Origin of the sequence: Flavobacterium sp. GCM10022190, assembly GCF_042656445.1 — a bacterium.
Classification (GTDB): domain Bacteria; phylum Bacteroidota; class Bacteroidia; order Flavobacteriales; family Flavobacteriaceae; genus Flavobacterium; species Flavobacterium nitratireducens.
Map to the genome: position 1 here is coordinate 1,115,677 of NZ_JBHSOQ010000001.1, position 461,373 is coordinate 1,577,049.

The window sequence follows — 461,373 nt, forward strand, 5'->3', positions numbered from 1 at the left end:
CATCAGGAGGTACAGCAGCAACAGCTACAGGATTAGCAGCAGGAAGTTATACAGTTACCGTAACCGATGCTAATGGATGTACAGCTACAAAATCATTTACAATTACACAACCAACAGTAATCACCACAACAGGATCACAAACGAATGTATCATGTAATGGAGGATCTAACGGAACTGCTTCAGTAATTGCTTCAGGTGGTGCTGGCGGATATACCTATTCTTGGGCTCCTTCTGGAGGAACAGCTGCCACAGCAACCGGACTTGCTGCAGGGAATTATACCGTAACAATAACAGATGCTAATGCATGTACTGCAACACGCAACTTTACTATTACACAACCAACTGCAATCACCACAACAGGATCACAAACTAATGTATCATGTAATGGAGGATCTAACGGAACTGCTTCAGTAACTGCTTCTGGTGGTGCCGGCGGATACACCTATTCTTGGGCTCCTTCTGGAGGAACAGCTGCTACGGCAACCGGACTAGCTGCAGGGAATTATACCGTAACAATAACTGATGCTAATGCATGTACTGCAACACGCAACTTTACTATTACACAACCAACAGCAATTAATTTCACAACAACAGTCTTGTCTGGTTATGATTACAATACTGGATATAGTCAAACTATAGTAGCTTCAGGAGGAACAGGATCTAAAACGTATGCAGTTACAGCGGGAAGTTTGCCTTCTGGTTTCTCGCTATCAACAGCTGGACAGATAACAGGTACTTCAACTCAAATTGCTGATAGTAATTTTACGGTTACCGCTACTGATGCTAATAATTGTACTACTACCTATGATTATGTACTGAAATTAAATCAAATCCCAATTACCGTAACTGCAACACCTTCTCAAACTAAAATATATGGAGAGAATGATCCTGTTTTAACTTATACAGTATCACCAAGTTTACTTTCTGGAGATTCATTTACAGGATCTTTAACAAGGGTTAGTGGAGAAAATATTGGTAATTATACTATTAATCAAGGTTCGCTTTCAGCTGGATCTAAATATTTAATTACTTATGTTGGTGCTAACTTTACTATTACGGCAAAACCAATTACAGTAACGGCAACTCCTTCACAAACGAAAGTGTATGGTACATCAGATCCTGTTTTCACTTATAGTGTTTCACCAAGTTTAGTTTCAGGTGATTCATTCATGGGAACATTGAGTAGAGTAGCAGGAGAGAACATTGGAGCATACGCGATTAATCAAGGAAGTTTAAGTGCAGGAAATAATTATGATATTACCTATGTTTCTAAAGACTTCAGTATAACCGCTAAACCGATTACGGTAACAGCCGATGTTTCACAAACGAAAGTGTATGGTACATCAGACCCTGTTTTCACTTATAGTGTTTCACCAAGTTTAGTTTCAGGTGATTCATTCATGGGAACATTGAGTAGAGTAGCAGGAGAGAACATTGGAGCATACGCGATTAATCAAGGAAGTTTAAGTGCAGGAAATAATTATGATATTATCTATGTTTCTAAAGACTTCAGTATAACCGCTAAACCGATTACGGTTACAGCCGATGTTTCACAAACGAAAGTGTATGGTACATCAGATCCTGTTTTTGCTTACACCGTTTCTCCAAGTTTAGTAACTGGTGATTCATTTACAGGAACATTGAGTAGAGTAGCAGGAGAGAACATTGGAGCTTACGCAATTAATCAAGGAAGTTTAAGTGCGGGATCTAATTATACGATTACTTATGTTTCTAAAGACTTCAGTATTACCGCTAAACCGATTACAGTAACGGCAAATACTTCACAAACTAAAGTGTATGGTACATCAGACCCTGTTTTCACTTACAGTGTTTCACCAAGCTTAATTTCAGGCGATTCGTTCACAGGAGCTTTGAGTAGAGTAGCAGGGACAAATATTGGAGCTTATGCTATTACACAAGGGACATTAAGTGCCGGTTCTAATTATACGATTACTTATGTTGCTAATAACTTTACGATAACTGCTAAGCCTATTACAGTTACGGCTACCACAGGACAAACCAAAGTGTATGGAACATCAGATCCTGTTTTTGCTTACACCGTTTCTCCAAGTTTAGTAACTGGTGATTCATTCACGGGAGCTTTATCAAGAACAACTGGTGAAAATGCAGGTGTTTATACCATTAACCAAGGGACATTAACGGCAGGGATGAATTATACAATAAGTTATGTTGGAGCTAATTTTACTATTACTAAAGCGAATCAGACGATAACTTGGAGTCAGGATTTAGCATTAGGTTGTGATGGAGTGTCGTCTACGACCTTGACTGCTGTTTCCTCTAGTGGATTACCAGTGAGCTATACTTCTTCTAATACCAATGTAGCAACTGTATTTAATACTATTTTGTCTGCTCATGATTATGGTTTTGCTAGTATTATTGCTTCACAGGCAGGAAATAATAACTATAATCCGGCAACATCTGTAAGTCTAACAGTTGTCAATAGTCAGCCAAATTTGATTAGAAAGCAATTTGATAATATTATTTTCTTTGATAATAGTTCAAGAGAATTTGTAAGTTATACTTGGTATAAAAATGGTGTTTTAGTTCCAGGTGCAACTACACAATATTATAAAGAAGCTGAAGGAGATTTGAACGGCGTTTATTATGCAAAAGCGACCCGAAAAGACGGTATGGTGGTTACTACTTGTTCGTTAACTTTTTCTCCAACGATAGAAGATGAATACATTAAAATTGTTCCTAATCCTGTTAAAGCAGGTTCGACCTATGAACTTGTGACTAACGTTTCAGGGACAAGATTGCAAAATGCACATGTTGAAGTGTTCAGTTTGGGATCTGTCTTGATGCAGGATAAGCATACAAATGAAAATACGGTATCATTAACTGCTCCTATGGTAGAAGGAATGTATATTGTAAGAATGACTTTGTCAAACGGTAAGATTTTTACAAAGGGATTATTAGTTAGAAATTAAATATAATAGAATACAGCATCCTCATTGATCGCAATGAGGATGGGTATTCATATCTTAAAAAAAGAAGTATGAATTTTAATTTTAAAAAAAATGTAGGGCTGTTTGCATTATTACTTTCACAAGGAATAATGGCTCAGGTCTATGTAGGTGTACAGTCAGGAATAGGTAATATTCAAAATGATGTACCAGGTACTTTGCAAGGGAATAGATTAGGAGCAGCAATAAAAGCAGGCTATATTTATTCTTTAACAAATCATATTGGGATTGGTTCAGGAATTGAATTCTCGCAATACCGACAATATGCAAGCTTGAGTAATTCAAAATCAGTATTGAAAAATTATGAAGTAGATGAGTCAACTTCAGCATTTGAATACAATGTAACAACTAAAAATTACAACGAAAAGCAAACACTTCATGCTTTACAAATTCCTTTGTTTTTAGAATACAAAACCAATATAAACAAAGGTATTGATTTTAATTTTAGAGCAGGAGCGAAGTACTTTTTGCCTTTAAAATATAAAATCGAAGCAAGTGCTGCTTCGGTTAAAGGAGCAGGCTATTATCCGGATGTGAACTTATACATTGATGATTTACCTGAATATGGTTTTGGTACTAAGCAAAATTATTCGGCTACGGGAGAATATGATACCAAAGGAATAATTATGAGTATGTTTGAGTTAGGTTTTACCTTTGAAATGGGAGCGAAAAATTCTTTGTATACTGCTATGTTTTTAGAAAACGGTTATGGTTCTATTTTAGATCAGGATACAGACAAATCCTATATTGGATATAATCCAAACTCCATTGATGATAGAACTGCAAACGGATTGTATAGCACTAAAAAGGATGCGAAATTAAAACCAGTAGCATTTGGATTAACTCTAGCATGGGTTTTTAGGTAAAATGCGATTTAATTTTATAGAATAAGGCAGTCTTTCGGGGCTGCCTTTTTTTGTTGATAACTTCCCTTTTCTTTGGTATGAAAAAAAGCTAAATTTGAAATTCATTTTTGCTAAAAGCAAATACTTCATTAACAGCTATGTACTTAATATTCGATACAGAAACCACGGGTTTACCTAAGCGTTGGGACGCACCTATTACTGATACTGCCAACTGGCCGCGTTGTATTCAAATTGCATGGCAACTCCATGATGATATGGGGCAGTTAGTAGAGCATCAGGATTATTTGGTAAAACCAGAAGGTTTTAATATTCCTTATGACGCAGAGCGTATTCACGGTATTTCGACAGAGTTAGCAGAAGCAGAAGGAATCACTTTGGCTGAGGTTTTGGAGAAATTTAATATCGCTTTAAGCAAAGCCAAATTTATTGTGGGGCAAAATCTAGGTTTTGATGTCAATATTATGGGCTGTGAGTTTCACCGTATGGGAGTTGATTCGCCTATGGCTTCGATGCCTATTTTAGATACTTGTACCGAGGTTACGGCTAATTTGTTGAAATTACCTGGCGGTCGTGGAGGTAAATTTAAATTACCAACATTGACCGAGTTACATGAGTATTTATTCAATGTCCCTTTTGCGGAAGCGCATAATGCAACTGCCGATGTTGAGGCAACAACGCGTTGTTTCTTAGAATTAATCAAAAGAGAAGTTTTTACTAAGGAAGAGCTAGATGTTCCGGCTTCGTACTTTAAGGATTTTCAAGCCAAAAATCCGCAGGAAATTCAGCTTATCGGATTAAAACATATTAATCTAAAAGCGGCTTCTGATAAAATTAGAGAGCAGTTAAAAAAATCGGAGGGAGCTGCTCCTCAAACTACGATTTCTGAAGCTGATAGAAAAGATTTTTCGGAGGCAAAATTCGCCCACTTACACAATCATACGCAGTTTTCGGTTTTACAATCTACTATCGGAATTGGACCTTTAGTTGCTGCTACGGCAAAGAATAAATTTCCAGCGGTAGCCATGACTGACACTGGGAATATGATGGGGGCTTTCCATTTTGTGAGTGCCGTGATGAATCACAACAAAGGGGCTTCTGCAAAAAATAAAGCTTTAATAGAAAGTGGTGAAGAACCTACAGAGACTGAAATCAAACCGATAGTAGGTTGTGAGTTTAATATTTGCGAAAATCACAAGGATAAATCCAAGAAAGACAACGGATATCAGGTTGTTTTGATGGCTAAAAATAAAAACGGTTATCACAATTTGGCCAAAATGGCGTCGGTTGCTTATGTGGATGGGTTTTATTATGTGCCTAGAATTGATAGAACTGTTGTTGAAAAATACAAAGAAGATATCATGGTCTTATCTGGGAATTTATACGGAGAGATTCCGAGTAAAATCCTGAATATTGGTGAAAACCAAGCCGAAGAAGCTTTGTTGTGGTGGAAAGCACAATTTGGAGATGATTTTTATCTCGAAATCATGCGCCACAATCAGGAGGATGAAAATAGGGTAAATAAGACCTTAATTGAGTTTTCTAAGAAGCATAATGTGAAGTTAATTGCTACTAATAATACTTATTATTTAAATAAAGAAGATGCCAATGCGCACGATATTTTATTGTGTGTCAAAGATGGAGAAAAACAAGCTACTCCTATTGGGCGTGGACGTGGTTACCGTTACGGTTTGCCTAATCAGGAGTATTATTACAAATCGGATGAGGAGATGAAAAAACTCTTTGCTGATTTGCCTGAAGCGATTATCAACATACAGGAAATCATAGATAAGGTCGAAATTTACTCTTTATATCGTGATGTATTACTCCCTAAATTTGAGATTCCTGACGAATTTAAAGTTCCCGAAGATTTGGAAGACGGAGGGGTTCGTGGCGAAAATGCTTATCTGCGACATTTAACCTATACAGGTGCAGAACGTCGTTACGAAGAAATTACCGATGAAGTACGAGAACGTTTGGATTTTGAGTTAATGACCATTTCCAATTCGGGTTATCCGGGTTACTTTTTGATTGTACAGGATTTCATAGCCGAAGCACGTAAAATGGGAGTTTCGGTAGGGCCTGGTCGTGGATCGGCAGCAGGATCGGCTGTGGCTTATTGTTTGGGAATTACCAATATCGACCCGATTAAGTACGATTTGCTTTTTGAGCGTTTCCTGAATCCTGATCGTGTATCCATGCCCGATATTGATATCGACTTTGATGATGAGGGTCGTGGTCGTGTAATGGATTATGTAATCAATAAATACGGAGCCAATCAGGTGGCACAGATTATTACCTATGGTAAAATGGCGACCAAATCAGCCATTCGTGATACGGCTCGTGTATTGGATTTGCCACTTTTTGAAGCAGATAGAATTGCCAAATTGATTCCAGCAATGATGCCAGGAAAATGGAATTTGGCCCGATTTATTTCTGAAAATGAGGAGGATGTGAAAAAAGCGCTGAAATCTTCTGAAGAATTTGATCGTGTTAAAGAATTAATCGCTATTGCTAATGAAGGTGATTTGGCAGGAGAAACGATTCAGCAGGCTAAAATTCTGGAAGGTTCGATGCGTAATACGGGGATTCACGCCTGCGGGGTAATTATTACTCCCGATGATATTACGAATTTCGTTCCAGTTACTACCGCTAAAGATTCGGATTTATATGTTACTCAGTTTGATAACTCGGTAGCTGAGAGTGCTGGATTATTGAAGATGGACTTTTTGGGTCTGAAGACCCTGACATTGATTAAAGATACTGTGAAATTGGTCAAGTATCGTACGGGAATTGAACTCAATCCAGATAATTTTCCAATTGATGATGCGAAAACTTATGAGTTGTTTCAGCGAGGTGAAACAGTAGGGGTGTTTCAATACGAGTCACCTGGGATGCAAAAATACATGAAGGATTTGAAGCCTACCGTATTTGCCGATTTGATTGCGATGAACGCCTTGTATCGTCCGGGGCCTTTGGAATACATTCCTTCTTTCGTTCGTAGAAAAAACGGGGAAGAAGAAATTACCTATGACTTAGATGCTTGTGAAGAATACCTGTCTGAGACCTATGGAATTACGGTGTATCAAGAGCAGGTAATGCTTTTGTCCCAAAAGTTAGCTGGATTCTCAAAAGGGGATGCCGACGTACTTCGTAAGGCGATGGGTAAGAAGCAAAAGGACGTACTGGATAAGATGAAAGGAAAATTCATCGATCAGGCGGTAGCTAAAGGTCATGATGAAAAGAAACTGGATAAAATTTGGACGGACTGGGAGGCCTTTGCGAGTTATGCCTTCAACAAATCACACTCTACCTGTTATGCCTGGGTAGCTTATCAAACGGCTTATCTGAAAGCACATTATCCTGCTGAATATATGGCGGCGGTACTTTCGAATAACATGAACGATATTAAACAGGTTTCCTTTTTCATGGAAGAATGTAAGCGAATGGGCTTGCAAGTTTTAGGACCTTCTGTGAACGAATCGTATTATAAATTTACCGTAAACGATAATTATGCCGTTCGTTTCGGGATGGGAGCAATCAAAGGAGTTGGTGCTGGAGCCGTAGAAACTATTGTAGAAAATAGAAAAAACGGATTGTATAAATCCATTTTTGATTTGGCGAAACGAATTGATTTGCGTGCCGCTAATAAAAAAGCTTTTGAAAATTTAGCATTGGCAGGTGGATTTGACTGTTTTGCCGATACACACCGAGCACAATATTTCCATGATGATGGTGATGGGATTACTTTTTATGAAAAAGCCATGCGTTATGGTTCTAAATTTCAGGAAAATGAAAACTCTTCGCAAGTAAGTTTGTTTGGCGAAACTTCTGAAGTTCAAATTGCCGAACCTGTAGTTCCGCCTTGTGAAGATTGGAGTACTATGGAAAAATTAGCCAAAGAGAAAGAAGTAGTTGGAATCTATATTTCTGGTCATCCATTGGATGATTTTAGATTTGAAATGAAATATTTCTGTAATGCCAAGTTAAACGCTCTAAAAAACATGGAAGCTTATGTGGGTAAAACTTTGACTCTTGGTGGGATTATTAATAATGTTCAACATAGGGTAGCTAAGAATGGTAAAGGTTGGGCTTCGTTTGCTTTAGAAGGTTATGACGAAAGTTATGAGTTTCGAATTTTTGGAGAAGAATATTTAAAGTTCCGTCATTTCTTCATTCAAAACAATTTTATGTTTATAAAGCTCACTATCAAAGAGGGGTGGATGAATCAGGAAACAGGCAAAAAGGGAGAGCCAAGATTGCAATTTGTAGAGATGAAACAGTTGCAAGATGTCTTAGAATCATTTGCTAAAAAATTAATTGTGCTATTGAATATTAGGGATTTACATCCTGATTTTATTCATAAATTGAGTAATTTGTTTAATATGAATAAAGGGGATAATCAGGTGACTTTTGAAATAATGGAGTTGGAGAAAATTAAAAAATTAATTGAAGTAGCTCCTGTAGTTGACGAAAATGAAGAAGTGATTTTTGATGATGATATCGATGATGCCGAAGCAGCAGATATAACTCAGACTAAAGCAGTTCAAGTAACCGAAGTGGAAGAAGTAAAGGTGGTGACCAAATTAAGTATGGTAAGTAGAAGATTGAAGGTGAAAATTTCGACTGAATTATTACAAGAATTGGAGAAAATGCAAGTAAATTTCAAACTAAACTAAATAAAAAGGAGAAAAAGGGTTCTTAGATTCCTCCTTTTTTCTCCGTATTTATACTGAAAGTTGAGTTTTCTGATAATAATTAACAATATATTAATAGCCAAAACCAATTTAGGAATGATGTTTACTTAATATTTAATTTCTAAATTTGCAATGTGTTTAAGGAATTAAAGACTTTTGATTTATAAATTTTAAATAAAAAAATATGGCATTAGCAATAACAGATGCTACTTTTGAAGAAGTAGTTTTGAAATCAGATAAACCTGTAATGGTAGATTTTTGGGCAGCTTGGTGTGGTCCTTGTAGAATGGTTGGACCAATCATCGACGAATTAAGCAATGAATACGAAGGGAAAGTTGTTGTAGGTAAAGTTGATGTAGATGCAAACCAAGAATTTGCTGCAAAATACGGAGTGAGAAACATCCCAACAGTATTGGTTTTTCATAACGGAGAAGTAGTAGGTAAGCAAGTAGGAGTTGCTCCTAAGCAAACTTACGCGGATAGTTTAGACGCTTTGTTGTAATCGTAAGATTATGATTTATATGAGAAAAAGGTTTGGCGCAAGTCAAGCCTTTTTCTATTTTTAGTCACTAATATGTTGTTAAAATGAGACTCTACCTGTATTTATTTTGTTTTTTGGTTGTGGGTGCTTCAGCACAAAATAGTTCTTTTTCTGATCGATTAGCTCAGGAAGGAATTTCGAAAGAATTGGCCGTTTATAGAAAACAACAGCTTTCGGATGTTAATTATTCCTTGTCTTTTATAATTCCTAGAGCGAAAGCTGAAGCGATAGCTTCAAAATTGCAATTGCGTTTAAAAATTGCCGATTTGTCGAATGCTTTATTTTTGGATTTTAATGAAAAAAAGGAAAATATAAAGTCAGTTCAGATAAATGGAAAAACCATTCCTATAGTTCACGAAAGACAACATCTTATTATAGATAAAAGGTTCTTGAAATTGGGTGTTAATGAAATTAAAGTTGATTTTATTGCTGGTAATTTGTCGTTGAATAGAAATAATGATTATCTGTACACATTGTTAGTTCCAGATCGAGCGAGTACATTGTTTCCTTGTTTTGATCAACCAGATATTAAAGCAGAATATAGCTTGTCTATTACGGCTCCTAATGATTGGGAGGTGCTTACAGCCGCTGCCGTAAAAAAACAAACAAATTCAGCTGACTTTATTACCTACGATTTCAAGACTTCTGATAAAATGAGTACCTATTTGTTCTCATTTGTTGCAGGTAAGTTTAGTAAAGTAAAAAGAAATCCCGGACATTTTGATATGACAATGTTGTATCGTGAAACAGATACAGCAAAGATTAATGAAAGTACTCAGGAAATTTTTGATTTACATGAAAAGTCTTTAGATTTTTTAGAAGAATATACTAAGGTGAAATTCCCTTATCAAAAATTAGATTTTGCCTCTATTCCAGGACATCCTTTTGGAGGAATGGAGCATGTAGGTGCTATTCAGTATAAAGAATCAAGTTTGTTTTTGGATCATAGTGCAACGAGTAGTGACAAGTTAGACAGAGCAAAACTAATAGGACATGAGACTTCTCACATGTGGTTTGGGGATTTGGTTACTATGAAATGGTTTGATGATGTATGGATGAAAGAAGTTTTTGCCAATTTTATGGCTGGGAAAATTATGAACCCTGCTTTTCCAGAAATCAATCACGATTTGCAGTTTTTGTTAACACATTACCCAAGTGCTTATGCTGAAGACCGAACTTTAGGTACGCATCCTATTCGACAGAACTTATTTAATCTTAAAGATGCAGGTTCGCTTTATGGAAATATCATTTACAATAAAGCGCCCATTATGATGCGTCAATTGGAGACCTTAATTGGTGAAGCTGTTTTTCAAAAAGGAGTTCAAAAATATATTCAGAAATATGCAAATGATAACGCCGATTGGAATCAGTTAATTGATATTCTAGATGAGGAAACTCCGATTGATTTAAAGCAATGGAGCAAGGTTTGGGTAAATGAATCGGGTCGGCCTATTATCAGTAGTGCGGTAGAATATGACGTTGATAATCGTATTAAAAAATTTGAAATCAGTCAACAGGCCGAAGACGGTTCGGCTAATTTATGGTCACAAATTTTTCAGATTGGTTTAGTTTATCCTGATGGAATTAAAGTCGTTGATGTGGTTTTGGATAAAAAAACAATTTCTTTAGAGGCTATAAAAGGTTGGGCTAAGCCTGAATTTATTGTCTATAATTATAATGGTTTTGGTTATGGTGTTTTACCAATAGAAGAAGCAGATATTGATAAAATGAATACAATTAAAAATGAAGTTGCTAGAGCATCTAGCTATATCAATCTGTATGAAAATGTGTTGGTAGGTAAAGTACCTGCGGTGAAAGCTATCGATGTTTTATTGAAAGCGATGAAAGAAGAACAAAATGAATTAGTGCTTCAGTTGGCTACTTCGTATGTTCGAAGTATGTATTGGAATTATTTATCAGAAAAGCAACAGCAACTCTATCAAAAGATAATCGAGGATTTTAGTTATGCCTATCTAAAGTTGGATAAATTACCTAATAACAAGAAAAATGTATTTGGTATGTTTACTTCGGTTGCCTATTCTGATGCTGGAAAAGAGCGTTTGTATGCCATTTGGAATAAAACGGATACTTTTGAAGGTCTGAAATTAAATGACGATGACTTTGAAAGAATGGCGATGTTGTTGTCTTTGTATCAGCATCCAAAAGCAGCTGAGGTTTTGGTTAAAACTTTGGAAGAAATCAAAAATCCAGATAAAAAAAGTCGTTTTGAATTTTTGCTTCCCGCTTTGTCTAATGATGTAGCAGTTCGAGATGCATTAGTGCAATCCTTTAAAGAGGAGAAAAACAGAACCCATGGAACATGGGTAATCACCGCTTTGAGTTATATAAATCATCCTTTGCGTCAGGAAAGTGCACAAAAAAACCTTAAATTGTACTTGGAAATGTTGGAAGAGGTTCAGCGAACAGGAGATATCTTCTTTCCAAAAAGTTGGTTAAGTGTTACGATTGGTAATTATACTTCTCCATATGCGTTTCAGGTTATGGAAACTTTCTTAAAAGAAAATCCTAATTTGAATCCAATGTTGAAAAGAAAATTGTTACAAGCAACTGATGCATTGTATCGAGCCCAAAAGATAAAACAATAAAAGAATGAAAATCGAATCTCAAATAGAGAAAATATCGAGCTTCCAACATTTAGAATTGTTGGCTAATCAGGTTGTAGAAGGCTTTATTTCGGGAATGCACAAAAGTCCGTTTCATGGATTTTCGGCTGAGTTTGCCGAACATAAGTTGTATAATTCGGGTGAAAGTACCAAACATATCGATTGGAAACTTTTTGCTAAAACGGATCGATTGTATACCAAACAATTCGAAGAAGAAACTAATTTGCGATGTCATATTATTATTGATAATTCATCATCCATGCATTATCCTAAGTTGAAGGCTAACCAGCATTTTTATGACAATAAAATAGGTTTTTCGGTATTGGCATCTGCGGTTTTGATGAATTTATTAAAGAAACAAAGAGATGCAGTAGGTTTAAGCGTCTTTTCAGATAGCTATGAATATTATGCTCCCGAAAAAGGAAGTGACCGTCATCATCGAATGATTTTGAATACACTTGAAAATCTTTTGAAGGATTCGAAAGAAAGAAAAAATACAGATACGATTACTTATTTGCATCAAATTGCAGAGAAAATGCATCGCCGTTCCATGATTGTTTTGTTTACAGATATGTTTCAAACGGAAGATGAAGATAAATTGTTGAGTGCGTTGCAACATTTAAAACACAATAAGCATAAGGTGGTTTTGTTTCATGTAATTGATAATCAAACCGAATTTAATTTTGATTTTGATAATGCACCTCGAAAATTTATTGATGTGGAAACTGGGGATGAAATTGCTCTTTTTGCCGAAAATGTGAAAGAGGAGTATGAAAAGCAGGTAGCTGAGTATTTTAAAAAACTGGCTTTAAGTTGTGCTCAAAACAAAATCAAGTATGTTCCAGTGAATATAAGAGATGATTTCCAAAAAATAATGCTAACCTATTTGGTTGAAAAGCAAAAGTTTGGGTAGTTGTGCCGAAAAATATTTTATTTTTTAATTAAAAACACTTGCGTAAATAGAAATCTGTTGTATCTTTGCCACCGCAATAAAGCAGAGGTTTGGTAGTTCAGTTGGTTAGAATACATGCCTGTCACGCATGGGGTCGCGGGTTCGAGTCCCGTCCAGACCGCTAATATTGGAAAAGCCTTTCGTAACAGAAAGGCTTTTTTTTCCACTATACGGTATTGAAAGCTAGTTGTGTTGTTTGGGTTAGCCTTAGTTAAGCTAACCTTGGTTTAGTAGTTAGACCAATGAAAAGCTTTTCACTTAATTGTGAATGGCTTTTTTGATTTTAAGGCTAATTTTGATTATCACAATTAGGTAAATAGTTACTTTTCTTTTTTAAAAAATCATTTTTATTAATCTTATTTGCTGTAAATCAGTCTTTTAACTTGTTTTTTTTCATGTCAAACAAGAGTGAATTAAAAAATATTTTTATTTTTTGGAAAAATACTTGCGCATAAAGAAATCTGTTGTATCTTTGCCACCGCAATAAAGCAGAGGTTTGGTAGTTCAGTTGGTTAGAATACATGCCTGTCACGCATGGGGTCGCGGGTTCGAGTCCCGTCCAGACCGCAAAATTTGCAGAAAGCCTTTCTTAACGGAAAGGCTTTTTTTATTGTTAAAACTATGTATTACGTTTAAAAGTCTTGATGTTTACTATAAAGGTTTTATATCAAATGTTGAAGGAAGATTAGAATCCCATTTGTTGGAAAGGATTGAATTTACTTCAAGGGCAAAAGATTGGCAATTGGTTTATGTTAAAGAATATGAAAGTAAGACTTTGGCAATGATCGAATAAAAATGAATTAAGAAACTCAATAGATCTTCTTTCGAAAAATTAATTAGAGGTTAAATATATGCTTGTCATCTCGTCTTTGGTACGAGATGGGTTCGAGTCCTCTCGTTTCAAGAACGAGACAAATTTGTTAAAAGGCTTCAGTAATGAGTCGCTTTTTTTATTGATTTTTTTTCTTTAAAAAAGAGATTCTTTGTATTCCCAAATAATTGAGATGAAAATTCCCAAATATATTATACAAAGCATAAATTGAATGAAGCTGGATACTAAAATCCCAAGTACAGAACCAGTGGCAGCTTTGAATGCTTGTTCTGTGTTTTTAGTGTCAAAAAATAATTCCCCAATTAAGGCTCCTACAAAAGGGCCTATTATAAAACCAAATGGTATTGGAGCCAATAAACCAATTATTAAACCAATATTTGTTCCCCATATTCCAGCTTTACTTCCGCCAAACCGTTGTGTTCCTTTTGCTGGTAATATGTAATTTGCAATAGTAAAAAGAATGACAATAATTAGTGTTACTCCTAAAATTAAATAATTTGTCGGGATGACTGATGTACAATAAAGTAGTGCTATTCCTAGCCAACATAAACTAATTCCGGGCAAAACAGGCAATAAACTACCGAGAATTCCAATAATCATGCAAACAAAAGCAATAATAAGAAGTAAAATATCCATAAATTTATTTTTACTAATTTTGAAAATTAATTTATTAGAAAGTTAGGAAGAATATTTGTTTTCCAAAACATCTCAAAAAAAATAATCGTATTTTTATAAAATATTGGTCAAATTCAAAAACAGAACCTTGAAGCACTATTACTTTTTTCTTGTCTTTATGATTTGTACTTCTTGTCAATATTTCGAGAAGCAAGTGCCGTCTGAGAAAGAATTATTGCAAAAGGAATTAAAAGCAATCAATTGGAAAGAGGTAGATGAATATCCTTCTTTTACTGATTGTGATAAATTGACGGATAAAAAACAACGCCAACAATGTTTTTTTGAATTTCTTAGTCAGTTAATCCAAGAAAAATTAGAAATAGATACGCTTTCTGTGCTATATCCAGAATTAGATACGATTGAGGTGAAAGTAACTGTTTTCCCTGATTCAAGAATGCAGTTTGAACCACATTTTCCTAAAGATTCAGTGGCTTATGATACCATAAAAATTGATAGTATTTTACATGCCCGTTTGGTGAATTTTCCAAAAGTAAATCCAGCACTCAAACAAGGAATTCCTGTAAAAACACAGTTCATTCTTCCAGTAATAATTAAGGTCGAGTAAGGTGCCATTTACTTTTTCACATCCGGCTATTGTACTTCCCTTTCTAAAAAGGAAATATTTTTCGGCTACCGCTCTAGTTGTGGGTACCATGTCTCCCGATTTAGAGTATTTTTTTCGAATGAAAATTCAAAGCGAAATCAGTCATACTTTTTTAGGGATATTTTTAGTTGATCTTCCTTTGGCTTTGATAATTGCATTTTTGTTTCATGGAATTATAAAAAAACCATTAATAGAGAATCTTCCTTTATTTTTTCAAAAAAGACTTGTTGTTTTAAAAAATTTTGATTGGAATTGCTACTTCAAAAATAATCTTCTCATTGTGTTTTTATCTTTTATTTTTGGAACAATGACACATATCTTCTGGGATTCTATGACGCATTGGGATGGTTATATAGTTCAACGAGTTTCTTTTTTTAATATGCAATTTATTGGTTTTCCTATTTATAAAATAGCACAACATTTGAGTTCTGTTGTAGGATTGTTAGTTATTAGTGTCTATTTTTTACGATTAACTGAGGTCAAACTAGATAGGCTTACAATTGATTGTAACTATTGGCTTGCTGTTCTTCTTTTTACAATAGGAATTCTAATAATTCGATTTTTACTTTGGGATGTATCTAATTATAATACGATTGGGAATCTAATTGTGAGTGTCATTTCTTCAGTTGTACTAGCAACTGCATTTGCAGGAATTCTTTTTAGGAACCAAAATAAGATTTAAAATCGTCTTCCTTTCCATTCGTATTTTCCAACTAGAGCGTACAATGCGACAGCAACACTAAAAAAAGGATAAAGTAATGCAGAAGTGACATAAGAAGTTGTTTTGCTTTTTAAAAAAGTATTTGTTTTGTGTATCAATACAAAGTCGATGTTGAGTTTGCATAAAAATACAAAACATAAAATATACGGATTACCAACTCCAAACAATAAACTCCAAACAACAAACAATAAACCTAAGTTTCCTCCAAAAACAATTAATCCTAACATTTTACCAAAAGTACTTTGATAAGAAGTAGTTTTAGAAGCCCAACGGACTCTTTGATAAAAAAGAGATTTCCAGTTATTCAAAGGTTTAGTGCTTACAATGAAATCTTCCGATTTTAAATAATGAACCTTATTAGGGAATTGTTGCATGGCTTTTTGTAATAAAAAAACATCATCGCCACTGGCAATTGTACCATTGCCTTCAAAACCATTTAATGAATGGAATAAGGATTTGGAATAAGCCAGATTCGCTCCGTTACACATAAAACCTTTCCCGATTCCAAAACTTCCAATGGTAGCACCTTGCAAACTAGCTAAGTCTAATTGTTGAAAATGATGTAAAAAAGATTCATTTACTAAATAGTTTACCGCTCCTGCAATCATGGAAACGTCATGGGTCTGAATATAATTGTCTAGGGTCAAAAGCCAATTTTTAGGTATTACACAATCGGCATCAGTGGTAATAACCCAGTCGGTTTTTATCTTTTGTATGGCAGTTGTAATAGCGTCTTTTTTGGGTGAATTGGAAGTTCGAATGTTGTCTATTATTGTTAGTTGGAATTTGGAATTTAAAATTTGGAATTTTTCTGTCGATTCATCATCAACCAATAGTACTTCGAATAAATCGAAAGGATAATTCATCTTTTCCAAACTCTCCAGTAAAACCGGAAGATTTTCGGCTTCGTTTCGGAAAGGAACAATGATTGTAAAGCTGGTTTTCGGTTTTAAATCAATGTGGTTGTTTTTTTTTATTTTGCTAAAACCATAAATCAAAAGCAATATAGCTGCAAAATAAAAGCTTAATATTACAATCAAAAGAATCATTAGGCAATAGTTTTAGTTTTAAAACCCAAAACATAATAACTTCCTATTACTACTGGGATTACCACATTCAAAAACCACATTAGGGTAGAGATAAAAACCACGATCCATTCGTTTACGCCCAAAATTCCAAAGAAATAAATCGCTACACTTCCTTTTACAGCGAAATCCAAAAACTGGAAAGTAGGCAAAGAAGAAGCCAGGAAATAAACGCTCGAAATAGCAGCCATTAATGTTAAATATGGTAAATGAACATCAAAAGCTAAAAATAGAAAATAGTATTGGTGCGAAAAAACAAGATAACGACAAATACCCAATGCGATATTTCGTCGATGAATGCTTTTAGGAATCTCGTTAATTTTATGGATGAGTTTTTCGATAGAATAGCCTTTGATAGCGATTTTTTTTATCGAAAAAAGCAATACAATTATACCGATTAAAATCCCAAAAAGTAGTAAAACCGTTTTTGGAGTGATAATATTGAAAAGCGAATTGAAATATAGTAATCCAAAAAATCCAAAAACAACAGTGAGTACCATTTGGATTCCGTTGCAAATTAGGTTTAGAAAGACTACTTTTTTAGCTTCCGATTTTTTGAAAAATAAGGCTTTGCCTGCGTATTCACCCACGCCGTTTGGAGTAAAAAGTCCCGCAGTTAAAGCGGCTAGTACTTGTTGAGTGGATTCGGATAGCGTGATTTTTCGAATGTGTTGAGCGAGATTTTGCCATTTCAAAATTTCAAAATAACGATTCAAGACACTCAAAGACAAAATAAACACAATACCAGAAACTGATTGGTTTTTGCGAAATAAAACCATGAATTTTTGCCAATCAAGCTGGTCGTTATTCGCTAGTTGGTTGTAAATAAAATAGAATGCGCCAGCAACAATCAAAATTTTGATTAGAAGTACTAGGAATTGCTTAGTTTTGTGAGGTATTGAAATCATTGGTGCAAAGAAACGAAATCTTTGAAGTTTGTACTTTAAACTATAAATAAATCTTTTGGCAAGCGAACGTATCATATTAGGAATTGACCCGGGAACCACCATTATGGGGTTTGGTTTGATTCGTGTTATTAATAAAAAAATGGAGTTCGTTCAGCTTAACGAATTGCAATTGTCTAAATACGACAATCATTATCAGAAACTCAGAATCATATTTGAGCGCACTATCGAGTTAATTGATACGCATTGTCCGGACGAAATTGCCATTGAAGCACCTTTCTTTGGAAAAAATGTACAATCGATGTTAAAATTAGGGCGAGCCCAAGGTGTAGCAATGGCGGCGGGGCTTTCTCGTGGAATTCCTATTACGGAGTACGAGCCTAAGAAAATTAAAATGGCCATTACCGGAAATGGAAATGCCAGTAAAGAACAGGTGGCTAAAATGCTGCAACAACTTTTAGACTTGAAAGAATTGCCTAAAAATCTCGATTCTACCGATGGTTTGGCTGCTGCGGTTTGTCATTTTTTCAATTCCGGAAAAGTGGTGGCGGGTAAAAGTTATTCTGGTTGGGATGCTTTTGTAAAACAAAATGAAGAAAGAATAAAAAAATAGTGTTCAGTGTTCAGTTTTCAGTAATAGTACTGTAAACTGCGACGGGACTGTAAACTAATAAAATGAGCGGCATCTACATTCATATCCCTTTTTGCAAGCAGGCTTGCCATTATTGCGACTTTCATTTTTCGACTTCAATGAAGAAGAAAGACGAAATGGTTTTGGCTTTGGTCAAAGAAATCCAACTTCGAAAGGAAGAGTTCAAAGAAGAGGTAGTTGAAACGATTTATTTTGGAGGAGGAACGCCAAGTAGATTGCTGATTGAAGATATACAATTGCAGATTGCAGCAATTTATGAAAATTATAAAGTAGTTGAAAATCCTGAAATTACTTTAGAAGCTAATCCCGACGATTTATCGGAAGACTATTTGATTAATTTGAAACAAATAGGAATCAATCGACTTTCAATTGGAATTCAGTCTTTTTTTGAAGAGGATTTGCAAATGATGAATCGGGCGCATAATTCGGAAGAAGCAAAGAAATGCCTGGAAACGGCAACAAAATATTTTGATAATATCTCACTGGATTTGATTTATGGTATTCCGGGGATGAGCAATGACAAGTGGAAACAGAATATTGAAACGGCTTTAAGTTTTAATATTCCGCATATTTCCAGTTATGCTTTGACGGTGGAGCCTAAAACCGCTTTGAACAAATTGATTCAAACTGGAAAAATAGCAGAACCTAAAGATGATGTCGCATCGGAACATTTTATGATTTTGGTAGAAACGCTCGAGGCAAATGGTTTTGTGCATTATGAATTGTCGAATTTTGGAAGACCCGACTATTTTTCTAAAAACAATTCGGCCTATTGGTTAGGGAAAAAATACATTGGAATAGGACCTTCGGCTCATAGTTATGACGGAATTTCCAGAAGTTGGAACATTGCTAATAATCTTTTGTATTTAAAATCGATTCAGGAAAATAAATTACCAAACGAAATGGAGATCTTATCGGTTGCCGACCGTTACAATGAGTATATTATGACTGGACTGCGAACGATTTGGGGTGTTTCTTTGGATCGAATTCAGGCGGAATTTGGTCAGAAATATTTGGATTATTTACTGAAACAGGGACAAAAATTCATTGATGACGAATTACTTTTTATAAAAGGTAACATTCTGAAGCCTACTTCTAAAGGAAAGTTTTTAGCGGATGGTATTGCTTCTGATCTTTTTTGGGTAAATTTGGAATAAAAGTTTAACCGCAAAGTTTAATAAGTTTCACGCTAAGTTCTTAAAGCTTTGCGAACTTTGCTTAATCCTTTGCGTTCCTTGCGGTAAAAAAAACTATGATAGCAACAATTAATAATTTCCAAATCGATTTATCAAAACCCATTGATATTTCTATTCCGTTGACTAACACGGATGCGAATCCGATTGCCTGGTATTTGGAGAAGCCTGAAATAAGTCCTGTAGTTTTTGGTGATTGGACAGGAAGTGTGAAAGCGGGTGCTTCGACCAATTTTAATACCATTGTATTCAATCCGCATGCACATGGAACCCATACCGAATGCCTTGGGCATATTACCAAAGATTTTTACAGTATCAATCAGTGTCTGAAGCAGTTTTTCTTTTTGGTTGAATTGATTTCTGTAGAACCTGAAGTGCAAGGAGAAGATTTGGTTATTAACAAAAGCCAACTCGAGGAACTTTTGAAGGAAAAAAATACTGAAGCTTTAATCATTCGTACTTTGCCAAACTTGGAATCTAAAACACATAAAAACTATTCCAATACCAATCCTCCGTACCTATCGGAAGAGGCGGCACAGTTCATTTGCGAAAGCGGAATTAAACACTTATTAATCGATTTGCCAAGTGTAGATAAAGAACATGACGAAGGTAAATTGGTTTCACACAAAGCTTTTTGGAATGTTAAAGATATCAATCAGCTCAATACTGATGCGCGTTTGGATGCGACTATTACGGAAATGATATATGTTCCGGATGCAATAAAAGACGGAAGTTATTTGTTGAATTTGCAAATCGCTTCATTTGAAAATGATGCCAGTCCGAGTAAACCCGTTTTGTACAAAATATGATAACAGTATCAACAGATAAAAGTCAATTGGATATTATTTTTATTCATAATTTCACTAAAGCTATTTATTGGGCAGCACCACGAACTATTGAAGAAGTGCAGACTTGTATTGATAGTTCCTTTTGTTTTGGGATTTACTTAAACGAAAAGCAAATAGGTTTTGCTCGTGTCATAACCGATTATGTGGTGTTTGCTTATTTGATGGATGTTTTTATTGATGAAAACCACCGGGGAAATGGATATTCGTCCATTTTGATTGAGGCAATGATGAAAGAACCTGTACTTAGTAAAGTAAAAATATGGCGATTAGCGACTACCGATGCGCATTTTTTGTATCGTAAATTTGGATTTAATTCGTTGGCTCATCCTGAAAAATTAATGGAAAAAGTTGTATTATGAAATTAGTACTTAAATTTGAAGAATTAGGATTATTGGTTTTAGGGATTTATCTTTTTAATCTTTTGGATTATCAATGGTGGTGGTTTTTAGTTTTGATTTTAACTCCTGATTTTTCAATGATTGGTTATCTTTTTGGAAATAAAACAGGTGCAATTTGTTATAATTTGTACCATCATAAAGCAATTGCAATTTTAATGTATTTAGTTGGAATTTACTTTGGTCAAGAAATATTGCAATTGGCAGGAGTAATTTTATTTTCACATTCCTCATTAGATAGATTGATGGGGTATGGGCTTAAGTACGAAAGTGGATTTAAAGACACCCATTTGGGGAAAATTGGAAAAAACGAATAATGAATTTAGAAGAATTTTACGAATATTGTCTTTCTAAAAAGGGAGTTACGGAGCATTTTCCTTTTGATCAGGATACTTTAGTTTTTAAGGTGGGAGGGAAGATGTTTGCGCTTTCTTCTTTGAAACAATGGGAATTAGGAAAGCCATCTGTTAATTTAAAATGTGAGCCAGAATTGGCTAAAGAATGGCGATTGCAATTTGATGCTATTCAACCCGGTTTTCACATGAATAAAAACCATTGGAATACTGTTGAAATTAATACAGGTCTTTCAGATCATTTTCTAAAAGAAATGATTGATGGTTCCTATGGATTGGTTTTGAATAGATTAACTAAAAAGATGCAGCAAGAACTATTAGGCTAATCTTACTTTTTTTGAACTTTTCTCAAATTAAAAAAACAAAAGTGTATAAAATTTGTTTTTTATAATTTATATTATCATATTTGTCTTGTAAACGTTTACATTTATCAAGTTGTCAAATTTAAAAGCAGTTGCGGAGCATTCAAAGGTGTCTATAGCCACAGTATCTAGGGTTATTAATAATGATCCTAAGGTAAGTAAAGAAACTGTGCTTAAAGTTCAGGCTTCTATTAAAGCATTAGACTATAAACCGAATCGTGTTGCACAAAGATTAAGAAGTTCTAATAGTAAAACAAAATTATTAGGCTTGATTATTCCAGATATTCAAAATCCATTTTTTGTTGACGTGGTAAGAGGTGTAGAAGATTATGCTTATCGAAACAACTTTGCCGTTATGATTGGTAATTTTGGTCAGGATGAGAAAAAAGAAAAATTGTATTTGGATATTTTTCAATCGGAGAACATTGATGGTTTAATTGTTGCTCCTATTCATGGAAAAGATAAGGGAATTGAAAATTTAGTAAAAAACGGAATTCCTGTTGTTTGTATTGATAGAGGTTTGACGGATATTGAAGTTGATATTGTAAAGGTTGATAATGAATTAGGTGCCTTTAATGCGGTTGATCATTTGTTGAGTATTGGACATCGTAGAATTGCATTTATTTCGGGAAATTTTAAAATTCCAACTTATACTGGGCGTTTAGAAGGTTACAAGAAGGCATTGCGTAAATATGGAATTCCATTTGATGAAAAATTGGTTTTTGCAAAAAACGCCGATTATAAGAGTGGATTTGATTTGGCAAATTTAATTTTAGAGTTAGAAGAAAGGCCAACAGCAGTTTTTTCGGGAAATAATCTGTTGACTTTAGGGGCGCTTGAAGCCATTCATGGTAAAAACATTAAAATTCCTGAAGAAATTTCAATTATAGGTTTTGATGATATGCCATGGTCTATCTCTTTAAATCCGCCTTTAACTGCAGTGCGTCAGCCAGGTTTTGATATGGGACGAAAAGCTGCTGAAATGTTATATGAAAGAATTGCTCATCCTAGCAAAAAGAATGAGAGTGTTATTCTTGATACTGAATTAATGATAAGAAAGTCTACTACTCGTTTGGAGTAGTTTTTTTTAGTTAAAAAATGTAAACGTTTACATTTTGATTTGAGTTTGTTTTTTTACTAGAATGTTACTCAATAGAAATAGATGATAAAATAATAGAATGAAAGAAATTGTAATTTTAAATCCTAATCGTGTTGTTTTCGGAGAGGGAAGTATGCAGCGATTTGTGGATGATTTTCTTGAAAAAGGTTTTAAAAGATTGTTCTTGTTGAGCATTGCTGAGCTTAGCACGGCTTTGGTACCTTTTTTAGAGAAATTAAAATCACAAGGGGTTGAAATTGAAGTTGATGAATCGATAGTGGGCGAACCCACTTTTGAGGATTTTAATAAAGTCTTGCTCAAGGCAAAAGCTTTTGAAGCGGATAGTGTTGTGGGTATTGGAGGTGGAAGTGTTTTGGATGTGGCCAAATTAGTGGCAGCTCAGTTAAAAAATTCGCAAACTTTAGATGAAATTAAAGGAATAGGGAATCTTAAAGAAAGACAAATTTATGTGGCTTGTATTCCTACTACTTCTGGAACCGGAAGTGAGGTGTCACCCAATGCTATTTTTGTTAATGAATTTGGAGAGAAAGTAGGGATTATTAGTCCGTATTTAGTGCCTGATGCCGCTTATATTGATCCGGTGCTTACGGTTTCTTTGCCCAAAAGTATTACGGCAGCAACAGGGATTGATGCCTTAACGCATTGTTTAGAAGCTTATACCAATAAATATGCACATCCTTTTGTGGATTTGTACGCTTTAGAAGGGGTGCGATTGATTGCTAAATATTTAAAAAGAGCATGTGATAATGGCGCCGATTTAGAAGCCAGAGCGCATGTAGCTTTAGGAAGTATGTATGGCGGAATGTGCCTTGGGCCTGTAAATACGGCTGCGGTTCATGCTTTATCGTATCCTTTGGGCGTAGAATATCATATTCCGCATGGATTATCAAATGCATTGTTACTACCTTATGTAATGGAATACAATATCGAAGTAGATGCTACAAAATACGAAAGAATTGCAGAGGTCTTGGGTGCCGAGAAAAAAGAAACGGCAAGAGAGACTGCTTTAGAAGGAGTACGAATTATGAAACAGTTAATTGCTGATTGTGGATTGCCAACAACTTTGGGTGAAGCTGGAGTAAAGAAAGAATCTATCGGGCTTTTAGCTGAAGGAGCTATTAAAGTACAACGTTTGTTGAAAAATAATATAAGAGAAATTGCTGTAGAAGATGCAGTTGCCATCTATCAATCGGCTTTTTAGTGAAATAAGATGAAAAATATAAAAAAATATAATGGAGTAGTAGTGCCTATGGTAACGCCATTTCGTGCTGATTTAAGTATTGATTTGGATGCGGTTGCTGTTTTGGTGAATCATTTAATAGATGGAGGTTGTCATCCTTTTGTTTTGGGTACAACTGGCGAATCGAGTTCGATTTCCTTAGAAAGCAAAGTGGTTTTGGTTAAAAAAACAGTAGAAGTAGCCAAAGGTAAAGCGATGATTTATGCTGGAATTTCTGGTAACTGTTTTCAGGAATCCTTAGATCATGCTAAATTATACACGGATTTAGGAGTAGATGTTTTAGTAGCTCATGTGCCTTATTATTATCCATTGAATCAAAATCATATTTTAAATTATTTCCTGCAATTAGCTTCGGCTGTCACATTGCCATTGATTGTTTATAATATGCCAATGACAACCAATATGTCTATTGATTTAGATATTGCTGACGAATTGAGTAAGCACCCCAATATTGTAGGTTATAAAGAATCGGAAAGAGGGGAAGAACGAATGACCAAAGCAATAAGATTATGGAAAGATCGTGAAGATTTCTCTTATTTGCTTGGTTGGGCAGCCAAATCTTTTGAAGGAATGCAATTGGGCGCTGACGGATTGGTGCCAAGTACAGGAAATTTGACACCGGAATTATATAGCACTATTTACAATGCGGTTCTTACCGGTGATAAAGTTTCTGCACAAAAAGCTCAGCAAAAAAGCGATGCAATTTCTAAGATTTATCAGGAAAATCAAGTATTGGTTAATGCCATTCCAATTTTGAAATGTTTATTAGCTAACTATAATCTTTGTTCAAATGAAGTATTGTTGCCAATGATTAAGGTAAGTGAAGCAGATGAGAAAATAGCATTGGAAAAAATAAATAAATACGGAACTAATTTAGAAAGTCTAAACACTTTGCAATAATGGAAAATAGAAAGCCAATTTTAGGAATTACAATGGGTGATCCTGCAAGTATAGGACCTGAAGTAGCTGTAAAATCTTTATTAAATCCTAAAGTATATGAAGTATGCAATCCTATTTTAGTAGGGGAAGCTGATGTTTTTGAACAAGCTATTGGGTTTTGTGGATTGGATTTGAAAGTAAATCGTATTTCAAAAATTGCTGATGCCCAATTTGAAAAAGGCATTATTGATGTTTTTGATTTAAATTATATGAATATCGCCGATTTGAAGATGGGCGAAATTACAGCCGAAGCTGGTGATGTATCTTTTAGAACGGTAGTAAAAAATATCGAATTGGCTTTAGCCGGAGAAATTGACGGAACAGTTACAGGTCCCATCAACAAAGAATCGATTCAAAAAGCAGGTCATGTTTTTGCGGGGCATACCGAAATTTATGCACACTATACCAATACCAAAAAGTACGGAATGTTATTGGTAGAAGAAAACTTAAGAGTAATCCACGTTTCTACTCATGTTTCTTTAAGACAGGCTTGTGATTTGGTAAAAAAGGACCGAATTCTGGATACGATTTCGCTTATCGATGATGCTTGTAAAAAACTGGGTGTTGCTAATCCTAAAATTGGAGTTGCAGGATTAAATCCGCATGCTAGTGACGGAGGTCTTTTTGGTTGGGAAGAAGAACAGGAAATTTTACCCGCAGTGAATGAAGCATTAAAACGAGGTTATAATGTGGAAGGTCCTATTCCTGCCGATACTTTGTTCCCAAAGGCAATTGGTGGTGTTTATGATGGTTGTGTAGCCATGTACCACGATCAGGGGCATATTCCTTTTAAAGCGGTTGGTTTTAATTGGGATGAGTCAAAAGGACAAATGAAGAGTGTAAGAGGAGTAAATATTACATTGGGATTACCTATTATTAGAACTTCTGTAGATCACGGAACGGCTATGGAAATTGCAGGTCGAGGCATTGCCAGTCCAGATGCGATGGTATTAGCCATTGAATATGCAGCTAGATTGCATAAAAATAAACAAGAAAACAAATAGCGATGATTGCGGTTATATCAGATGATTTTACAGGGGCTGCCGAAATAGGCGGAATTGCACTTCGTAACGGATTTAGCGTTACGATAGATACCTCTGTAAATACTGATTACGACTGTGATGTTCTGGTAATCGCAACAAATACAAGGTCTCTGAGCAAAATGGAAGCTCAAAAACAAATTAGAGAAGTAACAGAAGAATTACTTAAATTACATCCCGATTTTATATACAAAAAAACAGATTCATTATTGAGAGGGAAAATTGGAGAGGAGTTGGACGTTCAATTGACTGTTTCGGGAAAGAAAAAGGTGTTATTAGTTCCAGCTAATCCAGCAATGAATCGCACCATTGTGGATGGTATTTACTATATCAACAAGGTTCCTTTAATGGAAACTAATTTTTTTGGTGACGATTTTGATAAGGGAACGACTTCAAATGTTTTGGATATGATTGGAGCCGCTTACCGAGACCAATCGTTCTCTATTTCTTTAGGCCAAAAAATTCCCCAAACAGGTTTTATTATTGGCAATACACCTACAAATGAAGATTTGATGGGTTGGGCCAATATGATAGACGAAAGTATGTTGCCTGCTGGTGGAGCAAGCTTTTTTAATGCTATTTTAAGCAAAATAAAAGCAGATAAGTCGAATGCTTCAAAAGTATTAGAATTTGGTAAAAAAGCGTTGTATATCTGTGGAAGTAATCATTTGCCAAGTAGAGAAATCGTTCGAAAAGTAAAAGAAAGTGACAACGGTGTTTTATATATGCCCAAAGACATTTTTTGTAATGAAAATTATGAAGCGATTATTCAGGAATGGGTAGTGGCTATTATTCTTGCGATTGAAAAAGAAGATAAGGTAATTATTGCTATTGATACATTAGAATGTGATGAAGTTGATAATTTACCATGTTTAATAAAAGACGTTTTTGCAATTGTAGTAAAAAGAGTGCTTGAAAAAGTAAATTTGGATGAATTGCTGATTGAAGGAGGAGCAACAGCATATGCCATTATTGAGCATTTAGAATATAAAAAGTTTTACCCTGAGCAGGAATTAGCCCAAGGTGTAATAAGAATGAAAATTGACCAAGTAAACCAAATGTATTTAACCCTAAAACCAGGAAGTTATCAGTGGACTGAGTCTGTCTGGAAATTTTAATTTTATAAATTATGAATGAATCCTCTTTACATTTTATTGATTATTTTATTATAATTCTTTCTCTAGTTGTTACATTCTTATTTGGTGTCATTTTTTCTAAAAAGCAAACCAGTACCGAACAGTATTTTGCTGCTGGAGGAGATATTCCTGCTTGGGCAATTGGGATGTCCATTTTTGCGACCCTAATTAGTAGTGTTACTTTTTTGGCCTATCCAGGTGAAGGTTATAAATCCAATTGGATTCTTCTTATTCAAGGATTTATGGTTCCAGTGGTGTTGCTTTTTTCTATTCGGTTTATTGTGCCTTTGTATCGCAATGTTATCGGTCTAAGTGCTTATGAATATTTCGAAAAGCGATTTGGATATCTGGCTCGTGTATACGGTTCCTTAGGATTTATTTTTGCTCATTTTTCTAAAATGGGTTCCATATTATTTCTTTTAGCCTTAGCCTTATCTTCTATGACAGGAGTAGATCCATTAGTGATTATTTGGGTCATCGGAATTGCTATTGTTTTTATTACGCTTTTTGGAGGTATGGAGGCTGTAATTTGGTTAGATGTTATTCAGGGTTTTTTATTAATTCTAGGCGGATTATTAGCGATTACAGTCATTATTCTCAAAACGGATGGAGGATTGGGAGCCATTGTTACTTATGCAGTGGATCATGATAAAATTGGTTTCGGACCTTACAATTTTGATTTTGTCAATCTTACTTTTTGGGTTATGATGATTAATGGTATTTTTTATGCCATTCAAAAATATGGTGCTGATCAAACTATTGTACAGCGTTATTTAACGGCTAAAACCGATAAAGATGCCATTAGGGCTTCGATTATGGGGATAGCGATTACAGTGCCAGTATGGGTTGGATTTATGTTTATTGGTACTGCTTTATTTTCATTTTATGCTTTAAATTCTCATTTAACTTTGCCCGAAGGGATTAAGTCCGATGCGGTATTTCCTTATTTTATAACTTCTCAATTGCCGCCTGGATTAATTGGTTTGATTTTGTCAGCATTAATTGCAGCAGCGATTTCTAGTTTAGATGCCGATTTGAATTGTTTAGCCGCTGTAGGGGTTGATGATTATTATAAAAGATTACATCCCAATAGTTCAGGAAAACAACAACTTCGTATGGGGAAAATTTTAGTAGTCGTAGCTGGATTGGCTGCTATTATGGTAGCTACAATTTACGTGTATTCTGGTGAAAATGAAGGTATTTTGTCTACTGTTTTTATGTTGTATGCTATTTTTTCTGGAGGGATTGCAGGGATGCTTTTGTTGGGACTTTTTGTAAATCGGGCTAATAAACAAGGTTTGAATATTGGTATTATTGCTTGTGTACTCTTTACGGCTTATGCATTGTTAACTTCAACATCAACTGGATCTGGTCAAGGCAAGCATTTGATTTTAGATTTAGGAGCTTATAATTTTACGCATCATAAATACATGCTTGGAGTTTACAGTCATTTTGTTTTGTTTTTTGTGGGATGGATAGCTAGTTATTTTTACCCTAAAGTAACTGTTCCTAATAATCTAACATATTATGGTTATTTAGAAAAAAAGAGACAAGGATTAATTTAAAATAGTACTCTACATTATAAAAAAACCTTAGTTGATATTATAGAAGCAAGTAAGGTTTTTTTATTTGATTACAAAATCATTCGTCTACACTTTTTTCCCATTCGTCGACATTAAATCTTGAGCTTAACGAAAAACAAAATGGATTTTAGGATTATTAGAATACTTTAGTGTCAAATTTTAAATCCAACTAAAATGTCTAGATCTCTAAATATTCTTCTTATTGAAGATGACGCCATAGAAGTAATGAAATTCAACAGAGTAGTAAGTACTTTGGAATCGAATCATAAGGTTATAGAAGCAAATAATGGAGAAGTAGCCTTAGAAATATTGAAAGTTAAAGAAGTGATTCCAGATGTAATTATCTTAGATTTGAATATGCCTAAAATAAACGGTATTGAATTTTTACAAATTCTTAAAAATGATAATTACTTAAAATATATTCCAGCAGTTGTTTTAACGACGTCTAATAATCATGCAGATGTACTAGAATGTTACAAAATAGGTATAGCGGGATATGTTTTAAAGCCATTAAGATATGAAGACTATTCCAATAGAATTAAAAGAATGCTAGATTATTGGAGTGTAAATGAATTAATTTCTCAATAATAGAGACAGGCTTATGTATGGTGTAGTTAATAAATCCATCGAAGATTTGGTTGTAGCCAATTTTGGGAAAGATAAGTGGGAATCCATTAAATCACGTAGTGGAGTCGATATTGATTTTTTTATAAGTAGTGAACCTTACGATGATGAAATAACCTTTAAAATCGCTCAAGCGGTTTCCGAAGAAATGCAAATTTCCTTAGAAAATGTCTTAGTGACTTTTGGAGAATGGTGGGTTATCAAAACAACTTCAGAAAAATATCCTGGATTAATGAACTCAGGAGGTGCAAATTTGAAAGAATTTTTAGTAAATTTACCAGTATTCCATAATAGAGTGATGTTAATTTATCCTAAATTGACACCTCCAGAATTCAAAGTAAGCCACATAGAAGAGCGAAGTGTTTGTTTACATTATCATTCTAAGCGTGAAGGTTTGCAAGAATTTGTTAGAGGGCTTATTCAAGGTTTAGGAAAATTATACGGTACTCCAGTCGAAGTTGAATTAATTCAAAGTCGCGATGATGGAAGCTCACACGAAATTTTTAAAATAAGTTGGTAAATTATGAATAAATTAGAATTTAATATAGGAGAATCCAGTTTTAATAAATTGTTTCCTTTTTTTATTCTGATTGATTCCTCTCTGGCCATTCAAGGTATTGGAAAAAGCTTGTCTAAGATTGCCCCTCAAATTCAATTATTAGATTCTTTTGATCGCTTTTTTAAAATCGAAAGACCTTTTTTAGAAACCATAACCTTCAACAGTCTACTTGAAAATCAAAATCAATTAATCATTGTTAAGCTCAAAGATGATGAGATTGTTTTAAGAGGACAATTTGAATTGTTAGATTCATGTTTGCTATTTGTAGGTACTCCTTGGTTTGTATCTATGGAACAAGTTTTAGAGTGCAATCTAACTATGCACGATTTTGCTTTAAACGATCCATTGATAGATTTACTTCATGTTTTGAATAATCAAAAAATTACGACTCAGGAATTGAACGAGTCTTTGATTACTATAAATGAGCAAAAAAATAAGCTTAAAAAAGATAAAGAAGAATTAAATCGGCTTTCGTTGGTTGCCAGTGCCAATGAAAACGGGGTACTTCTCACCAAATCCGATGGTACGATTTTTTGGTGTAATGAATCCTTTTTAGAATTAACGGGATTTTCAGAAGAAGAGATTATTGGTAAAACACCTATAGAGGTAGGCCGCAATCCGTACACCGATAAAGAAACGCTAAAAAAAATGGCGAATCTATTTTTTAATGGTGAAATTTTTGATTTAGAAATAATCCACGGAAAAAAAGACGGTAGCTACTTTTGGACTAAAACAAAAGGGCAGCCTATTTTTAATGATAAAGGAGAGGTAACACAATATTTTGCCATCATAGAAGACATTTCTATCAAGAAAAAGTACGAAGAGAGCTTAGAAAAAGAAAAGGAAAAATACAGCAATATCATTGCTAATATGAATTTAGGCTTGATAGAAGTTGATAAAGAAGAGAATATCATTTTTGCCAATAACAGCTTTGCTCAATTGAGCGGTTATTCCATCGATGAATTAATAGGTAAGCATGCTCCAGATATACTGGTCTTAGATAAAGACAAAGAAAAACTGCGTGAAAAATTAAAAAAGCGAAATAATGGGATTTCGGATTCTTACGAAATAGACATTATCAACAAAAAAGGAGAGAAAAGACATCTTTTAATTAGTGGTGCTCCTAATTATGATATTAATGGTGAGGTGAATGGTTCCATAGGGATTCATCTCGATATTACGGAACAGAAAAAGCAAGAGGAACAACTCTATTTACTTTCGCTAATAGCTGAAAAAAATATTAATTCGGTAATCATTTCCGATAGTGAAGGAAGAATAGAATGGGTAAATAGTAGCTTTACTATAATGACGGGTTATTCTAAACATGAATTGATAGGAAAAAAACCAGGTTCCTTTTTGCAAGGCCCTGATACAAATCCTGATACAATTCAATACTTAAGAAATCAAATTGCAAATGGCTTACCGTTTAACTGCGAAATAGTTAATTATTCAAAATCAGGAAACAAGTATTGGGTAAGCATTCAAGGGCAAGCACTCTACAATAAAAACAATGAAATTGTAAAGTATTTTGCCATTGAAGAAAACATTACCAATAAAAAAATTCTGGAAAGCCAACGGGAACAATTAATGGAAAGTTTAGCCGTTAGCAACAAAGAATTAGAAGACTACGCTCATATTGTTTCTCATGATTTAAAATCACCTTTACGAAGTATTCACTCTTTAGTTTCTTGGATTAAAGAAGACAATGATAAAGAATTTTCACCCCAAACATTGAGTTATTTTTCAATGATAGAAAATAAGGTTGAAAAAATGGATCACTTAATCGAAGGAATATTGACCTATGCTAAAATTGATAAAATAAACCTAACTCAGGAAAAAGTAAATGTCCATGAAATAGTGCAAAACATCATCAATATCATCCATATTCCTAAAAACGCTAAAGTTTTAATTAAGGGGGAATTGCCAGTAGTAAAAGGAGATCGTTTTAGAATGCAACAATTATTTCAAAATTTAATTAGTAACGCACTCAATCATAACGATAAAGAAAATGGTCTAGTTGAAATAGATTGTACTAAAACCGATAAAGAATTTATATTTTCGGTTAAAGATAATGGTCCGGGTATTTCAAAAGAAGATCAAGGTAAAATCTTTAATATTTTCCAATCATTAGCAAATAATGATAAATCAACAGGTTTAGGTTTGTCGATTGTTAAGAAAATTATTGAAAGTTACCGAGGTGAAATATGGGTGGAAAGCGAATTAACAAAGGGAACCACTTTTTTTATAAAATTAAATAGCTAATGGAAATCGTACAAGCATTTATAAATGAAGAGAAACAATGGACTTATCTTCAAGACAAAAAAGAGTTAAATAACCCATTAGTATTACTATTTGGAAATAGATTACTCTTAGAAAATGAATCGATATTGGAGGAAATTCGAAAAGAATTTCCGTACGAACATCTTGTTTTTGGTTCTAGTTCGGGAGAGATTATGGGTAAAAATGTTATCGATAATTCGGTTTCCATCACGGCTATCGAGTTTGCTAACACTACATTTATTGTGCAAACCGAAAATATTTTAGACCATAATAAAAATGCTGACGGACTAGGAGCTGTTTTGTATCAAAAAATGCCAAAAGAAGGTTTGAAACATTTATTTGTGTTATCCGAAGGTAGTTTTGTAAATGGAAGTTCTTTGATCAAAGGTTTAGAAAAAGATATTGAAGGAACAGTATCAATTACGGGCGGAATGTGTGGTGATGATGCCCGATTTGAAAAAACCATCGCCTCATATAAAGAAAATCCTAAAGAGGGCGAAGTAGTCTTAATAGGTTTATATGGACCAACACTCGAAGTGTCTTTTGCTAATTTTGGTGGTTGGATTCCTTTTGGTCCCGAACGCATTATTACAAAATCGGAAGGGAATATTTTATATGAAATAGACGAACAACCAGCTTTGAATTTGTATAAAAATTATTTAGGTGATAAAGCGAATGAATTGCCGCAAGCCTCCTTATTGTATCCATTAAACGTGACTCCTCAAGGAAAGAAAGAACCTGTGGTACGAACCATTTTAGGAATTGATAATGAAACCCAATCCATGGTTCTCGCTGGAGATGTGCCTACTGGTTCTTTTGTTCAATTGATGATGGCCTCAGTTGATGGCATTGCCGATGGAGCACAAAAAGCAGCAGAAATTGCAATGGAGAAAAGAGAAAAAGCGCCACAACTGGCTATTTTAGTGAGTTGTATCGGTAGAAAATTAGTAATGAATCAAAGGGTAGAAGAAGAGATAGAACAAGTGAAAGAAGTTATTGGTAATGATGTCAAGGTAACTGGGTTTTATTCTTATGGAGAAATGGCACCTTTTAACGGAGAAGCTTCCTGTGAACTTCACAATCAAACGATGACATTAACTTTAATAAGCGAATAATGAATTCCCTTTTAAAAAGACAATTAGCAAAGCATTTAAAAAACGGACCAAACGATTTGGACGTTTTATTGAATGCTATTGATGCTTCTTATCAAAATTATGAAACACAAATTGACTTATTACAGCGTGCCATGAAAATAAGTTCGGATGAACTTTTTGCTGCTAATAAAAAATTAAGGGAAGAAGCACAGAGTTTGAAAGAAGTAAATAAAAACTTAGAGGCAATTTTAGATTCGATGAATTTAGCTGCGCTTAAATTTACTGATGAAAAAGATTTTAATCCCATTGAACAATTAAAGAATCAAGCTTTAGAAATAGTAAATATAAATAAGCAAAGAGAAGAGTTGTTGCGAAGTTTAGAACTACAAAATCAAGAGCTTAACGAATATGCTCATGTGGTTTCTCATGACTTGAAAGCACCACTTCGTAATATAGATACTTTAATAAACTGGGTCATCGAAGATAACAAAGAACATATTGACAAAGGAAGCTTGCAATCTTTAAATCAAGTATTGTTTAATGTCGAAAAAATGGATTTGCTTATTAAAGGAATACTCGATTATTCTACAATAGGTAAATTGGAGTCAGAAAACAGGATTATCGATTTTGATTATTTATTGGATGAGGTCAAGCGAATGATTTTTATTCCTAAAAACACTAAGGTCGAAATAGTTACAGATTTGCCCAAAGTTTATGGCAATAGCTCCAGATTTAAACAAGTGTTTCAAAATTTAATTCAAAATGCCATCAATCACAATGATAAAGAAGAAGCTTTAATAGAAATTGGAGCCGTGGAAAGAGACAAAGAATTTGAGTTTTTTGTCAAAGACAATGGGAAAGGAATTGCAAATGCGTACCACAATAAAATTTTTAAAATCTTTACTAAACTAGAAAGTAATTCGTCCTCCTCTGGTATCGGTTTGTCCATCGTAAAAAAGATTATCGATTTTTACAAAGGCAGAATTTGGTTAGAAAGTCAGGAGAATGTAGGGACTACTTTTTATTTTACAATACCAAAGAATAATGGAACAGCCTAATCTAAGTTATATCAATGAATTATCAGGAGATAATATTGATTTCAAAAATAGAATTATTAGCATCTTAAAAAAGGAACTTCCTGAGGAAATCAGTTTGTATAATACCCATAAAAGTCAGTCTAATTTTGCTCAATTGTACCAATCGGTGCACAAATTAAAACATAAAATAACAGTTTTAGGTTTAGAAAAAAGTTACTATCTTGCTGAAAAATACGAATCTAATTTAAAGAATAATTCTATAGAATTACAAGCTGATTTTGAGAATGTTTTAAAGCAAATGCAGGATTATGTAAAGCTACTATAACTTCTAAAGCCTATGAATTGCATTATAATTGACGATGAAGAAATGGCAAGAGCAATTATTGCTCAATTTATTTCACAACATACCGATTTAGTAATTGCTAATGAGTTTTCTAATGCAATAGGCGCTATCAAGTATTTGAATCAAAATGAAATCGATTTGATTTTTCTCGATATTCATATGCCAGATTTTACGGGTTTTGATTTCATACAAACCATCAAAAATCCACCCAAGATTATCTTAGTGACCTCGGATAAGAATTTTGCTATTGAAGCCTTTGAATACGAGTGTATCGTAGATTATCTTGTAAAACCAATTACTCAAGACCGATTTTTAAAAGCAATACAAAAAGCCAATGCTGTAAAATTAGAATCAGCTCCTAAAGAGGTCAAAGAAACTAAAACGAAAGAAGAGGACAACAAGAATGAGTTCTATGTTAATATTGATAGACGCTTAATCAAAATTGAAATTCCTCTGGTTACTATAGTCGAAGCCAAAGGAGATTATATCCACATAAAAACAGAGAACAAGAATTATATTGTACATTCTACCCTAAAGAAAATCGAAGACAAATTACCAACGGATTTGTTTTTAAAAGTACATCGTTCTTTTATTATCAATACCAAGAAAATTATTGACATCGAAGACAATAGCGTTTTGATAGGTAAAGATGTAATTCCAGTTAGTCGCTCTAATAGACCTGAATTGATGAAACGATTAAATCTTTTATAAAATCATTCATCTCTATATTTATACCATTCGTCTACACTTAATTTAAGCTAAACGAAAACAAAAAAATAGCCTGATTTCTCCCACTATTTTTGTTTCATAATAAAAACATATAGTGATGAAAAAGTGCTATTTTTTTGTAGGTGTTGTTTTTGTATTCCTTTTTATCCAAATGGGATATAGTCAAACAACTGCCAATGTTGGGCAAGCTAATGCGGTATGGATTCCATTAATGAAGGGAGATAAGTTTGATCCAAATGATGATCAGCAATCTGTTGCAGATACTGATTTTGTAGGGAACGCAACTTATGCGATGGTTGAAACGCAAAAACAAACCTTGTCTTTCACTGACGGAATAACAGACGATGTGTATTTTTTTAGAGTGCGAATGGGACAAAGTTTTCCTTCTACCTCATTTTATCTAGGCATTGATGTAACTGGGGATCGTATAGCCGACCTTTTTGTTGAAGCCAATAATAAAAGCCAAACACCTTATGTTTCTTTTCATAAAAGAGATTATTCTAAAACAGGACTTACGCCATCGCAAACCGCTTGGTTAAACGGAACTAAAAATAATGAGCTTTTTTTAAGCGGAAGAAATGCACACATCAGTACCTATAGCGCTCAAACAGATATTGATGGAGGAAATAGTGGAGTAGATTTTTGGATTGAATTTGGTTTTACCGAAGAAAGTCTAAAAGCCTATGTTCTTGCTAATTTTGGAGTTCAAATTACAGGAGATTCTGCCATTGCTTTGTATGGTTTTACATCTACAAGTCAAACTTCAAATGGAGATATTGCGGGTGTAAACGATACTGAACCAGGTGTTTTAGATAAAACTTGGGAAGAATTAGGCGTAATCATTAATGGAACTTTAAACAATATTGCTTCTGGGGAAATTTTGACTCCTACAGTAACGGCTCAAACGACTAGCAATACTTCGCCTACTATTACTGGAACTTGGGGAGGATCAATGTTAGGCGACGATTCTTTAATCGTTACTGTAAATGGAATAAGCTATTCTCAGGAAATTTACACGAACAATACCGATTGGAGTTTAACTATTTTATATCCTGAATTAACTCCTGGAACTTATGATGTAACTGCTACAGTAACCAGAAAATCAAACAATGCGACAAAAACAGATACTACTTCTTCAGAATTAACCATCCTATCGGCAGAAACGACTACTACAGTAAGTTCAGGAAATGATGGAGGTTTAGAAAGTAATGGAGATTTAGCTTCCTTAATCGCACAACGAAATTTCAACAGAATTAAAAATAACAATTATGCTAATAAAAAAGCATTGCAAAAAAAATATAGCGCCAAATCATCAACAGCGAAACTAACCAATGCAACAGTCGATTTTTCTTCGTTACTACCATCTTCGGCTTTATTAGGTACAGAAACAGCTTATGTATCAAGTCCAACCGATTTAATAGGTATAACGAATGCGCAACAAGTATACGCAGTAGATTACTATCAAGGTGAAAAACGTGTTGCTGCAGTATTAGCTACTAAAACAGCAACGTCTATTTACGGACATTCAAAAGCTATTTGTGATCGATTGAATGATTCCTCATTAGAAGATATTGTAACAATCAACCTAAATGGCTACGCTGTTATTTTAGTAAAAATCAAGAGAGCCAATGGTTTTGTAGAATATGCTTTGAATTTTTCTATCCAACAATTGGAAACCGAAAACGTATTGCACAGCTATTGGAATATCGATCAATATCCTACAGGTGATTACATTAATTTTCAAGTTTGGGGTGCCTCTACAAGTCAAGTTAGTTTTATTGCTAATGCGATCATCACCAAATTCAAAGCTTTAGGTCCATTATCTAAAAGAGTAGTAGAAAATAGAATTCCTACTGTCTTTGTAAAAAAAGGATATTATAAAAATGGACAATTGCATTTGACAATTATCAACAAAGCCAGAGCGTTTCATTTGGATTTTCAAGGCAATAAAAAAGCAACCGAATTAACCGCTTCAAATTATATAGCGCAAAACATCAGTTTATCGGCAGCTTATGAACAAGAAATTCAATTGGATTTAGGAGGCATCTTTGATATTGGATTTGCAATAAAAGGAGATACCTCTAAACAGTTGGATGCCCTTTATCTAGCCGATGGACCTTGGGGAATAGATTATGTACAAACAGAAACAGCCATTGCTTCTTTTGACATTGAGAAAAAATCCGAAATCAGTATTATCGAAAGTGATTATGCGGTAGAACGAAACGCTAAGGTTTCAGGAAAGGTATTCGGTACCATGAATTTGTTTAGAAATATTTTGCCAGGAGAGTTGGTTTTTGATGCTCAATCGTATGCTGCCTTAGGATTTCAAATCCAAAATTCAGTAAAAGTAGAAGTTATTCTTGTAACCGAGAACACTTCGGATTGGAACAATAGATTGCGTTTTCAGTTGCCTGTAAATAGTGCTAATACATCAGTTGTTATTCCTTTCGGGAAATTCACAAATCCAAAGGGAGAAAGTTATAAAAACGAAAAAATCAAAGGTATTGTGTTTTCAGTACAAGGAGATTACAAAACATTTCAAGATTTTGAAGTAGCGATTTCTCAATTGAGCTTTAAAAAAACAGCCGTATTAGAAATGCCAACCTCTAATCAAATAGTCACCACAAAACTCTACAATTACCCTAATCCTTGTTCGAATGAAACAACTTTAGTACTACCTGAAGCGGTACAAAAAGCAACAGTGGCTATTGTGGATGTATTAGGTAAAACAATTCAAACAGGAACCTATAATAATAATGAAGAAACCAATGAAATCGCCGTAAATCTAGATCGTGTAATCAGTGGAATCTACTTTTTTGTAGTAACTACTGAAGGAAATAAACAATTTAAAACCAAGTTTTTGGTAAAACAATAACCTACTAAAATTCAAGAAATCATGATAGATAATAAAAAAATAGGATTAGTTGCTGGAAAGTTTGATGCTTTAGATTCTAACTCAATTGCTTTTTTAGAAGCAGCAAAAAAACAATGCGATAATTTAATTGTAGCCTTATATGTGCAAGCTGAATTAGAGGATACACCAGAATCGTATTCGCAAAATTTAACAGAACGTTATATTAAACTAAGAAATTTGGACTGTGTTAATTCTGTAATTCCATTTGTAACAGAACAAGGATTACATACCATTTTACAAGATTTAAAAATCAACGTTTATATTGTTCCTAGTGATGATGAATTGAATAGTGATTTCTTAGGAAGAATTTACTGTGAAGAAAATGGAATCGAATTGTACTTTGTAAACAAAGAGCCTTTTTTTTTAGAAGAAGAAGCTAAAGTGCTTTCGCATACTAAACATAAAGTAACACATGTAGTTTTATCAGGTGGAGTGGGAAGTCGTTTGTGGCCTTTGTCTCGAAAAAGTCAACCCAAACAGTATTTAGAATTGTTTGATGGGAAATCACTTTTTGAAATGACTATTGAACGCAACGCACATCTTGTAGATCAAGTTATGGTAGTAGGCAATGTAGATAATTGTCATTTGAGCAAAAGAGTGATGGATAAATTGTCAGGGGCCTATATCAATATTGTAGAATCAACACCAAGAAATACGGCAGCAGCAATAGCTTTTGCGGCTTTTGCATCCCAACCAGATGATATTTTGATTGTAACGCCTTCTGATCATATTATTGAAAACCAAGCAATGTATGATGCTGCCATCCTTGAAGCTATTGAGAAAGCAGCTAATGGTTTTATTACCACTTTTGGTATTGTTCCTACAAAACCTGAAACAGGCTACGGCTATATTGAAAGAAACGATGATCAGGTGATTTCTTTTAGAGAAAAACCGAATCAAGAACTTGCTAAAGAGTTTATCAGTAAAGGAAACTTTTTGTGGAATAGTGGTATGTTTTGTTTTAAAGCAAGTGTGTTATTAAGTGAATTACAAGAATTCGAGCCAGAGGTGTATGCGCAATCTAAAAAAGCTTGGGAGAAAAGTAATAATGGATTATTGGATTTAGAAAGCTCATTAGCAATCCCATCAATAAGCATTGATTATGCTGTAATGGAAAGAAGTAAAAAAATAAAAGTAGTATCATCTGCTTTTGAATGGTCAGATTTGGGTTCTTTTGAATCGATATATGATTACTTAGTAAGCAAAGGACATCCAATAGACAAAGACGGAAATATGGTAATAGGGACAGATATGTTTTCGGCTTTTTTAGGTTTAGAAAACACCATTTTTGTGGCTACTCCTACAGCCTATCTCATTTTACAAAAAGAGCAATCACAAAATGTAAAAAACATATACAATCAATTGGAATTAGCTCATTCTCATTTGTTAAATTGAAAATATAGTCATTTTTTAAAATGGCTAAAAAAACTAATTCAAACCCTAATTAGTTAACAATGTAACCCATTGTTAGGAAGCTGCTCTTGATTGAGCAGCTTTTTTTATGAGGAATAAATTTGAGTTTATCTATAATTTGGGTTGAAAGTATCAAACTCGCTTTTGTAAAAAGGGAAAAAGTTTATGGTTTGAAGGGTATTATTACAAATTAAATAGTGGTTTTTCAAACAGTTTCCAACGGAGTCTTAAACCAACTTCAGTATAGGTAAATCCTCCTACGGATACAGATTTAATATTACTTTTAATACCATATATATTAAATAATAAACGGTCGGAACATTTGTAACCCAGTTTAGCCTGAATTCGATAAGTCCATTGTTTGTCGTTGTTTTCAATAAATTGATAACCCGTTGCAAGATTAGCATTGTAAAACCAAGAGTTGTTTTGGGCTATTTTTTCATCTTTCAGTACTTCTAAAAACAGTTCGACAGCATTAAATTTGCTTGGGCTAAAATAATCCGTAGGAACCTGATTTTTAAAACTAATGTATTGATAGTTCAAACCTCCTTTTAAAACAGGTTTTGATAAAAAGTTATAATAGAGCGAAGTAAATAATAAATTTCGGCTGTTATTGTCGGTTTGACTGGTGTAAAAATATTGGGTAAACCATCCAAAATTAAAATTACTACTTATGTTATAATTCATGTAATAATGATTTGCCGCAATTTCTTTATCAATTAAATCCGAGTTGAAGTTTTGCATTTCTCTTTTATACCCCAGTTCTAAGTCTTGTAACTTCATAGGTTTTATTTTAAAAAAGGCATGAAGTAAACTTTGATTGTATTGATTGTTACTAGCATTGGCAGCAGTAATACCCGCATTAAAAGTAAAATCCATTTTTGGATGGAATTTATAGTTTACTCCGGCTACAAAATCATTGGTTTTAGCACTGGCTTTTGTAATAGTGTTTTCAGTTTCACGGTATTGGTAGCTAGCACTAAAAGCCCATCGGGTGGAAACCGGGAAGAACAGATTTGTCAAAGAGGTTTTGGCTGTGTTTTTTCCATTATCAAATGCATAGGACACTTTTTCTTCGAGAACAGGGCTAAATTCATCTTCTATTTTTTTAAGAAATTTTGTGGCGTCATTTTGATTTTTAAAAATTGTGAGCGTTTTTTTTACAGCATCTACTGCATTAGTGGTTAATCCTGAGGCATAATAAGCATTGGCAATCCCAAGATTTCCATCAAAAGATTGGCTGTCATTGACTAAAATACTTTCGTAAAAACCAATACTTTCCTTAAAATCACTGCGGTATATGGCGAGAGTTGCCGACAGGGCTAAAACCCAATTCTCTGTTTCATATTTAGCATGCAGTCCTTCAATTTTTGTCTCAGCCAGTTTGTATTTTTTATTCCAAATCAAAGCCTGAACATAACGTTCGTGAGTTTGTTTGAGTAAGGTTTCATCGCTTATGCTGGCTACTTTTTCCATTGCAGTTTCGGCGATGGCAAGTGCTTTTTGATCTTTTTCGTCCAAATGTTCAATTAATGCTAAACCATTTAAAGCAATAATAGGGTTTTCTTCAGCAAGTGTTGTATAGGTTTCTTTGCCCTTATCAATATTTTTACTAATTAAAAATAGATTGGCTTTGTTCAATAAGGTTTCTTTGTCCTTAGGGAAATCAACTAAGATTTCGTTGTATAAGTTTTCGGCCTCATCGTATAATTTTTCATTGACTTTTTCATTAGCATAACCTAGTTTAATGTATTTTCTAGAAATTAAGGCGCCCGGATTGGCCGGCGAAAGCACTAAGGCTTTGTTTACATAATCTAAGGCCTCTTTGTATTCCTTCAAATTCGATAAGGTATTAGCATAGCCCAGATGTGCTACAAAATTTGTTGGATTCTTAGTAACAAGGGAATTATAAAAAACCTTAGCTTCCTCATATTTTTTGTTCCAAAGTAAGGCTTCGGCATAATTCAATTCAATTTCTAAATCGCCTGGATATTCGGTTTTCATTTGTGTAAAAAGGTGCAAAGATTCAGCAGCTTGCTGGTTCAAACCAATGGCTCTGGCATAGCACAAACGAGCGGTTTTATTTTGAGGATAATCCTTTAATATCATTTTGAAAAAGAGTTCTGCCTGCGCAAATTCTCCCTTTTCTAGAAAGTTAAATCCTTTATTCATGTCTTGAGCCCTACTCATTACACTGAAGAATAGTAAGGCAATAAGAATGTTATGTTTTGCAAATATCATATTATGGGGCTTCTGGTTTCTACTTAAGCAAGTTAAGGATAAATAATAGAAATTCACCTACAGTAAATTGCCATTCAACGAAAAATTCCACTTAAGGCATAATTACAGAAGATATTTGTATCAATATTAATCATTAATACGCGACACAATGGCAATCGAAATTACTTATAGCGGTGGAGTTTATGAAATTAAAGGACTTTTAAATTCACAAAATAGTGATGCGTTTACAAAGCATTTTGAGGCGGTTATGGAGCACTCTAAAGGAGTTGTAATAACGTTGAACAAACTTTTAGATATTGACAATTATGCGGTAAAAAAAATTAGTGAGCTGTACAAAAAAGCAGTGTTGACCGATGAGTTGTTTTACATCATTGGAAGAGAAAATGCCAAGGTAAGTCAGCAATTTGCTGCTTTGAATTCGGACGAAATTTTACTTTAATTATATAACGGTATCATTATGAAAGCGATAGCCTACAATTTATCAGCCATCCCAAAACGATTAAGTCCAGAACAATTGTTTATGGTAACCATTCTTTTTGTCAATGCTGGAAATTATCTCTACAACTTGTTGTTAGGTAGAATCTTAGGGCCAGAGGCTTTTGCCGATGCCGCTTTGTTGATTACTTTTTTGTTAGTCTTATCTTTTGTAGGGATGACATTTCAAATTGTATCGGCTAAGTATGCTGTTTTATTGGAGGAAAATGCATTACACAATTTCATTCAATTTATCACTAAATATGCAAGTATTTTAGGTGTTGTGATTGGCATTTTAGTGTGTGTTTTTAGTGCGCAATTGCAGGCCTTATTTCATACCGAATCTGCCAGTATGTTTTATGTTTTTGGTGTTGGGATTCCGTTGTATTTTATGATGAGTGTTAATCGTGGTTTGTACCAAGGTCATCATAAATTACAACAATTGGCTACCACTTATCAAACCGAAATGCTTAGTAGATTATTGTTGACTATTGGAGCGGTGGTGCTTTTGCCTTATTTTTCTACTTCACTAGTTGTGGCAGCTGGAATTACATTATCATTTGTTTTTGGATTATTTCCATTTCAAAAACAAATAGGAAAATCAATTAAACCCAGTGTTGCCAAAGCAGCTACAACAATTGATCAAGGAGCAGTGGTTCGTTTTTTTATGCTTACCGCATTTTATGAATTGACTCAAATTATCATCAATAATAGTGATATCATTTTGGTCAAACATTATTTTGATAATGAACAAGCAGGATTGTATGCCTCATTGGCGCTTATTGGTCGTGTAGTTTATTTTGTAGCTTGGATGTTTGTTATGCTTTTATTGCCAAAAGTGATTCAGTTAAAAAAAGAAGGCAAGGAAACGGTACCTGTTTTATTGAAATATGTCGCCTACATTAGTATATTATCGGCGGGGATTGTTCTAGCTAGCTTTTTGTTTCCAGAAATAGTTGTTCAATTGATGTTTGGCGATGCTTATTTGTCTATTGCCCCATTATTGTGGAAGTATGCCTTAGCAACTTCGGTATTTGCAGTTGCTAATATATTTGCGTACTATTTCTTATCCATCAACCAGTATTTTCCTGTTTTGGTTTCGGGTATTTTGGGTTTAACTCAAATCACCTTGATTGTTTTTTTCCATAATTCCTTAACCCAAGTTGTTGAAATGCAAATTATCGCCATGCTTGCTTTGTTGTTTTTTCAATTGGCTTATTTCTTTTACCAAAGTAAAATGAATATTCGCCGACAGTAAATTTCCATTCACCGAAAATTTCCATTCTCCCTATATATTTTAAACACTTTTGTACTGTAATTAATTAAAACCCCAGTTTATCATGAAAGTAGCAATTGTAACATCGTTTCCTCCTAGTAAGATAACATTAAACGAATACGGTTATCATTTAGTTAAAAATTTTGTTCAGAAAAAAGAGGTGTCTGAATTGGTTTTAATTTCAGATGTAACCAAAGAACCAAAACAATTGGATTTTGAAAATAGTCATAAAGTAAATGTTAAAGAGTCTTGGTCTTTTAATAGCTACTTCAATATTTTTAGAATCATAAAAACAGTTATCAAAGAAAAACCAGATGCTGTTCTTTTTAACCTTCAATTTGTAAAATTTGGAGATAAAAAAATCCCAGCCGCTTTAGGTTTATGTATTCCAATGATTTTGAAATTTTTAGGATACAACTCTGTGGTTTTGTTGCATAATATTTTGGAACAAGTAGATTTAGAAAATGCTGGTTTTGCTCAAAACAAATGGATGGCTAAAATCTATAATTTCATAGGAACTAATTTAACAAGATGTATTCTTAAAGCCGATGTTGTAGCGGTAACAATTAGTAAATATGTTGAGGTTTTGCAAAAAAAATACAGTTGCAAAAATGTAAAATTAATTCCGCATGGATCATTTGAAAAACCAGTTACTCCCGTATATGATTTGCCAGAAGGACCTAAAAAAGTAATGGCTTTTGGGAAATTTGGCACCTATAAAAAAGTGGAGATTTTAATTGAAGCTGTAGAACTTATTCGTCAAAAATCGGATATGGAAATAGAAGTTGTAATTGCAGGAACAGATAGTCCAAATACACCTGGTTATTTAGAATCAGTGAAACAAAAATATGCACACGTACCAGGACTTATTTTTACAGGTTATGTTGAGGAAAACCAAGTAGCAACTATTTTCAATGAAAGTGCAGTGGTTGTATTTCCATATACTTCTACAACGGGAAGTTCAGGGGTTTTACACCAAGCCGGAAGTTATGCTAAGGCTGTAGTTATGCCTGATTTAGGAGATTTAAGCTTATTAGTAGAAGAAGAAGGTTACCGTGGTGAATTTTTCAACCCTGAATCGGCTGCATCATTAGCTTCTGCAATTGCCGTTATATTAGAAGATGATAATTACCGTATGGAATTAGCAAAAACCAATTACAAAGCGGCTAGTGCACTTTCTATGGATAAGATTGTAGACATGTATTTGATTAGTTTTGAAGAAGTAATTATCAATAAAATTGAAAAATACTTAGTACGTAATATGTGAGAAAGAAGCTTTTTTAATTCCTCTTTCATTGATAAACCCAAATTTCATTTGTCTTCTTTTTTGCCAAGGCCATTTTCCAGCCACTTGATCCGGCACATGAGGAAAATCATATAAGGTCCACGACATAAATGCAAGTTTGTTCTTTTTGAATAAAGCTTGCATTTTTTTATGGTATTCGGCTTGTTCTTCTTCGTTATAACCTCTAAGATTCCAAATTCCATTATAGGAAGGAACGCCAAATTCTTGAATCAAGATGGGTTTTTTGATTCTTTTTTCTAAGCGAATTGTTTCTTTTTCAAAGTCGGCAATGGCATTGTAAAAATGATAGGAAACAAAATCAACTTTGTCTGCTAGATGTACTGCTTCTTCAGCGTTAGACCAGCCAATGGTAATCAAATGATTGGGGTCATTTTGTCGAATGACTGTTATCATGTGTTCTAACCAGCCTAGTACATTTTCTTTGTTTCTGGCTTTGAAATCCAAGTTGGGTTCGTTTTTAATGTCCCAAGCCAAGATGTTTTTATTGTTTTTAAAAGTCTTTACGATAGTTTCGGCGTGTCGGTGTGTTAAGGTCCAGTTTTCTAAAGAATAATCACTGTAAAAATCAAAAAGGGTAATAATTACATAGAGTTGTTTGCTTTCGGCTAGCGCAATTATTGTTTTTAGTTTTTCTAGCTTTTCCTTGCGAATATCGGCTTTGCCAAAATCATCATATTGAACAAATAGTCGGATAGAATTGAGTTTCGCTTTTTTGATGATCTCAAAATCTCTTGCGATTGTGTCCGTATTAAACAATGAGCCAAAGGTGTCCCAAGCCGAATTTTTAGGATAATAATTGATCCCTTTTATAGTAAAAGGAATGTTGTCTTTTAAAATCGAACGCCCTTGTATTGTAAATACAGCATTAGATTGTTGTGGATTTTTAGGAACTGGTATTTTAGCCATTTTTTGAAAATGTCTAACACGCCAAAAACCATCTTCTAGTAACATCATAACTTTGTAAGTTGCGGTATCTTGAATAGAAGTTACAAGTTTGCCATGTTGATATACTTTTTGAAATTCGACTACATTTTTATCTGTAAATACAACCAGTTGGCCATCGGCACTGTAAAATTCTAATCTGGGATTGTGTTCTAAGCTAGTGCTTTCTATAGTGATACCATTTTTAAGATTGTGGTCAATACTTTTGTATAGATTTTCACGGGTATTTTGCGTATAATAATCTTCAATACCTTGCTTAGAATTGTTTTGTAAGGCTTTGTTTTTGACTAACCAAGAAAATAAATAATCTTTCTCGATTTCTTGAAGTGTGGTAGCTTCCATTTTTCTACCTTCATTGTTCAAATCTTCCCAAACGGTTTTAGGCAAATAGGTGTTGATGGTTTCTTTTTCTAAATGCAGCATCGAAGTTCTATCTGCACCCGTGTTTAAAAAACGAAGAGTTTTATTGATACCCAATAACACTAACACATTTATTAGAATAAACGACAGGATTAGACCTATGCGATACATATTTCGATTATTTACTAGTGTCATATACTTTGGTTTTGATTTTTTGAGTAATTCCTAGTGCAGTAATTTCAAAGTGATAGTTGTTTTCTTTGTAAAAGTCCCTCGGTAATTTAAAAGTTGCCATTCCTCTTGAACTAAATTCTGTTAGGGTTTCCACCCATTGGTTGTTGTGGAAAATCCTTAAACTTACTTTTATACCGTCGGGAACTAATTGTCCCATAAAGCTAGTTAAAGGACCTACAATAATTTTTCGATTATGGTTTGAAAAGGCATAACGGAAAGATTCTAAAATGGGTTTGTAAGTCACCGCTATGGTGTTGCTTTTTGCAATTCCCGTTACATAGCCCTTAATAGTGTATGTGTCTGGATGATCTGGATGTAGGATTTGCCCTGAAGCAATGCCGTTTATAGTAGTTCCTACTGTTTTAAGAAACGCTTGCTTTTTAGTTAGGATGTTAAATACTACTGTAGTGCCATCGCTTACGATATTGCCGTAGGCATCTCTGATAACAGAAGTGCTAATGGTGCTAATTTGGTTTCCGTCGGCAAAGTCGTGATTTCGGGTATATTGAATAGTGAAGTCAGTCGCGATATTTGGATACACTTCGGTTTCAATTTCCTTAGTGGTTGTTTTATCGCAAGAAGACGAGGCTATGAGTTGACCTGATTTTCGGTTGGAATAAATGTTTTTCCAGACGATAAAATCTTTTGTTTTTAAATTTTCGGAACGAATATCAGATAAAAACTGGTCAAATACGGTTACTGTAGTGCCTTCTGTTTTAGGATTATCATAAGAGTCGGTAGGAACCATTACCATCATAGTAAAATCAGTGCCGCCAGCTAAAATACTTCTCGGACCCAAGTAATTTTCGATTAGTGTTTTAGTTTGGTTGTTTGGAATGATTTCAATTTTTCCATGGCTTGGAGTGGCATTCGGATGAATGAAAAACCAAGAAATAACGCCTGTTTTTTGGGTGTATATTTTAGGGATATCAAATTTGATTTTGCCGTTTGTCATTTGGCCTTCCACAATAGTTTTACCATAAGAATGAATGATGAAAAGTTGTGCTTTTTCGTCGGTAGTAGTATTGGATGAAAAGCGCAACTGAATTGGTTTTCCAGCAACATATTGGGTGTTTTTGTTCTCTAAATGCCAAAGGCTTTTTTTAGTATTCGATTTTTGAATACCAAAAGCGAGTAAGGCCAATACACTTATTCCAATTGCTATGTAAAACCGTTTTCTCATGGTCTTGGATTACCAATATAATTGTTGATTTCTATTTTGATGTAGCTAAAACCTTTTCCTTTTACAGCCTGTAATTGTTCGGAATGTTGATTTATATTTCGATTAGGAACCACTGTTTTTGCAATTTCAGCATTGGAAATTCCATTGACAAAACAGTTTTCTAGGCTGGATTGAATAGGTTTTATTTTTTCCAAATTTAAAAAAGCATAATCAAAATATTGTTTGCGTTGTACACGTACACCTTCGCGAACAAAAAAGTGATCTACATAAAGGAGTTTCTTATTGGCATCATAATAGGAAACTAAGAGTTCGGGTATGGTGACTTCTTGCGTTCCAAAATTGAATAAGGTACCCGTGATTTTCTGGTCGCTAATACTCAAGTCTGATAAGGCTACCTGAGTATATAAATCGGTTATGGCTACATTTCCAGCACATTGAATATTAAAACTAGCAGGCGTTCCTTTTAAATCTAAAGGAGTGTACTCATTAGGGTTAAAAGTGGTTGGTTTCATTGTGTCTTTTTTCAGCCAGGCAATATCTTCAAAATTAACCCTAAAGCTTGTGATTTCCTTAGGCATTAATTTATGTTTTATAACATATTTAGCATTATGAGAAGCTAATTTGCTATAGGTTTTGTCATATAATGAAGCATTTACGACTACATCGGCAGGTACGTTGTCTATATTTTGAATTTCTCCAATAACCACATATTCGTTTTTGTATTGTACTAAACTAGCCGAAAGTATTTCTAATACCGGCTGTTTTAATACATCATCATGATAGGTTTGTTGGGTAGAAATCACCCTTCGGCCTTGTTTGAAAAACTGATTAATACTGTTAATGATAAACTGGTTAGGAGGGATGTCTAAATCTAATTTTCTAGGAATTATATACCATTCCGAACCTATTTTCTCTACCTGATGGTAATAATCTTTATTAATGATTTCCAGTGGTGTTATCCATTTGGTTTTAGCCAGTACGGTAGCTTTAGTAGCACTGGATTTTACTATTTTTATATCAATAGCATCAAGTTTAGCATAGGAATTCAAGATGCCGTCGGCAACAGAAGTTTCAAGCATAAATTGAGCAATAGACAATTTGCTTTTAGGATTAATAAATGAATGTGCTTTTTCGAATTCTTTAAAATCCAGAGCATCATAGTAGGATTTGACTACGTTCTTGGGACTAATTTGTGGAGTTGTATTGAGATAAAATTGATAAATAAAATAACTGATGACAACGATTAAAATTCCTGCCCAAATGTGAAGGATTGTAATAAGGAAGTTAGGAAACTTTTGATAAGGAATCCTAAAAGATAAAAAATCAGGTTTCGGGATGTTTTTTAGTTTTAAACTGCGGTAGAGTAGCATTTGAATGTTTAAAACAAAAGCTACTAAGATGGTAAGTACAGGTATGATTCCCCACATTAATTTTTGAAATGTTGGCACATCTTCGTACGGCAGAATTTTTGAAAGTGGTGGAACGTTTGATTTTTCCCAAACCATAATACCATTTTCTAGTTGCGATAAGCGATGCCAGCCACAGAAGTACAAAATGGGATCGTAAAATTTATCATTAGAAAAAATGTATTTCAAATTGTATTTTTCGGGTACAGTCAAGAATTGTTGTAAGGAACCGATACCTTCTAAACCTCTAAATTTTGAATTTTCGAGTCGTTCTACCGCTCGGGAAGTCAATTCAGGTAATCGTCTTGCCGAGTGGTAATTACCATCTACGGTTAGCCCTTTCGTTTGATAGGAAAGCGTGGCCATTTGGTCACCAAAACCTAAAGGTAAATAACGCCATTGGTCATGTTGGTCTTGGTTTAGGAAATTAACTATGGGTAAGGTATTGATTTTTTGAGGTTGAAAGGGTCTAAAATAACCTAGGGTAATGGTAAAAATAGCCATCAGGATAAAACAACCGGCCAGTAATCCTCCTAAAATTCGATGATAGACCTGTCCAAAACGATCTTGAATTGCGGTTTTTAAATCGCCTTCTACTAAACGATAGCTAAATTCCCCAAACATAGGCAAACTCATAATCGAAGCCCATAAGGTAAAACGGTCTAGGGTTAGGATATTGAAGGCATTGTCACCTAAAATTTTTAATGGTATAGGAGTTGTTCCTCCGGTTCCTAATACAAAAAGTAAACTTAAGGACAAACCAAAAAACAAATACCTTTTGCTGTAATAGCGGTAAAATAAATAAGGAAATAAAAACAACAAAATACCCCAAGGAATCAAAAAGAACATCAATCCTGATGAGGTGACTTCTAGAAAATTATCTCTACTTCCATGAGGGATGGGAACTTGAGTAATTGGATTTTTTTTGGAGTTAATCCAGTAGGGTAAAATACAAAATACAATTAAAAACAAGGATGAACCTCCAAAAACGGCTATTCTTTTTATGAGCTTAAAAAAAGTGCTAATGAACAATTTGAGACGAACTTCTTTAAAACTAGCAACCTGCTCTCTACAACTATCCATTATAGTCATTCCAATTAAAGGAAAGATAAAAAAGACCATTCCAAAAATAGGCGTTACATGATGCGAACAAACCGTTACAGCTAGTAAAGACAGTGAGGTAAAAAGATATTTGTATCTACCTGTTTTAATCCAAAGGTAAATTTCGGGCATGGCATGCATTAAAATAGATACCCCAACAATACTGGGTAACTGCCCAAAAATGTGTAAAGTTTCTACAAAAGAGGATGAAAAAACAGCCACAAGCGCAGTATAACCCGCTACTTTCCTATTGGCAGTTATTAGCAAAGCAAAACGATAGGTTCCCGTGATGAATAAAATGACCGCAATAATGGCCACGGTGAACAAACCAAATTTTAATCCTCCTACTAAGGAAAGCAACCCAATAGCCTGATGTACCAGCGGCGGATAGCCCATAACGGTAAAACCGGTGTACCAACTATAGTTCCAAGGCTCAAACCAACTGTTTGCATAATGGTTGGCAAAAAACAGATGGATCAAGGCATCATAAGTGTTTTCCAGAGTGAAGAAAATAGCACTGGAATGAAATAACACTCCTATGAGTAAAGCAACAATGAGATATTTATTCGTTTTTTCTGACACAGATTACTTTTCGTTTTTCATTATTGTAAATATAGGAAATAAACTATATGCAGTCGAATTTAAAGTATCTTCATTTAAATGCCATTCGACGACACATCTCCTACCATTGGTCTAAAATTCAAAATTTCAGCAAACCTTCGTTATACATTTGTATCAAATAAAGCACATAATCAACCATTTAAAATACAGTGTTATGAAAATTTTAATTATTGACGATCAGGAATTAGTATTACTTTCTTTAGAGAAATGTTTAACAGATTTAGGCTATAATGTTCAAAGTGCTAATAATGTATTTGATGCTATCGCTCAATATGAATCTTTTGTTCCTAATTTAGTTATTGCCGATATTAATATGCCTGTTTTAAACGGCGAAAATCCAAAAGATTTACCATTTACTGTTAACGATACTGCAGCTGGTTTAGAAATTGTAAAATACATTAAGAATGTAAAAAAAGACGATACACCAGTAATGATATTGTCAGGTAATAATGATGAAGAAGTTATTTTAAAAGGTTTCGAATTAGGTGTAGCCGATTATATGAAAAAACCGTTAAGCTTAGGCGAAATTGGAGCCCGCGTAAAACGATTAATCGGAACCACTTCTGAGACACATTTAGACCATAACAAGCGAATGATTCAAAACAATTGTATTGGTGTTGTAATTCCTTGTTACAATGAAGAAGAAAGATTGTTAAGCGAAGAGTTTAAAAAATTTGTAGATTCTAATTTGGGATATCATTTGTGTTTTGTAAACGATGGTAGCAAAGACAATACTTTGAAAGTGTTACAAGAGTTAAGCAAAGGAAACGAACATAGAATAAGTGTTTACAATTGCGAAAAAAACGGAGGTAAAGCCGAAGCTGTGCGTTTAGGAATGTTGCATTTAGCCAAAGACAATCAGTTTAACTACATTGGGTTTTTAGATGCTGATTTATCTACTAATTTTGATGATTTTAATGATTTAGTAAACACGATTTCTAATTCAAAATACAAAATTGTAAGTGGTTCTCGTATCAATAGAATGGGAGCCGATATTGCCAAAGAATCGGCTAGAAAAATCATTAGCCAAGGAATTAATTTTATCATTCGTAAAACTTTGGGAATGGATTTTAAAGACACACAATGTGGGGCTAAAATCATGCACAAAGAAATCGTAGAAAAAACATTCCAAAAGAAATTCTTAACCAAATGGTTGTTTGATGTGGAGATTTTTATGCGAATGAAAAAGATTTATGGCAAAGAAGAAGCAGTTAATTTAATCTGCGAAAAACCATTAAACAGATGGGTACACATGGATGGATCTAAATTGTCATTCAAAGATTCGTTTAAGATTATTGGACAAATAGGGCAAATTGCAGTTCATTATAAATAAAGTTGTTACATTTAGTTAGGAGAAAGGGAGTAGGCCATCACGGAATGCTCTCTTTTTTATTTAGTCCGGATGGCAGACAGTCCTATTAAATTTTATCAAAAAAATAATACATCATTCGGTGGGAGTAAAACAATAAAATACTAATTTAGGTATTACTTTTGATATGAAAATCAAGACGATAATTTAGAAAGTGTCAGTATAAATCCCATTTAGAATGAAAGAACAAATCAAGAAATTTTTAAACGAAGAACAAGATCCTAAGGCGATAGAAAAAATCACTTCAAAATTGAATGATTTATTAATGAAGAACGAAGAGATAGGATACATAGCCGTTCAAAAAAAACCAGCCATTACTGTTTTTCCCGACAGTATTGTATTAACAAATAAACGAATCATTCTTTGCCAGCCAAAAAATCTAGGGCTATCAATGGATTTTATCGATTATACTTGGGACCAAGTCGAAGGAACTTTTGTCAAAGAAAATATTCTGGGTTCCGAGTTTTCTTTTTCTACTAAAACCGAAATGACGGTCTCTATCGATTATATTCCTAAAATTCAGGCACGCAAGATGTTTACCTTTGCCAAAGAACAATTGGATATTTTAAAACAAGGAGCTGTTACAAATCCACCAGCCGTTCCTGAAGCCGCGGTAGAAGAAATTGAAGAAATGGAAACCGAAGAAGTGACTAATTTTGCCGAAATTATTCCTGCTACCGTTCCTGATTTTTCTTTAGAAAAAGAGGAATTTCATAACCCAATTCCGGTGACTAAGGATAACGGATTAGCAGGACTTACACAGGATGAGTTGTTTGAAAAATTACAGAATTACAAGAAATTACTCGATAATGGATTGATTCTTCAAGGAGAATATGATGCCTTTAAGAAAGAAATTTTGAGTTTGATGTAGATAAAAATATTTTTAGTTTATTTAATTTTAAAACCCCAACAAGTTATTCATTTGTTGGGGTTTAGTGTTAAGATAAATGAATAGGGAGAAATTAGAAATAGAATAAATCTAATTGTAATTTCGATTATAAATTAATTGATATTTGGTTTTACCAAGATTAATTGAGTAGCTGTTTCCCCAGTCCAGCTACTGTATTTTTAGTAAGCACCTAAGTAGAAACTACCAGTAGCAGTTTTTAACTGAGCTCCTTTTTTGATTGTTTTTGCCTTTGTGTCTACTATATAAACGTTTCCATCGGCACCAGCCGGAGTTAAAGGAATATATACATTATCGCCAATTACACCAATATTTTGGTATTGACCTAAAGTAGTATTTAAACCAGCATTTGTTTCAATTTCTGTAGCTAATTTTGTAGCTGTTTTATCATTTAAGTTTATTACAGCAATATAACCACCATTAGTTCCTGAAATAGTATAAAGTACTACTGCGATACCATCTTTAACATATTTCCAGGCTCTAATTTGAGCACCTGTTATTCCTAAAGCAGTGTTTAAGTTAAAATGGTAATTTGCATCATAGTCATAGGTGGTTTTACTAATACGTAAGATATCCGCACCGGAAGTAGCAGTTGCCTGGTAAACATGACCATCAGTTCCTACATGTTGTGTCATAGTACGATATCCATGATTGTTTACCTTTGTCAAGGTAGAAGTAAGAACTCTTGGGTTTCTTAAAGAAGGATAATCTACTACCAATGTTTTTGTACCATCAATATTAGCAGCATCACTTGGCCAAGAAGGAATTCCTGAAGTATTTATTGTAGGCGTTACGGCAGGATTATATTTACTTACATTACACCCAATGTAGATTCTGTCTTTAGCAGCGTTCAAAATAGGAACATCTATGCGTCCTACATAATAACCAGCAGCTTTTTCTGCATCGGTGAATGGGAAATTGAATACAGCAGTATTAGCGATAAAGGTGTTGTCTAAATTGATTGTTGCAATTTTAATTTCACTTTCACGCTTTTTGAAAACAAAGTTTGGAGCTGTTCCTTCATATTCTAAATCTAAAGCACTAGCATAAACTCCTACTCCAATTCCTTCTGCAGCTTTTACCCAACGAGGTGATGTACCTAAAATTGTAGCTGTATTAATTTCAGAACCTACTTCTTTGTAGTCTCCTCCACCATTAACCTGGTATTTGTTGAAAACACCACCTTCGGTTCCGGTGTATTGAATGTTATATAAATATTTTCCATCAGCAGATGCTTGTACACGGGCAGTACGTTCTGATTTTAAAGCAAATCCGTTAACATATGATTCACCTTGCATTTTGAATAACTCAACTACATAGTTTGGATCAGCTGCGTTTTCTTCAGAAATGGCATAGGCCCGTGTACCTCCATTACCTGCAGTTCCTCCTTCATCTGGAAATGATCCCGTTAGTGAAATCCAGCGTTTTCCATCATTTCCAGAATTATTGCCTGAATCGTCGTTGTTGTTTTCATCATTACTACAGCTCCCTAATGATAGAGCTGCAATAACAATACTAAATAAAGATATTCTAAATAGATTTTTTTTCATGATATTGATTTATTTGATTATTAAAAATTATTTAAAGTGTAATTCAATTTGAAATAGATGCCCCGACCTGGTTTTTGGATTTGAAAATTATCATAGACTTCGCCATTAAAGGTGTTTTTGATGTCTAAGCTAGCAACTAGTTTTTTTGAAGGAAAACGATAGCTTAGTCCTAAATCCTGAGGGAGTTGTCTGGGAGTTTTTGACCATTCCGCCTGTCCTCTGGCAATATAATATTCGCCTACAAATCCTATGCTGTAATAAGCATTTAGTATAGAACCTTTTTGTAATAGATTTTTAAAACTATATTGGGTATTTAGATTCATCGTAAAGAATGGTTCGTTAGGAACCTGATGCCCATAATAATCATTTGTATCACCGTTACTATCTAATTTGCTTTTATCAAGATTATTGAATTTCGAAAAATTAAAAGATGTATTCAAACGGTTGTTGTATACATAAATTATTTCGGCCTCATAACCTTTCGCCTGTGTTTGGTCAAGATTAACATACTGAGTAACCTGAATATTTGGGTCTTCAGGATTTTCAGCTTCGATTTCTGGTAGTGGTCGCGATACAATTTTGTCGTAGCCATTGCGCCAAAAAGCATTGGCATATAATGAAACTCTATGTTTGCCAAAATCAGATGGTCCCCAGCGGAAACCTAAATTATAGTTAATGTATTTTTCCGGTTTTAAGGCAAGATTGGCTATGATGTTTCGTTCAGGTGCACCAAAAAATTGTTCATCCGAAGGCATAATTGGTGAGTTTTCAGTAGATCCAATTAGGTGTAAATTAGATAGTACGTTATAGGATATTGTGGCTCCATATCCAAAATTTTTATTGATTGAGGCTGTATCTATTTTTAATATTGAATTGACTCCGTTTACAGTTGCAATTTTGTATTCTGTTTGGTCGGTTCGGTTATTGGTGTATTTCGCTAATAAATTAGTGCGTAGTTTTCTGTTGAAAGTTTCCGCCTCATAATTTATAGATATAATATTCTTGGTAATCTTACTAACAGTAGCTAAATCAGTTATAGTATTATTTAATAAGTCTTCATTCTTTCTGTCAGTTACTTCTAGTTTATGATTCAAGGAGACACGGTGACCATTGGTGATCATGTAACCTAAATTAGAACGAACATTTGTGATTTTTCTATCTGTATTGGTAATTTGTTTTTTTCCTTGTTGACCTCCTTGTAGTGTTTTTAGAGGTACAAACCTTTGCTCTGTTGCAATGATTGGTTCACCTGTTTCTTGTCTGTATTTAATATTACCATTTTCGTCTCTTTCGTATATTGGATTTCCGTTTTTGTCATAAAGATCCACATATATAGGGGTTTGTCTAATTTTTCCATCCCAGTTGTAGGCATAGCCTACAGTATCCTGAAGATAGGTGCTGCGGTAGCTTCTTGTGGCATTTGTAGTTAAGGCTAAATTTTTTAACAAGAAATTTTTCTTCGTATAATTTAACATTAACACACTGGCTTTCATTTTACTAAATCGGCCTACATAAGGAGTTGACATTGTTATTCCATGAGGAATATCAGTATAGTTGTTAGAACCATTGTAACCTATAAAAAACTGGTCGGCCCATTTGGTATCGGTAAATCCAACTTCTATACGGCCACCTATATTTTTATAGGTATTGTTGAAACGTTTGGCTCGATAATATTTTGTTATTTCCCCGCCGCTACCTACGTAAGTACTCGATTTTCCCCAAGTCTCATAGCTGTTATCGGTATAAGTGTAAAATCCGGAACCTCTTACAGAAAGCCCTGTTTTATTGTTTCGATAGGTTCCTCCAAGATCTGATTGAAATGTATTGAATGAACCGTAAGAAGTGGCCAGAGTTAAACTATTTTTAGAAACATCTTTTTTCAATACCACATTAATAGCTCCACCTACATAATCCCCTGTTAAGTGAGAAGGCAATACACCCTTGTAAACCTCAATGCGTTCAATCATTGCGGGAGGTATATTGTTTAAATTGAATGACGAACCGTAAGTAGAAGCTTCAATTCCATCAATGAAAATTCCAATAGTGTTTCCAGACATTCCATTTAGGTTGTACTCTACATTAGAACCTATTCCTCCATTTTGCCTCACACGTACTCCTACTGATCGATCTAAAAGTTCATTTGTTGTCAGGTTTCTTAGCGAAGCTTCTTTGGTCTCAATAATAGCTACTGCAAAGCCGGAAGTTTCTGCTTTTTGTTTCTTTGATTTTCCTTTAATGCTTACTGTTTTTAAATCTTCAATCTTCTTTTTTGATTTTTCTTTATTTTCTGCAGGTTGAATCGTAGCGGGGGTGCTTGTTTTTTCGGCTGTTTCATCCTGTTGTGAAAAGGCTGAATGCGCTAGTAAAAGAAACAACAGAGTATAAAGTGGGTGAGGTGACATTTTAAATTTTGTGTTTTTTCTTAGATAATTATTCTTAATTAGATTTATTATAAATAAATTTGTCCGCAAAAATACTATTGGAATACAAGAATAGAATAGGGGAAAACGGATTATTACTTTGTAAAAACGGATTATTATTTTGAAACTAACATCTACCATTTTAGGACAACAACAAGCATTTATTTGTATAGAAACAAATGATTATTATGATGCTAATAGTTCTTCTGTTGAAGAAAAAATCATTGTAAGAAATGGGGAAGATGATGAAATTAGGGTCAATAATCAGCGTGCGGATGGAATTTTAATTTTGGATAGTCAAATGTATTTTACAGATAAGAAGACTATTTTAACTGAGATTTCTGGAGAATCTATATTGATGAATTTTTTTGGTTCTAGTAATTTTGAAACGCATGTTGATCAATTAGAGCGAGATTTTTTTTCTATTGAAAATACACATAATATATTGTATGGTTATAATTTAAAAGTAACTACAAAAGTTCCTGCTCTGGAAGAACTTCATTGTTTAACTATTGTTTTGTCTCCGGAATTTTATTTTAAATTAATCCATGAAGATTGGAGTCTTCATGATACTTTTTCCAAGAATATTGGACAAAAAAGAACAGAATATTTAATGCCTGAATATCTGCCTTTTAATTCAGCAATGCAGTGGGTAATTCACGAAATTAAAAATTGCAAATTTGAAGGTCAGATAAGAAAAATGTATCTGGAAACTAAAATCAAAGAGCTTCTTCTTTTTCAGTTGGATTCCTTATTGCCAAAGTCTACAAAAAGAGAGGGAATCCATGACGAAGAATTGAATAAGCTTTTAAAAGCTAAATTAATATTAGAAGAAAATTTTACTAATGCACCTTCACTTCAGGAGCTTTCCAGATTAATAGCTCTAAATGAGTTTAAATTAAAAAAAGGGTTTAAAGCCTGCTTTAAAACAACGATTAAAAGTTATGTTACCCAACTTAGGATGGAATATGCTAAAATATTATTTAAGAATGAAAATTCTAATGTGGGTGAAATAGCCTATAAATGTGGTTATAAAGATGTGTCGCATTTTTCGGCAACATTTAAATCTTTCTATGGTTTTTCACCGGCGAGTTTCAGGAAAATTAATATAGGTGCTAAAATATATCTTCTAAGTATGGAATTTTTTGAGATGATTTATATTGATATACTTTCTTTAGATTATATTTTAATTTAAAAATATTTTTAGTTTTTAAAAGTGATTTTAGACCAATACGATGTTATTTTTTTGTAAATAAAAGAGGACGACAAACGGTTGATTCGTAACAATAGCTTAATTTTTTGGAAGGTTTTAATTAATAGGTGGCTTATAGTTTTGCATCGTAAAAATTAAAACAACGATGAAAAAAAATTATTTAGTAGTATTCCTTTTCTTAGTAACACTTATGGGTTATGCACAAAGAGGAGTAATTTCAGGGAAAATTTTAGATCAGGCAGATAAATTCCCTTTGCCAGGAGCAATGGTTCAAATTGCAGGAGAAAATAAATATACGATTTCGGATGGTAATGGTAGATATGAATTTTTGAATGTAGAACCGGGTACTTATCAAATAGAAATACGTTATATCGGATACAGTCCATCCACCGACAAAGTAACTGTAGAGGCGAGTAAAAATGCAGTGGTTAATTTTAACCTTAAAACTTCAGGAACAGAATTAAACGAAGTGATTGTTGGTGATGTGCTAAAAGGACAGGCCAAAGCGTTAAATCAACAAAAAAACAACAGAAATATAGGAAATGTTATTTCCGCTGATCAAGTTGGTCGTTTTCCAGATGCAAACATTGGTGATGCGCTAAAAAGAGTACCAGGTATTACCATGCAAAATGACCAAGGAGAAGCTAGAAATATTATCATTAGAGGATTGGCACCTGCTTTGAACTCCGTTACTTTAAACGGTGACCGTATTCCATCGGCTGAGGGAGATAACAGAAACGTTCAAATGGACTTAATTCCATCGGATATGATTTCGTCCATCGAAGTCAATAAAACATTAACTCCTGATATGGATGCTGATGCCATTGGAGGTTCAGTAAATTTGGTTACTAGAGCTACACCTAACAAGGAAAGGATTTCGGCAACACTAGCTGGAGGTTATTTGCCTATACGTGAAAAAGCTTCTTACACAGCAGGTTTGGTATATGGAAATCGTTTTCTAGATAGTAAATTAGGGTTGGTCATAAGTGGTTCTTATAATAACAACGATTACGGTTCTGATAATATTGAAAACGTTTGGTCAAAAGACGAATTTGGAAATACTTTTTTGAGTAAGGCAGAAATCAGACAATATGATGTACAACGTATCCGTCGAAGTGCATCGGTAGCATTTGATTATAAATTCAATGATAATAATACCATTTTTGCCAATGCCATGTACAATTGGAGGGACGATAGAGAAAATCGTTATAGAGTAACTTATGATAATATTGTTCCTACTTATTCAGGAGAAAATATTACAGGTTATTCTGTTAGAGTAAGACGTCAAACTAAAGGAGGTGTAGATAATGATCGTAATAAAAACAGAAGATTAGAAGATCAACGTGTGCAAAATTATGCCTTACGTGGAGAACACTTAATTAATTCAAAATTAGATTTGGATTGGTCTGCCAATTATTCTACTGCCAGAGAGTACCGTCCGGGTGAGCGTTATGTTGAATACCGTCAAAAAGGGGTGGCAGCGACTCAAGATTTGTCGGATGAAAGATTGCCATTAGTTACAACTACTGGGGAAACTTTGGATAAATTAAAATTTGATTCTGTTACCGAAAACACCAATGATACTGACGAAAGCGAATTAGGAGCAAAGGTGAATATTCGTTTTCCATTTTCTATTATTCCTTCTCAAAAAGGGCGTATTAGAACCGGTCTTCGTATGCGATTAAAAGAAAAATCAAGGGATAATAATTTCTTTTCTTATGAGCCAATAAATGACGATATGGCTACATTGTCTTCTGTTCCTACTAAATTTTTTGATGGAAAAGGATATAATCCGGGAAGTAAATATGTAGCAGGAACTTTTGCATCGGCATCCTATTTAGGAGGATTAGATTTACACAATACAACATTGTTTGAAGGGCAAGATGAGCCTTCTGAATATTTGTCGGTAAATTATAATGCAAAAGAGAATATTTTTGCAACTTACATTAGATGGGATCAAGATTTTAATGATAAATTATCGATGATTTTTGGTTTCCGTGCCGAAAATACGCGTATCGATTACACAGGAAATCGTGTATTAGATGAATCCGAATTAGAGACAAAAATCAATACTGAAAATTCATATACGAATGTGATGCCAGGTATTTCATTTAAGTATAATGCAACTGATAATTTGATTTTTAGACTCGCAGCGACTACAGCTCTAGCGCGTCCTAATTATTATGACTTAGCGCCTTATGTGAATAATGTGGCTTCTGACAGAGAAATTTCTGCTGGTAATCCAGACTTGAAAGCAACCTATTCTTATAACTATGATTTGATGGTAGAGAATTATTTCAAATCGGTAGGTTTGATTTCTGGAGGAGCTTTCTATAAAAACTTAAATGATTTTGTTTACAAATACAGCACTAATCAATTTTCGAATGCGGATTTTGCTGCTAATTTTCCAAATCAAAATAACCCAATTCCTGTTGGTGAAGAATGGAAATTCGTTCAATCTAAAAATGGAAAAAATGTAGATGTGTACGGTTTTGAGGTTGCTTTACAGCGAAGATTGGATTTCTTACCCGGTCAGTTCTTAAAAGGTTTTGGAGTGTATTTGAACTATACTTACACGAAATCAAAAGCAAAAGGAATTGCTGACGAAGATGGAAATGAACGTAAAAATGTAACACTTCCAGGAACAGCACCACATATGTTTAATGGGTCGTTATCTTGGGAAAATAAACGTTTCTCAGCTAGAGTTTCTACTAATTATACCGCTGATTATATCGATGTTTTAGGCGCTGATGCTTCAGAAGATAGCTATTATGACAAACAATTTTTTGTAGATGCAAATGCGGCTTTCAAGATTACTAAAAACTTGCGTCTTTTTGCTGAAGCAAATAACATAACGAATCAGCCTTTACGTTATTATCAAGGAGAAAAATCACATACGCAGCAATTAGAATATTACCAAGGGCGTTATAATTTTGGATTGAAGTTTGACTTTTAATCTTAAGCGAAGAATTAAATGTAATAACAGGGCATTTTTGTGTCCTGTTATTCTGTTAGTATAGAAAAAAGAAATATGAAAAATACATTTATCATTGCAGCATCAATTGCAATAGTAACTTTAAATTCCTGTGGAAGTTCTTTAGCGCCTGTTCGCAAAGATGCTATAAAACCAATAACGGTAACTCAAAAAACCGCTCATGATACTGATGATCCCGCTATTTGGATTCATCCAACTGATGCTTCCAAAAGCATTATTATTGGTACCGATAAAGAGACCGATGGCGGATTATATGCCTTTGATTTGCAGGGAAAAATTATCAAAAAATCCATCACTTTACAAAGACCTAACAATGTGGATATTGCTTACGGATTGATGGTTAATGGAAAAAAAATAGACATAGCGGTTACTACCGAAAGAGAAACCAATAGCATTCGTATTTTTCGTTTGCCGGATTTGGAACCAATTGATAATGGCGGAATAGCTGTTTTTGAAGGTGAAGAAATGCGTGGTCCAATGGGAATTGCTTTATACACCCGACCAAGTGACAAAAAGATATTTGCCGTGGTAGGAAGAAAAAACGGTCCTTCAGGAAGCTATTTATGGCAATACGAACTAACCGATGCCGGAAATGGAATTGTTAGCGGGAAAGTAGTGCGCAAATTTGGAGCTTATAGCGGTAAAAAAGAAATAGAAGCCATTGCAGTAGACAATGAACTAGGAACGGTGATTTATTGCGACGAGCAATTCGGAATTAGAAAGTACAAAGCCAATCCGGATGAAAATGATAATACCGAATTGGCTCTTTTTGGTCAAAATGATTTTAAGTCGGATCATGAAGGGATTGCTATTTATAAAACTTCGGCGACTAAAGGATATATTTTAGTTTCGAATCAGCAGGCGAATACCTTTATGGTATATCCAAGAGAAGGAGCTAATGGAAATCCAAATGAATATAAATTGTTAGCCGAAATTCCAACTTCGACCATTGAGTGTGATGGTGCCGATGTAACGAATGTAAATCTTGGCGGTGCCTATCATAACGGACTTTTTGTAGCCATGAGCAATGGTAGAACCTTTCATTACTATAGTTGGGATACTATACAGCAGTTGATTGATGCTGCTAGAAAGTAAATTAGTTTTACAATTAAAACACAAAACCCGAAACTTTCCAGTTATCGGGTTTTGTTTTTATAACGTTTTCTTCTGTTTTTCTAAGAAATTATGGGATTGTAATTCCAGTAGGTTGGTGGCGTTTTTTCGTTGTAAGTCATACAACTGTTTGTCGGTCGCAATGTCTTGATATACTTTGTCGTGCATCTCGGCTGAGGTTTTTAGTAATAAACTGCGTTGGTATTTGTCCTGTTCTAAGGTTGTTTTTAATGCCGTTTCCAAATCTTCTAATTTAAAATCGTATTCGCCTTTAGGAGATAATAATTTGGCAATAATGGGCGAAGTTTCAATAGCCAGAAACAACAACATAATAAACACTGATGGCAACCAAGGCAATTTATTCAGCGCATTGATACGTGCCATTAGACCATCAAAGCCATCAATGATTGGTTGGGTTTCGGTTACTTTTTTGTCTAAATCGGCTTGCAGATTTTTGTTCAATGCTTCTTTTTCGGCAATTTTAACCAGATTGTTTTTTCTAATGGTGTCTAATTCGGCGGAAGCCAAATTATGTTTGGCAATCTTTTCTTTAAAAACAGGACCTTTTCCCAATTTCATCGTGCCTCTAGTACCTTCGGCTTCGGCAATATAAGTTTCATAAAGAGTATTTACTTCTTTTTCTTTATCGGTAATTTCTTTTTTCAAAGCGGTAATTTCAGCCTTGTTTTTATCCAAATCCGATTTAAAATAGGTGGCCACTTCCTTTTTGTTGTTCAAAGCCATGGCATTTTTCTCTTTCAATAAAACGGTATTGATTTCTTTTTCGAAAATTTTAATTTCTAGGGGTTTCGAAATCACAATGGCAATGATAATTGCCAGAACAATTCGGGGAGTTGCTTGTAGAAATTCGCTACTTAAACGATCTCTTTTTCGAATGGTAGAAACAATAAAACGATCCAGATTGAAAATAAGCAAAGACCAAACTATCCCAAAAGCAATAGCAGGATAAATACTGTCGAAAACGGTAAACAGTGCATAAGCACTCGCTAAGAAAGCCATTACTGCAGTAAAGAATACGGTGGCGCCAATGCCTACGTATTTTGTTTTTTCCCCTTCGGAACAACCTTCAAGTAGGTTTTTGTCAGCCCCAGAACAGAGGATAAAAAAGGATTGTAACATGATTGTTTTTAATTAAGTTTTGATTTTAGTTTTTTGTTTGGCGAAATGCACACAAATTTAACGCCAAAAAATGAAACTTAGTGTAAATATCTGATAATGTGTTGTTAAATAAAAAATGCTGTTCAATTAAGAACAGCACTTATCTATTTTTGGTTGGTTTATTTTTAAACTAAAGGGCCTCCAGCAAGGATTTCCTCATTAGCATAAGATTCAAATTTTTGGAAATTAGCTTTGAATTTCTGAGCTAGTTCAACTGCTTTGGTATCATACAAATCTTTGTCTTCCCAAGTGTTTCTAGGATTTAAAATTTCGCTTGGAACATTAGGACAAGATTGTGGTTTTGCAATGCCAAATACTTTGTGGTTTTCATAATCCACATGCTCTAATTCGCCATTTAAGGCCGCTGTAATCATGGCGCGGGTATATTTTAATTTCATGCGATTTCCTATTCCGTAAGGACCTCCTGTCCATCCCGTGTTGATTAGCCAAACTTTAACATTCGCTTCTTTCATTTTTTGGCTTAACATTTCGGCGTATCTGGTTGGGTGAAGTGGCATAAAGGGCGCTCCAAAACAAGCCGAGAAATTAGGCTGCGGTTCCGTAACTCCTGCTTCAGTTCCAGCCACTTTAGCCGTATATCCAGAGATAAAGTGGTAAGCAGCCTGACCTGGTGTTAATTTTGAAATGGGAGGCAAAATCCCAAAAGAATCGGCAGTCAAGAAAAAGATGTTCTTAGGGTTTTTTCCAATAGAACCGGGTTGGATGTTATCGATGTGGTAGATAGGGTAACTCACACGGGTGTTCGGCGTGATTGATATATCGGTATAATCGACTTCCTTAGTTCCTTTTTTGCAAACTATATTTTCTAAAAGCGCTCCTTTTTTAATTGCTCTGAAAATATCCGGTTCGTTTTCTTCGCTTAGGTTTACCACTTTTGCATAGCAACCACCTTCGAAATTAAATACGGTATTTTCGTTAGTCCATCCGTGTTCGTCGTCACCAATTAATTTTCGGTTTGGATCGGCAGAAAGTGTAGTTTTTCCAGTTCCGGATAATCCAAAGAAAATTGCCGTTTCACCATTTTCACCCACATTGGCACTACAGTGCATTGGTAAGGTGTTTTTGAAAACAGGTAAAATGAAATTCAAAGCCGAAAAAATTCCTTTTTTCATCTCTCCTGTATAGCCTGTTCCGCCTATTAATGCTACTTTTTTAGTGAAATTTAGAATAGCAAAATTCCCCTGACGTGTTCCGTCTACGGCTGGATCAGCCATGAAACTAGGTACGCAAACTACCGTCCATTCTGCCACGTAATTCAAAAGTTCTTCTTCGCTTGGTCGTAAAAACATATTGTAGCAAAATAGATTGGCCCAAGCGGTTTCGGTTACAACACGAACATTCATTTTGTAATTAGGGTCAGAACAAACATAAGTGTCTCTTACAAAAACCTCTTTGTCTGTCAAGTAGTCACAAATCTTTGCGTATAATTTGTCAAAGGCTTCAGGAGCAAAAGGAATATTGATATTTCCCCACCATATTTCATTTTCAGTAATGGCATCTTTCACAATAAATCGATCCTGTGGAGAACGCCCAGTGAATTCACCCGTGTTAATGGCGAGTGCTCCCGTTGATGTTTCAATTCCTTGCCCTTTTTCAATAGTTATTTCATGCAATTCATTAGGACTTAGTTGGTAATGAATAGTTGCATTTGTAATTCCAATGTTATCTAACGAAATCGTTTTCGTGAAAAGACTGTTATTGTCCATAAGTTATAAGTTGCCTGTTGTTTTTAGATAGTACAAAGGTAATTATTTAAGCGCTTTAGTGTTGTAAAAACTGTAATTTTATGATTTTTTGTTAAAAAAATCTATAAATAAGACAATCCATGATAAGATTAATAAAAAACCACCTATTGGTGTTACGAATCCTATAATTCTGAAATCAAAGGCGGTAAGCGAATTTGTAGCCAGTAAATAGATAGAACCAGAGAATAAAACAACTCCCAAAAGCACAAGACCGTAGATGTATTTTTTGGATTTTAAAGAGAGGCTACTCATGTTGCCAATCAATAATAAAAATAAGGCATGGTACATTTGGTAACGCACCCCTGTTTCAAAAGTAACTAACTGTTCTGGGGTTAATAAGGCTTTTAAGGCATGAGCACCAAAAGCACCTAAAATTATTGCAATCATTCCTAATAGCGCTGCAGTAGAATATATTTTTTTATCCATTGTGTGAATTTTTTGTTGCTACAAAAGTATTCCAAAACTAACGAACCCAAAAAGTTTTAATGGTTTAGTTTGCCTGCTTTTATGCTAAAGTTTTGTGAATTTTTATTCAAGAAGATTCGATTATTGTTTCGCCGTCCTTAGCTTCCGCAGTCGAGTGTCAAATGTTTGAAGAATGCGTAAAAAGAAAATCTGTTTGACCCCGAATCCTTTCGGGGGAGTTATTTTCTTTTAGCATTCGAAAACTAATTTGACCGACGAGGAAGTAGAGACTTGATTTTTTTGTTTCTTTTTTGATCAAGCAAAAAAGAAAGTAGTATTAATGATAAATAAAGATGTCTTTATAGGTTATTCATATTTGGGTCTACAACTACATTTGCCTATTTTTACAATATAAATTCAAGTTATGAGAGTCGTTTTAATTATTGGTGCAGGAAGATCGGCTTCTTCGTTGATTCAATATCTTTTGGATAAATCGGAAGAAGAACAATTGCAATTGCAAATTGCCGATTTGTCTTTGGAGTTGGCTCAAAAGAAAACCAATAATCATCCTAATGCGACACCACTTTCACTAGATATTCACAATCAAAAACAGAGAGCAGAAGCCATCCAGCATGCCGATATAGTTATTTCGATGTTGCCGGCACATTTGCATATTGAAATTGCCAAAGATTGTGTTCTTTTCAAGAAAAATCTAGTAACCGCCTCGTATGTCAGTGATGCGATGCAGGCGCTTGATACTGAGGTCAAAAAAAACGGACTCATTTTCATGAACGAAATGGGTTTAGATCCCGGAATTGATCACATGAGTGCGATGAAAGTCATTGACGAAATTAGAGAGCAGGGCGGAAAGATGCTTTTGTTTGAATCCTTTTGTGGTGGATTAGTTGCTCCCGAATCCGATACGAACTTGTGGAATTATAAATTTACCTGGGCGCCGAGAAATGTGGTTTTAGCAGGACAAGGTGGCGTGGCCAAATTTATACAGGAAGGAACCTATAAATACATTCCGTATACGAGTTTGTTTCGTCGAACCGAATTTTTGGAAGTAGATGGATACGGTAAATTTGAAGCGTATTCCAACAGAGATTCCTTAAAATACCGAAATATCTACGGTTTAGAAGATATTTTGACGCTGTATCGCGGAACGATTCGAAGAGTAGGCTTTTCCAAGGCTTGGAATATGTTTGTACAACTAGGCATGACGGATGATTCCTATGTCATGGAAGATTCTGAAAACATGAGTTACCGTCAGTTTATGAATTCTTTTTTGCCTTATCACCCAACGGATTCGGTGGAAATAAAAACCCGATTCTTACTCAAAATTGACCAAGACGATATCATGTGGGACAAATTATTGGAGTTGGATTTGTTCAATGATAAAAAGCTTGTAGGACTTAAAAATGCGACTCCTGCTCAGATTTTAGAAAAAATCCTAAATGACAGTTGGACACTACAGCCCGAAGACAAAGATATGATCGTGATGTATCATAAATTTGGTTATGAAATCAATGGCGAAAAAGTACAAAAGGATTCCCAAATGGTTTGCCTAGGTCAAGATCAAACCTATACTGCCATGGCTAAAACCGTTGGTTTACCTGTGGTTATGGCTGCGTTATTGATTTTGAACGGAAAAATAAAAACTACAGGAGTTCAAATTCCTATCCGAAAAGAAGTGTATTTGCCTGTTCTGGCAGCATTAGAAAAATACGGCATTCGCTTTACCGAAAAACCAATGCCGTATTTGGGGTATAATTATTTGAAATAATTAAAGGAAAAAATCAGTTCATTGCTGAAAGGAATTTAAGTTTAGATTGCTATTTATTATTTTAGACTAATGTCAGTTGTAGGTTTTTTTATTTATTTTTGAATTTTTTTTGGGAGATAGGTCTTTTTGCATTTCAGCCATATCTTCCAGAACCATTTTTCGCTGTTTTATGGAATCTTTTTCAGAGATTTTTTGAGGCTTTAGGATTGTTATTTCTATACTTTCATTTTCGTATTTCAAATGTTTGTTTTTTATGTTTTTTTCAAAATATTTTTTGGTGTACAATGAACATTGAAATTTTTGAGGGAATTTTTTGCTTCGAGCATTTTTATGGACATATGAAGATGTGTAGTGTGCAAAGTCAGAATATTTGTAATTGTTGAGCGCAGCATTATTAATATTGGCTCCATCTATCCAAACAGCATAATTACTTTTGTTTTTAAATGATTCAAACATAGAGGGAGGTAGTTTGTTTTGCTTTACTGGATAAGGAATTCCAAGATACCTTCTTTTTTCTCCGATACTCAAATTTTCATATTTTTTATCAAACATGATATTTCGGATGTGGTCTTTTACTATAACTCTTACACCTGCATAATAGAAATCTCTTTTTTTATCTACAACTTCCGTTGATTGTGTTTTTTTTGGGGAAGGAATGTTAGCTTTTTCTTGTGCTATTGTTTCTAAACACAATGAAAAAATAAGGACTATGAATAACGGCATTGAAATTGTTTTTTTTAATATAAGCCTCGTTTTTGGAGTTTCTTTTGTCATCATAATTAATCTTTTTTTGGTTACTGAATAATTCAAATTACTGGCCAAGTAATAGGTTGGATTCGCGTTTGCCTTAGTTAAAAGTAAGTTTTGGTAATACGAAACATTGTTATGCGATTTAACGACTTTCTCGTCTGCAAGGAATTCATGGTTAAGTTGGATTGCTTTTTTGTAGAAAATAAATATGGGATTGAACCAGAAAATTACTTTCAAAATCTCGATAAATAGAATATCTAAAGTGTGTTTTTGATGTACATGAATTAATTCATGGGTGAATAATTCGTCTTCGATTTTTCTATTATAATAATCCGTTTTATTGATAAAAATGTAGTTCAGAAAGGTGTAGGGAAGAGTAATTTCTTTAACTAAAACGAGTTTTGCTTTTTTGTAATCAACGGTTTGATTTTTAATTGTTTTGGCTTTTAGTTTCCAAATGTTTAATACAAATCGAATGAGTAGTGTTAAAGTGATGATTCCATAGATACTCCAACCTGCAATTAGCCAATAATTGGTTGTATCTTCCACTATAGGCGTGTTTAATATTTCTTGTGTAATCGGGGCAATAGTGTAATTACTTTGTTGTTGAGGTATTTCTTTTATTATCTCGATGGTTATAAAAGGAATAACTAATGAAAATAATAAACTAAATAACAAATAAAACCTGTTGAACTGATGCATTTTTTCTTTCTCCAATAACAGATGATAGCTTATTAGGAGGATTACTAAACTTAGGCTGGATTTAATAAGAAAGTCGATCATTTTTTCTTTTTTTGAAGTTCATTGTCAATGATTTTTTTGAGTTCTTCCAGTTCAGTTGCCGAAAGGTTGGTTTCGGTGGTAAAGAAAGAAGCAAATTGTGAAGCCGAATTGTTAAAGAAATTCGATATCAATCCGTTGACATGTTTAGAGAAATAATCGGTTTTTTTAACCAATGGGTAGTATTCTCTTGAGTTGCCATATTCGGTATATGCCACAAACTTTTTATCAATCATCCTTTTTAATAAGGTGGCTACAGTAGTTGTCTTGGGTTTTGGTTCCGGATAGGCTTCAAGTAAGTCTTTCATAAAGGCTTTTTCTAACTTCCAAAGGTATTCCATTAATTGTTCTTCTGCATTTGATAGTGACATGTGTTCTATGTTTTTAGAATTAACTCTACAAATGTAGAGTATAAGTTTTAATTTGCAAGTATTTTTTTAATTATTTTGTTTTAACTACTTGTTTTTTATTGTTTTGGTTGTTTGTGTTAGGGATAGAAGCGGCATCTCCCGGTTTAGAAAAACAAGGCTTTTGCCGTAGTTTTTCAAAGCGGGAATACAGCGATAGCCCGACCTCGTTGCTTGTATAAATGTTCTTTTAAATGACTCACTTTCTGCAACGAGGGAACGCCCCAATAAAAAATCCGTTTACTCTTAAAAAAAGAATAAACGGATTTAGTTTTTTAAACTTAGGGAGTTTTGCGAAGAACTTTGCAGCCTTTGCGGTTAAAATTATTTCGACAACTCCACAAAGTTTTTATAGAACAACGGAATGGTTTCGATTCCTTTTAGGTAATTGAAAATTCCAAAATGTTCGTTAGGAGAATGGATGGCATCGCTGTCTAAGCCAAATCCCATTAAAATGATTTTGCTTTTTAATTCTTTTTCAAAAAGGGCTACGATTGGAATACTTCCTCCGCCTCTTACAGGAACAGCTGGAACCCCAAAAGTTTCGGTGTAAGCCATGTTGGCCGCTTTGTAACCAATGCTGTCAATAGGGGTAACATAACCTTGTCCGCCGTGATGCGGTGTAACTTTGACGGTAACTGCCTTAGGCGCAATAGCTGTGAAGTGTTTGGTGAATAATTCGGTGATTTCTTCCCAGTCTTGGTTAGGAACTAAACGCATCGAAATTTTGGCGTAAGCCTTAGATGGAATTACGGTTTTTGCTCCTTCGCCAGTGTAACCACCCCAAATTCCATTTACATCGAGTGTTGGGCGAATCGAATTGCGTTCGTTAGTAACATAACCAGTTTCTCCGTAAACCTCTTTTAAATCGAGTGCTTTTTTGTATTCTTCTAAGCTAAAAGGAGCTTTGGCCATTTCGGCTCTCTCCTCTGCGGATAATTCTTCTACCTTGTCGTAAAAACCAGGAATAGTAATATGGTTGTTTTCGTCGTGAAGTGAAGCAATCATTTTGCTTAGGATATTGATAGGATTGGCAACTGCTCCACCATACAATCCGGAGTGTAAGTCGCGGTTAGGACCTGTAACTTCTACTTCTACATAGCTCAAACCACGCAAACCAGTTGTGATGGATGGTTGTTGGTTCGAAATCATTCCTGTATCAGAAATTAGGATGACATCGTTTTTAAGTTTTTCTCGGTTGTTTTCTACAAAGCTTTTTAGGTTTACGCTACCTACTTCTTCTTCCCCTTCAATCATAAATTTTACGTTGCAAGGCAAGCAATTGTTGGCAACCATGTATTCTAAGGCTTTTACATGCATGTACATTTGTCCTTTATCATCACAAGCGCCGCGAGCAAAGATAGCGCCCTCGGGGTGAAGTTCGTTTTTTTTGATTACGGGTTCAAATGGGGGAGAAGTCCATAATTCGATTGGATCAGGCGGTTGTACATCGTAATGGCCATAAACTAAGACAGTTGGTAAATTAGGGTCGATAATTTTTTCGCCATAAACAATTGGGTAACCATCTGTTTCGCAAATTTCTACCTTGTCGCAACCTGCCTTTTCAAGGCTTAGTTTTACTGCTTCGGAAGTGTCTATAACGTCTTGATTATAAGCAGAGTCGGCACTCACAGAAGGGATTTTTAATAAATCGATTAGTTCGTTTATAAAACGCTCTTTGTTGTTTTGTATGTAATTCTTTATATTTTCCATTTATGAAACATAAGTTTGAGTGCTTTCAAAAGTACAAAAAACAGAATAATAATTTTTTTAATTTTTTTGCTTTGAATATTGGAAAGTATCCTTATATTTGCACCCACAATCGCGGATATGGCGAAATTGGTAGACGTGCCAGACTTAGGATCTGGTGCCGCAAGGCGTGTAGGTTCGAGTCCTATTATCCGCACAGAAAGCTTCTCAATCGAGAAGCTTTTTTTTATGCCTTATTTTTCTATAATTCTGGTTGTTAAAGTTGTAAGTAGCTTTATTTGAATTCGCTTCAAAGCTGAGTTGGTGTTTTTTTGTGTGTTTTTTTCGTGTTGACACAAATTTCAATCCTTGTTTTTCATGAATTTTCTAATGCGAAAAGCAGATTTTGTCTTTCATGAATTAGTAGTTTTTCATTTTTTTCATTCGTGAAAAGCGTAATTGTCTAAATTTTGGCAGTCGGTTATTGATTTTGGTCCATTCTATTTATTTGTTTTGTATCTAACAGGACGGTGCAGGATAGTTGGTAAACTTTGCTTTGATAATTTTATAAGCTCAATAAATTTTGGAGGCGGTTTAAAAATCATTATATTCATTTCTTTGAAGTAAATGAAAATAGACTTTTAAATTGAAGATTAAATTTTTTGAAGCCAACACATATTTTATTTTACAAGAATTAATCCATGAAAATAAAACTACAATTTATTCCTTTTTTTGCTGGAATTTTGTTTGCCATAGATGCTACTGCGCAATCCAAACAAGTGGATTCGGCATGGCCAGAAACTAAAAATGTAAATAAACCATGGGCACGTTGGTGGTGGATGGGAAATGCGGTTGACAAACCCAATTTAAAATCCAGTTTAATCGATTTTCAAAAAGTAGGAATTGGAGGGGTAGAAATTACACCTATTTATGGAGTAAAAGGAGAGGAGGCTAATTTTATTGATTATTTGTCGCCTAAATACATGGAAATGTTAGACTACACGGTGAAGATAGCCGATAGTTTAGGAATGCAAGTGGATATGGTGTTAGGTACTGGCTGGCCTTATGGAGGTCCGCAGGTTACACTTCCTTATGCGGCAACTAAATTAGTTGTAGAAAAATATGAAGTTAAAAAAGAAGATCTTTTTAATAAAGAATTAAAGCCTAGTTCAGAAAAGGATAAAATCCCGGCACAATTACTAGCGGTTTCTGCTTTTGGTGCTGATGGCTCTTATTTGGATTTGACAAAGCAACTGAATGGAAATTTGTTGCAATGGAAAGCTGCAAATACGGACTATACGCTATATGCAATTTTTGCCGGAAAAACTGGTCAACAAGTAAAGCGTGCTGCTCCTGGTGGAAAAGGTTATACTTTAGATCATTATTCGGAAGAAGCATTGAATGCTTATGTAGTTCCATTTGATAAAGCTTTGGTTGGTTTTGAAGGAAAGTTAAGGGCTATTTTTAATGATAGTTATGAAGTTTATGGTACTGATTTTACACTTCATTTTTTAGAAGAATTTGAAAAACGCCGAGGCTATGATTTAAAAAAATACCTGCCACAATTGTTGAGTAAAGAGGATTCGGAAATAGGCAATAGAATAAAGAGTGATTACCGTGAAACTATTTCGGATTTGCTGTTGTATAAATTTGATTTGCCTTGGACAAAATGGGCCAATACTAAAAATTTTAAAACCAAATTGCAAGCGCATGGTTCGCCCGGAAATTTAATTGATTTGTATGCCTCTGCTGATATACCCGAGTGTGAAACCTTTGGTTCCATGCCGTATGATATTCCCGGTTTTCGCAGGGAAATAGAAGATATTAGGAATGGTGATGCCGACCCAGTGATGCTCAAATTTTCTTCCTCGGCGGCGCATATTGCAGGTAAACCATTGACTTCTTCAGAAACTTTTACTTGGTTGAGAGATCATTTTAAAACGGCACTTTCGCAATGCAAACCTGAAGTGGAAGATTTATTCCTTAACGGAATTAATCATGTTTTTTTGCATGGTTCAACCTATTCGCCTAAAAGAGCAGAGTGGCCTGGATGGAAGTTTTATGCTTCTGTAAATTTCAATGCTAACAATGCGATTTGGGAAGATGCGCCAGGATTGTTTTCGTATATAGCCAATTGTCAATCCTTACTTCAATCAGGGAAATCAGATAATGGAACCTTGCTGTATTACCCCGTGTATGATACTTGGGGGAAAAATTTAGAAGGGAATTTATTTTTTCAATTTAAAATACATTCTTTGGATGAGTGGTTGCATGGAACTCCTTTTTACAAAACGACTGAAAAATTGATGGAGAAAGGTTATGGAGTCGATTTTATTTCGGATAGCTTCATAGCTCAAGCAACTGTAAAAGAGGGAAAGCTGGTTCTTCCCGGTAATAGTTATAAGGCTTTAGTGGTGCCTGATTGCGATAAAATGCCTTTGGCAACTCTAGAAAAATTGATTGCTTTGAAAAAAGCAGGTGCTTCAATTATTTTTGAAGGTTTGCCAAAATCAGTTCCGGGATTGTATGATTATGAAGTTCAAAATGAAAAAATGGCCCAATTAATTGCGTCCAATAAAATGCTTGTAGAACCGGTAACTGATGTGTTTAAAGCGCTTACTGAAGCAAATGAAAAGCCGGAAACATTAGTAGAAACCGGTTTAAAATTCATTAAAAGAGATGTAAATGGAGAAAAAATTTATTATTTGGTAAATCATACTCCTAAAACTATTGATGGCTTTATTCCTTTGGCTGTAGCCAATAAAAAAGTCTTAATATTAGATCCATTAACGCGAAAAGTGGGAAATGCAGAAGTGAAATCAGATGGATTAAGTACGATGGTTAAGATTCGTCTGGAATCTGGAAAATCATTATTTCTACAAACAGAAAATAAACCATCGGCTAAACCATGGAAATATATGGAGCCTAAAACAGTACCTATCGCTTTAAAAGGGCAATGGGATTTAACTTTTGAAAAAGGAGGTCCTGCTTTGCCTGCTCCAGTAAAGCTTGATAAATTAGAATCATGGACAAAATTTAGTCCTGAAGCCGAAGCTTTTTCAGGTACGGCAACTTATACATTACTATTCGATAGGCCAACGGTTTCGGCTAAAATATGGCAATTGAATCTGGGAGATGTTAGAGAAAGTGCTAAAATTTGGTTGAACGGAAAATATATTGGACCAGCATGGTCAGTGCCTTTTTCTATTGAATTAGGAAAGTTAAAAAGAAAACAAAATGAATTAAAAATTCAAGTGACAAATCTTTCCGCAAATCGTGTTCGCGACCTCGAATTAAAAGGCAAAGAATGGAAGATTTTTTATGAGATTAATATGGTGGATAAGGACTATAATAAATTTGATGCTACTAAATGGGCTCCTATGCCTTCAGGATTAAAAGGTCCCGTTTCTATTACTCCATTGGTAGAAAATAAATAATAAAAACCCCTCGATAATGAAAAAAAGGATTTTGTTTTTAAGTTTATGCTTGCTGTTAAGCAGTATAACTTTTGCCCAACAAACATTTGATAGAAAAGAAGTATTGGCTCAAATGGAATTGGCTAATAAATATTTTATGGACAAATGGCCAGACACTGGAAAGACAATTGTAACTAATAAAGAGCGTCCTAGTAATATTTGGACTCGTGGTGTTTATTATGAAGGATTAATGGCTTTACATGAAATTTATCCTAAGCAAGCTTACTATGATTATGCTTATTCATGGGCAGAATTTCATAAATGGGGATTTAGAAATGGAAATGCTAATAGAAATGCGGATGATTATTGTGCTGCACAAACCTATATTGATTTGTATAACATAGAGCCTGAAGCCAAAAAACTAAAAAACACCAGACAATGCATCAATATGCTGTTGAATACCCCGCAACTAAATGACTGGTCTTGGATTGATGCGATTCAAATGGGAATGCCTGTTTTTGCTAAACTGGGTGTTTTAGATAAAGACAATCGTTATTTTGAGAAAATGTATGAAATGTATATGTTTTCTCGTAATAAACACGGAGATAATGGTTTATTTAATCCAAAGGATGGATTATGGTGGCGTGATGCCGATTTTGATCCTCCATACAAAGAACCAAATGGGGAGGATTGTTATTGGAGTCGTGGGAATGGTTGGGTAATAGTCGCTTTGGCAAAAGTGTTAACAATTATTCCGGAAAATGCGCCGCATAGAAATCAGTATGTAAACGATTTAAAAGCGATGGCTAAAGCTTTAGTACCGATTCAAAGACCAGATGGATTCTGGAATGTGAGTTTGCACGATCCGACTAATTTTGGCGGAAAAGAAGCTTCAGGAACAGCCTTATTTGTTTATGGAATATCGTATGGAATCAATAGTGGAATTTTAGATAAGAAAACCTATTTGCCAGTAGTTGAAAAAGCTTGGAAGGCATTAGTAACGGAAAGCTTGCATAAAGATGGTTTTTTAGGTTTCTTACAATCGACGGGGAAAGAACCTAAGGACGGTCAGCCATTAAATTATGATAAAATTCCTGATTTTGAAGACTATGGTTTGGGCTGTTTCTTGTTAGCGGGTTCTGAAATATATAAAATGAAGTGAGTATAGATTATAAGGTTTCTATACGCTCTTTTTCTTTTTGATTGTTTATTTAAAACAAAAGGAAGCATCTAAAAATTAAAACAAACGAATAAATGATTAGAATAAACAAAATATTCTTTTTGGGAATAGTGTTTTTTTGTACCATGGGGACTGAAGTTTTTTCACAAGAAAATCTTCCTTTCACACTATGGGAAACTATACCTGGAGCTAAAACAAATTTAAATTATAAAGAACAACTCCGAACAGATACTCAAGGTATTACCACTGGAGTGGATAAGGTTGTGGTGCCTACTTTGACTCCTTTTTTAGTAAAAAATTCTGCATCTCCTACTCCTGCGGTTATTGTTTGCCCCGGCGGAGGATATTCACATTTGTCTATTGAAAAAGAAGGGATTAAAGTAGCTAAATGGTTAAATTCGATTGGGATTTCAGCATTTGTTTTGAAATACCGTTTGCCATCAGATGAAATCATGTTAGATAAAACAGTTGGCCCTTTGCAAGACGCACAAGAAGCGATACGTAGCTTGCGTAGAAATGCAAATAAATGGAATTTGGATGCTAATAAAATTGGAATCATGGGGTTTTCGGCTGGTGGTCATCTGGCTTCTACAGCCTCTACACATTACATGGATAAGGTGTATGAGAGGAATGATGTTGTTAGTGCTCGTCCTGATTTTTCAATTCTAATTTACCCAGTGATTTCAATGGAAAAAGGAATTACTCACGAAGGGTCAAAAAATAGTCTTTTAGGGAAATCGGCTTCGGAAAAATTGATTGCTAAATATTCGAATGAAAAATCAATTAACGAAAATACCCCTCCTTGTTTTATAGTTCATGCTACTGATGATTATGCTGTTCCTGTCGAGAATAGCATTAATTATTATATGAATTTAAAGAAGAATAAAGTGGCAGCCGAGATGCATTTGTATCAAAACGGAGGGCATGGTTTTGGTTTAGGGAATAAAGGGACTAATACGTATTGGCCAACGGCTTGCGAGAATTGGTTGATTGCCAATAAAATTGTAGCCGAAAAAAAAGTATATCTCTTCTCTTATTTTAAAGGAAATGGAGTAGATGGTTTGCATTTAGCTTACAGTGAAGATGGATACTATTGGCAAGCTTTAAAAAAAGATACTTCCTTTTTAACACCCGAAGTGGGTAAGGATAAACTAATGCGAGATCCTTGTATTATCAAGGGAGGAGATGGTTTGTATCATATGGTTTGGACTGTAAGCTGGACCGATAAAGGGATTGGTTATGCTTCTTCTAAGGATTTGATTCATTGGTCTAAACAGGAATTTTTGCCTGTTATGGAACACGAAAGCAGAACACGAAATACCTGGGCGCCCGAAATTACCTATGACGAGGTGAATAAAGAATACATGATTTATTGGGCAAGTACCATTCCAGGGAAATTTCCGGAAACACAAACAACCGAAGACAGTGGCTACAATCACCGAATTTATTATACAACTACCAAAGATTTTAAAACCTATTCTCCAACTCAGTTGTTATATGATTCAGGTTTTAATGTGATTGATTCTTCTATTTTAAAGAATGACAAAGGTTATGTCATGTTTTTGAAAGATGAAACCAAATTACCTGTCCAAAAGAATCTTAAAGTAGCTTATAGTGATAAATTAACAGGACCTTATTCAAAGGCGTCTGAGCCCATTACTGGAAATTATTGGGCAGAAGGTCCAACAGCTATAAAGATAGACGGCAAGTGGGTGGTGTATTTTGATAAATACCGTGATCATAAGTATGGCGCTTTAAAACAGACAGATAATGGCTGGGAAGAGGTCTCGGACAAGATGGTTTTTCCCTCTGGAATACGTCATGGAAGTGTATTTGAAGTGCCAAAATCGACTCTTTTACAGTTAATGAAGGAATAGATTAGGTACTTCTTAAAATAGAATTTATGATTAACACTTAATAATTTTTATAATTAAATTGGGTGTTTTTTTGTTGTAGTTTTCAATTAAACATAAACTGTTTGGTTTAAGATTGAGACAGTAGTTTTTTGATTAAAATATTGTGATTTAAATTTTAATTGTTCAATTATTTGTTTGATAGGTAATTTTATTTTTTATTTCATATTTTTTAAAATTTTGTTTATTTTTATGATAAGTTGTTAGCAGGAATCAGGAAAGCTATAAGTTAAAATGTTATGGAAAAGGAAAAGTTTTTGACTAAGGTGATGGTGGATGAGGGGATATCATTTTCAATGAGTTTAAGTGAAAACTCAAGGATACCCAAATACAAACAGATTGTCGATTCTATTATTGATAGTATCGCAACAGATAAATTACAAATGGATCAGAAGTTGCCTTCAATAAACATGCTTAGTGAGGAATTTTATCTTTCCAGAGATACGGTAGAGAAGGCCTATAATATTTTAAAGAAACGAAAGATTATTACTCCTATTCGTGGTAAAGGTTATTATGTAACTCGTACAAAATTGATTTCTAAAGTCAATGTGCTTTTTTTAATCAATAAATTGAGTTCCTATAAGATGAGAATTTATAATTCTTTCATTAATACCATCGGAGGAAATTCACAAACAGATTTACATATTTACCACTGTGACCAGACTTTGTTTATTAATCTTATAGATAAATACATAGGAGCTTATGATTACTATGTTATTATGCCACATTTTAAGACAGGTGATTCTACGCATTGTAGTTCGGGAGAGAGTGTAATACAAGCAATAAAAAAGATTCCTAAGGATAAACTAGTGATACTTGATAACAATAAAGGTATTGATGATTCAATTATTGAAGTTTGTCAAGATTATGAGAATGATATTTATGGCGCTCTAAAGCAAGGAATTGAAAAGATATCTAGATACAATAAATTAGTTTTGATTTATCCAGAAAGCTCGGTTTATCCTTATCCAAGACGTATTTTAAATGGTTTCAAACGTTTTTGCTTAGATTCTGGTATGGAATATGAAGTTTTAAGAGAAGTATATGATGATATCGTATTAAAAAAAGGAGATTTATTTATTACGATTGAAGAGTCCGACTTAGTGAGTTTAGTAAAACAAATAAGAGATAAAGATTTTGAATTAGGAAAGGAAATAGGTGTGATATCCTATAATGACACACCCTTGAAAGATTTGTTAGGGATTACAGTTATTTCAACTGATTTTAAAGCAATGGGTGTTACGGCAGCCAATATGATATTAAATAAAGAAACAGGAAAAATCAAGAATCCATTTAATTTCATTGATCGAAATTCGATTTAGTTTTCCAGTGTGCCTAATGGTTAAAACAGATATAACTTGTAAGTCGAAAGATTTACAAGTTTTTTTATTTTTCTTTAGAATAAGAATTATGCTTATACTTTTTTAGGTTGATAGTCAGCTGTTTTCAGTTTTAGAATAAAAAAAATGGAGATCATCATGATCTCCATTTTTAATAAATGGAATGGCTACTAATAACCAGGATTTTGCATTTCTTGTTTTTCAGCTGCTGTTAATGGTCTTCCGTTTTTATAAATTCCATCTAAGAATGTTTGTGGAATTGGTCTCAAAAGGTGGAAGTCTTTAATGTTAGGGGCGGCTTCAGGATTATAAGCTTTTGCTCTTGCAACTAATGTTTTTGTTCTACTTAAATCTTCCCAACGGTGAAATTCACCACATAATTCTCTTGTACGTTCGTTTAATACTAAACAAAGCATACGGTCATAATCGCTTGTGTAACCTAATTTTGTAATTACAGCTTGATCTTCTGCCGGTAAACTGCTAATACTTGAAATAGTCAAACTAGTTGCTGCAGTAGTAGGAGCAATATTATTAGATTCGTAATAAGAGTTTTCAGGCATGAATGAAACTGCTCTGCCTCCTTGAACAGCTGTTGTCCAAGCAGCTGATCCATCTGTATAAAGTTTGCGATCTTCACCTGATTTGTAAGTTGCACGATTTCTCACCGTATTGATATAGCTTAAAGCATCACTGTAGGAACCAGTACCAAGTTTAGCTAAGCGAATTTTGGCTTCTGCTGCTAATAGATAAGTGTCGGCTGAACGAGCTAAAATAATATCTCGACTTCCTTTTGTGGCGTTGAAATCCAATCGAGATCCGTCCATATATTTGCTCAAAGAAGGGAATCTTACATCTTTCATCAATCCGAAGTTGTCTGCTGCATAGGCTACGTATACACTTGGGATTGTTTTGGTTTTTCCAGGATATAGATAATTTACGTTTTTGGTCAACGCAAAGCGTGTGTCTGATGGTGTATTCATTATATACATGATGCCTAAATCACCATTTACATAACCACTTCCTGAAGCAGGCTTATTAACCATGCTTTTTGTTTGGAAACTTTTCCAAAAACGGGAATCATTTACTTTATCAAAAATGTCGTAAGTAAAATAGGTTGGTGCCAGACGGCTAAAGGGTCTTCCTCCAGATGTATTACGTTCCATTTGTGGTAATTGATCGTAAGTAGAAATGAAATATAAATGTTGTTGGTTACCCCCCGTTGTTAATTGATTTGAATTAAAATCGGCTGATAAAATTAATTCTGATAATTTTTCATTAGCTCCGTCAGCGGCTTTAAAATCCCATAAATTAACATAGTTTGGGGCTAATGGATGACGTGTGATTACATCGTCACATAGCGTAACTACCTGTTGCAAATCAGCTAATTTTGTTGATGAATTCCAAGCATCATTGATTTCACTAGCACGTGTTATATAGGCTTTGGCTAAATAATGTGCAGCTGCATCTTTAGTAATTTTGTTGGGTCCTCCTGTATTTCCTAATAGGTTGTAGGCTTGGGTGAAATCAGCAATAATTTGATTCAAGACTTCTTGTGAAGTTGCTCTAGTGTATTCTTGTTCAACAGTTGAACTATTTGGTATTAATTTTAAAGGAACACCGCCATATTGTCTTACTAATTTTAAATAGTTGTAAGCTCTCATGAAGTATCCTTCTCCTAATGCAGTTTTTTTGATTGCATTATTTGTTGATACAATGTTTGTTGCTGATTCAATTATTTGATTTGCATTTCCGATACCAATGTATAAATTATCCCAATTGGTATTAGCGGCTACAGTATTGGAATTTGAAACGGTTACAAAAGAACCAAATCCTGAAGCATATGAATTCCATAACCCATTTGATGGGTCGCCTCCTACGTGAAATTCATCGGTACCTGATTGTGTAGCGGTAAGTGGTACTTCGCGATTCATGTCTAATGCGAATACTTGGTAATAAGTACCAACAGACAAAGCTAGAATACCTTCTTCCGTTTTTAAATATTCTTTGTCATAAGCTGTAGTCAGTTTTTCATCTAGAAAATCTTGATTACATGATGAGCTAAGTCCTAAAGTAGCGACAAGTATTAAGTTGAGATATATTTTTTTATAATTTTTCATAATTTAATTTTTTTAGAATTGAACATTTAGTCCTAAAGTCATTCCTCTGTTTGAAAAAGTAGTTCTAGTGTCAAGATCTACCCATTTCACTTTTGAAAAAATCATTCCCGGATTAGCAGCTTGCATGTAGACTCTTAATTTCGATAACCCAATTTTCTCTACAAAGTCCCTTTCAAAGTTATAACCTAGGGAAATGTTTCTTATTTTTAAGAAAGATCCGTTTTTATAACCGAAAATAGGGTTGTATAAATCTCCTGTACCTGCTGAAAAGAATGGTTTTTGGTATTCAGCATTTGTATTGATATCAGTATAGTAGTCAAGTTTTCTTTGACTAGTTTTTCCGCTAAGATTTTCTCCACCTACATCGTATAAGTAGTCAAATCGACCTATAACAAAAATTGATAATTCAATGTTTTTATAATTGAAGGTGTTTGTCAAACCAGCAATGTATTTTGGCTCAGTACTTCCGATGATAACACGGTCATTATTAGCATCTATTTTGTAATCTCCGTTTTGATCAACCGGTCTCGCATTACCAAATGTGAAAAGTGTAGGGTTGTTAGCAGCAGTATTAAATTTTGCCATCTCAACAGCATCTTCAGGTCGCCAAACTCCATTTGATTCAAAACCGTAAATTACTCCTTGTGGTTGTCCTATGAATCTATTATTGTTGATGTCATCAAATTTTCCATTTTGTAGTTCAACTATTTGACTTTGCTGATATGAAGCACTTAGGTTAGAACTCCATTCAAAATTATTTGTTTTAACGTTGACAGTATTCAAAGTAAGTTCTAAACCTTTAGCTTTTGTTTTACCAACGTTTTCAAGCGTTGTTGAAAAACCTGAGACTGTAGGTATACTTCTTTCTAAAAGTAAATCGTCGGTATTTGATGTATAGTATTCTAAACTTCCTGAAACTCTATTGTTGAATAATCCAAAATCTACACCATAGTTATATTGAGTAGTCTTTTCCCATCCTAGGCCAATATTTCCTAATTTACTATTATAGGTGACTCCTGACGATGTTGAGTATAAAATTTGAGATAAAGGTGGTTGTGTTGCATATGCTGGTACTGCTGCATTACCTGTAACTCCATAACCTGCTCTAAGTTTTAAAGCACTAAGCCATGAGATATTTTGTAAAAATTTTTCTTTGTCAATTCGCCAAGCTAGAGAGGCACTAGGAAAATAGTCGCTTCTGTTTGATTTAGCTAATTGAGAAGCGGCATCATTTCGAATTGAGGCAGTAATTAAGTATTTGTCATCATATCCATAGGTTAGTCTACCCATGTAAGAGTATAATCCCGTTTCAGTAATATTAGAAGAATATCCTGCTAATGTAACATTGGCAGTGGTTAATGCATTCCATTTGTTTTCAGGGTTCTTAATGTTTTGCGCAGACATTTCACTTTCTTCATTGTTGTATTGTGTCTGGCTTTGTAATAATGTAACTCCTATATCGTGTTTACCAAATGTTTTGTTGTATAAAAGTAAATTGTCTAGAGTGTATGATATAGTTTGGTTTTTTGCTAATGAAGCAAAGCTGGTTCCTGAACGTGCTGATGATAATCCATTTAAATATACACCATTTCTATATGTAGTCAAGTCTGGTCCAAAGTTGATACGGTATTTTAAACCGTCTAAAGCTTTTGAGAATCCTCCAAAATCCAATTGCCCATAAATGCTACCAAAAATTCTTAGTGTTAAACGCTGATCTTGTGAATATTTGTATTCTTCGTAAACGTTTCTAATAGTCGAATCTCCTCCAGGATTTTGAATTCTGTTTCCGTTTGCATCAAGAGGTACAGCGTAAGGGAGGTTTTGTCTGGCAGTAATATAAATACCATCTGAACTAGCCACGGCAGATCTTCCTACATTGGATAAACCGTATTCATTTAATCCATAACTAGTGTTAAGGTTAATTCCCATTTGGAACCATTTTGTAGGAGTAATGTCAACGTTAGCAATTCCATTGTAGCGTTTGTAACTTTGTCCTTTTAATGTTCCTGTATTGTCTAAGTATCCAAATGATCCATAGGCTTTCATTGTTTCGGTACCCCCACTAACACTTAAAGTGTGTTGTTGTGTAACACCTGTTTGAGTCACAAATTTTGTCCAATCAGTTGTGCTTACTTTTGATCCGTCCCATACTTCTTTTCCATCTACAATGCTCCATCCTTTTTCGATGTTAGCCCAAGCAGCTGGATCCGCGGTTGCTAGAAATATATCTTTGTCATTGGCAATTGTAGGCTTGTCTCCTGGTTTAAAAGTTCCAGGATTTGAATAATATCTAGCCCAACGTCTTAGTTCGATGTACTCTCCTGCGTTCATTAATGGAGCAAATTCATGAATTTTTTCTGTAATTACAGCTGTATCGTAGTTCAAAGTATATTTTCCGTTTTTTCCTTTTTTAGTTGATACTATGATTACACCATTAGCACCACGAGAACCATAAATCGCAGTTGCAGAGGCGTCTTTTAATACGTCAATCGATTCAATGTCAGTTGGATTGATGAAGTCGATACCTCCTGAATTTAATGGGATACCATCAACTACATATAAAGGCGAGTTGGATGCAGTAATAGAGCGTGAACCACGAATATTAATTCTACCAACAGTACCTGGTCGTTCGTTTGAGCTAATGTCTACCCCCGCAGCTTTTCCTTGCATGGCTTGAACTGCATTTTGAACAGGTCTAGAGGCAATTTCATCGGCACCTACACTCACAATCGATCCGGTAAGGTCTTTTTTCTTTCTCGTTCCATAACCTACCACTACTACTTCTTCTAGTTTTGCGCCTTCTTCTTCGAGTTTAACATTAATGTTTTTTTGGTTTCCAACTTTAATTTCAGAAGTTTTCATTCCAATAAAAGAGAAAACAAGAATATCTTCAGGTTTTGCTTTGATAGAAAATTTTCCATCAAAATCAGTTTGGATTCCTGTTGAGGAATTTTTAATCGATACATTGGCTCCTGGTATCGGTAATCCTGTGTTGTCTTTGATAGTTCCTGTAACTGTATTGGTTTGAGCTAAAGCAGTCATGGAGGTTAACATGATGCTAAAGTAAACCAGATACATGGCTAATGAATTTTTCATACAATAGTTGTTTTTGGTTAATTAATTTTTTGGTTTTTTAAAGTAATTTGTGTGGTTCGCAATTAATAATTATATTTTTTATACTTATCAAAAAAAAAGACTTAATTTATTGCGATATAAAAATATTGTTAACCTTTATTTAACGTATCCTGCTCTTTGAGTTTTTTTACTATTTATTATTAATTTTATTACTTGATAAAAGTGTTTTTTACACTTTTTTTTAATTTACTGATAATGAGTAACTTGTGCTTTTCATGCCTATTTTAAAATTACAACGTACATTTTTAACTAAAAAAAAGTACGAAAAAACTGTTAGGTTTTTTTCAGTAAATTAAGAATGTAATCGATTGTTATAGCTTTGAATCGGTCATTTTTTATAAAATGTCTTTTTTTTACCTGTTTTTGTAGCTTCGAGTTTTGAGTCTTTTATTATTTAGTAAAAATTCAATATTATCATTGTAGCCTAACAGTACAGGATACTTTATCAGTATTAAAATAATAGCTTAGTCCGCTTTTTATTAATAATATATTTCTGTTATGGTTACAAAAAACATAAGGTGGTTAGTTTTTGTTTTAAATTTTTTATTTGTATTGTCAACAAATGCTTCTGTTGTTGATTTAAATAGATATGTTTCAACTAATAATAAAGCAAACTCAAAAAAAATAGAGATTGAAATGTTTTTTTTATTTGGTGCAAAAGCAAATAAAAAAGGAAACGTTCACAGAATAGATAATGCACTAGTTTATGATTTGAATAAGGGATATGGCTTTGACTTTAATACAGAGGCTAATGTAAAGTTGAATTCAGATTCTTTTAGTACCAACGTACCGACCTATTTTTCTGTAAAACTCCCAGAAGGCAATTATAAGGTTTCAATAACCTATGGAAGTACAACTAAAAACACGAATACAACTATAAAAGCCGAATCCAGAAGATTATTTTTGGATCAACAAATACTTAAAAAAGGAGCAATAAAAACTAAGACATTTGTAGTTAATGTAAGAACGCCTAAAATTGATGCTAATTCTAAAATTCAGTTAAAAGATAGAGACATGGATCAGCTAAATTGGGATGATAAACTAAGTTTGGAATTTTTAGGTTCGGTAGAAATTAAAAGTATTAGTATAGTTTCTGTTTCAAATTGTAAAACAGTTTTTTTAGCGGGCGATTCAACAGTAACTGATCAAGATGTAGAACCTTGGGCATCTTGGGGGCAATTCATTACCAATTATTTTAATGAGAATATTGTTGTGGCTAATTATGCTGTTTCAGGGGCATCATTGCGTTCGTTTAAATCTAGTTTACGTTTAAAAAAAGTACTGTCTATTATTAAACCAGGCGATTATTTACTGGTTGAATTCGCTCATAATGATGAAAAAGAAAAAGGAGTAGGAATTGGTCCTTGGGATTCGTACTCAGCTTCTTTAAGAGAATTTGTTCAAGCCGCCAGAGACAAAGGAGCAATTCCTGTTTTGATTACTCCAGTTCAACGTCGTGTTTTTAATGCCGATGGAACTTTAAAACTTACCCACGGTGATTATCCGGATGCCATGCGAAAAGTAGCTCAGGAAATGAATGTGCCGCTAGTTGATTTGACAAAATTAACGACTACTTTGTATGAAAGTTGGGGCGACGAAGCTTCCCGAAAAGCTTTCGTTCAATATCCAGCCAATACTTTTCCGGGACAAAAAGATAAACTAGAAGATAATACACATTTCAATTCTTTTGGAGCCAATGAAATTGCACTTTGTGTGATGAAGGGGCTTCTGGATTTGCAGCATCCTTTAGCTAATTATTTTAGAAAAGAGGTACCTCAATACAAACCGAATCAACCAAATGCTTTCGCAAAATGGACGCTGCCTATGAGTAAGCGTTTTGAAATTGTCAAACCAGACGGAAATTAATTCTATAATCAAATTTTATGTTTTTAAAAAAATCATTACAAGCTGCGTTTTCATTATTTCTACCGTTTTTATGTGTAATAACTGCAAATGCACAACAAACTAAAAAGGTATTCCTTTCTGGAACCGATTTCGAACATCCAGTACAATGGGATTTTATGTGTACTGCTGGAAATAACAGCCAAAAATGGTCTAAAATCAATGTGCCTTCTAACTGGGAATTGCAAGGTTTTGGCGAATATACTTATGGCCGTTGGTACAAAGAATTAAATCAAAAAGAACCAAGTAAAGAAGAAGGTTTCTATAAACATGAATTCCAAATTGCAGCTTCCGATAAAGGCAAAACCATTTACATTGTTTTTGGCGCAGCCATGACAGATACTGAAGTAAAAATCAACGGAAAATCAGCAGGACCAATTCATCAGGGTGGTTTTTATGAGTTTAAATACGATATTTCTGCTTTGCTGAATTATGGTGGAACCAATGTTCTGGAAGCTCATGTGTCGAAACATTCGGCTAATAATTCAGTAAATGCAGCTGAAAGAAAAGCCGATTGGTGGCTTTTTGGAGGAATTTATCGTCCGGTTTGGTTAGAAATCATGGCAAATGAAAATATTGCCCATGTAGCTGTAGATGCTAAAATGGATGGAACGCTAAATGCCAATTTAGAACTTCAAAATATTTCGCAAAAAAGTAGCATTACAGCAACTTTAACTGCGATTGGAAGTACTACCATTTTGGGAAGTTTTTCTTTTGATGTCAATGCAAAAGAAGAACAAAAAGCGATTACTATGCAGTTTCCAAATGTAAAACCTTGGAGTCCAGAGACGCCTAATTTGTATAATTTAAAATTAACATTGAATCAAAATGGTAAAACCATCCATGAAGTAACGGAACGTATCGGATTTAGAACGTTGGAATTCATCAAAAAAGACGGAATCTACGTGAATGGTAAAAAGATTATCATGAAAGGGGTTAACCGTCATGAAATTTGGCCAGAGTCAGGGAGAAGTACCAGCAAGCGTTTGAGTATCATGGATGTCAATTTGTTGAAAGATATGAATATGAATGCCGTGCGCGGTCATTATCCAGCCGATAGTCATTTTTTACAGGTTTGCGATTCATTAGGAATTTTTGTTTTGGATGAATTAGCTGGTTGGCAAAATTCTTATGATACCGAAACGGGGAGTAAATTAGTAAAAGAAATGGTTACTCGTGATGTCAATCATCCTTCTGTGATTATCTGGGATAATGGAAACGAAGGTGGTTGGAATTATAAAGTTGACAGTATTTTTGCCGATTTAGACCCTCAAAAACGTATTGTCATTCATCCTTGGGCTGACTTTAACGGATGGGATGCACATCATTATCCTGCTTTTCAAACCGGAATTCACCGTTTTGTAAATGGTGAAAATGTTTTCTTTCCAACCGAATTTATGCACGCTACTTATGATAACGGTGGAGGAGCAGGATTAGAAGATTTCTGGAATCATTTTAAAGAAAGTCCGTTGTTTGCCGGTGGATTTATCTGGGTTTTTTGTGATGAAGCAGTGAAAAGAGTAGATTGGACTGGAAAAGAACAATTTGATTCGAAAGGTTCTTTGGCAGCCGATGGAATTCTCGGGCCACACCGTGAAAAAGAGGGAAGTTTCTTTGCTATTAAGGAAATTTGGTCACCTATTCAGTTTGCTCCGGTGAGTATTACTTCCAAATTTGATGGTTCTTTTTTCATTACTAACGATTACATTTTTAGTGATTTGAATAGCTGTACCATGGAGTACAAAGTCATTAAAGGCCATAAAGAGGCTTTTTATGGAAATGGAAGCAATATTATTTTAGATCAAGGAAAAATTGCAATTCCTTCTATCGAACCAGGAGCAACTTCTAAAATTAAAATGCCTTTAGCAACTAATTTTTTCGAAGGTGACTGGGTAGAAATTATAGCACGCGACCAACACGGAAGAGAAATTTATACATGGTCATGGACTATCCATAAAGGAGATTATTTTGCTGAGAAATTTTTGTTGAAAAAAGAATCAAAGTCAAAAGTGAGTATCAAAGACGAAGCAGCTTTGGTTTCATTAATCAGTAAAGATGTTCAAGTTTCAATTGACAAAAAAACGGGAAAAATAATTACTGTAAATAATAAGAACGGAATCGTTCCTTTGACTAATGGTCCAACGCCAATTGGTATGAAAGCTGAAGTGAAAAATGTGGAAACTACCATTGAAAATAATACGGCCGTTTGTACCGTAAATTATATTGGTGGAATTAAAAAAATCAAATGGACCTTGACTGCCGATGGACGTTTAAAAATGGAAATGCTAGCGCTAAAAGATGCAGGAGCTAATAATGGTTTTGATGGTGCTTTTTTCCAAGATAAGGTGGATGCTTTTGGGATTACTTTTGATTTTCCTGAAGAAGGAGTAGAAAGTATGAAATGGTTAGGGAAAGGCCCTTATCATGTTTGGAAAAACAGAATCAAAGGAACTACATATGGAATTTGGGATAAAGAATACAACCAAACCATTCCAGGAGAAAGTTTTGAAAATATGGTTTTACCTGAGTTCAAAGGTTATCATGCTAATTTGTATGCGGCATCTTTGAAAGCAAAAGGGAATAATAGTTTCAAAATGTTTGCAGCTTCTGAAAATGTGTTTTTGAGATTGTTTACCCCTGATTTGCCTAAAAATGCGTTTGAAGGAGCTTATCCGCAACCGGCATTTCCAGAAGGGAATATTTCGTTCATGTATGAAATTCCAGCAATGCGTGATTTCAAACCAATTGAGCATCATGGACCACACAGTCAGCCAGCCAGTATTAGAATTAAAAGTGGTGATGACGGTATTCAGATGAATATTTGGTTTGATTTTAGAACTGAAAAATAGTAATTTATTTTGCCACGAATGCACGAATACTATTTTAAATAATAACGGCATATTACACCAATTAATTTCAACTAAGTTGAAATGTGTTTGTGAAAATAGGACACAACGATTGATGAAAATAATTAGTGCATTCGTGGCTAAAGAAAATACAGCCACTAATTCACGAATGATTTTAAAAAAGTATTTCTGGATTACACTAATTAATTTAGACTAGTGTTTGTGGAAATGAAAATATTGAGTTTTAAAAAAAAATAATTAGTGCATTCGTGGCTAAAGAAAAATAATAACAAATAAATAAAAAATGAGAATTACCAAATTAATGCTATTTGCCTTTTTAGCACTTTTTTTAATGCAATTTCAGGCCAATGCACAACAAAAAATAACCGTTTACACGGTAGGAGATTCTACCGTTAAAAATGGTCGTGGAGATGGTTCAGGAGGTCTTTGGGGCTGGGGTGATTATATCGGTCAGTTTTTAGATAGTACTAAAGTTAGAATCGAAAATCATGCATTGGGAGGAACCAGTTCAAGAACCTACCAAAATCTAGGTTTATGGGATGCGGTTTATAAAAAATTAAAAAAAGGAGATTACGTCCTAATCCAATGGGGGCATAATGACGACGGACCTTTGAATGATACTATTAGAGCTCGTGGAACGATTAAAGGTATTTCGAATAAGTCCGAGAAAATAGTAAATATGATGACCAAAAAAGAAGAGGTGGTGCATACTTATGGTTGGTACATTCGTAAAGTAGTGAAAGAAGCTAAAGAAAAAGGAGCAATTCCAGTAGTGATGTCGCCAATTCCAAGAAATACTTGGAAAGACGGAAAGTTGCCAAGAAACAATACGTCTTATGGATTATGGGCGAAACAAATTGCCGACCAAGAAAAGGTTACTTTCATTGATTTGAATGATAGAATGGCTAAGAAATTAGAGCAGTTTGGCGAAGCTAATGTAACAGGAACTTATTTTTATAAAAAAGATCATACCCATCCATCGGCTAAAGGTGCCTTGATGGCAGCCACTTCTATTATTGAAGGTCTAAAGGTTTCAACTAATTCGTTGAAAAATTACATCTTGGAAAATCCGGTAATTAAATTGCCGAGGAAAACGAATCTTTTCCTGATTGGCGATTCTACGATGGCTGAAAATAATAATGAAAATGCGGTGGGTTGGGGTGTAATGGCTCCACGTTATTTTGATACAACCCGAGTGAATATTGTAAACAAAGCCAGAGGCGGAAGAAGCAGTCGTACTTTTGATTTTGAAGGTCTTTGGGAGAAAGCCAAAAAAGAAATTTTACCTGGTGATTTCGTTGTAATTCAGTTTGGACATAACGATGCTGGAAAAATTGATGGAGAGAAATTCAGAGGTTCTATAAACGGAATTGGTGACGAAACGCAGGTCGTAAATCGTGCCGATAGTTTGACCGAAACCGTTCATACCTATGGTTGGTATTTGAAGAAATACATTCGCGAAGCAAGAGAAAAAGGAGCAACTCCTATCGTGATGAGTTTGACACCCAGAAACGAATGGCCAAATGGAAAAGTAGAGCAAAGAAACACGACTTATGTGAAATGGGCTCAAGAAGTTGCCGAAGCTGAAAAAGTTGATTTTATCAATTTGAGTGATAAAGTAGCTCAAAAATACGAAGCTTTAGGTCAGGAAAAAGTAAAAGCATTTTTCCCTAAAGACCATACACATACCGGTAGAGCAGGAGCCAATGCAGTAGCCGAAACCGCTGCAGAACAACTACGAACTTTGAAAAAATTAAAGATTAGTGATTTGGTTTTAAGCAAAAAGGAGATAGAAAATCTGCCTCCGTTGGAATTGAATAAATAAATTTCTATTAGGATAAAAATTGGCACACCGATGAATCGGATTTAAGCAGATTATCACAGATTGAATTTTTTCCTAGAAAAGAAATCCGTTTTTATCAGTTTAATCTGTGTGATCTGTGTGCTAACTTAGCCAACTTACCAACTTTTTTTAAAATATGAGATACCCTTATTCAAAAGGTATCTCATATTTTTTTTGTCCTTTAGGATACACTGCAATCTGGTCGATAATAATACCAGTTTGATTCACTTCAATAGTTATGCTGTGCTTTCCTGTGTTTTCTATTTTTACAGGCAATGTGAAAATAGCTGCATTGCGTAATACATTGGCTTTCCAGTAGGCATCTCTATCATAGCTATTTAATTTGAAAGTTTTGCTGGTATTTGAATCGAATGTAATTGTTGCCTGATGATTGGAATCATTAGCATGTGTTGGAATGAAACGCACTTCCACTTCGTATTCCCCAGTTGTTTCACTGTCAAAAGTATAAGTTACCGAAGGTTTTTCTGCTTCAAAAGAACTTGTTTTTAATGGAAATAATGTGATGGCGGCATTACTGTATCCAAAACCTTCTATCGCTTTCCATTGGTATTTTTTTGCTCCTTGACTTGCAGAGAAATCTTTAGCTTGAATCGCGATTAATTCAGTAGTTGTTGCTTCTTTCTTTTCTTCAATTTTTACTGGATTATCATATTTTATAGCGTCAAAAACAGGTAGTTTTCGAGGAGCCATACTCATCATATTGTTCCATTTACCGTTGCTCATTTTAGTATTGTAAAATTGAGTCAACTCTTCAATGGTATGATAAGCTGCTTCGGATAAATTTTGGAATTTTTCCTTGCTTGAAGCATTGGTACTTTCTAAAGCCAGTTTCCAATACAGGAATTTATGATTCATAGCGGCAGCAGCTTTTACAGGATAGGCAACCAATTGGAACCAGGCATCTTTTCTTTCTTGTGGAATAGAAGTCGATAAATGATTCACTTTTTCTACCAAGGCATCATACATTTGGATTCTTCTTTTGGCTTCTTCTGTAGAAAATTCAGAAGACTTAATAGGAGTAGTGGGTTCCGTTTGACTCCATCCCATATATTCAGGCTTTCTCAACATGGCTAATCGGTAATATTCACTCATGATTTGGCTAACTTCATTAGCAATTTCCGGCTTGAATTCTCTTGCTGCCCAAGCCGTTAAGTGTTGACTGATTTCATTTGGTTTTATCGAATTGATATCCCAGGCTAAATCCATGAAAAATTCCAAATTGTATTCGGTAGGTTTTATATCTCCCACATTGACAATCCACATTTTTCCATCGCCATTTGCGTAAGCTTTAGACATTTCTTCCCAAATTAAACCGGGCTGCATACTGCTTAACCATAGGAAATCATGTGGTCTTCCCCAATAGCTTAAATGGTAATATACACCACCGCCACCAACTCTTTTTTGCTCTTTTTCATTGCTAAAATGCCTAATGTAACCGTAATTATCATCGGTCCACATGAGGGTAACATCCTCTGGAATTTTTAAACCTTTATTGTATTGTTCTAGAACTTCTTTGTACGGAATCAGCACTTGCGGAATTGTTTTCGCCGGTTTTTTGAAGGTTGATGCCAACATTTCTCTTTGTTTGACAATGATTTTCTCCACCATCTCTTTGGCTTCATCGGCATTTTTTGCCCCTTCCATTTGGCTATCATGAACACCACGCATTCCCAAGGAGTAAATGGCTTCGGCTTTGCTGTCCCGCACTTCATTTAGACGCCCCTGCCAGTAGTTGTTGATGTTGGTGCTATTGGTGAAATAATTAAATTCACCCATGGTTTTTTCATTCCATTCATCGACATTGTTGCGCATCATGGGTTCAGCATGAGAAGTTCCTAGCAGAATATTGTATTTCTGGGCCATTTCTTTATTACCTGTGATTTTGAAAAAAGCTTTTGTCGAAGTATGCATGGCCGGCCAGATACAATTGGCTTTCAGGCGAAGTAGCAATTGAAATATTTTTTCGTAGGTTTTAGGGCCAATGTCGCCCGTTTCAGGTTCGAAAGTTTGGGCTGCCCAAGGTTGTAATCCCCAGTCTTCATCATTTAAAAAAATACCACGAAATTGCACCGAAGGACTTTCTGTAATTCCTTCTTTCGGAAGATTCAATACTACTTTTTCTTTTCGAATAGGGTGCACATCGGCCCACCATTTCCAAGGAGAAATTCCTAATCTTTCGGCAGTTTCAAATATTCCATAAACCGTTCCGCGAACATCATTACCTAAAATGAATAAATTGTTTTTTTCTTTAGAAATAGAAAAGCCTTCCCAAGCGCCTTTTATGTTTTTGTTTTGATAAGATTTAAATAAATGATCACTGATTTGACCAATGTAAATGCCGTTTTCAGCATTTGTTTTTTGAGTTGGAATAATTTGTGGTTTTTGTCCTGTGATTTCCTGTATGTCGGTTGCCAATTCATTTACTGCCCATGCAATAAGTGGGTCGGTATTTTGATCGATGTAAATAGTACTTACTTTATTTTTCTCAGCAATTAGAAATTGAGTTTGCTTTTGTTGAGCCCGAAAAATTTGTGTTGTAAAAAGTATTAAAAGTAAAATGCAATATTGAATTTTGCTTGTCATCTGGTGGTTTTTTTATAGCTGTCTAAAATAAGCCAATAAGCTGTAAATAGGAAGCTTTTTCTTGTTTTTTTATTAATTGTAATCGATTACTTAAAACTAGATTTTTTTCTTTATTTTTGAGTTTCAGGCTCCGCTTTGTTTAATGGGGCTGCAATTAATATAGTAAGATGATGAAGTATTTTTTAGTATTTTTTTTATGTGTTTTTTCGAATGTTGGTTTTGCTACAGAATTAAAATCAGATTGGGATAAAAAGATTGTCGTTGCTCAGGATGGAACCGGAGATTTTAAAACTATTCAGGAAGCAATTGATGCGGCTAATACAGATACTGTAAGAGTTTTGATTTTTATAAAGAATGGAATTTACAAAGAGAAAGTGGTGATTCCGTCTTCCAAAAAAGCTTTGCAATTAACAGGAGAAGACAAAGAAAAAACAATAATTACTAATGATGATTATTCAGGTAAACCGAATCCAAATTCCAGCCGTAATTATGGAACTTCGGATTCGTATACACTGTTAGTTCGTGCCGATGATGTTCGAATTGAAAATGTAACCATTGAAAATACTTGGTGCGAGAAAGGCCAAGCTGTTTCTTTACATATCAAAGGAACTCGTTTTACAATTAAAAATGCCCGAATTTTAGGTTGCCAAGATACGCTTTTGACGGATGGAGATTTTACGTATCAATACTATGAAAATTGCTATATCGAGGGCACGACCGATTTTATTTTTGGACCGGCAAGGGCGGTTTTCAAAGATTGTATTATTTATAGTAAAAAAGATTCGTACATCACTGCCGCTTCTACACCCGAGAATCAGGAATTTGGTTATGTATTTTTGAATTGCAAATTAATAGCCGATGCCAATGTGACCAAAGTCTTCCTTGGGCGTCCATGGCGTCCCTTTGCTAAAACGGTATTTATGAATTGTAAATTAGGCAGTCATATCGTTCCAGAGGGATGGGATCCTTGGCCAGATGAGCGTTTTCCGGATAAAACCAAAACCGCTTTTTATGCCGAATACAAAAACAAAGGCAAAGGAGCCAAAACCAATAAAAGAGTGGCCTGGTCACACCAATTAACGAAAGAAGAAGCCGCAAAATATACTTTGCAAAACATTTTTCCAAAAGATGATTTTTGGAAAACGATTCGGTAATTTCTCAGCTCCGCAAAGTCTCTGACTTTGAGGATGTGTTATTCTGTCTGTGACAGACGCAAAAAATATCGGTTGTAAACCGATTAGCACAACCGCAAATTTGTAAACTATGCGGAGCTGTGTGAAAATATATTATTGATTGTTTTAAATAGAATCGTTATTTCTCGCAAATTTCTTTCAGCTTGTTGAGCGCTTTTGGGAAAGTATCGTTCATATAATCTACAAAATCTTCGGAGGTGTCGAGGTCAACTGTAACAGTTGTAATACCATTATTTTCTTCGAAAGTGTAATTCTCAAAACCATTTGCCCATTTGGCTACTTCCTCGCCTTCTGTGATTTCCTCGCCGGCTTTGTAAAGCCCATAATGCTGAATAGAAATAAATTGATTCGGAATGTTCTCTTCAATTCTGGAAACCATACCTCCTTTTTCCCCATTTTCATCCACTCCGATAAATAGGATTTTAGAGCCCTTTTCCCAATTGCCTTCGTATGTTGAGGTAGGGTTAAACATCGCCGTCCAAGCCTCATAGTTTGATTTTTCATTAATGCCCAGCATCATATCATAAACCTGACTTGCGGGAGCTTTAATGCTGATTTTGTATTGTAGTTTTTTCATGGTGATGATTTTTTAAATTGGTCGATTTGATTTTTGAAAGAAAAGAGGTATTTGTTGCAAATGAGCACCAGATTGGGCATTCATTTCCAATGAAAAAATCAGGAACAATAAAAGAAAATGTTTCATTTCAAACAGGTTTAAAAAATGGCTTAACGGCTAGGGCTTGGCGAAGTAGGGGAGTTATGGAACCCTAAACTGTCCGCCCGCACCGAATTTTGTTAAAAGTAATAAATATAATTGAACCGAGAAAACCCCTATTTTGCCAAACCCATGTTATAGGGCGTTTTTATTCTGTCCGAAGTGTAGGGCATTCGTCTAAATTTAAAGTTTGTTTGTTTTTATCGTCACAACCATATTTTAGCATTGCTCTAAGTCTTCCGTTGTCGTCCTTTCCAATACCAATTCTTATTGCAAACCAGCAGTCATTAGATTTGTCCCAATATTCACAACTACCGTAACCGTCACCTGTTTCGCTGTCTTCGTCAACTTCTGACGCTAAAAAAAACATTGAACCTAAAATTGCTTTTCCCGATTTGGTGTCAACAGTTTTATTGTCTTTGTCTATGAGTTTAAATGTGTAAGTCAAATTTGTTAAGTTGTTTCTTGTAACTGTCAGAACATATTTATTAATGTCCTTTGTTGCTTTAAAAGTTGTCTCTTTATTTAAATTGAGGTCTTCAGGAAAATACGTTGTGTCTTTGCCAGTTATAATGTAATTGTCAATGAGTTTTATAGGCTCATTGTAGTCCGCAAGTCCATTTATAAAAGTCTGGTCGTATTGCGATTTGTCTTTGATGTAAATTTCCAAATTAGGTTTGTCAGCCGAAATAGTTTGTAAAGTGTCTACCAAGTTTTGGTCAGTCGCTTTTTCTGTTGTCTTGTTGTTGCAACCATAAAGTCCAAATGCTAATGTCAATATGTAAATTATTTGTTTCATTGTGTCGTCTTTTAAAATGCCCTATAACTCGTATATACTCGCTATAAAATAGCGCATATACACCCCAATTAGGGTAGATTGTCGCTATAAATTTATTTTTGTCATTCGCTAAAGTAAATAAAAAATATTTTCTTACAAAACAAAAAAGCACAGCCTAAGCTGTGCTAAAAAAAAGGGTAGAAGTTTTCTTTTAAGGCACCAATTTAATATTTGGTTTTGGCGCGGTCTTCATGCCTTTTCCCATATAAAAACTAAGGTGAGGCGGCTGGTTGTAGCCTACGTTTTGCCAGGCAATTGCCAGTCGGTACTGAGAGTCGTGCATTAGAGTGTATTGCCTGATGTCTGTTGGAATTGTAGTCGAGTAAATGCGTAATTCGCTGTTATCTTCACTTCTTAAAATCAGTTCCTCACGCCAGTCGCCTAAAATATCGGCTGAAAGGGCAGGTGTGGATTTGGTTCCATTATTAGAACGGGCACCTTCGGCTGTAAAAAGACGGCCTTTTCCGTATTTGTCAATATAATTGGAATTTAGAATTTCTCTTGTTGCATCGCCATCCCAATAAATTAGGAAATTGGCAGCACGAGGCGCATCGCCTATTCTATTCCCTTTGATGTCATACAATCCTCCAGAACCTGACCACCACATTTGCGCACCTACGCGGGTTGAATCAATATTGTCGGCAACACCTCTTCCTACATCTTCATTAGGGGCGGCTGTAAACAATATTTTTCCTGTTGCAGCTGAAAATAGCGCCACTCCAGGACCTTTGGTGCCTTCTTCAATTTCATGAACCCCAAATACTTCCTGACCCAGTATTTCAGGGTCTAAATCGCTTACATGCAACGCATCACCATGACGCAATCCTGTCGTGTACATTCCTTTTCCATCGTCATCTACTACCATAGCACCATAGATAATTTCGTCTTTTCCGTCATTGTCTACATCGGCAACAGATAGTCCGTGGTTGCCCATTCCTGAGTAAGGATTGCTACCGTCTTTAGTATCGAAAATCCAACGTGAAGTTAACTTTTTGTCTTTAAAATCCCAGGCTGCCATTACAATACGACCGTAATAACCACGACACATCACCACACTGGGATGAACGCCATCCAAATAAGCCACACAGGCCGTAAATCGATCGACTCTGTTACCTGTTCTGTCTGTTTTACCATTTCCGCCTTTGCCTCCCCAACCTGCAATATTGCCTCTTTCAGGGATATAAGGAACGGTAGTAACCAAATTTCCTGTTTTGCCATCAAAAACAGATAAGTATTCCGGACCTTGCAAAATCTTACCAAAAGTGGGCGATTTTGGGTTTAAATCACGCCAGTCTTTAGAAGCATCTCCCACCACCTGATTAGCATTGTCGGTAGTTCCATCGGCAGTTTTACAAACGAATTCTGCTATGCCGTCTCCGTCTAAATCATAGACCATAAATTGGGTATAATGAGCGCCTTCGCGAATGTTTTTACCAAGGTTAATTTGCCATAGCAATTTTTCTTCCAAAGTATAAGCTTGAAAAATTGGAGGATCCGTTAATCCGGCAAACGAATTGTCTTTGCCAATTCCCGTCATGTGGACCACGATTTCGTAGCGACCGTCTCCGTCTAAATCTCCCACAGAACAGTCGTTAGCAGAATAACCGGGAACAGCTTTTAGCGGAATGGATAAATAGTTTTTATCAGGGCTGCTGGCGGGAAGTGTAAAACTACCTTTCGCTTCTTTTTCAACTCCATTTAAAACAGTTTTTACAAACCAAGTATTGTCTTCTGCGGGATTGGCTTTGTCGTCAATTAGATTCGTAGCTCCAGTTATGGGTTTAGTGTTGACTTTTACAGCAGCATTTTTTCCGCTTTTTCGATATAAATTAAAAGCCAAATCATCAGCATCGGTTCCTAAAACTCTCCAGTTCACATAAAAATGACCGTTTTCTTTTACTGCAATCAATCCTCTGTCGAGGGATTCCATTTGTCTTTGGCTAAATCCGGCAAGGGATAATTGACAAGCGAGTAAGGCTAAGAAGTATTTTTTCATTATTGGTTTAGGGTTGGTTGAAATTATTAAAAGATTAGTTGTAAATCATTTAGTTAGGACATTGATTCGTTAATAAGGTTTAAAAGAAGTAGTATTTTTATATAATTTCTTTTTTGCTTGATCAAAAAAGAAACAAAAAAATCAAGTCTTCACATCCTCGTCGGTCAAATTTGTTTTCGAATCCTAAAAGAAAAGAACTCCCCCGAAAGGATTCGGGGTCAAACAGCTTTTCTTTTTACGGATTCTTCAAACATTTGACACTCGCCTGCGGATGTTAAGGACATTGACATCCCGTAAATAATCCTAATTTTCGTTTATTAAAACATTTTTTCAAGACCTTCCCATCTTACATTCCATTGTCCATTTTTAGGGAAACCCGGATTGTTTTCGGTAGTGCCGTCCCAACCGGCACACATCATGGCAACAGCAGTTAGGATACCACCATTTCCTGGTAAATAAATTGGTAATCGACCTTCCTGATAATTGTGTCCGTTTACCAAATAGGTATTCGTTTGCACATTCATAAATAGCGCATCAACTGCTTTTTCAGGCATGCCCAATCGAGCGGCTGTCATGGCTGTCATTGGGAAATCCCAACCCCATGTTTCTTTCCACGACCAAGTGTCCCAAATTAAATCGAAAGTATTTCGCATGATTTTTTTGTCCAGCAAAGTAGTTTCCGGTAACATTCCGTAGGTTCCAAAAACCGAAGGATGATCCGTTTTGTATTCCGGATTGGTGTAAGAATCGGTGGCACTCTCTGTCGCCAGATACACATTGTTTTGTACTGGCAATTGCGATAGTTGTAGAATTACATCCTTCCATTTGGCTACTTCGGGTTCGCCTAAACGTTTTTTCCATTCCAAAGCGGTATTTAAAGCCCAATTCCAATAAGCTAATTCATAAGTTGGATTGAATGTTTTTTCGGCAACAAAACGTTCCTGCGCCGGAATGACACCCGGTCCAAGGATGTATCTTTTTTTCTCTTGGTCATAATAAGCAAAAGAAGCCATGAAATCGGCAGTGGCAAAAACACGTTTTTTGTATAAGTCTAAGGTTGCTTTGTCTTTATGGTCGCGGTACATCAACTCGGCATAAGTAATGAAATGTGGCTGTTGCCAAATCAATAATGCACCAATCGATGAGGGTGCTTCGTTACCATCCGGATCGGTCATTTTTTGCCATCTTACCCCATCATAACCTTGTCTTTCGGCTATTTTCTTGGCATTATCATAGACTTTGTTGTACCAAGGCAGACTTTTTTCAAGCAAATTGGCTCTTCCCCAAATCGGAAAATGAACCCCATGCCACCAATGCATTTCCAAGTGTGGTTTACCGTACCAGCTGTTGTATGTCAGTCCGGTTTCCTGAGGAGGTTCGCTTCCGGTGCATTGCAATTTGGTTAAATATTGGGATAAAATAATTCGGCGTTCCAATTCAAATGCTCGTTTGTCTGTACATTGCGAAAAATCTACTGCAGCACCGCTTTTCCAAAATTTTTCCCAGCCCAAAATAGTGCTAGTTTGCACTGCAGGTACATCAGGAATAGTTAAGTTGCTTTTGTAAGCAGGAGCAAATGCGCAACTAAATTCAAAACTGTTGTTTTTAGCGGGAGTCAAAAGAAAATAATGTGCTTCTTTTTGAGCAATCGTCGCATTTCCTTTCCATTTTAGACCGACATTGTAAGTAATCGAATCCATTTTGTGATGGATAATGACTTCGTTTTTTCCATTCTTCGAAAGCGTGCTGGTATAAGCCAAATCAGCTTTCCAAAGATTACCGTTATCGCCCCATTTCATCGTTGGGAAAGGGATTCGCATACGGATTTTGAGATGTCCTTTTTTTATCAAATCAGAAACTACTTTTACACCAATCACATCCTGTTCCTGATGGGAAGCTGTCCAAACTTTTACAGCAGTTCCTTCGAGAGTAAACGAACTTTCGATTTCCCCTGTCCAGACATTTAGTGTTTGTTGGATGTTTTTGATATCCGAAGGTTGTGCCGGTGAGCCATCTTTTTTGAATAATTCAAAACCTAAATTTCCCAGTTGCAAACGGTGTGCATTGGCACGGAAATATTCTACCGCTTTTGCAGCGTGTTCCGGTGTTTTTTGTTGCATCGAATAAGTAACCTTTCTGCCATTCTGTTCAATGTTTCTCAGGCTTTCTTCAAATTGGTAATTTTCGGTATTAGGCACAGCATCCCATCCCCATTCGGATTGGGTTCCCAAAGGAACACCTGCCTGATAATAATCCGGAAATGTTTGTAAACCTGTGGCGTCTACAGTAAAAGCAAATGTTCCGTTTCCAACCGACAAAGAACCTAGGGTGTCGATTTTGGTGATGTTTACATTGTGCCTTGTTACTAAGGCTTTGCGGTCGATTTTATCCTGTGCTTTTGCTGTGGTTAGGAGCAGGCACAAAGAAAGGCTGGTTATTATTTTTCGCATACTTAATTTCTGTTTAAGGTTATACTCATTAGTCCAATAATCACATCATTGGCAATGGCTTTTATTTCGATTTGTTTTAGGTTTTTATTTTTGTCTAAAGGAATATCCAAAATCGTTCCTGCACCGCCTTCAACTCCAAAATCACTAAATCCTTTGATGCCTTTAAAGTCTTTGAAATCTCTGCTAATAGTTCCTGATTTAAGATAGACTCTTGGTGGTTTTGGAGCATTGGTGGTAAAAGCAAAATCATCGGTATAATAGTCCTGTTCGATTGGCCACCAATTTTCAGGGTTTTTTAGTTCCAGTTTTTCGAAGCTTCCATCTGTGTAAGTTACAATTATTTGGCCGTTAATAAATCGGCTTTGCATTGGGTTGGTAGTACCGGCCATCATCAGGTAAGCCTGAGATGCTTTTCCCGAAAGGGGAATAGTTATAGCCTTAGAAAAGTTGTCCCATTGTGATACAAAAGCGATGTTTTTATCGGCAGTGGAAGGCGTGCTAAAAGGTATTCCTTGCGGACTCTTGATTAGATTTTTCGCTCCTGCCCATTTTCTCAATCCGGAGTCGTCAATTTCCGGTTTTATTAGTGGATAACACCAGTTTCCTATTCCTTGTGTTGGGAGTTGAAGACTAGGTGATTGCGCTCTCGGGCTTAGGTATTGGTGTTCAAAAATATTCGTGATTTTATCATTGAAAAACGGATTTAGATTCACGCTTTCCCATTTGGTTTTTGGATTAGCCTGAATGTCCCAATTGTTAAATAAAAGTTGGTTTTTTGTGCCGTCATCAGCAATAATTGAAATCGAATTGGTTCCTGAAACCAGTTGTTCTAAAGGAATTTCGATTTTATTTTGAGTTTCGGTAGCTAAATGAATAGCCTTTTTATTCGCTTCATTATTTACTAAAAAATATCCTTTTATGGCTTGAGAACTATTGTTTTTTAGGTCTAAAAGGAATTTGTTTTCGTTTAAACTATTCGAAAGGATTTCAACTTTTGGCTGAATACTAATATCGATTGCCTGCCACCAAATCATCTCGTTTTGCTTTAGTTTTACGAAGAAACTTTTGTTGCCAAGACCATTTGCAGTTGCATTAATTTGATGTTGGTTTTGCTCGATTTTGCTCAGACAATTTTGACTGTCTTTGATTTCTAAAATGCTTGCTTTTTGTGTTTTTATGCTTATGTTTTCGCCTTCGCAAATGTTTGAATCGTAGCTGATTTTCTCTAATTTTTCTCCACTCCAAATGATTTCAATTTGGTAGGCATCGGCATAAGGAACTTCAATGCTGATTTTTGGGTTGCCGATAGTGGATTCAAGTACTTTCCAACTTACTTCTTTTTCGTTAACGGTTAATTGGCTAATGGATTCATGTGTAGCATTTACCAAGAGTTGCAGCTTCATTTTTGTCGCAAAATGAGGCTTGATTTGGTAACTATCCGTATTGTTTTTTCTTTCAAATGCGAATGCAATATCCGGAACTTCCAATGAGGCCTGATTCCAGGCGATAGGTAATCCGGGTTGAATAGTCAGCGTGTTTTTCAGTGCATCAGGTTGAATGCCGAAAAGTCCTTCTACCAAAGTTCTTCCTGCCATTCCCACCGGGTCGGCAAAATCACGGTATAATTCTCCACGAATGGCATCCTGAAATAGCAACTGCTCGAAACTTCCCGGTGAAGCACCGAGATACATACTTTCGATTAAACCACTTTCCCAAAGCTGATAGGCTTTTTCCGATTGTCCTGCCTGCCAATAGGCGAGGGAAGTGTGCAGAATTTCGGCAAGAGCCACATTGTTGAGCGACCAGTCGTAAGGTTGCCAATTGGTCGTTGAGATGATTTCTAAATTCTTTTTGTCCAAGCCTTCGGCTGCCACCGGAATATGCGGAATTTCAGTGTCAATATAGCGCAATGCTTGATACGCCTGAAACGGATTGGCAACTTCGCTGTCCAAAGCATGGTAAATACTCCAAATAGCAGGAGTGTCATGAGTCAATTGATTGCCCAAAAGGTCTTTGTATTCGGCAAAGGTTCCTTTGTTGTTCAACCATAGTTTTTGCTGAATGGCATTATAAATATGTTGGGCTTCTTTGGCGTAAGCCGAACCATCTTCACCTATGATTTGCGCTAATTCGGCAGCCATTTTATTCGCATAATAATTATAAGCCGACGTATGTGTCACACCACCACCACTATATTGCAAGGCATCACTCGCCCAGATAGCGGCATAGGCGTCGTAGAGTCCATCGCCATCTACATCATAATTTCTTTTTTCCCAGGCCAAATGTCTTTGAATAACCGGCCACATTTTTTTTAGAAAATTAATATCGCCAGTCCATTTGAAATGACGAATCAACTGGTCAATAAAAACCAGATTCATGTCGTAATGGTGCGCTACTTTGTTGTTGTTTGGATTGCGGCTGATGTAACCGCTGGAGAACATCGAAGTACCCATTTTTTCCAATTGGCGGGCATAATTTCGGGTAGTGTCAGGTACAACAGGACCTGATTCCGGTTCGATTACCTGCGAATTTCCATAGCTTTCAAAATGACTTTTGGCTCTGTCATGCCAGCCTAAAGGATCAGCTACATAAGCACCACGCCAGGCATTTAGGTACATTCGCCAGGCTATTGCTCCGTGTAAATAAGCAGGATTTTCCCAGATAGCATCGGCTGCCATAGCCAGTGTACCGCCTAAAGTATTGATATACGGGTCGGGAGTGTTGATTTTAATCCGACTAGCCAATTGTTCCGCTTGATCCAACGCTTTTTGGAATTTTGCAGCTATAGTTTCCTGACTATTATTGTCAATTTTAGTTGCATTTTCAATCAACCAAAAGTCGCCATTTTTCGAAAATTGCTTTAATTGGCCTGTTAGCATAGGTGCTTTATTAGCAGTTGAGGTATAATTTTCTAACGGTGTTTTAAGAAAATGTGCACTCGTTATCAGTACTTTTGAAACGGGAAAAATACCAATTAAATGCTGGTTGTTTTCTGTGTTTTTTTTACTGCTTTCCGAACCATAATCAAGGTTAAAGCTGTTTTTATTAATTTGATATTGGTTGTTAATGCAATATTCCGGTTGTAAATAAAATACCGATTCCGGGTCGCCGCCAATATCTCCGTTTCGGGAAAATTTTTTGCCACTGGCGCCTCCATAAGCCCAGATTAGTGAAAGTTTTTTAGGTATATTTTTGCCTGTAACTTTTACTATAAATCCTTCGGTATCTACCAAAGCAACAATCTGAACGCTCAAAGAAGCATTTTCTAATAAGGCATCTTTGATTTCGTACTCAACCGTTCCGGGAGTGTATTTAGTATTGATTTTATCTGCTTCGGTTATCCATTTGCTTTTGCCATTATTGACAATTCCCAGTTTGAAATTGCCACCCATTCCCGGCATGTAAGTTGCAAATTCAGGTAAATCTCCGGCCTCTACTCTAAAAGCCGTATTGCTTCCGTATAGAGCTCGGTTGAATTTTCGGGTTCCATTTTGTAATACAAAACTCTTTCCTTCAGGTGTATAATGGATTTTACGCTTTATTCCATGCCAAAGTTCTTTTTGCTGCGCAAAAGTGTATTGCATCGAAAACGACAGCAGAAAAAGAAGGATATAAATTTTGGTTTTCACTATAGTTTTGGCTGGTTGTTGATTGGTTTATTTGCTGAAATCTACATTTTTAGAGTTTTCAATTTTTAAGGTCGAATGATCCAAAGCCTGAATACTTACGTCATCCAGATTCCAGTTGCTGCTATAGGAAATACTTCCGGCAGTTTCGGCTGAAATATGTACGTTTTTCAAATTCACATTTTCAACTATCGATTCCTTTAAACCGGCTACCGAGATGGCTTTTTTAGCGCCTTTGATGTCGATGTTGTTTAGATAAATGTTTTTAAAAGTGGGAATTCCACGAGATTCCGGTTCGACTTTAGTCAGCATTTTTTTCCAATGGGGAGGTAGACTTTCTTCGGTATATCCCTCCGGAAGTTTGGAATAGCTGTAGGCTGGATTCCAGTTCATAGAAATACTGATAAAAGTACCTACACTTTCCATTTTGATATTCTCCATATAAACATCTTCAACAGTTCCACCTCGATTGGTTGCCGATTTGATATTCAGTCCATTTTTGGTGCCATAACCCTGAATATTGGAAGCGTAAACATGACGGATACTACCTGAAGTTTCGCTTCCTAAGGTGAATAATCCTGCGCCTTGACGCGCAATACAATTGCGTACCATCACATATTCTGTTGGGCGATTGACTCTCAATCCGTCCCAATCACGACCTGCTTTTAGACAAAAATTATCGTCATTACAATCAATATCACAGTTTTGTACCAGTATCCATCTTGAAGAATCGATATCCACTCCATCGGTACTTGGGCCGTGTCCGCCAATATTGTTTCTGATTTTGATACCATCAACAGTAACGTACTCCGAATACAATACCTGGACTGTCCAAAATCCGGCTCTTTGAATGTTGAGGTCTTTTAGAAATACATTTTTTGAATTGCTTATTAAAATGGTTCTAGGGCGTTTGGCATCATAATCTACAATCCAACGTAAATTTTTAGCCTCGTATTCTTTGCGTAAATTCCAGTAGTAATCCCAGTGTACTTTTCCTTGTCCGTCGATGATTCCTTCTCCATCCAATGTGACGTTTTTTTGGTCCAACACATTGATTAAAGCCGTTGGCCATTTCATTTCGATACCAGCCACTCGGGTGTCAATTTCCGGATAATCGGCTATGTTTTCGCTTCCTAAAAGTATTACTTCTTTTGGGACATTAAAATGGACTCCTTCTTTGATGAATAAAGAAGCTGTTAAATATTTTCCGGGTTTAAAAGTGATAGTTCCGCCACCTTTTTTACTGCATTCATCAATGGCTTTTTGTATGTTTTTTGTAGAAAGTGTTTTACCATCATTCACTGCTCCAAAATCATTTGCATAATAGATTTTAGATTTAAAAGTGTTTTCTTTTGCTCCTACTTTGTTAATCCATTCCGGTTCAAAATTCGTGGAATGGGGTGTTTGTGCCATTTCTTTACAAGAAAAAAAAAGCATTAGAAAACAGCTTAAAATAAAAAAGTTTGGTCGCATTTTGATTGATTTACTATCGAAAATCTTTATTTTATTTCAAATAACTGTCCTGTACTAACCTGTTTTTAAATAGTAATCTTGTTATTATAGAAAATGAGATCGTTTTTGGGAATTTCGTTTTCAATTATTCACCGGCCGAATTTACTTCTTTGGCATCTTTGCTAAATTGATTTTCCAAATCTTGAGTTAATTTTGAAGCAATATTTGGGTGGGTTAGCATTAGGTTTTCCTTCTCTTCAGGATCTTTTTCAATATTAAAAAGTTCAAAAGTAGTTGTGCCATTTTTATGTCTGGTTCTGATTAATTTCCAAGGTTTTTCAATGATGCTTTCCTGTAAATGACCACGAATGTATATCGATTGATTTGGGATGGAATCGTTGTGGATGATAGAATTCCAAACATTTTTTCCTTCAACAGTTTTAGGTATTGATTGTGTGCCAGCCAAAGACAAAATAGTAGGCATGAAATCACTTACTGAAATATAATTGTTGTTTATAGAACGATTGATTTTGTTTTTCCAATACACAAATGCAGGGACTCTGATAGCTCCTTCATAGTTGGTAGTTTTCCAGTCGCGAAGTGGGAAGTTGTTTCCTAAAACATCATTTGCGGCATGCCTTCCTTTGTATTGAATACCTGGGATCCAGTTTTGCATCGCACCATTATCACTCATAAAAAATATGATCGTATTTTTGTCTAAATGGTTTTGTTTTAAGGCTTTTAAAATTTGTCCAATACTATAATCCAAATGCGACATGGCTGCTGCGTAATCTCTTCTGGATTTGTTTGTAATGGTTTTTAAATAGGGTTTTTTCCATTTGTCTTCCTCTTGTAAAGGAAAGTGGGGCACACTATAGCTTAATTGAATATAAAAGTTTTTAGACGGGTCTCTTTTGGTTTTAAGCCAAGTAATGGCTTCGTTTTCAATTAAATCAGTAACATGTCCTTTTTCAGTAATAAATACACCATTTCTGTGCCAACTCGGGTCCCCATTTTTGTATTCGTGACTGTATTGGTCTATTTGGCCATGTAAAAAACCATAGGAATAATCAAATCCATAAGCTTTTGGACCGCTGGTGGGATTAAGGCCTAAATGCCATTTGCCAAATAATGCCGTTTGATAATTTTGTTGATGTAAAGCTTGGGGTAAGGTGGTAACATCTGCCGGAAGGCTAAGATTGCTTTTATCACTTATAGGTGCCACTATTCCCATACGGCTGGAAGGTCTTCCAGTAAAGAAACTAGCTCTGGAAGGTGAACAAGTTGGTGCCGCGTACATACGATTAAGACGGGCTCCATTTTTAGCTAACCAATCTATATTTGGGGTATGTATTTCAGAACCATTGTAACTTACGTCATTCCAACCAGCATCATCAGCTACAATTACGACAAAATTAGGTGTTTTGGGTGGATCAATTTTTTGTTTGATTGATTGCCCAAAACTTAAAAAACCTATTGAAATTGCGGTTATGCAGTTGATAATGCTGTTGTACATGAATGTGGAATTTTTACTTTTTAGATTTTAATTGAACAGAACTGTCGTTTAATTCAAATTCATTGTTTTTAAGCATTAGTATAATTTCGGAACCCGCTAAAAGTACCGGGCCATATCCGTGTGCTGCAAAAGTATTGATTGGTCGATAGTAGTAAAATGCAGGATCAAATCCCATTCCGGTTCCTACGCAGGTGCCTTCTACCTGACCTTTGTCGTTAACTTTTGTGGCAACGGCATTCCAAGCTAGTAAAGCAGCAGGTGCATACGCCGCTTTGTCAATATATCCTCTGTTTATCGCTCTGGCGATTGAATAGGTGTAAATTGCTGTTGCCGAAGTTTCTAAGTACGTATCATTTCGGTCTAATAATTGGTGCCAAAAACCAGTTCCATCCTGATACGAAACTAATCCTTTGATATGTGCTTTTAATTGGTTTAAAACCATGTTGTAACCTGGATGATCTTTAGGTAATGTTTCTAATAATTCCACCATAGTCATCACTGCCCAACCATTAGCACGAGCCCAATGAAATTGAGGATGTTCCTCCATTCCTTGAACCCAGCCATGCATATAAATTCCTTTTTGACTATTGAACATACGCTCCGAAAATTGTTTTACTTGTTTTACAGCGTCATCATAATATTTTACATCGCCCGTTAATTTACCCATTTGAGCCAAAGCAGGAACGCCCATGAACATATCGTCCAGCCATAAGGTGTTTGGCTGAGGTCTGTTTCTTGCTAAAGTTCCATCAGTTAAACGGAATTCTTTATTACTTATATAATCCATAAAACCATCAATTAATGGTCTTAAGTCTGCCTTTAATCCTGCTCTTTGCGCTTTGATCATCGCAGCTGTAATTGCTCCACCATCGTCTAAAGCATGTGGCATCAAAAAACCATGGATTGGAGAAGGGTACTCTTTGTTTTTGTCTAGTTGTTTTTTATAAAAAGGAGCAATATCTGCAATAAGTTTTAATCGTTTATTAGTGTAATCAGCATATTTTTGGTCACCAGTAGCTTCCGTAGCCAATAGCATTCCGGCATAGGTTACTCCCCACTCGTAGCTCGTTAATCTGAAACTTCCGGGTGCGAAAATGCTGTTTTCATTAAGTTCTTTAAGGTTTTTTAACTCCTGTTTCGTCTTGCTGTTTACCATATAAGCAGGGGTCGTTTTTTCTAAAAAATCATAGACTTTGTCTAAAGTTGCTTTGATTTCTTGAGTAGATTTTGCTCCATAAGGAGTAGGATAGTCTGGTTGTAAAAAATGCAGGGGAGTAGTAGCGTCATTTACAGGCTCTTGAGCAAATACACTAAATGGAATCACTAGTAAGCTTGCTGCAATTCCTATTTTTTTTATGGTTTTGAATTTGGTTCTTGAATGGTTCGTTTTCATTTTGGTTTGGTTTTAGTTTTGAATGGTTGTTTAGTTATATTTTACTATTAATTCGGTTTTATTTTACGGCAACATCCCAAACTTTAGAGAATTTAGATTCGCCTTTTGGTCCTCTAATTTTTAAAATTACAACATATTTTCCAGCTTCTTTATAGTGATGAATTGGATTTTGTTCGGTTGAAGTTGTTCCATCACCAAAGTCCCAATTCCAAGAGTTAATTTGGCCTTCAGATTCATCAATAAATGCAATTTCTCTTTGATTCATATTGATGATTTTATGAGACCATTTGGCTTCTAACACTTTTTTGAATTGTGGTTCTAGAGGCATCAATTTGAAGGGTAAGCTATATGATGCGTTGCCATACATAGTGTGTTCTTTTGATAAGTTCCAAAAACCATTGTTTTCTTGTTTGTTTACATCATCATAATCAATGATTGCCCAGCAAAGTCCTATGTTTTTGTTTTCTTCAAGGATTGATTCGATGGCTCTCGAAGGATCGTTTCCTGCATAATCAAAAGGAGTTATCCAGAATTCCAACGTTAATTTTCCAGCTTGTCCGGGTTTGAAATCATGATGGTAGGCAGCATTAGCGTAAGGTAGGTTTTTAATCCAGGGTTGGCTTCCCCAAACCATTGTCCAGTCTTTTTCAACTGCGGGTGTAAAAATATGATAGTTTTGTGCATGTACACCATGATAGGAAAAATAGGCTTCCATGGTATTGGTTAATATTTTGTTAGGATGAAAGCGATCAATGAAAGGTCCTCCTGATTGGTCGGCATCTACAATAAGCTCAAAAGTGTCGTTGTGTAAACCTGAAAGGGAAAAATCCCAATAGTTATCATAAGCTTCGTATAGAAAGTAAAGTCGATTAAGCCCTTTTACCCAGCCTACTTTTATACTTACATCTAAGTTGTTAGGATTAGCTTTGGTGTGTTTACCACTGTCATCCCAAAGTTGGTCCATACCAACAATATAATTTTTTGGGACTAAATCCCAATCTTCTTTGTTTCCGTCTATTGTAGGGATTTTATTGGCAGGGAATTGAAAAATTTGGAAGCTCCTGTTATCTTGAGCTTCAGTAGGAATATAGGTTAAAAATAATATTGAAACGAAGAAGATGTTTTTTATTTTTCGACTTACAAAAATTGTTTTTTTCGCTACTAAATTCTTCATGTTCGAGTAGTTTTTTGAGCTTTTCTTTGAATAGTGTTCTGTCTTTTTTTAGAATTTAATAATTAATTTGAGCGTTTAAAAAGCCCTAACAATAGGTTAGGGCTTCATTAACTAATTTTAAAAACTAACGTGAACAACAATTTAACCTTAGAATCAATATTCTTTTGAATTTACATTCTCTTTCTAAAAATACTGAATACTTTTTTTACACTTCTCAATATTATTAAATAGGATTGTTAATTGAATCCTGTACTGTCCTGTTTTGAAAACAATAGTGTTTTAAAGCGAATCTCGTGTAATTAGTTTTGTAGGGATATAGTATTGTATAGCTTCTTCTTTGGAAACAAATTCAGCGGCCTTCAATCCAAGTTCTTCAAAATTTGTGGTAATTACTGAAATTCCTTTGTAAATAAATTTTTTCATAGGTGTTTCATTATAAGATAAAAAGCCAACATCCTTTCCTGGTTCTAAATTTTTTTCACGGCATTGTTCTAAAAAATTACCTAGGATTCGATCGCTAACACTTATATATGCCATATTTTCTTGGATAATAAATTCTTTAGGATTAGTGATTATTTTATGATTAAAACCAAATTCGGTGCAAAATTTCTTGAAGAAGGTTAATGTTTCCTTTGGGTGGTTTGTGAAAGAAGGGTAGATAAAATGGATTTCCTTGTATTTTTTAAAAAGAGGAATTCCTTCTTTCATAGCCTCGTAGAATGCTTTTCCAAAATCTTGAAAAACATAATTATTTTTAGATTTGGAATGAATGTTCCAATCAATCAGTAATAATTTGTCATTAGAAATTACAGCCAGTGAATTGGGTATTTCTTTATGATCAAAAGTCATAACGACATATTTGAAATATTTTCCAATACTATTGTTAATAATGGTTTTAAAGTTCTCTATGTTGTAATGATGAAACTGTACATCAACAATAATGTTGTCGGCAATATTATTGATGAAAGAATGGTATAGTACTTCTTTGTATGCTTTGAAGGTGTCTAATACTAATAAGACTTTCCGAGTTTCTCCTAAAACGAAATAGCCTTTGTTAGGAACAGAATCGATTAATTTTTGTTCTTTTAAAATAGAGTAGGCTTTAAAAACAGTATCTCTTGAAAGTTGGTATTCTTTACAAATAGTATTTACCGAAGGGAGTTGTTCTCCTTTGGCTAAAATATTTTCAGAAATAGCATTGTTTATTGCGTTGACTAATTGTTGGTATTTTGGTATATCGCTTTCGTGATTGATGTTGAAAGTAAAATTGGTTTCCATTTTTTAAAAACTATTCTGTTCTGGTATGTAAATATAGTTTTTTATTTTAAAAGAGGGTGCGATTGATTATTTTTTATAAAAAAACATCAGCCTCTTTAGTCAAAACAAAAGAGACTGATGTTGAAAGTATATTGTTTCGTTTTAAAGAATTTTATTTAAAAAAATCTTTAAATCAGTGTGTTAAAAACCAATACTGTTTCCGCCATCTACAGCTAAAACAGTACCTGTAACATATTTAGATTCTGCCGTTGCAAAGAAGTAAGCCGCATCTGCAATATCTTCTGGTTCGCCTAAAAATCCCATCGGTGTTCTGCCTAAAACTTTGTTTTTTCTTTCTGGGTCATTGTCTAATGCTTTTGATGACATTTTTGTTTTTATGAAACCTGGAGCGATACAATTGACACGTATTCCAAATTGTGCTAATTCAACAGCCATGGCTCTGGTCATAGCTTCGATAGCTCCTTTACTAGAAGAGTACGCAATTACTTTTGGAATTCCATATTGAGAAGCCATCGAACTGATGTTGATAATACTACCTCCATTGTTGTTTTTCATGTTTTTTACTACTTCTCTACTAATAGCAAATACACTCAAAAGATTAGTATGAATTACAGAAAAGAAATCTTCATCAGTGACATCAGTAAATTCTTTTTTTAAATTGATACCAGCATTGTTTACTAAAATGTCAATAGGAGCTTCTTTGGTAAGATCAGCAATCATAGCAGGAATTCCTGCTAAATTATTTAAATCGAAAATCACAGGAATGGCATTTGGACCAATTTCTTGACAAGCCTCTTCTGTTTTTTCTTTTGTTCTTCCTATGATATATGTTTTAATTCCGTTGTCGCATAATTTTTTTGCAGTTGCAAAACCTAAACCTGAATTTCCTCCAGTAACTATTGCTGTTTTAGTAATCATTATCTACTTGGTTTTTTAAGTTAAAATTCAAAATTAATTATTTTAATATAAATTCTCTATAGAAAGTACATTATTAAGTTAGTTGTATGTTTTAAGTTTTCTTGTAAATGATAAATATGTGTAAAATTAGTATACATATATTTACTTTTGGCTTATTAAGTGTTAATATTACATTATTTACAAAGCTTTATTAATATTTTTTATTTATAAAATATTTGTAAAATGAATGTGATATATATATTTATTCTTCGTTTTTTTTAAAAGATATATAAAAAAACAGGATAGTGCAGGATAGATGTCTTGTGTTGAACAAATAACTTTGAAAAGTTAAATATTGACAAAAAAGAGTTAAAAAAATCACAAATAATTTATTCACCACTTTACACGCTAACCAAATAATGAAGACAAAAATTAACTATTTATTAATTCTACCTCTTTTGGTGTTTTTTACCAGCTGTAGTCGAGACGTATTTGATGAATATTATGGGCGTCCTGATTACTTAGAAGATCCAATTTACCAACAATTGGAAGCCAGAGGTAATTTTAAAAACTTTACTGCTTTAATCGAAAAGGCTGGTTATAAAGATATTTTAAGTAAGTCAGGATATTGGACAGTTTTCGCACCTAATGATGAAGCTTTTACGAAGTATTTTCAAGGAAATTCTATCTCAGATGTAAGTAAGATTGATGAAGCTACTGCTGCTAAAATTGTTAAGTATGCCCTTGTATTTAATGCCTTCCGTACCGACCAGCTTTCTGATTATCAATCAGGTACCGGTTGGGTAATTGATCAAGCTTTTAGAAGAAGAACGGCTTATTACGAGGGATTTAAATATGATGTGGGTTTTGATGGAGTTAGACGTTTAATAGTTGATGTTAATAGAAATGGTGGGCTGTTGAATGCTACTGTGAATGGTGTGTCTGTTATAGACAATAATAACAAGTATATTACTTATTTCGATAAAGAATATTTTGCTGCAAAAAAACTAAACGCTAGTGACTATAATTTTTTCTATCCAAATGCTACTTTTACTGATTTTAATGTATTGGGTGGTTTTATTAAGGAGGCCAATATTATCGCTGAAAATGGCGTGATACAGGAAGTGACTGAAGTTTCTCTTCCTTTAAATAGTATTGATACACATTTAAAATCAGATCCTAATTACAGTATATTCTATGATATTTTACAAAAGAATTTTGTAACATATCCATTTAGCTCTTTAATGACAAATAATTACAGAAATTTTTCAGGAAATTCCGAAGATGTTTTTGTAAAGACTTACAATCCTAATTTAGTTTTTTCGCCTAATAATGAAAATTATCTTAAGGCAGTTGATAATGATGGTCAAAATGATGCCTATACTTTGTTAGCTCCTAATAATGATGCTATGCGAAGTTTTATCAAAGATGTATTAACTAAGCATTTCAAATATGAAGAATTGCCTCAATATGTATTTCAAGATTTAGTAAATGCACACATGGTTGCTGGAGCAGTTTGGCCTTCGTTACAAGGTCAATATCAAAATGGATTAAAAGAAGAATTGCGTTTTGACTTCACTACTGATGTTGCTGATAAAAAAGTATTGAGTAATGGTTTCTTTATTGGTACAAATAAAATACAAAGATCAAATATCTTTTATAGTGTCTATACTTCGGCTTATTTGAACCCAAATTACTCATTAGCGGTAAGGCTATTTAATGATGGGTCTGGTTACAGAGAAATTGTTAGTAATATAGATTCAAAATTTACTTTGTTTTTACCTAGTGATTCAGTTCTTCAATCTTTAGGTTATAGTTACAACTCAATTCAGTTGCGTTGGGAATATTTGTCACCAAACGGAGCCATTTCAGAAATCGGAACCGCTGCTAGAAACAGGTTATTGCGACTTTTTTACAATTGTATTGTTCCAACACCTAACGGAGAATTGGATAATATTGCAACTACTTCAGGGGTTATCCGAACAGGTGATAGCGAACTGTTTGGTGAATATATTCAATGGAATAATAATAAAATATACGCAGCTGGAACAATCGTGGCTGGAAATGCAGTAAATATTTTAGGTTCAGAAAGACAAGAAAATGGAATTGCTTATTTCATAGATAAATTTCCTGAATTTTCAACAGAATTTCAAGGTTTAGCTATAAGTAGGTTGGCCACGCAAAATACACAATATAGTAGTTTTTTTAATTATTTGCGCAATTCCAATATTTATAGAGCATCAGACGGAAAGATCGATGGTACTGATTTGGGAACTAGCTACACATTTATTGTGCCTAATAATGCAGCAATAGCAAAAGCAGTTACTGATGGAGTTTTACCTGCATCACCTACAACTACCATTGCGGGTCAAAGGGATTTAATAGCTGATTTCATTAGATACCATATAATTGTAGGGAGAACAGCTTCAAATGATAATCTAACCAATGGACTTTTTGAAACCTTAAGAAGAGATTCTAAAGGGGAAAAAACCTATGTAAATATTAACAGTGAAGCTAAAAATTTAAAATTCAGTGATAATTCAGGTACTACTGCCAATTTTATACCTGCAAGTAGCAATAATTTAGCTGACCGATCCTTAATTCATTTAGTTGACAACTACCTTAAACTTACGGAATAACATGATACAAAAATTTAATACTATATTTTCAAAAATAACCGTCGTTTTACTATTTCTGTTAGTTAATCCAGTAATTTCACAAACTGTGAAGGGAGAGCTAATTCGTGGTCAAGTTTTCGATTCAAGCGATAATCTTCCAGTTCCAGGGGTTACAGTAGCTGAACAAGATAATGAAAACCGAACTGTTGGGGGTGTAATAACCGATTTAGATGGTGGTTTTGCCATAAAACTTAAAGATGTTAACCACAAATTGGTATTCTCTGCCATTGGTTACAAAACCAAAACGGTTACCATTGGTGCGTCCAAGAACATTAAGGTAACATTGGTATCAACTGTAGAAGAATTAAAAAGTATAGTCATTACAACCAAAAAGTCTACAGATAATGGTTTGATGAGAATAGCTGAAAGAGACCGTACCACCAGTTCCGTTACTATTAATGCCGCTGATTTGGCTCAAACTCAAGCCGCTTCAATTGACGAAGCATTGCAAGGACGTATGCCTGGTGTAGATATTGTTGCATCTAGTGGAGATCCAGGTGCAAGTATGCAGATTCGTATTCGTGGTACTTCTTCTATTTCGGGATCCCAAGACCCTTTGATTGTTGTTGATGGTATGCCTTTTGAAACGCCTGTGCCTTCTGATTTTAATTTCGCTACCGCAGATGATCAAGGGTATGCTGCTTTGTTAAATGTAGCGCCAACCGATATTGAAACGATTACAATTCTTAAGGATGCAGCAGCAACTGCAATTTGGGGTGCAAGAGCCGCTAACGGTGTTTTATTAATTACTACCAAACGTGGATCTGTTTCTGCTCCAAAAATTTCATACACTTTTAGAGGGACTGTATCCAAAGTACCAAAAGCAATACCTATGCTTTCTGGTGATCAATATTCACAATTAATTCCCGAAGCTTTTATGAATCTTCGTGGAGTTCCGCTAAATACCTTAACAGTAAAGGAGTTCCAGTATGATCCACAAGATGTGTATTATTTTAAAAATTATAGTAATAACACAGATTGGTTGGATGCTATCACCCAGACAGGTGTGTCTAATGAGCATAATTTATCTTTACAGGGTGGAGGGCAAAAAGCAAAATATTTTACCTCTGTTGGTCTCTTTGATCAAAAAGGGGTAACAGTAGGAACTGGATTTACAAGGGTTAATGCCCGTTTGAATTTGGATTATGAAGTTTCCGATAGAATTAGTTTCCGTGCAAACTTAGCTTATACTAATTCAAAAACTAACAGAAATTCTGTTAACCCTTTCGGTTCGACAGATATTGATCGTTTGCGTTCAATTGCTTTTAGAAAAATGCCTAATATGAGTATTTATGAATACAACGAGGCAGGAGAGTTAACACCAAATTATTTTTTACCGTTAAATAATGTACAGCGTAGCCTTAATCCTGTTGCTATTGCTAATTTAGCTACTAACGAACAGGTTGAAAATAGAATTGTTCCCCATTTTAATGTTAAGGTTGATTTAGTACCGAAATTGCTTGTGTCGACATTTGATGTTCAATTTGACTTTAGTAACAGAAAGACTAAAGTAATTGAGCCTCAAAGCGCTACTGGTTTGTTGTTTACTTCACCTAATGTAAATTCTACTTCTGAACTTACAGATGATTCAGCTGTTTTAAATACTAAAATAAATCTTCTATTTACTCCTACAATAGGAAAAAACCAAACATTGCAATCTGTTCTTTCCATTCAAACTAATGATAGCCGTGGTGGAAGTGTTTCCTTTCGTAACACTAATACAGCCTCTTCTTTATTTACAGATACATCTATACCTTCAAGAATTACTTCCGTTAGCAGGGGAGAAGGATATGGCGAAGGAAGAAGCGTAGGTGCTGTTTTAAATGCCCAATATGGATTGTTAGACCGTTATATTGTAAATGTAGCCATGCGTGGTGATGGAAATTCAAAACTAACAGGTAAAAATAGATATGGATATTTTCCATCTGTTTCTGCGCGATGGAGGATTTCTGCAGAATCATTTATGCAAAAAGCAACTTTTGTTGATGATTTTAGTATGCGTTTAAGCTATGGTCATGCAGGTAATGCACCAAGAAACGAATATACTTTCTTTAATACCTACAGTGCGTCTACAAATCCATATATTGATTTAAATGGTGTTGTTCCAAACAACATGGAGTTAACTAATTTGCGTTGGGAAACCGTTATTGGAAGAAATTTAGGATTTAACCTTAATATGTTTAATAATCGTGTTATGTTAGATGTTGATGTCTACAGTAATTTGACAAAAGATTTGTTTTTTGCAAATTTACAGATTCCATCCATTTCAGGGTTCAATACTCTTTCAAACCAAAATGTGGGTACCTTACAGAATTCTGGTTGGGAAATAGGATTGATATCTACCCCATATAAATCAGGTAAATGGAAAGTTGATTTTAATTTTAATATTTCTAGTAATCAGAATGTTATCAAGGAAATTTCTGAATTTGTACCTACTGAAAGTGGTTCGTCAATTGTGAATGGTTCTTTTAAGCGTTTTGTACAAGTTGATAATCCTTTTGGTTCTTTTTACGGTTACCGATTTAAGGGAGTGTATAAAGATTTAGACGCTACTTTGGCTCGTGATGCAGGTGGAAATATAATTACTGGACCTAATGGTGAAACGGTATTTATGCGTTTTAACTATCCAGCTTCATCTTATGTTTTCCAGCCAGGTGATGCTATTTATGAGGATATTAACAAAGATGGTAATATCGATTCTCGAGACGTAGTGTATTTAGGAAATAGTAACCCTAAGTTTTCTGGAGGTTTTGGTACGAATGTTTCTTGGAAAGATCAATTTAAATTATCGCTTTTCTTTTCTTACCGTTTAGGAGTTGATGTTGTTAATGGTACTGATATGACCACTACAAATATGTTTAATTACGATAACCAAAGTACCGCTGTTTTATCCAGATGGCGTAATCCTGGAGATGTAACCAATATGCCAAGAGCTCTTTTAGGAGGTGGTTTTAACTGGTTGGGTTCAGACCGTTATGTAGAAGATGCTTCCTTTGTTCGTTTGCGATCTGTAACATTCAATTACATTTTCAAAAAAGAATTTATCAAGAAATTGAGGCTAGAGGCTCTTAATTTTTATGTTACTGCTGACAATTTGTTTACAATCACTAAATACCGCGGACAAGATCCCGAAGTTTCAAGAGAAAGAGGGATTTTCGGTATCGCTATAGACAATGCCTCTACACCACCAACTAGAAGGTTGTCATTTGGATTATCTACTCGTTTTTAATTATATGTATATGAAAACTAAAATAAAACTATCTATCCTTGCTTTGTTTGTCTTTTTAGCAACAACTTCATGTGATAATTATTTGGACTTACGCCCACAAGATGGTATTGTTCGAGATGAATTTTGGAAAACCAAAGAAGATGTACAGGCTGCTGTTATAGGGATATATACGTCCTTGTTAGACAGAAATTTAATCAGTAGACTCTTTTATTATGGGGAGTTAAGAGGCGGTTTAGTGTCGGAAGGAACTAATGCTAATGATGAGATTAGAGATATCTTGAATACCAATGTATTACCAACTAATTCTATTACCGATTGGGATGTTTTTTATCGATCTATCAATTATTGCAATACAGTGATTGAATTGGCTCCTAATGTTAAGAATTTAGATCCAACACTTTCTCAAACACAGCTTAATAATTTTCTTTCAGAAGCATTGGCAATTAGAGCTTATTTATATTTTACCCTTGCTAGATCTTTCAAGGATGTTCCATTGAAATTAGACGCATCACTTTCTGATTCTCAAAATTATCAATTACCAACATCGACACAAAGTGTTGTTTTTGATCAAGTTATAAAAGATTTAGAACTTGCAAAAACCTACGCTACTGAAGACTATGGTAATAATGCGTATAATAAAGGACGAATTACAGTTTATTCTGTTAATGCTTTATTAGCAGATGTTTATTTGTGGACCGAGCAGTACCAAAAGGCTTTTGATGCTACTGATGAAATTGTAAAATCAAATAAATTTGCTTTAATCAATGCTGGGGGAAGTACTTGGTTTAATAGAGTTTTTGCAGTTGGTAATTCAACTGAAAGTATTTTTGAATTGCAGTTCAGTCTTCTTGTTCAAAATCCATTATACGATTTATTAAATGTATTTCCTCAAGTGAGAGCTACTCCTCTAATTATGGAAAATGTTTATGGAATTGATTTTGATGTTCCATCTAACAGAGATTATAGAGGAGATTTTGCAGCTTTAATTGGTTCTACTGGTGCAATTTATAAATACACTGGCTTGAACAATGTCGAATCTAAAGATAGAAATGAAAGTAACACACACTGGTTTGTATATCGTTATGCGGATGTTTTATTAATGAAGGCAGAGGCTGCTGCAAGACTTAATCAGGGTCAAATTGCTTTAGATATTATTTCCGAGTTACGAACGAATCGTAGAGCGCTAAAAGCTACTGAACGAACTCCAGGTGCAACTGATATTCCTGCTCTTATTGATTATATAATGGATGAACGTGCAAGAGAATTAGCTTTTGAGGGTAAACGTTGGTTTGACTTACTGCGTGTTGCCAAAGCCAATAATTACGAGCGTAAACAGTTATTAATTGATGTTGCTACTCAAAACGCACCACCTACAAGTATTCAATCTATTGTGTCAAAACTAAATGATAATAACAGTCATTATTTTCCAATAAATTTCACTGAACTTCAGGTTAATAAGGCCCTTGTTCAAAATCCTTTTTACAAATAATATACTAATCAAGCCATGGAAAAATTATCAAGATTACCTCGTTTGTTATCCGTTTTTTTCTTCTTTATCACTTTTTTGCTTTTACAAAGCTGTACAGAACTTAAGTTTAAAGAAACTACTGACGAAACACAAAACGTTACTGAATTCCTGCGTGATAACGAAGAATATTCCTTGTTTTTGGAAATGTTAGATCTTACAAATTATGCTTCTTATATGAATACTTATGGTACATTTACTGTATTTATTCCTACTAATGAAGCTGTAAACAATTATCTTAAAGATTTAGGTTTTACTTCTTTGACACAAGTTCCTATAGAAGACCTAAAAAAAGTAGTGAAATTACACATTATCGATACCAAATATACCACTGCTTCTTTTACAGACGGTAAATTATTTAACCCAACTTTATTGGGGCAATTTATTATTACAGGTAACACAGTGGTAAATGGTGAATCTTTTAGAACTTTAAATAAAGAAGCTAAAATTCTTACCTCAAATTTAGAATTAGGAAATGCTGTAGTGCATATTACTGATAAAGTGTTAACCGTTGCCAATAAAACATTGGCTCAAACAATTGAAGCCAATCCAGAATTATCTTTATTTACTGAAGTTCTTAAGGCTACTGGCTGGTTTGAAAAATTAAACCAACCTTTAACATTTGACGCTAATAAAACGGGGAGCTTTCTTACTGTTTTAGTACAGTCTAATGAAGTTTACAATAGAACTAAATGGACTAATCCTAAAACTAAAGAGGAATTAACACTTAATACACTCGAAAATTTAAAAATACGTTACAGTCACCTTGGAGATCCAACTAATGCAGCAGATAGTTTGAATTTATACGTTCAATATCACGTAATACCGAAATTGAACTATCTTGCCGATTTTGCTATTACACCAGTATTTGTGACTAAAGCACCTTCTGAAGTTATTAGTTCAAAATTAATTAATGGTGAAATTTTTCTTAATCGCGATATTTTTAACGGAGTTTTAGAACCTGGTTTTTCGGCTATCAGACAAGCAAGTGATTTGACTTGTTCTAATGGTGTTTTGCATTCAGTGGATACCAATTTCACCATCATCAAGCGTTTTCCTTTGCCTGTATATTTTGACCTTTGTGATCAGCCAGAATTTGCCGCTAATGTGGCAAATTATAGAAAGCCTGGTGGTGTTAAATTTGGTCTAGGTCCAGGTAAATTTAAAGACGTAATTTGGACAGGTTCTACAACCTTTACGTTAGATTGGGCACCTTCTTCAACCGCCGTGAATGGCGATGATCTTCGTCCTTTCCGTTTTCGACTTGGTAGTGGAGGATTAAACAATATCGAATTTACAACGCCAGTTATTATTAAAGGGCGCTATAAAATTTGGGTATCCTATCGCCAAACTGATAGAGCCAATACTAATGTGAGAGTATATTTTAATGATAAAATTACCTCGAGAGTTCTTAACATGAGAGAAAAACCAAATAATCCATTTGATACACAGGCTGGTATTCCTGACAATGTATTGGAAACACAAGGTTATAAGCGATATATATTCCCACATGTTCAAAATGATCTTCAATACTCTAGGTTGGTAGGTATTGTTGATGTGGAAACTACAGGAAGACAAAAAATAAAGTTTGTAAGTGATCAAGCAGCTAATTCTGGCGCAAATGATGCGGATCGTTTGGATATTGTGGAATTCCGTCCAGTAGATATGGATCAGATTTGGCCAAAATTTAAAAAAGGTCTACCTGTTCCGGGACAAAGTAATTTAGTTCCAAAACCTAAGCCTGGAGAGCCAGAAAATTAATTTTCAAGTTTTATTTTATTAATTCAAATTTTCCTCAATGATTAAATTTCATTCTTTTTATAAAAAAATTGCTATAACAGCATTAATGGTGTTAGCCTTTTCTTGTTCCGATCCATGGAACGATAGGAATACCGCTAATGAAGCAAACATTGATAAAAGTTTAGTAGAAGCAATTAGTAGCTCTAGTGAGTTTTCTGAATTTTCAAAAGTTTTGGTAGCAACTGGATACGACAAGGTTCTGGCGTCTTCGAAAAATTTCACAGTATTTGTTCCTTCGAATGCAGCCATGAGCCAAGTGCCTGTTTCGGTAATAAATGATCCTGTGGCCTTAAAGCAATTTGTAGGTAATCATATTGCATTGACTTCTTATTCATCGGTTCGTGATACCGATGAAGTTCAAATAGAGATGCAGAGCAAGAAGTTTTTAGTGTTCAAGGGCAAATCTACTATTGATGATGCGACTATCATTAAAGCTGATATGTTAGCTTCAAACGGAATCTACCATGTTATTGATAAACCGCTTACACCAAAGCTCAATATATGGCAATATGTTGCCTCACAATCCGCAACATCTATGATGAGTGCTGATTTGCTTGCTTTGAAAGATTTTAGTATCTACAAAGAGGATATTGAAAAAAAGATTTTATCTGAAACTGCTGGTGCAGGCTATTTGTCCGATTCGTTGACGAATTCTTTTTTAACAAATGTGTATAATTTGAATAACGAAAAGAATTCTTATACGCTCTTTTTAATGGAAAATGAGGGCTATACACAAGAAACAGACAAAATGAAAGCTTACACTATTAAATCTACAACGGATTCAACGGCTACTTATGCGAAGTATTTTACGGTTCGTGATATGGTTTTCAACAAAAAGTACGAACCAAGTCAATTACCAAGTACTTTAACCTCCCGCTTTGGTGTAGAATACGCTATAGATAAAACTCAAATTGTTGGAGAACCAATTCGATTGAGTAACGGTATTGTTTACATCATGAAAAAGGTTGATGTTCCCCTGAACAAACGTTTAGTGCCAATTGTAATTCAAGGAGAAACTGCTGATTTGAGATTTAGTATAAATAGTGGAGCAACTGCTTACAGGGACTTTTTCTTATCTAGTAGTGAGAATATTAAAGATGTTTTTGTTACAAATCCAGGATTCGCGTTGCCGAAACTTGTGTATCTAAGCAGGCTAAAAGATCTATACAGTACTACCTATAGAGTTTATTGGCGTGCCATAAATAATAAAACAACTGTTTTTAATCAAACTATATCGATTGGAGGTACTTATGTCGTAAACGGTACTACTTTTTCATTAATTAATCCTCTTAAAACATTAGCATATATTCCTGTACCAATTAATGATTTTAATGAGGTTTTTGTTGGTGATTTCACACCTTTACAATCAGGTAACATATTAAATTTAACATTATTAGGTGCTAATGTAGCTACTAATGGTCTTAATTCTCTTACTATAGATTATTTAAAAATTGTTCCGGTAGTTAAATAAATATTATTATAAAAAAAATTGGTTATGCTAAAAATTATAAAATCGAGTGGCTTTGTTTTCGCATGTATTGCATCTGTGTTTTTTGTGCAATTGCGTGCTCAAGAAGCACAAGATTCTACCGCAACTTCAATGTCTTCAACAAAATTAATTTTGAATGGATACACCGTAAAAGGTATTGTGTTCAATGCTAAAAATAAAAAGCCATTGTCTGGAATTAGTGTTGCTGTAGAAAATTTTACTTCAACAATTACGGAAGATGATGGAAGTTTCGAGATTGTTGTTCCTAACTATGACGCTGTTTTAAAGGTAAGTGGACAGGATTTTCAAACCAAACTATTTCCCTTGAAAAACCGTAAGTTTGGTTTAGAAATCTTTATGAACGAGTCTAATTATGCTCAAACCTATCAATTGGCAAATTCGGCTAGCGGACATATTATGCAGTATAATTCTACTCAAGCTGCTTCTGTAGTTAATTTTAATAACAATCAGTGGTCAAATCCATCACATGAAAACGTTGGTGCTTTTTTACAAGGAAAGGTCTCTGGTTTGAATGTTATTCGTAATTCGGGGACACCAGGAGCAGGTAATAATCTAACCCTACGTGGTTTTAGCTCTTTGTATGGTAGTAATAAGCCACTGATTGTAGTAGATGGAATGATATATGACGACGAGGATTACGGATCAGGAATTATTTCAAACAATGTTTCTTCCCCTTTTGCTAATATTGATGTTAAAGATATCGAAGATGTTACTGTTATTAAAGACGGTACCTCTCTTTATGGAAGCAAAGGCTCAAATGGTGTTATCAACATAACAACCAATCGACCTACCGAGGTTACTACAAAAATTGATTTTGCAATGTATGCTGGTGTAAATGAACGTCCTGAAAATTATCATGTATTGGATGCTAATGGTTTGCGTACACATTTTACAAGACTCGCTAGTTCATCAGGCTTGAGTCAGCAACAGGTAGCTAGTTTGCCTTTTTTAAATGATACGGCTGGTTCTCCAGGTTATTATTTATATCAAAACAATACCGATTGGCAAGATCAAGTACTGCAACAATCGATGAATCAAAACTATTATTTAAAAGTTCGTGGTGGTGATGAAATTGCAAAATACGGGCTTTCATTAAATTACCTTGATTCTGAAGGTATTGTTGGAGGAACTAATACACAACGTTATGGAACTCGTTTAAATGCTTCATTAAAATTGACAAAAAAATTTAATGTTGATGCCAATTTATCTTTTATTAATAATATCCAAAAGCAGTGGTCTCAAGGAGGTGAGAATTATGTAAGTCCGTTGTATTCTTCCTTAATCAAAGCACCTTTTTTAAGTACAAATGCAATAGACGATTTAGGTAATGTTTCTCCAATACTTTCGGAAGTTGATATTTTTAATCGTTCTAACCCGAACGCTATTTTAGCCAAAGGGATTGCTAATAATAATAATTACCGTTTTTTTGGTAACTTAAAATTTAGTTACTTTTTAAATAATTCATTGAATTTAAACACTATTCTAGGCTTAACTCTTAATAAGGAAAGAGAAAACTTCTTTACACCAGATAGGGGTGTTACAGATTTTATGTTGGGTAATTTCCTTATAAAAAATCAGTCTGGAAGTGATGCGCAAAGCTATCAAAGTTATTTTTTTGATACCTTTTTGAATTATACCAAAAATTTTAAAAATGATCATAATATAGTAACTCGTCTTGGATTCAGAACTCAATCTAGTAAAGCAGAAAACGACTACGTTCGTTCCTATAATTCTCCTACTGACGATTTTACTTTTATTGGAACTGGATCTATTTCCAATCCTATCAGCGGAAGTTTGGCCGAAACAAATTGGTTAAATATATATGCCAATGCCAATTATGATTTTAGAAATAAATATTTTTTAACAGCTTCTTATGCTGTGGATGGTTCTAGTCGTTTTGGTGACAATATGAATGGTAAAGAAAGATTGTCTTTAATGACAGCTATATCTGGAGCTTGGATGGTTTCGTCCGAAAAATTCCTTAAAAATTCGGAGTTTATCAATTATTTAAAGCTACGAGCTTCTGTAAGCGAGACTGGAAATGACGGCTTCAGTGATTATATTGCACAAAAACAGTATGTTTCTCAAGGATTTTTGGGCTTTCAAGGACTTGTTTTAGGTAATATTGGTAACCCCGATTTGAAACCAGAGCGCCAACGTCAATATAATTTGGGTGTTGATTTTGGTTTGTTAAAAGAAAGGCTAAATTTTACAGTAGATTACTTTAGTAAAAGAACAAACAATATGACTACTTTTCAGAATATTAGTACCGTTTCTGGATTTAATAGCGTATTAGCAAATAATAGTGCTATGAAAACAACTGGAGCTGAAACTTCATTGAATGCAAGGGTTATTTCATCTCCTGATTTTACTTTTGATTTTGGTTTAAACATTGCTACGTATCAAAATAAAATTAAAAACTTACCAAATGGTGATATATTGAGCAATTTTGCAGGTGCAACATACATTACTAGTGTTGGTATGGATGCCAACTTATTTTATGGTCTGCAAACAAACGGTGTTTATAGTACAACACAAGAGGCTACAGCTGATGGATTGTCAAGACTAAGTGAAACTGGTGCATTGACAGCATTCAGAGGTGGTGATATGCGTTTTGTTGATCAAAATGGTGATAAGATTATCGACAGTAAAGACCGTAAAGTAATTGGTAATCCAAACCCTGATTTCTTCGGTAGTTTCAATGGAAACTTTACTTATAAACGTTTTACCCTTAATGCTCAATTCAATTTTTCTGTTGGAAATGATTTGTACAACGGATTGCGTTACAATTTGGAAAAAATGAGTAGTTATGATAACCAAAGTATCGCTGTGGCAAACAGTTGGAGAGCAGAAGGTCAACAAACTAATATTCCTAGAGCTGCTTTTGGAGACCCAATGGGGAATTCAGAATTTTCAGATCGTTGGATTGAAGATGGTTCTTATTTGCGTTTAAAGACCTTGGTTGTTAGTTATGATTTTGATGTAGAAAAAATGAAGTACATTAAATATATTAAAATTTATACCACTGCAAATAATCTATTTGTTTTTACCAAGTATTTAGGGTTTGATCCAGAATTTAGTGCTACTTCTTCTTTGTTTGGGCAAGGTGTTGATGTAGGAATGGCTCCTCAATTTCGAAGCATACAGCTAGGTTTACGTCTAGGACTTTAATTTTATTATTTATACAATTTTACAAATGATACAATCAATTATAATTCAATCCTCAAAGAGAGCTACACTTATTGCTTCTTTTGTTTTTGTGCTATGTTTAAACTCTTGTCAAGATTATCTAGATGTGGAGCCAAAAACTAGTTTAACCGAAGAAAATGCGTATAAAACTGTTACAGATGCTGATGCTGCTGTTTTTGGTCTTTATGGTAAATTTGTTGGTTTAGCGGATAAGTATGTTATTCTAAACGAAATGCGCGCCGATTTGATGACTACAACACCCAATTCATCTACTTTTTTAAAGCAACTTTCTGAACATAATGTAAGTCAAGATAATCCCTATATTAGTCCTAAACCTTTTTATGAGGTGATTAATAACTGCAATGATATCTTAAAGAACTTTGATATAATGCTTGCAGAAAAGCGTTTTACTCAAGATCAATACAATCAACGCTATGCTGATGTTGGCTGTATTCGCAGCTGGGTGTATCTTCAATTAGGAATTCATTTTGGCAGTGTGCCTTATATTACTGAGCCTATTTCTACATTGGAAGATGCAAAAAATGCCAATAAGTATCCACGTATACCTTTTTCAGAACTATTGGATAAATTGATTCTTTTTTCAGAATCTTTAGAATACAAAAAACCATACAATGCTCAAAGCACGATGGTAACCAATGTAGATGGATATTCTACAGCCAAATTCTTTATTAATAAAGAATGTTTGTTAGGAGATTTACACTTATGGAAAGCTAATTATACTAAAGCCGCTTCTTATTATAAAAATGTTATGGAAACTGCAAGTACTAGTAGTAACGATACGGAGCGTTATGAATCGTATCGTATTAGTATCTTTGCTGACGGGAATAATCCAAATAACAATTATTTTGTGAGGTATTCTCAAGCTGATAATGCATCAAGTTTGATAAATGGTAATACTTCAGGTTGGCGTTCGATGTTTAGTAGGACTAGAGATGCATTGTGGAATACAGAATGGATTTGGTCAATACCATACACTAGTAATCTTTCATGGGATAATCCTTTTATTAAATTATTCTCTAAATCCAAAGGTGATTATTTGGCTAAACCCTCACAAGCATCCATTGATTTATGGAATAGCAATAAACAAGTAAATATACCTTATGATGCAAGAGGTAGTAAATTAACCTATTTGATGGAAGGTAATGATCCTGTGATTATGAAATACCAATACAAAAGTGATGCAAATCTTACAGGCCCAGAAAATAATGGAGATTGGTTTTTGTATAGAACTGTTAAATTACATTTACGTTATGCAGAAGCAGCCAACCGTGATAACAAACACCGTATAGCAAGTGCCATACTTAATAATGGTTTTCAAGTTGAATACAATCGTGGTGGTGTGAGTAATACATCAGGAAATGTAACTAATATCATGCAAACAAAAGAGCCTTATCCTTACGATTTTGATGCGCGTCAGGGTGATTTTCCAAGATTTAGAGCTAATTGGCATAGAAATGGTGGAATAAGAAGGCGTGCTAATCTTCCTCCAGCACCAGTTGTTGGGGATAGTCTGATTTCTATTGAAAACAACTTGATTAATGAAGCTGCTCTTGATCTTGCTTATGAAGGAAATCGTTGGGAAGATTTAGTACGTGTTGCTAGACGTAGAAATGATCCTTCTTTCTTGGCAGATAAAATCTATGAGAAACTAAGCAAAGAAGGAAATGCAGAAGCTGCTACTGTAAGAGCTAAGTTAATGAATCCAAATAACTGGTATTTGCCATTTAAATGGTAATAATTTACTTTTAATCATAAAAAAAACCGCATCATAGATGCGGTTTTTTTGTGAATTTAAAAATGTTTCAAATTGATGATTTCTTGTTCAGTAAGTAATCTCCAGTTTCCTCTTGGTAGGTTCTTTTTAGTTAATCCAGCAAAAGCTACTCGGTCAATTTTTAATACATCATAATCCAAATGTTCAAAGATATTACGGACTACTTTAATGTTAGAGGTCTTTAATTTAAGTCCCACTTCGCTTTTGGGTTCACCTTCAATATAGCTTATTTCTTCTACAAAAACGCGGTGACCTTCTATTACTAGACCCTTGCTAATTTTTTCTAAATCTTCAAATTTCAAGTTTTTATCTAAAGAAACTTGGTATATTTTTGATGATTTTTGATTAGGAAGCGTAAACTTTCTAATCATATCAGTATCATTTGTAAATAATAAAAGTCCAGTCGTGTTTTTATCCATTCTACCTACAGGAGCAATTTTAGCAGTGGTAGAACCTTTGACTAATTCTAAAACATTGCGGAATTCTTGTCCTTCATCTAATGCTGTAGTAAAGTTTTTAGGTTTATTTAATAGGATATAAACCTTCTTTTCCGGTGTCAAAGTAACACCGTCAAAGTTTACAACATCTCCTGGTTTTACTAAATAACCCATTTCAGTAACTGGATTTCCATTTACTTTTACATTTCCTGATTGAATGTAGATATCGGCATCACGACGCGAACAAACGCCTGAATTAGAGATGTATTTGTTTAAACGAATTTCATCCTTTGCTTTTGGTCTTTTAGCAACTGGATTTGGTTTTTTTTCTATTTTTTTGGTAGCCTCTTCTGAAGCTTTAGCACTAAATTTAGGTTTTTTAGTTCCTTGTGCTCTTTTCGGCAAAGCAGGCTTTGGCTTGTTAGCATTTGGTCTCGAGCTATTAGGTCTAGAACCACCTCTTTTGTTGTTGCCTTCCTTATTATTCATATTATTCGATAATTTTTGCAAAGATAGTATTTATATCCTTGTTAATTGATAAATGCCAATTATAAAACGATAACTATCTCTTTAGTAGGTGATTTTAATTGTTTGTGCCTTTTAAAATGACAAAAGTAGTTTCTTTCCATGCCATAAAACACTTGGGTCAATAAGTATAATACAAAAGACTCCGGACACAATTAAAAATTTTAGGACATTGTGCAGTAATAGAAACTGAATTTTAGTGTTGGATTTCCAAAGATACAGTAAGAAGAAAATTAGAATAATCAGGCAGGAATAAAAGTAAATATCCATATAGCCTACATCGTACATTTCGATTAAAATGTAAATAGGTAATAGCGTAAAAAGGGTTAATATGCTGATGATTTTTTTCGAAGCTTCTTCACCGTAAATAATAGGTATGGTTTTATAATTGTCTACAAGGTCTCCTTTTATGTTTTCTAAATCTTTAATCATTTCTCTAATCAATAATAATAAAAACAAAAAAGTAGCGTGTGCAAAAATCACAACAAATTGTCCCTTGTAGTTTTCTATTTCGTAAATAGGTAATTTGGTGTAATAATATAACAATATGGCGAAAAAAGGCAGTACAGCCATGATTGAGGCCATAAGATTACCTATAAAAGGATATCTTTTTATTTTATGAGAGTAAAACCAAATCAGGAAAATATAAACCGAAAAAAACAATAAAGCACGCCAGGAAATAAACCAAGCAATCGTGGCAACAATGAAGTTTAAAGTAAAATAAACTTTTAGTTTCGTGCTTTGACTCACTAATCGGTCAAGCATGGACTTATTAGGTCGGTTGATTAAATCCTTTTTACTGTCGTAAAAATTATTGATGATATATCCCGATGCAATGCTTAATGAGGAAGCAAAAACAATCAAAAACAAATTGAAATCGAGCAGTACATCTAAGGCTCTTATTTCTGGCGCCAATATAAATATAGCCGATAAATATTGCGCTAAAATTATGATTGGAATGTTGTAACCTCTAATTACAGAGAACAAACTGACAATTTTTAACGCTAAAAGTTTGTGTTTTCTACTAAACATTTTAGACAGTTATTGTTGTGTTCTTTATGGCGTTCTATTAAAATTGATAAACTACTTCTAGTTTATAATCTTTTAATGAAGCTTTGGCACGTTCTAAATCCTCTGTGAAGCCCAGAATGTATCCGCCTCCGCCTGAACCACATAGTTTTAAATAATAATCATTTGTTTCGATACCTTTTTGCCAAATTTCATGAAATTGCTCAGGAATCATAGGTTTGAAATGATTTAAAACGACACGGGATAACTTTTTAGTATTGCTAAACAATGATTTCATGTCTCCACCTAGGAAGTTTTCGACACAAGCATCGGTATATTTTACAAATTGATTCTTTAGCATAGCACGGAAACCTTTGTCTTTAAGATTTTCCATGAAAATATTAATCATTGGAGCCGTTTCACCAATGATTCCAGAATCTAAAAGGAAAACAGCAGCTTTCCCATCAAAACTTTGTGATGGAATTCCTGTTGCTTCAATATGATCTTTTGAATTAATTAAAATTGGAATACTCAAATAGCTGTTTAATGGGTCTAATCCTGAACTTTTTCCGTGGAAAAAACTCTCCATTTGAGAGAATATATTTTTTAACTCTAATAATTTTTCACGAGTTAAGTTTTCTAAAACAGTGATTTTGTTTTGGGCATATTTGTCGTAAATAGCTGCAACTAATGCACCACTACTCCCCACACCATAACCTTGTGGAATACTGGAATCAAAATACATTCCAGTTTCAATGTCATTTTTTAACGATTTTAAATCAAAAGAAACCAAATTTGTTTTTTCGTTTTCCAAGGATTCTAAATAATCAGCAAAACGTTTTAAACTAGCATTAGAAGCAATGGCTTCTGCCGAAGGATTATCATTTTTTTTCAAAGCTCCGTTATAAAAATTATACGGAATAGAAAGCCCTTTCGAATCACGAATAATTCCGTATTCTCCAAAGAGTAATATTTTTGAGTAAAATAAAGGTCCTTTCATGTCTTTAATAATTAACAATTAATAATTGATAATGTATAATTAGTTGTTTTTAGAAGTATTGATTATGCTTGTTAGTATTTTCAATATTTCGACAATTTTAATTTTGATATTTTGATATTCCGATTCAGTTATATAGTTAGTTTTATATAATAAATCCAACCAATACTCTGGTTCATTTGCTTCTTTTAAAGATATGGATAATTTATGAATAAAATCTAATTTACTTTGTGCATGTTCTGCCTCTCTGATATTTGCTCCAATTGATGTGTCTGAACGCAACATTTGTTTTGATAAAACAAATTCTTTTTTTTCAATGAGAACTTTATAAAGAGATACAATCTCTATTGCAAAAGTGAATGACTTATCTTTGATTATATTCTTCTTCTCCATAAAATCATCAATTGTTAATTATCCATTATCAATTGACTTCCCTCTCCAATTTCGTCACAAATGTACTGCTCATTTTGACAATAGCCAACTAATTCGGCTTTAATAAATTGCAGTACTTTTTCTTTTACGTTTTCAGGGTATAAAACATGTACGTTAGCACCTGCATCCAGTGTAAAACATACTGGGGTTTGTGTGTCTTTTCTGAATTTCCAAATGCGATTGATGATTTCTAATGTATTCGGTTTCATTAAGATAAAATAAGGCATCGAAGTCATCATCATGGCGTGTAAAGTCAGCGCTTCACTTTCTACAATTTGAATGAATTCTTCCAGATTACCCTTTTCAAAAATGGCAATCAGTTTGTCTAAATTTTCATGTGCTTGTGCAAATCGCCTTTCGGCAAATGGATGATTATGCATCAACTCATGCCCTACAGTGCTTGAGACCTGTTTTTCGCCTTTATCAACTAATAAAATGGTGTCTTGATAATTTTTGAAATTTTCATGAATACGGTAAGGATACTCCACCCCATATTCATCTGAACTTTCTTTAATATTGGCTTGATTTCCCCAAACTACTACTTCACCTTTTACACTTCGACAAGCACTTCCAGAACCTAAACGTGCCAAGAAAGAAGCTTTTTGATAAAAATACTCTTCAGTCATTTCAGGATTTAAAGCTTTTTCTAAACACATTAGGTTCATAGCTAAAGCGGCCATTCCTGAAGCAGAAGAAGCAATTCCGGAACTATGCGGGAAGGTGTTTTGCGTATCTATGGTAAAATGATAATCTTTTAAAAAAGGCAAATAGCTTTCAATTCGTTCAAAGAATTTTTGAATTTTGGGTTTGAAATCTTCTTTTGGTTTTCCTTCAAAAAGTAAGTCAAACGAAAAATTTCCAGAATTTCTGGTCTTCTCAAAAGCTAGTTTTGTAATTGTTTTACAATGGTTTAAAGTAAAACTTACCGATGGATTGGCTGGGATTTGATTGTTTTTTTTTCCCCAATATTTCACTAAAGCAATATTACTGGGTGCACTCCATTGGTAGGAACCGTTTTCTATTGTTTGAGAATAGCTATTTGGAATAAAATCGTTTGCTGTAAACATGACTGATGAAATTTGGCGCAAAGATACTTTTTTTGATTTATTCGTTCGTTTCTTATTAAGTTATTCGTTACAAAGTTTTGACTATTTTTGAAAAAAAAACGAAATGAACAAGATCATTAAAATAATTGCTGTTGTTGTATTGTGTTTGGGTGTTGGTTATTTTTCGGGAATAGAAACACGTTCGGCTATATTAGACTGGTATCCTACCTTAGTAAAACCAAGTTTTAATCCGCCTAATTGGGTTTTTGCACCAGTTTGGACCTTGTTGTATATCATGATGGGAGTGGCAGCTGGATTGGTTTGGAATCGCTATACTGATGATAAGGACAGGGTTAAAAAAGCATTGGTGTTCTTTTTAATCCAATTGGTTTTGAATGCACTTTGGTCGTATTTGTTTTTTGGTTTACACAACCCAATGTTAGCCGGAATAGAAATTGTTCTTCTTTGGTTATTTATTTATGAATGCTATTTGCAATTTTCAAAAATCAACAAAATTGCGGCTTATTTGTTAGTGCCTTATTTGGCCTGGGTAAGTTTTGCTGCTGTTTTGAATGCTAGTATTTGGTGGTTGAATCGATAATGTTCAGCTTTATTTCTTGAATTTTTGTTCATTTTCTTTAACGCGAAAAGCAACAATTTCTTTGATTAGGTCGTATGGAATAGGTTTGTCAAATGGAAATTGAACGGAACCTTTGCCTTGTTTGTACTGGGATAATGCTGTTGCAAATTGCGTATGACCTGAGGGAGTAGCATACAGTCCGATATGATTTTTGAAGGCTGCAAAATAAACCAAGGGTTTCCCAAATGTTTTATAGGCGGGCATTCCATACGCAATACTTTCAATGCAGTTAGGAGCTTCGGATTTAATGATGCTTCTTATGTTTTGAGTTATTTTTTGAATCTCATCTGGAAGCGCATTGATGTATTGTTCTACATTTTCCATTTTCGATACCTATAAATTACTCAGTAGCATTTGCTTTTTTGAATTCTATGTTTTTTTCGAATAAAAAATCCATTAATTCAAGTGCATTTGAATTTTCGGAAATGATTTTTTTGGATTTGGGGTCAAAGTTGCAAAAGCTAAGAAATCTGTCAATTTCTGTTTTCTTTATTTGTAATGTTTCCGTAAAGAAATTTTCGTCAAAATTGGCAATGGTTATTTCTTTGAAAGCTTCAGGATTGTCTGCTTTTATTTTTTTTCCTTTCAAAAGGTCTCCAAAAAGCATTTTCCCAATTTTGACAAAATCCATTCCGTTAGTAATGGTACCATCATTAATAGCTGGATTTTTTAATTGTTTGGATTGTCTGTAAACGGCAACTTCATCTCTTTTCATTTGTTCCCATTTTTTGTCAAATTTCCAATCAACATCAATTTTACGAATAACTACTTCTTTTAGTTCTTCTGGTTTTTTGTCAATTGCAATAATGATGTTGTTCGTTTCCAAGTCTTCAAAACTCAATTTGATTCTCTTTAATTGATAGTCTTTGTCGTAAAAAAGAATGCTGTCGTTAACATCGGCAACAAGAATAAATTCCCCTTTTTCGTTAGTTTTTGTATTGATTTCCTTTGTTTTGTTAATCACATCTACATTCTGTAATAAAAAACGTTCAGACATCACTTTGCCTCTCAGTAGTTTATGAGTTTGAGAATAGCTAAAATGACTAATTAAGATAAAAATAGCAAGAAGGAAATTTGATTTCATAGGATTAAGATATGTAAGTAAAGTTACAGCATTATCTTTCGAATTCCTTTTAAAATTATGTTAATTTAAGTGAAATGGCATTCGCCAAAATAAATCCGCTCGTCCAGGCGTTTTGAAAATTAAATCCGCCTGTAATGGCATCGATATTCACAATTTCACCAGCAAAATATAGGTTTTCGTGAATTTTGCTTTCCATGGTTTTAAAATTGATTTCTTTTAAATCAATTCCTCCAGCAGTTACAAATTCTTCTTTGAAAGTGCTTTTTCCGTTCACTTGGAAAGAGGCGTTAGTTAATTGTTTGGCTACATTTTGAATTTGATTTTTAGATAAATCTGCCCATTTTGCTTCAGCTGAAATTCCAGAAGCCAAGACTAAACTTTCCCAAAGTCTGTTTGTTATCTCAAACGGAGATTTTTTTGAAACCGTCTTTTTGGCTTGCTCCTGTTTTAATGCTTTCAAAAGTTCTTCGGCTTCTTCAGTGTCAATATCGTTTAACCAATTGACGAATATGGTGAATTGGTAATTTTTGTCATGTAAAATACGGGCGCCCCAAGCCGAAAGTTTTAAAATAGCAGGACCGCTCATTCCCCAATGGGTGATTAATAAAGGTCCGGTTGAAGCTAGTTTGCTGTCTTTAACTTTTACCGAAACCTGAGCCGAAACGCCAGACAATTCTTTTATTCTAGGGTCTTTGATATTAAAAGTAAATAGGGAAGGAACTGGGTTTACTATTGCATGACCTTGTTGTTGAAGCATCTCCCAAATTTTAGGATTACTACCCGTAGCCATTACCAATTTCTCCGCCAGATAATTCTCGTTTTGAGTTTCTATTTTCCAAAGATTCTCTTTCTTAAAAATGGACTGTACAGATTGTCCAGTAAGTACCGAGATTCCAAGTTTTTTTGTGGCTTTTAAAAAACAGTCAATAATAGTTTGCGAGCTGTTAGATACAGGAAACATCCTGCCGTCTTCTTCTATTTTAAGTTCGACTCCATGTTTTTCAAACCATTCAATGGTGTCGCCCGAGCAAAATTGATGAAAAGGACCTCTTAATTCTTTTTCTCCACGAGGATAAAATTTTACTAATTCATTTGGTTCAAAACAAGCATGTGTCACATTGCAACGACCACCGCCAGAGATGCGTACTTTTTGCAATACTTCGGCTCCTCGTTCTAGGATAGCCACTTTTATCTTTGGATTTTTTTCAACGATATTAATGGCAGTAAAAAATCCTGCAGCACCACCGCCAACAATTATTATGTCAAAATTTTGATTCATATTCTATCTGGAAAATCGGAGATGATTCCGTTTACATTAAAAGATTTCATTTTTGTAATATCCGTTTTTTCGTTTACTGTCCAAGGGAATACTTCAAAGCCATTTTGTTGTAAAATTTGGGTGTTTTCTGCATTCAATAATTTATAATCTGGATGTATGGATTTGGCCTGAATCCCTTTTGCGAAAGCGATAGCTTCTTCCCAATCCTCTTCGGTAAGGACGCCAATAGGAATTTTTGGATTTCTTGATTTTAGCTCTTTTAAGGCGTTCCAGTCAAAGCTTGAAACGATAAAATCAGTATACGTCCAGTTTTTATTATGGATGTATTTTTCAATAATTTCGATTACTTTGGGTATGGTTTCGTAACTTTTTAATTCGATATTAACCCAACATCGACGGTTGACTAAGTTTAGCACTTCTTCTAAAGTGGGAATGTATTGCTGATCTTCAATTTTGAATTTTTGTAATTCTGAACAACTCATTTGATTTACAAAGCCTTTGCCGTTTGTCGTTCGGTCAATGGTTTCATCATGAATCACCATAAGTTTAGCATCATTACTCAGGTGAACATCGAGTTCAATGCCATGCGCTTGCATTTCAATCGCTTTTTCGAAACTTATTAGGGTGTTTTCAGGTGTGTAACCCTTAGCACCACGATGTCCTATTTTGAGCATTGATTGTTTTTTTTACAAAGATAGCAAATAGGAAAGTTAAGGATTATTCTAGTTCTAAAATTAATGCCGATTTTCCTTCGATGGTAATTGGCTGACGTAAATCATACGTAATTTGAGTGATTATTTCTTTTCCTTTAGTGTGATTTTCGATATTTTCTTTGAAACGTGCAGTGCCAAATTCTTGTTTTTCAGGGTGGTTGTTTATGATAACCATCACACATTTGTGTGAATTGTATCTAAAATAGACGTATACATTATTTTGTGGGATGTAATGGGTTGTTTTGCCAAAATGGATTGCATCATTGGTTTTTCGCCATTGAAACAATTTACTTGTAAAGTCAAAATAGGCTTTTTGACATTCAGAACGGCTTTCAGGATTGAAAGCATTGTTTTTGTCGGTAGCCCAACCTCCTGGGAAGTCTCTTCTAATGTCTGCGTCTCCTAAACTTTGGTCTCCTGTCATGCCAATTTCGGAGCCATAATACAATTGGGGTATGCCTCTCAAGGTGGCCAGCATACACATTACTAATTTGTATTTACGGATATCATTGTTATAATTGTGATTAAGTCTTCGGCTATCATGGTTTTCGCCAAAAATTAATAGATTATTGGTATTGGAAAACATAAAATCCTTGGCCAATAAATCGTATATTTTTGTTATTCCTTGATCCCAGGTGTCGTCATCTTCATTAAAAACAGTTTGTAGCGCATCTGATAAAGCAAAATCCATTACGCTAGGTAAATACGAATTGAAGTTTTGGATTTTTGCAATAGGACTGTCTTTCTGCCAATACGAAAGTAAACTTTGATTTCGCATGGTAATTTCGCCTACAAGATTAAAGTTTGGGTATTCGTCTGTAATTGCTTTGGTCCATTTGGCTACCTCTTTTGGTTCTGAATAATTATAAGTATCAACTCTAAAACCATCCAAATTAGCGTATTCAATCCACCAAATGGCATTTTGTTTTAGATAGTTTAAAACCAATGGATTGCTAATGTTTACGTCGGGCATCGTAGGGACAAACCAACCGTTGAGGCAAATCATTCGGTCAATTTTAGAGGCGTTTATGTCAATTGCGGTAGTTCTTTTATGATTGGTCTCGGTGTAGGTTTCAAATCGGTGAATCCAGTCGTTCGTTGGAGAATCTTTAAATATCCAATGTTCAATTCCCCAGTGATTTGTAACATAATCCATGATGATTTTAAGTCCTTTTTCATGTGCTTTTCCAACTAAACGTACATAATCTTCATTGGTGCCGTAACGAGGATCAATTTTATATACATCAGATTGGGCATAACCGTGATAGGAATATTGTGCATCATTGTCTTCGCATAAAGGTGTGCTCCAAATAGCTGTTGCACCGAGCGATTTTATATAATCCAAATGCTGGATAATCCCTTCAATATCGCCACCATGACGACCTTGTGGTAGATCTCTGTTGTATTTTTCAGCAGTGGTTTTGTCGTTTTGATTGTTTGGATTTCCATTGGCAAAACGATCAGGCATTAAAAGGTAAACACAATCTGAAGTATCGAAACTTTGTCGTAACGCGGAATCTTTTCGCCTTTTTCTGAGTTCGTATTTTTGAATATGTTTTTTTTTGTTGTTCAACTCGAAAATAAATTCAATTTCATTTTCAGTACTATTTCGAGTATCTATTGTGATAAATAGGAAGTTGGGATTTTCTGTTCGAGTGATATTGGTTATGGCACAACTATTTTCAGAGGTAACCTTGCACTGACTGATGTTTTTTCCATAAAAAAGGATTTCAAGTTCCGGATTGTGCATTCCTAAAAACCAAAAAGGAGGCTCTATTCTTTGTATTAATGTATTGGATTCATTTTTCATAAAAATAGATTACCGAATATTTGTAAAATACAAGCTTGATTATCAGTGTTGATTATATTGTAAATGCCAGCAATTGTGCTAATCGAACAAATATTGTTGTTCTCGCAATGTAGTAAAAATTACGCTTTTTTTAGGTAATCAGGGAGTTTAATTGCTTGAATTGATAAAAAAAGCTGCTCTGGGAAGGAGCAGCTTTGGATTTGTATAATAATTATGATTGAATATTAGATTCTTCCATCTTTAATTTCATCAACAATTTCAGGGTTTAACAAGGTGGTTGTGTCACCAAAGTTTGAAAAATCTCCCTCAGCTATCTTACGTAGAATACGACGCATAATTTTTCCAGAGCGTGTTTTAGGTAATCCTGATACAAATTGGATTTTATCTAATTTGGCAATAGGTCCAATATGGTCAGCGATATGCTGATTGATTTCTTTGGCAAGGTTTGCTTTGTCGCGTTTTTCTCCTGTTTCTTTAACAATAACAAAACCATAAAGGGCATTTCCTTTAATATCATGAGGGAAACCTACAATAGCACTTTCGGCTACTGCTGGGTGTTCGTTAATAGCATCCTCAATAGGCGCTGTCCCTAAATTATGTCCTGAAACAATAATGACATCATCAACACGACCGGTGATACGGTAATAACCTACTTCATCGCGCAATGCGCCGTCTCCACTAAAGTATTTACCTGGGAAGGTAGAAAAATAGGTTTCTTTATAGCGCTTGTGGTCTCCCCAAATGGTTCTAGCAATTCCAGGCCAAGGGAATTTAATACATAAGCTTCCAACGACTTGATTGTCTTCAATTTCATTTCGTTTTTCATCCATTAAAACAGCTTGAATTCCTGGAAGAGGAAGTGTGGCGTAAGTAGGTTTTGTAGGAGTGATAAAAGGTAAAGGGGAGATGAGGATTCCTCCGGTTTCTGTTTGCCACCAAGTATCCACAACAGGACAACGTTTTCCGCCTACGTGGTCATTGTACCAGTGCCAAGCTTCTTCGTTGATAGGTTCTCCAACAGAACCAATAACTTTTAATGAACTTAATGGGTATTTTTGAACATAATCCAAACTTTCTTTTGCCAAAGCTCTAATGGCTGTAGGCGCAGTATAGAATTGGTTTACTTTGTGTTTTTCGATAATTTGCCAAAAACGACTAAAGTCAGGGTAAGATGGTACTCCTTCAAATATTACGGTAGTGGCTCCGTTTAATAGTGGTCCGTAAAGGATATAAGAGTGTCCGGTAATCCAACCGATATCGGCAGTACACCAGAAAATATCATTTTCTTCATAATTGAAAACATTCTGGAAGGTATAAGCAGTGTATACCATATAGCCTGCAGTGGTATGAACCATTCCTTTCGGTTTTCCGGTTGAGCCCGAAGTGTAAAGAATAAATAATGGGTCTTCGGCATCCATGATTTCAGCCGTGTTGTTATCAGAGGCAGAATCTAAAAGAGGTGCTAACCATAAGTCACGACCTTCTTTCATCTGAACTGTAGTATTGGTTCTTTGGGCTACTAAAACTTTTTCTACTGATGGACAATTGTTAAGCGCTTCGTCTACAATTCCTTTTAAGTCGATGGTTTTGTTACCACGATACCCGCCATCTGAAGTGATTACCATTTTGCATTCGCTATCGTTAATGCGGGCTGCAACAGCTGAGGCAGAAAATCCTGCAAACACGACTGAGTGAATAGCACCGATACGAGCACAAGCCAGAGTAGCGATGGCTAATTCGGGAATCATAGGTAGATAAATACAAACACGATCTCCTTTTTGAACTCCTTGACTTAATAATACATTAGCCATTTTGCTTACTTTTTGATGTAATTCATTGTAAGTAAATGATTGTGAAGGTTCGTCTGGGTTGTTTGGTTCGAAAATAATAGCTGTTTTTTCGCCTTTTTTTGCAAGATGACGATCGATACAGTTTTTAGTGATGTTTACTTTAGCATCAACAAACCATTTGATTTCGGCTTCAGCCATGTTAAAATCAACAACCTTGTCCCATTCTTGGTACCAAGTAAAGTTTTCTGATGCGATTTTGTCCCAAAATTTCTTCGGGTCTTTGATCGATTTTTTGTATTCTTTGAAGTACTCTTCGAAATTACTTATTTTGTAACGACTCATGATTTTATGAAAAGGTTTTTAGTTAGTTTAATAATTCTTGAACTTGTTCTACTAATTTCTTTAATGAAAAAGGTTTAGTGATGTAGAGGTTGGCTCCTAGAGCAAGTCCTTTTTCAATGTCTTGTTCTTTATTCTTTGCTGATAGAAAAATTACTTTACAATTTTCTAAGGCTGGGTTTTTCTTTATTTGTTCTAATGTACTGTAGCCATCCACCATTGGCATCATTACATCAAGTATGATGATGTCAGGAAGTTGATTTTGTAATGTGTCTAATGCTTCTTGCCCGTCGCGTGCAATGAATACTTCAAAATTGTTTTTTTTGAAAGTGTATTCCAACGACATTACAATATTAGGCTCGTCATCTACAATTAATATTTTTTTCATTTTTCGGATGTATTGTAATTGGGCAATGTAAAAGTAATAGTTGTTCCGTTACTTTGAGAACTTTCGGCCCAAATTTTTCCTTTATGGTGTTCAATAATTTTTTTACAAATAGCTAATCCTAAGCCGCTTCCTATTGGTTTTTTAATATTTTGATTTCGAGACTGATAAAATTTGTCAAAAACAGCTTCTAGATCTTCTGGATTTATTTCTTTCCCGTTATTGTGAATACTTACCGATACAAAATTAGCATCTTCATAAATGGTGATTTTTATTTTGCCTTCAGTATCTGGACAAAATTTTATGGCATTCGAAAATAGGTTGTGTACTACCTGAATAATGCGTTCTTCGTCATAGAAAGCTTTTATTTCACTCTTTTGTTGGGAATATTCGAGACTTATTTTTTTGTTTATAATTAATTGCTGTAAAGATTCTAAAGTATTGTTTATGGTATTACAAATGTTATTTCTTGAAAGGTAGATCTTTTGTTTGCCTGTTTCAAATTTTTCTAAATCTAGCAGTTTGTCAATTAAACGGTTAAGTCGGTCGGATTCGGCCATGATGTTTTGTAAAAACTTTTGACGAACCTCAGTTGGTATATTCTCATCGTCATGCAAAATTTCAGTAGCTGCTCTAATGGCGGTAATAGGAGTTCTCAATTCGTGGGTTACCGTATCTAAGAATTCATCTTTTTGCATGTCCTTATTGATGAGTTCCTGATTAGCCGACTGAAGTTGTTCGGACAGCATTTTTAATTCATTCGAACTTTCAACCAGTTTTTTATTGATGATGATATTTTCTTTGGATTCTTCTAAAATGCGTAATACTTCAGGAAGACTGATTTTGTCTTCTTTAGCAACGCTCGATATTACAATTTTAGCCGAAGCGGTTCCAATATGTCCAGTGAGTAAATTCTCGGCAAATTTAATAAAACGGGCGTCGGCTATTTCATTGTCTTTGTCGATATTGTATTTTAAATTAAAAATATTCAAGGCTCTTTTTGTTCTTTCGTTTCCTAAAAAACGTTCCAATATTTTTTGAATATCTGAAATATTTGCTGTCCCTTTCCAAACGTAGGCATTTTCGTGATTCGTAATGTAACGGTCAATATCTACAAACATTTCGGCATAGTTACGTTCTCTGTAATTGCCGCTAAAACTTACTGAAACGGCCATGTAACTCAATAAATTGACTAATAAACTCCAAAAAACGGCTTGTGGAATTGGGTCTAAATAGTCAAGTCCAAAAAGTTGAAAGGGTTTTAATAAGGCTACTCCCCAAGGACCTTCTTGTACAAATGTACTTTCGGTTCCTGTTGTGCCAATGGCATATGGGATTAATAAGGTATAAAAACAAATTAGGAAACCTAAAATGATTCCAGTTACGGCTCCTTTTTTTGATCCTCTTTTCCAAAATAAAGCACCAAAGAATGCTGGGGCTAATTGGGCAATAATGACAAATGAAACTAATCCGATGGAAACTAGTGTATAATCTAATACAAAAACACGGTAGATGATATAGGCCAAAATTATCAACATAAAGATGCCTATTTTTCGACTGAGCACGATGCGCTTAGTGTTCTTTTCTTGTGAAATATTTTTCAAAGAACCTATAAATCCATAAGGAATCAATAGATTGTTGCTAAGCATAGTAGCAAGGGCAATAGAAGAAACAATGATCATAGAAATCGCTGCCGAAAATCCTCCTAAAAACACAATAACAGTTAGTAAGTTGTTGTTGAAATGTTGCGGAATCAATAGGGAATAGGTATCGGAATTTAGACCCTGTGTTCCAAAAAGGATATTGCCTCCCCAAGCAATTGGGAATACAAAAATATTAAAAAGCAGTAAGTACAGTGGAAGTAGCCAAATAGCGGTTCTTACATGTTTTTCCTGATTGTTTTCTACTATTGCAGTGTGGAATTGTCTTGGTAAAATGAAGATAGCAAACATAGAAATGAGACATAGAAAAAACCAATTTAGACCATTAGATAAACCGCCGATACTGTTTTTTTTGTCGAAATTTTCTAAAACAGATGCTTTGTTGTAAATATCCTCAAAACCATCAAAAACGAAGAAGGTTACATAAATCCCAATAATTGTGAAGAAGACTAATTTCAAGATAGATTCTATTGCAATTGCGGTAACAATTCCCCTTCTTTTTTCTGAAGCATCAACGTATTTGTTTCCATAATAGGATGCAAATAAAGCCAATGCAATACAAACATAAGTGGTTGTATCCGAATATATATCGGAATTAGCCTGTGTTTGAGTAACAATATGAAAAGTATCCGAAATCGCTTTAAGCTGTAAGGCAATGTAAGGAACAATTCCAAATATTGCAATTAGTGTCACTAAAGCTCCAAGTGATCGGCTGTTTCCATATCGTAGCGAAATAAAATCGGCAATGCTGGTTATTTTATTGATTCGAGATATTTGGATTATTCTTTTCAGAATAATAATCCAAGTGGGGATTATAATTATTGGTCCTAAATAGATAGGTAAATAATCTAGACCTGATTTAGCAGCTAACCCAATACTGCCATAATACGTCCATGCAGTACAATATACGGCTAATGAAAAGGAATAAATATAAGGATTGTTAGTCCATTTTGAACGACTTCTTTTTTCAGACCAATGTGCAATATAAAAAAGTATTACGACGTAAATACTTAAAATCAATAAAAGACCAATACTACTCATAATATTTTTTAATGATTAAGTAGGTGGTTCCAATTGAAAATAACCAAGCCGAAAAAATATAAATGTAAATAATTGGGAAGCCAAATAGGGGTTTTGAACTATCAAACAATAATATAAGCGGAATGTTCAATGCTAATATCATTAGCATTGAAAGGATGATTAATTTTTGTTCATGCCTTTTTTTCATTCCAATTTGAAACACAATAGCCTTACCAATGTAAAGCTATTGTGCAGTTTATTGATTGTTTCGTTTTTAGGAACCTGTTTTAGGTCTCAAATAAATATCTTTAATTATAAAGGTAAAACTTGTCTTCCAAGTTTTTCATTCATTACAATAGCGGCAGCCTCATAAAACGCAAAGAAACCACAAAGAATTCCTTCGTAACCAGCAATAGTATGTAAACTCTCGCTTCCTGTAAAACTTGCTGCAGATAATAATCCGAACAGGATAACTAGAGAGCCAAATATTAATTTTCCAATTGTATTACCATTTAAAGTACCAATAAAAAATGCCAGAGTGAATAACCCCCAAATTCCTAAATAGCACCCCATTGAGGCACCATCAGGTTTTGTTACACCTATTAAAGGCAGTAGCCATAATGTGACTAGTGATATCCAGAAGAAACCATAAGATGTAAATGCAGCCATGGCAAAACCGTTTCCTTTTTTCCATTCCATAATGCCTGCAATTACTTGTTGAGTACCTCCAAAAAAGATGCCCATACCCATAATCATAGCGTTAAGTTCGAAGAATCCGGCATTGTGAATGTTTAATAACATGGTTGTCATTCCAAAGCCAAATAGTCCCAGAGGAGCTGGGTTGGCAGTAGTGTCTTTTAATACTTGTTCCATAAGGTTAAAATAAATTAAGGTTGATTTTGGTTGAATAGAGAAGCAAATTCAGTTTTTTTATTTAGAAAAAAAAATAATATATATATAGCTGTAAATGGTATAGTTATTTTTTAAAACGCTCCCATTTAATTACCATAAATTTATCACCTAATTCCGTTATAATCATTCCTGCACTTGAAAGGGTATCTTTGTTTCGTATATATTCTACTAGTTCTAAATGGTTTAGGATTTTGTAGGTGGGGTGGTAGTTGGTGTTGGCGGGTTTTTTAATATTGAATGATTTTATCCAATTGCTAATACTTACGTGCGAGACACCTATTATTCGCTCGATTTCTCTGAAGCTTAATCCTTCTAGATACAGTTGTAATGCCTTGGTCACGTAATAATCATCTATTTTTTTTCCAATTTTATTTACCGTAAAAAAATAGTTGCATTTTTTGCATAAATAGCGCTGCTTGTTTTTGATAATACCACTTTTAACAATTGCATTGTTTTGACATTTAGGGCATTTGATATCATTCATGTATATAAATTTTGCATAAATATATCAAATTTGCAAATATGTTATGGAATTTTTTTAATAACACATTGGAGTGATGGGTTAATTGCTTAATCCCTAAGTTTTGGACTTGACCCAAAAAAAGCATTTGAAACATTATCAAAAACAAAAAACCCGAACTCTAAGAATTCGGGTTTTGTGGTACCTCCAGGGATCGAACCAGGGACACATGGATTTTCAGTCCATTGCTCTACCATCTGAGCTAAGGTACCGTGCTTGTTGCGGGTGCAAATATAGAATCATTTTTAATATATCCAAAACATTTTTATCAAAAAATCTATTTGTACCTTCGTGCAATCAAAATGTAAAATATGATAGTTACTGTTGATGTGGGTAATACACGAATTAAAGCTGGTGTATTTGAGGGAGATACGAGTTTTGGTTTTTTTGTTTTTGAAAAAGTAGCACTTGGTGAAAACCTTAGAAAAATTTTAGATGACTTTCCTTTGGTAGAATCTGTGGTTGTTTCTTCTGTTGGGGATATTGAAAAAGCTTCTTTTTTAGTTTTTGATTCAAGAGTAAAAGTTTGTTTTATAAGTCGTGAAAATGTTTTTCCTTTCGAGAATAATTATGGCACACCCAATACGCTTGGAATAGATCGAATGGTATTGGCTGCTGGCGCGACCCTGATGTTTCCAAATCAAAATAGGCTCGTAATTGATGCAGGAACGTGTGTTACCTACGATTTTGTAGATGAAAATAATGTGTATCAAGGTGGTGCAATAGCTCCAGGGATGCGTTTACGATATGAATCCATGCATAATTTTACGGCTAAGTTGCCTTTGTTGCAATTAGAAAGCCCGGAATCGTACATAGGGAAATCGACTGCTCAATCCATGCATTCGGGTGTGGTAAACGGATTGGTCTATGAAATTGACGGCTTTATCGATACATATAGAGCAAGTTGTACAAAAATTATCATAATTTTAACGGGTGGAGATGCAGAATTTTTGGCTAAACGATTAAAAAATACCATATTTGCCAATTCAAATTTCCTTTTAGAGAGTTTGAACCAAACTTATCAATACCAAATCAACAATGATTAAAAAAATTATTTCAAGCCTTTTTTTACTTTTCTCTTTAGTGTCATTTGCTCAAGAAGGAACTTCTTCTCCTTATTCTTTTTACGGAATAGGTGATGTAAGGTACAAAGGAACCATTGAAAGCCGTTCCATGGGAGAGATTCAAGTTGAACAAGATAGTATTCATATTAATTTAGATAATCCTGCAAGTTATTCGAATTTAAAGTTGACCACTTTTACAGTTGGAGGTGGTTATAATATGACTACATTAAAAAATAGTGTTAGTTCTGAAAAAGCTAAAAGAGTAACTTTTGATTATTTGGCTGTTGGGTTACCTATGGGTAAGTTAGGAGTAGGTTTCGGATTGATTCCTTATTCGTCGGTAGGGTATAAAATAAATTCGTACACTACAGAGGTTGGAGAAACAAGTACTCGTGATTTTGCTACTGGAGGTTTAACTAAAGCCTTTTTTTCTGCCTCTTATAAGTTAGTTCCAAATTTTACCTTAGGCGCAACTGTTGAATATAATTTTGGCAGTGTAGAAACAACAAATATTAATTTTGTTAATGGAGTAAATATTGGTACTCGTGAGATTAATAAAGCAGATTATTCCGGTGTGAATTTCAATTTTGGAGCAATGTATCAAACCAAATTAAATAAAAAACTGAATTTGTATAGTAGTTTGAGTTACAAGTTAGAGGGTAAATTGGCTTCAGATAATTCAAGAAATATTGTAGTGGTTTCAACTTCAAACGGAATTGATTTTTCAGCAGCTGAGACACCTTATGAAGAATCGTTTAGAACTAAATTGACTTTGCCTAGTGAAATTCGATTTGGTGTAGGGATTGGAGAATCTAAAAAATGGCTTCTTGGAGCACAATACGTTATGGCAAGTGAAGGAAACTTGGTTAATACATACAATGCTTCGTCAAATGTTTCGTATGAAAAAGGATTGAAATACAGTGTAGGGGGGTATTTTATTCCTAACTACAACTCCTTTTCTAGTTATGCAAAACGTATTGTGTACAGAGCGGGCTTAAAATACGAACAAACAGGTTTAATTGTAAATTCAGAGTCAATCAAAGATCAGGGAGTTACTTTAGGTCTTGGATTGCCTATTACAGGAAGTTTTTCAAATGTGAATTTAGGACTTGAATTTGGAAAACGCGGTACAACTAATGCTGGATTAGTTCAAGAGAATTATCTAAAATTAAGCGTAGGACTTTCATTAAATGACAGATGGTTTGTTAAGAGAAAGATCGAATAATATAACTGGTAAATTTGTTTTCATCGTATTCCTTTCTTTATGCTTTTATTCAAAAAAGATAAATTATATATAGTAGTCATGGCTTTTGCTGTGACTCTGTTTTTTGGGTGTGAAAGTAATTTTAAAAAAGTACAGCAGGCTAAGATTGTTGAGTTTACCCCAACAGGTGATGCAAATAATGTTAATTTAAAATATACCGATTCGGGTGTTATTAAAGCCGAATTAGTGAGTTCTAAAATGTTAGATTATGCTGTTGTGTCTTTTCCTTTTACCGAGTTTCCCAAGGGAGTTTTAGTTACGGTGTATGATAAAGGGGGTAAAAAGACCCGTATTACCTCTAATTATGCAATTTCATATAAATCAACTAATATAATTGATTTGCAAGGAAAGGTGAAAATAGTATCTCAAGACGGACAAATGCTCGAAACGGAGCAATTGTATTACGATCAAAAAAATGAATGGTTTTTTACAGAGAAAAGATATAAATTTACTGATTTGAAAGGGTCTTCAAATGGTCAAGGAATTGATTTTAGTAAAGATTTTAAAGTGATAAATTCACAAAGAATAACAGGCGAAGTTTTATCGGCCGAATAAATTTTCAATTTTACAATTATGAATTATTTAAAATATACACCTTACATCTATTTGCTATTTGCTGGTTTTTTTGTTTATGATGCAATAGAAAAATGGAATAATCCTAAAGAAACTCCTTTGTTGAGTCTTTTAATTGCCGGTTTGGGTGTTTTTATGTTTTTCTTCAGAAGACGTTTTGTAAAAAAAATGCAGGATCGTAATCGTAAATCGTAATTAATGGAAATTAGTATTATAATTATTTGTCTAATACTATCTGCTTTTTTTTCGGGGATGGAAATTGCATTCATCTCTTCTAACAAAATTTATCTTGAAATTGAAAAAAAACAAGAAGGTTTTGTTTCTAAAATTTTAACTAAACTTACAGAGAAGCCCTCTAAGTTTATTGCAGCAATGCTTATTGGAAATAATATTGCTTTAGTTGTTTATGGTTTCTTCATGGGCGATCTTTTGATGAAATGGATAGTGTCTTTTAATTATCCATTTTCTGATTTTTTTAGTTTGTTTATTCAAACAGTGCTCTCTACTTTGATTGTATTAATCACAGCAGAGTTTTTTCCAAAAGTGTTTTTTCAGATTTATTCCAATTTCTTAATCAAGTTTTTTGCTGTTCCAGCCTATCTCTTTTATCTCTTATTTTATACGGTTTCTTCTTTTATTATTTGGCTTTCCGATTTGATTTTGAAACGTTTTTTTAGAACCGAAGGAGACCAAATTCAATTGTATTTTTCTAAAATTGAACTAGGAAATTACATAACAGAGCAAATGAGTAGTGTAGAAGATCATGAAGAAGTAGATTCTGAAATTCAAATTTTTCAAAATGCATTAGAATTTTCGGGAGTAAAAGCGAGAGATATTATGACTCCTAGAACCGAAATTTTGGCTGTGGATTTATATGATTCGGTAACAGAATTGAAAGACTTATTTATTGAAACGGGTTATTCTAAAATTTTAGTTTACGAAAATTCGTTAGACGAAATCATAGGTTATGTTCATTCTTTTGATTTATTTAAAAAACCAAAAAACATCAAGTCGGTTGTTATTCCAGTAGAATTTGTTCCAGAAACGATCTTCATCAAAGAAGTGATGGATTTACTTATCAAGAAGCGAAAAAGTGTTGCGGTTGTTTTAGATGAGTATGGTGGTACATCTGGGATGATAACGGTTGAAGATATCGTTGAAGAACTTTTTGGAGAAATTGAAGATGAACATGATTCTGACGAGGAATTAATCGAAAAAGAAGTTGAGGAGAATGTGTATCTTTTTTCAACTCGTTTCGACGTAGAGTATTTAAATCAAACCTATAAATTGCAAATTCCAGAGAGTGATTCTTATGGCACTTTAGGTGGTTTTATTGTAGATTTTACGAAAGAAATACCTCAAAAAGGAGCTGTAATCACCATTGGTGGCTATCATTTTGTGATAGAAGAAGCAACAAATAAAAAAATTGAATTAGTGAAGATGACAGTGAAAGAGTAATTTTTTAATAAAAGTGAAAAATCTTTTAAAATAAAACGTTACTTGTATTGTTATTAGCGAGATAATTGTATTTTCGCAAACTGAATATAAAATTAACGAGAATAAAAATGGCAGTTTTATCAAAAATTAGAGAGCGTTCCGCTTTAATGATTGCAGTTATCGCACTAGCATTATTTGCATTTATCATTGGTGATTTGTTTCAAAATGGTACTTTTAGTAGTACTTCTAAAGATGTGGGAAGCATCAATGGAAAGGATATTTCATTTGAGGATTTTAGAATAAAAGTTAGTAATGTTGAAAAAAGTGGTCAAGGTATCACTTCCACAGCAGCTGCAAATAGAGTTTGGGAACAAGAAGTTTCTGTAGCTTTATTGACTTCTGAATTTGATAAATTAGGATTGAGAGTAGGTGAAAAACACATCATCGAAATCTTAAAATCGGATCAAAATATTGGTCAAAACCCAATGTTCTTGAATGCTGCTGGAATGTTTGATTTAAATAAATTCAAAGACTATTTTAAAGCTAATCCAGCGCAAGCCGATTTCTTAAAAGAGCGTGAAAAAGATGCTGAGTTGAATGCTAAATATCAAATATATAGCACTCTTGTAAAAGCGGCTAATTATACAACTAAAGCTGAAGGAAAATTAAAATATGAAATGGAAGCTAATAAAGCTAACTTTTCATACGTAGGGGCTTTGTATTCTTCTATTAAAGATAGTGAGGTTAAAGTTACTGATGATGAGATTATAGAATACATGAAGAAAAATCCAAAAAGATTTAAAGCAGACGAGACGCGTTCTATTGAGTATGTTTTAATCGAGGATAAGCCATCAAACGAAGATTTAGCTGAGGTTAAATCTAAAATAACAAGTTTGTTATCAGGAAGTGTTGTTTATAATCAAGCAACAGGTAAAAACGATACTGTAGCTGGTTTTAGAACTACTGCTAACCCAATTGAATTTGTAAATTCTAATTCGGATATTCCTTATGATTCTTCTTATGTTGCAAAAAAAGATTTGCCTGCTGTAGATGCAGAACAATTATATAATTTAGCACCAGGAGCTGTTTATGGTCCGTACGTTTTTGGTGATTACTACTGTATTTCTAAATCTTTAGGTAGAAAAGTAGGTGTAAATGCAAAAGCAAGTCACATCTTAATTAGTTATGAAGGAGCTCAAGTTCCAAACCAAAGAGAGAAAAGAACTAAAGAAGAAGCTAAAGCGAAAGCAGAAGAAGTGTTAGCTCAAGTTAATGCTAATCCTGAAGGATTTATGATGTTGGCTTTCCAATATTCTGATGATTCATCTGCACAACAAGGTGGTGATTTAGGTTATTTTGGACCTGGTCAAATGGTGAAGCCTTTTAGTGATTTTGTATTCAATAACGGAATTGGTAAAATTGGTTTAGTAGAAACACAATTTGGTTTCCATATTATTAAAGTTACAGACAAACAAGATGGTGTACGTTTAGCTACAGTAGCTCAAAAAATTGAACCATCTGAAGTGACTTCTGATAAAGCTTTTGCTCAAGCAACTAAATTTGAAATGGATGCTGCTGATAGCGATTTTAATAAAGTGGCTAAGGCTATGAAACTAGCAGTAGTTCCAGCTGTATCTGTTGCGGCTATGGATGAGAATTTTGGTTCTTTAGGGAATCAAAGAGCTATTGTAAGATGGGCTTTTGGTGAAGATGCTAAAGTAGGTGCTGTGAAGCGTTTTGAAATCGCTAATGTAGGTCACGTGATTGCAACTGTAAAAGGTATTGATGATTCGGGATTTGCTCCAATTGATCAAGTAAGACCTTATGTAGAAACAAAATTGAAGAATGCTAAAAAAGCAGAAATCCTTAAAGCAAAAATGACAGCTTCTTCACTTGAGGCTATTGCAAAAGCAACTGCTAGTAAAGTGGAAAATGCGGTTAACGTAACTTTAGACAATCCTGTATTAAACGGAGGTGTAGGTCAAGAACCAAAAGTAGTTGGAAATGCATTTGCTTTAGCTCCTAACAAAATTTCTGCTCCTATCGAAGGAAATACAGGAGTTTATGTTGTTAAAACAACTAGTATTGTAAAAGCTCCTGCTGTTAAAGATGTTGCTCCTTATGTAGCTAAATTAAAAGCGCAATCAGCTAATGATGTTAGTAGAGTATTGCCTGCTCTTAAAGATATTGCCGATATTAAAGATAACAGAAGACAATTTAGCTTCTAGTTTTATATAGATTAATTTTAATTTCATAAAAAAACGTCTCGGACTGAAATTTCAGTGTTGAGACGTTTTTTTGTTTATAGAATTTTAGCTCTTTATTTTAAAATCATGTCTTTGTAACTGATGATTGTTTTAAAACCTTTTGAAGCAAAATAGGTGGTTGGGTTTACCTCCGAAATGACCATAATGAAATCGCCACCCCAAGCGCCAAGGCTTTTCGTTTCTCCGATAAAGTCGGAGAATAAATCTTCTTTTACGGTTGTGGTTTCTAGAATCGTACTCATCAAAGCTTCGTGATTGGCAATTGCTAATGCCATTGAGCCAGCGGTTTTAGCATGGATGATTTCTTGAGTGATTTTGTCTATTTTGCTAACGTTCTTTTCAGTATCAGTTGTTTTATTTTTTCTGTAATTGGCAATTGCTGCTTTACTGCTCTGTTTTTTGTTTAGGTAAACAAAGTATATATTTTCTACGAAACTCGGATGGAAAGGGATGCTTTCTACTTTTGGTTTGCCATTTTTTAATTGGTAGATTATCGGATTGTTGTTTTGTGCGCATGCGATATCATAGCCACTTCCTCCAAAACTTTTTTCTAACAATTCAAAGGCGTCAATTTGCAGCCATTGAGCAATATTATTAATTAATGTAGATGAAGTGCCTAATCCCCATTTTTTTGGAAAACTTAATTCGGTACTGATGTTGTAGCCCTTCTCTTTTTCAAGAAATGTAGGATTTAATAAATAAGCTTCGTGAAGAATTTTAATCAGAGTATGTTTTATAGATTCTTCTCCAGCCAAATTTGGGTCAATAATTTCTGAAAAGGAAATTTTGTCCTCAAACCAAATAGTTCCATCACTGTCGTAACTTACCCAATTGATTTCTGGCTGACTTATCTCTTCAATAATTAGATTTTGACCAAATTTAGTTGGCAAAGCCAAAGCTTTAGCTCCATCTAAAACTAAATATTCAGCGGTAATTAATAGTTTACCGTTGCTGTAAAAAGTTTGTTTTGTTTCCATTTTAGAATTTAAATGATTTACAAATACAATTATTTATTTCTAATACTTTCAACAAAAGAGACCACTCCACTATGTGATACCACATGGTTCTTGAAGTGTTTTTGAACCAAATGACGTTCTTCTTCAGTGGCTTCTAATTGATTTAAAATATTATTCAAATGCATTTTCATGTGTCCATCTTGAATGCCTGAAGTTGTCAAAGAGCGTAATGCAGCAAAATTTTGTGCTAATCCTGCAACAGCAACAATTTTCATTAATTCGGCTGCCGATGGATTTTCAAGCATTTCTAAAGATAGTTTTACTAAAGGATGTAAGCTGGTTAATCCGCCTACTGTTCCTAAAGCCAAAGGGATTTCTAGCCAAAAACTAAAGATTCCGTTTTCTATTTTTGCATGTGATAAACTACTGTATTGTCTCTCTTTTGATGCATAAGCGTGTACCCCAGCTTCGACTGCTCTAAAATCATTTCCTGTGGCCAAGATTACTGCATCAACACCGTTCATTATTCCTTTATTGTGCGTTACAGCTCTATATGGTTCTACCTCGGCAATTTGAACTGCACGAACAAATCGCTCGGCAAAAGCTTCTGGATTTGGAATGTGTTTTTCGGATAGGTCTGCAACGGGACAGGAAACCTCTGCTCTTACAATGCAGTTAGGAACGTAATTGGAAAGGATACTCATCACGACTTCAATGCCTTTTTCTTCTTCCGAAAAAAGTTTGTAAGCCTGTGCCTCCTTTTTTAATATATTGGCAAATTGTTCCAAACAAGAATTAATGAAATTGGCACCCATACTATCCTTTGTTTCAAAGGTAGCATGTAGTTGAAAGTAATTCGGAAGCAGGTTTGTTTTATCTTCAAGTGTAATATCTAGAATTCCGCCTCCTCTTTGTTTCATGTTTTTCGTTAAGTCATGAGTTTCAGAGAAAAATTTAGCTTTTGTTTCTGCAAAAAATAATTCAAGTTTAGAACTATCCCCTTTGTACATAAAATGGACTTGTCCTATTTTTTCGGTTTTAATAACGGTAGCTTTAAAACCTCCTCTGGTTGACCAATATTTTGCCGCTTTGGATGCAGCAGCCACTACAGAACTTTCTTCAATTGCCATTGGAATCGTATAATTTTTACCGTTAATTAGGAAATTTGGTGCGACTCCAAGAGGAATATAAAAGTTACTTATGGTGTTTTCAATGAATTCATCATGAAGTTTTTGAAGTTTTTCATCTGAATTCCAATATTTTTTTATTAATTCGATAGCTTTTGTAGGGCTAGAAAAGTAAGTTGTTGCTATCCAGTTTATTTTTTCTTCCTTGGATAATTTAGAGAATCCGGCTACGGCTGTGTTCATTTTCAATGGATTATGAGTATAAAGTACTGCAAATATACGCTATAGTGTTTTTATTTGCTATTAATTTATTGTCAATTAATTCGATAATTTTAGTCGGATTATTGCGTTTTTAACAGAGTTTTGATTAGATGATTGAGTTTTTTTTATTAATATTGGAAATTTATTTATTATCGTAAGTGTATGAGGACAAAACAATATTCATTTTTTCTTTTTTTGCTAAGTTTCGTTTCTTTTGGTCAACAAAAAATTTCGGTTGAATCTATTTATCGAGGGATGTTTAGAACTCAAGAGATGTACGAACTACAATCGATGAAGAATTCTAATCAATACACCGTCCTAAATTATAATCAAGAAACGCAGTCCTCACAAGTTGATTTGTATAATTTTTCCAACTTAGAAAAAACTGCTACTCTTATTGATTCAAAATCGCATCCATCTATGCCTGCAATCGAAGCTTATACTTTTGATGCAACTGAAAAAATGATGCTGTTAGCTTGTAACTCAACTCCAATTTATCGTCGTTCTTCAACAGCAGATTATTATTTGTATGATATTGCTAAAAAACAGTTGACTAAACTTTTTGATTTTCAAATTCAAGAACCAAGTTTTTCACCTGATGGCAAAAAGATCGCTTTTGCACGTGATAACAATTTATTTGTTTATGATATTGCTACTAAAACAACCCTACAAATTACGAATGATGGTGCTAAAAATGCAATTATCAATGGTATTTGTGATTGGGTTTATGAAGAGGAATTTGAATTTGTTAGGGCTTTCGATTGGTCAAAAGACAGTAAAAAAATTGCTTTTATCCGTTTTGATGAAACTGAAGTTCCTGAATTTTCCATGACTATTTTTGGACATGAATTGTATCCTTATAATCAAACTTTTAAATACCCTAAGGCCGGAGAGAAGAATGCGCTTGTTTCATTGCACATTTATAATGTTGATTCGAAAGCAACCAAAGAAGTAAGTATGAGTAATTATACTGATTTTTATATTGCAAGGTTGCAATGGACCAATGAGGCTAATATCTTATCGGCTCAGGTATTAAATCGTCATCAAGATAATTTAGATTTGCTTTTTATTGATGGAGAGACAGCAGAAAAAAAAGTAGTTCTTAATGAAAAAGATAAAGCTTATGTAGGGGTTACAAATGATTTAACCTTTCTAAAAGACAACAGTTTTGTTTGGACTAGTGAAAAAGACGGATTTAATCATATTTATCACTATGATAAAACAGGAAAATTAATCCGTCAAGTTACTAAGGGAAATTGGGAAGTGACTTCGCTTTATGGAATTGACGAGAAATCGAATACTGTTTTTTATCAATCCACCGAAAATGGTTCTATCAATAGAGGAGTTTACAAAATAGGTTTAAAAGGAAATAATAAATTAGCTCTTTCAAATGCTATTGGAACTAATTCAGCTACTTTTAGTCCTAATTTTGATTTTTATGTGCTTCAATTTTCAAGTGCCACTCAACCTACTACATTTTCACTTATTGAAACTAAGACGGCTAAAGAGTTGAAAGTAATTGAAAATAACAATGCATTAAAAACCAGATTAGCTTCGTATAATTTGCCTAGCAAAGAATTCTTCGTTTTAAAAACAGAAAAAGGAAATGAATTAAACGCTTGGATTTTGAAACCAAAGGATTTTGATCCAGCAAAAAAGTATCCTGTTTTTATGACGCAATATTCAGGGCCAGGTTCACAACAAGTTGCCAACCATTGGAATACATTAGATGATTATTGGTATGCCATGCTAAGTCAGCAAGGTTATATTGTGGTATGTGTTGATGGAAGAGGAACTGGTTATAAAGGTGCTGCATTTAAAAAAGTTACTCAATTGCAATTGGGTAAATATGAAGTAGAAGATCAGATTGATGCTGCCCGAGCGATAGGGAATTATCCGTATGTAGATGCTTCTCGAATTGGAATTTTTGGTTGGTCATTTGGTGGATTCATGGCTTCAAATTGTATTTTGAAAGGATATGATGTGTTTAAAATGGCAATAGCTGTAGCGCCAGTTACCAATTGGAGATTTTATGATTCAGTATATACCGAAAGATACATGCATACACCACAAGAAAATGCAAGTGGATATGACGATAATTCACCAATTAATTTTGCAAAACAATTAAAAGGAAAATATCTTTTGATTCATGGAAGCGCAGATGATAATGTTCATGTTCAAAATGCAATGGAAATGATGTCTTCCTTAATTCAAGCTAATAAACAATTTGATTCTCAAATCTACCCAGATTGTAATCATGGGATTTATGGTGGGATGACCAGAATCCAACTGTTTACTAAAATGACTAAATTTATCCAAGAAAATTTATAATTATGAGTGATTCATTACCAAAACAGAAAGAATTTTTTGGACACCCAGTTGGGCTTTTAATATTGTTTTTTACCGAAATGTGGGAGCGATTTTCCTTTTATGGGATGAAAGCATTACTCATTTTCTATTTAACACGATATCATCTTTTTTCAGATTCAAATGGTAATTTATTGATAGGGAGTTATGCTGCTTTGGTTTATGCCGTCCCTGTTATAGGAGGATTTCTAGCGGATAAATATTTGGGTTTTAGAAAAGCAATTATTTTTGGGGCAATAATGCTTGTCTTAGGACATTTAGGTATGGCTTATGAGGGGAATGCTGCCACACAATCAGTCACAGGTGAGATTAGTCGAGACGAGGTAGCCTTGCAATTTTTTTATTTTTCATTATCCTTGATTATTGTTGGGGTGGGCTTTTTAAAAGCTAACATTTCTTCTTTAGTAGGTGAACTTTATGAAGTAGGTGATAAAAGAAGAGATTCTGGTTTTACTTTATTTTATATGGGAATCAATTTAGGGTCATTTCTAGCAACTATAATTTGTGTTTGGTTAGGAGAAACTTATGGATGGAGCTATGGATTTGGGGCTTCTGGTATTGGAATGACATTAGGTTTGATTACGTTTATTTTAGGTAAAAAATATTTGCAAGGAAAAGGGGAGTCAAAAGTGCCAGCTGTTTTAGATAATAAATATTTAGGTATAAAAATAGAATGGATTATTTATGCTTTGAGTTTTTTATCTGCTTTAGTGTTTTGGCAAATGGTGCAACGCCATGAGGTGGTTTCTTATTCTTTGATGGTAGCAGGAGCACTTTCAGTTGTTTATATTATCTATTATAGTATCACCCAATTGGATAGAAAAGCTAGAGAGCAGCTTATTGCTTTAACAATATTGATTGTTTTTACTGTAATTTTTTGGGCTTTGTTTGAGCAAGCTTACACTTCTTTAAATTTATTCGCTGATAGAATATTAGATAGAACGGTTTTCGGGCATACCTTCTCAGCAGGACAGTTTTTAAGTTTTAATGCTTTATTTATTATTTTATTAGCACCTGTATTTGCATGGTTTTGGGTTAAATTGGGTAAATACAATCCTAATGCGGCCGTGAAGTTTGGTGTAGCCTTACTTTTAGTTGGTTTGGGATTTGGTTCTTTAGTGTTCGGAATATCGATTTCCGGAATGGGGAAAGTAGCCATGATTTGGTTAGTGCTTACTTATTTTTTACACACCTGTGGGGAATTGTGTTTGTCACCTGTTGGGCTTTCAGCAGTAACCAAATTGTCTCCAGTGAAAATTGTAGGTTTTATGATGGGGGTTTGGTTTTTAGCAACGGCAAGTTCTGAATTTATAGCATCGATTTTAGCTAATATTGCTTCTGTAGATACTTCAAATGGAATGGCTCCCGATTTGAATTTGGCTAAGCAAACTTATTTAGTATTGTTTGAATACTTATTTTATACAGGATTAGGCGTTGGCTTTTTATTATTACTAATTTCGCCTTTTATAAAAAAATTAATGCACGGGGTAGATAAAGAATTAAATAATTAATATTTATAATATGGATCAAAATTCAAAAGATCAGTTTTTTAGTAATAATGTTTTAGGTCATCCTGCAGGCCTTTTTGTGTTGTTTTTTACTGAAATGTGGGAGCGTTTTTCTTTTTACGGAATGCGTGTTTTGCTTATTCTTTTTTTAACGGCCTCTTTGACAGGTGATAATCCAGGGTGGGGATGGAATGCAGAGAATGCGGGTGCCTTGTATGGAACTTATGCTTTGCTACTGTATATTACACCTATTTTTGGAGGAATAATAGCCGATAGATATCTTGGCTATAGTTGGGCTGTAGTTTTGGGTTCCGTTTTAATGACTTTGGGGCATTTGGCCATGTTTATGGATACTCCTTTAATGTTATATATTGGTTTAGGATTATTGGTTTTGGGTACAGGTTTTTTTAAGCCTAATATGACTTCTATTTTATCTGAAATGTATAAAAAATTCCCAGAGAAAAAAGATGGTGCCTATACTATTTTTTATATGGGGGTAAATGCCGGAGCCTTCTTTGGAATGATGCTTTGCGGTTATTTGGCTTCTAATTTAGGTTGGCGTTGGGGATTTGGTTTAGCTGGAGTTTTTATGTTATTGGGGACTTTCCAATTCTGGATGGCAAAACCTTTATTTGGAGGAATTGGGGATAAACCTACAGAAGAGAAAAAACAAGCTATTATTGAGCAAAATAAACTTTCTGATAATCCAGAAGATAGACCTAATCCCTTTACAGTTATTGATTATGCTTTAATTGTAATTTCAACTTTAATAGGTTTATTGTATGCTTTTAATGATCCACTTTCTAAAATAGGACATATCAATTTATTTCCATTTACTATTGCAGGATTAGACGGTTCTATTTTTGTTGCTTTAGTTGGTTTAGCATTGTTTCTATTCTTAGTAATTTCTCGACTATTACGTTACACAACAGTGGTGAGAGATAGAATGATTGCTGTAATTGTTTTTGCATTTTTTACTATTTTCTTCTGGATGTCTTTTGAACAAGGAGCCTCTTCATTGGTTATTTTTGCTAGAGATAATGTAGATAGATCTTTAGAAGGAACTTCGTTAACTGTTTTTAATACAATTAATACCTTATTGACTATAGTTCCTTTGGTAATTATTTCATGGGTGTTGATTTTATTAGCTAAACAGACTTGGAAAAAAATTACTTCTTCAGTGGTTATTTTAGCGGTTACTTTTATCTTGGTTTGGATTATCGCTTTGTGGATGTTGAATAATGAATTTAGTAAAGAAGCTTCAGAAATTGACCCAAGTTGGTTTTCTATTTTGAACTCTTTCTTTATTATTGCTCTAGCTTCAATGGTTTCTAAAATTTGGGATAGTAAGTTTAATCCACCTGCAGCAACTAAATATGGTTTAGGATTAATCATTATGGCTATTGGTTTTGGTTTGTTGGCTTATGGCTCGCATGGTGTTCAAGAAGGTGTAAAAGTTTCTTCTATTTGGTTAGTTTTAGCTTATTTATTTCATACTCTTGGTGAATTATTCTTGTCGCCAGTAGGTTTGTCTTATGTTTCTAAATTAGTGCCTGCAAGAATGATTGCTTTCATGTTTGGAATGTGGTATCTGGCTATAGCAATCGGAAATAAATTAGCAGCAGTTCTTGGAGGACAAATTGAAAATATTACTAAAACCTATTCATTGTCAACTTTCTTTTTGATTTTTACCATTGTTCCTATTGTAGCAGGTCTTATCGTAATCGCTTTAAATCCTGTGATGAAAAAATTAATGCATGGCATTAAATAAAAATAATGGCAGTATTTTTGTTGTTTACATAGTATCAATCTTATTATAATTATGAAGAAAATTTTTTTAATTGCTTTATTCTTTTGTGGTCTTGTTACGTCTCAAGCACAGGAATTAAAGTGGTATACAGATGTGAAAGAGGCAGTTGCTGTAAGTAACAAGGAAAATAAACCATTATTTCTTTTTTTTACAGGAAGTGACTGGTGCGGATGGTGTATTCGTTTGCAAAAAGAAGTTTTTCTAACCCCAGATTTTAAAAAATGGGCAAAAGAAAAAGTGGTTTTAGTAGAGTTAGATTATCCTCGTGCGGTTCCTCAATCGCTAGAAATTAAGAAACAAAATTCGGAATTACAGGAAGCTTTTGGCGTTCAAGGATATCCAACTGTGTTTTTTGCAAATGCTACTAATACAGATGGGAGAGTGAATTTTCAAGGTTTAGGAAGAACAGGTTACGTTGCTGGTGGACCAACTGCTTGGTTAGAAGTTGCTAACGGAATTTTGAATCAGAAATGATATAATTTAGTTTAATTGAAAGAATCCCTTTTCGGCAGTAGCATGAAAAGGGATTTTTTGTTTTTCACAACTTTTCTGCCATTGTTTTAGTATAGATTGGTAATTGGAACCATCTGCAATGATTATTTTAGGTTTTACTGTTTGGAGAAAACGGTCTAAGTTGACTTCTGGTGTTTGAGTCAGTACCACAATATCAGGTTTTGAATTTTTTGGAAAAATACCTAAGCTATCTAAAATTAATATTTTTTTGCCATTAAAATAGGCGGTATGTCTTAGTGGTTCTTTCTTTTTTATTTGGCTGAAATGATTAATCAAATAGGATTTTAGCGACTTGTTTTCGGTAATAGTAGAATCATTGCTATAGGTGTACACTTCATTTCCTTCTCTTTGAACCAGAAGTGTCTTCTTTTTTAAATGAAAAACAATCCATTCGCTTTGCTGAGCAATACGCCAGTTGTTAAGTATTAGTGCTGCTTGTAAACTAATGATGGATACAAGTACAAATAGGAGTTGGTTAAAATGAGTTTTTTTAAACCAAAGAATTGTTGTGATGATTACAATATAGCTGAAAATAAGAAACAGTCCATTAAAAGGAATGTCTTTAATGATGAATTGTTCAAATGAGGCAATAAAATGAATAATTTGATTTAGTATTTGTATGCTCCATTCAAATGGTTTTACTAGCCAAATTGTAAGCCCATTTAAAGCTGCTAAAATCATAATTAGTACACCTAAAAGCATAATGACACTCAATAAAGGTATTACTACTAAGTTTGTTATGAAAAATAGTCCAGGAAACTGATGGAAATAATACAAACTTAGAGGCAAAGTACCTATTTGTGCTGCAAATGAAACGGTTAGAATATCCCAGCAGTATTTGATGAATTTGTTTTTGGGTTGCCAATACGATTGTAAAATAGGTTGAAACCAAATGATAAAAAATACAGCAAGATAACTGAGTTGAAAACCTACGTCAAAAAGAAAGTACGGTTGGAAAAGTAAAATTAAAAGTATAGAAACAATTAGCGTATGGTAGATGTTGACGTTTCTTTTTAGATGAAAACCTATGGCTACAAATGAAAACATGGTAACAGAACGCACTACTGAAGCAGATAGGCCTGCTATTAAGGCAAATGAAAAAAGGCTAGTTAAAATGAGGCATAATTTTAAAAATGAGCCTTTCCTGGTGTTTGGAATGGGTTGGAGTATAAAATTTAAGAATAAAAAAATAAAACCCACATGTAAACCAGAGACTGATAAAATATGAACAGCCCCTGCATATTGATAATCTTGGATGATTTCAGGAGCAATTTCTTGACGCTGTCCTAAAATTAATGCAGTTGCTATCGCTAAAGCTTCAGGGTTAAAATGGTTGATTTCTAGATTTTTAGTAATTTTTGAATTCAGTTTAGCAGTGTAATACCAGATGTCTTTTCTAGCTTGATGAGCTATTTTAATAGATTCAGGATTAGCAAAGATTTGGACATATATTTGTTTGTTTTTTAGGTAATTACTGTAGTCAAACTGATTCGGGTTTTTAGGCTTTTTGTTGGGTAAAAGTTGGGTTCGGAGTTGTATAATTGTACCTACTTCAATTGCTTTATTGTATTTCCTTTTAGGAAGATTTATCAGAATTTTTCCGAAATATTTTTGGTTATTAATTGATTGAATGATGCCAACATAGCGGTCATAGTTTTGTATGTTTTTAAATTTTTCTCGAATGACTAGACTAACTAGCACTTCTTTATTGTTTTTTGAGTTAAAATGGCTGTAATGGTTCTTTCGAAAAGTATCGGTTTGAACTATTACGCTGGTCATACCTATCAAAAAGGAAATAAGATAGGAAAGTAATCCAAAACAGAATTTACTAGTCCAAGTTGGCTTTGAAGAACAAAAAGAAAGTGATAAACCAATGAATGAAAGTACTAGTAGTCCAAAAATATATTTAGGATTAGGAATCCAGTAATAAGCCACTAGTATTCCTAGTAGAAAACCAATGCTAATTCTGGCCAATGGAAAATGTAGTACTTTCATAATTCTAAAGTACTAATTTTCTTTAATTATTTAGTTTCTTATAATAAAATTCTATTGATTTTTACAAAGCTTTTTTTGTAGTAAGCTTCTTTAGTCGAGGAGATTATCACTCCTTTTGATGTTGAAGAATGGATGAATTGTATTTCATCGTCTTTTACTTCAATTACAATTCCCACATGATTAATTTGGTTTCGATTGTTGGTCTTGAAAAATATTAAATCGCCTTTTTGAGCTTTAGAAAAGTCTCTTCCTAAATCGATTCCCACTCTGGCTTGTTCTGATGAGCTTCTAGGAAGTTTGATGTCGAAGCGGCTAAATGTGGAGTACACTAAACCGGAACAATCAAATCCAGATTTTGTAGTTCCAGAGCTTCTGTAGGGTGCACCTAAATGATCGGATGCCGATTCGATAATTTGCTCGGCTAATCGATTGTTGCTTTTAGATGTGCTTGCCGAAGTAGATTTACAAGAGGTGAAAACCACTGGTAATAGTAGTAATAGTAGTAGTGGGGTTACTAGTTTTTTAAACATTTAAATCAGAAATTATTAATTGAGCTGTTTTTTCACTAGCCCCTGTTCCTCCTAATTTTTGTTCCAAGGTATCGTATTGGGTTAAAAGATTTTTTCGGTACTCAGGGTTTAGTATTTTAGTTAACTCCTTTTTGATGTTTTTAGTATTACAATTATCTTGGATTAATTCAGTTACTACTTCTTGGTCCATGATTAAATTTACTAATGAAATGTATTTCAGGGTGATAATACGTTTCGCAATTTGATAGGAAATCCAACTTCCTTTATAACAAACAACTTCTGGAACCTTAAAAAGTGCTGTTTCTAAGGTAGCTGTTCCAGATGTAACCAATGCTGCATGTGCAATTTTCAACAAATCATAGGTTTTATTCGAAATGAATTTGATGTTCTTTTTGGTTATGAAGGTTTTGTAAAACTCGTATTCCTGACTAGGGGCACCGGCAATTACAAATTGGTATTCAGGGAAATCATCAACAACACTTAGCATGATTGAAAGCATTTTAGTGATTTCTTGTTTTCTACTGCCAGGAAGTAAAGCAATAATTGGTTTTTCACTCAATTGATTTTCTGTTCTAAAAGTGGCAGCATCAATTGGTTTTTGATTTTGGATAGCGTCAATTAGTGGATGACCTACAAATTCTACAGGATAGTGGTGTTTGTCTTCGTAAAAGTTTTTCTCAAAAGGCAAAATCACATACATCTTATCAATATCTCTTTTGATGGCTTTAATTCGGCTTTCTTTCCATGCCCAAATTTGAGGAGAAATATAATAGTGGGTTTTAATTCCTCTTTCTTTAGCCCATTGGGCAATTCGCATATTAAAACCGGGATAATCAATAAAAATAATTACATCGGGTTGAAATCGAGAGATGTCTTCTTTACAGATTTTAATGTTATTTAATATGGTTTTCAAATTAAATACTACTTCTACAAATCCCATAAAAGCTAAATCGCGATAGTGTTTAACTAATGTTCCACCCACAGCCTGCATTAAATCACCTCCCCAAAAGCGGATTTCAGCTTTGTTGTCTTGTTTTAAAAGCGCTTTCATTAGGTTAGAACCATGTAAATCGCCCGAAGCTTCTCCTGCTATGATGTAGTATTTCATTGTTAGTTTTTAATTTTATAAGTATTCAAAATTACTTATTCCATTTTCAGGAATCAAGTATGATGCTCTTTTAATGGTTTATTGTTTCCAATTCCAAGTGTTGAGTTGTTGGGTAGCATGATAAGCTGTGAGGTCAAACTGAACGGGTACGATTGAAATATAACCGTTTTTTAAAGCCCATTCATCGGTGTCTTCGCCATGGTCTTGGTTTATGAATTCACCAGAAAGCCAATAATAATCACGACCTTGAGGGGTTTGTCTTTTATGGAAATTTTCTTTCCAATAAGCTTTGGCCTGACGGCAAATTTTTATGCCTTTGATTTCCTCCTGTTTTAGTTTTGGGAAATTTACATTCAAAACCACATCTTTTGGTAGTTTATTAGCTAGAACTTCTAAAGTGATTTTGCGAATAAAAGGCTTTATTTCTTCAAAATTTGCATTCCAATCAAAGTCTAATAGCGAAAAGCCTATTGCAGGAATCCCTTCAATACCAGCTTCGATTGCGGCACTCATCGTTCCAGAGTAAATAACGTTGATAGAAGAATTTGAGCCATGATTAATTCCTGAAACACATAAATCAGGTTTTCTATTTACGACTTCGTTAGTGGCAATTTTAACACAATCGGCAGGTGTGCCAGAGCAGCTGTAAATGGCTATAGCATCTTTTTCAGTTGAAATTTTATTTAAATATAAGGTTTCATTGGTAGTAATTGCATGTCCCATTCCGCTTTGCGGTTTATCCGGTGCAACCACTACAATTTCTCCAATTTCAGACATGACAGCAATTAAAGCTTGAATACCCGGAGCGGTAACTCCATCGTCATTAGTAATTAATATTAGGGGTTTATTTTGGCTCATTTTTTGATAAATTGTTTGGGAAGTATCTTATTTTCAAACAAAGTAAATAAATTTTATTGAGTTCGAAGATTATTAGGATTAAGAAAAGAACAATTTTATATCTTTAACAAAAAATTATAGAAGCCTTATCATTGTTGGCTTAGAATTTCCCTTAACTTAGTTTAAAAAATGAATGAATACTATTATTAGTCTTATGAAGAGAAATTATAAAATACTACTTGCCATAGTTTTTCTATCGGTAACATTGTTTGCATTTAAAATGAAATCAGTTTCAGGTGATGAAACGGATAAAGATAAATTGCTATTGGAATTGTTGACATTCGTTATTGAAAAAGGACATTACAGCCCAGCTACTATTGATGATAATTTTTCAAAAGGAGTGTATAAAGATTACATTCAGGCATTAGATCCTTCGAAACGTTTCTTTCTACAATCAGATATTGATGAATTTGCAAAATATGAATTAGAGTTGGATGATCAGTTGATGAATAAAGATTTAAGTTTTTTTTCATTAACATACGACCGTTTAATGCAAAGAATGAAAGAAAGTCAAGATGTATATAAAGAGATTTTGAAAAATCCTTTTGATTATACTATAGACGAAAGTTTTAATACGGATTATGAAAAAGCACCTTATGCAAAAACAAATGCTGAATTAAAAGAGCGTTGGAGAAAGCAATTAAAATTAACTACTCTTTCTTCATTGACAGACCGATTGAAATTGCAAGAAAATAAAGGAAAGCTTTCTAAAGAAGAAACGGATATGCTTAGTAATCCTACATCTACTTCGGATGAGGATGCTGTATCAGAAGCAACAAAAAAAGACGATTCTAAAGCCGTTATTGAAGTTAAATCTTTCGAAGAATTAGAAAAAGAAACACGTACTTCTACTTCTAAATCTTTGGATGAATATTTTGGTTTTATGAAAGATTTAGATCGAAATGATTGGTTTTCGGTTTATATAAATTCAATTACAGCTCGTTTTGATCCACATACGAATTATTTTGCTCCTGAAGAAAAAGAGCGTTTTGATGTAAGTATGAGTGGAACATTGGAAGGAATTGGAGCTCGTTTACAAAAGAAAAATGACTATACTGAGATTTCTGAATTAATTTCTGGAGGTCCAGCTTGGAGAGGTAAAGAATTAGAAGCTGGAGATTTAATTATTAAAGTAGCCCAAGGAGAAGATCAGCCTGTTGATGTTGTGGGTATGCGCTTAGACGATGTGGTTAAGAAAATTAAAGGTCCAAAGGGAACTGAAGTTCGCTTAACTATCAAAAAAGTGGATGGAACTATAAAAGTAATTTCTATCATCAGAGATGTGGTTGAAATTGAAGAAACTTACGCAAAGTCAAGTATTGTTGATAAAAACGGACTTAAATATGGAGTGATTTACTTGCCTAAATTTTATATCAATTTTGAAAATAAAGATGGAAGAGATGCAGGTAAAGATATAGCCATTGAGGTGGAAAGATTAAAACAAGCTAAGGTTGACGGAATTGTATTAGATGTTCGTGATGATGGGGGAGGTTCTTTGTCTACCGTAGTGGATATTGCAGGTTTATTTATTGAACAAGGTCCTATTGTTCAAATCAAATCGGCAGGTAGAAAGAAAGAGGTTTTATACGATAAAGATAAAAAAATTGAATGGGATGGCCCATTAGTAATTATGGTTAATAGTTTCTCAGCATCAGCCTCTGAGATATTAGCCGCTGCTATTCAAGATTACAAGCGAGGTGTAATCATTGGTAGTAAACAAACTTATGGTAAAGGTACAGTTCAAAACGTCATCGATTTAAATCAATTTGTTCGTAGTAATGAGTTAGGTGATTTAGGTGCGCTTAAAACCACTACTCAAAAATTTTATAGAATAAACGGAGGTTCAACACAATTAGAAGGGGTAAGCAGTGATGTTGTTATGCCTGATCGTTATTCGTATTTAAAAATGGGAGAGCGTGATGTTGAAAACGCAATGCCATGGGATAAAATTGATCCTGCTGAATATAGTGTTTGGAAAAGCAATGAAAATTTTAATAAGGCTGTTTTAAATAGTAAAGAGCGTATTGCAGCAAATCCGCAATTCAAATTAATAGATGAAAACGCAAAATGGATTGATGCTCGTAGTGACGAAAATGAGTATAGCTTAAATATTGATAAGTTTAGAAAAGTACAAGCTGCTATCGAAGAAAAAGCTAAAAAATTCAAACCAATTTTTGATTACAAAAACAATTTAAAATTTACATCTTTACCTCATGAATTAGAACAAATGAGTAAAGACAATATCTTAAAAGAAAAAAGAGAACGTTGGCACGAAAGTTTATCTAAAGATATTTATATAGAAGAAGCTTTAAATGTTTTAGATGACTTACAAACCAGAGTTAACTTGAAGAAAAATGTTATCCCTGCTAATAAATTAAAAAAAGAAAAATTAGCTAAATCCTAATCGATTTGAAATGATATAAAGAACGCTCTGAAAACCATTAATTTCAGAGCGTTTTTCTTTTACTGTTATATAAATGAATACAAAATTCGTAATTATTTTAGGGGCTTTTGTAATGTTGCTTTTGGCTTGTAAACAAAACGAAGTTTTACAAATTGAACTTTTTGGTAAATCAAATAAAATTGAAATTGATTTTAAAACTCAATCTCATTTACCTACTGCTTCTGATATTGACTACTTGCCTAAAGCCACTCAATCCCAAATAGTGTATCACCACTATTTTACTTTGTCTTATAATGAAGCCGCCGAACAAGCCGAATGGGTAGCATATTCCTTAAAGAAACATTATGTAAAGAATAGCGATTTTAAGCGCCCTTTTTTTATAGAAGATCCAAAAGTGCTTACTCAATCGGCTGATTGGAGAAATTACAAGAAATCAGGTTATGATAAAGGGCATTTGTGTCCTGCTGCCGATATGGAGTTTGATTTAGATGCTTATAATGATACTTTTTATACCTCAAATATTAGTCCTCAGCAGCCTGAATTTAATTCCGGTATCTGGAATCGAATAGAGCAAAAAATGAGGTTTTGGGCAGTTAAATTCGACGGACTTTTTATCGTCACTGGTGGAGTACTTAAAGGAAGTAAAAGAACAATTGGTAGAGAAAAAGTTGTTGTACCTAATTATTTCTACAAAATTGCTTTAAATCATAGCAATGGGAATTATAAATTAATTGCTTTTTTAGTGCCTAATGAAAAAAGTACTAGGTCTATTTTTGATTATGTTGTTTCTGTAGATGAAATTGAATCTTTAACAGGAATTGATTTCTTTCCTAAACTGGAAGATCAGATAGAAAACAGATTGGAAAAGACTGTTGCTATTGATTCGTGGCTAAGAAAGTAACTTTGAAGAGCGATTTCTTTACCACTCATTCACTTTATTAGCATCCATTTTAAGGAAGATAAAAAGTAAAATGGTAAATCCCCATAAACCGGATCCTCCGTACGAAAAGAAAGGTAGAGGTACTCCAATGGTCGGGAAAATTCCAATAACCATAGCGATATTTACAAAGAAATGAATGAATAAAATACCAGCGGTACAATAACCATATACTCGACTGAATTTGGTTTTTTGTCTTTCAGCAAGGAATATAATTCTTAATAGTAGGGTCACAAATAAGGCAATAACAACTAATGAGCCTATGAATCCCCATTCTTCACCAACCGTTGTAAAAATATAATCGGTGTGTTGCTCAGGTACGAATCCTCCTTTGGTTTGAGTGCCTTCCAAAAATCCTTTTCCAAACCAACCGCCGGAACCTATTGCAATTTCCGATTGGTTAGTGTTATATCCAATCCCTTTCAAATCGACTGTTTTGCCTAATAGAATATTAAAACGGTCTCTATGATGTTGTTTAAATACATTGTTAAAAACATAATCAACGGATAATACAAATCCTGAAATAAGAACAAATATGATGCTACTGGCAACGATATTTCTATCGGCTAATCTGGATTTGAAATACACAATGACAATAGTAATAAGTGCCATTAAAATAACATATTGTGTTTCAAAAATCAAGGTGAAAACGAATAAAAGTATAGCTATAAATCCGGTCCAAATGTACCAAGCAGGTAATCCTTCACGGTATAAAACAACTAGGAAGATACTATAAATTAATGCACTCCCTGGATCGTGAGGAACAATTAAAAGTATTGGTAACCCTAAAATGGAAAGGACTTGGAATTGTCTATTGGTGTCTTTTAGATTGATTTGGCTATCACTCATGTATTTAGCAATTGCTAAAGCCGTAGCTGTTTTTACAAACTCGGAAGGTTGAAGACCAAACGAACCAAAGGAATACCAGTTTGTTTGTCCTTTAATGGTTTTACCAAAAACAAATAATCCGGCAAGAGAGAGTAATCCAATTATGTAGATTACACTAGCATATTTTTCGTAAAATTTACCATCAACAGCTAGAATTATAAAAATTAAAGGAATAGTAAAAGTAATGAAAATCAATTGCTTTATGTAGGTGTCTTCAATGGAGGATAGTGAAGATGAATAGATATTTAGCCACCCTAAAATCACTAAGGTGCTATAAATAATAACACATATCCAATCAATATTTTTCTTTACACTTTGATTTTTCATTTGTGAATGAATCGCTTAGTTAATTTTTTTCTTGGTGGTATCTATTGCCAAATTTGTTTTAATCTCTTTCGTTTTTATACTCGATGAATCTTTTGGTGTAGTCTCTATAGCACTAGCTTCTTTGACACCACCTAATTTTGCATATTCACTTCTTAAACTCTTTTCAAGTACTCTTTTTTCTAAATCGGTTCTTGTGATTTTCTTTCTTAAATATTTTTCAATCATTAAGCTGGCAATTGGTCCTGCAATTGTAGCACCAAATCCTCCGTTTTCTACCATCACAGCAATTGCAATTTTTGGATTATCTTTTGGAGCAAATGCAACAAATATGGAATGGTCCTCAAGCTGTACTCTTTTACCATCAATCTTTGCAAAGTTTTCTGCGGTACCTGTTTTTCCGCAAATATCAATGCCATCTACTCTAAGTCCTCTAGCGGTTCCTAAATTATATACATCAAATAATCCGCTTATAATTGGATCAAAATGTTTTTTGTCAATTGTAGTTTCGTGTTTGACTTTGAATTTAGGGTCTATTTTTTCGCCTTTAATTTTCTTAATGATATGAGGAGTGTAGTAATAGCCTCTGTTTGCAATTGTTGCCATCATATTGGCTAATTGGATAGGTGTTGTTAAAACTTCACCCTGTCCAATAGCATTAGATACAATCGCAGTACTTCGCCATCCACCATTAGGATATATGCGTTTGTATGTTTTAGATGTAGGGATACTTCCTCTTCTTCCTGTAGGTAAATCATAACCCATATAATCTCCTAGTCCAAAACTTTTTACGTGATTACTCCAAACATCTACTGCGTAAGATGGTTTTACATATTTGTTAATGGTTCTCATGTAAGCGGTTCCAAAATAAGCATTGCACGATTCATAAATGCCACGATGCAATTGCAACGCACCTCCATGACAGTGGCATCGCATAAAACGGCCTCTAGCATAGCTAAATCCATGGTGACAAAATACAGTGAATTGTTCGTTGACTACCCCTTCTTGTAGTGCCACTAAACCTGTCAAGATTTTAAATGGTGAACCTGGAGGGTATTCGGCAAGTAATCCTCTATCGTATAATGGTTTTGCAATCGAATCACGATACAAAAGTGTATAGTTTTTAGAACGCTGTCTACCTACTAAAATTGATGGATCATAGGAAGGAGCTGTTACCAATGCTAAAATTTCTCCTGTTTTAGGTTCAATTGCAACAATTCCACCTCTTTTGTTTATCATTAATTGTTCTCCGTAACGCTGGATATCAGCATCAATGGTTAGGTTGATGTCTTCCCCTTGTACAGCAATGGTATCGTATTTTCCATCTTTATAAGAACCAATTTCTCTATTGTATTTATCTTTAAGGAAATATTTTACCCCTTTTACACCGCGTAAAATATCTTCGTAATATTCCTCAACTCCTTGTTTGCCAATTAAATCACCGCTTTTGTAATAAGGGTTTTTTTTAATCGTCTTTTCGTTAACTTGAGTGATAAAACCAAATATATTGGCGCCAAAATCGACTTCATAGTCACGAAGTGAACGCTTTTGAACATAAAAACCTTCGAATTTTCTAATCTTTTCCTGAAAGGCTGCGTATTCGGTTTTGTTTAATTGAGGCAAAAATACTGATGGTAATCTAGGACTGTAAACTTTTGCCTTTTCTATCTTTTTTAAAAAATCTTCTTTGCTGATGTCTAATAATTGACAAAGTTCCAAGGTGTCTATATTTTTAATTTCTCTTGGAATGACCATGATATCATAAGAAGCTTGATTGGCAACTAAAAGTTTGCCATTTCTATCGTATATATAGCCTCTTTCAGGATATTCATATTTTATCTTGATAGCATTATTCTCTGATTTTAATTTGAAAGTATCGTTGATAATTTGCAAATAAAAAATCCGAATTAGGAGCAAAGATGCTGCAACAATAATTATAGAAGGCAGCAGTAGTTTTCTCATCGTTTGTTTGGCTTAATAAGGTAAATTATTATAATGCAGCTAATAATTGTAAATACGGTACTCAATAATGTTCTGAGTAAAATGTCTAAAATGAAACTTACTTGAAAGGCTTCTAAGATAAATAGGGTAAAATGATGCAATACCACAGCTAGAAGTATAAAGGTAAACCTTTCAGGAGTTAAAGATTCATTTAACTTTATGGTTTGGTATTCGTAACTAACACCAAAGGCAAATTTAAAAATATAAGGGCGATAATAAGCTAAAACTACACAGGCTGTTGCATGAATACCACCCGAGTTTGAAAATAAATCCATCATTAAGCCTAAAAGAAAGCTACTCACTAGTAAACCAGCTTTGTTTGAGTTTACAGGATATAAAATAAGGAATAGCATATAGGGTAATGGCAATATAAATCCTAAAAATGTCATGTTGTTAAATATGACAATTTGTACAGTTAATAATAAAATAAACCGTAGTATATTGAGTAACAAAGTGCTATTCATCTTTTAAGGTTTCTTTTTCTAAATTATTAACTTCATCTCTATCTTTACTCTTAATGATGTATACATGTCCTAAATTAGTCATGTCATTAAATAGCTTAATATTTAAAACATAATAATTGGTTTCTTCTTCTTTGTATACTTTGTCAACGGTTCCAATATTGATATTTTCAGGGAAAATAACAGATTGGCCACCTGTGACAATGGTATCTCCTTTTCTAACATTTGCTAATCGAGGAACATCGATAAGTTGCACAAAGCCCGTGTTTTTTCCGTTCCATACTAAAGAGCCAAAATGATTGGATTTCTTTATTTTAGCATTGATTTGTGATTTGGTATTTAAGATACTAATTACAGTTGAATATTTAGGAGATGTCTTGTCAATAATACCAACAATCCCTAAACTATTAATCACACCCATATCTGTTTTTACACCATCTTTGGCACCTGAATTAAGTGTTAGGAAATTTTCGTGTCGGTTATAGGAGTTGTGGATTACTTTAGAAACAATGATGTCATCTGGTGCTGTTCCTTTTAGGTTATGAGGAATTGGTACTTTAGTGGTGTCCTTAGTGTTGAAAATGATGCTTTTAAGTCTGGCGTTTTCAAGTGCTAGAGCTTCATTTTCAGACTTTAGGTTTAGATATTCAGTTATGTTGTTGATTTCTTCGTAAACACCACCTGTTAAAAAATTGGCAGAGCTGATAACTCTGCTTTTGTGATAAGAATGAGACTGTATGGTGAGCAAAAGCGAAAGGCTTAATAACAGCAAAAACAGTAACTTGTTACTGTTTTTGAATATAAAATTAAATATTTGCTGCATTCTCTTAGTTGGTTATTAGTTTCAGATTTGCTGAGTATAAAAGATAAACTTAATGATAATCTCCTTTTCTAAGAAATGGATTTATTTAATTAAGATGCTTTTAAATTTACCAATATTTTTAAGTGCCATTCCAGTTCCTCTAACAACGGCTCTTAATGGATCTTCTGCGATATAAACAGGTAAATCTGTTTTTTGTGAAATACGCTTGTCTAAACCTCTAAGCATAGAACCTCCACCTGCTAGGTAAATACCTGTATTGTAGATGTCGGCAGCTAATTCTGGAGGGGTTTGAGACAAGGTTTCCATTACAGCGTCTTCAATTCGTTGAATTGATTTGTCTAAGGCTTTAGCGATTTCTCTATAGGAAACATCTACTTGTTTAGGTTTACCCGTTAATAAGTCTCTACCTTGTACAGACATATCTTCTGGAGGAGTTTCTAAATCTTCGATAGCTGCTCCAATTTGAATTTTTATTTTTTCAGCAGTACTTTCACCCACAAATAAGTTGTGTTGGGTACGCATGTAATAAACGATATCATTTGTAAAAACGTCTCCAGCAATTTTTACGGATTTATCACAAACAATTCCGCCTAATGCAATTACGGCAATTTCAGTAGTACCTCCTCCGATATCAACAATCATGTTTCCTTTTGGTTGCATTATGTCAATTCCAATACCGATTGCTGCTGCCATTGGTTCGTGAATCAAATAAACTTCTTTTCCGTTTACGCGTTCACAAGATTCTTTTACAGCTCTCATTTCTACTTCAGTAATACCTGAAGGTATACAAACCACCATTCGTAAAGCAGGAGTGAACATTTTCTTTTTTAATGCTGGTATGCTTTTGATAAACATACTGATCATTTTTTCAGAGGCATCAAAATCTGCAATTACACCGTCTTTTAAAGGCCTTATGGTTTTGATGTTTTCATGCGTTTTACCTTGCATTAAGTTAGCTTCCTTACCAACATGCGTGATTTTGCCAGTAATTCTGTCTCTGGCAACTATAGATGGGCTGTCAATTACAACCTTATCGTTGTGAATAATTAGTGTATTAGCGGTACCAAGGTCAATTGCAATATCCTCGGTCATGAAATCAAAAAATCCCATACGATTTTTAGGGGTTTAAAAGTTAAAAATTAGGAGCGTACAAAGTTAAACAAATTAATGTTTGAAATGACGTGTTCCTGTAAATACCATTGCCAAATTATTTTCGTTACAATAGTCAATACTTAATTGATCTTTAATAGAACCTCCTGGTTGGATTACGGCTGTAATTCCAGCTTCTTTTGCAAGAGCAACACAATCAGGGAAAGGGAAGAAAGCATCGCTTGCCATTGAAGCTCCTGTTAAATCAAATCCAAAGTGTTTTGCTTTTTCAACTGCTTGTTGTAACGCATCTACTCTTGATGTTTGACCTGTTCCAGAAGATATTAAAGTTCCATTTTTAGCAAAAACAATTGTGTTAGATTTTGTGTTTTTACAAATTTTAGATGCAAAAATCAAATCTTCGATTTCTTGTTCAGTTGGACTTGTAATGGTAACGGTAGTTAAATCGTTTTTATTGTCAGTGATGTTGTTTCTATCTTGAATTAAAAGTCCGTTTAAACAAGTACGAACTTGTCTTTGTGGTAATTCAACATCGTTTTGAACTAAAATAATTCTGTTTTTCTTTTCTTGTAAAATAGTCACAGCTTCATCCTCATAAGCTGGAGCAATTACAACCTCGCAGAATAATTGGTTGATTTCTTTTGCAGTAGCAACATCAATTGTGGTATTTGAAATTAGTACTCCACCAAAAGCAGATGTTGGATCACAAGCTAAAGCAGCTAAATACGCTTCGCAAATAGTATTTCTTGAAGCTAATCCACAAGCGTTGTTGTGCTTCAAGATAGCAAATGTAGGTCCGTCGTTTTTGAATTCTCCAATCAAATTCACTGCAGCATCTACATCTAATAAGTTGTTGTATGATAATTCTTTTCCGTGTAATTTTTTGAACATGGCATCAAAATCACCGAAGAAAAATCCTTTTTGATGTGGGTTTTCTCCGTAACGTAATACTTGACCATTGTCTATGCTTGCTTTGTAGATTGTTTCATCTGTGTTGAAGTAACCAAAGATAGCTCCGTCATAGTGTGATGATACGTGGAAAGCTTTAGTAGCTAATAATTTTCTATCTTCAAGAGTTGTTGCTCCGTTTTGTTTTGTAATCATATCTAAGAATAAAGCATATTCGTTCATCGATGGAACAATTACAGTGTCTTTGAAATTTTTAGCAGCAGCACGAATCAATGAAATTCCTCCAATGTCAATTTTTTCAATAATATCTTGTTCACTAGCTCCAGAAGCTACTGTTTTTTCAAATGGATATAAATCTACAATAACTAAGTCAATCTGTGGAATATCATGTTGTTTCATTTGTGAAACATCACTTTCGTTGTCTTGACGATTTAATATTCCTCCAAAGATTTTTGGATGTAGTGTTTTAACACGACCTCCTAAAATTTCAGGAAAAGCAGTAATATTTTCAACAGCAACAACAGGTATGCCTAGATTTTTGATAAATTCCTCAGTTCCTCCAGTTGAATAAAGTGTAACATTTTGGCTGTATAATAATTTAACAATAGGCTCAAGACCTTCTTTCGAAAAAACCGAAATTAATGCAGATTGAATTGTTTTAGATGTGCTCATGAATAGATTTAATTATAAAGTGCAAAAATAGTTTTTTAATGTTAAAATTTGCTATCAAAAAATAAGATAATTTTCAATTGCTTCATTTTTTTTATTTCATGTTGAAATCGCTGTTTTTTATTGTGTTAAAAGAATTTTATATTAGGTTTTTGAATATTATTTACAGAATTTTACCATATTAAAAACAGATTTTTTATGTTGCTATATCTTCGATTATTGAAAGAGAGTTTTGCTTTTGCTATCAATGCACTGCGAAATAACAAATTACGCACCTTGCTTTCCTTACTTGGAGTTACAATTGGTATCTTTTCCATTATAGCGGTATTAGCAGCTGTCGATTCTCTGGATAAGAAAATCACGAGCGATTTGAGTGGCTTGGATAAAAACACCATTTATTTGATGAAATTTTCTTTTGGACCATCTGATATTCCCAGTTGGAAGCGCGAGCAATTTCCTAATGTAAAATACGATGAGTATATTTATATGAAAGGGGCTATGACGAATACGGCAGAGTTAGGCTATCAAATTTTTACCAAATCAGAAAATATTAAATACGATTCTAAAATAGTAAGTGATGTAAATATTGTACCAGTTTCGCATGAATTTATAGATATTCAGGGCTTGGAATTTGAAAGAGGACGTTTTTATAATGAGTCTGAATCTAGTTCAGGAGCTAAAGTCATTGTGTTAGGAAAGGATATAGCGACTAATTTATTTGACGATTTGGACCCAATAGGTAAAGAAGTGCGCTTGTATGGACAACGTTTTAAAGTTATTGGGGTTTTGAAAAAAATTGGGGCTAGTATTTTTGGACAGAGTAATGATACGGCCGTTTTTATTCCTGTTAATTTTGTGCGACAAAGTTTTGGTGATAACAATACCTCTTTGACCAATGTAATTATTTTTAAACCGGTTGATGGAGTAGATATGGAAGCTTATAAGGCCGAAATTTCGCAAAAATTAAGAGCTTATCGCGGAATAAAAGCAGGTGAAATTGATGATTTTTTCATTAATGTTTTTTCTGGTTTTACTGATTTTATTGATGGAATTATAGGAAGTATGAAAATAGGAGGTTGGGTGATTAGTGGATTTTCGCTGTTAGTAGGTGGTTTCGGGATTGCAAATATCATGTTTGTTTCAGTTAAAGAACGCACGCACTTAATAGGAATCCAAAAATCATTAGGAGCTAAGAACCGATTTATTTTGTTTCAGTTTTTGTTTGAAGCCATTATTTTGTCAGTTATAGGCGGATTAATAGGTTTGCTGATGGTTTGGGGAATTGCCCTTGGATTAACCAAAGCGCTGGATTTTGAATTTGTTCTCAGTATGGGAAATATTCTTTTGGGAACTGGATTAGCGGGAATTATAGGATTGATTTCTGGGATTTTACCAGCCATTTCAGCTTCTCGATTAGATCCTGTAGAGGCTATTAGAACGGGGATGTAATTTGAACTTAGAGGTTAGGAGTTAAGTGTTGGAATGTTAGTTTTAGTGTGCAGTATCAGTTTTTAGTTTTCAGGTACAGTTTGCAGTGTTATTGCGAGGAACGAAGCTAGCACACTTAGTTGCTCTCGTTATGAGATTGCTTCGTTCCTCGCAATTACTTGGAAAAAAAATCCCATTTGCAATTATTTTAGCAAATGGGATTTTGTATTTATAGAAATTCTAAAATTATCGAATTTCGTTGTTTTGAATCAAATCAATAAACAAGTTGATTTTGTCTTTTAATTCTTTTCTAGCTGTGATAAAATCTAAGAAACCGTGCTCTAAAAGGAATTCAGCAGTTTGGAAACCTTCTGGTAAATCTTTACCAGTTGTGTCTTTTACAACACGTGGTCCAGCAAACCCAATTAAGGCACCTGGCTCAGCAATGTTGATATCTCCTAACATAGCGTAAGATGCAGTTGTTCCTCCAGTAGTTGGGTCAGTACATAAAGAGATGTAGGGTAATTTAGCTTCAGAAAGTTGGGCTAGTTTTACCGATGTTTTAGCTAATTGCATTAAAGAATAAGCCGCTTCCATCATACGAGCACCACCAGACTTAGAGATCATTACAAATGGTAATTTGTGTTTGATCGCGTAATCAATTCCTCTGGCAATTTTTTCTCCTACAACAGCTCCCATAGAACCACCAATGAAAGCAAAATCCATAGCGCAAACTACTAAGTCTTTTCCTTTTGATTTTCCAACCGCAGTACGAACAGCGTCTTTAAGCTTTGTTTTTTCCATAACGTCTTTCAAACGATCAGCATATTTCTTTGTATCTACAAAGTTCAAAGGATCTTTTGAAGTGATGTTAGGATCTAATTCAGTAAATTCATTGTTGTCGAATAAGATTTCGAAATAAGTAGCACTACCTATTCTCACGTGGAAACCATCTTCTGGACTTACAAATAGATTGCGTTCCAGTTCTTCTGCATCAATAATTTTTCCAGTAGGAGATTTGTACCAAAGTCCCTTTGGAACATCCATTTTTTGTTCGGTAGGAGTTGTGATTCCTTTTTCTTGTCTTTTAAACCAAGCCATATTTCAATTGATAATTGATAATTAACAATTGATAACTTCTACAATTATCAATTGTTAATTGTTAATTGTTAATTATAACGTGTTAACGTTGTTCAAGTCAGCAAAAGCTTGCTCAAGTCTTGTATTGAATGTTACTTCACCTTCACGTAACCATTTTCTTGGGTCATAATACTTTTTGTTTGGAGCATCAGGACCAGTTGGGTTACCAATTTGTGTTTTTAAATAATCAATATTGTTTACCATGAAATCACGAATTCCTTCAGTGAAAGCAAATTGTAAATCAGTGTCAATGTTCATTTTAACTACTCCGTAGCTAATTCCTTCTCTGATTTCTTCTAATGTAGAACCAGAACCTCCGTGGAATACGAAATCAACAGGATTGTGTCCAGTGTTGAATTTTTGTTGAACGTAATCTTGAGAGTTTTTTAAGATTTTTGGAGTTAATTTTACGTTTCCTGGTTTGTAAACACCGTGTACGTTTCCAAAAGCTGCAGCGATTGTAAATCTAGGACTTACTTTAGAAAGTTCTTCGTAAGCATAAGCTACTTCTTCTGGTTGTGTGTATAATTTTGAGCTGTCAACATCAGAGTTGTCTACACCATCTTCCTCACCTCCAGTGATTCCTAGTTCGATTTCTAATGTCATACCAATTTTGCTCATTCTTTCTAGGTATGTTTTGCAAATTTCGATATTTTCTTCGATTGGCTCTTCTGATAAGTCAATCATGTGAGAACTGAATAAAGATTTTCCTGTAGCAGCAAAGTGCTCTTCAGATGCATCTAATAAACCATCAATCCAAGGTAATAATTTTTTTGCACAGTGGTCAGTATGTAAAATTACAGTAGCTCCGTATGCTTCTGCTAAGGTGTGGATACTTTTTGCACCTGCAATTGCACCTGCAATAGCTGCTTTTTCACCTGCATTAGAAAGTCCTTTTCCTGCATTAAATTGAGCTCCACCATTTGAAAATTGGATAATAACTGGTGCATTTAATTTTGCAGCCGTTTCAAGAACACCATTAATTGTATTTGATCCTGTAACATTTACAGCTGGAAGTGCAAAACCTTTTTCTTTTGCATAATTAAAGATTTCTTGAACCTGATCACCAGTTGCTACACCTGCTTTTATGTTGTGTGCCATTTTGTTTTTGTTTTTGTGTTAGATTTTAGATTTTTTGTTTAAGTTCGCAAAAATAAGAATTAATTAGCATTAGAAAGGATAATTTATTCCAAAATTTAAAACTGAATGTGCGAAATTATAATCTCTAAACCATTTTTTTCCAGATTCATCCGCAGGATTGAAGGTTTTAAATCCAAAATCAAATCGGACAACAAAGAAATTTAAATCGTACCTAAGTCCAAATCCAGAGCCTAATGCCAGATCTTTTAAACTGGACAAATTGTTAAAAGTTGCTTTTTCGTCAGTTACATTATCAAATACATTCCAGATGTTTCCTGCATCGGCAAATAAAGCTCCTTTTAAGTCTCCAAGAATTTTAAATCGATATTCAGCACTAAGCGCAATTTTCATGTTTGCTTCATTGAAATCCAATAAGGATTCTGTTTTTCCAGGTCCTAAACTATAGGGTTGCCAAGCTCTGTTGTCATTTGATCCTCCTGCAAAATAACTTCTTGAAAAGGGAATGTAATCTGAATTTCCAAAAGGGACAGCAATTCCAAAAAAGCTTCGAAAGGCTAACACATTTTGTCTGGATAAATCCCAATGTTTGATGTAATCAAATTCGGCTTTTCCATATTCTGAATATTCTAAGTTGAAAATTTTATAATTTCCAGCATTGTTTTTATTTAATTCAATTGTTTTTGAAATCAAGGAAAGTAAAGAACCTGCCGATTCTATTTTGGCCTTAAACTGATAAAAATTGTTGTCTTTTAGGTCTTTTTTGGTCGTTTTTGAAAATGTAAAATTGGAAGCCAATATAAAATTGTCTTCACTTAATCGTACTCTTCTCTCAGTAATACTTAAAACTTCTTTGTAAGCGGGGTCTTGGGGAGTTAAACTAGTATTCAGAGTCAAGGCATCGTTTATGAATCCAATTGTGCCTTCGTCGATAATTAAATTGTTGTTAGCATCTACATAATTTGGATTGATATTGTAGGTTTTTGCAATTTCATTTAAGGCATTGTACGAAGAACTATATACGTTAAAGTAATTTAATGGATTCAGATTACGAACATATTGGATATTGAACAAATCAAATCTAGCGGTATTGTTTTGTTTTGGATTCCAGTTGTACGTAAAAATTCCAGTGAAATTTTCTTTATCAAGTCCAATATTTTTTTGCGAAGTATAACCAATTCCTATTTGTGTGGAAGGAATCATGCTTTTAGGGATGATTTTTTCGGTAGAAAAAGGGAAGAATATTCTAGGAAAATTTAATTTCATATCCACACCATATTCAGAAACATTGAAGAATTGGTTATTGGGGTTGGCTAAGTCTTTTGAGGAACCTACATTGGCTCTGGCCGATATTTCTAAAGTTTCAGCGCCATTAAAAATATTTCTGATGGTTAATGCTGGGGTAAATGAGATACCAAAATCCTGTATGTTCGAATGGGTAAAATCAGAAGAAGCTTGAAAACTGTATTTCTTTCTGGGAGTAAGATAGATTTTTGCTATTAAAGAATTGTTTAAGGTATCTTTTTTGTCAATTTCGTATTGGATACTTGGAGCATTAAAAATTTTCAAATTGCTCAAGTATCTTGATGTAAGTACGGTTCTGTAATCGGCAAATAGATTTCCTTTGTTTATAAAAATGGCATCTGTAATTGCTTTAGGTCGGTATTTAATTTTTTCAATTCCGTATAATTTGAAATTCTCGTAGCTAATACTATCGGTTATGTTTTGCTTATTTGTGTTGGGTTTAAAGTCGGTGTAAATGGCAACATCACTTATTTTATAAAGTTTATAAGGTTCCGTTTTGGTTGAATCTTTGTCTTGGTAACTGTTATTGCCTATTTTAATGTTTACATTGGCTTTGTTTTTTTTGCCAATAGTATCTATGTCGTATACAATAGAGGTTGGTTGAAAATAATAAGCTCCATGATTTCTGAAATAGTTAGAAAGACGGTTTTTCTCATCCGAAAAATCGATCGTTTTAAATTGGTTCCCAGATTTAATTAATGGATTTTCTTTTGCTGTTTTGTATAAGGAATCTAGTTGTGGCGAACTAATAGTAGCCGTTATTGTATCTAACAAATAGGCATTGTTAGTTGTGATTTCGTATTCAATTTTTCCTCTTTTAGGTTTTATGGTATCGTGTTTAGAATTGACTACAACATCAAAATAACCATTATTGAAATAGTAATATTTAAGTCTCGCTACCGATTTCTTTGTTTTTGTAGAATCAATAATGACTGGTGGTTCCCCCGTTTTTTTTAAAAAATCATGAATACCGTGATACCAAAAGGATTTGCCAAGGCGATCCACTTGTTTGGCGGATAGCCATTTGGATTTTCTTTCGTATTTACCAGGATTGTTAGTGAATTTTGCTTGGTATGTCGAGTCAGGATTTAGATTAGCTAAATTATAGAGATTTAATCGTAAGCGAAAGCCTAATAAGGTGCTATTAGGTTTTTGGTATAATTGTTCGTGAATATCTTCGTTATTGGTTTTCTTGCCATTTACTGTAATTTGAGTACTTGCAAGAAGTTGTTTTCCTTTTGGAACTCTTTTTTCTGCGTTACAAGCAGCTATAATTATTCCTATTAGAATAAATAATGATATTTTTGCTGAAATTTTTTTCAAGACGTCTAAAATATTTAATTCAAAAGTACATATTTTTATGGTTAGTAAAAACCAAATAAAACTAATAACTAGTTTACAGCAAAAAAAGTATAGGATTATCAATCAAATGTTTTTTGCAGAAGGTGTAAAAGTGATTCAAGAACTTTTGAATTCTAATTTCGAATTAGAACATTTGTTTACTACCCAGTATGATTTTGAGGACGTTTTAGGTAAAAAAAAATCCTTAATACACGAAACCGATTTGAAAAAAATCAGTGCTTTAGCTACACCTAATAGCTGTTTGGCATTGTTTAAAATTCCAGAAGAAAAAACAATTATAGAATCCGGTTTAATAATTGCTTTGGATGATGTGAGAGACCCAGGTAACTTAGGGACTATATTACGTCTATGTGATTGGTACGGTGTAGAACAAGTAATTTGTTCTAAGGAGTCGGTTGATATTTACAATCCAAAAGTAGTTCAGGCAACAATGGGATCTATAAGTAGGGTAAATGTAACTTATGTGGATTTAGAAGCATACATTTCTCAAACGAATTTAAAAGTTTACGGCACTTTTATGGAGGGAGAAAATATATATAAATCTTCCCTTCCTCAAGAAGGAATTATTGTTATGGGAAATGAAGCTAATGGTATTTCAGAAGAAATTGAAGCTTTAATAAAAAACCGTATTACTATTCCTCGTTTTGGGAAATTACAAAAGGCAGAAAGTTTAAATGTTGCCACTGCAACGGGTATAATTTTGAGTGAATTTAAGCGAAATCTAGCTTAAGTTTTTAATGGAAAGTAAAATTAATAAAGACAGCTCTTGTTTTTAATGATTCGATATTTCCTGTCCAAGGGCTATTAGGATCATTATCACGAATAAGTTCGTCTTTAAGGCTGAAACAGCCACGAATAGAAGGGGAAAAGATAAAGTATTCAGAGAAGATGTCGATTCCAAAACCCAACTCGTAATTCGTACTCCATGGTTTTACTCTGAATTTTTGTTGGAGATTATCGTCTTTGGATTTTGAATTAGAAGACAAATTTAGAGTAGTAGACAATCCACCTACAATATAGGGACGAATGTTCCCAGTTCTTACAGAGGAAAATTTGAGTAATAAAGGAAAATGAATATAAGTACTGTTTACGTCGCGTACTGCGTCAATTTCTCTTTCAAAATCTGGAAAATATAAGGTTCTTTTAGTGTAATATAATCCGGGTTCAAAACGAAGGTTTACGTGTTCTTGAAGTTTTAAATCAGCTACAACTCCTACATTGAAACCGGTGCTTTTTTTTACTTGGATGTCTGGACTTACCGTTTTGTAATCGAACTTAAAATCAAAAGAACTAAATCCTAAATAATAGCCAAAATACAGTCGTTGTTTTTGAAAATTCTCTAAATTGATAATAGGATCTTTACTGAACATTCCTTTAGTTTGCGACTGTCCTAAAGTGAACATTAATAAGAAAGTAAAGGCAATTATCTTTTTCATGACCAGGAAAGTTTATTTTTTTGATGCAACATAAATGGTGGCAACCCCAAAAGTTTGTGGCATTGCTTTTACATCTATAAACCCTGTTTTTCTTAAAATATTGTTTAAAGCTTCGCCATATGGAAAAGCAGCCGCCGATTCGGATAGGTATCCATAGGCAACGTTGTCTTTAGAAAATAATTTCCCGATGATTGGTAAAATGTTTTTGCTGTAAAAATTGTAACCTTGTTTGTAAGGTGTTTTTTCAGGTACTGAGGTTTCTAGAATGACAAAAGTTCCGTTAGGCTTTAAAACTCTTAATATTTCTGCTAAACCTTTTTCTAAGTTTTCAAAGTTACGAACACCAAAAGCAACAGTAATGGCATCAAAGTAATTGTCTTCAAAAGGAATACTTTCGGAATCTCCCAAAATCATTTCGATACGTTCAGAAAGATTTTTTTGCGCAATTTTTTTTATTCCCACGTCTAACATTCCTTCCGAAATGTCTAATCCTGTTATTTTTTTGGCATTGGTTTGTGCCATTAAAATAGCTAAGTCTCCTGTGCCAGTTGCAATGTCTAAAATGGTTTCTGGTTTATTTTTATTGATGATTTTGAGTACTTTTTTTCTCCATTTAACATCAATTCCAAATGAGATAACTCGATTTAAATTATCGTAGTTGCCAGAAATGGTATCAAACATTTTGGCGACTTGTTCTTTTTTGCCTAAGGTAGAATCTTTATATGGGGTGATATTTTTGTCCATTTTTTAAATTTTAGCAAATATACTATAATGCCTTTTAAAATGTTCTGGTATTTTGAAATTCAATTTTGGTTTGGTTTTTTTTATTTTTTGAAAAATCACCAAAAGTGGGTATTGTATGACAAATTTTTTATATTGAAATTTACAGCCTGAATTACTTATCATGATTAATAGAGAATTACTTATTCAACTCAGATGGCTGTTTTTTGCGTTGGCAATTTCATTTGTTCTTGTTATTTATTTTGACGGCTCTTCTTTAATAAGAGGTAGAGACTTTATTGAAACGCAAAATACGTTCTTAGGATTAAATTTGTTTTTGGAAATTTTAATTTTCACCTCCTTTAGTATCTTTGTGGTATTTGGTATTAAAGGGTTTTTCGAGATGTTTTCTCGAAAAATTGCAAATAATATTATTCTTATTTCGGGTATGAGTTTATTATTTGTCAATTTATTGTTGTTATGTCAAATTGTTTTTCAAGACTAGAATAGTTTCAAATTAATTTTAAAGTGATTCAAAGTAAAAAAACACCTCTACTGAGGTGTTTTTTCTTTTTTAATATAGGTTTCAAATGTGAAATCGTACAAATGTTTTTCATCTTTAGTTTGAAATTCGCTATTCGTTAGTTCCCATTCATTTTCATTTATTTCAGGAAAAAAAGCATCTGCTTCAAAAGTGTGGTGTACAACAGTCAATTCAATTTTATCGGCAAATGGTAGGCTTAAATTGTAAATTTCTCCACCTCCTATGATAAATGATTCTTCGTTTTTAGGGCAAATTTCAATAGCTTTTTCGATACTGTTTACAACGATACAGCCTTCTGCTTCATATCCTTTTTGTCTTGTAATAATAACATGGGTTCTATTTGGTAAGGGTTTAGGGAAACTTTCAAATGTTTTTCTACCCATTATAATGTAGTGTCCTGTTGTGAGGCTTTTAAATCGTTTAAAATCGTTTGGTAAATGCCAAACTAGCTGGTTGTCTTTTCCAAGTGCCCTGTTTTCGGCAGCAGCAGCGATCATTGTAATCATTCGTTTTTAATTAGTAGGGTTTTCTTCGTTTAGGTTGTTGCTCAATTCTTCAATTTTCTTTTTTTGTAAATCGACTAAGCGGTCAATTTGTTCTCTTTCCCAGTTTTTATCCATAAATCGATCAGTGATAAACACTTTTATGAAATGCAAAATAAATAAAAACAACCAAGTCGTAATTAGCCAAATGTGCCAACTTGCGTTTTCGTTGAAGTGAAAAACGGTTGTGGCTACAAATAAAAATAGGCTAGCTAAAAACAATAAAACAAAATGAAAATAAACTCTTTTTTTCTGTTTTATACGTTTTCTAGCATACTCGTATAATTCATGTTGTTCGGTTTTCATAGGGAGCTGTTTTTTTGTTTATAAAGATAAAATTTAATTTCTAAATGTTGATTTGTGTGGGAAATTATTTGTATTTCATTCTTTCTTTTTTTTGTTAATTAGGAAAAATACCAAAGATAAATTATAAAATTGATTTGTTTTTAACACTTTATTATGTTTTGTCTTAAAAGTTCATCCAAGGTGTTTAAACTTCAAAATAAAATGACTTACTTTGTTACAGAAATCTAAAAATGAAACAGTTATGTCGATTAAAAAACAGTTTGTAAAGTCAAAACCAGTTTGTAAAGTTACGTTTTCAATAGAGGCTAAGGAAGCTACAAGTGCTGCTGTAGTAGGTGATTTTAACAATTGGAATCCTGAAGAAGGTGCTTTAAGTAAATTGAAAAACGGTACTTTTAAAGGTGTTTTTGATTTGGATAAAGATGCAACTTATGAATTCAAATATCTGATTGACGGAGAATATATAAACGAAACAGAAGCAGACTCATTTAAGTGGAATGAATTTGCAGGAGCTGAAAATAGCGTTTTAGAGGTTTAATCTAAAACGCTTTTTTTTTGTTTATACTGCCACGTTGCCTTTAATGGTCTCGTGAGGTTCATAGCCTACGAGAGTGAAGTCGTCATAGTCAAAATCAAAAATGTTTTTTATCTCAGGATTTAAAATCATTTTTGGTAATGGTCTAGGCTCGCGTGATAATTGTAGTTCGATTTGCTCAAAGTGATTGTTGTATATGTGTGCGTCACCGAACGTATGGATGAATTCTCCTGGTTCTAAGTCGCATACTTGTGCTATCATCATCGTTAGCAAAGCGTAAGAAGCAATATTAAACGGAACACCTAAGAAAATGTCGGCACTTCTTTGGTATAATTGGCAGGATAATTTTCCGTTAGCTACATAAAATTGGAAGAAAGCATGACAAGGCGGCAAAGCGGCTTTGTTGTTAGCTACATTTTCTTCGAATGATTTTGATGTGTCTGGTAATACCGATGGATTCCAAGCCGAAACAAGCATTCTTCGGCTGTTGGGATTGGTTTTTAATTCTTGTATTAGATCGGAAATTTGATCAATTTCTTCACTATTCCAATTACGCCATTGATGTCCGTATACTGGACCCAAATCTCCATTTTTATCTGCCCAAGCATCCCAAATTTTTACATTGTGTTCTTTAAGGTAGCCTATGTTAGTGTCACCTTTTAGAAACCAAAGCAATTCGTAAATGATCGATTTAAGATGAAGTTTTTTAGTGGTTACCATAGGGAAACCTTCGCTTAAATCAAAACGCATTTGGTAACCAAAAACACTTTTGGTTCCCGTTCCTGTTCGATCGCCTTTTTGGCAACCATTTTCCATTACATGTTTTACTAAATCTAGATATTGCTTCATTGGGATATGTTGATTTATGCAAATTGTTATACTATAGCACTCAAAAATAGCACTTAAATTAGGATTCCCTTTTTGAAATTTCGTCTCTTATTTTGGCTGCTTTTTCGTAATCTTCTTGTTCAACAGCTTGAATTAATAAGTCATTTAATTCTTGTAAGCTATATTTTATATAAGCTCTGCCGCTTTCTGCTTCAGCCGAAAAAGATTCCGGATTAGAAATAACATCTTCCATTGGTTGGTTTTCTTTGTCTGAATCAGTTGAGCTTGTTTTTAAATAAATACCTGCTTTATCTAAAATGTTTTTATAGGTAAAAATTGGCGCATTGAATCGTAAAGCTAAAGCAATTGCATCAGAAGTTCTGGCGTCGATTATTTCTTCGATTTTATCTCTTTCGCAAATAATACTAGAGTAAAAAACACCATCTACTAATTTGTGTATGATTACTTGTTTAACTACGATATCAAATCGCTCAGCAAAATTTTTGAATAAATCATGAGTTAGTGGACGTGGCGGTTTTATTTCTTTTTCTAAAGCAATTGCAATAGATTGAGCTTCAAAAGCACCTATTACTATAGGTAGTTTTCTCTCGCCGTCTACTTCATTCAAAATCAAAGCGTAGGCCCCATTTTGTGTTTGGCTGTATGAAATTCCTTTTATGGATAATTTGACTAAGCTCATAATTGTTGAAATGAAAAATGTAGTTTTGGTTTTTAGTTTTAGGTTGCAATATTAATTAAAAATTCTGCCAATAAGCAAAGATACGATTATCTTATTTTATTAGGCAGAATTATTTTATTGTTTAGCTTGTAAGCTTAATTGTTTTGTGACTTATACGTTTTTAATTTTTCAATTAATCTTGGTACAACATCAAAAGCATCACCCACGATTCCGTAATCTGCAACCTTAAAGAAAGGCGCTTCGGCATCGGTATTGATTACTACTTTTACTTTAGAAGCATTGATTCCTGCAATATGTTGAATCGCTCCGGAAATTCCAATAGCAATATATAAATTAGTAGCAACGGGTTTTCCTGTTTGTCCTACGTGTTCAGCGTGTGGTCTCCAACCTAAATCAGATACAGGTTTAGAACAAGCAGTCGCCGCACCAAGAACTGTAGCTAAATCTTCAATTAATCCCCAGTTTTCTGGACCTTTTAATCCGCGTCCTCCTGATACTACAATTTCAGCATCAGCAATAGAAACTTTTCCAGATGATTTTTCAACAGATTCTACTTTAATACCAAAGTCATTATCGCCAATGATAGGGTTGAAAATTTCTTCGGTTAATGTGGATTCGTTTTCAAAAATACCGAATGAGTTTTTTGCTAAACCAATCACTTTTACATCAGTATTGATTTCTGTTATATTGAATGCTTTGTTTGAAAAAGCATTTCTTTTTACTTGAAAAGGAGCGGTACTAACCGGTAATGCAACTACATTAGAAGCGTAACCTGCATCTAAGTTTACAGCTACCAATGGAGAAAGATAAATACTATCGGTGCTTGATGATAGAATTACCAGTTTAGTGTTTTCCTGTTGAGCAGCTTGTTTGATAACATCTGCGTAAGCTTTTGCGTTAAATTGATTTAGTTTGTTATTAGCTACTTTTAAAACTTTGTCAACTCCGTATTTTGCTAATTCCGAATTGTTTTCGTTATTAATGGTCAAAGCAGTTACAGTTGTTCCTAATGATTCGGCTACTTTTTTAGCATAAGATGCGATTTCAAAAGCTACTTTTTTAAATTTTCCTTCGGCCGATTCGGCATATATTAATATTGACATGATGATTTATGATTTTAGATTAACGATTTGTGATTTTAGATTTTAATTAAAGTGTTGAATTGGATTTTGTTTTGCATATCTGCAGTCAAAAATCTTCATTCAGTAATCTTAAATCACTTTGGCCTCGTTGTGTAATAAGTTGATTAATTCATCTAAATTGTCAGCTGAAATCATTTTTACAGCCGATTTTGGAGCTGGTTTTTCAAATTTAATTGCTTTAGTATTTGTAGGTGCTTCAGTTGCTTCAATTACATTTAGCGGTTTAGTTCTCGCAGTCATAATTCCTCTCATGTTAGGAATTCGTAAGTCTTTTTCTTCAACGATTCCTTTTTGACCACCAATAATTAAAGGTAAAGAAGTGCTAACGGTTTCTTTTCCGCCGTCTATTTCACGTACAGCAGTTACATTTGTTCCATCAACTTTAACATCAATACAGGCGTTTAGAAAATTGTATCCTAAAATACTAGCTGTCATTCCTGGAACCATCCCTCCGTTATAATCTAGTGATTCTTTTCCAGCAATAACTAAGTCGTATCCTCCTGATTGTATTACTTGAGCTAATTGTTTCGCTACAAAAAAACCATCGGTAGGAGTTGCGTTGATACGGATGGCATCATTGGCTCCAATAGCAAGTGCTTTTCTTAATGTAGGTTCGGTTTCAGGACCTCCAACATTTACTACTGTTACAGTAGCGCCTTGTTGTTCTTGGAACCAAATAGCACGTGTCAATCCAAATTCGTCATTAGGATTGATTACATATTGAACACCGTTAGTGTCAAATTCAGTATCACCGTTTGTAAAATTAATTTTAGAGGTAGTATCAGGAACATGACTGATGCAAACTAGTATTTTCATGTTTTGAAGATTTTATGTGTTTTTTGAAGATTGAGTTACAAAATTAGAACAATATTTCGAATATTTTGGCATTGAATAGGTACTTAAGGAGATTCGTATAATAATTTAGTCCTTTTGTTAGGAATATAGGAAGTTAAATTGCAAGATATTCACATACGAATCCTAAGATGTTAGAATTTAAGGTGGATTATTTAGGTTAATTTGTGTTTTAAATGGTTTAAAATATTTATTTTTGCTCTTTTGAAAATTATATACATACTATATCTAATATGAGAACGATACAATTTAGAGAGGCCATTTGCGAAGCGATGAGTGAAGAAATGCGTCGTGATGAGTCCATTTATTTAATGGGTGAGGAAGTTGCTGAGTACAATGGAGCTTATAAAGCATCTAAAGGAATGCTTGCTGAATTTGGAGAAAAAAGAGTTATTGATACTCCAATTGCAGAGTTAGGTTTTTCAGGAATTGCTGTAGGTTCAGCAATGAATGGTTGCCGACCAATTGTAGAATATATGACTTTCAACTTCTGTTTAGTTGGTATTGATCAAATTATTAATAATGCTGCTAAAATGCGTCAAATGACAGGGGGACAATTTAATGTGCCAATCGTTTTTCGTGGACCAACTGCTTCTGCAGGTCAATTAGGAGCTACACACTCTCAAGCTTTAGAGAACTGGTTTGCAAATACTCCAGGTTTAAAAGTTATTGTTCCGTCAACTCCTTATGATGCTAAAGGTTTATTGAAAGCCGCTATTCGTGATAATGACCCAGTAATTTTCATGGAATCTGAGCAAATGTATGGTGATAAAGGAGAAGTGCCAGATGGAGAATATGTAATTCCTATTGGAGTTGCTGATATCAAAAGAGAAGGTACAGATGTAACAATTGTTTCTTTTGGAAAAATCATTAAAGAAGCATTTATTGCAGCTGATGAATTAGCTAAAGAAGGTATTTCATGTGAAATTATCGACTTAAGAACAGTTCGTCCTATGGATAAAGACGCTATTTTGAAATCGGTTAAAAAAACGAATCGTTTGGTAATTCTTGAAGAAGCTTGGCCAGTGGCTAGTATTTCTTCTGAGATTACTTATATCGTTCAAGAACAAGCATTCGATTTCTTAGATGCGCCAATTCAAAGAATCACTACAGCTGATACTCCAGCACCATATTCACCAGTGTTGTTGAAAGAATGGTTGCCAAATGCATCTGATGTAATCAAAGCTGTTAAAAAAGTAATGTATAAATAATACATAACAAACACTATTAAGGCTTCATCTTACGTTTAGTTTGATGAAGCTTTTTTTTTAAAATTTACTGTATGAGTAAAAAATATCTTTTTTTAGTAATCGTTTTTATTGTGTCTTTGTTTTCTACCCTTTTTGCTCAAACAAAAGTGAGCGGAATGGTTCTAGATAAATCAAATCAGCCTGTCCCTTATGCAAATATTGTGTTTAAAGGTTCAAATCAAGGGGTTATGTCTAATGAAGACGGGCGTTTTTATATCGAATCTCCTCAAACTTATGATGTTTTGTTGATTACATCTGTAGGATTTTCAGATAAAGAAATTACTTTGGAAAAAGCGGTGAATTATAATTTTAAGGTTGTTTTGAAAGATGCAGAGGCGTTAAAGGAGGTAGTGGTTTTTACAGGTAAAACTTCTAAAAAAAACAATCCCGCTCTTGATATTCTTAGGAAAATTTGGGAAAGAAAACGTAAAAATGGCTTGTATCTGTTTGATCAATATCAAATGGAAAAATATGAGAAGGTTGAATTTGATATGAATACCATTGATAGTGCTTTTATGAAAAGTAAGCTTTTCAAAGGAATGGAGTTTGTTTTTAAGCATGTTGATACTTCAAGGGTAACTGGGAAGACTTATCTCCCTATTTTTATTAACGAATCATTATCGGATGTATATGGTAATAATAAGTTGGGCAAAGTAAAAGAGAAATTGAAAGCCAATAAAAATTCTGGATTTAGCGATAATCAACAAATTTTATCCTTTGTAAAAGACTTGTATTCTAATTATGATATTTACAATAATCACATGACTTTTTTTGATAAGAGTTTTACGAGTCCTTTGTCAAAAACAGGAATTGACACCTATAATTATGTCTTGCGTGACAGTGCTTTCATCAATAAGAAATGGTGTTACAATATTTTGTTTTATCCTCGTCGTAAAAACGAACTTACTTTTAAAGGGGATTTTTGGGTTAATGACACCACTTTTGCCATCAAGAAAATTAATATGGCCGTAACTAAAAGTGCCAATATTAACTGGGTAAAAGATATTTATATCGAACAAGAATTTGAAGTTCAAAACGATTCGGTTTTTTTATTGACACGTGACCACATGATGTCGGACTTTGCCTTGAATAAAAAAGAAGAGTCTAAAGGGGTTTATGGTAAACGTACCACATTGTATCAAAATCATCAATTTAATGTAGAAAAACCAGTAGCTTTTTATAAAGAAGAAGTCAATTACATCGATAATGAAGTCTATAATCGAGATGAAAAATACTGGGAGGAGAATCGATTTGAAAATCTAAATAAAGATGAAAAAGGTATTTACAAAATGTTAGATACCTTGCAAACGGTCAAGAAGTTTAAGAAGTTGTATAATTTGGTTTCTATTTTAGGAAGTGGTTATATCCAATTTGGACATTTTGATTATGGGCCTATTTTTTCAACTTTTGGATACAATGAAGTCGAAGGTGTTCGTATTCGAACAGGAGGTCGAACCTATTTTGGCCCAAACGACACTTGGAGACTTCAAGGCTATACGGCTTATGGATTTGATGATAATAAATTCAAATATGGTTTGTCAGGAAAATGGATGGTTGATAAGAAAAGCAGAATCATTCTTTCAGGAGGTAATCGACGTGATGTCGAGCAAATTGGGGCGAGCTTGACTACTACCAATGATGTTTTGGGGCGAAGTTTTGCTTCTTCCTCTTTGTTTAATACAAGTAGTAATGGAAAATTGACCAATATCAACTTATCTAATTTTGCTGTTGAAATGGAACCCGTAAAAAACCTGACCTTTCAATTAGGTTTTTCATATAGAACATTAGAATCAGCGTCTAATACATTTAGCTTGGATTATTATACAGATGCTACTTATACTACAACAAGAAAGGATGTAAAACAATCAGAAGCTAATGTGCAGGTTGAATTTAGCCCAAATCGAAAAATGATTGGTTTCGGGGTAGAAAGAAATGTAGTTGATAGTCCGTTCAGTCGATTTTATGTGAATTATAGTCATGGATTTAAAGGTTTATTAGATAGTGATTTTGACTATGATAAATTACAATTGTATTATAAACAACCGATAATTATTGGTCCATTAGGACGAACCAATATTACTTTAGAATTAGGTAAAACCTTTGGAACAATTCCTTTAGGTTTAATGAGTGTGATACCAGGAAATCAATCTTATTTTACGATAGAAAATACATTTAGTAATCTTAATTTTTACGAATTTATCTCGGATCAATATGCTACGATGCAGTGGGAACACAATTTCCAAGGAAGATTATTTGCTCGAATTCCTTTTATGCGAAAATTAAATTGGAGAGAGATTATTGGTGCCAGAGGAGTGTATGGAACTATTACCGATGCTAATCGTGCCATTAATGCTTCGGGATTGAATTATACAGCACCGGAAAATGTGTATTGGGAATATAGTGCTGGTATTGGGAATATTTTCAAGGTTTTCCGAATTGATTTTACTTGGAGAGGTAATTATTTGAATGCACCCGATGCGCAACGTTTTTCTGTAAAAGGCGCCTTTGGTTTTTATTTCTAAACTAATAAATAGGATTAAAAGTTTTGAGTATCTTTTAGATAGAAATATTTTGTTATAAAAGACTATTTAAATTACTTTTGTGCCCAAATTAAATCAACTTAAGATAATTAAAATGACTGCAGACAAAATAAACACTTTCGATGTTCTTATCGAAATACCAAGAGGGAGTAGAAATAAGTACGAGTACGATTTTGAAATCAAAAGAATGCGTTTTGATAGAATGTTATTCTCTTCAATGATGTACCCTGCTGATTACGGATTTATTCCTGAAACTTTAGCTTTAGATGGAGATCCATTAGATGTTTTGGTTTTAGTTAATGAGCCTACTTTTCCTGGTTGTGTTATGGAAGTAAAACCTATCGGTGTTTTCCACATGGCTGATGATAAAGGACCAGATGAGAAAATTGTTTGTGTACCTGTTTCTGACCCAATTTGGAATAAATTAAATGATTTGTCAGATGTTAATCCTCACTTATTAAAAGAAATCGAGCACTTCTTCCAAGTATACAAGGATCTTGAAAATAAACAAGTAGATGTTGAAGGTTGGGGAGATTTAAGTGAAGCAAAAACAATCATCAAAGAGTGTACAGATCGTTTCAATGCAATTGAAAACAAACCAGAAGGATTATTTAGTATTAAATAATTTAAGTTTATAAAAATGTAAAAAAAGCAATATTCGGTCAGAATATTGCTTTTTTTGTTTAAATTCGTTTGTATAGTGTTGATTATTAACCTTAACCAAAACGAATTTATGAATACAATTATGATTTGGATGCCAGTGATTATGGCATTAGTTGGATTGGCTTTTATGTTTTACAAAAGAGCTTGGGTTTTAAAACAAGATGCCGGAGATGGTAAAATGGCGGCTATTTCGGATTATATTTACGAAGGAGCCTTAGCCTTTCTCAAAGCAGAGTACAGGTTGCTCTCAGTTTTTGTTTTATTAGCCAGTATTGTTTTAGCAGCTATTACTTTTTTGCCAGGTGTTAAAACGCATTTATTAATTGTAATCGCCTTCGTTGTTGGTGCATTCTTTTCTGCTTTAGCAGGAAACATGGGAATGAAGATAGCAACAAAAACGAACGTAAGGACTACTCAGGCGGCTCGTAGTAGTTTGCCTCAGGCGTTAAAGGTTTCTTTTGGAGGTGGAACTGTAATGGGACTAGGTGTTGCTGGATTGGCAGTTTTAGGTTTGACCTCTTTTTTTATTTTCTTTTTTCATTTTTTCATGGATGGTTCATGGACTTCTACTGAAGATATGACGGTAGTTCTTGAAACACTGGCAGGTTTTTCATTAGGAGCCGAATCGATTGCTTTGTTCGCTAGAGTAGGTGGGGGAATTTATACTAAAGCTGCCGATGTAGGTGCTGATTTAGTAGGTAAAGTAGAAGCGGGAATTCCAGAGGATGATCCACGTAATCCTGCAACAATTGCTGATAATGTAGGGGATAATGTGGGCGATGTGGCCGGAATGGGAGCTGATTTATTTGGTTCTTATGTAGCTACGGTTTTAGCTGCTATGGTTTTAGGAAACTACGTGATTAAAGATATGGGTGGAATTATTCAAGATGTATTTGGTGGTATAGGGCCAATTTTGTTACCTATGGCTATAGCTGGTTTTGGAATTTTGTTTTCAATCATAGGAACGATGTTAGTTAAAATCTCAAGTGATGATGCAAAAGAAGCTCAAGTGCAAAAAGCTTTGAATATTGGAAATTGGGTTTCAATTGTTCTTACAGCTGTTTCTTGTTTTTTCTTGGTTCAATATATGCTTCCTGAAGTTATGACTATGGAGTATTTTGGTGAAGGTGCTCAAGAAATTTCATCAATGCGTGTTTTTTATGCTACTATAATTGGTTTGTTTGTTGGTGGAGCAATCTCTTCTGTTACAGAGTATTATACGGGATTGGGGACGAAGCCCGTTTTAGCAATTGTTCAAAAATCATCTACAGGAGCAGGGACTAATGTGATTGCAGGTTTAGCAACCGGAATGATTTCGACCTTTCCAACCGTTTTATTGTTTGGTGCGGCGATATGGTCAACCTATGCTTTGGCTGGTTTTTATGGAGTTGCTTTAGCGGCCTCTGCAATGATGGCTACTACGGCTATGCAATTGGCAATTGATGCATTTGGGCCAATTTCAGATAATGCTGGAGGAATTGCTGAAATGAGCGAATTACCTAAAGAAGTTCGTACTAGAACAGATATCTTAGATTCAGTAGGGAATACAACTGCTGCTACAGGAAAAGGATTTGCGATTGCTTCGGCAGCATTAACATCTTTGGCACTGTTTGCTGCTTATGTGACTTTTACAGGAATTGATGGGATTAATATTTTTAAAGCACCCGTTTTGGCTATGTTGTTTGTTGGAGGAATGATTCCTGTAGTTTTTTCTGCATTGGCGATGAATTCTGTTGGTAAAGCAGCCATGGATATGGTGTATGAAGTGCGTCGTCAGTTTAAAGAAATACCAGGTATCATGGAAGGAACAGCAAAACCGGAGTATGCGAAATGCGTTGATATTTCAACCAAAGCGGCTTTGCGCGAAATGATGTTGCCGGGCGTTTTAACCATTGGTTTTCCTATTGCGATTGTTTTACTTGGAAAATTAGTTTATGCTGATAATAATCAGTTAATTGCTGAAATGTTGGGTGGGTACATGGCGGGTGTAACGGTTTCAGGTGTGCTTTGGGCTGTTTTTCAAAACAATGCTGGAGGTGCTTGGGATAATGCAAAGAAATCATTTGAAGCGGGTGTAATGATTAATGGAGAAATGACTTATAAAGGTTCTGATGCGCATAAAGCGGCAGTAACAGGTGATACGGTAGGTGATCCCTTTAAAGATACTTCTGGGCCTTCTATGAATATTTTAATCAAATTGACTTGTTTAATTGGTTTAGTAATTGCGCCGATATTAGGAAATGGAAGTATAACGCATACTGGGAAAAATATGCCTATAATGGAAATGAATTCTTGTCATATGGGTAATCATGGAGAGGATCATATGATGATGGGGAAATGTAATATGGATAAATGTGTCAAAATTACCAAAGAGGAATGTGCTAAAATGTGTGATGAAATGGGATGTACGCCAGAAGAAAAAAAGGCTTGTTTATCACATTATGACAGCAACGGAAAGTTTGTTGCTCCATCTAATTCTGTAAAAAAAGAATGTTGTGCTCACAAAAAATAAATTATGTTAATAATAAAAAATGCCTCGCAATCGCGAGGCATTTTTTGTCTGTATATATAGGATTAAAACAATCCGTTTAATTCGGCATTGATTCTTTCGATGATGTTTCCTAAGTCTTCAGGGTTGTCCACAAAGTTTATTTTGTCTACATCTATAATTAATAGTTTTCCTCTGTTGTACGTTTGAATCCAAGCTTCATAACGCTCGTTCAAACGACTTAGATAGTCAATTGAAATAGAGTTTTCGTATTCGCGTCCACGTTTATGGATTTGTCCGACTAAATTTGGAATAGAACTTCTTAGGTATATCAATAAATCGGGAGCTTTAACTGTAGATTCCATTAATTCAAAAAGAGAAGAATAGTTTTGGAAATCACGAGTAGTCATTAGTCCCATTGCATAAAGATTAGGAGCAAAAATATGGGCGTCTTCATAGATGGTTCGGTCTTGGATTACTTTTTTTCCGCTTTCGCGAATTTGCATCACTTGACGAAAACGACTATTCAAGAAATAAATTTGTAGATTAAAAGACCAGCGTTCCATCTGGTGGTAAAAATCATCTAAATAAGGGTTGTCTACTACGTCCTCGTAATGAGGTTCCCATTTGAATTGTTTGGATAGTAAAGCGGTTAATGTTGTTTTGCCTGAACCTATATTTCCTGCTACTGCTATGTGCATTATATTGTTAGCGTTTTTTTGATTTGTATTTGTCTTTGGATGTAAAAATAGAAAAAAAAACAGTCTTCGGTAAGTTAAATAGGATTGATTTTGAATTTTATTAATGCCCAAGTGTATAAAAAAAAAGCCATTCGTTTTAGGGAATGGCTTAAAAGATGCTTTATAATGATTGTTTACAATCCGAATGCTGTTTTTATTTGGTCAACATAGTCTAATTTTTCCCAAGTAAATAATTCAACAGTTACTGTTTTTTCTTCTCCTCCAGGAGCAGAGAATGTTTTAGTAACTACTTCTGGCGTACGTCCCATGTGTCCGTAAGCAGCAGTTTCACTGTAGATAGGGTTTCTTAATTTTAAACGTTGCTCGATAAAGTAAGGACGCATATCAAAAATAGCTTCTACTTTCTTAGCAATTTCTCCATTAGTTAAATTTACTTTTGAAGTGCCATAAGTATCAATAAAAATTCCCATTGGCTCAGCAACTCCAATGGCATAAGAAACCTGAACTAAGATTTCGTCAGCAACACCGGCAGCCACTAAGTTTTTAGCAATATGGCGTGTAGCATAAGCGGCACTACGGTCTACTTTACTTGGATCTTTTCCAGAAAAAGCACCACCACCGTGAGCTCCTTTACCGCCATAAGTATCAACAATAATTTTTCTTCCTGTTAAACCAGTATCTCCGTGAGGTCCTCCAATAACGAATTTTCCTGTTGGGTTGATGTGGTAGTTGATTTTATCGTTAAATAAGTGAGCGTAAACAGGATATTTAGCGATGATTCTAGGAATCAAAATTTCGATAATGTCTTTTTTAATTTTAGTAAGCATTGCTGCTTCTTCATCAAAATCATCGTGTTGTGTAGAGATAACAATCGCATCAATACGGATTGGTGTATTGTCATCACTATATTCTAATGTTACTTGAGCTTTAGCATCTGGACGTAAATAGGTAATTTCATTATTCTCACGTCTTAATTCAGCTAATTCTTTCAATAGGTTATGTGAAAGGTCTAATGCTAAAGGCATGTAGTTTTCAGTTTCATTAGTTGCATAACCAAACATCATACCTTGATCTCCTGCACCTTGTTCTTCTGGGTTTTTTCTGTCAACACCTTGGTTGATGTCTGCAGATTGTTCGTGAATAGCTGAAAGAATTCCACAAGAATTAGCTTCAAACATATATTCACTTTTAGTGTAACCAATTTTACGGATTACATCACGCGCAATTTGTTGAACATCTAAATATGTATTTGATTTTACCTCTCCAGCTAAGATTACTTGACCGGTAGTTACTAAAGTTTCGCAAGCTACTTTTGAATCGGCGTCAAATGCTAGGAAGTTATCAATTAATGCGTCTGAAATTTGATCTGCAATTTTGTCTGGATGTCCTTCGCTTACAGATTCTGACGTAAATAAATAGGCCATAAATTATTTTTTTAATATTAAGCGAGGAAAAATAATTGCAAAAAGAACTAAAGGAGGTTTCTGCTTTAGCATTTTTTTCTACTGAAAATCTTCAGTATTCATAATCAACTAGGTTCATTATGAAGAGGTTGCAATCAGTTCAAATTTTTCCTCTTGTATTTTGAGGTGCAAAGGTATGAAACCATTTTTGATTTGTAAATTAATCTTAACTAATTTTTTGAATTAAAAGTTGAGTTCTTGTTCGTGCTTTGTAGAATGGCGTAAATAGTAAGTAAAAAAATGTTAAATTAATTTCAAATTATTTGGTTATTATAAATAAAGTTCGCAAATTTGGTTCAGTTAAAAAAAATATAGATATGCAAACAAATATCAAGATGGCGATGTGTATGGTTGTTCAGAATTTTTTCTGCGGGTATCCTATTGCTTAAACTTGATTAAAAATTATAGCAAAGCCTCCCGAGAAATTGGGAGGTTTTTTTTTGAAATAAATTATAAATAATTAAATAAAATTTTACAATGAGTGATTTAAGATTTGAAACCAATTCATTACATGCAGGTCATGATGTGACTAAGCATTCAGGAACCAGAGCTGTTCCTATTTATCAAACTTCTTCTTATGTGTTTAATAACTCTGAACATGCAGCTAATTTATTTGGTCTAGCTGAGGCAGGTTATATTTATACACGTTTGAATAATCCAACAAATGATATTTTAGAGCAGCGTTTAGCGGCACTGGAAGGTGGAATTGCAGCTGTGGTTACAGCTTCGGGTACTGCGGCGATAGTAACTGCATTATTAGCAATTTTAAAATCAGGCGATCATATTGTGGCTTCAAGCAGTTTGTATGGCGGTACCTTTAATTTGTTTAGTTCTACATTACCAAGGTTAGGAATTACAACAACATTTGTAGATCCATCGGATGCAGCTAATTTTGAAAATGCAGTTAACGATAATACTAAAGTTATTTTTGTAGAAAGTTTAGGGAATCCTAAACTTGATGTTTTAGATCTTAAGTCTATTGCTGCAGTAGCACAAAAAGTAAAAGTACCTTTTATAGTTGATAATACAGTCGCTTCACCTTATTTGTTAAATCCAATTGAACATGGGGCTAATATTGTAGCGCATTCGTTAACGAAATATATTGCCGGTAATGGTACTTCTTTAGGAGGAGCTATTATTGATGCGGGAACTTTTGATTGGAGTAGTGGTCGTTTTCCAGAATTTACAGAACCAAATCCAGGTTATCATGGTTTAGTGTATCACGAAGCGTTAGGGGCTGCTGCATTTATTGCTAAAGTTAGAATTGAAGGATTAAGGGATTATGGCGCCGCTTTGAGTCCGTTTAATGCTTTTCAAATTATTCAAGGATTAGAAACTTTAGCCGTACGTGTTCAAAGACATAGTGAAAATGGATTGGCATTAGCGCAATGGTTAGAGCAACAAGAACAAGTGGCTTGGGTGAACTATCCTGGTTTGAAATCAAGCAAGTATTATGACTTGGCGCAAGAATATTTGCCTAAAGGACAAAATGGATTGGTCACTTTTGGATTAAAAGGAGGTTTTGATGCCGCTAAGAAAGTAGCGGATGAAACGAAGTTATTTTCATTGTTGGCTAATATTGGTGATACAAAGTCTTTAATTATCCATCCAGCAAGTACAACGCATCAACAATTAAATGATGAACAGCAATTAAGTTCGGGTGTTTCTAAAGATTTAATCCGTATTTCAGTAGGTTTAGAGAATATTGAAGACTTAAAAGCAGACTTGAAAGCAGTTTTTAACAGTTTGTAGTGTCTAATTTAAACTTTGCTTAACATCATGAAAGGATTTAGGTAGTATCTTTGAAATATCAAATCAGAAGAGTAGAATAAAGATGGTTTTACTGTCAGAAAAAAAAGGCTCTTATTTGATTTGCTTTTTAAAATAAATTATGCCTCCACAATGTGAGGCTTTAAAATAAACCTAAGTTTAGATTAAAATAGCTTAAAAAAAATTAAAATGATGTTTCAGTAAAGATTATTTTATTATCTTTGGAGCACAAAACAAAAAGAAAATGAAACTTATTATTTGTAAAAAAGCTATGGTTCAATCTAAAGGGATTTGCAGGAGTGCAATTGCTTAATGTTTTTTTATTAAATAAATAAAATATAGCAAAAGCCTCCTAAGAAATTAGGAGGCTTTTTTTTAAAACAAATAATAGATAAATTAAGGAAACAACAATAATGATTACTATCAACAATAAGATGAAAAAACAATCTTCGGCAGCTGTACTTTGCGTACAGAAGCTAGTCTGTTGATGGCCAAAAGTATCGTTTATAATTAAATATATAAACCCTTTTGGTCGCTATCAAAAGGGTTTTTTTATACAACAAATAGAATTCAAAATACAAACAACAAGTCACATTAAATTTAAACATTATGAACACAAGAAGAATGATTACAAGAGCATTGGACTTTATAAGAGGAATAAGGCCAAATAATAGTGAAGAAAATAGAAATAGAATAGAATTGACCACTACAAGATTTGGTGTCAATTTAGAGATGGATGCTAAAAGTCAAAAAAAAGTATCTAATTCATTAACCTTTTTGATGTATTCTAAAGAAAATGAAGCACTGTTTATCTAATTGTAATTTCGTAAATATAGATTTCAAACGCAGGTGATTTCTGGATTTTGTGTTCAGTAATGGCTTGCGTTTGTTTTTTGTATAAGTGTTGGTTTAAAACTAAATCAGCAAAATTTGTTTGTTTGAAAAAATAGTAGTTACTTTGTGCCTTTAAGTTCATAAACGTATTGAAATGTTATAAAGAAAGGACGAGGGAATAGACCCGATGATGCCTTAGCAACCCTTCGATTCATCGAAGAAGGTGCTACATTCTATCTGCTATGGCGGAAAAGATAACAACGCAAATTCTTCTAGTTTATTGAGCTTTCTTTATAATGTTTCCATCATCAAATAAGATTTGAAATTGGAAAATAAACCCAATCCTATTATAATTAAAAATTTCACTACTGAATGTGGTGCTTTATATCCTGTTGTTCATTTAAGTTACCAAGTCTTTGGCCCTGCACTTAATACAGCACCAGTTATTGTTGTGAATCATGCTTTGACTGGTAACTCTCAAGTAATTGGTGAGAATGGTTGGTGGAATGATTTAATAGGAGAAAATAAAACTATTGATACGCGTAAATACAGTATTTTGGTATTTAATGTTCCTGGAAATGGTTACGATGGTTCAATTATTGAAAATTATGCCGACTTTACAGCTAGAGATATTGCCCGACTTTTTATAGAAGGTATTAACTACTTAAATGTTCAGCAATTGTACGCTATTATTGGTGGTTCAGTAGGAGGAGGAATTGCTTGGGAAATGATTGCATTAAAGCCAAAATTGGCTTTACACGTTATTCCTATTGCTACCGATTGGAAATCTACCGATTGGTTGATTGCTAATTGCTTTTTGCAAGAGCAAATTTTAAAAAATTCATCAAATCCAATACAGGATGCCCGAGTTCATGCTATGTTGTGTTACAGAACTCCAGAATCTTTTAAACTGAAATTTGATAGAACCATAAATGAAGAATTAGCGATATTTAATATCGAAAGTTGGCTACTTCATCATGGTAAAAAATTACAAAAGCGTTTTCAGTTGGCTTCCTATAAAATGATGAACCAATTATTAAAAACAATAGATATCACCAGAAATAGTGATTCTTTTGAAGTGTTTGCTTCTAAAATTGAAGCGACAATTCATATCATAGGTATAAATTCAGATTTGTTTTTTACCGCAAAAGAAAATAAAGAAACGTATCAGGAGTTAAAAAAGCATAATGTTAAGGTGTTTTATAAAGAAATAGAATCCATCCATGGACATGATGCATTCTTGATTGAGTTTGAACAATTAAACAACTTACTTGCTCCTATTTTTTAGTAGCAATACAAAATACAATTGAAATGAAAATATTAAAATTTGGAGGTAAATCTTTATCGAATGGTGAAGGAATCAATAAAGTTGTTTCTATAATAACAGATAAAGTAAATCAAGGTGAGCAAATTACGGTGGTAGTTTCAGCTCGTGGTAATGCAACAGATGAATTAGAAGAAATCTTAGCTGTTGCAACTAAAAATGGTGATTATAAAACATTGTTGGATAAATTTAAACAATACCAACAAGATAATTATTTGGCTGTAAATCTATCAGAGGAATTTTCAGTTTTAGATAAATTATTCGAAGGTGTAAGCTTAATCGGTGATTATAGTTCTAAAATTAAAGATCAGGTTTTGTCTATTGGAGAGGTATTGTCGGCTAAATTGCTAACGGCTATTTTAATCGAAAAGGGAATCAATGCGAAGTTTGCCGATTCTAGAATTTTCTTAAAAACCGATTCTAAATTTGGTGATGCGCAACCTTTGGAACAAGTTTCTAAGAAAAATGTTGTTCAATATTTTAAAGACAATAGTGAGTTTATCAATATTGTAACTGGTTTTATTGGTTCTAATATTAATAACGTAACCACTACTTTGGGGCGTAACGGAAGTAATTATACAGCTTCATTGTTAGCTAATTATTTGAATGCACAAGAGCTTCAAAATTATACCCATGTAGATGGAATTTACACGGCTAATCCTGATTTAGTTGCTGATGCTAAGAAAATAGACCATTTAACTTTTAATGAAGCGAATGAGTTGGCTAATTTTGGTGCGACTATTTTACATGCAAAAACGATTATCCCTTTATTGGAGAAAAATATTCCTTTACGTATATTAAATACGTTTAATCATGAAAATGAAGGAACTTTAATCACTGCTACATCAAAAGCGGGTGGGATTAAGACTCTTTCAGTTCTTGAAGATCTCGCCTTGGTAAATCTTGAAGGGAGAGGTTTATTAGGTAAAACGGGAGTAGATGCTCGAATTTTTAAAGTAATGGGAGATAATAATATTAGTGTAAGTATTATTTCTCAAGGTTCTTCGGAAAGAGGAATTGGATTAGTGGTTGCTGCTTCTCAGGCTACTAAAGCGATGATAGAATTGGAAAAAGAATTTGAAAATGATTTTTATTCTAAGGATGTCAATAAGATTTCAGTAACAGATGATGTGTCTGTCATTTCGATTATCGGGCAGGATTTGAGTACGTTTCATAAGCCTTATACAGCTTTGATTCGCAATAAAATTATCCCAATATTGTTTAATAACACTGTTACAGGGAAAAACGTGAGTTTAGTAGTTAAGAAAAACGAACTAAACAAAGCGTTAAATGTGATACATGGAGAGATTTTTGGAGTTTCAAAAAAAATCAATATTGCTGTTTTTGGTCACGGATTAGTTGGAGGAACTTTAATTAATCAAATTTTAGAATCGGCTAAGGCTATTGAGAAAAGAAAAGATATTAAACTGAATATTTTTGCGATTGCCAATTCTAAAAGTGTGTTACTAAATAAAGACGGAGTGACGCCTAATTGGGTAAACGAAATCCAAACGAATGGTTTTTCATACACTATTAAAGATGTAATTGAATATGCTAATGAGCACCATTTGGCCAATTTAATTGCAGTTGATAATACGGCTAGTGCTGCATTCGTAGAGAATTATACTTCTTTAGTTGAAAATGGTTTTGACTTGATTTCATCTAATAAAGTAGCAAATACATTGAGTTATGGTTTTTATAAAGAATTGCGAAAAGTATTGGCTGAAAACCAAAAGAATTATTTGTACGAAACTAATGTGGGTGCGGGATTGCCATTAATTGATACCATTAAATTATTACATCTATCTGGAGAGAATATTACTAAAATTAAAGGAGTGTTTTCAGGAACATTGAGTTATTTGTTTAATAATTTCTCTGCCAAAGATGTTCCGTTTAGTGACATTTTGAAAGAAGCCATTGATAATGGATATACCGAGCCAGATCCGCGTGAAGATTTATGTGGAAATGATGTAGGTAGAAAATTATTGATTTTAGCTAGAGAGTTGGATTTGCAAAATGAATTTGAAGAAATTTCAATTCAAAACTTAATTCCAGAGCATTTAAGGGAAGGTAGTGCTGCTGATTTCTTAACGAAGTTAAAAGAATTTGATCCAATTTATAGTAAAATAAAAGAAGAACAAGAGCCAAATCATGTATTGCGTTACATAGGAGAATTGTCAGGTGATTTGCAAAATGACAAAGGAAATCTTGAAGTAAAATTAGTTTCTGTTCCTTCGGATACGGCTTTAGGAGGATTAAAAGGTTCAGATTCCTTCTTCGAAATTTATACAGAATCTTACGGAGACCGACCAATTGTAATTCAAGGAGCAGGTGCTGGTTCGGCAGTAACGGCAAGAGGAGTTTTTGGAGATATTTTGAGATTATCGGATAAAGGATAAGATTTAAGATTGCAGATTTTAGATTTTTTTTAGGCGAACTTGTCATTTCGACGAAGGAGAACACGAGTGATAGCGAACTGGCGTAGCAATCTCATCAAGAATAAAAATAGTATTTTAAAATAACAACGTGATGAAAATAACATTAGATAGAGTAAACGAAAACTTCCACTTTCAATTAAAAAATGAAAGAGGACATATAGTAAATGTAGATGCGCGTCCGGAGTTTGGAGGTAATGATATGGGCCCAAGCCCAATGGAATTGGTACTAATGGGAGTGGCTGGTTGTAGCGGAATTGATATGATTTCGATTCTAAAAAAACAACGTCAAGAAATCACTTCTTTCAAAGCCGATGTAGAAGGAGAGCGTGTTCAAGTGGGTGAAGCAAAACCGTTTAAAAATATTTATGTAGTTTTTTCTTTGGAAGGAAATATTAAAGAAGACAAAGCTGCTAAGGCTGCACAATTATCCTTTGAGAAATATTGTTCAGTTTCTAAGACGGTAGAACCTACGGCAACGATTCATTACAAAGTAATTTTGAACGGAGTAGAATTAGCTAAAGAATAATTAAAATTGAAATAGACTGAACTAATCTTTTTTAAAGGATTTTTTTGGTGAAATTTAAAGCAATAAGAATTTGTGCAAATCTGTACAATTCGTGTAAAAAATAAAAAAAATGGACGAACAAGAATTTGGTTTTGAAACCCAAGCCATACGTACACATATCGATAGATCACAATATCAAGAACATTCAACCCCTTTGTATATTTCTTCGAGCTTTGTGTTTGAAGATGCTGAGGACATGAGAGCTTCTTTTACTGAGGAAAAAGTACGTAATATTTATAGCCGTTTTTCTAACCCAAACACAACGGAGTTTGTAGATAAGGTATGTGCAATGGAAGGAGCTGAGGCAGGTTATGCTTTTGCAACAGGAATGGCTGCTATATATTCCTCTTTTGCTGCTTTGTTGAGCTCTGGAGATCATATTGTATCGGCGGGAAGCGTTTTTGGTTCTACGCATGCTTTGTTTATGACTTATTTCCCAAAATGGAATATTACCACTTCTTATTTTGATATCAATAAGCCAGAAACAATTGAGAGTTTTATTCAACCGAATACAAAGATTTTATACGCTGAAACACCAACAAATCCTGGTGTTGACGTTGTGGATTTAGAATTGTTAGGTCAGATTGCTAAAAAACACAATTTGATTTTAATAATCGATAACTGTTTTGCTACGCCATATATTCAACAGCCTATTAAATATGGTGCACATATTGTGATTCACTCGGCTACCAAATTAATGGATGGTCAAGGGCGCGTTTTAGGAGGAGTGGCGGTTGGTGATGCCGAATTGATTCGTCAAATTTACCTTTTCTCAAGAAATACAGGTCCGGCAATGTCACCATTTAATGCTTGGGTATTGTCTAAGAGTATGGAAACATTAGCACTTCGTGTGGATAGACATTGTGAAAATGCAGTGAAAGTGGCTGAGTTTTTAGAGGCGCATCCTAAAGTAAATAGTGTGAAATATCCTTTCTTGAAATCGCATCCTAAATATGAGATAGCAAAGAAACAAATGCTTTTAGGAGGGAATATTATTGCTTTTGAAATTAAAGGTGGTCTTGAAGCGGGTAGAGCTTTCTTGGATAAAATTAAATTATGTTCGCTTTCTGCCAATATTGGAGATGCAAAAACAATTGTAACGCATCCGGCTTCTACAACACATAGTAAATTGTCTACTGAAGAGAAACTGGCAGTAGGTATTACAGAAGGATTGGTACGTGTTTCTGTAGGTTTAGAAACAGTAAAAGATGTGATCGCTGATTTGGAGCAGGCTCTTTCTTAAAGATTTCAGATTATAGATTAACGATTTTTGATTGCAGATTTTCTGTAAATCAAAAATCGTTTTTTTATGTTTATTTAATCAAAAAAATTACTTTTGTTTTATTCCTAAAAACAAAAATCGTTAAACTTTAATCATAAATATAATTTCTAATATCTTATTGAATGCTATCTAAGAAAACAAAATACGGAATTAAAGCTTTGACTTTTCTGGCGCGTCAGGAAGATCAGACACCTGTTGCTATAGCTGATATTGCAAAATCCGAACACATTTCGATTAAGTTTTTGGAAAGTATTTTGTTGTTATTACGTCATTCGGGTTTTTTAGGAGCTAAAAAAGGAAAAGGTGGTGGTTATTATTTAATCAAAGAGCCAAAAGATATCAATATGGCCAAAGTGTATCGTATTCTAGAAGGACCTATTGCTTTGCTGCCTTGTGCTAGTCATAATTTCTACGAGCCTTGTGATGATTGTACAGACGAAGCGACTTGTGCAGTACGTAAATTGATGATGGAGGTTAGAGATAATACTTTAAAGATTTTGGAAAATAATTCCTTAGCCGATATTGCTTTTTAAAGCGAAAACTATACAAAACAAAAAAAGCCTTTCAAGTTTTGAATTTGAAAGGCTTTTGTTTGAAATAATATAAGATTAAAATACTAATTTGTATCCAACGAAGAAAAGCATCACTGCTATTGCATTTCTAAGTAATAAGTCTGGAACCTTACCACTAAGCATACTACCGATAAAAATTCCGGGAAGTGAACCCATTAATAATTGAGTTAATAAGGTTAAATCTAAATTTCCCATCGAAGCGTGACCCAATCCAGCCACTAAAGTTAATGGTACAGCGTGTGCGATTTCAGTACCAACTAATCTTGGAGTTGGTAATAATGGGTATAAGAAGAACAAGGTTACGGTTCCTAAAGCACCTGCTCCAATAGAAGTAAGTGTAACTGTAGCTCCTAATAGAACGCCAATTGCAACTGTTAAGAGATTTTGTGTTTTACTCTCACTGTGGAATTTGTCACCAGCATGTTTTTGAGAAAGAACTAATAATTTCTTTTTAAATAAAATCGCTACCGAAGTAAATAATAATGCCCAGCCAAGACTATACTTTATGATCGAATTGATGTGAGTGATATCTGTTTTTATGCTATCTAATATCCATAAAGTTAAGAGTGCAGCTGGAACACTTCCTAGGGAAAGCCATCCTGTGATAGTCCAACTAATGTTTTTTTTCTTGTGATGTACAAAAACTCCACCTATCTTTGTAAAAGCTGCATATAGTAAGTCGGTACCTACGGCTGTTGTTGGGGGAATTCCAAAATATAATAATATGGGTGTCATTAATGATCCACCACCCACACCAGTCATACCAACAATAAAGCCTACTGCTAAACCTGCAACTACTAATCCTATTTCAATGTCCATTATAAAAATATTTGGTGCAAAAATACAATTATTTTATAATAATCCTATAGATTTAGTAGAATTTTAAAATTTTATGTTTTTTATCAATAAAGGTTGCTTGTAATCGATAATACAGGGTTTGTTTTTGAGGTTTATAATAGAAAAAAGTTCCAATTTTTAGCTTTTTTTAGGTTGTTTATTCTTGCTTGTTATTGTTGAAAATTCCAAATTACTTTATTCCTTGTGTTAGTTGTTTAAAAAAGATGCAATATGTTTTTGTATATTAGAAATAAATATTATTTTTGCCGAGTAATCTACTAAACCGATAGGGTAATAGTTTTAATAAAAAAAGGTGATGAGCGAAGCAGTAGTTCAAATATTATTAGAAAAAACACAAGGGTTCTCAATAGAAGAAACTTTTGCGTTTTTAGCAAATGAATATGGTGACAAAGTGGTTTTTTCAACTTCTTTTGGTCAGGAAGATCAAGTAATCACTGATTTGATTGATAAAAGTGGTGCTGCAATTACTATTTTCACATTAGATACTGGGCGTTTGTTTCAGGAAACCTATGATGTTTTTCATAGAACACAAAAAAAATATAAAACAGCTATTAAGGTTTATTTTCCTGAGGCTAAGGCTGTAGAAGAATTATTGGAGAAAAAAGGACCTAATAGTTTCTTTGAGTCGGTTGAAAACAGAAAAGAATGTTGTTATATTCGTAAGGTGGTTCCTTTAAAGAAGGCATTGGCAGGGAATAAGCTTTGGATAACTGGATTAAGAGCCGAGCAGTCCGAAAACAGAAGCGATTTGCAGTTGTTTGAATATGATGCCAACTTTGATATAGTAAAATTCAATCCATTGTTGAAATGGTCATTGGAAGAAGTTCAAAAATATATTGACGACAATAATGTTCCTCAAAACAGTTTGCATAAAAAAGGATTTGTAAGTATTGGTTGTGCGCCTTGTACCAGAGCAATTGTTGAAGGAGAAGATATTAGAGCAGGAAGATGGTATTGGGAACAAAGTCACAAAGAATGCGGTTTGCACGGAGCAAAAAAAGAGTAAGAGACAAGATAATAGAATAAAGAAGATAGATTTTATAATTCGAAGAATTTTACAATCATTAAATCTTTTAATTTTTAAATTAAAAAAATGAGTTCAGTTTTAAAAACAAATGCTTTAGAAAGCGAAGCGATTTACATATTTAGAGAAGTTGTTTCTCAATTTGAGAAACCTGTATTGCTTTTTTCAGGAGGAAAAGATTCAATTACATTAGTGAGATTAGCTCAAAAAGCGTTCTTTCCTGCAAAAATTCCTTTTCCATTGTTACACGTTGATACAGGACACAACTTTCCTGAGACTATCGAATTTAGAGATAAATTAGTGAAAGAATTAGGATTAGAGTTAATCGTTCGTAATGTTCAGGATGCTATCGATCAAGGTAAAGTTGTAGAAGAAACAGGACGTTATGCAAGTAGAAATAGTTTGCAAACAACAACTCTTCTGGATGCTATCGAAGAATTTAAATTTGATGCTTGTATTGGTGGGGCTCGTCGTGATGAAGAAAAAGCAAGAGCTAAAGAACGTATTTTTTCTGTTCGTGATGATTTTGGTCAATGGGATGAGAAAAACCAACGTCCTGAGTTGTTTGATTTATTGAATGGTAAAATTGAATTAGGGCAAAATGTTCGTGTTTTTCCAATTTCAAACTGGACAGAATTAGATGTTTGGAGCTACATCGAACAAGAACAAATTGAAATTCCATCTATTTATTTTTCACACAAACGTAAAGTATTCGTAAGAGACGGAATGATTTGGTCACACTCACCATTTGTTTATCAAGATGAGGATGAGGTAGTAGAAGAAAGAGTAGTTCGTTTTAGAACTGTAGGAGATATGAGTTGTACTGCTGCTGTTGAATCTTATGCTGGTACTATTGCAGAAGTTGTTGGTGAAATTAGACAGTCAACAATTTCGGAACGTGGTGCTCGTATTGACGACAAGCGTTCGGAAGCAGCAATGGAGAAAAGAAAACAACAAGGATACTTTTAATAAGTTAGAAGTTAATAGTTAGAAGTTAGAAGAATCAAAAAAAACAAACAGATTTAAGTTTCGATTGAACTAGGAACTTTAAACCTGAAACAAAATAGTTAGAATGGAAGTTTTAAAAATAGCAACAGCAGGAAGTGTAGATGACGGGAAAAGTACATTAATCGGAAGATTATTGTATGATACTCAATCATTGACAACAGATAAATTAGAAGCAATTGAAAGAAGCAGTAAGCAAAAAGGATATGATTATTTAGATTTTTCTTTGGCTACTGACGGATTGGTTGCCGAAAGAGAACAAGGAATTACAATCGATGTAGCGCATATTTATTTTTCTACAGCTAAGAAAAGTTATATCATCGCTGACACCCCTGGACACGTAGAATATACGCGTAACATGGTTACCGGAGCTTCAACTTCGCAAGTATCTATTATTTTGATTGATGCTCGTAAAGGTGTAATTGAGCAAACCTACCGTCACTTTTTTATCAATAATTTATTGAGAGTAAAAGATGTGATTGTTGCGGTAAACAAAATGGATTTGGTTGACTATTCTGAAGAGGTATTCAACAAAATTAAAGCTGATTTCCAAGCATTGAATGCAAAAAGTGATTATAAAGAGCAAAATGTAAGCTACATTCCTTTAAGTGCTTTAACAGGTGATAATGTAGTGGATTCATTGGGGAAAATGCCTTGGTACACAGGACAAACTATCCTACAACATTTAGAAGCTTTAGAGTCTAAAGATATTTACGATACAGGAAAAACACGTTTCCCTGTTCAGACCGTTATTCGTCCTAAAACAGAAGAGTACCACGATTTCAGAGGATATGCAGGAAAATTATACGGAAACAATATTAAAGTTGGAGATGCTGTGACAGTTTTGCCTTCTTTAACGGAGTCAAAAGTGTCTAAAATCCATTTCTTTGATCAACAATTTGACGAGGCAGTGGCTGGTTCTTCAATCACTATTGAATTGGAAAATGATATCAATGTAACAAGAGGTGATATGATTGTAAAATCAGACGAATTACCAAAAATTGAAAAAGATATTACAACAACGGTTTGTTGGATGGATAGCAAAAAATTAGTTCCAGGAACTAAATATTTGGTACAACATAATACAAACAGAGTTTTGGCAAAAGTAGATAGCATTAAAAATGTAATTGCTACTGATTATTCAGGGGCTACACCAGCATCTCAATTAGGAATTAACGAGATTGGTGAGGTTTCAATCAAATTAAGTAAGGCCTTGTATTTTGATTCTTATGTAGACAACAAATCAAATGGAGCTTTTATCTTAATAGATCCAAATACGAATACAACTGCAGGAGTAGGGTTTATCAAATAGTTTATAGTTTGTAGTTTTTAGTTGATAGTTTTGCTGCCAACTCTAAACAATAAACTCCAAACAATAAAGAAAAAGAAATGGAAAGTTTTAGAACAGAAATAGAAAATCCGATTGTCCAAAAAGAGATTATCGATTTAGAGAAAAAAATTCACGCATTCCGTGGTGGGAAAATTGACGATGAGCGTTTTCGTAGTCTTCGTTTAGCTCGTGGTATTTATGGACAACGTCAGGAAGGTGTTCAGATGATTCGTATCAAATTGCCTTACGGAAAAGTAACAAGTGAGCAATTAAGAAGAATTACTGATGTTTCAGAGAAATATTCTACAGGTCGTTTACACATTACTACGCGTCAGGATATTCAAATTCACTATGTAAGTTTGGATAGAACTCCGGAACTTTGGGCAGATTTGGCTAAAGACGATATTACTTTAAGAGAAGCTTGTGGAAATACAGTTCGTAATATTACAGCGAGTGAATTAGCAGGTGTAGATGTGGATGAGCCATTTGATGTAACGCCTTATGCTCATGCCTTATTCCAATATTTATTGCGTAACCCAATCTGTCAGGAAATGGGACGTAAATTCAAAATTTCGTTTTCATCTTCTGAAAAAGATACTGCTTTGAGTTATTTACACGATTTAGGATTCATTCCTAAAATTGTAGATGGACAAAAAGGATTTAAAATAATGCTTGGTGGTGGATTAGGTTCTCAGCCTTCTCACGCCGAATTACTTTCGGATTTCGTTCCTGTTAACCAAATTATTCCAACTGCTGAAGGTGTAATTCGTATTTTTGACCGTTATGGTGAAAGAGCTAAACGTCTTAAAGCACGTTTGAAATTCTTAATCAAAGATTTAGGTCGTGATGAGTTCTTGCGTTTGGTAGAAGAGGAGAAAAAAGCTTTGCCATTCCATAGCTACGAAATTGACACTACTGCTTTTGAACGTCCAATTGCTGAGCCTTTACTAGAAGTGCCAACAGTAACAATCGAAGATGTTGCTGCTTACGAAGCTTGGAAAAAATCAAATGTAATTGCTCAAAAACAAGCTGGTTATGTTGCAATTGGTGTAAAAGTACTTTTAGGAGATTTTTATATTGACAAAGCAAGATTATTAGCTGATTTGATCAAAAACTACGGAGCCAATGAATTGCGTTTTTCATTACGTCAAAACATTGTAATCCGTAATATTAAAGAAGAAAATTTACCATTCTTCTATCAGGAATTAGCCAAATTAGACATGGTTAATTTAGGATACAATACTATCGGAGATATCACGGCTTGTCCGGGTACAGATACTTGTAACTTAGGTATTGCTAGTAGTACAGGTATTGCTGATGAGTTAGAAAGAGTAATTAAAACAGAATACCCACAATATCTTGATAATACTGAAATTGCTATCAAAATTAGTGGATGTATGAATGCTTGTGGGCAGCACAACATGGCTCCAATTGGTTTCCAAGGGATGTCAATCAATGCTGGAAAATTGGTGGCTCCGGCTTTACAAGTATTATTAGGTGGAGGGAATTTAGAAAACGGAAACGGTCGTTTTTCTGATAAAGTAATCAAAATTCCTAGCCGTCGCGGACCGGAAGCTTTGCGTTTAATCTTAAATGATTTTGAAGCAAATGCTAATGGAGCTAAGTTCTTAGATTATTATGATGCGAAAGGCGAAAAGTATTTCTACGAATTCTTAAAACCATTGGCTGATGTAACTAATCTTACTGAAGAAGATTTTGTTGACTGGGGTAACGCTGATAACTATGTGAAAGCAGTAGGAGTTGGAGAATGTGCCGGTGTAGTAATCGACTTAGTAGCAACTTTATTATTCGAAGCAAAAGAGAAAATTGATTCAGCAAATGCAGCATTGAGCGAGCAAAAATGGTCAGATGCTATTTACTTAGCTTATGCAGGATTTGTAAACGGAGCAAAAGCTTTATTATTAGCTGAAAAAGAAAAAACAAATACTCATGCTGGAATTATTGATTCATTTGATACGGTTTTTGTAGCTTCGAACAAAATTAACTTAGAGACATCTTTTAGAGAATTGGTTTACCAAATCAATAAAAATGAACCTACAGAAGCTTTCGCTAAGCAATACATTCAAGAGTCTATTTCGTTTTTCGACAAATTAGAAGCTTACAGGACAGAAGATTTAGCTAAAGCATAATCAATAAATTATGAGTGAGAATAAAGATAATATTGAAAATGGATCACAGTCGGCAGCGCTAGAACGTAATGAGTTGTATCCAGTGTTTTTAAAGTTGCACAACCTTAGTGTACTCATTGTGGGTGGAGGTAATGTAGGTTTAGAAAAGTTATCTTTCTTGCTTAAATCCAGTCCAAATGCTAATGTTGAAGTGGTTGCAACACGTTTTTTACCTGAATTAGTTACACTTGCTGAAACACATCCTTCAGTAAAACTGACACAGAAAAAGTTCAGGAAAAAAATGTTGAAAAAACGCCATATGGTCATAGCTTGTACGGATGATTTAAAGGTAAATAAGCGCGTTTATGAGTTGTCTAGAAAAAGATATTTGATTTGTAATATCGCTGATACGCCTGATTTATGTGATTATTATTTAGGAGGAATTGTAACCAAAGGAAATGTCAAAATTGCTATTTCGACTAACGGAAAATCACCCACAACGGCTAAACGATTGAGGGAATTTTTTGAGGAAGTAATACCAGAAGACATTAATCAAATGGTGCAGAATCTTAATGATTATCGCAAAACATTGAAGGGTGATTTTGAAGAAAAAGTTCAAAAAATGAATGAAATCACCGCTTCATTAAAAAATAAAGAATAAGACAAAGAATACACAGCTGATATTTGTCATTAAAAACAAAATAGAGCTTTCGTTTCTTTGCAGAAAATAAAATAAGTATAACACAAGCTTTCTGTTTAATTTTCCTCTTCTGAATAGGAGGAACCAAATAGAAGAATAATTAATAATAAAAATGATAGAAACAGATATCCTTATAATAGGAGCCGGTCCAACTGGTTTATTTGCCGTTTTTGAAGCAGGTTTATTGAAGTTAAAATGTCACATCTTAGATGCTTTGCCACAACCAGGTGGACAATTAGCTGAATTGTATCCAAAGAAACCTATTTATGATATTCCAGGATTTCCTGAAGTTTTAGCAGGAGATTTAGTTGATAACTTGATGGAGCAAATTAAGCAATTTGAGCCAGGATTTACTTTGGGAGAACGTGCTGAAACTATCGTTAAGCAAGAAGATGGTTCATTTATTGTAACTTCTAACGAAGGAACTGAATTTCATGCTAAAGTAATTGCTATTGCAGGTGGTTTAGGAAGTTTTGAACCACGTAAACCTTTAATCGAGGATATTGAATTCTACGAAAACAAAGGAGTAAAATACTTTATCAAAAATCCAGAAGAATTTAGAGACAAGCGTGTAGTTATTGCCGGAGGTGGAGATTCAGCATTAGACTGGAGTATCTTCTTAGCTGATGTTGCTTCTGAAGTAACTTTAGTACACCGTCGTAACGAATTCCGTGGAGCTTTAGATTCAGTAGAAAAAGTACAGGAATTGAAAAATGCGGGTAAAATCCACTTGATTACTCCTGCTGAGGTAGTGGGAATCAACGGAGCTGAGCATGTAGAGTCAGTTGATTTGGAAGAAAACGGAGCACACCGTAACATTCCTTGTGATTATTTCATTCCGCTTTTCGGATTGACGCCTAAATTAGGACCTATCGGAAACTGGGGATTAGAAATCGAGAAAAATGCTATCAAAGTAAATAATGCTTTAGATTATCAAACGAATATTCCTGGAATCTTCGCTATCGGAGATATCAATACCTATCCGGGTAAATTAAAGTTAATCCTTTGCGGATTCCACGAAGCAACTTTGATGTGTCAGGCAGCGTACCAAATCATCAATCCAGGAAAACGTTATGTGTTGAAATATACAACGGTATCAGGAGTTGATGGATTTGATGGAACTCGTAAAGAAGCACCTAAAGCAGTTGTAAAAGCCATAAACTAAAAACACCTAGTTGTTTACAATTATAAATAGCCTTACTACTTGCAAGTGGTAAGGCTATTGCTTTACTTTGCATTTCCAAATTTTTAAAATTTTTTTGGAGCGAAACAACTGGATGATCGGTTATTAGGGATTCCTGCTGTTCGCTACTATCTATTGTATTTGCTGGTCGCAATACAATAGGATAATCGCTTCCATCAGGGCTAAAAAGCCATGAAAAGTGATTTTTTATAAACATAAAAAAAACAAAAGCTTAGTGCCTTAGCGCCTTAGCGGCAAAAATGATAGTTATGCCAAGCATTCAGGAAGAAATCAAAAAAAGAATACTCGTTTTAGACGGAGCCATGGGAACCATGTTGCAGCGTTACAATTTTTCGGAAGAAGATTTTAGAGGCGAACGCTTCAAGGATTTTCCACATCCGTTAAAAGGAAACAACGATTTATTATCGCTTACACAACCTAAAGCAATTGCTGAGGTTCATGCTGCTTATTTTGAAGCAGGAGCCGATATTGTGGAAACCAATACCTTTTCAGGTACCACAATTGGTATGGCCGATTATCACATGGAAGACTTAGTGTATGAGTTGAACTATGAGTCGGCTAAAATTGCGCGTCAGGTAGCCGATGAATTCACCGCTAAAAATCCCGAGAAACCTCGTTTTGTTGCGGGTTCTATCGGACCAACAAACCGTACAGCATCGATGTCACCGGATGTAAATGATCCGGGATACAGAGCGGTAACTTTTGATGATTTACGAATTGCTTACAAACAACAGGTAGAAGCTTTGATGGACGGTGGATGCGATTTGTTGTTGGTAGAAACAATTTTCGATACTTTGAATGCTAAAGCAGCACTTTTTGCTATCGAAGAAGTAAAAGAAGAAAGAGGAATTGACATTCCAATCATGGTTTCAGGGACGATTACCGATGCTTCAGGAAGAACACTTTCTGGACAAACGGTAGAAGCTTTCTTGATTTCAGTTTCGCATATTCCTTTGTTGAGTGTTGGTTTTAATTGCGCTTTAGGAGCCGATTTGTTGAAACCGTATTTACAAACCTTGTCTTCGCATACTTCATTCAATGTGTCGGCGCATCCTAATGCTGGATTGCCAAATGCCTTTGGAGAGTATGACGAAACACCGGCAGAAATGCAGGCACAAATCAAGAGTTATCTGGATGATAATTTAATTAATATCATTGGAGGTTGTTGTGGTACCACTCCAGACCATATCCGATTAATTGCTGAAATCGCTAAGGATTATAAACCAAGAGTTTCAACGGCTAGTTTGTAATCCTGCAAGGTTTTTATGACCTTGTAGATTTGTTTCAAATTGTTTCTAAAAAACTGTAAATGTTTTTTTAAAAGTATGAATATAGATGATTTAATAAAACATAATTTTTATCAACAAATTAACAATGATGTAGAACCTTATATAAAAGGTGTTGGATTCGTTGATATGGAAATTTTGAAAGAAGATAATATTTCAGATTTGGAGCATTATATTCGTTATACATCTTTTTATGCCATCCATCTATATTCACTTTGTAGGCAATTAGAAAATGCTGTAAGCTTATTATCTAATTATAAGTATTCAAAAAAAGATGATGTAGGTCGTGGTTATCATCTGTCTTATAATGTTGAAAATTATTTTATTCGATTAGATTCTTTATATGATCGTATTTTACAAGTTATAAATGCAGTTTTTACTTTAGGATTTAAAGATAATGAAGTAAAGAAGTTTAAAATAATTCCAAAATTAGGTAAATTCACGGTGTTACTAAATTCTCTCGATTCTTTAAGTAAAGTTTTATATTTAGAATCAGATACTAATAGAAATATTGTGGTGCATAGACATTCTTATTTAGAAAAAGAATTAAGTATGTTAGAAATGTTTTATCATCCTTTTTTTTCTAATTTAATTTTAAATAAAGTGATTGATGAGGATAATTTTAAACAGATTAGAAAAGAACAATTAGCTTTTTTTCTTAAGCGAAAGAAGAAAGAATTCAAAGAAATAAATGAGAAATGTTTTGAAATAATTTTTTTGATCTTAACAGAATTAGATAAGGAATATATTTCGAAAAAACAAAAGTTGAACCCAAGCTAGTCCCGATAGCGCGGATTTGTAATCCGTGCCCACAAAGAGAATAAAAAAAAATCACGCAGATTCAGTTGATTTTAGCAGATAATAAATCTGCGTGAGAAAAAATATAAAAGTCCAGTTTGTGTCATTCCGAGGAACGAAGGAATCACATAACGGATGTAACAGTGTGAGATTGCTTCGTTCCTCGCAATGACTTGGACGAATAAAAATAAAATAAAAAAATGGCAGCAGAAGAAGCAAGAAGAAATTTAGTTTTATCGGGATTAGAACCGTTAATTATTACGCCGGATAGTGTTTTTGTAAACGTAGGTGAGCGTACTAACGTAACAGGTTCGCGTAAATTTCTTCGATTAATCAAAGAAGAAAAATACGATGAAGCTTTAGATATCGCCAGACAACAAGTTGAAGGTGGAGCACAAATCATCGATATCAATATGGATGAGGGAATGCTTGACGGTGAATATGCAATGGTGAAATTCCTAAACTTAATTGCTGCCGAACCGGATATCGCCCGTGTGCCTATCATGATCGATAGTTCGAAATGGCATATCATCGAAGCCGGACTGAAAGTGGTTCAGGGGAAATGTGTGGTAAACTCGATTTCGTTAAAAGAAGGAGAAGAAGCCTTTATTCATCATGCCCAATTAATCAAACGCTACGGAGCTGCTGTAATTGTGATGGCTTTTGACGAAGTAGGTCAGGCTGATAATTACGAGCGTCGTGTTGAAATTTGTAAGCGTTCGTATGATATTCTGGTGAATAAAGTAAATTTTCCACCGCAGGATATTATTTTCGATTTGAATATATTCCCGGTGGCTACAGGAATGGAAGAGCACCGTTTGAACGCCTTGGATTTCTTTAGAGGAACCAAATGGGTTCGTGAGAATTTGCCACACGCACACATTAGTGGTGGGGTGAGTAACGTTTCATTCTCTTTCAGAGGAAACGATGTTGTTCGTGAAGCGATGCACTCGGTTTTCTTATACCATGCCATCAAAGCGGGTATGACAATGGGTATTGTGAATCCTGAAATGTTGACCATTTATGACGATATTCCAAAGGATTTATTAGAGCACGTTGAAGACGTAATTTTAGACAGACGTGACGATGCAACAGAACGTTTATTGGATTTTGCGGAAAGTGTAAAAGGGACTGGTTCTAAAAACACCGAAGCGGAGGTACAAGAATGGCGTTCAGGATCGGTTCAGGATAGAATTACACACTCTTTAGTAAAAGGAATCGACGCTTTTATTGAGCAAGATGTAGAAGAAGCTCGTTTGGCAGCAACAAAACCGATTGAAGTAATCGAAATCAACTTAATGGCAGGGATGAATGTAGTTGGGGATTTGTTTGGTTCAGGAAAAATGTTCTTGCCACAGGTAGTAAAATCAGCTCGTGTAATGAAAAAAGCGGTAGCTTATTTATTACCATTTATAGAGGCGGCTAAACAAGTTGGAGATAAAGAAGGAAATGGAAAAATATTGATGGCAACCGTAAAAGGGGATGTTCACGATATTGGTAAAAATATTGTTTCGGTGGTATTGGCATGTAATAATTATGAAATCATCGACCTTGGGGTGATGGTTCCTCCCGAAAAAATTATTGCGGCTGCTTTAGAACACGAAGTAGATATTATCGGTTTGAGTGGTTTGATTACGCCTTCGCTGGACGAAATGGTTTTCTTGGCGAAAGAATTAGACAAGCGCGATATGAAAATCCCGGTAATGATTGGTGGGGCAACGACTTCGCGTGCGCATACAGCGGTGAAAATTGCACCTCAGTACAAGGCAACAGTTGTTCACGTAAACGATGCTTCTAGAGCGGTAACTGTTGCAGGAAATTTATTAGACGATAATAAAGAATCCTACACGGTTGCAATTCGCGAAGAATATGATAATTTAAGAGAGCAGTTCTTAAATCGTTCGAGAGATAAAAATTTCTTGAGTATTGAAGATGCTCGTAAAAATAAATTGCAATTGGATTGGGAGCAATATTCACCAATAAAACCAAAGCAGATTGGGGTACAAACTATTGAAATTGATTTGGATGTTTTAGTTCCTTATATCGATTGGACACCATTTTTTCAAACATGGGAATTACATGGTAAATATCCAGCAATCCTAAACGATGAAGTGGTTGGGGAACAGGCTTCGGCAGTGTTTAAAGATGCTCAGGCGATGTTAGAAGTAATTTTGAAAGAAAAGAAATTACAAGCCAAAGGTGTTTACGGATTATTCCCAGCAAATCAGGTGAATGATGACGATATCCAGTTGTACGATGAAAATGGAAAAGAATTGGAAAAATTCTTAACCTTACGTCAGCAATCACAAAAAACTAAAGGGGCTCCAAATATTGCCCTGGCCGATTTTATTGTGCCAAAAGATAAGGGAGTTACCGATTATATGGGAGCTTTCTGTGTGACTACCGGTTTTGGTGTAGACGAATGGGCTGATGAATACCGTGATAAATTAGACGATTATAATTCGATTATGGTGAAAGCCTTAGCTGATCGTTTTGCAGAAGCTTTCGCTGAATATTTACACGAAAAAGTACGTAAAGACTTCTGGGGATATGATGCCGAAGAATCGTTGACCAATGAAGAATTAATCAAAGAAAGTTATAAGGGAATCCGTCCTGCTCCAGGTTATCCGGCTTGTCCAGACCATTTAGAAAAACCTACCATTTGGAAATTGTTAAATGTAGAAGAGAAAATTGGTGTGACTTTGACAGAAAGTATGGCGATGTGGCCTGCTTCATCAGTTTCGGGTTATTATTTTGGAAATCCGGATAGTAAGTATTTTGGTCTTGGAAAAATAAAAGAAGACCAGGTTGTAGATTACGCAAAACGTAGAAGTATTTCAACTGACAAAGCCACAAAATGGTTGAGTCCTAATATTGCAGATTAAAAAGTTTGTTGTTTGTAGTTAGTTGTTTATGGTTCATGAACAACAAACTATAAACTATAAGCCATAAACTAAAAAAATGAAAGTAACAGAACATTTAGAAGCAGCAAAAGGAAAGGCTTTATTTTCTTTTGAAATTGTACCGCCTCAAAAAGGAAGTAATATCAAAGATTTATATGCTAATATAGATCCGTTAATGGAGTTTAAACCGCCATTTATTGATGTAACTACTTCGAGAGAAGAATATGTTTATATTGAAAAAGACGGACTTTTTGATCGTCGCATTACACGTATGCGTCCGGGAACTGTTGGTATTTGTGCTTCTATCCAACATAAATATGGTGTAGATGCTATTCCTCACGTTTTGTGTGGTGGTTTTACTAAAGAAGAAACCGAATATTTATTGGTTGATTGTCACTATTTAGGAATTGATAATTTAGTAGCACTGCGTGGTGACCCAATGAAAGGGGAGAAATATTTTGAACCAACAGTAGGAGGAAATGCTTATGCTGTAGATTTGGTTAGACAAATCAAGGCGATGAACAATGGTAAATTTTTACACGGAGAATTGCCTCTTGAAAACGCACCTGATTTTTGCGTAGGGGTTGCTGGGTATCCAGAAAAACATATCGAAGCACCTAGCTTAGAGGCTGATTTGAAACGTCTAAAAGAAAAGGTAGACGCTGGTGCCGATTATATTGTCACTCAGATGTTTTTTGATAACCAACGTTATTTCAAATTTGTTGAAGCTGCCCACGCTATTGGTATCAATGTACCTATTATTCCGGGTATTAAGCCGGTATCGGTAAAACGTCATTTGCAATTATTGCCTCAGGTTTTCTGGTTGGATATGCCGCAAGACTTGATTTCTGCTATTGAGCAGGCAAAAGATAATGCGGCTGTTCGTCAGATAGGAATTGATTTTGCAGTACAACAATCAAAAGAATTGATTGATTTTGGAGCGCCTTGTGTGCATTATTATTCGATGGGTAAATCAGATAATATTCAAAAAATTGCCAGTCAGGTTTTTTAAGATTTATTTAAATAATATATTTTGAACCCGAATGATTTGATGTCATTCGGGTTTTCTTTTTTAAATTGTAATTATTAAGAAAATTTACATACTTTAGTAGTTAATTATAGGAGTTGTTTTGGTTTTAATTGTATTAAAAAAAGTAAAATGAAAATTAAATTGACGTTGCTTTTAGTTGTAGTTACAAGTTTATTGTATTCGCAAACAGGTGACTTGCATAAAGTGTCTTTAAAAGATAAAAATGATGTGTCTTTAGGGTATAATTTTACCGTGGAAAAAGTCATTGATGGTCGCCAATTTAAAAATAATATTGGAACAGTCCAAAAAGGAGCATTTAACAGAAAAGTTTTAGCTGATTTTGAAACGTCATTATCTGAGGAATTTTTAAATTATTTTGATGTAATTTGTCCTAAACAAGATGATAAACCTAAAATTGCTATTCGAATAAATGATTTATATATCTCTGAATTAACCCGTGCTTTTTCTGAAACAGGTTTTGCATCTATTGTTATTGATGTTATAGAATTTAAAAATGGAGAAAGTTATATTGTAGGCTCTTATAATGCTTATACAGAAAGTAATGGTATGGATGTTACCAATAAACATGATGAGAGAATAAAGTCGGTTATACAGCAATGTCTTAATGATTATATTAAGACAAGTAAAGAGGATAAATTAAATATTATCTATAATGAGTCATTAGTTACAACGCTAAAAAAAGTAGATGGCGTGCCTGAAAAAGGAGTTTATTTGTCTTATTCTGATGTTCTTCAAAAAAGACCGGTTGCTATTGAAGATTTTGAAATTTCTAATAAAAGCGACAAATATTATTTACTTAATAAATCGTCAAATTCAAAAGAAATGAATTATTATGGTTTTAGTGATGGGCAATTTTTTTATATAAATGTATCTAAATATTCTAATTCTAACTATTATGGTAAAGCCGAAATTATTGGAGATAAGTATTATTTAGAAAATGTAGTTTATAACCCTAACAATATGGCTGCAATGACTGTTATGTTTGGATTAGTTGGGGCTCTGATTGCTTCATCGGATACTTCTGGGCCAATGTTAATAGATTGCAATACAGGGCAGCCATCTTTTTTATCTAGAAATGAAATGAAAATAATGTTAGAAGGTTATCCTGAACTTTTACAAGAATATAAAAAAAGTAACAAATCAAGTACAGAAATAAAAAGTATTCTAGTTAAGTATTTTGATAAAAGTAAATCATAATTTTAATCGAAATGAAAAGCAGTCTAAATCTGAAACGATGCCTTTTTAGTTTTATACTGATTACTTAAAACCGTAAACTATTTAGTAATCTCTCTAAAAACAGCTTCGAGATTTTTGTTTTTTTGATTCAATTGCAAGGTTTTTAATCCGTTGTCATGGGCAAAGTCAAAAACAGCTGGGCGCATATCTTTATCGGCAACAAAAGTGAGTTCCCAAGAAAAATCATGAGTGTTTACAAAGGATTTTAGATGAGGTATTTTGGCAATTGCCTGCGCTTCGATTTGGTAATCAAATTCCACTTCAATTATCTGTTCTTTATCGGCAGTAATCAAGGTGTTTAGTTTTTTGTCTGTTACAATTTGTCCTTTGTTAATGATTATTACGCGGTCGCAAATAGCTTCTACTTCTTGCATGATGTGAGTAGAAAGAAAAACCGTTTTGTCTTTGCCAGCATCTCTAATCACATTTCTAATTTCTAATAATTGATTAGGATCTAATCCAGTTGTTGGTTCGTCTAAAATTAAAACATCAGGATTGTGTAGTAAAGCATTGGCTAAGCCTACACGCTGGCGATACCCTTTAGAGAGTTCGCCTATTTTTTTGTGGCTTTCTGTGTTTAATCCAGTCAATTCAATGACTTCATCAATTCTAGATTTGGCTACTTTGTAAACATCGGCATTAAAATCAAGATATTCTCTAACGTATAAATCCAGATACAAAGGGTTGTGTTCTGGCAAATAACCTATGGAAAGTTGAACTTCTTTTGGATTGCTAAGAATATCGTTTTCATTTACCATTGCAGTGCCTTCATCTGGAGTCAAATAAGTGGTCAATATTTTCATTAAGGTCGATTTTCCAGCGCCATTTGGTCCTAGAAACCCCACTATTTCCCCTTTTTGAATTGTAAATGAAATATTATCTAAGGCTTTTTGAGTGCCGTAACTTTTCGAAATATTTTTTACTTCTATTGACATAGGTAGTTATTTGTCTGCAAAAGTAATTAGAAAATTGTTTGTATTGTAAAAACATAGGCTTTGGATTTATATATTTGGAAAAATTAAAATATCTAATAAATAAACGATGAGAAAAATAAGTGTTTTGCTATTTGCTTTTTTGGGTTTTCTTACTCAGGCACAGAATGTTTCGGGAATTGAAAAGAATAATATCGTAAGAATTGAAGAGGCTTTGGCTTCGGATGCGATGGAAGGAAGAGCGATGTTTTCAGCTGGAATCGAAAAATCTTCCGCTTTTATTGAAAATGAATTCAAGAATATTGGTCTTTCATTTTATGCTGATTTAAAAAATTACCGTCAGGAGTTTAAAATAAAAGGAAAAGCTGCGAATAATGTGGTAGGAGTGCTTCCTGGAAAAAGTAAGGCTGATGAGTATGTGGTATTTTCAGCTCATTATGATCATCTAGGTTTAGCTGAAAATGGAGAAGATAAGGTGTATAATGGAGCTAATGATGATGCTTCAGGTACAACAGCTGTAATTGCATTAGCAAAGTATTTTAAGGAAAATAAATTAAATGAAAGAACGATTGTTTTTGTTGCATTTACTGCTGAAGAAGTGGGTGGATATGGTTCGAAAGAATTTTCAAAAAGTATCGATGCTAGTAAGGTAGTGGCAATGTTTAATATTGAAATGATTGGAACTGAAAGTAAGTGGGGTAAAAATTCGGCTTATATAACCGGTTTTGATAAATCTAGTTTTGGAACAATTTTGCAACAAAACTTAGCACAATCTAATTTTAAGTTCTATCCAGACCCATATTCAGCTGAAAATTTATTTTATCGTTCGGATAATGCAACTTTAGCGGCTCTAGGGGTTCCAGCGCATACCATTTCTACTTCAAAAATGGATATCGAACCTAATTATCATAAGTTGTCTGATGAGGTAAGTACGCTAGATTTGGATAATATGTCAGAAATTATCAAAGCAATTGCTATAAGTTCAAATAGCATTATTAATGGTGTTAGTACTCCTACGAGAGTAAAAAGATAATTTTTTATAAAAAAAACTTAAATATTTTTTGCGTAATTGGATTTTTGTCATAAATTTGCCAGCGTTAAAAAAAGTAATTCAAGATAATTTATACTTTAAGATGTCAAATAACCGTTTTTATTTTAGCAATTCATTTTATTTCTTTAGCGAGAGATAAGGATTGTGCTATGGTAATTTGAAAATTAAAATAAACAAATAAAACTAGTATACAATCCTGATGAAAATCAGGATTTTTTTTTGAATAAATGGAAACAAAAATTGCGATACAAGGTATTTTAGGGTCTTTTCATCATCAGGTGGCTCAGGAGTATTATGGACAAGATGTAGTAGTAGATGAGTGTCTTTCTTTTGATGAATTAGTAGATAGTTTGTTGACAGGAAAGTCAAATCAAGCAGTAATGGCAATTGAAAATTCTATCGCTGGTCCCATTATTCCTAATTATGCCTTAATCGATAAAAATAACTTGCACATTATTGGTGAACATTATTTGAGTATTCATCAAAATTTAATGGCTTTGAAAGGTCAAACAATTGAGGACATTAAAGAAGTATATTCACATCCGATGGCATTGTTACAATGTATGGATTATTTAAAACAATATCCCCATATTAAGCTAGTTGAAGATAAGGATACGGCTGAAACGGCTAGAAGAATTCAGCAAAACCAATTAAAAGGAGTTGCTGCCATTGCGAGTAAAGTTGCCGCTGAGATGTATGGTTTAGAGATTTTAGCTCCAGAAATTCAAACGATAAAAAATAATATGACACGTTTTGTGATTATTAACAAAGAAAATTCGTTTGTTCCGGAAAATGAAATCAACAGGGCTTCAATGAAATTTGAATTAGATCATAAAAGAGGAAGTTTAGCTGCGGTTTTGAATGTAATGAGTGATTGTAAAATGAATTTGACCAAAATTCAATCATTGCCTAAAATTGAAACTCCTTGGAAATATTCCTTTTTTGTGGATGTCACTTTTGAAAATTATGAAGATTTTGCTAAAGCAAAATCCTTGTTAGCCATTATGGCTGAATATTTTAAAATCTTAGGTGAGTATCGAAATACAAAGCCTTTGTTGAAATAATTACTATTAGAAAAGAAAATATAAGCAGATTGTTAATACTCGAAAACCGAGAATCGTTCAAAAAGCCAAAATAAAAATGATTACAACAGCCAATAGATTAAATACCGTTGAGGAATACTACTTTTCATCAAAGTTGAGAGAAGTGAGACAATTAGCTTCAGAGGGAAAACCAATTATCAATATGGGAATTGGAAGTCCTGACTTAGCACCTTCTCAGGCGGTTATTGATGCTGTAACTTTGGCAATTCAAGAGGAAAATGCTCATGGGTATCAAAGTTATCAAGGATTACCTGAGTTGCGTAAAAGCATAGCTGATTTTTACATGAATAATTTTCAGGTGAGCTTAAATTCGAATACGGAGATTTTACCTTTAATGGGTTCTAAAGAAGGTATTATGCATATTTCATTGGCTTTCTTAAACGAAGGAGATCAGGTTTTGATTCCTAATCCTGGATATCCTACCTATACTTCGGTTACGAATTTAGTAGGAGCAGAAGCTGTGTATTATGATTTGAAAGAAAGTAATAATTGGGAGCCTGATTTTGAAGCATTAGAAAAATTAGATCTGTCTAAAGTGAAATTAATGTGGATAGGTTATCCGCACATGCCTACTGGAGCAAGAGGAAGTTTATCCTTGTTTGAAAAATTAGTTGCTTTTGCTAAGAAAAACAACATACTATTAGTGAATGACAATCCGTATAGTTTTGTTTTGAACGATAGTCCGATGAGTTTGCTACAGGTTGAAGGTGCTAAAGAAGTAGCTTTGGAGTTAAATTCCTTAAGCAAAACTTTTAATATGGCAGGATGGAGAGTTGGAATGGTTTCTGGAAATGCCGAATTGATTGATGCGGTTTTAAGAGTTAAAAGTAATATGGATAGTGGAATGTTCTATGGAATTCAAAAAGGTGCTATCGAAGCTTTAAAAAGTGATAAATCATGGTTTGATTCCATGAATACCATTTACAAAAAACGCCGTGTTTTGACTGAACAATTGGCTGAAAAATTAGGATGTAAAGTGTATAAAGAAGGAGTTGGATTGTTTGTTTGGGCAAAATTACCAGAAGGAATCCAATCGGCAGAGGAGTTCATCGATACGATTTTGCATGAGAAATATATTTTTATAGCACCGGGAACTATTTTTGGTTCTAATGGAGAAGGGTATATTCGATTTGCATTATGTGTGAAAGAAGAAAAAGTACAAGAAGCAATAGATAGATTTTAATAAAATGAAAGTATTTGTAATAGGAATTGGATTAATAGGTGGTTCGATGGTTTTAGACATCAAAGCACATTATCCAGAAGCTACAATTTACGGGATTGATACTAACGATAAACACTTGCAACAAGCATTAGAGTTAGGTGTTATTGATAAGGCTGCTACAATGGATGATTTAGCAATTGCTGATTTTGTCATTGTCTCGGTTCCAGTAAATGTGGCTCTTGGCTTATTACCTAAAGTGCTTGATTTGATCAATGATAATGCGATTGTATTAGAAGTGGGTTCGACTAAAAATCCTATTTGTGAAGTGGTAGCTACACATTCAAGAAGAAGAAATTTTATTGCGACTCACCCAATAGCCGGAACCGAATTTTCTGGACCTTCGGCAGCATTGAGGGATTTGTTTAAAGGAAAAACAAATATCATTTGTGAAGTAGAAAAAACAGCTTTTAAATTGCAAGAAAAAGCGTTGGAAGTTTTTAAAACCTTAGGAATGCGTATTCGTTATATGGATCCTAAGTCGCATGATAAGCATATAGCTTATGTTTCGCATCTGTCGCATATTAGTTCTTTTATGTTAGGTAAAACGGTAATTGATAAGGAAAAAGATGAACAAGATATTTTTGATATGGCAGGTTCCGGTTTTGAAAGTACGGTGCGTTTAGCTAAAAGTTCGCCAGCCATGTGGACCCCTATTTTTGAACAAAATAAGGCTCAGGTTTTGGAATCATTAGAAGAGTATATTTCTAATTTGACAAAGTTCAAAGATTTGTTAGTTCAGGATAATTATCAGTCGATATATGATGAGATGGCGAGTGTGAATAAAATAAAGGAAATATTAAACGGCATAAGCGTTAAAAAATAGAGTAAAAAGATTTTTAATATAAAAAAACAAACAACAAATAACTAAGAAAATGGAAAACAAGAAAGAAATGAGAAATTGGTTGAACGCATTCAATTTGTCTCACCCATTTGTGATCGCAGGACCTTGTAGTGCTGAAACAGAAGAGCAAGTATTAAAAATTGCTCACGAATTAAAAAATTCTGATGTAAGCGTATTTAGAGCAGGAATTTGGAAACCAAGAACACGTCCAGGAGGATTTGAAGGAATTGGAGAAATTGGATTGAAATGGTTGAAGAAAGCTAAAGAAGAAACAGGACTTTTAATGGGGACTGAAGTAGCTACTGCTGCTCACTGTAAATTAGCTTTAGAATATGATATTGATGTATTATGGGTAGGTGCTCGTACAACAGCTAACCCGTTTGCAGTTCAAGAAATTGCTGATACATTAGCAGGAACTGATAAAATTGTTTTAGTTAAAAACCCTGTAAACCCTGATATGGCTTTATGGTTAGGTGGTGTAGAGCGTTTACACATGGCTGGAATCAAAAATTTAGGAGTTATCCACAGAGGTTTCTCTACTTATGAGAAAACAAAATACAGAAACATTCCTGAATGGCAAATTGCTATCGAATTACAAAATAAATTCCCTGATTTGCCATTAATTATCGATCCGTCTCATATTACAGGTAATCGTAACATGATTCTTGAAGTTACTCAAGAAGCTTTAGACTTAAACTACGATGGTATGATTATCGAAACGCATATTGATCCAGATAATGCTTGGTCTGATGCTGCGCAACAAGTTACTCCAGATGCATTGAAACAAATCTTGAAAGATTTGAAAATTAGAAAAGTAAGCGGAGATAGCGATTTTGAAGCTAAAATGACAAAATTAAGAGCTAATATCGATGTATTAGACGCTAATTTGTTAGACCTTTTAGGTAAAAGAATGAAAGTAGCTGACGAAATTGGTCAAGTGAAAAAAGACAATAACGTAGCTGTTTTACAAAATACTCGTTGGAATGAAATCCAAGAAAAAATGGTTGCAGAAGGTGCTAAAAAAGGATTATCGGCAGAGTTTATTACTAAACTATTCAAGTCGATTCACCAAGAAAGTATCGAACACCAAGAAAAAATTATCAACGGATAATTAACTTGAAATACACATTAGAAATCCCTTTGACTTTGCAAGAGTTAAAGGGATTTTTTATTTCTGGCAAATGTTAAAAACCTTAAACTTTAGACTTTGAACTTGAAACAAAATTTTATCTTTGTCCCATGACAGGAATCGTTTATAAATCAACAGGGAGCTGGTACACCGTAAAATCCGAAGAAGGAAGTTTTGTGGATTGTAGAATTAAAGGAAAGTTTAGGATGAAAGGTATAAAAAGTACCAATCCTATTGCTGTGGGCGACTATGTCGAATATGAATTAGAAGAATCCAATAATCAAGTAACTGGAGTTATTAATACGATTCAGGATAGAAAGAATTACATTGTAAGGAAATCGGTAAATCTTTCTAAACAAACGCATATTATTGCTTCAAATATAGATATCGTTTTCTTGTTGGTTACCATTAATAATCCGCCAACTACAACAAGTTTTATAGACCGTTTTCTGGTTACTGCTGAAGCTTATGGCATCGAAGCAATTTTAGTTTTTAATAAAATAGATACTTTTGACGAAGCAGCCCTTGACGAACAATTGTTTTTACAATATACTTACGAAAAAATAGGATATAAATGTTTACGTGTTTCTGCTCAGGAACGCAAAGGATTAGATAAACTCATCGAATTAATGAAAGACAGGGTGAGTATGTTTTCAGGGCATTCGGGGGTTGGAAAATCAACTTTGGTGAATGCTATTGAGCCGACTTTAAATTTAAAAACCAAACAAATTTCTGATTCTCATTTGCAAGGACAACATACTACTACTTTTGCTGAAATGTTTGATTTGTCTTTTGGTGCCAAAATTATTGATACTCCAGGTATTCGTGGTTTTGGAGTTGTAGATATGGAAAAAGAAGAAATCAGTGATTATTTTCCAGAGTTCTTCAAATTGAAAAACCAATGTAAGTTTAATAATTGTTTGCACAAAGAAGAACCAAAATGTGCTGTTAAGGAAGCTTTGGAGAATGAAGAAATATCTTGGTCACGCTATAATAGCTATTTGAAATTGTTAGAAGGAGATGATGAAAATTACCGCACTGACATTTACGATGAAGACCGAAAAAATAGCGATAAATCGAGAGGTTAATGAGGGTAGTAATTCAAAGAGTATCTGAAGCATCTGTGACTATTGAAAATAGTAAAGTTGCTTCAATTAATAAAGGTTTAGTTGTTTTAGTGGGTATTGAAGATGCCGATAGCCAAGAGGATATTGATTGGTTAGTGGCTAAAATTATTAAACTCCGCATTTTTGGTGACGAAAATAATATAATGAATTTATCGTTGCAAGATATCGACGGAGATATAATTGTGGTAAGTCAGTTTACACTCCACGCAGCAATCAAAAAAGGAAACAGACCTTCTTATATAAAGGCTTCTAAACCCGAAATAGCGATTCCCTTATATGAAAAATTTGTTTGTGCTTTAGAACATACTCTTGGAAAAAAAGTGCAAACTGGACAATTTGGAGCAGATATGAAAGTCGCATTGATTAATGATGGTCCCGTTACTATTTTGATTGATTCAAAAAATAAAGAATAAAATTTGAACGAAAAAAGCTCCTTTAGGAGCTTTTTTTTGTTATATTAGAAATCACTTTTAGAATGGTATATTCATTCAATACTGTTTTTGCCCCAAAATAGTTTTGTGTTTTTTTTACAGGTAGAGCATGTTGCAAAAGTTGCAATATTTAGGATAATTTAAAAACATTATATTTTGGCAAAAATTAATCACAGTAATTATTTAGACGTAGTTGATAGTGTTTGGTCTTCTGCTAAATCAGATGGGATTATGCATATCAACTCTGAGGAAAAATCTTTTAATGGTGAAAAGTTTACTATTCAGGGCAAAGAATTAATTAATTTTGGCACATGTGGCTATTTAGGATTGGAAACACATCCTGAATTGATTGCAAATTCAATTGCCTTGACTAAGAAGTTTGGTACTCAATTATCCATGTCTAGGGCTTATATTCGTCCAACCTATATTCAAGAGTTAGAAGAACTCATGTCTCAAATATTTGATGGCAATAAAGTAATTTGTTATACTTCGACTTCCAATGCTCATATCTCAGTTATCGCAACAATAATTAAATCAAATGATTTGGTAATACTGGATCAACAGGTGCATTTTAGTGTTCAATTTCCATGTAAAAACACTAAATTACAAGGTACAGAAGTGAAAATGGTTAGGCACTCTGATTATGGAATGTTAGAGGAGATGATACGAGAAAATTACAATAAATTCAATCGTATTTGGTATATGGCAGATGGTGTCTATTCGATGCATGGAGATTTACCAGATACCGATGTTTTAAAAAGCTTATTATGCAAGTATCCTAAATTCCATTTGTATTTTGATGATGCTCATGGAATGAGTTGGAGTGGTAAAAACGGTGCTGGTTATATTTATGATCGATTAGGAGTTAGCGAGCGAATCGTAATCATATCCACTTTGGCTAAAGGTTTTGGATGTGTTGGTGGTACGGCCATTTTAGCTGATTCAGAAATGTATCGAAAAACCGATATTTTTGGAGGGCCATTAAGTTATTCTCATCCCTTGTCTCCTGCTAATGTTGGCGCGGCAATAGCATCGGCTAAAATTCATTTGTCTCAAGATATTTATAAATATCAATCTGAATTAAGAGATTTAATGGATTATATGAATTTGAAATTAGAGGAGAAAAATCTAACTAATATTTCTTCGCCAAATTCACCCATTTATTTCATAGGTGGTGGATTAAACAAAGTGACACGTAATTTTGTTCACCGTATTTTAGAGGAAGGTGTTTATGTTAATACAGCTACTTTTCCTGTTGTTCCTAATGATAAATCTGGATTGCGTTTTACTTTAACTCGTCATAATACAAAATCTGATATTGATTTATTAACAGATTTGTTGGCTTTTCATTTGCCAAAAGCAATAGAAGAGGAAGGTGATACAGTAGAGAGAGTTTATAAGGAATTTGGTTGTGTATTAAGAGAAGAACAAAAAGTTTCAGTAGTAGACCGAATTTCTAATTCAAGTTTAGTTGTTGAAAAACATACAACAATTCATGCCATTGATAGCAACGAGTGGGATTTAATGTTTAAAGATAGGGGGAATATTAGTCATTCAGGATTACAGGCTATGGAAGAAATATTTTCTAATAATGAAAAACCAGAAGAGAATTGGAGTTTTCATTATATTTTGGTCAGAGATGAAAAGGCTAAAATTGTATTAGCAACTTTCTTTACAGGAGCCTTGTATAAAGATGATATGTTGGCACAAGAAAATGTTTCTAAACAAATTGAAGAGGTGAGGAAAACCAATCCCTATTATTTATGTTCTAAAACATTAGCAATGGGGTCTTTGTTTTGTGAAGGAGATTTTGTTTATTTGGATGTTGAACATACTGAGTGGAGAAATGCAACGAATCGTTTGTTTGAATTTGTTTCCAAAGTGAAAAAGGAAATTGATGCCACAGCTGTTATCTTCAGGGATTTTGAGGCAGAACATCCTTTAAACTCAATATTAGAAGATGAAGGCTATGTACAGATGAAAATGCCTAATAGTAATATTGTTAGTCATCCAAAATGGAATTCGAAAGAGGAATTATTGGCGCTTTTAGATTCAAAAAATAATGTTAGAAATATTAATCGCTACGTCTTTAGATATGAACATCAATTTAATGTTACGATAAAAAAAACATTAACAAATTTAGAAGCTGAAAAACATTATCAGTTATTTCTAAATGTTAAGAAAGTTAATTTTGCTTTTAATTTTTTTTCTTTTCCAGTTAAGATTGCAAAAATTATATCTAAATATTCTGATTGGGAGTTTATGGAGTTTCGTCTTAAAGATTCGGATGAATTAATAGCTTGTGTATGGTCTTTTTTAGGGAAAGATCATATTTGTCATCTTATTTTAGGGTTGAATTATGATTATAATGAATCACATCATTTATATAAACAAATTATGTATCGTATGGTGAAAAGAGGAAATGATTTAGAAAAATCTAAAATCTACCTAGGTTTGACAGCTGATTATGAAAAACAAAAATATGGAGCAAAATCAGTAGCTCTTTTGGGTTATATTAAGGTCGATGATATGTATAATTTAGATTTGTTATCTTCGCTGAGCGGTTAAATTTTTATAATAAAGGTTGTTCGTAAAACTTGTAATTTATTTATTTGCGTCCATTGTTTATTCCAGTATTATTAAAGTTTTAGATGTTTAAAATACTGTTGTTATAATTTTAATAAAAAAATAAAATGATAATAAAAGAAGTTGAAAATGATTTTATTAAGTATTGGATAGAAGATGATATTCTCTATTCTGAATTTAAAAAACCTACTATTGGAACTAAAGAAAACTTGAAAGCTTTAATAGATTTGAGACATCAAATATCAGCAGGTGAAAAACAATATTGGTGTTATAATTTCGCTGGTATTAAATCTTATGACAAAGATGCGCGTGATTATGCAGAGAAATATGGGCAAGAATATCTGCATGCTTGTGCTGTTATTTTAAATTCTCATATTACTAAATTCATTCTTAATACTTTTATGACTTTAAAAAAACCAGTAGTCCCTTTAAAAGGTTTTACAACAAAAGAGGATGCTGTAAAGTGGTTGAACGAATTGAAAGAAAAGAAATGATTTAGTTAATTTAAGATAGATTAGTTATTTGTAATCTTTACTTAGCTTTTATTAATTTTTTTTAAATTTTCAATTTCGGCATTGTTGTTTTAAAGATATTTCTTATATTTATAAATCATTAGATGTTTTTAGAAATAAATAATGCCAAGATATTCAATCTGTTGTATTCATGTCTAAACTAGAAAACATATTAGCCCTAGTGCGCTCCATAAACCAAGATGAGTTTCAGGAGCAAATTACTTATGGGGATAGTTTAGATGATGTTTACGAAGAATTGTTGTTTTTGTCTAAAAAAATCGAATCTAAAAAACAGCGAACGGCAGTTATTGTAGAACAAATTTCAAATTGTTTTGCAGGTGATTTTTTTAATTATTTACCTATTTCTGACGCTCATGATGAATTAGATGTATTCTGTATGGGATTTAATACCTATATAGAGGAGTTAAAAGCAGCGATGGTTTCTCAGAAATTATTAGAAAATTTACAAGAGAAATTAGTTGTTGAAAAAGACCGCTCAGAACAGTTAATTCTTAATCGAGATCTTTTTTTAACCTATATTGGGCGTGAAATACGAGAATCACTTCTAACGATATCTAAGGTTACAAATTCTATATCAAAAAACACATTAGATCATAACAGTGTTAATCAATTAGAATATAGTAAGTTAGCAGCTGATATATTGCTGGTAACTATAAATGATTTGTTAGATTTAGCTAAAGTAAAATCGAGTCATTTTATCGCTGCAAACAAACCATTTGGTTTAGATCAATTGATTAACTTTTTAAATATTTCATTTTCGGAGAAATGTATTCAAAAAGAAATTGATTTTAAAGTAACAATAGATAGCGAATTACCTAATATTTTAAACGGTGATTGTATTAGAGTTTCTCAAGTATTGTGGAATAGTATAAGTAATGCAGTTAAATATACCCCAGTAGGAGGAAAAATCAGATTGAAAATTCAACTAGAATTTGAAAGTGATGAAGAATATGTGTTACGATTTATTGTTAAAGATTCAGGAGTTGGAATTTCTGATGATAAATTGAAAGTTATTTTACAAGGTTTTGCTCAACAAGATGGGGATTTATTAAATGATAATGGAAGTTCTATTTTAGGTTTAGCTATTTGTAAAAAAGTTGTCGATTTACTTAATGGAGAAATTAAAGTTAAAAGTAAATTGCAAATTGGAACTAAATTTACTTTTACTTTGCCTTTCAATAAATAGAAATTATAGCTATCAGTAAACAAATCTCTTTTTAATAGTAATCATTTTTTTGGTATTACAATTCTATTTTTTTGGTTTCTTCCTGAATTAGCCATTACTTAATAAAAACTAAACTTCAAATGTATTATTGTAGGTTACGATTCGTTAATTATTTTTTAATGTAAAATAGAGTTTACGAATTGTTTTTTTTTGCTATTTGTGAGATAATATTTCTGTATTCTTTGAATGTTTTGGGTTACTATTAATAATTCTTATTAAAAAAAATAAAATAAAATATTTTTTTGTCTGAAATATTTTATTTTTGTAGGAAAGTATAAAGTCAATTATTTCTATTCTTTCTAAGTTTATATGAGAATTATAACTGTAAAATTCGTTTGTGTTTTATTGTTTTTTGTAATAAAACTTCAAGCCCAAAAAAATCAATATCCTGTTTTACTTATAGCGGATAGTTTAAAGGAAAATGCGAATGCTGTAGTTCGGTTAAATCAAATTGATATCGTTATTTCTTCGCAGAGGAATATGAATGTCAAAAATAAAAGAGTGGTTACGGTTTTTAATGAAGATGGATTGTCTGCAATAGATGCTGTTGAACATTACGATAAAAAAACAACGGTTAAGTCAATCGAGGCAGCTGTTTATGATATTTTTGGTAACGAAATAAAAAGAATTAAACGAAAAGATTTCAGAGATCAAAGTGCTATTAGTGGTAGTACACTTTTTTCAGATTCGCGTTATATTTATCTCGATTTTACACCTACACAGTATCCTTTTACTATAATTTATGATAGTGAAATTGAGACTTCAAATACTGCATTTATTCCTAGTTGGTATCCTATCGATGATTTTTTTGTGAGTGTTCAAGAAAGTGTTTTGAATGTGTCGTTTCCTGATAATCTCGGTTTTAAGAAAAAAGAATGTAATTTCAATGGATTTAATATCAAGAAAATCAATGAGTCTACTACTCAGTTAAGTTATAAAGCTAATGCTATTTCGGCTCAAAAAAAAGAACCTTATTGTAGTGCGACACTTGTTTTTCCAAAATTAATGATGGGATTAGAAAATTTTAGTCTTGAGGGGAAAGAAGGTATTGCAAAATCCTGGAAAGAATTTGGTACCTGGTATTACAATGAAATTTTATCGGGGACCACTGAATTGTCTCCTGAAACAGTTGCAAAAATTAAAGCTTTGGTAGGAAATGAAACAGATCCCGTAAAAAAAGCAAAAATAATTTATGATTTCGTTCAAAAAAAATCAAGATATGTAAGCATACAAGTTGGTATTGGAGGATGGAAACCCATGTTAGCCAGTGATGTTGATCGTTTAGGTTATGGCGATTGTAAAGCATTAACCAATTATACTAGAGCACTTTTGGATGTTGTAGGAGTGCCATCGTATAATACTATTTTATATGGGGATACTTATAAAAGAGATATTGTTTCTGATTTTGTATCGGTACAAGGAAATCACATGATTTTAGCAATACCAAATAATAATGATTATATATGGCTAGAGTGTACGAGTCAAGATGATCCATTTGGTTATCAAGGTAAGTTTACGGATGATAGAGCAGTATTAGTTATAAAACCTACTGGAGGCGAAATTGTTCAAACGAAGATTTATGGTGATACAGGCAATTTGCAAAATAGTAAAGGAACTTATATTATTGATGATAAAGGGAATTTAACGGGTGCGATTAAGATTGCTTCCGAAGGGTCTCAGTACAGTAATAAAGCCAATTTAGAAAATAGTCAGCCTAATGATAAAGAAACACATTATAAAGAATATTGGAGTAATATCAATAATTTAAAGGTGGCTAAAATGAATTTTTCTAATGATAAAGAAAAAATTGAATTTGTTGAAGATGTCGCTATAAACGCATCAAATTATGCTTCTGTTTCTGGAACCAAAATGATTTTTCCTGTAAATGTTTATAACCCGCTTACTACTCAAGTAAAAAGGATTAGAAATCGTAAAAATCCATTTGAAATTCAACGTGGTTATAAAGATGTAGATGAAATTGAAATCGAATTGCCTACTGCTTTCGCAATCGAATTTCTACCTTCTAACTTTGAATTGAATTCAAAATTTGGAGAGTATAAAACCGAAATTACTAAAAAAGATGCAACTCATATAGTCTATAAAAGAACCTTATATGTGCATAAAGGATATTATCCTAGTACCGAGTATGATCAATACCGTCTCTTTATGGAAGAAGTTTCTAGAAATGACAATGCTAAAATTATTCTAACCAAAATTTAATCCCAATGAAATTCAAATTTTTTACTATTACCCTTATCTTATTTTTAACTGTTGGTATTGCTCAAGCTCAAGATTTTAAATTGGGAAAAGTTTCAATTGAAGAATTGAAAGAAAAAATACATCCTAGAGATTCGGCTGCGGCTGCTGCGGTACTTTTTGAAAAAGCAGAAAATAAATTAGTTTACAGTCAAGAACATGGTTTTTTAATAGAATTAGTGGTTAAGGCCAGAATAAAAATTTATAAAAAAGAAGGCTATGATTGGGCTAATAAAAGTGTACGATACTATTTGTCAAATGCATCAAAGGAAAGTGTAATGTTCTCTGATGTTGTAACGTATAACCTTGTAGATGGAAAAATTGAAAAGACGAAGTTAAAAAGTGATGGCGAATTCGATGAAATGATTAATAAATATTGGGGGCAGAAAAAAATTACAATGCCTAATGTAAAAGAAGGTTCGGTAATTGAATACGAATATACTTTGCGTTCACCAAATATCAGTAGCCCTAGAGATTGGTATTTTCAGTCTGATATTCCTGTAAATCGTTCCGAATACATAAACTATATACCCGAATTTTTTGTATTTAATACAAATGTTAAAGGATTTATACAACCAAAAATCACAGTTGAAAAATTAAATAAAAACATTCTCTTGAGTTCTAAAGAGCGTGTAAACAATGGACAAGTAACTTCAACAAACTTTGTAAATGAAAATGTTCCTTATCTTGAAACAAAGACTACCTATGTGGTAGAAAACATGCCAGCGATTAAAGAAGAAGCATTTGTAAATAATATTAGAAATTATACTACTAGTATCGAACAGGAATTATCTATGACTAAGTTCCCTAATTCAATGCCGAAATCATATTCTGCAGATTGGGAATCAGTAGTTAAAACAATTTACGAGTATGAAGATTTTGGTCCTGAATTAAATAAAACAGGTTATTTTGAAGAGGATTTAAAAGCGGTACTTGCTGGTTTGAACTCTCAAGAGGAAAAGATAAATGCAATATTAAATTATGTGAAATCATCTGTAAAATGGAATGAGTATTACGGTTATTCATGTAATGATGGAGTAAGGAAAGCCTATAAAGATAAAACGGGTAATGTAGCCGAAATTAATTTAATGCTAACAGCAATGCTTCGTCATGCTGGATTAAATGCTAATCCAGTTTTAATAAGTACACGTTCTAACGGAATTTCTTTTTTTCCAAATAGAACAGCATTTAATTATGTAATAGCAGCTGTAGAAAATGGAGACCAATTGATTTTATTAGATGGCTCAGATTCTTTTTCTGTTCCTAATGTTTTGCCTTTTAGAGCTTTAAACTGGTTTGGTCGATTAATTAGAAAAGACGGCAGTTCTATTGCTGTTGATTTAATGCCAAAAGAATTGTCAATTGATCAAAAAACCATGAGTTTTTCATTTAATGAAAAAGGAGAAGTGGTAGGGAAAATAAGAAGTCAAAAAACAAAACATAGAGCATCTCTCTTTAGAGAAAATATCAAAGGAGAGAAAGAAGATACTTATTTGGAAAAACTCGAAAATAATAATAATAAAATTGAGATTTCAGAATATTCACGAAATAATGAAAAAGAATTAAACTTACCTGCGGTTGAAAGTTATTCTTTTTTAGGTAATAATTTAATTGAAAACATAGGAGGGAAATTTTACATCGATCCTTTGTTGTTTTTAACCCATAAGCAAAATCCATTTAAACAAGAAAATAGAGAATATCCAGTAGATTATGGTTTCCCATTCCTCGATAAATTAGCCGTTACTATTGATATTCCAGAAGGTTATAAAGTAGAAAGTTTGCCAAAATCGACCACTTTGAAGATGAATGAGGATTTAGGTGTTTTTAAATATTTAATTGGATTAAATGGGAATACCATTCAAGTATCGGTATCGAATCAAATTAATTCATCCTTAGTTTCTGCTGATGATTATGTTAATCTAAAAGCTTATTATCAAAAAATGATAGAAAAGGAAAGTGAGAAAATTATTTTAAGTAAAATATAATACGAAATGAGTTTTAAAAATAAATTTATAACGTTGCTTTTTCTTCTGTTTGCGTTACAGTTTCAAGCGCAAGATTTTAAATTAGGAAAGGTTTCCATTTCTGAACTTCAAGAAAAAGTACATCCTAAGGATTCTTCAGCGGTTGCAGCAATCCTTTATAAAAAAGGAAGAACGTATTTTACCTATGACTATCGCAATGGTTTTGTAATGAACCATGAATTTATCTATAGAATTAAAATTTATAAAAAAGAAGGTTTAGATTGGGGAACTTTTGAAGTTCCTTATTTTATCGGTTATGAAAACATGAACGATGATTACCTTAGTTTTGATGAAGCCGCTACATATAATCTAGAAAATGGTGAAATTGTTAAGACCAAATTAAATAGTGAAAGTAGTTTTAAAACCAAGATTGATGAAAATTGGAAAAAAGCTTCCATTTCATTGCCTAATGTAAAGGAAGGTTCGGTGATTGAATTTAGATATAAACTAAAATCAGAGAATATAGTTTATTTTCCAGTATATGAAATTCAATATGATATCCCAGTAAATTATACAGAATATAAGACGGAAATCCCATCTTATTTTTATTATAAAACAATATTAAAAGGCTACGTTGAGATAAAGAATGATTCAAAAGTTGAAAGAGGATCGATTAATTATGCTGATCAAAACAGCCAAAGTGTATCGGTTAGTTTTCAATCTATTAATAGTACTTATACCGCCAAAGATGTACCTGCTTTAAAAGAAGAACCGTATGTTGATAATTTAAAAAATTACAGAGGTGCCATTTTTAATGAATTAGAAAAAACAGCATTTCCTAATAGTGAGGTTAAAAATTATTCGTCTACTTGGGAAGGTGTCGCTCAAACTGTTTTTAAAAGTAAAGATTTTGGCCCGCAGTTAAAAGAAATCAACCATCTGGTAGAGGATACAAAACTTCTGTTGCAAGGGGTTGATGCTCTAGATGAAAGACTTAAAAAAGTTTTTAAGTTTGTTCAGGAAAAAATGAATTGGGATAAGGAGTATGGTTATTTTACCGAAAAAGGTGTTCTGAAAGCATATCAGGAAAGAACTGGGAATGTAGCCGAAATTAATTTTATTTTAATTTCGATGTTACGATTAGCGGGACTAAAAGCCGATCCTGTATTAGTGAGTACTCTTGAACACGGAATTCCTGTTTTTCCTAGTAGAACCGTTTTTAATTATGTAATTGCAGCTGCTGAGGTTAATGGGGAAAGGATTTTATTGGATGCAACTAATAAGTCAACCTCAATGAATATTTTACCTCCTAATGTGTTAAATTGGACAGGAAGATTGATTAGAGAAGATGGAACTTCCGAAGAAATTAATTTAGTTACTAAGAAGCCCTCTAAGCAAAATTATCATATAAATGTATCAATAGCAGCAGATGGAAAGATTTCAGGTAAATATTTAGAACAAAAAACGGATTATCAAGCTTTAAAATACAGGCTAAATGATGCAGATGCTAATCTTGAAAATTATTTAGAGAAAAAAGAAAATGAACTTGAAGGTATTGAGATAAGTGATTATGTTGTTGAAAATAAAAAAGCTGATTTGTCTAAACCAGTTATTGAAAAGTTTAATTTTACCAGCAATAATCATTGTGAAATAATAAATGGTAAAATGTTTATAGACCCATTATTGTTTTTTGCGGTGACTAAAAATCCTTTTTTGCAGGAAAAAAGAAAGATGCCTATTTATTTTGGGTATCCTAGGCAAGAAAGATATAGTATGTTTTTTGAGATTCCTGAAGGTTATGAGATAGAATCTCTGCCAAAATCATTAAAAATGGCAACCGAGGATAAATCATTAATTTTTTCATTAAATTCAGCTGTTAATGATGGACGTATCCAAATTGTGGTTTCAAATGATATCAATATTACAATTGCGACTGCTGATCTTTATGATGGATTGAAGAGTTTTTGTCAAAAAATAGTAGAACAACAGCAAGAAAAAATAGTGCTTAAAAAAATATAATATGAATCTTAAAAATGCTCAGTTAGACGTTGATACTTGGATAAAAGAACACGGAGTTCGTTATTTTAACGAATTAACCAATATGGCACAACTAACAGAAGAAGTAGGTGAGGTTGCTCGAATTATTGCCCGTCGTTATGGAGAGCAATCAGAAAAAGAAAGTGATAAGAGTAAAGATTTAGGTGAGGAACTAGCTGATGTGGTTTTTGTGGTTTTGTGCTTGGCTAATCAAACAGGAATCGATTTGCAGGCGGCTTTTGATAAAAAAATGGATTTAAAGTCGGTTAGAGATAAAGATCGTCACAAAAACAACGAAAAATTGAAATAATTATTTGTTTCGGATTATGATTTGTGAATTGGGTGTGCTAAATTGCGCCCTCAAATTATTGGTGTTAAATGCCTCAGGCGTTAACTTATAATTCACATCTAATAATCATAAAAATGAATTTACTACTACAAACTACATATTCTAAATTAAATGCTCAAATTGAAGTAACTGGTTCTAAAAGTGAAACGAACAGATTGTTGCTTTTGCAAGCTTTATTTTCTAATATTACTTTAAGTAACACATCTAATTCAGATGATAGCGAAGTCATGCAAATGGCATTGACAGGAAATGAAGAAGTAGTAGATATTCATCATGCTGGAACTGCCATGCGTTTTCTTACGGCTTATTTTGCAGTAAAAGAAGGTCGTGAAGTGATATTGACGGGTTCAAGTAGAATGCAAGAACGTCCTGTGAAAATTCTAGTAGAAGCCTTACGTCAATTAGGTGCTGATATTACTTTCTTAAAAGAAGAAGGTTATCCGCCAATTAAAATCAAAGGACAAAAAATCACGCAATCTAAAGTGACTATGGCGGCTAATGTAAGTAGCCAATATATTTCTGCTTTGTTGTTAGTAGCTCCTAAATTAGAAAATGGAATCGAATTGACTTTAGAAGGAGAAATTACTTCTATTCCTTATATCAAAATGACATTGGCCTTGTTGAACGATTTGAATATTCAAACCAGTTTTGATGGGAATGTAATTAAGGTTTTGCCTCAAAAAGAAGTGGAATCAAAAGTGATGACGGTTGAGTCTGATTGGAGTTCAGCATCTTACTTTTTTAGTTTAGTTGCCTTGTCTGAAGAAGCTGAGATTACTTTGAGTAGTTATAAACAATCAAGTTTACAAGGTGATTCAGCTTTGGTTTCTATTTATAAAGAAATGGGTGTTGAAACACAATTTAATGGAAATACCATTACTTTGACTAAAAATAAAAAGTTCAAACATCAAGATGTAACTTTTGACTTGAACAATACTCCAGATATTGCACAAACTATTGTGGTTACTTGTCTTGGATTAGGAATTGGTTGTCACCTTACAGGTCTTCATACGTTAAAAATAAAAGAAACAGATAGACTTGAAGCGTTGAGAATTGAATTAAGTAAATTAGGAGCTAATATTTCAGTAACAAATGATAGCTTAACATTAATAGCTACTTCTGAAATTAATTCTAATGTAAGAATCGGAACTTACAACGATCATAGAATGGCAATGGCTTTTGCTCCATTAGCTTTAAAAGTGCCAATTATTATCGAAAATGCAGATGTGGTTTCTAAATCTTATCCTGATTTTTGGACTGATATGGAAAAATTAGGGTATAAAGTATCGGATTTAATCGGATAAAAAGATTCTGATTTCCCCTAAATCATTGATGCTTTGAGGATTTGTTGTTTTAATTTTAAATTAAACAGCAAAATACTTGACATCGCCTATTTGACAATCGTATATTTGCAGCCGTTAAAAGTAGAAGCTAAAAAAACTTCTGACTTCTAATGTCTAACTTCTAATTTTTTCAAATGAAATTATCACATTTTAATTTTGACTTACCAAAGGAACTCTTGGCTGAATTTCCAGCAGAAAATAGAGATGAAGCTCGTTTAATGGTAATAGACAGAAAAAAACAAACCATTGAGCACAAAATGTTCAAAGACATTATCGATTATTTTGATGATGGAGATGTAATGATTTTGAACAACACTAAAGTTTTTCCTGCTCGTTTATACGGAAATAAAGAAAAAACAGGAGCAAGAATTGAAGTGTTTTTGCTAAGAGAATTAAATGCTGAGCAACGCCTTTGGGATGTGCTAGTGGATCCTGCTCGTAAAATAAGAATTGGAAACAAATTATATTTTGGTGACGACGATTCATTAGTTGCTGAGGTTATTGATAATACAACTTCTCGTGGAAGAACTTTACGTTTTCTCTATGATGGTTCTTACGAAGAATTTAGAAATAAATTGACAGAACTAGGAGAAACTCCAATCCCAAAATATATTAATAGAGATGTAACTCCTGAAGATGCAGAGCGTTACCAAACTATTTATGCAAAAGAAGAGGGTGCAGTAGCTGCTCCAACAGCTGGTTTGCACTTTTCTAAACACTTGTTAAAAAGATTGGAAATTAAAGGAATTAAATTTGCCGAAGTAACGCTTCACGTAGGTTTAGGAACTTTTAATCCAGTTGAAGTAGAAGATTTATCGAAACACAAAATGGATTCTGAGGAGTTAAAAATTACTCAAGAAGCTTGTGATATCGTAAATGAAGCTAAAGGGAAAAGAAAAAAAGTATGTGCTATCGGAACTACTTCAATGCGTGCTATTGAAAGTTCTGTTTCTTCTCAAAATACTTTAAATCCATACGATGGATGGACGAACAAGTTTATCTTTCCTCCGCACGATTTTAGCGTGGCGAACTGTATGGTAACTAACTTTCACACACCAAAGTCAACTTTGTTGATGATGATTTCTGCTTTTTGTGGGCATGATTTAATGAAAAAAGCTTATGAAGAAGCTATTAAAGAAAAGTATAAATTCTATTCCTACGGTGACGCAATGTTAATTCTATAATCACTACATAAAGGTTAATTCATATAAGAACTCGTCATTTACTGGCGAGTTCTTTGTTTTTTGTACTTTTTGAGTGAATAGGTTTATTGCTCAACTTTCTTTTTTTACTTTTACAAAACAAATCCAAAATGTGACTATGATTTTTGAAAACACGAAATCTTTTGCTCAACAATTAGATGCTCAGGATAGCTTACATAAATACCGAAACGAATTTATTTTTCCTAAAGTTAATGACAAAGAGGTTATTTATTTTACGGGAAATTCATTGGGCTTGCAGCCAAAACGTACTAAAGCTTATGTAGATGAGATAATGAATGACTGGGCTAAACTAGCGGTTGAAGGGCATTTTTATGCCGAAAAACCTTGGTGGGATTATCAAGAGCGTTTTGCAAATCCGTTGAGTAAAATTGTTGGTGCAAAACCATCAGAAGTTACCGTTATGAATACGCTTACGGTTAATTTGCATTTGTTGATGGTTTCTTTTTACCGTCCAACAGCAAAACGCTTTAAGATTATTTGCGAGGAAAAAGCCTTTCCTTCGGATCAATATATGTTTCAAAGTCAGGTTCATTTTCATGGTTTTAAAGCTGAAGAAGCTATTATTGAGATTAAAAGACGTGATGGAGAACATAATATTCGTACGGAAGATGTTATTGCTAAGATTAATGAAGTAGGTGATGAGCTTGCTTTGGTGTTAATTGGCGGAGTAAATTATTATACAGGTCAGGTATTTGATATGCGATCCATTACGGCTGCTGGGCACAAAGTAGGAGCTTATGTGGGTTGGGATCTAGCGCATGCCGCTGGGAATGTTGCGTTAGAATTACACGATTGGAATGTAGATTTTGCGGCTTGGTGTAGTTATAAATATATGAATTCAGGTCCAGGAAATGCTTCAGGATGTTTTGTACATGAAAAACATCACAATAATCCCGATTTACCAAGATTTGCAGGATGGTGGGGACATAATAAAGAGCGACGTTTTAAAATGGAGCCCACTTTTGATCCTGTACTAGGGGCAGATGGTTGGCAATTAAGCAATTTGCCTGTTTTGTCTTTAGCGCCTTATTTGGCTTCTGTTGAAATGTTTGACGAAATAGGTATGGATGCTTTAATTGCCAAGAGAGATAAGATTACCGCTTATTTAGAATTTATTTTGCGTGAAATTGATAAAGAAGTGAGTAGTACTTTTGAAATAATTACGCCAGCTAACCCAGCTGAAAGAGCCTGTCAATTATCTGTTTTCTTGCATGGAGAAGGACGAAGTTTATTTGATTATCTTATGAAAAATGGGGTAATCGTTGATTGGAGAGAACCTAATGTAATTCGTTTAGCGCCAGTGCCTTTGTATTGTTCTTTTGAAGACATGTATGATTTTGGACAAATATTAAAAAAAGGTATTTTAGGGAAATAATAGCGACTTCAGGTCAATAAAAAACTCCATTGAAAAATGGAGTTTTTTATTGCTTTACCTTAAATAGGGCTGTTGTTTTTGAAAATTTCTTGATTAACCTCGTCTATGTATTGTAATAGTTCATCTTTTCCTATTCCTTCTGTTGAAGAAGTTACAAAGTAAGGAGGCATTTCGGCCCAATTGTTTGCAAACATTTGTTTTTTGTATGCTGCAATATGAGCGCTAACTTTTCCTTTGCTGATTTTATCGGCTTTAGTAAAGATAATGCAAAAAGGGATTTCGCTTTCTCCCATGTAGGTCATGAATTCTATATCTATGGCTTGCGCTTCATGGCGAATGTCGATTAATACAAAGACGCAGGCTAATTGTTCCCTTTTTTCAAAATAATCGGTGATGAATTGCTGGAAAACGTTTTTAGTTTTCTTAGAAACCTTAGCATAGCCATATCCGGGTAAATCGACTAAGAACCAGTTTTTGTTAATTAAAAAATGGTTGATAAGTTGTGTCTTTCCTGGTCTGGCTGATGTTTTTGCTAGTTTTTTATGGTTTGTCAACATGTTGATTAATGATGACTTACCCACATTTGACCTGCCGATAAAAGCATATTCAGGCAAGAAGTCTTTAGGACATTTGCTTACATCAGAGTTGCTAATTATAAATTCGGCTGAATTGATTTTCATTGTGTTTTTTTATTTTAAATAGCTTATAAATTGGTTTTTTTAAGCCATTCTTCTAATAGATTGTTGAATTCATCTGGGTGTTCCATCATGGCCGCGTGACCACATTTGTCTATCCAGTATAAGGTTGAATTTGGTAATAATTTGTTGAATTCGGTTGCTACTTCTGGTGGGGTAACTTTATCGTTTTTTCCCCAAATAATACAGGTTTGTACATGCATTTTGGGTAAATCTTTAGCCATATTATGACGGATTGCACTTTTGGCAATGGTCAACGTTTTGATCAATTTGATACGGTCGTTTACAGTTGCGTAAACTTCATCGATTAATTCGGGAGTGGCAATTTTTGGGTCGTAAAATACGTCTTCCGCTTTTTTCTTGATGTATTCGTAGTCGCCTCTTTTTGGATAGCTGTCTCCCATGGCGCTTTCGTAAAGCCCTGAACTACCGGTTATTACTAGTCCGGCTACTTTTTCTGGATACATTTTTGTATGATATAAAGCAATATGACCTCCTAGAGAATTTCCTAGTAAAATGACGCGGTCAAAACCTTTGAAAGTAATAAAATCTTTAACGTATTTGGCAAACGCTTTTACGTTTGTTTTTAGTAAGCTTTGGGTGTAAATAGGTAGGTCTGGAATAACTATTTTGTATCCTTTGTCAGAGAAGTAACTAGCTACACCATCAAAATTACTTAAGCCTCCCATTAAACCGTGTAATATAACAATTGGAGTTCCTTCGCCAGCTTCATAGTAACTGTATCGGCCTTCTTTTTTGTAGTTTTTGTCCATGCTTTTGAATGCGAATTTCAATTTGGGCAAATATAGGATTTAATCAGTTAAAAAGAGTTCATCAATTCGTTTTTTGAGGATAGTAATCTAAAATTTTATTCGTTTTTGGCTTTAGATGAAGTTGAGTTGCTTGAAAATCATCTTCTTTTTTGTTTGGTTTATCTTTTTTTTGTGGAAAATACAAATCATTTTTCCGATTGTTTTTGGGTTTGGGTTTAGGTTGATTGTTCATAAGCATTATTAATGCTAATAATCTGATAGACTAAAAATTAAGGGTTTTGCTTCTGAAGTGGGTAAACTTATCAACAAAGTGGTAGAAAGTGGTAAAAGGTGGTAAAATTTTTTATATTTTTGCTCTGTATCATTTAATCAAACTTTTTTGAACTCAATAGTTGGAACATATGAATGTAAAGTCGATGCTAAAGGAAGGGTTTTGTTGCCTGCACCTTTGAAAAAGCAATTGGCCGCTTCTCTTCAAGACGGATTTGTTTTGAAGCGTTCAGTGTTTCAGCCTTGTTTGGAGTTATATCCAATGGTGGAGTGGAATTTAATGATGCAAAAAATCAACAAGTTAAATCGATTTGTAAAAAAGAATAATGACTTTATCCGCAAGTTTACTGCTGGTGTTAAAGTGGTTGAAATTGATGCTTTGGGTAGATTGTTAGTTCCTAAGGATTTAGTGAGTTTTGCTAGTATTACTAAAGACGTGGTTTTTTCATCTGCAGTTAATATTGTTGAGATTTGGGATAAAGATTTGTATGAAAAGTCGATGGATGACGGTGTTGATTTTGCAGACTTGGCTGAAGAGGTAATGGGTAATATAAATGACGACGACAATGGAATATCATAATCCAGTTTTGCTTAAGGAAACAGTTGATGGTTTAAATATTAAGCCTGATGGTGTATATGTAGATGTGACTTTTGGTGGAGGTGGTCATTCTAGAGAGATATTAAGTCGATTGGGACCTAATGGTAAATTGTTTGCTTTTGATCAAGATGAAGATGCGCTTGCTAATGCACTTCCTGATGAGCGATTTGTGTTGATAAATGAGAATTTTAGATATATCAAGCGTTTTTTACGTTTTTATGGAGCGAGAACTGTTGATGGTATATTAGGCGATTTAGGGGTTTCTTCCCATCAGTTTGATGTGCCTGAAAGGGGTTTTTCTACTCGATTCGATGCAGAATTAGATATGCGAATGAGTCAAAAAAATGATTTGAATGCATACAAGGTTGTGAATGAATATGATGATGCTAATTTAAGACGCGTTTTTTATGATTATGGAGAATTGAAAAATGCTCCAGCCTTATCAAGAACTATAATTGAGGCTAGGCATCATCGACCAATAAAAACTACCGATGAATTTAAGGAAGTGTTAGCTAAATACCTTCCTGAAAAAGTAAGGAATAAAGTATTGGCTCAAATTTATCAAGCCATCCGAATAGAGGTAAATCAAGAGATGGATGTTTTGAAAGAATTTTTAGAACAATCACTAGAAATTCTAAATCCAGGAGGAAGATTAAGTATTATTTCTTATCACTCGTTAGAGGACCGTTTGGTGAAACGATTTATGAAGAACGGTATGTTTGAAGGGGAACCTGAACGTGATTTTTTTGGGAATTATTCAGTTCCTTTTAAATCTATTGGGAAATTAATTGTCCCAAGTGATGCCGAAATTAAAATAAATAACAGGGCCAGAAGTGCTAAATTAAGAGTAGCCGAAAAATTATAATAGCAATAGGGATGAGTATTTATAATCTATTAAAAGCAAGATTTTTAATCGATGATGATGCGATAAAAAATTGGCGTTTTATAGTTTTTCTTATTGTGTTGGCTATCATTATGATTGCTAATACGCAACGATACGAACAAAAGGTTTTTAAGATCGCCGAATTGAGCGCTGAAGTTAAAGAACTGCGTTCGGAATTTGTTGATAAGCGTTCGGAATTGATGAAACTTCGAATGGAATCAACAGTTTCTCAAAAAATGGAGGAAAGACAAATTTTTCCTTCCACAGTACCACCTGTAAAAATTAAAGTAAAAAAAGAAGTTGAAAAAACTTTTCTTCAAAAGTTATGGCAGTAGATGATAAATACATATCGTACCGAATCTATCTGGTTGCTTTTGCTATTTTTTTAATAGCACTAGCAGTGGCTGTTAAGCTTACTAATATTCAGTGGGTAGAAGGAGAGTATTATCGTGAATTAGCCAAAGAAAGAACGGTCAAGAACTTTGTTATACCAGCTAATAAAGGAAATATTTACTCGGCTGATGGAAGTTTATTGGCTACTTCAATTCCTAAATATACAATTCGCTTTGATGCTTTGGCGCCTACAAAAGAAAATTTTGAAAAATATGTCAACGACTTATCTGATTCTTTGGCTACTGTTTTAAATAAATCTTCTTTTTATTATCAAAATGAATTGCGAAAAGCGAGAGCTAATAACAATCGCTATTTTTTGGTAGCAAGAGATTTGAGTTACACCGAATATATGAAGATTAAAGGTTTTCCTTTATTTGAATTAGGACCTTATAAAGGTGGGATAATAATTGATCAAAAAACAGTTAGAGAACATCCAATAGGCAAAATTGCCGAAAGAACTATTGGTTACGAAAGAAAATACGATGCTGGTCATACGGATGGTAAAGGAATCGAATGGGCTTACAGAGAATATCTAAATGGTAAAGATGGTAGAATTTTAAAACAAAAAATTGCGAAAGGACAATGGAAACCTATTCGTGATATGAACGAAGTAGATCCTTTAGATGGCTATGATGTGATTTCTACCATTGATGTTTATATTCAGGATATAGCGCATCATGCTTTGTTGAAACAATTAGAAGATTATGAAGCCGACCATGGTTGTGTAGTAGTAATGGAAACGCACACTGGTCAGGTAAAAGCGATTTCTAATTTAGGTCGTGCTAATGATGGAACATATTATGAAACAACTAATTATGCTGTAGCCGAATCTCATGAACCAGGTTCTACTTTTAAATTAGTGGATTTAATGACCATATTAGAGGATAAAGTTGCTGATACTAGTACGGTGTATGATACTTATGGTGGTGTAATAAAATATTCTGGTAAATCAGTTAGAGATTCGCATGAAGGCGGTTATGGGAAGATTTCTTTGGCAAGAGGTTTTGAGCTTTCTTCTAATACTGTTTTAGTACAGGCAGTTTACAATAATTATAAAAACAATCCTTCCAAATTTGTTAATCGTGTTAATTCTTATGGATTGAACAAACGTTTGAATATGGATTTTAAGGGGGAAGGACGTCCTTTTATACCGCAACCTTCTGATAAGAATTGGTCTAATATTTCCTTGCCTTGGATGGCTTTTGGTTATGGTGTTTCGGTTACGCCAATGCAAACATTAGCGTATTATAATGCAGTGGCAAATGATGGTGTAATGGTAAAACCACAATTTGTATCCGAAATTAAAGAATGGAACAGAACCATAAAAAAAATGGAACCAGTTGTTATCAATCCTAAAATATGTTCAGATGCTACTTTGGCTAAACTAAAAGCAGTGTTGAAAAATGTGGTTAAAAAAGGAACAGGTTCTAAGTTGTATTCTAAAGATTTTCCTATGGCTGGAAAAACCGGAACAGCTCAGGTAAATTATGGAAAAAGAGATGGCTCAGGATTGTATTATGCTTCTTCATTTGTTGGGTATTTCCCAGCAGATAAACCAAAATATTCTTGTATTGTAGTAGTTCATAAACCTAATACAGCCAATAATAATTATTATGGTGCTGATGTGGCTGGTCCTGTTTTTAAACGCATTGCACAAAAGATTTTTACCGAAGTTCCTTCGACTAATGAGATTAAGAAATTAGATGGAAAGATTGCAAAACAGGAAAAAAATTATAATGCCTATTACGCAAAGCTTCAAAAAACAAATCAATTGATTCCAAATGTTAAAGGAATGCCTGGAATGGATGCTATTGCTTTATTAGAAAATTTAGGATTAAGAGTGAGGACAAAGGGGATTGGAAAAGTGAAAAATCAATCTCTAAAAGCAGGGCAAAATATTACTAAAAACACAACTATAACCTTAGAATTATCGTGATTATATTAAAAGACATATTATATAGAGTTGCAATTGAAGCTGTACATGGTTCGACAGATATTGCTATCGGTAAATTGGATTTTGATTCCAGAAAAATTCAAGCTGGTGATGTATTTGTTGCTATTCGCGGAACCGTTTCGGATGGTCATGATTATATTCAAAAAGCAATCGATTTAGGAGCTAAAGCTATTGTATGCGATACTTTTCCAGAGCAGTTTGTAAGCGATGTTACCTATGTAAAAGTGGATGATACCAATAAGGCAATGGCTTTTTTAGCTGCAAATTATTTTGGAGATCCGTCAGAGAAATTAAAGTTAGTTGGAATTACTGGTACTAACGGTAAAACTACCATTGCTTCTTTGTTGTATCAGTTGTTTAAAAAAGCAGGTTTCAAAGTTGGTTTACTTTCAACCGTTAAAATTTTAGTGGATGATATAGAATTTAAAGCGACTCATACCACACCTGATTCCATTACGATAAATTACTACTTGAATGAAATGATTCAGGCTGGAGTCGAATATTGTTTTATGGAAGTGAGTTCACATGGAATTCATCAAAAACGTACAGAAGCCTTGCATTTTGCTGGTGGTGTTTTTACTAATTTGTCACACGACCATTTAGATTATCATGCCACATTTGCAGAGTATAGAGATGTTAAAAAATCATTTTTTGATAATTTACCTAAAACTGCTTTTGCTATTTCGAATATCGATGATAAGAATGGAGCAGTGATGTTGCAAAACAGTGTTGCTAAAAAAAGAACTTATGCTTTGAAATCGTATGCCGATTATAAAGCACAAATCTTAGAAAACTTATTGTCAGGTTTATTATTGAAAATAGAGGGCAATGAAGTTTGGGTGAAGTTAATTGGTGTTTTTAATGCATATAATCTTTTAGCAATTTATGCAACTGCTATCGAATTAGGTTTGGATAATTTAGAAACCCTTCGATTATTATCAGAGTTAGAAAGCGTTTCAGGAAGATTCCAATATATCGTTTCAGATACGAATATCACCGCAATTGTAGATTATGCACATACGCCCGATGCCTTAGAAAATGTGTTGAAGACCATCAATGAAGTTCGTACAAAAAATGAACAATTGATTACAATTGTTGGTTGCGGTGGTAATAGAGATAAAGCTAAACGACCAATTATGGCCGAAATAGCTTCTGAGTTGAGCAACAAAGCCATTTTAACATCTGATAATCCGCGCGATGAAGATCCGGATGATATTATTGCAGAAATGGAAAAAGGAGTGCCTCCACAAAATCATAAAAAAGTTTTTGCGGTTACCGATAGAAAACAAGCGATCAAAATTGCATGTCAATTGGCTCAGCCAAAAGATATCATTCTGATTGCAGGAAAAGGACATGAAACCTATCAAGAAATCAAAGGTGTTCGCACTGATTTTGATGATATGAAAATTGTAAAAGAAATTTTAGAACAACTACATAAATAGTAAAATTATGCTGTATTATTTATTCGATTATTTCAATAAAGTATTAAATCTTTCTGGAACAGGAGTTTTCCAGTACATTACTTTTAGATCGTCATTAGCTTTTATTCTATCGTTGTTGTTGTCTACAATTTACGGTAAAAGAGTAATTAAGTTTTTGCAAAGACAACAAGTAGGTGAAACAATTCGCGAACTTGGTTTGGAAGGACAAAATGAAAAAGCAGGAACTCCTACAATGGGAGGACTAATTATCATTTTTGCAACCTTAATTCCAGTTTTGTTGTTTGCCAAATTGCATAATATTTACATTGTGTTGCTTATTGTGACCACTTTATGGATGGGAACAATTGGTTTTATTGATGATTATATTAAAATTTTCAAAAAAGACAAACAAGGTTTAAAAGGAATTTTTAAAGTGGTTGGTCAAGTAGGATTAGGATTAATTGTTGGTAGCGTATTATATTTCAATCCTCATGTTACTGTTCGAACTGATACGGGTAAAACGGATGTTTTTAAAGTAATTAATCAAACGGAACTAGTTGCTCCAGCTCCGGTTTATGAAAAATCGACCGCTACCACAATTCCATTTTTTAAGAATAATGAATTTGATTATGCTGAATTATTAGCATGGACTGGTGATGGTTATGAAAAATGGGCGTGGCTAATTTTTATTCCAGTTGTGATTTTTATTATTACTGCTGTTTCTAATGGTGCCAATTTAACTGATGGTATCGATGGACTCGCTGCGGGAACTTCGGCCATATCGGTCTTGGCATTGGCAATATTTACATTCGTTTCGGGGAATATTATTTTCTCTAATTACTTAAATATTATGTATATCCCTAACTCAGGTGAAATGACAGTGTTTATAGCGGCATTTGCAGGAGCTCTTATTGGATTTTTATGGTATAACTCCTATCCAGCATCGGTTTTTATGGGAGATACGGGTAGTTTGACTATTGGAGGGATCATTGCAGTATTGGCTATTGCAGTTCGTAAAGAATTGTTGATTCCGTTACTATGTGGAATTTTCTTGGTGGAAAATTTATCCGTGGTTTTGCAAGTAAGTTATTTTAAATATACCAAGAAACGTACAGGAGAAGGAAAGCGAATTTTTCTGATGTCGCCTTTACATCATCATTATCAAAAGAAAGGCTATCATGAAAGTAAAATTGTTACTCGATTTTGGATTGTAGCCATCTTATTAGCCATACTTTCAATAGTTACCTTAAAATTAAGATAAGATGAGATTAGTTGTTTTAGGCGGTGGTGAAAGCGGAGTAGGTACTGCTATTCTCGGGAAACAAAAAGGATATGAAGTTTTTATCTCAGATTATGGAAAAATCAAAGAAAGTTACAAGCAAGTTCTTTTACAAAACGGTATTGAATGGGAGGATGAAAAACATACGGAATCTTTGATCTTAAATGCCAATGTGGTAATGAAAAGTCCCGGGATTCCTGATAAAGCCCCCATTGTTAAGAAACTAGTCGAAAAAGGGATTCCAGTGATTTCAGAAATTGAATTTGCAGCTCCTTTTACTAAGGCCATCACGATAGGAATTACAGGAAGTAATGGAAAAACAACCACAACAATGCTTACCTACCATTTGTTAAAATCGGCAGGTTTGAATGTAGGTTTAGCTGGGAATATTGGGAAGAGTTTTGCAGAACAGGTTGCCGAAGATAAGTACGATAGCTATGTGTTGGAATTAAGTAGTTTTCAATTAGACGGAATCGTCAATTACAAGCCTCATATTGCTATTATTACCAATATAAGTCCGGATCATTTAGATCGATACGATTATAAATATGAAAATTATATTGAATCGAAATTTAGAATCACAATGAACCAAACGGAAGAGGATTATCTCATTTATGATGCAGATGATGAAGCGATTTCAGAATGGTTAAAAAAGAATAGAACAAAAGCAAAATTAATACCTTTTTCATTGACACAAACATTTGAAGAAGGAGCCTTTATAAAAGATAATACAATGGAATCAATCATTAATCAAGAAGAGTTCAAAATGGAAACCGAATCAATTGCCTTAGAAGGAAAACACAATCTTAAAAATGCAATGGCAGCCACTTCTGTAGCAAAATTGATGCAAATTAGAAAAGCTACCATTCGCGAAAGTTTATCTAATTTCCAAGGTGTTGAACACCGTCTTGAAAAAGTGTTGAAAATTCAAAATGTGCAATACATTAATGATTCGAAAGCGACTAATGTAAATGCTGCTTTTTTTGCATTGGATAGTATGACTACACCAACAGTTTGGATTGTTGGAGGTGTAGATAAAGGGAATGATTACAATGAATTAATGGCTTTGGTTCGCGAGAAAGTGAAAGCAATTATTTGTTTAGGAGTAGATAATCGCAAAATTATTGATGCTTTTGGAAACGTAGTGGACATCATGGTAGAAGTAAACACAATGAATGATGCTGTTAAAATGGCGCAACGTATTTCTGAAAAAGGCGATACGGTTTTATTGTCTCCTGCTTGTGCAAGTTTTGATTTATTTGAAAACTACGAAGATAGAGGGCGTCAATTTAAAGATGCAGTACATAATTTGTAAATAGAAGTTAGAAGTTAGGTGTCAGAAGTTAGAAATGTTTGGAGGAAAACATACAAACTCATAACCCATAACTTATAACCCATAACTTGATAAAAAAATGAAAAAACTAATTAACAGATTAAAAGGGGATAAAGGTATTTGGTCATTCGTGGCCTTACTGGCTTTGTTTTCCTTTATGCCTGTTTTTAGTGCGAGTAGTAATTTGGCCTATCTAGGTCATGGGACTGGAAATACCTTAGGTTATTTGGTAAAACATTTGGCACACGTAGCCTGCGGATTTTTTATCATTTATTATGTACACAAAGTTCCTTATCATTATTTCCGTTCGATATCCAAATGGATGTTGCCAATTGTTTGGATTATTCTAGCAATAACAATGATTAAGGGAACGATGATTGGTGGTGCAAATGCTAGTAGATGGCTCCAAATTCCGTTTGTGGGGATTTCGTTTCAGCCTTCGGCTTTTGCAGCTTTGGTGCTTTATGTATTTGTAGCGCGCTATTTGTCCAAAACTCGAACTGAACCTATTGATTTCATAGAATCATTAAGACAGTTGTGGTTACCGGTATTTATAACTTTGATGTTTATTTTGCCATCCAATTTTTCTACTACAGCGCTTATTTTTTCAATGATATTAATGTTGGTTTTCATTGGGAAATACCCAATGAAATTCATTGGGATTATAGTAGGTTCTGGGGTTTTGTTTTTAGTGTTTTTTGTATTGATTGCTAAAGCATTTCCGGATGCAAAGTTTTTTAGTAGGGTGAGTACTTGGGAAAGCCGAATTGAAAATTTTAGCACCGATAAACCAGATGAGGATGATTATCAAATTGAGAAAGCTAAAATTGCGATTGCTTCGGGAAAAATATATGGTTTAGGTCCAGGAAAGAGTGTTCAGAAAAACTTTTTGCCTCAATCTTCTTCCGATTTTATTTACGCCATTATTGTAGAAGAATACGGCTTAATTGGAGGATTAGGAGTTTTGGGTTTGTATTTGTTGTTGCTTTTCCGTTTTGTAGTTGCTTCTCATAAGGCAAATACATTGTTTGGGAAGTTGGTGGTGATAGGATTGGGATTTCCCATGATTTTTCAGGCGATGATTAATATGGCTGTTGCCGTAGAATTACTACCCGTTACTGGACAAACCTTGCCTTTAATTAGTAGTGGAGGAACATCTATTTGGATGACTTGTATTGCACTAGGGATAATTATTGGCGTTACCAAAAAAGAAGAAGAAATTGAACAAGAGCAAAAAGAAGCTGCTAAACGAGAAGAAGCACTTCAACGATTAATAGATGCAGAATTAGCTGCTGAAGAAAATAGAAACGAGAGCTATTCAATTGAGGATAAAGTTTCTAATCCGATGAACGCAGTTTTGAATAAATAATTTTTGAATTAATATCTTTTGACAATAATGAAACAATACAAATTCATATTAAGTGGTGGAGGAACAGGAGGGCATATTTACCCTGCAGTTGCAATTGCTAATGAATTAAAATCAAGATTTCCAGATGCAGAGTTTCTTTTTGTCGGTGCCGAAGATAAAATGGAAATGCAAAAAGTACCTCAAGCGGGTTATGCTATTAAAGGTTTGTGGATTGCTGGATTACAAAGAAAATTGACTTTGCAAAATATGTTGTTCCCAGTAAAGTTGATTAACAGTTTATGGAAATCCAGAAAGATTATTAAAGAATTTAAACCGGATGTAGTTATCGGTACAGGAGGATTTGCGAGTGGACCTTTATTACAAATGGCTAATATGCTCGGGATTCCAACATTAATTCAAGAACAAAATTCCTTCCCAGGAATCACAAATAAGTTATTGAGTAAAAAAGCCAATGCAATTTGTGTGGCTTATGAAAATTTAGATCAATTTTTTCCAAAAGGGAAAATGATATTGACTGGTAATCCAGTGCGCCAGGATTTGATTGCTATTGATGAAAAAAGAGAGGAAGCGATAGCTTATTTTAAATTAGATGCTAAAAAGAAAACACTTTTAGTGCTTGGAGGAAGTTTAGGTGCTAGAAGAATTAATCAGTTGATAGAAAAAGAGCTGGATACTATATTAGCTCAAAATGTTCAAATTATTTGGCAGTGTGGAAAGTTGTATTTTGAAGATTATAAAAAATACAATTCAGAAAATGTTCAGGTAGTGGCTTTTATTGAACGAATGGATTTTGTATATGCCGCTGCTGATATTATTATTTCTAGAGCAGGAGCTTCTTCGGTGTCGGAATTGTGTATTGTAGGGAAGCCTGTGATTTTTATTCCTTCGCCAAATGTAGCCGAAGATCATCAAACTAAAAATGCAAAAGCAATTGTAGATAAAAAAGGAGCTATTTTGCTTAAAGAGACTCAATTGAATTCTGAGTTTAGTTTGGTTTTTGAAGCTTTATTAAAAGATGCAGAAAAGCAAAATCAGCTAAGTGAAAATATAAAAGAATTGGCTTTGCCGGAAGCAACCCAGCAAATTGCCGACGAAGTGGTGAAATTAATTAGAAAGAAATAATCAGAAAATAAATTTAGTAGTTATGAACTTAAACCAAATACAAAATGTCTTTTTTATCGGTATCGGAGGTATTGGTATGAGTGCTTTGGCGCGTTATTTTAAGTATATTGGGAAAAATGTTTCTGGTTATGATAAAACGCCAACTATTTTAACGAACGAGTTAATTGATAGCGGGATTGATATTCACTTTGAAGATGAAATCAATTTGATCCCTAAAGATTATTTTATCGAAAATACCCTTGTAATTATAACGCCGGCTGTTCCTAAAAATCATTCGCAATGGAATTATTTTTTAGAGCGTAATTATCAGGTAAAAAAGAGAGCTGAAGTTTTGGGTATTATTACTAAAGATACTTTCTGCTTTGCTGTAGCTGGAACACATGGGAAAACAACAACCTCTAGTATTTTAGGACATATTTTACATGAAAGTGGTGCTGATGTTACTGCTTTTATTGGCGGAATTGTTGAAAATTATAATTCCAATTTAATAGGAAGTGGAAAAACGGTAACTGTTGTAGAAGCAGATGAGTTTGATCGTTCCTTTTTGCATTTGCATCCCAATATTGCTTGTGTTACTTCAATGGATGCCGATCACTTGGATATCTATGGAACTAGCGATGCAATCAAAGAATCATTTACGGAATTTGCTGATAAAGTAGAAGATAAAAATAAATTATTTATTACGTCCGAATTACCTCTTTCCGGCGTAGTAGTAGGAGTTAATCAAGAAGAGGCTTTTTATAATGCTTTTAATATACGAATTGTGGATGGTAGTTATGTTTTTGATGTAAAAACACCTAACGGAATTTTAAAAGATTTCCGTTTTGGATTGCCTGGAAGACACAATTTGATGAATGCTTTAATGGCTCTTGCCATGGCAGTAAATTTCGGTACCCCAACCGTTGCCATTGCAAGAGCCTTAGCTTCTTTTAAAGGCATAAGAAGACGTTTTTCTTATCAAATTAAAACGGAAAATTTAGTTTACATCGATGATTATGCACATCATCCTACAGAGATTAATGCGGTGCATCAAGCGGTAAGAGAGTTGTATCCTGGGAAGAAGGTTTTAGCTGTTTTTCAACCGCATTTGTTTAGTAGAACTAGAGATTTTGTAGATGATTTTGCTAAAAGTCTTTCTCAGTTTGATGAAGTGTATTTGATGGAGATTTATCCCGCAAGAGAATTGCCTATGGAAGGAGTTACATCGGAGTGGTTGTTTTCTAAAATTGACAATGCAAATAAATCCATTGTTTCAAAAGAAGATTTAATTTCGATGATGGTTCAGAACGATGCGGAAGTCATGGTGACTATTGGAGCTGGTGATATCGGAGAAATGGTACAAGAAATTAAAAATGCTTTAAATGAAAAAAATATTTAATTGGACAAACGTCAGATTAATCCTGATGTTGTGCTTGGTTATTTTTCTTTTTTCGTTTACAATAAATCGAAATGAGAAACGCAAACTGTCCAAAATAGATATTGTTTTTGTAGGAAAAAACAATCCTTTTGTCAAAGCTGAAACGGTTGATAAATTGTTAATAGAAAATATGAACAACCGTTTAGCTATTGAAAAAGATAAATTAGATTTGAATAAGTTGGAGCGAATACTAGATTCAAATGCGATGATTGACGAATCAGATGTTTTTGTAAGTATAGATGGTGTTCTAAAAGCAGTGGTAAAGCAAAAGACTCCTGTAGCCAGGGTGGTTGATGAATCAGAATCTTTTTACATTGATTATAAAGGTAGTAAGATGCCGCTTTCGGATAATTTTACAGCTAGAGTTCCATTAGTTTCTGGGAATGTTACTAGTGAAAATAAAGAGAAATTAGCGCAATTGTTTCGTGTGATTTATGAAGATGAATTTTTGAAAAAAAACATCATTGGAATACAAGTTATGCCTAATTCTAGCTTGAAAATGTTCAACAGGAATTACGATTATCAGATTGTTTTTGGTAGTTTGAACAATTTTGAAACAAAATTTAAGAACTATAAAGCGTTTTTTCAAAAAGCAGTTTTAGATAGTACTTTGTATAAATATAAAATGATTGACCTGAGGTTTACAAAACAAGTAGTTTGCACTAAATAATAGAAAATGGAAAAAGAGAATATTGCAGTAGGTCTAGATATAGGGACAACCAAAATCGTTGCCATGATTGGCAAAAAAAATGAGTATGGTAAGTTAGAAATTTTGGGAGTTGGAAAATCCAAAAGTTTAGGTGTGGCTAGAGGAGTGGTGAATAACATAACACAAACTATTCAATCTATCCAGCAAGCAATTAATGAAGCAGAAACAAATTCAGGTTATAAAATTAAAGATGTTGTAGTAGGAATTGCGGGTCAGCATATTCGTAGTATTCAGCATACGGATTATATAAGCAGAACGAATCCAGAAGAAGTAATAGGTGGTGATGATATTCAATTATTGATAGATCAGGTAAATAAATTGGCAATGTTGCCAGGGGAAGAAATTATTCACGTATTACCACAAGAATTTAAAATAGACGGGCAATCTGAAATAAAAGAGCCTATTGGGATGTATGGAGGTAGATTAGAATCTAGTTTCCATGTGGTAGTAGGTCAGGCGTCTTCGATACGTAATGTAGGTCGTTGCATTCAGAGTTCAGGAATAGAATTGTCTGGATTAACATTAGAGCCTTTAGCGTCATCAGATGCGGTTTTGAGTCAGGAGGAGAAAGAAGCAGGAGTTGCTTTGATTGATATTGGTGGTGGAACAACTGACTTGGCTATTTTTAAAGATGGAATTATTCGTCACACAGCTGTAATTCCTTTTGGGGGAAATGTAATTACAGATGATATTAAAGAAGGTTGCTCAATAATAGAAAAACAAGCTGAATTATTAAAAGTAAAATTCGGTTCGGCTTGGCCAGGAGAAAATAGAGACAATGAAATCGTTTCTATACCAGGTTTAAGAGGAAGAGAACCAAAAGAAATTTCGTTAAAGAACTTATCTAAAATTATTCATGCTCGTGTAGTCGAAATTATAGAACAAGTTTTTACTGAAATTAAGGCTTACGGACACGAAGATCCTAGAAAAAAACTAATAGCAGGAATTGTTCTTACAGGTGGCGGAGCTCAACTAAAGCATATCAAACAATTAGTAGAATACATTACAGGAATGGACACTAGAATAGGGTATCCTAATGAACATCTGGCGGGGAATTCAGATGAAGAGTTTTCGAGTCCTTTGTATGCTACGGCTGTTGGATTAGTAATGAACAGTATCGCTAATAATACGCAAAGTGCAGTTAGAAAAGAAGAAGTAGTTCCTCAAAGAACTGTTTTTTATCGTGAAGCAGTTGTAGAGCCTGTGGAGCGTTATCAGCAGCAAGAGGTTGAGGAGGTACAAACTCAAGCACCAGTGCAAACACAAAGTTATTCAAAAAAAGAAGAATCTACAGGGGATAAGATTAAGCGATCGTTTTTTGACCGCTATGTAGACAAGATTAAAGATTTTTTAGATAACGCAGAGTAACAAAAAATAAAATAAAGGAATACAAAATATATTAATATCAAATACCAAATAATATGACGAGCAACTCAGAATTTGGAAGTATTTCATTTGATTTACCTAAAAATCAATCAAATGTTATAAAAGTAATCGGTGTTGGTGGGGGCGGAAGCAACGCGATCAATCACATGTTTAAACAAGGAATCAAAGGGGTAGATTTCATTGTTTGTAATACAGATTCACAAGCATTACAAAATAGTGCTGTTCCTAACAAAATTCAATTAGGTGTTAACTTAACTGAAGGTTTAGGTGCTGGAGCAAATCCAGATGTAGGACAACAGTCGGCTATTGAAAGTATCGCTGATATTGAAAAAATGTTAGATCGCAATACTAAAATGGTGTTTATTACTGCCGGAATGGGTGGAGGTACTGGAACTGGTGCTGCGCCTGTAATTGCTCAGCTGGCTAAAGAAAGAGAAATCTTAACTGTTGGTATTGTTACTTTACCATTTACTTTCGAAGGTAAGGTTCGTCAAGAACAAGCACTTATTGGTATTGAAAAATTACGTAAACAAGTAGATTCTCTTATTGTAATTAATAATAATAAGTTAAGAGAAGTTTACGGTAATCTTGGTTTCAAAGCCGGATTCTCAAAAGCGGATGAAGTATTAGCTACAGCCTCTAGAGGGATTGCTGAAGTTATTACACATCACTACACTCAAAATATCGATTTACGTGATGCTAAAACGGTATTAGCAAATAGCGGAACAGCAATTATGGGATCTTCTGTTGCATCAGGAGAAAACAGAGCGAAAGAAGCTATTATCGCTGCATTAGACTCTCCTTTATTGAATGATAATAAAATTACAGGTGCCAAAAACGTATTGTTGCTCATCGTTTCTGGTTCTAATGAAATTACTTTAGATGAGATTGGTGAAATTAATGACCATATTCAAAGTGAAGCTGGTTATAATGCTAATATCATCATGGGGGTTGGTGAAGATGAATCATTAGGAGATGCCGTTGCTGTGACTATTATTGCAACAGGATTTGATATTGAACAACAAAGCGGAATTGTAAATACAGAACCTAAAAAAATCATTCATACCTTAGAAGATGAACAAAAAATTGTTCATAATCTAAGTAATACTCCAGTAGCGAGTTTTGACTTAAACATTGATAAGCCAGTAAGCGCTCCAGAAGAAAGAGTGGTTTTTGAATTAATCGATGAAGAGGAAGATGTAATAGCTGAGGCACCACAAGTTGTTGAGCAGCCAGTACCTGTTCCAGGGAATGAGGAATTAATGGCAATGTCTGAATTTATTAAAAATATAGATGTTACTTTTGAAATCGTTTCACCAATAAAAGAAGAGGAGTTTACTTTTTCTGCACCAAAAGTAGAAGAAGTTAAAGCTGTTGTTGAACAACCAAAAGTTGTTGAAAAACAAGAACAAACCTCTTTTTCATTTGAATTGCCACTTTACAAATCAGAACCGGTTAAATCAGAACCAGTAAAGTCTGAGCCAGTTGCTGCTAAAGAAGAGAAAGTTATATTTGAATTGACAAATGAAACTAAGGAGATAAAAGTAAATCAAGCGGTTCAATTTGTTCCTGTAACTGAGTTGTCTGATAATGGGGTTATCAAATATTCTCTAGAAGAATACATGGACGCTGAAAACGAATTGTTGTCTTCTAAACCTGTAGCAAAAGTTGTAGAAGAAGTAATTCCAGAGGAATTGAATATTACAATGAAGAAAATTGAGTCGGCTCCAGAAGATTTCACAAGAAATGAAGATATTTCTCCTATTGAAATGACAATCGAAGAAACTTTGCGTTTAAGAGCTGATGAGAGACGAAAAAAATTAAAAGAATTTAATTATAAGTTTCATAACAACGTATCAAAAATTGATGAATACGAAAAAGAGCCAGCTTATAAAAGATTAGGTATCGATATTTCTAATAATCAAACAAATAATGCCAACTCAAGAATTTCTGTTGGAACAGATAGTAATAATGACTTACAATTGCGTTCTAACAATTCTTATTTGCATGATAATGTAGATTAGTTAAATTAATTTCAAAAACAATAACCCGAAGATTGCATTTAATTTTCGGGTTATTTTTTTTAACTTCGCGCAGTGATAATAACAAAAACCAATGCTTGTAATGAGCATTTTTTTAGTTTAATTCACCACTATCAATTAAAAGTCTAACTAAGCAAGTTTGCTTACTTAAAAACATACAAATGAGTTTATCATCAAAAATCATGGATGAAATGAAAACAGCCATGAAAGCAAAAGATACTGTTGCTTTAGAAGCTTTACGAGCAATAAAATCGGAATTACTTTTAGCGCAAACCGCCTCAGGTTCTAAAGAAGAAATTTCAGAAGAGGAAGAAATCAAATTATTACAACGTTTGGTTAAAACTCGTAAAGAAAGTGCTAGAATTTATACAGAGCAAAATCGTCCTGATTTAGCCGAACCAGAATTGGCTCAGGTTGCTGTAATCGAAAAGTTTTTGCCTGCGCAATTAAGTGAGGCAGAAATAGAAGCAGTAATCGCAAAAATTATCGCTGAAACTGGAGCTTCAGGGATTGCTTCTATGGGTAAAGTAATGGGCTTAGCTACATCACAATTAGGAGGAGCTGCTGAAGGAAAAACAGTTTCTTCCATTGTTAAAAAATTATTGGTTTAAAATCCAAAATAAAAGTTCCAAATTCCAATTAGGCATTTTAAAATATTGGAATTTATAAATTTATATTTTGACTGCGTAGTTCAACTGGATAGAATATCAGATTTCGGCTCTGAGGGTTGGGGGTTCGAACCCCTCCGCGGTCACAATTTTAAAGTTTCAAAAATAGTCAAGTTAGTTTGATTGTTTTTGAAGCTTTTTGTTTTAATTAGAAATAGTCAATTTTTTTTGTAAATATCAAATTTCAATGAGCTATGAAATATTATGTCTATGTTCTGGAGAGTGAAAAGGATGGTAGGCTGTATAAAGGTCATACATCTGATATTGATAAAAGAATAAAAGAACATAATTCAGGTAAAACAAAATCTACTAAAGCATATAGGCCCTGGAATTTAGTTTATTTTGAAGTGTTTGATACAAGAGAAGAAGCTGTTCTTCGCGAAAAATATTTTAAGTCGGGAATTGGTAGAGAATTTTTAAAAGAGAAATTAGGGAATTAAGACTGTATGGTTTCTTTCTAACGCTAGGCAACTAGATACCTGTCTGGCGACAGTCGGGGAATATTAGATTTCGGCTCTGAGGGTTAGGGTTCCCCGCCTGCCGGTCGGGCAGGGAACCCCTCCGCGGTCATAATATTTAAGCTTCAAAAATAGTCAAGTTAGTTTGATAGTTTTTGAAGCTTATTGTTTTAATTAGAAATAGTCAATTTTTTTTGTAAAAATCAATTTTCAATGAGCTATGAAATATTATGTCTATGTTCTGGAGAGTCAAAAGGATGGTAGGCTGTATAAAGGTCATACATCTGATATTGATAAAAGAATAAAAGAACATAATTCAGGTAAAACAAAATCTACTAAGGCATATAAGCCCTGGAATTTGGTTTATTTTGAAGTGTTTAATACAAGAGAAGAAGCTGTTCTTCGCGAAAAATATTTTAAGTCGGGAATTGGTAGAGAATTTTTAAAAGAGAAATTAGAGAAATAAAGACTGTATGGTTTCTTCATAACGACAGGCAACTGGATACCTGTCTGGCGACAGTCAGGGAATATCAGATTTCGGCTCTGAGGGTTGGTGGTTCCCCGCCTGCCGGTCGGGCAGGGAACCCCTCCGCGGTCACAATATTTAAGCTTCAAAAATAGTCAAGTTAGTTTGATTGTTTTTGAAGCTTTTTGTTTAAATTCGATTGAATCTAAAAACTAATCGATGGGTCTTACGTTATTTCAATTTTTGGTTCTGTTTGTTTTTGGGGTAATGGCTTTTCAATTGGTTTTAATTCGAATAATAGAGCCAATCTATGTTTTGGTGTTTAATAAGCCTTTATTTCTGCATTTCTATATTTTTACAAGAAGACTCAAGCCTTCACAACAGGATATTTTAAAAGAAAATTTTTCATTTTACAATCGTCTTAGCCAAAAAAAGAAGCGTTATTTTGAGCATCGAGTGAAAGCTTTTTTACGCAGATATGAATTTATAGGAAAAGAAGTTGAAATTACAGATTCTATGAAAATTCTAATTGCGGGCACCTATGTAATGTTGACTTTTGGTTTTAAAAAGTATTTAATTGATTTGTTCTCTAGAATCATTGTTTATCCCACACATTATTATTCTACTTCAAATGATGCCTATCATAAGGGCGAATTTAACCTAGGAATGAAAGTAGTTGTGTTTTCTTGGGAGGATTTTGTTTTAGGACATACAACTTCAAATGATAATATAAATTTAGGACTTCATGAGTTTGCTCATGTTCTACATTTTAATGGTCTAAAAAGTAATGATTCGAGTGCGGCAATATTTTTTGATGAGTTTAATAAACTTATGGAGTATTATAATATTGAGGAATTAAATGCTCAATTACGCGTTAAAAGTTATTTTAGGCTATATGCTTATACGAATCAGTTTGAGTTTTTAGCAGTGATTCTAGAGCATTTTTTTGAAACTCCAGAAGATTTCAAGAAAAACCATCCAGAACTGTTTAAAATCATTGTAAGGATGATTAATTATCAAGAAGCAGCTTAGAGTTTATATAAAAAAAAGTCCCTATTAAGGGACTTTGAAGTGTTTATAGAGTAGTGATTTTTTTTAAATCAGCTACAGTTGCAATAGGGTCTGTGGCGCCAAAAACGTAGCTTCCTGCTACTAGTACATCAGCTCCAGCTTCAGCCAGTTGTGTTGCGTTTTTGTTAGTTACTCCGCCATCAATTTCGATTATAGTATTTGCTCCTTTTTTAGTAATTAATGCTTTTAGTTTTCTAACCTTGTCATAGGTGTTCTCAATGAAAGATTGTCCTCCAAAACCTGGGTTGACACTCATGATTAAAACCATATCAATATCATTAATTACATCTTCTAATAAATCGACACTGGTATGAGGATTTAAAGCAACTCCTGCTTTCATGCCTTCTGCTTTAATTGCTTGTAAAGTTCTGTGAAGGTGAGTGCAAGCTTCCAAGTGAACCGTTAAATAATCAGCACCTAATTTTTTAAAAGTAGAAATGTATCGGTCTGGATCAACAATCATTAAATGTACATCAATTGTTTTAGTAGCGTGTCTTTTTATGGCTTCTAAAACAGGCATTCCAAAAGAAATATTAGGAACAAAAACACCGTCCATGATGTCAATGTGAAACCAATCTGCTTCACTGCTATTAATCATTTTAATGTCTCGTTCTAAATTTGCAAAATCAGCAGCTAAAACTGATGGAGCAATAAGTGTGTTTTTCATTTTAGTTGTGTTGTGTTTGTTTTTTTGCAAAGGTACAAAATCAAATTTCTTTTTACAGAACCATTTGATTGGCTTTGTTAGATTGTACAAAAAAAACTCCGGTTTTTGCCGGAGTTTTTGGTGTTTAAAAGGATTAACCTAAGTATGTTTTTAAGATTTTACTTCTAGAAGTGTGTTTTAATCTGCGGATAGCTTTTTCTTTAATTTGGCGTACACGTTCGCGTGTTAGGTCAAAAGTTTCGCCAATTTCTTCTAAAGTCATTGGGTGTTGATCACCAAGTCCAAAATACAAACGAACTACATCAGCCTCACGAGGAGTTAAAGTTTCTAATGAACGCTCGATTTCAGTACGTAAAGATTCGTGGATTAATTCTCTATCAGGATTTGGAGATTCACCAGAGCGCAATACATCATAAAGGTTCGAATCTTCTCCTTCAACAAGTGGTGCATCCATTGATAAGTGACGTCCAGAGTTTTTCATAGACTCTTTTACGTCGTTTACGGTCATATCAAGTTCTTTTGCAATTTCTTCAGCCGAAGGTGGACGCTCATTAGATTGTTCTAATAATGCATACATCTTGTTGATTTTATTGATAGAGCCAATTTTATTTAAAGGTAAACGTACGATACGAGATTGTTCTGCTAATGCTTGTAAGATAGATTGACGAATCCACCATACAGCATAAGAAATGAATTTAAAACCACGAGTTTCGTCAAAACGTTGAGCCGCTTTAATCAAACCTAAATTTCCTTCATTAATCAAATCTGGAAGTGTTAAACCTTGGTTTTGGTATTGTTTGGCTACTGAAACCACGAAACGTAAATTCGCTTTAGTTAATTTTTCAAGAGCTCTTTGATCTCCAGCTTTGATTCGTTGCGCTAATTCTACTTCTTCGTCAGCAGTAATAAGATCAACTTTACCTATTTCTTGTAAATATTTGTCTAATGATGCGGTTTCACGATTAGTAACCTGCTTGGTAATTTTAAGTTGTCTCATGTTATTGTCTCCTCAAATTTTAATGTGTACAAATACTTATACGTAAGGAGTTGTGAATATGTTACAAAAACTACATTAAAATTTTAAAAAAAAATGAAATATTGGTGCTAAAATAATTAAATGGAAATCCTATAGCCATAATAGTACAGTTTTAATTCTTTGTTTTCAAACGTTTATTATCGGGAGCTATCGTTTTTTTTTAAAATTAGTTGTATGGGTTATCTTCGTCATCCGTGTTGATTATTTTGTCAATTAGATTTTTGGCGAATTTAATTAGTATCAATAGGCCTAAAATATAAATGAATTTTATTTTATCATAATCTCCCATGTCATTTAGCATTAAGAACAAGCAAGGGATGATTATGGTTAAGGAAAAAAAGATTCCTACCCAAGGATTAATTTTTAATTTTCTATTCAGTAATTGGAGTATTTTTTTCATCTTGACGTTTTATTTTTGATAAAACTAATTGAATTGAATACCTGAATTTTAAAAATTGTTATGAGTGGGTATTTTTATGTCATGAATAGACTTTTATGAGTAGATGTTTTTTTTTTAAGATATGATATTCATCTTTTTCAAGAAATCTTTGTAGGTGTCACTCAAATTTATTTTATGATTTCCTTTTACTATAATAAGATTATCGGCTAGTATAATTTCTTCTATTTTATCGATATTGATAATGAAATTTCGGTGGGTTTGGATGAATTTGTTTTTGTCTAGTAGTTCTAATATTTTAGTTAGAGAAATCTGAATTACAAATTTTTCTTTTTCGGTAATAATATTGCAATAACGATTTTCGACTTCAATATATAAAATATCGGATAGTGCCACTTTTTTTAATGATTTTTTCTTTTTTATAAAGAGATATTCTTGGCTAATTACGGTGTCTTGTTCTTCACTCAAAAAAATATTAGGTTGGGCATAGAATTTTTCAACAGCCATTTCTATTGCATATAGGATTTCAAGTTCATTGAAAGGCTTCATTAAGAAACTAAATGGCTTGGTTAATTTAGCTCTTTCAAAAATTTGGCGGTCCTGTGAACTGGTTAAAAAAACAAAAGGTTTAGCCGCATTTGGAATGATATTAATGGTTTCTGCAAAGGTTATCCCTTCTGGTTTGCCATCCAGAAACACATCAATAATAATGATATCAATAGTGTTTTTATAAAATAAATCTAAAGCTTCAGTGTAAGTAGGAGCAATACCTACCACATTATAATTGTTAGCTACTAATACCTTAGATAAAGCATTGCTTTGAGCTGGGGTGTCTTCTATGATGAGAACATTTATTTGATCCATTAGACTTTTATTTTAGGTAACAAAAGTATCATTTTTGTTCCTTTATTCAATTCGCTTTCTATAGTTAGTGAACCTCCATTTTTCTTAACCATTTGTTTGCACAATTGCATACCTAAACCAGTTCCTATTATTTCGGAGTTTTTTTTCTTAGCCAATAGTTCACTATCGCTCAGTAATTCGCTAATGGTGTTGGCGCTCATTCCGATACCGTTGTCTTCAATTATACAACGACAAAAGTTTGTTTCAGTATCTTCGGTGTATATTTTGATTAAACCTTTTTCATTCGAAAATTTAATAGCATTATCGAGTAAATTTCTAAGAATAATTTTGATCGAATCCAAATCTACGTTGATGAAATTGTTTTTAGAAACCTTGTTTTCAAACACTATGGCTTTGTCCGATAGCAAGGCTTTGTAGTTGTATTCAATTTGTTGTACGATAGAAAACAAATGTACCGATTCTTTATGAAAATACAATTGTTTGGTTTGCAACAACGCCCAGTGTAATAAGTTGTCGAGTAAGCTATAAGCTCCATTAGCTATGCTACTGTTGTTTTGTAGGAGTTGGTCTAATTCGTTGTAGTTTTTGTTTTCCAAGGATTCTATTAGTTTGGAATTACTCGTTTTTAAAGCATTGACAGAAGAGCGTAAATCATGACTGACAATAGAAAATAATTGGTCTTTAGTGGTATTAAGTTCGTTGAGTTTGTTTTTTTGTAAAAGGATAATTTTTTCGTTTTTTATTTTTTGCGCATACAGATAAGTTCCAATTAATATGAGAATTAATAAAATTATTGAGGAATACAATAATACGTTTCTTTGGGTGGCTTTCAGTTCGTTTTCTACTTTAAGAACTTTAATTTGTTTTTGCTTTTGAGCAACAGCAAATTTTTTCTCAAAATCAGCAACAGCCCATATTTTGTTTTGATTGTTGAGGGAATCATTCCATTTCTCAGCTTCTTTTCTGTAGACTAAAGCTTGTTTGTAGTTGCCTCTGTTTTCTTCGACAACAGACATGTTTTTTACAGCAATTGCTTTTTTTTCAAAGTCATTAATATTTTGAGTTACGAAATATGCTTTTTTGAAATAATTATAAGCTAGTTGATTTTTGTCTTGCATGAAATATAAATTAGCAACCATCGTGTAAGCAGAATAGATTCCTTCAATATTTTTTTCTTTTTTTCTTAACGCTAAATTTTTATGAAGATATTCTTGAGCTTTTTTCATTTGATTAAGAAATAGATATGTTAAGCCTAACCCTTCATAAATGTCAATATTACTGTATAAAACATTTACTATTTTTGGTAATTTTTCTACTTTTTTATAGTATATAAGTGCTTGTTCAAATTCTCTTAATTCTAAAGAAGCCTTTCCTAACATTATGTTTTTTAAAGGATAGATTTCTTTGGCATCGGACATTAATAGCGATTCTTTTTTACTTTCTTTATAGAGGCTTTTATTATAGAAAGCGTTACTTCTAAAATAATGGCAATAATCAGCTAATTCTTTATTATTATCTGTGTTTATTTGTTTCATTGAATATACCAAAGTAGAATCCCAATTCTTTTGCATGAAAAAGAATTGGGCTTTTCTGAAGTTGGTTTTAGATTTAAATTTTATTGCTTTTTTTTCTAAAAAATATTTTACGGTTGTATTGGAATATGGTTTTTCCTGTGTAAAAGAAACAAGTGAAAAAAGCAATAGAAAAGAAATAAAAAAATGTTTTTTTTTGAACATTAATTCAATTATATTTTTGTTGTGGTTCCCTTAGAAGTTTCTGGATCAATATCTTTTAAATACGATGTAATACTGGTTATTTCTGTTAAGTTATCAGAGGAGTAATCCAACTCCATATACCAAACATTTAAACTTACTGGTTTTTCTTCTTGATAGTTGTAGTCAAAATACAATTGCAATGAATTGTCAATTTCTTCTGGATTAGGTTCTACCCAAGGTAATTCTTTATCGGCAGCATCAATGTAAAGAGTAACTCTGATTTTTAAAATTTGGTCGCCATTTGCCGGAGTGAATAAATTGGCAGATACTAAAGGTGATAATGGATAACTGGCCTCATTTGCATTTGAAATAATAAAAGGCACTTGGTTAATTTGTGAGATTTGAACAACTTTTAAAGGCATAGTCAGTATTTTTTAAGATTAAAAACAATAAAGATATGTTTTTTATGAGAATTATAGCTAAAAAAATAATTGTCACTTTTTAATCAAAAAAAACCCGTTCGTCAGGGCGAACGGGTTTCCTATAATAAACCTTTAGTAAACTAAGATCTGATTACTCTTGTTTAGCCTCACGTGGAGGACGAGGTACAAGTGCTTTTTTAGACACTTTCTCTTTTTTAGTTTTAGGGTCGATTCCTAAGTATTTTACTTGGAATACATCGCCCATTTTAACTACATCAGCAACGTTTTCGGTACGTTCCCAAGCCAACTCAGATACGTGTAATAAAACTTCGTTTCCTGGAGCAGCAGTATATTCTACAACCGCACCAAAATCTAGCATTTTAACTACTTTTACTTCGTAAGCTTCACCCATTTGCGGTTTGAAAGTGATAGCGTCAATTTTAGCTAATACCGCTTTAATTCCAGCAGGATCAGTTCCTAAAATTTCAACTACACCTTGTTCGTCTACTTCGTTAATAACGATAGTAGTACCTGTTGCTTTTTGTAAATCTTGAATCACTTTTCCACCAGGTCCAATTAAAGCTCCAATGTAACTTCCAGGGATAGTTCTAGTGATGATTTTAGGAGCATGAGCCTTAACATCTTCTCTTGGAGTAGCGATAGTTTCAGTTAATTTTCCTAAAATGTGTAAACGTCCATCACGAGCTTGAGCTAAAGCTTGTTCCATAATGTCATAACGCAATCCTTCGATTTTGATGTCCATTTGGCAAGCCGTAATACCGTCTGCAGTTCCGGTTACTTTAAAGTCCATATCTCCTAAGTGATCTTCATCTCCTAAGATATCTGATAATACAGCGAATTTTTCACCGTCAGTGATTAATCCCATTGCAATTCCAGAAACTGGTTTAACCATTTGAACTCCAGCATCCATTAATGCCATTGTTCCAGCACATACGGTAGCCATAGAAGATGAACCATTCGATTCTAATACTTCAGAAACCACACGGATAGTGTAAGGACAATCTGCAGGGATCATATTTTTTAAAGCACGTTGTGCTAAGTTTCCGTGTCCAACCTCTCTTCTTGAAGTTCCTCTTAAAGGTTTAGCTTCACCGGTTGAGAATGGAGGGAAATTGTAATGTAAATAGAATTTTTCTTCTCCTTGTTCAGATGGAGAGTCAATTTGGTTAGCTTCCCTTGAAGTTCCTAGAGTAACAGTAGCTAAAGCCTGAGTTTCCCCACGTGTAAATAAAGAAGAACCGTGAACTGATGGTAAGTAATCCGTTTCGCACCAGATTGGTCTGATTTCTGTTGTTTTTCTACCGTCTAAACGAAGTCCTTTTTCAAGGATTACGTTACGAACCGCTTCTTTATTTGTTTTGTAGAAATATTTACCAACTAATCCAGCTAAGTCAGCATTTTCAGTATATTCTTCTTCTGTAAACAAAGCTTTTGCTTCTTCTTTTACAGCAGCAAATTTTTCTCCTCTTTCGCTTTTTCCTGAAGCTTCCTGAGCAATTGCATAGCATTTGTCATAAGCGGCCGCTTTTACTTTTGCGTAAACTGCTTCGTCTTCTACTTCACCTTCGTAAGTTCTGTATTCAGGATTTCCTAATGCAGCTCTTAAGCGTTGTTGTGCAAGAATTTGAACTTTGATCGCTTCGTGAGCAAATTTAATTGCTTCAATCATTTCGGCTTCTGAAATCTCTTTCATTTCGCCTTCTACCATCGCAACAGAATCCATAGAAGCCCCAATCATCATATCGATGTCTGATTTTTCTAATTCTGCTCTGCTAGGGTTGATAACCAATTTACCATCAATACGTGCAACACGTACTTCAGAAATTAAATTGTAAAATGGAATATCAGATACAGCTAATGCTGCTGATGCTGCTAATCCAGCTAAAGCGTCTGGCATAACGTTGTCGTCATGAGACATTAACTGAATCATTACCTGAGTTTCAGCGTGGTAATCATCTGGGAAAAGTGGACGTAATACACGGTCAACTAGACGCATTGTTAATACTTCGCTGTCACTTGGACGTGCTTCTCTCTTGAAGAAACCTCCAGGGAAACGACCTGCTGCAGCAAATTTTTCACGGTAATCTACCGTTAATGGTAAAAAGTCAACACCTGGGTTAGAAGTTCTTGCGGATACTGCAGTTGCTAGTAACATACAGTTTCCTAAACGCACTACTACTGAACCGTCAGCTTGTTTGGCTAATTTACCTGTTTCGATTGAGATGCTTCTTCCATCTCCTAAATCGATAATTTCTTGTTTTACTTGTGGAATCATAAATTTTCCTTTGTTTTGGTTATACTACGGACGATAGTTGTGTTGTTGTAGTTGTTGTGTCCAATGAAAAACCAAACTTTTTTTTATTGTTTGAACCTTAAAAATATTAAATAAACGATTAAGGTTTTTTATTTACCATTAAGGAATTTAGTTTCATTAAGTTTTTTAAATCTTAACTTTCTTAATTTTTTAATGGTTTTAAAATAATTCTGAATGTAGAATTACTGAAATATTTTAAAAAACAAAAAGAGGTACTTGCGCACCTCTTTTTTGTATTGATTATTTTCTGATACCCAATACTTTGATGATTTCACGATATCTGTTGATATCTTTCTTTTTCAAGTAGTCAAGTAAAGATCTTCTTTTACCTACTAATTTCACTAGTGAACGCTCAGTGTTGTAATCATGACGATTTCTTTTTAAGTGCTCAGTCAAGTGGTTGATTCTGAAAGAGAACAAAGCGATTTGTCCTTCTGCAGAACCAGTGTTTTCTGCTTTTCCTCCGTGTTGAGCGAAAATTTCCGCTTTTCCTTCTTTAGTTAAATACATGCTAATATTATTTAAATGATTTTTATGTATGTCGTACATTTATTGTAAGACGGCAGCAAAAGTAATACTTTATTTTGAATCGGCAATATTTGCTGTTGTTAATTTAACTTTTTAAAATAATTGGGCTACTTGTTGATTTACAAATTCTAAGAAACGTTCATCTTCTGATGTAAAAGGATCTATTTCATGGCTGTCAATGTCGATTTGTCCTATGTTTATTCCGTTTACAAATAAAGGAACCACAATTTCTGATTTTACGGTAAAACTACAGGCGATGTAATTGTCCTGTGCTGAGACATCCGGAACAACAAAGTTATTGTTAGAAACTGCAACTTGACCGCAAATGCCTTTTCCAAAAGGGATAACCGTATGGTCAGTTGGTGCGCCTACGTAAGAACCTAAATGTAGTGTTTGTGTTTCATGATTGGCAAAATAGAACCCTACCCAGTTATAATAGGGTACATTTTGATTTAATAATTCACAAATAGCTAAAAGTTTTTCGTCTCTTTTAAGCGTTTTGTTTTCAATAATTGAAATTACATTAGGATGTAGTTTTGAAAAATCCATTTTTTAGTTTTTGATTATGACAAAAGTATTTCAAAATAGCATTTGAAAAAGTTATAATTTTGATAAAAATCATAAACTTGAAAAAATACCTCATTCTATATCGTCCCTTTTTGATTTTTTTGACCAAGTTTTTCTTGACTTATCTGGTTTTAACATTGGTTTATCAAGCCTATTTGTCTAGTTATGATGTCGATTCGGTAGATGTTATTACTCGTTTTGTAGCTCATAATACCGAACAATTACTTCGGTTTTTTCAAGTTGATTTTTTGGTTCTAAATACTCCTAAAAAAGCTTTAATTTTATTGGAATACAATCAATTAGTGGTTGCTAAAATGATTGAAGGGTGTAATTCTGTAAGTGTAATTATCTTATTTGTTTCATTTATTGTTGCTTTTTCGGGTAAATTAAAACCAACTTTGTTGTATGTTTTAGGAGGAAGTATTTTTATTTATGCTCTAAATGTGGTTCGAATTGCATTATTGTGTTCTGCTTTGTATTGGTTGCCTCAATATAAAACTATTTTGCATGATGTTGTTTTTCCTCTTTTTATTTATGGGGTAGTTTTTGTTTTGTGGGTAGTTTGGGTCAATAAATTTTCTTTGTATGCAAAATAAATATTTCCCAATAGTAGTAAGGTTGTTTGTTGCTTTCAGCTTATTGCTTTGTTTTGTTTTGGTACGATTTTATGAAAATATACTGTTTTATGATCCGTTCTTGGACTATTTTAAAAGCGATTTTAATAATTTACCATTGCCCGAGTTTGATACTTTTAAGTTAATTCTAAATTTATTGTTTCGATATAGTTTGAATACGGGAATTTCATTAGGATTAATTTATGTTATTTTCAAGGATAGTATGATGATTCGGTTTTCGGTTCTTTTATATTCAATAGCCTTCGTTTTGTTACTGATAACAATGTTTTTAGTTATTCATATTTATGGTTCTGAAAATAATTTACTGCTTTTTTATGTTCGTAGGTTTCTGATTCAGCCTATTTTTGTTTTACTTTTTATTCCTGCATTTTATTTTCAAAAGCGAAATTCTTAATTTATTTGTGTAACTTTAAGTAAGTTATTGGATTGGTTAATAAGAAATTATAGCGATATGAAAATAGTTAAGCATTCAGGTGCAGTTGTCAATTTTAATCCGGATAAACTTACAAGTTCTCTTTTGAAATCAGGTGCAGATGTGTTTACAGCTGAATCCATCATGAAAGAAATTAGTCATGAGATTTACGATGGTATTTCTACAAAAAACATTTACAAGAAAGCATTTGCTCTTTTAAAAAAACATACTAATTCACATGCTGCGCGGTACAATCTTAGAGCTGCAATAGAAATGCTAGGTCCAGAAGGATTTTATTTTGAAAAATATATCGCCAGACTTTTTGAAGCGGAAAAGTATGAAGCGAAGACCAATGTAGTCTTACAAGGGAATTGTGTGATGCATGAGGTGGATGTTTTGATAAAAAAGAACAATGTAGTTTCGATGGTAGAATGTAAATTTCATGGAGGTAGAGAAGCAGCTTCTGATGTGAAAGTGCCCTTATATGTTTTTTCTCGATTTAATGATTTAAGGCATAAAGATTTTACATTATTTTCAGCTAAAGAAAAAATTTCTAATTGTTGGATTGTAACTAATACTCGCTTTACGGCCGATGCGATTGCTTTTGCTGAATGTTCAGGAATTAATTTGCTAAGCTGGGATTATCCCGAAAAACAAAATTTGAAAGCTAAAAATAATCACGATTGTTTGTATCCGGTGACTTGTTTAACGACTTTGACCAAGTCAGAAAAAGAAAAATTATTGTTACTAGATATTATCCTTGTCAAGGAATTGATAGGCAATAAAGTGGATTTAAAAGAAATAGGAATTAGTTCTGGGAGAATTAACAATGTGTTGAAAGAAGTTGCTGATTTGTGTAAATGTTATTAATGAAAAAATCGCATTATGAAAATTAAATTTATAGGAGCCGCTGGGACTGTAACAGGTTCTAAAACTTTAGTTGAAACTGATGAAGTTCGTTTTTTAGTCGATTGTGGATTGTTTCAAGGAATTAAACCTTTGCGCGAATTGAATTGGGCACCCATTCCAGTTTTGGCATCAACAATTGACTTCGTTTTATTAACTCATGGACATTTAGATCATTGTGGTTGGTTGCCCAGATTAGTTGAACAAGGATTTACGGGTAAAATTTATTGTACAGCTCCCACCTTAGAAATCACCAAATTAATTTTAATAGATAGTGCCAAAATTCAAGAAGAAGATGCTTTGAAAGCCAATCAGAAAAATTCTTCAAAATATGAAATCGCCGAACCATTGTATACTGTGGATCAGGCTAAAAAAGTATTTCCATTACTCACTGTTGTTGCACCTAATACGATTTTGAATTTGGGAGGAGGAATAGAAGCTACTTATTTTTTGGCAGGACATATCATAGGGGCCTGTAGTATCAGTGTTCAGGCAGAAGGGAAAACGCTAGTGTTTTCGGGAGATATCGGACGCAATAATGATGTTTTATTGCATCCACCTGTAAAGCCCCAAAAGGCTGATTTGGTTTTTCTAGAAAGCACCTATGGTGATCGATTGCATCCAGATAACGACCCAAAATTAGAATTAGTCACTCATATCAAAGAAACGTACAAAAAAGGAGGGACGGTCATTATTCCAAGTTTTGCTGTAGAAAGGGCTCAAAGTATTATGTTTTTACTTTGGGAATTGAAAAAAGAAGGAAGGTTGCCTGATATTCCTTTTATTGTTGATTCGCCAATGGGAGTGGGGGCTTTTGAAGTTTTTTTTAATAATACCAATTGGCATAAACTAAGTCTTGACGATTGTCGGGAAATGAGTAAAATGTTTGTGATTAATTCTGATTATGAAGAAACTTTAGCAGCGATTAATCATAAAGGACCAATGGTAGTTATTGCAGCAAGCGGAATGATTACAGGAGGTAGAGTTTTAAGTTATTTAGAAAATTATGTAGGAATAGCTGAAACAACAATTTTAATAGTAGGTTATCAGGCAGAAGGAACCCGAGGTAGAAAATTAATTGAAGGAGCGAAGTCTATTAAGATTTTTGGCGAATATTATAAAGTGAGAGCTAAAATTGTTGAAATAAAAGGGTTTTCTGCTCATGGGGATCAAGCTGATTTATTGGATTGGCTATCGGAATTGAAAAACAGACCTCAAAAAGTATTTTTAGTTCATGGTGAATCAAACGCTGCAGACGAATTACGAATTAAGATGACAGAACAATACGGATTTAAATGTTCAATTCCGTTAATGGGGCAGGAGTTTGAATTTTAGGTATTAACATTCTTTTGATTTTTTAGTCCGTTTTATTTTTTTACTTTTGCATCATGAAATTAAGAAAATGCATCGGTATGTTTTTGGCTTTCCTACTATTGGTTTCCAATGTAGGTTTAGCATTTGAGGTGCATTACTGTGGTAACAAGATAGCAGATGTTACTATAAAATCTGCGTATTCTACAGTTGAACATTCAAAAAAATGTTGTTCAATTAAGAAAAAAACGCTTTCCTGTTGCTCAAATAAGCTTGTTCATTTTCAAAAAAAATCTGATAATGCTACTGTAAAGACATTCTTTTTTCAAGTAGATGCTCCTTTAATTATTACCGAAAATCCTAGTTTTGTTTTTAATACTGTTTCGAATTTTAAAAACAATTCTACTATTTCCTATCAATGCGATGCAAATGCACCGCCATTGTTTAAATTATACCATCAATTTCTTTTTTACGCCTGATTTAAATGTTTGATAGCCAATCGTTTTTAAACGATTACAACCTCTATTTGTGATTTTTTCTCAAATAGTTTTATTTCAACATTTTAAATCATTTTTTTATGCAAAAAAATATCATGTCTTTGGTACTTTTTTTACTAAGCCTTACCTCATTTTCACAAGAAGATTTGAAGGAAGTAAAATTGGTAAAAAAGAAAAAAGGAATTCAAAAATCGTATACCGTAACTTCAAATACTTCATTGATTACCAGTAAAGAACTGCTTAAAGCAGCTTGTTGTAATTTGGCCGAAAGTTTTGAAACAAATCCGTCAATCGATGTCAATTTTTCGGATGCAATAACAGGAACCAAACAAATAAAAATGTTAGGTTTAACAAGTCCTTATTTGATGATAACAGAGGAAAATATTCCTTCTGTAAGAGGGGCTTCTCAGGCTTATGGCTTGTCTTTTACTCCTGGAACTTGGGTCGAAAGTATTCAAGTGACTAAAGGCGCTGGTAGTGTTGTAAATGGTTTTGAAAGTATTTCGGGGCAAATTAATGCCGAACTTCTAAAGCCTGTTAACGATATTCCTTTTTTTCTTAATCTTTATGGGTCTACTGATTCCCGTTTTGAATTGAATACGCATCTTACGAAACAACTTTCAGATAAGTGGGCAACAAGCTTGTTGTTACACGGAAATGCTAGAGTGACTAAAAACGACATGAATAATGACGGTTTTTTAGATGGACCTTTGGGGAATCAAATTAATATAATGAACCGTTATCAGTATAATAACGCTGAAAAAGGCTTGGTTAGTTTTATTAATTTTAGATACATGAACGATAAAAAGCAAGGTGGAGAAGTTGCTTTTGATAAAGATAGAGACAAAGGAACTACTAATTATTGGGGTTCAGAAGTGAATACAGAACGTTTTGATGTTTCTACTAAGATTGGTTATGTTTTTCCAGAAATGCCTTTTCAAAGTATCGGTTTTCAAAATGCTTTTAATAGTCATAATCAAGAATCGTATTATGGATTGAACTTATATAATATCAAGCAAAATAGTTATTATTCGAATTTAATTTTTAATTCTATCATTGGTAACACGATGAATAAGTTTGCTACAGGTTTGAACTTTACGTACGATAATTATCAAGAATTTGTAAATGCCAACGATTATAGTCGAATTGATAATTCGGTGGGAGCATTCTTTGAATACACTTATGATAACTTAGATAATTTTAGTTTGATTTTAGGAGGTAGAGTTGATAATCATAATCGATTAGGAGCTTTCTTTACGCCAAGATTGCATGCGCGTTTCAATCCTTGGGAGAAAGGAGTGTTTCGTTTTTCGGCTGGTAGAGGAAAACGGTCAGCAAATGTTTTTGCCGAAAATCAACAATTATTTGCTAGTTCAAGAAGGTTTTCATTTTTAGATACTTCAGGCAAAATTTATGGTTTGAATCCAGAAATAGCTTGGAATTATGGGGTGAGTTTTTCTCAGAAATTCGAATTGTTGAATAGAAATGCCGAAGTTGTCCTAGATGTTTATCGAACTGATTTTTCTAATCAAGCCATTGTTGATGTTATGCAAGGTCCACAAGAAGTTTTGTTTTATAATTTAGATGGGAAATCTTATGCTAACAGTTTACAATTAGAATTTAACTATGAGTTGATTCGTAATTTAAATTTAAGAACAGCGTATAAGTTTTATGATACAAAGACGCAGTATTTGTCTGGAAATTTTCAAAGACCTTTTCAAGCAAAACATCGTTTTTTTAGTAATTTAGAGTACGAAACACCAATTACGGAAAAAGGAAAGCAATGGAAAATGGATTATACATTGAATTGGATTGGTCAACAACAATTGCCTACAACGGCAACCAATCCAGAAGCGGATCGATTGCCTAATTTCTCACCAAGTTATGCTTTAATGAATGCGCAGCTTACTCGTGTTTTTTCAGATACATTTGAAGTTTATGTGGGAGGGGAAAATATTGGTAATTACAAACAAATGAAAGCAGTATTAGGAAATGATGATCCTTTTGGAACTAATTTTGATGCTTCTATGTTATATGCGCCAGTTTTTGGACAAATGTATTATGCTGGATTACGATTTAAAATTAAATAATTTAAAAAAGAGAAAGATGAAAAATATTATTATCACTATTGCATTTCTAATCATTGGATTGTCGACACAAGCCCAAGTGAAAAAAAATAAAAATTTAAAATATACAACTGAAGTTAATGGTAGTTGTGAGTTGTGTAAAAAAAGAATTGAAAAAGCCGCTTATGCTGTCCCAGGAGTAAAAACAGCAGATTGGAATATTGGTACACATCAATTGTCGGTTATTATGAATGAAGAGAAGTGTAATCCGCTTGATTTGAAAAAAGCAATCGCTAAAGTAGGTCATGATACGGATGACGTAAAAGCAACAAAGGATGATTATGAGAATTTACATTCTTGTTGTAAATACGATAGAAAGGAGTAATCCTTGAGTAGTTTTTAGGATTCTATTTTTGAGTGTCTTTTTTTTCGTTAATAAAACTTTAAAACCAATTTAATAAATTGTGGTTGAGGTAAATTATTGTTACTTTCACGCACAAATAGTATCGCCTAAAATTAGAATAATGAATAACTTTGATTGGAAAAATTTAATTGACCCGCTTTTTTACATCCATTTTGATATAAATGGGGTTAAAATGGGTATCTATATAGTATTGTTTATTGTTTTTGCCGAAACAGGATTGTTTGCTGGTTTCTTTTTACCTGGCGATAGTTTGTTGTTCTTGGCAGGTATTTACAATCGAGAACTAATCGAAAATATTGTATTCATTGATAGCGATTTTATTAATGTCACTTTGCTTTCTACATTAGTGGCTGTTGCAGGTATTTTAGGAAATATCGTAGGTTACTGGTTTGGTGCTAAGAGTGGTTATTATTTGTACAATCGTCAAGATAGTTTTTGGTTTAAAAAACAATACTTAATTCAATCAAAAGATTTCTTCGAAAGGCATGGAGGAAGAGCGATTATTTTTGCGCGATTTCTACCAATTTTTAGAACTTTCGCACCCATTGTAGCTGGAATTGTTACTATGGACAGAAAAAAGTTTATGTTTTATAATGTATTGAGTTCATTTCTTTGGTCATTTACTTTAATTTTTGCAGGACATTATTTGTATGGCTTTTTGTTAAACAATTATCAAATTGATTTAAAAGAACACATTGAGATAATTGTTATTGGATTAGTGTTTGTTACACTTTCCCCGGTTATACTTAAATTGACAAAGAAAACAAAGCATTCAAAAAACGAAGAATAAAATAGTACTTTTAAAACTAAGTGTATAAAAAAACCGTCTCGTAAATGAGACGGTTTTTTGTTTATCTTAATGGAAGATATTACATCATTCCTGGCATGCCGCCACCCATTGGCATTCCGCCACCAGCATTTTCTTCTTTAACGTCGATTAAAGCACATTCAGTAGTTAAAATCATTCCTGAAACTGATGCTGCATTTTCTAATGCTACACGAGTTACTTTCTTAGGATCGATAATACCTGCTTTTAGCATATCAACGTATTCGTTAGTTTTAGCGTTGTATCCAAAGTCACCTTGTCCTTCAGCTACTTTTGCAACTACTACTGAACCTTCAAGACCAGCATTTTCAACGATAGTTCTTAATGGAGCTTCAACAGCACGAGAAACGATTTGGATTCCTGTAGCTTCGTCAGCGTTGTCAGCAACAAGAGAACTTAATACTGATTTAGCTCTTAATAATGCTACACCACCACCAGCAACAATACCTTCTTCAACAGCAGCACGAGTTGCGTGTAAAGCATCATCCACACGGTCTTTTTTCTCTTTCATTTCCACTTCAGAAGCAGCTCCTACATAAAGTACAGCAACTCCACCAGCTAATTTAGCTAAACGCTCTTGTAATTTTTCTTTATCGTAGTCAGAAGTAGTTACTTCCATTTGACCTTTGATTTGGTTCACACGGTTTTTGATCATTTCTGCATCACCAGAACCACTTACGATAGTTGTATTATCTTTATCAATAGCTACTCTCTTAGCATTTCCTAACATTTCGATAGTAGTGTTTTCAAGAGTGTATCCTCTTTCTTCAGAGATTACAGTTCCACCTGTTAAGATAGCAATATCTTCAAGCATTGCTTTTCTTCTGTCTCCAAATCCAGGTGCTTTTACAGCAGCAATTTTTAATGCTCCACGTAATTTGTTTACCACTAAAGTAGAAAGTGCTTCACCGTCTACATCTTCAGCGATAATCAATAATGGTTTTCCTGATTGAGCAACTGGCTCAAGAACTGGTAATAATTCTTTTAATGAAGAAACTTTTTTATCGTATAATAAAATGTAAGGGCTGTCTAATTCCACTTCCATTTTTTCTGAATTAGTAACGAAATATGGAGAAAGGTATCCTCTGTCAAATTGCATTCCTTCAACAACATCAACAAATGTGTCAGTTCCTTTAGCTTCTTCAACAGTGATAACACCTTCTTTGCCTACTTTTGCGAAAGCAGTAGCAATCAATTCACCAATCACTTCGTCATTGTTAGCAGAAATTGAAGCGATTTGTTTGATTTTGTCTGAATCACTACCTACTACTTGAGATTGTTTAGCAAGATCAGTTACGATAGCGTCAACTGCTTTATCGATACCACGTTTTAAGTCCATTGGATTTGCTCCTGCAGCCACGTTTTTCAAACCTTCTTTTACAATAGCTTGTGCTAAAACAGTTGCAGTTGTTGTTCCGTCACCCGCTAAATCATTAGTTTTAGAAGCTACTTCTTTAACCATTTGAGCTCCCATATTTTCTAATGGGTCTTTCAATTCAACTTCTTTTGCAACAGAAACACCATCTTTAGTAACGGTTGGTCCACCAAATGTTTTTCCAATGATTACATTACGACCTTTAGGTCCTAAAGTTACTTTTACTGCATTAGCTAATGCGTCAACTCCACGTTTTAATCCGTCGCGTGCTTCAATATCGAATTTTATATCTTTTGCCATTTTTGTTTATTACTTTAAAAATTTTAATACTTTGTACTCAATTCTTAATACTTAATTTTAATTTTAGATTATTGCAAGAATATCGTCTTCTCTCATAATCAAATAGTCTTTCCCCTCTAATTTTAATTCGGTTCCAGCATATTTACCGTAAAGTACAGTGTCACCTACTTTAACGGTCATTTCATGATCTTTTGTGCCATTTCCAACGGCTACAACGGTTCCTTTTTGTGGTTTTTCTTTGGCAGTATCTGGAATAAAAATCCCTGACGCTGTCTTAGTTTCGGCTGCAACTGGTTCAATCAGAACTCGGTCTGAAAGTGGTTTAATGTTTAATGTCATGATTTTTTATTTTTTTATTGATTAAATTAAATTTTGCTTCTCTATATTCAGAAATTATGCCAGTCGATTTTTTCTGCCATTTTTTCTTAAAAAAAATGCCAGCTTTGACAGGCTGGCATTTTTGTTCTATTTAGATAGTAATTATTTTGCTGAATTTGGCGTAACTGGTGTCGCCGGAGTTGCAGGTGCAGTTTGTGTTGCAGGTGCTGCAGCTTCAGTGTTTTCAATAATTTTAGATTCACTGTCTCCTAAATTTCCAGTAAAACTTAAGCTAGATAATAGAATCAAAGCGATTAATACGATAGCTAAAGTCCATGTACTTTTATCTAAAAAGTCAGTAGTTTTTTGTACTCCACCTAACATTTGTGATCCACCTATTGAAGATGATAAACCTCCTCCTTTAGGGTTTTGAACCATGATTACTACAATCAGTAGGAAACAAACTATAGTTATTAAAACTAAAAAAATTGAAAATGTGCTCATTATTACTTAATTATTATTTTGTTGTAAAATCTTAATATCCGCTATGCGGTCTGCAAAGAAACTACTTTTTTCTGGATATTTCAAAATTAATATTTCATAAGCTTGAATTGCTTTTTGATATTTTTTTTGTTCTAAATATACCTTGGCTAAAGTTTCAGTCATTAGCGAAGTAGTATCGTCTTTGTTGATGTCTAAAGTAAAGTTAGAAGGAGTTCCAGGTTTGATAGCTGGAATCTTGGGATTGCTCTGAATAAATTTATCAATAATTGCTTCTTTTTTCTTCTTCGAAACATCCTCGTTTTTTGGAGTTGCTGAATTATTATTGGTTTCAGGCTCTCTAACTATTGGTTGTATTCTGGAAAGTTGCAGCCACTCTTGAAACGAATGGGTTTCGTTTTTAGAAAATTCTAAAGGTCTACCTAATTCTAATTTTTCTTCTGGAGTACTACTTGTTTCGTTGTATTCAATAGTGTCTGGCGACTTGGTTTCTATTTCAATATCCTGATTAACCGTGTTGAATGATGGCGGAACGATTTCGATACTGTCAATTACGTTAATAGAAAGTAATTCGTTCGCTTTTTTCTCGAATAATTCTTTTTGAATGGCATTAAATTCTTCCGAACTTATGAAATCAAACAATACCGTTCTGTCGGTGGTATGTGCTGCTGTTACTTTTAATGCCGAATTATACTTAAAACTATTTTCGTTATATAAACCTTTTAAACGTAAAGCGCGGGCACTTTGAAAATACGGAAACTCCTCCAATACCTTTTCTAAAGCAAGAGTTTGCTTTTCGGTAATCGTATTGGGTTTGTTGAGTAAATAGGTATAATCGGTTATATTCATAAATTTTATTTGGTTATTTGGTTATTTGTTAAATCGTTTGGGAATGAACAAATAACCGAATCAATTTGTATTACCATTTGGCTAATGATGCATTAAAGATATCTTGAGTAATACGTTCAAAAATTTCTTTTAAGGCTGTATTTAATACTGCGCCTTGCAATTGTGTAGTTGCAGGATAGTCATAATAGAATTCAAATGGTTTTTCAAAATCGTCTGATTCTTTGTTCTTATTGGTAAAACGTACATTAACTCTAATTTTTAAACGGTTTTGGGCAGCTTGTTGGTCGGCAGTGGCTGTCATGGGGCTAATATGGTAATCGGTGATTTCACCCTCGTAAGTCAAGTCGGCTCCATTTTTAACCAAATTCAAATTCGTTTGACTTTGTAGAATGTCTTGTAATGCTAATGTAAAAGTTCTATCAATTCCTGGTTCAACCAAATCAGCATTGTTTTGGAAAAAATTAACCTGAAAGGTTTTGGCATCAATATTGCCTGTTCCAGTAAAATTATAAATACCACAACCACTCAACATAAAAAGCGTGATTAGTGCAAAAAGTGAATGTATTTTTTTCATGAAAATAGGTAATAAATTCCAATTCTTAAACTCCAAATTCCAATATTCGAAATTCAAAAGTCTGTCAAAGATAGTGAATTTGGACTCTAGCGTTAGCGAACTAGCGGAGCAATTTGGGATTTTAATATTGGTTTTTCTTTTTAAAGGTCGAATTGTTTGATTTTTCGGTAAAGGGTTCGTTCAGAAATTCCTAATTCATCAGCAGCTGCTTTTCTTTTTCCTTTGTTTTTTTCTAAGGACTTTTTGATCATTTCGATTTCTTTTTGCTCTAATCGTAATACTTCCTCTTCTTCAATAGTTTCGGCAAACAAATAATTGTCTTCGGGATTTGTGTACGTTTCAGTGTGTGTAGTTGGTGATACAACTGTTGTTACCGCTTGTTCTTCAAATTCGATTTCGTTATCTTCTTTAGTGCCGTAAATTTTTTGAATAAGATTAGGGTTGATATCTTGAGCTTTTGCAGCGCCACTTTTCATTAGTTCCAATGTGAGTTTCTTTAAATCATTCAAATCACTTTTCATGTCAAAAAGTACTTTGTATAAAATATCTCTTTCGGTACTAAAATCACTTTCGCTCTTATTGCTACTTATTACAGATGGTAAATTACTTCCTTCAGTAGGAGGTAAGTACGATTGCAAGGTAGGGGCTGTGATATCGCGATTGGTTTCTAAAACTGAAATTTGTTCGGCTACATTTCGAAGTTGTCTAATGTTTCCACTCCAACGGTATTTTTGCAAAAGCTGTACAGCATTGTCATCTAATTTTAATGGAGGCATTTTGTATTTATGAGCAAAGTCGGCCGCAAATTTTCTAAATAACAAATGGATGTCGTCTTTTCTGTCTCGTAAAGGAGGTAAGGTGATATCCACAGTGCTTAGACGATAATATAAGTCTTCACGGAATTTTCCTTTTTCAATTGCACTGAAAAGATTCACATTGGTTGCCGCAACAATTCGGACATCTGTTTTTTGAACTTGTGATGAACCTACTTTTAAGAATTCTCCATTTTCAAGAATTCTTAATAAACGAACTTGGGTTGTTAGCGGAAGTTCACCTACTTCGTCTAAGAAAATAGTTCCACCATTGGCTACTTCAAAATAACCTTCACGTGTACTTGTAGCTCCGGTAAAAGCTCCTTTTTCGTGCCCAAAAAGTTCACTGTCAATAGTTCCTTCTGGAATGGCACCACAGTTTACAGCAATGTATTTGCCGTGTTTTCTGTGGGATAATGAATGGATTATTCTAGGGATGTTTTCTTTACCTACACCACTTTCACCAGTAACCAATACTGAAATATCAGTAGGAGCCACTTGAATAGCTTTTTCAATGGCACGATTGAGCTTTGGGTCGTTTCCAATAATCTCAAATCGTTGTTTTATGTTTTGTACTGATTCCATTTCTATTGTTTTTAAAGTGTTCTTTGTTTCTTGTTTTGATTTCTTGATGTTTGATCTAAGAGTTCATATTGAATAAAAGGTACTTTATGGATTTGTTTGAGTATTGTTTGAAGTTGTTTTTTCTACTTTATGCTTAGGGAAATAGATTTTCATAATGTAGAAAGTCACTCCAAATCCAAGTATAAAAGTGGCTATTGCAATGAATAGTTGTTTTTTAGTCATTTGTATGTTTTTAATTTGTCATTGCGAGGAACGAAGCAATCACATCCAGTTTGGATTGATTGAAATTCTTTTTTATATCTTTAGTAAGATTGCTTCGTTCCTCGCAATAACATATAGTGATGGGGTTTTCTAATTCATATCAGAATAACCCACTGCTTCTCCTTTTAATGTTCCACTCGTGCAAGATGTGATTTTTACATTCACAAAATCACCAATTTTGTAATTTTCTTTAGGGAATACTACCGTGATATTTTGTGAATTTCTTCCTGAGAATTCTGCTGCCGATTTCTTAGAGATTTTATCGATTAAAACTTCAACGGTTTGACCAATAAACTCCTGACAAGTACTGAGTGAGTGTTTTTGTTGTAAGTCAACAATTTCCTGGAGGCGTCTTAATTTAGTTTCTTCAGGTACGTCATCTTCCATTTTTCTTTCTGCCAAAGTTCCTGGTCTTTCAGAATAGGCAAACATATATCCGTAATTGTATTTTACATATTCCATTAAGCTTAAGGTGTCTTGATGGTCTTCCTCAGTTTCTGTTGGGAAACCAGTAATCATATCTTGAGTGATTGCGCAACCCGGTATGATGTTGTAAATTTTATCAACTAATTCCATGTACTCTTCTCGAGTGTGCAAACGGTTCATTTCTTTTAAGATACGGTTGCTTCCTGATTGAACAGGTAAGTGAATATGTTTGCAAATGTTTGGATATTTAGCAATCACGTGTAAAACACTTTCGTGCATATCCTGAGGATTAGAAGTCGAAAAACGAATTCTCATTTTAGGAAATGCCTGTGCCACCATTTCTAATAATTGGTCGAAATTTACGGCAGTAGCTTTTTGTATTTCAGAGGCTTTGTCGAAATCTTTTTTCAATCCGCCACCATACCATAAATAACTATCTACGTTTTGACCTAAAAGCGTAACCTCTTTAAACCCTTTTTCATACAAGTCTTGAATTTCTGCCATAATACTTTGTGGTTCACGGCTTCTTTCGCGTCCTCTGGTAAAAGGAACTACACAAAAAGTACACATGTTGTCGCAACCACGAGTGATGGAAACCAAAGCGGTAATTCCATTACTCATTAATCGTACAGGTGAAATATCACCATAGGTTTCTTCTTTAGATAAGATAACGTTTATGGCATCTCTTCCTTCTTCTACTTCTGTTAAAAGATTAGGTAAATCTTTATACGCATCAGGACCTACTACTAAATCGACAATTTTTTCTTGTTCTAAGAATTGACTTTTTAAACGTTCAGCCATACAGCCTAAAACGCCTACTTTCATTTTGGAATTAATGCGTTTTACAGCGTTGTATTTTTCAAGGCGTTTGCGGATAGTTTGCTCTGCTTTATCACGAATAGAACAAGTATTAACTAAAACCAAGTCGGCTTCTTCTAAAACTTGAGTCGTGTTGTATCCGTTACTAGATAAAATCGAAGCAACGATTTCGCTGTCCGAAAAATTCATCGCACAGCCATAACTTTCTATGTATAGTTTTTTGTTGTTTTCGGGTTTGTTTTCTAAAACAAGACTTTCACCTTGTTTGCTCTCTTCTATAATCTTTTCCATTAGTTGTAATTTCAGACTACAAAGATAAGAGAATTCGAATGGATATGACAAGATGTCAGCTAAAGAATTAACAGTAATTTTTGATTTTGTTTTTAGCTACTTGTTGATAATGCTATTTCATTTTTAAACGTATAGAAAGTAGGTGTAATCGAACCTATTAATGGCTGTATTGATTGTTAATTTAAGGGGCTAAATGAGCTATTATCTTATTAATGTATAAGTCTCGTTCGTTTAAAAATAAAAAGTAAAGTCTTTGTATTTAAAAAAAATAGATACTTTTGTCTGAGAAAAATAAAGCAATGGCAAAGAATTTAGTAATAGTTGAGTCACCTGCAAAGGCAAAAACGATAGAGAAATTTTTAGGAAGTGATTTTCAAGTAGAATCGAGTTATGGTCATATTGCCGACTTACCTTCAAAGGAAATTGGTGTTGATGTAGAAAATGGATTCTTGCCTAAATATGAAGTTTCGTCGGATAAAAAAGCTTTAGTTAGCAAACTTAAAACGTTATCTAAAAATGCCGAGACGGTTTGGTTAGCAAGTGATGAGGACCGCGAGGGAGAGGCTATTTCTTGGCACTTGGCGGAAGAATTAAAATTAGATAAAAAGAAAACAAAACGAATTGTTTTTCATGAGATTACAAAGAATGCGATTTTAAAAGCTATCGATAATCCTCGTGAAATTGATTATAATCTGGTAAATGCTCAACAAGCGCGTCGTGTTTTAGATCGTTTGGTGGGTTATGAATTATCGCCGGTTTTATGGAGAAAAATTAAAGGCGGACTTTCGGCTGGACGTGTTCAGTCAGTTTCTGTTCGATTGATTGTAGAACGTGAACGCGAAATTCAAGATTTTAAAGCTGTAGCTACTTATTCCGTTGTTGCCGAATTTACAAATGAAGCCGGAAAAACTTTTAAAGCTAAATTGCCTAAAAATTTCAATTCTAAAAAAGAAGCTGAAGATTTTTTAAATAAAAATATTGGTTCGACTTATAAAGTAGCTGATTTAGAAACGAAACCAACCAAAAAATCACCTGCAGCTCCTTTTACCACTTCGACTTTACAACAAGAAGCGGCTCGTAAATTGTATTTGCCTGTTGGAATTACAATGCAGTTAGCACAACGTTTGTACGAGGCGGGATTGATTACCTACATGAGAACGGATAGTGTGAATTTGTCCAAAGAAGCAATGGATGCGGCTCAGGCTGAAATCATTAAGTCTTATGGAAAGGAGTTTTCTAACCCTAGAACATTTGCTAACAAAAGCAAAGGAGCACAGGAAGCACACGAAGCAATCCGTCCTACAGATATGTCACGTCATACGGTTGATATTGATAGGGATCAAGCTAGGCTTTACGATTTGATTTGGAAAAGAACATTAGCTTCGCAAATGAGTGATGCGCAATTAGAACGTACTAATGTTAAAATTGCAGCAAATAATCATAATGAGTTGTTTACTGCTTCAGGAGAAGTGTTGCTTTTTGAAGGCTTCTTGAAGGTGTATTTGGAGGGACATGATGACGACGAGGAAGAGCAAGAAGGAATGTTGCCTGCTTTGAAAGTGAATGAAAATTTACAAAATAATTTCATTACCGCTACGGAACGTTATTCACGTCCTGCAGCAAGATATACCGAAGCTTCCTTAGTTAAAAAATTAGAAGAATTAGGAATTGGACGTCCTTCAACGTATGCACCAACAATTTCTACAATTATCAATAGAAATTATGTAGAAAAAGGAAATTTAGAAGGTCAGGAACGTAATTATACGCAGCTTACTTTGCAATCTGGAAAAGTAGCAGAGAAGTTGTTAAAAGAAAATACAGGTTCTGATAAAGGAAAATTAGTGCCAACTGATATCGGTACTATTGTTACGGATTTCTTAGTGAAAAATTTTGGTAATATTTTAGATTATAATTTCACGGCCAAAGTAGAACAGGATTTTGACGAAATTGCCGAAGGTAATATCGAATGGGCTAAGATGATGCAGGAGTTTTACGATCAATTTCATCCTACGGTTAAACATGTTGAAGAAAATGCCGATAGAGAAAGTGGAGAGCGCATCTTAGGGGTAGATCCTGTATCTGGAAAACCAGTTTCTGTTCGTTTAGGTAAATTTGGTCCTATGGCACAAATTGGCGATGCTGAAGATGAAGATAAGAAGTTTGCTAGTTTAATGAAAGAGCAAAATATTGGAAATATCACTTTGGAAGAAGCTTTAAATTTGTTTTTATTGCCAAAATCATTGGGTACATATAAAGAGGAAGAAGTGGAAGTAAATAACGGTCGTTTTGGTCCTTATGTACGTCATGGAAGTGTTTTTATTTCGTTACCAAAAGGCGAAGATCCGCTTGCTGTTACAAAAGAAAGAGCTCAAGAGTTAATAGATGAAAAATTAAAAGCAGATGCTCCTATTGCTACTTACAAGGGGGAGCCTGTTCAAAAGGGTACAGGGCGTTTTGGTCCGTTTATAAAATGGGATGGCATTTTTATTAATGTGAGTAAAAAATACAATTTTGATAATTTATCTCAGGCTGATATCGAGGAGTTGATAGAGGATAAATTGCAAAAAAATATAGACAAAGTTATTCATAACTGGGTTGAGGAAGGGATTGTTGTAGAAAAAGCAAGATGGGGTCGTTCCGTTATTTTAAAAGGAAAAATCAAAATTGAATTGAGTAAAGATGTTGATGCTTCCAAATTGACTTTGGCTGAAGTTCAAGAAATGATTGCTCAAAAGACACCTGCTAAAAAAGCGCCAGCAAAAAAAGCTCCTGCTAAGAAAGCAGCAACAAAAAAGAAATAATTTATCTTTTCCTTTTAATTCTTGGGAAATAAAAAATAAGAATAAGCAACTATGATAGGATTTGATTTTCTAGAACCCTTAAATAATGAATTCTTAGCATTTGTAAACTCGCTAAGTACTCAGCAACTAGGAAGTAAAGTGGTTTTTCACACTAAGAACGAATTTCCCGATTTAGATAAGGTTAAAATTGCTTTAATTGGGGTTTTAGAAAATCGCGGAAGTGTTTCATCGAATAGCAGTACAGGTGATTTAAGTATTGTGAGAAAGGAATTGTATCGTTTATTTCCTGGAAATTGGGACATGACAATTGCTGATTTAGGTGATATTTTGCCTGGAAATTCAAAGGAAGATACCTATTTTGCTTTACGCAAAGTAGCCGCTGATTTAATTAAAAAGAAAATAATTCCTATTGTTATTGGTGGTTCACAAGATTTAACCTATTCGCTTTATCGTGCTTACGATGAATTGGAACAAATGGTTAATTTGGTTGCTATTGATAGTAAATTCGATTTTGGAAAAGAAGACGAAGAAATGTCTAGTAGTTCCTATTTGAGTAGAATTATTATTGATGAACCCAATAATTTATTTAATTTTTGCAATATTGGTTATCAAACCTATTACAATTCTCAGGAAGAGATAGATTTAATCGAAAAGCTGTTTTTCGATGCCTATCGTCTTGGAGAAGTTTCGCATAATATTGCTATTGCAGAACCGGTCTTTAGAGATGCCGATATTGTAAGTTTGGATTTAAATTCTGTTAAATCTTCTGATTCGGGTAATTTCAATTCTTTTGCACCCAATGGTTTTAATGGGAAAGAAATTTGTGCTCTTTCCAGATATGCTGGTATTAGTGATAAAGTAAGTATGTTTGGTGTTTTTAATCATGATAATACGGCACAGGAATCGGTGTTGATTTCACAAATTATTTGGTATTTTATAGAAGGTTATCATTATCGTTCAAATGAATATCCATTTGGAAGCAGAGAAAATTATATAAAATATAGTGTTCTTATAGATGAAGAGACTTTGGTTTTTTATAAAAGCGATCGTACAGATCGTTGGTGGATCGAAATACCATTTGTATCAAATGTTAATAATAAACTAAAAAGAAATACGTTATTACCTTGTTCGCATGAAGAATATCTAGCTGCATGTAATCAAGAATTACCAGAAAGATGGTGGAAGGCACAAAGAAAAAATCTTTTGTAAAAGATTTATTGAAAAATAAAACTTACAAAACAGATGTAAAATCGCACTTTATCGGTGATTTTTAGCATTTAATCGATAAAATATTTTTTTTATAATTTATTTAACTCTAATTTTGGAGTGGCTATTTAAATACAGAAAAAAAATATTGTTTTATTAATAAATAATAAATAGGTTTACAAACGAAAAAAATAAAGAATATATAACCCGAATTTATATGAAGAAGTTCATTGCGTTTGCGGCAATTTTGTCACTTTTAATTAGCTGTGGAAAATCGAGTGATAAAGGAGAATTGGTCGGTGTTAAAGGTGCAAAATGGCATCCGGAGAAACCCTATGGAATGACGTTAGTTCCAGGAGGTGCCTATATCATGGGTAAATCTGATGAAGATGTTGCTGGTGTTCAAGATGCTAAAACAATGACAGTTACTGTTCGTTCGTTTTACATGGATGAAACAGAAATTACTAACAGTGAATACCGTCAGTTTGTAGAATGGGTAAAAGATTCTACAATCAGAATGAAGTTGGCTATTTTAGCAGATACACAAGGAGTTAAGGCTGGAGATGGTAAAGGTAAAAAAGCGGGTAGTATTGGTGATTTTGCTTTTAATGATGCTGATCCCGAAAAAATGTCTGCTTACGATAAGTACATGTATGATAATTATTATAGCCTCGGAACCGAAGACGATCAATATGCAGGAAGAAAATTGAATAAAAAAGTAAAATTAATTAAAGATCCACAACAGTATCCAGATGAATATTACGTTGAAGTAATGGATTCTATGTATATTCCTTTAGAAGAAGCCTATAATGGATTGAGAACCATTGATGTTGAAAAGTTGAAATTCCGTTATTCTTGGATGGATATTCAAGCAGCAGCTAAGGCAAAAGTGGGTAAAAGAAAAGACTTTATCAGAAATGAAGAAGTAAAAGTATATCCTGATACTACAGTATGGATTAAGGATTTTGCTTATTCGTACAATGAACCAATGCACAACGATTATTTTTGGCACAAAGCCTATGGAGAATATCCTGTTGTAGGTGTAAAATGGACACAAGCAAAAGCTTTTTGCGCTTGGAGAACCTTAAATAAAAACAGTTATATCAAATCTAAAAAAACGGGTCGTGACTTGATTAATAATTTTAGATTGCCTACTGAAGCAGAATGGGAATATGCCGCTCGTGGTGGTTTGGAATCGGCTACTTATCCATGGGGAGGACCTTATACTAAAAATGACAGAGGTTGTTTCTTAGCTAACTTCAAGCCTAATAGAGGAGATTATGCCGCTGATCAAGCCTTATATACTGTTGAAGCAAAATCGTACGAGCCTAATGGTTACAACTTATATAACATGGCTGGTAATGTTTCTGAATGGACGGATTCTTCTTATGATCCAAATGCTTACGAATATGTATCTACAATGAACCCTAATGTTTTAGATGCTTCTAATAAAAGAAAAGTAGTTCGTGGTGGATCTTGGAAAGATGTTTCCTATTTCTTGCAAGTAAGTACTCGTGATTTTGAATATGCAGATTCAGCTAGAAGTTTTATCGGATTTAGAACTGTTCAAGATTACATGGGAGTTAATAATACTGGAAATACAACTACTAGAAGAGCGAATAGAAATCGATAAAAAAACCCTAATTAATAAATATAAATAAAACCTACACACTAACTATTAAAAATTAACATTATGGCATTACTAGGAAAAAAAGCAATGAATTTTGCATACGGTATGGGAGCAGCAGTAGTAATTGTTGGAGCTCTTTTTAAAATTACTCACTTTGAAATCGGACCATTAACAGGGACATTGATGCTTTCTATTGGATTGTTAACAGAGGCTTTTATTTTTGCGCTTTCAGCTTTTGAACCCGTAGAAAATGAATTAGACTGGACCTTAGTGTATCCTGAATTGGCTAATGGAACTCCTAATCCAAATAAAAAACCAAAAGCGGAATCAACGTCAGAAGCGCAAGGATTGTTATCTCAAAAATTAGATAACATGCTTAAAGAAGCTAAAATTGATGGTGAATTAATGGCAAGTTTAGGAAATAGTATTAAAAATTTCGAATCAGCTGCAAAAGGTATTGCTCCAGCTGCTGACGGAATTGCTGCTACAAAAAAATATAGTGACGAATTGTCTATGGCTGCTGCTCAAATGGAAGCTTTAAACAGTTTGTACAAAGTACAATTAGAAAGTGCTTCTAGAAATGCTGAAGCTAACAAAGAAATTGCTGAAAATGCGGCTCAATTAAAAGAGCAAATGCAATCTATGACGGCAAACATTTCTTCATTGAACCAAGTTTATGGTGGTATGCTTTCTGCAATGAGCAATAAAGGATAATAATTAAGTTTGAAGACTATTTAAAAAAACTACCCCACAACTAATTATTAGAAAATATGGCAGGAGGAAAACTTACCCCTAGACAGAAGATGATTAACCTGATGTATTTGGTTTTCATCTCTATGTTAGCGATGAATGTTTCGAAAGAAGTGATATCAGGTTTTGGATTAATGAACGAAAAATTTGAAAGTTCAAATGCTAGTTCAAAACAAACCAATGATCAAATGTTGGCTGCACTTGATAGCAAAGCAGCAGAGGCGAAAGGAGAATTTGCTGTTGCATCGCAAACGGCTCACAAAGTAAAAACTATTACAGATAACTTTTTTAATTATATTAACTCTCTAAAAGAGCAAGCTACTAAAGGTTTTGAAACGAATCCAGAAACAGGAAAATTACCTTATGAAGACATGGATAAAGGTGATAATGTTGATGATTGGTTTACAGGAGAAGGCTATTCTAAAAAAGGAAAAGAAATTGTTGCCACTATAGAAAAGTACAAAGCAGATATTAAAGCTACGTTAGGTACAGAAAAAAAATACAGTGGAATTATTAAAGAGGTAGAGGAGAAATTCGACCTTTCAGATGTTAAAAACAAAGAAGGTTTAAAAGATAAATATTTGTCTTACCACTTCAAAGGTTTTCCAGCTATTGCTACTGTTGCAAAACTTTCTTCTTGGCAAAATGATATTAACAAAGTAGAGTCTGATGTATATAGCATTGCTTTAGGTAAAGCAGCGGTTGAAGCAGCTTCTTACAGTAACTACCAAGCAATTGTAGTTTTAGACAAAAATGCTTATTTCCAAGGAGAGCAAGTTACAGGAAAAGTAGTTTTAGGACGTTACGATGAAAATACTAAACCATCTGGTTTCTCAGGTCCTGGTAAAATTGTTAACGGTCAAGCGATGATTTCATTAACTGCAGGTGGAGTTGGAGAACAAACAATAGGTGGTCAATTTACTTTTACAGAAGATGGAAAAACGATTCCTTTGAAATTCTCAGGGAAATATGTAGTTGTTCCTAAGCCAAATTCAGCGACTATTTCTGCTGATAAAATGAACGTAGTGTATAGAGGAGTTACAAATCCAATCTCTGTATCATTCGCTGGTATTTCAGATAAAGATGTAAATGCATCCGCTCCAGGTTTGTCTAAAGTTGGAAATGGAAAATATGTGATGAGTCCGCAAGGAGGTAATGAGGTAGTAATTAATGTTACTGGTAAATTACCTAATGGACAAACTGTTTCAGATAAAAGAGTATTTAGAATTAAAGGTATTCCTGGTCCAACAGGAACAATTAGAGGGGAAATGGGTGTTGTAAAAGGGCCAAAATCTAACCTTGAAATTGCGACAGTTGGTGCTAAATTAGTTGATTTTGATTTTGATGTTAATCTTGAAGTTGTTGGGTTTAATTTAAAAGTTACAGGTCAGCCTACAGTAGTAGTTTCAGGTAATAAATTAAATGCACAATGTAAATCAGTTTTGTCTAAGGCAGTAAGAGGTGACCAAGTTACTATCTCTGAAATCAAAACTAAATTAGTAGGAGCAGGTAATTATTTGTTGCCAAGAACAGCTCCAGTAATTTTTGAAATTCAATAAAAAATACTTTTTACCCAGAAGTTTAAATCAATTCTTATTAATGATACTATGATGAATATGAGAAATTTTTTGATAATGGCAATCGCTTTAATTGGAGGAGTGGCTTCTTATGCTCAGTCTAATTTGTTGAATGCTAGAATTCCTGAAGAAATTGGTTTAAAAACTAAAGCACAGCAAATCTCAGATAACGATAAACCTTTGGCTTATGGTTATGTGCATGATAGAGATGTGTTGATGGGTAAAATGGTTTGGGAAATTATTGATTTAAGTGAACGAATTAACTTTCCACTTTATTTTCCAATTGATACGGCAAACATTGGTTCGGACAGACGTTCCTTGTATGATGTTTTGACCAGAGCTATTAAAGAAGAACGTATCACTGAGGTTTATGCGGATAGTTATTTTAATACAAAAAAGACCTATAAAGATATTCAAGCTTCTTTAAGTAGAATTGATACTACAGATGCGGGTAGAGAGCAAATTAATGCTGGACAAAAAGTATCTGAAGAATACATTATGAGATCTGATTTAACAGCTCAAGATGTTACGCAATATAAGATTAAAGGTTTCTGGTATTTTGATAAACGTCAAAGCGAATTAAAGTACCGTCTTTTAGCTATCTGTCCAGTTACGCCTGATGTGTACACGATGAATAGTGAAGAGAAAGATTATATTGAATTATTCTGGATTTTCTTCCCAGATGCTAGAGAGGTTTTGCATGAAGCTAAATCTTTCAACAATAAAAATTCGGCTATGCCAATTTCTTTTGATCAAATTCTTAATGCTAGACGTTTCAATAGCGTAATATACAAAGAAGAAAATGTATATGGCGATAGAGAAATTAAAGAATACATGAAAGATAATGCTCAAAATCAATTGTTAGAAGCAGAGCGTGTTAAGGAGAAAATTCGTGATTTTGAATCGGATATGTGGAATTACTAATTTCCATTCTAACTTATATAAAACTCTTACCTGATGGTAGGAGTTTTTTGTTTTATGTATTTTTGTCCTTTATTTGAAAATGATGATCGATTATTTAATTGTAGGTTGCGGATTAGCTGGAATTTCTTTTGCTGAAGTAGCTTTAGCTAATGACAAAAACATTTTGGTGTTAAGTGATGAATCTCAAAATTCATCCAAAATTGCAGGAGGATTATACAATCCTGTTATTTTGAAGCGTTTTAGTGAAGTTTGGCAGGCTCAGGAGCAACTGGAGTTAATGAATCAATTTTACGCTCATTTGAAGCTCAAAATTCCAGTGACGGTTGATTTCAAAAAGCCTATTTTGCGTAAATTCTTTTCTATCGAAGAACAAAATAATTGGTTTGCCGCATCTGATAAACCCGCTTTGGCTCCTTTTTTGTCCAATACCATTATCACAAAAAAATATGTTGGTATTGATTCGCCTTTTGATTATGGCGAAGTTTTGCATACGGGTTATGTAGATACAGCCTCTTTATTGGAACAATACAAGGCGTATTTAATAAAAGAACAGCTTTTATTGCAAGAAACTTTCGACTATCAGGCTTTAGAAATACTTTCTGATGGTATTCAATATAAAAATATTGAGGCAAAACATATCATTTTTGCCGAGGGTTTTGGTTTGCACTCTAATCCTTATTTTAATCATTTGCCTTTGGATGGAACTAAAGGCGAATTGTTTATTATAAAAGCGCCCGATTTGGATTTGGATGTAATTGTAAATACAAGTGTGTTTATACTTCCGTTGGGAGATGGTTTATTCAAAGTAGGAGCAACGTACAATTGGAAAGACAAAACCGATTTGCCAACTGAAGAAGGTAAACAAGAATTGGTAGAGCGTATCAAGGAAATTATCAATTGCGATTTCGAAATCGTATCTCACTTTGCAGGTGTTCGACCTACCGTAAGAGATCGAAGACCTATAGTAGGTACGCATCCTAGTAGTAACTCTATCCATGTATTAAATGGTTTAGGTACTAGAGGAGTGATGCTTGGTCCTGCAATGGCAAAAGCTTTATTTGAAAATATAGAAAAAGGAATTCTTTTACCTAAAGAAATAGACAGTAGCCGATTTGTAAAACGAAAAAGCTAGTTAGGCTTTGTAATTGGGGTCATAGTGTACAAACATATTGATGTATATGTTTCTTGACCACCTTAATACTAAAGTACCCAGTACAGTAAGTGTAGCAACAATAGCAATAAATGCTGTTTTGATAGACGCCCCAAGAAAAACATAAGAAATAATAAACGTAGCGATTCCTATTGCTACATTTAGCGCATAACTTACGTACATAGCTCCATAGAAAAAGGATGGTTCTATTTGATATACAAAACCACAATGGGAACATTTAGGGTTCATTTTTAAAACCTTAGTGATATTAAATGGGTTTTTGTCTTCATACATGCTTTCATTTTGGCATTTCGGACAAGTTCCTGTTAAAATACTATTTAGTTTGGATCCTTTTTTTAACATTTGCAAAAATTTTTAGTAAAGGTACATTTTTAGTGAAAGTACCAATGTAACAATAGTCACAAAAATATGCTTAATATTCACAATTTATCGGTTTCTTTTGGTGGTACTTATTTGTTTGAAGAAGTAACCTTTCGATTAGGAGCTGGAGATAGAGTTGGTTTGGTTGGAAAAAATGGTGCCGGAAAATCGACCATGTTAAAAATGCTGGCCGGTGATTTCAAACCCGATTCAGGAGTGATTTCTCAGGAGAAAGATATCCGCATGGGATTCCTGCGTCAGGATATTGATTTTGAAAGAGGAAGAACGGTTCTTGAGGAAGCTTATGAAGCTTTTACCGAAATTAAAATTGTAGAAAAAAAATTAGAAGAAATCAATCATCAATTGGTCACCCGTACCGATTATGAAAGTGAAGAGTATGGAAAAATCATCGAAGATCTATCCGATTACACTCATCGTTTTGAATTACTAGGTGGTTATAACTATGTGGGCGATACCGAGAAAATTCTTTTAGGTTTAGGTTTTAAAAGAGAGGTTTTCAACAATCAAACGGAGACTTTTTCGGGTGGATGGAGAATGCGTATCGAGTTGGCTAAATTATTATTGCAAAATAACGATGTGTTATTACTGGATGAGCCTACGAACCACTTGGATATCGAAAGTATCATTTGGTTAGAAAACTTCCTTCGTAATTATCCAGGAGTTGTGGTGATTGTATCGCACGATAAAATGTTCTTAGATAATGTGACTAATCGAACTATCGAAATTTCGCTTGGAAAAGCGTATGATTTCAACAAGCCGTATTCGCAATATTTGGAATTGCGTGAGGAGCTTCGTGAAAAACAATTGGCTACACAAAAAAACCAACAAAAAAAGATTGAAGAGACTCAGAAGTTAATTGACAGATTCCGTTATAGTGCGACCAAATCTTCGATGGCGCAATCTTTAATTAAAAAATTAGATAAGGTTGAGCGTATCGAAGTAGATGAAGATGATAATTCGGTAATGAATATTTCGTTTCCGGTTTCTAAAGAACCAGGAAAAGTGGTTATCGAAGCCGAAAATGTAACAAAAGCTTACGGTGATAAAACGATATTAAAAGATATTTCCCTTTTAGTGGAACGTGGCAGCAAGATAGCTTTTGTGGGACAAAATGGTCAGGGTAAATCGACTTTTATCAAAGCTTTGGTCAACGAATTTGAATACGAAGGAAATATCAAATTAGGGCATAATGTACAACTAGGTTATTTTGCTCAAAATCAAGCCGAATATTTAGATGGCGAAATCACTTTACTACAAACGATGGAAGATGCTGCATTAGATAGCAATCGTTCTAAAGTGCGTGATATGTTGGGTTCTTTCCTGTTCCGTGGGGATGATGTGGAGAAAAAAGTAAAAGTACTTTCGGGAGGGGAGCGAAACCGTTTGGCCTTGTGTAAACTCTTATTGCAGCCTATCAATGTGTTGTTGATGGATGAGCCTACGAACCACTTGGATATTAAGTCTAAAAACGTATTGAAAGCTGCTTTACAAAAATTTGGCGGAACTTTATTGCTTGTTTCTCACGATAGGGATTTCTTGCAAGGCATGTCAAATATTGTTTATGAATTCAAAGACCAAAAAATCAAAGAATATTTAGGAGATATCAACTTTTTCCTGGAACAACGCAATATGGAGAACATGCGTGAAGTAGAGAAAAAAGAGGTGGTAAAAACCGCTTCTCCTAAGGAAAATAAGAAAGTCTCTTACGAAGACCAAAAGAAAGGGAAAACCCTGCAAAACCGTTTGAGTAAAATAGAAAGCCAAATCAGTCAGTTAGAAAAGGATATTCAGAATGACGATAAAATGTTAGCTTCAAATTACGACAAACACATCGAAGATGCTGCTTTTTTTAAAGCTTATAATAAAAAGAAAGCTGATTTAGACCAACTGTTATTGGATTGGGAACAGGTTCAGGAAGAAATAGATAATTTGTAAAAAAATAGGCTTAATTTATTAAGCCTATTTTTTTTGAATGCGCAATCGCTTCTTTACTTTTCTTGAAATAACAAACTTCTACGGAAAGACTTTCTAAATTTTGAAGGGTTTTAGTCACTTTGGCTTTTTTATTTTTAGCTGTTTGTCTAATGTAAATCGCCTGAATGGTCAAAGGAAAAATCTTTGCAATGGCTTCATACAAATAAGGATCTTCCTGTGAATCATCGCCTATGAGTATATATTTTAAATTGGGATAAAACTCCAAAATGTGTTTAATTTTTTCGAATTTATGATTGTGTCCGCCTCTGCCAGTCCAAAAAAACTGAGACAAACTTGTTTTAATATCTTTCAATAATAAAACTGCTTTCGGTAACTGATGAATTTCAGTGAATTTTACGATAAAACGATACAAATTCCATTCGCTGCTGGAAACATAAAAAAAAGTATTGAGTTCCTGATGACCATCTCTTCCGGATTGGCTTAAAGCCTGATAGTGTATGGTTACATCTTCAAATATTTTACGTCGGTTGACATTCTTGAACAAAAGGTTGTAAAGCTTTCGTAAAGGATTCAAAGTATAAGAAACTAAGAAAGTATCATCAATATCTGAAATAATGCCTAAATGGTCAATTTTTGGCCTGATATAGGTTTCTTTTTCCATAATTGTTTTGCCTTTATAATTTAAACTCACCTCATATTCCACCCAGCCGTAATCGGTTTGATTTAAAGGGATGCAAAATTTAAAATAACCATCTTTAAGTGTTCGGGTATGAATTGTATTTCCGTTGTGTTTTAAATAAATATCGGCATTGGGCCAGGTTTTCATTCGGTACATACCAATAATGGAACTAGCATTTTTAAAGTTCTTATCCTGAAAATCGTATTCTACTTTTTTTGTTGGTTGAAAGACATGCCCCATTACGATGAGTTCCTGTTCATTAGCATATCCTCGATAAAGTTTAATTATTGGTTTCATTTGTAGCTTTCTGTTTGCTTTTCAAAATTTTAGGCAATCATTTTGTCTCTGGTGGTCTGGTTTTTCAAAATCAGGCCGATTTCATTTCTGTTCTTTCTTTTGTAGTATATTCTAAATTACTTAATTTTAAAGTAAAATAGAAGTAAAAATGCAGAAAAATAATGTTATGATGGTAGTAAACCCTATATCAGGCGGGGTAGACAAATGGGATTTGATTGAGGAAGTGAAACATTATGCAGAAAATTTAAATCTTAATTTTTATTGTTTTGAGACAACAGGTGTAAATGATTTGCAAAATATTAAAGACTATTATGCAAAATATCAACCCGATAGAGTACTTATTGCTGGTGGTGACGGAACTATAAAATTAGTTGCCGAAGCCTTAGAAAATGAGGATGTTTTATTCGGTATTTTACCTGTAGGTTCGGCTAATGGTTTAGCTACGGATTTAGGTTTGATTAAATCTCAGGAAGAAAATATTGCTATTGCTTTTCAAGATTATTTTGTTGTAATTGATTTTATCAGAATCAATAATAAAATGTGTTTGCATTTAAGTGATATTGGTCTAAATGCCGATTTGATTAAAAATTACGAAAAAAGTCCTTTAAGAGGAAAATTAGGGTATGCCCTGCAAATTTTCAAAACAGTATCACGCTTGCGAAAATCATTTCAGGTTCATATAAAAACTTCGGATCAATTAATTGAAACCAAAGCTCAGATGATTGTGATAGCCAATTCGCAAAAGTATGGAACAGGAGTTATGATAAATCCCATTGGAATCATGGGTGATGGTAAATTTGAATTAATTGTTTTAAAAAAATTAAGTTTGAGTGTTTTTTGGAAAATTATTAGAGGCCAAATAACCGTTTCTTCCAAGGATATTACTGTAATTTCTACTGAAAAAGCGATGATACAAATCAATAAGCCAATTAGTTTTCAAATTGATGGTGAGTTTTATGGTAAAGAAACCAATTTAGACGTTCAAATTAAAACTAGAAAGTTAAAAGTCGCTATGCTAAAAGTATAAGCTTGTTATTTGAAAGGATTTCGCTCTTGCCATTCTAATTTAGGTTCAAAATATTTGAATGTTTTTGCAACGAATGCATTCAAAATAGGATTATTATGTTTGATTAATCCAAAAGTGTCAACTGCTTTTGCGCCAACAGAACTTTTAATTTCTAAAGCCGTTCTTGCAAAAATAATTCGCTTGTATTTTTTATTGATAGAGTAGCCTATCATATCATAAAGCATGTTGAGATAGAGCATTTTCTCTTTTTGGTACTTATCATCATATCCTAAGAAATAGGTGTCTATATCATTACCATTTTTTATTAAAGTGTTGAATCCGATTAATTTATTATTTTCAAAATAGCCATAGAATAAAAAATGATCTTTTAAGTTTTTCTTGAAAATTTCAAAATGATTTTCACCGAGATAAAAGGTGTTAAAAGCAGCTTTTTTAGCAACATTCATATACAAATTATGAATTTCTGTTTGATGCTTTTGAATTTCAGTCAGACTCATTTTTTGTTTGTGTAAGGAATCTGATTTTTTTCGGGCTCGTTTGAATTGATCTCGGTATTTCTTGGTTTTATCGGCAATATAATCATCAAATGTTTCCCAGGAATGTTTGATGTTAAAAATCATATTGGGTTGGGTGGAAAAACGATAAAAAGAATCGAATTCGGGAAGATTAAAGTTTGTAATTTCAGTTTCTGAAAAATCTTTGAATATTGTTAAATGAGGTTTTTTTCCTTTTTTTTGATATTTCTTTTCTAAAGCGTTTGCTACTTCTTTTAATAGTTTGAATAGCGATTTATTCTGTTTTTTTTCATTAAAAGCGATTCCATTTTGTCCTGTTAGCATGTTGTTGCCCAGTATAAGTACTCTGGATCCAAAACGTTTAAAAACAAAATTTCTAATCTTTGTACGTAGGCAATGATCTCTTTCACCAAAAGATGGTATTTGACTCAAATCAAGAAACTGGGATACACAACTCCCGATAAGTTCCTTTTCCTGAAATAAACCTATAAAACAGCAATCCATGTTTTGAGGAGCCGCTGTTTCTAAGATTTGCAGATATTCTTTTGATAGAAAAATATTTTTTTTTGCCAAGTGATTCCAATCCTCAGGAACGTCTTGAACAGTAGTGTAAATCTTAAATGAAAGTTTTGATTGCAATTTTAGAAAAAGTATTAGAGCACTAAGGTACTATTTTAACTATAGTAGAATTATTAAACTCGTATTTTTTATACTTTTAAATAAAAAAAATAATTGATGAGTACATACAACGAAAAAACAGCCGAATCGCTTTTGTCTGAATTAGATAATTGGAACTTTTTTAAAGATGGAATAGAGAAAGAATTTTTATTCAAGGATTTTAATCAAGCGCTCGCCTTTATTGTTCAATTAGGAATGTTAGCTGAGAAGCACAATCATCATCCTGAATTGCACAACGTTTATAATAGGGTTTCTGTCCGGTTAACCACACATGATGCTAATGGAGTTACATTTAAAGATTTTGATTTAGCAAAAGCAATAGATAAATTGTTTTAAAACGAAAACTCCTCTCTTGGTTATAGTAGGAGAGGAGTTCGTTTTTTTATTGCCAAGCGCAAATAATCCCTCCCATAATTGTAAAATTTACTGTCCAATAACCTGCATTTACAAAAGTATATTTCCAGCTTTTTCTTTCAAATAGTGAGTTGATGGCTATCATAGGAAATGCAAAGAAAAGACCTGTTATAAAACCATGTAATGCTCCGTGTTTGAAGGTTCTGAAAGCGGTACCATAATCGGCCATAAAAGCGGCATAGGAAGGTTTAATGTCTTTTGCACCACCGCCACCTATCATACCAAAAGCACCTGTTTGGTGAATAGTTAAATTTTGTAGTACTAAAGAAATTAAAAAGGCAAAGAAAACTGAAAGTCCAAAAATGGCAAGCATATTTGCTCCTTTCATTTTTTCTTCAGTTAAACCAGCTTCCCGCATCCAAATTGATCCAAACACTTTTGGGTTATACCATATAAATCCAACAATTAATGTTGAAAATGCTGCCGTTACAAGTGCTAATAAATTAAATTCCATAATGTTTTGGTTTTTAGGTTAATAAATCAAATATAGAAAAATATATTCATTGAGCAATTTGTCTTTAAACTTGTAAGATTATTACATTTAAAAACAACCACAGTGTGTATTTTGTCGATTTTTTTGTGTTTTTAATCGATAATTGTATTACTTTTACCAGAGTAAATTAAATCAAAGTTTATGAAAAATATAATTACTTCTTTTTTGATTCTTTTGTCGACGATAACAATGGTTGCAAATGAAACTCTATCTGATAAAGAGATCTTGGTTAAATTATATGAAGCAACTGATGGTGGACATTGGAAAACGAAATGGGATTTAAACCAACCAATGGCTACTTGGTCTGGAGTGAAAGTTGTAGGTGATAAAGTAGTTTCTTTAAACTTACAGGATAATAATTTGCATGGACAACTTCCAGTTGAGTTAGGTAATCTGGTTCAATTACAAGAGTTGAATTTACACAAAAATCAATTGGCAGGAAGCATACCAACTTCGTTAGGTAATTTAAAAGAACTTAAACTTTTAGATTTGTCATTTAATAGCTTTTCAGGAGCCATCCCAGCTTCTTTATGTAACTTGACTAATTTGAAAAAGTTAGAATTATACATGAATAGATTAACGGGTGTTTTACCATCTAATCTAGGTGATTTACAAAGTTTAGAAACGTTTGCTGTTTTTAATAATGAAATCGAAGGAACCATTCCAGCTTCTTTTTATCAAATGAAGTCTTTAAAAACGGTTTTATTAAATAGTAATAAGTTGAGTGGTACATTGAGTCCAGATGTGGCTAATTTGACTCAATTGACTAATTTGAGTTTGTTTGAAAATAACTTTCAAGGCCAAGTTCCTTTGGCTATAGAAAAATTAAATAATTTGAAGGAAATGAATATTTCTTATAATAAATTCAATGGTTTAGTTACACAAAAGTTAGCTATGCTAGATACCCTTAATATGACAATGATTAATGAACAAGGGGTAGCTTATTTAATGAATGTAGCAGTAGATGTGGATACAAGACCTATAGTTTCTGAAGAATAATTTTTTTGGTTAGAAAATTGTTTTTTATTAAGTTAGTTTTATAATACGTTTAGTGTTTGGAAACCTGTGATTAACGTCACAGGTTTTTAATTTGTAGAATTGTTTGTTTAGTAGATGGATTTAATTTATCGAGCTTAATCTACAGTTGATTTCAAATAAAAAGCTGTTTGAAAAAAATCAAACAGCTTTTAAAAACAATTTAAATATGAAATTTAATTAGAATTTCCACCTTACAAAGGCTTCCATTGCAGCATAGGTTGCTAATCCTAGTTTGTTGTACAATTGGGCTGTTTCACTATTTCTATCCTCAGCTCTTTGCCAGAATTCTCGAGCGTCACTTCCTTGGAAAACTACACCGTCTTTTTGTGATTGATGTTTAAAAATACCATGTCTTTTGGCTAAAACTTGATCAGGACTCATTGGTACTGCCATTTCAATTTCATCAATTCCCCATTCTTGCCAAGCACCTCTATAGAGCCAAATCCAACAGTCGTTCATGAATTCTTTTTCTTTTAAATTTTTAGCCGCTTCAAATACAGCATCAAGGCACACTTTGTGTGTTCCATGAGGGTCAGCTAGGTCTCCTGCGGCATATATTTGGTGAGGTTTGATCTTTTCAATAAGATCCATTGTAATTTGGATGTCTTCTTTACCAAGTGGTTTTTTCTCAATAGTACCTGTTTCATAAAAAGGAAGTTCCATGAAATGAATTTGACTATCAGGTAGGCCTACAAAATGACTAGTTGCTCTTGCTTCTCCTTTTCGAATTAAACCTTTAATGTATCGAACTTCCGGTATGTCAATTTCACTATCTTTTTTGTTTTTTAAGAATGCAGTAGCTTTTTTGTATATTTCTTCAGCTTCAGCACTTTTTATGCCAAATTTTTCATTGTAATCAATTACAAAGTTTGCAAAACGAAGTGCTTCATCATCTGCAACAGCTATGTTTCCTGAAGTTTGGTAAGCAACATGAACTTCATGTCCTTGTTCTTGTAATCGCATAAATGTACCCCCCATACTGATGATGTCATCATCTGGATGCGGACTAAAAATCAGTACTCTTTTTTTTGCTGGTTCGGCTCTTTCTGGACGGTTAGTATCATCTGCATTTGGTTTTCCTCCAGGCCAACCCGTAATTGTATTTTGTAATTGATTGAAGATTTTGATATTAATTTCATAAGCAGGCCCTGAATCGGCTAATAAATCGCTCATTCCATTTTCGATATAATCGGCATCAGTAAGCATTAAAATGGGCTTGTTTAGGTGTAGAGCTAAGCTCAAAACCGCTTTTCGGATTAATTTATCTGTCCAAGTTACTTTTTCTACTAACCAAGGAGTTTTAATTCGAGTAAGTTTTGATGATGCTTCTTGGTCAAGAACAAATACGGCATTATTATGTTCTTGTAAAAATGATGCAGGAACTAAATTGGTTACTTGACCTTCTACAGCTACTTTAATGATATTTGATTTTCCTTCACCCCAAGCCATTAAGATTACTTGTTTGGCTTCCATAATTTTCTTTACACCAAGCGTAATTGCTGTTCTAGGTGTATTGCTTAAACCTGAAAAATCCTTACTTGCAGCAACTCTTGTGATATGATCTAGAGCTACTAATCTTGTTTTTGAATTTTGTAACGATCCTGATTCATTGAATCCGATATGTCCGTTTCCTCCAATTCCTAATATTTGCAAATCGATACCTCCTAGAGCTTCAATTTTTTCCTCATATTGGGCACAATATTCTTGGATTTCCTCTTTAGAAAGCGTACCGTCCGGAATATGATAGTTTTCAGGTAAAATGTCAACTTGATCCAGTAACAGTTCTTTCATAAAACGAACATAACTATTGATAGAATCGGGTTGCATTGGATAATATTCGTCTAAATTGAAAGTAATCACATTTTTAAAGCTTAAACCTTCCTCTTTGTGCATTCTTACCAACTCGGCGTATAAACCTTTTGGCGATGAACCTGTAGCTAATCCTAGAATACAAGATTCATTTTGCTCTTGTTTTAATCTGATTAATGCTGCAATTTCTTGTGCAACGGCTACGGATGCTGTTTTTGAATTTTCGAAAACTACGGTGTTAATGTTTTCAAATCTTTTTTCAAACCCAGTTGCTTTGTCGACACTGCTTTTTATCATTTTGATTTTAGTTTTGATTTTATATTTAAGATAGGATTATGTAAATTATAATTGTCATGCATATTAAAATGCTAGAGGCTAGATTTATACCTGACCATGATTTTTCATCTTTTATTGTCCATTTTTCTACAAATACGGTGTTAGATTCTGCTTTAGAATAGTATTTAGAAACGAGTAACATGATGATAAAGTTTAAAATAAATTCAATTCCCCAGAGATGAACGAAGTGAATGTTGAGATGTAAAATAAAAGAGGTTAAAAGGTAGAATAGAATACCAAAAAATAGTCCTGCTTTTGCTCCTGCAGCATTAATTTGCTTGACAAACAATCCGGCGATGAGTACTGAAGAAATAGGTATAAAAAAGATTCCATTTAATTCTTGCAACAGAAAATAAAAACCATATGGAGTATACGACATCAATGGAGCTACAGATATGGATATAATAGCCAAAATTCCGGCTGAAATTTTACCATAGTAGGCTATTTTTTCATCAGTTGCGTTTGGGTTTAATTTTTTCTTATAAATGTCTATGCAAAAAATGGTGCTTGCTGAATTTAAAATGTTATTGAACGACCCTAGCACTGCTCCTAAAATAACTGCTGCAAAGAATCCATATAAGGAACTAGGAAGTATTTTTTTTACTAATAAAGGATAAATTAAGTCTGGTTTTGAGTAATATTCTTCTTGGAAATAATAATATCCTATTAGTCCAGGAAGAACAATCACTAAAGGTGTTAACAATTTTAGGCCTCCAGTTATTAGAATTCCTTTTTGAGCTTCTTCTAAATTTTTTGCACTTAACGCTCTTTGAACAATCGTTTGATTCATTCCCCAAAAATAAATTTGATTAATCATAAGCCCTGTAAATAGGGTTGAGAAGGGAAGTACAGAGTCTTCGCTGCCAATAATATCAAACTTTTTGGGAGCAAATTGATAGATATTATTGATTCCTGCAAATATATTACCAGCACCTATTTGATATAATGCTATTAGTGAGATTAATAAACCTCCAACCATTAATCCAATTCCATTAAGTGAATTGGAAATAGCAATGGCTTTTAATCCCCCAAAAATGGAGTAGGCAGATCCAATAATACCAATAATGATAATTATACAAATTATTGACTCATTTTTTGAAATTGAAAAAATCGTTGAAAAGTCAAAGATACTTTCAATATTTAATGCTCCAGAATACAGTATTACAGGCAATAAGGTTACTACAAATGAACTCAGTAATAGGAGTGCTACAAGAGAACGAATATTAGAGTCAAATCGTTTTTCTAGAAACTCAGGAATGGTGGTGAGTTTCATTTTTATAAAGCGTGGAATGATATAGATTGCGGCGATAACCAATGCAATTGCTGAGGTAATTTCCCATGCAATTACAATAATACCGTTTCTATAAGCACTACCATTCATTCCTATTAAATGTTCAGTAGAGATGTTGGTTAACAACATTGAACCCGCTATAATAGGGGCAGATAAGCTTTTGTTAGCAAAAAAATATCCATTTGAAGTGTCCAGATTATCTTTTCTGAGTTTGTAGCTTGTAAATAGTATTACAAGCAAGGTAAAACCAAAAAAGCCTAGGTAACTGTATAACATTTCAAATGGATATTAAGTTATTATGTGATTCTTTAGAATTTTAATTTAACAGGTAAATATTTAGCCACTAATTCTTCATAATAAGGTCTAAGTGCTTTAGAGTCTGGTTTAACAGGAGCCTTAGTATATAAGTCGTAAGGGTTGAATTTTTTAACCCATTCGAACATTTCAATATCTTTTTCAGTCATTAAATGGGTGTAGGCATTCTCTCTGTGTTGCGAGTAAAATGAATGATAGCGAATCATGTATAATGCAGGCTCTGGCAAATAATCTTTCATGATTTGATACAAATACTCATCATGTCCCCAGCTCATTTTTACATTATCTAAACCGCAATTAGGTGAATAAATTCCGTATTTAGTGTTGTATTTTTCGTTTGTACTGTCTGGATTGGCTTCAAAGAATTCAGGGTAAACAATTTTATCCGAAAATTTGCAGCCTACAGGGAAAGTGTCTCCAACTACTGCCCATTGTGGCTCTCCGAATAAACACAAGACTTTTCCAATATCATGTAAAAATCCTGTAAGAACAAACCAGTCTGGATGACCATCGGCACGAATAGCTTCTGAAGTTTGTAACAAATGTTGGAATTGATCTAAATCGATGTCTGGATCACTGTCGTCCACTAAAGTATTTAAAAAATCAACAGCTTCCCAAAGTGACATTTCTTTGCGATCGAATTTTAAAAATTCCTTCTCTTTTTCGCAAACAAAATCATAGGTTTGATAAGTATGATTGATTCTGTAAAATTCTCTTACCGTTTCAACTCTATCCGAATCTACATAATTTCTAAATTCTTCTTTTTCTTTTTTGCTTTCTGCTGGATCAGGATAGCGCTCGATTAAATTTTCTTCCCAATCATCAATTTGATGCATTGGATTATTGAATTTGTCGTTGGTATTTACATTTTTCATTTTTGGTTTTTTTTAAAAGGGAAAATAAATTATTGTTCTTTTGATTTTCAAGCAGTTATAGGGGCTGTTTGTTAATTTCAAAAATACTGACATATCACTTCTTCAAAATGGATAAATGCTTCAAAAACATGGATAAATTTTTCATACTGCAATTTTTTTAACAGATTAATTATGTAATGTTTATTTGTTATTCTTTAGAGTTGATTCTATTCTTTAGTAAAATGTATTAGTGGTTAATTCTTTTTTTGGGTATTAGTAATATTAAGAATGGGCTGCGTTTTAAGTCAATTGCTGCTTTTGTTTAAAATGAGCAATGTAAGTTTTTATAAGAGTTTAATTAGTTATGCATGTGTGTCAACTAAAATTATTAATTATTTCCTCTGTTGTATTAAAGGTGAATTCTAGATGTAGGGTTTAAACCAAAATGTTTTTTTTTACAATTTAAATTAGGCTACTATATAATAGGGTTGATTATTATATACATGATGACCATGTAGTGATTTAGGTAAATAAAGCTTGTGTTTATTTGTTATTGTTGAATAGGTTTTATTATTCTCTTCAAGGAGATTGACTAGTTATTGTGTAATATGCTTGTATTTTTATATAGTTCTTATGTCGTTGAGTACGTAATATTAGGTCTTGTGAATTTATTTGATGTTTTTTTATGTTAAAAAGAAGTAAATGTTTTGGTTTGTAATACAAAATTGAATAGTAAACAAATGAAATTACATAAGTCGTTGTATATTAAGGTTTTTGTTTCTTGTTTTTTTAAAAAAATAACCCAAAAAATATGCAAATCTGAATTTTTGAACCATTTTTTTGTTGCTTTTTGATTGTATTTTATATGTTTTTGACGAATTTGTCCATTTCGAAGAGTTAGTGAAAAGTTAATTTTACCATAATATTATTAACTAATACTAATTAAAAATGAAAAAAACCAAATTCAAATTATTGGCGCTGTTTTTTCTTATAGCGTTTTCAATTAATTCGTGGGCACAATCGACAGAAGTATCAGGAGTGGTTTTAGATGCACAAAAAATGCCTCTACCAGGAGCTTCATTGTTGGTTAAAGGAACATCAAATGGTACTACAACGGATTTTGATGGTAACTTTAAGGTAAAAGCAAAAAAAGGAGACGTTATTGTTTTTACTTACATTGGATACAAAACACAAGAGTTAGTCTACAATGGACAAGCTAAATTGAGTGTAATTATGGTTGAGAATAATTCCCAGCTTGATGAGGTGGTGGTTATTGGTTATGGAACTGTTAAGAAAAATGATTTAACGGGTTCTGTTTCTACGGTAAGTGCAAAACAAATTGAACAGGCAAATAAGGTCGATGCAATATCAGCGCTTCAAGGGCAAACAGCGGGTGTTGTAATTCAACGTACTGATAATAAGCCAGGAGGTGGTGGATTTAATATCCGTGTTCGTGGTTCTAGTACCATTAATGCGAATAAAACAGCTGATAATGGTGGTTTTATGCCTGGAAGAAATCCATTATTTATTGTCGATGGTATTTTCTTAGATGATATTTCATTTTTGAATCCAGCTGACATTAGCAGAATGGATATTTTAAAAGATGCATCTGCTACAGCTATCTATGGTTCTAGAGGTAGTAATGGTGTTGTTTTGATTGAGACGAAAAGCGGTAAAAGTGGAGCTTTGAAGGTTAATTATTCTAATTACATAGGTTTCAAAGAAGCATATCATTTGCCAACAATGCAAAATGGATCTGGCTATATTGAATATCTGAAAGATGTAGTGGTAGGGAATCAATTTGCTTCTGGTAATTATGGTTACAGAAGAGGAGATGTAGTTTTGTCTAATTATTTGTCAGCTGAAGAATTGCAAAATGTTGCTGATGGAGTTAGTACTAACTGGACTGATTTAATATTGAAGAAAGGATTACAAACAAACCATACCTTGAATATGTCTGGTGGAACTGAAAAAACGGTTTATACTGCAGGATTGGGTTATACTAAAGATGAGGGTACTCTTGAAGGAGAATCTTTTGAAAGATTCAATGTTAGAGGTAATTTAAAAAGTGATTTGAATAAATGGATGAACTTAAGTATAGGTAATTATATTACATTTGCAACTCAGAATTCAGGAAGTTGGGAAGGATTTAGAAGTTCGTATCGTTTAAAACCAATTGGAAGGCCGTATAATGCAGATGGCTCTTTAAAATTCTACCCAACAGTAAAAGAGACTCAAATTACGAATCCTTTGTTTGAGGCGGATAATCAAACTAAAGAAACTAAATACCTTCAATACATAGGTGATATAGCTTTAGAGATTAGACCTGCAAAAGGTTTAACATTAACTACAAAATTTGCTCCTAACATTAAATATACAAGATACGGAGAGTGGAGAGGTTTGTATTCTAAAGACGTTGTAGGTCAACCTGCTTTGAGAAGAGCTCAGGTTAACAATTTTAATGATTTATCGTATTCTTGGGATAATATTATCAATTATAAATTTGAAAAAGGTGTTCATGCGCTTACAGCGACTGGAGTAATGTCAAGATTCATGCAACGTAGCGAAGGGTATTATAATCAGGTTAGAAACTTTGCTACAGATGATTTTTCTTTCTACAATTTAGGTGCAGGTTTGGAGGTTAGTAAACCTACCAGTTTTTTCTCAAAACAAACTTTAGAATCCTATACAGGAAGGGTTAATTATACCTTAAATGATAAGTATTTGTTTACTGTAACTGGGCGTTATGATGGTTCATCAGTATTAGCAGAAGGTAATAAATGGGCGTTTTTTCCATCGGCGGCTTTTGGCTGGAAAATGATAGATGAGGAGTTCATGAAATCACAAAAAATATTTTCTAATGCTAAGCTTAGATTAAGTTATGGTCAAACAGGGAATAATGGAGGAATAGCTCCTTTGAGTTCTCAGTCTTTATTGGCTAATGATGCCGTAAATATTGGTGATGTACCAGTTTCAACTGCTTATATAACTGGATTAGCAAATAAAAATTTAACTTGGGAAAGAACTGCAGAAGTTAACGTAGGTTTTGATTTTGGTGTTTTTGATAATAAAGTATCAGGTACTATTGATGTGTACAATAGAAAAAATACAGATCTTATTTTGTTCACAGATATACCAGCTATTACTGGACAACCAGGTGTTTATGACAATGTAGGGGAGTCAAGAAATAAAGGTATAGAAGTTGGACTGAATACTACAAACATTGATAAAGGTGGTTTCAAATGGACTACAAATTTCAATTTTGCTACCAATAAAAATGAAGTTAAAAAACTTTATGGAGGTTTAAATAGAATTCTTACTAACGATTCAGGTATTAATATGGTTATTACTCCAGGGCAACCTGTAGGTGCTATCTTTGATTATGTTTTTGATGGTATATGGCAATTAGATCAGACTACAGAAGCAGCAACATTTGGTCAAAGACCAGGTCAAGTTAGAGTGAAAGATATCAACAATGATGGAAAAATAACTCCAGATGACAGAGCTGTTATTGGTCAGGTGGCTCCTAAATGGACAGGTGCTGTAACAAGTACAATGAATTATAATAATTTTGATTTTTCATTTTTAGTTTCAACAAGTCAAGGTAATAAGGTTTCAAGTAACTTCCACAATAATACAGTTTTCCCTTATGATGGTGAGCCTGCAAGATTATTTAATGCTGCAGTAGTAAATTATTGGACTCCTGAAAATCCATCTAATGAATATTATCAACCAGGGAATGGTGGAAATTATGGTAATTTAGTTAAATATAAAGATGTTTCTTATACTAAAATTAGTTATGTAACATTGGGTTATTCTTTACCTAAAGTAGCTTTAGATAAGCTTAAAATAAGCAGTTTCAGAATATATACTACTGTACAAAATCCATTTGTTATTACTAAATACGATGGTTGGGATCCTGAAAATGCAGGAAGAAATGCGTGGGGAGCCGCTTTTATGTCTCGTACATACATGGCTGGTATAAATGTGAATTTTTAAGGTGTTGAATCAAAAAAATCAAAAAAAATGAAGAAATATTTTAATAATAAAATAATGCTTGCGTTCCTTTCAGTAGGTATGCTAAGTGCTAGTTGTGAATCTTATCTTGAAGAAGAAAATAAAAGTTTTGTGTCAATTGAAACTTCTCAAAAATATCCACAAACATTTGATCAATTAGTTGCTGCGGTTTATCTAAAAGCAAGAGAAACTACTACTAAGTATACTTCTAACATGTATTATGTTCTTGAAGATATGGGTACTGATATTATTACCAGAGGAGGTATTGTAGCAGGAGTTGATGAAAATAATGATTATGTTAATTTTTCGGTTAGGAACTGGCCTGTTCAGGTGTATTGGTCTAATCAATATAGTCTGATTGCATCTGCAAATATCGTAATTGATAATGCTGAAACTATACAAGGGGTGTCAGTTGATACAAAAAAAGTTGGATTGGGAGAAGCTAAATTTTTCAGAGCCATGGCTTATTTTAATTTGGTAGAAAACTTTGGAGGAGTTCCACTTGTTTTAAACCAAGTAAAAACAGCTGAAAGAAACTTTACAAGAGAGACAGAAGAAAATGTTTATAAACAAATTGTTGCTGATTTGACTGATGCATTAGATGGAGTTCCTGCAACAACAACAGTTTATGGAAGATTAACAAAAGATGCTGTAAGACATTTTATGTCTAAAGTGTTATTGACTAGAGGATATAAATCTTTTGGTACTCCAGCAGATTTTACACAATCAGCTTCATTAGCTGATGCTGTAATTGCAAACCATGCTTTAGTATCTTCTTTTGCCTCATTAACAAGTATTGAGAATCAAAGAAATTCAGAGGTGATTTTCTCTTATTTATTTGGTTCTAATTCCTCTTCAATGGGTTGGGGAAATTCAAGACATCAATTGTATAAATTTGAATTTTTTAACTATCCTGGTTTAAAACGTTCAGTTAAAGGTGTAAGCGGAATGCCAACTCCATATTTCTATTCATTATTTGATGATAATGACCAGAGAGCAGCAGGAACTTTTAAAAGAGTTCTCTATGCAGATCAAAATTTTTCAGCTACAATTAACGGGATGACTGTTAATGGTGTTGTAGGAGATACAATTATGTATTTCCCAAAAGTAGCATGGTCAGATTCAAAAATTGCTACTAAAAAATATTTTGTGATCAATCCAGATAAGTATTTTACAAGTGATGGAACAACAGCTGTTCATCATCCTATTTTTAGAAAGTTTGATGATCCTTCAGCACCTTTTGCATATGGAGATCAACGTTCACAAGGGCAGAGAGACATGGTAATCATGAGAAGTGGAGAGGCTTATTTAATTGCTGCAGAAGCTTATTTAAAAGCATCTAATGCAACAACAGCAGCACAGCGTCTTACAACCTTACGTTCAAGAGCTGGTATTACAACACCAGTAACTTCAGGACAAGTAACTATCGATTTTATCCTTGATGAGAGAGCTAGAGAATTAGCTGGAGAAGTTAACAGATGGATGGATTTAAAGAGAACAAACAAACTAGTTGAGCGTGCAAAATTGTATAATCCTCATGTTGCTTTCAACAATGCATTGAAACCATATCATATGCTAAGACCTATTCCTCAAAGTGAGATTGACCTTACTGGAGGTATGCTTACACAAAATCCAGAATATACAAACTAGTTTGTAGAAATATTGATTGTTAAGTTGGTTGGTGATTTATTTACCTCTGAGAAGAGAAGGAGCTTAGTCTTCTTCTCTTTTCTTCTTAAAAATGAAATTGAAGTTTATTTCAAGTCTTATTTTCGGATTGTTTTTGTCAAATAATTCTCGGTATTTTCAATAGTTGAATTTTTTTCTTTTACGAAAGATATCCAACTGTTTAAAATTGATCTTTGAGATTTTTTGATTTCTATTAATTCTGGAAAAGCAGTAAATAAGTATTCAAAGTAATTTTTAGAATATTTGATAGTCAAAGTATAAAATTTTTGCCTCTAACTTTTTGAAAATATCGAAAAGTTTTAAAGTAAAAGAAGCAAACAGATAAAAATGAATTTATTCCGTTTATTAAAATATAGTACTTTTCTAGTTGCTTTATTATTCATTTTGTCTTGTTCCATTAAACCAAAGCGAACAAATTATGTTGATTTAGTAAATCCACTAATTGGCACAGCTCCTTCAACAACTATTAGTTCGCTACAACATGGAGAAGATGAAAAAGAGAATAATGCTCAGGTGGTTCCTTATGTTACGCTCCCTTTTGGAATGACAAATTGGACTCCTGAAACCAAAGCAAAAGAAACTAAATGTATAGCACCTTATTACTATACAGATACAAAAATTACGGGATTTAGAGGGAGTCATTGGCTTAGTGGTTCTTGCGTTCAAGATTATGGAAGTATGACTATTATGCCTGTAAGCGGTTCTTTGAAATGTCAGTCAGAGGAGAGAGCTTCTCATTTTTTCCATGATACTGAAAAGACATTGCCTTATAATTATAAAGTAAATTTATCTGATTACAATATAAATGTAAATATGACAGCGACTAAACGTTGTGGCTTGTTTGAATTTACATATGAAAATGCTGGAGAAGGCCATATAGTTATAAATCCTAATAGTGATGAAGGAGAAGGCTTTATTCAAATTAATCCTGATAAAAATGAAATTGTAGGCTATAATCCAGTTCACAAGATATACCAAGGTTGGGGAGATAAGGCGGGTTTTAGCGGCTATTTTGTTGTTCAATTAGGCAAATCTTCTAATCAATTTGGTGTATATCAAAATGAGAAAATACTAAAAGGGATTACGCAAATTTCAAATCAAGAAAATATAGGTGCTTATATTTCTTTTACAGTTGCAAAAGGTGAAACAATTACAGCAAAAATTGGTACTTCTTTCACCAGTATTGAACAAGCTAGAAAAAATTTGGAAGCAGAAACCAATAATATAAGTTTTTCAGAAGCAAAAGAGAATTTAAAGAAGAGTTGGGAAACTTTGCTTTCTAAAATTCAGGTAGAAGGAACGAATCAAGACGAAAAAGTAAAATTCTATACTGCTTTATACCATAGTTTTTTACAACCTCGAACATTTAATGATGTCGATGGCTCTTATGTAAGTTTTGATGGGGGTAAGCATTTGATGAATAGTGGTAATGAAGACTATTACACTGATTTTTCAATGTGGGATATCTATAGGTCTTCTTTACCATTGTTTAATCTGCTTACCCCTAAGGTAAATAGCCAAATGATGAATAGCCTATTTGAAATGGCTGAACAAGGAGATTGGCTACCTATTTTCCCATGTTGGAATAGTTATACATCAGCGATGATTGGAGATCATTCCATTGTTGCAATTGCTGATGCTTATATAAAAAACAATATTGAGATTTCGGATAAACAGTATGCTTATTTATTAAAAAATGCTTTTGAGTCTCCACAAAATAATGAAGATTATGTCAATGGAAAAGGTCGTCGTGCTCTTAAATCTTATTTAAAGTATGGTTACATACCATTGGAAGACGAAGTTAAAGAATCCTTTCACAAGGCAGAGCAAGTTTCGAGAACATTAGAATATGCCTTTGATGATTTTGCACTTTCACAAATTGCAACTAAGCGTGGAGATAGCATTAATGCTCAAATTTTAAAAGCGAGAGCATTAAATTATAAAAATGTGTACAGTGTTTCTGATTCCTGTGTTAGAGGGCGATTTGCTGATGGGACATTTACACAAGATTTTGATAAGTATATTAGAAAATCATATATCACAGAGGGTACTCCATATCAATATACTTGGTATGTTCCGCAGGATATTAATGGATTATTGAAATTAATGGGAGGTGAGAATGGTTTTAATGACAATCTGGATCGTTTCCACGCTGCTAAACAATATTGGCATGGTAATGAGCCAGGTCATCAAATACCATTTCTATATAATTATGGTGGTCAGCCGTGGAAAACACAAGAATTAGTTACTCAAATCATGCAACAAGAGTATAGTAATGCTGTAGGAGGTTTGAGTGGTAATGATGATGCGGGACAAATGTCGGCATGGTATGTTTTTGCCGCTTTAGGATTTTATCCTGTAACACCATCGGTGCCGCAATATGTTATTTCGGGTCCTCATTTTGATAAAATTACGATACGTCTTGATAAGGGTAAAAAGTTGATTATTAATGCGAAAGGAGCTTCGTCTGGCAATAATTATATTCAGAACATAAGTTTCAATGGTGAGGAATACGACAAAACATTCCTTGATCATTTTTCAATTATTAAAGGAGGAAAATTAGATTTTAAAATGTCTAATGTTCCAAATAAATATTGGGGAATAAAGAGAGATAGTAAGCCTTTTTCAGTATCAAATCTGTAATCAAAAAAGAAGATGAATATGATAAGTCGAGGAGAATTTTTAAAATTAGGAAGTTTGTCATTACTGGGCACTTTTGCGAGTGAACTGGTTATGGCCAATGACTTATTTATAGATAACTCGGCAAAAGTTGATTCCCTTTTGATGAACAAATTACTTTTGAATAATGATGCTAAAGTTAAAAGTCTCATAGAAAGTAGACCACTCGACTTAAATACACGTATTACGGGATATGGATATCGTCCCATAGCCACTAATATTGCCATTCTGGTTGCATCATTTTCTTATTCCAAATCTGAATTTTATCAATCAGATGTGCTTTTAGACTTCTTGAATCATTTTACCGATGTGTTGTTGAAAGCGCAACATAAAGACGGTACTCTTGACGCGGGGGGAAATAAACAATCGCCACCAGATACTGCTTTTGTTTTAGAATCGATGTGTTTAGCAGCAGCAGTTTTAAAAAACAGTAAACAAAATAAAGTTTTAGCCCTAAAAGCTAAAATCCAGTCTTTTATACAAAACGGAGGAGAAGGTCTAGTAACAGGGGGAGTCCATACCCCAAATCACCGCTGGGTTGTATGTGCTGCATTGGCAAGTATTAATTCGTTATATCCAGATGATCGCTATATCAATAGAATTAATCAATGGCTTGCCGAGGGAATTTATATCAGTAAAGATGGTCAGTATTCTGAACGTAGTGGGGTGTATTCGGCTGTAATTAATAAAGCGTTAATTACGATGGCTCGGTTACTAAATAAACCAGATTTACTAACTATCGTTCACAAAAATTTATCAACGTATTATTATTATACAGAGTCAAATGGTGATTTGGTAACCGTAGATTCCAGAAGACAAGATCAGTTTCAAAATCAAACTGTGACAAAATTTTATTTGCAATATCGTTTTATGGCGATCCATACAGGAGATCCTAAGTTTATTTATATGACCAATTTGATTGAAAAAAATCCTGATTTTACTCAAGCAATATTGTCAGATTCCTTAGTAGCTTTCTTAGAAGATGCTAGTTTGCAAAAACAACTTCCTTCTCAATCCTTGCTAAACCATGATTATGAAATGTTTTTTGCTACATCAAGTTTAGCTCGAATCAAAAGAGGAAAAACAGCTATAACATTATTTGGAGGTAACGACAAACCCCTTTTGGTTGTATCAGGCAGATCATCAAACCCTAATTTTCTGATGTATCGAAAAGGGGATGTTGTACTCAATTATATGCGATTATCATCTTCTTTTTTTAGGATGGGTTATTTCAGCAGTGACGGAATTGAAAAAAAGGGGAACAAATATGTTTTAAAGGAAATTAAAGAAGCTGATTATTACCAACCACTGTCGAGTGAATACATTAAGTCGGATGCCGATTACACTTTATCTGAGTCCAAAGATGGTAGGTTTTGGAACAAAATGGATTTTGAACACAGAGAAGTAAGTAATGTTAAAAAGCAAACAACAGTAATAGAGATTGAAGAAATTAATGGTCAGCTTACTCTTGATTTTAAAGTTGATGGTCCTCCTAACATCGAAATTACAATTGAAATGTGTTTTAAAGAGGGAACACAAATTGAAGGTGCAACATTGGGCGGTAAGGGAAATTATTTTTTAAAATCAAATGAAGCTAAGTTGCGTATGGGGTCAGATCAGTTGTTGATAGGTCCAGGATTAGTAGAACATGAAAATGTAAATAATCTGGATAGTGAAGTGTATTCCTATCATAAAGGGACTTTAAGAACAGAAGGGGTTCATGTTTATATCACTGGATTTACTCCTTTTCATCATAAAATGACTTTAGGTTAATAAAGAAAATGATAGCAATGTGGGAAGTTTACTTAATTTTACCAGAATTAAGTTTAATCTGTAACTATTGAAATTATGAAAATTACATTTTTAGGAGCTTTATTGCTATGCACAGCGGGATTTGCACAAAATAATACCGACGCGAGTTTGTATATGAAGGCAGACAAAATAAGTTATTTAACAGATATCGGTTCTGAATCGGGTGATTTGTATCAAACTATAGGACACCACGGACCGGCGGTTGAAAATGAGTGGATGGCTTTACGAATTTATTTTAGTGAAAAAGTAGCAATAGATGTTTATAACAAAGCTAATCCAGGATTAGAATTGAAAAAAGCATTTTGGTATCCAACTCCACAACAACAAAAAGAAGGATGGGGTGCTGATTATTATAAAGTAGGTGCTACTGTAGGTTTAGGTGGTGTGCGTCTTTGGGATGGAGAGAAAGTTGTTCCATTAAATCCAGTGAGTAATCGTTTGGCACACGTTGGAAAAACAACGAATTCTTCTTTTATGGAAATGATTTCTAAAGGAGTGCCATACAAGGGAAAAAAGGTTGATATAAAGGTTCGTGTAACTGTTTATTCAGGGAAAAGAGAGGCTAAAGTAGAAGCATTTAGTCTTACAGGAGAAAAAGTTCAATTTGTGACAGGGGTTAATTATTTTAAAGGTTTCGAAACTAAAAAGGGGAATAATTATATAGCAGTCTGGGGAACTCATCCTGAGGATGTTGCCGCCGAAGTTGTTGGTGTAGGTGCAGCTATTAAGTTCAATCCTAAAGATTATGTAAAGAATACAGATGATGGAACTCAGTATTTATTAATATCTAAACCAACAAAACATTTAGAAACAGAAATTGTTTCTGCCTGTGCAAGAGAACAAGAGATCAATAACTTAGTTAAGTTAGAAGAATATATAAAATAAGAAAGTCTATAGGATTTTTAAAAAAATAAGGTAACAAGAGTCCTTTATTCTTTTAAAAGACTAATACATAGGAAGGATTTAAAACAACGAATATAAAAACAAACCCAAATCGACTTAGAATTTAAAATTGAAATTATGAAAAGAAATTATTCCTTTTTTATTTGTTTAACTCTACTATTACAGTGCTATTTTATGAATGCGCAGTATCATCGCTTTGTAGATCCGATGATTGGTTCAGAAGGGCTTGGTAATGTTTTCATAGGCCCATCTTGTCCCTATGGAATGGTAAAGCCGGGACCTGATAACGATTTGCACGCTAATAGTGGTTTTACTACGAATTTGAAAGAACCAATTTATGGTTTTAGTCAAGTTCATGTTAGTGGAACCGGAGGAGGAGCAAAATATGGGAATGTTTCGATAATGCCTATTTCAGGTGATTTTGGTTCAATTAAACAGGAATCTTTGCGAGATAACGAAAAAGTTGCTTTGGGATATTATGGTGCTCGTTTAACTAAATGGAATATTCAAACCGAAATTACAACTTCTGATAGAGCTTCTTTTTATCGTTTTGTTTTTGATTCGAATGCAAAGAATGCTGTTAAAATTGATTTAGGGAGGTATTTAGACGAATCTATTATTCCGGATGGAAGAGAAGCACAACAATTTGTGGGTTCTCAAGTCGAAGTGATTTCGGATACCGAAGTTCGTGGATTTACGAAAGTTCGCGGAGGTTGGAATAATGGAAGTACTTATACGGTTTACTTTTCGGCTGTTTTTGATCAACCGTTTACCAATTTTTCAACTTGGAAAGGAGAGCAATTTTATCCTAACGAAAGAAATCAAGTTGATGATGGTAAGAAAACAGGAGCGATGTTGTTTTTTGAGGGACTTACAAACAAATCCTTAAAAATGAAAATTGGGATTTCTTTCATTAGTGCATTAAAAGCCAAAGTGAATATAGATAATGAAATTCCACATTGGGACTTTAATAAAGAATTAGCGGAAACCCAAGAAAAATGGGAAAACCTACTGAAAAGAGTTGAAGTAGAAAAAGAAGCTTCAACAGAAAAGAAAACCATGTTTTACACAGGCTTGTATCATACGATGTTGATGCCTGTTGATCGTACAGGTGAAAATCCATTATGGGAAAATAACACGCCTTATTATGACGATTTTTATGCTATTTGGGATACCTATCGTTCTTCTAGTCCATTGATTACATTGTTAAATCCATCAAGAGAAGTGGATATTGTAAATGCAATGTTGCAAATTTATAAAAGAGATGGTTATTTGCCAGAAGCAAGAAGTGGAAACTCTAATGGGCGTACCCAAGGTGGTTCTAATGCAGAAGTAGTTATTGCAGATGCTTTTGTAAAAGGTTTAGAGGGAATCAATTATAAATTAGGTTTAGAAGCCATGTTAAAAGATGCTTTATTTCCACCAGGAGGAAATGAAGAAAAAGAAGGTCGCGGAGGTTTAGTTGATTACAATAGGTTAGGCTATGTTTCTACCGATTATGTTCGTTCTGGAAATCGCACTTTGGAATATTCGTACAATGATTATTGTTTAGCAATTGTTGCTAAAGGAACGAAACGTAAAGGAGAATATTGGCGTTTTATAAAACAATCCGATAATTGGCAAAACTTATGGAGAGATATCGAAGATAATGGTTCTCGTGGTTTTATCATGCCTAAAGATTCCAATAGAAAATGGGTAGATAGTATTCAATGTACCGCTAATAATGGTAAAATTACCTATGTTCCCTATACACCTTTGGCACAAGATTGGCCAAACTGTGTTTGCTGGTGGTGTGGTGTATTTTACGAAGCTAGTTCATGGGAATATTCACTGTCAGTGCCGCATGACGTAGCTATGTTAATTAAAAAATCAGGCGGAAATGAAGCTTTTAAAAAGCGTTTAAATACTTTATTTGATAGAGGTTTTTATAATGTAGCCAATGAGCCATCATTTTTAAGTCCAAATTTATACCACTGGATAGGTAGACCTGATTTAAGTAACGATAGAATTCATCAAATCATTGATCAAAATTATAATGCAAGTCGAAATGGAATTCCTGGAAATGATGATTCGGGTGCCATGTCGTCATGGTTAGCATTTCATATGATGGGACTCTATCCTAATGCAGGACAATCTTATTACTTAATCAATTCACCTTATTTTAAACAAACGGTGATACATCAGGAAAACGGAAAAGATTTTGTCATTAAGGCCAAGAATTTCTCCGATAAAAATAAGTACATCAAATCGGTAACCCTGAATGGTAAAGATTTCGAAAATGCTTTTATTGAACATAGTGATATTGTAAATGGTGGTGTCTTAGAATTTGAAATGGCAGCAACGCCTTCTAAAACCTGGGGAATCAAACAAGTTCCACCTTCTAAATCAGACAAATTAATTGAAGAATAGTATGAAAAAAACAGTTTATCTAATAGCAACATTATTGATTTCTTTTGTTGCTCAATCTAATCCAAATGCTAATGCTGAACTTGCATTAATTAAACGTGTTTTACCTAATCATGCGTCGCAGTTTAGTGTAGAAATTGAATCATCGAGTAGAGAAAAAGGAGATTGGTTTGAAATTGTTTCAAAAGAAAATAAAATTCTTCTAAGAGGTAATAATGGGGTTTCTGTTGCTTCGGCTTTGTATTATTATTTAAATAATTATACTCATAGTCAAATTACTTGGAACGGAACCAATTTAAATTTGCCTAAAAAATTACCAGCTGTTCCTCAGTTAATTCATAAAAAAACTCCTTATGAATACCGCTATTACTTAAATTATTGCACGTTTAACTATACCATGAGCTGGTGGGATTGGGAACGATGGGAAAAAGAAATCGATTGGATGGCTTTGCACGGAATCAACATGCCACTTGCGATTACAGGTGAAGAGTACATTTGGGACGAAGTATATAAATCCTATGGTTTTAAAGATGAAGATTTAAACTCTTTTTTCAGCGGACCAGCATATTTTGGTTGGTTTTGGATGGGGAATTTAGACGGTTGGGGAGGTCCCTTGTCTAAAAATTGGAAAGAATCACACCGCGATTTGCAATTGAAAATTTTAAAGAGAGAGCGTGAATTAGGAATGAAAACGGTATTGCCTGCATTTACAGGTCACGTTCCAGCTTCTTTTAAAAAGTTTTTCCCAAATGCTAAATTGAAAGCAACCAATTGGGAAAATGATTTTGAGGACACTTATATTTTAGATTCTAGTGACCCTTTATTTGCAGAAATAGCTAAGAAATTCTTAGAGATGCAATCAAAAGTGTATGGTACAGATCATTTATATTCTGCGGATACTTTTAATGAAAATACACCACCTTCAAACGATCCTGCTTATTTGTTTGATTTAAGTAAAAAGATTTTTGAAGGAATGAAAGCAGCGGATAATGAGGCTGTTTGGGTAATGCAAGGTTGGCTTTTTTACAGTCATAGAGAATTTTGGGAAGCTCCTCAAATTAAAGGATTATTAGATGCAGTACCAGATGATCGTATGATTATTTTGGACTTGGCGGCAGAGATTGAACCCGTATGGAAACGTACGGAAGCTTTTTACGGCAAACAATGGATTTGGAATATGCTACATAATTTTGGAGGTAATATTTCATTGTTTGGTCGAATTGAAACTGTAGCAACAGAACCAGCAAAGGTTTTGAAAGATCCTAAATCTGGTAAGTTAAAGGGGATAGGATTAACCATGGAAGCTATTGAGCAAAATCCGGTTTTATACGAATTAATGACCGACAATACTTGGCGCGATACTCCAATTGAATTAAAACCATGGTTAAACCAATATACATTAAATCGTTATGGTAAATCTAATGAGACCATTAACAAGGCATGGGATGTATTAGTAAAAACAGTTTATAACGGTCAAGTGATACGTGATGGTGCTGAATCAATTATTGTTTCAAGACCTACTTTTGAAGGATTCCGTCGTTGGGCGAGAACAAAGTTGAATTATGCACCTAAAGATTTATTGCCTGCTTGGGATTTATTTATACAGTCTATTCCAGCTTGTCAAAAATCAGATGGATTTCAATATGATTTGGTTGATGTAACAAGACAAGTTTTGGCTAATTATGCTTTGCCTTTACAACAAGAAATTGCTCAAGCGTATAAAAATAATGACAAAGTAGCCTTTGATAAGCACAGTAAAGAATTCTTAGAATTAATTGATGATTTAGACATGTTATTGGCCAGTCGTCAAGATTTTCTTTTAGGACCTTGGATTGCCGATGCTAGAAAATGGGGCGTTGATGAGCAAGAAAAAGCACTTTATGAACAAAATGCAAGAGATTTAATTACTCTTTGGGGAGGAGCAAATAATAGATTGCATGAATATAGTAACCGTCAGTGGAGTGGATTAATGAGTGATTTTTACAAACCAAGATGGGAGCAATTTTTTGTAGATGTAAAATCGAATTGGGGAACATTTAATCAAACTGCTTTTGACGAAAAAATTAGAGAATGGGAATGGAAGTGGGTTACTGCAAGAAAAGATTTTCCAGTAAAAGCTAAAGGAAATCCAAATGTGATTGCTAAGGCTTTACATAAAAAATATCGTTCTCGCATTATTCCTGTGACCGAGAAAATGGCAACAATTAAATATGATTATTAACTATGGAAACAATTTCTAACCAAAATTCCAATCGTTTTCTCTCACTTGATGTGTTTAGAGGGCTTACGATATGTTTAATGATTGTGGTCAATACTCCGGGAACGGGAGCCCACCTTTATCCTTATTTGGTGCATGCTAATTGGTTTGGATTTACCCTAGCCGATTTAGTTTTTCCTTCTTTCTTATTTGCTATGGGAAATGCAATGAGTTTTTCTATGGGAAAAATGAAAGAAATGGATACTGCATTATTTTGGAAAAAGGTACTTAAACGTTCTTTTATTATTTTCTTATTAGGGTATTTAATGTATTGGTTTCCATTTGTACGTGAGGGGGTAGATGGTGTTTGGGAATTCAAACCTATTTCCGAAACAAGAATAATGGGGGTGTTACAGCGCATAGGTTTATGCTATTTGGCTGCTTCTGTTATGCTGTATTATTTGTCTGAGAAACTGGTGGTTGTTGTATCCGTATTTTTATTATTATCCTATTGGGCCATTCTGTATTTGTTTGGACAATCAGGAGCCGAATTAGAAATGGCAACAAATGCAGTTACTCGTTTTGATTTGTCAATTTTAGGAAATGGACATATTTATAAAAGAGACAGCATTCCTTTTGACCCAGAGGGAATTTTGAGTACACTACCTTCTATTGTTAATGTAATTGTTGGTTTTTTAGCTGGTGCTTTTATTCGAAAAATTGGAAAAACCTATGAAGGTATTGGTAAGCTTTTGATAGTTGGATTCTTATTGATGGCGCTAGGTCGTTGGTGGGATTTAATTTTACCGATAAGTAAAAAATTATGGACCGGGTCTTTTGTGTTGTATACAGTTGGGATTGATTTGTGTATCATGGCTGTATTAATCTATTTTATAGAATTAAAGCAAAAGACTTTTGGTGTAGAATTTTGTACCATATTTGGAAAGAATCCGATGTTTATCTATTTGTTTTCTGAACTTTTTTATATTCTTTTAAGACTTATTCCTGTGAATAATGAACAAGATTCTTTTGAATGGTTTAGTGAAAATATAATTCAAACTATTTTACCAGGGAGTTTTGGTTCCTTTGTAACGGCAATCTTATTCATGTTAGTTTGCTGGGGCATGGGCTGGTGGCTTGATAAAAAACGTATTTATATTAAAATTTAATTAGTTTCAATTTCAGAATTGAATACAAGTCTATGATTTCGAAAATTAAAATTCTGAGCTTGTTCTTACTATCATTATTTGGATTTTTTTCTTTTGGACAGAAGAAAGATGATACTATAAAAATGAATGCTATTCAAGTTATAGGGAGTCACAATTCTTATAAAATAGCCATTGAACAGTCGCTTTGGAAATTTTTATATGCAAAAGATTCTGCAACAGCAAAATCTTTGCAATACACACATATTCCAATTGAAGCACAATTGGATTTAGGTCTTCGAAATCTAGAGCTTGATGTATTGTTTGACCCCAAGGGAGGGCATTATTCAAATCCTAAAGGATTGGCTATTATAAAAGCCTTAGGTCTAAAACCATTAGAGTTTGACGCAGAAAACAAATTAGCACAACCTGGATTGAAAATGTTTCATATTCAAGATATTGATTATAGAAGTCATTATTTAGTATTTAAAGAAGGATTACAGGCGATAAAAAAGTGGTCGGATGCGCATCAGAATCATTTGCCTATTTTTATATTGATCAATGCTAAGGATGATAATAATCGTAATTTAACAGAGCCTTTGCCTTTTACAAAAGAAGCTTTGGAAAGTATTGATATTGAGATTCGTTCAGTTTTTGATGATTCGCAATTGATAACACCTGATTTGGTAAGGGGAGAATTTGCTAGCTTGGAAGAAGCTGTAATAAAGGAGGGTTGGCCAGATTTAGAAGAAGTTAAAGGGCGTATACTTTTTGTTTTAGATGAAAATGAAACAAAGATTAATCGCTATGTCTATGGTCATCCTAGTTTGAAAAACAGAGTATTATTTGTAAATGCTAAAGAAGGTACTCCGGAAGCCGCTTTCAGAATTGTAAATAATCCGATAAAAGATTTTAATTACATTCAAGAATTAGTAGCCAAAGGGTATATGGTTCGTACTCGGGCTGATGATGGTACAAATGAGGCACGAACTAATGATTATACTAAATTTGAAAAAGCAAAAGCTTCAGGAGCTCAGGTGATTTCTACTGATTATTATATACCATCTACTCTTTTTAAATCCACTTATAAAGTAAGTTTTGATTCAAATCAATTTGAAAGAATAAAAAAATAAACCATGTTTAAAAATAAATTCCCCACAGTTTTCCTCATTTATACATTGTTTTTGGCTTTTGGAATCAAAGCCCAGACTAAGGATTTTATTATTGTCTCCAGCCATCAAAAAGCAAGTATTCACGTAGAAGCTAAAGAGCCAAAAGTGGTTCATATTGCTGCTAAAATGCTTTCCGATGATATTTTTGCTGTGAGTAATAAGCAGTTGATTATTGGCAAAAATAGTTCAGGAATCGCTATTATGGCGGGAACTATTGGGCAAAGTAAGTGGATAGATGTTTTGGTATCCAAACAAAAAATTTCCATTACGGATGTAAAAGGAAAATGGGAAACGTATAAAATCCAATTGGTAGAAAATCCAACTAAGGATATTAAAAAAGCCTTGGTTATCGTTGGTTCTGATCGTAGAGCAACGGCTTATGGCTTACTGGAAATTTCCAGAATGATTGGGGTTTCCCCTTGGGAATGGTGGGCTGATGTGACGCCTGATAAAAAAGATAATTTGGTGGTAAAGGTGGAGACTAAGGTTTATGGTTCGCCTTCAGTAAAGTTTAGAGGTGTATTTTTGAATGATGAAGATTGGGGTTTGCAACCTTGGGCTGCTAAAACTTTCGAACCAGAAACAGGAGATATTGGTCCTAAAACCTATGCAAAAGTCTTTGAATTGTTGTTGCGTTTGAGAGCCAATACTATTTGGCCAGCCATGCACAAATGCACTAAAGCCTTTTATTCTTTTCCTAAAAATAAACAAGTTGCCGATGATTATGCTATTGTAGTAGGGACCTCGCATGCAGAACCAATGTTGAGTAATATTAACGCCGAATGGGATCACAAAACGATGGGTGAATACCGTTACGATACTAATTCTGGAGTTATTAAAAACTTCTTTAGAAAAAGAGCGAAAGAAACGGCTCCTTTTGAAAATATTTATACAGTAGGGATGCGTGGTGAACATGATTCGCCAATGATTGTTGGTGAAGATGATTCTGACTCGCAGGTCAAATTATTGGAACAGGTTATTACCGACCAAAGGGCTATTTTGAAAAAAGAAACCGGAAAAGAACCTAATACTATTCCGCAAGCTTTTATTCCCTATAAAGAGGTTTTAGATTATTATCAAAAAGGACTAAAACTTCCTGAAGATGTGCAATTGGTTTGGACCGATGATAATTATGGATACATCCGTCAGTTGAGTAATCCAAAAGAACAAAAACGTTCGGGAGGTGCTGGAATTTATTACCATACGTCGTATTGGGGGCGTCCACATGATTATTTGTGGTTGAATTCGACTAATCCTGTTTTGCTATGGGAGGAAATGGAAAAAGCATACGAGTTCCAGTCAAGAGATTTATGGATTTTAAATTGCGGCGATATCAAACCCCATGAATACAATATCGAATTATTCTTGGATATGGCTTGGGATATGACTCCTTTTGCTAAAAGTCAAAGTGTTAAAACACATATGCAAAATTGGGCTTCCAGAGAATTTGGAACTCAAAATGCTACTCAAATAGCCGATTTATTTTTTCAATATTATCATTTGGCATTTCAGCGCCGTCCTGAGTTTATGGCTTGGAATCAAGTGGAACCAGAAACCAAACCTAAGCCAACAACGCTTACGCAAATTCACTATGGTGATGAGGTGACTAAAAGGATAGAAGCCTATCAACAATTGATAGATACGGTAGAAAAATTGAAAAATAGAATTCCGTCTAATCGCCAGAATGCTTTTTATGAATTAGTTACTTATCCTGTTGTTGGGGCTGCGAGTTTAAATCATAAATGGTTGTATTTCTATAAAAACAAGTTTGTTGCCGAACAAGGTAGAAGCAGCGCCACCTTTTTTGCCCAAAAATCAACCGAAGCTTTTAAACGTATTGAAAAAGAAACGTACTATTTTAACAATGAATTAGTAAATGGTAAGTGGAAAAATATGATGAGTATGGCACCTCGTCATTTACCAGTTTTTGAACCAACTACCGCAAGAATTCCTGTGAGTGCTAAGAAAGCAGAATTGAAATTGGCATTGGAAAGTTATGAAATGGTAGTAAACCATAAAACAGAGAATTCGTATTCGGATGTACTTCCTGTTTTTAATGCCTATGTGAACAATCAGTATTATATTGATGTTTTTATGAAAGGCGAAGGCGAAGTATCTTGGGAAGTAAAACCTAAAGCGGATTGGATTAAGATTTCGCATCAAAAAGGAATTTTAGACAATCATAAAAATAGCCAGCAACGCATTTGGGTAAGCATTGACTGGAATAAAGTACCGAAAGGAGAAAATAAAAAAGAAGCGCCTTTAGGTCATGATTATCAGTTGATTCCGCCTAGTTATAAAGTCAATTCGGCTATTGATTTTGTGAGTAAGGATACTTTAATTACCATAGGTGTTTCGGCCTTTAATCCAAAACTAGAAATTTTAGAAAATTACAAGGGTTTTGTGGAAGACAAAGGCTATATATCGATTGATGCAGCGAATTATTCGAATAAAAAAGAAGGTGCAGCAGCTAAATGGGAAATCTTTGAAGGTCTTGGTTATGCTGGAAAAGTAAGTGTGGGTTTGCCTAGAACGGCCGATTCACAGCTTACAATTCAAGATATAAAAAATAATAGTCCTGTAATGGAATATGAATTTTATAGTTTTAATTTTGGACAGGCTAGTGTAAAAGTACAAGCCATTCCTACCCATGCTTTTTATCAAGGAAGAGGGGTAAGATGCGCTGTAGCTATTGATGATGCTGAACCAGTTGTATTAGATTTCCAAACTTTTGGACGAAGTGAAGAATGGTTGCAAAACGCACTAAAAAATGCCACAGTAAAATCGGCCTCACAGATTATCAATAAGGCTGGAAAACATAAATTGAGGGTTTGGATGGTAGATCCAGGTGTAATGATTGATCGTATATTAATTGATCTAGGAGGTTGGAAAGATTCGTATGCTTTTCCTCCGGAAACTAAAATGTAAAATTTGAAAATAAACTAATGAACTGTTTTAAAAAGGTATTTGTTCTTGTTTTTGTTATTTTAGCTGTTGTTTCTTGTAATTCATTACATCAATTCCCAGCTAAAAACACTCAAATTGCATTTTTATCGGATGTTCATTTATTAGATATTTACGGGACTTTTTCTGATTCGGATTATAAAGGGATTCAAAATCCGTATGACGGAAAATATACCTTGTTGCGTACTATGAAATCGCAGTTACAGTCTACGCGATTGTTCAATGAAAATTATTTTGCTTTCTTGGCTGCATTGGACGATGTGGTGAAACGAAATATAAAAACCGTCGTTCTTCCTGGAGATTTTAGTGACGATGGACAGCCTTTAAATATTAAAGGTATGCGAAAAATATTGGATGACTATTCTAAAAAATACGGAATCCGATTTATTATTACAACTGGGAATCATGATGTTGCTAAACCTTATTTGACTGATTCTGGAAAAACCGATTTTTTAGGTAAAGACGGAAAAAATCAAGTGATTATGAGCAAGGAAGGGATGTATGTTCCTAAAAAATCGGATGAACTTCCTGCGGTGATTACAAAAGATATTGGAACTATGGGTTATTCTGAAGTTTTGGCAGAAATGCGAGATTTTGGTTTTTATCCTAATCCATCTGATTTCTATTGGGAAACCCCTTTTACTAGCTATACTCCAGAAACCTATAATTATGAAAAGGCTTCTCAATTTGCATCCATCAATAAAAGAAATTACCTGATTCCACCTTATCAAACGACTATTCCCGACTTGAGTTATTTGGTTGAAGTAGAACAAGGAATTTGGCTATTAGCCATTGATGGAAATGTATATGTTCCTAAAGAAGCTGCTCAATCGCATCCAGAAAAATCGGCCAATTTCAATAGTCCAGGTGTTGGTTATAATCAAGTTTTGACTCATAAAAAACATGTAATTGATTGGGTGAGTAAAGTTGTGGTAGAGGCTAAAAAGAGGAATAAAACTTTGATAGCTTTTAGTCATTATCCAATGGTAGATTTTACAGATGATGCATCGGGGATGATGCGAAAATTATTTGGAGAGGATAAAATGCAATTGCATCGTATTCCTAGTGAAGAAGTAAGTGAAATTTTTGCAAGAGCAGGAGTCCAACTTCATTTTGCGGGACATATGCATATCAATGATACTGGTTTTAGGAAGTATGATAACGGAAAGGCACTCGTGAATATTCAAATACCATCCTTAGCCGCTTATATTCCTGGCTATAAAATTTTGAATGTAAAAAATAAAAAGAAGATGCAAATTGAGACCGTCACGATAGATTCGGTTCCTAATTTTAAAACACTTTTTCCTTTATACGAACAAGAGTATGCTTATTTGAAAAGTAGTAATGATCCTGATATTTGGGATAGCGGTATTTTAGAGGCTAAAACGTATCGCGAATACACAAATTGGCATCTTAAAGAATTAGTTCGCTCCCGTTTTCTTAAAAATGATTGGCCAGCAGATTTTAAGAATTTTTTAGTCCATTCTTCTGCAAAGGATTTATTTGCATTTGCAAAAGTATCTAGCGCAAAGGCTAAAAAATATAGTGACGAAAATTGGACAGGATTTGATATGATTGTCGATTTTCATCGTTTGTATTCGGCAGATGAATTAGCATTTAAAGATATTGGTAAAAATAGATTAAATCAGTATCGTATTATCATTGATTCCTATTTAGACTGTTATTCCAAACTGACAAATCCTACAAAAAAAGAGGATTCTTTTTATGAGTTTTGCTCCATCTTTAAAAGTTTTCAAAATGGAATGCCATCCGATAATTTTATCCTAAATTTGAATAGAAATATAATCCAAAATTAAATTTGTATAAATCTACTAACACCATGAAATCTAAGTTTCTTATAGTTTTCATTCTTTTAATTTCTTTGCCTCAAGTCATAGGGCAAAATATAAAATTTGAACATTATAATGAGAGTAATGGTCTTTCTTACAATTCGGTTAGACATATTGTACAGGATAAAAATGGGTTTATGTGGTTTGGAACTTTTTTTGGTTTAAACCGATTTGATGGATATCAGTTCAAGCCTTTTATGAGTTCAGAATTAGGACTCAATAAAATTTATAATGATGATATAACCGTTTTAGAATTAGATGAAGCTACTAATGAGTTGTGGATAGGTACTAGGAAAGGACTTACCCGACTAAAAATGAATACCAATGTGTTTACTACTTTCTTTCATAATAAGAAAGATTCTAATAGCATCCCAGAGGACGAAATACGTTCGGTTTTAGTAGATAAATTCAAAAGAGTTTGGGTAGGAACAATGACCGCAGGTGTTTCTGTCTATGATCAAAAAACAGAAAAATTTTCTAAAATAAATTTAAAGAATTTTGAATACGTCAAAGAAATTTTTGAAGATTCCAAAGGGAATATTTGGATAGGTAGTTTTGGTAAAGGTTCAGTTGCTAAAGTTATCTTAGGTGCTAAGGGCGAAATCTTGAAGATTCTTACTTATACCTTGTCTATTCCAAATTCTACTCAAAAAAATCCGTATGTCGATTTTATATATGAAGATGCTAAATCTGATATTTTTGTTGGAACTAGAGAAGGTCTTTATAAATTGAACAAGGTCAATAATTCTTTTGAAAATCTCTATATAAAAGATAGTAATTTAAGAAATAAATTAGGTCCTTACTTTATTTCTATCGCAAAAGCACCTGATGGGAAATATTGGGTGGGTACGCTAGGTGGACTTTTGGTTTGTAATCAATTAGAAGACATTGCTGTTGGAAATTTCCAAAGATATTTTTCAAAACTTACCGATGAAAATTCAATTGTAGGGAATATTGTTAATTCACTTTGTTTTGATAAGTCGGGGGTATTATGGGTAGGAACTGAAGATGGTTTGGATAAATATGATCCATATGGAAATCAATTTAAAATTAATAAGGATATTTCCTTGCACAATGATAATCAGAAACCTAATATAAGAGGATTTGCTAAGACATATGATGGTAATTTAATTGTAGCCACTAGATATAACGGACTTTTTATTTCAAAAGCTAAAACATATGTACCATTATTAAATAGAAATGAAGATATTGCTAGTATTTATTCCAATGATGGTAAGACTTTTTATTGTGGGTTGTGGAATGGTAAAATATTAGTTTATAATTATGTTTCAAATAGTACTCAAATAGTTGATATAGGAATAAGAAAATCACCTCTTATTTCTTTTTTGGTGATAGATTCAAATACGGTTGTTGTTGGTTCTTTTGGAGAAGGAGCTGTGTTTTTAGATACCAAAACATTAAAAATAAAAGTACCTAAAGGAGTTTTATTACCCGATGGTCAAATTAATAAAATAAAGTTAGATCGTTTAAATAATTTGTGGTTTGCCACTGAAACAGGGGTGGCAAAGTATAATTTAAAGTCTAAAAAGCTTAAAGTTTATTTGGCTAAAGGCAACGAAAAGTCTGGATTACCATCCAATAATGTTAGCGATGTTTTGGTGGATACAAACAATGATGTTTGGGTGGCTACTGTAAAAGGATTGGCTATATATAATGCATCCAAAGATGACTTTAACGCCGTTTTAGATCCAAAGGAACTTCATGGTAAATGGATCACTGATTTAGAGATGGATAGTGATGGTTTCTTATGGTTAAATGTAAATAATAACAGTTTAATTCGCTACAAGAAAAAATCTAAAAAAATAAATGTTTATTATGTCGATAGCGGAAATCGATTAGATGTTTTTAATTCTAAAGGGTTTTATTGCTTGAATAATTCGACCATTTTTATTGGAGGTAGAAATGGTATTATTTATTTCTCAACGGATAATATTAATGAGAATAAAGTATCTCCTATACCAATAATCACGGAATTTAAAGTACAAAATAAAGAAATTTTCCCAGGTGTAGAAATCAATGGGCAAATTCCATTTAGTAAAGATATTAATATCAACAAAGAGATTGAACTCAATTATGAGAATCGGAATTTTTCGGTACAGTTCTCTTCCCCGTCCTATACTAATCAACGACTTAATAAGTTTGAGTATATGCTTGAAGGTTTTGATAAAAACTGGATTACAACCAATAGTGACTCCAGAACAATTCAATATACGAATTTAAACCCTGATGAATATATATTTAAAATTAGAGCACGTAACAGTGATGGAATTTGGAGTAAAACGTCCTCTTATAAAATTACTGTTTTATCTCCTTTTTGGACCACTACTAAAATCTTTCTTTTAGTAGTTTTAATACTTGCTATTTCATCTTATTACATTCGAAAAGAAATTAGGTCAAGAATTAAATTAAGACAAGCACTTATGCTAGAGCGTGTTCGAAGAGATAGTGATGAGCGATTGTCTAATGAGAAATTACAATTTTTTACGAATATTTCTCATGAGTTAAGAACGCCTTTGACGTTGATCTTAGGACCGGCTAAACAATTATTGGAACAAGATGAGAGTTTAGAATATGATAAAAATAAACTCCATTTAATTTATCAAAATGCGAATAGACTCTTGTTGTTAGTAAATCAGATTTTAGATTTTAGAAAAGCCGAGTCGGGTAAATTGAAATTAAAAGTATCTAAAACAGAGATTGTCGCTAATACAGAGACTGTGTTTAATTCTTTTAGCCAGTTGGCATTAGAAAAAGACATTAATTTCAACTTCAATTGTGAAGAGGAAATTATCGATGCATGGATTGATACCGATAAATACCATAAAATTCTTTATAATCTGTTGTCAAACGCCTTAAAATTCACCAATAATTACGGAAATGTTGATTTGTATTTAGGTGTAAAAGAGGAAAAAGGAATCCGTACGTTGATTGTTGAAGTGAGCGATGATGGAGTAGGGATTCCATTAGAAAGTCAACAAAAAATCTTTTCAAGATTTTATCAAGTCAAGAGTACCAAAAAAAATAATACTGGTTCAGGAATTGGATTGTCACTTGTGGTCTCTTTAGTTGATATTCATAGAGGTCATTTAAAACTCAAAAGCGCACCAGGAAGAGGAAGTGTGTTTACACTTGAATTACCTATTGATAAAGAAAGTTATAAGAAAAGTGAGGTTTTTGATATTGAATACAAGGAACCAGAGCAGGCTTATGTTTTAGATGAAACTAAAATTGTAAAACCAACTCAAAGTACTGAGTTGAAACAGAATATTTTGGTTATTGAAGATAATCCAGAACTTCGACTTTTTATTGTTGATTATTTGTCTTCCTACTATAAAGTATACCAAGCAGAAAATGGTGATGAAGGTTTGAATCTTTGTCGTAAAATTAAACCAGCTCTTTGTGTGGTGGATGCTATGATGCCTGTTATGGGTGGTTTTCAGTTTGTTGAAGCTTTAAAAGGTGATGAAAATATTAGTCATACAGCTTTGATAATGCTAACGGCTCTGTCTGAAAACGAAAACAAGATTAAAGGATACAATCTTGGGGTAGATGAGTATATGTCTAAGCCTTTTGATCCAGCTGTTTTAAAAACCCGAATTGATAATATTATCAAAACCCGAATGGAGTTAAAACAAAAGTTTTCTGGTGAAATAGAATCCGATGCTTCTACTTTGACTCATTCCCAACTCGATGTTGATTTTATTAATGATTTAACAAATCTGATTGAGAAAAACATTAGTGACCCAGAGCTTACTGCTACTACCCTTTGTTCAGAATTAGGGATGAGTTCTTCTAAATTATACCGAAAAATTAAACAATTGACAGATTTGTCACCTAACGAGTTTATTCGAACTATTCGTTTGAAAAAGGCAGCTCATTTGTTAAAAACCAAAACCCACAATGTTTCGGAAGTTGCCGATCAAGTTGGTTTTAATGATCCGCTATATTTTAGTAGATGCTTCAAAAAACAATTTGGCTATTCTCCAAGCCGATTGATCAAGTAGGTTTTATTTTTTCTAATAGCTCTAAATTTTTCATTTTTCCTTAACAATATAGAATTATTTGTTTTATTTAAAATAATTCTAGTTCTTCAACTATGTAATTTATATATTAGCGGATGTATAATTTATGTTTTGATTTTTTACTAAATATGTTAATTTTAAACTGTTTTTTTAAAAAATTACTACTAATTATTTGCGAACATAGTTTTAATATCTATATTTGTGTAATCGATTACAATTTTTGATTTACAGCGAATTGAAACTGGTTTGTTTTAGGTTTATTGCTGTTTTGGTTTGTGCATACATTTTAACAGTAAATCATTTTGGAAAATCGAATCAAATATTAACAACATTAATACCTTATTACAATTATGAGTCAGACAAACAAAACAGTTGGAAACTATCGTTGGACCATATGTTCGTTGTTGTTTTTTGCAACTACCATAAATTATTTAGATAGACAAGTGTTGTCTTTGACTTGGAGTGATTTTATTTCTCCAGAATTTCATTGGACCAATAACGATTATGGAAATATTACGGCCTTGTTTTCCATATTTTATGCGGTCTCTTTATTATTTGCAGGTAAGTTTGTAGATTGGATGGATACTAAAAAAGGGTTTCTTTGGGCTATAGGTGTTTGGTCTATTGGAGCTTGTTTACATGCTTTTGCTGGTATTGCAACTTCAGGAATTATTACTGGAAATTGGTTTGTAGGTTTTGGGGGTGCTAAAGAGGTGATTGAAGGAATTAATGACACGGCTTTAGTAATAAATGTGAGTGTGACCCTGTTTATTTTCGCACGTTTTGTATTGGCTGTTGGAGAGGCTGGAAATTTTCCTGCTGCAATTAAAACAACAGCTGAATATTTTCCTAAAAAAGACAGGGCTTTTGCAACTAGTATTTTCAATGCAGGGGCAACTGTAGGAGCATTGGCAGCACCTATTACAATCCCTTTTATTGCAGAAGCTTTTGGATGGGAAATGGCGTTTATTATCATTGGAGCTTTAGGTTTTGTGTGGATGGGATTTTGGATTTTTATGTATGACAAACCAGAAAAACATTCAAAAGTGAATACCGCCGAATTAGAATATATCCAGCAAGATATTGTTGCTGATAGTAAAATAGAAGGTTATGTGCCAGAAACGGATACCAAAGTCGCATTGAAAGATTGTTTTAAATACAATCAAACTTGGGCTTTTGCCTTTGGAAAATTCATGACAGATGGCGTTTGGTGGTTTTTCTTATTTTGGACTCCAGCTTATTTGAAATCGGTATATGGTATGGATTCTACAGCTGCGGCCTTTCCATTATTTGTTTTGTATGTTATCACTTTGCTTTCTATTATTGGAGGATGGTTACCAACATACTTTGTAGAGAAAAAAGGAATGAACCCATACGAGGGGAGAATGAGATCAATGTTAATTTTTGCTTTCTTCCCGTTATTAGCTTTATTAGCGCAACCTCTTGGTTATGTAAGTTACTGGGTGCCTGTAATAATTATTGGGATTGCTGGCGCTGCTCATCAGGCTTGGTCGGCTAATATTTTTACAACGGTGGGTGATATGTTTCCTAAAAAAGCCATTGCTACTATCACAGGTATTGGTGGTTTAGCAGGGGGATTAGGTTCTACTTTAATTAATAAAGGTTCTGGTGTTTTGTTTGATTTTACTCAACGTAACTGGAGTGAGATTAATGGAGTACCGTTACTAGAAAAATACCCTCAATTTTTAAATCCAGAAGCTGAAAAAGTATTTTTGAAAGAAAATGAAGTGGCTAATATTGGTGAGTTTTTGAGTAAGCTTAGCGCTTCAGGTCAAACAGTTTTTGATGGTATAAATTCAGGCTATTTGATTATTTTTTCAATTTGTGCAGTATGTTATTTAGTGGGGTGGGTGGTTATGAAATCATTAGTACCTAAATATTCGCCAATTACTGATTTATAATAAAATAGAGTTCTCTTGTTAAATTCAAGAGAACTTTTCTTTTTTACTACTTTATGCATAAAAATTCAATTGGTATAAAGTAACTTTAAACAAAATTAATATCTTTGTAATCGATTACATTAATTCGAATAATTATGACAAAATATAGTTCTAGATACGCTTCTAGCCCAGAAGCAGTAAAAAAATATGATACTCAGGAATTACGTAATGAGTTCTTGATTGATAATTTAATGGAAGCCGATGAACTGGTTTTCGTTTATTCACACTATGATCGATACATTACAGGTTCTGCTGTTCCTGTAAAAAAGGATTTGGTTTTAGAAACTATCGATCCGCTGAAAGCGCCTTATTTCTTAGAAAGAAGAGAGTTAGGAATTATCAATGTAGGTGGTAATGGTTCTGTAGTTGTAGAAGGAACAACGTATGAGTTAGGATTTAAAGATGCATTGTACATCGGAGCTGGAAATAAAGATGTTGTATTTAAGAGTGCAGATGCTAATAATCCAGCCAAATTCTACATCAATTCGGCTCCAGCGCATACAACATATCCTACAGTAAAGGTGAGTTTAGCCGAAGCGAATAAATTACATTTAGGTGCAATGGAAACGGCTAATCACCGTACCGTAAACCAAATGATTATTGGTAGTGTAGTAACTACTTGTCAACTTCAAATGGGAATGACTGAATTAAAGCCTGGTAGCGTATGGAACACAATGCCTGCTCACGTTCATGATCGTCGTATGGAAGTTTATTTTTATTTAGATATTCCAGAAAACCAAGCGGTATGTCACTTTATGGGGCAACCTCAAGAAACACGTCATATCTGGATGAATAATCATCAAGCAGTTATTTCTCCACCTTGGTCTATACATTCTGGTTCAGGTACTTCAAACTATACTTTTATTTGGGGTATGGCAGGTGAAAATTTAGATTATGGAGATATGGATGTTTGTAAAATCACAGATTTAAGATAGGAAAATGACAAATTTATTTGATATAAAAGGAAAAGTTGCTCTTATTACAGGAAGTACACACGGACTGGGAATGGCAATGGCTCAAGGATTAGGTCAGGCAGGTGCAACAATTGTGGTGAATGGAAATTCTTCTCAACAAAAAATTGACGATGCAGTAGCATTACTTCAAAGTGAAGGAATCAATGCTGTAGGTTGTAAATTTAATGTAACAGTTGAACAAGAAGTTAAGGATGCTGTTGCGAAAATTGAAAAAGAAGTTGGTCCTATTGATATCTTAATTAACAATGCTGGAATTATCAAAAGAATTCCTTTGTTAGAAATGGAAGTAGCTGATTTCAGAGAAGTTATTGATATCGATTTAGTGAGTCCTTTTATCGTTTCTAAACATGTGGCAAAAGGAATGATTGAAAGAAGACAAGGTAAAATCATCAATATTTGCTCTATGATGAGTGAATTAGGTCGTAATACTGTTTCGGCTTATGCTGCTGCAAAAGGTGGTTTGAAAATGTTGACTAAAAATATGGCAACCGAATGGGCTAAATACAATGTGCAAATAAACGGAATCGGTCCGGGCTATTTTGCAACGGAACAAACCAAACCAATTAGAGTAGATGGACATCCATTTAACGATTTTATTATCAGCAGAACACCAGCTGCCAAATGGGGTGATCCAAGTGATTTGGCTGGAGCAGCTATCTTTTTATCATCAAAAGCGAGTGATTTTGTAAACGGACATATTTTATATGTTGATGGTGGAATCCTGGCTACAATTGGTAAACCATCAAATGAAGATTAATATTTTAAGAAAATTATAATGAGCACTTTTATCAACGATAACTTTTTATTAGAAAATAAATACGCAGAAGAATTATATCATAATTATTCTAAAAACCAGCCTATTATTGATTATCACAATCACTTGAATCCTCAGTTTATTGCAGAAGATAAAATCTTTAACAATATTACTGATGTTTGGATTAAAGGAGATCATTACAAGTGGCGTGCAATGCGTACTTTAGGAATCAATGAGCAATTTGTAACGGGTAATGGTTCTGATAAAGAGAAGTTTTTAAACTGGGCTAAAACAGTTCCTTATACAATGCGTAATCCATTGTATCACTGGACACACCTGGAGTTGGCTCGTTATTTTGATATTTACGATTTATTAAACGAAAAATCAGCAGAGCGTATTTATGACGAAACTTCTGCTAAAATAAATTCGGCTGAATACAGTACAAGAAACTTGTTACGCAAAGTAAATGCTGAATTAGTTTGTACTACTGAAGATCCGATTGATAGTTTGGATTTCCACGAACAATTGGCAAAAAGTGATTTCAAAACTACTGTAAGTACTGCTTTTAGACCTGATAAAGCCATCTTAATTGCTAATGACGGTTACAACGAATATTTGAATGTTTTAGGACAAAAAGCTTCAATTGAAATCAATACGTATGATGATTTATGTGCTGCTTTAAGAAACAGAATTGAATATTTTAATGCTAATGGTTGCCAACTTTGTGACCATGGTTTAGATCAAATTTATTTTGAAAACTTTACAGAAAGCGAAGTAAAAGCTATTTTCCTAAAGAAAAGAGCAAACGAGGCAATAAGCAATGAAGAAGCTTTGAAATTCCAAAGTGCTATCTTAGTATTCTTATGTGAAACGTACCATGAATTTGGATGGGTTCAACAATTTCACTTAGGAGCTTTGAGAAATAATAATGCGCGTATGCACCGTATTTTAGGTCCTGATACAGGTTGGGATTCTATCGGAGATTATCCGCAAGCTCAAAAATTATCAGCATTCTTAAATGCTTTAGATAGTAAAGATAAATTGACTAAAACAATTATTTACAACTTGAATCCTGCTGATAACGAAGTTATGGCTACGATGATTGGAAATTTCAATGACGGAAGCGTTAGAGGAAAAGTACAATTTGGTTCAGGATGGTGGTTCTTAGATCAAAAAGATGGAATGACAAAACAATTAAACGCTCTTTCTAATATGAGTTTGATTAGTTGTTTTGTGGGTATGTTGACAGATTCAAGAAGTTTCTTGTCATTCCCAAGACACGAATATTTTAGACGTATTCTTTGTAATCTTTTAGGTGATGAGGTGAAAAGAGGTGAATTGCCAGCTTCTGAAATGGAATGGATTGGAAAAATGGTTGCTGATATCAGTTACGGAAACGCTAAGGAATATTTCAAATTTCCTGTAAAATAAGTAAAGAATAAAGTTTAATTTATAAAAAATATAACTTGAAAAAAGTAGTCACTTTTGGAGAAATTCTTCTTCGTTTATCTACCGATAGACACTTGAGATTTGCTCAGGCAGAGTCCTATAAAGCAACTTATGGTGGAGGAGAATTCAATGTTGCTGTTTCGCTTGTAAATTATGGGATGAAAGCAGAATTTGTTACTAAAGTTCCTAATAACGAATTAGGAAGTTGTGCCATTCAAGAAATGCGTAAGCTGGATGTAGATTGTCACAATGTAATGAAAGGTGGAGATCGTTTAGGTATTTATTTCCTTGAAACAGGAACCAGTACTCGTGCAAGTAATGTAATTTATGATAGAGCCAACAGTTCAATGTCAACTTTGAAAAAAGGAGAATTTGACTGGAAAGAAATCCTAAAAGATGCTACCTGGTTTCATTGGAGTGGTATTACTCCTGCGCTTTCTGAAACAGCAGCCGAAGCTTGTATGGAAGCCATCCAAGTGGCTCATGAATTAGGGTTAACTATTTCAACTGATTTGAATTACCGTTCAAAATTATGGAATTATGGTAAACAACCTAAGGATGTAATGCCTGAAATGTTGAAATACAGTAACATTATTTTAGGTGATATCGATACGGCTAACTTTATGTTGGGTTTAGATAAAGTGGATCCTGATTATCAAGAAGTACATACTTTACCTGCTTTGTATGATGAAGTGTTTAAACTATGTCCTGAATTAAAATACATGTCAACAACTTTACGTTATTCTGTAAGTGCTTCTCACCAACGTATCGGTGGAATTCTTTATGATGGAAAAGAAGTTTTCAAAGCGGCTGTGCAAGAAGTAACACCAGTTGTAGATAGAGTAGGTAGTGGAGATGCCTTTATGGGTGGTTTAATCTATGGTTTGAACGAAGAACCATTAGATAAACAACGAGCATTAAACTTTGCGGTTGCAGCTTGTTGTTTGAAACATACCATTTACGGAGATTATAATTTAATTACTAAAAATGAAATTGAAAAATTACTTGATGGTGATTTCACAGGTAAGGTTTCTAGATAAAAAAAGATAAAATGGCTCAATTTACACGTATAGAAGTTGCAACTGCAATGAAAGAAACAGGGATGATTCCTTTGTTTTTTAGTAATGATTTGGAATTAAGTAAAAATGTTTTGAAAGCTTGTTATGATGGTGGTGCCCGTTTGATGGAATTTACAGCAAGAGGCGATTTCGCTCACGAAGTTTTTGCCGAATTGACAAAATATGCTATCAAAGAATTACCAGGAATGATTATGGGAGTAGGTTCGGTAACGGATGCTGCAGCTGCTTCATTATACATGCAATTAGGGGCTAATTTTATTGTAACTCCAGTGTTTAGAGAAGATATTGCTATTGCTTGTAACCGTAGAAAAGTTTTGTGGTCTCCTGGTTGTGGTACTTTATCTGAAATTGCAAGAGCAGAGGAATTAGGATGCGAAATTGTAAAATTATTCCCTGGAGAAATCTACGGACCACAATTTATCAAAGGAGTTAAAGGACCTTGTCCTTGGACGAATATCATGCCTACAGGAGGAGTTTCTACTGAAAGAGATAATTTAAAGTCTTGGTTTGATGCAGGGGCTTACTGTGTTGGAATTGGTTCGCAATTAATATCAGCTGCTGTTTTACAAAGTAAAGATTATGCAGGATTAACTCAAAAGGTAAAAGAAACGATAGCAATTATTAAAGATCTCAGAAATAAATAATAGTAATGATTTTAGGGAAAATATATTTAAAATATATTTTCCCTAAAATATTTTTTAATGTAATTTAGCAGAATTCCTAATCAGTTCAAACGATTGAACTATTTGAAGAAAACTGCCTTAAAAGAATTTAGTAGTATTAAAATGGAAAAATTAAACAGAAAGAATAGAGGTTTAGAGCAGTTAAATCCAATAAAGGTAGTACAATTTGGTGAAGGTAACTTTTTAAGAGCTTTTGTTGATTACGCTTTTCAAAGATTAAATAATGAAGTGGATTTCAATGCTGGTATTGCAATGGTACAGCCATTGGCAGGTGGTATGGTAAACATGATTAATGACCAGGATGGTCTTTATACCTTGTTTATGAACGGAATCAAAAAAGGAGAAAAAATCCAAGATATTCAGTTAATTACTAATGTTGTAAAAGGAATCAATCCTTATACTGATTTTGCTGATTATTTAGCTTTAGCTAAAGAAGAAGAACTTCAGTTTATTGTTTCAAACACTACTGAAGCCGGAATTGAATTCGTTGCAGCAGATACTCCTGACATGCAACCACCAAGTTCATTTCCTGCGAAATTGACTGTTTTATTATACGAAAGATTCAAACATTTTAATGGTGATGCTTCTAAAGGTGTAACAATCATTCCATGTGAATTAATCGATTATAATTCAGAAGCTTTGAAAAAATGTATCTTGCAATATTGTGATTTATGGAAATTGGAAGAAGCATTTGTGAATTGGGTTTCTAATGCTTGTACGTACCACAGCACTTTAGTGGACAGAATTGTTCCAGGATACCCAAGAGCTGAAATTGATGATTACAACAGTAAATTAGACTATCAAGATAATTTAATTGTTGCTGCAGAGCCTTTCTTCCTTTGGGCAATTGAAGGAGGAGATGATTTAAAAGCTAAATTACCATTCCATAAAACCGATTTGAATGTAAAAATTGTTGATGATATTCGTCCTTTCAAAATGATTAAAGTTCGTATTTTGAACGGAGCGCATACAGCAATGGTTCCTGTTTCTCTTTTATTTGGTAATAAATTAGTTATGGAAACGGTTAACGGAGATTTCACAGGTCCATTTGTAGACAATGTTATTAGTGAAATTAGCGAAACACTTCCTATGGATAAAAACGAAATCACTGCTTATGCTGAAGAGGTAATGGATCGTTTTAAAAATCCATATATCAAGCATGCTTTGGCTGATATCGCTTTAAATTCAATTTCAAAATTCAAAGTAAGAGTATTGCCTAGTTTATTAGGATATTATAATGCAAAAAAAGTGCTCCCAACGAGTTTGACTTTTTCATTATCGTGTTTAATTCAATTTTATAAAGGAACTTGGAATAATGAAACCTTGCCAGTAAAAGATACTCCAGAGTTAGTCGAAGCATTTAATAAAGCTTGGGAACTAGGAAATGTAGAATCAGTTGTTGCTTCTGTATTAGCTAATACTGATTTCTGGGGTGAAGATTTAACAAAAATTGACGGTTTATCACAAGCTGTAGTGCTTGCATTAAATGAAATTGAAACCAATGGTATTGAACAAGGGTATATCAATTTTTCTCAAAAAAACTAACAGACAAAAATAGCGTAAACAAAAATGCAAAAGAAATTAATAAAAGTAGATCCTACCGATAATGTAGCTGTAGCTTTAGTAGATTTAACAGCTGGTGAAACTATCGCTTTTGAAGGAGAAGATGTTTTAGTAGTATCGGATACTAAAATGAAGCATAAGATTGCGATGAAAGATTTTGAATCTGGAGATAAGATCATTATGTATGGAGTAATTGTTGGAAAAGCAAATCAAAAAATTACGAAAGGTGATGTGATTTCAACAGTAAATGTAAAACACGAAAGTGCGAAAGTTACAGGTAAGACAGCTTCTATTGGTTGGGAAGTTCCTAATGTGGACAAATGGAAAGATAAAACCTTTATGGGATATCAACGTGAGGACGGGCAAGTAGGTACTGAAAATGTTTGGTTGTTTTTTCCATTGGTATTTTGTGAAAACAGAAATATCGAAATCTTGAAAGATATTTTCGAGAAAGAATTAATGAAACCAAAAGAGAACGATTATCAATTATTATTGCGTTCATTAGTAAAGTCTGAAACAGGTGGCGTGGGTAATGAAGCAGCTTCAAATGATGCTGAATTATTCAATAATATTGATGTAAAATTCATTACACACCAAGGTGGATGTGGAGGAATTCGTCAAGATTCTCATAGTTTAGCTAAGTTATTAGCGGGATACGTAAACAATCCTAACGTGGCTGGAGCAACAGTGTTGAGTTTGGGTTGTCAAAACTTGCAAATCTCAATTTTTAAAGAAGCTTTAGAGGCGATTAATCCTAATAACAAAAAACCGGTTTTAATTTACGATCAACAATCAATCGGAACTATCGAGGCAATGTTGAGCAGTGTAGTTAAAGATTCTTTTGAAGCGATTAAGAAAGCGAATCAAATTCAAAGAACTCCGGCTCCATTATCAAAATTGAGAATTGGTTTAGAGTGTGGAGGATCTGATGGATTCTCTGGAATTTCAGCTAATCCAACTTTAGGTGTTTTATCAGATAAATTAGTGGCACTTGGAGGAACTACAATTCTTTCGGAATTCCCTGAGTTATGTGGAGTAGAGCAAGAATTAGTAAATCGTTGTGTTGAAGATAAAGACGGAGAGCGTTTCTTAGAGTTGATGAAATGGTATGAGAAAACTGTTGTTGATGCAGGTTCAGGATTTGACATGAATCCTTCTCCTGGTAACATAAAAGACGGATTAATCACCGATGCTATGAAATCAGCGGGAGCTTCTAAAAAAGGAGGAACTTCTCCAATTGTAGGGGTTTATGATTACGGTGAATACATCAACGAACCAGGATTTACATTGTTATGTACACCAGGAAATGACGTAGAATGTACTACTGCAATGGTAGGTTCTGGTGCAAATATGGTATTGTTTACAACAGGTTTAGGAACACCTACGGGTAATCCTATTGCTCCAGTTGTTAAGATTTCTTCTAACACTCAGTTGGCTCAAAAAATGCCAGATATTATCGATTTTAATACAGGGGAAATTATTTCTGGTGAGAAATCAATTGAAGCAACAGCCGATGAAATGTTAGAATTTATAATTAAAGTAGCTAGTGGTGAAGTGAAAACCAAAGCTGCAATTTTAAATCAAAATGATTTTATTCCTTGGAAAAGAGGAGTATCTTTATAAAGATTGTTTTTTAGATTTTGTTTTTAGTTAAGAAGGGAGGCGTAATTTTATTATGGCCTCCTTTTTTTATTCTTGATTAACTCTTGTTGAGGATTGTCGGATGAGTAATTTAGGCATTAAAACAACTTTGTCTTCTTGTTTTGTGTCTTCGGTTTTGTTGATTTTATCTAAAAATACCTGTGCGGCCATTTTTCCCATTTCCAATGGCGATTGATCAATAGTAGAAATCGTTAATTCCATGAATTTGGTGAAAGGTTCATTTCCAAATCCAAAAACACAGACATCTTCTGGGATTTTAAAACCAGATTCTTTTAGTTTTTGAATGGCTCCTAATGCGGCAAAATCACTTGTTGAAAAAATGGCGTTAGGTGGATTCTTTAAGGCTAGTAATTTTTCTGTTGCTTCTTGTCCTTCAGGAACATTACTTTTAATTGTTAGGATATACTCATCATTTATAGGAATATTGTTGTCTAGTAATGCTTGTTTGTAACCTCTAAAACGTTCTTTATAAATTTCTATGGAACGATCCCCTGAGAAAAAAGCAATTTTATCACATCCTTGCTCAATTAAGTGTAGGGTTGTTTGATAAGATGCTTCATAGTCATCAATTGTAACGGAACTAACATTTTTCATTTCTTTTTTTCGATCGAAAAAAATCAATGGAATATTTTTTTTGACTACACGTTCAATATTGTGATTATCTTCTGCAGTATGATTAGTTATAGACATTAATATACCGTCAACTTGAGCATTCAATAACGTATTGATGTTTTCGACCTCGCGGTTTTCATCTTCGTGGGATTGACAGATAATAACATGATATCCTTCTGGGTGGAGCGTATCTTCTATACCTCTAATAACCGAAGCAAAAAAATTGGTGTTAATGCGCGGAACAATTACCCCTACATTATTGCTTTTTCCGCTACGTAGGGCTAATGCTAAGCGGTTTTGCTTATAATTCATTCGGTTAGCAGTGTCGAGAACTAATTTTCGAGTATTCGGACTGATTTTCGGATTATTGTTTAGTGCTCTAGAAACAGTTGCCGCTGTGATGTTTAATTCTTTAGCAATATCGTAAATAGTTGTTTTTTCACTCATTATTAATGGTATAACAGGGTAAAAATACTATTTTTTTCAAATATTTATCGTCTAGAGCCTTCTTTTGTGCTGTTCTAAGGTGATTTTATGCTTTTTTAGAGGTTTTTGCAGCTAATTCTTGCTTTTATTGAATAATATATCTAAAATTAATCCTTATTTTTTGATTATATAAAATAAATACTTGATTTTTTGATTAATTATGATTTTTTACACTCTTTTTTTAGTTTGTTAGAAAAAATATTGATAGATTTGTGTAATCGATTACATTTTGTGTTTTATTTTTGTCAAAATGTATGATCGGTTTTGAATGACGATCTCAATAATTTATTTTTCTGTTGCTATGAAAACCAAACGATATGCTCCTGTTTTAATTCTTTTTCCGATGATGTTATCCATTTTGTTTTTTAGTTGTGCTACTTCAAAACAAACAGAGGTTTTGCTAAATCCTTGGAAAGTAAAGCGACAAATTGAAAGAGCGGTTGTTGAGCCAACATTTGCTAATAAATCCTATAGTATTATTGATTATGGGGCAAAAAGCGGTGGTCAGATTAATAATTCGGATGCTTTTAAGAAGGCGATTGAGGCTTGTACTAAAAATGGCGGAGGAAAAGTTGTGGTTCCTGTTGGTACATTTTTGACAGGCCCTATTCATTTAGATAATAATGTAAATCTGCACTTGGAGGAAGGAGCTGAAATTTTGTTTAGTACTAAATCTTCCGATTATCCTTTAGTGAAAACCACTTTTGAAGGCACTGAGTGTATGAATCATTCGCCACTGATTTATGCTTACAATAAAAAAAATATTGCGGTAACTGGAAGAGGAATTTTAAACGGTCAGGCTAATAATGACAATTGGTGGTATTGGTGTGGTGCTAAGGAATACGGTTGGACTTCAGGAAAAGGAAATCAAAATGACCCACAAAATCGAGTTCGTTTAGTAGAAGCTGGTGAAAAAAATATTCCGGTTGAAGAACGAATTTTTGGTGAAGGGTCTTATTTAAGACCTAGTTTTATAGAGTTTTATGAATGTACAGATGCCTTAATCAAAGAGGTGAAAATCATTAATGCACCTTTTTGGGTAATTCATCCTATGAAATCTACAAATATAACTGTTGATGGGGTTACAGTAGAAAGTCACGGACCTAATAATGATGGCTGTGATCCAGAATATTCTAAGAATGTAATAATTAAAAATTGTTCTTTTAATACGGGAGACGATTGTATTGCTATCAAAGCGGGTAAAGATGGTGATGGTCGTCGAGTGGCTATGAAAAGTGAAAACATAATTGTTGAAAATTGTAAAATGCTAGATGGGCACGGTGGTGTCGTAATGGGAAGCGAAATGACTGGTGGTATTAAAAATGTTTTTGTTGAGAATTGTGAAATGGATAGTCCTAATCTAGATAGAGCCATTCGAATAAAATCCAATTCAAGAAGAGGAGGTATTGTCGAGAATGTTTTTGTTAGAAATATTCAAGTAGGACAGGTGGCCGAATGTGTGTTAAAAATAAATATGTTTTATAACGTATATGGTAATCAAACGGGGGATTATATTCCTCAAGTAAAAAATGTAATTTTAGAAGATGTAAAAGTTAAAAATGGCGGGAAATATGGGATTTTAGCTAAAGGCTATAAAGAATTACCTATCGAAAATGTTATGTTTAAAAATGTGACTATTGATAAAGTAGACGAAGCTTATTTTATTGAAAATGTAATAAATCTTCAGCTTATCAATACCTATATTAACGGCAAGAAAGTGGTAAGTCCTAAAAATAATTAATATCAAAATTAATAATAGAAAGATATAATGAGAGCAAAAAAAAATTTATTTACGTTTATTTTAGTAGTAGCATTAGGCTTCACTAGTTGTAAATCGCAAACAACTGCGACTTCAATATCAAATGAGTTAACTTCCCCAAAGTTAAAATGGTCCGAAAAAATGGCACTGACTTTAATGAAGCGTCATCCTCAGGCATTTCAAATTGATGATAGAACAACTCCCAAATGGGATTATGTTCATGGTTTGGTGTTGAGTTCTATTGAGGAACTTTATAAAAAAACGAAGGATGAAAAGTATTATAATTACATAAAAGGGTATGCCGATGCTTTAATTGACGAAAAAGGAAATATAGCTACTTATGAAGAAGATAAGTATAATATTGATATGGTAGTTGCAACTAATATTTTATTTGCTATTTATGAGCGTACTCGTGAAAATAAGTATTTAGTAGCAATCCAAACCATAAGAAAGCAATTAGATTCTCACCCAAGAACTCCAAGTGGAGGATTTTGGCACAAAAAAATCTATCCTAACCAAATGTGGTTAGACGGATTATATATGGGACAACCTTTCTATGCAGAATATACAGTGAAGTTTGAAAATGGAAAAAATTTAAACGATGTTGCTAAACAATTTGAATTAATTGAAGCCAATGACAAAGATCCTAAAACAGGATTATTATACCATGCTTGGGATGAAAGCAAAATGATGCCTTGGGCTGATAAAGTAACAGGAAAATCACCTAATTTCTGGTCTCGTGCATTGGGATGGTATGCAATGGCTTTGGTAGATGTGTTGGATTATTTCCCGAAAGACCATCCAAAACAAAAAGAGTTAGTAGGGTATTTGAATAACTTAGCTGTTGCCTTAGAAAAAGTTCAGGATAAGAAAACAGGATTATGGTATCAGGTAACTGATAAGGCAGGAAAAGAGGGAAACTATCTGGAAGCTTCAGGAACTTCAATGTTTGCTTATGCTTTAGCAAAAGGAGTAAACAAAGGCTATTTGCCAGCTAAATTTAAAAAAGTTGCTAACCATGCTTTTGATGGTTTAACAACCAAATTGATTAAAAAAGATGCTGATGGAGGAATTACATTAACTCAGGTTTGTCAAGTAGCTGGTCTGGGTGGAAATCCATACCGTGATGGTTCCTATGAATATTATGTAAATGAGAAAAAGAAAGATAATGATCCTAAGGCTACAGGGCCATTTATCTTAGCGGCTATCGAATTAAATCGATAAAAAATTTTCTATTAATAAATAGTAAGCCATCCAATATGAAATTAATCAATATTGTTGTTGCTGTCGGATTTGTTTTGCTATCCAATCAGTTTGTTTTAGCTCAAAAAACAAATGAGTTTTCGGAAGTTTGGGTTGCTGATAATGGAGACGGAACTTATAAAAATCCGATTTTACATGCTGATTATTCTGATCCAGATGCGATACGTGTAGGTGAGGATTATTATATGACGGCTTCTTCTTTTAACTGTATTCCGGGTTTGCCCATTTTGCATTCTAAGGACATGGTCAATTGGGAATTGGTGAATTATGCTTTGCCAAAACAACCGCCATTTGATGTTTTTGATAAACCTCAACATGGAAATGGAGTCTGGGCACCTTGTATTAGATATCACAATGATGAATTTTATATTTATTATCCGGATCCTGATTACGGGATTTATATGATTAAAACGAAGAATCCAAAAGGACTTTGGTCAGAACCAATATTAGTCAAAGAAGGGAAAGGTATTATAGATCCTTCACCTCTGTGGGATGACGATGGAAAAGCGTATTTGGCATTTGCTTTTGCAGGAAGTCGTGCTGGCGCCAAAAGTTTGTTGGCCGTTTGTTCGATGAATCCCGAAGGTACTGTAGCTTATGATGATGCAGTGATGGTTTTGGACGGTCATTTGGACGAAGCTACTGTCGAAGGACCAAAGTTTTATAAGCGAAATGGTTACTATTATATTTTTGCACCTGCAGGGGGAGTGCCTACAGGATGGCAAACTGTTTTGCGTTCTAAAAATGTTTTTGGTCCATACGAAAAACGCAAAGTAATGGATCAGGGGAAATCACCTATTAATGGTCCTCATCAAGGAGCCTGGGTACAAACGCAAACAGGCGAAGATTGGTTTTTTCATTTTCAAGATAAAGGTGCTTATGGTCGTATTGTGCATTTACAACCTATGAAATGGGTTAATGACTGGCCGGTTATCGGAATAGATAAAGACAAAGACGGCAAAGGAGAACCGGTTTTGACTTATAAAAAACCGAATGTTGGGAAAACGTATTCAATTAGGACTCCTCCAGATTCAGATGAGTTCGATTCTCCAAAATTAGGATTGCAATGGCAATGGCATGCTAATTATCAAGTATATTGGGGTATGCCTACATCAATGGGGCACTTTACGATGTTTTGTCGTCCGATGCCGGAAAATGCAACTAATCTTTTTGATGTTCCTAATCTTTTGTTGCAAAAGTTTCCTGCTAATGAATTTATAGCGACGGCTAAAATGACTTTCAATGCTCGTTTTGATGGAGAAAGTGTTGGATTAGTTATTATGGGCTTGGATTACAGTATGCTTAAAGTAAAACAGCAAAAAGGGGAATTATATCTTTCTCAGGTTAATTGTAAAAACGCAGATAAAAAAGGTGTAGAAACCGAAAATAATCCTTTGAAGTTAAAAGGGAATACTTTTTATCTTCAAGTGAAAGTAAAAGATGACGGGATTTGTAGTTTCTTCTACAGCGAGGACGGAAATAAATTCCAATCTCTAGGAGAGGATTTTAAATCCCGAGAAGGAAAATGGATTGGAGCTAAACTGGGTTTTACGGCACTTAGAGAAGGAAAAATAAATGATGCTGGTAGTTTAAATATTGATTGGATTCGATTTACAAAATAATTTTACGATGAATACTATTTTTAAAGCTATAATTACGCTGTTTATTTCTAGTACTGTAGGAATCAATATGCAGGCTCAAGTACTTGATAAATCTTGGAAGAGCATCACAGAAATGAATGATGATGTTTGGTATGCTTCAAAAGAGGCAAAAGCGGTTGCAGAAAATGTGTTGCTATATCAACGAAACATAGGCGGTTGGCCTAAGAATATACAAATGCAAAAGCCGCTTACTGAGGCTCAAAAGAAAGAATTAGTTGCTCTTAAACATTCAACAGAAGGTTGTACTACTGATAATGGCGCTACTTGTCAAGAGATGCTTTTTCTGTCTAAAATCTATAAGCAACAACCCGATGAAAACTATAAAAAAGCCTTTCTTTCAGGTTTGGAATATTTGCTAAAAGCGCAATATGACAATGGAGGTTGGCCCCAATTTTATCCACTTAAAAAAGGCTATTACACTCATATTACATATAATGATGATTCAATGGTTAATATCCTTTTTGTATTAAAAGAGATTAAGGATAAAACAGATTACTATTCGATAAAACCATCAGATGAAATTGTTGCAAAAACGAAATTAGCCTTTGATAAAGGGATCGATTGTATTCTTAAAACCCAGTACAAACAAAATGGTGTTTTGACGGCTTGGTGTGCACAACATGACGAATTTACGTTGTTGCCTGCTAAAGCGCGTGCTTATGAACTACCTTCTTTAAGCGGAAAAGAATCGGCTAAAATTGTATTGCTATTAATGTCGATTGAAAAGCCCTCAAAAGAGGTGATTAAAGCTGTCGATGCGGCTGTGGTATGGTTTGAGAAAGTAAAAATAACTGGTTTAAGAGAAGAGAGAGTTGTTCAAAAAGGAAAAATAGTAGAAAAGAAACTGCTTGCTGATACTAATGCAACACCCTTATGGGCTCGGTTTATGGAATTGGATTCTAATATTCCTTTCTTTTCAGATAGAGATGGAGTAAAGAAATATTCTCTTGATGAAATAGGTGATGAAAGAAGAAATGGCTATGCTTGGTATACGAATGAACCTAAAGAGGTATTGAAAAAATACGAGAAGTGGAAAAAAAAACTTTCGGTAGAACCCGATGAAGTTTCTCAAAAAGTAGCTAAAACACCCAAAGACGAATACAATATAATTGTTGCACAAGATGGAAGCGGTGATTATAAAACTATTCAGGAAGCTATTAATAATTCGCCTGCTTTTCCATACAAAAGAGTAACTATTACTATTAAGGAAGGGGTTTATTATGAAAAAGTGCTAGTTCCTGAATGTAACACTAAGATTTCATTAATAGGGGAAAATAAAGAGAAAACGATCATTAGCTATGATGACTATTTTGGGAAAATTAATTTAGGACGTAATAGTACGTTTTACACATCAACACTTTTGGTTGAGGGGAACGATTTTAAGGCAACCAATTTAACCATTCAAAATACTTCTGGGCCTGTAGGTCAGGCCATAGCATTGTCTGTTGTGGCAGATAGAGTGGTGGTTTCTAATTGTATTATTTTAGGAAATCAGGACACTTTATATACTTCAGGTGAAGGTTTTAAGCACTATTATAAGGATTGTTATATAGAAGGAACGGTAGATTTTATCTTTGGAAGCGCAACAGCAGTTTTTGATAATTGTACGATTCATAGTAAAAGTAATTCATATGTTACGGCAGCTTCTACTCCTGAGGGGATTAAATATGGTTACGTTTTTCTGAATTGTAAGTTGACTGCAGCAGAAAAAGCAACGGAAGTTTATTTGGGTAGACCTTGGCGCATTTACGCAAAAACTGTGTTTTTAAATTGTGAGATGGGGAATCATATTCGTAAAGAAGGTTGGAATAATTGGTCTAAACCAGAAGCTGAAAAAGCTTCTTTTTATGCCGAATACAATTGTTCAGGACCAGGATTTCAGCCTCAAAGTAGAGTGGTGTGGTCGCATCAATTAACAAAATTGGAAGCTAAAGAATATACCTTGGAGAAAATTTTAGCTGATTTGAAGTCTAAAGAAAATTGGTTTACAATCTTTAAATAATATGAAAAATAAAATAATTCTTTTTTTATTGTTGTCCACATGTTGTTTTGCCCAAAAAACAACAGTTTATTGCATTGGGGATTCGACGATGGCTAATAAATCAAATCCAACAGAAAATCCAGAACACGGTTGGGCTCAGGTTTTACAACAATTTTTTGATGATAAGATTGTAGTGGATAACCGAGCGATGAATGGTCGTAGCACACGTAGTTTTATTAATGAAAAGCGCTGGGATTCGATTTTGAAAACCTTAAAAAAGGGAGATTATGTTTTTATCCAATTTGGGCATAATGACCAGAAAGAAAATAAACCAAGTGTATATACCAATCCTAGAACGGCTTATCGACAAAATTTAATTCGATTTGTACTAGAAACTAGAGCTAAAGGGGCAACTCCTGTATTGTTTTCATCAATTGTTAGACGAAATTTTAATGCCGAAGGTACTTTGGTTGATACTCACGGACTTTATCCTATGGAAACACGATTAGTAGCTGCTGATTATCAAGTGCCTTTTATTGATTTACAATATTTAACAGAGTTGTTAGAAGAATCGTATGGTGTAGAAGGGTCTAAAAAATTACACTTGCATTTTGCTGCGGGGGAAAGTTCTTTTTATAAAACGGAAAAGCATGATGATACACATTTGTCTTTGCTTGGTGCTACAGAAATTGCCAAACTGGCTGTGGCAGAGTTGAAAAAAACCAATTTAAATTTGAAAAAACACATTAAATAAATATATGAAAAGCAATTCTTTTTATTTCATTCTTTTGTTGTGCTGCAATGTTTTATGCTCGCAATCTAAAATTCTAGATAGAAAAGTTGAAATGGAAAAAATTGTCAGTCGTATTCAGTTGCCTGTTATTCCAAATTACAAGGTAAGTGTTACACAATTTGGAGCCAAAGGAGATTCGGTTACCAATTGTAAGCAGGCTTTTGATATGGCAATGAAATCCTGTTCTAAAAAGAATGGAGGTACTATTGTGGTTCCTAAAGGAGTTTATACCATTAATGGGCCTATCCATTTTGTGAGTAATGTGAATTTGCATTTGGAAGCAGGATCTAAAATCCGTTTTGGTTCTAATCCAAAAGATTATCCTTTGGTTTTAACCAGTTGGGAAGGAACAATGTTATATAATTATAGCCCGTTAATTTATGCGAATAATGTTGAAAATGTGTCAATAACCGGAAGTGGTACTATCGATGGTGAAGCTAAAAACACTTGGATTAAATGGAAGCCACTCGAAGAAAAAGATAAAATGTTGAGTAGAGAAATGAATCATAAAAATGTTTCTTTAAAAGAAAGAGTTTTTGGTGAAGGACACTATTTAAGACCGCAATTGATTCAGTTTTTAAATTCGAAAAATATTTTAATTGAAGGGGTGACTATTGAGGATTCGCCTTTTTGGTGTATTCATTTATTGAAATCGAAAAACATTACGCTTAGAGGACTAAAATACAATGCTCAAAACAATAATAACGACGGGATCGATCCAGAATACTCTAGTAATATTCTAATTGAAAATGTAAAGTTTAATAATGCAGATGATAATGTGGCTATAAAAGCGGGTCGTGATGATGAAGGTCGTGCAAATTCAAATACACCTTCAGAGAATATTGTAATTAGAAACTGCGAATTCAAAGGATTACATGCGGTAGTTATTGGTAGTGAAATGTCGGCTGGTGTTCGTAATGTGTATGTGGATAATTGCAAGGCTTGGGGCTATTTGAAAAGAGGAATTTATGTGAAAACCAATTCGGATAGAGGTGGTTATGTGAAGGATTTGTACTTCTCTAATATTACTTTAGGTCAGGTAGAAGATTGTATTTACATGACCGCAAATTATCATGGCGAAGGTAGCGGATTGTTTCCTTCTAAAATTTCAGATATTTCCATATCCAATTTAAGTTGCGAAAGCGCCTCTAACGCAGGGATTGTTATTGAAGGTTTTCCTGAAAAGAAAGTCGAAAATATTGATTTAGACAGAATCACAATCAAATCAGCTAAAAACGGTATGACATTGACGAATACTCAAAATATTAGTGTAAATGAAATAGTGATAGGTGATAAAATAGGTGTCCCTAGTTCAGTAAAATAATGAGATTTTGTCTGTTTATTTTTTTAGCAAAATGAAAAGTATTGTTATCAGCGTACTACTTTTTTCAAATTCTCTTAAAAAGGCATAAGCTCTTTTCATTTGTGTTTTTACAGTATTAATTGAGATATTGTACATTTCTGCAATTTCTGCATAGCTGTGTCCTTCAACAACATGAGAAACAAAGATTTCTCTTCTGGCCTGGGGTATTTTGTCTACTAGGGTTTGAATTTTAGATTTTTTATTTTCTTCCACTTTTTCAAAAACTTGTTCTTCTTCTTTAGGAAGTTCCATTTTCTTAGTGTCTAAGCTAATTGTTTTGTTTTTTTCTAAATATTGAAGGCTTAGATTTTTGACAGCTCGTGTCGCATAAGCTTTAAATGAAAAGCTAAAGTTTACGGCTTCTTCTTTTTCCCATAGGTATATAAAAAAATCCTGAGCGATATCTTTTGCTACATCTTTATCCTTAGTTATGTTAAAAGAAACTAAAGATAAATAAACAAAATGCTCTTTATACAAATTTTCAAATGTTTCTAGGTCTTTATGAGATGACATTTGTAAATGGTTTTTTTATTGATTGTAATGGATTACATTGTCCAAAAGTAAAATAAAAAGTTTGTTTTTTTTTGGTATATGTAAAAATAGGTAAAAAAAATTAAGAATACTGTCACCCTAAAAAGTTTTTTTGATAACAAATATTTAACAACAGCAATGTTTGATTAGAAAACTAGATAAGCTTGATAGAAACATTATTTAGTAGTATAAAATACAACTGTTTTTAAAAAAAAGAAGGACCAATAATAAACCAATAACTAACTAAAAAGACGATAAAGTATGAGAAGAAGTATTGTTTGAAAAGATGGATATAAAAAAATCGGAAAATCGTACCAGTTTTCCCGATTTAGTATCGTCTTTTAATTGACGTATCGAATTAAATCATTTAAAAAACATAAAATATTAGAAAACAAATTCAATAGCAAAGGAGCTTTTTTTATGCTGCTTTTAAGCTGAATTTATTGTTCAAATAGCATTGTTTTTTATTTAAAAAGAATTAAAAAATAGTATTAATTTAATGTATATTTTATGAACAAAAAAATACTCCTATTGTTTGTTTTTTTTGTCTTTTGTTCCTCTCTGAGCTATGGACAAATGACAGCTACTACTACCTACGATTTTAGAGATGGTGCTATAATCACAGCTGGAAAAAGCACTGATAATGTAGTAACATTGTCTGGAACTTATAGTTTGCACGGAGCAACCTATGGTCTTAATATGAAAGCTGGAGGGCAAATTGATATTGTGGTAGCGGGAAGTTGTACGATTAAATTTTTAGGTTCAGCATATTCATCACTTCAAATGAATGGAGTTGCTGATACTACCGGAGATTTAGGAACAATACCAACTAAAGTGACTGCTGATAGAGTAGATACTTTTCAATTTGTCTACAAAGGAGGAGCTACGACACTGCATTTTAAACTCCTAACACCAGGTTCTGATTTGTATTTACCAAGTTTGCAAGTGATTCCTACTGCAACTAAATATGATTTTAGAGATGGAGCAATCATTAGTGCAGGAAAAAGTACAGATGATGTCGTTTCGTTATCGGGTACTTATGGACTGCATGGGGCAACTTATGGACTGAATATGAAAGTAGGAGGAGTGATTAATGTGGTAGTTGGAGGTAGTTGTACAGTTCGTTTTTTAGGTTCGGCTTATTCTTCTTTACAAATGCAGGGGACTGCAACAACTACTGCTGATTTAGGACTAAAATCTACAAAGGTAACAACGGATCGTGTGGATACTTTTGAATTTGCTTATATAGGAGGTCCAAAAACATTGCGCTTTGAATTAGTTGCCCCAGGCTCTGATTTGTATTTGCCTATTATGGAAATCATTCCTAATGATGCTTATGTTCCAAAAATCGATGTTTGGGATTTTGGTGCGCAACAATTGGACGCGGCTTTATATAATAATAAATTAGATGTTGCAGCAATTAATGCTTGGTATCCAAGTTCGTATGTAGTTGGTTCTGCAAGTACTAGTAATGTAATGCCAGCTTCATTCTCAGCTGGTGATTTAGGATGGGTAGGAGGTACTAATGACCGATTAAGAACGAGTAACACTGCCTTAACTAGATATGATAGTAATGTTGGTTCAGGGGCTTCCGTTGGTTATACGGGAAGAATTTATGTAAACGGTTCTGCTCAGTCAGGTCGCTATTTGAGTTTTAATCTTCAGGAAGATGATGAGTTGACAGTTGTTGCTAATACAGATGCAGCAGGGAAGTTGAATTTCGTATATCTCTCGGATGCCGCTGTGCAATCTGATTTAGTAAATACCTCTACTACAACAACTGAATATAAATTTGTTGCTAAAAAGGCTGGACTTTACAAGATTTATGATCAAATAAATAAACCTAGTTATTATAGAGTTTATAGAAAACCAGCGACTTATGTGGCAGTATCAGGTTTAGTAGATTTAACCAACGCTTCTGATATTCCATCCGGATATACCATTGATTTTACGAACGAAGCAGGGAAAAAAAGAAGCTTCTCAGTTTCTGGAGGTAAATATACTGCGATTTTACCTGCTGGCTATACTTATACACTTAGTGTAGGAAATGCTAATGGTTATTTGATAACTAACGGAGATACATTTGCAGTTACCAAGGATACAAAAAAGTATGATATAGTTATTGCTAAAGTAACACTTTACACAGTAACAGGAAATGTGACAGGTTTAGGAACGGATATTAATAATCTTACTTTGAAATATACTTCTGATCCTGCTTTAAATAAAAGTTATGTTCCAATTCCAGTGGTTAATAAAAGTACAGCGCAGTACACGGTAAAACTGGAAGAAGGAGTAAAATATACCATTTCAGGTGTAGGTGTAAATGAATATGAAATTTTAGCTAATACGATTACTGCTACTGCAAATGCTACAGCTGATGTTGCTTTTACATTGAAACCTAAATATGGCGTAACTATTACAGCTCCTACTCTGGATGCAACACAATTATCAAAATTAGGAGTTAAATTTACTAATATTAATGAGTCGGGTATAAACTATACGTTTACTGATATTTCAACTATTAACCTGCGTAACGGAACTTATTCTATAAGCGCAATTGGTCTTGATGATTATCCTGTAGAATTAGCATTGACTTCTAATTTAGTAATTGCTAATGCGGCTGTTACTAAAGAACTTTCTTTTAAAAAGGTATCTGAATGGTCTTTTGATGATAAAGTAATTCCAAATGGGACAAGCAGTTATAAAGGAATGTTTTTTACAGGTGCTGTGGCAAATGAAATTGCCAAAGGTCACCTAAATGCTGCTGCAGGATCTACTATAAAAATACCTGTATCACCTAATCAAAAAGTGACTGTTACTTATTATTATGCAGCTAATTTTGCAATTGAAGGAGGAACTCCAGTTGTTACTAACAGCGGTAGTACAGGGCTTTTAGAGAAAGTGGATTATGTGTATACTGGAACAACCGCAGGTTTTGTTACTATAAATGTAAATGCAACAACCTATTTTACAGACATTACTGTGGATAATATTGTTTCTTATGCACCGGTAATTACTGTGGGTACTGATAAGGATTACCAAACTATAAATGCCGCTTTGAAAGCTATTTCAAGAATGGTGCGTACTTCAGATCAAAGAGTTACAGTAGTAATCGATCCGGGTAATTATGAAGAAATGATTGTAGTAAGTAGTCCAAATGTGACTTTTAAAAATGCATCTTCATTACCTAGTATCGCACTTAAAAACAAAGGAGTTGATATTGATGCCAATGCTGTTCGAATCACATCTTATTATGGATATGGATATAGTTATTATAGTCAAGGAAATGATACTAAATGGAATGCAGATATTTTGGCAGTAAATAAAGCAAACAATAGTTATACTTTTGAAAATGTGAGTGGTACTACGAATGGTTCTTATTGGAATGCTACTGCTGTAATCGCAGCTAATGGTTTTGAGGCCGAGAATATCATTTTCGAAAATTCATTTAATCAATACATTTCTAAAAAAGAATCTCAAGATAAAGTGGTGATGTGGGCGGTAGGAAATAAAGGTTTGCGTCCTACTGATTATGGAAATACTGCTGTTCAAAATAGAAGTTTCGTAGAAAGAGCTGCTGCAATTGCAATTCCTAACGGAGTGGATAAAACCATTCTTAAAAATTGTAGAATTGTAGGGCGTCAAGATTCTTTTTATGGAGGTGTAGGCTCAAGAGTGGTCATTTACAAAGGAGCAGTAATGGGGGCGGTAGATTATATTTTTGGAGGTATGATTGCTACTTTTTATAAAACTGACTTTGTGATGAATGTAAGTGATGTGGCGGGTGATGCTTCTTATTTAACAGCGCCTCAACAAAGTAGTGGTCGTGGTTATTTATTGTACGAGTGTAGGGTTACTTCGGCTGAGCCAGGTGTTGAAACGGCTTCGGTTTATAGAGCTAAACCAGGATATTTTGGAAGGCCATGGGCGGCAAATACAAGTGAAGTAGTAGTTTACAAGGCTAAAATAGAAACTTCTAATTATCCAGGTTCAGAAGGTTTGTCGTTAATTACGCCAGAGGGTTGGAGTAATTCATTAAGTGGAACATCAAACCATTTGTATGAATTTGGAACAATTGAAGATTCGGGAGTAAATAATTCAGGGAATCGTGTGAGTTGGTCTAAGGTGATTTCGACCCCTGTTCTAGCAGATGGTTCAGAAATTAAACCATTTACTTTTACAAAAGGAAACGATAATTGGGATCCTATTCCTATTTTGGAAACCGTAACAACTTTGCCAAAAGATAATTTTTCAGTAAAAGTAAGTAGTGCTACTTGTAATGGATTGCAAAATGGTGCTATAACCGTGGCTTCTAAAGAGCAATCATTGACGTATACTGTAACTATTAATTCCGCTAATGTTTCATTAAGTCCTACAAACGGCTATACTAAAACAATTGAAAATTTAGCAGCTGGAGTGTATACAGTATGTTTTTCTACACCAAGTATACCAGGATATTCACAATGTTTTGAAGTTAAAATTGAAGAACCAGAGAAAATTGTAATTAATTCATTTGTGTCTAAAAATTCAAATACTATTCGATTGGCTTTAAAAGGAGCAAGTGAATATAAAGTATCTGTTAATGGAATTGATGAAATAGTAACAGCTTCAGAATACAGTGCTAAGTTGCAATCAGGTTTGAATACCATTAGTGTTAGTACTGATTTAGAGTGTCAAGGTGTTTACAATGAAACCGTTTTTGTATCTGAGGGAATTCAGTATTTTCCAAATCCTACATCGGGAACTGTTCAGGTGTATTTAGGGGGTAATGACAATGAAGTTCAGTACAAAGTATTTGATATAGCGGGAAATAAATTGGCCGAGTCTACTCAAACAGTTGCTTCTAATCGAAATATTGTAATTGAACTATCTTCTTATTTGGACGGTGTTTATATGGTACAATTAGAGGGGAAAACTATTAGTAAAACTTTTAAAATTGTAAAGAAATGAGAAATACAGTAATATATTTTGTGCTTTCATTAATAATTCTAAACACAGCTTGCAGTAAGGATGATAATGAAGCCGCTGTTCCTGTTATTGGAGAGCTTTCATTAGCAAGTCCTTTGGATGCCTCAACCTGTGAGGGAATTTCGACTTCGAGTACTAAATGTGAAGTTGTTTTGAGTTGGGAGCCAATATCAGATAACGAAACTTATGTGTTATCAATAACTAATTTGCTTACAAACAAGGTTGTTTTGATTCAGAATGGAATTGAGTCTACTTCCTATAAAGTGGTATTGGACAAAAAAGTACCTTTTTCTTGGACTGTGTCTTCTAGAGATAAAGTGACAAAGGAAATTACAAATAAGAGTTCACTTTGGAAGTTTTATGCCTCAGCAGGAGAAAGTGTTTCAAATTTTGCTCCCTTTCCAGCCGATTTAATTACTCCCATTCAAGATAAAATTGTTACTCCTGTTGATGGTAAAATTACCTTAAAATGGGCTGGTTCAGATGCTGAAGGTAATAATTTAAAATATACAGTGTACATCGATAAAGTGGATGGTAAGCAAACACCTATGACAGAATTAACGAATATCACTGCAACTCAATCGAGTGTTGCCGTAAGTAGTGGAACCTATTATTGGAGAGTAAAATCAACCGATAGTAATAGTAGTTCTTTTTCTCAAATAGTAAGTTTTAGAGTTAATTAATAGGTAGTAAGTAGTGTTTTTAAATTGGAGAAGTCTGAATTTTATTCAGGCTTCTTTTTTATTTACAGTTTCCTTCTAAATAATTAAAAATGAAATAATAAGCTTTGTTTTTTTTGATATATCAAAAAAAGATGAAAAAAAACGATAAAGTTGTCACCCTAAACCCCTTTTTTTATAACATAAGTTTAACATACAAAATACGATATGAAATCAAATTCTGAATTAGTTGATATTCTAAAAGAAGTGGTAAGCAATGGTAGTGTTGATACTTCTCGACTAAAACTCTTGTCGCCCGAAGAACAAGAATTAATTAAAGAGCTAGAAGAGAATCATTTGCTAGATGAGGCTTTATTGTTTGTTGAGTCAATAGATGAAGAGCAAGATTGGCAAGATTTTAAAAATAGAATTAGTCAAAAGAAAAAAACACCAGTAATCCATTGGAGAACTGTTTTTCAATATGCTGCAATTTTCATTGCGCTATTGGGTATTGTTTATGTTTTTCAATACAAATCGGTTAACAAATCTTCCATTGTAATTCCAGAGGATGCGATACAATTAGTTCTAGAAAATGGCGATATCGAGGTTTTAAACCCTGATGGAAAAAAACAAATAATAAAAAAAGAGGGCGGAGTAATTGTTTCTCAAAATGAAAACCAAATCAGTTACAAGTCAAATAAAGAGATTACGGAGTTGGTTTATAATGAAATCAAAATTCCTTATGGAAAAACCTTTACCGTAACCTTGTCTGATGGAACTAAGGTGAGTATGAATGCCGGTTCTTCTTTAAAATATCCGGTTCAATTTATTAAGGGGCACAACAGAGAAGTTGTGCTAGATGGTGAAGCTTTTTTTGATGTTACTAAAGACAAAGCTCATCCATTCATTGTTAAAACAAGAGGAGTTGATGTACGTGTTTTAGGAACAAAATTCAATGTGAATTCCTATAAAGAAGATTTGGACATAAATACCGTATTAATTGAAGGCGCTGTAAGTTTATCAGATGCGTCTAATCCAAGCCAAAAAGCACTTTTGGAACCCGGTCAAAAAGGAACATGGAATAATGCGAAAAAAGAAATTGCTGTTGAAACAGTGGATACTAGAATTTATACTGAATGGATGACTGGCGAATTGGTTTTTAGAAAAACGACATTCAAAGATTTAATCATAAAATTAGAACGTTCCTATAATGTTTCAATTGTAAACCATAAAAAAGAACTTTTAGACAAAAGGTTTAATGGAAGTTTTAATAAGAATGTAGAAAATATTGAAGATGTTCTTACTGCATTAAGTAAAATCCAAAATTTCAGTTATAAAAAAGAAGGAAAACAAATAAACCTATATTAAACTATTTACTAACTACTAAAATAAGCCAATATATGAGGTGAGTGTGTAATTTTTTTAAGGGATAAATGCATAAAAAAAAATCGGAAAATAGTACCAGTATTTCCCGATTTAGTAATGTGTTTTAAACGACGTATCGAATTAATCATTTAAAATCCAACCAAAAGTATGAAAAAAATATTTAACGGGAGATGGCTCTATCCGTACTTACCTAAAATTAGCCTAAAAATGAAACTAACTACACTTTTACTAATACTGTCTTTGGTTAAAATTCAAGCTAGCAGTTATTCTCAAAACACTAAGCTATCTTTAAAATTAAAGGAAGTAACTATTGAGCAGGTTTTTAATAAAATCGAGTCAGTATCTGAATACCGATTTCTTTTTGAAAGCAATCAAATTGATTTGGATAGAAAGGTAAGTTTAAATGTGGATAAACAAAAAATTGATAATGTTTTAAACCTATTATTCAAAGGGACTCCAACGGTTTATTACATCAATGATCGCCAAATTATATTGAAAAATGAAAAGGAAATCGTAAACCAAGGTGTCGTTTTAGATTCAAAAAAAACAATACAGCAAGGAATTCTTGTCAATGGGGTTGTTAAGGATGCTCTTGGAATGCCTATTCCGGGTGTAAATGTCATTGAAAAAGGAACAAAAAACGGAATTCAAACCGATTTAGACGGTAAGTTTTCAATAAAAGTAAATAGTACTTCTAGCGAGTTAGTCTTTTCATTTATTGGGTATGAAACTACCACTAAAGTTGTGGGGCAGAATAAAACGATGACTATTATTTTAAAAGACGAAAGTGCCACTTTAAATGAAATTGTAGTTATTGGTTATGGTAGTGCAAAAAAAGGAGATTTAACAGGTTCCGTTGCTGCTGTTTCGGGTGAAGATTTGAAAAAAACCAACATGAATAATGTTGCTGAAAGTTTAACAGGACGTATAGCAGGGGTACAGGTTACTTCAGCCGAAGGTTCGCCAGATGCAGATATCAAAATTAGAGTGAGAGGTGGTGGTTCTTTAACTCAGGATGCGTCACCACTAGTTATTGTGGATGGTTTTCCTATTGCAAGTTTAAATGATATTGCTCCATCGGATATTGAAACAATAACGGTTTTAAAAGATGCTTCATCTACGGCTATTTACGGTTCAAGAGGAGCTAATGGTGTTATTCTTGTTACGACTAAAAAAGGGAAGGATGGTAAAATCTCGGTTTCCTTTAATACATTTTATGGGCTAAAGAAAATTGCGAACACTATCGATGTGTTAAATCCAGAAGAATATGTGAGATTACAATACGAATATGTAAATCGTTTTGATACAGATGATAGTTCCTTTCAACAATATTTAGGACAATGGTCTGATCGTGATCTTTATTCAGGGATGAAAGGAAATAATTGGCAAAAGCAGCTGTATGGTAGAGTTGGTGAAACCAGAAATCGTGATTTAGGAATTCGTGGCGGAACCGATAAAATGAATTTCAATTTCAATTATGCTAATATTGATGAAACAACAATTATGCTTGGTTCAAAGTATAGAAGAAATAATTTATCTCTTGCACTTAAAAGCAAAGCTTCGGATAAAATTGATTTGTCATTTACCATGCGTTATTCGGACACTAAAATTAATGGAGGAGGTACTAATGAACAAAATGCAAAATCCGTATCTGCTGATGCTCGTTTGAGAAATAGTGTGGCTTTTTCACCTATCCCAATCCCAGGTGTAACAGATCAAAATATAGACGATACTAATGGAGACTTTTTAGTACATCCTTTTACAGCATTAGCAGATAATGACCGACTTCAAAACAGAAAAAACTTTAATGTACTAGGAGGTATTTCTTATGAGATTTTACCAGGACTTAAATTAGGTTCAGATTTAGGATTGGATAATTATAATTATCAAGATTATCGCTTTTATGGAAGTTCTACTTTTTATGTAAAAAATCAAGTGGCTGCAGAAAATCAAAATAAACCAGCTTTAACGATTTCTGATAGAAAGAATGTCACTTTCCGAATTGCAAATACAGCCAATTATGATTTTAAAAAGAAATTAGGAGACGATCATAGTTTGAAATTATTGTTAGGTCAAGAATTAATCAAAACGAATAGTACGGAATTAGCTAGTGAAATTGATGGTTTTCCAGTTTTCTTTAACTTTGAAAATGCTAAAAATCTTTCTTCTCAAGGAGTAGCATTATTTACAGAAACTAACTATGCTCCAGAGGATAAGTTGTTGTCTTATTTTGGACGTTTAACCTACGATTATAAAAACCGTTATTTACTTACGGCTACTTACCGCGCCGATGGTTCTAGTAAATTTTTAGGAAATAACCGTTGGGGGTATTTCCCATCGGCAGCTGTTGCTTGGAAGCTTTCTGAAGAAGATTTTTTAAAGGATGTTTCTTGGTTAAAATTGCTTAAAATAAGATTTAGTTATGGTCAGGCAGGTAATAATAATATTCCTGTGGGGCAAACTTCATTACTGTTCAATTCGAATACTACGACTTGGATTAATAATGTGTCTAATTTTTGGTCAGCTTCAAAAGTGATGCCTAATCCAGACTTAAAATGGGAAACTACAATTACCAATAATATAGGATTAGATTATGATTTATTCAATGGAAAATTAACGGGTTCTGTTGAGGTTTATAAAAATAAAACGAAAGACTTATTGATTAATTTTCCTGTTTCTGGAACGGGTTATGATACCCAATATAGAAATATGGGTGAAACTCAAAATACAGGAATCGAAGCGAGTTTAAATATTACAGCGATCAATAAACCAAATTATGGTTTGAGCTTTTCACTCAATTTTGGTATGAATAAAAACCGAATCAATTCTTTGGGGATTATGAATGATTTTGGTATAGCAACCAATTGGGCTTCTACCGCTATTGGGAATGATTTTGTTGTAAGAGCAGGGCAACCTATGGGGTTAATGTATGGTTATAAAAGTGATGGACGTTATGAAGTGACTGATTTTGATTATAACGGTACCACATATACTTTAAGATCAGATGTCCCAAGTAATTCCGAAATTGTAGGTACTGTTGCACCGGGTGTTATGAAATTGAAAGACATTAATGGTGATGGTAAAGTGGATGCTAATGATCAAACGGTAATTGGGAATGCTAATCCAAAACATACTGGAGGTTTTGTGATTAATGCTAACGCTTATGGTTTTGATTTATCTGCTGCTTTTAATTATAGTTTTGGAAACGATATCTACAATGCCAATAAAATTGAATACAGTACTTTGTTTGATACTGCTTCACAGCAATATAGAAATTTGAGCACAATAATGGCTTCTTCTAATAGATGGACGAATATTAATGCAGAGGGCAATATAGTAACTGATCCTACAGAATTAACAGCGCTTAATGCTAATTCAAGTTTATGGTCTCCATTTATGACTCGATATGTGTTTAGTGATTGGGCAGTTGAGGATGGTTCTTTCTTACGTTTGAACACCCTGTCATTGGGGTATACAATTCCAGCCGATGCTTTATCTAAATATAAAATTTCAAAGTTAAGATTTTATGTTACTGCCAATAATGTTTTTGTGATTACAAAATATTCAGGCTTAGATCCAGAGGTTTCTACTATTAGAAGAACACCACTTACTCCGGGTGTAGATTTTTCTCCATTTCCAAGAAGCAGACAAGTTTCTTTTGGTTTGAATCTTAATTTTTAATTGCTAAAAAAATGAAAAAAGTATTTATATATATATCAATTATTACAATTGGATTGTTAACTTCTTGCAATTCAGATGAGTTTTTGGATGCTCCAGCAAAGTCTACTTTAGATGAATCAGTAATATTTTCAAATGCAGGTTTGGCAGAAGGAGCTGTCAATGGAATTAAAGTTCCGTTTGGTGAAACCAATTCTTATCGTGGTCGTTTTTTACCATGGTATGGATTGAATACCGATGTAGAATGGTATAACACCTCTCAAACAGCAAGTGCTAATACCGAATTATGCAATTATACAACCTCTGCTACCAATACAAATATGAATACAGCCAATAATGCATGGGCAATGATGTATTCAGGAATTGAAAGAGCAAATATTTGTATAAAAGGTTTACGAACTTATGGAAATCCGCAGCCAGGAACTGACTTGGGATATCTTTTAGGAGAATCTTTGACGCTTAGAGCTATTTATTATGCTGATTTGTTGAGAGCTTGGGGAGATATTCCAGAACGATTTGAACCTATTACCACCCAAACATTGTATTTGCCAAGAACAAATCGTGATGTTATTTACAAACAAATTATAGCTGATTTAGGTGAGGCGGCCGAATTGGTGCCTTGGCCAAATGGAAGTACTAAAACTCAAAGTGTAGAACGTATCAATAAGGCATTTGTTAAGGGGTTAAGAGCCCGTTTAGCAATGGCAGCAAGTGGTTTTCAGCAATATCCTGATGGGGTTAGAAGAAGTACTGATCCGGATTTATCAGTCGATAAAATGTATCGATTGGCATTAGAAGAATGTAGAAGTATTATTAATAGTGGTACAGCTCGTTTAGAGACTTCTTTTGAGAGTTTATGGAAAAAATACAATCAAGAAGATTTAACTGCTGGAGGAGAATCATTATGGCAAATTCCTTTTGCAGAGGGAAGAGGGCGTATGTTATATACTTTTGCTGTTCGTCATACATCGATAGATCAGTTTCAAAAAAGTGGAACAAACAGAGGAGGTACTTGTGGTCCATTGCCTTTTGTTTTTTATGATTACAATAAGGCAGATACTCGTAGAGATGTGACTTGTGTTCCTTATAAATTTGGTACAGCGGTAAACGGAATAGCAAAACAGGAATTGAATGACTTAGATACTTGGTATTTTGGAAAATACCGTTTCGAGTGGATGTCTCGAATGGTTACTTCTGCCAATGATGATGGGGTTAACAAGTTGTATATGCGTTATGCCGAAGTACTTTTGATAGCCGCCGAAGCTGCTAATGAATTAGAAGGACCTACAGCTGCAGCACCATACTTAAAAGAAATAAGAAGAAGAGCGTTTCCATCGGCTTCTCAAGCGACTATGGTCGATGCATATGTTAATGCCTTAACATCAAAACAAGCCATGTTTAATGCTATTGTTGAGGAACATAAATTTGAGTTTACGGGTGAGATGGAACGCAAACAGTCTTTAATTCGTTGGAATTTACTAAAAGCAAAATTAGACGAAGCAAAAGTTAAAATGACGAATCTTCAGGCTCGTACGGGTGAATATACAGATGTTCCAGCAACTTTATATTACAAAACGGCTACAGATAATGTATCACTTGTTGTTTATGGACTAAATCGTGGTGAGACATCGAATCCAGGTTCTGAATATTCCTCTAAAACTTGGGTGAAACTGGACGCTATCAAAGTGAATACACTTTATGATGCGACTGTAAATCCAGATCAACATCAGTTTTGGCCTATCTGGCAAGTCTTTATTGACGCAAGTAATGGGCAATTGTCTAATTAATTAGGGATACTAAAAAAATAAATTAAAAAGTTATTTCAGTACTTATTACAAATTCAGTTGTCAATTGGGTTACAATACGTTTTGAGATACATAAAAGATAAAATTATGAAAGCAAAATTTATAATTAAAACATTTTTAGTTTCCCTCTTAATGGTAGGGACACTATTGAGCTGTACAGGTTATAATGAAGATATTATTAATGAACTAGAAGTTGATAGGGCATTCGCTCCAGTTCAATTGACAGCCACTGTTAGAACACAAACTACTGTAGAATTGAATTGGACAGCTCGTGAGAATGTAGACCATTATGTTGTTGAGTTTAGTGCAGATGATCCTAATTTTACAACTATTGCTAAAACGTTGACAGTTGAAGCGTCGGAATTGCCTATTAAAGTGCAAATGGAAGGAGAAACCCTTTATTCTATTCGAGTGAAAGCAATTGTTAATGGAATTGCTGAATCGAATTGGACTACAGTTACGGCTAAAACTCTTTCTGAGCAAATTTTCTCTAACATTATTAATGGAGATATTTTATCTTATGAGGCAACGCTTCGTTGGCCGGCTGGTAGCAATGTAACACAAATTAAATTGATGCCAGGTAATATTACGCATGTAATAACTGCTCAGGAAAAAGCAAATGGAGTTGCTAAAATTACGGGTTTATCAGCAGAAACAGCGTATACAGCTACTTTATACAACGGGACCAAAGTTAGAGGGACCAAAACATTTACAACGGGTGTTGATTTGACGAATGCAATTATTGTAAAACCTACCGATAATTTAATTCAAAAAATTACGGACGCTCCTTCAGGTGCCTTACTTGTTTTAGAGCCAGGAGATTATACGGCACAAACAGGAACAATTACCTTAGCTAAGTCAATTAAAATTCAAGGTTTAAAAAGTTATGATAAACCACTCTTAAAACTTAATTTCCTTTTAGTTGCTGGTAGTGCCAATGTATCATTGATTGATTTGGATTTATCTGGTGGTGGAACAATGACTGATCTTCTTCGTATTAATGAAGCTTCAAATAATTATGGTGCAATAGGGTATCGTGGATGTACGATTCATGATTTCACACGTTCTTTGGTTGCTGCTAATATTGCTGCGAAAATCACCTCTTTTACAATTGAAAATTCGGTTGTTAAAAACGTTAATACTGCTGCTGGTGGTGATTTTATCGATTTCCGTTTAAGTTATATTGCAGACATAATGATTAAGAACAATACTTTTGTGAATTGTTCTTCTGATAGAGATTTTGTTAGGGTAGATGCGACGACTAACTTTACCGGAAATACAAATGTTACTTTAGATTCTAATACATTGTATAAAACAAGTAATAGTTCTACAACTACTTTTAGACGTATTTTTTATGTTCGTTTTGCAACACATACATTAGTTTCAAAAAATAATATTTTTGATAGTACCAATGCTTTGTATGCAAACCAAAGTACCACTAATAATCCAACATTTACTAATAATAATTATACGAATGCGACTAATTTAACTGCAGTTGCAGTCGCACCTATTCGCTATGATGCTTCAGGAACTTCATTGGATCCCGGATTTGCTAGTGCTGCTACAGATGATTTTACAATTGCTAATCAAACTTTAAAAGATAGAAAGGTGGGAGATCCACGTTGGATTAAAAATTAGAAATTACCAATTGGTCAAGGACTAGGTTTACTTAAAAATCTTTAAAACAAATTTGTGCTCTTATTTTTAGATAAAAGCACTAAAAAATATAAATTATGAAATACCTATTTAACTTATACGTTATTTTCATCCTTTTCTCTTGTTCTAAGGATGATGTCAAGGCATCTAACAATGATACTAATGTCGTTGTTTATGTGTCTACACTTTCTATAAATGGTCCTGATATTACTTCAGGTACAACTTCCCAGTTTACAGCCGCTGTTTTACCATCTAATGCAACATCAAAAATTTTATCCTGGAGTTCTTCAGATAATAGTATTGCTACCGTGTCTTCTTCGGGATTAGTAACGGCTCTCAAAAACGGGACAGTAACCATCAAAGCAGTAGCAACAGATAAAAACACTGTTCAAGCTTCAAAAACAATTACTATTTCGTCTTTTACTACTGCTCCAGTGTATGATTATACGGTTTCAAATCCTACTGAATTACTAACAGCGCTTTCAAAGGTAAAAGCTGGAGAAACTATTTATTTGAATGGAGGAAATTATGTAATGAATGCTAAAATAACAATTAGTGTATCGGGAACTGCTGGAAAGGAAATTAAAATTCTAGGTCAAACGGATGGTAGCCGAGCTAAATTAGATTTTTCTTCCATGGTAGAAAACTCTTCAAATCAAGGAATAGTAGTAACAGGTAGTTATATCCATATTAAAGGCATTGATGTTTATAATGCAGGTGATAATGGAATGCAAGTAAGAGGAAATAATAATACCATTGAGTTTTGTACTTTTTCAGAATGTTCGGATACAGGTTTACAAATCGATAATGGAGCGGCTAATAATACTATTTTAAATTGTGATTCTTATTTCAATGCCGATTCAACACTTGAAAATGCCGATGGTTTTGCTTGTAAATTATCAGCAGGAACAGGGAATAAATTTATTGGTTGCAGAGCTTGGCAAAACTTAGATGATGGTTGGGATGGTTATTTAAAAGAAGCAAATAATATTACAACGACCTTTACTAATTGTTGGGCCATTAAAAATGGATATTTAAAAAGTGGCGATGCTGGTCTTGGTGATGGAAATGGATTTAAAACAGGAGGAAGTGATTTAAAAGATTTAAAACACAATGCTGTTTATAAAAACTGTATTGCAGCCGGAAATAAAGCCGATGGATTTGATCATAATAGTAATCGAGGTAATGTCGAAATTTACAATTGTTCAGCATATAGCAATGGAACGAATTACAATTTTAGCAGTACGAACCCATTAGCAAAATTAATTGTTAAAAATTCTTGCGGCATTGGAGATTATGGGAGCGTTAAAGCGGATGTGTTGGATGCAACCAATAATGGATGGCAAAACAATTTAGTAACTGATGCCACCGATTTTGAAAGTACAGATATAAGCCAACTTATTCAAGCTCGAAAAGCTGATGGTAGTTTACCTGATGTGACTTTTATGAAATTAAAAGCTACCAGTGATTTAATTGATAAAGGAATCGTTATTGAAGGAATACCTTATTTAGGAACCGCTCCAGATATAGGTGCATTCGAATTGAAATAATAAGTTTTAAGCAAAAAATATATTCCTAAAAGCATAACTAATATTCAATTAGCGGTGCTTTTAGGAATTGTTTTTTTAAATTGAACTTTCGTAAAAAAACAAGGAAATTTAAATGAAGAAAAAGAATCTTGGTTATAAAAATATTGGTTTATATCAGTTGTTGATGTGGGTAAGTATATTCTTTTTTCAAAACACAAATGCTCAATATTTAAAGGGACTTACACAGCAAAGAGATACTTCGTTTACGACTTACAGCGCCTTTAAAAAAACGGTAAAAACACATCCAAATGCGACTAGGGTAATGGATATGCATTTTGATTTTGTCAAACAAAAAAAAGATATTGTTTATTGTAGTTATGGCAAACGCAAAATGAAATTGGATGTTTTTTATAATGAAAAGGAGAAGCATAAACAAACAGCTATACTAATTATTCATGGGGGTGGATGGCGTTCAGGAAACCGGCAACAGCATCATCCGATGGCGCAAAAGTTGGCCAGTTTAGGTTATGTATGTTTTACACCTGAGTACCGACTTTCTACCGAAGCGCTTTTTCCAGCTGCTATTTATGATATCAAAGCTGCGATACGCTGGGTACGAAAAAGTGCTGCAAAGTATAATATTAATCCCAATCAAATTGTGGTACTTGGATTTTCGGCAGGAGGAGAAATCGCATCTTTTATGGGAACTACGGGGAATATGCCACTTTTTGAAGGTGTGGTGACCAATTCTGATTCGCAATCTCAGGTCAATGCAGTGGTAGATATCGACGGAACTTTATCGTTTGTACATCCAGAAAGTGGAGAAGGGGATGATAGTAAGAATATATCGGCAGCGACTTATTGGTTTGGTTATCCAAAAAAAGAGAATCCTAAACTTTGGGAGGCTGCTTCGCCTTTAAGTTATGTAAGTGCAGCTATTCCGCCTACTTTATTTATTAATAGTTCAGTAGCTCGCATGCATGCTGGGAGAGATGATTATTTAAAGGTTTTGAATGCTAATGGAATTTATTCAGAAGTGCATGAATTCGAAAATTCGCCTCATTCGTTTTGTCTTTTTAATCCTTGGTTTGAACCAACCATTGGTTACATTGATGGTTTTTTGAAAAAAGTTTTTAAGCCATGATCCAGTTGAAGTATCTCAATTGTTTTTTAAAGACCCTATAAAAAAAGCCACAAGATAAAAATCCTGAGGCTTTATAGAATTACAATTTGTACTTGCACGGGCGGAGGGATTCGAACCCCCATCAACGGTTTTGGAGACCGCTATTCTACCCTTGAACTACGCCCGTAAGTAATAAAAACAGCAGTGAAATCCGCTATTTGTGGGGCAAATATAGTTTTATTTGTGAAAATAACTAATGCTTGGAATAGCTATAATGCAGAAAAATGGATTCCTTTTTTTTAACTTATTGTTACTCTGTAAATTGGTTTTAAAAGTTTTTCAAAAATAATAAAGCCTTAGTTAAGAAATCCTAAGGCTTTATGGTCTTTATTGTAAGATCAAATTAATTTTATCTAATTCTTCTGTGCTAAAGTTGGTATTGTCTAAGGCTTTAATCGAATCAATAATTTGTTCCGGTTTACTGGAGCCTATTAATACCGATGTAATTCGCTCATCTCTTAAAATCCATGCCAGTGCCATTTGAGCTAATTTTTGACCTCTTTCCTGAGCCAATTGATTTAATGCTACAATTTTTTCTAATCTTTCGGGCGTAATATGGTCGGCTTTTAAGAATTGTCCACTTGTTGCTACTCTGGAATCGGCTGGAATTCCGGTTACGTATTTATCCGTTAATAATCCTTGTGCTAAAGGTGAAAACGGAATGCAACCTACTTTTTCTTTGCCTAATAAGTCTAAAAGGCCATCCTCAACCCAGCGCTCAAACATCGAATATTTCGGTTGATGAATCAGGCAAGGAGTTCCCATTTCTTTTAGTATTTTGAATGCTTTTTCAGCTTCGGCAGGTTTGTAATTTGAAATTCCTACATACAAGGCTTTTCCTTGTTGAACGATTAAATTCAAAGCTGCCATAGTTTCTTCCAGAGGAGTTTCAGGATCGGGTCTATGATGATAAAAAATATCCACATAGTCTAATTTCATCCTTTTTAAACTTTGGTCTAAGCTTGAAACTAAGTATTTTTTAGAACCCCAATCACCATAAGGACCGTCCCACATGGTGTAACCTGCTTTTGAAGAAATGATCATTTCGTCACGATAATTTTTAAAATCCAATTTCAAGATTCGACCTAAACATTCTTCTGCCGAACCCGGTGGCGGACCATAATTATTAGCCAAATCAAAATGTGTTATTCCATTGTCGAAAGCCGTCTGTATCAAATTACGGCTGTTTTCAAAATTAGAATTGTAGCCGAAGTTATGCCAAAGTCCTAATGAAAAAGCTGATAATTTTAATCCGGAGTTGCCACATCGGCGGTATTCCATATTTTCGTATCGGTTTGTTGCTGGTTGATAGGTCATTTTAAACTATTTTAAGTAATGATTTACGAAAATAGAATTTTTGGTTTAGAATAAGGAAGAGTGAAACTTATTTTTTGCAATATGGTATTCAATGGGATTGAATACCTGAAATAGTGTCTCATTTTTGAAAGCTTTTCTTAGTAGTCCGCCGTGGCGGATATGAGCCCGACGAGCTGCCTACTGCTCTATCCCCCGATGTGCGTTTTGTATTTTCAGTATGTTTACTTAGTAGCGGGAACAGGACTCGAACCTAATGTCCGCCGCGGCGTATATGATCCCTACGAGCTGCCTACTGCTCTATCCCGCGATGTATTTTCAATTTTTTTTTAAGAACCTGTGTCCGCCGCGGCGTATATGATCCCTACGAGCTACCTATTGGTATAAACAAAAAAAGCTTCAGATTTCTCTGAAGCTTTCTTAGTAGCGGGAACAGGACTCGAACCTGTGACCTTCGGGTTATGAGCCCGACGAGCTGCCTACTGCTCTATCCCGCGATGTGCGTTTTGTATTTTCAGTATGTTTACTTAGTAGCGGGAACAGGACTCGAACCTGTGACCTTCGGGTTATGAGCCCGACGAGCTGCCTACTGCTCTATCCCGCGATGTTTCGGGTGCAAAGATACAAATAAATTCGAGATATACAACGTCGAATTTTAAAAAATGTTTTTATTTCGTCTATTGGCTTGATATGACTACCTTTGCAGCATTAAATAAAATAAAATGACAGCACATAAAGCAGGTTTTGTAAATATTATAGGGAATCCAAACGTTGGGAAATCAACATTGATGAATGCATTTGTAGGGGAAAGATTGTCTATTATTACTTCTAAAGCACAAACTACCCGTCATAGAATTCTAGGAATTGTAAATGGTGACGATTTTCAGATGGTCCTTTCGGATACTCCGGGAATCATTAAACCAGCCTACGAAATGCAGGAATCGATGATGGATTTTGTGAAATCCGCTTTTGAGGATGCAGATGTTTTAGTGTATATGGTCGAAATAGGAGAGCAGGAATTAAAAGACGAAGCTTTCTTTAATAAAATTATCCATGCTAAAATTCCTGTGTTATTGTTGTTGAACAAAATTGACAATTCGAATCAGGAACAGTTAGAAGAGCAAGTTGCTTTTTGGACGGAAAAAGTGCCTAATGCGGAGATTTTCCCGATTTCGGCCTTAAAGAATTTCAATGTACCGGAAGTTTTTGGCAGAATTATTTCGCTTTTGCCGGAATCACCAGCTTATTATCCAAAAGACCAATTAACGGATAAACCGGAGCGTTTCTTTGTGAACGAAATCATCAGAGAGAAAATCTTATTGAATTATAACAAAGAGATTCCTTATGCCGTAGAAATTGTTACGGAGGAATTTATTGAAACCGATACCATTATCCGAATTCGTTCGGTGATTATGGTAGAACGTGATACGCAAAAAGGAATTATCATTGGTCACAAAGGAGCCGCTTTGAAAAAAGTAGGAGTAGAAGCCCGTGAGGATTTGGAGAAATTCTTTGGAAAACAAATCCATATTGAGATGTACGTAAAAGTGAATAAAAACTGGAGAAGTAACGCCAATATGCTGAAACGTTTTGGGTATAACCAGAAATAGTATTCAGTGTTCAGTAATCAGTTTTTAGTAAACAGTTCAACGCATTTTAAATACTGAATACTTAATGCTGTATACTGCAAACTAAAAGTGTACCTTTGCAAAAAAATTAAATAAAGCATTTTAGATTTTAGGGGATTCGGTTATTAGGAAACTAATAATTTGAAATCTAGAATCTTAACATCGCCCTGAGTTTGTCAAAGGGCTAAAATTCAAAAAAATGAATAACATTGTTGCGATAGTAGGAAGACCTAATGTAGGGAAATCAACCCTTTTTAATAGGCTGATACAAAGAAGAGAAGCTATTGTAGATTCAGTATCTGGGGTTACCCGCGATAGAAACTATGGTAAAAGCGAGTGGAATGGAAAAGAATTTTCGGTAATTGATACCGGAGGATATGTGCGTGGATCGGAGGATATTTTTGAAGGCGAAATTCGTAAGCAGGTAGAATTGGCTATCGATGAAGCCGATGTGATTATATTTGTGGTGGATGTTGAAGAAGGCATCACACCAATGGATGAAACCGTGGCGAAGTTGTTGCGTAAAGTAACAAAACCGGTTTTATTAGCCGTAAATAAGGTAGATAATGCCATGCGTGAGAAAGATGCGGTAGAATTTTACAACCTTGGTTTAGGCGATTATTACACATTTGCCAGTATTTCAGGAAGTGGAACAGGAGATTTGCTAGATGCTTTGATTGAAGCTTTTCCAGAAAAACCGGAAGTGGTTGAAGAGGAAAAAGTATTGCCTCGTTTTGCAGTGGTAGGACGACCTAATGCGGGAAAATCAAGTTTTATCAATGCCTTGATTGGTAAAGACCGATTTATGGTAACTGACATCGCAGGAACGACTCGTGATGCGATTGATACTAAGTTTGACCGTTTTGGTTTCGAATTTAACTTGGTCGATACTGCCGGAATTCGTCGTAAGGCTAAGGTAAAGGAAGATTTAGAATTCTATTCCGTAATGCGTTCGGTACGTGCGATTGAGCATGCCGATATTTGTATCTTGGTTATCGATGCGACCAGAGGTTTTGAAAGTCAGGACCAAAACATCTTTTGGCTGGCACAAAAGAACCGCAAAGGTGTGGTGATTTTGGTGAACAAATGGGATTTGGTGGAAAAAGATACTATGTCAACCCGTGATTATGAAGAGAAAATCAAGAAAGAATTAATGCCATTTACAGATGTGCCTATTCTTTTCGTTTCGGCATTGACCAAACAACGTTTGTTGAAAGCGTTGGAAGCTTCGGTTCAGGTGTTTGAAAACAGACAACAACGTATTCCAACTTCTAAATTCAACGAGTATATGTTGAAGGTGATTGAGGCTTATCCGCCTCCAGCGACCAAAGGGAAGTATGTGAAAATTAAATATTGTATGCAGTTGCCATCACCAACGCCTCAGTTTGTGTTTTTTGCCAACTTGCCGCAGTACGTAAAAGAACCTTATAAACGTTACTTGGAAAATAAAATCAGAGACAATTGGGACTTTTCAGGAGTGCCAATCGATATTTATATCAGAGAGAAATAAAAATGAAATCCCGAGCCATCGGGATTTTTTTATGGAGTTAAATTAAAGTTCAGGGATTTTTATTCTTGGGCTTTTTTTATAGTAATTATTGTTTGTTATCGAATTTGCGTGTTTTTTGTAGGATTTTGTTTGGTTAGGAAAAATAGTATGATTATATTCGAAAAATAAGTGTTACTACAATCACGCGAAGCCAATTCTATATGGGTAGATTGAGTGATTTTGTAATATATGTAAACTGTTTAGCGGTAATTTAAGCCAAAATAGAAGAATAATGATATATTTAAATAAACTAAAAATATGAGAACTCTTAGAGAATATTTTGATAATGACTTTAAACATTCTAGCCTTGATTCTGAATTCTCTGTAATTATAAATGATACTCAAAACGGGATTATTACAAATTCTAAAACAATCACAATTACTAAAAGAGTTAGAGATGATGTACTCGATTCATGCCGTTTATTAACATATTACATGGAGGATGATGAAAACATGTTTGATGTTTTAGTCGCTATACTCAATAATTTAGACGAACAGATTTCTAATTGTGAAATTGTACATAGTATTTCTAATGATCCTAAAGACTTGAATTTTGGAAAGCATAAAAATATATACTCTAATAGAATATATTTTTATAGCGAACCAATTTTATCAGAAGAAGAAAAAAATACTATTGATGTAATATGTAATGAAAAAAAAATCTATTTAACAATTAGAGGAAAAGAATATATGGATTCAAGATTAAAAGTAGAAAAACCGTTATCGTTTATTTCTCACGATTCTCGTGATAAAGAATTAATTGCAAGGCCTATTGCTGATGGACTTAATTCAAGACTTTGCACAGTTTGGTATGATGAATATACTTTAAAACCAGGCATGAGCTTAAGAGAGTCCATTGAAGACGGACTTAAAAACACAAAAAAGTGTATTCTTATTTTAACTAAAAATTTTCTTGAAAATACAGGTTGGACAAAAAAAGAATTTAATTCAGTTTTTACTAGAGAAATGATTTTTAATGAAAAAGTAATTATTCCAATTTGGTTTGGTATTAAAACTGAAGAGGTTTATGAATATTCACCATCATTAGCAGACACTTTAGCTTTAATATGGCCCGATAAAAATGTTATGACTGAAAACGAATATAAAACAAGCGTTGAAAAATTGATAAGTAAATTACATATTGCTATTACAGAATAAACTACCACTAACAGCTACAAGACCGGATTGTACAATTAGCTTAATGGAAAATTAGTTTTCTATTTGGTATTTTAGCCATGTCTGCTTTACTACCGAAACCTTTGCTTTCAATGCTTTTGAAATAGAAAAATAAAATTAATAATATCAAAATTGACACATTCTAACAAAATATTTTCTGAAATTCGACTTTTAAATTATTCCATATACAAAGCTTGTGGTATAAAACTTGAAAACGTAGCAACTGAAAAAGAAAGTCAAGAATATTTTGCACATAATTTTGAACTGAATAAACTAAAAATCAAATTCAGAATGGCGAAAATTACGCCTACCAAAACAGGGCAATTTGTAGCAATCTGGAAGCGGAATGAAAACGGTATAACAGAACCGCATAGTGTTGACGATGAATTTGATTTTTTCTTGATTGCAACTCGTCAAGGGGAAAGCTTTGGAATTTTCATTTTCAACAAAGCAGTTTTATGCGAAAATAGCGTTTTGACAAGTAAAAAAGGGAAAGGAAAACGTGGAATTAGAGTTTATCCAAGTTGGTGTGTAACTGAAAATAAACAAGCGAAAAAAACTCAAGATTGGCAAACAAAATATTTTGTAGAAATTGGAAACAGTAACGTAATTGACTTGAATAAACTAAAAAAGTTATTGACTTTATAAGGGTTTCAAGTAATAGACTTTTTCGAAAGTTGGTAATAATTTGACACAATTACCTAATAGAAAATCCCTTTACAAACCATAGTCTGTAAAGGGATTTTTAATTGTTGGATTAAACAGTTAGGTTTCTTCTTCATTTCCTTCATCCAAAGTTTCCATCGGATGATCTTCGTACCAGTCTTTAAATGTTTTATTGGTTTTGTATTTATCCGTGAGTACGCAGTACGTCATGTAAGGGATCAAAATAACACCTATAAGATGTAAACTCATTATAATTCTCAAATCAACATTCGTTTGATTGAGACCTGCAAATACAAACACATACACCGTGGTAAACCATACCAATTTGATAGCAAAATTTTTCATAGCCTCATTTTCTCTTAAAGTTACGATTTTTAAACTTAATAAAGAGTTAAGTAAATGGTAATCAATTGGTTGTTGTTTTTGTTTTTAGGGGCTTTGTTTCTCGAAATAGCTATCGGCTGATTTTTTTTATTTATTTTGTTTAAACCTTTTATCTTATTTTTCATCCTATTCAGCACTTTATAAATGCAATGTATGTTGAAAACACATTTACTTTTATTTTTTTTGTTTTTTTCGGTAGTCAATTTTGCTCAGGAAAGCTATTCTGTCCAAGGTCAGGTTTTAGATATTAATACTCAGCAACCGCTAGAATCTGCGAATGTTTTTTTTTCTGTTGCAAAAGATTCGTTGAAATTAGGTTCAACAACAACGGATAAAACGGGTTTGTTTCGCATTCGATTAAAAAAATATGAGGGGCCTGTTTTTTTGAATATTTCATTTGTAGGACATGAAAAATATAAAGATGAGCTTAGTGGGATAGTTGAAAATAAAGATTTAGGAACTGTTTATTTATTTGGTTCAGAGAATGTTTTACAGGATGTAGTTGTTAAATCAGCGGCTCCGCCAATTGTAGTGAAACAAGATACCATTGAATATAATGCTGCTTCCTATAAAGTGAGACCGGATGATAATGTAGATGCTGTTTTGAAAGAATTGCCTGGTTTTCAATTTGATGATGATGGTAAAATTACAGTAAACGGAAAGGAAGTAAATCAAATATTAGTGAATGGGAAAGCTTTTTTTGGCAAAGATGGAGCAGTCGCATTGCAAAATTTACCCGCAGAAATAATCAATAAAATTCAAGTCTCGGATTTTAAAACAAAGCAGGAACAGTTAGCAGGAGAAGATGCTGCGTCCGATTTTTTGAATATTAATTTGACTATTGATGAAAATAAAAATAAAGGGTATTTTGGAAAGTTTCTGGCGGGTTATGGGACCGACGATAGATATGAAGGGAGTTTTTTGCTTAACCAATTTGATAAAAAGCAACGAATAAGTGCAGTGGGTTCTACTAATAATATTAATTTATCCGGTTTTTCTATTGATGAGGCTTTTGGTGATGATAAAAGTAAAAATAATAATGATGTTGGGGCGGCGATTTCCAGAAAAGGAATTACGCAATCCAATTTGATTGGGGTGAATTATTATAATGAATGGTCAGATAAATTAGATACTACGGGAGATTATTCATTTAATAATACTATAAATAAGAACGCTAAGAGTACTACTTTGCAGCGTTTTTTGCCAAGTGGGAATTTAGTAACTGAGTCAGGTTCAGAAGCTCGTATTGAAAATAATAGCCATAAATTTAATTTGGAATTAAATTACAGGCCCTCTAAAACGACTCAATTTGCCATTGAGCCTCGTTTTCGTACCACAAATTCCAAGAGTAATGGTAAATCATCTAGTGCAACTTCAGATGATTTAGGGAACTTATTGAATGATAATAATGGAAAAACGTCAAGGAATAGTAATGGTTTTAATTTTGATAATCAAATTAATATCAATCATAATTTTAAGAAGAGACGTAGGAATTTGAATTTTTCAATCATAAATTCTAATTCAGATAATGGAAATATTGCTTTTAATAATTCGACGACAAAATCATATAAAACAGGAAACACTATTTTGCGTAATCAGAAGAATGATAATAGTTCAAAACGGGACTATTATTATGTAGAAACGGAATTTACCGAACCGGTTTCCAAAACAGTACGTTTAAAAGTTGGGGTAGATTACCGTTGGGAAAATAAAGTAACTGATGAGAAAACGTTTAATTTTGATCAGGCATCACAATCCTTTTCCGTTTTTAATGATAGACAATCCAGTTATATTACTTCTAATCAATATGGCATATCTCCCAGAGCAGGATTTTTTTACGATGACAAAACATTTTCTTTTAATGTTAGAAATAAAACGATGTTAGTCAATTATGATAATAATTCATTCTATTTAGGGAAGGAAGTCAATTTGAAATCAAATTATTTTATTCCTGAATTTCATTCCCAATTTAAATATAAAATAGACAAATCGAACTATGCACTTTTAAAATACGATTACAGAGTAAATTTACCTAGTGCTTACCAATTGTTACCCGTTTTAGATATTAGTAGTACAGTAAACACCGTAATTGGTAATCCTGATTTGGATCCTATTAAAAGACATAGTTTTAATTTTGATTTTAGAAACTACAATGTCAAAAAACGTTCGGGTTATACCGTTTTTATGAAAGCAGATATTGTTGATAGTGATGTTGTGTCAACGAGAATTTTTGCTGAAGATGGAACAAGTCAAACTAACTTTGTTAATATTGAAAATACCTATAGAGCTTCCTTAGGAGGAAACTGGAATGATTACATTAAAAAAAATGGTAATACTTATAAATATGGTTTAGGTTTTAGTACCTCTTATGGGCTTGATAAAGGTTTTGTTAATAATGTGTTTTATAATTCAAATACATTGTCATTTGCTCCTAGAGTTTATATGTCATATAGTTATGGGCAGTTTTTTAATATAGCTCCTTCTTATAGTTTTGCCTATAATGAATCCAAATATGAAAATTATTCTATCGATTCACGTTCAAATTTTGTTCATAAAATGAATTTAAGAATGACGAATTATATACAGGAAAAATTGACTTTCAGTAATGATTTTGGGTATAGTTACAATTCAAATTCAAGAGGGGGAGCTTATAAAAATTCTTTTTATTTATGGAATATGAGTCTGGGTTATACTTTCCTAGATAAAATGTTGACGGCGCGATTGAAAATTTATGATGTTTTAAATCAAAATCAAGGATATACCAGGACAATTACAGACACTTCAATGCGTGATGAGGAAAATAACGTTTTAAAGCGTTATGCCATGTTTTCTTTGATATATAAGGTCAAAAATTTTGCAGGTTTGGAAGCGCCGTCAAAAAGGAATAAGAATTTAGAGGTTAATTAAAAATGATTTTTAAAGACTTATTTTGGAAGCTGAAATCAAGTTTATAAAGTGTATTTCAAAGTAATGCCATAGGTTCTTTGGTCGCCCAATACACCGGCATAATGTCCTGCATTTCCACCGGCTGGTAAAAGTTGTTCGAAATAATCTTTATTGAAAAGGTTGCGTCCCCAAATATGTGCTGATAGACCTTCTGCTACTCGGAAACCTAAACGACCGTTAAAAATCGCATAACCGGGAACAATTAAATATTTGGAAGCAGAGGGACTGGATGAAAATTCCGAACGGGAGTAGGCATCTAATCCAACAAAGAATTTTCCTAGGTTGCCAAATAATTTAGCGTCTTTTGTGTATTCTCCGCCAAGACTTCCTGCCCATTTTGAAACCCCAGGCAAACTCGTTCCTGAAACATCTTTAAATGAAATGGAAGCTCCTGTTTCTTCTAAGGGTAGTGGGGCATTGGTAAATTTGATGTATTTTCCATCGGTAAAGGTAGCCGCGCCATTGATGCTAAAATGGGAGTTGATAGTAACTCCAAAATCAACTTCGGCACCTCTTACTCGTACTTTATCCGCATTAGCCAAATAACCACGGTTAACACCTAATTCAGCCGCCTGAACATTGGTTTGGTAATCGGTAATATCCGTATTAAAGAAAGTAATGTTGAAAATCGTATTGTTGAATGGCGTTGTTTTAGCACCTATTTCATAATGATTTACTCTTTCTGGTTTAATAACAGCCAAATCCAGTGCTGGTTGACCGTTGACAGTAGGAAGACCAGCAACGTTTACGCCCACAGGTTTGTAACTTTTGGCATAAGTAGCGTAAGTATTTACTCGGTCAGTAGGTTTATAAGATAGTGTTAGGTTACCTGAAAAGTCGGTAGCATCGGTATTTTTAGCAAAATTTTGGTCGCTGTATACTAATTTTTTTAAGGCAATTAATTCAGGGTCGTTTGTTTGTAAACCGCCATAAGTACTACGGTTGTAATCGGCATCTTTTTTATCGTAATTGTATCGAACTCCAGGTAAAAGATGTAGTTTTTCCGAAATTGTCCAGTCTAATTGTCCAAAAATAGCTGCTGATACGGCATGAATACTAGCGTCAGTATTAATTCCGTAACCTTCAAATAAACCAGGAGTAGCCCATTTAGAACTTGTTGTACTTTGTGAAAAACGCCATTGTGCATTTCCTGATTCTTCCGTTCCGGTGGTATGTGAATTTTGGTCGATAAAAAAGATACCTCCCACAGCACTAATGTTTGAAGCGATTTGTCCTGCATAACGCACTTCCTGAGTGAATTGCGTTTGTCTGGTAGGATTTTGTGATTTTGCCAATACTTGTAAGCCCGTAAAATCTCTATCATTAGAAGGATCCCAATTCCAAAAACGCCAAGCGGTTGTTGATGTCAATGTTCCTTCTCCAATTTTAGTGTCGATATTTAAAGAAGCACCTCCTAAATCTTGTCCTGAACGCCAAGGGGTATCATGATCAATTTTTCGGTTAAATGGATTAGTACTTGGTAATTGATAATTTAAATCGGCAATGATTTGGTTGAATTGTCGGTAAGCGGCTCTTTGGGTTGGAGCAACTCCTGCAATAACTTGGGCATAACCGTCAGGACGTTGGGTAGTAACATCTGCCGAGAATAAGACATTAGTATTGGCCGTTGGGGTATACAATAATTGTCCTTTAATCCCTAAATTGTTCAAAGTGTTTGTCGATTTTCCTGTAGCCACATTGTCAATTAGTCCATCTCTTTGGGTTCCTGAAAAGGATATACGCCCCGCAATTTTTTTAGTTAATCCGCCTGTTACCGATGCTTTTGCCTGAAGGAAAGTGTAATTTCCATAGCTCACTTCAAAATTAGCTCCCGGGATGAAACTAGGTTTGCGAGTCGTGATGTTAAAGGCTCCTGCGGTGGTGTTTTTTCCAAATAAAGTTCCCTGTGGTCCACGTAATACCTCAATCTGACTGATGTCGACAAAGTCTAAAGTCGTAGCAGCTGGACGCGCATAATACACACCGTCTACATAAAATCCTACTCCAGGATCAATTCCGTCATTGGTCAATCCAAAAGGCGAACCTAAACTTCGAATGTTGATTCCTGTATTTCTTGGATTGGATGAATATAATTGTACCGAAGGGATGAGTTCTTTGATTCGATTCACATTAAAAGCGCCCGCTTGTTCGGCTTGTTTTCCACTTACTACCGAAATAGGAATTGGTACATTTTGAGCTTTTTCAATTTTCCTTCTGGAAGAAATGACCACTTCGGCAAGTTGGTTGTCTTCTTTTAAAATAATTGTTAATGGAGTCGAAGGTATTTCGGTTAAGTATATTTTTTCGGTTTTATATCCTGTGTATTGGATGGACAGGGTAATTGGTAATTTTCCTTGTGTATCAATAGTAAAATCACCGTTTTTATCAGTTGTTGTGCTAATTGTTGTTCCGTTTATCACAGCATTAGCTGATTCTAAAGGATTGTTATCTATTGTATTTACACTTCCCGTAATGGTTTGTGCCAATGTGCTTGAAAGACTTAGTAATAAAAGAGTTGCAAATGTATTTTTTATAATTGATTTCATTATTTTAGTAATTATATATGATTAGTAGAATTTAAACTTAAATTTTTTTTACTGACACATACACATCATGCAATAATGAATTGTTGTATTTGAATTTGATAATGTTTCTTGTTTGGCGCTTTTTTGAATAATGCTTTTTTGAATTGTTTTCATCGTTTAATAATTATAGTGATAATTGTAAATCGATGCAAATATATATAAATTCTATAAAAATAGTAGAATTAAATAAATATTTTTTTATTTGTTCACTAGAGAAGCGATAGTAATCCCTTGCATGGCCTTTAAAGTTTCGTCTCTAATAGTCATCAAGCCGTGTCGTAGCAGGCATTCTGACTCGTCTGTACAATCTGAACAACGTTCGTAAAAATTTAAAGAAGCACAGGGTAATAATGCGATAGCACCATCAAATAAGCGGTGAATATCGGCTAAAGTGATTTCGTCTTTGGATTTTAAAAGGTAGTATCCACCTAATTTCCCTTGTTTACTGCCTACTAAATGCCCACGTTTTAAATCCAATAAAATCTGTTCTAAAAACTTTTTAGGGATATTAGCCGATTCGGCAATATCAGTAGTTTTAGAAATATGATTCGCTTCCTGTTGCGCTAGATAGAGTAGGGCTTTAAGAGCGTATTTGGTTTTTTGTGAAAGCATATACGGTTGTATCTGGCTGGTTTAAACTAAAATCAGGATAAAGATAAATAAATTTATAAATCAGTCAAGAAATTTATAAGATGTTTTTATAATCTTTTAAAATGGTGTTTTATAAAACAAATAAACCACTTCGTTTTGAAGTGGTTTGTCTTTAAGTATTAATTTTAATTTAGTTTTTACAATACTTACTTAATAATTCCACCGCAGCGTCGAAGTGAAAGCTAACCGCTTTTTTTATATCGGAGCAATAATCGCCTTTAATTTTAAAATTAATAAAATAGATGGCTCTATTGTAATAAGCTTCAGGATCATCGGGCGTTAGATTTACTACTTGGTCAAAATCGCTTTTGGCATCGATATTAACCATAGCTTTCGAAATGGCTCTGTTTTGATACGCTTCCACAAATTTTGGATCAATTTCGATGACTTTGTCAAAATCAAGGATGGCTTCTTTGTGCAGGTTTAATTTTGATCTTATGATCCCTCTGTTTTGATATGCCTGAAGGTATTTGGGATTGATGGAAATGCTTTTGGTATAGTCATCAATTGCACCTTTTGCATCGTCGATCATTGTTTTAGAATACGCTCTGTTGAAGTAGGCTTTTTGTATAGTATTGTTTAAAGCGATACTTTTTGTATAACATTCAATCGCTTGTTTGTAATCTTTTAATTTAATGTTTGTATTTCCTTTGCTATAATAGAATCTATAGTTATTCGGATCTAAGGATATAGCTTTGTTATAATCGGCTATGGCCGCAAGATAATCTTTGTTTACATAATAATAGTAGCCTCTTAGGTAGTAATTATCACCGCTTGGGTTCTTGAGAATTTCTTCATTTATTTTTTCAATTTCTTGGGGCATTTCATTTTCATCAATATCTGAGAAGTCTTGAGATTGCATTGTAAAGCTAAAACAAAGTAAAAAAAGGAAAATAACGTTTTTCATAGAAGTAATCATTAGAACTGTAAGTTTTTCAAATGTAGGATATTTATCTTTCATTTTTTAGAAAAATAAGTACTAAGATTTTGTCATTTAAATGCCTCCTGACTTTTAATAAAAAAGTCATATTAGTAAAGAACTTTTTTGATACTAAAAAACCACTTCGCTTTGAAGTGGTTTATTTGTAATTTTATTGTTTCTTTTTTATTGTCGAATGCTTTCCTCGAATAGTAAAATTATGTTTGGTGCAAATTGAAACTGGATTTTACCAACTTCCGCTAGAACCACCGCCAGAGAAACCACCGCCGCCAAATCCTCCTCCGAAGCCTCCTCCACCAAAACCACCGCCTGAAGAACCTCCAAAGCCTCCACCAAAACCACCGCTGTTTCGACCTAGATTGCTTAAGATAATCACATCTAATAAACTAGGGCCGCCACCGCCATTATTGCCTGAATTTCCGCCACCACCTTTATTTCTGGAAGCTAAAATGATGATAAAGACAATGATGATAATGAATGGTAAGATGGGAAAATCTTGTTTTTGTTGGTTTTGTTTTCGAGTGCCTTTGTATTTGCCTTTAAAAACGTCAAATAAAGCATCGGTTCCTTTGTCAACGCCGTTGTAATAACTACCTGCTTTGAACTCAGGAACAATAATATTTCTAATGATTTCACCACCAATTCCTGCTGTTAATCTATCTTCTAAACCGTAGCCAGGATTAATAGCTATTTTTCTATCGTTTTTAGAAATCAGAATAATCACTCCGTTGTCGTCTTTGGCAGTGCCTCCAACTCCCCAGGTTTGACCCCATTTGGTAGCCAGTAAACTAACATCTTCGCCTTTTAAGCTTTCTATGGTAATGACTACAATTTGTGTAGTTGTAGTGTCAGAATAGCGAATGAGTTTTTCTTCCAGTTGCGTTTTTTCATTCTCGTTAAAGAGTTTGGCGTAATCATAAACCGAAGTTTGCAAACTAGGTTTTTCCGGAATGATAAATTGTGAAAAGATACAATTGCTAGAAAAAAGTACAAATAGTAAGAGTACAAATTGAAAAATTCCTTTGGAATTTGAGTTTTTCTGAGTTGGAATTTTCATTATTTATCCTTTTGAGATTTCGTTAGATAATTCATTGGTGTCGCCTTCTTGCCAAGGGAAATATTTTTTAAGCTGTTCTCCGGCTCTTAAAATTCCGTCAACAAGTCCTTGTTTGAAATTGTTTTGTTTGAATTGGACTAGCATAGCATCACGGGTACAGTTCCAAAAATCAGCACCAACAACATCGTTGATTCCTTTATCACCACAAATCACAAAGTTATGATCGTCAACCGCTAGATAAATTAAAACACCATTTTTAAGAGCTGTTTCATCCATTTTTAATTCATGGAAAACTTCTTTGGCACGTTCGTAAGCGTCCATAGTGGTGGTTCGTTCGATGTGCACTCTAATTTCACCAGAAGTATTTTTTTCGGCTATTCGTATAGCTTCAACAATTTCGAGTTCTTCTGCTGGAGTTAAAAAATCTTCTACTTTTGACATGGGAATTATTTTTGAATGAAGATTAACGATTTTTGATTGTAGAAGTTTATATTCTGCAATCAAAAATCGTTAATCGAAAATCTGAAATCTTTTAGAATTTTACTTCCGGAGCTTTATCAGCACCTTCAACAGCATTGAAATAGGCTTTTTCTTTGAAACCAAACATACCTGCAAACAATGAATTTGGGAAGGTTTTGATGTGGGTGTTATATGGTTTAACAGTTTCGTTAAAGCGAGTACGAGCCGTTAAAATTTGATTTTCTGTACTAGCTAATTCATCTTGTAATTTCAAGAAATTTTGGTCTGCTTTTAAGTTAGGATATTGTTCTACCGATACTAATAATCTTGAAAGGGAACTACTTACTCCGCTTTGCGCTTTGTTGAAAGCTTCTAGTTGTTCTGGTGTAATATTAGTTGGATCTACTGTAGTTTGGGTAGCTTTGGCACGAGCCTCAATTACTGCTGTCAAAGTACTTTTTTCATGCTCTGCATAACCTTTTACGGTACTTACAATGTTTGGAATAAGATCATTTCGTCTTTGATAAGCTGTTTGTACATTTCCCCAAGATTCTTCAATGTCTTGACTTAAAGTTACTGCTGTGTTGTTGATTCCTTTAACCCAGCCGTAAATTCCAAAAATAATAACTGCACCTATAATCCAAGGTAAAAATCTTTTAAAATCCATGTTTGTTTAATTTAAAGTTTATTAATTTATTTTTATTTATTTATTTATTTATTTATTTCTAACTCATAACTCATTTTTAATATTAGTCAACTGTACTTTTATAGCTTCTAGTTTGCTAATAATTTCAAATTTGTCTAAGGTTTTCTTTTGTCCTTCTTTCAAATGGGTCTTAGCTCCTTCAAGTGTAAAACCTCTTTCTTTAACCAAATGGTAAATGAGCTGAAGGTTCTTGATGTCTTCGGGTGTAAACATTCGATTGCCCTTGGCGTTCTTTTTAGGCTTTAAAATGTCAAACTCACTATCCCAAAAACGAATCAATGAAGCATTGACATCAAATGCTTTGGCCACTTCACCAATGCTATAGTATCTTTTTCCTGGTTGTAATTCTATGTGCATGTTTTTTTAAATTCCAAATTAATAAATTTCAAAATCCAATATTTTAATTCTAAAATGAGCAATTAACAGTCAAAAATCGTTAATCAAGTGACTGATTACTCTAAAGCTGAACACTGAATACTAATCCAGAGATTGATTTTCTTGGTTAGCTAATTTAGATATAGCAACGTATTCTGCAGCAGAAATATTACCATAATAAAAATTAAGCGGATTTACGACACGACCATCTTTATGTACTTCATAATGCAAATGTGGCGCTTCTGAACGTCCAGTGCTTCCTACATAACCAATAATGTCTCCACGTTTTATTCGTTGTCCTGGTTTGCAATTGTATTTGCTCAAATGCGCATACAAAGTTTCGTATCCATAACCGTGCCTAATCACAATATGATTACCATATCCTGACGCTCTGTTGTCAGCCTGTTTTACAACTCCATCACCTGTGGCAAAAACAGGAGTTCCTTTTTTTGCTGTAAAATCCATGCCTTCGTGCATTTTTCTTACTTTGGTGAAAGGGTCTGTGCGATAACCAAAACCAGATGCCATTTGTTTTAAATTTTCATTTCTGACAGGTTGGATGGCAGGAATGGCAGCCAATAATTTGTTTTTTTCTTTAGCGAGTTTTAAAATATAATCTAAGGATTTGGATTGTATAGCTAATTCTTTGGTCAATACATCCACTCGTTTGGTCGTTTGTAAAACCAGTTGGGTATTGTCATAACCTTCCAGCGCTTTGTATCGATTTACATCGGTAAAACCTACTTTTCTTTCTTCTGCTGGAATAGGTGCCGTATTGAAATAAGTGCGGTATAAATTATTGTCTCGTTCTTCAATGGCTTCGATGGCATTATCAACCTGATCCATTTTTTTATTCAAAACGGCATAATTTAGCTTCAGATTTTCAATTTCACGAAGTAATAAACGGTCTTTTGGGGTGTCAAAATAGGGAGTGTTTAATAAAAGAACAAAGCTGAGAAATCCAAATAAAGCTGAAGCTAGTAAAAACAAGGCTACAAAGCCTACTTTTTTTCTCTTCTTGACTTTAATTTTGCGATATGCCAGATTTTCAGAATCGTAATAATATTTTACTTTCGCCATATTTTAAAATACCCTATTTTTGCAGCTCCAAAAAAAGCGCATTGAACAAATTTAATAAATGTTTTAGTTGTTCGACCCTTTTTTTAGTATTAAATATAATATAAAATTGATTGAAAGAGCTAAAAATTCAGTGATTTAAAAATTGTTGAATTTAGGAGTTTTATAAAAAAATAAATAAAAACTTTGTGCCTTAGCGCCTTAGTGGCAAAAAAAAATAAAAATGAAATCACAAGACATTCGCAAAGCGTATTTACAATTCTTTGAAAGTAAAGGACATTTAATTGTTCCTTCGGCTCCTATTGTTCTAAAAGACGACCCTACTTTGATGTTTAATAACTCAGGTATGGCACAGTTTAAAGAGTATTTCTTAGGAAACGCCACTCCAAAAAGTAATCGTATTGCCGATACGCAAAAATGTCTTCGTGTTTCAGGAAAGCACAACGATTTAGAGGATGTAGGTTTTGATACATATCATCACACTATGTTTGAAATGCTTGGAAACTGGTCTTTTGGAGATTATTTCAAAAAAGAGGCTATTCCATGGGCTTGGGAATTTTTGACTGAAGTGTTGAAATTAGACAAAGACCGTTTGTATGTTTCTGTTTTTGAAGGAAACGAAGCGGAGAATGTGCCTTTTGACCAAGATGCTTTTGATATTTGGAAACAATTCGTTTCGGAAGACCGAATTATTCTTGGAAACAAAAAAGATAATTTCTGGGAAATGGGAGATCAGGGACCATGCGGACCTTGTTCTGAAATTCACATCGATTTACGTCCAGACGAGGATAGAGCTGCTGTTTCAGGTTTTAGCTTAGTAAATGCCGATCATCCGCAAGTAGTGGAAATTTGGAACAACGTATTTATGGAATTCAACCGTAAAGCCGATGGTTCATTAGAAAAATTACCAGCACAACACGTTGATACCGGAATGGGATTTGAGCGTTTGTGTATGGCGATGCAAGGAGTGACATCAAACTACGATACGGATGTATTTACACCGCTAATCGAAAAAGTGGAGCAAATCACTGGAAAAAAATATACATCAAATAATGTCATCCTGAGCGGAGTCGAAGGGGAAGAGCAAAACAAAATCAACATTGCAATTCGTGTTATTGTAGATCACGTGCGTGCGGTAGCCTTTGCGATTGCCGATGGACAATTGCCATCAAACAACGGAGCGGGTTATGTAATTCGTCGTATTTTACGTCGTGCGATTCGTTACGGATTTACTTTCTTGAATACTAAAGAACCTTTTATTTATCAATTAGTTGCTGTTTTAGCTGACCAAATGGGTGAATTTTTCCCGGAAATCAAAAAGCAACAAACTTTGGTTACAAATGTAATTCGTGAAGAAGAAGCTTCTTTCTTGAGAACGATTGAGAAAGGAATTGAATTGATTCAAGAATATATTCATTTAAGAGATGCTGTAATTCAAGAGGGTGTTCAAACTGAAAAAGAGATTGAGGGTAAAGCTGCTTTTGAACTATACGATACATATGGGTTTCCATTAGATTTGACCGAATTAATTGCAAAAGAAAATGGATATTCTGTTAATGTTGCTGGTTTCGAAAAAGCAATGCAGGAACAAAAGAATCGTTCCCGTGCGGCTTCGGAAATGTCTACAGATGATTGGACAGTTTTGGTAGATGGAAATGTGGAAACCTTTGTTGGTTATGATCAGGTAGAAAACTTTGTAAAGATCACTCGTTTTCGTAAAGTAAATTCTAAAAAGGACGGGGTTTTATACCAAATCGTTTTAGATGCGACACCATTTTATCCAGAGGGAGGAGGACAAGTTGGGGATAAAGGAAAATTATTTTCAGCTAATGAGACAATCGATATTTTTGATACGAAGAAAGAGAACAATTTGATTTTACATTTTGCTAAAAGTTTACCAGAAAATGTAAATGGTACTTTTCAGGCTAGAGTATATGATGTTTTAAGAAATCAGACTGCTAAAAACCACTCGGCTACACACTTAATGCATCAGGCATTACGCGCTATTTTAGGGACACATGTGGAGCAAAAAGGATCATTGGTAAATCCTAAAAATTTACGTTTTGACTTTTCTCATTTCTCAAAGGTAACGGATGAGGAATTGCAACAGGTGGAAGATTTTGTGAATGCCAGAATTCAGGAGCAATTGCCATTAATTGAAAGAAGAAGCATTCCTATCCAACAAGCTTTAGACGAAGGTGCAATGGCATTATTCGGTGAAAAATATGGTGATAATGTTCGTGCGATTAAATTTGGAGACAGTATGGAGTTGTGTGGAGGTATTCACGTAAACAACACAGCTGATATCTGGTCTTTCAAAATTGTTTCGGAAGGAGCTGTGGCAGCTGGAATTCGTCGTATTGAAGCGATTACCGGAGAAGGTGTAAGACAGTTTTTTGCTTCGCAAGAAGAATTGTTGAGCGAAATTAAATCGGCATTAAAAAATCCTCAGGATGCTGTAAAAGCAGTGGTTTCTTTACAGGATGAAAATGCGAAGTTAAAAAAACAGATAGAAGCTTTGTTGAAAGAGAAAGCTAAAAATATGAAAGCCGAATTGGCAAATGAACTTCAGGAAGTAAATGGCGTTCAATTCTTAGCAAAACAAGTAGATTTGAACCCAGAGGGGGCGAAAGATTTAGCGTATGAGTTGGGCAATTTAGGGAATAATTTGTTTTTAGTTTTGGCTACTGCCGAAGAAGGAAAACCAATGTTAAGCTGCTATATTTCGAAAGAATTAGTAGCGGAGAAAAACTTAAATGCTGGACAAGTTGTTCGTGAGTTAGGAAAGTTTATCCAAGGTGGTGGTGGTGGACAGCCGTTCTTTGCTACTGCAGGAGGTAAAAATGCAGCTGGCATTCCAGAAGCTTTAGCAAAAGCTATTGATTTTGTGAAATAAATTGCAAAGTACACTAAAATAGAAAACCCTTTTAGTTTGAAAGCAAACTAAAAGGGTTTTTCGTTTTTGGTTATTTATATAATTAGTTGTGACTGGTTTCTATTCCGTTTTCTTCTAAAATGTCTAATAAATAATTGTTTTCTTTTGGGTCGTATTGTTCAATACCGCTTTGATACCATTTCAATAAAACACTTATTTGATAATGGTTATAGCCATCGGTATCAACATTAATACCTAATAAGCCAGCAAGTAGAAATTCATCTAGGACTTTTTCGTTTACAATTTTTTTAGGAATGCCATCAAGGATGTTTCCATTAAGACTCTCATAGTCAAGTCTACCAGATTTAAAACCTTCATTAAAAGCCGTGCTAGTTGAAATTTTTACTTTAGCATGAGGATTTTGTCCCTTAGAATAGCCTTCTAAATAGTCCTGTCTGTAAATAGGGTTGAAAATGTTTTTCATAATATATTTTACTGGTATACAAGTCAAATGTAGAAGCAAATTCGAACTATACAACTTAAAATCGTTGAAAGGAAAAAAAACTCTTTAAACCGCTTTGCGAGTGCATTTGGTCGTTAAAATAGGGTTTTTAAATTGGCTGATTTCGTGTGAAAAAGCAACGCTTTGTACTGTGTTTTTAGCTAAAATTATCTTCATTTTGAATGTATTCTGTGCAATAATAATTTGGTGAATTTTAGAGGTAAGAAAGCACTTTTTAACGAGTTTTTTAGTCGTTAAACCTATTTTGTTGCTATAGCCATGTTAAATATATAGTTTTGAAATCCCAAATTTTTAGTTTAATTAACCTATTTCGTGATGCAAAAAATTACCCACCTATTTTTTTTGATTGCTACTGTAGCTATTCTTTTGACTTCTTGTGCAAATGATAAGGACGATAAGGGGAAAATTTTTATCAAAATGATAGAAACTACTGAAAATGGTGTTTCTGAAAATTCCATTTTTAAGTATCATGACAATCAAATTATTAGTTCTGAAAATTCAAAACAAAAAATCGAATATACCTACAACAGTGGTTTAATTTCTAAAATTGTAAGCTATAATAAGCTAAATGAATCGAGTGTTGTTTTAGAGTATACTTATGAAAATGAGCAATTAGTCAAACTTACTTCTTCTGAAAATTATGTGATTTATTATACTCATGCTAGTGATGGTAAAATTTCATATGAGAATTTTTCGGGTTCTTCAAAGGAAGAAGGACAAAAACTAAGTCATGGTGTTTTGTATTTTAAAAATGATAATTTGGTTAAGAGTGAGAATGTTGTCGATGTAATCGCAGATGACAAAGTAACCACTACTACAATATCATACGAATACGATACTTATAATAACCCATACAATAGTATTGTAGGTTTTAATAAATTATTAGACAAAGCTGCTATTGTGTCTAAAAACAATGTTGTTATGATTGTTGCTGAAACAGCGGTTGTAGTAGGTGATCAAACAATTTCTTCGGCAAAAATGCATTCTATAGCTTATAAATACGACAAAGATAATTATCCAACAGAGCAAGAATCAGAGTCAAGTTTGAATAATCCTAATTATTCTAAAATCCAATATTTGTATTAATATTTTAATACTTATTTTTGGGAAAAAATGTAATGCTGTTTCGTACCGTAATTCCAATTGCTGAAAATCCATTTCCTATTGATTATCATTCCAGAATTCTAAGTCTGGGTTCCTGTTTTGCGGTAAATATGGCGGCCCAATTGGATTATTATAAATTTCAGAATTCCTGTAATCCATTTGGTATTATTTTTAATCCTGTTTCTATCGAAAAATTAATCGAAAGAGCCGTAAATAAAGATTTTTTTACCGAAAAAGATGTTTTTTTTCACAACGATTTATGGCATTGTTTTGAAGTTCATTCGGAACTTTCAAATCCAGATAAAACAACTTTTTTGAAATTATTAAATGAATTAGTTGTTGCAACAAATAACCAAATAACCAAATCAACGCATTTCTTAATTACCTATGGAACTTCTTGGGTGTATCGCCATATAGAAAGTGAGCAAATTGTAGCCAATTGTCATAAAGTGCCTCAAAAACAGTTTTCAAAAGAACTGCTTTCGGTTGAGGTTATTCAAAATTCCATCCTGAATACAATTGCGCTAATTCAAAAAGTAAATCCTAATGTCAAATTTATATTTACGGTTTCGCCAGTGCGCCACATCAAAGATGGTTTTGTAGAAAATACGCTAAGTAAAGCGCATTTAATTAGTGCCATTCGTCAAGTTTTAGAGGATTCTACTATCTATAATCTAAAATCTTCAATCTATTTTCCGAGTTACGAAATTATGATGGACGAGCTGCGTGATTATCGTTTTTATGCCGAAGATATGTTGCATCCTAATCAGGTTGCTATTGATTACATCTGGCAACGATTTAAAGAAACAACAGTTTCAAAATCGGCATTGCCGGTATTGGAAGAGATTGGCAGTATTCAGAGCGGGTTAAACCATCGTCCTTTTAATCCTGAATCAGAAAGTCATCTTAAGTTTGTAGCTAAACTACAAGCTAAAATTGCATTACTTCAAACTCAATTTTCTCACATTCAATTTTAAAAATACGTAATTTTTCGTATTGATTGCCTCTTATTATTGGTTCAATTTTGCTAAGTAACATTAAAAAAAACTTAGATGAAATTGATTCGATACACATTGTTATTAGGGATACTCCAACTTTTTTTCTCTACTTCAGTTTTTGCTCAAAGAAAAGTTCTTACTGACGAAGAAGTTGTTGCCGAGGCTGTAACAGCCGAGGTGGATGCTGTTTTTAAATCGGAAGATTTTTTAAAAAAGAAAACCAAAAAATTCAATGAGGTAAAAGGAACTATTGTTGCCGACATTGGAGTGATTCAAAATGGTAAAGTAGCTACATTCTTCAAAGTAGATAGCGACATTAATAATGCAATGTTTACCAATTTTATTTCGGAATACATTTTAGAACACAAATTCAATTTTAAGCTTCAAAAACAACAGCGCTATAAAATTCGCTATTCCATAACATTTTGATAGAAAACAGTCTAGATCTAAAACGCAATAAACATTTATAAAACAACTTAAAAACGCAAAAAATGAAAAAAATTACTTTAGTGATGTTGGCTTTCTGTGTCGGAAGTACATTACCAGCCTCTGCCCAATTTGGGAAATTATTAGAAAAGGCTAAGAGTGCCGTTTCAGGAGGAAGTGCCGGAAAAAAAACAGGAAGTTTTTCAACTGTTTGGGAATCGGAATTCGATAACAAAGCAACCAGATTAGCAGTTGTAAACAGTAATGGAGATTTAATTGTAGGAACTGATGATAATTCTAGTTCCGTCTTAGACAAAGATGGTAAACCAATATGGAATGGTGATTACAAGAAAATAACAACTAATAGTACTAATAAATCCGAATTGCAGTATACTATTTTTACTGAAAACGGCGGTTATTTGTTTCTTTTTGACCAAAGAAAATTAGGAACGGATAGAGTTGCTTGTATTGATATTAAATCAGGAAAAGAGTTGTGGAATTCTGAAGCTTATCAGGATTTGATTCCAAAAGGAACTAAAGCCGAAGAAGGTTTGGATCAAGGGGAATTAGAAACTGTAAAGTATATTTTTGAATTGGATGCTTTTTTAATTTCTCAACGTGCATCTGTAATTTTAGTAAAAGCTAAAAATGGTGAGAAAATTTGGGAAACCAATCGGTTCAAAGGTGGGGTTGGAAAATATATTTATGATGCTAAAAGAAACGAAATCATAATGGTCAATTTTAAACCTACTGCATTAGGCGCTTTATTTACGGGTTTTAAAAACCAATTGGTAAAAATTAATGCTACTAATGGGGATGTAGTTTGGGATGCCACTTTTAGAGGAACCGTAGAAAAAGAGTTGGTAACACGTCGTGCTATTATTGATTTATGGATTAAAGGAGATAAGTTATTCATGTATTTGGATGGAATTCAGGCATACAATATCAATAACGGACAAAAGTTATGGGAAGCAATTTATGAAAATGATATGCAGGGTGCTAATGGAGGAATGTTTAGTGGCGGAAAACGTTCTAAAATTTATAGAACCTTAGCACAGCCGCTTTTTACGGATGACGCTGTTTATATTGTGATTTTGGGAACTAGAGATAGAACTAAATATGTTGAAAAACACGACTTAGAATCGGGAAAATTGCTTTGGGCTTCTGAGAAAATTACGGGCGCTTTGTGTATGCCAAATATCTACAAAACAGGGGATAAAATAATGGTCCAAGTAGGAGGGAAAGTGCAAGTTCAGGAATATAGATTAGAGACAACTTCATATGGTATGGGAAGTACAGTCAAAGAATGGGTGCCTTATATCTTTTGGGATTATAAAGCTCAAAAAAATAGTTTGCTTTCACTTGATGATGCAACTGGAAAAACCGCTTGGAGATCTGAAAAATTTGACAAACGTATAACAGACTTAATTATTGATTCTGATAAGACGGTTTTTGTAGGCGATGGGGATGAATTTTACGGTTATGACATTGCTTCTGGCAAACAATTATTTGATGTAAAACACAATGATGCCAAGGTTGGTAAAGCAACTGACGTGATTGATTTTGGAGATAAAGTGGTTGTGTTGTCCGAAAAAGGATTAGCTTCTTACCATAAAAAAGATGGTTCGAGAGTTTATGCTACGGAGAAAATAAAAGGGGTAGATTTTTTCTATCACATTGGGGATAATTATTTCTTGAGAGACCAAAGAGACAGCAAAAACATCATTTATGGAATTGATATGACTAACGGAGAAACTAAAGGTTCTGTTCAATCAAAAGGTAAAGGAGGTAGTCCGCAATATGGAAGTGGTATTGATATTACTAAAGACGGAGAGTACATCTTTGCTTTCAAAGGAAGAAAAGTAGAAAAAATCAAAGTAAACAATTAAGCGTTTTTAGTTGTAAATGAAAGGGGGTGTGAATTTTTTCATAGCCCCTTTCTAAATGTATCAAGCGATGAAAAAAATAATACTGTTGTATGGGATTTGTTTTATTTTTTGGACTACCGAAGCACAACAAATTCAGTGGGCATCAAAAGTTATTAAGTTTTCTTCCGATTTAGGGGGAAAGCAAAACGGTATAAAACGAATTTTAGGTAAACCTGATGTATTCCCGCAAGGTGGAAATAGCGGAAATGCTTGGACACCTAAAAATGCTCTTGATGGTAGAGAAATTGTCGAAGTAGGATTTGAAAAACCACAAACTGTAAAGCAAATTGCTGTATTTGAAAATTTAGATGCAGGTTGTGTAACGCGTATTTTAGTAGACAAAGGTTCTGGTAGTTATGATGCGGTCTGGACTCGGAAAAGTGATTGGAGAACACCCACTTTTAAATCAACAGCTAGAACGGATCATGATTATTATTTTAAACGAAAAAGGAGAAAAATTCAGGAAGCACCGGATGTTTTTAATCCTGGAATTGAGTATGCTATTTTAGATAATGCTGTAGCAAATGTTGTAGCAGTTAGAGTAGAATTTAATTTTGCCCTACTACCAGGTCAAAAACAAATTGATGCCATAGGAATATCGGATTCTGAAATCCCAATTCAGGCAATGATAAATACAAAACCAGCGTTTGAAAATTTAGGAGATAAAAATATATTGGATTTTCAAGTAGCCGAATTAAGCAGTTTTATGTTATCGGATGATGGACAAAAACTTTTTTTAACTAATAAAACAGAAGAGGCTGATCAGGTTTTTATTTGTCAAAAATTAAGCGATGGAAAATGGTCTGAACCTCAGTTAGTACCTAGTTTAAGTAAAAATGAATCCTATAATTATGTTGTGAGTTCTAATTCCAATTTCCTTATAAAAGGAGGTGCAAATTATACGAGAAATTCGACTGAAACAGGTTTTACCATTTATGAATTTAAAGACGGTAATTATCAGATAGTTTCTCCGCTTAAAATAACAGCTTATAATAATTACAACGACACAGCTGATTTAAGTGTTTCAAAAGATGGAAAAACGATTATCATGGGTATAGAAACCGATTTTACTCAAGGAGGAGCTGATTTGTATTTTGCAACTAAAAAAGAAGATGGAACATTTGGTTTACTTCAAAATTTAGGTAAAAGTGTGAATTCTGCAGGCCATGAATTGTTACCACAATTGTTATCTGACAATACCACACTTATTTTTAGCAGCAATGGGTATAGTGTTTATGGTGATTTTGATCTTTTTGTGACTTATCGCTTAGATGATACCTGGAAAAAATGGTCAGAACCAATAAATTTAGGGAGTAAGATTAATTCACCTGATTTTGAAGGTTCTCCATTTTATGATGAAGATAAGGAGTTGTTCTATTTCTCGAGTATTGTAAATGGAAAAACAACTTGTTGTTCTATTAAGATGCCTAAAAGTGTTTTAATGAAAGGGAATTAAAGTGAAATCTAATGATGAAATGTGATGGGGGTATTTGTATTGATATTGTTATTTTTAGGGATGATTATTTTTTGTAATTGTTGGGTTGAAATTAAGAGAGAAAAAAAAGATTTTGAAAATAGAATTACCATGTTAGAGGCACAACTTAGGCAAAAAACACAAAAAAACAGCCATTTCGAAAACCAGATATTGCTATGTACAATGCTGATGGAACAAATAAAAGCTTCAAATGCTTTTTTAAACGAAGCTATTTTTGATTTAAATTCCAACTTGTTTGGAGAATTATATCCCAAAAAAGACTTACATTAAAAAAGTTAATCCTATTTTTTTATCTTTAGTGTGTAAAATTAGCCCATGAGAAAAACGCTATTTATTTTTTTGCTATGCACAGGTATTACTTTTTCTCAAAAGTCTAATCATGCAATTGATAGTTTAAAAAATGCACTTAAAATTTCTAATAAATTAGAAAAATTAAAAACTTTGATTCAGCTTTCAGACGAGTATAGTAATATAGACTTGGAACAATCAAAGAAAATATCCTATTTAGCCCTCAGTCAATCTAGGTTGCAAAATAATCCAACTTATATCGCAATGGCATTCAACTGTATTGCGAATGTCCATCAATATAAAAGCGAATTGGATTCGGCTTTGTATTTTCATAAAAAAGCATTGAGCATCCGAAAATCCATTAATGATTCTCTAGGTATGGCAGATACCTATAACAATATTGGTATTGTGTATGATAGTAAAGGCCAATTTGATGCTGCTTTGAAATATTATTTTAAAGCACTGTATTTTTATGAAAAGAAAAAGGATAATGTAAAGCAAGCTATGACCAATACTAATATTGGAATTATTTATAAAGCTCAGAAGGAATATTCAAAAGCCTTGTTGTATTACAGAAGAGCCATCGCTTTGTATTTCAAAACAAGCGACAAATTAGGGCAAACCATGGCGGCAGGAAATTTAGGAGGATTATTGATTAATTTTAAAAAATATCAAGAATCGTTAAAATATTCTTTTATGGCTAAAAAAGGATATCTTCAATTAGGTTGTGAACGATTTGTAGCCTATCCTTTATCAAATATAGCTTTAGTATATGATAGTTTACATCGATATAATTTAGCCGAAAAAAATTATTTAAAAGTAATTCGCTTGCATGATCAATATAATAATTTATATGAAGTAGCCGAAAATGCAAATGCATTTGCACTCTGTTTGATTAAACAAAAGAAGTATAGAGAAAGTATTGTGTTCTCCTTAAAGGCATTGTCTTTTGCTAAAAAATCAAAAGCCAATTTATTAGAAGTTTATGCTTATAAAAATTTACATAAAGCGCATTCTCAATTAAAGGAATATCATAAAGCGAATCATTTTGCCAGTTTGTATATTTCAGGAAAAGATAGTTTGTTTGAATCCGATAAAACCAAAATTATTTTCGATTTAGAAACCAAATATCAAACAGCAAAAAAAGAACAATTATTGATTCAAAAAGAAGCCGAAACCAAACAAAAAAATATTTTGTTGATAGGGGTTTCTGTTTTAACAGTATTGGTTGGACTCATCGGGTTTTTAATTTACCGCCAACAGAGACTTAGAAACAAACAACAGGAACAAGAATTTGAACTTAAAAATGCAATTCAGGAAATTGAAACTCAAAATAAGTTGCAACAACAGCGATTAGATATTTCAAGAGATTTACATGATAATATTGGAGCTCAGTTAACATTTATAATCTCTTCTATTGATAATATCAAGTATGCTTTTGATATCACTAATAAAAAATTAGATGATAAGTTAACAACAATTAGTACATTCACTAAATCGACGATTGTTGAACTTAGAGATACAATTTGGGCTATGAATTCTAGTGAGATTACATTTGAAGATTTAAAAATTCGAATCCATAATTTTATAGAGAAGGCGAAAGAGGCAAAAGATCAAATCAATTTTTTATTTAGTATTTCTAATGATGTCATGAAGGTCAAATTAAGTTCTGTAGAGGGAATGAATCTTTACAGAATTATTCAGGAAGCAGTCAATAATAGCATTAAATATTCGGAAGCTACATCAATTTCTATTCATGTTGTTCAAGTAGAGAAGCAGATTCAACTAACAATTCAAGATAATGGTTCTGGTTTTGACTATGGAAATATTGAAAAGGGTAATGGTTTGCAAAACATGCAAGATCGAATCGAAGCTATGGGAGGTGAATTTAATTTAGTATCACAACCCGGAAAAGGGACTAGTATTAATTTGTTGTTTACCAAAAATGCCTAAAATGAAAAAATTGGTTATTGTTGATGATAATACTTTTTTAATGAAATCTGTTCTGGAAAAATTATCATTTTTTGATGATTTTAAAGTGCAATTTACGGCTATGAATGGGCAGGATTTAATTCAAAAACTAGATAAAAATCACAATGTAGATTTGATTTTGATGGATATTGAAATGCCTAAGATGAATGGAATTGAAGCCACAGAACAGGTAAAAAATAGATATCCCAATATTAAAATAATAATGCTTACCGTTTTTGATAACGATGAAAATATTTTCAAATCTATTAAAGCAGGTGCCGATGGGTATTTGTTAAAAGAAGTTAACCCAAAAGATTTACAGCAAGGTATTTTAGAAACACTTAATGGAGGGGCTACAATGACTCCGTCAATAGCCATGAAAACGCTAAAATTATTTAGAAATCCAATGACATTTGAATCGGTTGTTGATAGTGAAACCTATAGTTTAACAAGCCGTGAAATTGAAGTTTTAGAACAATTGAGCAAAGGTTTGAAGTACAATACAATAGCTGATAATTTATTTCTTTCTGCAGGTACAATTCGTAAACATGTAGAGAATATATATACTAAACTTCAAGTCCATAATAAGCTAGAAGCTATCCAGAAGGCGAGGAATAATAATTTGATTTGATATTTAATAATTCTTTTTCTCTTATTTCTTTATTATATTCGTTCTGAATTAGTAAATGAAAATTATGACCACATTATCTGAACTAAGAAAATGGATTTTAATCGCATTAATTGCTATAGCACTGATAATTAGTTACAATTTTTTTTCTAAAAAGGATAATGATACAAGTTTAGAGTACAACACGAATTTAATCCAGCAGCAAATTCTAAATGTGGGGAAATTAGTCGTAACCGAAGGGCATTTTGCTGAGGTGATTACGTATAAGAACCAACAAAAATATTTGATGAATATGCTTTCATTTGAAAAGAAAGCACTTTTAGTTGTTAATGCGGATGTGACGGTAGCCTACGATTTGCATCAAATGAAATACGATATTGATGAAGCAAATAAAACAATCACTATTTTGAATATTCCAAAGGAAGAAATCAAAATTAGTCCGGATATTCAGTTTTATGATGTAGAACAAAGCAAACTGAATCCTTTTACAGGAGAAGATTACAATAAAATCAACAAGCAGGTTAGAGCTAATTTGGCCAAAAAAATTGAAAAATCTTCCTTAAAGAAAAATGCTCAAAACCGCTTGATTTCCGAACTTTCTAAAATGCTGATTTTAACCAATAGCATGGGTTGGAAGTTGCAATACGAAAACAAAGTAATTGAAAACGAAACTGATTTAAGCCAAAATATTAAATTATAGTGATCAACTTTCAAAAAAATTGCGACCTCCTGTTCTAAAGTATTCTATTTTGTAAAAGAACATTTCAGCCATGTTTTTAGCACGAAGTTTAGCTTCCTCTGCTAATGGTCCTACATAAAGGCTATCAATGGTTTCAGTGAAAATTTCCATCCAACGATTAAAATGTGTTTTTTCTACTGGCAGATGTTTATGAGGAGGAAAAGGACTTCCTGAATAGGTATGTTCTTCCAGTAAGATAGTTTGCCAAAAACGGTACATACGTTCTAAATGTGAAGGCCAATTGTTGCCAATTTTTTCATTGAAAATTGGGCCAATAAGCGTGTCTTTTTGCACTTTTCCATAGAAGGTGTCAACCAATAATTTGATGTCGTCAAGAGTTTTAATATCGCTTAATGCTGTCATTTTTTTTTAAAATTTGAGATTAGAATTTTCAGGTTCTTAACCGATTAATTGGTTGAATAAATCTTGTTTTTCGTTTAGGTATTCATACTGAAAACCTTTTTCTTTCATTTTTGTTTTGATAGCAACAATGTCGTTTCTGTTTTTCAATTCAAGACCTACAACTGCTGGGCCCACTTCACGATTGTTTTTTTTAGTAAACTGGAAATAGGTAATATCGTCTTCAGGTCCTAAAATGTCATTAACAAATTCTTTTAATGCTCCGGGACGTTGCGGAAATTGGATCATAAAATAATGCATCAATCCTTCGTAAAGTAAAGAACGTTCTTTGATTTCGGCAGTACGTTCGATATCGTTGTTACTTCCGCTTACGATACAAACAACTGTTTTTCCTTTGATTTCGTTTTTATAAAAATCCAAAGCGGCAATAGACAATGCACCAGCAGGTTCAACTACCATTGCTTCTTCATTGTATAAACGTAAAATAGTGGTACACACTTTTCCTTCAGGAACTAAAATGATATCGCTTAGGTTTTTTTTACAGATTTCAAAAGTGATTTTCCCTACTTGTTTCACGGCGGCTCCATCTACAAATTTGTTGATGTTTTCCAAAACGGTTACTTCGCCATTGGCAATTGAAGTCTTCATCGAAGGCGCTCCCTCAGGTTCGATTCCTATGATTTTAGTTTTAGGACTCAAATGTTTGAATACTTCTGAAAGTCCAGCAGATAATCCTCCGCCACCCAGTGGAACAAAAATATAATCAATAGGCTGAGTGCAACTTTCTAATATTTCAAGACCTACTGTTCCTTGACCAGCAATTACTTTTTCATCATCAAATGGGTGAATAAAAGCCATTTTGTTAGTAGTGGCATCTATCATTGCAGCTGCATAAGCATCGTCAAAAGTATCTCCCGTAAGTACAATTTCAACAAAGGAACCTCCAAAAAGATTTACTTGTTTTACTTTTTGTTTCGGAGTGGTTTTAGGCATGTATATTTTGCCTTTTATTTGAAGTAATTTACAGGAATATGCCACGCCCTGAGCATGGTTTCCAGCACTGGCGCAAATTACCCCTTGCACTTTTTCTTCAGGGCTAAGTGTACTGATTTTATTGTAAGCACCTCTTATTTTATAAGAACGAACCGTTTGTAAATCTTCTCTTTTTAATAAAATGCGAGCATTAAATTCATTAGAAAGATTTAAATTTTCGGTCAAAGGTGTTTGCATTACGACACCTTCTAATTGTTTTTTTGCTTCTTGTATTTGTTGGAATAAATTCATGTTTTCTAAATAAAAAAACCTCCTTTGTAGGAGGTTTTATAAATTGTAATACTATAATTGATTTACATAAACCTCCTGCATTATTATGGAATAATAATGATAATTGAGATTTGGATGTTAAACGAGTTTTTCATGTTTGATTTTCTGTCTACAAAGATAGCGTAATTATTTGGATCAATATAAAAGGCCTATTTTTTTTCTTCTCCTGGAGGGAATTGTGCTAAGATTTTTGAAACAAAGTCATTAATCTGTTTTTCCTTTTCTATTCTGTTTTCCGAAAGAGTTCCTATTCCTTGTCCTTGCCAAACCAATTCTTTTTTCTTGGCATCAATTAAGTCAATGAAAAGAGTTCCTTGAGTTGAAGAAGAGGTAAAGGTGTTTCCTCCACCCCAAAAATAAGGATTCCATCCCCATCCCCAGCCATAGCCCCAACCCATATTGAATTGGTTTACATCAATTTGTTCTCTTTCTTTAGTGAAAAAATTAATAAGTAAATCTGGGTTTTCACTTTTAGTCATTCCTTTTTGGCTTAAAGAATTGTCTATTGCGTGTAATATTCTTCTTTTGTCTAAATCAGATATTTCAACCTTGTCAATTCCTTTTTTATGGAAGGCATAGGTTTTATATTGTTTAAAATCTACATGGCTGTCGTAATCAGAATTTACTCTTACAGAACTACAGGCATTGAGAAGAAAAAGAAATAAAAGCGGTACAATTTTGATGGTTTTCATAGTGCAATTTTTTTGATTACTAATCTATAATTAAAATTTAGGTATCTATTTGAACTATAAAACAGGAAAAAGTTTTATTAATACCTCTATTTCTTGTTAGTTCCTGTTTTTTTATCATAACCATAAGGACAATGTCGACAACCGCTTTTACAACAATAACCTCTTTTTAAATGATATTTTTCTGTAAAACATTTGTATCCTTCTGGAGTGTAATAGAAATCTTCACCTTCTATTAATTTATTTTCATTACTTTGTCCAATCATTAATTTTTGTTGTTCATTTCTACAAATTTAAAATTTAAAACGCAATGTTTCTCTTTGTTAACAAGTATTTAATACCTAAAGGATTTCGTGGTTTGACCCTGTATCCCTTTGTGATTTTAAAATACAAGGAAGACAAATCTAATGCTGTTTTAATCAATCATGAACGTATTCATTTACAACAACAAATTGAGATGTTACTTCTTCCTTTTTTCATTTGGTATGGTACAGAATATCTGTTTTTGTTGTTAAAATACAACAACAAAAATCATGCCTATCGAAGCATTTCTTTTGAAAGAGAGGCTTATAGCAATGAGGCTGATTTGGAATATCTAAAAAACAGAAGGGTTTTTGGTTTTTTGAAGTATTTGTGGAAGTCCAAAAAATGATTTTAACCGCAAAGAAGAAAAAGTTTTTACAAAGCGCACTAAGAAAAAAATCGGCGTTTATCTGCAAAATCGGCGTGCAATTTTTTAAACATATAAGTCATATAAGTATGTTGAAAGTTTAAAAAGCAGTTAAGTACATTTAAGTTGTTTTCATCAATGAAAACTTTGGTGAAATCCTTTTAATCTGTGGTGTAAATAACGATGTAAAGTTTAGATAAGTTTATTTTCATTTATGAAAATATAAATCCGTGGAATTTTGAACTCAAAGATTTTAAAAATCAATTAGTGCATTCGTGGCAGTTATTAACCGCAAAGTATTCGAAGATTTCCGCAAAGAATACAAAAAAAATCTGTGATAATCTGTGTAACCCGCCTGCCAGCGAGGCAGGTCTGTGGCAAAAATAATGTTGTAAAGTTCTCAAAGTTTAAATTGAAAATAATTTATGAATTTGAGGTCGAAAAGGATGGTGAATCCTTAGAAGTTATACCTTTGCAAAAATTATAAGTTTTGAATCAAGAAGTACAAATACAATTTCCTAATTCCATTTCGGTTACCATCAAAAGGGACGATTTATTGCATCCTGTTGTTTCGGGAAATAAGTTTAGGAAATTAAAATACAATTTGCTTCAAGCAAAAAGTGAAAATAAAAAAACACTACTCACTTTTGGTGGTGCTTTTTCAAATCACATTGCTGCCGTAGCTTATGCTGCTCGTGAAAATGGTTTTCAATCTATAGGCATTATTAGAGGAGATGAATTGCGAGATAAAATAGAAAACAATCCTACGCTTCAATTTGCTCAGGAATGCGGAATGCAATTTGAATTTGTTTCCCGAGAAGTGTATCGTTTAAAAAAAGAAACTTCTTTTTTGACGAGTATACAAAAACATTTTGGTGATTTTTATTTGGTTCCTGAAGGTGGCACGAATCCTCAAGCTGTAAAAGGCTGTGAGGAGATTTTAACACCAGAAGATAGTAAGTTTGATTATATTTGTTGTGCTGTGGGAACAGGCGGAACGATTTCGGGTATTATTAATAGTGCCTTGCCACATCAAAAAGTAATGGGATTTCCAGCTCTTAAAGGCGATTTTTTACAAGATGAAATCCGTATTTTTGTGCAGAATGAAAATTGGGAGCTCAATACTGAGTATCATTTTGGTGGATATGGTAAGGTAAATGAAGAATTAATTCATTTTATTAATCAATTTTATCAAGATACTAAAATTCCGTTAGATCCTGTATATACTGGGAAAATGGTGTATGGTGTTTTCGACTTGATTCAAAAGAATTATTTTCCTGCACATTCGAATATTTTGCTTATTCATACTGGTGGTTTACAAGGAATTTACGGAATGAATGTTAAATTAAAAAATAAGAATTTACCAATACTAACTGTTGATGTTTAAGAAAAGCCTACTCTTATTGATTATTTTGATGCTTGTTAGTTGTCATACTACCAAATCGCCAATTGGTTCAACTAAAAATAATTCCTATTCTTCAAAAAACAAAAAAACAAATCAAAAAAAGGAAGAAGTAATTGTTTCTTCCTCTAGAACTACAGTTACCAATAGTGTTGTTAGTAATTATGTCTTACAATACAAGGATGTAGCCATGAGTAATATGAAAAATTATGGTATTCCAGCGAGTATTATTTTGGCACAGGGAATTTTAGAGTCTGGTGCTGGAAAAAGTGAATTGGCAATGAGTGCTAATAATCATTTTGGTATTAAATGCCATTCAGATTGGACAGGAGACAGTGTAAAACATGATGATGATGAAAAGCAAGAATGCTTTCGAAAATACAATAAAGTAGCAGAATCTTATCGCGATCATGCTCTTTTTTTAAAAGGAAAAACAAGATATGCTAGTTTGTTTGAATTGGACAAAGATGATTATGAAGCTTGGGCAAGAGGTTTAAGAAAAGCCGGATATGCAACCGATCCTAGTTATCCGGAAAAGTTAATTTCCTATATTGAGCGTTACGATTTGGCACAATATGATGCGCAGGTTCTCGGTAAAAAATATGTTGCTAATGAGAATAAAGGAGGGCGAATAACAAGTGTAAGTTCCAGAAACGAAGAATACTATGAAGTTCAAAAAGGAGATACCTTATATTCGATATCAAAAAAATACAACCTTTTAGTAGAGGATTTAAAGCAAAAAAATAAATTGTCTGATAATACACTTTATATAGGTCAGAAATTGAAAGTGAATTAGTAAGAATTAAGAATTAAGAAGGTTAAGTGCTAGACGTAGAAGGATTATATGAAAAATGATAACGATGTCTACAATCACAAATTAGAAATCAAAAATTAAATGTTATACCAAAGAAGTAGTCAGCTTTTTGCTGAAGCAGAAAAAGTAATTCCAGGAGGAGTTAATTCGCCAGTTAGAGCATTCAAATCGGTAGGAGGAACACCTATTTTTGTAAAACAAGCTAAGGGTGCGTATTTGTATGATGAAGATGGTAATCGATTAATTGATTATATTAATTCATGGGGACCAATGATTTTAGGTCATGCTTATGAACCTGTTGTTAAGGCAGTAACCGAGAAAGCCCAATTGGGCACCTCTTTTGGGATGCCAACAGAATTAGAAACTCGAATCGCTGCTTTGGCAGTTTCGATGGTTCCTAATATTGATAAAATACGTTTTGTAAACTCAGGAACAGAGGCTTGTATGAGTGCCGTACGATTGGCGCGTGGATTTACTAAACGAGATAAAATAATCAAATTTTCAGGTTGTTATCATGGACATTCCGATTCTTTCTTGATTCAGGCAGGAAGCGGGGCAATGACTTTTGGAACACCAAATAGTCCTGGAGTAACGGCTGGAACAGCTAAAGATACTTTACTAGCTAAATACAATGATTTAGAAAATGTTAGAAGTTTAATTCAAGCAAATCCAAATGAAATTGCGGCTATCATCGTAGAACCAGTTGCTGGAAATATGGGTTGTGTACCGCCAGTGAAAGGTTTTTTAGAAGGTATTCGTGAACTTTGTACTGAAAATGGAATTTTACTCATTTTTGATGAAGTAATGACTGGTTTCCGTTTGGCCAAAGGCGGGGCACAGGAGTTATTGAATATCAATGCTGATATTGTTTGTTTTGGTAAAGTAATCGGTGGAGGTTTGCCTGTAGGTGCATTTGCAGCCCGTGAAGGAATTATGAATTATTTAGCGCCACTTGGTCCAGTATATCAAGCCGGAACTTTATCAGGAAATCCCTTGGCAATGGCAGCTGGATTAGCCATGCTAGAATCTTTGAATGAAGATGCTGAAGTTTTTCAAAGATTAGAAGAAAAAACAGCCTATTTAGAAGCAGGAATTCATCGTGTTTTACAAGCCAATTCTATTGTTTACACGATTAATAGAGTAGGGTCGATGATATCAGTTCACTTTGATGCTAATCCCGTTGTTGATTTTCAAACGGCTGCCAATGGTGATAATGAAACGTTTAAAAAGTTTTTCCACGGATTATTGAAAGAGGGAGTTTATATCGCACCATCGGCGTATGAAACTTGGTTTATAACCGATGCGTTGACTTATGACGATTTAGATTTTACAATTAATGCAATTGATACCGTTTCAAAAACATTATAGTAAATAGCGAAAATAGATAAAAAAAGCTTCGAGATTCTCGAAGCTTTTTTTATTAGTTATCAATGTTGCCACCAGGTTGGTTGTCCATTCCACCGCCCATTCTTTCCTGCATTCTTTGTTGCATTCTTTGTTGCATTTTTTCTTGATTGCTCTTCCATTTTGCTAGTTGATCAGCGTTTAAGATTGCAGCCATTTTTGTCTCCATAGCTTTTCTTTGTTCAGCCATCATTTCTCTACCTTGACCTTTTTTCTCTTTCATTTGTGCCATCATGGCCTCTCTGTTTTTTGCTTCGTCAACATAAAGTTGTTTTATTTTTTCCTGTTGTGCAGCATCAAGATTTAATTCTTTTGTCATACGGTCCACACGATTTTGAACACGTTGTTCTGGAGTCATTTTTTCCATATCTCCACGTTGAGGTCTTTCTTTTTTCTCCTGAGCAAAAGTTGCTACTCCAACCACTAATAATGCGGCAATAATTAATTTTTTCATTTTTTAATTGTGTTAAAAGTTACTTGTATAAGATGTTGTTTTTTCAAAAAGGTTTAATTCTTAACTTAAAATTATAACTTACAAATTAATCTATTGATACCTATTGTTTTCTAAAGGTATAAAAAATTACTTTTTAATGATGTAGTTGGTTTTTAAAACCACTGGTATACCATTATTAGTAATTCCTTCAATTATTAAATTAATAGTTGAATTAACTTCGTTATTATAGTAAGAAGTGGTTGCATTGCCCTTTTCGTCGGTTTGAAAATAGGGATTCCAGTATAATGTATTTCGTATATCGGCGGTTTTATTTTCTGTAGGTTGTGGTTTGCTATAATTGGGTGAATAAAAGATTCTCGTGTTTTGGAATCCTTCTATAGGTTTAGCAATGGAATGGAACACTTTTTTGCTGGAGTTAGAACCTTTGCCCATTTTAGTATAAATTAGGATAGCTCCATTACCCCCTTGTGAACCAAAAACCGCAGCTCCAGGACCTTTGATCGCTTCAATTTTAGCAACGTCATCGGTCGACATGCTTGATAATAAACTCATATCAGTTTCAATGCCATCTACCAGAACAAGTGCTTGTCCGTTATATCGATTAAAACGAATAGAGTTATTCGTTACGGATACATTAGGAATGGCTACTTGGATAAGTAAAAATATATTAGAATAATGTGGCCCTTTTTCCTCAGGGATATATGTGTAATCAGCAAAACCAAAACGACTTGGACCAGTATCATCTTGCTTCTTTTTACTTATAATTACAACATCTTTAAGTTGATTCTCTTCAGGAATATTAAAGAGTATTTTTTTGTTTCTGATATTTGATTGCATCTGACTAATTGTAGTTTCTTCTAGGTTACTATTTAATTGGCTTTTAAAATCAATAGCAATAGGTTCGTTGTAGATAGAGTCTAATACAAATTTCCCTCTATTTTTTCCTTTTTCGTTTTTAGTATTGAGGAGCATTGTTGCTGTACCACGGAATACAATATCGTTAAATTTAAATTTTCCATTGCTATCCGTAGTTTCATTAAGCATCACAGAATTAGCATTATTGAGCAGAACCATTTGTACCAAACTATTCTCTTTAGGAGTAGTCCCAATTAGGTTTTCTACTTTTCCAGAAATAGTAATTCCTTTTTCGGCTTTGAAATTTTCATTTTCATTGAGTTTTGGGAATTTTTTCCAAACAAAATCGCGCCAACCTTGAGTTAGTAATACTAAGTCTAAGTGAACTAAACGAAGGGGATTAGAGGGGTTAAAATAATAACTGGGATTGTGTACTTTACCTTTAATGTCTGAAGCCATGAGAAAATAGGAATAGATGTTTACTACGTTATCTTGGTTTTCATTGATCCAATTAACGTCGGTAGCCGAAATAGAAAAGTTAGCAATTAGAGGCGTGTTTTGTTTATCCTTAGCTTGTAGGCTTACCGTTACCTTTTCTTTTGGGGCATATTCTTTTTTATCTGTGGTTAGGGTAATGTCTAGATTGTTTTCTTTTGTAATAAAAACCAAGCGTTCGCTTTGAGGGATGGCATTTTCATCATAAAGTGTAATTTGTGATATTCCTTCTGGGATATTTTCTTCGGGCAAAATAAAAGAAAGTTTGGTTTCTTTAAGTTCTTGTGTGCCTTCAAAATAAGTGATTCCTCTTGTGTTGCAAAGGATTGTGAGTGGTTTGTCTTGATGGAGTAGGAGAGTTGCCTTGTTTGTTTTTATGGAAACAATTTTTTTGCCGTCAATTTCATTGAGACTTAGTGAATAGCCTGTTTTTAAGGTTTCGGGCAGATTTATTCTGATTTCATCGTTAGTTGGCGTGCTGATAATGGCATAATATTTTTGATTTTTTTCGGGTTGCAAAATAAATTTACCCATTCCGTCATGCATGCTTTTAAATAGGTTGATAGGTTTGTCATTGGAATCATAAATCGTTCCTTTAACTTCTATGGGAGTACCATGAGTGTCGGTCGCTTTGAAGGCTACATTACCTACTACTTCTTCAATTAAAGAGCCTCCCTCTGGGAAAAAATCAAATAGGATTTCGTTCTTTTTTTTACTATCAACTTCTTCTTTTGTGTTTTTTGCTTTCGGACTTGTTTTGTTTACTTCTTTTGATTGAGCCAATTCATCTTTGGCAATACTAATGATTTGGATTTCTTTTTTAAAGATAAATGTATCACCAAAATTTCGCATCCAATTAGTATAAGCTCTTAATTGATATTTACCTGGTTTAATGCCTAAGGAATCGGCCAAGATGAAGTCGCCATGACCAAGTCCGCCTTCAAGTCGGGTAATATTGCGACTTACGATTTTTGATTCTGGAGAAATGAGTTCAACATAAAGAACATTGCTATGGTCAAAAAGCTGATTGGTATACGCATAAACCGCATAGGCCTTATACCATATTGATTCTCCTATAGGATAATAATTATTGTCAGTATGGAGGTAGATTTTTTCAATTTCAATCGGACTTGATTTCGTTTTCTGAATAGTGTCGGTAGGTACTTGTGCCGTATTTTTTGTACTTATTCCTAAAAAAAGAATTAGGATAAACATTATTTTTTTTGCCATTTTATTAGTTTCTTGGGTTGCTTTGTTTGTTTTGATTGTTGGTTTGAAAGTATAAATGTAATCTATTTATTATAATAGACTCCTTTTTTTGTATTTGGTTTAATCAAATTAACAATTGAATTAGGTAGTTTTTCTCAAAAAAATAGCGCATACATGAAGGAATTTTTTTAAGAGAATAAGACATTTGTCAGGTTTCTTTTTTTGAATATTCCCTAACTTGCCTTACAAACTAAAAAGAATTAGTATGAAACAAGATGAATTAACACAGATTCCTAAAGTTGCTTTTTTCTCCACTCAGGCTTACGATAAATCTTTTTTTGAAAAATACAATTCGGATTTTGGATACGATTTGGATTTTTTTGAAAGTCAGTTAAATGAACATACGGTTAAATTAATTGCAACTACCGATGTAGTTTGTGTTTTTGTAAATGATATCGTAAATCAATCGGTTATTGAGCAATTGGTTGGAAAAAAGGTAAAAGTTATCGCTTTGCGATGTGCCGGTTTCAATAATGTAGATTTGGTAGCGGCTAAAAAATACAATTTAAAAGTGTGTCGAGTTCCAGCTTATTCACCAGAAGCAGTTGCTGAACATGCTATGGCGATGATTCTCACTTTAAACCGAAAAACACATAAAGCGTACAATCGGGTGCGCGAACAAAATTTTTCCCTAAACGGATTGTTAGGTTTTGATTTGCATGGTAAAATAGTTGGAATTATAGGAACTGGAAATATCGGAAAAGCTTTTGCTAAAATTGTAAAAGGTTTTGGTTGTAAAGTATTGGCTTTTGATTTGGTTCCCAACGAAGAGTTGGTCGATTTAGGCGTGAATTATGTGACTTTAGAAACCCTTTTTAAGGAGTCAGCGATTATCTCCTTGCATTGTCCTTTGAATGATACCACGAAATACATCATCAATGAAAAATCACTTTCGTTAATGCAAGATAATGTCATGCTGATTAATACAAGTCGAGGTGCCTTAATTCAAACTTTGGATGTGATTCATGCCCTGAAAAGAGGAAAAGTAGGTTATTTAGGGATTGATGTTTACGAACAGGAAGATAAGTTGTTTTTCAAAGATCACTCCGAAGATATTATTGAAGATGATCAAATCCAGCGTTTGATGAGCTTTCCAAATGTATTAGTAACAGCCCATCAGGCATTTTTTACGAATGAGGCCTTGTCACAAATTGCGATTACTACTTTGAGTAATATTGAGGCTTTATTAGCTAAAAAGAAAATTGATAATAAGGCGGCTTTGTTGGTGTAAGTATTTAAAAAAATAAACCCGACAGTTTTTTGAAATCTGTCGGGTTTAAATATTATGTTATCCAGTTTGGAATTTGGATTTTTTCAATTGGAATTTAAAAAAACTATCCTACGAATTCCACCACTTTACTTTCGCCTTCAACAGCTACTTTAGTCAAACCATGTTTTGCTAAACCTTTCATGGCAGCATCCCATTTTTTACCGCTTAGATTGGCATTCATTTTTAGTTGCTGAAGATCCATTTTATTTTCACTTTTTTTCAATAAATCAACGATGAATTTTTCTTCATCGGTCAATTCTACTGAGATTTTTTTCTCAGGACGCATTTGCGGGAACAATAATACTTCTTGGATAGAAGCATTATTTGTTAAATACATAATTAAACGATCCATTCCAATTCCCATTCCAGAAGTTGGAGGCATACCGTATTCTAGTGCTCTTAAGAAATCTTCATCGATAATTCCGTTTGCTTCGTCATCTCCTTTTTCGGATAAACGCATTTGTTCTTCAAAACGCTCTCTTTGGTCAATTGGGTCATTCAATTCCGAATAAGCATTGGCAATTTCTTTACCACAAACCATCAATTCAAAACGCTCCGTCAATTCAGGATTATCGCGGTGCTCTTTACAAAGTGGCGACATTTCTTTTGGATAATCAGTAATGAATGTTGGTTGGATGTAATTTCCTTCGCATTTTGCTCCAAAAATCTCATCGATTAATTTTCCTTTACCCATTGTTTCATCAACCTCGATTCCCATTCCTTTGGCTGCTTCAAACAATTCTTGTTCAGTTTTTCCAGAAATGTCAAAACCAGTAAAATGTTTAATTGAGTCAGTCATCGTTACGCGGGCAAATGGCGCTTTGAAACTTATTTTGTGCTCACCAAAAGTCACTTCACTTGTACCATTTACTGCAATGGCACAGTGTTCTAACAAACCTTCAGCAAAATCCATCATCCAGTTGTAGTCTTTATAGGCTACATATATTTCCATTGCGGTAAATTCAGGATTATGGGTTCTGTCCATTCCTTCGTTACGGAAGTTTCTTGAAAATTCATAAACACCTTCAAATCCACCAACAATTAATCGTTTTAAATATAATTCGTTTGCAATACGCATATAAAGCGGAATGTCAAGCGAATTGTGATGTGTAATAAATGGTCTTGCAGAAGCACCACCAGGAATCGATTGAAGTACTGGGGTGTCAACCTCTAGATATCCAGCATTGTTAAAGTATTCACGCATCGCACTGAACAATTTTGTTCTTTTGATAAACGTTTCTTTTACAGCGGGGTTAACCGTTAAATCCACATATCGCATACGGTAACGCAATTCAGCATCAGTAAAGGCATCATAAACATTACCTTCTTCATCTACTTTTGGTAATGGCAACGGACGCAATGTTTTACTTAAAAACGTAAATCCGTCAACACGAATACATTTTGCGCCTACTTGAGTCGTAAATAATTCGCCTTCAATACCAATAAAGTCACCTAAGTCAGTCAATTTTTTGAAAACTTGGTTGTATAAGGTTTTATCTTCTTCAGGACACAAAACATCGCGGTTCACGTACAATTGAATACGACCTTCGCTATCTTGTAATTCAGCAAAACAAGCCTTTCCTTGATCTCTCACACTCATCAAACGACCAGCAACAATCACACGTTTTCCTTCTTCAAAATTGTCCTTAATTTGCTTTGAAGTATGATTTACAGGAAAAAGATTCGCAGGATAAGGGTTGATTCCTAAGTTGCGTAAAGATTGCAGTTTTTCTCTTCGGATGATTTCTTGTTCTGATAATGCCATTATAGTCTGATTTTTAAGACCGCAAAGATAACAAAAGAATACAGATTACAGAAAGCAGATTTCAGAATTTTTAGGAGCAGAAAATCCCCGAGTTTTAAGGACGTTTTGTCCCGCTGTTCGTTGCAATCTATTGTGCCAAACAGTGGCACAATAGGATTTCCACTACTATCGGGGCTATTCGACAAAGATTTTGTTTTTTTTAATCAAGGTGGGTTATAAATAAAGATATTTGTTAAGTAAGAAAAAGTTTTAAATTTGCTTTAATAGAGTTGAATTCAAATTAAAAGTCACATTAAATAAATTTCGTATGCTAAAGAAAATGATTGTATTGTTGGTACTGCTTTTTTCAAATTATACATTTTCACAGTTTCATTATTTTTATTTTGGAGGAGGTAAAAGCGAACCCGAAAGATTGAAATATCATAATAAATATTATGATGCGAATCCTCGTGGGTTAAAACAATTTGTAGAAGAAACGGAAATGTCTGATGAATTAAAAGGTGATTTGAAAGAACAGATTAAAAAAATTTCGAATAAAAAAATAACATCAAAAATTTTTACTTACGGAGGATTTGGAACCGGGGCAGGAATTATGATAAATGAGGTAATGACTACTGAAGAGGGAGAAACTTATAATAAGACAAATCTATTTAAAGGTCTTGGGGTTGCTCTTGCTGGAGCAATTATCGGATATATAATTAGTCCTAAAAATAAAGATTATTATGAGTTTGTCAATACTTTTAATGAAAAACAAAATGATAAGATAAATTTTAGTTTAAAAGTTGATTATGATAGGCAAATGAATTATGGATTTGTGATGTCATTTTAGATTATAAATAAATATAAATTGAAAAAAAAATGATTAGATTATACAAAATACTGTGTGTTTCATATTTAATAGTAACACTTACAAGCTGCAACTTCACGGAAAATATCGATGTTCATCCTGATGGTTCTGGGAATTATTCCTTAGAAATGGATGGGGCGGGTTTGCTGGCAATGGCAGGAGATAAATTAGGAAATGAATTAGGAATGAAAAATAACGCTAAGGCAATCGATTCTACTTTTTCGTTCAAAGAAATATTTGCAGCGAAGAAAGATAGTATTGCTAAGTTAGCTCCGGAACAACAAGAAGCTTTAAAGAAATTGGAAAACTTTGTGATGAGAATCAAATTGAATCCGGAAGCTCAACAATTATTATTCTCAATGAATACGCCTTTTAAAAAAGTAAATGATTTGGGTGGTTTGATGGAAAGTATGTCGGCGCTGAAGGATTTAAAAGGAAAATCAGATAAAAGCACTGCTATGTTAAGCGGACTTGGAATGGATAATTCTAAATTGAGTTTTAGTTATAATGGAAAAAACTTTAGCCGAAAAGCAATTGTTGATAAAAACGCTTTAAATACATTCGCCTCTGATTCAACCGGAATGGCTAAGATGATTTTTGCTTCTTCCAAATATACTTTGAAATACCATTTCCCAAAAGCGGTAAAATCAGTTTCTAATCCGGATGCGCTATTCAGTGCAGACCGCAAAACAATTACGGTAGAATATCCTTTTACGGAATATACTGAAAACCCGGAAAAGTTGAACCTAGATGTGGTTTTTGAATAAACACCAATTTCACAAATTGGCACAGATTCATTTGTGCTAATTTGTGAAAATTGTGGTGAAATATCTTTTTGTGTGTCTTTGTGACTTCGTGGCAAATCAAAATAATTAATCGTATTTTTGCGCCTCAAAGTAATACGATGAACAAAAAAATCCAACTTCAGGACTTAGGAAAAAGAGATTATAAATCGACTTGGGAATTTCAAGAGGAATTATTCAAAGGAATTGTAGATCTTAAAATTCAAAACCGAAGAGAAGAATCCAATACGCCTACGCCTAATTATTTTCTTTTTGTAGAACATCCTCATGTATATACGCTTGGAAAAAGTGGTGATTTTGAAAATTTATTGTTGTCAGAAAAACAATTAGAAGCCAAAGGTGCTACCTTTTACAAAATCAATCGTGGTGGCGATATTACCTATCACGGCCCGGGGCAAATAGTAGGTTATCCTATTTTAGATTTAGAAAATTTCTTTACTGATATTCATAAATATTTACGTTTGCTGGAAGAAACCATTATCTTGACTTTACAGGAATATGGTTTGGATTGCGGTAGAAGTGAAGGGGAAACCGGAGTTTGGTTAGGTGTGGGAACACCATTTGCTCGAAAAATATGTGCGATGGGAGTTCGTGCTTCGCGTTGGGTGACCATGCACGGATTTGCTTTGAACGTCAATGCCGATTTGGGTTATTTTGACAATATCATTCCTTGTGGTATTCGCGGAAAAGCGGTGACTACTTTAAACGTAGAACTGGGTGTTGAAAAAGTAGATGAGGAAGAAGTAAAAGCTAAAATTTTGAAGCATTTTATTCAATTGTTTGAAGCGGAATTTGTCACTGTTTAATTTGGTACACGGATGTCACGGATGCAACAGATTATCACTGATTTTTCTTAATTTCTTTGCGAAAACCTTCTGAACTTTGCGGTATAATTTTAGTAAGCAGTAGTAAATCTGCAATCAAAAATCGTTAATCAACAATCACAAATCTAAGGTTAGTTGCTCCGGCAATAATCTAAAACTCATTCGGTGGTACTTAGTTACCCCATATTTTTTGATCGCTTCACGATGTTCTGTTGTTGGGTAGCCTTTATTTTTTTTCCAGTTGTACATTGGAAATTCTTCGTGAATTTTGTCCATATATTCATCACGGTAGGTTTTGGCCAAAACAGAAGCGGCAGCAATGCTCAAATATTTAGAATCTCCTTTGATGATACTTTGATTTGGAATTGACTTTAAAAGTTGAATTTCATCAGGAGAAAATTGTTTTCCACAAGCGTTTTTTAATCCTAATTTGGCATTCAAAGAGCGGTTACCATCCACAATAATAAATTCGGGAGTTGGATTTAATTGTAAAACCGATTCTTGCATGCCTTTCATTGAAGCATTTAGGATGTTGATTTCATCAATTTCATTTGGAAATAGATGAGTAACAGCAAAACTTACGGCTTGTTCTTCTATTATGGGACGTAATTTTTCTCTAACTTTTTCAGATAATTGTTTACTGTCATTTAATATTGAATTATGGAAGTCTGATGGAAGAATTATCGCCGCAGCGGTTACAGGACCAGCCAAGCAACCACGACCGGCTTCATCGGTTCCCGCTTCAAGAATAAATGTAGAATAGTTAGAGGAAAGCATATCTATTGGTGTTTGAACGGCAAAGATTATAAAATTTTTAAGATAATAGCGCTGTATTCTAACGTTTACTTATCATTTAGTACTAATTAAGTTGTTTTTTTATACGGTTTTATCCTTTACCTTTGTCTCAAATATTAGTTTTGAAATAAACCCAAATTATATAGCTATCCCGAATGAGAATTCTCTTTTTACTATACTTTTTAATTGTGCCAATAATGTTGTTTTCTCAAAACAATACAAGAGGTGAGGAGCCTAAGAGAAGTTTTGCTGACCGATTAAAAGGAGGACCAAATGCTAAAGAAAAAGATACTGGTAAAGTGGCTACCATTGATATGTATCGATTCATTACCTTAGAAAGGGATACAACTTATTTAGATACTGCTCTCACGGTAGAAAGAGAGTATAGTCATAATTACCTTCGAAGAGATCTTTTTGGTTTGCTAGCCTTTCCTAACGAAGGACAAGCATATAATACACTGCAATATAGTTTAACGCAGCATACTCCTTTTCCTGAAATGGGATTTAAGGCCAAGCATTTTAATTTTTTAGAAGCGAATCAAATTCGATATGCCTCTGTTGCAACACCTGTAACCGAATTGTATTTTAAATCTATTTTGGCAAGAGGTCATTCTGTAGATTCTTTCTTTGCTGTCAATTTATCTCCTAATTTGAATTTGTCTATTGCTTATAAAGGATTACGTTCTGAGGGAAAATATATAAATGAATTGGCAAGTACAGGGAGTTTCAGGTTTATGATGAGTTATAATACTACGAGTAAACGCTATCTTATCAAATCCCATTTTACCTCTCAAGATGTTTTGAATGAAGAAAATGGAGGGATTACAACTAATAATGATTTTGAAAGCGAAGATGCTAAATTTAAAAACAGACAGCGTTTGCAAGTCTATTTAACGGATGCGGAATCTTTTTTAAGAGCCAAACGTTTTTTTGTGGATCATATTTTTCGTGTGAATCCTACTGCTGCTGCCAATAATTTGTATGTCACACACCAATTTAATTTTGAAAACAAATTTTACAGATACAATCAGCCTACTTTGCTTTCTAGTGTAGGAACTCGTAATGTTTATCGATTTGGTGATGCCATTGTGACCTCTAATTTGTCTGATCAAACCCACTATAATAAAATGTATAATAAAGCGGGCTTGGTTTATGAAAACACTACTTTAGGTAAATTTCAATTTTTCATTGATGATTTTAGAAGCAACTTTTATTACAATAGAATTTTGATTTTGGATGAGGGTGTTATTCCTTCTGTTTTGTCAAGAAATATCAATAATGTTGGAGGTCAGTATGAATATTGGAAAAACAAATGGCACGGTAGATTTTTGCTTTCAAAAGCGATTAGTAAACAAACAATATCTAACATTGAAGCAAAATTAGACTATAATCTTAATGAGGATTTTCAGTTCGTTTTTGGTTATCAAAATATAAGTAAATTGCCTAATGATATTTATAATTTGTACCAAAGTGAATATGAAAATTACAATTGGTCGAATAATTTTGCAAACGAAAAAATCAATATAATCAGTGGAGAAGCATTAACGCCTTGGTTTGATGGTTCTATGCAAATAGCGACTTTAACCGATCATGTGTATTTTGAAAATAAGTCGGCTGATAATTCACAACAATTAATTTCACCTAATCAATTTGGTGGAACAATTAAATACTTATCCCTTAAATTGAGTAAGGAAATAACATTTGGAAAATTTGCGCTGAATAATACCGTTTTGTATCAAAAAGTAGATCAAAGTCAAGCCGTATTAAATGTACCCGATTTAGTAGTTCGTAATACTTTTTATTTTAGTAACTATTTCTTTCAAAGGGCTTTGTTTGTTCAAACAGGGATAACATTTAATTATTTTACTAAGTACTATGCTAATGAGTACAATCCTGTAATTGGTGAATTTTTTGTGCAACAACAAAAACAAATTGGGAACTATCCTAATTTTGACTTTTTCTTTAATGCTAAAATTCAAAGAACTAGAGTTTATGTAAAAGCAGAGCATTTTAATTCGGCTTATACAGGTAATAATTTCTATTCTTCGCCTTCTTATCCGTTTCGTGATATGGCCATTCGTTTTGGTTTGATTTGGAATTTCTTTAATTAGGTTTAGGTATGACTTTTACAGCGATTGATTTTGAAACCGCTACCTCATTTCATCCTTGTTCAGTGGGGATTGTTACGGTAGAGAATGGAATAGTGGTAGACGAATTTGTTTCTTTGATTCAGCCTCCCAATAATCTTTATTCACCTTTTACTATTCAGGTGCATGGAATTTATCCAAGTGATACTGCTAGAGCTAAAAATTTTCTTCAAGTATTTCCTGAAATTCAAAAAAGACTACAAAACAGAGTAGTAGTGGCTCATAATGAAAGTTTTGATCGTAATGTTTTGCTGAAGTCAATGGCTTATTATGGTTTAGAGTATTCGCACCTAAATATTGCTGCTCGTTGGGAATGTACAGTTAAAATTTATAAAGCCAAAGGTGTAAAACCAACTAAATTAAGTGATTGTTGCAAGTTGATGAATATCGAGTTAAATCATCACGAAGCATTATCGGATGCACGAGCCTGTGCACAGTTGTACATGATGAAATAAGATTTTTTTTTCAAAAGTTTAAATACGTAAGTTTTTTCATTATTTTAGTATAATGAATTTATGTCTTTAGCTATGAAGGAAGATTTTTTACACTATTTATGGAAGTATAAAAAGTGGAATACACTTGATTTGAAAACCACTAATGGAGAAACTATTTCAGTTCTTCAAGCTGGGCAATATCTACAGCAAGCTGGGCCTGATTTTTTTAATGCGCAAATCACAATTGGGTCACAAAAATGGGCAGGAAACGTTGAAATCCATGTAAAATCTTCCGATTGGTATGTGCATCATCATGAAAAAGACGAAGCATACGAAAACGTGATTTTACATGTTGTTTGGGAACATGATACTGCCGTTTTTAGAAAGGATAATTCTGAAATTCCTGTCTTGGAGCTCAAGAACTATACTGATAAAGCTGTTTTAATGAATTATCAAAGATTAGTTGCTCCAAAATCTTGGATTTTTTGCGAAAAACAACTGCAAGAATTAGATACATTTCTTTTTAAAAATTGGCAAGAACGTTTGTTTTTTGAGCGTTTGGAACGAAAATCCAAAGCGATATATCAATTGTTAGAGGAAACCAATAATGATTGGGAAGCCGTATTGTTTCGTATGTTGGCTAAAAATTTTGGCTTAAATACCAATGGTGATATTTTTTTAAAAATAGCCCAATCCATTCCGTTTGATGTCATCAGAAAAGAAAGTTTTGAGGTAGAAAATCTTGAGGCTTTATTGTTAGGCAAGGCTAATCTATTAGAAACAGAAAAAGAAGATAACTATTTTAAGGATATACAGTTTAGGTATTTTTTTCTGTTACATAAATACCAATTAGAATCTAAATTGCTGGGACAAGTGCAGTTTTTTAAACATCGTCCAGATAATTTTCCTACGATACGCTTGTCGCAATTGGCCAATTTGTATCACTTACATCAAAATTTATTTTCTAAAATTAGCACTATTGATACTATCGATAAGGCATACGATTTGTTTCAGGTAGGTCCATCATTCTATTGGGAAAATCATTATCAGTTTGACAAAGAAAGTCCCAGAAAAGCAAAGAAGCTTTCAAAAGCATTTGTCGATTTGTTGTTGGTTAATACCATTGTACCAATACAGTTTGCTTATGCAAAAAGCCTTGGAAAAGAAATTACCGATGATTTGATTGATTTATTAGTTGATGTTGCTCCCGAAAAAAATTCAATAATAGACAAGTTTCATACTTTCGGAATTAAGGCGGCTAATTCATTTGAAACACAATCCTTGTTGCAATTAAAAAATGAATATTGCTTGCACGGTAAATGCTTGCATTGTGCTGTAGGGATGGAATTGCTGAAGCAGCATTAATTTGCCTAAGCTATGGGTATAATTTTGTAATTTTGTCGATGATTTTAAAAAGGATGCCAATGTCAGCAATAGTAAAACTTAAATTTTTTTTCGAAAAGTACGGATTTCAGGTTTCTTCACGTCTTGCTGATAAACTTGGAATGCGAGTAACAAGTGTCCGACTTTTTTTTATTTACATTTCATTTGTCACGGTTGGTTTAGGGTTTGGAGTGTATTTAACCTTGGCTTTTTGGATTCGGTTAAAGGATTTAATTCGTTCAAAACGAACCTCTGTTTTTGACTTATAAAAAAGAGAGCCATTTTAAAAATTTTTTAAAATGGCTCTCTTTTTTAAGTTTATTTTTTTTATTCAGATTTATCAGGATTATTTAGAACACTGTTTTTTCTACCATAAGTAAAATAAACAATGACACCAATTCCCATCCATGCAAAAAGTCTAATCCAGTTAGTCCAACCTAAGCCGTACATCATAGCCATACAAACTAAAGCTCCTAGAATAGGTACTACAGGTACAAAAGGAGTTTTAAATTCGCGTACCATATCTGGCTCTTTTTTTCTTAAAATAATTACCGAAATACAAACTAAAGCAAAGGCAAATAAAGTTCCAATACTAGTCATATCACCTACGATATCACCTGGGATGAATGCAGCAAATAGACCTACAATTAAAAGGATTGCAAGATTAGCTTTGTATGGAGTTTTGTATTTTGGGTGAACATCACTAAACAATTTAGGTAATAAACCGTCTCTACCCATAGCATAGAAAACCCTTGATTGCCCTAGAAGTAGCACTAAAATTACAGAAGAAAACCCTGCAAGAATTGCTATGGTTACAAATTCTCCAAGCCATTCGTAACCTATCATATATTTGTTAATGGCAAAAGCTACAGAGGCTTCTTTTCCTCCTGTTCTAAAATCTTCAACCGTAGCAACTCCTGTGAGAACATGTGCAAATAAAATATATAAAACTGTACAAATAGCTAGTGATCCTAAAATTCCGATAGGCATTGCTGTTTTTGGGTTTTTAGTTTCTTGAGCAGCCGTACTTACAGCATCAAAACCAATGAAAGCAAAGAAAACCGTTCCAGCGGCACCTAAGATTCCCATAATTCCTCCAAATGCATGATCTATACCATGTTCGTCTGTAAAAACAGAACTTTGTGGGATATAAGGAGTGTGATTATCTGGGTTGATGAATTTCCATCCAATAACAATAATGAGGATTACAATGGCAACTTTTACAATAACAATTAAACCGTTTACAAATGCTGATTCTTGGATCCCTTTAATTAAAAGTAAGCTAATTATACTTACTATAAATAATGCAGGTAAATTAATAATTCCCTGAACGCCATCTGGTGAAGTTTGAAAAGGAGAATGTGAGTATTCAAAAGGAATTGGGCTAGTGTGCAATATATTGACCAATAAATCATTGAGGTATTCACTCCAGGCAATTCCTACTGTTGCTGCTCCTACAGCATATTCTAAAATTAAATCCCAACCTATAATCCATGCCAGAAATTCTCCCATGGTAGCGTATGTATAGGTGTAGGCACTACCTGAAATTGGGATAGATGAAGAAAGTTCTGCATAGCAAAGTCCCGCTAGAGCACAACCAATAGCTGCAACTATGAATGCTAATGTTACCGAAGGTCCAGCACTTTGAGCTGCGGCAGTGGCAGTTCTTACAAATAAGCCCGCTCCAATGATTGCTCCAATTCCAAGTGCAATTAATGACCAAGCAGTAAGCGTTCTTTTTAATCCTTTTTCGTTATCTTCAGCTTCGGCTAAAAGTTTAATTAAAGGTTTCTTTTTCCAAATAGACATAGGTTCAGTTTTTAGATTATTATTTATCAAAAGTATAGTTTTTTATGATAAAACAATAATTATCTATATCAAATTGGATTGAATTTAGGTAAAATAGTTATAATTTTATAACATGTCATTCTAATAATTCGGTTAAATCATTTGTCATGAACAAAATGTATTATCAGTTTTCTAAAGAACAGCAAAGAGGAATTCTTATTTTTTTTCTCATTATTATTGTTGTTCAATTTGCTTGTTTTTTTGTTGATTTCGGAAATGCTACGCAATTAGATATTGAAGGGCAAAAGTGGCTTTCATTAGAATCGGAAATTCGTACACTTGAACAAGAACAGAAAGGACAAAAGGGAATGTTGTATCCTTTTAATCCTAATTTTATCTCAGATTATAAAGGTTATAAGCTAGGGATGACGGTCGAACAAGTAGATCGCTTATTTGCATATAGAAAACAAAATAAGTATGTCAATTCTGCTGAAGAATTTCAGACAGTAACCGGAGTTTCAGATTCTTTGTTGGCTGAAATAGCACCTTACTTTAAATTCCCAAATTGGGTAAAAAATAATTCGGTAACTAAAAAAAGTTATTTTTCGAAAACTACTTCGTATCCTAATTCAATTAAAGAAAAACTAATCGTAAAAGATATTAATCTAGCCAATCAGCAAGATTTAATGGCTGTATATGGTATTGGAGAAGGGCTTTCCTCTCGGATTTTAAAGTTCAAAAAAAGTCTAGGTGCTTTTGTCTCGATGGAGCAAATGAAAGATGTTTGGGGGTTGTCTCCTGAAGTTATTGAGCGTTTGAGAACTAATTTCAAAATAGGATCGGTAAGTGCTATTAAAAAAATACCTATTAATGATGCTTCGGTTAAAGAATTGATGCAATTTCCATATTTCAAATATGCAATCGCAAGAGAAATTGTAATCTATAGAACTATGAATGGGAATATTAAAAATTCTGCCGATTTAACAAAAATTAAAGGATTGTCTATTGATAATGCAAATATTATAGCCTTATATTTGGAGTTCTAAAAAAAAACAAACCACAATGATGTATTTTGATTCGAGTGAAACACAAAATATGATTGCTCAGTCCATTAGGGATTTTGCAGAGAAAAATATAAGACCATATATAATGGAATGGGATGAGGCTCAAACTTTTCCTGTTCCTTTGTTTAAAAAGCTTGGTGAGATGGGTTTTATGGGGATTTTAGTTCCTGAAGAACTTGGTGGAGCTGGATTAGGTTATCATGAATACATTACTATTGTAGAGGAGTTGTCAAAAGTGGATCCGTCCATAGGATTGTCAGTAGCAGCACATAATTCTTTGTGCACTAATCACATTTTGACTTTTGGTACAGATGAACAAAAAAAGAAATGGATTCCTAAATTAGCTTCTGGGGAACATATTGGGGCTTGGGGTTTAACGGAACACAATACTGGTTCGGATGCGGCAGGTATGAATACAACCGCTAAAAGAGATGGCGATTTCTGGGTGGTTAATGGCGCAAAGAATTTTATAACCCATGCAATTTCTGGAGATATAGCTGTGGTAGTTGTTCGTACTGGAGAAAAAGGAGATTCTCGTGGAATGACTGCTTTTGTATTTGAAAAAGGGATGCCTGGATTTACTTCGGGTAAAAAAGAGAATAAATTAGGAATGCGTGCTAGTGAAACAGCTGAATTAGTTTTTGACAATTGTCGTATTCCGGATGCCAATAGATTAGGTGAAGTGGGTGAAGGTTTTATTCAGGCTATGAAAATTTTAGATGGCGGTCGCATTTCTATTGGAGCCTTGTCTTTAGGATTAGCCAAAGGAGCCTATGAGGCAGCTTTGAAATATTCTAAAGAAAGACATCAGTTCGGGAAAGCTATTTCTGAATTTCAGGGTATTTCGTTTAAATTGGTAGATATGGCAACAGAAATAGAAGCTTCAGAATTGTTATTGCATAAAGCGGCTTTTTTGAAAGAACAACATCGTCCAGTAACTACAGCGGGTGCCATGGCTAAGATGTATGCTTCAGAAGTATGTGTTAGAGTTGCAAATGATGCGGTTCAGATTCATGGAGGTTATGGTTTTACTAAAGACTTTCCTGTGGAGAAGTTTTATCGCGATGCCAAATTGTGTACGATAGGTGAGGGAACTACCGAAATTCAAAAAGTGGTTATTTCGAGAAATCTGTTGAAAGGTTAGGGGTTAGAAGTTAGGGGTTTAGTTGTGTAACCCATAACTCATGACCTTCAATCCTAACTAATTTCAAAAAAAAATAAATAAAATATCCTTTGTATTTCGTAATTAATTTTTACTTTTGCAGCCTTAACGAGAGGAGGTGTCAAAATTATGTTAATTATACCAATTAAAGACGGAGAAAATATCGATAGAGCATTAAAGCGCTATAAAAGAAAATTTGATAAAACTGGAACAGTTCGTCAATTAAGAGCAAGAACTGCTTTTATTAAACCGTCTGTTAAAAACAGAATGAAATTCCAAAAAGCGGCTTACATCCAAAGTTTGAAAGACAGCTTAGAGAGTTAGTAGTTTTCTTTTTGAAACAAATATAACCGTTAGTGGTCAGATTTTTTATAAATTTGATGCTAACGGTTTTTTTTATGGCTACAAATTTAGAAGCATTTGCGGATTATTTACAAAAGGAGAAAAAATATTCTCCTCACACGGTAGGTGCCTATGTTAAGGATGTCTCTGATTTTCAAGACTTCAATAAAGTAAATTTTGAACAGGAGGATATAGTGAAAGTTGAATATACTCAAATTCGTTCCTGGTTGGTTTTTTTGGTAGAAAGTGGGTTGTCTTCTCTTTCGGTTAATCGAAAAGTGGCTTCGTTGAAAGCTTTTTATAAGTTTTTAATGAAAATTAAACATATTGAAGTGAGTCCTTTGTTTAAACATCGTGCTTTAAAGGTGTCTAAAAAAGTTCAGATTCCTTTTTCTGAGAAAGAATTAGAGATGGTGTTAGATGGTTTTCAGTTCAATGATGGTTTTGAGGCGGTGAGAGATAAGTTGTTGATTGAGTTGTTCTATTCGACAGGGATTAGACGGTCAGAATTGATAAATTTAAGACTAGATGCGGTTGATTTTTCGAATAAGAGCATTAAGGTTTTAGGGAAGAGAAATAAGGAACGTATTATTCCTGTTTTGGAGATTGTTTTGAATCAAATGCGTTTTTATCTTAAGGAAAGAGAAGGTTTGTTCTTTGTTAAGGATCCGGAATATTTTTTTTTAACAAAAAAAGGGTTAAAATTAAATGAATCTTTTGTGTATCGATTAATAAATTCTTATTTTAGTAATGTCTCCGAAAAGGTAAAAAGAAGCCCGCATATGTTAAGGCATACGTTTGCAACTCATTTATTAAATAACGGAGCTGATTTAAATTCAGTGAAAGAGTTGTTAGGGCATTCAAGTTTGGCTTCTACTCAGGTTTATACTCATAATAGTTTGTTAGAATTAAAAAAAGTATATGTTGGAGCGCATCCAAGAGGGAATAATGACTCTAAAGTTTAACCATTAAAAAAAATGATTATGAAGGTAAATGTTCATGCAGTTAACTTTAATGTTGACGGAAAGCTAGTTGATTTTGTTCAAGGAAGAATGGATAAATTAGAAAAGTATTATGACAGAGTGGTTTCTTCAGATGTTTATTTAAAAGTAGAAAAGACGAGCGAGAAGGAAAATAAAATCGTTGAGGTTAAAATTAATGTACCGGGAGATGACTTCTTAGTGAAAAAACAATGTAAAAGCTTTGAAGAAGCTGTGGAATTGTCGGCTGAATCATTAGAACGTTTGCTGGTAAAAAGGAAAGAAAAAATCAGAGCATATATATAATTTAAATTTTTTTCAAAAAATGTTTTGATTGAGAGATAAAATCTATACATTTGCAGTCCGTTAGAAATAACGGGCTTTTTTTTATTGATAAATGCCGATGTAGCTCAGCTGGCTAGAGCAGCTGATTTGTAATCAGCAGGTCGTGGGTTCGAGTCCCTCTATCGGCTCTTTTTTGAAATATTGGAATAAAGGATTGGGAAGATACTCAAGCGGCCAACGAGGACGGACTGTAAATCCGTTGGGTAACCTTCGCAGGTTCGAATCCTGCTCTTCCCACAAATAAAGATATTTAAAACCTTGCGTTTAGGTTTTAAGTCGATCTCTCTGCCGGTGTAGCTCAGGGGTAGAGTGCTTCCTTGGTAAGGAAGAGGTCACGGGTTCAAATCCCGTCATTGGCTCAATTAAGTAGGAAATTGAAATTAATATATAACTAAGATTAAAAATTAAGTAAAATGGCAAAAGAAAGTTTTAATCGTTCGAAACCGCACTTGAATATTGGTACTATCGGACACGTAGATCACGGAAAGACTACTTTGACTGCTGCGATCACTAAAGTATTATCTGATGCAGGATACTGTCAAGCTAAGTCTTTTGATCAAATTGACAACGCTCCAGAAGAGAAAGAAAGAGGTATTACTATCAATACATCTCACGTAGAGTATGAAACAGCTAACCGTCACTACGCTCACGTAGACTGTCCAGGTCACGCGGATTACGTTAAGAACATGGTTACTGGAGCTGCTCAAATGGACGGTGCTATCTTAGTAGTTGCTGCTACAGATGGTCCAATGCCACAAACTCGTGAGCACATCCTTTTAGGACGTCAAGTAGGTATTCCACGTATCGTTGTTTTTATGAACAAAGTGGATATGGTTGATGATGCTGAGTTATTAGAGCTTGTAGAGATGGAAATCAGAGATTTATTATCTTTCTATGAGTATGATGGTGACAACTGTCCAGTAATTCAAGGTTCAGCTTTAGGAGGGTTAAACAATGATCCAAACTGGGTACCTAAAATTATCGAATTAATGGAAGCTGTTGATGCTTGGATCGAAGAGCCAGAGCGTGATGTTGCTAAACCATTCTTGATGCCAGTTGAGGACGTATTTACAATTACAGGTCGTGGAACTGTTGCTACAGGTCGTATCGAAACTGGAGTTGCTAACACTGGAGATCCTGTTGAAATCATTGGTATGGGAGCTGAGAAATTAACTTCTACAATCACTGGAGTTGAGATGTTCCGTAAAATCCTTGATAGAGGTGAAGCTGGAGATAACGTAGGTTTATTATTAAGAGGTATTGATAAAGCTGATATCAAACGTGGTATGGTTATTATTAAGCCAGGTTCTGTTAAACCACACAAAAAATTCAAAGCTGAGGTTTATATCTTGAAAAAAGAAGAAGGTGGACGTCACACTCCATTCCACAATAACTACCGTCCACAGTTCTACGTACGTACAACTGACGTAACAGGAGTTATCACTTTACCAGAAGGAGTAGAGATGGTTATGCCAGGGGACAACTTAACTATCAATGTTGAGTTATTAAGCCCAATCGCTATGAACGTAGGTTTACGTTTTGCTATCCGTGAAGGAGGTAGAACAGTAGGTGCTGGTCAAGTAACTGAAATCGTAGAGTAATCTATAATTAATAAATGTATTCAGTGTCGTTTTTGATAACGACACTGAATTTTTACGGGCGTAGTTCAAGGGTAGAATAGCGGTCTCCAAAACCGTTGATGGGGGTTCGAATCCCTCCGCCCGTGCAAAAAAAATATATCATAATGGCAAAAATTGTTAATTACATATCAGAAGCATTTGAAGAATTGAAGTCAAATGTAACTTGGCCAGAATGGGCTGAGGTGCAAAGTCTAACAATTATTGTGGCTGTTTTTTCGGTACTATTTGCTTTAGCAACTTGGGGAGTGGATGAGTTTTTTGCAAATGCATTGGAAGGATTTTTTAACTGGTTAAAAGCGTAGTTTTATATTATGGCAGATAATAATGTTAAAAAATGGTACGTTGTTCGTGCAGTTAGTGGGCAAGAAAATAAGGTTAAGGCATATATTGAAACAGAGATTGCTAGATTAGGGATGTCTGATTATGTGTCTCAAGTACTTGTTCCTACAGAGAAAGTAGTATCAGTAAAAGACGGAAAGAAATTAGTTAAGGAGAAAGTGTATTTCCCTGGCTATGTTATGATAGAGGCTAATTTAATAGGGGAGATTCCTCATATTATTAAATCAGTAACAAGTGTTATTGGATTTTTAGGAGAGACTAAAGGAGGGGAACCTGTTCCTTTAAGACTTTCTGAAGTTAACAGAATGCTTGGTAAGGTTGATGAGTTGGCTGTGAATACAGACACAAAAGCAATCCCATTCAGCTTGGGCGAAACAGTTAAGGTTATCGATGGGCCTTTCAATGGTTTCAATGGTTCAGTTGAAAAAATTAATGAAGAAAAGCGTAAACTTGAAGTTATGGTTAAGATTTTTGGAAGAAAAACACCATTAGAGTTGAGTTTTATGCAAGTTGAAAAAGTATAATTTTCGTTACACTATAATAATCACTTCAATTGCTTCCGTAAGTTGTTGTGTTAAATTTTTTAAAAAATGGCTAAAGAAATTAGTAAGGTAGTTAAACTACAAGTTAAGGGAGGTGCTGCGAATCCGTCGCCACCGGTTGGACCTGCTTTAGGAGCTGCTGGGGTTAATATCATGGAGTTCTGTAAGCAATTTAATGCTAGAACACAAGATAAACCTGGCAAAATATGCCCAGTGCAAATCACTGTGTATAAAGACAAATCATTCGATTTTGTTGTTAAGACTCCTCCTGCAGCAGTTCAGTTATTGGAAGCTGCAAAGCTAAAATCTGGTTCAGGTGAGCCTAATCGTAAAAAAGTAGCAAGTGTTACTTGGGAACAAATTAGAGCTATTGCTGAAGACAAAATGCCAGACTTAAATGCATTCACAATTGAGAAAGCTATGAGTATGGTTGCTGGAACAGCTAGATCTATGGGTATAACTGTATCAGGAGACGCTCCTTTTTAATTAAGAGAAAGACATGGCAAAATTGACAAAAAAGCAAAAAGAGGCTGCTTCAAAAATTGAAAAGAACAAATTATACTCTTTAAAAGATGCTGCTGCATTAATTAAAGTAGTTGCTTCTGCAAAATTTGATGAGTCTGTTGATATCGCAGTACGTTTGGGTGTAGATCCAAGAAAAGCGAATCAAATGGTTAGAGGTGTGGTAACATTGCCTCATGGAACAGGTAAAGATGTAAAAGTATTGGCATTAGTTACTCCAGATAAAGAAGCGGAAGCTAAAGAAGCTGGTGCAGATTATGTTGGTCTTGATGATTACTTACAAAAAATTAAAGATGGTTGGACTGATGTTGATGTTATCATCACTATGCCAGCTGTTATGGGTAAATTAGGTCCATTAGGTCGTATTTTAGGACCTAGAGGTTTAATGCCTAACCCTAAAACAGGTACAGTAACTATGGATGTTGCTAAAGCTGTTGCTGAGGTAAAAGCTGGTAAAATTGACTTTAAAGTTGATAAAACTGGTATCGTGCATGCAGGAATTGGTAAAGTTTCTTTCGGGGCTGAACAAATCGTTGAAAACGCACACGAAATTATTCAAACATTAATCAAACTTAAGCCAACTGCTGCTAAAGGTACCTATATTAAAGGTATTCACCTTACAAGCACAATGAGTCCTGCTATTGCATTAGACCCAAAAGCAGTATAATTGGTAGTTAAAAATTTTTAGTATGACTAGAGAAGAAAAATCAATCGCGATTGAAAATTTAACTGCACAGTTAGCTGGTACAAATATTATTTATGTATCTGATATTTCTGGACTTGATGCAGAAACAACTTCAAACTTAAGAAGAGCTTGTTTTAAAGCAGGTGTTAAATTAGAGGTTGTAAAGAATACGTTGCTTGCTAAAGCTATGGAAGCTTCTGAAAATGATTATGGTGATTTACCATCAGTATTGACTGGTAACAGCGCTATTCTTATTGCAGATGTTGCTAATGCACCTGGAAAAATTATTAAGGATTTCAGAAAAAAAGCAGCAAAACCTATTTTAAAAGGAGCTTATATTAATTCTGAAATTTATATTGGTGATGAGCAATTAGATGCTTTAGCTACAATTAAATCTAAAGAAGAACTTATTGGAGAAATCATTGGATTACTTCAATCTCCTGCACAAAGAATTATTTCTGCTCTTCAAAACCAGTTCGCTGGAGAAGAAACAGAAGCATAATAAAATGGAGTTAACGCTCCGTTTTATATAAAATTGCGCACAATAAATAAATTATAATTTCACAAATCATTTTAAAAGATAGAAAAAATGGCAGATTTGAAACAATTCGCAGAACAATTAGTTAACTTAACAGTTAAAGAAGTTAACGAATTAGCAACAATATTAAAAGATGAGTATGGTATCGAGCCTGCAGCTGCTGCTGTAGTTGTAGCTGGTGGTGCTGATGGTGGTGCAGCTGTTGAAGAGCAAACTGAATTCACTGTAGTATTAAAAGAGGCTGGAGCTTCTAAATTAGCTGTAGTTAAATTAGTAAAAGAATTAACTGGTTTAGGTCTTAAAGAAGCTAAAGATGTAGTTGACGGTGCTCCTTCTAATGTTAAAGAAGGTGTTTCTAAAGAAGAGGCTGAAGGTCTTAAAAAATCTTTAGAAGAAGCTGGAGCTGTAGTTGAGCTTAAATAAGTTAAAACAGTTTTAAAAACTAGGTTTAGGTCTTGAGTTAATCACTCAATGCCTAAACCATTTTTCGTATAATGAAATAGTTCAAATTTTATTATAGATATTAGTTTAAAATACGAAAAAGTTTTTGATCAATACGAAGAAAGAAAATAGACTGATACTTTGTTTATTTTTAAAGATGTGTTGGTTTTAAAAAAAGAAAGTATCCATTAAACAATGTGTTTTACACAAAAAATTACTTTTTTTTAATCAAAATTTTGTCCATTGATGATAACAAATCAGACTGAAAGATTGAATTTTGCCTCTACAAAGAACATACCTCAGTATCCAGATTTCTTGGATGTTCAGGTTAAGTCTTTCCAAGATTTTTTTCAATTAGAAACGAAATCAGACGAAAGAGGCAATGAAGGGTTATACAACACCTTCATGGAAAACTTCCCAATTACTGATACAAGAAATAACTTTGTATTGGAATTCCTGGATTATTTTGTTGATCCGCCACGTTATACAATTCAAGAATGTATAGAAAGAGGTTTGACGCATAGTGTACCTTTAAAAGCAAGGTTAAAACTATACTGTACTGACCCAGAACACGAGGATTTTGAAACAATTGTTCAAGACGTTTATCTTGGTACAATTCCTTACATGACTCCAAGTGGAACTTTTGTTATTAACGGTGCTGAGCGTGTAGTTGTATCACAACTTCACCGTTCTCCAGGTGTTTTCTTCGGACAATCATTCCACGCTAATGGAACAAAATTATATTCTGCCAGAGTAATTCCTTTTAAAGGATCTTGGATAGAATTCTCTACTGATATCAACAGCGTAATGTACGCGTATATCGATAGAAAGAAAAAATTACCTGTAACTACTTTATTCCGTGCTATTGGTTTTGAAAGAGATAAGGATATCCTTGAAATCTTCGACTTAGCTGAAGAAATTAAAGTGTCTAAAACAGGACTTAAAAAATACATCGGTAGAAAACTTGCTGCACGTGTTTTGAATACATGGCATGAGGATTTCGTAGATGAGGATACTGGTGAGGTGGTTTCTATCGAACGTAATGAGATCATCCTTGATCGTGATACTATTATCGACAAAGATAATGTTGAAGAGATCATCGAGTCTAACGTAAAATCTATTTTGTTACACAAAGAGGATGCTAATCAAGCGGATTACGCTATCATCCACAATACGTTACAAAAAGATCCAACAAACTCTGAAAAAGAAGCTGTTGAGCATATCTACAGACAATTGCGTAACGCAGAACCGCCTGATGAAGAAACTGCTCGTGGTATTATAGATAAATTATTCTTCTCTGACCAACGTTACAACTTAGGTGAAGTAGGTCGTTACAGAATGAACAAAAAATTAAGTCTTGATATCCCAATGGACAAACAAGTTTTGACCAAAGAAGATATCATTACTATCGTGAAGTATTTAATTGAGTTGATTAATGCGAAAGCAGATATCGATGATATTGACCACTTATCAAACCGTCGTGTAAGAACAGTTGGTGAACAATTGTCTCAACAATTCGGTGTTGGTTTAGCACGTATGGCTAGAACTATTCGTGAGAGAATGAACGTTAGAGATAACGAGGTGTTTACACCAATTGATTTGATTAATGCTAAAACATTATCATCAGTTATCAACTCTTTCTTTGGTACTAACCAGTTATCTCAATTTATGGATCAAACGAATCCATTAGCTGAGATTACACACAAAAGAAGATTATCTGCACTTGGACCAGGTGGACTTTCGAGAGAGAGAGCTGGATTTGAGGTTCGTGACGTTCACTATACGCACTACGGTCGTTTATGTCCAATTGAAACGCCAGAGGGACCAAATATTGGTTTGATTTCTTCTCTTGGAGTTTATGCTAAAGTAAACGGAATGGGATTCATTGAAACTCCATACCGTAAAGTAACTAATGGAGTAGTTGATTTAGTTTCTGAACCAACTTACTTAAGTGCTGAAGAAGAAGAAGGGATGTTAATTGCGCAAGCAAACATCGAGATGGAGGATTCTGGAAAAATTACTGCTGAAAACGTAATTGCTCGTGAAGAAGGAGATTTCCCAGTTGTTGATCCTTCTAGCGTTCACTATACAGACGTTGCTCCTAACCAAATCGCTTCGATTTCTGCATCTTTGATTCCTTTCTTGGAGCATGATGATGCGAACCGTGCGTTGATGGGATCTAACATGATGCGTCAGGCCGTTCCATTGATTCGTCCTGAAGCTCCAATTGTAGGTACTGGTTTAGAGCGTCAAGTAGCTTCTGACTCTAGAGTATTAATTAATGCTGAAGGGCATGGTACTGTAGAATATGTTGATGCTAATATCATTACTATCAAATACGATCGTTCTGAAGAAGAAAGAATGGTAAGTTTTGATCCAGATGAAAAAACATATAACTTAATTAAATTCAGAAAAACGAACCAAGGAACAAGTATCAACTTGAAACCTATCGTAAGAAAAGGGGATAGAGTGGTTCCTGGACAAGTATTGTCGGAAGGTTATGCTACTGAAAATGGAGAATTAGCTTTAGGTAGAAACTTAAAAGTAGCGTTCATGCCATGGAAAGGGTACAACTTCGAGGATGCGATTGTAATTTCTGAGAAAGTTGTTCGTGATGATATCTTTACATCTATCCACGTAGACGATTACTCATTAGAAGTAAGAGATACTAAATTAGGTAACGAAGAGTTAACGAATGATATTCCAAACGTTTCTGAAGAGGCTACTAAAGACTTAGATGAAAACGGTATGATTAGAATTGGAGCCGAGGTAAAACCTGGTGATATTCTTATCGGAAAAATTACACCAAAAGGAGAATCTGATCCAACTCCTGAAGAGAAACTTTTAAGAGCGATCTTCGGTGATAAAGCTGGTGATGTTAAGGATGCTTCGTTGAAAGCTTCTCCATCTTTACATGGTGTAGTTTTAGACAAAAAATTATTTGCAAGAGCTGTAAAAGATAAACGTAAACGTACTCAGGATAAAGATGCTTTAGGAGCGCTTGAAATGGAGTTCGAAGTTAAATTTACAGAATTAAAAGATAGATTAATTGAGAAACTTTTCTTAATCGTAAACGGAAAAACATCGCAAGGTGTAATGAACGATTTGGGTGAAGAAGTTTTACCAAAAGGTAAAAAATATACTCAAAAAATGCTTTACGCTGTTGAAGATTTTGCTCACTTAAGCAAAGGTCAATGGGTAGCTGATGATGCAACTAATAAATTAGTTAATGATTTGATTCATAACTATAAAATTAAGTTGAACGATTTACAAGGAGCATTAAGAAGAGAGAAATTTACAATTACTGTTGGAGATGAATTGCCATCAGGAATCTTGAAATTAGCTAAAGTTTACATTGCTAAGAAACGTAAGTTGAAAGTAGGGGATAAGATGGCGGGACGTCACGGTAACAAAGGTATCGTTGCTCGTATCGTTCGTCATGAAGATATGCCTTTCTTAGAAGACGGTACACCAGTTGATATCGTGTTGAACCCACTAGGGGTACCTTCACGTATGAACATTGGTCAGATTTACGAAACGGTTCTTGGATGGGCTGGACAAAAATTAGGTAGAAAATATGCTACTCCAATTTTTGACGGTGCTACTTTAGATCAGATTAATGCTTTAACTGATGAGGCTGGAATTCCAAGATTCGGTCATACCTATTTATATGACGGAGGTACTGGAGAGCGTTTCCACCAACCAGCAACAGTAGGGGTTATCTATATGTTGAAATTAGGACACATGGTTGATGATAAGATGCACGCACGTTCTATCGGTCCATATTCGTTGATTACACAACAACCACTTGGAGGTAAGGCTCAATTTGGAGGTCAGCGTTTTGGAGAGATGGAGGTTTGGGCACTTGAGGCTTATGGTGCTTCTAGTACACTTAGAGAAATCTTAACAGTTAAGTCGGATGACGTAATTGGTAGAGCTAAAACTTACGAGGCTATCGTAAAAGGTGAAACAATGCCAGAACCAGGATTACCAGAATCATTCAATGTATTGATGCATGAATTGAAAGGTCTTGGATTAGACATCAGATTAGAAGAATAAATTAGTTTTCAGTCACAGTTTCAGTTTTCAGTTTAATCCTGAAAACTGAGATTGAAAACTGGGACTAAAAATTACAGTTTTTTGAGGATTTATACCCGTAAACCGTTCCGATTTTTTATATAAACCAAGAGGTTTTATAACTAGCACCTTAATGAAGAATTAAGGTTTAGAGAAGTAATTCGTGGTAGTGTTGTAAATATGTTAGTATAAACAAACAAACTTTCAGTTACAACAAGAATCAATTTTTAATTGCAAATAAATCAATAGTAAAAACTATGATGAATAATAGAAACAATAAAGAGAAAAACCAAGTAAAAAGGTTTGACAAAATTTCGATAGGACTAGCTTCTCCTGAATCTATCTTGAAAGAATCAAGAGGTGAGGTTTTAAAGCCGGAAACTATCAATTATAGAACGCACAAACCAGAGCGTGACGGTCTTTTCTGCGAAAGAATTTTCGGTCCGGTAAAAGATTTCGAATGTGCTTGTGGTAAATACAAAAGAATCCGTTATAAAGGAATCATTTGTGACCGTTGTGGAGTTGAAGTTACGGAGAAAAAAGTTCGTAGAGACAGAGTTGGACACATCAACTTGGTAGTGCCAATTGCTCACATTTGGTATTTCCGTTCTCTTCCAAATAAAATTGGATACATTTTAGGTCTTCCATCTAAGAAATTAGATATGATTATCTATTATGAAAGATATGTAGTAATTCAACCAGGTATTGCTAAAAATGCAGATGGTGAATCATTACAAAGATTAGATTTCTTAACTGAAGAAGAGTATTTGAATATTTTAGATACACTTCCGATGGAGAACCAATATTTAGATGATTTTGATCCTAATAAATTTGTTGCCAAAATGGGAGCAGAGTGTATTATGGACTTGTTAGCTCGTATTGACTTAGATGCATTATCATATGAGTTAAGACACAGTGCTAACAACGAAACTTCTAAACAACGTAAAACAGAAGCGTTAAAAAGATTACAAGTTGTTGAGTCTTTCCGTGAGTCTAACGAAAACCGCGAAAACCGTCCTGAGTGGATGATTATGAAAGTGGTTCCTGTTATTCCACCAGAATTACGTCCGTTAGTTCCACTTGATGGAGGTCGTTTTGCAACATCAGATTTGAACGACTTATATCGTCGTGTAATCATCCGTAACAACCGTTTGAAAAGATTGATGGAGATCAAAGCTCCTGAAGTAATCTTGAGAAACGAAAAACGTATGTTACAGGAATCTGTAGATTCATTATTCGATAACACACGTAAAGCTTCTGCTGTTAAAACAGAATCAAACAGACCATTAAAATCATTATCAGACTCGTTAAAAGGTAAGCAAGGACGTTTCCGTCAAAACTTATTAGGAAAACGTGTGGATTATTCTGCTCGTTCGGTAATTGTTGTTGGACCTGAGTTAAAAATGTTCGAATGTGGTCTTCCAAAAGATATGGCTGCTGAATTGTACAAACCTTTTGTGATTCGTAAATTGATCGAAAGAGGTATTGTAAAAACAGTTAAATCAGCTAAGAAAATCATTGATAAAAAAGAGCCTGTAGTTTGGGATATTCTTGAAAATGTAATCAAAGGACACCCAGTATTACTGAACCGTGCTCCTACGTTGCACCGTTTGGGTATCCAAGCTTTCCAACCTAAATTAATTGAAGGGAAAGCGATTCAGTTACACCCATTAACGTGTACGGCCTTCAACGCGGATTTCGATGGTGACCAGATGGCGGTTCACTTGCCATTAGGACCAGAAGCAATCCTTGAAGCGCAATTATTGATGCTTGCTTCTCACAATATCTTGAACCCTGCTAATGGTGCTCCTATTACAGTACCTTCTCAGGACATGGTTTTGGGTCTTTATTATATGACCAAAGAGCGTTTGTCAACTCCGGAAAAGAAAATTTTAGGAGAAGGATTAACTTTCTATTCTGCTGAAGAGGTTAACATCGCGTTAAACGAAGGAAGATTAGAATTGAATGCTCGTGTGAAAATTAGAGCAAAAGATTTAAATGAAAATGGAGAGTTAGTATATAAAATTATCCAAACAACTGCTGGACGTGTATTGTTTAATGAAGTAGTACCAGAAGCTGCAGGATATATCAATGATGTATTAACTAAGAAAAACTTAAGAGATATTATCGGTCACGTATTAAATTCAACAAGTGTACCTGAAACGGCTGCCTTCTTGGATAACATGAAAGATATGGGATATAAATTCGCATTCCGCGGAGGATTATCATTCTCATTAGGTGATATTAGAATTCCAGAGCAAAAAACACAATTGATCGCTGACGCAAGAGAGCAAGTAGAAGGAATTTCTGTGAACTATAACATGGGTCTTATTACGAATAACGAACGTTATAATCAAGTAATTGACGTATGGACTTCTGCAAATGCTCAATTGACAGAGTTAGCTATGAAAAACATTAGAGAAGACCAACAAGGATTCAACTCTGTGTATATGATGCTTGATTCTGGAGCTCGTGGATCTAAAGAGCAAATTCGTCAGTTAACTGGTATGCGTGGTTTGATGGCTAAGCCTAAAAAATCGACTGCTGGTGGTGGAGAAATTATTGAAAACCCGATTCTTTCTAACTTTAAGGAAGGTCTTTCGATCCTTGAGTACTTTATCTCTACTCACGGGGCTCGTAAAGGTCTTGCGGATACCGCTCTTAAAACAGCCGATGCTGGTTACTTAACAAGAAGATTACATGACGTTTCTCAAGACGTTATTGTTAATCTTGAGGATTGTGGAACTCTTAGAGGAGTTGAAGTTTCTGCATTGAAAAAGAATGAAGAAATTGTTGAGTCATTAGGAGAAAGAATTTTAGGACGTGTTGCGTTACAAGACGTAATTAATCCGTTAACTAATGAAGTATTAGTTGCTTCTGGTGAACAAATCACAGAATCGATCGTTAAAGCTATTGAAGCTTCTCCTTTAGAAAGTGTAGAAGTTCGTTCTCCATTAACTTGTGAGGCATTAAAAGGAATTTGTGCTAAATGTTACGGACGTAACTTAGCTACCGGAAAAATGACTCAAAGAGGTGAGGCTGTAGGTGTTATTGCTGCACAGTCTATTGGAGAGCCAGGTACACAGTTAACACTTCGTACGTTCCACGTAGGAGGGGTTGCAGGAGGTATCTCTGAAGAGTCTAGCATTATTGCTAAATTCCCAGGAAGATTAGAAGTAGAAGACTTGAAAACAGTTAAAGGAGAGGATAACGAAGGAAACGAAGTGGATATCGTTATTTCACGTTCTACTGAATTGAAATTAGTTGATGAGAAAACTGGAATCGTATTAAATACACATAACATTCCTTATGGATCTAGTATCTATGTAAAAGATGGAGATTCTATTGGAAAAGGAGAGGTTATCTGTAAATGGGATCCATATAACGGGGTAATTGTTTCTGAATTTACAGGAAAAATTGCTTACGAAGATTTAGAGCAAGGACAAACGTTCATGGTCGAAATCGATGAGCAAACAGGATTCCAAGAAAAAGTAATTTCTGAGGCTAGAAATAAAAAATTAATCCCTACTTTATTAGTATATGGTAAAGATGGTGAGTTAATCCGTTCTTACAACTTACCAGTAGGTGCACACCTTATGGTAGAAGATGGTGAGAAAATTAAAGCAGGTAAAGTATTAGTAAAAATCCCTCGTCGTTCTTCTAAATCTGGAGATATCACGGGAGGTTTACCAAGAATTACGGAGCTTTTAGAGGCTCGTAATCCTTCTAACCCAGCTGTAGTTTCTGAAATTGATGGAGTTGTTTCTTTTGGTAAAATTAAAAGAGGTAACCGTGAGATCATTATCGAATCTAAGTTTGGTGAAATTAAGAAATACTTGGTGAAATTATCTAGCCAAATTCTTGTTCAAGAAAATGACTTCGTAAGAGCTGGATCTCCATTATCTGATGGTGCTATTACACCAGATGATATCTTAAGAATTCAAGGTCCATCTGCTGTACAACAGTACTTGGTAAATGAAATTCAAGAGGTTTACCGTTTACAAGGGGTAAAAATTAACGATAAGCACTTTGAGGTTGTAATTCGTCAAATGATGCGTAAAGTTCAAGTTCAAGATCCAGGAGATACATTGTTCTTAGAAGATCAATTGATTCATACTAAAGACTTTATCGTAGAAAACGATAAGTTGTACGGAATGAAAGTGGTTGAAAACGCAGGTGACTCTACTAACTTAAAAGAAGGTCAAATCGTTACGCCACGTCAATTGAGAGATGAGAATTCTTTATTGAAACGTTCTGATAAAAACCTAGTTATTGCTCGTGATGTAGTTACTGCAACTGCAACTCCAGTATTACAAGGTATCACAAGAGCTTCGCTTCAAACAAAATCGTTTATTTCTGCTGCTTCGTTCCAAGAAACAACAAAAGTATTAAACGAGGCTGCTGTTGCTGGTAAAGTGGATCTATTGGAAGGATTGAAAGAAAATGTTATCGTAGGACACAGAATCCCTGCAGGTACAGGTATGAGAGAGTATGATAACGCTATCGTAGGTTCTAAAGAAGATTACAACGATATGATGGCAAACAAAGAAGAATATATTTACTAGTAAATAATATACTTTAATATTAAAAATAGGAAGATTACCTCGTGTAGTCTTTCTATTTTTTTTATATTGTCACTTTAAAAATTTAAAAAGATGAAAGATCAACAAGAACAAATCAATATTGAATTAGACGAACAAACAGCGGAAGGAATTTATTCTAATTTAGCGATTATTAACCACTCAGCTTCTGAGTTTGTATTAGACTTTATAAGTATAATGCCTGGTGTTCCAAAGGCTAAAGTAAAATCAAGGATAGTCTTGACTCCACAACATGCAAAAAGATTATTGAAAGCAATTGGAGATAATATCCACCGTTATGAGTTAGCTCATGGAGAAATTAAAGATACCGAGCATACTCCAATACCATTAAATTTTGGGCCTGCCGGTCAAGCATAATTTTTAAAAGGTTTTCTATTTGAAAGCCTTTTTTTATGCTTTTTCCTATGTTTAATTTTTAATTTTTAGTAGCTAAACGAGTTTTAGAGTTGTTTGTCGGAAATTTTTTTTACTGCTTTTGTATTGCTATAGATTTGTTTCATAATTAAATACAAACAGTAGAAACAAAGGTCATGAATCACTCAAACACAAATAGTACAAAATCTAAATTGATGATGTCAATTTTGTTTTTTATGTTCTTTTTCATGTTTTCATTTTCGGGCTATAGCCAGTCACAACCTGCTAAGGCTATCGAAATTAAAGGAAATGAAACGGCTACTAATGTTAAATTAGAAAATACTAGAGCTACCTCTAATATGGAATTTGCTCTTTGGTTTATGGGTACTAAACAAGATCCAAATTCAAATATATCTTCAGAAGGTGCTAATGCGAAAAAAGTAATTATTACTTCAGGAATCGCTCCAAATCGTGTTTTAATTAAAGCCTTTTTGAAAAAAGTAGTTAACTACGAAAACGCATTATCATAATTTTAAAAATTAAAAGTATAAAAAAAACGTCTCGAGAAATCGGGACGTTTTTTTGTGTTATGATAAATTTTATTGCTAATCTAATTCAGAAGTAAAGTACAACTTGACACTAGGGTATTTATTTTGTGTCATTTGAATGGTAAAATCTGAATCGGCAAGGAAAACCAATTGATCGTATTTGTCTTTTGCTAAGAATTTTTGTTTGATACGTTTAAATTCTTTGAATTCCTCGTTTTTAGGATCATCAGGTTTTACCCAACAAGCTTTGTGAACTGGGAAGTTTTCATAAGTACATTTAGCGCCGTATTCGTGCTCTAAACGGTATTGGATAACCTCATATTGAAGTGCTCCAACGGTACCTATCACTTTACGATTGTTCATTTCTAAAGTAAATAACTGCGCTACACCCTCGTCCATTAACTGGTCAACCCCTTTGTCCAATTGTTTTGCTTTCATAGGGTCAGCATTGTTAATATATCTAAAGTGTTCCGGAGAGAAACTTGGAATTCCTTTAAAATTCATAATTTCTCCTTCGGTTAATGTATCGCCAATTTTGAAATTTCCTGTGTCGTGAAGTCCTACAATATCGCCTGGATATGAAATATCTACAATCTCTTTTTTCTCTGCAAAAAAGGCATTCGGACTAGAGAATTTTAGGTTTTTCTTTTGGCGTACATGATAGTATGGTTTGTTTCTTTCAAAAGTTCCAGAAACAATCTTGATGAAGGCCAAACGGTCACGGTGTTTTGGATCCATATTTGCATGTATTTTAAATACAAAACCAGATAATTTTTCTTCTTCTGGTTTCACGGGGCGCGTATCAGAATCTTTTACTCTTGGAGAAGGAGCGATAGTAATGAAACAATCTAATAATTCCCTAACTCCAAAATTATTTAATGCTGAACCGAAGAATACAGGCTGTAATTTTCCTTCTAAATAATCTTCACGGTTGAATTTTGGATACACTTCATCAATTAATTCTAATTCTTCGCGAAGTCTTTCAGCCGGTTTTTGGCCAATTATTTTTTCTAATTCAGGGTTTTGAACATCTTCAAAAGCAATCGTTTCTTCAATGTTTTTACGGCTATCACCACTAAAAAGGTTGATGTTTTGTTCCCAAAGGTTGTAGATTCCTTGAAAATCATACCCCATACCAATAGGGAAACTTAAAGGTGTAACTTTTAAGCCTAATTTTTGTTCCACTTCGTCCATGAGGTCGAATGCATCATTTCCTTCACGGTCCAATTTGTTAATGAAAACAATGATAGGAATTTTACGCATTCTACATACGGCAACCAACTTTTCAGTTTGTTCCTCAACCCCTTTAGCAACGTCAATTACCACAATAACACTGTCAACTGCAGTAAGCGTTCTAAAAGTGTCTTCGGCAAAATCTTTGTGCCCTGGTGTATCCAGAATATTAATTTTTTTGTCCTTATAGTTAAATGCCAAAACAGAAGTCGAAACCGAAATCCCTCTTTGGCGTTCAATTTCCATAAAGTCACTTGTTGCTCCTTTTTTTATTTTGTTGCTTTTTACAGCGCCAGCTTCTTGAATAGCACCTCCAAAAAGCAGTAATTTTTCCGTTAAGGTTGTTTTTCCAGCATCAGGATGCGAGATGATTCCGAATGTTCTTCTTTTTTGTATTTCTTCTAAAAAACTCATAGCTAATTCTAAATGGTTCGCAAAAGTACTATTTATAAATGCGATTTGAAAATAAATACGTTTTCAAGTTTTTACTTTCAATCAGTAGTCTAGTTTCTTTTGATATTTAGCATGATTTGAAAGACAATTAGTTTTTTATTAAATAGGTTTTCTTTTCGAAGATAATTTTTTGTTAATACTCAAAGCTAAACTTGTTTAATGTAATTGAATTGTTATTTTTGTTCGCTTTTACTATGACAAAACACAAAGATTTTGGTTTTAAGTTATTATCTTGCCAATCTAAAGTTTAGGCAAAATACATTTGCCTTTTGTTGAAACATAAAACAATACATTTATAAAGAAAATAAGAATGAAATCCATAACTATGAAGAATACATTACTGTTTTTTATTGCGTTACTTTTAAATACTGCAATGAATGCGCAAGAAATAATAAAAGACAGTGTAGTTGTTGATAAGCAACAAAAACCATCAGGTCAAAGACAAAAAATCGATGGAATTATTGCAACTGTTGGGGATTATATTGTTTTGGATTCAGATATTGATAAGGCCTTTTTAGAAATTACAAGTCAAGGAGGTTCTGTTAAAGATATTACTAGATGCCAAATGTTAGGGAAGCTTTTGGAAGATAAATTATATGCACATCAGGCTGTTCAGGATAGTGTTAAAGTGACAGACGCAGAAATTAAATCGTTGATGGACGAGAGACTTGGTTTTATGCTACAGCAACTTGGTTCGATGGAAAAAGTAGTCAAATATTATAAAAAAGATACTGAAGAAGAATTTAGAACCTATTTTTTTGATATTTTGAAGGAGAACAAGTTAAGTTCTGAAATGCAAAAAAAGATTGTTGACGAGGTTCAAATTACACCGGAAGAGGTTCGTAATTTCTTTAAAAAACTAGGAAAAGATGAATTGCCAGTTTTTGGAGCCGAAATGGAAGTTGCACAAATTGTGGTAGAACCTAAAATTACCCAAGCAGAAAAACAAAAGGTTATTGATCGATTGAATGGTTTTAAAAAAGACATTCAGGAAGGTTCTAGTTTTGCTACAAAAGCAGTTTTGTATTCCCAAGATCCGGGATCGAGATCAAGTGGTGGTTTTTATAAAATGACTAGAAAAACGCCATTTGTAAAAGAGTTTAAAGATGTGGCCTTTAGTTTGCAAGAAGGTGAGATTTCTGAGCCATTCGAAACCGAATATGGATACCATATCATTTATTTGGAGAAGATTAAAGGTCAGGAACTAGAGCTGCGTCATATTTTATTGACTCCTGCAATTAGTAAGGAATCCATGGACGAAGCCAAAGAGAAAATAGAATTGATAAGAAAGCGTATTATGGATAAAGAGATTTCTTTTGCAGATGCTGCCAGAACAATGTCTGATCAAAAAGAAACTCGTGCTAATGGTGGAATTTTAATAAATCCAAATACTCAAGATACCCGTTTTGAATTAACTAAAATGGACGCTTCATTGTATTCACAAGTTTCAAATTTAAAAGACAATGAAATTTCGATGCCTATTGTCGATGAAACCCAATCAGGTAAAAAGTTTTATAAGATAATAACCGTTACGAATAGAATTAATGAGCATACTGCTGATTATGCACAGGATTATGTGAAAATTAAAGAGTTGGCTTTGAAAGAAAAACAAATTAAAGCTATCGGGAAATGGTTTGATGAGAAAATTAAAGAAACCTATATTAAAATTATTGGCGAATACAGAGATTGTAGCTTTACTAATAATTGGTTAAAAAAATAATTTGTTCAAAATAAATAAAAAGAGTTAGCTTTATGAATTCATAAAGTTGACTCTTTTTTAATTTAAAATAGTTTTAAAATGTCGGATGTTGCAGCAATACAAAATTTAGTACAAAAACGCATAGAATTAAAAAATGAAATTGCAAAAAAGATAGTCGGTCAAGAGGATGTTATCAATCAGTTATTGTTATGCATTTTTTCAGGGGGTCACGCTTTGTTAGTTGGGGTTCCGGGATTAGCCAAAACATTAATGGTAAATGCTATTTCAGAAGCATTAGGGCTACAGTTTAAAAGAATTCAGTTTACACCTGATTTGATGCCGTCGGATATTTTAGGAAGTGAAATTTTAGATGTCTCGACTGCCGTCGGACAGGAAAATCGTCAGTTCAAATTTATAAAAGGGCCTGTTTTTTCTAATATTATTTTGGCAGATGAAATTAATAGAACCCCGCCGAAAACACAGGCAGCTTTGTTAGAAGCTATGCAGGAGCGTTCTGTTACAATAGCAGGGGTGAATCATAAATTAGAATTACCTTATTTTGTGTTAGCTACGCAAAATCCAATCGAGCAGGAGGGGACTTATCCTTTACCTGAGGCACAATTAGACCGTTTTATGTTTGCGGTTAAATTGGCTTATCCAACTTTTGAAGAAGAAGTTCAGGTGGTTAAAAGAACAACTTCGGATGTAAGTCAAACTATTAATCCATTGTTTACAGCACAAGAAATTATCGATTTCCAACATTTGATTCGAAGAATTCCTGTTGCAGATAATGTTGTAGAATATGCAGTGCGATTAGTAGGTAAAACACGACCAGATAGTGATTTTGCAACGGATTATGTGAAAAATTACTTGGATTGGGGAGCTGGTCCTCGTGCTTCTCAAAACTTGATTTTGGCAGCTAAAGCACATGCAGCCTTTAATGGAAAATTTTCACCGGATATTGAAGATGTTGCAGCGGTCGCTACTTCGATTTTAAGACATCGAATTATTAAAAATTACAAAGCTGATGCCGAAGGAATTACAGAAGAAATGATTATACAAAAGCTTCTTTAGTGCTTTAAAATTGGTCGAATAAGGGAAATTAAGGTCTTTCTATGTAACAACAAGTTTTAAGTTTGTTAGAAATTATTTAGCCTATTTATTGATTGTTTATAAAATAAGTCAAAAAATGCTTTTTTTCTTTATTTAACGGCCTTTGAAGGCAGATTCTTTAATAATGTGTTTTTCGTCTACTTGGGGCTATTAAATTTTTTTTTAATATCGCCTTAAATAACTAAATTTGCATTCCGTTTATAAAAAAAACACCTAAAATTATGGCATTTAGGTTTTATAATTTAAGAAATTTGCCATTAACATTGAAAATAATTCAATTATGAACATTTATAGCGATTACATCAAGGAGATCGAAGAAAGAAAAATTCAGGGACTTCACCCAAAGCCAATTGATGATGCTCAATTGTTAAGCGAAATCATTGCGCAAATTAAAGATTTAGATAACGAAAATAGAGAAGATTCTCTTCAGTTTTTTATTTACAACACTTTGCCAGGTACAACAAGTGCTGCTGGTGAAAAGGCTAAGTTTTTAAAAGAGATTATTTTAGGTGAATCTGTAGTGAAAGAAATCACTCCAACATTTGCATTTGAGTTGTTATCTCACATGAAGGGTGGGGCTTCAATCAAAGTTTTACTTGATTTAGCCTTGGGTAATGATGCCGCTATCGCTCAACAAGCCGCTGATGTTCTTAAAACGCAAGTGTATCTTTATGATGCAGATACTAGTCGTTTAAAAGAAGCGTTTGAAAATGGTAATGCTATTGCAAAAGAAATTATCGAAAGTTATGCTAAAGCTGAGTTCTTTACCAAACTTCCAGATGTTGCAGAAGAAATTAAAGTGGTTACTTTTATCGCAGGTGAAGGAGATATCTCAACGGATTTACTTTCTCCAGGAAACCAAGCACACTCTCGTTCTGACCGTGAATTACACGGAAAATGTATGATTAGTGCTCAAGCTCAAGAAGAAATCAAAGCTTTACAAGCCCAGCATCCTGATAAATCAGTAATGTTAATTGCTGAAAAAGGAACAATGGGAGTTGGTTCTTCTCGTATGTCAGGTGTAAATAACGTTGCTCTTTGGACAGGTAAACAAGCTAGTCCTTATATTCCATTTGTTAACTTTGCTCCAATTGTTGGAGGTACTAATGGTATTTCTCCTATTTTCTTAACTACGGTTGACGTAACTGGAGGTATTGGAATTGACCTTAAAAACTGGGTTAAAAAAACAGATGCTAACGGTGAAATTGTACGTGATGCTAATGGAGAGCCAGTGTTAGAGCAAAAATATTCTGTTGCTACAGGTACTGTTTTAACAATCAATACAAAAACTAAAAAATTATATAATGGAGACCAAGAGTTGATTGATATTTCAAGATCATTCACTCCTCAAAAAATGGAATTCATTAAAGCGGGTGGATCTTACGCGATTGTATTTGGTAAAAAATTACAAACATTCGCTGCTAAAACATTAGGAATTGAAGCTCCTGCTGTATTTGCTCCATCAAAAGAAATTTCTCATGAAGGACAAGGTCTTACAGCTGTTGAGAAAATCTTCAACAGAAATGCTGTAGGAACAACTCCGGGGAAAGTATTGCACGCAGGATCTGACGTTCGTGTAGAAGTAAACATTGTTGGTTCTCAGGATACAACAGGTTTGATGACTGCTCAAGAGCTAGAATCTATGGCTGCTACAGTAATTTCTCCAATCGTTGATGGTGCTTACCAATCAGGATGTCATACTGCATCAGTTTGGGATAAAAAAGCGCAGGCAAACATTCCTAAATTAATGAAATTTATGAATGATTTCGGTTTGATTACTGCTCGTGACCCTAAAGGGGTGTATCATGCAATGACTGACGTTATTCACAAAGTACTTAACGATATTACTATTGATGAGTGGGCGATAATCATTGGTGGTGACTCTCACACTCGTATGTCAAAAGGAGTTGCTTTTGGTGCTGACTCAGGAACTGTTGCTTTAGCTTTAGCTACTGGTGAGGCTTCTATGCCAATTCCAGAGTCTGTAAAAGTAACTTTCAAAGGAGAAATGAAATCATACATGGATTTCCGTGATGTGGTTCACGCTACACAAGCGCAAATGTTGAAGCAATTTGGTGGAGAGAATGTATTCCAAGGTAGAATTATCGAGGTTCACATAGGAACACTTACTGCTGACCAAGCGTTTACATTTACAGATTGGACTGCTGAAATGAAAGCTAAAGCTTCTATCTGTATTTCTGAAGATGAGACATTAATCGAATCGTTAGAAATTGCTAAAGGTAGAATCCAAATCATGATCGATAAAGGTATGGATAATGCTAAGCAAGTATTGAAAGGTTTAATTGCTAAAGCTGATAAGAGAATTGCTGAGATTAGATCTGGTGAAAAACCAGCTTTAACTCCAGATGCAAATGCTAAATATTATGCAGAAGTGGTAGTTGATCTTGATGTTATCGCTGAGCCAATGATTGCTGATCCAGATGTAAATAATGCTGACGTTTCTAAACGTTATACGCACGATACAATCAGACCTCTTTCTTATTATGGTGGTGAGAAAAAAGTAGATCTTGGATTTATTGGTTCTTGTATGGTTCACAAAGGTGATATGAAAATCCTAGCTCAAATGCTTAAAAATATCGAAGCTCAAAATGGTAAAGTAGAATTCCAAGCACCTCTTGTAGTGGCTCCTCCTACTTATAACATTGTTGATGAATTGAAAGCCGAAGGTGACTGGGAAGTATTGCAAAAATATTCAGGTTTTGAATTCGATGATAATGCACCAAAAGGAGCTGCTCGTACTGAATATGAAAAAATGTTATACTTAGAGCGTCCAGGTTGTAACCTTTGTATGGGTAACCAAGAGAAAGCTTCTAAGGGAGATACTGTTATGGCAACATCAACTCGTTTATTCCAAGGAAGGGTAGTTGAGGATTCAGCGGAGAAAAAAGGAGAATCATTACTTTCTTCAACTCCAGTTGTAGTGTTATCAACCATCTTAGGTAGAACACCAAATATTGAAGAATATACAGCCGCTGTTGAAGGTATTAACTTAACTAAGTTTGCTCCTTCTCACAAATTACTAGTGAAATAATCATAAGATTAGTTAAATAAATTAAAAGCCTAAGTTAATTGACTTAGGCTTTTTTTATTGCTTCACTATTTTTTTGTAACTTGTGGTGTAATACAATTTTAAATATAGAACGTATGGCTTTTGATATTGAAATGATTAAAAAAGTGTACGCAAACATGGCTTCTCGTGTTGATGCAGCACGAGACATTGTTGGTCGTCCACTTACCCTAACAGAGAAAATTTTGTATAGTCACCTTTGGGACGGAGTTCCTAAAGAAGCTTATAAACGTGGAGTTGATTATGTTGATTTTGCTCCTGATAGAGTGGCATGTCAAGATGCAACAGCGCAAATGGCCTTGTTGCAATTTATGCACGCAGGAAAGAAAACCGTGGCTGTGCCAACCACAGTTCATTGTGATCACTTAATCTTAGCTAAAAATGGTGCTAAATCTGATTTAGAGATGGCCAATAAACAATCGAAGGAAGTATTTGATTTCTTGTCATCGGTTTCTAATAAATATGGGATAGGTTTCTGGAAACCGGGTTCAGGGATTATTCATCAGATTGTTTTGGAAAATTATGCTTTTCCAGGAGGGATGATGATTGGAACTGATTCTCATACAGTAAATGCCGGTGGATTAGGGATGCTTGCTATTGGTGTTGGTGGAGCTGATGCAGTGGACGTAATGTCAGGAATGTCATGGGAATTGAAATTTCCTAAATTAATCGGAGTAAAATTAACTGGGAAATTGTCTGGTTGGACAGCGCCTAAAGATGTGATTTTAAAAGTAGCAGATATTCTTACTGTAAAAGGAGGAACTGGAGCTGTAGTGGAATATTTTGGAGAAGGAGCAACTAATATGTCTTGTACAGGTAAGGGAACTATCTGTAATATGGGGGCTGAAATTGGAGCTACTACATCCACTTTTGGATATGATGATTCGATGAGAAGGTATTTATCAGCTACAGGTCGTCAAGATGTGGTGGATGCAGCAGATACGGTAGCTTCTTATTTAACAGGAGATCCAGAGGTGTATGAAGACCCTTCTGACTATTTTGATCAGTTAATCGAAATTAATTTATCAGAGTTAGAACCTCACATAAATGGTCCTTTTACGCCAGATAGAGGTACTCCAGTTTCAAAAATGAAAGAAGAGGCAAAAGCAAATGGTTGGCCAATAAAAGTGGAATGGGGATTAATTGGTTCCTGTACCAATTCCTCTTATGAGGATATGTCTCGTGCAGCCTCGATTGTTAGGCAGGCTGTGGAACATGGAATTACTCCAAAAGCGGAGTTTGGTATTAATCCAGGTTCGGAACAAATTCGATATACTATTGAAAGAGATGGTATTATTGCCGATTTTGAGAAAATGGGAACTAAAGTATTTACAAATGCTTGTGGGCCTTGTATAGGGCAATGGGATAGAGCTGGAGCCGATAAAGGTGAGAAGAATACAATAGTGCATTCCTTTAATCGAAATTTCTCCAAAAGAGCCGATGGTAATCCTAATACGCATGCTTTTGTAACTTCACCTGAAATGGTGGCTGCACTAGCAATTTCAGGTAGATTGGATTTTAATCCAATAACAGATACATTGTTGAATGACAATGGAGAAGAAGTCAGATTGATAGCACCAACAGGGGATGAATTGCCTAATCGAGGTTTTGATGTTGAAGATGCTGGTTTTCAACCTCCTGCTGAAGATGGTTCATCTGTTCAAATTGTAGTAGATCCATCATCTGATCGATTGCAATTATTAGCTCCTTTTGAACCTTGGGATAAAAAGAATATTACAGGAGCTAAATTATTGATTAAGGCTTATGGAAAATGTACTACCGATCATATTTCGATGGCGGGACCTTGGTTGCGTTTTCGTGGTCACTTGGATAATATTTCCAATAATATGTTAATTGGGGCAGTAAATGCATTTAATCAAAAGACAAATTCAGTTAAAAATCAATTATCAGGTGAGTATGATGCAGTTCCTGCAGTAGCTAGAGCTTATAAAGCAGCGGCTGTTCCTTCGATTGTTGTTGGTGATCAAAACTATGGTGAAGGTTCTTCTCGTGAACATGCAGCTATGGAACCTCGTTTCTTAGGTGTGAAAGCAGTATTGGTGAAATCATTTGCCCGCATTCATGAAACGAATCTCAAGAAACAAGGAATGCTGGCGCTTACATTTGCTAATGAAGCCGATTATGATAAAATTCAGGAAGATGACACAATTAACTTCCTTGATTTAGTGGATTTTGCTCCAGGGAAACCAATTACATTAGAATTTGTGCATGCAGATGGATCAAAAGATATAATTTTAGCAAATCATACGTATAATGAAAGTCAGATTGGCTGGTTTGTTGCGGGTTCTGCATTAAATTTAATTGCTGCCGAAGCATAATTTATCTTTTTGCTTAAAAAATTGCGTTCTGTTTAAACAGAACGCTTTTTTTTTATATTTCTGCAAAAAATGAACTTAAAGTGTTGAGAAAGTTGGTTTTATTGTATTAAAATGTTAAATTCGCTTTCGTCTACTTTTCGTGCTAGAAAATAGGACTGTTTTGTTTTTATTCTTCAAGGTCTTGATTAATAGAGTACTGTGTTAATTTAAAAAAGTTTTATGAGGTTTAAGTTTTGGATTGTGTTATTGGTTCTATTTAGTACGTTTAATGTTTTTTCTCAGGAAAAATTCATTCAACATATAGTTGCTAAAGGAGAGAATATATCCAAAATAGCAGAACATTATAAAATAAAAGCAACAGCCATTTATGAACTAAATCCAGATGCAAAAAAGGGAATTAAATTCAAAGATGTATTGTTGATACCAGTTTCGAGTACTTCTCAAAAAAATCAAAAAAACATTTCAAAAACCAATGAGTCTGTTGTTGCAGAAGCTAAGCAAGGACAGCATCAAGTGCTAGCCAAAGAAACCGTTTATGGAATAGCAAAACAATATGGAGTAAAAGTTGCCGATTTGTATACTATAAATCCATCTTTAGAAAATAAAGCTTTAAAGGTAGGCGATGTTATTAATGTTCCAATACTAGAAACCAAAACAGAAGTTTTGGAAAAGCCCAAAAATGAAATCGTAAAGTCAGCAGTAGATGTCGCAGATAAACCAGAAGTTAAGTTAGAAGCTAATTTGGATTCTAAGAAAATTACGTCTGAAGTTACCGCTGATAGAAAAGATATTCAGAAATTAGAACAAATAAGTTCCAATGGAAATATAGTTAGAGAAGTTTTAGCCAAAGAAACATTGTATGGAATAGCAAAGCAATATGGTGTTACTGTTGCTGATATTGAAAAAGCCAATCCTATACTAGCCGTTCAAGCTTTACGTGTTGGACAGAGTATCGTTATACCTACAGCCAAAGCAGCTCTTACTCAAGAATCACAAATTGAGGCTAATACACACATCAAAAAAGACGAATTGCCACAATCAAATGTAAAGGGTGCTACTGTAGTTGAGTCGAAAATTAATGTTCCAGATAACACTACCGAAACATATTCTGAAGTAGAAGTTGTTCATGAGGTTCTAGCTAAAGAAACTAAATATGGTATTGCCAAAGCCTTTGGTTTGACGGTGAAAGAATTAGAAAAACAAAATCCTAAGATTGTTAATAGGTTATTAGTTGGGGAGAAGTTAACGATTCGTACCGCAAAATCGAATGTTAAAACACCTGCTAAATTTGATTTCAAAGACGATACATTCGAGGGAGACGAAGGTTTGAGTTTTAATATGAAATCCTATAAAGGGGGTGATTTAATTGATCAATTGATCTGTACAGCATCTGAAAATATTGGTGTTCGTTATAGACCGGGAGGAACTTCAAAAGACGGTTTTGATTGTTCTGGTTTGATGTATTCAACCTTTGGTTTGTTTGATATTCAATTGCCAAGATCTTCTTTTGAACAAGCACAGTATGGTACAAAAATAAATACCGAAGATGTAAAAAAAGGAGATTTAATTTTCTTTAGGACGAATGGCAGGAGACAAATTAACCATGTGGGAATGGTGGTTGAGGTTGCTGATGATGGGGAAATTAAATTTATTCATGCTTCTACTAGTAGTGGGGTGATTATTTCTTCTCTAAAAGAGGAATATTACAGTAAGAGAGTTACTCAAATCAATCGAGTACTATAAGTAGTATTCGATTTTGAAAAAAATAGTATAATTGGCGCTTTTCATTAAGCGTTTTTTTTGTTCCAAATTTTACGGCTGATAAAAAATATATTGAAATTAAAAGGATATCCTGCTGTTTAGCGAAACGATTTTATTCTTATCCGAAGTTGATAGAAACAGTCTTTCCTTTTTTAATTCTTTTGTAGTAGTTATTTTTTTATTGTTAAAAGGTATCTAATCATTAGGTTGTTTGATATTGAATATATAAAAAAAACCAGTGAATAAATCCACTGGTTTAATTAAATGTTGTTTTAATTTTTAATTTGGTTGATTTATTTAAATAATAAATCGAATAATTTCTCCATTTTTGCTAAGCATTTCAATTCGAACGCTTTGATTTTCATTTTTGTTGTTTAAAAGTTTTGAAGCACTTTCAATATCTTTAATTTTTACATTGTCAATACTTAAGATGATATTTCCTAAAAATTCATCTGCATATTGATTTAAGTTTTCATTGTTTATGGATTTAATTTTTACACCATAATCAACGCGGAATTTCTTTTTGTCTTCAGAAGACATATTTTCTAATTCGATTCCTTTGAATTCAGCACTGAAAAATTCGTTTTTGCTTAATGTCACAGGAACTGTTTTTGTCGCATTATCTCTTATAATGACTACATTTACTTTGTCATTTGGGCGTTTTGTGTTTATATATCCTGTAAGGTCAGCGTATGAATTAATCTCCTTGCTGTCAATTTTTACGATAACATCGCCTTTTTTCAAGCCAGCCTTATCAGCACCAGTATTTTTTTCAACTTTATCAATGTAAAAACCTTCGGTTTGTTGTACCCCAAGTTCTTTAGATACTTTTGCGTTCAATTCGCCTCCTACAACTCCTAAAATCCCACGTTGCACATTTCCATATTCCATGATGTCCTCAATTATTTTGCGTGCAATATTTGAAGGAACCGCAAAAGAATAACCTACATAAGATCCCGTCATCGAACTAATCATAGTGTTGATTCCAATTAAATCTCCACGTGTGTTCACTAGGGCGCCACCACTGTTTCCTGGGTTTACAGCTGCATCGGTTTGTATGAACGACTGAATGCCGTCATTGCTTAAATTTCTGGCTTTAGCCGAAACAATACCAGCGGTTACTGTAGATGTAAGGTTGTATGGATTACCAACAGCAAGTACCCATTCGCCCACTTTTACATCGTCTGAATTGGCAAAAGGCGTATAAGGTAATTTTTCATCGGCATCAATTTTTAAAAGAGCTATGTCCATTTTAGAATCGGTACCAACAAGTTTTGCTTTATATGATTTTTTATTGTTCAGCGTAATTTCGATTTCTGAAGCGTCTTTAATTACGTGATTGTTTGTCACAATGTAACCATCTTCAGAAATAATAACTCCTGAACCTGTACCCACTTGTTCTTGAGATTGTCCTCCTCTGTAACCAAAGAAAAATTCCAACATAGGGTCGTTGATTTTTTGACGAGAAACATTTTTTACGTGTACGACGGTGTGTATGGTTTTATCAGCGGCTTCAGTAAAATCAAGTACTTCCGAGTTTAAACCAACTCTTTTTGTATAATTGTCCGAAGCAAGTGTTGTCAATGTTTTTCTGTCATTTGAAAAATAACCATTATCGTCAAAAAATAATTTGTAAGCGCCTAAAGTAGTTGCTCCACTTAGCAAAGACACTAAAAATAAATTAGATATTTGTTTCATAATACAGATTGTTTTTTTGTTTTTGTAAAGTAAATTTAAAACGAAAAACGAATGTTAAAAAACACTTTAACGCTGTTTAACAATGATTAACATTTCATTAATAGTTCGTACTTTTGTGAATCTTAACTTAATATAATGCAATTACATTTTTACAAATACCAAGGTACAGGAAATGATTTCGTAATCATTGATAATCGTTCTGGATTTTTTCCAAAAGAAGATACAAAATTAATTGAACGTTTGTGTGACAGGCGATTTGGAATTGGAGCTGATGGATTGATGCTGCTTGAAAATGATCCTGAAACGGATTTTAAAATGGTTTATTATAATTCTGATGGAAATCAAAGTACTATGTGTGGTAATGGGGGCAGATGTTTGGTGGCTTTTGCTAAACAAATTAATGTAATTGGTAATACCACTTCTTTTAATGCTGTTGATGGTTTACATCACGCCTCAGTCAATGAAGATGGAATTGTTTCTTTACAAATGATTGATGTGGATGCGGTAAAAATTACTCCCGATTATAGTTTTTTAAATACAGGTTCGCCGCATCATGTTCAAATAGTGGATGATTTGAAAAATTTTAATGTAAAAGACAATGGAGCCGCCATTCGATATGGTGAATTGTATGGTCAAGCAGGAAGTAATATCAATTTTGTAAAAAAAATAGATGATGCCACTTTTGCACTTCGTACCTATGAACGGGGAGTTGAAGATGAAACTTTAGCTTGTGGAACGGGTGCTACAGCAGCAGCTATTGCAATGTATGCAACGGGACAAACCAATTTAACAGCCATCAATATGGATGTCGAAGGAGGTAAATTATCAGTTTCTTTCAAAAAAGAAGGAGATAAATATGTAGATGTCTTCCTGAATGGTCCTGCAAAATTTGTTTTTGAGGGAACCATCGAAATATAATTACTGAAAATACGACTCACTTCTCATGGTAACACTAAAAGGAGATTCTATTTACTTAAGAGCGCTGGAGCCCGAAGATTTGGAATTTATTTACACTATAGAAAATGATGAAACTATTTGGGAAGTGAGCAATACGCAAACTCCTTATAGTCGTTTTTTAATTAGGCAATATCTTGAAAATGCGCATCAAGATATCTATGAAGCCAAGCAATTACGATTGGCCATTTGCAAAGATCAGGACTTTCCAGCTATTGGATTAATTGATTTATTTGATTTTGATCCTAGAAACAATCGAGCGGGTGTTGGGATTTTAATTCATAACAAAGCCAATCGAAATGCCAAGATAGGATCAGAAGCGTTGGACTTGTTAATTCGCTATTCTTTCGTGCATTTAAATTTACATCAATTATATGCTAATATTAGTTTAAAAAACGACGCAAGTGTAGCACTTTTTACTAAATTTGGCTTCCAATATATAGGGCTTAAAAAAGATTGGATTCTAATTAATGGAGAATATCAGGACGAAGCCATATATCAGTTAATCAATCAACAATTTTAAATTTTTTAGCTTTGAGCACAAAAAAAATGTTTTCAATCGCCGCGATTGTTGTTATTTCGGGATTGATGATTTATGGATTTGTTCTAATTGGACAAATATTTTCTAATAATACCAAGTTTTCGGAAGAGGAAGTTTATGTACATATCCCAACAGACGCTACCTATGCTCAGGCCTTGGATTCTGTAAAACCTTATATTACTCATTTAGATCGTTTTGAAATGGTTGCTAATAAAATGAGTTATCCTTCTAATGTGAAATCGGGACGCTTTTTATTGACTAAAGGAATGAATAGTTACGAGTTAGTAAAAGCCATGAGAAACAATATTCCAGTAAAATTAGCTTTCAATAATCAAGAAAGAATAGAGAATTTAGCAGGAAGAGTAGGTTCTCAAATAGAAGCGGATAGTGTTTCGTTGTTAAAATCGTTTAAGGATTCTATTTTCTTAAAAGAAAATGGTTTTACCGAAGAGAATATTTTAACCATGTTTATCCCCAATACGTATGAGGTGTATTGGAATACATCGGCAGATAAGTTTAGAGATAAGATGATTAAGGAATACCGTAACTTTTGGAACAAAGAACGTGCGGCTAGTGCTCAAAAACAAGGTTTAACACCTACTGAAGCCACGATTTTAGCTTCTATTGTACACAAAGAATCGGTTAAAAAGGATGAAAGACCTCGAATTGCAGGGGTTTATTTGAACCGATTGAAAGCAGGAATGCCTCTACAGGCAGATCCAACAGTGATTTTTGCTAAAAAGAAAAAGGACAATGATTTTAATCAAACGATTAAACGTGTTTTGTACAACGACCTATTTTTAAATTCACCTTATAATACTTATAAAGTGGTTGGACTACCTCCAGGACCTATTGCTATGCCTGATATTACGGCATTAGAAGCAGTTTTGAATCCTGAAAAACACGATTATATTTATTTCTGTGCTTCTGTAGAACGTTTTGGATACCACGAATTTGCAGCAACTTTAGCAGAGCATAATATAAATGCAAAGAAATATTCGGATTGGATTAGTTCACAAGGTGTTACAAGATAGTTTTGAAGGTTAAAAGTGTTTTATACTTTTTGTTTCTAATTGTAATTTCTAATTGCATGGCACAAAGCGGAATAGCTTCTTTTTTAAAACCTTCAGATACTTTAAACAATAAAAGGCAAAAGGCTGTTTTCGTTTCGGAAGCAGCCTTTTCGGCTATAAGTTTAGTGGGTTTAAACCAGTTATGGTACGCTGATTACCCTCGATCTAAATTTCATTTTATCAATGATAATCAGGAATGGTTGCAAATGGATAAGCTAGGGCATCTCTATTCCTCTTATCATCTGGGCCGATTAGGAAGCGAAATGTTGCAATGGAGTGGTTCCTCACCCAATAAACAATTGGTTTATGGTGCAGGATTAGGCTTTGCTTTTTTGACCGCTGTTGAAGTTTTAGATGGTTTCTCTTCGCAATGGGGAGCTTCTTCAGGTGATGTTATTGCCAATGCTACAGGAACGGTTTTGTATGTTTCTCAGGCATTGCTTTGGAAAGAACAACGCATTACACCAAAATTTTCTTTTCACACTACACGTTATGCCGCTTTAAGACCTGAAGTTTTGGGGGCAAATTTCGCTGAACAAATATTAAAAGATTACAACGGACAAACCTATTGGTTGTCGGCTAATTTGAGATCTTTTTTTAAAGCTTCAAAAATCCCAAAAGTTTTGAATATTGCCCTAGGCTATGGAGCTGATGGAATGATTACTGGAAGAAGCGAAAATCCTATTTTTTTAGCAACTGAAAACCCCTCTAGAACACGTCAATTGTATCTGAGTTTTGATGTTGATTTGACAAAAATCGAAACGCAATCGCATTTTTTAAAGACTTTTTTTTCTGTTTTTTCTGTTTTGAAAATTCCAGCCCCTACGCTCGAATACACTGCTGGTAAAGGGTTTAAGGGACATCTCTTGTATTTCTAAGTTGGATTAATTGCTTGATTTTCAGATTTGTGAAAAAAGATGTATCTTTGCGCGTAGAAATTTCTGAATGTGACAGGTTTAGAAGAAATTTAATTTATGATAAAAAAATGGTATTTTTACACCAGTCTAACTGTAATAATAGTCTTTATTAGTTACAGTTTTAAACCACAAAAAACAGAAGAAAACGAGTGGTTTTTGAAGAAAAATGTTGAAGGAATGCAATACCAATTTCCTTCACTCAAAGAAGAAGCTTATACCAGTTCAAATATTCCTTTTACAGGGAATTTATTTATCGGTTTTAAAGAAGCTATCGGATTAAGAGAATCCGAAAACAAGTACAAAAAAGTAAATTCGTTAG

Annotated in this window: 353 protein-coding genes, 13 tRNA genes and 1 riboswitch (1 of these 367 only partly in view); of the genes, 240 read left to right on the forward strand and 126 right to left on the reverse strand. The window is 33.8% G+C overall.

Annotated elements, in window-relative coordinates; translation table 11 throughout:
• The 9 genes from ACFPTQ_RS04680 to ACFPTQ_RS04720 form a co-directional block, all read left to right on the forward strand.
• Positions 1 to 2,951, forward strand: a 2,951-nt coding sequence (locus tag ACFPTQ_RS04680; protein WP_379774471.1) for an MBG domain-containing protein, incomplete at its 5' end; no start/stop codon positions are given.
• 68 nt (positions 2,952 to 3,019) lie between these two features.
• Complete coding sequence (locus tag ACFPTQ_RS04685) at positions 3,020 to 3,853, forward strand: outer membrane beta-barrel protein (RefSeq protein ID WP_379774473.1); 834 nt, start codon at positions 3,020 to 3,022, stop codon at positions 3,851 to 3,853.
• 137 nt (positions 3,854 to 3,990) lie between these two features.
• On the forward strand, positions 3,991 to 8,529 hold the full coding sequence (gene dnaE, locus ACFPTQ_RS04690) for a DNA polymerase III subunit alpha (protein ID WP_379774476.1): 4,539 nt from the start codon (positions 3,991 to 3,993) through the stop codon (positions 8,527 to 8,529).
• Between the two features lie 202 nt (positions 8,530 to 8,731).
• Positions 8,732 to 9,049, forward strand: coding sequence for a thioredoxin (trxA, locus tag ACFPTQ_RS04695; protein ID WP_024980008.1), 318 nt, complete (start codon positions 8,732 to 8,734; stop codon positions 9,047 to 9,049).
• Between the two features lie 83 nt (positions 9,050 to 9,132).
• Positions 9,133 to 11,694: a M1 family metallopeptidase gene (locus ACFPTQ_RS04700; protein ID WP_379774480.1), complete on the forward strand. Its 2,562-nt coding sequence runs from the start codon at positions 9,133 to 9,135 to the stop codon at positions 11,692 to 11,694.
• 4 nt (positions 11,695 to 11,698) lie between these two features.
• A complete protein-coding gene (locus ACFPTQ_RS04705) occupies positions 11,699 to 12,625 on the forward strand; it encodes a DUF58 domain-containing protein (RefSeq protein WP_379774483.1) in 927 nt (308 codons plus the stop codon).
• Positions 12,626 to 12,711: 86 nt separating this feature from the next.
• Positions 12,712 to 12,785, forward strand: a tRNA-Asp gene (locus tag ACFPTQ_RS04710).
• Between the two features lie 372 nt (positions 12,786 to 13,157).
• Positions 13,158 to 13,231, forward strand: a tRNA-Asp gene (locus ACFPTQ_RS04715).
• Positions 13,232 to 13,274: 43 nt separating this feature from the next.
• On the forward strand, positions 13,275 to 13,457 hold the full coding sequence (locus ACFPTQ_RS04720) for a GIY-YIG nuclease family protein (protein WP_379774486.1): 183 nt from the start codon (positions 13,275 to 13,277) through the stop codon (positions 13,455 to 13,457).
• 174 nt (positions 13,458 to 13,631) lie between these two features.
• Here the strand turns inward: ACFPTQ_RS04720 and ACFPTQ_RS04725 are convergent, their stop codons facing one another.
• A complete protein-coding gene (locus ACFPTQ_RS04725) occupies positions 13,632 to 14,132 on the reverse strand; it encodes a DUF456 domain-containing protein (protein WP_379774489.1) in 501 nt (166 codons plus the stop codon).
• A gap of 127 nt (positions 14,133 to 14,259) precedes the next feature.
• On the opposite strand from ACFPTQ_RS04725, the gene ACFPTQ_RS04730 reads away from it, so the two are divergent.
• On the forward strand, positions 14,260 to 14,736 hold the full coding sequence (locus ACFPTQ_RS04730) for a hypothetical protein (protein ID WP_379774492.1): 477 nt from the start codon (positions 14,260 to 14,262) through the stop codon (positions 14,734 to 14,736).
• A 1-nt stretch (position 14,737) separates the two neighbouring features.
• Entirely contained in the window at positions 14,738 to 15,457 is a 720-nt protein-coding gene (locus ACFPTQ_RS04735; protein WP_379774495.1) for a DUF4184 family protein, read from the forward strand.
• Here the strand turns inward: ACFPTQ_RS04735 and ACFPTQ_RS04740 are convergent.
• Positions 15,454 to 16,545, reverse strand: coding sequence for a glycosyltransferase family 2 protein (locus tag ACFPTQ_RS04740; protein ID WP_379774498.1), 1,092 nt, complete (start codon positions 16,543 to 16,545; stop codon positions 15,454 to 15,456). The two genes, ACFPTQ_RS04735 and ACFPTQ_RS04740, sit on opposite strands and share 4 nt — an antisense overlap.
• Positions 16,545 to 17,489: a hypothetical protein gene (locus ACFPTQ_RS04745; RefSeq protein WP_379774501.1), complete on the reverse strand. Its 945-nt coding sequence runs from the start codon at positions 17,487 to 17,489 to the stop codon at positions 16,545 to 16,547. Before ACFPTQ_RS04745 ends, ACFPTQ_RS04740 begins: the two co-directional genes overlap by 1 nt.
• 55 nt (positions 17,490 to 17,544) lie before the next feature.
• On the opposite strand from ACFPTQ_RS04745, the gene ruvC reads away from it, so the two are divergent.
• The 21 genes from ruvC (at position 17,545) to ACFPTQ_RS04850 (ending at position 39,322) form a co-directional block, all read left to right on the forward strand.
• A complete protein-coding gene (gene ruvC, locus ACFPTQ_RS04750; protein ID WP_379774503.1) occupies positions 17,545 to 18,099 on the forward strand; it encodes a crossover junction endodeoxyribonuclease RuvC in 555 nt (184 codons plus the stop codon).
• A gap of 62 nt (positions 18,100 to 18,161) precedes the next feature.
• Positions 18,162 to 19,295 carry a radical SAM family heme chaperone HemW gene (gene hemW / locus ACFPTQ_RS04755; protein WP_379774505.1) on the forward strand — a complete coding sequence of 378 codons (1,134 nt, stop codon included), beginning with the start codon at positions 18,162 to 18,164 and terminating at the stop codon, positions 19,293 to 19,295.
• Between the two features lie 95 nt (positions 19,296 to 19,390).
• The gene (locus tag ACFPTQ_RS04760; protein WP_379774508.1) at positions 19,391 to 20,140 is read left to right on the forward strand and encodes a cyclase family protein; all 750 of its coding nucleotides are present in this window, start codon (positions 19,391 to 19,393) and stop codon (positions 20,138 to 20,140) included.
• On the forward strand, positions 20,137 to 20,538 hold the full coding sequence (locus ACFPTQ_RS04765; protein ID WP_379774511.1) for a GNAT family N-acetyltransferase: 402 nt from the start codon (positions 20,137 to 20,139) through the stop codon (positions 20,536 to 20,538). The genes ACFPTQ_RS04760 and ACFPTQ_RS04765 overlap by 4 nt, the downstream gene beginning before the upstream one ends.
• Positions 20,535 to 20,891, forward strand: a complete 357-nt coding sequence (locus tag ACFPTQ_RS04770; protein ID WP_379774513.1) for a DUF4260 domain-containing protein — start codon at positions 20,535 to 20,537, stop codon at positions 20,889 to 20,891. The genes ACFPTQ_RS04765 and ACFPTQ_RS04770 overlap by 4 nt, the downstream gene beginning before the upstream one ends.
• Complete coding sequence (locus ACFPTQ_RS04775; RefSeq protein WP_379774515.1) at positions 20,891 to 21,253, forward strand: MmcQ/YjbR family DNA-binding protein; 363 nt, start codon at positions 20,891 to 20,893, stop codon at positions 21,251 to 21,253. Before ACFPTQ_RS04770 ends, ACFPTQ_RS04775 begins: the two co-directional genes overlap by 1 nt.
• A 109-nt stretch (positions 21,254 to 21,362) precedes the next feature.
• The gene (locus ACFPTQ_RS04780) at positions 21,363 to 22,370 is read left to right on the forward strand and encodes a LacI family DNA-binding transcriptional regulator (protein WP_379774518.1); all 1,008 of its coding nucleotides are present in this window, start codon (positions 21,363 to 21,365) and stop codon (positions 22,368 to 22,370) included.
• Between the two features lie 97 nt (positions 22,371 to 22,467).
• Entirely contained in the window at positions 22,468 to 23,610 is a 1,143-nt protein-coding gene (locus ACFPTQ_RS04785; protein ID WP_379774520.1) for an iron-containing alcohol dehydrogenase, read from the forward strand.
• Positions 23,611 to 23,619: 9 nt separating this feature from the next.
• On the forward strand, positions 23,620 to 24,549 hold the full coding sequence (locus ACFPTQ_RS04790; protein ID WP_379774522.1) for a dihydrodipicolinate synthase family protein: 930 nt from the start codon (positions 23,620 to 23,622) through the stop codon (positions 24,547 to 24,549).
• Positions 24,549 to 25,592, forward strand: coding sequence for a 4-hydroxythreonine-4-phosphate dehydrogenase PdxA (gene pdxA / locus ACFPTQ_RS04795; RefSeq protein WP_379774524.1), 1,044 nt, complete (start codon positions 24,549 to 24,551; stop codon positions 25,590 to 25,592). The genes ACFPTQ_RS04790 and pdxA overlap by 1 nt, the downstream gene beginning before the upstream one ends.
• 2 nt (positions 25,593 to 25,594) lie before the next feature.
• A complete protein-coding gene (locus ACFPTQ_RS04800) occupies positions 25,595 to 26,746 on the forward strand; it encodes a four-carbon acid sugar kinase family protein (protein ID WP_379774526.1) in 1,152 nt (383 codons plus the stop codon).
• Between the two features lie 11 nt (positions 26,747 to 26,757).
• A complete protein-coding gene (locus ACFPTQ_RS04805; protein ID WP_379774529.1) occupies positions 26,758 to 28,329 on the forward strand; it encodes a sodium:solute symporter in 1,572 nt (523 codons plus the stop codon).
• Positions 28,330 to 28,521: 192 nt separating this feature from the next.
• Entirely contained in the window at positions 28,522 to 28,935 is a 414-nt protein-coding gene (locus ACFPTQ_RS04810) for a response regulator (RefSeq protein WP_379774531.1), read from the forward strand.
• Positions 28,936 to 28,948: 13 nt separating this feature from the next.
• Positions 28,949 to 29,491, forward strand: coding sequence for a heme NO-binding domain-containing protein (locus ACFPTQ_RS04815; protein WP_379774534.1), 543 nt, complete (start codon positions 28,949 to 28,951; stop codon positions 29,489 to 29,491).
• A gap of 3 nt (positions 29,492 to 29,494) precedes the next feature.
• Positions 29,495 to 31,792 (forward strand): PAS domain S-box protein, encoded by a 2,298-nt coding sequence (locus ACFPTQ_RS04820; RefSeq protein WP_379774537.1) that lies wholly within the window; start codon positions 29,495 to 29,497, stop codon positions 31,790 to 31,792.
• Positions 31,792 to 32,925, forward strand: coding sequence for an FIST signal transduction protein (locus ACFPTQ_RS04825; protein WP_379774540.1), 1,134 nt, complete (start codon positions 31,792 to 31,794; stop codon positions 32,923 to 32,925). Before ACFPTQ_RS04820 ends, ACFPTQ_RS04825 begins: the two co-directional genes overlap by 1 nt.
• Entirely contained in the window at positions 32,925 to 33,962 is a 1,038-nt protein-coding gene (locus ACFPTQ_RS04830; protein WP_379774542.1) for a sensor histidine kinase, read from the forward strand. The genes ACFPTQ_RS04825 and ACFPTQ_RS04830 overlap by 1 nt, the downstream gene beginning before the upstream one ends.
• A complete protein-coding gene (locus ACFPTQ_RS04835) occupies positions 33,949 to 34,266 on the forward strand; it encodes an Hpt domain-containing protein (RefSeq protein WP_379774545.1) in 318 nt (105 codons plus the stop codon). The genes ACFPTQ_RS04830 and ACFPTQ_RS04835 overlap by 14 nt, the downstream gene beginning before the upstream one ends.
• Before the next feature lie 12 nt (positions 34,267 to 34,278).
• Positions 34,279 to 34,995, forward strand: a complete 717-nt coding sequence (locus tag ACFPTQ_RS04840) for a LytR/AlgR family response regulator transcription factor (RefSeq protein WP_379774548.1) — start codon at positions 34,279 to 34,281, stop codon at positions 34,993 to 34,995.
• Positions 34,996 to 35,110: 115 nt separating this feature from the next.
• Positions 35,111 to 37,888 carry a T9SS type A sorting domain-containing protein gene (locus tag ACFPTQ_RS04845; RefSeq protein WP_379774551.1) on the forward strand — a complete coding sequence of 926 codons (2,778 nt, stop codon included), beginning with the start codon at positions 35,111 to 35,113 and terminating at the stop codon, positions 37,886 to 37,888.
• 420 nt (positions 37,889 to 38,308) lie between these two features.
• A complete protein-coding gene (locus ACFPTQ_RS04850) occupies positions 38,309 to 39,322 on the forward strand; it encodes a mannose-1-phosphate guanylyltransferase (RefSeq protein ID WP_379775555.1) in 1,014 nt (337 codons plus the stop codon).
• A 201-nt stretch (positions 39,323 to 39,523) separates the two neighbouring features.
• Here the strand turns inward: ACFPTQ_RS04850 and ACFPTQ_RS04855 are convergent, their stop codons facing one another.
• Positions 39,524 to 41,581 carry a hypothetical protein gene (locus ACFPTQ_RS04855; protein WP_379774553.1) on the reverse strand — a complete coding sequence of 686 codons (2,058 nt, stop codon included), beginning with the start codon at positions 41,579 to 41,581 and terminating at the stop codon, positions 39,524 to 39,526.
• A gap of 148 nt (positions 41,582 to 41,729) precedes the next feature.
• Here ACFPTQ_RS04855 and ACFPTQ_RS04860 point away from each other — a divergent pair, with 148 nt between their 5' ends.
• The 3 genes from ACFPTQ_RS04860 to ACFPTQ_RS04870 all read left to right on the forward strand — a co-directional run bounded on the left by ACFPTQ_RS04860 (position 41,730) and on the right by ACFPTQ_RS04870 (position 44,598).
• Entirely contained in the window at positions 41,730 to 42,020 is a 291-nt protein-coding gene (locus ACFPTQ_RS04860; protein ID WP_379774556.1) for a hypothetical protein, read from the forward strand.
• A gap of 18 nt (positions 42,021 to 42,038) precedes the next feature.
• Positions 42,039 to 43,313 (forward strand): oligosaccharide flippase family protein, encoded by a 1,275-nt coding sequence (locus tag ACFPTQ_RS04865; protein WP_379774559.1) that lies wholly within the window; start codon positions 42,039 to 42,041, stop codon positions 43,311 to 43,313.
• 82 nt (positions 43,314 to 43,395) lie between these two features.
• Positions 43,396 to 44,598, forward strand: a complete 1,203-nt coding sequence (locus ACFPTQ_RS04870; protein ID WP_379774562.1) for a glycosyltransferase — start codon at positions 43,396 to 43,398, stop codon at positions 44,596 to 44,598.
• On the opposite strand, the gene ACFPTQ_RS04875 is transcribed toward ACFPTQ_RS04870, so the two are convergent.
• The 3 genes from ACFPTQ_RS04875 to ACFPTQ_RS04885 are packed head-to-tail and all read right to left on the reverse strand — an operon-like array spanning position 44,581 to position 50,445.
• Positions 44,581 to 46,134 (reverse strand): cellulase family glycosylhydrolase, encoded by a 1,554-nt coding sequence (locus ACFPTQ_RS04875; protein ID WP_379774564.1) that lies wholly within the window; start codon positions 46,132 to 46,134, stop codon positions 44,581 to 44,583. The two genes, ACFPTQ_RS04870 and ACFPTQ_RS04875, sit on opposite strands and share 18 nt — an antisense overlap.
• Complete coding sequence (locus tag ACFPTQ_RS04880) at positions 46,118 to 47,356, reverse strand: hypothetical protein (protein ID WP_379774567.1); 1,239 nt, start codon at positions 47,354 to 47,356, stop codon at positions 46,118 to 46,120. The genes ACFPTQ_RS04875 and ACFPTQ_RS04880 overlap by 17 nt, the downstream gene beginning before the upstream one ends.
• Positions 47,353 to 50,445 carry a hypothetical protein gene (locus ACFPTQ_RS04885; RefSeq protein ID WP_379774570.1) on the reverse strand — a complete coding sequence of 1,031 codons (3,093 nt, stop codon included), beginning with the start codon at positions 50,443 to 50,445 and terminating at the stop codon, positions 47,353 to 47,355. The genes ACFPTQ_RS04880 and ACFPTQ_RS04885 overlap by 4 nt, the downstream gene beginning before the upstream one ends.
• A 193-nt stretch (positions 50,446 to 50,638) precedes the next feature.
• Here ACFPTQ_RS04885 and ACFPTQ_RS04890 point away from each other — a divergent pair, with 193 nt between their 5' ends.
• Both ACFPTQ_RS04890 and ACFPTQ_RS04895 read left to right on the forward strand, forming a co-directional pair.
• The gene (locus tag ACFPTQ_RS04890) at positions 50,639 to 51,817 is read left to right on the forward strand and encodes a glycosyltransferase (protein WP_379774572.1); all 1,179 of its coding nucleotides are present in this window, start codon (positions 50,639 to 50,641) and stop codon (positions 51,815 to 51,817) included.
• 214 nt (positions 51,818 to 52,031) lie between these two features.
• Positions 52,032 to 52,724, forward strand: coding sequence for a PH domain-containing protein (locus tag ACFPTQ_RS04895; protein ID WP_379774574.1), 693 nt, complete (start codon positions 52,032 to 52,034; stop codon positions 52,722 to 52,724).
• Positions 52,725 to 52,921: 197 nt separating this feature from the next.
• Here the strand turns inward: ACFPTQ_RS04895 and ACFPTQ_RS04900 are convergent, their stop codons facing one another.
• Positions 52,922 to 54,310: a hypothetical protein gene (locus ACFPTQ_RS04900; RefSeq protein WP_379774577.1), complete on the reverse strand. Its 1,389-nt coding sequence runs from the start codon at positions 54,308 to 54,310 to the stop codon at positions 52,922 to 52,924.
• A 20-nt stretch (positions 54,311 to 54,330) separates the two neighbouring features.
• Positions 54,331 to 56,712, reverse strand: coding sequence for a TonB-dependent receptor plug domain-containing protein (locus ACFPTQ_RS04905; protein WP_379774579.1), 2,382 nt, complete (start codon positions 56,710 to 56,712; stop codon positions 54,331 to 54,333).
• Positions 56,713 to 56,851: 139 nt separating this feature from the next.
• Here ACFPTQ_RS04905 and ACFPTQ_RS04910 point away from each other — a divergent pair, with 139 nt between their 5' ends.
• The 3 genes from ACFPTQ_RS04910 to ACFPTQ_RS04920 all read left to right on the forward strand — a co-directional run bounded on the left by ACFPTQ_RS04910 (position 56,852) and on the right by ACFPTQ_RS04920 (position 62,033).
• On the forward strand, positions 56,852 to 57,925 hold the full coding sequence (locus ACFPTQ_RS04910; RefSeq protein WP_379774582.1) for a helix-turn-helix domain-containing protein: 1,074 nt from the start codon (positions 56,852 to 56,854) through the stop codon (positions 57,923 to 57,925).
• Between the two features lie 163 nt (positions 57,926 to 58,088).
• Positions 58,089 to 60,899, forward strand: coding sequence for a TonB-dependent receptor (locus ACFPTQ_RS04915; protein WP_379774585.1), 2,811 nt, complete (start codon positions 58,089 to 58,091; stop codon positions 60,897 to 60,899).
• 75 nt (positions 60,900 to 60,974) lie between these two features.
• Entirely contained in the window at positions 60,975 to 62,033 is a 1,059-nt protein-coding gene (locus ACFPTQ_RS04920) for a phytase (RefSeq protein ID WP_379774588.1), read from the forward strand.
• 57 nt (positions 62,034 to 62,090) lie between these two features.
• On the opposite strand, the gene ACFPTQ_RS04925 is transcribed toward ACFPTQ_RS04920, so the two are convergent.
• The 3 genes from ACFPTQ_RS04925 to ACFPTQ_RS04935 all read right to left on the reverse strand — a co-directional run bounded on the left by ACFPTQ_RS04925 (position 62,091) and on the right by ACFPTQ_RS04935 (position 65,422).
• Entirely contained in the window at positions 62,091 to 63,191 is a 1,101-nt protein-coding gene (locus ACFPTQ_RS04925; protein ID WP_379774590.1) for a DUF4407 domain-containing protein, read from the reverse strand.
• A 164-nt stretch (positions 63,192 to 63,355) separates the two neighbouring features.
• Complete coding sequence (gene pckA / locus ACFPTQ_RS04930) at positions 63,356 to 64,957, reverse strand: phosphoenolpyruvate carboxykinase (ATP) (protein WP_379774592.1); 1,602 nt, start codon at positions 64,955 to 64,957, stop codon at positions 63,356 to 63,358.
• A 78-nt stretch (positions 64,958 to 65,035) separates the two neighbouring features.
• A complete protein-coding gene (locus ACFPTQ_RS04935) occupies positions 65,036 to 65,422 on the reverse strand; it encodes a DUF423 domain-containing protein (protein WP_379774594.1) in 387 nt (128 codons plus the stop codon).
• A gap of 403 nt (positions 65,423 to 65,825) precedes the next feature.
• On the opposite strand from ACFPTQ_RS04935, the gene ACFPTQ_RS04940 reads away from it, so the two are divergent.
• Positions 65,826 to 67,187 (forward strand): saccharopine dehydrogenase family protein, encoded by a 1,362-nt coding sequence (locus ACFPTQ_RS04940; protein ID WP_379774597.1) that lies wholly within the window; start codon positions 65,826 to 65,828, stop codon positions 67,185 to 67,187.
• 72 nt (positions 67,188 to 67,259) lie between these two features.
• Here ACFPTQ_RS04940 and ACFPTQ_RS04945 read toward each other — a convergent pair whose 3' ends face one another.
• From ACFPTQ_RS04945 to ACFPTQ_RS04955, 3 genes are all read right to left on the reverse strand, one after another.
• Positions 67,260 to 68,720 (reverse strand): M56 family metallopeptidase, encoded by a 1,461-nt coding sequence (locus tag ACFPTQ_RS04945; protein ID WP_379774600.1) that lies wholly within the window; start codon positions 68,718 to 68,720, stop codon positions 67,260 to 67,262.
• Positions 68,717 to 69,088 carry a BlaI/MecI/CopY family transcriptional regulator gene (locus ACFPTQ_RS04950; protein ID WP_379774602.1) on the reverse strand — a complete coding sequence of 124 codons (372 nt, stop codon included), beginning with the start codon at positions 69,086 to 69,088 and terminating at the stop codon, positions 68,717 to 68,719. Before ACFPTQ_RS04950 ends, ACFPTQ_RS04945 begins: the two co-directional genes overlap by 4 nt.
• Positions 69,089 to 69,448: 360 nt before the next feature.
• Positions 69,449 to 70,837, reverse strand: coding sequence for a dipeptidase (locus ACFPTQ_RS04955; RefSeq protein ID WP_379774604.1), 1,389 nt, complete (start codon positions 70,835 to 70,837; stop codon positions 69,449 to 69,451).
• A 111-nt stretch (positions 70,838 to 70,948) separates the two neighbouring features.
• Between ACFPTQ_RS04955 and ACFPTQ_RS04960 the strand changes: the two genes are divergently transcribed.
• The 5 genes from ACFPTQ_RS04960 (at position 70,949) to ACFPTQ_RS04980 (ending at position 78,644) form a co-directional block, all read left to right on the forward strand.
• Positions 70,949 to 71,030, forward strand: a tRNA-Leu gene (locus ACFPTQ_RS04960).
• Positions 71,031 to 71,514: 484 nt separating this feature from the next.
• A complete protein-coding gene (locus ACFPTQ_RS04965) occupies positions 71,515 to 74,250 on the forward strand; it encodes a glycosyl hydrolase (RefSeq protein ID WP_379774607.1) in 2,736 nt (911 codons plus the stop codon).
• Between the two features lie 16 nt (positions 74,251 to 74,266).
• Positions 74,267 to 75,391, forward strand: coding sequence for a glycoside hydrolase family 88 protein (locus ACFPTQ_RS04970; RefSeq protein ID WP_379774610.1), 1,125 nt, complete (start codon positions 74,267 to 74,269; stop codon positions 75,389 to 75,391).
• Positions 75,392 to 75,483: 92 nt separating this feature from the next.
• Positions 75,484 to 77,286: an alpha/beta hydrolase fold domain-containing protein gene (locus tag ACFPTQ_RS04975; protein WP_379774612.1), complete on the forward strand. Its 1,803-nt coding sequence runs from the start codon at positions 75,484 to 75,486 to the stop codon at positions 77,284 to 77,286.
• A gap of 275 nt (positions 77,287 to 77,561) precedes the next feature.
• Positions 77,562 to 78,644: a GntR family transcriptional regulator gene (locus ACFPTQ_RS04980; protein WP_379774614.1), complete on the forward strand. Its 1,083-nt coding sequence runs from the start codon at positions 77,562 to 77,564 to the stop codon at positions 78,642 to 78,644.
• Between the two features lie 188 nt (positions 78,645 to 78,832).
• Here the strand turns inward: ACFPTQ_RS04980 and ACFPTQ_RS04985 are convergent, their stop codons facing one another.
• Positions 78,833 to 80,779, reverse strand: a complete 1,947-nt coding sequence (locus tag ACFPTQ_RS04985) for a RagB/SusD family nutrient uptake outer membrane protein (RefSeq protein WP_379774617.1) — start codon at positions 80,777 to 80,779, stop codon at positions 78,833 to 78,835.
• A 12-nt stretch (positions 80,780 to 80,791) separates the two neighbouring features.
• Positions 80,792 to 83,875, reverse strand: a complete 3,084-nt coding sequence (locus ACFPTQ_RS04990; RefSeq protein WP_379774620.1) for a SusC/RagA family TonB-linked outer membrane protein — start codon at positions 83,873 to 83,875, stop codon at positions 80,792 to 80,794.
• Between the two features lie 675 nt (positions 83,876 to 84,550).
• On the opposite strand from ACFPTQ_RS04990, the gene ACFPTQ_RS04995 reads away from it, so the two are divergent.
• From ACFPTQ_RS04995 to ACFPTQ_RS05005, 3 genes are all read left to right on the forward strand, one after another.
• Positions 84,551 to 85,780, forward strand: a complete 1,230-nt coding sequence (locus tag ACFPTQ_RS04995; RefSeq protein WP_379774623.1) for a rhamnogalacturonan acetylesterase — start codon at positions 84,551 to 84,553, stop codon at positions 85,778 to 85,780.
• A gap of 17 nt (positions 85,781 to 85,797) precedes the next feature.
• Positions 85,798 to 88,665 (forward strand): glycoside hydrolase family 2 TIM barrel-domain containing protein, encoded by a 2,868-nt coding sequence (locus ACFPTQ_RS05000; RefSeq protein ID WP_379774626.1) that lies wholly within the window; start codon positions 85,798 to 85,800, stop codon positions 88,663 to 88,665.
• A 301-nt stretch (positions 88,666 to 88,966) separates the two neighbouring features.
• Positions 88,967 to 90,508: a rhamnogalacturonan acetylesterase gene (locus tag ACFPTQ_RS05005; protein WP_379774628.1), complete on the forward strand. Its 1,542-nt coding sequence runs from the start codon at positions 88,967 to 88,969 to the stop codon at positions 90,506 to 90,508.
• A gap of 165 nt (positions 90,509 to 90,673) precedes the next feature.
• On the opposite strand, the gene ACFPTQ_RS05010 is transcribed toward ACFPTQ_RS05005, so the two are convergent.
• Positions 90,674 to 93,130 (reverse strand): glycosyl hydrolase 115 family protein, encoded by a 2,457-nt coding sequence (locus ACFPTQ_RS05010; protein ID WP_379774631.1) that lies wholly within the window; start codon positions 93,128 to 93,130, stop codon positions 90,674 to 90,676.
• A gap of 167 nt (positions 93,131 to 93,297) precedes the next feature.
• Between ACFPTQ_RS05010 and ACFPTQ_RS05015 the strand changes: the two genes are divergently transcribed.
• Positions 93,298 to 94,284: a pectinesterase family protein gene (locus ACFPTQ_RS05015; RefSeq protein ID WP_379774633.1), complete on the forward strand. Its 987-nt coding sequence runs from the start codon at positions 93,298 to 93,300 to the stop codon at positions 94,282 to 94,284.
• Between the two features lie 157 nt (positions 94,285 to 94,441).
• On the opposite strand, the gene ACFPTQ_RS05020 is transcribed toward ACFPTQ_RS05015, so the two are convergent.
• The gene (locus ACFPTQ_RS05020) at positions 94,442 to 94,900 is read right to left on the reverse strand and encodes an SRPBCC family protein (protein ID WP_379774636.1); all 459 of its coding nucleotides are present in this window, start codon (positions 94,898 to 94,900) and stop codon (positions 94,442 to 94,444) included.
• Positions 94,901 to 94,926: 26 nt separating this feature from the next.
• Between ACFPTQ_RS05020 and ACFPTQ_RS05025 the strand changes: the two genes are divergently transcribed.
• Entirely contained in the window at positions 94,927 to 95,094 is a 168-nt protein-coding gene (locus ACFPTQ_RS05025; RefSeq protein ID WP_379774639.1) for a hypothetical protein, read from the forward strand.
• Positions 95,095 to 95,186: 92 nt separating this feature from the next.
• On the opposite strand, the gene ACFPTQ_RS05030 is transcribed toward ACFPTQ_RS05025, so the two are convergent.
• The 10 genes from ACFPTQ_RS05030 to ACFPTQ_RS05075 form a co-directional block, all read right to left on the reverse strand.
• Complete coding sequence (locus ACFPTQ_RS05030; protein ID WP_379774642.1) at positions 95,187 to 95,837, reverse strand: hypothetical protein; 651 nt, start codon at positions 95,835 to 95,837, stop codon at positions 95,187 to 95,189.
• A gap of 190 nt (positions 95,838 to 96,027) precedes the next feature.
• Positions 96,028 to 97,872: a rhamnogalacturonan lyase gene (locus tag ACFPTQ_RS05035; RefSeq protein WP_379774645.1), complete on the reverse strand. Its 1,845-nt coding sequence runs from the start codon at positions 97,870 to 97,872 to the stop codon at positions 96,028 to 96,030.
• Between the two features lie 317 nt (positions 97,873 to 98,189).
• Complete coding sequence (locus tag ACFPTQ_RS05040; protein ID WP_379774648.1) at positions 98,190 to 100,322, reverse strand: hypothetical protein; 2,133 nt, start codon at positions 100,320 to 100,322, stop codon at positions 98,190 to 98,192.
• Between the two features lie 2 nt (positions 100,323 to 100,324).
• Positions 100,325 to 103,906: a DUF4450 domain-containing protein gene (locus ACFPTQ_RS05045; protein ID WP_379774650.1), complete on the reverse strand. Its 3,582-nt coding sequence runs from the start codon at positions 103,904 to 103,906 to the stop codon at positions 100,325 to 100,327.
• A gap of 72 nt (positions 103,907 to 103,978) precedes the next feature.
• Positions 103,979 to 105,361, reverse strand: a complete 1,383-nt coding sequence (locus ACFPTQ_RS05050; RefSeq protein WP_379774653.1) for a glycoside hydrolase family 28 protein — start codon at positions 105,359 to 105,361, stop codon at positions 103,979 to 103,981.
• 184 nt (positions 105,362 to 105,545) lie between these two features.
• Positions 105,546 to 106,916, reverse strand: coding sequence for a sulfatase-like hydrolase/transferase (locus ACFPTQ_RS05055; protein WP_379774655.1), 1,371 nt, complete (start codon positions 106,914 to 106,916; stop codon positions 105,546 to 105,548).
• 13 nt (positions 106,917 to 106,929) lie between these two features.
• Complete coding sequence (locus ACFPTQ_RS05060; protein WP_379774657.1) at positions 106,930 to 108,309, reverse strand: glycoside hydrolase family 88/105 protein; 1,380 nt, start codon at positions 108,307 to 108,309, stop codon at positions 106,930 to 106,932.
• Between the two features lie 58 nt (positions 108,310 to 108,367).
• Positions 108,368 to 109,483 (reverse strand): PKD domain-containing protein, encoded by a 1,116-nt coding sequence (locus tag ACFPTQ_RS05065; protein WP_379774660.1) that lies wholly within the window; start codon positions 109,481 to 109,483, stop codon positions 108,368 to 108,370.
• A 279-nt stretch (positions 109,484 to 109,762) separates the two neighbouring features.
• Positions 109,763 to 110,761 carry a GntR family transcriptional regulator gene (locus ACFPTQ_RS05070; protein ID WP_379774663.1) on the reverse strand — a complete coding sequence of 333 codons (999 nt, stop codon included), beginning with the start codon at positions 110,759 to 110,761 and terminating at the stop codon, positions 109,763 to 109,765.
• 180 nt (positions 110,762 to 110,941) lie between these two features.
• Positions 110,942 to 111,679 carry an SDR family NAD(P)-dependent oxidoreductase gene (locus ACFPTQ_RS05075; RefSeq protein WP_379774666.1) on the reverse strand — a complete coding sequence of 246 codons (738 nt, stop codon included), beginning with the start codon at positions 111,677 to 111,679 and terminating at the stop codon, positions 110,942 to 110,944.
• Between the two features lie 398 nt (positions 111,680 to 112,077).
• Here ACFPTQ_RS05075 and ACFPTQ_RS05080 point away from each other — a divergent pair, with 398 nt between their 5' ends.
• The 7 genes from ACFPTQ_RS05080 to ACFPTQ_RS05110 are packed head-to-tail and all read left to right on the forward strand — an operon-like array spanning position 112,078 to position 127,345.
• Positions 112,078 to 114,297: a fasciclin domain-containing protein gene (locus tag ACFPTQ_RS05080; protein WP_379774669.1), complete on the forward strand. Its 2,220-nt coding sequence runs from the start codon at positions 112,078 to 112,080 to the stop codon at positions 114,295 to 114,297.
• Between the two features lies 1 nt (position 114,298).
• Positions 114,299 to 117,565, forward strand: a complete 3,267-nt coding sequence (locus tag ACFPTQ_RS05085) for a SusC/RagA family TonB-linked outer membrane protein (RefSeq protein WP_379774671.1) — start codon at positions 114,299 to 114,301, stop codon at positions 117,563 to 117,565.
• A 10-nt stretch (positions 117,566 to 117,575) separates the two neighbouring features.
• Positions 117,576 to 119,054, forward strand: coding sequence for a RagB/SusD family nutrient uptake outer membrane protein (locus tag ACFPTQ_RS05090; protein WP_379774673.1), 1,479 nt, complete (start codon positions 117,576 to 117,578; stop codon positions 119,052 to 119,054).
• Positions 119,055 to 119,069: 15 nt separating this feature from the next.
• A complete protein-coding gene (locus ACFPTQ_RS05095; RefSeq protein ID WP_379774675.1) occupies positions 119,070 to 120,851 on the forward strand; it encodes a fasciclin domain-containing protein in 1,782 nt (593 codons plus the stop codon).
• 37 nt (positions 120,852 to 120,888) lie between these two features.
• The gene (locus ACFPTQ_RS05100; protein ID WP_379774677.1) at positions 120,889 to 122,361 is read left to right on the forward strand and encodes a fasciclin domain-containing protein; all 1,473 of its coding nucleotides are present in this window, start codon (positions 120,889 to 120,891) and stop codon (positions 122,359 to 122,361) included.
• A 24-nt stretch (positions 122,362 to 122,385) separates the two neighbouring features.
• The gene (locus tag ACFPTQ_RS05105) at positions 122,386 to 125,571 is read left to right on the forward strand and encodes a SusC/RagA family TonB-linked outer membrane protein (RefSeq protein ID WP_379774679.1); all 3,186 of its coding nucleotides are present in this window, start codon (positions 122,386 to 122,388) and stop codon (positions 125,569 to 125,571) included.
• A gap of 25 nt (positions 125,572 to 125,596) precedes the next feature.
• Entirely contained in the window at positions 125,597 to 127,345 is a 1,749-nt protein-coding gene (locus tag ACFPTQ_RS05110; RefSeq protein ID WP_379774682.1) for a RagB/SusD family nutrient uptake outer membrane protein, read from the forward strand.
• 56 nt (positions 127,346 to 127,401) lie between these two features.
• Here the strand turns inward: ACFPTQ_RS05110 and ACFPTQ_RS05115 are convergent, their stop codons facing one another.
• The 5 genes from ACFPTQ_RS05115 to ACFPTQ_RS05135 form a co-directional block, all read right to left on the reverse strand.
• The gene (locus ACFPTQ_RS05115) at positions 127,402 to 128,310 is read right to left on the reverse strand and encodes a pseudouridine synthase (protein WP_379774684.1); all 909 of its coding nucleotides are present in this window, start codon (positions 128,308 to 128,310) and stop codon (positions 127,402 to 127,404) included.
• 111 nt (positions 128,311 to 128,421) lie between these two features.
• Complete coding sequence (locus ACFPTQ_RS05120) at positions 128,422 to 129,378, reverse strand: geranylgeranylglycerol-phosphate geranylgeranyltransferase (RefSeq protein ID WP_278034187.1); 957 nt, start codon at positions 129,376 to 129,378, stop codon at positions 128,422 to 128,424.
• A gap of 37 nt (positions 129,379 to 129,415) precedes the next feature.
• Positions 129,416 to 130,354, reverse strand: coding sequence for a mevalonate kinase (locus ACFPTQ_RS05125; protein WP_379774688.1), 939 nt, complete (start codon positions 130,352 to 130,354; stop codon positions 129,416 to 129,418).
• A gap of 39 nt (positions 130,355 to 130,393) precedes the next feature.
• Positions 130,394 to 130,744 carry a four helix bundle protein gene (locus tag ACFPTQ_RS05130; RefSeq protein ID WP_379774691.1) on the reverse strand — a complete coding sequence of 117 codons (351 nt, stop codon included), beginning with the start codon at positions 130,742 to 130,744 and terminating at the stop codon, positions 130,394 to 130,396.
• Between the two features lie 14 nt (positions 130,745 to 130,758).
• On the reverse strand, positions 130,759 to 131,850 hold the full coding sequence (locus ACFPTQ_RS05135) for a diphosphomevalonate/mevalonate 3,5-bisphosphate decarboxylase family protein (RefSeq protein WP_379774694.1): 1,092 nt from the start codon (positions 131,848 to 131,850) through the stop codon (positions 130,759 to 130,761).
• A 103-nt stretch (positions 131,851 to 131,953) separates the two neighbouring features.
• On the opposite strand from ACFPTQ_RS05135, the gene ACFPTQ_RS05140 reads away from it, so the two are divergent.
• The gene (locus tag ACFPTQ_RS05140; protein WP_379774696.1) at positions 131,954 to 132,430 is read left to right on the forward strand and encodes a TspO/MBR family protein; all 477 of its coding nucleotides are present in this window, start codon (positions 131,954 to 131,956) and stop codon (positions 132,428 to 132,430) included.
• Between the two features lie 9 nt (positions 132,431 to 132,439).
• On the opposite strand, the gene ACFPTQ_RS05145 is transcribed toward ACFPTQ_RS05140, so the two are convergent.
• From ACFPTQ_RS05145 to ACFPTQ_RS05195, 11 genes are all read right to left on the reverse strand, one after another.
• Entirely contained in the window at positions 132,440 to 132,793 is a 354-nt protein-coding gene (locus tag ACFPTQ_RS05145) for an iron chaperone (RefSeq protein WP_379774698.1), read from the reverse strand.
• A 16-nt stretch (positions 132,794 to 132,809) separates the two neighbouring features.
• On the reverse strand, positions 132,810 to 133,553 hold the full coding sequence (locus ACFPTQ_RS05150) for a hypothetical protein (RefSeq protein ID WP_379774701.1): 744 nt from the start codon (positions 133,551 to 133,553) through the stop codon (positions 132,810 to 132,812).
• Positions 133,554 to 133,608: 55 nt separating this feature from the next.
• Positions 133,609 to 134,832: an NAD(P)/FAD-dependent oxidoreductase gene (locus ACFPTQ_RS05155; RefSeq protein WP_379774704.1), complete on the reverse strand. Its 1,224-nt coding sequence runs from the start codon at positions 134,830 to 134,832 to the stop codon at positions 133,609 to 133,611.
• Positions 134,829 to 135,506 carry a glycerophosphodiester phosphodiesterase gene (locus tag ACFPTQ_RS05160; protein WP_379774707.1) on the reverse strand — a complete coding sequence of 226 codons (678 nt, stop codon included), beginning with the start codon at positions 135,504 to 135,506 and terminating at the stop codon, positions 134,829 to 134,831. The genes ACFPTQ_RS05155 and ACFPTQ_RS05160 overlap by 4 nt, the downstream gene beginning before the upstream one ends.
• Before the next feature lie 43 nt (positions 135,507 to 135,549).
• Positions 135,550 to 137,355, reverse strand: a complete 1,806-nt coding sequence (locus ACFPTQ_RS05165) for a glycoside hydrolase family 13 protein (protein WP_379774710.1) — start codon at positions 137,353 to 137,355, stop codon at positions 135,550 to 135,552.
• Positions 137,356 to 137,579: 224 nt separating this feature from the next.
• Complete coding sequence (gene acs, locus ACFPTQ_RS05170; RefSeq protein WP_379774713.1) at positions 137,580 to 139,487, reverse strand: acetate--CoA ligase; 1,908 nt, start codon at positions 139,485 to 139,487, stop codon at positions 137,580 to 137,582.
• Between the two features lie 22 nt (positions 139,488 to 139,509).
• The gene (locus ACFPTQ_RS05175; protein ID WP_379774716.1) at positions 139,510 to 139,872 is read right to left on the reverse strand and encodes a response regulator transcription factor; all 363 of its coding nucleotides are present in this window, start codon (positions 139,870 to 139,872) and stop codon (positions 139,510 to 139,512) included.
• Positions 139,869 to 142,571: an ATP-binding protein gene (locus ACFPTQ_RS05180; protein ID WP_379774719.1), complete on the reverse strand. Its 2,703-nt coding sequence runs from the start codon at positions 142,569 to 142,571 to the stop codon at positions 139,869 to 139,871. The genes ACFPTQ_RS05175 and ACFPTQ_RS05180 overlap by 4 nt, the downstream gene beginning before the upstream one ends.
• A gap of 291 nt (positions 142,572 to 142,862) precedes the next feature.
• Entirely contained in the window at positions 142,863 to 143,423 is a 561-nt protein-coding gene (locus ACFPTQ_RS05185) for an acetate uptake transporter (RefSeq protein ID WP_379774722.1), read from the reverse strand.
• 103 nt (positions 143,424 to 143,526) lie between these two features.
• Positions 143,527 to 143,946: a transposase-like zinc-binding domain-containing protein gene (locus tag ACFPTQ_RS05190; RefSeq protein WP_379774724.1), complete on the reverse strand. Its 420-nt coding sequence runs from the start codon at positions 143,944 to 143,946 to the stop codon at positions 143,527 to 143,529.
• Between the two features lie 175 nt (positions 143,947 to 144,121).
• Positions 144,122 to 144,194: transfer RNA gene (locus tag ACFPTQ_RS05195), tRNA-Phe, on the reverse strand.
• Positions 144,195 to 144,293: 99 nt separating this feature from the next.
• Between ACFPTQ_RS05195 and ACFPTQ_RS05200 the strand changes: the two genes are divergently transcribed.
• From ACFPTQ_RS05200 to ACFPTQ_RS05225, 6 genes are all read left to right on the forward strand, one after another.
• Positions 144,294 to 145,028 (forward strand): type III pantothenate kinase, encoded by a 735-nt coding sequence (locus ACFPTQ_RS05200; RefSeq protein ID WP_379774726.1) that lies wholly within the window; start codon positions 144,294 to 144,296, stop codon positions 145,026 to 145,028.
• Positions 145,021 to 146,271, forward strand: a complete 1,251-nt coding sequence (locus ACFPTQ_RS05205) for a hypothetical protein (RefSeq protein ID WP_379774728.1) — start codon at positions 145,021 to 145,023, stop codon at positions 146,269 to 146,271. Before ACFPTQ_RS05200 ends, ACFPTQ_RS05205 begins: the two co-directional genes overlap by 8 nt.
• A gap of 39 nt (positions 146,272 to 146,310) precedes the next feature.
• Positions 146,311 to 146,865 (forward strand): LPS export ABC transporter periplasmic protein LptC, encoded by a 555-nt coding sequence (gene lptC / locus ACFPTQ_RS05210; RefSeq protein ID WP_379774730.1) that lies wholly within the window; start codon positions 146,311 to 146,313, stop codon positions 146,863 to 146,865.
• An 18-nt stretch (positions 146,866 to 146,883) separates the two neighbouring features.
• Complete coding sequence (locus tag ACFPTQ_RS05215) at positions 146,884 to 147,078, forward strand: hypothetical protein (RefSeq protein WP_379774732.1); 195 nt, start codon at positions 146,884 to 146,886, stop codon at positions 147,076 to 147,078.
• A gap of 3 nt (positions 147,079 to 147,081) precedes the next feature.
• Positions 147,082 to 148,341 carry a hemolysin family protein gene (locus ACFPTQ_RS05220; RefSeq protein ID WP_379774734.1) on the forward strand — a complete coding sequence of 420 codons (1,260 nt, stop codon included), beginning with the start codon at positions 147,082 to 147,084 and terminating at the stop codon, positions 148,339 to 148,341.
• 107 nt (positions 148,342 to 148,448) lie between these two features.
• Entirely contained in the window at positions 148,449 to 150,548 is a 2,100-nt protein-coding gene (locus tag ACFPTQ_RS05225) for a peptidylprolyl isomerase (RefSeq protein ID WP_379774736.1), read from the forward strand.
• Between the two features lie 92 nt (positions 150,549 to 150,640).
• Here ACFPTQ_RS05225 and ACFPTQ_RS05230 read toward each other — a convergent pair whose 3' ends face one another.
• Together ACFPTQ_RS05230 and ACFPTQ_RS05235 are read right to left on the reverse strand one after the other, a co-directional pair.
• On the reverse strand, positions 150,641 to 151,564 hold the full coding sequence (locus ACFPTQ_RS05230; protein ID WP_379774738.1) for a GYDIA family GHMP kinase: 924 nt from the start codon (positions 151,562 to 151,564) through the stop codon (positions 150,641 to 150,643).
• A 29-nt stretch (positions 151,565 to 151,593) separates the two neighbouring features.
• Positions 151,594 to 152,913 carry a hydroxymethylglutaryl-CoA reductase, degradative gene (locus ACFPTQ_RS05235; RefSeq protein WP_379774741.1) on the reverse strand — a complete coding sequence of 440 codons (1,320 nt, stop codon included), beginning with the start codon at positions 152,911 to 152,913 and terminating at the stop codon, positions 151,594 to 151,596.
• A 180-nt stretch (positions 152,914 to 153,093) separates the two neighbouring features.
• Here ACFPTQ_RS05235 and ACFPTQ_RS05240 point away from each other — a divergent pair, with 180 nt between their 5' ends.
• From ACFPTQ_RS05240 to ACFPTQ_RS05255, 4 genes are read left to right on the forward strand one after another with little or no spacing between them, the layout of a single operon-like run.
• Positions 153,094 to 155,262 carry a S9 family peptidase gene (locus tag ACFPTQ_RS05240; RefSeq protein ID WP_379774743.1) on the forward strand — a complete coding sequence of 723 codons (2,169 nt, stop codon included), beginning with the start codon at positions 153,094 to 153,096 and terminating at the stop codon, positions 155,260 to 155,262.
• A gap of 2 nt (positions 155,263 to 155,264) precedes the next feature.
• Positions 155,265 to 156,809: a peptide MFS transporter gene (locus ACFPTQ_RS05245; protein ID WP_379774745.1), complete on the forward strand. Its 1,545-nt coding sequence runs from the start codon at positions 155,265 to 155,267 to the stop codon at positions 156,807 to 156,809.
• A 10-nt stretch (positions 156,810 to 156,819) separates the two neighbouring features.
• Positions 156,820 to 158,577, forward strand: coding sequence for a peptide MFS transporter (locus ACFPTQ_RS05250; protein WP_379774747.1), 1,758 nt, complete (start codon positions 156,820 to 156,822; stop codon positions 158,575 to 158,577).
• 51 nt (positions 158,578 to 158,628) lie between these two features.
• Positions 158,629 to 159,090: a thioredoxin family protein gene (locus tag ACFPTQ_RS05255; RefSeq protein WP_379774750.1), complete on the forward strand. Its 462-nt coding sequence runs from the start codon at positions 158,629 to 158,631 to the stop codon at positions 159,088 to 159,090.
• 6 nt (positions 159,091 to 159,096) lie between these two features.
• Here ACFPTQ_RS05255 and ACFPTQ_RS05260 read toward each other — a convergent pair whose 3' ends face one another.
• The 4 genes from ACFPTQ_RS05260 to surE all read right to left on the reverse strand — a co-directional run bounded on the left by ACFPTQ_RS05260 (position 159,097) and on the right by surE (position 163,620).
• Positions 159,097 to 161,124 carry a ComEC/Rec2 family competence protein gene (locus ACFPTQ_RS05260; protein ID WP_379774753.1) on the reverse strand — a complete coding sequence of 676 codons (2,028 nt, stop codon included), beginning with the start codon at positions 161,122 to 161,124 and terminating at the stop codon, positions 159,097 to 159,099.
• 38 nt (positions 161,125 to 161,162) lie between these two features.
• Complete coding sequence (locus ACFPTQ_RS05265; RefSeq protein ID WP_278034165.1) at positions 161,163 to 161,654, reverse strand: C40 family peptidase; 492 nt, start codon at positions 161,652 to 161,654, stop codon at positions 161,163 to 161,165.
• A complete protein-coding gene (gene lpxB, locus ACFPTQ_RS05270; RefSeq protein WP_379774756.1) occupies positions 161,647 to 162,762 on the reverse strand; it encodes a lipid-A-disaccharide synthase in 1,116 nt (371 codons plus the stop codon). The genes ACFPTQ_RS05265 and lpxB overlap by 8 nt, the downstream gene beginning before the upstream one ends.
• Before the next feature lie 78 nt (positions 162,763 to 162,840).
• Entirely contained in the window at positions 162,841 to 163,620 is a 780-nt protein-coding gene (gene surE / locus ACFPTQ_RS05275) for a 5'/3'-nucleotidase SurE (protein ID WP_379774758.1), read from the reverse strand.
• Between the two features lie 172 nt (positions 163,621 to 163,792).
• On the opposite strand from surE, the gene ACFPTQ_RS05280 reads away from it, so the two are divergent.
• Both ACFPTQ_RS05280 and ACFPTQ_RS05285 read left to right on the forward strand, forming a co-directional pair.
• On the forward strand, positions 163,793 to 166,063 hold the full coding sequence (locus ACFPTQ_RS05280; protein WP_379774761.1) for a carboxy terminal-processing peptidase: 2,271 nt from the start codon (positions 163,793 to 163,795) through the stop codon (positions 166,061 to 166,063).
• 73 nt (positions 166,064 to 166,136) lie between these two features.
• A complete protein-coding gene (locus ACFPTQ_RS05285; protein WP_379774764.1) occupies positions 166,137 to 166,964 on the forward strand; it encodes a DNA/RNA non-specific endonuclease in 828 nt (275 codons plus the stop codon).
• An 18-nt stretch (positions 166,965 to 166,982) separates the two neighbouring features.
• Here the strand turns inward: ACFPTQ_RS05285 and rodA are convergent, their stop codons facing one another.
• From rodA to purH, 6 genes are all read right to left on the reverse strand, one after another.
• The gene (gene rodA, locus ACFPTQ_RS05290; protein WP_379774766.1) at positions 166,983 to 168,215 is read right to left on the reverse strand and encodes a rod shape-determining protein RodA; all 1,233 of its coding nucleotides are present in this window, start codon (positions 168,213 to 168,215) and stop codon (positions 166,983 to 166,985) included.
• A gap of 15 nt (positions 168,216 to 168,230) precedes the next feature.
• Positions 168,231 to 170,174, reverse strand: a complete 1,944-nt coding sequence (gene mrdA / locus ACFPTQ_RS05295; RefSeq protein ID WP_379774768.1) for a penicillin-binding protein 2 — start codon at positions 170,172 to 170,174, stop codon at positions 168,231 to 168,233.
• Positions 170,171 to 170,677, reverse strand: coding sequence for a rod shape-determining protein MreD (locus ACFPTQ_RS05300; RefSeq protein WP_379774771.1), 507 nt, complete (start codon positions 170,675 to 170,677; stop codon positions 170,171 to 170,173). The genes mrdA and ACFPTQ_RS05300 overlap by 4 nt, the downstream gene beginning before the upstream one ends.
• Positions 170,670 to 171,497, reverse strand: a complete 828-nt coding sequence (mreC, locus tag ACFPTQ_RS05305; protein ID WP_379774774.1) for a rod shape-determining protein MreC — start codon at positions 171,495 to 171,497, stop codon at positions 170,670 to 170,672. Before mreC ends, ACFPTQ_RS05300 begins: the two co-directional genes overlap by 8 nt.
• 81 nt (positions 171,498 to 171,578) lie before the next feature.
• Positions 171,579 to 172,607, reverse strand: coding sequence for a rod shape-determining protein (locus ACFPTQ_RS05310; RefSeq protein WP_379774777.1), 1,029 nt, complete (start codon positions 172,605 to 172,607; stop codon positions 171,579 to 171,581).
• Between the two features lie 54 nt (positions 172,608 to 172,661).
• Positions 172,662 to 174,188 carry a bifunctional phosphoribosylaminoimidazolecarboxamide formyltransferase/IMP cyclohydrolase gene (gene purH, locus ACFPTQ_RS05315; RefSeq protein ID WP_379774780.1) on the reverse strand — a complete coding sequence of 509 codons (1,527 nt, stop codon included), beginning with the start codon at positions 174,186 to 174,188 and terminating at the stop codon, positions 172,662 to 172,664.
• 195 nt (positions 174,189 to 174,383) lie between these two features.
• Between purH and ACFPTQ_RS05320 the strand changes: the two genes are divergently transcribed.
• Positions 174,384 to 175,634 carry an ABC transporter permease gene (locus ACFPTQ_RS05320; RefSeq protein ID WP_379774782.1) on the forward strand — a complete coding sequence of 417 codons (1,251 nt, stop codon included), beginning with the start codon at positions 174,384 to 174,386 and terminating at the stop codon, positions 175,632 to 175,634.
• A 225-nt stretch (positions 175,635 to 175,859) separates the two neighbouring features.
• Here the strand turns inward: ACFPTQ_RS05320 and accD are convergent, their stop codons facing one another.
• From accD to ACFPTQ_RS05335, 3 genes are all read right to left on the reverse strand, one after another.
• Positions 175,860 to 176,714: an acetyl-CoA carboxylase, carboxyltransferase subunit beta gene (gene accD, locus ACFPTQ_RS05325; RefSeq protein WP_278034153.1), complete on the reverse strand. Its 855-nt coding sequence runs from the start codon at positions 176,712 to 176,714 to the stop codon at positions 175,860 to 175,862.
• Between the two features lie 72 nt (positions 176,715 to 176,786).
• Positions 176,787 to 177,854 (reverse strand): class II fructose-bisphosphate aldolase, encoded by a 1,068-nt coding sequence (gene fbaA / locus ACFPTQ_RS05330; protein ID WP_379774785.1) that lies wholly within the window; start codon positions 177,852 to 177,854, stop codon positions 176,787 to 176,789.
• Positions 177,855 to 177,923: 69 nt separating this feature from the next.
• Complete coding sequence (locus tag ACFPTQ_RS05335; RefSeq protein WP_379774788.1) at positions 177,924 to 180,479, reverse strand: BamA/TamA family outer membrane protein; 2,556 nt, start codon at positions 180,477 to 180,479, stop codon at positions 177,924 to 177,926.
• Positions 180,480 to 180,516: 37 nt separating this feature from the next.
• Between ACFPTQ_RS05335 and ACFPTQ_RS05340 the strand changes: the two genes are divergently transcribed.
• Positions 180,517 to 181,248, forward strand: coding sequence for an RNA methyltransferase (locus tag ACFPTQ_RS05340; RefSeq protein ID WP_379774791.1), 732 nt, complete (start codon positions 180,517 to 180,519; stop codon positions 181,246 to 181,248).
• A gap of 4 nt (positions 181,249 to 181,252) precedes the next feature.
• On the opposite strand, the gene ACFPTQ_RS05345 is transcribed toward ACFPTQ_RS05340, so the two are convergent.
• The 4 genes from ACFPTQ_RS05345 to ACFPTQ_RS05360 all read right to left on the reverse strand — a co-directional run bounded on the left by ACFPTQ_RS05345 (position 181,253) and on the right by ACFPTQ_RS05360 (position 184,066).
• Positions 181,253 to 181,954 (reverse strand): porin family protein, encoded by a 702-nt coding sequence (locus ACFPTQ_RS05345; RefSeq protein WP_379774794.1) that lies wholly within the window; start codon positions 181,952 to 181,954, stop codon positions 181,253 to 181,255.
• Between the two features lie 12 nt (positions 181,955 to 181,966).
• Positions 181,967 to 182,698 (reverse strand): bifunctional demethylmenaquinone methyltransferase/2-methoxy-6-polyprenyl-1,4-benzoquinol methylase UbiE, encoded by a 732-nt coding sequence (gene ubiE, locus ACFPTQ_RS05350; RefSeq protein ID WP_379774797.1) that lies wholly within the window; start codon positions 182,696 to 182,698, stop codon positions 181,967 to 181,969.
• 528 nt (positions 182,699 to 183,226) lie between these two features.
• The gene (locus ACFPTQ_RS05355) at positions 183,227 to 183,724 is read right to left on the reverse strand and encodes a dihydrofolate reductase (RefSeq protein WP_379774799.1); all 498 of its coding nucleotides are present in this window, start codon (positions 183,722 to 183,724) and stop codon (positions 183,227 to 183,229) included.
• A 6-nt stretch (positions 183,725 to 183,730) separates the two neighbouring features.
• On the reverse strand, positions 183,731 to 184,066 hold the full coding sequence (locus tag ACFPTQ_RS05360; protein ID WP_379774802.1) for a 2TM domain-containing protein: 336 nt from the start codon (positions 184,064 to 184,066) through the stop codon (positions 183,731 to 183,733).
• A gap of 241 nt (positions 184,067 to 184,307) precedes the next feature.
• Here ACFPTQ_RS05360 and ACFPTQ_RS05365 point away from each other — a divergent pair, with 241 nt between their 5' ends.
• The gene (locus ACFPTQ_RS05365) at positions 184,308 to 184,604 is read left to right on the forward strand and encodes an isoamylase early set domain-containing protein (RefSeq protein WP_278034146.1); all 297 of its coding nucleotides are present in this window, start codon (positions 184,308 to 184,310) and stop codon (positions 184,602 to 184,604) included.
• A gap of 21 nt (positions 184,605 to 184,625) precedes the next feature.
• On the opposite strand, the gene ACFPTQ_RS05370 is transcribed toward ACFPTQ_RS05365, so the two are convergent.
• The 4 genes from ACFPTQ_RS05370 to ACFPTQ_RS05385 all read right to left on the reverse strand — a co-directional run bounded on the left by ACFPTQ_RS05370 (position 184,626) and on the right by ACFPTQ_RS05385 (position 188,087).
• A complete protein-coding gene (locus ACFPTQ_RS05370; RefSeq protein ID WP_379774805.1) occupies positions 184,626 to 185,450 on the reverse strand; it encodes a thymidylate synthase in 825 nt (274 codons plus the stop codon).
• A 58-nt stretch (positions 185,451 to 185,508) separates the two neighbouring features.
• A complete protein-coding gene (locus ACFPTQ_RS05375) occupies positions 185,509 to 186,129 on the reverse strand; it encodes a bifunctional nuclease domain-containing protein (RefSeq protein WP_379774808.1) in 621 nt (206 codons plus the stop codon).
• Between the two features lie 134 nt (positions 186,130 to 186,263).
• A complete protein-coding gene (locus tag ACFPTQ_RS05380) occupies positions 186,264 to 187,232 on the reverse strand; it encodes an electron transfer flavoprotein subunit alpha/FixB family protein (protein WP_379774811.1) in 969 nt (322 codons plus the stop codon).
• 108 nt (positions 187,233 to 187,340) lie between these two features.
• Entirely contained in the window at positions 187,341 to 188,087 is a 747-nt protein-coding gene (locus tag ACFPTQ_RS05385; protein WP_379774814.1) for an electron transfer flavoprotein subunit beta/FixA family protein, read from the reverse strand.
• Between the two features lie 260 nt (positions 188,088 to 188,347).
• Between ACFPTQ_RS05385 and ACFPTQ_RS05390 the strand changes: the two genes are divergently transcribed.
• The 4 genes from ACFPTQ_RS05390 (at position 188,348) to ACFPTQ_RS05405 (ending at position 195,088) form a co-directional block, all read left to right on the forward strand.
• Positions 188,348 to 189,334, forward strand: a complete 987-nt coding sequence (locus ACFPTQ_RS05390; RefSeq protein WP_278036496.1) for a pyruvate dehydrogenase complex E1 component subunit beta — start codon at positions 188,348 to 188,350, stop codon at positions 189,332 to 189,334.
• Between the two features lie 71 nt (positions 189,335 to 189,405).
• Positions 189,406 to 191,895, forward strand: a complete 2,490-nt coding sequence (locus ACFPTQ_RS05395; protein WP_379774817.1) for a DUF5686 and carboxypeptidase-like regulatory domain-containing protein — start codon at positions 189,406 to 189,408, stop codon at positions 191,893 to 191,895.
• A 112-nt stretch (positions 191,896 to 192,007) separates the two neighbouring features.
• On the forward strand, positions 192,008 to 192,538 hold the full coding sequence (locus tag ACFPTQ_RS05400; RefSeq protein ID WP_278034140.1) for an inorganic diphosphatase: 531 nt from the start codon (positions 192,008 to 192,010) through the stop codon (positions 192,536 to 192,538).
• 108 nt (positions 192,539 to 192,646) lie between these two features.
• Positions 192,647 to 195,088: a sodium-translocating pyrophosphatase gene (locus tag ACFPTQ_RS05405; protein ID WP_379774820.1), complete on the forward strand. Its 2,442-nt coding sequence runs from the start codon at positions 192,647 to 192,649 to the stop codon at positions 195,086 to 195,088.
• A gap of 62 nt (positions 195,089 to 195,150) precedes the next feature.
• On the opposite strand, the gene ACFPTQ_RS05410 is transcribed toward ACFPTQ_RS05405, so the two are convergent.
• A complete protein-coding gene (locus ACFPTQ_RS05410) occupies positions 195,151 to 195,765 on the reverse strand; it encodes a deoxynucleoside kinase (protein WP_379774822.1) in 615 nt (204 codons plus the stop codon).
• Between the two features lie 173 nt (positions 195,766 to 195,938).
• A complete protein-coding gene (gene metK, locus ACFPTQ_RS05415) occupies positions 195,939 to 197,189 on the reverse strand; it encodes a methionine adenosyltransferase (RefSeq protein ID WP_278034139.1) in 1,251 nt (416 codons plus the stop codon).
• Positions 197,190 to 197,705: 516 nt separating this feature from the next.
• Between metK and ACFPTQ_RS05420 the strand changes: the two genes are divergently transcribed.
• From ACFPTQ_RS05420 to ACFPTQ_RS05450, 7 genes are all read left to right on the forward strand, one after another.
• Positions 197,706 to 198,980 (forward strand): O-acetylhomoserine aminocarboxypropyltransferase/cysteine synthase family protein, encoded by a 1,275-nt coding sequence (locus tag ACFPTQ_RS05420; RefSeq protein ID WP_379774826.1) that lies wholly within the window; start codon positions 197,706 to 197,708, stop codon positions 198,978 to 198,980.
• A 627-nt stretch (positions 198,981 to 199,607) separates the two neighbouring features.
• Positions 199,608 to 199,814, forward strand: coding sequence for a hypothetical protein (locus ACFPTQ_RS05425; RefSeq protein ID WP_278034138.1), 207 nt, complete (start codon positions 199,608 to 199,610; stop codon positions 199,812 to 199,814).
• 172 nt (positions 199,815 to 199,986) lie between these two features.
• A riboswitch (SAM riboswitch) is annotated at positions 199,987 to 200,093 on the forward strand.
• Positions 200,094 to 200,157: 64 nt separating this feature from the next.
• Complete coding sequence (locus ACFPTQ_RS05430) at positions 200,158 to 201,120, forward strand: alpha/beta fold hydrolase (RefSeq protein WP_379774830.1); 963 nt, start codon at positions 200,158 to 200,160, stop codon at positions 201,118 to 201,120.
• Between the two features lie 23 nt (positions 201,121 to 201,143).
• Positions 201,144 to 203,555, forward strand: coding sequence for a bifunctional aspartate kinase/homoserine dehydrogenase I (gene thrA / locus ACFPTQ_RS05435; RefSeq protein WP_379774833.1), 2,412 nt, complete (start codon positions 201,144 to 201,146; stop codon positions 203,553 to 203,555).
• Positions 203,556 to 203,685: 130 nt separating this feature from the next.
• Positions 203,686 to 204,120, forward strand: coding sequence for an OsmC family protein (locus ACFPTQ_RS05440; RefSeq protein ID WP_379774836.1), 435 nt, complete (start codon positions 203,686 to 203,688; stop codon positions 204,118 to 204,120).
• Between the two features lie 109 nt (positions 204,121 to 204,229).
• The gene (locus ACFPTQ_RS05445) at positions 204,230 to 205,402 is read left to right on the forward strand and encodes a trans-sulfuration enzyme family protein (protein WP_379774839.1); all 1,173 of its coding nucleotides are present in this window, start codon (positions 204,230 to 204,232) and stop codon (positions 205,400 to 205,402) included.
• A 161-nt stretch (positions 205,403 to 205,563) separates the two neighbouring features.
• Positions 205,564 to 205,974, forward strand: a complete 411-nt coding sequence (locus ACFPTQ_RS05450) for an RrF2 family transcriptional regulator (protein ID WP_278034133.1) — start codon at positions 205,564 to 205,566, stop codon at positions 205,972 to 205,974.
• Positions 205,975 to 206,049: 75 nt separating this feature from the next.
• Here the strand turns inward: ACFPTQ_RS05450 and ACFPTQ_RS05455 are convergent, their stop codons facing one another.
• Entirely contained in the window at positions 206,050 to 206,832 is a 783-nt protein-coding gene (locus ACFPTQ_RS05455) for a sulfite exporter TauE/SafE family protein (protein ID WP_379774841.1), read from the reverse strand.
• Positions 206,833 to 207,166: 334 nt separating this feature from the next.
• Here ACFPTQ_RS05455 and ACFPTQ_RS05460 point away from each other — a divergent pair, with 334 nt between their 5' ends.
• The 11 genes from ACFPTQ_RS05460 (at position 207,167) to ACFPTQ_RS05510 (ending at position 221,498) form a co-directional block, all read left to right on the forward strand.
• Complete coding sequence (locus tag ACFPTQ_RS05460; RefSeq protein WP_379774844.1) at positions 207,167 to 207,877, forward strand: phosphoadenylyl-sulfate reductase; 711 nt, start codon at positions 207,167 to 207,169, stop codon at positions 207,875 to 207,877.
• A gap of 87 nt (positions 207,878 to 207,964) precedes the next feature.
• Positions 207,965 to 208,864 carry a sulfate adenylyltransferase subunit CysD gene (gene cysD / locus ACFPTQ_RS05465; RefSeq protein ID WP_278034131.1) on the forward strand — a complete coding sequence of 300 codons (900 nt, stop codon included), beginning with the start codon at positions 207,965 to 207,967 and terminating at the stop codon, positions 208,862 to 208,864.
• A gap of 103 nt (positions 208,865 to 208,967) precedes the next feature.
• The gene (locus ACFPTQ_RS05470; protein ID WP_379774847.1) at positions 208,968 to 210,212 is read left to right on the forward strand and encodes a sulfate adenylyltransferase subunit 1; all 1,245 of its coding nucleotides are present in this window, start codon (positions 208,968 to 208,970) and stop codon (positions 210,210 to 210,212) included.
• A gap of 77 nt (positions 210,213 to 210,289) precedes the next feature.
• On the forward strand, positions 210,290 to 212,380 hold the full coding sequence (locus tag ACFPTQ_RS05475) for a nitrite reductase (protein WP_379774850.1): 2,091 nt from the start codon (positions 210,290 to 210,292) through the stop codon (positions 212,378 to 212,380).
• Positions 212,381 to 212,390: 10 nt separating this feature from the next.
• Positions 212,391 to 213,020: a precorrin-2 dehydrogenase/sirohydrochlorin ferrochelatase family protein gene (locus tag ACFPTQ_RS05480; protein WP_379774852.1), complete on the forward strand. Its 630-nt coding sequence runs from the start codon at positions 212,391 to 212,393 to the stop codon at positions 213,018 to 213,020.
• 151 nt (positions 213,021 to 213,171) lie between these two features.
• Positions 213,172 to 214,224, forward strand: coding sequence for an NAD(P)/FAD-dependent oxidoreductase (locus ACFPTQ_RS05485; RefSeq protein ID WP_379774855.1), 1,053 nt, complete (start codon positions 213,172 to 213,174; stop codon positions 214,222 to 214,224).
• Between the two features lie 287 nt (positions 214,225 to 214,511).
• Positions 214,512 to 215,513: a homocysteine S-methyltransferase family protein gene (locus ACFPTQ_RS05490; RefSeq protein WP_379774858.1), complete on the forward strand. Its 1,002-nt coding sequence runs from the start codon at positions 214,512 to 214,514 to the stop codon at positions 215,511 to 215,513.
• Between the two features lie 75 nt (positions 215,514 to 215,588).
• A complete protein-coding gene (locus ACFPTQ_RS05495) occupies positions 215,589 to 216,329 on the forward strand; it encodes a Cthe_2314 family HEPN domain-containing protein (protein ID WP_379774861.1) in 741 nt (246 codons plus the stop codon).
• Between the two features lie 218 nt (positions 216,330 to 216,547).
• Positions 216,548 to 219,232 (forward strand): methionine synthase, encoded by a 2,685-nt coding sequence (metH, locus tag ACFPTQ_RS05500; RefSeq protein ID WP_379774864.1) that lies wholly within the window; start codon positions 216,548 to 216,550, stop codon positions 219,230 to 219,232.
• A gap of 76 nt (positions 219,233 to 219,308) precedes the next feature.
• Positions 219,309 to 220,262: a methylenetetrahydrofolate reductase [NAD(P)H] gene (metF, locus tag ACFPTQ_RS05505; protein WP_379774867.1), complete on the forward strand. Its 954-nt coding sequence runs from the start codon at positions 219,309 to 219,311 to the stop codon at positions 220,260 to 220,262.
• Positions 220,263 to 220,409: 147 nt separating this feature from the next.
• Positions 220,410 to 221,498: a DUF6563 family protein gene (locus ACFPTQ_RS05510; protein WP_379774870.1), complete on the forward strand. Its 1,089-nt coding sequence runs from the start codon at positions 220,410 to 220,412 to the stop codon at positions 221,496 to 221,498.
• A gap of 77 nt (positions 221,499 to 221,575) precedes the next feature.
• On the opposite strand, the gene gldA is transcribed toward ACFPTQ_RS05510, so the two are convergent.
• The gene (gldA, locus tag ACFPTQ_RS05515) at positions 221,576 to 222,472 is read right to left on the reverse strand and encodes a gliding motility-associated ABC transporter ATP-binding subunit GldA (RefSeq protein ID WP_379774872.1); all 897 of its coding nucleotides are present in this window, start codon (positions 222,470 to 222,472) and stop codon (positions 221,576 to 221,578) included.
• A gap of 106 nt (positions 222,473 to 222,578) precedes the next feature.
• Between gldA and ACFPTQ_RS05520 the strand changes: the two genes are divergently transcribed.
• The 17 genes from ACFPTQ_RS05520 to kynU all read left to right on the forward strand — a co-directional run bounded on the left by ACFPTQ_RS05520 (position 222,579) and on the right by kynU (position 244,264).
• Entirely contained in the window at positions 222,579 to 223,502 is a 924-nt protein-coding gene (locus tag ACFPTQ_RS05520; protein WP_379774875.1) for a M20/M25/M40 family metallo-hydrolase, read from the forward strand.
• 245 nt (positions 223,503 to 223,747) lie between these two features.
• Positions 223,748 to 224,584, forward strand: a complete 837-nt coding sequence (locus ACFPTQ_RS05525) for a prephenate dehydratase (RefSeq protein ID WP_278034120.1) — start codon at positions 223,748 to 223,750, stop codon at positions 224,582 to 224,584.
• Positions 224,585 to 224,660: 76 nt separating this feature from the next.
• Positions 224,661 to 225,806, forward strand: a complete 1,146-nt coding sequence (locus ACFPTQ_RS05530) for a pyridoxal phosphate-dependent aminotransferase (protein WP_379774883.1) — start codon at positions 224,661 to 224,663, stop codon at positions 225,804 to 225,806.
• 4 nt (positions 225,807 to 225,810) lie between these two features.
• A complete protein-coding gene (locus ACFPTQ_RS05535; protein ID WP_379774886.1) occupies positions 225,811 to 226,668 on the forward strand; it encodes a prephenate dehydrogenase in 858 nt (285 codons plus the stop codon).
• A gap of 49 nt (positions 226,669 to 226,717) precedes the next feature.
• Entirely contained in the window at positions 226,718 to 227,797 is a 1,080-nt protein-coding gene (locus tag ACFPTQ_RS05540) for a chorismate mutase (protein ID WP_379774888.1), read from the forward strand.
• A 128-nt stretch (positions 227,798 to 227,925) separates the two neighbouring features.
• Positions 227,926 to 228,903 carry a ribosome small subunit-dependent GTPase A gene (rsgA, locus tag ACFPTQ_RS05545; protein WP_379774890.1) on the forward strand — a complete coding sequence of 326 codons (978 nt, stop codon included), beginning with the start codon at positions 227,926 to 227,928 and terminating at the stop codon, positions 228,901 to 228,903.
• Positions 228,903 to 229,355 (forward strand): D-aminoacyl-tRNA deacylase, encoded by a 453-nt coding sequence (gene dtd, locus ACFPTQ_RS05550; RefSeq protein WP_379774892.1) that lies wholly within the window; start codon positions 228,903 to 228,905, stop codon positions 229,353 to 229,355. Before rsgA ends, dtd begins: the two co-directional genes overlap by 1 nt.
• 174 nt (positions 229,356 to 229,529) lie before the next feature.
• Positions 229,530 to 231,941: an aminotransferase class I/II-fold pyridoxal phosphate-dependent enzyme gene (locus tag ACFPTQ_RS05555; protein WP_379774895.1), complete on the forward strand. Its 2,412-nt coding sequence runs from the start codon at positions 229,530 to 229,532 to the stop codon at positions 231,939 to 231,941.
• A 125-nt stretch (positions 231,942 to 232,066) separates the two neighbouring features.
• Complete coding sequence (locus ACFPTQ_RS05560; RefSeq protein WP_379774898.1) at positions 232,067 to 232,453, forward strand: hypothetical protein; 387 nt, start codon at positions 232,067 to 232,069, stop codon at positions 232,451 to 232,453.
• 169 nt (positions 232,454 to 232,622) lie between these two features.
• Entirely contained in the window at positions 232,623 to 233,678 is a 1,056-nt protein-coding gene (locus ACFPTQ_RS05565; protein ID WP_379774901.1) for a sensor histidine kinase, read from the forward strand.
• Positions 233,679 to 234,026: 348 nt separating this feature from the next.
• Positions 234,027 to 235,937 (forward strand): DUF3857 domain-containing protein, encoded by a 1,911-nt coding sequence (locus ACFPTQ_RS05570; protein ID WP_379774904.1) that lies wholly within the window; start codon positions 234,027 to 234,029, stop codon positions 235,935 to 235,937.
• A gap of 5 nt (positions 235,938 to 235,942) precedes the next feature.
• Entirely contained in the window at positions 235,943 to 237,958 is a 2,016-nt protein-coding gene (locus ACFPTQ_RS05575; RefSeq protein WP_379774907.1) for a DUF3857 domain-containing protein, read from the forward strand.
• A 6-nt stretch (positions 237,959 to 237,964) separates the two neighbouring features.
• On the forward strand, positions 237,965 to 239,956 hold the full coding sequence (locus ACFPTQ_RS05580; RefSeq protein WP_379774910.1) for a DUF3857 domain-containing protein: 1,992 nt from the start codon (positions 237,965 to 237,967) through the stop codon (positions 239,954 to 239,956).
• Position 239,957: 1 nt separating this feature from the next.
• A complete protein-coding gene (locus ACFPTQ_RS05585; protein WP_055094629.1) occupies positions 239,958 to 240,284 on the forward strand; it encodes a nucleotide pyrophosphohydrolase in 327 nt (108 codons plus the stop codon).
• 113 nt (positions 240,285 to 240,397) lie between these two features.
• Positions 240,398 to 241,627, forward strand: a complete 1,230-nt coding sequence (aroA, locus tag ACFPTQ_RS05590) for a 3-phosphoshikimate 1-carboxyvinyltransferase (protein WP_379774912.1) — start codon at positions 240,398 to 240,400, stop codon at positions 241,625 to 241,627.
• A gap of 173 nt (positions 241,628 to 241,800) precedes the next feature.
• On the forward strand, positions 241,801 to 242,850 hold the full coding sequence (gene queA, locus ACFPTQ_RS05595; RefSeq protein WP_379774914.1) for a tRNA preQ1(34) S-adenosylmethionine ribosyltransferase-isomerase QueA: 1,050 nt from the start codon (positions 241,801 to 241,803) through the stop codon (positions 242,848 to 242,850).
• Between the two features lie 136 nt (positions 242,851 to 242,986).
• Positions 242,987 to 244,264 (forward strand): kynureninase, encoded by a 1,278-nt coding sequence (gene kynU / locus ACFPTQ_RS05600; RefSeq protein WP_379774916.1) that lies wholly within the window; start codon positions 242,987 to 242,989, stop codon positions 244,262 to 244,264.
• 59 nt (positions 244,265 to 244,323) lie between these two features.
• Here the strand turns inward: kynU and yihA are convergent, their stop codons facing one another.
• Positions 244,324 to 244,944 carry a ribosome biogenesis GTP-binding protein YihA/YsxC gene (gene yihA, locus ACFPTQ_RS05605; RefSeq protein ID WP_379774919.1) on the reverse strand — a complete coding sequence of 207 codons (621 nt, stop codon included), beginning with the start codon at positions 244,942 to 244,944 and terminating at the stop codon, positions 244,324 to 244,326.
• A gap of 23 nt (positions 244,945 to 244,967) precedes the next feature.
• Complete coding sequence (locus ACFPTQ_RS05610) at positions 244,968 to 245,732, reverse strand: alpha/beta fold hydrolase (protein WP_379774922.1); 765 nt, start codon at positions 245,730 to 245,732, stop codon at positions 244,968 to 244,970.
• A 379-nt stretch (positions 245,733 to 246,111) separates the two neighbouring features.
• Here ACFPTQ_RS05610 and mraZ point away from each other — a divergent pair, with 379 nt between their 5' ends.
• The 18 genes from mraZ (at position 246,112) to ACFPTQ_RS05700 (ending at position 264,532) form a co-directional block, all read left to right on the forward strand.
• Positions 246,112 to 246,582, forward strand: coding sequence for a division/cell wall cluster transcriptional repressor MraZ (gene mraZ, locus ACFPTQ_RS05615; RefSeq protein WP_379774925.1), 471 nt, complete (start codon positions 246,112 to 246,114; stop codon positions 246,580 to 246,582).
• Positions 246,557 to 247,465, forward strand: a complete 909-nt coding sequence (rsmH, locus tag ACFPTQ_RS05620) for a 16S rRNA (cytosine(1402)-N(4))-methyltransferase RsmH (RefSeq protein ID WP_379774927.1) — start codon at positions 246,557 to 246,559, stop codon at positions 247,463 to 247,465. The genes mraZ and rsmH overlap by 26 nt, the downstream gene beginning before the upstream one ends.
• Before the next feature lie 11 nt (positions 247,466 to 247,476).
• Positions 247,477 to 247,818, forward strand: a complete 342-nt coding sequence (locus ACFPTQ_RS05625) for an FtsL-like putative cell division protein (RefSeq protein ID WP_379774929.1) — start codon at positions 247,477 to 247,479, stop codon at positions 247,816 to 247,818.
• Positions 247,809 to 249,812: a penicillin-binding protein gene (locus ACFPTQ_RS05630; protein WP_379774931.1), complete on the forward strand. Its 2,004-nt coding sequence runs from the start codon at positions 247,809 to 247,811 to the stop codon at positions 249,810 to 249,812. The genes ACFPTQ_RS05625 and ACFPTQ_RS05630 overlap by 10 nt, the downstream gene beginning before the upstream one ends.
• Positions 249,809 to 251,272, forward strand: coding sequence for a UDP-N-acetylmuramoyl-L-alanyl-D-glutamate--2,6-diaminopimelate ligase (locus ACFPTQ_RS05635; RefSeq protein ID WP_379774934.1), 1,464 nt, complete (start codon positions 249,809 to 249,811; stop codon positions 251,270 to 251,272). Before ACFPTQ_RS05630 ends, ACFPTQ_RS05635 begins: the two co-directional genes overlap by 4 nt.
• Positions 251,273 to 251,279: 7 nt before the next feature.
• On the forward strand, positions 251,280 to 252,512 hold the full coding sequence (gene mraY, locus ACFPTQ_RS05640) for a phospho-N-acetylmuramoyl-pentapeptide-transferase (RefSeq protein ID WP_379774936.1): 1,233 nt from the start codon (positions 251,280 to 251,282) through the stop codon (positions 252,510 to 252,512).
• Position 252,513: 1 nt separating this feature from the next.
• Positions 252,514 to 253,845, forward strand: a complete 1,332-nt coding sequence (murD, locus tag ACFPTQ_RS05645; protein WP_379774939.1) for a UDP-N-acetylmuramoyl-L-alanine--D-glutamate ligase — start codon at positions 252,514 to 252,516, stop codon at positions 253,843 to 253,845.
• Positions 253,846 to 253,942: 97 nt separating this feature from the next.
• Positions 253,943 to 255,232: an FtsW/RodA/SpoVE family cell cycle protein gene (locus ACFPTQ_RS05650; protein ID WP_379774942.1), complete on the forward strand. Its 1,290-nt coding sequence runs from the start codon at positions 253,943 to 253,945 to the stop codon at positions 255,230 to 255,232.
• 27 nt (positions 255,233 to 255,259) lie between these two features.
• Complete coding sequence (gene murG, locus ACFPTQ_RS05655; protein ID WP_379774944.1) at positions 255,260 to 256,354, forward strand: undecaprenyldiphospho-muramoylpentapeptide beta-N-acetylglucosaminyltransferase; 1,095 nt, start codon at positions 255,260 to 255,262, stop codon at positions 256,352 to 256,354.
• Between the two features lie 22 nt (positions 256,355 to 256,376).
• The gene (gene murC / locus ACFPTQ_RS05660) at positions 256,377 to 257,732 is read left to right on the forward strand and encodes a UDP-N-acetylmuramate--L-alanine ligase (RefSeq protein WP_379774946.1); all 1,356 of its coding nucleotides are present in this window, start codon (positions 256,377 to 256,379) and stop codon (positions 257,730 to 257,732) included.
• The gene (locus tag ACFPTQ_RS05665; RefSeq protein WP_379774948.1) at positions 257,716 to 258,441 is read left to right on the forward strand and encodes a cell division protein FtsQ/DivIB; all 726 of its coding nucleotides are present in this window, start codon (positions 257,716 to 257,718) and stop codon (positions 258,439 to 258,441) included. Before murC ends, ACFPTQ_RS05665 begins: the two co-directional genes overlap by 17 nt.
• Before the next feature lie 6 nt (positions 258,442 to 258,447).
• Positions 258,448 to 259,848, forward strand: a complete 1,401-nt coding sequence (gene ftsA, locus ACFPTQ_RS05670) for a cell division protein FtsA (RefSeq protein ID WP_379774950.1) — start codon at positions 258,448 to 258,450, stop codon at positions 259,846 to 259,848.
• A gap of 53 nt (positions 259,849 to 259,901) precedes the next feature.
• The gene (gene ftsZ / locus ACFPTQ_RS05675) at positions 259,902 to 261,890 is read left to right on the forward strand and encodes a cell division protein FtsZ (protein WP_379774952.1); all 1,989 of its coding nucleotides are present in this window, start codon (positions 259,902 to 259,904) and stop codon (positions 261,888 to 261,890) included.
• Between the two features lie 179 nt (positions 261,891 to 262,069).
• Positions 262,070 to 262,519: a GatB/YqeY domain-containing protein gene (locus tag ACFPTQ_RS05680; RefSeq protein ID WP_379774954.1), complete on the forward strand. Its 450-nt coding sequence runs from the start codon at positions 262,070 to 262,072 to the stop codon at positions 262,517 to 262,519.
• Between the two features lie 69 nt (positions 262,520 to 262,588).
• A tRNA-Arg gene (locus tag ACFPTQ_RS05685) sits at positions 262,589 to 262,662 on the forward strand.
• A 108-nt stretch (positions 262,663 to 262,770) separates the two neighbouring features.
• Positions 262,771 to 263,016 (forward strand): GIY-YIG nuclease family protein, encoded by a 246-nt coding sequence (locus ACFPTQ_RS05690; protein ID WP_379774956.1) that lies wholly within the window; start codon positions 262,771 to 262,773, stop codon positions 263,014 to 263,016.
• A 238-nt stretch (positions 263,017 to 263,254) separates the two neighbouring features.
• A complete protein-coding gene (locus ACFPTQ_RS05695) occupies positions 263,255 to 263,500 on the forward strand; it encodes a GIY-YIG nuclease family protein (protein WP_379774959.1) in 246 nt (81 codons plus the stop codon).
• A gap of 219 nt (positions 263,501 to 263,719) precedes the next feature.
• A complete protein-coding gene (locus ACFPTQ_RS05700; protein ID WP_379774962.1) occupies positions 263,720 to 264,532 on the forward strand; it encodes a zinc-dependent peptidase in 813 nt (270 codons plus the stop codon).
• A 43-nt stretch (positions 264,533 to 264,575) separates the two neighbouring features.
• Here the strand turns inward: ACFPTQ_RS05700 and rpe are convergent, their stop codons facing one another.
• The 9 genes from rpe to ACFPTQ_RS05745 form a co-directional block, all read right to left on the reverse strand.
• Positions 264,576 to 265,238, reverse strand: a complete 663-nt coding sequence (rpe, locus tag ACFPTQ_RS05705; RefSeq protein ID WP_379774965.1) for a ribulose-phosphate 3-epimerase — start codon at positions 265,236 to 265,238, stop codon at positions 264,576 to 264,578.
• A gap of 133 nt (positions 265,239 to 265,371) precedes the next feature.
• On the reverse strand, positions 265,372 to 266,235 hold the full coding sequence (locus ACFPTQ_RS05710; protein ID WP_007804760.1) for a sigma-70 family RNA polymerase sigma factor: 864 nt from the start codon (positions 266,233 to 266,235) through the stop codon (positions 265,372 to 265,374).
• A 205-nt stretch (positions 266,236 to 266,440) separates the two neighbouring features.
• Complete coding sequence (locus tag ACFPTQ_RS05715) at positions 266,441 to 266,674, reverse strand: hypothetical protein (RefSeq protein ID WP_379774968.1); 234 nt, start codon at positions 266,672 to 266,674, stop codon at positions 266,441 to 266,443.
• Positions 266,675 to 266,788: 114 nt separating this feature from the next.
• Complete coding sequence (locus tag ACFPTQ_RS05720; protein WP_379774971.1) at positions 266,789 to 267,535, reverse strand: LytR/AlgR family response regulator transcription factor; 747 nt, start codon at positions 267,533 to 267,535, stop codon at positions 266,789 to 266,791.
• Positions 267,535 to 269,106, reverse strand: coding sequence for an ATP-binding protein (locus ACFPTQ_RS05725; protein ID WP_379774974.1), 1,572 nt, complete (start codon positions 269,104 to 269,106; stop codon positions 267,535 to 267,537). The genes ACFPTQ_RS05720 and ACFPTQ_RS05725 overlap by 1 nt, the downstream gene beginning before the upstream one ends.
• 173 nt (positions 269,107 to 269,279) lie before the next feature.
• A complete protein-coding gene (locus ACFPTQ_RS05730; RefSeq protein ID WP_379774977.1) occupies positions 269,280 to 269,672 on the reverse strand; it encodes a hypothetical protein in 393 nt (130 codons plus the stop codon).
• A 151-nt stretch (positions 269,673 to 269,823) separates the two neighbouring features.
• On the reverse strand, positions 269,824 to 271,968 hold the full coding sequence (locus ACFPTQ_RS05735) for a polyribonucleotide nucleotidyltransferase (RefSeq protein WP_379774979.1): 2,145 nt from the start codon (positions 271,966 to 271,968) through the stop codon (positions 269,824 to 269,826).
• A gap of 279 nt (positions 271,969 to 272,247) precedes the next feature.
• A complete protein-coding gene (rpsO, locus tag ACFPTQ_RS05740) occupies positions 272,248 to 272,517 on the reverse strand; it encodes a 30S ribosomal protein S15 (RefSeq protein WP_026712305.1) in 270 nt (89 codons plus the stop codon).
• A gap of 111 nt (positions 272,518 to 272,628) precedes the next feature.
• Positions 272,629 to 273,084: a GAF domain-containing protein gene (locus ACFPTQ_RS05745; RefSeq protein ID WP_379774984.1), complete on the reverse strand. Its 456-nt coding sequence runs from the start codon at positions 273,082 to 273,084 to the stop codon at positions 272,629 to 272,631.
• Between the two features lie 77 nt (positions 273,085 to 273,161).
• Between ACFPTQ_RS05745 and xrtF the strand changes: the two genes are divergently transcribed.
• From xrtF to ACFPTQ_RS05785, 8 genes are all read left to right on the forward strand, one after another.
• Positions 273,162 to 273,698 (forward strand): exosortase family protein XrtF, encoded by a 537-nt coding sequence (xrtF, locus tag ACFPTQ_RS05750; RefSeq protein WP_379774987.1) that lies wholly within the window; start codon positions 273,162 to 273,164, stop codon positions 273,696 to 273,698.
• The gene (locus ACFPTQ_RS05755; RefSeq protein ID WP_379774990.1) at positions 273,688 to 274,131 is read left to right on the forward strand and encodes an exosortase F system-associated membrane protein; all 444 of its coding nucleotides are present in this window, start codon (positions 273,688 to 273,690) and stop codon (positions 274,129 to 274,131) included. Before xrtF ends, ACFPTQ_RS05755 begins: the two co-directional genes overlap by 11 nt.
• A gap of 57 nt (positions 274,132 to 274,188) precedes the next feature.
• The gene (locus ACFPTQ_RS05760; RefSeq protein WP_379774992.1) at positions 274,189 to 275,019 is read left to right on the forward strand and encodes a restriction endonuclease; all 831 of its coding nucleotides are present in this window, start codon (positions 274,189 to 274,191) and stop codon (positions 275,017 to 275,019) included.
• A gap of 15 nt (positions 275,020 to 275,034) precedes the next feature.
• A complete protein-coding gene (locus tag ACFPTQ_RS05765) occupies positions 275,035 to 276,390 on the forward strand; it encodes an MBL fold metallo-hydrolase RNA specificity domain-containing protein (RefSeq protein WP_379774994.1) in 1,356 nt (451 codons plus the stop codon).
• 53 nt (positions 276,391 to 276,443) lie between these two features.
• Complete coding sequence (locus ACFPTQ_RS05770) at positions 276,444 to 276,845, forward strand: HYC_CC_PP family protein (protein WP_379774997.1); 402 nt, start codon at positions 276,444 to 276,446, stop codon at positions 276,843 to 276,845.
• Between the two features lie 98 nt (positions 276,846 to 276,943).
• Complete coding sequence (locus tag ACFPTQ_RS05775) at positions 276,944 to 278,953, forward strand: TonB-dependent receptor plug domain-containing protein (RefSeq protein ID WP_379775000.1); 2,010 nt, start codon at positions 276,944 to 276,946, stop codon at positions 278,951 to 278,953.
• 16 nt (positions 278,954 to 278,969) lie between these two features.
• Entirely contained in the window at positions 278,970 to 279,314 is a 345-nt protein-coding gene (locus ACFPTQ_RS05780; protein ID WP_379775003.1) for a heavy-metal-associated domain-containing protein, read from the forward strand.
• A 139-nt stretch (positions 279,315 to 279,453) separates the two neighbouring features.
• Positions 279,454 to 280,143, forward strand: a complete 690-nt coding sequence (locus ACFPTQ_RS05785) for a DedA family protein (protein WP_379775006.1) — start codon at positions 279,454 to 279,456, stop codon at positions 280,141 to 280,143.
• Between the two features lie 79 nt (positions 280,144 to 280,222).
• Here ACFPTQ_RS05785 and groL read toward each other — a convergent pair whose 3' ends face one another.
• From groL to miaB, 8 genes are all read right to left on the reverse strand, one after another.
• Positions 280,223 to 281,854, reverse strand: coding sequence for a chaperonin GroEL (gene groL, locus ACFPTQ_RS05790; RefSeq protein WP_379775009.1), 1,632 nt, complete (start codon positions 281,852 to 281,854; stop codon positions 280,223 to 280,225).
• Between the two features lie 63 nt (positions 281,855 to 281,917).
• Positions 281,918 to 282,193 carry a co-chaperone GroES gene (locus ACFPTQ_RS05795; protein WP_066326736.1) on the reverse strand — a complete coding sequence of 92 codons (276 nt, stop codon included), beginning with the start codon at positions 282,191 to 282,193 and terminating at the stop codon, positions 281,918 to 281,920.
• Positions 282,194 to 282,334: 141 nt separating this feature from the next.
• Positions 282,335 to 282,676 carry a preprotein translocase subunit SecG gene (gene secG / locus ACFPTQ_RS05800; RefSeq protein WP_379775012.1) on the reverse strand — a complete coding sequence of 114 codons (342 nt, stop codon included), beginning with the start codon at positions 282,674 to 282,676 and terminating at the stop codon, positions 282,335 to 282,337.
• 6 nt (positions 282,677 to 282,682) lie between these two features.
• Complete coding sequence (locus ACFPTQ_RS05805; protein ID WP_379775015.1) at positions 282,683 to 283,522, reverse strand: tetratricopeptide repeat protein; 840 nt, start codon at positions 283,520 to 283,522, stop codon at positions 282,683 to 282,685.
• 70 nt (positions 283,523 to 283,592) lie between these two features.
• Positions 283,593 to 284,096 (reverse strand): LptE family protein, encoded by a 504-nt coding sequence (locus ACFPTQ_RS05810; protein ID WP_379775018.1) that lies wholly within the window; start codon positions 284,094 to 284,096, stop codon positions 283,593 to 283,595.
• A 140-nt stretch (positions 284,097 to 284,236) separates the two neighbouring features.
• The gene (locus ACFPTQ_RS05815) at positions 284,237 to 285,493 is read right to left on the reverse strand and encodes a sigma-54 interaction domain-containing protein (protein ID WP_379775020.1); all 1,257 of its coding nucleotides are present in this window, start codon (positions 285,491 to 285,493) and stop codon (positions 284,237 to 284,239) included.
• A gap of 84 nt (positions 285,494 to 285,577) precedes the next feature.
• On the reverse strand, positions 285,578 to 285,715 hold the full coding sequence (locus tag ACFPTQ_RS05820; RefSeq protein WP_379775022.1) for a hypothetical protein: 138 nt from the start codon (positions 285,713 to 285,715) through the stop codon (positions 285,578 to 285,580).
• Between the two features lie 129 nt (positions 285,716 to 285,844).
• A complete protein-coding gene (gene miaB / locus ACFPTQ_RS05825) occupies positions 285,845 to 287,290 on the reverse strand; it encodes a tRNA (N6-isopentenyl adenosine(37)-C2)-methylthiotransferase MiaB (protein WP_379775024.1) in 1,446 nt (481 codons plus the stop codon).
• 299 nt (positions 287,291 to 287,589) lie between these two features.
• Here miaB and topA point away from each other — a divergent pair, with 299 nt between their 5' ends.
• The 7 genes from topA to ACFPTQ_RS05860 all read left to right on the forward strand — a co-directional run bounded on the left by topA (position 287,590) and on the right by ACFPTQ_RS05860 (position 297,310).
• Positions 287,590 to 290,091 (forward strand): type I DNA topoisomerase, encoded by a 2,502-nt coding sequence (gene topA, locus ACFPTQ_RS05830; RefSeq protein ID WP_379775026.1) that lies wholly within the window; start codon positions 287,590 to 287,592, stop codon positions 290,089 to 290,091.
• A gap of 54 nt (positions 290,092 to 290,145) precedes the next feature.
• Entirely contained in the window at positions 290,146 to 291,300 is a 1,155-nt protein-coding gene (locus ACFPTQ_RS05835) for a formimidoylglutamase (protein ID WP_278036494.1), read from the forward strand.
• 214 nt (positions 291,301 to 291,514) lie between these two features.
• Positions 291,515 to 292,930, forward strand: coding sequence for a gliding motility lipoprotein GldK (gene gldK, locus ACFPTQ_RS05840; RefSeq protein ID WP_379775029.1), 1,416 nt, complete (start codon positions 291,515 to 291,517; stop codon positions 292,928 to 292,930).
• A 60-nt stretch (positions 292,931 to 292,990) separates the two neighbouring features.
• Positions 292,991 to 293,641, forward strand: a complete 651-nt coding sequence (gene gldL, locus ACFPTQ_RS05845; protein WP_278036441.1) for a gliding motility protein GldL — start codon at positions 292,991 to 292,993, stop codon at positions 293,639 to 293,641.
• A 56-nt stretch (positions 293,642 to 293,697) separates the two neighbouring features.
• Positions 293,698 to 295,236, forward strand: coding sequence for a gliding motility protein GldM (gene gldM / locus ACFPTQ_RS05850; RefSeq protein WP_379775031.1), 1,539 nt, complete (start codon positions 293,698 to 293,700; stop codon positions 295,234 to 295,236).
• A gap of 51 nt (positions 295,237 to 295,287) precedes the next feature.
• A complete protein-coding gene (gene gldN, locus ACFPTQ_RS05855) occupies positions 295,288 to 296,178 on the forward strand; it encodes a gliding motility protein GldN (protein ID WP_379775558.1) in 891 nt (296 codons plus the stop codon).
• 82 nt (positions 296,179 to 296,260) lie between these two features.
• A complete protein-coding gene (locus ACFPTQ_RS05860) occupies positions 296,261 to 297,310 on the forward strand; it encodes an NAD(P)/FAD-dependent oxidoreductase (protein WP_379775560.1) in 1,050 nt (349 codons plus the stop codon).
• Here ACFPTQ_RS05860 and ACFPTQ_RS05865 read toward each other — a convergent pair whose 3' ends face one another.
• Positions 297,311 to 297,691 carry a DUF983 domain-containing protein gene (locus ACFPTQ_RS05865; RefSeq protein WP_278036439.1) on the reverse strand — a complete coding sequence of 127 codons (381 nt, stop codon included), beginning with the start codon at positions 297,689 to 297,691 and terminating at the stop codon, positions 297,311 to 297,313.
• A 66-nt stretch (positions 297,692 to 297,757) separates the two neighbouring features.
• On the opposite strand from ACFPTQ_RS05865, the gene abc-f reads away from it, so the two are divergent.
• Complete coding sequence (abc-f, locus tag ACFPTQ_RS05870) at positions 297,758 to 299,665, forward strand: ribosomal protection-like ABC-F family protein (protein WP_379775034.1); 1,908 nt, start codon at positions 297,758 to 297,760, stop codon at positions 299,663 to 299,665.
• A 10-nt stretch (positions 299,666 to 299,675) separates the two neighbouring features.
• On the opposite strand, the gene ACFPTQ_RS05875 is transcribed toward abc-f, so the two are convergent.
• Positions 299,676 to 300,641 (reverse strand): App1 family protein, encoded by a 966-nt coding sequence (locus tag ACFPTQ_RS05875; RefSeq protein WP_379775037.1) that lies wholly within the window; start codon positions 300,639 to 300,641, stop codon positions 299,676 to 299,678.
• 148 nt (positions 300,642 to 300,789) lie between these two features.
• Here ACFPTQ_RS05875 and ACFPTQ_RS05880 point away from each other — a divergent pair, with 148 nt between their 5' ends.
• The gene (locus ACFPTQ_RS05880) at positions 300,790 to 301,668 is read left to right on the forward strand and encodes a diacylglycerol/lipid kinase family protein (protein WP_379775040.1); all 879 of its coding nucleotides are present in this window, start codon (positions 300,790 to 300,792) and stop codon (positions 301,666 to 301,668) included.
• A 5-nt stretch (positions 301,669 to 301,673) separates the two neighbouring features.
• Here the strand turns inward: ACFPTQ_RS05880 and ACFPTQ_RS05885 are convergent, their stop codons facing one another.
• Complete coding sequence (locus ACFPTQ_RS05885; protein ID WP_379775043.1) at positions 301,674 to 302,822, reverse strand: 8-amino-7-oxononanoate synthase; 1,149 nt, start codon at positions 302,820 to 302,822, stop codon at positions 301,674 to 301,676.
• A gap of 96 nt (positions 302,823 to 302,918) precedes the next feature.
• Here ACFPTQ_RS05885 and ACFPTQ_RS05890 point away from each other — a divergent pair, with 96 nt between their 5' ends.
• On the forward strand, positions 302,919 to 303,197 hold the full coding sequence (locus tag ACFPTQ_RS05890; RefSeq protein ID WP_379775046.1) for a 4a-hydroxytetrahydrobiopterin dehydratase: 279 nt from the start codon (positions 302,919 to 302,921) through the stop codon (positions 303,195 to 303,197).
• A gap of 46 nt (positions 303,198 to 303,243) precedes the next feature.
• On the opposite strand, the gene ACFPTQ_RS05895 is transcribed toward ACFPTQ_RS05890, so the two are convergent.
• Positions 303,244 to 303,729 carry a DUF1761 domain-containing protein gene (locus ACFPTQ_RS05895; RefSeq protein WP_379775049.1) on the reverse strand — a complete coding sequence of 162 codons (486 nt, stop codon included), beginning with the start codon at positions 303,727 to 303,729 and terminating at the stop codon, positions 303,244 to 303,246.
• Positions 303,730 to 303,909: 180 nt separating this feature from the next.
• Here ACFPTQ_RS05895 and ACFPTQ_RS05900 point away from each other — a divergent pair, with 180 nt between their 5' ends.
• On the forward strand, positions 303,910 to 304,767 hold the full coding sequence (locus ACFPTQ_RS05900; RefSeq protein WP_379775052.1) for a Two component regulator three Y domain protein: 858 nt from the start codon (positions 303,910 to 303,912) through the stop codon (positions 304,765 to 304,767).
• A gap of 216 nt (positions 304,768 to 304,983) precedes the next feature.
• On the opposite strand, the gene nagB is transcribed toward ACFPTQ_RS05900, so the two are convergent.
• From nagB to ACFPTQ_RS05915, 3 genes are read right to left on the reverse strand one after another with little or no spacing between them, the layout of a single operon-like run.
• Positions 304,984 to 306,912, reverse strand: a complete 1,929-nt coding sequence (gene nagB, locus ACFPTQ_RS05905; protein WP_379775055.1) for a glucosamine-6-phosphate deaminase — start codon at positions 306,910 to 306,912, stop codon at positions 304,984 to 304,986.
• Positions 306,913 to 306,937: 25 nt separating this feature from the next.
• On the reverse strand, positions 306,938 to 308,518 hold the full coding sequence (locus ACFPTQ_RS05910) for a solute:sodium symporter family transporter (protein ID WP_379775058.1): 1,581 nt from the start codon (positions 308,516 to 308,518) through the stop codon (positions 306,938 to 306,940).
• 32 nt (positions 308,519 to 308,550) lie between these two features.
• Entirely contained in the window at positions 308,551 to 309,432 is an 882-nt protein-coding gene (locus ACFPTQ_RS05915; RefSeq protein ID WP_379775061.1) for an inositol oxygenase family protein, read from the reverse strand.
• 927 nt (positions 309,433 to 310,359) lie between these two features.
• Between ACFPTQ_RS05915 and ACFPTQ_RS05920 the strand changes: the two genes are divergently transcribed.
• From ACFPTQ_RS05920 to ACFPTQ_RS06015, 20 genes are all read left to right on the forward strand, one after another.
• Entirely contained in the window at positions 310,360 to 313,410 is a 3,051-nt protein-coding gene (locus ACFPTQ_RS05920; protein WP_379775064.1) for a SusC/RagA family TonB-linked outer membrane protein, read from the forward strand.
• 27 nt (positions 313,411 to 313,437) lie between these two features.
• The gene (locus ACFPTQ_RS05925; protein ID WP_379775066.1) at positions 313,438 to 315,078 is read left to right on the forward strand and encodes a RagB/SusD family nutrient uptake outer membrane protein; all 1,641 of its coding nucleotides are present in this window, start codon (positions 313,438 to 313,440) and stop codon (positions 315,076 to 315,078) included.
• Positions 315,079 to 315,444: 366 nt separating this feature from the next.
• A complete protein-coding gene (locus ACFPTQ_RS05930; RefSeq protein ID WP_379775068.1) occupies positions 315,445 to 317,760 on the forward strand; it encodes a GH92 family glycosyl hydrolase in 2,316 nt (771 codons plus the stop codon).
• Positions 317,761 to 317,778: 18 nt separating this feature from the next.
• Entirely contained in the window at positions 317,779 to 319,569 is a 1,791-nt protein-coding gene (locus tag ACFPTQ_RS05935) for a hypothetical protein (RefSeq protein WP_379775070.1), read from the forward strand.
• Positions 319,570 to 319,644: 75 nt separating this feature from the next.
• On the forward strand, positions 319,645 to 320,493 hold the full coding sequence (locus tag ACFPTQ_RS05940; protein ID WP_379775073.1) for a DUF4861 family protein: 849 nt from the start codon (positions 319,645 to 319,647) through the stop codon (positions 320,491 to 320,493).
• A gap of 135 nt (positions 320,494 to 320,628) precedes the next feature.
• Positions 320,629 to 322,920, forward strand: coding sequence for a GH92 family glycosyl hydrolase (locus ACFPTQ_RS05945; protein ID WP_379775075.1), 2,292 nt, complete (start codon positions 320,629 to 320,631; stop codon positions 322,918 to 322,920).
• A 1-nt stretch (position 322,921) separates the two neighbouring features.
• A complete protein-coding gene (locus tag ACFPTQ_RS05950) occupies positions 322,922 to 325,138 on the forward strand; it encodes an alpha-N-acetylglucosaminidase (protein ID WP_379775078.1) in 2,217 nt (738 codons plus the stop codon).
• A gap of 2 nt (positions 325,139 to 325,140) precedes the next feature.
• Positions 325,141 to 326,283 (forward strand): acyltransferase family protein, encoded by a 1,143-nt coding sequence (locus tag ACFPTQ_RS05955; protein WP_379775081.1) that lies wholly within the window; start codon positions 325,141 to 325,143, stop codon positions 326,281 to 326,283.
• Between the two features lie 59 nt (positions 326,284 to 326,342).
• Positions 326,343 to 327,392: a phosphatidylinositol-specific phospholipase C1-like protein gene (locus ACFPTQ_RS05960; RefSeq protein ID WP_379775084.1), complete on the forward strand. Its 1,050-nt coding sequence runs from the start codon at positions 326,343 to 326,345 to the stop codon at positions 327,390 to 327,392.
• Between the two features lie 3 nt (positions 327,393 to 327,395).
• A complete protein-coding gene (locus ACFPTQ_RS05965; RefSeq protein ID WP_379775087.1) occupies positions 327,396 to 330,359 on the forward strand; it encodes a glycosyl hydrolase 115 family protein in 2,964 nt (987 codons plus the stop codon).
• Positions 330,360 to 330,376: 17 nt separating this feature from the next.
• Positions 330,377 to 332,212, forward strand: coding sequence for a metallophosphoesterase (locus ACFPTQ_RS05970; protein ID WP_379775090.1), 1,836 nt, complete (start codon positions 330,377 to 330,379; stop codon positions 332,210 to 332,212).
• 23 nt (positions 332,213 to 332,235) lie between these two features.
• Entirely contained in the window at positions 332,236 to 336,270 is a 4,035-nt protein-coding gene (locus tag ACFPTQ_RS05975; protein ID WP_379775093.1) for a two-component regulator propeller domain-containing protein, read from the forward strand.
• A gap of 368 nt (positions 336,271 to 336,638) precedes the next feature.
• Positions 336,639 to 338,210: an MFS transporter gene (locus ACFPTQ_RS05980; protein WP_379775096.1), complete on the forward strand. Its 1,572-nt coding sequence runs from the start codon at positions 336,639 to 336,641 to the stop codon at positions 338,208 to 338,210.
• 134 nt (positions 338,211 to 338,344) lie between these two features.
• The gene (kduI, locus tag ACFPTQ_RS05985) at positions 338,345 to 339,184 is read left to right on the forward strand and encodes a 5-dehydro-4-deoxy-D-glucuronate isomerase (RefSeq protein WP_379775099.1); all 840 of its coding nucleotides are present in this window, start codon (positions 338,345 to 338,347) and stop codon (positions 339,182 to 339,184) included.
• 4 nt (positions 339,185 to 339,188) lie between these two features.
• Positions 339,189 to 339,980: a gluconate 5-dehydrogenase gene (locus ACFPTQ_RS05990; RefSeq protein ID WP_379775102.1), complete on the forward strand. Its 792-nt coding sequence runs from the start codon at positions 339,189 to 339,191 to the stop codon at positions 339,978 to 339,980.
• A gap of 18 nt (positions 339,981 to 339,998) precedes the next feature.
• Positions 339,999 to 341,408, forward strand: coding sequence for a glucuronate isomerase (gene uxaC, locus ACFPTQ_RS05995; protein ID WP_379775105.1), 1,410 nt, complete (start codon positions 339,999 to 340,001; stop codon positions 341,406 to 341,408).
• 35 nt (positions 341,409 to 341,443) lie between these two features.
• On the forward strand, positions 341,444 to 342,466 hold the full coding sequence (locus tag ACFPTQ_RS06000) for a PfkB family carbohydrate kinase (protein ID WP_379775108.1): 1,023 nt from the start codon (positions 341,444 to 341,446) through the stop codon (positions 342,464 to 342,466).
• An 11-nt stretch (positions 342,467 to 342,477) separates the two neighbouring features.
• Positions 342,478 to 343,149: a bifunctional 4-hydroxy-2-oxoglutarate aldolase/2-dehydro-3-deoxy-phosphogluconate aldolase gene (locus tag ACFPTQ_RS06005; RefSeq protein ID WP_379775111.1), complete on the forward strand. Its 672-nt coding sequence runs from the start codon at positions 342,478 to 342,480 to the stop codon at positions 343,147 to 343,149.
• 141 nt (positions 343,150 to 343,290) lie between these two features.
• On the forward strand, positions 343,291 to 344,733 hold the full coding sequence (locus ACFPTQ_RS06010) for a tagaturonate reductase (protein ID WP_379775563.1): 1,443 nt from the start codon (positions 343,291 to 343,293) through the stop codon (positions 344,731 to 344,733).
• A 24-nt stretch (positions 344,734 to 344,757) separates the two neighbouring features.
• Complete coding sequence (locus ACFPTQ_RS06015) at positions 344,758 to 346,374, forward strand: UxaA family hydrolase (protein WP_379775114.1); 1,617 nt, start codon at positions 344,758 to 344,760, stop codon at positions 346,372 to 346,374.
• 66 nt (positions 346,375 to 346,440) lie between these two features.
• Here ACFPTQ_RS06015 and ACFPTQ_RS06020 read toward each other — a convergent pair whose 3' ends face one another.
• The gene (locus ACFPTQ_RS06020; protein WP_379775117.1) at positions 346,441 to 347,472 is read right to left on the reverse strand and encodes a LacI family DNA-binding transcriptional regulator; all 1,032 of its coding nucleotides are present in this window, start codon (positions 347,470 to 347,472) and stop codon (positions 346,441 to 346,443) included.
• Positions 347,473 to 347,812: 340 nt separating this feature from the next.
• Between ACFPTQ_RS06020 and ACFPTQ_RS06025 the strand changes: the two genes are divergently transcribed.
• The 6 genes from ACFPTQ_RS06025 to ACFPTQ_RS06050 all read left to right on the forward strand — a co-directional run bounded on the left by ACFPTQ_RS06025 (position 347,813) and on the right by ACFPTQ_RS06050 (position 356,292).
• A complete protein-coding gene (locus ACFPTQ_RS06025) occupies positions 347,813 to 349,252 on the forward strand; it encodes a glycoside hydrolase family 28 protein (protein ID WP_379775120.1) in 1,440 nt (479 codons plus the stop codon).
• A 27-nt stretch (positions 349,253 to 349,279) separates the two neighbouring features.
• Positions 349,280 to 350,494 (forward strand): glycoside hydrolase family 88/105 protein, encoded by a 1,215-nt coding sequence (locus ACFPTQ_RS06030; protein ID WP_379775123.1) that lies wholly within the window; start codon positions 349,280 to 349,282, stop codon positions 350,492 to 350,494.
• 35 nt (positions 350,495 to 350,529) lie between these two features.
• Complete coding sequence (locus ACFPTQ_RS06035; protein WP_379775126.1) at positions 350,530 to 352,155, forward strand: glycoside hydrolase 43 family protein; 1,626 nt, start codon at positions 350,530 to 350,532, stop codon at positions 352,153 to 352,155.
• 7 nt (positions 352,156 to 352,162) lie between these two features.
• Positions 352,163 to 354,196: a pectate lyase gene (gene pelA / locus ACFPTQ_RS06040; protein ID WP_379775129.1), complete on the forward strand. Its 2,034-nt coding sequence runs from the start codon at positions 352,163 to 352,165 to the stop codon at positions 354,194 to 354,196.
• Position 354,197: 1 nt separating this feature from the next.
• The gene (locus ACFPTQ_RS06045; protein ID WP_379775132.1) at positions 354,198 to 354,929 is read left to right on the forward strand and encodes a rhamnogalacturonan acetylesterase; all 732 of its coding nucleotides are present in this window, start codon (positions 354,198 to 354,200) and stop codon (positions 354,927 to 354,929) included.
• A gap of 91 nt (positions 354,930 to 355,020) precedes the next feature.
• A complete protein-coding gene (locus tag ACFPTQ_RS06050; RefSeq protein ID WP_379775134.1) occupies positions 355,021 to 356,292 on the forward strand; it encodes a glycoside hydrolase family 28 protein in 1,272 nt (423 codons plus the stop codon).
• 15 nt (positions 356,293 to 356,307) lie between these two features.
• On the opposite strand, the gene ACFPTQ_RS06055 is transcribed toward ACFPTQ_RS06050, so the two are convergent.
• Positions 356,308 to 356,844, reverse strand: a complete 537-nt coding sequence (locus ACFPTQ_RS06055) for an RNA polymerase sigma factor (RefSeq protein ID WP_379775137.1) — start codon at positions 356,842 to 356,844, stop codon at positions 356,308 to 356,310.
• Between the two features lie 528 nt (positions 356,845 to 357,372).
• On the opposite strand from ACFPTQ_RS06055, the gene ACFPTQ_RS06060 reads away from it, so the two are divergent.
• From ACFPTQ_RS06060 to ACFPTQ_RS06095, 8 genes are all read left to right on the forward strand, one after another.
• Complete coding sequence (locus tag ACFPTQ_RS06060; RefSeq protein ID WP_379775140.1) at positions 357,373 to 361,812, forward strand: pectinesterase family protein; 4,440 nt, start codon at positions 357,373 to 357,375, stop codon at positions 361,810 to 361,812.
• Positions 361,809 to 362,513: a hypothetical protein gene (locus tag ACFPTQ_RS06065; RefSeq protein WP_379775143.1), complete on the forward strand. Its 705-nt coding sequence runs from the start codon at positions 361,809 to 361,811 to the stop codon at positions 362,511 to 362,513. The genes ACFPTQ_RS06060 and ACFPTQ_RS06065 overlap by 4 nt, the downstream gene beginning before the upstream one ends.
• A 204-nt stretch (positions 362,514 to 362,717) precedes the next feature.
• Positions 362,718 to 363,857, forward strand: coding sequence for a FecR family protein (locus tag ACFPTQ_RS06070; RefSeq protein WP_379775145.1), 1,140 nt, complete (start codon positions 362,718 to 362,720; stop codon positions 363,855 to 363,857).
• 165 nt (positions 363,858 to 364,022) lie between these two features.
• On the forward strand, positions 364,023 to 367,556 hold the full coding sequence (locus ACFPTQ_RS06075) for a TonB-dependent receptor (protein ID WP_379775148.1): 3,534 nt from the start codon (positions 364,023 to 364,025) through the stop codon (positions 367,554 to 367,556).
• An 11-nt stretch (positions 367,557 to 367,567) separates the two neighbouring features.
• On the forward strand, positions 367,568 to 369,340 hold the full coding sequence (locus ACFPTQ_RS06080; protein ID WP_379775151.1) for a RagB/SusD family nutrient uptake outer membrane protein: 1,773 nt from the start codon (positions 367,568 to 367,570) through the stop codon (positions 369,338 to 369,340).
• Positions 369,341 to 369,445: 105 nt separating this feature from the next.
• Complete coding sequence (locus ACFPTQ_RS06085; protein ID WP_379775154.1) at positions 369,446 to 370,996, forward strand: DUF5123 domain-containing protein; 1,551 nt, start codon at positions 369,446 to 369,448, stop codon at positions 370,994 to 370,996.
• A gap of 95 nt (positions 370,997 to 371,091) precedes the next feature.
• Positions 371,092 to 372,564, forward strand: a complete 1,473-nt coding sequence (locus ACFPTQ_RS06090; RefSeq protein ID WP_379775157.1) for a right-handed parallel beta-helix repeat-containing protein — start codon at positions 371,092 to 371,094, stop codon at positions 372,562 to 372,564.
• Positions 372,565 to 372,676: 112 nt separating this feature from the next.
• Positions 372,677 to 373,687 (forward strand): alpha/beta hydrolase fold domain-containing protein, encoded by a 1,011-nt coding sequence (locus ACFPTQ_RS06095; RefSeq protein ID WP_379775159.1) that lies wholly within the window; start codon positions 372,677 to 372,679, stop codon positions 373,685 to 373,687.
• A gap of 95 nt (positions 373,688 to 373,782) precedes the next feature.
• Here ACFPTQ_RS06095 and ACFPTQ_RS06100 read toward each other — a convergent pair.
• The 5 genes from ACFPTQ_RS06100 to ACFPTQ_RS06120 all read right to left on the reverse strand — a co-directional run bounded on the left by ACFPTQ_RS06100 (position 373,783) and on the right by ACFPTQ_RS06120 (position 375,644).
• Positions 373,783 to 373,853, reverse strand: a tRNA-Trp gene (locus tag ACFPTQ_RS06100).
• Positions 373,854 to 374,053: 200 nt separating this feature from the next.
• Positions 374,054 to 375,043: an L-glyceraldehyde 3-phosphate reductase gene (gene mgrA / locus ACFPTQ_RS06105; protein WP_379775162.1), complete on the reverse strand. Its 990-nt coding sequence runs from the start codon at positions 375,041 to 375,043 to the stop codon at positions 374,054 to 374,056.
• A 229-nt stretch (positions 375,044 to 375,272) separates the two neighbouring features.
• Positions 375,273 to 375,350 (reverse strand) — tRNA-Ile (locus ACFPTQ_RS06110).
• A gap of 114 nt (positions 375,351 to 375,464) precedes the next feature.
• Positions 375,465 to 375,537 (reverse strand) — tRNA-Met (locus ACFPTQ_RS06115).
• A gap of 34 nt (positions 375,538 to 375,571) precedes the next feature.
• Positions 375,572 to 375,644 (reverse strand) — tRNA-Met (locus tag ACFPTQ_RS06120).
• 118 nt (positions 375,645 to 375,762) lie between these two features.
• On the opposite strand from ACFPTQ_RS06120, the gene era reads away from it, so the two are divergent.
• The 4 genes from era (at position 375,763) to ACFPTQ_RS06140 (ending at position 380,041) form a co-directional block, all read left to right on the forward strand.
• Positions 375,763 to 376,650 (forward strand): GTPase Era, encoded by an 888-nt coding sequence (gene era, locus ACFPTQ_RS06125; RefSeq protein ID WP_379775165.1) that lies wholly within the window; start codon positions 375,763 to 375,765, stop codon positions 376,648 to 376,650.
• Positions 376,651 to 376,867: 217 nt separating this feature from the next.
• Positions 376,868 to 378,178 (forward strand): ribosome biogenesis GTPase Der, encoded by a 1,311-nt coding sequence (der, locus tag ACFPTQ_RS06130; protein WP_341699031.1) that lies wholly within the window; start codon positions 376,868 to 376,870, stop codon positions 378,176 to 378,178.
• A 297-nt stretch (positions 378,179 to 378,475) separates the two neighbouring features.
• Positions 378,476 to 379,375 carry a toll/interleukin-1 receptor domain-containing protein gene (locus ACFPTQ_RS06135; RefSeq protein ID WP_379775167.1) on the forward strand — a complete coding sequence of 300 codons (900 nt, stop codon included), beginning with the start codon at positions 378,476 to 378,478 and terminating at the stop codon, positions 379,373 to 379,375.
• Positions 379,376 to 379,525: 150 nt separating this feature from the next.
• Entirely contained in the window at positions 379,526 to 380,041 is a 516-nt protein-coding gene (locus ACFPTQ_RS06140; protein ID WP_379775170.1) for a MepB family protein, read from the forward strand.
• Between the two features lie 117 nt (positions 380,042 to 380,158).
• Here the strand turns inward: ACFPTQ_RS06140 and ACFPTQ_RS06145 are convergent, their stop codons facing one another.
• A complete protein-coding gene (locus ACFPTQ_RS06145; RefSeq protein WP_379775173.1) occupies positions 380,159 to 380,404 on the reverse strand; it encodes a hypothetical protein in 246 nt (81 codons plus the stop codon).
• Between the two features lie 192 nt (positions 380,405 to 380,596).
• Between ACFPTQ_RS06145 and ACFPTQ_RS06150 the strand changes: the two genes are divergently transcribed.
• Positions 380,597 to 383,350 (forward strand): outer membrane beta-barrel protein, encoded by a 2,754-nt coding sequence (locus ACFPTQ_RS06150; protein WP_379775175.1) that lies wholly within the window; start codon positions 380,597 to 380,599, stop codon positions 383,348 to 383,350.
• Between the two features lie 41 nt (positions 383,351 to 383,391).
• Here the strand turns inward: ACFPTQ_RS06150 and ACFPTQ_RS06155 are convergent, their stop codons facing one another.
• The 8 genes from ACFPTQ_RS06155 to ACFPTQ_RS06190 form a co-directional block, all read right to left on the reverse strand.
• Entirely contained in the window at positions 383,392 to 385,935 is a 2,544-nt protein-coding gene (locus ACFPTQ_RS06155) for a TonB-dependent receptor (protein WP_379775178.1), read from the reverse strand.
• A 237-nt stretch (positions 385,936 to 386,172) separates the two neighbouring features.
• A complete protein-coding gene (locus ACFPTQ_RS06160; RefSeq protein WP_278034989.1) occupies positions 386,173 to 386,586 on the reverse strand; it encodes an RrF2 family transcriptional regulator in 414 nt (137 codons plus the stop codon).
• A gap of 169 nt (positions 386,587 to 386,755) precedes the next feature.
• Positions 386,756 to 387,586 carry a tetratricopeptide repeat protein gene (locus ACFPTQ_RS06165; RefSeq protein ID WP_379775181.1) on the reverse strand — a complete coding sequence of 277 codons (831 nt, stop codon included), beginning with the start codon at positions 387,584 to 387,586 and terminating at the stop codon, positions 386,756 to 386,758.
• A gap of 205 nt (positions 387,587 to 387,791) precedes the next feature.
• On the reverse strand, positions 387,792 to 388,622 hold the full coding sequence (locus tag ACFPTQ_RS06170; RefSeq protein ID WP_379775183.1) for a TPM domain-containing protein: 831 nt from the start codon (positions 388,620 to 388,622) through the stop codon (positions 387,792 to 387,794).
• 3 nt (positions 388,623 to 388,625) lie between these two features.
• A complete protein-coding gene (locus tag ACFPTQ_RS06175; protein WP_379775186.1) occupies positions 388,626 to 389,063 on the reverse strand; it encodes a TPM domain-containing protein in 438 nt (145 codons plus the stop codon).
• Positions 389,064 to 389,154: 91 nt separating this feature from the next.
• Positions 389,155 to 389,748, reverse strand: a complete 594-nt coding sequence (locus tag ACFPTQ_RS06180; RefSeq protein ID WP_379775190.1) for a LemA family protein — start codon at positions 389,746 to 389,748, stop codon at positions 389,155 to 389,157.
• 63 nt (positions 389,749 to 389,811) lie between these two features.
• Positions 389,812 to 390,144: a MerR family transcriptional regulator gene (locus ACFPTQ_RS06185; protein WP_026713247.1), complete on the reverse strand. Its 333-nt coding sequence runs from the start codon at positions 390,142 to 390,144 to the stop codon at positions 389,812 to 389,814.
• A gap of 120 nt (positions 390,145 to 390,264) precedes the next feature.
• On the reverse strand, positions 390,265 to 391,242 hold the full coding sequence (locus ACFPTQ_RS06190) for a M23 family metallopeptidase (protein WP_341699023.1): 978 nt from the start codon (positions 391,240 to 391,242) through the stop codon (positions 390,265 to 390,267).
• 220 nt (positions 391,243 to 391,462) lie between these two features.
• Between ACFPTQ_RS06190 and alaS the strand changes: the two genes are divergently transcribed.
• Entirely contained in the window at positions 391,463 to 394,135 is a 2,673-nt protein-coding gene (gene alaS, locus ACFPTQ_RS06195) for an alanine--tRNA ligase (RefSeq protein WP_379775192.1), read from the forward strand.
• 82 nt (positions 394,136 to 394,217) lie between these two features.
• On the opposite strand, the gene ACFPTQ_RS06200 is transcribed toward alaS, so the two are convergent.
• A complete protein-coding gene (locus ACFPTQ_RS06200) occupies positions 394,218 to 394,598 on the reverse strand; it encodes a hypothetical protein (RefSeq protein ID WP_379775195.1) in 381 nt (126 codons plus the stop codon).
• A gap of 354 nt (positions 394,599 to 394,952) precedes the next feature.
• Here ACFPTQ_RS06200 and ACFPTQ_RS06205 point away from each other — a divergent pair, with 354 nt between their 5' ends.
• The 8 genes from ACFPTQ_RS06205 to ACFPTQ_RS06240 all read left to right on the forward strand — a co-directional run bounded on the left by ACFPTQ_RS06205 (position 394,953) and on the right by ACFPTQ_RS06240 (position 404,175).
• Positions 394,953 to 395,723 (forward strand): hypothetical protein, encoded by a 771-nt coding sequence (locus ACFPTQ_RS06205; protein ID WP_379775198.1) that lies wholly within the window; start codon positions 394,953 to 394,955, stop codon positions 395,721 to 395,723.
• A gap of 32 nt (positions 395,724 to 395,755) precedes the next feature.
• Complete coding sequence (locus tag ACFPTQ_RS06210) at positions 395,756 to 396,718, forward strand: GSCFA domain-containing protein (protein ID WP_379775566.1); 963 nt, start codon at positions 395,756 to 395,758, stop codon at positions 396,716 to 396,718.
• 75 nt (positions 396,719 to 396,793) lie between these two features.
• Positions 396,794 to 397,168: a hypothetical protein gene (locus tag ACFPTQ_RS06215; RefSeq protein ID WP_379775201.1), complete on the forward strand. Its 375-nt coding sequence runs from the start codon at positions 396,794 to 396,796 to the stop codon at positions 397,166 to 397,168.
• A gap of 62 nt (positions 397,169 to 397,230) precedes the next feature.
• Positions 397,231 to 399,054, forward strand: a complete 1,824-nt coding sequence (locus ACFPTQ_RS06220; RefSeq protein WP_379775204.1) for a PQQ-binding-like beta-propeller repeat protein — start codon at positions 397,231 to 397,233, stop codon at positions 399,052 to 399,054.
• A gap of 67 nt (positions 399,055 to 399,121) precedes the next feature.
• A complete protein-coding gene (locus ACFPTQ_RS06225) occupies positions 399,122 to 400,549 on the forward strand; it encodes a hypothetical protein (RefSeq protein WP_379775206.1) in 1,428 nt (475 codons plus the stop codon).
• Positions 400,550 to 400,903: 354 nt separating this feature from the next.
• Positions 400,904 to 402,829 carry a tetratricopeptide repeat-containing sensor histidine kinase gene (locus tag ACFPTQ_RS06230; RefSeq protein WP_379775208.1) on the forward strand — a complete coding sequence of 642 codons (1,926 nt, stop codon included), beginning with the start codon at positions 400,904 to 400,906 and terminating at the stop codon, positions 402,827 to 402,829.
• Position 402,830: 1 nt separating this feature from the next.
• A complete protein-coding gene (locus tag ACFPTQ_RS06235; protein ID WP_379775210.1) occupies positions 402,831 to 403,478 on the forward strand; it encodes a response regulator in 648 nt (215 codons plus the stop codon).
• Positions 403,479 to 403,542: 64 nt separating this feature from the next.
• Positions 403,543 to 404,175: a DUF4230 domain-containing protein gene (locus ACFPTQ_RS06240; protein ID WP_379775212.1), complete on the forward strand. Its 633-nt coding sequence runs from the start codon at positions 403,543 to 403,545 to the stop codon at positions 404,173 to 404,175.
• A gap of 3 nt (positions 404,176 to 404,178) precedes the next feature.
• Here the strand turns inward: ACFPTQ_RS06240 and ACFPTQ_RS06245 are convergent, their stop codons facing one another.
• From ACFPTQ_RS06245 to ACFPTQ_RS06260, 4 genes are all read right to left on the reverse strand, one after another.
• Positions 404,179 to 404,577, reverse strand: coding sequence for a group III truncated hemoglobin (locus ACFPTQ_RS06245; protein WP_379775214.1), 399 nt, complete (start codon positions 404,575 to 404,577; stop codon positions 404,179 to 404,181).
• Between the two features lie 36 nt (positions 404,578 to 404,613).
• A complete protein-coding gene (ilvA, locus tag ACFPTQ_RS06250; protein WP_379775216.1) occupies positions 404,614 to 405,858 on the reverse strand; it encodes a threonine ammonia-lyase IlvA in 1,245 nt (414 codons plus the stop codon).
• A gap of 188 nt (positions 405,859 to 406,046) precedes the next feature.
• Positions 406,047 to 406,589: a DUF4136 domain-containing protein gene (locus tag ACFPTQ_RS06255; RefSeq protein ID WP_379775219.1), complete on the reverse strand. Its 543-nt coding sequence runs from the start codon at positions 406,587 to 406,589 to the stop codon at positions 406,047 to 406,049.
• Between the two features lie 86 nt (positions 406,590 to 406,675).
• The gene (locus ACFPTQ_RS06260; RefSeq protein ID WP_278035012.1) at positions 406,676 to 406,852 is read right to left on the reverse strand and encodes a DUF5522 domain-containing protein; all 177 of its coding nucleotides are present in this window, start codon (positions 406,850 to 406,852) and stop codon (positions 406,676 to 406,678) included.
• A gap of 44 nt (positions 406,853 to 406,896) precedes the next feature.
• On the opposite strand from ACFPTQ_RS06260, the gene ACFPTQ_RS06265 reads away from it, so the two are divergent.
• The 4 genes from ACFPTQ_RS06265 (at position 406,897) to hemL (ending at position 410,840) form a co-directional block, all read left to right on the forward strand.
• A complete protein-coding gene (locus ACFPTQ_RS06265; RefSeq protein WP_379775222.1) occupies positions 406,897 to 407,238 on the forward strand; it encodes a hypothetical protein in 342 nt (113 codons plus the stop codon).
• 508 nt (positions 407,239 to 407,746) lie between these two features.
• Positions 407,747 to 408,643 (forward strand): 1-aminocyclopropane-1-carboxylate deaminase/D-cysteine desulfhydrase, encoded by an 897-nt coding sequence (locus tag ACFPTQ_RS06270; protein ID WP_379775224.1) that lies wholly within the window; start codon positions 407,747 to 407,749, stop codon positions 408,641 to 408,643.
• The gene (locus ACFPTQ_RS06275; protein ID WP_379775226.1) at positions 408,636 to 409,454 is read left to right on the forward strand and encodes a glucosaminidase domain-containing protein; all 819 of its coding nucleotides are present in this window, start codon (positions 408,636 to 408,638) and stop codon (positions 409,452 to 409,454) included. The genes ACFPTQ_RS06270 and ACFPTQ_RS06275 overlap by 8 nt, the downstream gene beginning before the upstream one ends.
• A gap of 99 nt (positions 409,455 to 409,553) precedes the next feature.
• Entirely contained in the window at positions 409,554 to 410,840 is a 1,287-nt protein-coding gene (gene hemL, locus ACFPTQ_RS06280; RefSeq protein WP_379775229.1) for a glutamate-1-semialdehyde 2,1-aminomutase, read from the forward strand.
• Positions 410,841 to 410,892: 52 nt separating this feature from the next.
• Here the strand turns inward: hemL and ACFPTQ_RS06285 are convergent, their stop codons facing one another.
• The gene (locus tag ACFPTQ_RS06285; protein ID WP_379775231.1) at positions 410,893 to 411,330 is read right to left on the reverse strand and encodes a hypothetical protein; all 438 of its coding nucleotides are present in this window, start codon (positions 411,328 to 411,330) and stop codon (positions 410,893 to 410,895) included.
• Between the two features lie 126 nt (positions 411,331 to 411,456).
• On the reverse strand, positions 411,457 to 413,910 hold the full coding sequence (locus ACFPTQ_RS06290; protein WP_379775234.1) for a TonB-dependent receptor: 2,454 nt from the start codon (positions 413,908 to 413,910) through the stop codon (positions 411,457 to 411,459).
• A gap of 244 nt (positions 413,911 to 414,154) precedes the next feature.
• On the opposite strand from ACFPTQ_RS06290, the gene ACFPTQ_RS06295 reads away from it, so the two are divergent.
• Complete coding sequence (locus tag ACFPTQ_RS06295) at positions 414,155 to 415,180, forward strand: 2-hydroxyacid dehydrogenase (RefSeq protein ID WP_379775236.1); 1,026 nt, start codon at positions 414,155 to 414,157, stop codon at positions 415,178 to 415,180.
• Between the two features lie 103 nt (positions 415,181 to 415,283).
• On the opposite strand, the gene lysS is transcribed toward ACFPTQ_RS06295, so the two are convergent.
• On the reverse strand, positions 415,284 to 416,984 hold the full coding sequence (lysS, locus tag ACFPTQ_RS06300) for a lysine--tRNA ligase (protein ID WP_379775239.1): 1,701 nt from the start codon (positions 416,982 to 416,984) through the stop codon (positions 415,284 to 415,286).
• Between the two features lie 307 nt (positions 416,985 to 417,291).
• Here lysS and ACFPTQ_RS06305 point away from each other — a divergent pair, with 307 nt between their 5' ends.
• The 3 genes from ACFPTQ_RS06305 to lipB all read left to right on the forward strand — a co-directional run bounded on the left by ACFPTQ_RS06305 (position 417,292) and on the right by lipB (position 419,440).
• Complete coding sequence (locus ACFPTQ_RS06305; RefSeq protein WP_379775241.1) at positions 417,292 to 417,813, forward strand: hypothetical protein; 522 nt, start codon at positions 417,292 to 417,294, stop codon at positions 417,811 to 417,813.
• A 29-nt stretch (positions 417,814 to 417,842) separates the two neighbouring features.
• Complete coding sequence (locus ACFPTQ_RS06310; RefSeq protein ID WP_379775243.1) at positions 417,843 to 418,598, forward strand: hypothetical protein; 756 nt, start codon at positions 417,843 to 417,845, stop codon at positions 418,596 to 418,598.
• Between the two features lie 137 nt (positions 418,599 to 418,735).
• Positions 418,736 to 419,440, forward strand: a complete 705-nt coding sequence (gene lipB / locus ACFPTQ_RS06315) for a lipoyl(octanoyl) transferase LipB (protein WP_379775245.1) — start codon at positions 418,736 to 418,738, stop codon at positions 419,438 to 419,440.
• A gap of 135 nt (positions 419,441 to 419,575) precedes the next feature.
• Here the strand turns inward: lipB and ACFPTQ_RS06320 are convergent, their stop codons facing one another.
• Complete coding sequence (locus tag ACFPTQ_RS06320; RefSeq protein ID WP_379775248.1) at positions 419,576 to 420,235, reverse strand: ribonuclease HII; 660 nt, start codon at positions 420,233 to 420,235, stop codon at positions 419,576 to 419,578.
• 215 nt (positions 420,236 to 420,450) lie between these two features.
• On the opposite strand from ACFPTQ_RS06320, the gene ACFPTQ_RS06325 reads away from it, so the two are divergent.
• The 4 genes from ACFPTQ_RS06325 (at position 420,451) to ACFPTQ_RS06340 (ending at position 424,486) form a co-directional block, all read left to right on the forward strand.
• Positions 420,451 to 422,364: a putative porin gene (locus ACFPTQ_RS06325; RefSeq protein ID WP_379775251.1), complete on the forward strand. Its 1,914-nt coding sequence runs from the start codon at positions 420,451 to 420,453 to the stop codon at positions 422,362 to 422,364.
• An 8-nt stretch (positions 422,365 to 422,372) separates the two neighbouring features.
• On the forward strand, positions 422,373 to 422,855 hold the full coding sequence (locus ACFPTQ_RS06330; protein WP_379775253.1) for a 3'-5' exonuclease: 483 nt from the start codon (positions 422,373 to 422,375) through the stop codon (positions 422,853 to 422,855).
• A 72-nt stretch (positions 422,856 to 422,927) separates the two neighbouring features.
• Positions 422,928 to 424,199: a DUF2851 family protein gene (locus ACFPTQ_RS06335; RefSeq protein WP_379775568.1), complete on the forward strand. Its 1,272-nt coding sequence runs from the start codon at positions 422,928 to 422,930 to the stop codon at positions 424,197 to 424,199.
• 59 nt (positions 424,200 to 424,258) lie between these two features.
• Positions 424,259 to 424,486, forward strand: a complete 228-nt coding sequence (locus tag ACFPTQ_RS06340; RefSeq protein ID WP_278035055.1) for a PspC domain-containing protein — start codon at positions 424,259 to 424,261, stop codon at positions 424,484 to 424,486.
• A 58-nt stretch (positions 424,487 to 424,544) separates the two neighbouring features.
• Here the strand turns inward: ACFPTQ_RS06340 and ACFPTQ_RS06345 are convergent, their stop codons facing one another.
• Positions 424,545 to 426,026 carry an amino acid permease gene (locus ACFPTQ_RS06345; RefSeq protein WP_379775256.1) on the reverse strand — a complete coding sequence of 494 codons (1,482 nt, stop codon included), beginning with the start codon at positions 426,024 to 426,026 and terminating at the stop codon, positions 424,545 to 424,547.
• A 146-nt stretch (positions 426,027 to 426,172) separates the two neighbouring features.
• Between ACFPTQ_RS06345 and ACFPTQ_RS06350 the strand changes: the two genes are divergently transcribed.
• The 20 genes from ACFPTQ_RS06350 (at position 426,173) to ACFPTQ_RS06445 (ending at position 444,167) form a co-directional block, all read left to right on the forward strand.
• Complete coding sequence (locus ACFPTQ_RS06350; protein ID WP_379775259.1) at positions 426,173 to 427,051, forward strand: ComEA family DNA-binding protein; 879 nt, start codon at positions 426,173 to 426,175, stop codon at positions 427,049 to 427,051.
• A gap of 19 nt (positions 427,052 to 427,070) precedes the next feature.
• The gene (locus ACFPTQ_RS06355) at positions 427,071 to 428,213 is read left to right on the forward strand and encodes an acyl-CoA dehydrogenase family protein (RefSeq protein ID WP_379775571.1); all 1,143 of its coding nucleotides are present in this window, start codon (positions 427,071 to 427,073) and stop codon (positions 428,211 to 428,213) included.
• 147 nt (positions 428,214 to 428,360) lie between these two features.
• Positions 428,361 to 428,555: a 30S ribosomal protein S21 gene (gene rpsU, locus ACFPTQ_RS06360; RefSeq protein ID WP_026713289.1), complete on the forward strand. Its 195-nt coding sequence runs from the start codon at positions 428,361 to 428,363 to the stop codon at positions 428,553 to 428,555.
• Positions 428,556 to 428,629: 74 nt separating this feature from the next.
• A complete protein-coding gene (locus ACFPTQ_RS06365) occupies positions 428,630 to 429,538 on the forward strand; it encodes a tyrosine-type recombinase/integrase (RefSeq protein ID WP_379775262.1) in 909 nt (302 codons plus the stop codon).
• An 18-nt stretch (positions 429,539 to 429,556) separates the two neighbouring features.
• Positions 429,557 to 429,859, forward strand: a complete 303-nt coding sequence (hpf, locus tag ACFPTQ_RS06370; RefSeq protein WP_278035057.1) for a ribosome hibernation-promoting factor, HPF/YfiA family — start codon at positions 429,557 to 429,559, stop codon at positions 429,857 to 429,859.
• Positions 429,860 to 429,952: 93 nt separating this feature from the next.
• A tRNA-Thr gene (locus tag ACFPTQ_RS06375) sits at positions 429,953 to 430,026 on the forward strand.
• 28 nt (positions 430,027 to 430,054) lie between these two features.
• Positions 430,055 to 430,135: transfer RNA gene (locus ACFPTQ_RS06380), tRNA-Tyr, on the forward strand.
• A 50-nt stretch (positions 430,136 to 430,185) separates the two neighbouring features.
• Positions 430,186 to 430,257: transfer RNA gene (locus ACFPTQ_RS06385), tRNA-Thr, on the forward strand.
• Between the two features lie 54 nt (positions 430,258 to 430,311).
• On the forward strand, positions 430,312 to 431,499 hold the full coding sequence (tuf, locus tag ACFPTQ_RS06390; protein ID WP_278035058.1) for an elongation factor Tu: 1,188 nt from the start codon (positions 430,312 to 430,314) through the stop codon (positions 431,497 to 431,499).
• 54 nt (positions 431,500 to 431,553) lie between these two features.
• A tRNA-Trp gene (locus ACFPTQ_RS06395) sits at positions 431,554 to 431,624 on the forward strand.
• Positions 431,625 to 431,642: 18 nt separating this feature from the next.
• Entirely contained in the window at positions 431,643 to 431,840 is a 198-nt protein-coding gene (secE, locus tag ACFPTQ_RS06400; RefSeq protein ID WP_278035059.1) for a preprotein translocase subunit SecE, read from the forward strand.
• Between the two features lie 9 nt (positions 431,841 to 431,849).
• Positions 431,850 to 432,401 carry a transcription termination/antitermination protein NusG gene (gene nusG, locus ACFPTQ_RS06405; protein WP_278035060.1) on the forward strand — a complete coding sequence of 184 codons (552 nt, stop codon included), beginning with the start codon at positions 431,850 to 431,852 and terminating at the stop codon, positions 432,399 to 432,401.
• Between the two features lie 66 nt (positions 432,402 to 432,467).
• Entirely contained in the window at positions 432,468 to 432,905 is a 438-nt protein-coding gene (gene rplK / locus ACFPTQ_RS06410; protein ID WP_066324992.1) for a 50S ribosomal protein L11, read from the forward strand.
• Between the two features lie 13 nt (positions 432,906 to 432,918).
• Positions 432,919 to 433,608 carry a 50S ribosomal protein L1 gene (gene rplA / locus ACFPTQ_RS06415; RefSeq protein ID WP_278035061.1) on the forward strand — a complete coding sequence of 230 codons (690 nt, stop codon included), beginning with the start codon at positions 432,919 to 432,921 and terminating at the stop codon, positions 433,606 to 433,608.
• 22 nt (positions 433,609 to 433,630) lie between these two features.
• Positions 433,631 to 434,128, forward strand: a complete 498-nt coding sequence (rplJ, locus tag ACFPTQ_RS06420; RefSeq protein WP_278035062.1) for a 50S ribosomal protein L10 — start codon at positions 433,631 to 433,633, stop codon at positions 434,126 to 434,128.
• Between the two features lie 87 nt (positions 434,129 to 434,215).
• Complete coding sequence (gene rplL, locus ACFPTQ_RS06425; RefSeq protein ID WP_066324984.1) at positions 434,216 to 434,587, forward strand: 50S ribosomal protein L7/L12; 372 nt, start codon at positions 434,216 to 434,218, stop codon at positions 434,585 to 434,587.
• A gap of 264 nt (positions 434,588 to 434,851) precedes the next feature.
• Positions 434,852 to 438,664 carry a DNA-directed RNA polymerase subunit beta gene (rpoB, locus tag ACFPTQ_RS06430; protein ID WP_278035063.1) on the forward strand — a complete coding sequence of 1,271 codons (3,813 nt, stop codon included), beginning with the start codon at positions 434,852 to 434,854 and terminating at the stop codon, positions 438,662 to 438,664.
• A 275-nt stretch (positions 438,665 to 438,939) separates the two neighbouring features.
• Positions 438,940 to 443,247: a DNA-directed RNA polymerase subunit beta' gene (gene rpoC / locus ACFPTQ_RS06435; RefSeq protein ID WP_379775269.1), complete on the forward strand. Its 4,308-nt coding sequence runs from the start codon at positions 438,940 to 438,942 to the stop codon at positions 443,245 to 443,247.
• A 90-nt stretch (positions 443,248 to 443,337) separates the two neighbouring features.
• Positions 443,338 to 443,640, forward strand: coding sequence for a DUF3467 domain-containing protein (locus ACFPTQ_RS06440; protein WP_278035065.1), 303 nt, complete (start codon positions 443,338 to 443,340; stop codon positions 443,638 to 443,640).
• Positions 443,641 to 443,813: 173 nt separating this feature from the next.
• Positions 443,814 to 444,167: a hypothetical protein gene (locus ACFPTQ_RS06445; protein ID WP_379775272.1), complete on the forward strand. Its 354-nt coding sequence runs from the start codon at positions 443,814 to 443,816 to the stop codon at positions 444,165 to 444,167.
• Between the two features lie 75 nt (positions 444,168 to 444,242).
• Here ACFPTQ_RS06445 and ACFPTQ_RS06450 read toward each other — a convergent pair whose 3' ends face one another.
• Positions 444,243 to 445,832 (reverse strand): peptide chain release factor 3, encoded by a 1,590-nt coding sequence (locus ACFPTQ_RS06450; protein ID WP_379775275.1) that lies wholly within the window; start codon positions 445,830 to 445,832, stop codon positions 444,243 to 444,245.
• A 364-nt stretch (positions 445,833 to 446,196) separates the two neighbouring features.
• On the opposite strand from ACFPTQ_RS06450, the gene ACFPTQ_RS06455 reads away from it, so the two are divergent.
• The 5 genes from ACFPTQ_RS06455 to ACFPTQ_RS06475 all read left to right on the forward strand — a co-directional run bounded on the left by ACFPTQ_RS06455 (position 446,197) and on the right by ACFPTQ_RS06475 (position 455,853).
• Entirely contained in the window at positions 446,197 to 447,591 is a 1,395-nt protein-coding gene (locus tag ACFPTQ_RS06455; RefSeq protein WP_379775574.1) for a peptidylprolyl isomerase, read from the forward strand.
• 78 nt (positions 447,592 to 447,669) lie between these two features.
• Entirely contained in the window at positions 447,670 to 448,644 is a 975-nt protein-coding gene (locus tag ACFPTQ_RS06460; protein WP_379775277.1) for an AAA family ATPase, read from the forward strand.
• A 319-nt stretch (positions 448,645 to 448,963) separates the two neighbouring features.
• Positions 448,964 to 451,735, forward strand: coding sequence for a bifunctional aconitate hydratase 2/2-methylisocitrate dehydratase (locus ACFPTQ_RS06465; protein ID WP_379775279.1), 2,772 nt, complete (start codon positions 448,964 to 448,966; stop codon positions 451,733 to 451,735).
• A gap of 113 nt (positions 451,736 to 451,848) precedes the next feature.
• Positions 451,849 to 454,110, forward strand: a complete 2,262-nt coding sequence (locus ACFPTQ_RS06470) for an aconitate hydratase (RefSeq protein ID WP_379775281.1) — start codon at positions 451,849 to 451,851, stop codon at positions 454,108 to 454,110.
• A 219-nt stretch (positions 454,111 to 454,329) separates the two neighbouring features.
• Positions 454,330 to 455,853 (forward strand): LysM peptidoglycan-binding domain-containing protein, encoded by a 1,524-nt coding sequence (locus ACFPTQ_RS06475; RefSeq protein ID WP_379775283.1) that lies wholly within the window; start codon positions 454,330 to 454,332, stop codon positions 455,851 to 455,853.
• Between the two features lie 315 nt (positions 455,854 to 456,168).
• Here the strand turns inward: ACFPTQ_RS06475 and ACFPTQ_RS06480 are convergent, their stop codons facing one another.
• Complete coding sequence (locus tag ACFPTQ_RS06480) at positions 456,169 to 457,569, reverse strand: Do family serine endopeptidase (protein WP_379775286.1); 1,401 nt, start codon at positions 457,567 to 457,569, stop codon at positions 456,169 to 456,171.
• A 135-nt stretch (positions 457,570 to 457,704) separates the two neighbouring features.
• Between ACFPTQ_RS06480 and dapF the strand changes: the two genes are divergently transcribed.
• The 5 genes from dapF to ACFPTQ_RS06505 all read left to right on the forward strand — a co-directional run.
• Positions 457,705 to 458,487 (forward strand): diaminopimelate epimerase, encoded by a 783-nt coding sequence (dapF, locus tag ACFPTQ_RS06485; protein WP_379775289.1) that lies wholly within the window; start codon positions 457,705 to 457,707, stop codon positions 458,485 to 458,487.
• A gap of 25 nt (positions 458,488 to 458,512) precedes the next feature.
• Positions 458,513 to 459,046 (forward strand): GNAT family N-acetyltransferase, encoded by a 534-nt coding sequence (locus ACFPTQ_RS06490; protein ID WP_379775293.1) that lies wholly within the window; start codon positions 458,513 to 458,515, stop codon positions 459,044 to 459,046.
• A gap of 26 nt (positions 459,047 to 459,072) precedes the next feature.
• Positions 459,073 to 460,098 (forward strand): endolytic transglycosylase MltG, encoded by a 1,026-nt coding sequence (gene mltG, locus ACFPTQ_RS06495; protein ID WP_379775296.1) that lies wholly within the window; start codon positions 459,073 to 459,075, stop codon positions 460,096 to 460,098.
• Between the two features lie 56 nt (positions 460,099 to 460,154).
• On the forward strand, positions 460,155 to 461,015 hold the full coding sequence (locus ACFPTQ_RS06500) for a DUF2279 domain-containing protein (protein WP_379775299.1): 861 nt from the start codon (positions 460,155 to 460,157) through the stop codon (positions 461,013 to 461,015).
• Positions 461,016 to 461,111: 96 nt separating this feature from the next.
• Positions 461,112 to 461,373: the 5' portion of a peptidoglycan-binding protein LysM gene (locus tag ACFPTQ_RS06505; protein WP_379775301.1), read on the forward strand. The gene runs 377 nt beyond the window's last position; 262 of the gene's 639 nt are visible here — the first part of the coding sequence; the start codon lies at positions 461,112 to 461,114; its stop codon lies off the right edge, out of view.

What these genes read in the sequence shown, in the direction of transcription:
- ACFPTQ_RS04685 (WP_379774473.1), top strand. Translation starts at nt 3,020, where the DNA reads ATGAATTTTAATTTTAAAAAAAATGTAGGGCTGTTTGCATTATTACTT.
- dnaE (WP_379774476.1), top strand. Translation starts at nt 3,991, where the DNA reads ATGTACTTAATATTCGATACAGAAACCACGGGTTTACCTAAGCGTTGG.
- trxA (WP_024980008.1), top strand. Translation starts at nt 8,732, where the DNA reads ATGGCATTAGCAATAACAGATGCTACTTTTGAAGAAGTAGTTTTGAAA.
- ACFPTQ_RS04700 (WP_379774480.1), top strand. Translation starts at nt 9,133, where the DNA reads ATGAGACTCTACCTGTATTTATTTTGTTTTTTGGTTGTGGGTGCTTCA.
- ACFPTQ_RS04705 (WP_379774483.1), top strand. Translation starts at nt 11,699, where the DNA reads ATGAAAATCGAATCTCAAATAGAGAAAATATCGAGCTTCCAACATTTA.
- ACFPTQ_RS04725 (WP_379774489.1), bottom strand. Translation starts at nt 14,132, where the DNA reads ATGGATATTTTACTTCTTATTATTGCTTTTGTTTGCATGATTATTGGA.
- ACFPTQ_RS04740 (WP_379774498.1), bottom strand. Translation starts at nt 16,545, where the DNA reads ATGATTCTTTTGATTGTAATATTAAGCTTTTATTTTGCAGCTATATTG.
- ACFPTQ_RS04745 (WP_379774501.1), bottom strand. Translation starts at nt 17,489, where the DNA reads ATGATTTCAATACCTCACAAAACTAAGCAATTCCTAGTACTTCTAATC.
- hemW (WP_379774505.1), top strand. Translation starts at nt 18,162, where the DNA reads ATGAGCGGCATCTACATTCATATCCCTTTTTGCAAGCAGGCTTGCCAT.
- ACFPTQ_RS04760 (WP_379774508.1), top strand. Translation starts at nt 19,391, where the DNA reads ATGATAGCAACAATTAATAATTTCCAAATCGATTTATCAAAACCCATT.
- ACFPTQ_RS04765 (WP_379774511.1), top strand. Translation starts at nt 20,137, where the DNA reads ATGATAACAGTATCAACAGATAAAAGTCAATTGGATATTATTTTTATT.
- ACFPTQ_RS04770 (WP_379774513.1), top strand. Translation starts at nt 20,535, where the DNA reads ATGAAATTAGTACTTAAATTTGAAGAATTAGGATTATTGGTTTTAGGG.
- ACFPTQ_RS04775 (WP_379774515.1), top strand. Translation starts at nt 20,891, where the DNA reads ATGAATTTAGAAGAATTTTACGAATATTGTCTTTCTAAAAAGGGAGTT.
- ACFPTQ_RS04785 (WP_379774520.1), top strand. Translation starts at nt 22,468, where the DNA reads ATGAAAGAAATTGTAATTTTAAATCCTAATCGTGTTGTTTTCGGAGAG.
- ACFPTQ_RS04790 (WP_379774522.1), top strand. Translation starts at nt 23,620, where the DNA reads ATGAAAAATATAAAAAAATATAATGGAGTAGTAGTGCCTATGGTAACG.
- pdxA (WP_379774524.1), top strand. Translation starts at nt 24,549, where the DNA reads ATGGAAAATAGAAAGCCAATTTTAGGAATTACAATGGGTGATCCTGCA.
- ACFPTQ_RS04800 (WP_379774526.1), top strand. Translation starts at nt 25,595, where the DNA reads ATGATTGCGGTTATATCAGATGATTTTACAGGGGCTGCCGAAATAGGC.
- ACFPTQ_RS04805 (WP_379774529.1), top strand. Translation starts at nt 26,758, where the DNA reads ATGAATGAATCCTCTTTACATTTTATTGATTATTTTATTATAATTCTT.
- ACFPTQ_RS04810 (WP_379774531.1), top strand. Translation starts at nt 28,522, where the DNA reads ATGTCTAGATCTCTAAATATTCTTCTTATTGAAGATGACGCCATAGAA.
- ACFPTQ_RS04815 (WP_379774534.1), top strand. Translation starts at nt 28,949, where the DNA reads ATGTATGGTGTAGTTAATAAATCCATCGAAGATTTGGTTGTAGCCAAT.
- ACFPTQ_RS04820 (WP_379774537.1), top strand. Translation starts at nt 29,495, where the DNA reads ATGAATAAATTAGAATTTAATATAGGAGAATCCAGTTTTAATAAATTG.
- ACFPTQ_RS04825 (WP_379774540.1), top strand. Translation starts at nt 31,792, where the DNA reads ATGGAAATCGTACAAGCATTTATAAATGAAGAGAAACAATGGACTTAT.
- ACFPTQ_RS04830 (WP_379774542.1), top strand. Translation starts at nt 32,925, where the DNA reads ATGAATTCCCTTTTAAAAAGACAATTAGCAAAGCATTTAAAAAACGGA.
- ACFPTQ_RS04835 (WP_379774545.1), top strand. Translation starts at nt 33,949, where the DNA reads ATGGAACAGCCTAATCTAAGTTATATCAATGAATTATCAGGAGATAAT.
- ACFPTQ_RS04840 (WP_379774548.1), top strand. Translation starts at nt 34,279, where the DNA reads ATGAATTGCATTATAATTGACGATGAAGAAATGGCAAGAGCAATTATT.
- ACFPTQ_RS04845 (WP_379774551.1), top strand. Translation starts at nt 35,111, where the DNA reads ATGAAAAAGTGCTATTTTTTTGTAGGTGTTGTTTTTGTATTCCTTTTT.
- ACFPTQ_RS04855 (WP_379774553.1), bottom strand. Translation starts at nt 41,581, where the DNA reads ATGATATTTGCAAAACATAACATTCTTATTGCCTTACTATTCTTCAGT.
- ACFPTQ_RS04860 (WP_379774556.1), top strand. Translation starts at nt 41,730, where the DNA reads ATGGCAATCGAAATTACTTATAGCGGTGGAGTTTATGAAATTAAAGGA.
- ACFPTQ_RS04865 (WP_379774559.1), top strand. Translation starts at nt 42,039, where the DNA reads ATGAAAGCGATAGCCTACAATTTATCAGCCATCCCAAAACGATTAAGT.
- ACFPTQ_RS04870 (WP_379774562.1), top strand. Translation starts at nt 43,396, where the DNA reads ATGAAAGTAGCAATTGTAACATCGTTTCCTCCTAGTAAGATAACATTA.
- ACFPTQ_RS04875 (WP_379774564.1), bottom strand. Translation starts at nt 46,134, where the DNA reads ATGACACTAGTAAATAATCGAAATATGTATCGCATAGGTCTAATCCTG.
- ACFPTQ_RS04880 (WP_379774567.1), bottom strand. Translation starts at nt 47,356, where the DNA reads ATGAGAAAACGGTTTTACATAGCAATTGGAATAAGTGTATTGGCCTTA.
- ACFPTQ_RS04890 (WP_379774572.1), top strand. Translation starts at nt 50,639, where the DNA reads ATGAAAATTTTAATTATTGACGATCAGGAATTAGTATTACTTTCTTTA.
- ACFPTQ_RS04895 (WP_379774574.1), top strand. Translation starts at nt 52,032, where the DNA reads ATGAAAGAACAAATCAAGAAATTTTTAAACGAAGAACAAGATCCTAAG.
- ACFPTQ_RS04900 (WP_379774577.1), bottom strand. Translation starts at nt 54,310, where the DNA reads ATGAAAAAAAATCTATTTAGAATATCTTTATTTAGTATTGTTATTGCA.
- ACFPTQ_RS04905 (WP_379774579.1), bottom strand. Translation starts at nt 56,712, where the DNA reads ATGTCACCTCACCCACTTTATACTCTGTTGTTTCTTTTACTAGCGCAT.
- ACFPTQ_RS04915 (WP_379774585.1), top strand. Translation starts at nt 58,089, where the DNA reads ATGAAAAAAAATTATTTAGTAGTATTCCTTTTCTTAGTAACACTTATG.
- ACFPTQ_RS04920 (WP_379774588.1), top strand. Translation starts at nt 60,975, where the DNA reads ATGAAAAATACATTTATCATTGCAGCATCAATTGCAATAGTAACTTTA.
- ACFPTQ_RS04925 (WP_379774590.1), bottom strand. Translation starts at nt 63,191, where the DNA reads ATGTTACAATCCTTTTTTATCCTCTGTTCTGGGGCTGACAAAAACCTA.
- pckA (WP_379774592.1), bottom strand. Translation starts at nt 64,957, where the DNA reads ATGGACAATAACAGTCTTTTCACGAAAACGATTTCGTTAGATAACATT.
- ACFPTQ_RS04935 (WP_379774594.1), bottom strand. Translation starts at nt 65,422, where the DNA reads ATGGATAAAAAAATATATTCTACTGCAGCGCTATTAGGAATGATTGCA.
- ACFPTQ_RS04940 (WP_379774597.1), top strand. Translation starts at nt 65,826, where the DNA reads ATGAGAGTCGTTTTAATTATTGGTGCAGGAAGATCGGCTTCTTCGTTG.
- ACFPTQ_RS04945 (WP_379774600.1), bottom strand. Translation starts at nt 68,720, where the DNA reads ATGATCGACTTTCTTATTAAATCCAGCCTAAGTTTAGTAATCCTCCTA.
- ACFPTQ_RS04950 (WP_379774602.1), bottom strand. Translation starts at nt 69,088, where the DNA reads ATGTCACTATCAAATGCAGAAGAACAATTAATGGAATACCTTTGGAAG.
- ACFPTQ_RS04955 (WP_379774604.1), bottom strand. Translation starts at nt 70,837, where the DNA reads ATGGAAAATATAAAGAATTACATACAAAACAACAAAGAGCGTTTTATA.
- ACFPTQ_RS04965 (WP_379774607.1), top strand. Translation starts at nt 71,515, where the DNA reads ATGAAAATAAAACTACAATTTATTCCTTTTTTTGCTGGAATTTTGTTT.
- ACFPTQ_RS04970 (WP_379774610.1), top strand. Translation starts at nt 74,267, where the DNA reads ATGAAAAAAAGGATTTTGTTTTTAAGTTTATGCTTGCTGTTAAGCAGT.
- ACFPTQ_RS04975 (WP_379774612.1), top strand. Translation starts at nt 75,484, where the DNA reads ATGATTAGAATAAACAAAATATTCTTTTTGGGAATAGTGTTTTTTTGT.
- ACFPTQ_RS04980 (WP_379774614.1), top strand. Translation starts at nt 77,562, where the DNA reads ATGGAAAAGGAAAAGTTTTTGACTAAGGTGATGGTGGATGAGGGGATA.
- ACFPTQ_RS04985 (WP_379774617.1), bottom strand. Translation starts at nt 80,779, where the DNA reads ATGAAAAATTATAAAAAAATATATCTCAACTTAATACTTGTCGCTACT.
- ACFPTQ_RS04990 (WP_379774620.1), bottom strand. Translation starts at nt 83,875, where the DNA reads ATGAAAAATTCATTAGCCATGTATCTGGTTTACTTTAGCATCATGTTA.
- ACFPTQ_RS04995 (WP_379774623.1), top strand. Translation starts at nt 84,551, where the DNA reads ATGTTTTTTTTATTTGGTGCAAAAGCAAATAAAAAAGGAAACGTTCAC.
- ACFPTQ_RS05000 (WP_379774626.1), top strand. Translation starts at nt 85,798, where the DNA reads ATGTTTTTAAAAAAATCATTACAAGCTGCGTTTTCATTATTTCTACCG.
- ACFPTQ_RS05005 (WP_379774628.1), top strand. Translation starts at nt 88,967, where the DNA reads ATGAGAATTACCAAATTAATGCTATTTGCCTTTTTAGCACTTTTTTTA.
- ACFPTQ_RS05010 (WP_379774631.1), bottom strand. Translation starts at nt 93,130, where the DNA reads ATGACAAGCAAAATTCAATATTGCATTTTACTTTTAATACTTTTTACA.
- ACFPTQ_RS05015 (WP_379774633.1), top strand. Translation starts at nt 93,298, where the DNA reads ATGATGAAGTATTTTTTAGTATTTTTTTTATGTGTTTTTTCGAATGTT.
- ACFPTQ_RS05020 (WP_379774636.1), bottom strand. Translation starts at nt 94,900, where the DNA reads ATGAAAAAACTACAATACAAAATCAGCATTAAAGCTCCCGCAAGTCAG.
- ACFPTQ_RS05030 (WP_379774642.1), bottom strand. Translation starts at nt 95,837, where the DNA reads ATGAAACAAATAATTTACATATTGACATTAGCATTTGGACTTTATGGT.
- ACFPTQ_RS05035 (WP_379774645.1), bottom strand. Translation starts at nt 97,872, where the DNA reads ATGAAAAAATACTTCTTAGCCTTACTCGCTTGTCAATTATCCCTTGCC.
- ACFPTQ_RS05040 (WP_379774648.1), bottom strand. Translation starts at nt 100,322, where the DNA reads ATGCGAAAAATAATAACCAGCCTTTCTTTGTGCCTGCTCCTAACCACA.
- ACFPTQ_RS05045 (WP_379774650.1), bottom strand. Translation starts at nt 103,906, where the DNA reads ATGCAATACACTTTTGCGCAGCAAAAAGAACTTTGGCATGGAATAAAG.
- ACFPTQ_RS05050 (WP_379774653.1), bottom strand. Translation starts at nt 105,361, where the DNA reads ATGGCACAAACACCCCATTCCACGAATTTTGAACCGGAATGGATTAAC.
- ACFPTQ_RS05055 (WP_379774655.1), bottom strand. Translation starts at nt 106,916, where the DNA reads ATGTACAACAGCATTATCAACTGCATAACCGCAATTTCAATAGGTTTT.
- ACFPTQ_RS05060 (WP_379774657.1), bottom strand. Translation starts at nt 108,309, where the DNA reads ATGAAAACGAACCATTCAAGAACCAAATTCAAAACCATAAAAAAAATA.
- ACFPTQ_RS05065 (WP_379774660.1), bottom strand. Translation starts at nt 109,483, where the DNA reads ATGAAGAATTTAGTAGCGAAAAAAACAATTTTTGTAAGTCGAAAAATA.
- ACFPTQ_RS05070 (WP_379774663.1), bottom strand. Translation starts at nt 110,761, where the DNA reads ATGGAAACCAATTTTACTTTCAACATCAATCACGAAAGCGATATACCA.
- ACFPTQ_RS05075 (WP_379774666.1), bottom strand. Translation starts at nt 111,679, where the DNA reads ATGATTACTAAAACAGCAATAGTTACTGGAGGAAATTCAGGTTTAGGT.
- ACFPTQ_RS05080 (WP_379774669.1), top strand. Translation starts at nt 112,078, where the DNA reads ATGAAGACAAAAATTAACTATTTATTAATTCTACCTCTTTTGGTGTTT.
- ACFPTQ_RS05085 (WP_379774671.1), top strand. Translation starts at nt 114,299, where the DNA reads ATGATACAAAAATTTAATACTATATTTTCAAAAATAACCGTCGTTTTA.
- ACFPTQ_RS05090 (WP_379774673.1), top strand. Translation starts at nt 117,576, where the DNA reads ATGAAAACTAAAATAAAACTATCTATCCTTGCTTTGTTTGTCTTTTTA.
- ACFPTQ_RS05095 (WP_379774675.1), top strand. Translation starts at nt 119,070, where the DNA reads ATGGAAAAATTATCAAGATTACCTCGTTTGTTATCCGTTTTTTTCTTC.
- ACFPTQ_RS05100 (WP_379774677.1), top strand. Translation starts at nt 120,889, where the DNA reads ATGATTAAATTTCATTCTTTTTATAAAAAAATTGCTATAACAGCATTA.
- ACFPTQ_RS05105 (WP_379774679.1), top strand. Translation starts at nt 122,386, where the DNA reads ATGCTAAAAATTATAAAATCGAGTGGCTTTGTTTTCGCATGTATTGCA.
- ACFPTQ_RS05110 (WP_379774682.1), top strand. Translation starts at nt 125,597, where the DNA reads ATGATACAATCAATTATAATTCAATCCTCAAAGAGAGCTACACTTATT.
- ACFPTQ_RS05115 (WP_379774684.1), bottom strand. Translation starts at nt 128,310, where the DNA reads ATGAATAATAAGGAAGGCAACAACAAAAGAGGTGGTTCTAGACCTAAT.
- ACFPTQ_RS05120 (WP_278034187.1), bottom strand. Translation starts at nt 129,378, where the DNA reads ATGTTTAGTAGAAAACACAAACTTTTAGCGTTAAAAATTGTCAGTTTG.
- ACFPTQ_RS05125 (WP_379774688.1), bottom strand. Translation starts at nt 130,354, where the DNA reads ATGAAAGGACCTTTATTTTACTCAAAAATATTACTCTTTGGAGAATAC.
- ACFPTQ_RS05130 (WP_379774691.1), bottom strand. Translation starts at nt 130,744, where the DNA reads ATGGAGAAGAAGAATATAATCAAAGATAAGTCATTCACTTTTGCAATA.
- ACFPTQ_RS05135 (WP_379774694.1), bottom strand. Translation starts at nt 131,850, where the DNA reads ATGTTTACAGCAAACGATTTTATTCCAAATAGCTATTCTCAAACAATA.
- ACFPTQ_RS05140 (WP_379774696.1), top strand. Translation starts at nt 131,954, where the DNA reads ATGAACAAGATCATTAAAATAATTGCTGTTGTTGTATTGTGTTTGGGT.
- ACFPTQ_RS05145 (WP_379774698.1), bottom strand. Translation starts at nt 132,793, where the DNA reads ATGGAAAATGTAGAACAATACATCAATGCGCTTCCAGATGAGATTCAA.
- ACFPTQ_RS05150 (WP_379774701.1), bottom strand. Translation starts at nt 133,553, where the DNA reads ATGAAATCAAATTTCCTTCTTGCTATTTTTATCTTAATTAGTCATTTT.
- ACFPTQ_RS05155 (WP_379774704.1), bottom strand. Translation starts at nt 134,832, where the DNA reads ATGAATCAAAATTTTGACATAATAATTGTTGGCGGTGGTGCTGCAGGA.
- ACFPTQ_RS05160 (WP_379774707.1), bottom strand. Translation starts at nt 135,506, where the DNA reads ATGCTCAAAATAGGACATCGTGGTGCTAAGGGTTACACACCTGAAAAC.
- ACFPTQ_RS05165 (WP_379774710.1), bottom strand. Translation starts at nt 137,355, where the DNA reads ATGAAAAATGAATCCAATACATTAATACAAAGAATAGAGCCTCCTTTT.
- acs (WP_379774713.1), bottom strand. Translation starts at nt 139,487, where the DNA reads ATGAGTCGTTACAAAATAAGTAATTTCGAAGAGTACTTCAAAGAATAC.
- ACFPTQ_RS05175 (WP_379774716.1), bottom strand. Translation starts at nt 139,872, where the DNA reads ATGAAAAAAATATTAATTGTAGATGACGAGCCTAATATTGTAATGTCG.
- ACFPTQ_RS05180 (WP_379774719.1), bottom strand. Translation starts at nt 142,571, where the DNA reads ATGAGTAGTATTGGTCTTTTATTGATTTTAAGTATTTACGTCGTAATA.
- ACFPTQ_RS05185 (WP_379774722.1), bottom strand. Translation starts at nt 143,423, where the DNA reads ATGGAACAAGTATTAAAAGACACTACTGCCAACCCAGCTCCTCTGGGA.
- ACFPTQ_RS05190 (WP_379774724.1), bottom strand. Translation starts at nt 143,946, where the DNA reads ATGAATGATATCAAATGCCCTAAATGTCAAAACAATGCAATTGTTAAA.
- ACFPTQ_RS05200 (WP_379774726.1), top strand. Translation starts at nt 144,294, where the DNA reads ATGATAGTTACTGTTGATGTGGGTAATACACGAATTAAAGCTGGTGTA.
- ACFPTQ_RS05205 (WP_379774728.1), top strand. Translation starts at nt 145,021, where the DNA reads ATGATTAAAAAAATTATTTCAAGCCTTTTTTTACTTTTCTCTTTAGTG.
- lptC (WP_379774730.1), top strand. Translation starts at nt 146,311, where the DNA reads ATGCTTTTATTCAAAAAAGATAAATTATATATAGTAGTCATGGCTTTT.
- ACFPTQ_RS05215 (WP_379774732.1), top strand. Translation starts at nt 146,884, where the DNA reads ATGAATTATTTAAAATATACACCTTACATCTATTTGCTATTTGCTGGT.
- ACFPTQ_RS05220 (WP_379774734.1), top strand. Translation starts at nt 147,082, where the DNA reads ATGGAAATTAGTATTATAATTATTTGTCTAATACTATCTGCTTTTTTT.
- ACFPTQ_RS05225 (WP_379774736.1), top strand. Translation starts at nt 148,449, where the DNA reads ATGGCAGTTTTATCAAAAATTAGAGAGCGTTCCGCTTTAATGATTGCA.
- ACFPTQ_RS05230 (WP_379774738.1), bottom strand. Translation starts at nt 151,564, where the DNA reads ATGGAAACAAAACAAACTTTTTACAGCAACGGTAAACTATTAATTACC.
- ACFPTQ_RS05235 (WP_379774741.1), bottom strand. Translation starts at nt 152,913, where the DNA reads ATGAACACAGCCGTAGCCGGATTCTCTAAATTATCCAAGGAAGAAAAA.
- ACFPTQ_RS05240 (WP_379774743.1), top strand. Translation starts at nt 153,094, where the DNA reads ATGAGGACAAAACAATATTCATTTTTTCTTTTTTTGCTAAGTTTCGTT.
- ACFPTQ_RS05245 (WP_379774745.1), top strand. Translation starts at nt 155,265, where the DNA reads ATGAGTGATTCATTACCAAAACAGAAAGAATTTTTTGGACACCCAGTT.
- ACFPTQ_RS05250 (WP_379774747.1), top strand. Translation starts at nt 156,820, where the DNA reads ATGGATCAAAATTCAAAAGATCAGTTTTTTAGTAATAATGTTTTAGGT.
- ACFPTQ_RS05255 (WP_379774750.1), top strand. Translation starts at nt 158,629, where the DNA reads ATGAAGAAAATTTTTTTAATTGCTTTATTCTTTTGTGGTCTTGTTACG.
- ACFPTQ_RS05260 (WP_379774753.1), bottom strand. Translation starts at nt 161,124, where the DNA reads ATGAAAGTACTACATTTTCCATTGGCCAGAATTAGCATTGGTTTTCTA.
- ACFPTQ_RS05265 (WP_278034165.1), bottom strand. Translation starts at nt 161,654, where the DNA reads ATGTTTAAAAAACTAGTAACCCCACTACTACTATTACTACTATTACCA.
- lpxB (WP_379774756.1), bottom strand. Translation starts at nt 162,762, where the DNA reads ATGAAATACTACATCATAGCAGGAGAAGCTTCGGGCGATTTACATGGT.
- surE (WP_379774758.1), bottom strand. Translation starts at nt 163,620, where the DNA reads ATGAGCCAAAATAAACCCCTAATATTAATTACTAATGACGATGGAGTT.
- ACFPTQ_RS05280 (WP_379774761.1), top strand. Translation starts at nt 163,793, where the DNA reads ATGAATACTATTATTAGTCTTATGAAGAGAAATTATAAAATACTACTT.
- ACFPTQ_RS05285 (WP_379774764.1), top strand. Translation starts at nt 166,137, where the DNA reads ATGAATACAAAATTCGTAATTATTTTAGGGGCTTTTGTAATGTTGCTT.
- rodA (WP_379774766.1), bottom strand. Translation starts at nt 168,215, where the DNA reads ATGAAAAATCAAAGTGTAAAGAAAAATATTGATTGGATATGTGTTATT.
- mrdA (WP_379774768.1), bottom strand. Translation starts at nt 170,174, where the DNA reads ATGAGAAAACTACTGCTGCCTTCTATAATTATTGTTGCAGCATCTTTG.
- ACFPTQ_RS05300 (WP_379774771.1), bottom strand. Translation starts at nt 170,677, where the DNA reads ATGAATAGCACTTTGTTACTCAATATACTACGGTTTATTTTATTATTA.
- mreC (WP_379774774.1), bottom strand. Translation starts at nt 171,497, where the DNA reads ATGCAGCAAATATTTAATTTTATATTCAAAAACAGTAACAAGTTACTG.
- ACFPTQ_RS05310 (WP_379774777.1), bottom strand. Translation starts at nt 172,607, where the DNA reads ATGGGATTTTTTGATTTCATGACCGAGGATATTGCAATTGACCTTGGT.
- purH (WP_379774780.1), bottom strand. Translation starts at nt 174,188, where the DNA reads ATGAGCACATCTAAAACAATTCAATCTGCATTAATTTCGGTTTTTTCG.
- ACFPTQ_RS05320 (WP_379774782.1), top strand. Translation starts at nt 174,384, where the DNA reads ATGTTGCTATATCTTCGATTATTGAAAGAGAGTTTTGCTTTTGCTATC.
- accD (WP_278034153.1), bottom strand. Translation starts at nt 176,714, where the DNA reads ATGGCTTGGTTTAAAAGACAAGAAAAAGGAATCACAACTCCTACCGAA.
- fbaA (WP_379774785.1), bottom strand. Translation starts at nt 177,854, where the DNA reads ATGGCACACAACATAAAAGCAGGTGTAGCAACTGGTGATCAGGTTCAA.
- ACFPTQ_RS05340 (WP_379774791.1), top strand. Translation starts at nt 180,517, where the DNA reads ATGGTTAGTAAAAACCAAATAAAACTAATAACTAGTTTACAGCAAAAA.
- ACFPTQ_RS05345 (WP_379774794.1), bottom strand. Translation starts at nt 181,954, where the DNA reads ATGAAAAAGATAATTGCCTTTACTTTCTTATTAATGTTCACTTTAGGA.
- ubiE (WP_379774797.1), bottom strand. Translation starts at nt 182,698, where the DNA reads ATGGACAAAAATATCACCCCATATAAAGATTCTACCTTAGGCAAAAAA.
- ACFPTQ_RS05355 (WP_379774799.1), bottom strand. Translation starts at nt 183,724, where the DNA reads ATGATTACAATGATCGCTGCTGCTGCCGAAAACAGGGCACTTGGAAAA.
- ACFPTQ_RS05360 (WP_379774802.1), bottom strand. Translation starts at nt 184,066, where the DNA reads ATGAAAACCGAACAACATGAATTATACGAGTATGCTAGAAAACGTATA.
- ACFPTQ_RS05365 (WP_278034146.1), top strand. Translation starts at nt 184,308, where the DNA reads ATGTCGATTAAAAAACAGTTTGTAAAGTCAAAACCAGTTTGTAAAGTT.
- ACFPTQ_RS05370 (WP_379774805.1), bottom strand. Translation starts at nt 185,450, where the DNA reads ATGAAGCAATATCTAGATTTAGTAAAACATGTAATGGAAAATGGTTGC.
- ACFPTQ_RS05375 (WP_379774808.1), bottom strand. Translation starts at nt 186,129, where the DNA reads ATGAGCTTAGTCAAATTATCCATAAAAGGAATTTCATACAGCCAAACA.
- ACFPTQ_RS05380 (WP_379774811.1), bottom strand. Translation starts at nt 187,232, where the DNA reads ATGTCAATATTAATATATGCCGAATCGGCCGAAGGAAAATTTAAAAAA.
- ACFPTQ_RS05385 (WP_379774814.1), bottom strand. Translation starts at nt 188,087, where the DNA reads ATGAAAATACTAGTTTGCATCAGTCATGTTCCTGATACTACCTCTAAA.
- ACFPTQ_RS05395 (WP_379774817.1), top strand. Translation starts at nt 189,406, where the DNA reads ATGAGTAAAAAATATCTTTTTTTAGTAATCGTTTTTATTGTGTCTTTG.
- ACFPTQ_RS05400 (WP_278034140.1), top strand. Translation starts at nt 192,008, where the DNA reads ATGACTGCAGACAAAATAAACACTTTCGATGTTCTTATCGAAATACCA.
- ACFPTQ_RS05405 (WP_379774820.1), top strand. Translation starts at nt 192,647, where the DNA reads ATGAATACAATTATGATTTGGATGCCAGTGATTATGGCATTAGTTGGA.
- ACFPTQ_RS05410 (WP_379774822.1), bottom strand. Translation starts at nt 195,765, where the DNA reads ATGCACATAGCAGTAGCAGGAAATATAGGTTCAGGCAAAACAACATTA.
- metK (WP_278034139.1), bottom strand. Translation starts at nt 197,189, where the DNA reads ATGGCCTATTTATTTACGTCAGAATCTGTAAGCGAAGGACATCCAGAC.
- ACFPTQ_RS05420 (WP_379774826.1), top strand. Translation starts at nt 197,706, where the DNA reads ATGAGTGATTTAAGATTTGAAACCAATTCATTACATGCAGGTCATGAT.
- ACFPTQ_RS05425 (WP_278034138.1), top strand. Translation starts at nt 199,608, where the DNA reads ATGAACACAAGAAGAATGATTACAAGAGCATTGGACTTTATAAGAGGA.
- thrA (WP_379774833.1), top strand. Translation starts at nt 201,144, where the DNA reads ATGAAAATATTAAAATTTGGAGGTAAATCTTTATCGAATGGTGAAGGA.
- ACFPTQ_RS05440 (WP_379774836.1), top strand. Translation starts at nt 203,686, where the DNA reads ATGAAAATAACATTAGATAGAGTAAACGAAAACTTCCACTTTCAATTA.
- ACFPTQ_RS05445 (WP_379774839.1), top strand. Translation starts at nt 204,230, where the DNA reads ATGGACGAACAAGAATTTGGTTTTGAAACCCAAGCCATACGTACACAT.
- ACFPTQ_RS05450 (WP_278034133.1), top strand. Translation starts at nt 205,564, where the DNA reads ATGCTATCTAAGAAAACAAAATACGGAATTAAAGCTTTGACTTTTCTG.
- ACFPTQ_RS05455 (WP_379774841.1), bottom strand. Translation starts at nt 206,832, where the DNA reads ATGGACATTGAAATAGGATTAGTAGTTGCAGGTTTAGCAGTAGGCTTT.
- ACFPTQ_RS05460 (WP_379774844.1), top strand. Translation starts at nt 207,167, where the DNA reads ATGAGCGAAGCAGTAGTTCAAATATTATTAGAAAAAACACAAGGGTTC.
- cysD (WP_278034131.1), top strand. Translation starts at nt 207,965, where the DNA reads ATGAGTTCAGTTTTAAAAACAAATGCTTTAGAAAGCGAAGCGATTTAC.
- ACFPTQ_RS05470 (WP_379774847.1), top strand. Translation starts at nt 208,968, where the DNA reads ATGGAAGTTTTAAAAATAGCAACAGCAGGAAGTGTAGATGACGGGAAA.
- ACFPTQ_RS05475 (WP_379774850.1), top strand. Translation starts at nt 210,290, where the DNA reads ATGGAAAGTTTTAGAACAGAAATAGAAAATCCGATTGTCCAAAAAGAG.
- ACFPTQ_RS05480 (WP_379774852.1), top strand. Translation starts at nt 212,391, where the DNA reads ATGAGTGAGAATAAAGATAATATTGAAAATGGATCACAGTCGGCAGCG.
- ACFPTQ_RS05485 (WP_379774855.1), top strand. Translation starts at nt 213,172, where the DNA reads ATGATAGAAACAGATATCCTTATAATAGGAGCCGGTCCAACTGGTTTA.
- ACFPTQ_RS05490 (WP_379774858.1), top strand. Translation starts at nt 214,512, where the DNA reads ATGCCAAGCATTCAGGAAGAAATCAAAAAAAGAATACTCGTTTTAGAC.
- ACFPTQ_RS05495 (WP_379774861.1), top strand. Translation starts at nt 215,589, where the DNA reads ATGAATATAGATGATTTAATAAAACATAATTTTTATCAACAAATTAAC.
- metH (WP_379774864.1), top strand. Translation starts at nt 216,548, where the DNA reads ATGGCAGCAGAAGAAGCAAGAAGAAATTTAGTTTTATCGGGATTAGAA.
- metF (WP_379774867.1), top strand. Translation starts at nt 219,309, where the DNA reads ATGAAAGTAACAGAACATTTAGAAGCAGCAAAAGGAAAGGCTTTATTT.
- ACFPTQ_RS05510 (WP_379774870.1), top strand. Translation starts at nt 220,410, where the DNA reads ATGAAAATTAAATTGACGTTGCTTTTAGTTGTAGTTACAAGTTTATTG.
- gldA (WP_379774872.1), bottom strand. Translation starts at nt 222,472, where the DNA reads ATGTCAATAGAAGTAAAAAATATTTCGAAAAGTTACGGCACTCAAAAA.
- ACFPTQ_RS05520 (WP_379774875.1), top strand. Translation starts at nt 222,579, where the DNA reads ATGAGAAAAATAAGTGTTTTGCTATTTGCTTTTTTGGGTTTTCTTACT.
- ACFPTQ_RS05525 (WP_278034120.1), top strand. Translation starts at nt 223,748, where the DNA reads ATGGAAACAAAAATTGCGATACAAGGTATTTTAGGGTCTTTTCATCAT.
- ACFPTQ_RS05530 (WP_379774883.1), top strand. Translation starts at nt 224,661, where the DNA reads ATGATTACAACAGCCAATAGATTAAATACCGTTGAGGAATACTACTTT.
- ACFPTQ_RS05535 (WP_379774886.1), top strand. Translation starts at nt 225,811, where the DNA reads ATGAAAGTATTTGTAATAGGAATTGGATTAATAGGTGGTTCGATGGTT.
- ACFPTQ_RS05540 (WP_379774888.1), top strand. Translation starts at nt 226,718, where the DNA reads ATGGAAAACAAGAAAGAAATGAGAAATTGGTTGAACGCATTCAATTTG.
- rsgA (WP_379774890.1), top strand. Translation starts at nt 227,926, where the DNA reads ATGACAGGAATCGTTTATAAATCAACAGGGAGCTGGTACACCGTAAAA.
- dtd (WP_379774892.1), top strand. Translation starts at nt 228,903, where the DNA reads ATGAGGGTAGTAATTCAAAGAGTATCTGAAGCATCTGTGACTATTGAA.
- ACFPTQ_RS05560 (WP_379774898.1), top strand. Translation starts at nt 232,067, where the DNA reads ATGATAATAAAAGAAGTTGAAAATGATTTTATTAAGTATTGGATAGAA.
- ACFPTQ_RS05565 (WP_379774901.1), top strand. Translation starts at nt 232,623, where the DNA reads ATGTCTAAACTAGAAAACATATTAGCCCTAGTGCGCTCCATAAACCAA.
- ACFPTQ_RS05570 (WP_379774904.1), top strand. Translation starts at nt 234,027, where the DNA reads ATGAGAATTATAACTGTAAAATTCGTTTGTGTTTTATTGTTTTTTGTA.
- ACFPTQ_RS05575 (WP_379774907.1), top strand. Translation starts at nt 235,943, where the DNA reads ATGAAATTCAAATTTTTTACTATTACCCTTATCTTATTTTTAACTGTT.
- ACFPTQ_RS05580 (WP_379774910.1), top strand. Translation starts at nt 237,965, where the DNA reads ATGAGTTTTAAAAATAAATTTATAACGTTGCTTTTTCTTCTGTTTGCG.
- ACFPTQ_RS05585 (WP_055094629.1), top strand. Translation starts at nt 239,958, where the DNA reads ATGAATCTTAAAAATGCTCAGTTAGACGTTGATACTTGGATAAAAGAA.
- aroA (WP_379774912.1), top strand. Translation starts at nt 240,398, where the DNA reads ATGAATTTACTACTACAAACTACATATTCTAAATTAAATGCTCAAATT.
- queA (WP_379774914.1), top strand. Translation starts at nt 241,801, where the DNA reads ATGAAATTATCACATTTTAATTTTGACTTACCAAAGGAACTCTTGGCT.
- kynU (WP_379774916.1), top strand. Translation starts at nt 242,987, where the DNA reads ATGATTTTTGAAAACACGAAATCTTTTGCTCAACAATTAGATGCTCAG.
- yihA (WP_379774919.1), bottom strand. Translation starts at nt 244,944, where the DNA reads ATGAAAATCAATTCAGCCGAATTTATAATTAGCAACTCTGATGTAAGC.
- ACFPTQ_RS05610 (WP_379774922.1), bottom strand. Translation starts at nt 245,732, where the DNA reads ATGGACAAAAACTACAAAAAAGAAGGCCGATACAGTTACTATGAAGCT.
- rsmH (WP_379774927.1), top strand. Translation starts at nt 246,557, where the DNA reads ATGACGACGACAATGGAATATCATAATCCAGTTTTGCTTAAGGAAACA.
- ACFPTQ_RS05625 (WP_379774929.1), top strand. Translation starts at nt 247,477, where the DNA reads ATGAGTATTTATAATCTATTAAAAGCAAGATTTTTAATCGATGATGAT.
- ACFPTQ_RS05630 (WP_379774931.1), top strand. Translation starts at nt 247,809, where the DNA reads ATGGCAGTAGATGATAAATACATATCGTACCGAATCTATCTGGTTGCT.
- mraY (WP_379774936.1), top strand. Translation starts at nt 251,280, where the DNA reads ATGCTGTATTATTTATTCGATTATTTCAATAAAGTATTAAATCTTTCT.
- murD (WP_379774939.1), top strand. Translation starts at nt 252,514, where the DNA reads ATGAGATTAGTTGTTTTAGGCGGTGGTGAAAGCGGAGTAGGTACTGCT.
- ACFPTQ_RS05650 (WP_379774942.1), top strand. Translation starts at nt 253,943, where the DNA reads ATGAAAAAACTAATTAACAGATTAAAAGGGGATAAAGGTATTTGGTCA.
- murG (WP_379774944.1), top strand. Translation starts at nt 255,260, where the DNA reads ATGAAACAATACAAATTCATATTAAGTGGTGGAGGAACAGGAGGGCAT.
- murC (WP_379774946.1), top strand. Translation starts at nt 256,377, where the DNA reads ATGAACTTAAACCAAATACAAAATGTCTTTTTTATCGGTATCGGAGGT.
- ACFPTQ_RS05665 (WP_379774948.1), top strand. Translation starts at nt 257,716, where the DNA reads ATGAAAAAAATATTTAATTGGACAAACGTCAGATTAATCCTGATGTTG.
- ftsA (WP_379774950.1), top strand. Translation starts at nt 258,448, where the DNA reads ATGGAAAAAGAGAATATTGCAGTAGGTCTAGATATAGGGACAACCAAA.
- ftsZ (WP_379774952.1), top strand. Translation starts at nt 259,902, where the DNA reads ATGACGAGCAACTCAGAATTTGGAAGTATTTCATTTGATTTACCTAAA.
- ACFPTQ_RS05680 (WP_379774954.1), top strand. Translation starts at nt 262,070, where the DNA reads ATGAGTTTATCATCAAAAATCATGGATGAAATGAAAACAGCCATGAAA.
- ACFPTQ_RS05690 (WP_379774956.1), top strand. Translation starts at nt 262,771, where the DNA reads ATGAAATATTATGTCTATGTTCTGGAGAGTGAAAAGGATGGTAGGCTG.
- ACFPTQ_RS05695 (WP_379774959.1), top strand. Translation starts at nt 263,255, where the DNA reads ATGAAATATTATGTCTATGTTCTGGAGAGTCAAAAGGATGGTAGGCTG.
- ACFPTQ_RS05700 (WP_379774962.1), top strand. Translation starts at nt 263,720, where the DNA reads ATGGGTCTTACGTTATTTCAATTTTTGGTTCTGTTTGTTTTTGGGGTA.
- rpe (WP_379774965.1), bottom strand. Translation starts at nt 265,238, where the DNA reads ATGAAAAACACACTTATTGCTCCATCAGTTTTAGCTGCTGATTTTGCA.
- ACFPTQ_RS05710 (WP_007804760.1), bottom strand. Translation starts at nt 266,235, where the DNA reads ATGAGACAACTTAAAATTACCAAGCAGGTTACTAATCGTGAAACCGCA.
- ACFPTQ_RS05715 (WP_379774968.1), bottom strand. Translation starts at nt 266,674, where the DNA reads ATGAAAAAAATACTCCAATTACTGAATAGAAAATTAAAAATTAATCCT.
- ACFPTQ_RS05720 (WP_379774971.1), bottom strand. Translation starts at nt 267,535, where the DNA reads ATGGATCAAATAAATGTTCTCATCATAGAAGACACCCCAGCTCAAAGC.
- ACFPTQ_RS05725 (WP_379774974.1), bottom strand. Translation starts at nt 269,106, where the DNA reads ATGCAAAAGAATTGGGATTCTACTTTGGTATATTCAATGAAACAAATA.
- ACFPTQ_RS05730 (WP_379774977.1), bottom strand. Translation starts at nt 269,672, where the DNA reads ATGCCTTTAAAAGTTGTTCAAATCTCACAAATTAACCAAGTGCCTTTT.
- ACFPTQ_RS05735 (WP_379774979.1), bottom strand. Translation starts at nt 271,968, where the DNA reads ATGATTCCACAAGTAAAACAAGAAATTATCGATTTAGGAGATGGAAGA.
- rpsO (WP_026712305.1), bottom strand. Translation starts at nt 272,517, where the DNA reads ATGTATTTAACTAAAGAAGGAAAAGCGGAAATTTTCGCTCAACACGGA.
- ACFPTQ_RS05745 (WP_379774984.1), bottom strand. Translation starts at nt 273,084, where the DNA reads ATGGATTTTTCAAAACTACATCCTAATGTAATTTCAATTATTGAAAAC.
- ACFPTQ_RS05755 (WP_379774990.1), top strand. Translation starts at nt 273,688, where the DNA reads ATGCAAAATAAATATTTCCCAATAGTAGTAAGGTTGTTTGTTGCTTTC.
- ACFPTQ_RS05760 (WP_379774992.1), top strand. Translation starts at nt 274,189, where the DNA reads ATGAAAATAGTTAAGCATTCAGGTGCAGTTGTCAATTTTAATCCGGAT.
- ACFPTQ_RS05765 (WP_379774994.1), top strand. Translation starts at nt 275,035, where the DNA reads ATGAAAATTAAATTTATAGGAGCCGCTGGGACTGTAACAGGTTCTAAA.
- ACFPTQ_RS05770 (WP_379774997.1), top strand. Translation starts at nt 276,444, where the DNA reads ATGAAATTAAGAAAATGCATCGGTATGTTTTTGGCTTTCCTACTATTG.
- ACFPTQ_RS05775 (WP_379775000.1), top strand. Translation starts at nt 276,944, where the DNA reads ATGCAAAAAAATATCATGTCTTTGGTACTTTTTTTACTAAGCCTTACC.
- ACFPTQ_RS05780 (WP_379775003.1), top strand. Translation starts at nt 278,970, where the DNA reads ATGAAAAATATTATTATCACTATTGCATTTCTAATCATTGGATTGTCG.
- ACFPTQ_RS05785 (WP_379775006.1), top strand. Translation starts at nt 279,454, where the DNA reads ATGAATAACTTTGATTGGAAAAATTTAATTGACCCGCTTTTTTACATC.
- groL (WP_379775009.1), bottom strand. Translation starts at nt 281,854, where the DNA reads ATGGCAAAAGATATAAAATTCGATATTGAAGCACGCGACGGATTAAAA.
- ACFPTQ_RS05795 (WP_066326736.1), bottom strand. Translation starts at nt 282,193, where the DNA reads ATGACATTAAACATTAAACCACTTTCAGACCGAGTTCTGATTGAACCA.
- secG (WP_379775012.1), bottom strand. Translation starts at nt 282,676, where the DNA reads ATGAGCACATTTTCAATTTTTTTAGTTTTAATAACTATAGTTTGTTTC.
- ACFPTQ_RS05805 (WP_379775015.1), bottom strand. Translation starts at nt 283,522, where the DNA reads ATGAATATAACCGATTATACCTATTTACTCAACAAACCCAATACGATT.
- ACFPTQ_RS05810 (WP_379775018.1), bottom strand. Translation starts at nt 284,096, where the DNA reads ATGAAAAAAATACATTCACTTTTTGCACTAATCACGCTTTTTATGTTG.
- ACFPTQ_RS05815 (WP_379775020.1), bottom strand. Translation starts at nt 285,493, where the DNA reads ATGGAATCAGTACAAAACATAAAACAACGATTTGAGATTATTGGAAAC.
- ACFPTQ_RS05820 (WP_379775022.1), bottom strand. Translation starts at nt 285,715, where the DNA reads ATGACTAAAAAACAACTATTCATTGCAATAGCCACTTTTATACTTGGA.
- miaB (WP_379775024.1), bottom strand. Translation starts at nt 287,290, where the DNA reads ATGGAAAAGATTATAGAAGAGAGCAAACAAGGTGAAAGTCTTGTTTTA.
- topA (WP_379775026.1), top strand. Translation starts at nt 287,590, where the DNA reads ATGGCAAAGAATTTAGTAATAGTTGAGTCACCTGCAAAGGCAAAAACG.
- gldK (WP_379775029.1), top strand. Translation starts at nt 291,515, where the DNA reads ATGAAGAAGTTCATTGCGTTTGCGGCAATTTTGTCACTTTTAATTAGC.
- gldL (WP_278036441.1), top strand. Translation starts at nt 292,991, where the DNA reads ATGGCATTACTAGGAAAAAAAGCAATGAATTTTGCATACGGTATGGGA.
- gldM (WP_379775031.1), top strand. Translation starts at nt 293,698, where the DNA reads ATGGCAGGAGGAAAACTTACCCCTAGACAGAAGATGATTAACCTGATG.
- gldN (WP_379775558.1), top strand. Translation starts at nt 295,288, where the DNA reads ATGAATATGAGAAATTTTTTGATAATGGCAATCGCTTTAATTGGAGGA.
- ACFPTQ_RS05860 (WP_379775560.1), top strand. Translation starts at nt 296,261, where the DNA reads ATGATCGATTATTTAATTGTAGGTTGCGGATTAGCTGGAATTTCTTTT.
- ACFPTQ_RS05865 (WP_278036439.1), bottom strand. Translation starts at nt 297,691, where the DNA reads ATGTTAAAAAAAGGATCCAAACTAAATAGTATTTTAACAGGAACTTGT.
- abc-f (WP_379775034.1), top strand. Translation starts at nt 297,758, where the DNA reads ATGCTTAATATTCACAATTTATCGGTTTCTTTTGGTGGTACTTATTTG.
- ACFPTQ_RS05875 (WP_379775037.1), bottom strand. Translation starts at nt 300,641, where the DNA reads ATGAAACCAATAATTAAACTTTATCGAGGATATGCTAATGAACAGGAA.
- ACFPTQ_RS05880 (WP_379775040.1), top strand. Translation starts at nt 300,790, where the DNA reads ATGCAGAAAAATAATGTTATGATGGTAGTAAACCCTATATCAGGCGGG.
- ACFPTQ_RS05890 (WP_379775046.1), top strand. Translation starts at nt 302,919, where the DNA reads ATGAGTACATACAACGAAAAAACAGCCGAATCGCTTTTGTCTGAATTA.
- ACFPTQ_RS05895 (WP_379775049.1), bottom strand. Translation starts at nt 303,729, where the DNA reads ATGGAATTTAATTTATTAGCACTTGTAACGGCAGCATTTTCAACATTA.
- ACFPTQ_RS05900 (WP_379775052.1), top strand. Translation starts at nt 303,910, where the DNA reads ATGAAAAATATAATTACTTCTTTTTTGATTCTTTTGTCGACGATAACA.
- nagB (WP_379775055.1), bottom strand. Translation starts at nt 306,912, where the DNA reads ATGATAAAAAGCAGTGTCGACAAAGCAACTGGGTTTGAAAAAAGATTT.
- ACFPTQ_RS05910 (WP_379775058.1), bottom strand. Translation starts at nt 308,518, where the DNA reads ATGTTATACAGTTACCTAGGCTTTTTTGGTTTTACCTTGCTTGTAATA.
- ACFPTQ_RS05915 (WP_379775061.1), bottom strand. Translation starts at nt 309,432, where the DNA reads ATGAAAAATGTAAATACCAACGACAAATTCAATAATCCAATGCATCAA.
- ACFPTQ_RS05920 (WP_379775064.1), top strand. Translation starts at nt 310,360, where the DNA reads ATGAAAAAAACCAAATTCAAATTATTGGCGCTGTTTTTTCTTATAGCG.
- ACFPTQ_RS05925 (WP_379775066.1), top strand. Translation starts at nt 313,438, where the DNA reads ATGAAGAAATATTTTAATAATAAAATAATGCTTGCGTTCCTTTCAGTA.
- ACFPTQ_RS05930 (WP_379775068.1), top strand. Translation starts at nt 315,445, where the DNA reads ATGAATTTATTCCGTTTATTAAAATATAGTACTTTTCTAGTTGCTTTA.
- ACFPTQ_RS05935 (WP_379775070.1), top strand. Translation starts at nt 317,779, where the DNA reads ATGATAAGTCGAGGAGAATTTTTAAAATTAGGAAGTTTGTCATTACTG.
- ACFPTQ_RS05940 (WP_379775073.1), top strand. Translation starts at nt 319,645, where the DNA reads ATGAAAATTACATTTTTAGGAGCTTTATTGCTATGCACAGCGGGATTT.
- ACFPTQ_RS05945 (WP_379775075.1), top strand. Translation starts at nt 320,629, where the DNA reads ATGAAAAGAAATTATTCCTTTTTTATTTGTTTAACTCTACTATTACAG.
- ACFPTQ_RS05950 (WP_379775078.1), top strand. Translation starts at nt 322,922, where the DNA reads ATGAAAAAAACAGTTTATCTAATAGCAACATTATTGATTTCTTTTGTT.
- ACFPTQ_RS05955 (WP_379775081.1), top strand. Translation starts at nt 325,141, where the DNA reads ATGGAAACAATTTCTAACCAAAATTCCAATCGTTTTCTCTCACTTGAT.
- ACFPTQ_RS05965 (WP_379775087.1), top strand. Translation starts at nt 327,396, where the DNA reads ATGTTTAAAAATAAATTCCCCACAGTTTTCCTCATTTATACATTGTTT.
- ACFPTQ_RS05970 (WP_379775090.1), top strand. Translation starts at nt 330,377, where the DNA reads ATGAACTGTTTTAAAAAGGTATTTGTTCTTGTTTTTGTTATTTTAGCT.
- ACFPTQ_RS05975 (WP_379775093.1), top strand. Translation starts at nt 332,236, where the DNA reads ATGAAATCTAAGTTTCTTATAGTTTTCATTCTTTTAATTTCTTTGCCT.
- ACFPTQ_RS05980 (WP_379775096.1), top strand. Translation starts at nt 336,639, where the DNA reads ATGAGTCAGACAAACAAAACAGTTGGAAACTATCGTTGGACCATATGT.
- kduI (WP_379775099.1), top strand. Translation starts at nt 338,345, where the DNA reads ATGACAAAATATAGTTCTAGATACGCTTCTAGCCCAGAAGCAGTAAAA.
- ACFPTQ_RS05990 (WP_379775102.1), top strand. Translation starts at nt 339,189, where the DNA reads ATGACAAATTTATTTGATATAAAAGGAAAAGTTGCTCTTATTACAGGA.
- uxaC (WP_379775105.1), top strand. Translation starts at nt 339,999, where the DNA reads ATGAGCACTTTTATCAACGATAACTTTTTATTAGAAAATAAATACGCA.
- ACFPTQ_RS06005 (WP_379775111.1), top strand. Translation starts at nt 342,478, where the DNA reads ATGGCTCAATTTACACGTATAGAAGTTGCAACTGCAATGAAAGAAACA.
- ACFPTQ_RS06010 (WP_379775563.1), top strand. Translation starts at nt 343,291, where the DNA reads ATGGAAAAATTAAACAGAAAGAATAGAGGTTTAGAGCAGTTAAATCCA.
- ACFPTQ_RS06015 (WP_379775114.1), top strand. Translation starts at nt 344,758, where the DNA reads ATGCAAAAGAAATTAATAAAAGTAGATCCTACCGATAATGTAGCTGTA.
- ACFPTQ_RS06020 (WP_379775117.1), bottom strand. Translation starts at nt 347,472, where the DNA reads ATGAGTGAAAAAACAACTATTTACGATATTGCTAAAGAATTAAACATC.
- ACFPTQ_RS06025 (WP_379775120.1), top strand. Translation starts at nt 347,813, where the DNA reads ATGAAAACCAAACGATATGCTCCTGTTTTAATTCTTTTTCCGATGATG.
- ACFPTQ_RS06030 (WP_379775123.1), top strand. Translation starts at nt 349,280, where the DNA reads ATGAGAGCAAAAAAAAATTTATTTACGTTTATTTTAGTAGTAGCATTA.
- ACFPTQ_RS06035 (WP_379775126.1), top strand. Translation starts at nt 350,530, where the DNA reads ATGAAATTAATCAATATTGTTGTTGCTGTCGGATTTGTTTTGCTATCC.
- pelA (WP_379775129.1), top strand. Translation starts at nt 352,163, where the DNA reads ATGAATACTATTTTTAAAGCTATAATTACGCTGTTTATTTCTAGTACT.
- ACFPTQ_RS06045 (WP_379775132.1), top strand. Translation starts at nt 354,198, where the DNA reads ATGAAAAATAAAATAATTCTTTTTTTATTGTTGTCCACATGTTGTTTT.
- ACFPTQ_RS06050 (WP_379775134.1), top strand. Translation starts at nt 355,021, where the DNA reads ATGGAAAAAATTGTCAGTCGTATTCAGTTGCCTGTTATTCCAAATTAC.
- ACFPTQ_RS06055 (WP_379775137.1), bottom strand. Translation starts at nt 356,844, where the DNA reads ATGTCATCTCATAAAGACCTAGAAACATTTGAAAATTTGTATAAAGAG.
- ACFPTQ_RS06060 (WP_379775140.1), top strand. Translation starts at nt 357,373, where the DNA reads ATGAACAAAAAAATACTCCTATTGTTTGTTTTTTTTGTCTTTTGTTCC.
- ACFPTQ_RS06065 (WP_379775143.1), top strand. Translation starts at nt 361,809, where the DNA reads ATGAGAAATACAGTAATATATTTTGTGCTTTCATTAATAATTCTAAAC.
- ACFPTQ_RS06070 (WP_379775145.1), top strand. Translation starts at nt 362,718, where the DNA reads ATGAAATCAAATTCTGAATTAGTTGATATTCTAAAAGAAGTGGTAAGC.
- ACFPTQ_RS06075 (WP_379775148.1), top strand. Translation starts at nt 364,023, where the DNA reads ATGAAAAAAATATTTAACGGGAGATGGCTCTATCCGTACTTACCTAAA.
- ACFPTQ_RS06080 (WP_379775151.1), top strand. Translation starts at nt 367,568, where the DNA reads ATGAAAAAAGTATTTATATATATATCAATTATTACAATTGGATTGTTA.
- ACFPTQ_RS06085 (WP_379775154.1), top strand. Translation starts at nt 369,446, where the DNA reads ATGAAAGCAAAATTTATAATTAAAACATTTTTAGTTTCCCTCTTAATG.
- ACFPTQ_RS06090 (WP_379775157.1), top strand. Translation starts at nt 371,092, where the DNA reads ATGAAATACCTATTTAACTTATACGTTATTTTCATCCTTTTCTCTTGT.
- ACFPTQ_RS06095 (WP_379775159.1), top strand. Translation starts at nt 372,677, where the DNA reads ATGAAGAAAAAGAATCTTGGTTATAAAAATATTGGTTTATATCAGTTG.
- mgrA (WP_379775162.1), bottom strand. Translation starts at nt 375,043, where the DNA reads ATGACCTATCAACCAGCAACAAACCGATACGAAAATATGGAATACCGC.
- era (WP_379775165.1), top strand. Translation starts at nt 375,763, where the DNA reads ATGACAGCACATAAAGCAGGTTTTGTAAATATTATAGGGAATCCAAAC.
- der (WP_341699031.1), top strand. Translation starts at nt 376,868, where the DNA reads ATGAATAACATTGTTGCGATAGTAGGAAGACCTAATGTAGGGAAATCA.
- ACFPTQ_RS06135 (WP_379775167.1), top strand. Translation starts at nt 378,476, where the DNA reads ATGAGAACTCTTAGAGAATATTTTGATAATGACTTTAAACATTCTAGC.
- ACFPTQ_RS06145 (WP_379775173.1), bottom strand. Translation starts at nt 380,404, where the DNA reads ATGAAAAATTTTGCTATCAAATTGGTATGGTTTACCACGGTGTATGTG.
- ACFPTQ_RS06150 (WP_379775175.1), top strand. Translation starts at nt 380,597, where the DNA reads ATGTTGAAAACACATTTACTTTTATTTTTTTTGTTTTTTTCGGTAGTC.
- ACFPTQ_RS06155 (WP_379775178.1), bottom strand. Translation starts at nt 385,935, where the DNA reads ATGAAATCAATTATAAAAAATACATTTGCAACTCTTTTATTACTAAGT.
- ACFPTQ_RS06160 (WP_278034989.1), bottom strand. Translation starts at nt 386,586, where the DNA reads ATGCTTTCACAAAAAACCAAATACGCTCTTAAAGCCCTACTCTATCTA.
- ACFPTQ_RS06165 (WP_379775181.1), bottom strand. Translation starts at nt 387,586, where the DNA reads ATGAAAGATAAATATCCTACATTTGAAAAACTTACAGTTCTAATGATT.
- ACFPTQ_RS06170 (WP_379775183.1), bottom strand. Translation starts at nt 388,622, where the DNA reads ATGAAAATTCCAACTCAGAAAAACTCAAATTCCAAAGGAATTTTTCAA.
- ACFPTQ_RS06175 (WP_379775186.1), bottom strand. Translation starts at nt 389,063, where the DNA reads ATGTCAAAAGTAGAAGATTTTTTAACTCCAGCAGAAGAACTCGAAATT.
- ACFPTQ_RS06180 (WP_379775190.1), bottom strand. Translation starts at nt 389,748, where the DNA reads ATGGATTTTAAAAGATTTTTACCTTGGATTATAGGTGCAGTTATTATT.
- ACFPTQ_RS06185 (WP_026713247.1), bottom strand. Translation starts at nt 390,144, where the DNA reads ATGCACATAGAATTACAACCAGGAAAAAGATACTATAGCATTGGTGAA.
- ACFPTQ_RS06190 (WP_341699023.1), bottom strand. Translation starts at nt 391,242, where the DNA reads ATGGCGAAAGTAAAATATTATTACGATTCTGAAAATCTGGCATATCGC.
- alaS (WP_379775192.1), top strand. Translation starts at nt 391,463, where the DNA reads ATGAAATCACAAGACATTCGCAAAGCGTATTTACAATTCTTTGAAAGT.
- ACFPTQ_RS06200 (WP_379775195.1), bottom strand. Translation starts at nt 394,598, where the DNA reads ATGAAAAACATTTTCAACCCTATTTACAGACAGGACTATTTAGAAGGC.
- ACFPTQ_RS06205 (WP_379775198.1), top strand. Translation starts at nt 394,953, where the DNA reads ATGCAAAAAATTACCCACCTATTTTTTTTGATTGCTACTGTAGCTATT.
- ACFPTQ_RS06210 (WP_379775566.1), top strand. Translation starts at nt 395,756, where the DNA reads ATGCTGTTTCGTACCGTAATTCCAATTGCTGAAAATCCATTTCCTATT.
- ACFPTQ_RS06215 (WP_379775201.1), top strand. Translation starts at nt 396,794, where the DNA reads ATGAAATTGATTCGATACACATTGTTATTAGGGATACTCCAACTTTTT.
- ACFPTQ_RS06220 (WP_379775204.1), top strand. Translation starts at nt 397,231, where the DNA reads ATGAAAAAAATTACTTTAGTGATGTTGGCTTTCTGTGTCGGAAGTACA.
- ACFPTQ_RS06225 (WP_379775206.1), top strand. Translation starts at nt 399,122, where the DNA reads ATGAAAAAAATAATACTGTTGTATGGGATTTGTTTTATTTTTTGGACT.
- ACFPTQ_RS06230 (WP_379775208.1), top strand. Translation starts at nt 400,904, where the DNA reads ATGAGAAAAACGCTATTTATTTTTTTGCTATGCACAGGTATTACTTTT.
- ACFPTQ_RS06235 (WP_379775210.1), top strand. Translation starts at nt 402,831, where the DNA reads ATGAAAAAATTGGTTATTGTTGATGATAATACTTTTTTAATGAAATCT.
- ACFPTQ_RS06240 (WP_379775212.1), top strand. Translation starts at nt 403,543, where the DNA reads ATGACCACATTATCTGAACTAAGAAAATGGATTTTAATCGCATTAATT.
- ACFPTQ_RS06245 (WP_379775214.1), bottom strand. Translation starts at nt 404,577, where the DNA reads ATGACAGCATTAAGCGATATTAAAACTCTTGACGACATCAAATTATTG.
- ilvA (WP_379775216.1), bottom strand. Translation starts at nt 405,858, where the DNA reads ATGAATTTATTCCAACAAATACAAGAAGCAAAAAAACAATTAGAAGGT.
- ACFPTQ_RS06255 (WP_379775219.1), bottom strand. Translation starts at nt 406,589, where the DNA reads ATGAAAACCATCAAAATTGTACCGCTTTTATTTCTTTTTCTTCTCAAT.
- ACFPTQ_RS06260 (WP_278035012.1), bottom strand. Translation starts at nt 406,852, where the DNA reads ATGATTGGACAAAGTAATGAAAATAAATTAATAGAAGGTGAAGATTTC.
- ACFPTQ_RS06265 (WP_379775222.1), top strand. Translation starts at nt 406,897, where the DNA reads ATGTTTCTCTTTGTTAACAAGTATTTAATACCTAAAGGATTTCGTGGT.
- ACFPTQ_RS06275 (WP_379775226.1), top strand. Translation starts at nt 408,636, where the DNA reads ATGTTTAAGAAAAGCCTACTCTTATTGATTATTTTGATGCTTGTTAGT.
- hemL (WP_379775229.1), top strand. Translation starts at nt 409,554, where the DNA reads ATGTTATACCAAAGAAGTAGTCAGCTTTTTGCTGAAGCAGAAAAAGTA.
- ACFPTQ_RS06285 (WP_379775231.1), bottom strand. Translation starts at nt 411,330, where the DNA reads ATGAAAAAATTAATTATTGCCGCATTATTAGTGGTTGGAGTAGCAACT.
- ACFPTQ_RS06290 (WP_379775234.1), bottom strand. Translation starts at nt 413,910, where the DNA reads ATGGCAAAAAAAATAATGTTTATCCTAATTCTTTTTTTAGGAATAAGT.
- ACFPTQ_RS06295 (WP_379775236.1), top strand. Translation starts at nt 414,155, where the DNA reads ATGAAACAAGATGAATTAACACAGATTCCTAAAGTTGCTTTTTTCTCC.
- lysS (WP_379775239.1), bottom strand. Translation starts at nt 416,984, where the DNA reads ATGGCATTATCAGAACAAGAAATCATCCGAAGAGAAAAACTGCAATCT.
- ACFPTQ_RS06305 (WP_379775241.1), top strand. Translation starts at nt 417,292, where the DNA reads ATGCTAAAGAAAATGATTGTATTGTTGGTACTGCTTTTTTCAAATTAT.
- ACFPTQ_RS06310 (WP_379775243.1), top strand. Translation starts at nt 417,843, where the DNA reads ATGATTAGATTATACAAAATACTGTGTGTTTCATATTTAATAGTAACA.
- lipB (WP_379775245.1), top strand. Translation starts at nt 418,736, where the DNA reads ATGAACAAAAAAATCCAACTTCAGGACTTAGGAAAAAGAGATTATAAA.
- ACFPTQ_RS06320 (WP_379775248.1), bottom strand. Translation starts at nt 420,235, where the DNA reads ATGCTTTCCTCTAACTATTCTACATTTATTCTTGAAGCGGGAACCGAT.
- ACFPTQ_RS06325 (WP_379775251.1), top strand. Translation starts at nt 420,451, where the DNA reads ATGTTGTTTTCTCAAAACAATACAAGAGGTGAGGAGCCTAAGAGAAGT.
- ACFPTQ_RS06330 (WP_379775253.1), top strand. Translation starts at nt 422,373, where the DNA reads ATGACTTTTACAGCGATTGATTTTGAAACCGCTACCTCATTTCATCCT.
- ACFPTQ_RS06335 (WP_379775568.1), top strand. Translation starts at nt 422,928, where the DNA reads ATGAAGGAAGATTTTTTACACTATTTATGGAAGTATAAAAAGTGGAAT.
- ACFPTQ_RS06340 (WP_278035055.1), top strand. Translation starts at nt 424,259, where the DNA reads ATGTCAGCAATAGTAAAACTTAAATTTTTTTTCGAAAAGTACGGATTT.
- ACFPTQ_RS06345 (WP_379775256.1), bottom strand. Translation starts at nt 426,026, where the DNA reads ATGTCTATTTGGAAAAAGAAACCTTTAATTAAACTTTTAGCCGAAGCT.
- ACFPTQ_RS06350 (WP_379775259.1), top strand. Translation starts at nt 426,173, where the DNA reads ATGAACAAAATGTATTATCAGTTTTCTAAAGAACAGCAAAGAGGAATT.
- ACFPTQ_RS06355 (WP_379775571.1), top strand. Translation starts at nt 427,071, where the DNA reads ATGTATTTTGATTCGAGTGAAACACAAAATATGATTGCTCAGTCCATT.
- rpsU (WP_026713289.1), top strand. Translation starts at nt 428,361, where the DNA reads ATGTTAATTATACCAATTAAAGACGGAGAAAATATCGATAGAGCATTA.
- ACFPTQ_RS06365 (WP_379775262.1), top strand. Translation starts at nt 428,630, where the DNA reads ATGGCTACAAATTTAGAAGCATTTGCGGATTATTTACAAAAGGAGAAA.
- hpf (WP_278035057.1), top strand. Translation starts at nt 429,557, where the DNA reads ATGAAGGTAAATGTTCATGCAGTTAACTTTAATGTTGACGGAAAGCTA.
- tuf (WP_278035058.1), top strand. Translation starts at nt 430,312, where the DNA reads ATGGCAAAAGAAAGTTTTAATCGTTCGAAACCGCACTTGAATATTGGT.
- secE (WP_278035059.1), top strand. Translation starts at nt 431,643, where the DNA reads ATGGCAAAAATTGTTAATTACATATCAGAAGCATTTGAAGAATTGAAG.
- nusG (WP_278035060.1), top strand. Translation starts at nt 431,850, where the DNA reads ATGGCAGATAATAATGTTAAAAAATGGTACGTTGTTCGTGCAGTTAGT.
- rplK (WP_066324992.1), top strand. Translation starts at nt 432,468, where the DNA reads ATGGCTAAAGAAATTAGTAAGGTAGTTAAACTACAAGTTAAGGGAGGT.
- rplA (WP_278035061.1), top strand. Translation starts at nt 432,919, where the DNA reads ATGGCAAAATTGACAAAAAAGCAAAAAGAGGCTGCTTCAAAAATTGAA.
- rplJ (WP_278035062.1), top strand. Translation starts at nt 433,631, where the DNA reads ATGACTAGAGAAGAAAAATCAATCGCGATTGAAAATTTAACTGCACAG.
- rplL (WP_066324984.1), top strand. Translation starts at nt 434,216, where the DNA reads ATGGCAGATTTGAAACAATTCGCAGAACAATTAGTTAACTTAACAGTT.
- rpoB (WP_278035063.1), top strand. Translation starts at nt 434,852, where the DNA reads ATGATAACAAATCAGACTGAAAGATTGAATTTTGCCTCTACAAAGAAC.
- rpoC (WP_379775269.1), top strand. Translation starts at nt 438,940, where the DNA reads ATGATGAATAATAGAAACAATAAAGAGAAAAACCAAGTAAAAAGGTTT.
- ACFPTQ_RS06440 (WP_278035065.1), top strand. Translation starts at nt 443,338, where the DNA reads ATGAAAGATCAACAAGAACAAATCAATATTGAATTAGACGAACAAACA.
- ACFPTQ_RS06445 (WP_379775272.1), top strand. Translation starts at nt 443,814, where the DNA reads ATGAATCACTCAAACACAAATAGTACAAAATCTAAATTGATGATGTCA.
- ACFPTQ_RS06450 (WP_379775275.1), bottom strand. Translation starts at nt 445,832, where the DNA reads ATGAGTTTTTTAGAAGAAATACAAAAAAGAAGAACATTCGGAATCATC.
- ACFPTQ_RS06455 (WP_379775574.1), top strand. Translation starts at nt 446,197, where the DNA reads ATGAAGAATACATTACTGTTTTTTATTGCGTTACTTTTAAATACTGCA.
- ACFPTQ_RS06460 (WP_379775277.1), top strand. Translation starts at nt 447,670, where the DNA reads ATGTCGGATGTTGCAGCAATACAAAATTTAGTACAAAAACGCATAGAA.
- ACFPTQ_RS06465 (WP_379775279.1), top strand. Translation starts at nt 448,964, where the DNA reads ATGAACATTTATAGCGATTACATCAAGGAGATCGAAGAAAGAAAAATT.
- ACFPTQ_RS06470 (WP_379775281.1), top strand. Translation starts at nt 451,849, where the DNA reads ATGGCTTTTGATATTGAAATGATTAAAAAAGTGTACGCAAACATGGCT.
- ACFPTQ_RS06475 (WP_379775283.1), top strand. Translation starts at nt 454,330, where the DNA reads ATGAGGTTTAAGTTTTGGATTGTGTTATTGGTTCTATTTAGTACGTTT.
- ACFPTQ_RS06480 (WP_379775286.1), bottom strand. Translation starts at nt 457,569, where the DNA reads ATGAAACAAATATCTAATTTATTTTTAGTGTCTTTGCTAAGTGGAGCA.
- dapF (WP_379775289.1), top strand. Translation starts at nt 457,705, where the DNA reads ATGCAATTACATTTTTACAAATACCAAGGTACAGGAAATGATTTCGTA.
- ACFPTQ_RS06490 (WP_379775293.1), top strand. Translation starts at nt 458,513, where the DNA reads ATGGTAACACTAAAAGGAGATTCTATTTACTTAAGAGCGCTGGAGCCC.
- mltG (WP_379775296.1), top strand. Translation starts at nt 459,073, where the DNA reads ATGTTTTCAATCGCCGCGATTGTTGTTATTTCGGGATTGATGATTTAT.
- ACFPTQ_RS06500 (WP_379775299.1), top strand. Translation starts at nt 460,155, where the DNA reads ATGGCACAAAGCGGAATAGCTTCTTTTTTAAAACCTTCAGATACTTTA.